General features: G+C 69.8%; 417 protein-coding genes, 1 other RNA gene, 1 pseudogene and 1 riboswitch (2 of these 420 running past the window's edge). Of the genes and pseudogenes, 209 read left to right on the top strand and 210 right to left on the bottom strand.

Annotated features, from left to right (window positions below):
• A protein-coding gene (locus AB0H88_RS09170; RefSeq protein WP_357642767.1) for an ROK family protein crosses the window boundary here: on the bottom strand, positions 1-253 show its beginning. The gene continues 992 nt to the left of window position 1, outside the view; only the first 253 of its 1,245 coding nucleotides appear in the window; its start codon is at positions 251-253; the stop codon falls past the left edge of the window.
• Between the two features lie 130 nt (positions 254-383).
• On the opposite strand from AB0H88_RS09170, the gene AB0H88_RS09165 reads away from it, so the two are divergent.
• The 5 genes from AB0H88_RS09165 to AB0H88_RS09145 are packed head-to-tail and all read left to right on the top strand — an operon-like array spanning position 384 to position 4,719.
• A complete protein-coding gene (locus AB0H88_RS09165; RefSeq protein ID WP_357642766.1) occupies positions 384-1,430 on the top strand; it encodes a substrate-binding domain-containing protein in 1,047 nt (348 codons plus the stop codon).
• A 7-nt stretch (positions 1,431-1,437) separates the two neighbouring features.
• Complete coding sequence (locus AB0H88_RS09160) at positions 1,438-2,412, top strand: ABC transporter permease (protein ID WP_357642765.1); 975 nt, start codon at positions 1,438-1,440, stop codon at positions 2,410-2,412.
• Positions 2,409-3,155, top strand: coding sequence for an ATP-binding cassette domain-containing protein (locus tag AB0H88_RS09155; RefSeq protein ID WP_357642764.1), 747 nt, complete (start codon positions 2,409-2,411; stop codon positions 3,153-3,155). Before AB0H88_RS09160 ends, AB0H88_RS09155 begins: the two co-directional genes overlap by 4 nt.
• A gap of 35 nt (positions 3,156-3,190) precedes the next feature.
• On the top strand, positions 3,191-4,066 hold the full coding sequence (locus AB0H88_RS09150) for a sugar phosphate isomerase/epimerase (protein WP_357642763.1): 876 nt from the start codon (positions 3,191-3,193) through the stop codon (positions 4,064-4,066).
• The gene (locus AB0H88_RS09145) at positions 4,063-4,719 is read left to right on the top strand and encodes a nucleoside/nucleotide kinase family protein (RefSeq protein ID WP_357642762.1); all 657 of its coding nucleotides are present in this window, start codon (positions 4,063-4,065) and stop codon (positions 4,717-4,719) included. The genes AB0H88_RS09150 and AB0H88_RS09145 overlap by 4 nt, the downstream gene beginning before the upstream one ends.
• Here the strand turns inward: AB0H88_RS09145 and AB0H88_RS09140 are convergent.
• The gene (locus AB0H88_RS09140; RefSeq protein ID WP_357642761.1) at positions 4,716-7,499 is read right to left on the bottom strand and encodes a hypothetical protein; all 2,784 of its coding nucleotides are present in this window, start codon (positions 7,497-7,499) and stop codon (positions 4,716-4,718) included. The genes AB0H88_RS09145 and AB0H88_RS09140 overlap by 4 nt on opposite strands.
• Before the next feature lie 104 nt (positions 7,500-7,603).
• Complete coding sequence (locus AB0H88_RS09135) at positions 7,604-8,578, bottom strand: aminoglycoside phosphotransferase family protein (protein ID WP_357642760.1); 975 nt, start codon at positions 8,576-8,578, stop codon at positions 7,604-7,606.
• A 60-nt stretch (positions 8,579-8,638) separates the two neighbouring features.
• Between AB0H88_RS09135 and AB0H88_RS09130 the strand changes: the two genes are divergently transcribed.
• Genes AB0H88_RS09130 through AB0H88_RS09120 form a run of 3 tightly spaced genes read left to right on the top strand, consistent with a single transcriptional unit; the run spans position 8,639 to position 11,205 of the window.
• Entirely contained in the window at positions 8,639-9,163 is a 525-nt protein-coding gene (locus tag AB0H88_RS09130; RefSeq protein WP_357642759.1) for a PadR family transcriptional regulator, read from the top strand.
• Positions 9,156-9,821, top strand: coding sequence for an ABC transporter ATP-binding protein (locus AB0H88_RS09125; protein ID WP_357642758.1), 666 nt, complete (start codon positions 9,156-9,158; stop codon positions 9,819-9,821). The genes AB0H88_RS09130 and AB0H88_RS09125 overlap by 8 nt, the downstream gene beginning before the upstream one ends.
• Positions 9,822-9,876: 55 nt before the next feature.
• Entirely contained in the window at positions 9,877-11,205 is a 1,329-nt protein-coding gene (locus AB0H88_RS09120; RefSeq protein WP_357642757.1) for an FtsX-like permease family protein, read from the top strand.
• A 9-nt stretch (positions 11,206-11,214) separates the two neighbouring features.
• On the opposite strand, the gene AB0H88_RS09115 is transcribed toward AB0H88_RS09120, so the two are convergent.
• The 6 genes from AB0H88_RS09115 to AB0H88_RS09090 all read right to left on the bottom strand — a co-directional run bounded on the left by AB0H88_RS09115 (position 11,215) and on the right by AB0H88_RS09090 (position 16,247).
• Entirely contained in the window at positions 11,215-11,700 is a 486-nt protein-coding gene (locus AB0H88_RS09115) for a DinB family protein (protein ID WP_357642756.1), read from the bottom strand.
• Positions 11,701-11,769: 69 nt separating this feature from the next.
• Positions 11,770-12,237 carry a hypothetical protein gene (locus AB0H88_RS09110; protein WP_357642755.1) on the bottom strand — a complete coding sequence of 156 codons (468 nt, stop codon included), beginning with the start codon at positions 12,235-12,237 and terminating at the stop codon, positions 11,770-11,772.
• A complete protein-coding gene (locus AB0H88_RS09105) occupies positions 12,221-13,018 on the bottom strand; it encodes a PAS domain S-box protein (protein WP_357642754.1) in 798 nt (265 codons plus the stop codon). Before AB0H88_RS09105 ends, AB0H88_RS09110 begins: the two co-directional genes overlap by 17 nt.
• A 94-nt stretch (positions 13,019-13,112) precedes the next feature.
• The gene (locus AB0H88_RS09100) at positions 13,113-14,465 is read right to left on the bottom strand and encodes an amino acid permease (RefSeq protein WP_357642753.1); all 1,353 of its coding nucleotides are present in this window, start codon (positions 14,463-14,465) and stop codon (positions 13,113-13,115) included.
• A gap of 53 nt (positions 14,466-14,518) precedes the next feature.
• Positions 14,519-15,490, bottom strand: a complete 972-nt coding sequence (locus tag AB0H88_RS09095) for a MerR family transcriptional regulator (RefSeq protein WP_357642752.1) — start codon at positions 15,488-15,490, stop codon at positions 14,519-14,521.
• Positions 15,491-15,536: 46 nt separating this feature from the next.
• On the bottom strand, positions 15,537-16,247 hold the full coding sequence (locus AB0H88_RS09090) for a GntR family transcriptional regulator (RefSeq protein ID WP_357642751.1): 711 nt from the start codon (positions 16,245-16,247) through the stop codon (positions 15,537-15,539).
• A gap of 117 nt (positions 16,248-16,364) precedes the next feature.
• On the opposite strand from AB0H88_RS09090, the gene manD reads away from it, so the two are divergent.
• From manD to AB0H88_RS09070, 4 genes are read left to right on the top strand one after another with little or no spacing between them, the layout of a single operon-like run.
• Entirely contained in the window at positions 16,365-17,573 is a 1,209-nt protein-coding gene (manD, locus tag AB0H88_RS09085) for a D-mannonate dehydratase ManD (RefSeq protein ID WP_357642750.1), read from the top strand.
• Complete coding sequence (locus AB0H88_RS09080) at positions 17,570-19,126, top strand: mannitol dehydrogenase family protein (protein ID WP_357642749.1); 1,557 nt, start codon at positions 17,570-17,572, stop codon at positions 19,124-19,126. Before manD ends, AB0H88_RS09080 begins: the two co-directional genes overlap by 4 nt.
• A gap of 27 nt (positions 19,127-19,153) precedes the next feature.
• On the top strand, positions 19,154-20,539 hold the full coding sequence (locus AB0H88_RS09075; protein ID WP_357642748.1) for an MFS transporter: 1,386 nt from the start codon (positions 19,154-19,156) through the stop codon (positions 20,537-20,539).
• Positions 20,536-21,573, top strand: coding sequence for an L-idonate 5-dehydrogenase (locus AB0H88_RS09070; protein ID WP_357642747.1), 1,038 nt, complete (start codon positions 20,536-20,538; stop codon positions 21,571-21,573). Before AB0H88_RS09075 ends, AB0H88_RS09070 begins: the two co-directional genes overlap by 4 nt.
• 42 nt (positions 21,574-21,615) lie before the next feature.
• Here the strand turns inward: AB0H88_RS09070 and AB0H88_RS09065 are convergent, their stop codons facing one another.
• On the bottom strand, positions 21,616-22,386 hold the full coding sequence (locus AB0H88_RS09065) for a hypothetical protein (RefSeq protein WP_357642746.1): 771 nt from the start codon (positions 22,384-22,386) through the stop codon (positions 21,616-21,618).
• 545 nt (positions 22,387-22,931) lie between these two features.
• Here AB0H88_RS09065 and AB0H88_RS09060 point away from each other — a divergent pair.
• Complete coding sequence (locus AB0H88_RS09060; RefSeq protein WP_357642745.1) at positions 22,932-23,732, top strand: hypothetical protein; 801 nt, start codon at positions 22,932-22,934, stop codon at positions 23,730-23,732.
• Here AB0H88_RS09060 and AB0H88_RS09055 read toward each other — a convergent pair.
• The 7 genes from AB0H88_RS09055 to AB0H88_RS09025 all read right to left on the bottom strand — a co-directional run bounded on the left by AB0H88_RS09055 (position 23,713) and on the right by AB0H88_RS09025 (position 34,570).
• Positions 23,713-23,991 (bottom strand): hypothetical protein, encoded by a 279-nt coding sequence (locus tag AB0H88_RS09055; protein ID WP_357642744.1) that lies wholly within the window; start codon positions 23,989-23,991, stop codon positions 23,713-23,715. The two genes, AB0H88_RS09060 and AB0H88_RS09055, sit on opposite strands and share 20 nt — an antisense overlap.
• Before the next feature lies 1 nt (position 23,992).
• A complete protein-coding gene (locus tag AB0H88_RS09050) occupies positions 23,993-29,938 on the bottom strand; it encodes a hypothetical protein (protein ID WP_357642743.1) in 5,946 nt (1,981 codons plus the stop codon).
• A gap of 33 nt (positions 29,939-29,971) precedes the next feature.
• The gene (locus AB0H88_RS09045; protein WP_357642742.1) at positions 29,972-30,301 is read right to left on the bottom strand and encodes a hypothetical protein; all 330 of its coding nucleotides are present in this window, start codon (positions 30,299-30,301) and stop codon (positions 29,972-29,974) included.
• A gap of 130 nt (positions 30,302-30,431) precedes the next feature.
• The gene (locus AB0H88_RS09040) at positions 30,432-31,079 is read right to left on the bottom strand and encodes a dienelactone hydrolase family protein (RefSeq protein WP_357642741.1); all 648 of its coding nucleotides are present in this window, start codon (positions 31,077-31,079) and stop codon (positions 30,432-30,434) included.
• Between the two features lie 16 nt (positions 31,080-31,095).
• Positions 31,096-33,108, bottom strand: coding sequence for an erythromycin esterase family protein (locus AB0H88_RS09035; RefSeq protein WP_357642740.1), 2,013 nt, complete (start codon positions 33,106-33,108; stop codon positions 31,096-31,098).
• 263 nt (positions 33,109-33,371) lie between these two features.
• Positions 33,372-33,989 (bottom strand): hypothetical protein, encoded by a 618-nt coding sequence (locus tag AB0H88_RS09030; protein WP_357642739.1) that lies wholly within the window; start codon positions 33,987-33,989, stop codon positions 33,372-33,374.
• Positions 33,977-34,570, bottom strand: a complete 594-nt coding sequence (locus AB0H88_RS09025; RefSeq protein ID WP_357642738.1) for an RNA polymerase sigma factor — start codon at positions 34,568-34,570, stop codon at positions 33,977-33,979. Before AB0H88_RS09025 ends, AB0H88_RS09030 begins: the two co-directional genes overlap by 13 nt.
• 524 nt (positions 34,571-35,094) lie before the next feature.
• Here AB0H88_RS09025 and AB0H88_RS09020 point away from each other — a divergent pair.
• The 6 genes from AB0H88_RS09020 (at position 35,095) to AB0H88_RS08995 (ending at position 42,489) form a co-directional block, all read left to right on the top strand.
• A complete protein-coding gene (locus AB0H88_RS09020; RefSeq protein ID WP_357642737.1) occupies positions 35,095-37,938 on the top strand; it encodes an FHA domain-containing serine/threonine-protein kinase in 2,844 nt (947 codons plus the stop codon).
• A gap of 319 nt (positions 37,939-38,257) precedes the next feature.
• Entirely contained in the window at positions 38,258-39,763 is a 1,506-nt protein-coding gene (locus AB0H88_RS09015; RefSeq protein WP_357642736.1) for a serine/threonine-protein kinase, read from the top strand.
• Positions 39,764-39,859: 96 nt separating this feature from the next.
• On the top strand, positions 39,860-40,084 hold the full coding sequence (locus tag AB0H88_RS09010; RefSeq protein WP_357642735.1) for a type II toxin-antitoxin system VapB family antitoxin: 225 nt from the start codon (positions 39,860-39,862) through the stop codon (positions 40,082-40,084).
• On the top strand, positions 40,081-40,482 hold the full coding sequence (locus AB0H88_RS09005) for a PIN domain nuclease (protein WP_357642734.1): 402 nt from the start codon (positions 40,081-40,083) through the stop codon (positions 40,480-40,482). Before AB0H88_RS09010 ends, AB0H88_RS09005 begins: the two co-directional genes overlap by 4 nt.
• Positions 40,483-40,623: 141 nt before the next feature.
• Entirely contained in the window at positions 40,624-41,103 is a 480-nt protein-coding gene (locus AB0H88_RS09000; RefSeq protein ID WP_357642733.1) for an Rrf2 family transcriptional regulator, read from the top strand.
• 108 nt (positions 41,104-41,211) lie between these two features.
• Positions 41,212-42,489 carry an MFS transporter gene (locus tag AB0H88_RS08995; RefSeq protein WP_357642732.1) on the top strand — a complete coding sequence of 426 codons (1,278 nt, stop codon included), beginning with the start codon at positions 41,212-41,214 and terminating at the stop codon, positions 42,487-42,489.
• 15 nt (positions 42,490-42,504) lie between these two features.
• On the opposite strand, the gene AB0H88_RS08990 is transcribed toward AB0H88_RS08995, so the two are convergent.
• Positions 42,505-42,771, bottom strand: coding sequence for a winged helix-turn-helix domain-containing protein (locus AB0H88_RS08990; protein ID WP_357642731.1), 267 nt, complete (start codon positions 42,769-42,771; stop codon positions 42,505-42,507).
• 128 nt (positions 42,772-42,899) lie between these two features.
• Positions 42,900-43,313, bottom strand: coding sequence for a winged helix-turn-helix domain-containing protein (locus tag AB0H88_RS08985; protein WP_357642730.1), 414 nt, complete (start codon positions 43,311-43,313; stop codon positions 42,900-42,902).
• A 102-nt stretch (positions 43,314-43,415) separates the two neighbouring features.
• Here AB0H88_RS08985 and AB0H88_RS08980 point away from each other — a divergent pair, with 102 nt between their 5' ends.
• The 4 genes from AB0H88_RS08980 (at position 43,416) to AB0H88_RS08965 (ending at position 47,265) form a co-directional block, all read left to right on the top strand.
• Positions 43,416-43,643, top strand: coding sequence for a hypothetical protein (locus AB0H88_RS08980; protein ID WP_357642729.1), 228 nt, complete (start codon positions 43,416-43,418; stop codon positions 43,641-43,643).
• Between the two features lie 4 nt (positions 43,644-43,647).
• Positions 43,648-43,944 carry a hypothetical protein gene (locus tag AB0H88_RS08975; RefSeq protein WP_357642728.1) on the top strand — a complete coding sequence of 99 codons (297 nt, stop codon included), beginning with the start codon at positions 43,648-43,650 and terminating at the stop codon, positions 43,942-43,944.
• A 265-nt stretch (positions 43,945-44,209) separates the two neighbouring features.
• A complete protein-coding gene (locus tag AB0H88_RS08970; RefSeq protein ID WP_357642727.1) occupies positions 44,210-45,745 on the top strand; it encodes an aldehyde dehydrogenase family protein in 1,536 nt (511 codons plus the stop codon).
• Positions 45,746-45,852: 107 nt separating this feature from the next.
• Positions 45,853-47,265: a CehA/McbA family metallohydrolase gene (locus AB0H88_RS08965; RefSeq protein ID WP_357642726.1), complete on the top strand. Its 1,413-nt coding sequence runs from the start codon at positions 45,853-45,855 to the stop codon at positions 47,263-47,265.
• 63 nt (positions 47,266-47,328) lie between these two features.
• Here AB0H88_RS08965 and glnII read toward each other — a convergent pair whose 3' ends face one another.
• Positions 47,329-48,348, bottom strand: a complete 1,020-nt coding sequence (gene glnII, locus AB0H88_RS08960) for a glutamine synthetase (protein ID WP_357642725.1) — start codon at positions 48,346-48,348, stop codon at positions 47,329-47,331.
• A 205-nt stretch (positions 48,349-48,553) separates the two neighbouring features.
• Here glnII and AB0H88_RS08955 point away from each other — a divergent pair, with 205 nt between their 5' ends.
• Positions 48,554-49,108, top strand: coding sequence for a hemerythrin domain-containing protein (locus tag AB0H88_RS08955; RefSeq protein WP_357642724.1), 555 nt, complete (start codon positions 48,554-48,556; stop codon positions 49,106-49,108).
• 49 nt (positions 49,109-49,157) lie between these two features.
• Here AB0H88_RS08955 and AB0H88_RS08950 read toward each other — a convergent pair whose 3' ends face one another.
• Together AB0H88_RS08950 and AB0H88_RS08945 are read right to left on the bottom strand one after the other, a co-directional pair.
• Positions 49,158-52,094, bottom strand: coding sequence for an AAA family ATPase (locus AB0H88_RS08950; RefSeq protein WP_357642723.1), 2,937 nt, complete (start codon positions 52,092-52,094; stop codon positions 49,158-49,160).
• Between the two features lie 10 nt (positions 52,095-52,104).
• On the bottom strand, positions 52,105-52,782 hold the full coding sequence (locus tag AB0H88_RS08945) for a hypothetical protein (RefSeq protein ID WP_357642722.1): 678 nt from the start codon (positions 52,780-52,782) through the stop codon (positions 52,105-52,107).
• 226 nt (positions 52,783-53,008) lie between these two features.
• Between AB0H88_RS08945 and AB0H88_RS08940 the strand changes: the two genes are divergently transcribed.
• Complete coding sequence (locus tag AB0H88_RS08940; RefSeq protein WP_357642721.1) at positions 53,009-53,344, top strand: carboxymuconolactone decarboxylase family protein; 336 nt, start codon at positions 53,009-53,011, stop codon at positions 53,342-53,344.
• Positions 53,345-53,486: 142 nt separating this feature from the next.
• Positions 53,487-53,672 (top strand): hypothetical protein, encoded by a 186-nt coding sequence (locus AB0H88_RS08935; protein ID WP_357642720.1) that lies wholly within the window; start codon positions 53,487-53,489, stop codon positions 53,670-53,672.
• A 44-nt stretch (positions 53,673-53,716) separates the two neighbouring features.
• On the opposite strand, the gene AB0H88_RS08930 is transcribed toward AB0H88_RS08935, so the two are convergent.
• Positions 53,717-54,652 (bottom strand): hypothetical protein, encoded by a 936-nt coding sequence (locus AB0H88_RS08930; RefSeq protein WP_357642719.1) that lies wholly within the window; start codon positions 54,650-54,652, stop codon positions 53,717-53,719.
• Here AB0H88_RS08930 and AB0H88_RS08925 point away from each other — a divergent pair.
• The 5 genes from AB0H88_RS08925 (at position 54,645) to AB0H88_RS08905 (ending at position 57,768) form a co-directional block, all read left to right on the top strand.
• The gene (locus tag AB0H88_RS08925) at positions 54,645-54,845 is read left to right on the top strand and encodes a hypothetical protein (protein ID WP_357642718.1); all 201 of its coding nucleotides are present in this window, start codon (positions 54,645-54,647) and stop codon (positions 54,843-54,845) included. The genes AB0H88_RS08930 and AB0H88_RS08925 overlap by 8 nt on opposite strands.
• A gap of 265 nt (positions 54,846-55,110) precedes the next feature.
• Positions 55,111-55,896 carry a neutral zinc metallopeptidase gene (locus tag AB0H88_RS08920; protein ID WP_357642717.1) on the top strand — a complete coding sequence of 262 codons (786 nt, stop codon included), beginning with the start codon at positions 55,111-55,113 and terminating at the stop codon, positions 55,894-55,896.
• A gap of 181 nt (positions 55,897-56,077) precedes the next feature.
• Positions 56,078-56,518 (top strand): Hsp20/alpha crystallin family protein, encoded by a 441-nt coding sequence (locus AB0H88_RS08915; protein ID WP_357642716.1) that lies wholly within the window; start codon positions 56,078-56,080, stop codon positions 56,516-56,518.
• A 109-nt stretch (positions 56,519-56,627) separates the two neighbouring features.
• A complete protein-coding gene (locus AB0H88_RS08910; protein WP_357642715.1) occupies positions 56,628-56,972 on the top strand; it encodes a MerR family transcriptional regulator in 345 nt (114 codons plus the stop codon).
• A gap of 46 nt (positions 56,973-57,018) precedes the next feature.
• Positions 57,019-57,768, top strand: coding sequence for an SDR family oxidoreductase (locus AB0H88_RS08905; RefSeq protein ID WP_357642714.1), 750 nt, complete (start codon positions 57,019-57,021; stop codon positions 57,766-57,768).
• Between the two features lie 152 nt (positions 57,769-57,920).
• Here AB0H88_RS08905 and ugpC read toward each other — a convergent pair whose 3' ends face one another.
• A complete protein-coding gene (gene ugpC, locus AB0H88_RS08900) occupies positions 57,921-59,135 on the bottom strand; it encodes a sn-glycerol-3-phosphate ABC transporter ATP-binding protein UgpC (RefSeq protein ID WP_357642713.1) in 1,215 nt (404 codons plus the stop codon).
• A gap of 170 nt (positions 59,136-59,305) precedes the next feature.
• On the opposite strand from ugpC, the gene AB0H88_RS08895 reads away from it, so the two are divergent.
• Positions 59,306-60,382 (top strand): LacI family DNA-binding transcriptional regulator, encoded by a 1,077-nt coding sequence (locus tag AB0H88_RS08895; RefSeq protein WP_357642712.1) that lies wholly within the window; start codon positions 59,306-59,308, stop codon positions 60,380-60,382.
• A gap of 80 nt (positions 60,383-60,462) precedes the next feature.
• Here AB0H88_RS08895 and AB0H88_RS08890 read toward each other — a convergent pair whose 3' ends face one another.
• A complete protein-coding gene (locus AB0H88_RS08890; protein ID WP_357642711.1) occupies positions 60,463-60,948 on the bottom strand; it encodes a glutathione peroxidase in 486 nt (161 codons plus the stop codon).
• A gap of 187 nt (positions 60,949-61,135) precedes the next feature.
• On the opposite strand from AB0H88_RS08890, the gene AB0H88_RS08885 reads away from it, so the two are divergent.
• Both AB0H88_RS08885 and AB0H88_RS08880 read left to right on the top strand, forming a co-directional pair.
• Positions 61,136-61,588, top strand: coding sequence for a transglycosylase SLT domain-containing protein (locus AB0H88_RS08885; RefSeq protein WP_357642710.1), 453 nt, complete (start codon positions 61,136-61,138; stop codon positions 61,586-61,588).
• 643 nt (positions 61,589-62,231) lie between these two features.
• Complete coding sequence (locus AB0H88_RS08880) at positions 62,232-62,594, top strand: lytic transglycosylase domain-containing protein (RefSeq protein WP_357642709.1); 363 nt, start codon at positions 62,232-62,234, stop codon at positions 62,592-62,594.
• A gap of 19 nt (positions 62,595-62,613) precedes the next feature.
• Here AB0H88_RS08880 and AB0H88_RS08875 read toward each other — a convergent pair whose 3' ends face one another.
• Positions 62,614-63,264, bottom strand: coding sequence for a TetR/AcrR family transcriptional regulator C-terminal domain-containing protein (locus AB0H88_RS08875; RefSeq protein WP_357642708.1), 651 nt, complete (start codon positions 63,262-63,264; stop codon positions 62,614-62,616).
• A gap of 86 nt (positions 63,265-63,350) precedes the next feature.
• On the opposite strand from AB0H88_RS08875, the gene AB0H88_RS08870 reads away from it, so the two are divergent.
• The 9 genes from AB0H88_RS08870 to AB0H88_RS08830 all read left to right on the top strand — a co-directional run bounded on the left by AB0H88_RS08870 (position 63,351) and on the right by AB0H88_RS08830 (position 73,156).
• Complete coding sequence (locus AB0H88_RS08870) at positions 63,351-64,463, top strand: ferritin-like domain-containing protein (RefSeq protein ID WP_357642707.1); 1,113 nt, start codon at positions 63,351-63,353, stop codon at positions 64,461-64,463.
• A gap of 67 nt (positions 64,464-64,530) precedes the next feature.
• Complete coding sequence (locus AB0H88_RS08865; RefSeq protein ID WP_357642706.1) at positions 64,531-65,799, top strand: NAD(P)/FAD-dependent oxidoreductase; 1,269 nt, start codon at positions 64,531-64,533, stop codon at positions 65,797-65,799.
• Between the two features lie 177 nt (positions 65,800-65,976).
• Positions 65,977-67,122 carry a DegT/DnrJ/EryC1/StrS family aminotransferase gene (locus AB0H88_RS08860; RefSeq protein ID WP_357642705.1) on the top strand — a complete coding sequence of 382 codons (1,146 nt, stop codon included), beginning with the start codon at positions 65,977-65,979 and terminating at the stop codon, positions 67,120-67,122.
• 165 nt (positions 67,123-67,287) lie between these two features.
• Complete coding sequence (locus AB0H88_RS08855) at positions 67,288-68,121, top strand: STAS domain-containing protein (RefSeq protein WP_357642704.1); 834 nt, start codon at positions 67,288-67,290, stop codon at positions 68,119-68,121.
• A complete protein-coding gene (locus tag AB0H88_RS08850; RefSeq protein WP_357642703.1) occupies positions 68,121-68,486 on the top strand; it encodes an STAS domain-containing protein in 366 nt (121 codons plus the stop codon). The genes AB0H88_RS08855 and AB0H88_RS08850 overlap by 1 nt, the downstream gene beginning before the upstream one ends.
• Positions 68,483-68,884 carry an anti-sigma regulatory factor gene (locus AB0H88_RS08845; RefSeq protein WP_357642702.1) on the top strand — a complete coding sequence of 134 codons (402 nt, stop codon included), beginning with the start codon at positions 68,483-68,485 and terminating at the stop codon, positions 68,882-68,884. The genes AB0H88_RS08850 and AB0H88_RS08845 overlap by 4 nt, the downstream gene beginning before the upstream one ends.
• Position 68,885: 1 nt before the next feature.
• Positions 68,886-69,911 (top strand): ATP-binding SpoIIE family protein phosphatase, encoded by a 1,026-nt coding sequence (locus AB0H88_RS08840; RefSeq protein ID WP_357642701.1) that lies wholly within the window; start codon positions 68,886-68,888, stop codon positions 69,909-69,911.
• Positions 69,898-71,562: an ATP-binding protein gene (locus AB0H88_RS08835; RefSeq protein ID WP_357642700.1), complete on the top strand. Its 1,665-nt coding sequence runs from the start codon at positions 69,898-69,900 to the stop codon at positions 71,560-71,562. The genes AB0H88_RS08840 and AB0H88_RS08835 overlap by 14 nt, the downstream gene beginning before the upstream one ends.
• Complete coding sequence (locus AB0H88_RS08830) at positions 71,555-73,156, top strand: fused response regulator/phosphatase (RefSeq protein ID WP_357642699.1); 1,602 nt, start codon at positions 71,555-71,557, stop codon at positions 73,154-73,156. The genes AB0H88_RS08835 and AB0H88_RS08830 overlap by 8 nt, the downstream gene beginning before the upstream one ends.
• Positions 73,157-73,226: 70 nt before the next feature.
• Here AB0H88_RS08830 and AB0H88_RS08825 read toward each other — a convergent pair whose 3' ends face one another.
• A complete protein-coding gene (locus AB0H88_RS08825) occupies positions 73,227-74,180 on the bottom strand; it encodes a TetR/AcrR family transcriptional regulator (protein ID WP_357642698.1) in 954 nt (317 codons plus the stop codon).
• Positions 74,181-74,246: 66 nt separating this feature from the next.
• Between AB0H88_RS08825 and AB0H88_RS08820 the strand changes: the two genes are divergently transcribed.
• Positions 74,247-76,100 carry a right-handed parallel beta-helix repeat-containing protein gene (locus AB0H88_RS08820; protein ID WP_357642697.1) on the top strand — a complete coding sequence of 618 codons (1,854 nt, stop codon included), beginning with the start codon at positions 74,247-74,249 and terminating at the stop codon, positions 76,098-76,100.
• A gap of 116 nt (positions 76,101-76,216) precedes the next feature.
• Here AB0H88_RS08820 and AB0H88_RS08815 read toward each other — a convergent pair whose 3' ends face one another.
• Entirely contained in the window at positions 76,217-77,041 is an 825-nt protein-coding gene (locus AB0H88_RS08815; RefSeq protein WP_357642696.1) for a DUF1206 domain-containing protein, read from the bottom strand.
• Between the two features lie 134 nt (positions 77,042-77,175).
• Between AB0H88_RS08815 and AB0H88_RS08810 the strand changes: the two genes are divergently transcribed.
• From AB0H88_RS08810 to AB0H88_RS08790, 5 genes are all read left to right on the top strand, one after another.
• Entirely contained in the window at positions 77,176-77,349 is a 174-nt protein-coding gene (locus AB0H88_RS08810) for a hypothetical protein (protein ID WP_225289471.1), read from the top strand.
• 28 nt (positions 77,350-77,377) lie between these two features.
• Positions 77,378-78,505: a histidine kinase gene (locus tag AB0H88_RS08805; protein ID WP_357642695.1), complete on the top strand. Its 1,128-nt coding sequence runs from the start codon at positions 77,378-77,380 to the stop codon at positions 78,503-78,505.
• Between the two features lie 92 nt (positions 78,506-78,597).
• Positions 78,598-79,275, top strand: coding sequence for a response regulator transcription factor (locus tag AB0H88_RS08800; RefSeq protein ID WP_357642694.1), 678 nt, complete (start codon positions 78,598-78,600; stop codon positions 79,273-79,275).
• A gap of 495 nt (positions 79,276-79,770) precedes the next feature.
• Entirely contained in the window at positions 79,771-81,492 is a 1,722-nt protein-coding gene (locus AB0H88_RS08795; protein ID WP_357642693.1) for an ABC transporter ATP-binding protein, read from the top strand.
• Complete coding sequence (locus tag AB0H88_RS08790) at positions 81,489-83,342, top strand: ABC transporter ATP-binding protein (RefSeq protein ID WP_357642692.1); 1,854 nt, start codon at positions 81,489-81,491, stop codon at positions 83,340-83,342. The genes AB0H88_RS08795 and AB0H88_RS08790 overlap by 4 nt, the downstream gene beginning before the upstream one ends.
• Positions 83,343-83,430: 88 nt before the next feature.
• Here the strand turns inward: AB0H88_RS08790 and AB0H88_RS08785 are convergent, their stop codons facing one another.
• Together AB0H88_RS08785 and AB0H88_RS08780 are read right to left on the bottom strand one after the other, a co-directional pair.
• Positions 83,431-83,862, bottom strand: coding sequence for a hypothetical protein (locus tag AB0H88_RS08785; protein ID WP_357642691.1), 432 nt, complete (start codon positions 83,860-83,862; stop codon positions 83,431-83,433).
• A 114-nt stretch (positions 83,863-83,976) separates the two neighbouring features.
• Complete coding sequence (locus tag AB0H88_RS08780; RefSeq protein ID WP_357642690.1) at positions 83,977-84,285, bottom strand: hypothetical protein; 309 nt, start codon at positions 84,283-84,285, stop codon at positions 83,977-83,979.
• A gap of 68 nt (positions 84,286-84,353) precedes the next feature.
• Here AB0H88_RS08780 and AB0H88_RS08775 point away from each other — a divergent pair, with 68 nt between their 5' ends.
• A complete protein-coding gene (locus AB0H88_RS08775) occupies positions 84,354-85,508 on the top strand; it encodes a CapA family protein (RefSeq protein WP_357642689.1) in 1,155 nt (384 codons plus the stop codon).
• 163 nt (positions 85,509-85,671) lie between these two features.
• On the opposite strand, the gene AB0H88_RS08770 is transcribed toward AB0H88_RS08775, so the two are convergent.
• Genes AB0H88_RS08770 through AB0H88_RS08760 form a run of 3 tightly spaced genes read right to left on the bottom strand, consistent with a single transcriptional unit; the run spans position 85,672 to position 86,770 of the window.
• A complete protein-coding gene (locus tag AB0H88_RS08770; RefSeq protein WP_357642688.1) occupies positions 85,672-86,001 on the bottom strand; it encodes a DUF202 domain-containing protein in 330 nt (109 codons plus the stop codon).
• A gap of 7 nt (positions 86,002-86,008) precedes the next feature.
• The gene (locus AB0H88_RS08765) at positions 86,009-86,335 is read right to left on the bottom strand and encodes a DUF202 domain-containing protein (protein WP_357642687.1); all 327 of its coding nucleotides are present in this window, start codon (positions 86,333-86,335) and stop codon (positions 86,009-86,011) included.
• 45 nt (positions 86,336-86,380) lie between these two features.
• Entirely contained in the window at positions 86,381-86,770 is a 390-nt protein-coding gene (locus tag AB0H88_RS08760; RefSeq protein ID WP_357642686.1) for a hypothetical protein, read from the bottom strand.
• Positions 86,771-86,866: 96 nt separating this feature from the next.
• On the opposite strand from AB0H88_RS08760, the gene AB0H88_RS08755 reads away from it, so the two are divergent.
• On the top strand, positions 86,867-87,124 hold the full coding sequence (locus tag AB0H88_RS08755; protein ID WP_225289458.1) for a UBP-type zinc finger domain-containing protein: 258 nt from the start codon (positions 86,867-86,869) through the stop codon (positions 87,122-87,124).
• Between the two features lie 7 nt (positions 87,125-87,131).
• Here AB0H88_RS08755 and AB0H88_RS08750 read toward each other — a convergent pair whose 3' ends face one another.
• Together AB0H88_RS08750 and AB0H88_RS08745 are read right to left on the bottom strand one after the other, a co-directional pair.
• The gene (locus AB0H88_RS08750; RefSeq protein ID WP_357642685.1) at positions 87,132-88,712 is read right to left on the bottom strand and encodes a Na+/H+ antiporter; all 1,581 of its coding nucleotides are present in this window, start codon (positions 88,710-88,712) and stop codon (positions 87,132-87,134) included.
• Between the two features lie 72 nt (positions 88,713-88,784).
• Complete coding sequence (locus tag AB0H88_RS08745) at positions 88,785-89,966, bottom strand: hypothetical protein (protein WP_357642684.1); 1,182 nt, start codon at positions 89,964-89,966, stop codon at positions 88,785-88,787.
• Positions 89,967-90,215: 249 nt separating this feature from the next.
• Here AB0H88_RS08745 and AB0H88_RS08740 point away from each other — a divergent pair, with 249 nt between their 5' ends.
• A complete protein-coding gene (locus AB0H88_RS08740) occupies positions 90,216-92,186 on the top strand; it encodes an ATP-dependent DNA helicase (RefSeq protein ID WP_357642683.1) in 1,971 nt (656 codons plus the stop codon).
• 24 nt (positions 92,187-92,210) lie between these two features.
• Here the strand turns inward: AB0H88_RS08740 and AB0H88_RS08735 are convergent, their stop codons facing one another.
• From AB0H88_RS08735 to AB0H88_RS08705, 7 genes are all read right to left on the bottom strand, one after another.
• A complete protein-coding gene (locus tag AB0H88_RS08735; RefSeq protein WP_357642682.1) occupies positions 92,211-92,969 on the bottom strand; it encodes an SGNH/GDSL hydrolase family protein in 759 nt (252 codons plus the stop codon).
• A 147-nt stretch (positions 92,970-93,116) separates the two neighbouring features.
• Positions 93,117-94,193, bottom strand: coding sequence for a 3-dehydroquinate synthase (gene aroB / locus AB0H88_RS08730; RefSeq protein ID WP_357642681.1), 1,077 nt, complete (start codon positions 94,191-94,193; stop codon positions 93,117-93,119).
• The gene (locus tag AB0H88_RS08725) at positions 94,190-94,690 is read right to left on the bottom strand and encodes a shikimate kinase (protein WP_357642680.1); all 501 of its coding nucleotides are present in this window, start codon (positions 94,688-94,690) and stop codon (positions 94,190-94,192) included. Before AB0H88_RS08725 ends, aroB begins: the two co-directional genes overlap by 4 nt.
• Positions 94,687-95,868: a chorismate synthase gene (gene aroC / locus AB0H88_RS08720; RefSeq protein ID WP_357642679.1), complete on the bottom strand. Its 1,182-nt coding sequence runs from the start codon at positions 95,866-95,868 to the stop codon at positions 94,687-94,689. Before aroC ends, AB0H88_RS08725 begins: the two co-directional genes overlap by 4 nt.
• Before the next feature lie 43 nt (positions 95,869-95,911).
• A complete protein-coding gene (locus AB0H88_RS08715; protein ID WP_357642678.1) occupies positions 95,912-96,547 on the bottom strand; it encodes an A24 family peptidase in 636 nt (211 codons plus the stop codon).
• Positions 96,548-96,557: 10 nt separating this feature from the next.
• Entirely contained in the window at positions 96,558-97,085 is a 528-nt protein-coding gene (locus AB0H88_RS08710) for an SseB family protein (protein ID WP_357642677.1), read from the bottom strand.
• 11 nt (positions 97,086-97,096) lie between these two features.
• The gene (locus tag AB0H88_RS08705) at positions 97,097-98,200 is read right to left on the bottom strand and encodes a ring-opening amidohydrolase (protein WP_357642676.1); all 1,104 of its coding nucleotides are present in this window, start codon (positions 98,198-98,200) and stop codon (positions 97,097-97,099) included.
• A gap of 152 nt (positions 98,201-98,352) precedes the next feature.
• On the opposite strand from AB0H88_RS08705, the gene AB0H88_RS08700 reads away from it, so the two are divergent.
• The 3 genes from AB0H88_RS08700 to AB0H88_RS08690 all read left to right on the top strand — a co-directional run bounded on the left by AB0H88_RS08700 (position 98,353) and on the right by AB0H88_RS08690 (position 101,302).
• Positions 98,353-99,018 (top strand): alpha/beta fold hydrolase, encoded by a 666-nt coding sequence (locus AB0H88_RS08700; protein ID WP_357642675.1) that lies wholly within the window; start codon positions 98,353-98,355, stop codon positions 99,016-99,018.
• A gap of 34 nt (positions 99,019-99,052) precedes the next feature.
• On the top strand, positions 99,053-100,123 hold the full coding sequence (locus AB0H88_RS08695) for an FUSC family protein (protein WP_357642674.1): 1,071 nt from the start codon (positions 99,053-99,055) through the stop codon (positions 100,121-100,123).
• An 81-nt stretch (positions 100,124-100,204) separates the two neighbouring features.
• Positions 100,205-101,302, top strand: coding sequence for an FUSC family protein (locus tag AB0H88_RS08690; RefSeq protein WP_357642673.1), 1,098 nt, complete (start codon positions 100,205-100,207; stop codon positions 101,300-101,302).
• A 50-nt stretch (positions 101,303-101,352) separates the two neighbouring features.
• On the opposite strand, the gene AB0H88_RS08685 is transcribed toward AB0H88_RS08690, so the two are convergent.
• Positions 101,353-101,904, bottom strand: coding sequence for a peroxiredoxin (locus AB0H88_RS08685; RefSeq protein WP_357642672.1), 552 nt, complete (start codon positions 101,902-101,904; stop codon positions 101,353-101,355).
• 114 nt (positions 101,905-102,018) lie between these two features.
• On the bottom strand, positions 102,019-103,185 hold the full coding sequence (locus AB0H88_RS08680; RefSeq protein WP_357642671.1) for a pyridoxal phosphate-dependent aminotransferase: 1,167 nt from the start codon (positions 103,183-103,185) through the stop codon (positions 102,019-102,021).
• Positions 103,186-103,210: 25 nt separating this feature from the next.
• Between AB0H88_RS08680 and AB0H88_RS08675 the strand changes: the two genes are divergently transcribed.
• Genes AB0H88_RS08675 through AB0H88_RS08645 form a run of 7 tightly spaced genes read left to right on the top strand, consistent with a single transcriptional unit; the run spans position 103,211 to position 109,985 of the window.
• Positions 103,211-104,929, top strand: a complete 1,719-nt coding sequence (locus AB0H88_RS08675) for an alpha/beta hydrolase (RefSeq protein WP_357642670.1) — start codon at positions 103,211-103,213, stop codon at positions 104,927-104,929.
• Positions 104,926-105,858, top strand: a complete 933-nt coding sequence (locus tag AB0H88_RS08670; RefSeq protein WP_357642669.1) for a DUF418 domain-containing protein — start codon at positions 104,926-104,928, stop codon at positions 105,856-105,858. Before AB0H88_RS08675 ends, AB0H88_RS08670 begins: the two co-directional genes overlap by 4 nt.
• Positions 105,818-106,609 (top strand): carbon-nitrogen hydrolase family protein, encoded by a 792-nt coding sequence (locus AB0H88_RS08665; protein WP_357642668.1) that lies wholly within the window; start codon positions 105,818-105,820, stop codon positions 106,607-106,609. Before AB0H88_RS08670 ends, AB0H88_RS08665 begins: the two co-directional genes overlap by 41 nt.
• Positions 106,610-106,618: 9 nt before the next feature.
• Positions 106,619-107,065, top strand: a complete 447-nt coding sequence (locus tag AB0H88_RS08660) for a hypothetical protein (protein ID WP_357642667.1) — start codon at positions 106,619-106,621, stop codon at positions 107,063-107,065.
• The gene (locus AB0H88_RS08655; protein WP_357642666.1) at positions 107,062-107,457 is read left to right on the top strand and encodes a hypothetical protein; all 396 of its coding nucleotides are present in this window, start codon (positions 107,062-107,064) and stop codon (positions 107,455-107,457) included. Before AB0H88_RS08660 ends, AB0H88_RS08655 begins: the two co-directional genes overlap by 4 nt.
• A 51-nt stretch (positions 107,458-107,508) precedes the next feature.
• Entirely contained in the window at positions 107,509-107,988 is a 480-nt protein-coding gene (locus AB0H88_RS08650) for a SigE family RNA polymerase sigma factor (protein WP_357642665.1), read from the top strand.
• Complete coding sequence (locus AB0H88_RS08645) at positions 107,985-109,985, top strand: hypothetical protein (protein ID WP_357642664.1); 2,001 nt, start codon at positions 107,985-107,987, stop codon at positions 109,983-109,985. The genes AB0H88_RS08650 and AB0H88_RS08645 overlap by 4 nt, the downstream gene beginning before the upstream one ends.
• A 30-nt stretch (positions 109,986-110,015) precedes the next feature.
• On the opposite strand, the gene AB0H88_RS08640 is transcribed toward AB0H88_RS08645, so the two are convergent.
• Positions 110,016-111,506 carry a carboxyl transferase domain-containing protein gene (locus tag AB0H88_RS08640; protein ID WP_357642663.1) on the bottom strand — a complete coding sequence of 497 codons (1,491 nt, stop codon included), beginning with the start codon at positions 111,504-111,506 and terminating at the stop codon, positions 110,016-110,018.
• A 70-nt stretch (positions 111,507-111,576) separates the two neighbouring features.
• On the bottom strand, positions 111,577-112,746 hold the full coding sequence (locus AB0H88_RS08635; RefSeq protein WP_357642662.1) for a CoA transferase: 1,170 nt from the start codon (positions 112,744-112,746) through the stop codon (positions 111,577-111,579).
• 78 nt (positions 112,747-112,824) lie between these two features.
• Here AB0H88_RS08635 and AB0H88_RS08630 point away from each other — a divergent pair, with 78 nt between their 5' ends.
• The gene (locus tag AB0H88_RS08630) at positions 112,825-113,373 is read left to right on the top strand and encodes an AAA family ATPase (protein WP_357642661.1); all 549 of its coding nucleotides are present in this window, start codon (positions 112,825-112,827) and stop codon (positions 113,371-113,373) included.
• A 13-nt stretch (positions 113,374-113,386) separates the two neighbouring features.
• Here the strand turns inward: AB0H88_RS08630 and AB0H88_RS08625 are convergent, their stop codons facing one another.
• The 5 genes from AB0H88_RS08625 to AB0H88_RS08605 all read right to left on the bottom strand — a co-directional run bounded on the left by AB0H88_RS08625 (position 113,387) and on the right by AB0H88_RS08605 (position 118,954).
• A complete protein-coding gene (locus tag AB0H88_RS08625; protein ID WP_357642660.1) occupies positions 113,387-114,061 on the bottom strand; it encodes a histidine phosphatase family protein in 675 nt (224 codons plus the stop codon).
• A 172-nt stretch (positions 114,062-114,233) separates the two neighbouring features.
• Positions 114,234-115,439, bottom strand: coding sequence for a DegT/DnrJ/EryC1/StrS family aminotransferase (locus tag AB0H88_RS08620; protein WP_357642659.1), 1,206 nt, complete (start codon positions 115,437-115,439; stop codon positions 114,234-114,236).
• The gene (locus tag AB0H88_RS08615; protein WP_357642658.1) at positions 115,436-116,245 is read right to left on the bottom strand and encodes an amidohydrolase family protein; all 810 of its coding nucleotides are present in this window, start codon (positions 116,243-116,245) and stop codon (positions 115,436-115,438) included. The genes AB0H88_RS08620 and AB0H88_RS08615 overlap by 4 nt, the downstream gene beginning before the upstream one ends.
• Before the next feature lie 23 nt (positions 116,246-116,268).
• Positions 116,269-116,967 carry an amidohydrolase family protein gene (locus AB0H88_RS08610; RefSeq protein ID WP_357642657.1) on the bottom strand — a complete coding sequence of 233 codons (699 nt, stop codon included), beginning with the start codon at positions 116,965-116,967 and terminating at the stop codon, positions 116,269-116,271.
• Positions 116,968-116,977: 10 nt separating this feature from the next.
• Positions 116,978-118,954 (bottom strand): hypothetical protein, encoded by a 1,977-nt coding sequence (locus AB0H88_RS08605; protein ID WP_357642656.1) that lies wholly within the window; start codon positions 118,952-118,954, stop codon positions 116,978-116,980.
• An 83-nt stretch (positions 118,955-119,037) separates the two neighbouring features.
• Here AB0H88_RS08605 and AB0H88_RS08600 point away from each other — a divergent pair, with 83 nt between their 5' ends.
• The 3 genes from AB0H88_RS08600 to AB0H88_RS08590 all read left to right on the top strand — a co-directional run bounded on the left by AB0H88_RS08600 (position 119,038) and on the right by AB0H88_RS08590 (position 122,704).
• The gene (locus tag AB0H88_RS08600) at positions 119,038-119,868 is read left to right on the top strand and encodes an amidohydrolase family protein (protein WP_357642655.1); all 831 of its coding nucleotides are present in this window, start codon (positions 119,038-119,040) and stop codon (positions 119,866-119,868) included.
• Positions 119,865-120,626, top strand: a complete 762-nt coding sequence (locus AB0H88_RS08595) for an amidohydrolase family protein (RefSeq protein WP_357642654.1) — start codon at positions 119,865-119,867, stop codon at positions 120,624-120,626. The genes AB0H88_RS08600 and AB0H88_RS08595 overlap by 4 nt, the downstream gene beginning before the upstream one ends.
• 107 nt (positions 120,627-120,733) lie before the next feature.
• Positions 120,734-122,704, top strand: coding sequence for a hypothetical protein (locus tag AB0H88_RS08590; RefSeq protein ID WP_357642653.1), 1,971 nt, complete (start codon positions 120,734-120,736; stop codon positions 122,702-122,704).
• A 90-nt stretch (positions 122,705-122,794) separates the two neighbouring features.
• Here AB0H88_RS08590 and AB0H88_RS08585 read toward each other — a convergent pair whose 3' ends face one another.
• The gene (locus tag AB0H88_RS08585; RefSeq protein WP_357642652.1) at positions 122,795-123,763 is read right to left on the bottom strand and encodes a helix-turn-helix domain-containing protein; all 969 of its coding nucleotides are present in this window, start codon (positions 123,761-123,763) and stop codon (positions 122,795-122,797) included.
• Positions 123,764-123,896: 133 nt separating this feature from the next.
• On the opposite strand from AB0H88_RS08585, the gene AB0H88_RS08580 reads away from it, so the two are divergent.
• Entirely contained in the window at positions 123,897-127,856 is a 3,960-nt protein-coding gene (locus tag AB0H88_RS08580; RefSeq protein ID WP_357642651.1) for a S8 family serine peptidase, read from the top strand.
• On the opposite strand, the gene AB0H88_RS08575 is transcribed toward AB0H88_RS08580, so the two are convergent.
• From AB0H88_RS08575 to AB0H88_RS08555, 5 genes are all read right to left on the bottom strand, one after another.
• Positions 127,841-128,806, bottom strand: a complete 966-nt coding sequence (locus AB0H88_RS08575; protein WP_357642650.1) for a dihydrodipicolinate synthase family protein — start codon at positions 128,804-128,806, stop codon at positions 127,841-127,843. The two genes, AB0H88_RS08580 and AB0H88_RS08575, sit on opposite strands and share 16 nt — an antisense overlap.
• Before the next feature lie 10 nt (positions 128,807-128,816).
• The gene (locus tag AB0H88_RS08570) at positions 128,817-129,626 is read right to left on the bottom strand and encodes a carbohydrate ABC transporter permease (protein ID WP_357642649.1); all 810 of its coding nucleotides are present in this window, start codon (positions 129,624-129,626) and stop codon (positions 128,817-128,819) included.
• Positions 129,623-130,489, bottom strand: a complete 867-nt coding sequence (locus AB0H88_RS08565; protein ID WP_357642648.1) for a sugar ABC transporter permease — start codon at positions 130,487-130,489, stop codon at positions 129,623-129,625. The genes AB0H88_RS08570 and AB0H88_RS08565 overlap by 4 nt, the downstream gene beginning before the upstream one ends.
• 2 nt (positions 130,490-130,491) lie before the next feature.
• The gene (locus AB0H88_RS08560; protein WP_357642647.1) at positions 130,492-131,733 is read right to left on the bottom strand and encodes an extracellular solute-binding protein; all 1,242 of its coding nucleotides are present in this window, start codon (positions 131,731-131,733) and stop codon (positions 130,492-130,494) included.
• Between the two features lie 101 nt (positions 131,734-131,834).
• Complete coding sequence (locus AB0H88_RS08555; RefSeq protein ID WP_357642646.1) at positions 131,835-132,983, bottom strand: DegT/DnrJ/EryC1/StrS family aminotransferase; 1,149 nt, start codon at positions 132,981-132,983, stop codon at positions 131,835-131,837.
• A gap of 30 nt (positions 132,984-133,013) precedes the next feature.
• On the opposite strand from AB0H88_RS08555, the gene AB0H88_RS08550 reads away from it, so the two are divergent.
• Entirely contained in the window at positions 133,014-134,249 is a 1,236-nt protein-coding gene (locus AB0H88_RS08550) for a hypothetical protein (RefSeq protein ID WP_357642645.1), read from the top strand.
• 44 nt (positions 134,250-134,293) lie between these two features.
• Here the strand turns inward: AB0H88_RS08550 and AB0H88_RS08545 are convergent, their stop codons facing one another.
• From AB0H88_RS08545 to AB0H88_RS08520, 6 genes are all read right to left on the bottom strand, one after another.
• Positions 134,294-135,349, bottom strand: a complete 1,056-nt coding sequence (locus tag AB0H88_RS08545) for a dihydrodipicolinate synthase family protein (protein ID WP_357642644.1) — start codon at positions 135,347-135,349, stop codon at positions 134,294-134,296.
• Positions 135,350-135,386: 37 nt separating this feature from the next.
• Complete coding sequence (locus tag AB0H88_RS08540) at positions 135,387-136,391, bottom strand: NAD(P)-dependent oxidoreductase (RefSeq protein WP_357642643.1); 1,005 nt, start codon at positions 136,389-136,391, stop codon at positions 135,387-135,389.
• Positions 136,392-136,487: 96 nt separating this feature from the next.
• On the bottom strand, positions 136,488-137,375 hold the full coding sequence (locus AB0H88_RS08535; RefSeq protein ID WP_357642642.1) for a Gfo/Idh/MocA family oxidoreductase: 888 nt from the start codon (positions 137,373-137,375) through the stop codon (positions 136,488-136,490).
• A gap of 82 nt (positions 137,376-137,457) precedes the next feature.
• A complete protein-coding gene (locus AB0H88_RS08530; RefSeq protein WP_357642641.1) occupies positions 137,458-139,266 on the bottom strand; it encodes a hydantoinase B/oxoprolinase family protein in 1,809 nt (602 codons plus the stop codon).
• Positions 139,259-141,265 (bottom strand): hydantoinase/oxoprolinase family protein, encoded by a 2,007-nt coding sequence (locus AB0H88_RS08525; protein WP_357642640.1) that lies wholly within the window; start codon positions 141,263-141,265, stop codon positions 139,259-139,261. Before AB0H88_RS08525 ends, AB0H88_RS08530 begins: the two co-directional genes overlap by 8 nt.
• Positions 141,266-141,271: 6 nt before the next feature.
• A complete protein-coding gene (locus AB0H88_RS08520; protein WP_357642639.1) occupies positions 141,272-141,643 on the bottom strand; it encodes a hypothetical protein in 372 nt (123 codons plus the stop codon).
• A gap of 76 nt (positions 141,644-141,719) precedes the next feature.
• Between AB0H88_RS08520 and AB0H88_RS08515 the strand changes: the two genes are divergently transcribed.
• Positions 141,720-142,355, top strand: a complete 636-nt coding sequence (locus AB0H88_RS08515; RefSeq protein ID WP_357642638.1) for a thymidine kinase — start codon at positions 141,720-141,722, stop codon at positions 142,353-142,355.
• 82 nt (positions 142,356-142,437) lie between these two features.
• Here AB0H88_RS08515 and AB0H88_RS08510 read toward each other — a convergent pair whose 3' ends face one another.
• A complete protein-coding gene (locus AB0H88_RS08510; RefSeq protein WP_357642637.1) occupies positions 142,438-142,842 on the bottom strand; it encodes a MarR family transcriptional regulator in 405 nt (134 codons plus the stop codon).
• A 59-nt stretch (positions 142,843-142,901) separates the two neighbouring features.
• Between AB0H88_RS08510 and AB0H88_RS08505 the strand changes: the two genes are divergently transcribed.
• Positions 142,902-143,771, top strand: coding sequence for an LLM class flavin-dependent oxidoreductase (locus tag AB0H88_RS08505; protein ID WP_357642636.1), 870 nt, complete (start codon positions 142,902-142,904; stop codon positions 143,769-143,771).
• 158 nt (positions 143,772-143,929) lie between these two features.
• On the opposite strand, the gene AB0H88_RS08500 is transcribed toward AB0H88_RS08505, so the two are convergent.
• The 3 genes from AB0H88_RS08500 to AB0H88_RS08490 all read right to left on the bottom strand — a co-directional run bounded on the left by AB0H88_RS08500 (position 143,930) and on the right by AB0H88_RS08490 (position 146,473).
• Positions 143,930-144,601, bottom strand: a complete 672-nt coding sequence (locus tag AB0H88_RS08500) for a DsbA family oxidoreductase (RefSeq protein WP_357642635.1) — start codon at positions 144,599-144,601, stop codon at positions 143,930-143,932.
• Between the two features lie 136 nt (positions 144,602-144,737).
• Positions 144,738-145,634 (bottom strand): hypothetical protein, encoded by an 897-nt coding sequence (locus AB0H88_RS08495; RefSeq protein ID WP_357642634.1) that lies wholly within the window; start codon positions 145,632-145,634, stop codon positions 144,738-144,740.
• Between the two features lie 119 nt (positions 145,635-145,753).
• A complete protein-coding gene (locus AB0H88_RS08490) occupies positions 145,754-146,473 on the bottom strand; it encodes a carbon monoxide dehydrogenase subunit G (protein ID WP_357642633.1) in 720 nt (239 codons plus the stop codon).
• A 187-nt stretch (positions 146,474-146,660) separates the two neighbouring features.
• Between AB0H88_RS08490 and AB0H88_RS08485 the strand changes: the two genes are divergently transcribed.
• From AB0H88_RS08485 to AB0H88_RS08460, 6 genes are all read left to right on the top strand, one after another.
• Positions 146,661-147,524 carry a polysaccharide deacetylase family protein gene (locus AB0H88_RS08485; protein WP_357642632.1) on the top strand — a complete coding sequence of 288 codons (864 nt, stop codon included), beginning with the start codon at positions 146,661-146,663 and terminating at the stop codon, positions 147,522-147,524.
• A gap of 279 nt (positions 147,525-147,803) precedes the next feature.
• Positions 147,804-149,147, top strand: coding sequence for a cytochrome ubiquinol oxidase subunit I (locus AB0H88_RS08480; protein ID WP_357642631.1), 1,344 nt, complete (start codon positions 147,804-147,806; stop codon positions 149,145-149,147).
• Between the two features lies 1 nt (position 149,148).
• On the top strand, positions 149,149-150,036 hold the full coding sequence (gene cydB, locus AB0H88_RS08475) for a cytochrome d ubiquinol oxidase subunit II (protein ID WP_357642630.1): 888 nt from the start codon (positions 149,149-149,151) through the stop codon (positions 150,034-150,036).
• Positions 150,037-150,126: 90 nt separating this feature from the next.
• Positions 150,127-150,600 carry a hypothetical protein gene (locus AB0H88_RS08470; protein WP_357642629.1) on the top strand — a complete coding sequence of 158 codons (474 nt, stop codon included), beginning with the start codon at positions 150,127-150,129 and terminating at the stop codon, positions 150,598-150,600.
• Complete coding sequence (locus AB0H88_RS08465) at positions 150,597-150,950, top strand: hypothetical protein (RefSeq protein WP_357642628.1); 354 nt, start codon at positions 150,597-150,599, stop codon at positions 150,948-150,950. The genes AB0H88_RS08470 and AB0H88_RS08465 overlap by 4 nt, the downstream gene beginning before the upstream one ends.
• A 73-nt stretch (positions 150,951-151,023) precedes the next feature.
• Entirely contained in the window at positions 151,024-151,623 is a 600-nt protein-coding gene (locus AB0H88_RS08460; protein ID WP_357642627.1) for a hypothetical protein, read from the top strand.
• Positions 151,624-151,730: 107 nt separating this feature from the next.
• On the opposite strand, the gene AB0H88_RS08455 is transcribed toward AB0H88_RS08460, so the two are convergent.
• The 3 genes from AB0H88_RS08455 to AB0H88_RS08445 are packed head-to-tail and all read right to left on the bottom strand — an operon-like array spanning position 151,731 to position 153,789.
• Entirely contained in the window at positions 151,731-153,089 is a 1,359-nt protein-coding gene (locus tag AB0H88_RS08455; protein ID WP_357642626.1) for a hypothetical protein, read from the bottom strand.
• A 46-nt stretch (positions 153,090-153,135) separates the two neighbouring features.
• The gene (locus AB0H88_RS08450) at positions 153,136-153,312 is read right to left on the bottom strand and encodes a UTRA domain-containing protein (RefSeq protein WP_357643152.1); all 177 of its coding nucleotides are present in this window, start codon (positions 153,310-153,312) and stop codon (positions 153,136-153,138) included.
• A 15-nt stretch (positions 153,313-153,327) separates the two neighbouring features.
• A complete protein-coding gene (locus tag AB0H88_RS08445; RefSeq protein ID WP_357642625.1) occupies positions 153,328-153,789 on the bottom strand; it encodes an HIT domain-containing protein in 462 nt (153 codons plus the stop codon).
• Between the two features lie 422 nt (positions 153,790-154,211).
• Here AB0H88_RS08445 and AB0H88_RS08440 point away from each other — a divergent pair, with 422 nt between their 5' ends.
• Positions 154,212-155,219, top strand: coding sequence for a GDSL-type esterase/lipase family protein (locus AB0H88_RS08440; protein WP_357642624.1), 1,008 nt, complete (start codon positions 154,212-154,214; stop codon positions 155,217-155,219).
• Between the two features lie 41 nt (positions 155,220-155,260).
• Here AB0H88_RS08440 and AB0H88_RS08435 read toward each other — a convergent pair whose 3' ends face one another.
• Positions 155,261-156,286: a LacI family DNA-binding transcriptional regulator gene (locus AB0H88_RS08435; RefSeq protein WP_357642623.1), complete on the bottom strand. Its 1,026-nt coding sequence runs from the start codon at positions 156,284-156,286 to the stop codon at positions 155,261-155,263.
• Positions 156,287-156,446: 160 nt separating this feature from the next.
• On the opposite strand from AB0H88_RS08435, the gene AB0H88_RS08430 reads away from it, so the two are divergent.
• From AB0H88_RS08430 to AB0H88_RS08405, 6 genes are all read left to right on the top strand, one after another.
• A complete protein-coding gene (locus AB0H88_RS08430) occupies positions 156,447-157,262 on the top strand; it encodes an ABC transporter permease (RefSeq protein WP_357642622.1) in 816 nt (271 codons plus the stop codon).
• A 56-nt stretch (positions 157,263-157,318) separates the two neighbouring features.
• Complete coding sequence (locus AB0H88_RS08425; protein ID WP_357642621.1) at positions 157,319-158,341, top strand: ABC transporter substrate-binding protein; 1,023 nt, start codon at positions 157,319-157,321, stop codon at positions 158,339-158,341.
• Between the two features lie 2 nt (positions 158,342-158,343).
• Positions 158,344-159,126: an ABC transporter ATP-binding protein gene (locus tag AB0H88_RS08420; RefSeq protein ID WP_357642620.1), complete on the top strand. Its 783-nt coding sequence runs from the start codon at positions 158,344-158,346 to the stop codon at positions 159,124-159,126.
• A gap of 39 nt (positions 159,127-159,165) precedes the next feature.
• Positions 159,166-159,900: a hypothetical protein gene (locus AB0H88_RS08415; RefSeq protein ID WP_357642619.1), complete on the top strand. Its 735-nt coding sequence runs from the start codon at positions 159,166-159,168 to the stop codon at positions 159,898-159,900.
• 115 nt (positions 159,901-160,015) lie between these two features.
• Positions 160,016-161,470, top strand: a complete 1,455-nt coding sequence (locus AB0H88_RS08410; protein ID WP_357642618.1) for a PQQ-dependent sugar dehydrogenase — start codon at positions 160,016-160,018, stop codon at positions 161,468-161,470.
• A complete protein-coding gene (locus AB0H88_RS08405; protein ID WP_357642617.1) occupies positions 161,467-162,405 on the top strand; it encodes a hypothetical protein in 939 nt (312 codons plus the stop codon). The genes AB0H88_RS08410 and AB0H88_RS08405 overlap by 4 nt, the downstream gene beginning before the upstream one ends.
• 44 nt (positions 162,406-162,449) lie before the next feature.
• Here the strand turns inward: AB0H88_RS08405 and AB0H88_RS08400 are convergent, their stop codons facing one another.
• The 8 genes from AB0H88_RS08400 to AB0H88_RS08365 form a co-directional block, all read right to left on the bottom strand.
• On the bottom strand, positions 162,450-162,905 hold the full coding sequence (locus AB0H88_RS08400; protein WP_357642616.1) for a hypothetical protein: 456 nt from the start codon (positions 162,903-162,905) through the stop codon (positions 162,450-162,452).
• Positions 162,906-163,001: 96 nt separating this feature from the next.
• The gene (locus AB0H88_RS08395; RefSeq protein WP_357642615.1) at positions 163,002-164,054 is read right to left on the bottom strand and encodes a leucine-rich repeat domain-containing protein; all 1,053 of its coding nucleotides are present in this window, start codon (positions 164,052-164,054) and stop codon (positions 163,002-163,004) included.
• 56 nt (positions 164,055-164,110) lie between these two features.
• Positions 164,111-166,501, bottom strand: coding sequence for an aerobic carbon-monoxide dehydrogenase large subunit (gene cutA, locus AB0H88_RS08390; protein ID WP_357642614.1), 2,391 nt, complete (start codon positions 166,499-166,501; stop codon positions 164,111-164,113).
• 2 nt (positions 166,502-166,503) lie between these two features.
• A complete protein-coding gene (locus AB0H88_RS08385) occupies positions 166,504-167,001 on the bottom strand; it encodes a (2Fe-2S)-binding protein (protein ID WP_357642613.1) in 498 nt (165 codons plus the stop codon).
• A complete protein-coding gene (locus tag AB0H88_RS08380) occupies positions 166,998-167,921 on the bottom strand; it encodes an FAD binding domain-containing protein (protein ID WP_357642612.1) in 924 nt (307 codons plus the stop codon). The genes AB0H88_RS08385 and AB0H88_RS08380 overlap by 4 nt, the downstream gene beginning before the upstream one ends.
• Positions 167,918-169,288 (bottom strand): solute carrier family 23 protein, encoded by a 1,371-nt coding sequence (locus tag AB0H88_RS08375; RefSeq protein WP_357642611.1) that lies wholly within the window; start codon positions 169,286-169,288, stop codon positions 167,918-167,920. Before AB0H88_RS08375 ends, AB0H88_RS08380 begins: the two co-directional genes overlap by 4 nt.
• A 191-nt stretch (positions 169,289-169,479) precedes the next feature.
• Positions 169,480-169,683 (bottom strand): RNA-binding S4 domain-containing protein, encoded by a 204-nt coding sequence (locus AB0H88_RS08370; RefSeq protein ID WP_357642610.1) that lies wholly within the window; start codon positions 169,681-169,683, stop codon positions 169,480-169,482.
• 11 nt (positions 169,684-169,694) lie between these two features.
• Positions 169,695-171,335: a PucR family transcriptional regulator ligand-binding domain-containing protein gene (locus AB0H88_RS08365; protein ID WP_357642609.1), complete on the bottom strand. Its 1,641-nt coding sequence runs from the start codon at positions 171,333-171,335 to the stop codon at positions 169,695-169,697.
• Positions 171,336-171,466: 131 nt separating this feature from the next.
• On the opposite strand from AB0H88_RS08365, the gene AB0H88_RS08360 reads away from it, so the two are divergent.
• The 6 genes from AB0H88_RS08360 (at position 171,467) to AB0H88_RS08335 (ending at position 180,235) form a co-directional block, all read left to right on the top strand.
• Positions 171,467-172,429 (top strand): DUF2877 domain-containing protein, encoded by a 963-nt coding sequence (locus AB0H88_RS08360; RefSeq protein ID WP_357642608.1) that lies wholly within the window; start codon positions 171,467-171,469, stop codon positions 172,427-172,429.
• Entirely contained in the window at positions 172,426-173,775 is a 1,350-nt protein-coding gene (locus AB0H88_RS08355) for an FdrA family protein (RefSeq protein ID WP_357642607.1), read from the top strand. Before AB0H88_RS08360 ends, AB0H88_RS08355 begins: the two co-directional genes overlap by 4 nt.
• On the top strand, positions 173,772-175,154 hold the full coding sequence (locus AB0H88_RS08350) for a DUF1116 domain-containing protein (RefSeq protein ID WP_357642606.1): 1,383 nt from the start codon (positions 173,772-173,774) through the stop codon (positions 175,152-175,154). Before AB0H88_RS08355 ends, AB0H88_RS08350 begins: the two co-directional genes overlap by 4 nt.
• Positions 175,155-175,314: 160 nt before the next feature.
• Positions 175,315-177,714: a protein kinase gene (locus tag AB0H88_RS08345; RefSeq protein ID WP_357642605.1), complete on the top strand. Its 2,400-nt coding sequence runs from the start codon at positions 175,315-175,317 to the stop codon at positions 177,712-177,714.
• Positions 177,715-177,833: 119 nt separating this feature from the next.
• Positions 177,834-178,649, top strand: a complete 816-nt coding sequence (locus tag AB0H88_RS08340; RefSeq protein WP_357642604.1) for an MOSC N-terminal beta barrel domain-containing protein — start codon at positions 177,834-177,836, stop codon at positions 178,647-178,649.
• Positions 178,650-178,933: 284 nt separating this feature from the next.
• The gene (locus AB0H88_RS08335; RefSeq protein ID WP_357642603.1) at positions 178,934-180,235 is read left to right on the top strand and encodes an MFS transporter; all 1,302 of its coding nucleotides are present in this window, start codon (positions 178,934-178,936) and stop codon (positions 180,233-180,235) included.
• Between the two features lie 85 nt (positions 180,236-180,320).
• Here the strand turns inward: AB0H88_RS08335 and AB0H88_RS08330 are convergent, their stop codons facing one another.
• Together AB0H88_RS08330 and AB0H88_RS08325 are read right to left on the bottom strand one after the other, a co-directional pair.
• Positions 180,321-181,886, bottom strand: coding sequence for a bifunctional 3'-5' exonuclease/DNA polymerase (locus AB0H88_RS08330; RefSeq protein WP_357642602.1), 1,566 nt, complete (start codon positions 181,884-181,886; stop codon positions 180,321-180,323).
• 21 nt (positions 181,887-181,907) lie between these two features.
• The gene (locus AB0H88_RS08325) at positions 181,908-183,395 is read right to left on the bottom strand and encodes a metallophosphoesterase (protein WP_357642601.1); all 1,488 of its coding nucleotides are present in this window, start codon (positions 183,393-183,395) and stop codon (positions 181,908-181,910) included.
• Positions 183,396-183,541: 146 nt separating this feature from the next.
• Here AB0H88_RS08325 and AB0H88_RS08320 point away from each other — a divergent pair, with 146 nt between their 5' ends.
• The gene (locus AB0H88_RS08320) at positions 183,542-183,952 is read left to right on the top strand and encodes a hypothetical protein (RefSeq protein WP_357642600.1); all 411 of its coding nucleotides are present in this window, start codon (positions 183,542-183,544) and stop codon (positions 183,950-183,952) included.
• Between the two features lie 126 nt (positions 183,953-184,078).
• On the opposite strand, the gene AB0H88_RS08315 is transcribed toward AB0H88_RS08320, so the two are convergent.
• Positions 184,079-185,716: an FAD-binding oxidoreductase gene (locus AB0H88_RS08315; RefSeq protein WP_357643151.1), complete on the bottom strand. Its 1,638-nt coding sequence runs from the start codon at positions 185,714-185,716 to the stop codon at positions 184,079-184,081.
• Between the two features lie 31 nt (positions 185,717-185,747).
• On the opposite strand from AB0H88_RS08315, the gene AB0H88_RS08310 reads away from it, so the two are divergent.
• The 4 genes from AB0H88_RS08310 to AB0H88_RS08295 all read left to right on the top strand — a co-directional run bounded on the left by AB0H88_RS08310 (position 185,748) and on the right by AB0H88_RS08295 (position 189,222).
• Positions 185,748-186,257, top strand: coding sequence for a helix-turn-helix domain-containing protein (locus AB0H88_RS08310; protein ID WP_357642599.1), 510 nt, complete (start codon positions 185,748-185,750; stop codon positions 186,255-186,257).
• A complete protein-coding gene (locus AB0H88_RS08305; RefSeq protein WP_357642598.1) occupies positions 186,250-187,833 on the top strand; it encodes a glycerol-3-phosphate dehydrogenase/oxidase in 1,584 nt (527 codons plus the stop codon). Before AB0H88_RS08310 ends, AB0H88_RS08305 begins: the two co-directional genes overlap by 8 nt.
• 106 nt (positions 187,834-187,939) lie before the next feature.
• The gene (locus AB0H88_RS08300) at positions 187,940-188,809 is read left to right on the top strand and encodes a sucrase ferredoxin (protein WP_357642597.1); all 870 of its coding nucleotides are present in this window, start codon (positions 187,940-187,942) and stop codon (positions 188,807-188,809) included.
• A gap of 101 nt (positions 188,810-188,910) precedes the next feature.
• Positions 188,911-189,222: a WhiB family transcriptional regulator gene (locus tag AB0H88_RS08295; protein WP_080036407.1), complete on the top strand. Its 312-nt coding sequence runs from the start codon at positions 188,911-188,913 to the stop codon at positions 189,220-189,222.
• Between the two features lie 296 nt (positions 189,223-189,518).
• Here the strand turns inward: AB0H88_RS08295 and AB0H88_RS08290 are convergent, their stop codons facing one another.
• Together AB0H88_RS08290 and AB0H88_RS08285 are read right to left on the bottom strand one after the other, a co-directional pair.
• Positions 189,519-189,752, bottom strand: coding sequence for a DUF397 domain-containing protein (locus tag AB0H88_RS08290; protein WP_225289364.1), 234 nt, complete (start codon positions 189,750-189,752; stop codon positions 189,519-189,521).
• 116 nt (positions 189,753-189,868) lie between these two features.
• Positions 189,869-190,756, bottom strand: coding sequence for a helix-turn-helix transcriptional regulator (locus tag AB0H88_RS08285; RefSeq protein ID WP_357642596.1), 888 nt, complete (start codon positions 190,754-190,756; stop codon positions 189,869-189,871).
• Positions 190,757-190,886: 130 nt separating this feature from the next.
• On the opposite strand from AB0H88_RS08285, the gene AB0H88_RS08280 reads away from it, so the two are divergent.
• The gene (locus AB0H88_RS08280) at positions 190,887-191,363 is read left to right on the top strand and encodes an ATP-binding protein (protein WP_357642595.1); all 477 of its coding nucleotides are present in this window, start codon (positions 190,887-190,889) and stop codon (positions 191,361-191,363) included.
• Between the two features lie 7 nt (positions 191,364-191,370).
• Here AB0H88_RS08280 and AB0H88_RS08275 read toward each other — a convergent pair whose 3' ends face one another.
• Both AB0H88_RS08275 and rsgA read right to left on the bottom strand, forming a co-directional pair.
• The gene (locus AB0H88_RS08275) at positions 191,371-192,000 is read right to left on the bottom strand and encodes a phosphoribosyltransferase family protein (protein WP_357642594.1); all 630 of its coding nucleotides are present in this window, start codon (positions 191,998-192,000) and stop codon (positions 191,371-191,373) included.
• Between the two features lie 17 nt (positions 192,001-192,017).
• Positions 192,018-193,106, bottom strand: a complete 1,089-nt coding sequence (rsgA, locus tag AB0H88_RS08270) for a ribosome small subunit-dependent GTPase A (protein WP_357643150.1) — start codon at positions 193,104-193,106, stop codon at positions 192,018-192,020.
• Positions 193,107-193,418: 312 nt separating this feature from the next.
• On the opposite strand from rsgA, the gene AB0H88_RS08265 reads away from it, so the two are divergent.
• The 3 genes from AB0H88_RS08265 (at position 193,419) to AB0H88_RS08255 (ending at position 196,158) form a co-directional block, all read left to right on the top strand.
• Positions 193,419-193,967: a sigma-70 family RNA polymerase sigma factor gene (locus AB0H88_RS08265; protein WP_225289359.1), complete on the top strand. Its 549-nt coding sequence runs from the start codon at positions 193,419-193,421 to the stop codon at positions 193,965-193,967.
• Entirely contained in the window at positions 193,964-194,686 is a 723-nt protein-coding gene (locus tag AB0H88_RS08260) for a zf-HC2 domain-containing protein (RefSeq protein ID WP_357642593.1), read from the top strand. The genes AB0H88_RS08265 and AB0H88_RS08260 overlap by 4 nt, the downstream gene beginning before the upstream one ends.
• A 170-nt stretch (positions 194,687-194,856) precedes the next feature.
• Complete coding sequence (locus AB0H88_RS08255; RefSeq protein WP_357642592.1) at positions 194,857-196,158, top strand: CHRD domain-containing protein; 1,302 nt, start codon at positions 194,857-194,859, stop codon at positions 196,156-196,158.
• A 62-nt stretch (positions 196,159-196,220) separates the two neighbouring features.
• Here the strand turns inward: AB0H88_RS08255 and AB0H88_RS08250 are convergent, their stop codons facing one another.
• The 6 genes from AB0H88_RS08250 to AB0H88_RS08225 are packed head-to-tail and all read right to left on the bottom strand — an operon-like array spanning position 196,221 to position 202,793.
• Positions 196,221-197,225: an oligopeptide/dipeptide ABC transporter ATP-binding protein gene (locus AB0H88_RS08250; RefSeq protein ID WP_357642591.1), complete on the bottom strand. Its 1,005-nt coding sequence runs from the start codon at positions 197,223-197,225 to the stop codon at positions 196,221-196,223.
• Between the two features lie 34 nt (positions 197,226-197,259).
• Complete coding sequence (locus AB0H88_RS08245) at positions 197,260-198,234, bottom strand: ABC transporter ATP-binding protein (RefSeq protein ID WP_357642590.1); 975 nt, start codon at positions 198,232-198,234, stop codon at positions 197,260-197,262.
• On the bottom strand, positions 198,231-199,478 hold the full coding sequence (locus tag AB0H88_RS08240) for a threonine synthase (protein ID WP_357642589.1): 1,248 nt from the start codon (positions 199,476-199,478) through the stop codon (positions 198,231-198,233). Before AB0H88_RS08240 ends, AB0H88_RS08245 begins: the two co-directional genes overlap by 4 nt.
• Positions 199,475-200,329, bottom strand: a complete 855-nt coding sequence (locus AB0H88_RS08235) for an ABC transporter permease (protein WP_357642588.1) — start codon at positions 200,327-200,329, stop codon at positions 199,475-199,477. The genes AB0H88_RS08240 and AB0H88_RS08235 overlap by 4 nt, the downstream gene beginning before the upstream one ends.
• On the bottom strand, positions 200,329-201,246 hold the full coding sequence (locus tag AB0H88_RS08230; protein ID WP_357642587.1) for an ABC transporter permease: 918 nt from the start codon (positions 201,244-201,246) through the stop codon (positions 200,329-200,331). Before AB0H88_RS08230 ends, AB0H88_RS08235 begins: the two co-directional genes overlap by 1 nt.
• Positions 201,243-202,793, bottom strand: coding sequence for an ABC transporter substrate-binding protein (locus AB0H88_RS08225; protein ID WP_357642586.1), 1,551 nt, complete (start codon positions 202,791-202,793; stop codon positions 201,243-201,245). The genes AB0H88_RS08230 and AB0H88_RS08225 overlap by 4 nt, the downstream gene beginning before the upstream one ends.
• A 104-nt stretch (positions 202,794-202,897) precedes the next feature.
• Here AB0H88_RS08225 and AB0H88_RS08220 point away from each other — a divergent pair, with 104 nt between their 5' ends.
• Genes AB0H88_RS08220 through AB0H88_RS08210 form a run of 3 tightly spaced genes read left to right on the top strand, consistent with a single transcriptional unit; the run spans position 202,898 to position 205,967 of the window.
• On the top strand, positions 202,898-203,638 hold the full coding sequence (locus AB0H88_RS08220) for an IclR family transcriptional regulator (RefSeq protein ID WP_357642585.1): 741 nt from the start codon (positions 202,898-202,900) through the stop codon (positions 203,636-203,638).
• Positions 203,635-204,639: a serine hydrolase domain-containing protein gene (locus AB0H88_RS08215; RefSeq protein WP_357642584.1), complete on the top strand. Its 1,005-nt coding sequence runs from the start codon at positions 203,635-203,637 to the stop codon at positions 204,637-204,639. The genes AB0H88_RS08220 and AB0H88_RS08215 overlap by 4 nt, the downstream gene beginning before the upstream one ends.
• A complete protein-coding gene (locus AB0H88_RS08210) occupies positions 204,636-205,967 on the top strand; it encodes a hypothetical protein (protein ID WP_357642583.1) in 1,332 nt (443 codons plus the stop codon). The genes AB0H88_RS08215 and AB0H88_RS08210 overlap by 4 nt, the downstream gene beginning before the upstream one ends.
• 167 nt (positions 205,968-206,134) lie before the next feature.
• Here AB0H88_RS08210 and glyA read toward each other — a convergent pair whose 3' ends face one another.
• The 4 genes from glyA to AB0H88_RS08190 all read right to left on the bottom strand — a co-directional run bounded on the left by glyA (position 206,135) and on the right by AB0H88_RS08190 (position 209,789).
• Complete coding sequence (gene glyA / locus AB0H88_RS08205) at positions 206,135-207,388, bottom strand: serine hydroxymethyltransferase (RefSeq protein ID WP_357642582.1); 1,254 nt, start codon at positions 207,386-207,388, stop codon at positions 206,135-206,137.
• Between the two features lie 25 nt (positions 207,389-207,413).
• Positions 207,414-207,495, bottom strand: a riboswitch (ZMP/ZTP riboswitch).
• A 113-nt stretch (positions 207,496-207,608) separates the two neighbouring features.
• On the bottom strand, positions 207,609-208,544 hold the full coding sequence (locus AB0H88_RS08200) for a YihY/virulence factor BrkB family protein (protein WP_357642581.1): 936 nt from the start codon (positions 208,542-208,544) through the stop codon (positions 207,609-207,611).
• Positions 208,545-208,604: 60 nt separating this feature from the next.
• On the bottom strand, positions 208,605-208,979 hold the full coding sequence (locus tag AB0H88_RS08195; protein ID WP_357642580.1) for a YccF domain-containing protein: 375 nt from the start codon (positions 208,977-208,979) through the stop codon (positions 208,605-208,607).
• 33 nt (positions 208,980-209,012) lie between these two features.
• The gene (locus AB0H88_RS08190; RefSeq protein ID WP_357643149.1) at positions 209,013-209,789 is read right to left on the bottom strand and encodes a TIGR03084 family metal-binding protein; all 777 of its coding nucleotides are present in this window, start codon (positions 209,787-209,789) and stop codon (positions 209,013-209,015) included.
• Positions 209,790-210,031: 242 nt separating this feature from the next.
• On the opposite strand from AB0H88_RS08190, the gene AB0H88_RS08185 reads away from it, so the two are divergent.
• The 5 genes from AB0H88_RS08185 (at position 210,032) to AB0H88_RS08165 (ending at position 213,661) form a co-directional block, all read left to right on the top strand.
• Complete coding sequence (locus tag AB0H88_RS08185) at positions 210,032-210,115, top strand: putative leader peptide (protein WP_311132608.1); 84 nt, start codon at positions 210,032-210,034, stop codon at positions 210,113-210,115.
• Positions 210,116-210,223: 108 nt separating this feature from the next.
• Positions 210,224-211,897 (top strand): nitrite/sulfite reductase, encoded by a 1,674-nt coding sequence (locus AB0H88_RS08180; RefSeq protein WP_357642579.1) that lies wholly within the window; start codon positions 210,224-210,226, stop codon positions 211,895-211,897.
• Positions 211,894-212,064, top strand: coding sequence for an Insertion element protein (locus tag AB0H88_RS08175; RefSeq protein WP_357642578.1), 171 nt, complete (start codon positions 211,894-211,896; stop codon positions 212,062-212,064). Before AB0H88_RS08180 ends, AB0H88_RS08175 begins: the two co-directional genes overlap by 4 nt.
• The gene (locus AB0H88_RS08170; protein ID WP_225289346.1) at positions 212,061-212,789 is read left to right on the top strand and encodes a phosphoadenylyl-sulfate reductase; all 729 of its coding nucleotides are present in this window, start codon (positions 212,061-212,063) and stop codon (positions 212,787-212,789) included. Before AB0H88_RS08175 ends, AB0H88_RS08170 begins: the two co-directional genes overlap by 4 nt.
• A gap of 23 nt (positions 212,790-212,812) precedes the next feature.
• Positions 212,813-213,661 carry a CbiX/SirB N-terminal domain-containing protein gene (locus tag AB0H88_RS08165; RefSeq protein WP_357642577.1) on the top strand — a complete coding sequence of 283 codons (849 nt, stop codon included), beginning with the start codon at positions 212,813-212,815 and terminating at the stop codon, positions 213,659-213,661.
• Between the two features lie 10 nt (positions 213,662-213,671).
• On the opposite strand, the gene AB0H88_RS08160 is transcribed toward AB0H88_RS08165, so the two are convergent.
• On the bottom strand, positions 213,672-214,232 hold the full coding sequence (locus AB0H88_RS08160; RefSeq protein ID WP_357642576.1) for a TetR family transcriptional regulator: 561 nt from the start codon (positions 214,230-214,232) through the stop codon (positions 213,672-213,674).
• An 86-nt stretch (positions 214,233-214,318) separates the two neighbouring features.
• Between AB0H88_RS08160 and AB0H88_RS08155 the strand changes: the two genes are divergently transcribed.
• On the top strand, positions 214,319-214,714 hold the full coding sequence (locus AB0H88_RS08155; RefSeq protein WP_357642575.1) for a nuclear transport factor 2 family protein: 396 nt from the start codon (positions 214,319-214,321) through the stop codon (positions 214,712-214,714).
• A gap of 70 nt (positions 214,715-214,784) precedes the next feature.
• On the opposite strand, the gene AB0H88_RS08150 is transcribed toward AB0H88_RS08155, so the two are convergent.
• The gene (locus AB0H88_RS08150; protein ID WP_357642574.1) at positions 214,785-215,489 is read right to left on the bottom strand and encodes a DUF1707 domain-containing protein; all 705 of its coding nucleotides are present in this window, start codon (positions 215,487-215,489) and stop codon (positions 214,785-214,787) included.
• Positions 215,490-215,637: 148 nt separating this feature from the next.
• Between AB0H88_RS08150 and AB0H88_RS08145 the strand changes: the two genes are divergently transcribed.
• Entirely contained in the window at positions 215,638-216,984 is a 1,347-nt protein-coding gene (locus tag AB0H88_RS08145; protein ID WP_357642573.1) for an ankyrin repeat domain-containing protein, read from the top strand.
• A 134-nt stretch (positions 216,985-217,118) separates the two neighbouring features.
• Here AB0H88_RS08145 and AB0H88_RS08140 read toward each other — a convergent pair whose 3' ends face one another.
• Together AB0H88_RS08140 and AB0H88_RS08135 are read right to left on the bottom strand one after the other, a co-directional pair.
• Positions 217,119-218,015 carry a maleylpyruvate isomerase family mycothiol-dependent enzyme gene (locus tag AB0H88_RS08140; RefSeq protein ID WP_357643148.1) on the bottom strand — a complete coding sequence of 299 codons (897 nt, stop codon included), beginning with the start codon at positions 218,013-218,015 and terminating at the stop codon, positions 217,119-217,121.
• Positions 218,015-218,572, bottom strand: a complete 558-nt coding sequence (locus AB0H88_RS08135) for a sigma-70 family RNA polymerase sigma factor (protein WP_357642572.1) — start codon at positions 218,570-218,572, stop codon at positions 218,015-218,017. Before AB0H88_RS08135 ends, AB0H88_RS08140 begins: the two co-directional genes overlap by 1 nt.
• Positions 218,573-218,724: 152 nt before the next feature.
• Between AB0H88_RS08135 and AB0H88_RS08130 the strand changes: the two genes are divergently transcribed.
• Both AB0H88_RS08130 and glgX read left to right on the top strand, forming a co-directional pair.
• On the top strand, positions 218,725-219,150 hold the full coding sequence (locus AB0H88_RS08130; protein WP_357642571.1) for an OsmC family protein: 426 nt from the start codon (positions 218,725-218,727) through the stop codon (positions 219,148-219,150).
• Between the two features lie 33 nt (positions 219,151-219,183).
• Positions 219,184-221,289 (top strand): glycogen debranching protein GlgX, encoded by a 2,106-nt coding sequence (gene glgX / locus AB0H88_RS08125; protein WP_357642570.1) that lies wholly within the window; start codon positions 219,184-219,186, stop codon positions 221,287-221,289.
• A gap of 219 nt (positions 221,290-221,508) precedes the next feature.
• On the opposite strand, the gene AB0H88_RS08120 is transcribed toward glgX, so the two are convergent.
• Positions 221,509-221,913, bottom strand: coding sequence for a hypothetical protein (locus AB0H88_RS08120; protein ID WP_357642569.1), 405 nt, complete (start codon positions 221,911-221,913; stop codon positions 221,509-221,511).
• A 283-nt stretch (positions 221,914-222,196) separates the two neighbouring features.
• Between AB0H88_RS08120 and AB0H88_RS08115 the strand changes: the two genes are divergently transcribed.
• Genes AB0H88_RS08115 through AB0H88_RS08105 form a run of 3 tightly spaced genes read left to right on the top strand, consistent with a single transcriptional unit; the run spans position 222,197 to position 224,600 of the window.
• On the top strand, positions 222,197-222,919 hold the full coding sequence (locus tag AB0H88_RS08115) for a pyrimidine reductase family protein (RefSeq protein ID WP_357642568.1): 723 nt from the start codon (positions 222,197-222,199) through the stop codon (positions 222,917-222,919).
• Complete coding sequence (locus AB0H88_RS08110; protein ID WP_357642567.1) at positions 222,916-224,226, top strand: ATP-dependent DNA ligase; 1,311 nt, start codon at positions 222,916-222,918, stop codon at positions 224,224-224,226. The genes AB0H88_RS08115 and AB0H88_RS08110 overlap by 4 nt, the downstream gene beginning before the upstream one ends.
• 26 nt (positions 224,227-224,252) lie before the next feature.
• Entirely contained in the window at positions 224,253-224,600 is a 348-nt protein-coding gene (locus AB0H88_RS08105) for a hypothetical protein (RefSeq protein ID WP_357642566.1), read from the top strand.
• Between the two features lie 18 nt (positions 224,601-224,618).
• Here the strand turns inward: AB0H88_RS08105 and pgeF are convergent, their stop codons facing one another.
• Positions 224,619-225,326 (bottom strand): peptidoglycan editing factor PgeF, encoded by a 708-nt coding sequence (gene pgeF / locus AB0H88_RS08100; protein WP_357642565.1) that lies wholly within the window; start codon positions 225,324-225,326, stop codon positions 224,619-224,621.
• Between the two features lie 187 nt (positions 225,327-225,513).
• Between pgeF and AB0H88_RS08095 the strand changes: the two genes are divergently transcribed.
• On the top strand, positions 225,514-226,449 hold the full coding sequence (locus AB0H88_RS08095; RefSeq protein WP_357642564.1) for a hypothetical protein: 936 nt from the start codon (positions 225,514-225,516) through the stop codon (positions 226,447-226,449).
• A gap of 107 nt (positions 226,450-226,556) precedes the next feature.
• On the top strand, positions 226,557-227,021 hold the full coding sequence (locus tag AB0H88_RS08090; RefSeq protein WP_357642563.1) for a hypothetical protein: 465 nt from the start codon (positions 226,557-226,559) through the stop codon (positions 227,019-227,021).
• Between the two features lie 250 nt (positions 227,022-227,271).
• On the opposite strand, the gene AB0H88_RS08085 is transcribed toward AB0H88_RS08090, so the two are convergent.
• Positions 227,272-228,285 (bottom strand): hypothetical protein, encoded by a 1,014-nt coding sequence (locus AB0H88_RS08085; RefSeq protein ID WP_357642562.1) that lies wholly within the window; start codon positions 228,283-228,285, stop codon positions 227,272-227,274.
• A 472-nt stretch (positions 228,286-228,757) separates the two neighbouring features.
• Here AB0H88_RS08085 and AB0H88_RS08080 point away from each other — a divergent pair, with 472 nt between their 5' ends.
• The 4 genes from AB0H88_RS08080 (at position 228,758) to AB0H88_RS08065 (ending at position 234,216) form a co-directional block, all read left to right on the top strand.
• Complete coding sequence (locus AB0H88_RS08080) at positions 228,758-229,546, top strand: hypothetical protein (protein WP_357642561.1); 789 nt, start codon at positions 228,758-228,760, stop codon at positions 229,544-229,546.
• Positions 229,547-229,711: 165 nt separating this feature from the next.
• A complete protein-coding gene (locus AB0H88_RS08075; RefSeq protein ID WP_357642560.1) occupies positions 229,712-231,151 on the top strand; it encodes an aldehyde dehydrogenase family protein in 1,440 nt (479 codons plus the stop codon).
• Between the two features lie 17 nt (positions 231,152-231,168).
• Positions 231,169-232,047 carry a tetratricopeptide repeat protein gene (locus AB0H88_RS08070; RefSeq protein WP_357642559.1) on the top strand — a complete coding sequence of 293 codons (879 nt, stop codon included), beginning with the start codon at positions 231,169-231,171 and terminating at the stop codon, positions 232,045-232,047.
• 912 nt (positions 232,048-232,959) lie between these two features.
• A complete protein-coding gene (locus tag AB0H88_RS08065; RefSeq protein WP_357642558.1) occupies positions 232,960-234,216 on the top strand; it encodes a helix-turn-helix transcriptional regulator in 1,257 nt (418 codons plus the stop codon).
• Between the two features lie 505 nt (positions 234,217-234,721).
• Here AB0H88_RS08065 and AB0H88_RS08060 read toward each other — a convergent pair.
• Genes AB0H88_RS08060 through AB0H88_RS08045 form a run of 4 tightly spaced genes read right to left on the bottom strand, consistent with a single transcriptional unit; the run spans position 234,722 to position 236,874 of the window.
• Complete coding sequence (locus tag AB0H88_RS08060; RefSeq protein ID WP_357642557.1) at positions 234,722-235,066, bottom strand: nitrile hydratase accessory protein; 345 nt, start codon at positions 235,064-235,066, stop codon at positions 234,722-234,724.
• Positions 235,063-235,686, bottom strand: coding sequence for a nitrile hydratase subunit alpha (gene nthA, locus AB0H88_RS08055; protein ID WP_357642556.1), 624 nt, complete (start codon positions 235,684-235,686; stop codon positions 235,063-235,065). Before nthA ends, AB0H88_RS08060 begins: the two co-directional genes overlap by 4 nt.
• Positions 235,683-236,348, bottom strand: coding sequence for a nitrile hydratase subunit beta (gene nthB, locus AB0H88_RS08050; protein ID WP_357642555.1), 666 nt, complete (start codon positions 236,346-236,348; stop codon positions 235,683-235,685). Before nthB ends, nthA begins: the two co-directional genes overlap by 4 nt.
• Before the next feature lie 46 nt (positions 236,349-236,394).
• Positions 236,395-236,874, bottom strand: coding sequence for a hypothetical protein (locus AB0H88_RS08045; protein ID WP_357642554.1), 480 nt, complete (start codon positions 236,872-236,874; stop codon positions 236,395-236,397).
• Between the two features lie 217 nt (positions 236,875-237,091).
• On the opposite strand from AB0H88_RS08045, the gene AB0H88_RS08040 reads away from it, so the two are divergent.
• Complete coding sequence (locus tag AB0H88_RS08040) at positions 237,092-239,197, top strand: acyl-CoA dehydrogenase (protein WP_357642553.1); 2,106 nt, start codon at positions 237,092-237,094, stop codon at positions 239,195-239,197.
• On the opposite strand, the gene AB0H88_RS08035 is transcribed toward AB0H88_RS08040, so the two are convergent.
• Together AB0H88_RS08035 and AB0H88_RS08030 are read right to left on the bottom strand one after the other, a co-directional pair.
• A complete protein-coding gene (locus tag AB0H88_RS08035; protein ID WP_357642552.1) occupies positions 239,194-239,868 on the bottom strand; it encodes a class F sortase in 675 nt (224 codons plus the stop codon). The genes AB0H88_RS08040 and AB0H88_RS08035 overlap by 4 nt on opposite strands.
• Positions 239,869-239,939: 71 nt before the next feature.
• Positions 239,940-240,437 (bottom strand): hypothetical protein, encoded by a 498-nt coding sequence (locus AB0H88_RS08030; protein WP_357642551.1) that lies wholly within the window; start codon positions 240,435-240,437, stop codon positions 239,940-239,942.
• A gap of 301 nt (positions 240,438-240,738) precedes the next feature.
• Here AB0H88_RS08030 and AB0H88_RS08025 point away from each other — a divergent pair, with 301 nt between their 5' ends.
• Together AB0H88_RS08025 and AB0H88_RS08020 are read left to right on the top strand one after the other, a co-directional pair.
• Positions 240,739-241,227, top strand: a complete 489-nt coding sequence (locus AB0H88_RS08025) for a hypothetical protein (protein ID WP_357642550.1) — start codon at positions 240,739-240,741, stop codon at positions 241,225-241,227.
• On the top strand, positions 241,214-242,053 hold the full coding sequence (locus tag AB0H88_RS08020; RefSeq protein ID WP_357642549.1) for an alpha/beta hydrolase: 840 nt from the start codon (positions 241,214-241,216) through the stop codon (positions 242,051-242,053). The genes AB0H88_RS08025 and AB0H88_RS08020 overlap by 14 nt, the downstream gene beginning before the upstream one ends.
• 46 nt (positions 242,054-242,099) lie before the next feature.
• On the opposite strand, the gene ligD is transcribed toward AB0H88_RS08020, so the two are convergent.
• The 4 genes from ligD to AB0H88_RS08000 form a co-directional block, all read right to left on the bottom strand.
• Positions 242,100-243,107: a non-homologous end-joining DNA ligase gene (ligD, locus tag AB0H88_RS08015; protein WP_357642548.1), complete on the bottom strand. Its 1,008-nt coding sequence runs from the start codon at positions 243,105-243,107 to the stop codon at positions 242,100-242,102.
• A 209-nt stretch (positions 243,108-243,316) separates the two neighbouring features.
• On the bottom strand, positions 243,317-243,829 hold the full coding sequence (locus AB0H88_RS08010; protein WP_357642547.1) for a hypothetical protein: 513 nt from the start codon (positions 243,827-243,829) through the stop codon (positions 243,317-243,319).
• A 110-nt stretch (positions 243,830-243,939) separates the two neighbouring features.
• Positions 243,940-250,986 (bottom strand): polymorphic toxin-type HINT domain-containing protein, encoded by a 7,047-nt coding sequence (locus tag AB0H88_RS08005; RefSeq protein WP_357642546.1) that lies wholly within the window; start codon positions 250,984-250,986, stop codon positions 243,940-243,942.
• A gap of 34 nt (positions 250,987-251,020) precedes the next feature.
• Positions 251,021-254,482 carry a LamG-like jellyroll fold domain-containing protein gene (locus AB0H88_RS08000; protein ID WP_357642545.1) on the bottom strand — a complete coding sequence of 1,154 codons (3,462 nt, stop codon included), beginning with the start codon at positions 254,480-254,482 and terminating at the stop codon, positions 251,021-251,023.
• A gap of 805 nt (positions 254,483-255,287) precedes the next feature.
• Here AB0H88_RS08000 and msrB point away from each other — a divergent pair.
• Positions 255,288-255,689: a peptide-methionine (R)-S-oxide reductase MsrB gene (gene msrB / locus AB0H88_RS07995; protein WP_357642544.1), complete on the top strand. Its 402-nt coding sequence runs from the start codon at positions 255,288-255,290 to the stop codon at positions 255,687-255,689.
• Positions 255,690-256,000: 311 nt separating this feature from the next.
• Here msrB and AB0H88_RS07990 read toward each other — a convergent pair whose 3' ends face one another.
• From AB0H88_RS07990 to hemG, 4 genes are all read right to left on the bottom strand, one after another.
• Positions 256,001-256,825: a patatin-like phospholipase family protein gene (locus AB0H88_RS07990; protein WP_357642543.1), complete on the bottom strand. Its 825-nt coding sequence runs from the start codon at positions 256,823-256,825 to the stop codon at positions 256,001-256,003.
• Positions 256,826-256,910: 85 nt separating this feature from the next.
• Positions 256,911-257,684 carry a hypothetical protein gene (locus AB0H88_RS07985; RefSeq protein WP_357642542.1) on the bottom strand — a complete coding sequence of 258 codons (774 nt, stop codon included), beginning with the start codon at positions 257,682-257,684 and terminating at the stop codon, positions 256,911-256,913.
• 498 nt (positions 257,685-258,182) lie between these two features.
• Positions 258,183-258,884 carry a hydrogen peroxide-dependent heme synthase gene (hemQ, locus tag AB0H88_RS07980; protein WP_357642541.1) on the bottom strand — a complete coding sequence of 234 codons (702 nt, stop codon included), beginning with the start codon at positions 258,882-258,884 and terminating at the stop codon, positions 258,183-258,185.
• Positions 258,877-260,292, bottom strand: a complete 1,416-nt coding sequence (gene hemG, locus AB0H88_RS07975; RefSeq protein ID WP_357642540.1) for a protoporphyrinogen oxidase — start codon at positions 260,290-260,292, stop codon at positions 258,877-258,879. The genes hemQ and hemG overlap by 8 nt, the downstream gene beginning before the upstream one ends.
• Positions 260,293-260,424: 132 nt before the next feature.
• On the opposite strand from hemG, the gene AB0H88_RS07970 reads away from it, so the two are divergent.
• On the top strand, positions 260,425-261,375 hold the full coding sequence (locus tag AB0H88_RS07970) for a DUF4349 domain-containing protein (RefSeq protein WP_357642539.1): 951 nt from the start codon (positions 260,425-260,427) through the stop codon (positions 261,373-261,375).
• Here AB0H88_RS07970 and hemE read toward each other — a convergent pair.
• Positions 261,363-262,313, bottom strand: a complete 951-nt coding sequence (hemE, locus tag AB0H88_RS07965) for a uroporphyrinogen decarboxylase (RefSeq protein WP_357643147.1) — start codon at positions 262,311-262,313, stop codon at positions 261,363-261,365. The genes AB0H88_RS07970 and hemE overlap by 13 nt on opposite strands.
• Positions 262,314-262,965: 652 nt before the next feature.
• Between hemE and AB0H88_RS07960 the strand changes: the two genes are divergently transcribed.
• The 5 genes from AB0H88_RS07960 (at position 262,966) to AB0H88_RS07940 (ending at position 268,123) form a co-directional block, all read left to right on the top strand.
• On the top strand, positions 262,966-263,562 hold the full coding sequence (locus tag AB0H88_RS07960) for a DUF3000 domain-containing protein (protein ID WP_214635961.1): 597 nt from the start codon (positions 262,966-262,968) through the stop codon (positions 263,560-263,562).
• Between the two features lie 45 nt (positions 263,563-263,607).
• Positions 263,608-264,834, top strand: coding sequence for a ribonuclease D (locus AB0H88_RS07955; protein WP_357642538.1), 1,227 nt, complete (start codon positions 263,608-263,610; stop codon positions 264,832-264,834).
• A 72-nt stretch (positions 264,835-264,906) separates the two neighbouring features.
• On the top strand, positions 264,907-266,052 hold the full coding sequence (locus AB0H88_RS07950; RefSeq protein WP_357642537.1) for a Gfo/Idh/MocA family oxidoreductase: 1,146 nt from the start codon (positions 264,907-264,909) through the stop codon (positions 266,050-266,052).
• Complete coding sequence (locus tag AB0H88_RS07945) at positions 266,049-267,209, top strand: dihydrodipicolinate synthase family protein (protein WP_357642536.1); 1,161 nt, start codon at positions 266,049-266,051, stop codon at positions 267,207-267,209. The genes AB0H88_RS07950 and AB0H88_RS07945 overlap by 4 nt, the downstream gene beginning before the upstream one ends.
• Positions 267,206-268,123: a sugar phosphate isomerase/epimerase gene (locus tag AB0H88_RS07940; RefSeq protein WP_357642535.1), complete on the top strand. Its 918-nt coding sequence runs from the start codon at positions 267,206-267,208 to the stop codon at positions 268,121-268,123. The genes AB0H88_RS07945 and AB0H88_RS07940 overlap by 4 nt, the downstream gene beginning before the upstream one ends.
• Before the next feature lie 145 nt (positions 268,124-268,268).
• On the opposite strand, the gene AB0H88_RS07935 is transcribed toward AB0H88_RS07940, so the two are convergent.
• The 5 genes from AB0H88_RS07935 to AB0H88_RS07915 all read right to left on the bottom strand — a co-directional run bounded on the left by AB0H88_RS07935 (position 268,269) and on the right by AB0H88_RS07915 (position 275,367).
• Entirely contained in the window at positions 268,269-270,941 is a 2,673-nt protein-coding gene (locus AB0H88_RS07935) for a PEP/pyruvate-binding domain-containing protein (RefSeq protein WP_357642534.1), read from the bottom strand.
• An 86-nt stretch (positions 270,942-271,027) separates the two neighbouring features.
• Positions 271,028-272,080, bottom strand: a complete 1,053-nt coding sequence (locus AB0H88_RS07930; RefSeq protein ID WP_357642533.1) for an alkaline phosphatase family protein — start codon at positions 272,078-272,080, stop codon at positions 271,028-271,030.
• 42 nt (positions 272,081-272,122) lie between these two features.
• The gene (locus AB0H88_RS07925) at positions 272,123-272,899 is read right to left on the bottom strand and encodes a sugar phosphate isomerase/epimerase family protein (protein ID WP_357642532.1); all 777 of its coding nucleotides are present in this window, start codon (positions 272,897-272,899) and stop codon (positions 272,123-272,125) included.
• Between the two features lie 192 nt (positions 272,900-273,091).
• Entirely contained in the window at positions 273,092-274,084 is a 993-nt protein-coding gene (locus tag AB0H88_RS07920; RefSeq protein ID WP_357642531.1) for a LacI family DNA-binding transcriptional regulator, read from the bottom strand.
• A 104-nt stretch (positions 274,085-274,188) separates the two neighbouring features.
• Positions 274,189-275,367, bottom strand: a complete 1,179-nt coding sequence (locus AB0H88_RS07915) for a hypothetical protein (protein ID WP_357642530.1) — start codon at positions 275,365-275,367, stop codon at positions 274,189-274,191.
• A 503-nt stretch (positions 275,368-275,870) separates the two neighbouring features.
• Between AB0H88_RS07915 and AB0H88_RS07910 the strand changes: the two genes are divergently transcribed.
• The 3 genes from AB0H88_RS07910 to AB0H88_RS07900 all read left to right on the top strand — a co-directional run bounded on the left by AB0H88_RS07910 (position 275,871) and on the right by AB0H88_RS07900 (position 279,688).
• Entirely contained in the window at positions 275,871-277,055 is a 1,185-nt protein-coding gene (locus AB0H88_RS07910; RefSeq protein ID WP_357642529.1) for a thiolase family protein, read from the top strand.
• Positions 277,052-279,190 (top strand): 3-hydroxyacyl-CoA dehydrogenase NAD-binding domain-containing protein, encoded by a 2,139-nt coding sequence (locus AB0H88_RS07905; RefSeq protein WP_357642528.1) that lies wholly within the window; start codon positions 277,052-277,054, stop codon positions 279,188-279,190. Before AB0H88_RS07910 ends, AB0H88_RS07905 begins: the two co-directional genes overlap by 4 nt.
• Positions 279,191-279,295: 105 nt before the next feature.
• Positions 279,296-279,688: an SSI family serine proteinase inhibitor gene (locus AB0H88_RS07900; RefSeq protein ID WP_357642527.1), complete on the top strand. Its 393-nt coding sequence runs from the start codon at positions 279,296-279,298 to the stop codon at positions 279,686-279,688.
• 26 nt (positions 279,689-279,714) lie between these two features.
• On the opposite strand, the gene AB0H88_RS07895 is transcribed toward AB0H88_RS07900, so the two are convergent.
• Positions 279,715-281,181: an amino acid permease gene (locus AB0H88_RS07895; protein WP_357642526.1), complete on the bottom strand. Its 1,467-nt coding sequence runs from the start codon at positions 281,179-281,181 to the stop codon at positions 279,715-279,717.
• 87 nt (positions 281,182-281,268) lie between these two features.
• A complete protein-coding gene (dxs, locus tag AB0H88_RS07890) occupies positions 281,269-283,149 on the bottom strand; it encodes a 1-deoxy-D-xylulose-5-phosphate synthase (RefSeq protein WP_357643146.1) in 1,881 nt (626 codons plus the stop codon).
• Between the two features lie 157 nt (positions 283,150-283,306).
• Between dxs and AB0H88_RS07885 the strand changes: the two genes are divergently transcribed.
• Together AB0H88_RS07885 and AB0H88_RS07880 are read left to right on the top strand one after the other, a co-directional pair.
• Positions 283,307-284,143, top strand: a complete 837-nt coding sequence (locus tag AB0H88_RS07885; protein ID WP_357642525.1) for a neutral zinc metallopeptidase — start codon at positions 283,307-283,309, stop codon at positions 284,141-284,143.
• 158 nt (positions 284,144-284,301) lie between these two features.
• A complete protein-coding gene (locus AB0H88_RS07880) occupies positions 284,302-285,081 on the top strand; it encodes a neutral zinc metallopeptidase (RefSeq protein WP_357642524.1) in 780 nt (259 codons plus the stop codon).
• Here the strand turns inward: AB0H88_RS07880 and AB0H88_RS07875 are convergent.
• The 7 genes from AB0H88_RS07875 to AB0H88_RS07845 form a co-directional block, all read right to left on the bottom strand.
• Positions 285,078-286,283, bottom strand: a complete 1,206-nt coding sequence (locus AB0H88_RS07875; protein WP_225289290.1) for an ROK family transcriptional regulator — start codon at positions 286,281-286,283, stop codon at positions 285,078-285,080. The genes AB0H88_RS07880 and AB0H88_RS07875 overlap by 4 nt on opposite strands.
• A gap of 35 nt (positions 286,284-286,318) precedes the next feature.
• Entirely contained in the window at positions 286,319-287,581 is a 1,263-nt protein-coding gene (locus tag AB0H88_RS07870) for an ABC transporter permease (RefSeq protein WP_357642523.1), read from the bottom strand.
• On the bottom strand, positions 287,578-288,330 hold the full coding sequence (locus AB0H88_RS07865; RefSeq protein ID WP_357642522.1) for an ATP-binding cassette domain-containing protein: 753 nt from the start codon (positions 288,328-288,330) through the stop codon (positions 287,578-287,580). Before AB0H88_RS07865 ends, AB0H88_RS07870 begins: the two co-directional genes overlap by 4 nt.
• 73 nt (positions 288,331-288,403) lie before the next feature.
• Positions 288,404-289,519, bottom strand: a complete 1,116-nt coding sequence (locus AB0H88_RS07860) for a substrate-binding domain-containing protein (RefSeq protein WP_357642521.1) — start codon at positions 289,517-289,519, stop codon at positions 288,404-288,406.
• 263 nt (positions 289,520-289,782) lie between these two features.
• Positions 289,783-290,889, bottom strand: coding sequence for a hypothetical protein (locus AB0H88_RS07855; protein ID WP_357642520.1), 1,107 nt, complete (start codon positions 290,887-290,889; stop codon positions 289,783-289,785).
• Positions 290,886-291,404 (bottom strand): SigE family RNA polymerase sigma factor, encoded by a 519-nt coding sequence (locus AB0H88_RS07850; protein WP_357642519.1) that lies wholly within the window; start codon positions 291,402-291,404, stop codon positions 290,886-290,888. Before AB0H88_RS07850 ends, AB0H88_RS07855 begins: the two co-directional genes overlap by 4 nt.
• Positions 291,405-291,738: 334 nt before the next feature.
• A complete protein-coding gene (locus AB0H88_RS07845; protein ID WP_357642518.1) occupies positions 291,739-292,428 on the bottom strand; it encodes a sulfite exporter TauE/SafE family protein in 690 nt (229 codons plus the stop codon).
• A gap of 136 nt (positions 292,429-292,564) precedes the next feature.
• Here AB0H88_RS07845 and AB0H88_RS07840 point away from each other — a divergent pair, with 136 nt between their 5' ends.
• Positions 292,565-292,900 (top strand): hypothetical protein, encoded by a 336-nt coding sequence (locus tag AB0H88_RS07840; RefSeq protein WP_357642517.1) that lies wholly within the window; start codon positions 292,565-292,567, stop codon positions 292,898-292,900.
• The gene (locus AB0H88_RS07835) at positions 292,872-293,195 is read left to right on the top strand and encodes a type II toxin-antitoxin system PemK/MazF family toxin (RefSeq protein ID WP_357642516.1); all 324 of its coding nucleotides are present in this window, start codon (positions 292,872-292,874) and stop codon (positions 293,193-293,195) included. Before AB0H88_RS07840 ends, AB0H88_RS07835 begins: the two co-directional genes overlap by 29 nt.
• Positions 293,196-293,282: 87 nt before the next feature.
• Here AB0H88_RS07835 and AB0H88_RS07830 read toward each other — a convergent pair whose 3' ends face one another.
• On the bottom strand, positions 293,283-293,927 hold the full coding sequence (locus AB0H88_RS07830) for a TetR/AcrR family transcriptional regulator C-terminal domain-containing protein (protein ID WP_357642515.1): 645 nt from the start codon (positions 293,925-293,927) through the stop codon (positions 293,283-293,285).
• A gap of 70 nt (positions 293,928-293,997) precedes the next feature.
• Between AB0H88_RS07830 and AB0H88_RS07825 the strand changes: the two genes are divergently transcribed.
• Both AB0H88_RS07825 and AB0H88_RS07820 read left to right on the top strand, forming a co-directional pair.
• Positions 293,998-294,921 carry an ATP-binding cassette domain-containing protein gene (locus AB0H88_RS07825; RefSeq protein ID WP_357642514.1) on the top strand — a complete coding sequence of 308 codons (924 nt, stop codon included), beginning with the start codon at positions 293,998-294,000 and terminating at the stop codon, positions 294,919-294,921.
• A gap of 122 nt (positions 294,922-295,043) precedes the next feature.
• A complete protein-coding gene (locus AB0H88_RS07820) occupies positions 295,044-295,880 on the top strand; it encodes an ABC transporter permease (protein WP_357642513.1) in 837 nt (278 codons plus the stop codon).
• Positions 295,881-296,415: 535 nt separating this feature from the next.
• On the opposite strand, the gene acnA is transcribed toward AB0H88_RS07820, so the two are convergent.
• Both acnA and AB0H88_RS07810 read right to left on the bottom strand, forming a co-directional pair.
• The gene (acnA, locus tag AB0H88_RS07815; RefSeq protein WP_357642512.1) at positions 296,416-299,160 is read right to left on the bottom strand and encodes an aconitate hydratase AcnA; all 2,745 of its coding nucleotides are present in this window, start codon (positions 299,158-299,160) and stop codon (positions 296,416-296,418) included.
• A 145-nt stretch (positions 299,161-299,305) separates the two neighbouring features.
• Positions 299,306-300,034 carry a metal-dependent hydrolase gene (locus tag AB0H88_RS07810; protein ID WP_357642511.1) on the bottom strand — a complete coding sequence of 243 codons (729 nt, stop codon included), beginning with the start codon at positions 300,032-300,034 and terminating at the stop codon, positions 299,306-299,308.
• Positions 300,035-300,387: 353 nt separating this feature from the next.
• On the opposite strand from AB0H88_RS07810, the gene AB0H88_RS07805 reads away from it, so the two are divergent.
• The 4 genes from AB0H88_RS07805 to AB0H88_RS07790 all read left to right on the top strand — a co-directional run bounded on the left by AB0H88_RS07805 (position 300,388) and on the right by AB0H88_RS07790 (position 303,987).
• Positions 300,388-301,113, top strand: a complete 726-nt coding sequence (locus tag AB0H88_RS07805; RefSeq protein ID WP_357642510.1) for a PadR family transcriptional regulator — start codon at positions 300,388-300,390, stop codon at positions 301,111-301,113.
• Between the two features lie 3 nt (positions 301,114-301,116).
• The gene (locus AB0H88_RS07800; RefSeq protein WP_357642509.1) at positions 301,117-301,650 is read left to right on the top strand and encodes a DUF1707 domain-containing protein; all 534 of its coding nucleotides are present in this window, start codon (positions 301,117-301,119) and stop codon (positions 301,648-301,650) included.
• An 82-nt stretch (positions 301,651-301,732) separates the two neighbouring features.
• Positions 301,733-302,617 carry an alpha/beta hydrolase gene (locus AB0H88_RS07795; RefSeq protein ID WP_357642508.1) on the top strand — a complete coding sequence of 295 codons (885 nt, stop codon included), beginning with the start codon at positions 301,733-301,735 and terminating at the stop codon, positions 302,615-302,617.
• Between the two features lie 44 nt (positions 302,618-302,661).
• A complete protein-coding gene (locus tag AB0H88_RS07790; RefSeq protein WP_357642507.1) occupies positions 302,662-303,987 on the top strand; it encodes an MFS transporter in 1,326 nt (441 codons plus the stop codon).
• Here AB0H88_RS07790 and AB0H88_RS07785 read toward each other — a convergent pair.
• Positions 303,982-304,620, bottom strand: coding sequence for a response regulator transcription factor (locus tag AB0H88_RS07785; protein WP_357642506.1), 639 nt, complete (start codon positions 304,618-304,620; stop codon positions 303,982-303,984). The genes AB0H88_RS07790 and AB0H88_RS07785 overlap by 6 nt on opposite strands.
• Positions 304,617-305,690 carry a histidine kinase gene (locus tag AB0H88_RS07780; RefSeq protein ID WP_357642505.1) on the bottom strand — a complete coding sequence of 358 codons (1,074 nt, stop codon included), beginning with the start codon at positions 305,688-305,690 and terminating at the stop codon, positions 304,617-304,619. The genes AB0H88_RS07785 and AB0H88_RS07780 overlap by 4 nt, the downstream gene beginning before the upstream one ends.
• Before the next feature lie 101 nt (positions 305,691-305,791).
• Between AB0H88_RS07780 and AB0H88_RS07775 the strand changes: the two genes are divergently transcribed.
• Both AB0H88_RS07775 and AB0H88_RS07770 read left to right on the top strand, forming a co-directional pair.
• Positions 305,792-307,210: an alpha/beta fold hydrolase gene (locus AB0H88_RS07775; protein ID WP_357642504.1), complete on the top strand. Its 1,419-nt coding sequence runs from the start codon at positions 305,792-305,794 to the stop codon at positions 307,208-307,210.
• Between the two features lie 94 nt (positions 307,211-307,304).
• The gene (locus AB0H88_RS07770; protein WP_357642503.1) at positions 307,305-308,405 is read left to right on the top strand and encodes a hypothetical protein; all 1,101 of its coding nucleotides are present in this window, start codon (positions 307,305-307,307) and stop codon (positions 308,403-308,405) included.
• A gap of 103 nt (positions 308,406-308,508) precedes the next feature.
• Here the strand turns inward: AB0H88_RS07770 and AB0H88_RS07765 are convergent, their stop codons facing one another.
• Both AB0H88_RS07765 and AB0H88_RS07760 read right to left on the bottom strand, forming a co-directional pair.
• Positions 308,509-309,042, bottom strand: a complete 534-nt coding sequence (locus AB0H88_RS07765) for a hypothetical protein (protein ID WP_357642502.1) — start codon at positions 309,040-309,042, stop codon at positions 308,509-308,511.
• Positions 309,043-309,142: 100 nt separating this feature from the next.
• Complete coding sequence (locus AB0H88_RS07760) at positions 309,143-309,988, bottom strand: helix-turn-helix transcriptional regulator (protein ID WP_357642501.1); 846 nt, start codon at positions 309,986-309,988, stop codon at positions 309,143-309,145.
• Between the two features lie 136 nt (positions 309,989-310,124).
• On the opposite strand from AB0H88_RS07760, the gene AB0H88_RS07755 reads away from it, so the two are divergent.
• Both AB0H88_RS07755 and AB0H88_RS07750 read left to right on the top strand, forming a co-directional pair.
• Entirely contained in the window at positions 310,125-310,376 is a 252-nt protein-coding gene (locus AB0H88_RS07755) for an Atu4866 domain-containing protein (RefSeq protein WP_357642500.1), read from the top strand.
• A 55-nt stretch (positions 310,377-310,431) separates the two neighbouring features.
• A complete protein-coding gene (locus AB0H88_RS07750) occupies positions 310,432-311,826 on the top strand; it encodes an amidohydrolase family protein (RefSeq protein ID WP_357642499.1) in 1,395 nt (464 codons plus the stop codon).
• Between the two features lie 323 nt (positions 311,827-312,149).
• Here AB0H88_RS07750 and AB0H88_RS07745 read toward each other — a convergent pair whose 3' ends face one another.
• The 7 genes from AB0H88_RS07745 to mug form a co-directional block, all read right to left on the bottom strand.
• Positions 312,150-312,578, bottom strand: a complete 429-nt coding sequence (locus tag AB0H88_RS07745) for a hypothetical protein (RefSeq protein WP_357642498.1) — start codon at positions 312,576-312,578, stop codon at positions 312,150-312,152.
• A gap of 198 nt (positions 312,579-312,776) precedes the next feature.
• On the bottom strand, positions 312,777-313,619 hold the full coding sequence (locus tag AB0H88_RS07740) for a serine protease (protein WP_357642497.1): 843 nt from the start codon (positions 313,617-313,619) through the stop codon (positions 312,777-312,779).
• 227 nt (positions 313,620-313,846) lie between these two features.
• Positions 313,847-314,656, bottom strand: a complete 810-nt coding sequence (locus AB0H88_RS07735; RefSeq protein ID WP_357642496.1) for an SAM-dependent methyltransferase — start codon at positions 314,654-314,656, stop codon at positions 313,847-313,849.
• Between the two features lie 30 nt (positions 314,657-314,686).
• Entirely contained in the window at positions 314,687-315,130 is a 444-nt protein-coding gene (locus AB0H88_RS07730; protein WP_225289254.1) for an acyl-CoA thioesterase, read from the bottom strand.
• On the bottom strand, positions 315,127-321,042 hold the full coding sequence (locus tag AB0H88_RS07725; RefSeq protein ID WP_357642495.1) for a type I polyketide synthase: 5,916 nt from the start codon (positions 321,040-321,042) through the stop codon (positions 315,127-315,129). The genes AB0H88_RS07730 and AB0H88_RS07725 overlap by 4 nt, the downstream gene beginning before the upstream one ends.
• A 9-nt stretch (positions 321,043-321,051) precedes the next feature.
• Complete coding sequence (locus AB0H88_RS07720) at positions 321,052-322,302, bottom strand: NAD(P)/FAD-dependent oxidoreductase (protein WP_357642494.1); 1,251 nt, start codon at positions 322,300-322,302, stop codon at positions 321,052-321,054.
• A gap of 126 nt (positions 322,303-322,428) precedes the next feature.
• Positions 322,429-322,944: a G/U mismatch-specific DNA glycosylase gene (gene mug / locus AB0H88_RS07715; protein WP_357642493.1), complete on the bottom strand. Its 516-nt coding sequence runs from the start codon at positions 322,942-322,944 to the stop codon at positions 322,429-322,431.
• Positions 322,945-323,329: 385 nt separating this feature from the next.
• Between mug and AB0H88_RS07710 the strand changes: the two genes are divergently transcribed.
• Complete coding sequence (locus AB0H88_RS07710) at positions 323,330-323,923, top strand: hypothetical protein (RefSeq protein WP_357642492.1); 594 nt, start codon at positions 323,330-323,332, stop codon at positions 323,921-323,923.
• Positions 323,924-323,982: 59 nt separating this feature from the next.
• Here the strand turns inward: AB0H88_RS07710 and AB0H88_RS07705 are convergent, their stop codons facing one another.
• The 4 genes from AB0H88_RS07705 to AB0H88_RS07690 all read right to left on the bottom strand — a co-directional run bounded on the left by AB0H88_RS07705 (position 323,983) and on the right by AB0H88_RS07690 (position 330,354).
• Positions 323,983-325,371 carry a sugar porter family MFS transporter gene (locus AB0H88_RS07705; RefSeq protein WP_357642491.1) on the bottom strand — a complete coding sequence of 463 codons (1,389 nt, stop codon included), beginning with the start codon at positions 325,369-325,371 and terminating at the stop codon, positions 323,983-323,985.
• A 67-nt stretch (positions 325,372-325,438) separates the two neighbouring features.
• Positions 325,439-327,946 (bottom strand): polynucleotide kinase-phosphatase, encoded by a 2,508-nt coding sequence (locus tag AB0H88_RS07700; RefSeq protein ID WP_357642490.1) that lies wholly within the window; start codon positions 327,944-327,946, stop codon positions 325,439-325,441.
• Complete coding sequence (locus AB0H88_RS07695; RefSeq protein WP_357642489.1) at positions 327,943-329,394, bottom strand: 3' terminal RNA ribose 2'-O-methyltransferase Hen1; 1,452 nt, start codon at positions 329,392-329,394, stop codon at positions 327,943-327,945. The genes AB0H88_RS07700 and AB0H88_RS07695 overlap by 4 nt, the downstream gene beginning before the upstream one ends.
• 45 nt (positions 329,395-329,439) lie before the next feature.
• Positions 329,440-330,354, bottom strand: a complete 915-nt coding sequence (locus tag AB0H88_RS07690) for an LLM class F420-dependent oxidoreductase (RefSeq protein WP_357642488.1) — start codon at positions 330,352-330,354, stop codon at positions 329,440-329,442.
• Positions 330,355-330,505: 151 nt separating this feature from the next.
• Here AB0H88_RS07690 and AB0H88_RS07685 point away from each other — a divergent pair, with 151 nt between their 5' ends.
• From AB0H88_RS07685 to AB0H88_RS07660, 6 genes are all read left to right on the top strand, one after another.
• The gene (locus AB0H88_RS07685) at positions 330,506-331,657 is read left to right on the top strand and encodes a histidine kinase (RefSeq protein ID WP_357642487.1); all 1,152 of its coding nucleotides are present in this window, start codon (positions 330,506-330,508) and stop codon (positions 331,655-331,657) included.
• The gene (locus AB0H88_RS07680; protein ID WP_357642486.1) at positions 331,654-332,799 is read left to right on the top strand and encodes a histidine kinase; all 1,146 of its coding nucleotides are present in this window, start codon (positions 331,654-331,656) and stop codon (positions 332,797-332,799) included. The genes AB0H88_RS07685 and AB0H88_RS07680 overlap by 4 nt, the downstream gene beginning before the upstream one ends.
• On the top strand, positions 332,796-333,395 hold the full coding sequence (locus AB0H88_RS07675) for a response regulator transcription factor (RefSeq protein WP_357642485.1): 600 nt from the start codon (positions 332,796-332,798) through the stop codon (positions 333,393-333,395). The genes AB0H88_RS07680 and AB0H88_RS07675 overlap by 4 nt, the downstream gene beginning before the upstream one ends.
• Positions 333,396-333,415: 20 nt before the next feature.
• On the top strand, positions 333,416-334,141 hold the full coding sequence (locus AB0H88_RS07670; RefSeq protein WP_357642484.1) for a hypothetical protein: 726 nt from the start codon (positions 333,416-333,418) through the stop codon (positions 334,139-334,141).
• 726 nt (positions 334,142-334,867) lie between these two features.
• A complete protein-coding gene (locus AB0H88_RS07665) occupies positions 334,868-336,385 on the top strand; it encodes an alpha/beta hydrolase (protein ID WP_357642483.1) in 1,518 nt (505 codons plus the stop codon).
• A gap of 125 nt (positions 336,386-336,510) precedes the next feature.
• The gene (locus tag AB0H88_RS07660) at positions 336,511-337,317 is read left to right on the top strand and encodes a hypothetical protein (RefSeq protein WP_357642482.1); all 807 of its coding nucleotides are present in this window, start codon (positions 336,511-336,513) and stop codon (positions 337,315-337,317) included.
• Positions 337,318-337,371: 54 nt separating this feature from the next.
• Here the strand turns inward: AB0H88_RS07660 and AB0H88_RS07655 are convergent, their stop codons facing one another.
• The 3 genes from AB0H88_RS07655 to AB0H88_RS07645 all read right to left on the bottom strand — a co-directional run bounded on the left by AB0H88_RS07655 (position 337,372) and on the right by AB0H88_RS07645 (position 341,671).
• Positions 337,372-338,241 carry an aminoglycoside phosphotransferase family protein gene (locus AB0H88_RS07655; RefSeq protein WP_357642481.1) on the bottom strand — a complete coding sequence of 290 codons (870 nt, stop codon included), beginning with the start codon at positions 338,239-338,241 and terminating at the stop codon, positions 337,372-337,374.
• 77 nt (positions 338,242-338,318) lie between these two features.
• Positions 338,319-339,569: a class I SAM-dependent RNA methyltransferase gene (locus AB0H88_RS07650; protein WP_357642480.1), complete on the bottom strand. Its 1,251-nt coding sequence runs from the start codon at positions 339,567-339,569 to the stop codon at positions 338,319-338,321.
• A gap of 50 nt (positions 339,570-339,619) precedes the next feature.
• Complete coding sequence (locus tag AB0H88_RS07645; RefSeq protein WP_357642479.1) at positions 339,620-341,671, bottom strand: APC family permease; 2,052 nt, start codon at positions 341,669-341,671, stop codon at positions 339,620-339,622.
• Between the two features lie 103 nt (positions 341,672-341,774).
• On the opposite strand from AB0H88_RS07645, the gene AB0H88_RS07640 reads away from it, so the two are divergent.
• On the top strand, positions 341,775-342,440 hold the full coding sequence (locus AB0H88_RS07640; protein WP_357642478.1) for a TrkA family potassium uptake protein: 666 nt from the start codon (positions 341,775-341,777) through the stop codon (positions 342,438-342,440).
• Positions 342,440-343,099 carry a TrkA family potassium uptake protein gene (locus tag AB0H88_RS07635; protein ID WP_357642476.1) on the top strand — a complete coding sequence of 220 codons (660 nt, stop codon included), beginning with the start codon at positions 342,440-342,442 and terminating at the stop codon, positions 343,097-343,099. Before AB0H88_RS07640 ends, AB0H88_RS07635 begins: the two co-directional genes overlap by 1 nt.
• 5 nt (positions 343,100-343,104) lie before the next feature.
• On the opposite strand, the gene AB0H88_RS07630 is transcribed toward AB0H88_RS07635, so the two are convergent.
• The 5 genes from AB0H88_RS07630 to AB0H88_RS07610 all read right to left on the bottom strand — a co-directional run bounded on the left by AB0H88_RS07630 (position 343,105) and on the right by AB0H88_RS07610 (position 346,697).
• Positions 343,105-343,776, bottom strand: coding sequence for a DUF3159 domain-containing protein (locus tag AB0H88_RS07630; RefSeq protein WP_357642474.1), 672 nt, complete (start codon positions 343,774-343,776; stop codon positions 343,105-343,107).
• Between the two features lie 4 nt (positions 343,777-343,780).
• Positions 343,781-344,167 (bottom strand): OB-fold nucleic acid binding domain-containing protein, encoded by a 387-nt coding sequence (locus AB0H88_RS07625; protein WP_214635894.1) that lies wholly within the window; start codon positions 344,165-344,167, stop codon positions 343,781-343,783.
• Positions 344,168-344,195: 28 nt separating this feature from the next.
• Entirely contained in the window at positions 344,196-344,846 is a 651-nt protein-coding gene (locus tag AB0H88_RS07620; protein WP_357642473.1) for a DUF3710 domain-containing protein, read from the bottom strand.
• A 9-nt stretch (positions 344,847-344,855) separates the two neighbouring features.
• The gene (dut, locus tag AB0H88_RS07615; RefSeq protein WP_357642472.1) at positions 344,856-345,296 is read right to left on the bottom strand and encodes a dUTP diphosphatase; all 441 of its coding nucleotides are present in this window, start codon (positions 345,294-345,296) and stop codon (positions 344,856-344,858) included.
• 189 nt (positions 345,297-345,485) lie between these two features.
• Positions 345,486-346,697: an AI-2E family transporter gene (locus AB0H88_RS07610; RefSeq protein WP_357642471.1), complete on the bottom strand. Its 1,212-nt coding sequence runs from the start codon at positions 346,695-346,697 to the stop codon at positions 345,486-345,488.
• A gap of 91 nt (positions 346,698-346,788) precedes the next feature.
• On the opposite strand from AB0H88_RS07610, the gene AB0H88_RS07605 reads away from it, so the two are divergent.
• Entirely contained in the window at positions 346,789-348,966 is a 2,178-nt protein-coding gene (locus AB0H88_RS07605; RefSeq protein ID WP_357642469.1) for a DUF6351 family protein, read from the top strand.
• Positions 348,967-349,011: 45 nt separating this feature from the next.
• Here the strand turns inward: AB0H88_RS07605 and valS are convergent, their stop codons facing one another.
• Positions 349,012-351,528, bottom strand: a complete 2,517-nt coding sequence (gene valS / locus AB0H88_RS07600) for a valine--tRNA ligase (RefSeq protein WP_357642467.1) — start codon at positions 351,526-351,528, stop codon at positions 349,012-349,014.
• Between the two features lie 79 nt (positions 351,529-351,607).
• On the opposite strand from valS, the gene AB0H88_RS07595 reads away from it, so the two are divergent.
• Positions 351,608-351,892 carry a DUF4235 domain-containing protein gene (locus tag AB0H88_RS07595; RefSeq protein WP_357642466.1) on the top strand — a complete coding sequence of 95 codons (285 nt, stop codon included), beginning with the start codon at positions 351,608-351,610 and terminating at the stop codon, positions 351,890-351,892.
• On the opposite strand, the gene AB0H88_RS07590 is transcribed toward AB0H88_RS07595, so the two are convergent.
• A complete protein-coding gene (locus AB0H88_RS07590; protein WP_357642463.1) occupies positions 351,825-353,258 on the bottom strand; it encodes a trehalose-6-phosphate synthase in 1,434 nt (477 codons plus the stop codon). The two genes, AB0H88_RS07595 and AB0H88_RS07590, sit on opposite strands and share 68 nt — an antisense overlap.
• Positions 353,259-353,308: 50 nt before the next feature.
• On the opposite strand from AB0H88_RS07590, the gene AB0H88_RS07585 reads away from it, so the two are divergent.
• Positions 353,309-353,524, top strand: a complete 216-nt coding sequence (locus tag AB0H88_RS07585) for a hypothetical protein (protein ID WP_357642460.1) — start codon at positions 353,309-353,311, stop codon at positions 353,522-353,524.
• 417 nt (positions 353,525-353,941) lie between these two features.
• Positions 353,942-355,249 (top strand): phenylacetate--CoA ligase PaaK, encoded by a 1,308-nt coding sequence (gene paaK, locus AB0H88_RS07580; RefSeq protein ID WP_357642457.1) that lies wholly within the window; start codon positions 353,942-353,944, stop codon positions 355,247-355,249.
• Positions 355,250-355,271: 22 nt separating this feature from the next.
• Here paaK and AB0H88_RS07575 read toward each other — a convergent pair whose 3' ends face one another.
• The 4 genes from AB0H88_RS07575 to AB0H88_RS07560 form a co-directional block, all read right to left on the bottom strand.
• A complete protein-coding gene (locus AB0H88_RS07575; protein WP_357642455.1) occupies positions 355,272-356,069 on the bottom strand; it encodes a hypothetical protein in 798 nt (265 codons plus the stop codon).
• Positions 356,070-356,087: 18 nt separating this feature from the next.
• Positions 356,088-356,387 (bottom strand): DUF4193 domain-containing protein, encoded by a 300-nt coding sequence (locus AB0H88_RS07570; RefSeq protein WP_020542847.1) that lies wholly within the window; start codon positions 356,385-356,387, stop codon positions 356,088-356,090.
• Positions 356,388-356,673: 286 nt separating this feature from the next.
• Positions 356,674-357,984, bottom strand: a complete 1,311-nt coding sequence (locus AB0H88_RS07565; RefSeq protein WP_357642452.1) for a HAMP domain-containing sensor histidine kinase — start codon at positions 357,982-357,984, stop codon at positions 356,674-356,676.
• Entirely contained in the window at positions 357,981-358,634 is a 654-nt protein-coding gene (locus AB0H88_RS07560) for a response regulator transcription factor (protein ID WP_357642450.1), read from the bottom strand. Before AB0H88_RS07560 ends, AB0H88_RS07565 begins: the two co-directional genes overlap by 4 nt.
• 226 nt (positions 358,635-358,860) lie before the next feature.
• On the opposite strand from AB0H88_RS07560, the gene AB0H88_RS07555 reads away from it, so the two are divergent.
• Positions 358,861-359,025: a hypothetical protein gene (locus AB0H88_RS07555; protein ID WP_357642447.1), complete on the top strand. Its 165-nt coding sequence runs from the start codon at positions 358,861-358,863 to the stop codon at positions 359,023-359,025.
• Between the two features lie 106 nt (positions 359,026-359,131).
• Here AB0H88_RS07555 and AB0H88_RS07550 read toward each other — a convergent pair whose 3' ends face one another.
• Complete coding sequence (locus AB0H88_RS07550; RefSeq protein WP_357642445.1) at positions 359,132-359,929, bottom strand: inositol monophosphatase family protein; 798 nt, start codon at positions 359,927-359,929, stop codon at positions 359,132-359,134.
• Entirely contained in the window at positions 359,929-361,905 is a 1,977-nt protein-coding gene (locus tag AB0H88_RS07545; RefSeq protein ID WP_357642443.1) for a S9 family peptidase, read from the bottom strand. The genes AB0H88_RS07550 and AB0H88_RS07545 overlap by 1 nt, the downstream gene beginning before the upstream one ends.
• Before the next feature lie 114 nt (positions 361,906-362,019).
• On the opposite strand from AB0H88_RS07545, the gene AB0H88_RS07540 reads away from it, so the two are divergent.
• Positions 362,020-362,967, top strand: a complete 948-nt coding sequence (locus AB0H88_RS07540) for a ferrochelatase (RefSeq protein ID WP_357642441.1) — start codon at positions 362,020-362,022, stop codon at positions 362,965-362,967.
• Positions 362,968-362,980: 13 nt separating this feature from the next.
• Here the strand turns inward: AB0H88_RS07540 and AB0H88_RS07535 are convergent, their stop codons facing one another.
• Positions 362,981-364,177 (bottom strand): lytic transglycosylase domain-containing protein, encoded by a 1,197-nt coding sequence (locus AB0H88_RS07535; protein ID WP_357642439.1) that lies wholly within the window; start codon positions 364,175-364,177, stop codon positions 362,981-362,983.
• A 93-nt stretch (positions 364,178-364,270) separates the two neighbouring features.
• On the opposite strand from AB0H88_RS07535, the gene AB0H88_RS07530 reads away from it, so the two are divergent.
• The 3 genes from AB0H88_RS07530 (at position 364,271) to AB0H88_RS07520 (ending at position 367,620) form a co-directional block, all read left to right on the top strand.
• Positions 364,271-365,473: an MFS transporter gene (locus tag AB0H88_RS07530; protein ID WP_357642436.1), complete on the top strand. Its 1,203-nt coding sequence runs from the start codon at positions 364,271-364,273 to the stop codon at positions 365,471-365,473.
• 189 nt (positions 365,474-365,662) lie between these two features.
• Positions 365,663-366,295: a polysaccharide deacetylase family protein gene (locus tag AB0H88_RS07525; RefSeq protein ID WP_357642434.1), complete on the top strand. Its 633-nt coding sequence runs from the start codon at positions 365,663-365,665 to the stop codon at positions 366,293-366,295.
• 47 nt (positions 366,296-366,342) lie between these two features.
• On the top strand, positions 366,343-367,620 hold the full coding sequence (locus AB0H88_RS07520; protein WP_357642432.1) for a D-arabinono-1,4-lactone oxidase: 1,278 nt from the start codon (positions 366,343-366,345) through the stop codon (positions 367,618-367,620).
• Between the two features lie 56 nt (positions 367,621-367,676).
• Here AB0H88_RS07520 and AB0H88_RS07515 read toward each other — a convergent pair whose 3' ends face one another.
• Positions 367,677-368,552, bottom strand: coding sequence for a hypothetical protein (locus AB0H88_RS07515; RefSeq protein WP_357642429.1), 876 nt, complete (start codon positions 368,550-368,552; stop codon positions 367,677-367,679).
• A 112-nt stretch (positions 368,553-368,664) separates the two neighbouring features.
• On the opposite strand from AB0H88_RS07515, the gene AB0H88_RS07510 reads away from it, so the two are divergent.
• The gene (locus AB0H88_RS07510) at positions 368,665-369,741 is read left to right on the top strand and encodes a S8 family serine peptidase (RefSeq protein ID WP_357642427.1); all 1,077 of its coding nucleotides are present in this window, start codon (positions 368,665-368,667) and stop codon (positions 369,739-369,741) included.
• A gap of 164 nt (positions 369,742-369,905) precedes the next feature.
• Positions 369,906-372,737 carry a septation protein SepH gene (gene sepH, locus AB0H88_RS07505; RefSeq protein WP_357642426.1) on the top strand — a complete coding sequence of 944 codons (2,832 nt, stop codon included), beginning with the start codon at positions 369,906-369,908 and terminating at the stop codon, positions 372,735-372,737.
• 223 nt (positions 372,738-372,960) lie between these two features.
• Here the strand turns inward: sepH and AB0H88_RS07500 are convergent, their stop codons facing one another.
• A complete protein-coding gene (locus tag AB0H88_RS07500) occupies positions 372,961-374,553 on the bottom strand; it encodes a PH domain-containing protein (RefSeq protein ID WP_357642423.1) in 1,593 nt (530 codons plus the stop codon).
• A 245-nt stretch (positions 374,554-374,798) separates the two neighbouring features.
• Positions 374,799-375,320 carry a PH domain-containing protein gene (locus tag AB0H88_RS07495; RefSeq protein ID WP_357642422.1) on the bottom strand — a complete coding sequence of 174 codons (522 nt, stop codon included), beginning with the start codon at positions 375,318-375,320 and terminating at the stop codon, positions 374,799-374,801.
• Between the two features lie 206 nt (positions 375,321-375,526).
• On the opposite strand from AB0H88_RS07495, the gene AB0H88_RS07490 reads away from it, so the two are divergent.
• The 6 genes from AB0H88_RS07490 (at position 375,527) to AB0H88_RS07465 (ending at position 383,688) form a co-directional block, all read left to right on the top strand.
• Positions 375,527-376,486 (top strand): ATP-binding cassette domain-containing protein, encoded by a 960-nt coding sequence (locus AB0H88_RS07490; RefSeq protein ID WP_357642420.1) that lies wholly within the window; start codon positions 375,527-375,529, stop codon positions 376,484-376,486.
• A 40-nt stretch (positions 376,487-376,526) separates the two neighbouring features.
• Positions 376,527-377,324, top strand: coding sequence for an ABC transporter permease (locus tag AB0H88_RS07485; protein ID WP_357642418.1), 798 nt, complete (start codon positions 376,527-376,529; stop codon positions 377,322-377,324).
• Between the two features lie 564 nt (positions 377,325-377,888).
• Positions 377,889-378,413 carry a YbhB/YbcL family Raf kinase inhibitor-like protein gene (locus AB0H88_RS07480; protein ID WP_357642415.1) on the top strand — a complete coding sequence of 175 codons (525 nt, stop codon included), beginning with the start codon at positions 377,889-377,891 and terminating at the stop codon, positions 378,411-378,413.
• 183 nt (positions 378,414-378,596) lie between these two features.
• Entirely contained in the window at positions 378,597-380,306 is a 1,710-nt protein-coding gene (locus tag AB0H88_RS07475) for a hypothetical protein (RefSeq protein ID WP_357642412.1), read from the top strand.
• A gap of 118 nt (positions 380,307-380,424) precedes the next feature.
• Positions 380,425-382,641, top strand: coding sequence for a bifunctional SulP family inorganic anion transporter/carbonic anhydrase (locus tag AB0H88_RS07470; protein ID WP_357642409.1), 2,217 nt, complete (start codon positions 380,425-380,427; stop codon positions 382,639-382,641).
• Positions 382,642-382,674: 33 nt separating this feature from the next.
• A complete protein-coding gene (locus AB0H88_RS07465) occupies positions 382,675-383,688 on the top strand; it encodes an NAD-dependent epimerase/dehydratase family protein (protein WP_357642407.1) in 1,014 nt (337 codons plus the stop codon).
• Positions 383,689-383,895: 207 nt separating this feature from the next.
• Here AB0H88_RS07465 and AB0H88_RS07460 read toward each other — a convergent pair whose 3' ends face one another.
• A complete protein-coding gene (locus AB0H88_RS07460) occupies positions 383,896-384,777 on the bottom strand; it encodes a MauE/DoxX family redox-associated membrane protein (RefSeq protein WP_357642406.1) in 882 nt (293 codons plus the stop codon).
• Between the two features lie 31 nt (positions 384,778-384,808).
• A complete protein-coding gene (locus AB0H88_RS07455) occupies positions 384,809-386,698 on the bottom strand; it encodes an ABC transporter ATP-binding protein (RefSeq protein ID WP_357642404.1) in 1,890 nt (629 codons plus the stop codon).
• 274 nt (positions 386,699-386,972) lie between these two features.
• Here AB0H88_RS07455 and AB0H88_RS07450 point away from each other — a divergent pair, with 274 nt between their 5' ends.
• Entirely contained in the window at positions 386,973-387,143 is a 171-nt protein-coding gene (locus tag AB0H88_RS07450) for an SflA family class IV lanthipeptide (protein ID WP_357642401.1), read from the top strand.
• Between the two features lie 173 nt (positions 387,144-387,316).
• Positions 387,317-389,863, top strand: a complete 2,547-nt coding sequence (gene lanL / locus AB0H88_RS07445) for a class IV lanthionine synthetase LanL (RefSeq protein ID WP_357642398.1) — start codon at positions 387,317-387,319, stop codon at positions 389,861-389,863.
• Between the two features lie 3 nt (positions 389,864-389,866).
• Here lanL and AB0H88_RS07440 read toward each other — a convergent pair whose 3' ends face one another.
• The 11 genes from AB0H88_RS07440 to AB0H88_RS07390 all read right to left on the bottom strand — a co-directional run bounded on the left by AB0H88_RS07440 (position 389,867) and on the right by AB0H88_RS07390 (position 401,620).
• Positions 389,867-391,165 carry a M14 family zinc carboxypeptidase gene (locus AB0H88_RS07440; protein ID WP_357642396.1) on the bottom strand — a complete coding sequence of 433 codons (1,299 nt, stop codon included), beginning with the start codon at positions 391,163-391,165 and terminating at the stop codon, positions 389,867-389,869.
• Positions 391,166-391,278: 113 nt separating this feature from the next.
• Positions 391,279-392,355: a TOMM precursor leader peptide-binding protein gene (locus AB0H88_RS07435; protein WP_357642394.1), complete on the bottom strand. Its 1,077-nt coding sequence runs from the start codon at positions 392,353-392,355 to the stop codon at positions 391,279-391,281.
• Positions 392,356-392,789: 434 nt separating this feature from the next.
• A complete protein-coding gene (locus AB0H88_RS07430) occupies positions 392,790-393,653 on the bottom strand; it encodes an NAD(P)H-binding protein (RefSeq protein ID WP_357642391.1) in 864 nt (287 codons plus the stop codon).
• Between the two features lie 276 nt (positions 393,654-393,929).
• On the bottom strand, positions 393,930-396,584 hold the full coding sequence (locus AB0H88_RS07425; RefSeq protein ID WP_357642389.1) for a fumarate reductase/succinate dehydrogenase flavoprotein subunit: 2,655 nt from the start codon (positions 396,582-396,584) through the stop codon (positions 393,930-393,932).
• Positions 396,584-397,297, bottom strand: a complete 714-nt coding sequence (locus tag AB0H88_RS07420; RefSeq protein ID WP_357642387.1) for an ABC transporter ATP-binding protein — start codon at positions 397,295-397,297, stop codon at positions 396,584-396,586. Before AB0H88_RS07420 ends, AB0H88_RS07425 begins: the two co-directional genes overlap by 1 nt.
• The gene (locus AB0H88_RS07415; RefSeq protein WP_357642384.1) at positions 397,294-398,166 is read right to left on the bottom strand and encodes an ABC transporter permease; all 873 of its coding nucleotides are present in this window, start codon (positions 398,164-398,166) and stop codon (positions 397,294-397,296) included. Before AB0H88_RS07415 ends, AB0H88_RS07420 begins: the two co-directional genes overlap by 4 nt.
• Positions 398,163-399,563, bottom strand: coding sequence for an ABC transporter substrate-binding protein (locus AB0H88_RS07410; protein WP_357642382.1), 1,401 nt, complete (start codon positions 399,561-399,563; stop codon positions 398,163-398,165). Before AB0H88_RS07410 ends, AB0H88_RS07415 begins: the two co-directional genes overlap by 4 nt.
• An 11-nt stretch (positions 399,564-399,574) precedes the next feature.
• Entirely contained in the window at positions 399,575-399,802 is a 228-nt protein-coding gene (locus AB0H88_RS07405) for a 4Fe-4S dicluster domain-containing protein (protein WP_357642380.1), read from the bottom strand.
• Entirely contained in the window at positions 399,793-400,569 is a 777-nt protein-coding gene (locus tag AB0H88_RS07400) for a GntR family transcriptional regulator (RefSeq protein WP_357642378.1), read from the bottom strand. The genes AB0H88_RS07405 and AB0H88_RS07400 overlap by 10 nt, the downstream gene beginning before the upstream one ends.
• A 308-nt stretch (positions 400,570-400,877) precedes the next feature.
• Entirely contained in the window at positions 400,878-401,336 is a 459-nt protein-coding gene (locus tag AB0H88_RS07395; RefSeq protein ID WP_357642376.1) for an ATP-binding protein, read from the bottom strand.
• The gene (locus AB0H88_RS07390; RefSeq protein ID WP_357642373.1) at positions 401,333-401,620 is read right to left on the bottom strand and encodes a hypothetical protein; all 288 of its coding nucleotides are present in this window, start codon (positions 401,618-401,620) and stop codon (positions 401,333-401,335) included. The genes AB0H88_RS07395 and AB0H88_RS07390 overlap by 4 nt, the downstream gene beginning before the upstream one ends.
• A gap of 214 nt (positions 401,621-401,834) precedes the next feature.
• Between AB0H88_RS07390 and AB0H88_RS07385 the strand changes: the two genes are divergently transcribed.
• From AB0H88_RS07385 to AB0H88_RS07375, 3 genes are all read left to right on the top strand, one after another.
• Positions 401,835-402,662, top strand: coding sequence for a helix-turn-helix transcriptional regulator (locus tag AB0H88_RS07385; protein ID WP_357642371.1), 828 nt, complete (start codon positions 401,835-401,837; stop codon positions 402,660-402,662).
• The gene (locus AB0H88_RS07380; protein ID WP_357642368.1) at positions 402,653-402,859 is read left to right on the top strand and encodes a DUF397 domain-containing protein; all 207 of its coding nucleotides are present in this window, start codon (positions 402,653-402,655) and stop codon (positions 402,857-402,859) included. The genes AB0H88_RS07385 and AB0H88_RS07380 overlap by 10 nt, the downstream gene beginning before the upstream one ends.
• Before the next feature lie 81 nt (positions 402,860-402,940).
• On the top strand, positions 402,941-404,074 hold the full coding sequence (locus AB0H88_RS07375) for a winged helix DNA-binding domain-containing protein (RefSeq protein WP_357642366.1): 1,134 nt from the start codon (positions 402,941-402,943) through the stop codon (positions 404,072-404,074).
• 26 nt (positions 404,075-404,100) lie between these two features.
• Here AB0H88_RS07375 and AB0H88_RS07370 read toward each other — a convergent pair whose 3' ends face one another.
• Positions 404,101-405,168, bottom strand: a complete 1,068-nt coding sequence (locus AB0H88_RS07370; protein WP_357643145.1) for a suppressor of fused domain protein — start codon at positions 405,166-405,168, stop codon at positions 404,101-404,103.
• A 96-nt stretch (positions 405,169-405,264) separates the two neighbouring features.
• On the bottom strand, positions 405,265-405,822 hold the full coding sequence (locus tag AB0H88_RS07365; RefSeq protein ID WP_357642364.1) for a dihydrofolate reductase family protein: 558 nt from the start codon (positions 405,820-405,822) through the stop codon (positions 405,265-405,267).
• Between the two features lie 496 nt (positions 405,823-406,318).
• Between AB0H88_RS07365 and AB0H88_RS07360 the strand changes: the two are divergent.
• Positions 406,319-406,465, top strand: a pseudogene (locus AB0H88_RS07360) (transposase); the annotation flags it as partial.
• Positions 406,466-406,478: 13 nt separating this feature from the next.
• Here AB0H88_RS07360 and AB0H88_RS07355 read toward each other — a convergent pair.
• A complete protein-coding gene (locus AB0H88_RS07355; protein ID WP_357642362.1) occupies positions 406,479-407,612 on the bottom strand; it encodes a hypothetical protein in 1,134 nt (377 codons plus the stop codon).
• A 341-nt stretch (positions 407,613-407,953) separates the two neighbouring features.
• A complete protein-coding gene (locus AB0H88_RS07350) occupies positions 407,954-408,523 on the bottom strand; it encodes a dienelactone hydrolase family protein (RefSeq protein WP_357642360.1) in 570 nt (189 codons plus the stop codon).
• 60 nt (positions 408,524-408,583) lie between these two features.
• Between AB0H88_RS07350 and AB0H88_RS07345 the strand changes: the two genes are divergently transcribed.
• A complete protein-coding gene (locus tag AB0H88_RS07345; RefSeq protein WP_357642357.1) occupies positions 408,584-409,153 on the top strand; it encodes a winged helix-turn-helix domain-containing protein in 570 nt (189 codons plus the stop codon).
• A 4-nt stretch (positions 409,154-409,157) separates the two neighbouring features.
• Positions 409,158-410,285: a winged helix DNA-binding domain-containing protein gene (locus tag AB0H88_RS07340; RefSeq protein WP_357642354.1), complete on the top strand. Its 1,128-nt coding sequence runs from the start codon at positions 409,158-409,160 to the stop codon at positions 410,283-410,285.
• Positions 410,286-410,396: 111 nt separating this feature from the next.
• Here the strand turns inward: AB0H88_RS07340 and AB0H88_RS07335 are convergent, their stop codons facing one another.
• On the bottom strand, positions 410,397-410,978 hold the full coding sequence (locus AB0H88_RS07335) for a hypothetical protein (protein ID WP_357642352.1): 582 nt from the start codon (positions 410,976-410,978) through the stop codon (positions 410,397-410,399).
• Positions 410,979-411,099: 121 nt separating this feature from the next.
• On the opposite strand from AB0H88_RS07335, the gene AB0H88_RS07330 reads away from it, so the two are divergent.
• Together AB0H88_RS07330 and AB0H88_RS07325 are read left to right on the top strand one after the other, a co-directional pair.
• The gene (locus tag AB0H88_RS07330; RefSeq protein WP_357642349.1) at positions 411,100-412,203 is read left to right on the top strand and encodes a histidine kinase; all 1,104 of its coding nucleotides are present in this window, start codon (positions 411,100-411,102) and stop codon (positions 412,201-412,203) included.
• On the top strand, positions 412,167-412,817 hold the full coding sequence (locus tag AB0H88_RS07325; RefSeq protein ID WP_357642347.1) for a response regulator transcription factor: 651 nt from the start codon (positions 412,167-412,169) through the stop codon (positions 412,815-412,817). The genes AB0H88_RS07330 and AB0H88_RS07325 overlap by 37 nt, the downstream gene beginning before the upstream one ends.
• Before the next feature lie 235 nt (positions 412,818-413,052).
• On the opposite strand, the gene AB0H88_RS07320 is transcribed toward AB0H88_RS07325, so the two are convergent.
• Positions 413,053-414,483, bottom strand: coding sequence for a DHA2 family efflux MFS transporter permease subunit (locus AB0H88_RS07320; protein ID WP_357642345.1), 1,431 nt, complete (start codon positions 414,481-414,483; stop codon positions 413,053-413,055).
• Positions 414,484-414,562: 79 nt separating this feature from the next.
• On the opposite strand from AB0H88_RS07320, the gene AB0H88_RS07315 reads away from it, so the two are divergent.
• The gene (locus AB0H88_RS07315) at positions 414,563-415,183 is read left to right on the top strand and encodes a TetR/AcrR family transcriptional regulator (RefSeq protein ID WP_357642342.1); all 621 of its coding nucleotides are present in this window, start codon (positions 414,563-414,565) and stop codon (positions 415,181-415,183) included.
• Positions 415,184-415,220: 37 nt separating this feature from the next.
• Here the strand turns inward: AB0H88_RS07315 and AB0H88_RS07310 are convergent, their stop codons facing one another.
• Positions 415,221-416,429: a cytochrome P450 gene (locus AB0H88_RS07310; protein WP_357642341.1), complete on the bottom strand. Its 1,209-nt coding sequence runs from the start codon at positions 416,427-416,429 to the stop codon at positions 415,221-415,223.
• Positions 416,430-416,872: 443 nt separating this feature from the next.
• Between AB0H88_RS07310 and AB0H88_RS07305 the strand changes: the two genes are divergently transcribed.
• Positions 416,873-417,760: a dioxygenase gene (locus tag AB0H88_RS07305; protein ID WP_357642340.1), complete on the top strand. Its 888-nt coding sequence runs from the start codon at positions 416,873-416,875 to the stop codon at positions 417,758-417,760.
• A 288-nt stretch (positions 417,761-418,048) separates the two neighbouring features.
• Here the strand turns inward: AB0H88_RS07305 and AB0H88_RS07300 are convergent, their stop codons facing one another.
• From AB0H88_RS07300 to AB0H88_RS07290, 3 genes are all read right to left on the bottom strand, one after another.
• Positions 418,049-418,747 carry a response regulator transcription factor gene (locus AB0H88_RS07300; RefSeq protein WP_357643144.1) on the bottom strand — a complete coding sequence of 233 codons (699 nt, stop codon included), beginning with the start codon at positions 418,745-418,747 and terminating at the stop codon, positions 418,049-418,051.
• An 89-nt stretch (positions 418,748-418,836) separates the two neighbouring features.
• On the bottom strand, positions 418,837-420,054 hold the full coding sequence (locus AB0H88_RS07295; RefSeq protein WP_357642338.1) for a sensor histidine kinase: 1,218 nt from the start codon (positions 420,052-420,054) through the stop codon (positions 418,837-418,839).
• Between the two features lie 143 nt (positions 420,055-420,197).
• Entirely contained in the window at positions 420,198-420,932 is a 735-nt protein-coding gene (locus AB0H88_RS07290) for a hypothetical protein (RefSeq protein ID WP_357642336.1), read from the bottom strand.
• A gap of 233 nt (positions 420,933-421,165) precedes the next feature.
• Here AB0H88_RS07290 and AB0H88_RS07285 point away from each other — a divergent pair, with 233 nt between their 5' ends.
• The 3 genes from AB0H88_RS07285 (at position 421,166) to AB0H88_RS07275 (ending at position 423,282) form a co-directional block, all read left to right on the top strand.
• Positions 421,166-421,696 carry a PadR family transcriptional regulator gene (locus AB0H88_RS07285; RefSeq protein ID WP_357642335.1) on the top strand — a complete coding sequence of 177 codons (531 nt, stop codon included), beginning with the start codon at positions 421,166-421,168 and terminating at the stop codon, positions 421,694-421,696.
• Between the two features lie 93 nt (positions 421,697-421,789).
• On the top strand, positions 421,790-422,818 hold the full coding sequence (locus AB0H88_RS07280) for an alpha/beta fold hydrolase (protein WP_357642333.1): 1,029 nt from the start codon (positions 421,790-421,792) through the stop codon (positions 422,816-422,818).
• Positions 422,815-423,282 (top strand): nitroreductase family deazaflavin-dependent oxidoreductase, encoded by a 468-nt coding sequence (locus tag AB0H88_RS07275; protein ID WP_357642331.1) that lies wholly within the window; start codon positions 422,815-422,817, stop codon positions 423,280-423,282. The genes AB0H88_RS07280 and AB0H88_RS07275 overlap by 4 nt, the downstream gene beginning before the upstream one ends.
• 126 nt (positions 423,283-423,408) lie before the next feature.
• Here the strand turns inward: AB0H88_RS07275 and AB0H88_RS07270 are convergent, their stop codons facing one another.
• Positions 423,409-423,810, bottom strand: coding sequence for an NUDIX domain-containing protein (locus tag AB0H88_RS07270; protein ID WP_357642329.1), 402 nt, complete (start codon positions 423,808-423,810; stop codon positions 423,409-423,411).
• Between the two features lie 130 nt (positions 423,811-423,940).
• On the opposite strand from AB0H88_RS07270, the gene AB0H88_RS07265 reads away from it, so the two are divergent.
• The gene (locus tag AB0H88_RS07265) at positions 423,941-424,750 is read left to right on the top strand and encodes an aminoglycoside phosphotransferase family protein (RefSeq protein WP_357642327.1); all 810 of its coding nucleotides are present in this window, start codon (positions 423,941-423,943) and stop codon (positions 424,748-424,750) included.
• Positions 424,751-424,838: 88 nt separating this feature from the next.
• Here the strand turns inward: AB0H88_RS07265 and AB0H88_RS07260 are convergent, their stop codons facing one another.
• Together AB0H88_RS07260 and AB0H88_RS07255 are read right to left on the bottom strand one after the other, a co-directional pair.
• A complete protein-coding gene (locus tag AB0H88_RS07260) occupies positions 424,839-425,078 on the bottom strand; it encodes a hypothetical protein (protein ID WP_357642325.1) in 240 nt (79 codons plus the stop codon).
• Complete coding sequence (locus tag AB0H88_RS07255; RefSeq protein ID WP_357642323.1) at positions 425,075-425,446, bottom strand: ATP-binding protein; 372 nt, start codon at positions 425,444-425,446, stop codon at positions 425,075-425,077. Before AB0H88_RS07255 ends, AB0H88_RS07260 begins: the two co-directional genes overlap by 4 nt.
• A gap of 148 nt (positions 425,447-425,594) precedes the next feature.
• On the opposite strand from AB0H88_RS07255, the gene AB0H88_RS07250 reads away from it, so the two are divergent.
• The 3 genes from AB0H88_RS07250 (at position 425,595) to AB0H88_RS07240 (ending at position 427,457) form a co-directional block, all read left to right on the top strand.
• Positions 425,595-426,437, top strand: coding sequence for a helix-turn-helix transcriptional regulator (locus AB0H88_RS07250; RefSeq protein ID WP_357642320.1), 843 nt, complete (start codon positions 425,595-425,597; stop codon positions 426,435-426,437).
• A 9-nt stretch (positions 426,438-426,446) separates the two neighbouring features.
• Positions 426,447-426,650, top strand: a complete 204-nt coding sequence (locus AB0H88_RS07245) for a DUF397 domain-containing protein (RefSeq protein WP_357642318.1) — start codon at positions 426,447-426,449, stop codon at positions 426,648-426,650.
• Positions 426,651-426,800: 150 nt separating this feature from the next.
• Entirely contained in the window at positions 426,801-427,457 is a 657-nt protein-coding gene (locus tag AB0H88_RS07240) for an alpha/beta hydrolase (RefSeq protein WP_357642315.1), read from the top strand.
• A gap of 450 nt (positions 427,458-427,907) precedes the next feature.
• Here the strand turns inward: AB0H88_RS07240 and AB0H88_RS07235 are convergent, their stop codons facing one another.
• From AB0H88_RS07235 to AB0H88_RS07205, 7 genes are all read right to left on the bottom strand, one after another.
• A complete protein-coding gene (locus AB0H88_RS07235) occupies positions 427,908-428,225 on the bottom strand; it encodes a hypothetical protein (protein ID WP_357642313.1) in 318 nt (105 codons plus the stop codon).
• Positions 428,226-428,240: 15 nt separating this feature from the next.
• Positions 428,241-428,810: a GNAT family N-acetyltransferase gene (locus tag AB0H88_RS07230; RefSeq protein ID WP_357642311.1), complete on the bottom strand. Its 570-nt coding sequence runs from the start codon at positions 428,808-428,810 to the stop codon at positions 428,241-428,243.
• A complete protein-coding gene (locus tag AB0H88_RS07225; protein WP_357642310.1) occupies positions 428,803-430,914 on the bottom strand; it encodes a tetratricopeptide repeat protein in 2,112 nt (703 codons plus the stop codon). Before AB0H88_RS07225 ends, AB0H88_RS07230 begins: the two co-directional genes overlap by 8 nt.
• Before the next feature lie 20 nt (positions 430,915-430,934).
• On the bottom strand, positions 430,935-431,483 hold the full coding sequence (locus AB0H88_RS07220) for a DUF6879 family protein (protein ID WP_357642308.1): 549 nt from the start codon (positions 431,481-431,483) through the stop codon (positions 430,935-430,937).
• Between the two features lie 9 nt (positions 431,484-431,492).
• Positions 431,493-431,717 carry a hypothetical protein gene (locus tag AB0H88_RS07215; protein ID WP_357642306.1) on the bottom strand — a complete coding sequence of 75 codons (225 nt, stop codon included), beginning with the start codon at positions 431,715-431,717 and terminating at the stop codon, positions 431,493-431,495.
• Between the two features lie 540 nt (positions 431,718-432,257).
• Entirely contained in the window at positions 432,258-432,782 is a 525-nt protein-coding gene (locus tag AB0H88_RS07210; RefSeq protein ID WP_357642304.1) for a YdeI/OmpD-associated family protein, read from the bottom strand.
• A gap of 254 nt (positions 432,783-433,036) precedes the next feature.
• Positions 433,037-433,450, bottom strand: a complete 414-nt coding sequence (locus AB0H88_RS07205) for a VOC family protein (RefSeq protein WP_357642302.1) — start codon at positions 433,448-433,450, stop codon at positions 433,037-433,039.
• Between the two features lie 126 nt (positions 433,451-433,576).
• On the opposite strand from AB0H88_RS07205, the gene AB0H88_RS07200 reads away from it, so the two are divergent.
• Together AB0H88_RS07200 and AB0H88_RS07195 are read left to right on the top strand one after the other, a co-directional pair.
• Entirely contained in the window at positions 433,577-434,440 is an 864-nt protein-coding gene (locus tag AB0H88_RS07200; RefSeq protein ID WP_357642300.1) for a sigma-70 family RNA polymerase sigma factor, read from the top strand.
• 135 nt (positions 434,441-434,575) lie between these two features.
• On the top strand, positions 434,576-435,184 hold the full coding sequence (locus tag AB0H88_RS07195) for a hypothetical protein (RefSeq protein ID WP_357642298.1): 609 nt from the start codon (positions 434,576-434,578) through the stop codon (positions 435,182-435,184).
• A 49-nt stretch (positions 435,185-435,233) separates the two neighbouring features.
• Here AB0H88_RS07195 and AB0H88_RS07190 read toward each other — a convergent pair whose 3' ends face one another.
• Positions 435,234-435,359 (bottom strand): hypothetical protein, encoded by a 126-nt coding sequence (locus AB0H88_RS07190; protein ID WP_357642296.1) that lies wholly within the window; start codon positions 435,357-435,359, stop codon positions 435,234-435,236.
• 795 nt (positions 435,360-436,154) lie between these two features.
• Between AB0H88_RS07190 and AB0H88_RS07185 the strand changes: the two genes are divergently transcribed.
• The 11 genes from AB0H88_RS07185 (at position 436,155) to AB0H88_RS07135 (ending at position 449,260) form a co-directional block, all read left to right on the top strand.
• Positions 436,155-436,409, top strand: coding sequence for an arginase family protein (locus AB0H88_RS07185; RefSeq protein WP_357642294.1), 255 nt, complete (start codon positions 436,155-436,157; stop codon positions 436,407-436,409).
• The gene (locus AB0H88_RS07180) at positions 436,400-437,398 is read left to right on the top strand and encodes a LacI family DNA-binding transcriptional regulator (protein ID WP_357642291.1); all 999 of its coding nucleotides are present in this window, start codon (positions 436,400-436,402) and stop codon (positions 437,396-437,398) included. The genes AB0H88_RS07185 and AB0H88_RS07180 overlap by 10 nt, the downstream gene beginning before the upstream one ends.
• Positions 437,395-438,393, top strand: coding sequence for a LacI family DNA-binding transcriptional regulator (locus tag AB0H88_RS07175; protein WP_357642289.1), 999 nt, complete (start codon positions 437,395-437,397; stop codon positions 438,391-438,393). Before AB0H88_RS07180 ends, AB0H88_RS07175 begins: the two co-directional genes overlap by 4 nt.
• A 272-nt stretch (positions 438,394-438,665) precedes the next feature.
• Entirely contained in the window at positions 438,666-438,959 is a 294-nt protein-coding gene (locus AB0H88_RS07170) for a hypothetical protein (protein ID WP_357642287.1), read from the top strand.
• Between the two features lie 12 nt (positions 438,960-438,971).
• The gene (locus AB0H88_RS07165) at positions 438,972-440,573 is read left to right on the top strand and encodes a hypothetical protein (RefSeq protein WP_357642284.1); all 1,602 of its coding nucleotides are present in this window, start codon (positions 438,972-438,974) and stop codon (positions 440,571-440,573) included.
• Positions 440,570-441,460 (top strand): ABC transporter permease subunit, encoded by an 891-nt coding sequence (locus AB0H88_RS07160; RefSeq protein WP_357642282.1) that lies wholly within the window; start codon positions 440,570-440,572, stop codon positions 441,458-441,460. The genes AB0H88_RS07165 and AB0H88_RS07160 overlap by 4 nt, the downstream gene beginning before the upstream one ends.
• Positions 441,461-441,516: 56 nt before the next feature.
• Positions 441,517-442,359, top strand: a complete 843-nt coding sequence (locus AB0H88_RS07155; protein ID WP_357642280.1) for a carbohydrate ABC transporter permease — start codon at positions 441,517-441,519, stop codon at positions 442,357-442,359.
• A complete protein-coding gene (locus AB0H88_RS07150; RefSeq protein ID WP_357642278.1) occupies positions 442,356-442,967 on the top strand; it encodes a DUF624 domain-containing protein in 612 nt (203 codons plus the stop codon). Before AB0H88_RS07155 ends, AB0H88_RS07150 begins: the two co-directional genes overlap by 4 nt.
• A gap of 11 nt (positions 442,968-442,978) precedes the next feature.
• Positions 442,979-444,949 (top strand): TIM-barrel domain-containing protein, encoded by a 1,971-nt coding sequence (locus AB0H88_RS07145; protein ID WP_357642276.1) that lies wholly within the window; start codon positions 442,979-442,981, stop codon positions 444,947-444,949.
• 469 nt (positions 444,950-445,418) lie between these two features.
• A complete protein-coding gene (locus tag AB0H88_RS07140; RefSeq protein ID WP_357642274.1) occupies positions 445,419-446,948 on the top strand; it encodes an alpha-L-arabinofuranosidase C-terminal domain-containing protein in 1,530 nt (509 codons plus the stop codon).
• Positions 446,945-449,260: an alpha-L-arabinofuranosidase C-terminal domain-containing protein gene (locus tag AB0H88_RS07135; protein ID WP_357642272.1), complete on the top strand. Its 2,316-nt coding sequence runs from the start codon at positions 446,945-446,947 to the stop codon at positions 449,258-449,260. The genes AB0H88_RS07140 and AB0H88_RS07135 overlap by 4 nt, the downstream gene beginning before the upstream one ends.
• A gap of 56 nt (positions 449,261-449,316) precedes the next feature.
• Here the strand turns inward: AB0H88_RS07135 and AB0H88_RS07130 are convergent, their stop codons facing one another.
• The 5 genes from AB0H88_RS07130 to AB0H88_RS07110 form a co-directional block, all read right to left on the bottom strand.
• On the bottom strand, positions 449,317-450,324 hold the full coding sequence (locus AB0H88_RS07130) for a LacI family DNA-binding transcriptional regulator (RefSeq protein WP_357642270.1): 1,008 nt from the start codon (positions 450,322-450,324) through the stop codon (positions 449,317-449,319).
• Between the two features lie 276 nt (positions 450,325-450,600).
• Positions 450,601-450,996: RNase P RNA component class A (gene rnpB, locus AB0H88_RS07125), an RNA gene on the bottom strand.
• Positions 450,997-451,051: 55 nt separating this feature from the next.
• Complete coding sequence (locus AB0H88_RS07120; protein ID WP_357642268.1) at positions 451,052-452,335, bottom strand: bifunctional RNase H/acid phosphatase; 1,284 nt, start codon at positions 452,333-452,335, stop codon at positions 451,052-451,054.
• Entirely contained in the window at positions 452,332-453,072 is a 741-nt protein-coding gene (locus AB0H88_RS07115) for a C4-type zinc ribbon domain-containing protein (protein ID WP_357642265.1), read from the bottom strand. Before AB0H88_RS07115 ends, AB0H88_RS07120 begins: the two co-directional genes overlap by 4 nt.
• A gap of 2 nt (positions 453,073-453,074) precedes the next feature.
• A complete protein-coding gene (locus tag AB0H88_RS07110; RefSeq protein ID WP_357643143.1) occupies positions 453,075-453,875 on the bottom strand; it encodes a Nif3-like dinuclear metal center hexameric protein in 801 nt (266 codons plus the stop codon).
• Positions 453,876-453,989: 114 nt separating this feature from the next.
• Between AB0H88_RS07110 and AB0H88_RS07105 the strand changes: the two genes are divergently transcribed.
• The 5 genes from AB0H88_RS07105 to AB0H88_RS07085 all read left to right on the top strand — a co-directional run bounded on the left by AB0H88_RS07105 (position 453,990) and on the right by AB0H88_RS07085 (position 460,114).
• On the top strand, positions 453,990-455,429 hold the full coding sequence (locus AB0H88_RS07105; RefSeq protein ID WP_357642262.1) for an NAD(P)/FAD-dependent oxidoreductase: 1,440 nt from the start codon (positions 453,990-453,992) through the stop codon (positions 455,427-455,429).
• Positions 455,430-455,556: 127 nt separating this feature from the next.
• Entirely contained in the window at positions 455,557-456,339 is a 783-nt protein-coding gene (locus AB0H88_RS07100) for a GNAT family N-acetyltransferase (protein WP_357642260.1), read from the top strand.
• 69 nt (positions 456,340-456,408) lie between these two features.
• The gene (locus tag AB0H88_RS07095; RefSeq protein ID WP_357642257.1) at positions 456,409-457,839 is read left to right on the top strand and encodes an Nramp family divalent metal transporter; all 1,431 of its coding nucleotides are present in this window, start codon (positions 456,409-456,411) and stop codon (positions 457,837-457,839) included.
• Between the two features lie 81 nt (positions 457,840-457,920).
• Positions 457,921-458,883 carry a WYL domain-containing protein gene (locus AB0H88_RS07090; RefSeq protein ID WP_357643142.1) on the top strand — a complete coding sequence of 321 codons (963 nt, stop codon included), beginning with the start codon at positions 457,921-457,923 and terminating at the stop codon, positions 458,881-458,883.
• 106 nt (positions 458,884-458,989) lie between these two features.
• On the top strand, positions 458,990-460,114 hold the full coding sequence (locus AB0H88_RS07085) for a C45 family peptidase (protein WP_357642255.1): 1,125 nt from the start codon (positions 458,990-458,992) through the stop codon (positions 460,112-460,114).
• Here AB0H88_RS07085 and AB0H88_RS07080 read toward each other — a convergent pair.
• Positions 460,086-461,373, bottom strand: the 3' portion of a protein-coding gene (locus tag AB0H88_RS07080; RefSeq protein WP_357642253.1) for an AMP-binding protein. The gene runs 197 nt beyond the window's last position; only the last 1,288 of its 1,485 coding nucleotides appear in the window; its start codon lies off the right edge, out of view; it ends in the stop codon at positions 460,086-460,088. The two genes, AB0H88_RS07085 and AB0H88_RS07080, sit on opposite strands and share 29 nt — an antisense overlap.

Raw genomic sequence — 461,373 nt, 5'->3', positions numbered from 1 at the left:
GCAGCACGCCCCGATCGCGGTTGACGACGAACTGACCGGCGGGCCGGCCGCCCGTGCGCGCCTCCGTGGGCGCGGGGATGAGCAGCCCGGCGGTGAGCAGCCCGTCGAGGCGCTGGTTGACCGTGGTGCGCGACAGGCCGGTATGCCGCATGACGTCGGCCTTGGTGAGCCCGTCGGGGATGTCGCGGAACAGGCTGAGGATCTCGCCCGAGCTGACTCCCATCCGCAGGGCGGACACGCCGGTTATGGCCATTAGCCCACTCTATCGGTGACCGAGACTGCTCGTAAGTCAAGAATGTTTCGACTTAAAAAGTCGAAACATGGGTTGTCAGAGTTCAGAAGTAGTCATACGGTCATCCCATTGACGCCGAAAGGGGCATCCGATGCACATGACCTCGCATGGAAGGCGAGCGACGGCGGTCACCGCCGCGCTGGCGGCCGGGACGCTGGCTCTGGGAGCCTGCGGCTCCAGCGTGTCCGCCGGTCCGTCCGGCAAGAACGCCGCCGCCGCCGAACCTCCGAGCGTCGCCGCGGTGATCAAAGGGCTGGACAACCCCTTCTTCCAGACGATGAAGCAGGGCATGGACGAGCAGGCCAAGGCGGGCGGCCTGTCTCTCACGGTCCAGGCGGCCGACTCCATCACCGACACCACCGGGCAGGCGGACAAGCTCAACGGCCTGGCCGGGCAGCCCTTCTCCTGCTTCGTGGTCAACCCGATCACCGGCACCAACCTCATCCAGGGCCTGGCCAAGATCGGCGCGCAGAACAAGCCCATCGTCAACATCGACAGTCCCGTCGACGCCGGCGCGGCCGGCAGCGCCAACGTCAAGCTGGCCACCTACATCGGCACGGACAACGTCGAGGCCGGCAAGATGGCCGGGAAGCGGATGAGCGAGCTCGTGCCCGCCGGTGATGTCGCGGTCATCGGCGGCATCGCGGGCGACGTCACCAGCGGCGCCCGGGTCGAGGGGTTCCAGCAGGGCATCGGCTCCCATCTCAAGGTCGTCCAGACCGTCGCCGCCAACTGGGAGCGCCAGACCGCGCTCACCGCCGCGACCGACGTCATGCGCGCGCAGCCGGATCTGCGGGGCTTCTTCGTCGCCAACGACGACATGGGGCTCGGCGTGGCGCGGGCCATCGCCAACGCCGGCAAGGCAGGACAGATCAAGGTCATCAGCGTCGACGGCATCAAGGACGCCCTCCAGGCGGTCAAGGCCGGCACGCTGGACGGCACCGTCGCCCAGTACCCGTACGCGATGGGCCTGATGGGCATCGAGGCGTGCCAGGCGGCCACGAAGGGCAAGGCGCTGCCGCCCAAGGTGAAGTCCCCGGTCGAGCTGGTCACCAAGGACAACGCGGACAAGGCGCTGGCGGTCACGCCCAAGCCGTTCGGCACCTACGCCGACCCGTTCAAGAGCCTCATCCAGTAGGACAGAGATGGCAAACACCGCAATCGCCACGCCCAACCACGAAGCCTGGACCGCGCGTCTGAAGGACGTCGGCTTCTGGGCCGAGTGGGCGGCCCTCGTCGGGCTGATCGTCCTGGTGATCGTCTTCCAGGCGCTGAACCCCACGTTCCTCAGCGCCGGCAACATCGCCTCGATGCTGGTCGCCGCGGCGATCCTGATCATCCTGAGCGTGGGCCAGACGTTCGTCATCGCCACGGCCGGCATCGACCTGTCGATCGCCTCCGCGATGACCTTGGGCGCGGTCGCCTTCGGCCAGGCCTACGCGATGGGCTGGGGGCTGTCGCTGTCGTGCCTGGCGGCCATCGTCGCCTCGGGCCTGGTCGGCGTGGTCAACGGAGTGATCATCGCCCGAGGCAAGATCACCGACTTCATCGTGACACTCGGCACCCTCTCTGCGGCCTCCGGGCTGGCGCTGATCCTGTCCGAGGGCAAGCCCGTGACGATCATCGACACCGCGCTGCTCCGCCTGTCGACCGGCGGGATCGGGATCTTCGGCTGGTCGTTCGTCATCGCGGCGGTCGTCGCGGTGCTGGGGCACGTCCTGCTGTTCCACACCCGGTTCGGCACGCACGTGCTGGCCACGGGCGGGGCGGCGGAGTCCGCGACGGCCATGGGGATCAGCACCCAGCGCGTCAAGATCGCCGTTTACACGATCTCGGGCGTGCTGGCCGGCCTCGGGGCCATCCTGCTGGTGGCCCGGATCGGCGCGGCCGAGCCGGCCGCCAACACCTCCTTCCTGCTCAACTCCGTGGCCGCGGTCGTGCTCGGCGGGGTGAGCCTGTTCGGCGGGCGGGGCAGCATCATCGGCCCGGTCATCGGCGCGCTCCTGCTCATCGCGCTGGTCAACGGGCTGACGCTGCTCGGCGTCTCGCAGTTCTACCAGCCTCTCGCCGTCGGCATCGTCGTGGTGCTGGCCGCGCTCCTGACAAGGTTCCAGCGATGACGAACACCCTGCTCGACTGCCAGAACGTGTCCCTGTCGTTCGGCAACGTCCGCGCCCTCGCCGACGTCTCGCTCTCCCTGCGCCAAGGGGAGATCACGGCGCTGGTCGGCGACAACGGCGCGGGCAAGTCCACGCTGGTGCGCTGCGTCTCCGGGATCCACCGGCCCGACAGCGGCCACATCATCTTCGAGGGGCAGCAGGCCGACTTCCACTCCCCCGACGACGCCCGTAGGACGGGCATCGAGACCGTCCACCAGAACCTGGCCCTCGTCGAGGACCTCACCGTGTGGCAGAACCTCTTCCTCAACCGCGAGCTCGTCCGCGGGTTCGGTCCCATCGCGTTCCTGGACCGGCGGGCGATGCAGGCCCGCGCGCGGGAGATGGTCTCCACGCTCGCGGTCAACGTCCCCGCGGTGAAGTCCCGCGTCCGGCGGCTGTCCGGCGGGCAGCGCCAGGCCGTCGCCATCTGCCGCGCGGCGGGCTTCAGCTCCCGGCTGGTCATCATGGACGAGCCGACGGCCGCGCTCGGCGTCCAGGAGACGGCCCGGGTCGAGGAGCTCATCCTGCGGCTGCGCGACGAGGGGCACACGGTGCTGCTCATCAGCCACAACTTCGCGCAGGTCATGCGGCTGAGCGACCAGGTCTGGGTGATGCGCGCCGGCCGCTGCGTCGGCGGCCGGCGTACGTCCGAGATCACCGGCGAGGAGATCGTCTCCCTCGTCACCGGCGCCACCGGCCAGTGAGCCGCGTACCAAACCACCAAGGAGAAAGCACCACGATGACCACCACGACCAACCCCATCGGCGTGCACGCCCTCGTCTGGGTCGGTGACACCACGCCCGCGTCGGTGGAGCACGCGATCCGCAAGACGAAGGAGACCGGGTTCGACCTGCTCGAACTGTCGCTGCACGACTCCGGCAACCTCGACGTCGCGGCCGCCCGCGACGCCCTGCGGTCGGCGGGCCTCGGCGTGGCCTGCTCGCGCGGCCTCGCCTTCGACGCCGACGTCTCCAGCGACGACGCGGACGTGGTCGCGCGCGGCGAGAAGCTGCTGCACGATTCGCTCACCGTGACCCACGAGCTCGGCGGCACGCACTTCACCGGCGCCCTCTACAGCGCCCTGGGCAAGTACGACCGCCCGCTCACCGACGCCGGACGGCGCAACGTGGTGACGGTGCTGCGCGGCCTGGCGCAGGAGGCGCGGGGGCGCGATATGACGCTCGGCCTGGAGATCTGCAACCGCTACGAGACCAACGTCATCAACACCGCGCGCGACGCGCTCCGGCTCGCCGACGACATCGGGGAGGACAACGTCCTCATTCACCTCGACACTTACCACATGAACATCGAAGAGGACGATCTCGTACGCCCGGTGCACGACGTCGGCGACCGGCTCGGCTATGTCCACATCGGCGAGAACCACCGGGGCTACCTCGGCTCCGGCCACCTGGACTTCACCTCCTTCTTCCACGCGCTGGCCGACATCGGCTACCAGGGACCGATCACCTTCGAGTCCTTCTCCTCGGCCGTGGTGATGCGCGGGCTGTCGAACGACCTGGCCATCTGGCGCAACCTGTGGTCCGACGGCGAGGATCTGGCCCGCCACGCCCACGGCTTCATCACCGGCCGGCTCCACGCGAGCCAGGCTCGATGATGACCCTCCACGACCTGGCGGCCCGAGCCCGCTCCCTCGTACGAGAGGGCCACCGCGCGGTTCTGGGCATCACCGGCAGCCCCGGCGCCGGCAAATCCACGCTTGCCGAGCACCTGGTCCAGTTGCTGCGGCAGGACCGGCCCGCGCTCGACTGGGTGGCGCACGTGCCGATGGACGGCTTCCATCTCGCCGATGTGGAGCTCGAGCGGCTCGGCCGGCGCGACCGCAAGGGCGCCCCCGACACCTTCGACGCCGCCGGGTACGCCGCGCTGCTGCGCCGCCTGCGCCAGGACGAGGACGACGTGATCTACGCCCCCGCCTTCGAACGCGACCTGGAACAGCCGATCGCGGGCAGCATCCCGGTCCCGCGGACCGCCCGCCTCATCGTCACCGAGGGCAACTACCTGCTGCTCCACGAGGGCGACTGGGCCCGGGTCCGGCCCGAGCTCGACGAGGTCTGGTACTGCGATCTCGACGAGGACGAGCGCGTGCGGCGGCTCGTCGCCCGCCACGAGCGGTTCGGCAAGGAGCACGACGCGGCCGTGGCCTGGGTGATGGGCACCGACCAGCGCAACGCGACCCTGGTCAACGGCACCCGCCCGCACGCCGACCTGGTGATCTCCGACCCGACCCTGCGCACGCTGAAGGCCTAGTCCCGGCCGAAGTGGTGCTCGAGCCGGTCGGCCGGGCCGTCGTCGACGGCGATGAGCGGGGTGCGCCCTGTCGCGTGGTCTGCCACCTGGTAGAGGCGGTCCATCATGACCTCGTACTCGGGGCGCAGACCGTGCCGTTCGAACTCGGGCCGCAGCGCCTGCAGGCGTTCGGTGATGAGGTCGACGTCCTGCCTGGTGAGCGGGTTGTCGACCCAGCCGAACAGGCCGTCGGGGCGCCGCCCGACGAAATTGGCGGCGAAGGGCTGGTCCCGGTGGACGATGATCTGGTCGCTGCCGAACGACCGCGCGTGGTCGATGGCGAAGAACCGGCCGTCGTCGGTCAGCATCAGGTTGCGGGCGGCCCGGTCCGGGTTCGCCGTCAGCACGTCGAGCAGGCCGATGAGGATCGCGTCCCGCCTGCCCTTGAAGCCGGACAGGATGTGGGCCACCTCGTTGGCGCCCGAAGCGTTGATGAAGTCGGCGAGCACGGTGCCGTTGGAGTAGGGGTCGAGCATGGCGCGGGCCACGTTGGCCGTGATCGCCTGCCCCACCTGGGAGACCACCACCTCTATGCTCGCCGGGCGCTTCGCCCTGCCGTACATCTCCTTCCTGATGCCCTGCGGCACGTCGTCCAGCGTGATGATGTCGACTTTTCCATCCGATCCCCTGCCGATAGGGACGTAGGTCGCCTCCTCCGCGTCGATCGCCGCGCGCAGCGACTCGGGAGCCGCCGGTACGCCCGCCCTCGGCGGCTTCACCTCGGCGGCCGCCGATGGCCGTTCGACCCTGGCCTCCGGCACGGCGATGTGCCAGGCGCCGTCTCCCCGGTGGGGGAACATCGGGCGGCCGTCCGCCGTATAGCCCTGGATGTTCGCGGTGTGCGCCTGACGGTCGGCGCCGATGTAGACGTACCTGTCGCCCGCGATCACCTCGCGGCCGGTGGTGTTGGCCAGCTCCTGCAGCAGGCGGAGGTTGGCGGCGGTCTCGCAGCCGAGCACCCGCAGGGCCGCCTCGGGCGCGGAGACCAGCCGGGGGTCGTGCACGAGCATGGTGCCGAGATCGCCGGCGGTCAGCCGGTGCTCGCCGATGAGGAAGTGGGTGCCGTCCGCGGCGACGCCGACGTCGATGATGCCGGAGGTGGGCCGCAGCAGCCGCGGGTCGGCGGTGGGCATCGACATGGCCCCCGGGTCGCGGTACCACACGCCCGCCGCGACCTCCTCCCTGAAACGGCCGATCATCTCCGCGTGCCGCGGTTCGAGGTGCGGCGCCGGCTGTACGGGTAACGGCTCTTGCCCGACCTCGACCAGATAGATCCTGGTCCCGGCCTCGCCGTACGGCGAGATGTAGGCGCCCTCGTGCGCGCCGAGGACCCGCATCGTGGTGCCCGGCGCCTGGGCCACCTGACCGTCGCCGAGGTCCCTGCCCGTTCTGGAGAAGGTGACGACCTCCGTGGGGGCGAGGTGATCCGCGGTGTAGGACCGCGTGTTGAGCACCGTGTCGGGCAGCGTGAACTCGGCGCCCGGCCGCATGTCACTGACCGGGAAGTCGATCCTCCGGTAGACGGTGCCCGCCACCTCGGTTTCCTGTCCGACGTGGTTCTGCCCGCTCTGCCCGTCACCGTGCCGGCTGTTCGGTTCGCCGCCGTTCCGGCCGAAGTGGTGCGCCAGAGCGTCGGCGATCGGCCGCTGGCCGGGGACATGCACGGCTTCCGGGTGTGGCCGGGCCGTCTCCTGGGACGCTCGCAGCACGTGCGCGTCTGCACCACGGTTGATCAGCTGGTCGATGCTGCGGCCGTGGCTGCCCTCCCGTACCTGAGCGAGGTCGGTGTGCCGCGCGTCCGTACCCGGCGCCACGTGCGGTGCGAGCTCACCAGGTACGGTCGCCGGCTTCGGCGGCCTGGGACCCTCGTCCCCGGTGTGTACCGGCCGCCCAGCATCGGGCCGGGCCGTCCCGCCACCGTCGGCGCGGGGTCCGTGCGGACTCCAGCTCGCCAGATGGCCGTCCGCGACACTGACCACACCCGAGGTGAACGCCTCGGCCACCACCTTCAAGCTGACCGGCTGACCGCTCAGCAGCGCACCCGCCACCGTCGCGCCCGCGGACGCCACCCCCGAGTGCCCCATCAACATCCACAACGACCGCGTCGGAAGCGCCCAGGCCAGCCCCGTGAGCAATCCGCCGTTCAGCGCCCCCATCCCCGCCGACGTGCCGACCTGCTTCCAGTCGATGGCGTCGCGCCGAGGCTGGGTCCCTTGCACGTACAGGTCCATAGCGCCCATCAGGAGCCCGAAGCAGGCCACGTTGACCGCCAGGCGCTGCCCGAACTGCCGGACTGTCCACCGCGCCGCCCGCGCCCGTACATTGAACAGCCCCCGCGCCGTCAGCCGCCCGGCGGGATGCAGCAGCGCCCACGACAGCCACAACATCTGCACCATGAACAGCAGCACGGTCAGCTTGATCATCCGCTTGGTGTACTGCACCTGCACACCCAGGTCGTTCAGCCCGATGGCCATGGTGACCAGCTGTTCCACCAGATCGGCCTGCCGCCCCCCGACGACCTCCCCCACCCGTTTCACGAACGCTCTGAGCGCGTCGCCGTCCCACTCCCCCCGCACCCCGCCGGTCAGCCACCGCCCCGACCCGTCGGCCGTGGCCACGATCCGCCGCGCGGCCCGCACCAACGCGTCGGCCATCCGGAACAGCGCCCGCTCGTCGGCCCGCGGCCAGTCCGAGCCCACCACCCAGCCGACCCACGGCCGCAGCCACCCGGGGATCTCCATCCCGTCAAGCCACATGGAACTCAGCCCTCGGGACCCTCTTCTTTCTCCGGCACACCACGATCTCTCCCACTATGCCGAGATTTTCCGTACCTTGCAGGAAGATGTCAGGTTTTTGACACCGGATCAGTCAACTCGCGCACGGTTTCGGTGAGGGCCTTCCACGCCTCCCGGGTGTCGGCGCTCAGCTCATGGGGCGAGCGCAGACCCTCGACGTAGAGGGCCACGTCCTCGAGGGCCCAGCGCAGGCGAAAGAGCTCCATGACCGCCGGGTCGGGCCGCCGCCCGGTGAGCTCCGCGTAACGCGCCAGGTCATCCGGCCCGTCGGCGACCAGCCACAGATCCCGCTCGGGCGGCGCCAGCCCCACCGTGTCCCAATCCACCAGCACCGGGCTGTCCTCGACCATCACCAGGTTGCCGGGATGCGGCTCCCCGTGGGTCACCACGAGGTCCGCGCCGCTCGCCTCATCGACCCGCCGATCGAAGTCCGCCAGCCGCTCCCGCAGCCGCCCGGCGCGGTCGGCCACCAGAGCGCGGGCGGGTTCCGCGTAGGGTCCACCCCGCCAGACCCCGCCCGACGCCTCGATGGCCTCCTCCAGCCGGCCCCGCATCGGAATGCGCAACGGCCGGACGGGAGTCGACGGCGGGGGCGTCGTACGGTGCAACTCGGCGAGCATCTCCACGGTCCTCCGGCGCTCGCCGGCCGCGATGCGGTCGCCGAACTCCCCGGGACGCCCGCTCACCAGCGGAAAGACACTAACCGCGTACCGGGCCCCGAGCAGCTGAAGCGTTTCGCCCCCAGCGGCCGCCAAAGGCGCGACGACGAAGTCGAGCCCCTGCTCACGCAGGGCGACGGCGGTGTCCATGGCCCGGCGTAGCGCGCTCTCCCCGTCTCCGGTCTGGCCTTTCTGCGTCAGGTCCGCGACCGTGACGAACCACCGCGGCCCATCCGCGTCAGCCGCGATCCAGTGATAGTCCCCGAACCCGACCGGCGCGTACTCCAGCGAGACAGCCCCGATCCCCCACTTCTCCAGGGCATCGCGCAACGCCCGCTCGTCAACTCCCGCCGGCCGATCCTTCATGCCGGCCAGGTTATCGACCATGATCACGCTTCACTATTCATTCAATGTATAGCGCTCGCCATGTCGACCGGACATGTGATGCTCGGGCTGCTCGTGGAGCGCCCGAAGCACGGATACGAACTCAAACGCGAGCACGACCGGCGCCTGCCCGGCGCCAAACCACTCGCCTACGGCCAGGTGTACGCGACGCTGCAGCGCCTGCAGCGCGACGGTTTCGCCGAAGTCGCGGAGACGGTGCAGGACGGCGGCCCGGAACGCACGGTGTACACCATCACCGAGGAAGGGACCGCCGAGCTCACCCGGTGGCTGGACGGGGTGGAGGCGCCCGCGCCGCACCTGTCCAGCGCGCTGCTGTCGCGCGTGGTGGTGGCGTCCGTGGCCAACGGCGCCGCCGACGGCTACCTGGCCCGGCAGCGGGCCGCGCATCTTGCGCGGATGCGCGAGCTCACCGCGGAGCGCTCGGCGGGCTCCCCCGCCCAGGCGCTGGCCGCCGACTACGCGCTCCAGCACCTCGACGCCGACCTGCGCTGGATCGAGACGGCCATGCGACGGCTGGCCGATCTGAAGGAGGACTCTGATGCTTGAAGCACGCGCGCTGCGCAAGACGTTCGCCTCGACCGTCGCCTTAGGCGGGGTGTCCCTGGAGATCGGCACGGGCGAGATCGTGGCGATCACCGGGCCGAGCGGCTCCGGCAAGTCCACCCTGCTGCACTGCCTGGCCGGGATCATCCGCCCGGAGTCGGGCGAGGTCCTCTTCGACGGCAAGCGCATCGACACGCTCGGCGAGAGCGAGCGCACGAACCTGCGCAGGCAGAGCTTCGGCGTCGTCTTCCAGTTCGGCCAACTGGTGCCCGAGCTGACCGCGACGGAGAACGTGGCGCTGCCGCTGCTGTTCGACCGGCACGGCCGCCAGGAGTCGCTGAACACCGCCCGCTCCTGGCTGGAGCGCCTGAACGCGGCCGAGTGCGGCGACCAGCGGCCCGGCACGCTGTCCGGCGGCCAGACGCAGCGTGTCGCCATGGCCCGCGCGCTGGTCACCGGCCCTCGGATGGTCTTCGCCGACGAGCCGACCGGCGCGCTCGACTCGCTGGCCGGCGAACAGCTGATGGACGAGCTCATCCGTACGGCCCGCGCGGACGGCACCACCCTGGTGATCGTCACACACGACAACCGGGTGGCCGCCTACGCCGACCGGGAGCTCGTGCTGCGCGACGGCGAACTCGCGGCGGAGGTAGCCGCGTGATCGCCATCCAACGAGTGCTCGCCGTCCGCCACGTACTCGCGGCGGGGGTGAGCACGTGATCGCCGTGATGCGCATGCTCGCCAGGGGCGGGTCGCGGCGCGAACGCGTTCGGGGGCGCCTCATGACCGCGGGGGCGGCGCTCGCGACCTTCCTGTTCTGTGTGGCGGTGAGCCTGCTCCAGGCGTGGGACGCCCGCGTCGACGCCTTCTTCAGCGACGAGGGGCGCGCCCTCACCTCGCTGGGGCTGGCCATGCTGATCCTCCCGGCGATGGCCTTCCTCTACCAGGTGAGCCGGCTGGCCGGCGCTACCAGGGAACGGCGGCTGGCCGCCCTCCGGCTGGCCGGGGCCACGCCGCGCCACGTGCGCCTGCTCGGGGCGTACGAGGGCGGATGGCGGGCGGCGCTGGGCGGGCTGATCGGCATCGCGGTGTACCTGCTGATCGACCTGGCGCTGTCGTGGCCGCTGCCGCTGAACCGCCCCCTCCTGATGCCGGCGATCCTCGCCGTGGTGACGTTCAGCGGCACGTACTCAGGACTGAAGGCGGGACGGCACGTGGTGTCCTCTCCGCTGGGCGTGGTCCGGCGGGCGCAGCCGACCGGCCCGAGGGTGCTCGACCTGGTGCTCGTCGCGGCGGGGGTAGGGGCGCTTGCTATCCCGGCGACCCTCCAGGGCCGAGACTTCATCAGCGAGCATGTCGGGCTGATCGGGCCGTACGGCGCGGCGCTGATCATGGCCATCGGCATGGTGCTCCTGTTGTTCGGCCTGGTCCTCGCCACCGCATGGCTGATCAGGGCAGCCGCACGGTGGGTGGGACGGCGAGCTCGGACGGCCGAGACCCTGCTCGCGGCCCGGCTCGTCGAAGCCGACCCACGGGGCTGGGCCCGCGCGCTGTCAGTGGTGGGACTGACCGTGTTCTTCGGCGCAGCCGAGGGCGCCCAACAGGGGGTCATCCTCACGCAGGATGACCTCTCCAACTGGCCGACGGTCTATCTGCTGATAGACCTCGCCCTGCTGGTCGCGCTGGCCACCTCAGCCGCCGCCCTCGTCGTGCATCAGGCGGAGGCGCTGCTGGATCATCGACGATCGTTCGCGGCCCTGGCCGCCGCCGGCACGCCCATGCCCGCCCTGGGCCGGGTCCTCATCCGCCAGGCGCTCACCACGTCGATCCCGGTGTGCCTGGTCGCCGCCCTCACCGGGGTGAGCTTCGTCATGATCACCACCGGCGCGTACGGCTACCAGGAACACCCGGAAGCGCTCATCTGGGTGGCGATCCGCATGATCCTCATGGTGCTGATCGGCGTAGCGACGGCAGTCCTGATGGCCAGAGCCGCCCGCCCTCTCCTCCGCCACACCCTGCACCCGGACGAACTCCGCACCGAGTGACGGGCCGGGCTACGTCAGGATGAGCCAGGTTCGGCCATCGGTCAGCTCACGTGCCGCGTCGAGGTGCCCGGCATGACACGCCGTCTCGGTGATCACATGCAGGATGACCGTGAACAGATCCCGGGGCGGCGGGTCACCGAAGAACTCGTCGGGCCACCAGGCCGGTTCGGCGTCGAGCGGGGTGGCGGCGATGACGGCGTTCGCCAGCTCGATCTCCCGCCGGTACAAGTCCAGCACGGTCTCGACCGGCTCGTCGGGGGCGACCTGCCAGGCGGCGTCGCCGCTTTCGAGCTCGACCGATTCGCCGGCCACGACGGCGCGGAACCAGAACCGTTCGACGTCGAGGGCGAGGTGGCGGACGAGTCCCAGACACGTCCAGCCCGACGGCAGCACCGGCCGCCGCAGCGCGTCCGCCGGAAGGCCGTCCAGAATCCCGAGCACGTGCTCACGCTGGCTGTTCAGGGACGCGAGGAGCGTCTCCGTCTCCTTGGTCATGATCGGTTCCTCCACTGTTCGAGGTGGCGCCGATCTTAGCGACCGCCCGCGAAGTGATGACAGACCGCCTCATTCCGCCGTTCGGGGGCGCGGCGGATGTCCGATCATGAACGGGCCGGTGTTCTCGGCCACGGCCACGGGAGAGAGTCCCGCCGCGATGAGCTGGGCGCGCAGCGCGATCACGGTACGTTCGAGGGCGCGGATCTGCGCCTGGAACTGGCTGATCTGCTCGCGCATCGCGGCCGCGCCGGTCTGCTCGCTGACCAGGTCGGAGCTGACCTGGGCGGCTTGGACCTGCAAGCGGGCCACCTGCTTCTCCATCTGGGTCAACGCGTCTTCGTAGATCGTTTTAGCTCGGACGAAGGCGTCGGCGTCCACCTTGGAGCGTTCGAGCTCGGCGTGCCGTTCGGCCTGCATCAGCGCCGTCTGCTGCGTCTTCTTGTTGGCGTCGGTGGCCGAGCGGAAGGCGAGGTAGGCCACGCCGAGCGGGACGATGCCGACGGAGAGCTGGATGAGGATGTTACTCAGATTGGACACTGCCGCCTCCGACTGGCCGCACCACGCCGGTATAGGTGACGCCGTCATCGCTGTGCCAGGCGTTGACGGTCAGGGCGATGGCGAACTCGCTGCCGTCGCGGTGCAGGCCGACCAGCGGGATGTCGCGACCGGCCAGGTCGGAGCGGCCGGCGGAGCGCACCCGGGCCAGGCCGGCGGCGTGCTCGCCCCGGAAGCGGGGCGGCATCAGGATGGTCAGCGACCGTCCGACCGCCTCGTCGATGCTCCAGCCGAACAGGGTCGCGGCCTGGGGGTTCCACGACTGGATGACTCCGGCGCCGTCGGCGACGATGACGGCCGCGTCGGCCCGGCCACCCGGGAACCGGCTCATCGCGACGGCCTCGGGCCAGGTGGCGATCAACGCGATCCAGCCGCCGAAGGCCAGCCAGACCGCGCCGCCGACCCATCCCCGCGGGTTGACGCCGGTGAACGTCGAGAGCAGGTAGACCAGGCCGTACATCATGAGCAGCGCGGTGGCCGCGGCGAAGGCCACCCGGTCCGAGCGCATGAACATCTGCACCAGGCACAGAGCGCCGGTGACGCACCAGACCAGCGCCCAGACGGTCAACGGGGCGATGGAGGCCAGCATGGCGTATCCGGGGGCGACCCGCTGGTCGGCCGGCACGAACGCGAGGGACGCGGCGATGGCCATGCTCAGCAGACCGACGAACGCCAGGGAGGCGCCGCGCCGCCCGATGCGGCGCAGAACGCGGGCGATCGTACGGCGAGGGAGGGGGGCGCCGACAGCGGCTCTGTTACTCACGGTGGTTAGGCTAATGCACATAGTTAGCGATCGAGAGATTGACCACACGCCACCCGCGCGGCCTCTCACCCCTCGGGCATGGGTCCAGGGAGCGTCAGGCCAGCTGAGAGTGCCGGCGGCTGTAGCTGAAGTAGATGATCAGCCCCAGCACGAACCAGACGGCGAACCGCAGCCACGTCAGCGGATCGAGGAACGTGATCAGCCAGATGGAGAAGAGCGCCCCCAGGGCCGGCACCACCGGCATTCCGGGCGTGCGGAACGTGCGGTGCAGCTCGGGCTGCCGGTAGCGGAGCACGATCACCGCCACGCACACGACCACGAACGCCAGCAGGATCCCGATGTTCGTTAGCTCGGCGGCCTCCCGGATGGGCAGGAACCCGGCGATCACCCCCGACGCGATCCCCACGATCCACGTGACCCGGGTGGGCACCCGGCGTACCGGGTGCAGCTTGGCGAACCACTGCGGCAGCAGCCCGTCGCGACTCATCGAGAACCAGACCCGGGTGACGCCGAGCATGAACGTGAACATGACCGTGAGGATGCCCACCACGGCGCCGGCCGCGATCAGCGAGGCCAGCCCGGACAGCCCGACGGAGGCGAACGCCGTGGCGAAGCCGCTTTCCGGGTCGATGTCGCGGTAGTTCTGCATGCCGGTGAGCACGAGCGTGGCCAGCACGTACAGGACCATGGAGATGCTCAGCGAGTAGATGATCGCCTTCGGCATGTGCCGCTGGGCGTCCCGCGACTCCTCGGCGGCGGTGCTCATCGCGTCGTAGCCGAACACCGCGAAGAACACGGTCGCGGCGCCGGTGATCGCGCCGCTGACCCCGAACGGGAAGAACGGCGTGTAGTTGGCGGGCTTGATGTAGAAGAAGCCGACCACGATCACCAGCAGCACGACGGCGACTTTGATGGCCACCACCCACGTCTCGAACCTGGCGGCGGCCCGGATGCCGAGGTTCAGCAGGTAGGCGATGAGCAGGCACAACAGGACCGCGAACAGGTCCACCACGTGCCCGGCGCCGGTGCCGGGCGCGCCGAGCATCCACGCGGGCAGCGTGAAGCCGAACTGCTGGACGAGGAAGCCGAAGTAGCCCGAGATGCCGATGGCCACGACCGCGACGATGGCGGTGTATTCCAGCAGCAGGTCCCAGCCGATGAACCAGCCGACGATCTCTCCCAGGACCGCGTACCCGTAGGTGTAGGCGGAGCCGGACTTCGGGATCATGCCCGCGAACTCGGCGTAGGAGAACGCGGCCGCGGCGCTGGCCAACCCCGCGATGAGGAAGGACACCAGCACGGCCGGCCCCGCCGTCTGGTTGGCGACCGCGCCGGCCAGGGCGAAGATGCCCGCGCCGATGATGCCGCCCACACCGATGGCGGTGAGCTGCCACAGGCCGAGTGTCCTGGACAGCTCCCCCTCGTGCTCGGTGGCGATCTGATCCACCGGTTTGCGCCTGAAGACACCTCGCGACGAGACCATGACGCCCCCATCAATGGCTACTTGCGTCCCTCTTTCCCCTCTGAACTGGCACTATGCGTGCCACCGGCATGCAGGGCGCGGACGAACCAGTCGAGGACCGGCGCCAGGCTTTCCGGGGCGGGCCAGCCGTTGATCACCGCGAGCAGCCGCAGGTAGCGCTCCCGGCGAGGGTCGTTCGCGCTCTCCAGCCGGACCAGCAGGCGGCGCCGGAGATCGGCGTCGTCGGGGCAGCCGTAGACGCGCGCGTATCGAGCCGTGACCGCCGCCACGACCGCCTCGGCCGGGGGCGAGGCCGGGTCGAGGCCGGCCGCCAGGGCCGGGCCCGCCTCGTCGCGGACCATCGCGGCGGAGTCGCGGCGCAGGACCGTGGTGTCGCCCTGGGCCCGCTCGGCCGCGAGCTGCTCGGCCATGCGCCGCATGACGGCCCGGAAGTCCGGGTCCTGGGACAGCTCGGCGAGCTCCACCCACGCCTCGACCTGCTCGGGCTCGGGATTGTCGGGCAGTTCGGGGGTCATCGAGTGCCTGACCCCCACGAACTCGGGGTGGGCGTCCAGGCCGCCGAAGGCGGTGTCGAGGAAGTCGCCGATCAATCGACGGCGTTCGTCCTCGGAGAGCTTGGCCAGCTTGTGCATGAGATCCGTCTCCTCAGGTGTGGACCCGCGCCTGGCCACCGCCGTCAGCACCGCGCGCCGCAGCCGCAGCGTGCGGATCTGCACCGCCAGCGCGTCGGCGTGCGCCGCGGCGACCTCGGCGAGCGAGACCTCACGGTCCACGACCTTCCGGATCGTGGGCAGGTCCAGCCCCAGGTCGCGCAGCGTCCGCACCAGTTCGAGGCGGGCGAGGGCGTCGACGCCGTAGCGGCGGTAGCCGGCCGGGCTTCGGTCGGTCGGCGGCACGATCCCGCGGTCGGAGTAGAACCGGATGGCCTTGACCGTCAGGCCGGTCCGCCGTGCCAGTTCGCCGATCGAGTAGAGCGTCTCGCCGTCCATGCCTTCCACCCTCGCGCCTCCCCTAAGTGGAGACTCAAGCGCGCCGTTACTCCCAGACGACGACGTTGCGGCGGACCGGAGCCGAGCCGGAGTCCGTGGCGAACAGCTCCGGCGAGTGCTCCCGGATGCGTTCGACGTCGTTGAAGACCGCCCGCAGGTGGGTGCGCATGGCCGTGCGGGCCAGCACCACGTCGCCGCGGACCACCGCGTCGAGGATCTCGACGTGCTGGGCGGCGAAGCTCGTCGGGGAGGTCACATGGAGACCGAGCCGGCGCGCGCGGTCCAGATGCCCCTTGGCCGAGGCCACGGTCGTCCAGGCGCTGCCGTGCCCACTCAGCCGCAGCAGGCCCTGGTGGAAGGCCTCGTCGAGGGCGAAGAACCCCTCGATGTCGAGGTCGGGCCGCTGCTGGTCCCTGAGGTTGTGGCGCAGCTCCTCGATCAGGTCGGTGTCGAGCTCGGCGGGCAGGTCGTCGAGTGAGGCCAGCTCCACGGCCTCACGCAGGAACTGCGCATCGGCCACCCTGGCCGGGTCGACGCGGGAGACGAACGAGCCGACCTGGGGGAAGATCTGGACCAGTCCCTCTTCGGACAGCAGGATCAGGCTCTCCCGGACCGGCGTGCGGCTCACCTTGAGGGAGGCCGCGAGCTCGTTCTCGGACAGGGCGGTCCCCGGTGGGAGCTCAAGGGTCAGGACCTTGCGGCGCAGGGCCTCGTAAACAGTGCGACGGCTGGTTCGCCGCTGGTTCGATCCGGCCACACGCTCACCCTACCCGGTCATCGCACAACTAGTATTGCGCATCTGTGCGACAGATGCTTGTATATCAGTACTGCTCGACTACCGGGAAGCCGGAGATCGTCCGAAGGAGTGGGACCTGTGAGCAAGATCGAGCGTGCCGAGGTGTTCGTCGCCTCCCCGGGGCGGACCTTCGTCACCTTGCGCATCACGACCTCGGACGGTGTGACCGGCCTCGGCGACGCCACGCTGAACGGCCGCGAGCTGGCCGTCGCGAGCTACCTGCAAGAGCACCTCGTCCCGCTGCTGATCGGCAAGGATCCGGCGCGGATCGAGGACATGTGGCAGTACCTCTACCGTGGCGCGTACTGGCGTCGCGGCCCGGTCACGATGACGGCCATCTCCGCCGTGGACACGGCCCTGTGGGACATCAAGGGCAAGGTCGCCGGTCTGCCGGTCTACCAGTTGCTCGGCGGGCGCTCCCGTGACGGCGTCATGGTCTATTCGCACGCCAGCGGCGTGGACGTCCCCTCTCTGCTCGACGACGTCGAACGGTTCCTCGATCTCGGTTACAAGGCCGTCCGCGCCCAGGCCGCCGTCCCGGACGTCGGCGGCACGTACGGGATCCGCAAGGGCAAGGTGTACGAGCCGGCCGCTACCTCGCTGCCCGACGAGCAGCCCTGGGACACCGAGGCCTATCTCGGGTTCGCGCCGACCTACCTCGAAGCCGTACGCGAGCGCTTCGGCTTCGGCTTCTACCTCCTGCACGACATCCACCACCGGCTCACGCCGATCGAGGCGGCCCGCTTCGGCAAGCGGGTGGAGGACAGCCGGCTGTTCTGGATGGAGGACCCGACACCGGCCGAGAACCAGGAGTCCTTCCGGCTCATCCGTCAGCACACGACGACGCCGATCGCGGTCGGGGAGGCGCTGACCTCGATCTGGGACGTCCAGCACCTGATCACCGAGCAGCTCATCGACTACGTGCGCACCACTGTCGTCCACGCCGGCGGGATCACGCACCTGCGCCGGATCTTCGACCTGGCCGCGCTCTACCAGGTCAAAACCGGTTCGCACGGGGCGACGGATCTCTCACCGATCACCCTGGCCGCCGCGGTGCACGTCGACGTCTCGGTGCCGAACTTCGGCATCCAGGAGTACATGGGGCACCCGGACGAGACCGCGGAGGTCTTCCGCAGCGGGGTCACGCTGGCCGACGGCATGCTCAACCCGTCGGAGGAGCCCGGTCTCGGTGTCGAGTACGACGAGAAGGAGGCCGCGCGCTTCCCCTATGAGGCTCGCTACCTGCCCGTCGCGCGGCGCCTCGACGGCTCGGTGCATGACTGGTGAAGACCTCGATCCTGCCCTCGCTGAGCCTCGCCACGCTCGACCGGATCGCTCCTGACCTGCGCCCGGCCATCGATCCACGGGAGTTGCGCCCGGGGGTCGTCCATTTCGGCCTCGGCGCGTTCCACCGGGCCCACCAGGCGGTCTACACCGAGAGCGCGGCGGCCCGTGGCGGCGAGCCGTGGGGGATCGTCGCCGTGGCCCCGCGCTCGACGCGGATGGTCAAGGCGATGCGCGCCCAGGACTGCCTGTACTCGGTGACCGAACGCCACCCCACGGCCACCACCACCCGCGCGATCGGGTCCGTCGTCGGCGCCCTGGCGATGCGCCAGGACGCCGAGCGGGTCGACCAGCTGCTCGCCGATCCCGGCGTCACGGTACTGACCTTGACGATCACCGAGGCCGGCCACTACCGCCGCCCTGGAGCCGACGAGCTCGACACCGGCGCCCCGGAGATCGCGGCGGACCTCGCGGCCGTGCGGACCGCGGACATCGCCACGGTCGTCGGCCGGCTCGCCGTGGGGCTCGCCGCCCGGATGCGGGCCGGCGGCGCTCCGATCAGCGTCGTGTCCTGCGACAACATGGCCGCCAACGGCGCCGCGCTCGGCACGGTGGTACGCGGCTTCGTCGAAGCCTCGTCGTGGCCGGAGCGGCGGGCCGTCCTCGACTGGATGGCGACGTCGGTGGCCTTCCCCGCGACGATCGTCGACCGCATCGTGCCGGCGACGACCGACGCGGACCGGGAGGCGGCCCGCGCCGCGCTCGGCGTGTGGGACGACGTGCCGGTGGTCGGCGAGCCGTACCGGCAGTGGGTCCTGGAGGACTCCTTCGCCGGCCCCCGGCCGTCATGGGAGCTCGACGGAGCCCTGTTCGTCCCGGACGTCGTGCCGTACCAGCTCACGAAGCTGCGGTTGCTCAACGGGTCCCACTCGGCTCTGGCCTATCTGGGCGCGGCGGCCGGGTGCGCGACGATCGCCGACGTCCTGGAGACCGGCTGGGGTGAGCGGCTGGTCCGGGCGCTGAGCGCGGAGGTCGCGCCGACGCTTCCCAGCGGTGGTCCAGACCCGGTCGCCTACACTGATGACCTGGTCAAACGGTTCCGTAACCCCAGGATTCGGCACCTGCTCCGGCAGATCGGCTCCGACGGCTCCCGGAAGATCCCGGAACGCTGGTTCGGCGCCCTGCGCTCGCTGCGCGCCTCCCGCGCCGGCACCCCGGCGCTCGAACTGGCGCTCGCCGCCTGGGCCAACGCCACCCGCCCCGCCGACGGCGGCCAGCCGTCCGGCGCCACAGATCCCACTGGCCGGCCGTTCAGCACGACGGACCCCACCGACCGGCCGTTCAGCACGACGGATCCCACCGGCCAGTTGTTCGGCACGACGGATCCCGCCGCCGCGACGCTGGCGGCCTGCTGGCGCGAGGCGGCCGACCACGAAGACACCATCCGCCGCCTGCTTCACGTGCTCGGCGCGGCGGACCTGGCCGGTGACGGCGCGCTTGTCGCCGGCACCGCCGCCCGGCTGCCCGCCCTGCGGGCCGGCCACGTCGAAATCTGACCCGGAGTACACGATGACAGGTTCACCATGAAAGACAGCACCCACATGGAGCCCGCGGGCGCCGTGACCAGAACGACCCGCGACCTCGTCAGGGCGGCCATGTCCGGCTGGCTCGGCACGGCGATGGAGTTCATGGACTTCCAGCTGTACTCGCTGGCGGCCGCCATCGTCTTCAACAAGATCTTCTTCCCGGACGTCAGCCCGGCCATCGGGCTGATCGCCGCCATGGCCACCTACGGCGTCGGATACGTCGCCCGGCTGGCCGGCGCCATCTACTTCGGCCGGATGGGCGACCGGATCGGCCGCAAGAAGGTCCTGATCATCACCATCCTGCTGATGGGCGCCTCGACCACGCTGATCGGCGTACTGCCGACCTACGCGGTGATCGGCATCTTCGCCCCGATCCTGCTGGTCGCCCTGCGGCTCATCCAGGGCTTCGGGGCCGGCGCCGAGATCGCCGGGGCCACCGTCATGCTCGCGGAGTACGCCCCTGTACAGCGTCGCGGCCTGGTCTCCTCACTGGTGTCGCTGGGCACCAACACCGGCACGCTGGCGGCGTCGGGCCTGTGGGCGATCCTGCTCGCGGTCCTCAGTGAGGATCAGCTGCTCACGTGGGGCTGGCGGGTGCCGTTCCTGCTGAGCTTCGTGCTCATGGTCTTCGCGGTCTGGGTACGCCGCAATCTCAAGGAGAGCCCGGTCTTCGAAGAGCGCCCCGACGTCGTGGACGGCGTCGCGATGTCCCGTACCGAGGCTGAGGCCGCCTTCCAAGAGGAAAAGGAGAAGGGGGTACTCGAGGCCGGACTCCGGCAGCGCAAGGGCAAGGCGTTCTTCCTGGCCCTTGGCCTGCGGTTCGGCCAGGCCGGCAACTCGGGCCTGGTCCAGACCTTCCTCGTCGGCTACATCGCCGCCACACTGCTCGTCGACCGGTCGATCCCGACCAGCGCCATCGTCTACGGCTCGTTGGTGGGCTTCGTCACCGTGCCGGTGGTCGGCCTGCTCGGCGACCGCTTCGGCCGCCGCCCCATGTACATCGCGGTCACCCTGCTGACCATCGCCTTCGCGTTCCCGATGATGCTGATGATCATCTCTGGCAGCACGGCGGCCCTGATGCTGGGCATGATCCTGGGGCTGAACATCGGCGTCCTGAGCCTGTTCTCGCTGGAGAGCGTCACGATGGCCGAGCTGTTCGGCTCCCGGACCCGCTTCACCCAGCTCGCCCTGGCCAAGGAGATCGGCGGCATCCTGGCCACCGCCATCGGCCCGGTCGTGGCGGCCACCCTCACCGCCGTCACCGGCAGCTGGTGGCCCATCGCGGCGATGCTCGTCGTCTACTCGCTCATCACCCTGCTGTCCGCGGTCCTGTCTCCCGAGACCCGCGGGCGTGACCTGGTCCGGTTGGAGGACGCGGTATGAAATCGGCCGTCGTACACGGTCCCGGCGACCTCCGGATCGACGAGCGCCCCGATCCGGAGCCGGGGGAAGGGCAGGTCCTGCTCGCCATGGAGTGGGGCGGGATCTGCGGCTCCGACATCTCGTACTGGAAGAAGGGGGCGTCCGGGACCGCCGTGCTCAGGCACCCTCTGGTGCTCGGGCACGAGGTCGCCGGCCGGATCGCCGGGATCGGCGCGGGCGTCAGCGGGCTGGCGGTCGGGCAGCCGGTCACCGTGCACCCGGCCGAGCTGGTCGGTGACGGCCGCCTGCCCGACCGGCTCGCCGGCCGCACGAACCTCTACCCCGAAGTCCGCTACTTCGGGTCGGCCGCCTTCGACCCGCACACCGACGGCGGATTCAGCGAGTACCGGGTGGTCCGCGCGGCGCAGATCCGGCCACTGCCCGAAGGCGTGGACACCGAGCGCGGCGCCCTCGCCGAGCCCCTCGCCGTGGCGATGCACGCCGTGCGTCGCGCCGGAGACCTGCGCGGGAGGACCGTGCTGGTCAACGGCTCCGGCTCGATCGGCTCGCTGGTCGTGGCCGCCGCGAAACACCACGGGGCGGCCACGGTCATCGCCTCGGACATCTCCACGACCTCGCTCGCCGTCGCCCGGGCCATGGGCGCGGACGAGACCGTCGACGTCGGCGGCGACGCGACGCTCCCCCAGGACGTCGAGCTGGTCTTCGAGGCCTCCGGCAGCCCGGCCGCGCTCGGCTCCGTCCTGCGGGCGACCGCCCGTGGCGGCACCCTCGTCCAGGTCGGCAGCCTGCCCGGCACGGCCGTCTCCGCGGCCCTCGGCGACCTGGTGACCAGGGAGATCACCTGGATCGGCTCCTACCGCTTCGCCGACGAGATCGACGAGGCCCTGCGCGCCATGCGGGACGGCCTCGACGTCTCCCCGATCATCAGCCACCGCTTCGACCTCGACCGGGCGGCGGAGGCACTCGCCATCGCCGCCGACCCCGCGAGCGGCAGCGGCAAGGTGATGCTGCGGCTCGGCGGGACGGATCGGTGAGCACCGGCCCGGCAGTCTCGACGGCCCGGTGAACAGGAGGGGTCAGGCGGCCTCGGCGGCGCGGAAGGTCTTCAGCGCCTCGGGGCCGAAGTAGGCGCCATAGCTCGTGGTGGTGTTGCGCAGCGCGTGCGCGGAGATCTGGTAGCCGGTCCCGGTGGCCTTGTTGAAGTCCTGGAACCATGGCCCACCGCTGGAGCCGCCGCCCATGTCGCACACCATCGCGTACTTCATGCTGTAGCTCGCCGCCACCGAGGCGCCACTGCAGTACTGCAGAGTACGGCCGCCGTTGCCGTTGCTGGGATAACCGAGCAGCAGGTTCGAGGCGCCGGCGGCGGTCGCGTTGAACCGGATGCCCTGCGCGCCCACGGTCTGCTGGATCTTCTTGCCCTTCACCGGGTTGACGACCAGCATGCCGAAGTCGAACGGCGGATAGTGAGCGTTGTCCTTGATGTACCCGGACCAGATGTACATGGTCCGCGCCGCGAACTTGCCGTACGGAGCCGCGCCGCTCTTGTAGGCCGGGACGAAGACGAGGTTCTTGCTCCACCGGCCCTGACCGTCGACGAGCGCGTGCCCCACGGTGACGACCACGTCGCCGTCCTTGCTGCGCACCACGTTCCCGGAGGCCACGAAGTCGTTGCCGGCGGCGCCGGTGCCGAAGACCTTGCCCGCTGTCTTGGCGATGAGGCCGCCGGACTTCCAGGTTTGCTGCTTGGCGGCCGACGTAGCGTACGGAAGGACCGAGCGGTTGGTCTGGGCGGCTCCCGTGGCCGGGAGGTCCACCTGCGGCCCCGGCGGCCTTCGGAACGACACGCTCCGCCGGGGCCGTGCCCTCCGCCGGCGCCACCAGCGGCTCGGCGTCACGCATGCGCTCCGGCGTCCAATAGTCGCCGGCCGCAGCGAAGGTCGAAGCGACCGCGTGGCTGATCGACCCCTCCTCGGGGTCGGCGGAGACGGCGAACCCCGCCGGAGCGCTCAACCCGAGCACCAGACTCGTGATACCGGCGATGGCCAAGATACGCATGCAACCCCGCGTGACAATCGTGACTATGGAGATTTACCCCAGAAGTTGCTATACCGGGCAATCCACAGCTGCTGTAACGGACGTGCTGCGCGCTTGAGCCCGAGCCAGAGATCGACGCGGTGATCGGGGGGCTTTCGGGCACTTCGTCGCGAGCCAATATGGCGGACCCGCTACGCTCACCGTACGAAACGGTTCCGTTGCAGGTCCACCCCCGTAGCGCGTCCTGGCGTTCGATTCCAGCCGGATGGTGCCAGTAGCCCGGTATGGTCATGAGCACCGGCCGCCGAGGCTGAGGCGGCTAGGTTCTTTGTCACGCGGGATCTTTGGTGGAGGAATGATGTGGGAAGTGGAGTTCGCCACGCTTTCGGCCGTCGCCGCGCGCCAAGGAGGGCTGATCACGGAGGCGCAGGTCGCCAGGGTGGAGATCGACAAGCAGGCGCTGCTCCGGTTCGCCGAGTGCGCGCTGCTGTACGAACTGGACTGGTCGGTCTATCAGTTCGCGTGGGCGTCCTTGGGACCGCGTTACGTCTATCCGCTGGCCGCCTGGCTGGCGATCATGCCCGAGAGTTTCCGCTGGGAGAGGTCGCAGTCCCCCCATGAGGACGCCGTCCTCTCGCACGAGTCGGCCTGCCGCCTGTACGGGCTGGGAGTCGAGCCGAGCCCTTTGGTGACCTTCACCGCCCCGCAGGAGTTCGAGGGCCCCCGGGCGACGAAAATCCATGGCGCGTCTCTGAGGCCGGATGATGTGGCCGTGGTCGAGGGGGTTCCGGTGACGACCCCTCGTCGCACGATCGTCGATGTCGCGGCCGGCTGGGCCGAGCACGGCGAGCTGCGCCGTGTCCTGATGGACGCCGTGCTGAAGGATCTCGTCGATCTGCGTCAGATCCACGCCGACCTGGCGCCGCTGGCGCGACGGCACGGGTTCCCGGAAGATGGCGCGGAGTTCGTGGCCTACTTCATCCCGGACATCTCCCCGGCCGGTTTGTCCCCCCGCAACCAGCGGAGCTACGCCGCCCTGGCGCACCCGGACCGGGTGGCTCAGCTCCAGTCCGGCGTGGCGCGGCTGATTCCGGAGGCCGGGGATGAGACGTTGAGCTGGGACATAGCCGCCGAGATCATCGGGCGGATCGGGTAGGCGCCGGTTCGTCCGGATACAGGTCCCGCCACAGGCGCCGCAGGAACAACTGCGTGCTGCCGTCGCTGTACCGCACGGTTCGGTACAGCGAGGGCGCCTGCTCGGGAAAGGCGAGAGCATGGCCCAGCTCCGCCTTGAACCGGGTCATCTCCGCGTCTGCCGGCCGTCCGGCCAGCCGTTTCAGGCTCTCGTAGGCTTCCTCGTCGGCGTCGGGATGGCAGTGGACGCCGCAGATGCGGACCAGCGTCGAATTCGTCATCTCACCCATCTCCCGCAGGTGGCGGGTCCACGAACATCGTGGAGATCTCGTACCCATCCCCCTGCCGGTTGACCTGGAAGAAGAACTCGACGGTGCCGGCCTCGAAGCTCCGCATGGGCGCGGCCTGCGGCTCCGGTACGCCCGGCACCTCGCCCGCGCGCCGCGCCCCGACCCAGATCGACCGGTTCGCGACGGCATTCTCCGCGCTGCCGTCGACCGGCACGATCCGGAATCCGGCGCAGTACAGATGGCCGTCGGGGCCGAGCAGGTCGTCGATCGGCAAGGACACCCGGCCGGGGCGCCGGTCGGGGTCGAACGGGGTAGCGAGAGCTTCGCGCATGACCGGGTGCTCCAGGCTGCGCGCGAAGGCGACGGCGAAGGCGACGAGATCGTGGATGGCCGTGGCCGTGTCAGGGCAGCGGTGCTCCCTGTCCCCCGGCCGGAACGCGTCGGTCGCGCGGGCCCGCAGGTTCTCGTCGAGCTGCGCCGGATCTTCGAGGCGGGCGACGCGGCCATGGAGCCTGCCATCGGCGGCGAATGCCCCATGCCGGGCCAGATGATGACCCTGCCCCTGGTCGATGGTGACGATCACGCGCTGGACGGCGGGGTCCAGGCGGGCCGCAGCGGCCAGCCACGGCCGAGCGGCTGCGTGTCGCGCAATGTAGGCGGCGGCTTCCCGCGTGCTCACCGCCGCAGGGGCGTCGAACCGGTCGAGAACCTGGCGCGGCGTCGGCTGCCCGTCCCCGATGGGGACGTCCAGCCGGTCGGCATACGGCCGCACCTGCGGCGCCGTCACGCGGCCGACCGCCTCCCCCAGGTCACGGACCTCCGACGGGTCGAGCTGGAAGAGCCGCAGGTCTTCAAGGGCCTGGCGGGTGAAGCCCGGCGAATCGAGCAGGGACTTGATCACGTTCGTGACCGCGGCGGCGCGTTCGCCCGGATCCAAGCCGTAGGCCCGGGAGATCCGGACGGCGTCCACGTCGAGGCGGGAGCGATCGAGGTGCAGCACGGTGTACGGATGCGCCAGGGACCCGCCTTCGTACTCCTGATCGACGGTGAACTGCGGCTCCAGCACGCCCAGCAGGGCGAGCCGGATACCGTGCCACTTGCGGCCGGCCTCCTCGGGCGTCCTGGCGTCCACGCTCGTCCATCGGCGCAGCTGCTCGGCGTAGTACGCGCTTCGCTTCCAGTCCTGCTCGCTCCAGTACGTCCAGCGGTCCCCGTCGAGCGTGGCAGTGCGGCCCAGCCGCTCCGGCCACAGATCCAGCTCACCGCTGCTCACCAGCCGGTTGATCCGGTCCACTGTGACCGCGACCCGGGCCGGGTAGTAGACGGCGACGGGCTGGCCTCGGCGGTTGGCCGGGTCGGGCAGGTCGGGCCCGAACAGCAGCCGCCGCATCGCCGGAAGCGGAGCCTGGATGGTCCGCGCCGTGACGAACCTCGTGACGGGCCGCCCGCCCGAGTCGAAGCGCGGATTGCGCTGCTCGTCGAGGACCTGCTCGAAGTGGCCGTAGGCCCAGTCCTGCCAGTAGAGCTGCCAGCGGTTGCCCTTGTTGCCGTCGTGCTCCCTGGCCTCGAAGTAGACGGTGGGCACGCCGAGCATGGCCGGGATCTCCAGCGCCCCGCTCTCCATCCCGATCTGCACCACATCGTGCTGGGTCGTCAGCTGATGGAAGAACAGGCCCTGCTCAGCGTAGCTCAGGGCCTGCCCGTCGTTGCGCCCGGCCGTCCAGAACTTCACCAGCGTCTCCGTGTCGACCCCGTCCAGCACCCCTTCCTGGCGCCAGGCCTCTTCTAACTCGGCACGGCCCGCGAAGACGTCGTCGCCGAGCAAGACGACACGCCGCCCGGGGTGCCGCGCGCGCAGCGCCTCGATCGTCTGGCGCAGGACCTCGGGCCGGGTGTCCAGGTGCGGGCCGTGCCTGCCGCCCACCGGCTGGCCCCGGGTGTCGCGGACCCAGAGCAGGGCGTACTGGTCGGCCTGCCCGTTGGCCCGCGAGAGCCGGTCGACCACCGCCTGGGCGCGCGCCGTGCGCCGAGCCGCCGTCATCTCCTCCGGCCCCAGCATCGCGTCCACCATGCGCTGCCGCGCCGAAACTGGGTCGGCCTGGATCGCCCGCAGCGCGAAGAGCTGAGCCCGCATCCACTGCGACTCGCTGTAGTGGCTCTTCTGACTCGTGTTGGCGAACGCCAGCCGGACCCGGTGCGGTTCGACGCCGTAGTCATCGATCAGCCGCTGCCGCAGGGCCAGGGCGTCCCGCAGCGGCTTGGCATGCAGCTCGATGAGATCGTCGATCAGAGCCGCAGGGCCGGTGCCGTTGACGCCGCGTCCCTTGACCATCCGGTACATCGCGGCGGCGTTGGCCTCATCCAGCGTGATGCCGCTCGGCACGGCGCCCAGGTAGGCCCGGTGGGACTGATGGGCGTCCCACTGGAAGGTCTTGAAGCCGCGGTCCGGTTCGTAGGCGATCTCGACAGTCGTGTCCGGATCGGCCATCAGCGCCGCCGCGTGACTGTACAGCTCGCCGCGCTGGTGGGCGTAGAAGCGCAGGTGCTTGAAGTGCTCAGTGTCCGGGCCGGGCACGCGGGTCAGCTCGACGTACGCGCTGTCGTACATTATCCGGCCGCGGATGAAGTCGATCTTCTCGGCGGGGGACAGGTCCGTGCGCTGCTTGAGCCGCGACAACTCCGCGTCGAGGTCGCCCGCGGACAGCCGATCCCACAACGCGATCATGTCCGCGGTCGCGTGGACCACCGACGCCGGAGCGGTGCTGGGCACTGCCAGCTGCCGTACGTCCGCGGCGCCGTCCGGGGCGACCGTGTCATCGGAAACGTCCGGAGCCGGCGCGTCGTCCGTCCCCACCCAACGCCGGAGGTCGGGGTCCCAGCGGCTCGGCGGCGGCGCCTCGTCTGCCAGCAGCGGATCGAGGAACGCCTGCGCCACCGGAATGGCCTCGGTGAGCCCGGTGTACGGCAGACCGGGCGTCGTCCTGGCGTACTGGTCGAACTTCCGGAACCAATCCGGGCTGGGAATCTCGAAGGCCGGCGGCACCTTCAGGTTCTCGCCCTGCTCCAGCCGCCAGGCGAACTCCGCGTGCAGCATCGCGTGCGTGGCCGGCCCGTCCCACGAGGAGTCCAGGATGATCATCAAGATGTCGACCAGGTCCTGGCACCGGTACGGCAGGTCGCCCGCCTTGCAGCTGAACAGCCCCTTACCCCGGGCGACGCAGTCGTGGCAGCGCGTCTCCAGCGTTCTGATGCCATGCGTGTAGATGCCCGACACCTTGTGCGCCAGCGTGTCGTGGTAGGAGATGACCCGCAGGTTCGGGCTCTCGTCGGAGTGCCCGGTCGAGAGGATCTGCCGGGGGAAAGGGATGATCTCCGGTTCCTTCCACACCGAACGGGTACGCGGCGGGGCGAGGTCGACGCTGAGCCGCATGATCTCCATGTCACCGCAGTAGACCGTGTGCCCCATCCTGACGGCCTTGCCGTGCAGAATGTACGTCTTGGAGTCCCGCACGAATCTGAGCTGGTCACCGTGATCGCGGGCGAGCGCGGCCTCATACTCATCGGCCATCGCGTCCGGATCCGGGTCCCCCGACATGCGCACGAGATCGATGTCGGTACTCGCCCGCCCGCCCGGATTCCTGGAGAGCATCGCCTGACCGCCCTTGAGCATCCAGTCATCGGGATTGGCAGCGAAGATACGGCCGATCGCACGCTGGAGCGCGAACTGCTGCAGCTCGTCGAGCGCTGACGTCCCGCGCCGGTGAGCTTCGGCCCGCACCTGGCTCATCAGATCGCGCCAGAACCCCAGGAACTGCCGGGGCTCACTGTCCGCGTTCCGGTCGCCGGTCGGGCTGCGGCTGGAGCCGAGCCCATCGCTTCGGTCCTCGGCAGGGTCGTCTACAGGCGCTTCCCGCGAGACAGCGGGTTCGGACGGAACATCGCCCTTGCCGGCTAGGAGGTCAAAGAAGCTCCGGCCGCCCATCGCCGGAGCGGCGGTGCTCCCCCGCGGACGCCGAGAGGGGGCGTCCTCTGCGGTACGCGGGCTGTCGCCCGGGGTGTCCGGCTGCACCACGGCTGCCGGCTCGGCCCTGCCGGCGGTGTCGGTCTGGGTGGAGCTGAGGTTGTCCCGCACCTTGTCGAACGAGGGATCACCGTTGACGGCGGCGCTGTCCGGCGGGACGTGGGGCGTCTCGTGGTGGCTCGCCTGCGTAACATCTGCGCGGTCGGCAACCTCGACGCGGTCGGCAACCTCGACGCGGTCGGCAACCTCGACGCGGTCGGCAACCTCGACGCGGTCGGCAACCTCGACGCGGTCGGCAACCTCGACGTGGTCGGCAACCTCGACGTGGTCGGCCACGTCTGCGCGACCCGTCGCCTCCGCGTGTCCCGCTGCCTCCCGGTGATCCGGTGCCTCTTGGTGATCCGCCGCCTCAGCGCGATCTATTGCCTGCGCGTGCTCGGTCGTCTCCGTGGGACCCGCCGGTCGTGGGCGGTCCGGCTGGTTCGCCTGCTCTTGTGACTGCTGGTGTGGCTGTTCCGGCCGCTGCGCCGCCCTCGCCGTACCAGCCTCCGTCCTGGACGCCGGCGCCTTGCTGTCCGGTACGCCCCGAGCATCCGTACGTTCCCGAGAAGCGACGTCCTGGACGGGGAAGCCCCTGGTCTCGACCGGCCCACCACCAGCAGGCACGTCCGGAGGCGCCGGGGCCGCAGGCGCGGCGGTGGCGGCCATGCGGGCCGTGTCACTGGCCAGCGCGGCGGTGGTTGCCGTGTCGAGGGCCTGGCGCGGATGGCTGATCGCGCTCACGACGTCGACGCTGAACGGGCTGATCGTGTTCGTCCGCCCCACGCCCGCCACAACGCCGCCGAGCAGCGATTCCGCGGTCGGCATGTCCCACTTGCCGTACACGATGCCGTTGGAGACCATGCCGGCCGGCGCCGAGATCACCGCGTTCGTGAGACCGGTCTGCAACGCCCGGCCGGGGAAGCGCATGACGGCGTTGAGCGCTCCGGGAGCGTCGCCGGCCGCGGCGTTGAGCGACCTGATCCCGGGCATCCGCCCGACCAACCCGGCCACCGGCCCGGCCACCTTCGACGCGAGCACCGCGCCCGAGGCGTCGCCCAGGATCGTGGAAGCGGTCTTCTGCCCGTCCCACTGTGTACGGGTGCCCCGATCCAACTGTTCCTTCTGGGCGAGGTAGTCCATCAGGAAGCCCTCACCGATCTCCTCGGGAATCTCCCTGAGCATGTGGCTGGCCGCCGCCCTGGCCAGCAGCCCCTTGCCGGCCTGCCGTCCGCCCAGCGCGGCGAGCTTCGGCGCCTGCTTGATGGCGGCCGCCCCGGCGTACCTGCCCTTCGCCACCCGTTCCAGCCAGGTGAACACCTTGTCGATGAACGTCCGCAACCGTCCGGCGAACTTGCCGATCAGCGGCGTCAACACGCCCGCGCTGGCCGCCGTCGCGAACGCGGAGATGGCGATGGACGAGACCGTGATCCAGAATCCGGCGTTGATCAGCAACTTGGCGTACTGCGTCTCACGCGCGTAACTGTCGTGCTGAAGGGCGTACGCGTGCGCCAGCGCGGCGAGGGCCGGGATGCCCTTCCCCTCCGCGAGCAGCTGGTCGGCCTGCCTCTTGAACTCCTCGGCCGACGGCCCGAGGTAGCCCTGCATGATCAGGTCACGCGCCGGGCCCCCGGCCGCCGCGAACTCCAGCGCCGCCCGGCTCCAGTCCTCGAAGGCGACGGCCAGCGCCGCCTCGCCGGACTCGCTGGCCTCCGGCCACATCTGCCCCGAGGACAGCAGCGCGATCAGCGCGTCGCACCACGCGGGCAGACTCGTCCCCCACGCGGGCGTGATGTCCGTGGCGTAACCGCCACTGCCGATCGTGTCGTCCTGCCCGGCCAGGGGGCTGGTGACCGGAGTACTGACGTTTCGGGTCACGCCTTCCCTTCCCCACGCATGATCAGGACGGCATCACGCGTCTGTCCGCGTCCTGGACGCCACCAGGTCCGCGTCGGCCCCCGCAGAGTTGGCCACGTTCTCCGTCACCGCCGGACCGGCCGCCACCGCGAAGTCCGCCGAGTCGGCGCCCGCCCGGAGCATGGCGTTGGGGCCGTCGTCGGCCAGGTACGCCTGCTCGAACTCCCGGCCGGCCGAGTCGTGCCCCCACGGCGCGGCGGCGTGCAGACTCTCGATCCTGCCCCTGGCCTCGGCCAGCTTGTCCCGCAGCTGGACAGCCGCATCCGTCCAGCGCGCCACCCCGCCATCGACCACATGCCGATGGATCTCCAGCCGCTCCCCCATGGGCCTGTCCTTTACGCGCGTACGCCTGTATCGCGAATAGACGCTAGTGCGCGACGGACCCACCGGAACCACGCTTCACCGATCGTCGAAACGATCGTCGGCCAGGGCGGCCTTCACAAGCGGGCGGCCTTCACAGGCGGGTGACGAACCAGTCCGTGGCCAGGCGGGCGACCTGCTCAAGCGTGCCGGGCTCCGCGAACAGGTGGGACGCGCCCGGCACGATCTCCAGGCGGACCTCGCCGGGCATCCGCCGCATCGCCCGGAGGTTGAGGTCGATGACCGCCGGGTCCTCGCCGCCGACGACGAGCAGGGTGGACTGGTGTACCCGGGTGAGGAAGTCGTCCGCCAGATCGGGACGACCGCCTCGGGAGACGACGGTCCGCACCGCGTCGGGCCGCTCCGCCGCGGCGACCAGGGCCGCCGCGGCGCCGGTGCTGGCGCCGAACAGGCCGATGCCGAGGTCCGCGGTCCTGGCGTCGGCCCTGGCCCAGTCGGTCAGCGCGGCCACGCGGTCGGCGAGCAGGCCGATGTCGAACCTGAGCTCGCCGGTCACGGCGTCGCGCCGCTCCTCCGCCGTGGTCAGCAGATCCGCCAGTACGGTGACCAGGCGGGCGGCTTGCAGCTGCGCCGCGACGTAGCGGTTGCGCGGGCTGTGGCGCCCGCTGCCGCTGCCGTGCGCGAACAGCACCGCGCCGCGCGGCTCGGCGGGCACGGCGACATCGGCCTCCAGGGCCACGTCACCGACCGGGATCCGCACACCGGCCTCCGCGATGTCCATGGTCCCCTCCCTGAAGCTAGACCGCGAACGGGTACGTCTCGGGCGCCTCGCCGCGCTCCCAGCCGATGGTCCGCTCGAGCGGTTCCAGCGCCCGGGTGTCGTCGATATGGATCAACGCGTCGAACTCGTCGGCCACCCGGGACTGGAAGTAGTGGCTCTGCCGCTCGGTCTGAGGCCGGTAGATCACCCCGATGGCCCGTTGCAGCCGCGCGGCCCGCAGCACGTCGGCGGCGGGCCTGGCCACGTCGAACCAGAGCATGTACTCCCCGCTGCTCGCCTGGTGCAGCAGCTCCTCCACGCTGCCGGGCAGCGCCGGCCGGACCACCTTGCGCTCGGCCGGGCCACTCCAGTCGTCGGCGGCGGTGACCGTACCGGAATAGGTGGTGAAGCCGATCAGGCGGCACTGGCCGGGGTGGCGCTCGCGGACCAGGCGGCCGACGTTGAGCTCGCCCCGGGCGCCCATCTCGGTCGCCCGCGCGTCGCCGAGGTGGGAGTTGTGCGCCCACACCACCAGCTTGGCGGGCTCACCGCGGACGCGGCCGAGGTGGTCGGCCAGTGCGTCCAGGGCGTCGGCCATGTGCTCGTCGCGCAGGTTCCAGGAGGAGATCCGGCCGGTGAACATCGAGCGGTAGTAGCGCTCGGCCGAGCGCACGCTCACGGCGTTGCGCTGGGCGTGGAACAGCTCGTCCTCGGCCGTCAGGCCGTCCCTCCTGGCGTACTCGTACGCGTGCCGCCGCAGGTCGGCGAGCTGGGCGACCGCCTCTTCCTCGCACGACTCCCCCGCGCCGAAGGCCGCCGCCAGCCCATACGACTGGGCGTCGCCGTCGGCGTGGTCGAAGCACGCGTACCGCTCGCGGGCCCGCGCCGCGGCCTCGGGGGAGACCCGATCGAGGTAGTCGACGACGTCATGCATGGACCGGTACAGGCTGTACAGGTCCAGCCCATAGAAGCCGGCCTTACGCGCCTCGTCGCCGACTCGGTCGTTGTGATCGCGCAGCCAGCCGACGAAGTCCACAACGGCCGTGTTCCGCCACATCCACGTCGGGAAGCGCTCGAAACCACGCAGCGCCTCCTCCACCGTCTCGTCCTCGCCGCGATCGCGTACGTAGCGGTTCACCCGGTAGGCATCCGGCCAGTCGGCCTCGACCGCCACACCGTGGAAGCCGCGTCGCTCGATGAGCTTCCTGGTCATCTCCGCCCGTGCCGCGTAGAACTCGGCGGTGCCATGCGTAGCCTCTCCGATCAGTACCAGCCGGGCATCCCCGACCAGCCCGAACAGGGTCTCGTCCGAGGGCACGCCGTTCTCGACGACCGCGGCGGCCATGCGGATGACCGCCGCCTCGGACCGCCCGCCGCCCGTGGGCGCGCTGTCCGCGTTCCTGGGCCGTGCCGCCGCCCGCAGCAGCTCGCATACCTCCTCGTCGGTGGTCTGGTCGAAGGCCCAGTACGCCTGCCCGACGGCGAAGAACGGGGACGGCGTCGTGGCGCACACGACCTCGTCCACCTCAAGCCGCAGCTCCTCGCAGGTCGAGCTCGGCGCGGCCGGCACCGCCACCACGATGCGCTCCGGCCGCAGCCGCCGCACCGCGAGCAGGGCCGCCCGCATGCTCGACCCGGTGGCCAGGCCGTCATCGACCAGCAGGACGGTACGTCCGCCCAGCTCCGGCATCGGCCGCCCCTCGCGATAGGCCAGCTCCCGCCGCACCAGCTCGCGGCCCTCCCGCTCGGCCGCCTTCCGTACGACCGACGGCTCGATGCCGAACCCGCGGACGACCTCCTCATTGAGCACGATCACCCCGCCGCTGGAGATCGCCCCCATCGCGAGCTCCTCGTGTCCTGGCACGCCGAGCTTGCGCACGAGGAACACATCCAGCGGGGCCTTCAGCGCGGCGGCCACCTCGTAGGCCACAGGTACGCCGCCGCGCGGCAGCCCGAGCACGATCACGTCGTCACGATCGCGGTATCGAGTCAGCAGACCGCTCAGCGCCCGTCCGGCGTCCCGGCGATCACGAAAGGTGTGATCTGCCATAACCGTCCCATCCCATCACGTGCCAGAGCAGGTGACCTGCTCCTCACTCACCCCCTTCCCTCCCTTGGACAATCAGTCATGTCCCGTCTCAATGGATCGGTGATTTGAGCCACGGGCCGTTCAGTAACAAGCGGTTACGACTCCCACTGCCGCGACGGGACCGGTTATCACCGCGAGTGGACCCGACACCACGGTGCCCGCCGTGCCTCCGCCTTATGCCCCAGGTCCGGCGCACCGGCCTTCGTCACCCCGGCAGGGGCCCCTCACTTATTGCCCTCGATGGGTGTGCACGGCTTCACCGGCGCGCCCGCCTGGGCCAGAAAGGCGCCGAGTTGCCAGGGCACCTCTGCGTTCTGGTTGTCGCGGAACTCCAGCACGAGTGTTTCGTCGGGCTTGATGTACGCCGGGAAGATCGCGATTTCCTTGACGGAGAGCGTCCGGGTGGCCTTGAACGTACGAGACTTCTCCACGGTTGAACGCAACTCGTCCGGCGAGTTGACGGCCGGACCATCGTAGGCACCGTCCACGCCGGCGAATCGAGGGCCGTCGCACCGCATGCGCGGGGCCAGGAACGTCACGTCGGCCTTGATGCCGGCCTCCCCCAGTTCGGCCTCCAGCCCCGCGGGGTCGCGTAGTTCGTTGACGGTCACCCTGATCGTGCCATCAGAGCTCTTGGTCACCGCGAACGCCGGGGTCCCGGTCCCGACGATCAGCGGGGTAATGGCGGCCACCGCCGCGACACCGGCCGCGACCAGCATTCGGGGAGCGGTGACGACCCGCCGCCGCGCGTGCATCCCGTCCATGAGGCGGCGCCTGGCTCCGGCGAGATCCTCTGGCGCGGCCGGCGGAACGGTGTCCCACATGGTCTTCAGCGCGTCCATCGTCGTTCTCCTTCTTCCAGAGCTGGTTCTTTCAGCGCTTGACGGATCTGGATACGGGCCCGGTTGAGCCGCGAACCGACGGTGCCCAGCGGGATGCCGAGCGCATCAGCGACTTCCTGGTAGTTCAGTTCGGCCCAGGCGACGAGCAGCAGCACGTCGCGATCGGCCCTTTTGAGCCGCAGCAGGGCCCGCGCCAGCGGCCGGTTGACGGCCAGGGTGTTGATCCCGTCCTCGACCTGCGGAGGGGCTATCTCACCCGGATGCACGCCGCTGCGGATGTACGCGCGGTAGAGGCTCGTCTCGGTGCGCCGCCGTTTGCCGATCACGTTGGAGGCGATGCCGTACAGCCACGGGCGGGCATCGGAGCGGCCGGGGTCATAATCGCCCCGGCGTTGGAAGGCGGCCAGAAAGGTGTCGGCCACGACGTCCTCCGCCTCGTTTGGTCCCAGGCGCCTGCTCACATAGCGATGCAGGAGCGGCGCGTGCCGGTCGAACAGGACAGCGAAGATCTCCGGTTCGTTCAGCGATCTCTCGATGAGAGTCGCGTCCTCGGCCTCGACGACTTCGCGGCTGATGGTCATGCATGTCAGCCCTTCTTGGCGTATGCGGTCACCTGTACTTACCGCGCCAAGCAGAAATGCTTCACGCCCCAAGAGACGCGATCTGCGACTCCGCACGACCGCACCTCTGCTGCCGTTGGCCGACCGGCCGCACTGTCAGAGCATCACGCCGGCGCTCCAGCGCGTTCAGCGTCCCTGTTCACGACGGGGGGCAGCTCCTCGTCCGTCCGCCTTCTACTCCTGGGGCCAAGGATGCGCCGCCCTCGTGGCTTCACCAATGCCAGAGACCCAATGAACGGCGCCCCCACTTACGAGTAGCTGAACAATCTGGCGCTTGCCGCAAAGGAGTATATTTCGAGCTTTTGGGCGATCGGACGAGAGGTCGCATAAGGATTGGGGACAGCGCAAATATCCATTTTCGTGCACCTAACGCATCGCTTCTGGTGACGTCGGGCGAAGGAGTTGGGAAATGGTGAGGTTGTTCATGAGAGCGGCCGTCCCTGCTCTGCGAGACACTGTCCCCTTCTAGGTGGTAATCCTGAGGCGTGCCCGACGTACGGCTGCGGATGACCTTTCGCTACATCCACGAACCACTGCACGCGGACGAAGACGCCTTTCCCATGCTCGGCAACGAGGAGTTCGTGGCTGAGCTCAAACAGCGGTTACGCAAGTCCAGAGGCGGAACGTTCCTCGTCACCGGCTTCCGAGGAGTCGGCAAGAGCACGATCGTCGCCAGAGCCCTCCACGAGCTGGAGCAGAAGGCCGAGCCCGGAGAGATCGTCATCCCGATCATCCTGAGCGTCGCGCGACCGACCACGCCGGAGCGGCTGTTGTTCGCGGTCGTCCGTCGCACCTACGAGGCCCTGGCCGATCGCGGCATCCTGGACCGTCTTGCTCCGGGCGTGCAGAGAGCGCTGATGCTTGCACACATCCGCACTTCTTACGGGCTGAAACAGACCTCCGCCAAGGCGACCGAGAACACCGCCAGCCTGTCGCTGAGCATCGGCGAGGCCGCCAAGAAGCTGACCGGGCCGCTCGGGTTCATGGCGCCCACCCTGGGCATGTCGCGCAAGCGCACCAGCTCGATGGCCACCGAGGCATCATTCCTGACTTATTCCGACACGGACGTCGAGCATGATCTGAACCGGATCGTGTCCCTCATCGGCATCCCGGCCGTACGCAAGTGGTGGCGCCGGCGACCGGGCAGCCGGGTCCACCTGGTGATCGTGCTGGACGAGGCCGACAAGCTCACCGGGACACCGGATGGGCTGGCCGCCTTCGAGCTCATGCTCAGCACGCTGAAGAACGCACTGACCATGCGGGGCGTGCACTTCCTCATCGTGGCCGGGCCCGATCTGCACGACCATGCCGTCCAGGACGTCAGCCGGGGCAACAGCGTGTACGAGAGCGTCTTCGCCTGGCGCATTTACGTGTCGTGCACCTGGGACGCACCCGAACGGCTGCTCACCGCCCTGCTGGACGACGCGCTGGACGAGGACGAGCTGCACCGGTTGACCGGTTATCTCCGGTTCAAGGCGCGTGGGGTGCCACGACGGCTGCTGCAGGAGTTCAGCGAGCTGGTGAGCTGGGACGGCGATCAGCCGTATCTCCACGTGGCCGGCGTCGACAGCGAACGCGTGGACTTCTACGCGCTCATGGAGGACGTCCTCCATGAATACCACCAGGCCAGCAGGCAGGAGCGGCTGCTGGCCGTGCCCATCGACAAGGACCGCTGGCGGATGGCGAGCTACTACGTCGCCGACTGGGTGCTCCGCACCGATGGCGAGGTCTTCACCGTTCAGGACATCCTCCGTGCCGGTGAGCTCGACCCGATGCTGCAGGTGGCGCACACGGAGCTGGAGCGGTTGCTGGAGCATCTGGTCCACCGGAAGATCATCCAAATCGTCCGGCGGTCGGGCGCGCAGTCCACCATGATCGGCAACGATCCGGCCTCGCAGTTCACCAGCTACACATTGACCGACGAGGTTCGGCGGCGACTGCTCGGCCTGGCTCTCCACAGCGAGTCCGAGCGGTCCTCGCTGGAGGTCTCCCTGCTGATGCCGTCCACCGAGGATGCGGATGAAGCACCCGTCCAGGGTGTGATCCGGGTGATCGGCGACCAGTACGACATCGTGGAGCTGATCGCGCACGGCGGTATGAGCTCGGTGTACAAGGCATGGTCACGTACGGATCACCGGTATGTCGCCGTGAAACTGATCAGAACCGACATCGTCGAGCCGGACTCGCGGTGGCGTTTCGAGCGGGAGATCGCGCTGGCTCGACGACTCATCCATCCCGGGATCGTCCGCACGCTGGACGTCGTCAACGACGATCAGGAGCTCGCCTTGGTGATGGAGCTCGTGGCCGGCCCCACGCTGCAACAACTGGTCGAAGCGGAGGGACCGCTGCCGCCCGACGAGGTGACCCGGCTGGGAGTGCGGCTGGCGGACACGCTGTCCTACGTGGCCGGTTCGGGTGTCTTCCGGCTCGACCTCAAACCGGCCAATATCATCATCAACCGCTCCCTCGGTCCGGTGATCGTCGATCTCGGCATCGCGAAGAGTGCTGGAGACCTCACCTCGACCCGGCCCGACATCAGAGTGGGCACTCCGTCGTACATGTCACCTGAAGGAATCCAGAGGGAGACGCAGGACCTCAGATCGGATATCTACGCACTCGGGCTGGTGCTGGCCTTTGCCGCCACCGGCCGTTCCCCAGCGGGCAGCGAGAACATCCAGGATGTACTCCTCCACATCCTGCAGGGCACACTCGACTTCGCCGGAATCGAGCCGCCACTACTCAACGTGATCACCCGCGCCACCCGTCGCGACCCGGCCGAACGCTTCCAGAGCCACGATGAGCTGCGGGCCGCCCTGCTCGGGCAGAGCAGCGCGGCCACTAACCCGGACCTGTCGTATCCCCCACCCGGGCCGGACCGCCCTGACACTTTGGTCTACGGCGTAATGTGCCCGAACGGCCACTTCACCGACGGCGAGCGACGTACCTGCATGGTCTGCCACGCGGAGTTGGGACAGTATTCGACGCACTTCAGCGCCACCCGCCCCAAGCTGGGCGACCTCGTGCTCGACGACGGCCGCGAATTCCCCCTTGACGACGGTTACGTCTTCGGCGCCAATCCAGGGGACGACGGCTATGTCCGCACGGTGGTGAAGGTGGAGGGCACCGACGAACAGCACCTGAGCATCCAACTGGACGGCTGGCACATCTACGCCTACGACATGGACTCGGCGAGCGGGACGGCGATCAGGTTCGCCGAGGACGGCGAGTTCCAGAACGTCCCACCGGGAGCCATCGTGAGCCTGCACCCGGGGATGTCGATCCGCCTGGCCGGCCAGACCACCATCACCTACCGAGGCCGCGCCAGTTGACCGCCCGCGCGTCCTCCGCAGCGAGTACGGCCTCGCACGCCATCTCGACGGGTTCGCCGCCCTGGTGGAGGACCAAGCCCGAACGCGGCCATGAGGGCACGGCGGACTCCGGCGAACCGCGACCCTCGGATCCGGCCATCGTGGCCCGATAGCCGCTTGCCGGCTCGGTTGTGGCCGTGGTTACGTCCAGTCCGGCTCTGATCACCATTCGCTGACGCTCACGACCTGATCCCTTTACTATCTAATGTGCCCGCGCTGAGCCGGATATCGACAGGAGGCGACGGATGGTCGGAAAATCCGGAACGTCGGCAATGGCACTGTGAGGCTGCTCGCGGGTCGCTATCGGCTGCTGTCGCAGCTCGGCCAGGGCGGCATGGGCACGGTCTGGCAAGCGACGGACGAGCTCCTCCGGCAGGAAGTAGCGGTCAAGGAGGTGCGGCTCCCGTCGGACCTCGACGAGGCATCGCGGGCCGAGCTGACCGAACGCACACTCCGTGAGGCGCGCGCCGCGGCGACGCTGCGTTCCCACCCGTCCATCGTCACCGTGCACGATGTGGTCCTGGACGACGACCGGCCGTGGATCGTCATGGAGTTGGTCCGCGGCCGCTCCCTCGACCGGGTCGTACGTGACGACGGCCCGCTGCCGCCGCACCGGGTCGCCGACATCGGCCTGCGGATGCTCGACGCCCTCGCGGCGGCGCACGCATCGGGCATTCTGCACCGGGACGTCAAACCCGCCAACGTCATGCTCACCGACGACGGACGGGTGCTGCTGACCGACTTCGGCATCGCGACCGTCGCCGGCGACACCGGGCTCACGCAGACGGGGATGCTGACCGGCTCGCCGGGCTACATCGCCCCGGAGCGTCTGCGGGGCGAGGCCGACGGCCCGCTCGCCGACCTGTGGTCGCTCGGCGCCACCCTGTTCACGGCGGTGGAGGGCGGCCCGCCGTTCGCCCGCCTGAACGAGGCCGCGGTGCTGGCCGCGGTGCTGATGCAGGAGCCCGCCCCCTTCCGCCTGGCCGGCCCGCTCGCCCCCGTACTGACCGCGATCTTGGACAAGGACCCGGAACACCGCTGCCCCCCGGACGAGGTGGCCAGCTGGCTGGAGGCCATCTCGCGGGGAGATCCCGCGACGGGGCCGGCTCCGAGACAAGAGCGGACCATGCCGGGCCGCTCGCCTCAGCGCCCGCCTCGACGCGTCCGAACCCAGGTCCTCGTGGGGGCCGCGCTGGCGGTGGTACTGACCGTGACAGCGGGGGTCGTGGTCGTGCCGATCCTGTTTCCGAACGTCGTCCGCCTACTCGGCTACGCGCTCACGCCCCGGAGCACCTATTCCGCAGCACCGACGTTCAGCCCGCCGTCGGCGACGGCCACACCGCTGATCACCCGCGATTTCGAGGCATGCGACCTGCTGACCAACACTCAGACGCACGCGCTGTTCGGCACTTCGATGAAGCGCCAGTACCTGCTCGACACCGCCTGCGGCTGGTCCGCGCCAGACGGCGCCAGCCTGCGCGTCACAGCGTTCCGTTTGCCCAGTGCCTCGGCAGCCGGTCTCTACCACAAGGGTCAGGTCGAGTACATGAAAGACGAGCCGAAGCGCAACCCGGGGACAAAGCTCCGCAAAGGGCCGAAGGTCGGCGAAGAGGCGTACAGCTATACCCAACGGCACACCTGGGGGCTCGCGCCCTACCAAACCCACACCACCTTCCGCCTGCTGAACGTCTCGGTGGTCATCGACGTCTACACCCGGCAGCCCGGTCACGCCACTGCCGATCAGGTGGCCAAGCTCATCGCGGCGTCCGTCAACAAGTATCGGTAGCCCGGTATCCGCACGTCCAAGTAGCCGAGGCGAACGGCCGCGAAGCCTGCTGCCGATATACTAATTCTGATTCGTATATACAGGCGAGGTGGTGTCATGACCAAGACCCTGATCGACCTCGACGACGAAGCCTTGGCCGAGGCCGCGAAGCTGCTCGGCACCTCATCCAAGAAAGACACGGTCAACGCCGCCCTGCGAGAGATCGTCGATAGACGCAGACGGGCGGCGGCCGTGGCGCGCATGCGTGAGATGGTGGCTCAGGGAGAGATCGACTTCTCCGCCATCGACAAGGGTGACAGCGCACAACCGGGCGTGGCGTGACGGAGCTCTATCTCATCGACACCAGCGCCTTGGTCCGCTTCTACCGAGGCCAGGCGGGGACGGAATGGGACCAGACCGTCTCGGCCGGGCTCGTCGGCATCGTTGAACCGGTCAGACAGGAGTATCTTCGCGCCGTCGGCGGCCGACCCGCCTTCTACGAGGCCGGCGATCTCCTCCGGGAGACCTTTCCGTGCTACGTCATCCCCGAATCCGCCTGGAACGAGACCGGCGAGTTGCAGCGCGAACTCGCCGACAAGGGCTGGCACCAATGCGCCGCGCCGGTCGACCTGCTCATGGCGGTAACAGCCCGGCACCACAAGCTCACCGTGCTGCACGCAGACGCCGACTTCGACACCATCTCCCGCCTGACCGGACAGCCGGTGCGCTGGATCAGCTGACCGATCGTCGCCGGTCGCCGTGAAACCGACCCCGCGAAACAACCCCATACCGCCCTCCATGAATCGCGCCCTGGACCCGATCCGGGCTACGAGCCCGCATCCCCTACGAAGCCGCGAATCGGGACATGTAATATCCCTGATATGTTCATGGGCGAGGGCGTCGAGTGGGGCCTGCACTGCTGTCTGGCACTGGCATGGCTGGAAGAACAGGCTCCAGTGGCCACGGGCCAACTGGCGGAGATCTTCGAACTCCCGCCTGCCTACCTCAAGAAGCGGCTACAGCCGCTGGTCCGAGCGGGCATCCTGGCGTCCACCCCAGGCGCGCGCGGCGGCTACCGCCTGGCCCGTACGCCCGAGCGCATCACGCTCATGGACGTCGTGAGCGCGATCGAAGGCTCGGCCGAGGCGTTCCGCTGCACCGAGATCCGGCAGCGCGGCGCCGGCGCGGAGACCCCGGCCCGGGAGTTCGAGCGCCCATGCGGCATCGCCACCGCGATGCGCCGCGCCGAGCTGGCCTGGCGGCGTGAGCTGGCCGCTCAGACGCTCGCGGACCTCATCGCCGCCAGCCCCGCCGGCGCTCCCCGCCGAACACAACGCTTCCACCAGCGACTCGGCAGCTGACGACACGGCCCGGCCAATCGGCCAGGCTCTCTTACGACCGACGACACGGCCTGGCCGATCGGCCAGGCTCTCTTACGAAGGAGAATCGGGATGCTTAATGTCTCGATAATGAGCGGCCAAGCCTCCGCACCTATGGGCCGCACCAGCCGGGGCAGGGCGGCCCACCAGCGCCCATTCCGGCAGGGCGGACTGGGCCCGGTCCTGGTCCTGGCCATGGGCACCTTCTCCGTAGGCACTGACGCCTTCGTCATGGCAGGCTTCCTGCCCAGCACCGCCGCGGACCTCGACATATCCACCGCCACGGCCGGGCAGGCCGTCACGGTCTTCGCCGCGAGCTACGCCTTACTGTCTCCACTCCTGGCCACCGCGACCGCCCGCGCCCCACGCCGCGCGCTCTTGGTCGCCGCCCTGCTCGTCCTGGGCTTGGCCAACCTCGGCTCCGCGCTGGCCCCCGACTTCGCACTGCTGATGGCCTCCCGTATCGCCGCCGCCGCGGGAGCCGCCGCGTTCACCCCGAACGCGGGCGCCGTGGCCGCCACCCTCGTACGCCCGGAACGACGAGCCCGAGCACTGGCCGTGGTCATCGGCGGGCTGACCATCGCCACCGCGCTCGGCGTACCGCTCGGCGACCTGGCCGGCCACTGGCTGGGCTGGCGCTCCGCCCTCGCGCTGGTCGCCGGCCTCTGCCTGATCACCGCGATCGGCGTGGCCCTCCTGCTACCCGCCCTGCCCGCCAACCCGCCGGTCCCGCTACGCACCCGCCTGGCCGTCCTGGGCAACCCCGCCGTCCGCGCTATCCTGCCGCTGACCGTGCTCGGCATGGCGGCCGCCTACACGGTGTACGCCTACAGCGTCCCCGCCCTGTCGGCTGTCGGCGTCAGCCCCTCGGCCACCGTCTGGGTCCTGGCCCTTTACGGCGTGGGCGCCGTCGCAGGCAACCTCGCCGCCGGATACGCCACCGACCGCTGGGGCAGCGTCCGCGTCCTGACCACCGGCTACCTGACGATGGCCACCGGCCTGGGGCTCCTCGGCGCGATGGCCGCCACCCACACCACTTCCCCGGTGTTGGTCGGCCTGCTCGCCATGGCCTGGGGCGCGGGCAGCTGGTGCCAGACGCCTCCGCAGCAGCACCGGCTGATCGCCGTCGCCCCCCAGGAGGCTCCGCTGGTCGTGGCCCTGAACTCCTCCGCGATCTATGTCGGCATCGGCGCCGGGACCCTCCTCGGCGGGCTGACCGTCTCCTCCGGCGTTACGACCATGTACGGCGCTGCCACTGCGCTAGCCATCCTCGCCCTGACCTATCTCCTGGTCACCGCCGGTAGGGCCCGGGGCAACAGAGCTTCGCGCAACAGAGCTCAGGGGAAGGAAGCCGAAGACAGCCCCTGACCAGCGGCCTGGTGCTCAGCCTGTGGACGCTTGTTGCTCAGCGCGTTCGGTGTCGTTGGGCACGCCGACGAAGGTTCCCTTGCCCAGGACCGAGTACAGCGTGCCGTCGGCAAGCAGGGCATTGAGCGCTCGGCGGGCAGTCCCTTTGGAGACGCCCAGTTCGACGGCCAGTCGCGGCTCGCCGGGAACGGGCATGCCCGGTTGGTATACGCCTGCTGCGATCCTGCGCCGGATCTCGTCCGCCACGGCCTGCCAGCGGAGCTCATCGGGCTTGAAGTCCACGGGGCAACGATAGGCCCAAGCACCCACTCATTCCCCGAGCTGCCTACGGGGAGGCCGGACTAGGAAGGTTGGCCCCTAACCGCTGGCTCGGTGACGAGAACGTCCAGCACCGGCCGACAGGCAGCCGTCTACCCCTGGTCACTGACCTCGATGATGGTCTGGTCTGCGGGCAGCAGGCGGGTTTCTCCGTCTGGGGATGTGATGACCAGTATCGGGATGCCTTCAGCCATGCCGAGTTCCTTGCGCTCGGGTTCGGTTGGCATGCGTGCCATCAAACTCGTGCCGTGAGCGATGGGGACGGTGACCGCCTCGCCTGCATCTCGGACGCGTGAACCTCGGAGTTGGGTGACTATGAGCCCTTCTCCTCTGAGTACGGCCATGGCACGACGGACAGAGTCACGGGAGATGCCGAACTCGGCCACATAGTCGCTCTCGGCGGGAAGCCTCTGCCCCGGCTGAAGCTCTCCCTGTTCAATGCGCGCCCGGATCAGGTCCGCGAGTTGCTTGTAGACCGGGCGGTCGGCGCTGGGATCAATGGCCATGGCTTCGAAGCTACGTAGGACTGTACGTGCTTCCTATTGCAGCTACGTTCGTATGTAGCTACATTCGTAGAAGCATTGACCCGTCTTGAGCAAGGCAGGCCCATGACACTTCATGATTTCGCAGCCCAATACCCCAACTGGGTGATCTGGCGCAGTACGGCTGATAACGGCCCCGGATCCTGGTACGCCACACGGCGCGGGATCTCCCTGAGCAACGCGCAGGTGAATGCCGGGATGGCACAGACGGTGTATGCCGATGATGACGCCGCCCTCGTCCAAGAGTTGCGACGGCAACAGGAGATCGCTCTTCCGCCTGACGACGAGGCGTGATCCCATGGCGAATCTGGCCCAGCTCGATGACGAGTACCACGGGCTTCATGCAGCGGCGGTGGAACCTGGGTACAGGCGCGTGGCCTGGCAGAGATGCCATGGACGCACCACACGGGTGCGTGTCTGCGACTACACCTGCGAGTGCCAGCAGATCGTCTACGAGTTGTGCCAGGCAGGCGGCTTGATGTTCGTCCGGCGTTTCTACCGCTGTGATGGCGTGCTCGAACATCAAAGCGATTGGCTGCGCGCCCCCGCAGCGACACGACTGTGGTCGCGCATCCTGCTGGGGCAAGCTCGATGAACATTCAGCCTGGCCCGCCGATCAGCTGCGGTAGCTCAGCGGCTGGGCCCGTCGGTCAAAGGACGTGCTGACGACCTGGCCCCAGACGGTCAACCCCCCGGGGAGCGCGAGGGGCCGGGGCCCCTCGCCGGGGCGGAGCCCCAATGAGCACAGTCTGAGCGCAAGCGAAGGCCATGCCTGTCAACTGGCAAAACAGCCTGAGCGCAGCGAAGCCCGTGCTTGAGGGATGATGGGCTGTGGTTGAGAACCAAATGAGGAGGCTCCGGTGACCCGTCAGATCGTCTCCGTTGTGGGTGGCAAGGATGCCGCCGGCACCGACACGTACGAATCGACCAACCCCGCACGCATCGCCGAGGTCGTCGCCCGCGTCGGCCTGGTCGATGCCCAGATCTTCGCCGACGCCTGCCGCACCGCCAAGGAGGCGCAGCGGGAGTGGGCCAAGGTGCCGGCTCCGGTGCGGGGGCGGGTGATCGCGTCGATCGGGCGGCTGGTCGAGGCCAATGCCGAGGCGCTGGCCCACCTGGTCACCCAGGAGATCGGCAAGCCGTACGCCGAAGCCCTGGGTGAGGTGCGGGAGATCGTTGACACGTGTGACTTCTTCCTCGGCGAGGGCCGCAGGCTGTACGGGCAGACCGTGCCGTCGGAGATGCCGGACAAGAAGCTTTTCACCTTCCGCAACCCGGTAGGCGTGGCGGCGGTGATCACCGCCGGCAACTTCCCGGTCGCGGTGCCGTCCTGGTATCTGGTTCCGGCGCTGCTCTGCGGCAATGCCGTGGTGTGGAAGCCGGCCGAGTACGCGGCGGCCTCCGCCCATGCGATGTACCAGCTGTTCGCCGCCGCCGGGCTGCCCGACGGGGTGCTGAACATCGTGTTCGCCGACGGCGTCCAGACCTTCCAGGGGCTGGAGCTGGCGCTGGAGGAGGGCACGGTGCACAAGGTCGGCTTCACCGGGTCCAGCGAGGTCGGCAGGAAGATCGGGGAGCTCACCGGGCGGCATCTGCAGGCGGCCTGCCTGGAGCTGGGCGGGAAGAACCCGATGGTGATCATGCCGGACGCCGATCTCGATCTGGCTGTCGAGGGGGCGCTGTTCTCCGGCTTCGGTACGGCCGGTCAGCGCTGCACCAGCCTGGGCACGGTCATCGTGCATGAGAGCGTGCACGATGAGTTCGTCGAGCGGTTCGCCCAGGCCGTACAGAACGCCAAGATCGGTGACCCGGAGCAGGACGTGCTGGCGGGCCCGCTGCTGGACCAGAAGTTCGCCGATCGGTACGAGGAGTACCTGACCTGGATCCAGCCCCACCACCGCGTCGTGTCCGGAAATATCGGGAAAATCACCGACCAAGCCCCGCGCCGCGACTTCACCGGCGACGGCGGCCTCTTCTACCACCCCGTGGTGGTCGATGGCGTCAAGGCGACCGATCAGCTCTTCCTGGAGGAGACGTTCGGGCCCATCGTGGGCGTGACGACCTTCGAGACGATCGACGAGGCCATCGAGCTGGCCAACCTGCCCGGCTACGGCCTGTCCAGCTCGATCTACACCACCGACGCCCGGCACGCGTGGAAGTTCCGCGAGGGCATCTCGGCCGGCATGGTCAGCGTCAACAACTCGACGTCGGGCGCCGAGGCGCACCTGCCCTTCGGCGGCAACGGCAAGTCCGGCAACGGCAGCCGCCAGTCCGGCATGTGGGTGCTCGACCAGTTCACCCGCTGGCAGGCGATGAACTGGGACCACTCCGGCCACCTGCAGAAGGCCCAGATGGACGTCGTGGACATCGCACCGGATATGAACTTCCGGCTCTAGGTCCTTCTACCTGGAGGGAAGAAAACCACCCCGCCGGGAAGCACGCGCTTCCCGGCGAGTGATGGTCGTGTCACGATAACGGCGCCTTCGATTACAGGGAGAAGCCGATGCGTGACGATCCGACACCATTAATCGAGGCGCCGACCACCCCGGCGCCGTCGACCAAGGCGCGGGCTACCCAACAGACTGCTCAACAGACCGCCCAACGACCGACTGAACGGGCTACCGAGCGGGCTGCCCAGCAGACCGCTCAGCGGACGATCCGGCTGCGGGCAGGCTTCCCCTGCCGCTGGAGCGTGTGGAGCGCCGACGGTAAGGGCTGGTTCCCGCGCGACACCCCGCCGGCCCGCGACCTCGACGGCCTGCCGTACTTCCACGGCGACGACCTGGTGCTCGACGTCCCACGCGAACCGCTGACGGTCAGGGCGGCCAGAGGCATGGAGTACGACTGGGCGGAGACGAAACTCCTACCAGGCGACGGCGAGACGCTGGTCGAGCTGGCACCCCGGCGCATCTACGACGCGGCGGCCCGCGGCTGGTACGGCGCCGACCTCCACGTCCCCCTCACCCGGCCGTCCCAGTGGGTGGCCGACTCGCAGCACGGCGAGGACCTGCACGTGGTCAACCTGCTGCCCGGCGACCAGGACGCCATGGAGCGCTGGTCGGGGCGCGATCTGCCGTGGTCGGACGAGACGCACGTGGCCAGGGTGGATCTCGCCCACCACGCGCTCGGCCCCGAAGAGGGCTACGACAACGTCCGCAAGCTGCGCGAACGAGGCGCGCTCATCAGCTACGCCAACGCCTTCCGCGGGCCGGTCGAGACACCCGAGCAACTCATTGGCGCCGGCGATCCGCACTACGACGCGCGGCTGTCGGTGGTCGACGCGGCGCTCGGGCTGGTCGACAGCTTCTGCTCGGCGATCGGCTCGGACCGCGCCTACCGCAGGCTGATCGGCGCGGGCAACCGCGTCGCCGCCGTCGCCGGTACGGCCCAACGCCTCGGGCCGATCGGACGCGAACGCACCTACGCGCACGTGGCCGGGCGGCTGACCGCCGAGTCCTACGCCGACGCGGTACGGTGCGGCCGCACGTTCGCCACGACCGGCCCGTTCCTCGAGCTGTCCATCGAGGGCCAAGGCCCCGGCGCCACCCTGGATCTGGCCCCCGGCACCAGGGTGCGCGTCATCGGACGGGTGATCGGGCCGCTGGTGGAGAACGTACGGTTGCTGACCGCCGACGGCGAGCTGGCCGCGGGCCCGCCCGGTGAGGTGGCGGCGGAGCTGACGGTGATCTGGCCGACCTACGTGGTGGCGGTCGCCGAGGGCGGCGGGCAGGTACGGGCGCACACGAGCCCGGTCTACCTCGACGTCAAGGGCCGGCGGGTGGCCAGGGAAGAGGACGTGACGTTCTGCCTGCGCTGGCTGGAACTGCTCGAAGAGCTCCTCAGGGACCGGGTGAGCGCCGACTACCTGGCGGTCGTGGAGGAGGCCCGTAGGGTCTACCAGTCCCGCCTGGCGTGAGAGACGGAGGAACGCGGGCCCCGTATCGGGGGTGCCCGCGTTCCTCTCTACTTCTCTACCGGATCAGACCTGGCCGGCCTTCTCCAGGGCCGCGCAGCAGGTGTTGACCAGCAGGCGGGTGACCACGTACGGGTCGACGTTGGCGTTGGGGCGGCGGTCCTCGATGTAGCCCTTCTTCTCCACCTCGACCTGCCACGGAATGCGTACGGAGGCGCCGCGGTTGGAGACGCCGTAGCTGTACTTGTTCCACGGGGCGGTCTCGTGGGCGCCGGTCAGGCGGCTCTCGATGCCCACGCCGTACTGGGTGATGTGCTCCATCGGCTTGTCGCCCTCGCCGAGCGCCTCGCAGGCGGTGATGATGGGGTCGTAGCCCTCGCGCATCGCCTTGGTGGAGAAGTTGGTGTGCGCGCCGGCGCCGTTCCAGTCGCCACGGGCGGGCTTGGCGTCGAGGGTGGCCTCCACGCCGAACTCCTCAGCCGTGCGGTAGAGCAGCCAGCGGGCGATCCACATGTGGTCGGAGACCTCCAGCGGACTGGCCGGGCCTACCTGGAACTCCCACTGACCCGGCATGACCTCGGCGTTGATGCCGGAGATCGCGAGGCCGGCGGCCAGGCAGCGGTCAAGGTGAAGCTCGACGATGTCGCGGCCGAAGATCGCGTCGGCGCCCACGCCGCAGTAGTAGGGGCCCTGCGGGGCGGGGAAGCCGCCGTCGGGGAAGCCCAGCGGGCGACTGCCCTTGAAGAAGGTGTATTCCTGCTCGATGCCGAACCATGACTCCTGGTCGGCGAACTGCTCGGCGATCGGGCGAAGCAGAGCGCGGGTGTTGCTCTTGTGCGGGACGCCGTCGATCTCCTCGACCTCGCAAAGGACCAGCACGCTGGAGCCACCACGGATCGGGTCAGGACAGGTGAAGACCGGACGGAGCACGCGGTCCGAGGAGTGGCCCTCGGCCTGGTTCGTGCTGGAACCGTCGAAACCCCAGACCGGCGGCTCGGCTCCGTCGGCCAGGATTCTGGTCTTCGAGCGCAGCAGGGCGGTGGGCTCGGTGCCGTCGATCCAGATGTACTCAGCCTTGTAGCTCACGTCGGTCCTTTCAGGATGTCTCACAGCCACGCCGAGTCTTGCGGTCAACCGTTTCCTGCTTTTTGCCCGAATGTGAACGTCGTGTTAATCAGCACGGAGAGTCAATGGGGCCGTGAGATCATTCATTACAAAATAGGGGGATCTTCATGTACGACCTGTGGTACGGCGCCTTCCTCGCGCCCGAGGCCGCCGGGCTGGAGTGCCAGTGGTGATCACCGACCTCGACGAGGCACGCAGGCCACGCGGCCACAAGCACGATCCCGCGGCGCTCACGCCGGGACAGCGGCAGCTCGGGCGGCACCTGATCGACGTGCACGACGGCTACCGTCAGGAGATGCGGCAGGTCCTGGACGCGCTCGACCAGGTCGCCGCGGGCGCTCTCGACGCGGCCGCCCTGCGCTCGGTGATCAATCAGCTGACCATGCGCCAGAACTACTGGACGCTGGGCGCGTTCTGCGCGACGTTCTGCCGGCTGGTGACCGTGCATCACACGATCGAGGACGAGGCCATGTATCCGGCGATACTCGAGCGCGACGGCTCGCTCGGGCCCGTGATCGACAAGCTCAAGGAGGAGCACGAGGTCATCGCCGGGCTGCTGACCCGGCTTGACCAGGCGTGCGTGGAGCTGGTGGCCGGCGACACCGGCCTCGACCGGGTACGGGCCGAGGCCGAGCAACTGGCCGCCGTCCTGTCCTCGCACTTCACCTACGAGGAGGAGGAGCTGGTCGAGCCGATCGGCCGGCTCGACATACGCGTTTAGAGCTCCCTGCCGCTTTAGGGCTCCCGGCCGCTTCAGGCTCCCGTCCGCACTAGGGCCTCCTGTCCGTTCCTCTGCCGTCGTAGCCGAGCAGCCGCATGGCCGTGTCGGGGTCCATCGCGGCGGCCAGCAGTTGCGCCCTGGCGTGGGCCTGGTCGCGTTCGTGTTCCGCCTTGGCCTGCGCCGCTCGTACGGCCTTGATGGCGATCAGCGCCAGGCCGGTGCCCACGATCACCGCCACCACGACGACGAACAGGACGAGCAGCAGTCCGGGCGAGGCCATCCCGGCGACCGGGGTCGCGCCCGTCAGGGCCAGGCCGGTGAGGAGCGCGAGCACGACGAGCGCCAGCAGGCTGGCGACGACGACCCACGCCCGGCGCCTGGGTGGCGGCGGCTCGACCGGCAGGGGCGACGGCGCCGCGTGGACGGGCGCGGGGTCGGGCGCCCACGGCACGAACTCGGGCCTGCCCGGCTCAGCGAGGAACTCGGGCCGCCCCGGCTCGACGGCGGAAACCGGCCGGCCCGGCTCGGCGACGATCTCGGCGGTCACCACGACGGGCTCGGCCTCCAGCACAGTCCCTATCGGCTCGGGCTGAAGAACCGGCCACCCGGCGGTCTGACCGTTGGGCTGGTAGGCAGGCTCCTCCACCTGCCCAGGCAGGTCGCGCTCGATCCGGCTGTGTTCCTTGTGCGCTCTGGCCGCGTCCCGGTGGTATTCCTCCAGCTCCTGGTACAGCTCGTCAGAGGCGTAGATCGTGCCGTCGATGAGCGGCCCGGTCGCCCGTTCGATGATCGCCACCACGTCGTCGCCGTTGAGCGTCTTGTGCGTCTCCAGCGCGTGCGCGAGGCAGAGCACGTCCCGGCGATGCTCCTCCAGCAGCCGCTCGGTTTTCTCCAGCAGCCGTACCAGGTTGAACTCGATCCGCTCGCCCAGCACATCAGGCGTCAGCTCGGCCTGGCCCCGGCTCGGCTCCCGCTCGGTGATGCCGATGGGGCCACCGCCGCCGCGCCGTGGCATCGCCTTGCCGCCGTGGATCTCCAGCTCCTGCAGCGCGGGAAGGGAGGTGACGCCCGAGCCCATCCCCCAGTACGACTCCATGAGCGCCGTCAGGAACGTGGCCGAGTGCAGGTCGCTGGAGACCCCGGAGGAGTTGTCCTCGCCGAAGAACATCCGCTCCCCCGCCAGAGAGGCGAGCGAGACCATGATGTCGGCCTCGTATTCGGACTTCCACCGGGTGAACTGGTCCTCGGGCTTGATCGAGGCGACCATGCCCAGGTAGTCGGCGCCCTTCTCGATCGTGGCGATGTCGATCTCCAGGTGGAAGCGGGTCACGTAGGCCACCACGGCGTGGCACGCCTCGTGCACGGCCACGGCGTGCCGCTCTCGCTCGATGTACTCGACGTCCTCGGGCGGGCCGAGTTGCTTGAGCCGCTTGGCCCGCAGGACGTCGGACCAGGAGATGATCTCCCGGCCGTCGCGGATCGCGGTGATCAGCGACTCGTTCACCAGGTCCTTGATCGTGGCGCCCGTCGCGTACGGGGTGATGGTGGCGAGCTTGTCGATCTGCTGCTCGGTCAGCTCGTGGTCGACCTTGTCGAAATAGCCCTGGTACGTGCGGACCCGTCCGGCCTTGGAGGGGTAGCCGACCTTGTAGATGCGGTCGATGCGGCCGGGGCGCAGCAGCGCCTCGTCGAGCGCGTCGGGCCGGTTGGTGGCCATCATGACGAGGATGCGGAACTTGGGCGGCGGCTTGGGCCGCATCCCGAGCAGCCGCCTGACCAGGCGGTTGAAGAAGCCGCGCGGCTTCTTGAGCCCGGACAGCTCGGTGAGCAGAGCCTGGAGCGTGCCCGGGTCACCGCTGTTCATGCCGCCGCCCATGAAGAAGCGGTTGCGGGTCTCCGGCTCCTCCACCTCCCGCCGGGCGCGGAAGGCGAGCACCGAGCGGGTCTCGTCGGACAGATAGTTGGCACCGTGACAGCCGGCGAAGCCGCCGCCGCCCTGTCCCTGCGGGCCCTGCTGGGCGAGCCGGCCGCGCTTGCCGAGCGAGTCGGCCTCGTCGAAGAAGACGATCACCCCGCCGTACCGGAGCGCGAGCTTGCGCAGCTTCCTGAAGAGCGTCTTGACCTTGAGGATGCCGATGCCCATGAACATGTTCGTGAACGCGCCGGGGTCGACGAACACGTACGGCTTGCCGGTCTCGCCGGCCACCGCCTCGGCCATCAGCGTCTTGCCGGTGCCCGGCGGCCCCCACAGCAGCAGGCCGCTGGGCACGTACCCGCCACGCTTCTCGATCTCGTCGGGTCGTTCCAGGAAGACGATGTTCTCCTGGACGCGTTCGACCACGTGGTCCTGTCCCCAGACGTCGGAGAAGCGGGTCTTGATGTCGTCGGGGAAGTACGTCTCGACGCCGCCTCTGGACAGGAACCAGAACAGGCCGACGAACTGGATGATGACCACGAAGAACAAGAAGGCGATCTGGATCAGGAACGGCATCGCCTTCCAGATCAGCGCGGGCGCGCTGAACAGGGCGAGGAACGGGCTGGTCTCGAGCACCGCGCCGAGTACCAGCGCGATCAGCACCACCCAGAAAATGATCTTCGCGGCGCGGGAGAAGCGATACCTGGTCCAGTCGTCGAACCGCCGGTGGGACCACCGCTCGAACCCGCCGAAGACACGGTGGCTCCAGAAACGGTGGTAGGCCGACCACCGCTCGCTGACGAAGAAGTGGAGCTGCCGCAGCGCCTCGACGCCCAGCAGCCAGAAGATCCACTGATAGGTGTACGCGATGGCCCGCATGGCCTCGCCGAAGGACACGATGCCCTCGTAGTCGGCCATCACCTTCCAGGTGAGGACGAGGAAGGCGAGGACCAGCCCGATGAGGAACTTGCTGCGATCCCAGAACCGCATCTTCTTCCTGGTCACGGCTTCGGGGTCGGAGGGGCCACTACCGGGCGCGCGCAGCCCTCCGTGATGCGTGGTCGTGGTCAATGACGCTCCCTCATCCGGGCAGCCGGAGCAGCTTGAAGGTTTGCTCGATCTTGTCGAACTCGGCCGCGCGCGCTCTGAAGCAGATCGCCTGGCAGCCGATGAGCATCACGGAGACCGTGGCTCCCTGCTCGTCGAGGATGGCGGTGTGGTCGAAGGTCTGGACGTCGCCGCCGATCTGGTAGTTGAAGCGAACCCGCACTCCCCTGGCGCCACGGTCCAGCTGGAGGATCTGATCGCTGATCGGCTCGAACCGGCTGAACAGCGGCTGCCGGCCCGCCTCGGTCGCATTGGACAGGTAGAGCGCGCGGATCTGCGCGGTCACCGGCAGGACGAAGTCACGCAGCCGATCCAGCGACATCCCGTCCCGCTGCTCGTCGGTGAGCTTGTGCACGGTGGCGTAGATGAACGGATCGGTCGAGCTGAGCAGGTGTGCGACGGACGGCCGCGCCGACTGGTCGAAGGCCGTGGACCAGACCCGCTCGCGCCGCAGCCGGGCCGCCTCCGAGTTCGGATGGTCGCCCGACAGGGAGAGCTCGATCGGATAGGCGTTGAGCTGACTGAAGGAGGACGGCACCTTGAAGTAGGTGGTGCCTTCCCTGTCACGTACGTAGGTGAAATCCGGCTGCCCGCACGCTGACAGCATGACGATCGCGGCCATGAGCGCGATCCAAGCCCGTGTTCTTTCCACCAGGGCTTACCTCCGCTTTACGGACCAACGGAGTTGTTGTGCCCGTTTTCATGCGGAATGAGGCCGAGTGTACGGTGATAAATCTTGACCAAATCTTGGCCGTACCTTGGCTTCAGTTGTTACAGACCCGCTCGAAGCGGACGCCCGAACTACGTTGGCGTGCCCCCATTGGTTCCACCGGCAAAGTAGCGAAAGATAGAGGGACCCCTGCTACCCGGAGCGGACAATGACAGAACCGGCCATGGAGACTGTGGACAGCTTCGGCATGACGGCGGAGCGGATGTTCGCCGACGTCTGGTCGCGCGGCGTCCTCTCGGCCAAGGAGCGCCGCCTGCTCCTGCTCGGCCTGCTCGTCGGGCAGGGCATCGACGACCAGTTGGAGGTGCAGCTCGACGCCGCGTTGCGCGCGGGCGAGCTGAGTGAGAGTGAGCTGCGGGAGGTCGTGGTCTTCCTCACCCACTACGCGGGCTGGACCCGCGGCTCGCGGCTGAACAATCAGGTCGAGGACCTGATCGAAGGCGCCAGGCGGGGTCGATCCGACAGACGAGGCCTTGGCGGCTGAGCGCGCAGAGCTCCCCCGCCGAGCCCCTCTCCGAACGACGAGAGCTGCCGCCCACCCTTCCACGCCCATCCCTAACCGGGACATATCACCGCGCATAACCCTCTGCGCCTTCGATCGGGGCGCTTGGTCGTACCATGGCGGTATGAGGCGTAAAGCCATCGCACTTGTGACAGTCGGCGCCGCCCTCGTGGTGGCGGCGACGGTGGTCGTGATTTTCCGTGGTCCCGCTTCCGACGAGGCGGCGACCGGGATCCACAATACGCGCGCTCCGCAGGACATCGCGTCCCACTGGACCAAGGAGCGCATGAATGAGGCCAGTCCGGGATGACGAAAGGCGAGGGGCCGATAAGCCCCTCGCCTTTTTTATCGTGATTAGTGGGCTGTTACATCGTTATAAACGTTGACAGCCCCGTCACCGTGGTAGGGCGACTTGTAGACGATGCTGGTCGGGTTCTGGTTGGCGTCGACGTCCCGGTGGCTGTTGGCCCCGATGATGTAGCCCCAGCCGCGGCTCACTTGCAGATCCTGCAGCCAGGGGCCGCCGCTGGAGCCGTGGAACATGTCGTTGTTCATGAGCATGCGGTCGTCGGAGGAGCTGGCGCGGGTGGTGTTGCCGAAGCAGTACCACAGGTCGTTGCCGGTGAAGTCGGTGCGCTGGTAACCGTCCTGCGGGAAACCGAACGCGTTGATGCCGGTCCACGCCTGGCCCTGGTTGAACTTGTAGCCTTGCGAGCCGAGCCAGTCCTGGAGGTTGCCGCGGGCCGGCTGCGGGTTGAAGGCGATGGCCGCGATGTCGAAACTCCAGTTGTGGCTGTTGAACCAGCCGTTGGTCGTGTTGGCGTATCGCCAGGTCCAGCGGCCCTGAGGCTCGAGACCGTTGTCGGCGTCGGGGACGAAGATGAAGTCGCGGAACCAGCCGGACGCGCCACCGCTGCCCGCGTGCACGCAGTGGCCGGACGTCCAGACCGTGTTCTTGTTGGCGGCGTTGATCACGCTGCCGGTGCAGTAGCCGGAGCTGTTGTCGTTACGCGTGTAGTAGATCTTGCCGATCGTGAGGGCGGGCATGCTGCCCTGGCGGCCCCAGCGCTCGGCCCGCTGGCCGGCGAGCAGACCGGCCGACGGGCTGGCGGACCGGCTGATCTTCCTGGTCGGCAGCGATCCCTCGGCCGCGCGGCTGGGCAGGACGTTCTTGACCTGTTCCGGCACCGCTTTCGCGTCCGGGGCCGCCACAAGCGGCTCCGGCGTGGCCGCGCGCATGCGTTCGGCGGTCCAGTGGGCCTGGATGCTCTTGCTGTCGGACTTGTTCACCGCCCCCGTGGCGGACGCGGCAGGGGAAGGTGCTGCGGTCGCGGTCGCGCTCAACCCCGAGACTGCCAGCAATGTCGCAAAAGCGACAATTGCGGCGCGCCTTGAGCGTGCACTCATGAATCTTCCCTTCCATGAAGCGATTCTGGCGAACTTTTTCATCTTGAGAGGTCGCCGCTTCCATGTGAAGGGGTAAGGGAATTAATTTTCGCCGACACGCGAATGACGGCGCTGATTTTGATATCTAACATTTCACATGACAATAAATAGCATTCGTGACGGTACTGGTGGTTGGCGAGTCAATAGCGATGTTTGTTCCTCCGGTGACCCCTGAGGCCGCCCATTCCCGGCCTCCACCCCGGCAGGCCCGCGCCCCCACATCGAGACGACGCACAGTGAAGGAACGGATACAAAGGAATTAATGCTGCGAAAACGCGCCCGCGGCCCTATTCTCACCCCTCGTGAGAAAATTCTCGATCATGGCGCTGACCGTCGCGTCGATGCTCTCCTTAGCCGGTACGGCCAACGCCGCCACGACGGCGGCCACCCCCGTCAAACACCCCAAGCTGATCGCCAACCCCCTCTACGAGGCCGGCGCGCTACCCGCCACGACCTGTGACGAGCCGCCGGTCAAGCGCAACAACCGCAAGCTGGTCCGCGCCTACATCGACGCGATCGTCGCCTGCCTCGACACCACCTGGGAACAGCACCTCACCGCCGCCGGCCTGCCCTTCAGCAAGCCCAAGGTGCGGCACGTGGACAAGATCCCGAAGACGTACTGCGGCACGAAGATGGACAGCGACGACTCCACGACCTACTACTGCGCCCGCACCAACACGCTGATCTTCCAGGTCGGCAAGACGTGGCTCAAGGATCCGTCCGACATGTGGCTGCTCAGCACGGTCTCCTACATGTACGGCTGGCACGTCAAGAAGCTCGTCGGGATCGCCGACGCCTATGATGCGCTGTCGGTCCATAGCAAAGCCGAGGACCGCGAGCTGAGCCGGCGCAGCAAGCTCCAGAACGAGTGCCTCTCCGGCGCGTTCATCAAGAGCGTCTGGCCGCTGAAGGGCAGGACCATCAAGGACTGGAACTACCTGCAGAGCATGCAGAACGGTGACTCACCCGGCGAGGCACGCTGGTACGGCAAGACGGCCACCATCGTCGCCTGGAGCAAGCGCGGCTTCGCCACCGGCGACCCGGGCTCGTGCAACACCTGGGCGGCACCCTCCTCCAAGGTGGCCTAGCCCCTTCTGCATCGGCATCCGGCGGCCGCCCAACCCCGGTCGCCGGATCGGCGCTGCGGCAATCAGTTGACAACTTCGCCTGGATGAAACCTATAATCTCAGCTGTAGGTTTCCTCTCGGACGGAGGATAGGTATTCCGGGGGACTGAGGGGCCCCCGGGTGTCTTCGGAGGTGAAGCGCGATGCTGCTCACGTCGATCGACCCGTTCATCCAGGAGTTCGAGCGTCAGTTCGACCGTCTCGCCCGCCAAGCCAACGCTCAGGGCAACGGGGCGACGATGCCCATGGACGGACTCCGCCGCGCCGACGATGTCGTGCTGCGGTTCGACCTGCCCGGCGTCGACCCCGACTCCATCGAGGTCACCGTCGACCGCGGCGTCCTGTCGGTGACCGCCCGGCGCGAGGAGGAGTACGAGCAGGAGGAGCGCCTGTTCGTCCGGGAGCGGGTGATGGGCTCCTTCACTCGCCGGGTCTACCTGTCCGAGCACCTGGACGCCAACGCGATCGAGGCCGCCTACAACAACGGCGTGCTGGCGGTGCGGATCCCGGTGCTGGAGCAGGCCAAGCCGCGCAAGGTGACCATCCAGCGCACCGCCGAGTCACACAAGGCGATCAAGAGCTGACCGCCCACGCGGCACCCTTGCACCTGGACAGGCTACGGCCCCGCCCCGGTACGGCCCCTTCGTGCGCCACCGGGACGGAGCCGCCCGCATTTCGACAGGAGGAACGGTCATGAAACTACCCATGGACGACGAACACGCGGCCCTCTTCACTGTCGGTCAGGTGGCGAGCATGCTGGACGTACAGCAGGCCTTCCTGCGGCGCATCGACGACAACCAGGTCGTCTCCCCCCAGCGCTCGGCGGGTGGACAGCGCCGCTACAGCCGTCACGAGATCGGCCGTGTCCAGGAAGTGGTGACGATGATGGACCAGGGCATGACGCTGCCGGCCATCCGCCGCATCATCGAGCTACAGCACGAACTCGCCCAGATCACCCGTGAACGCGACGAACTCGCCCGGCGCCTGGCGGAGCCCAATCCCGCCCGAAGCACATCGGAGGCCCCTGAGCACCAGTGAGCACACTGCCATCGGACGGTGACAGGAGAGGCGTTAAGGTGCTGCCATGCCTACCGCATTGATCACTGGCGCGACCGCCGGCATCGGCGCCGCCTTCGCCCGCCGGCTGGCCGCCGACGGGTTCAGCCTGGTCCTGGTGGCTCGCGACGAGGCCCGGCTGGGCGAGATCGCGGGCCAGCTCAAGCTCAGGTACGGCGTCAGCGTCGAGTCGCTGCCCGCCGATCTGGCCACCGACGACGGCCTCGCCCGGGTCGAGGCGCGGCTGCGCGACGGGGTCGATCTCCTGGTGAACAACGCCGGCTTCGGCCACCCCCAAAATTTCCTGGAGGTGCCGGTCGAGGATGAGCTACGCATGCTCAAGGTCCACTGTGAGGCCGTGCTGAGGCTGACGCTGGCCGTACTGCCCGGAATGAAGGAGCGCGACCGGGGCGCCGTGATCAACGTGGCCTCCGTCGCGGCGTTCTTCGTCCACGGCACCTACAGCGCGTCCAAGGCGTGGGTGGTGAACTTCAGCGAGGCGACCGCGGCCGAGGTGGGCAATCCGCGCGTCAAGGTGATGGCCCTGTGTCCCGGCTTCGTGCGAACGGAGTTCCACGACCGGGCGTACATGGACACCTCCCACATTCCCGGCTTCCTCTGGCTCAAGGCCGACAATGTGGTCAACGCGGCCATGCGCGACCTGGCCCTGGGCAAGCGGGTGTCGATCCCGGATGTGCGATACAAGGCGGTCGTGGCGATCGGCAAGTTCGTCCCTCGCACGATCGTCAGCGGCACGGCGGCGAGATTCGGCCGCTGAGGAGGACGTACAAAGCAGGCGGGCCCCCACCGCGGGAGGGGGTCGCGGTGGGGGCCCTGTCCGGGTGCGAGGTGATCGCACCCAGGCGGGTGTGAGGGGGGACTCACGCCCAGTCGGTCGTGAGCGGGCTCACGGCCGAGATTCGGTGGAGATCACTTGCCGACGTTCGCCTCGTGGCCGATGGCCAGGCCGGAGGTCGGGTCGAAGAAGTGCATGTTGTGCGTGTCCAGCACCAGGTCGAGGCTCGAACCCGGACGGGCGTGGCTGCGGGCGTTCACCCGGGCGGTCCACAGCGACTTGTCGCCCACCAGCGGCAGCGCCGCCTCCTCGTCGTCCGCGTCGGCGGCGGCGACGGTGTCCTTGTGCTCGACCGGCGGGGCGTCGATCAGGAACAGGACGTTGATCTCGGAGCCGAGCTCCTCGGTGACCTCCGCCTTGACGGAGAGCGTGGCCCAGCCGTTGGCGTTCTGGCCGGCGGAGGCGGCGTCCTCGAAGTCGGACGGGCGGATGCCGAGGATGACCTGCTTGCCGATGTACTGGTCGAGGCCCGGCTTGTCGGTGAAGGTCGACTCCGGGATGTCCAGCTTGAGGTCGGCGAACGTGACGGCGGCACCGCCGTCGCGGACCAGCTCGGCCGTGACGAAGTTCATGGACGGCGAGCCCATGAACCCGGCGACGAACAGGTTGACCGGCTTGTCGAACAGGTTCTGCGGCGTGTCGACCTGCTGCAGGAGACCGTCGCGCAGGACGCAGACGCGGTCGCCCAGCGTCATGGCCTCGACCTGGTCGTGCGTGACGTAGACGGTGGTGACGCCGAGGCGCTCGTGCATCTGGTTGAGCGAGGCGCGCATGGAGACACGGAGCTTGGCGTCGAGGTTCGACAGCGGCTCGTCCATGAGGAACGCCTGGGGCTCGCGGACGATGGCGCGGCCCATCGCGACACGCTGGCGCTGACCACCGGACAGGGCGGCCGGCTTGCGCTTGAGGTACGTCTCCAGGCCGAGCATCTTGGCGGCGTCGTTGACGCGCTTCTGGATCTCCGGCTTGGGCATCTTGCGAAGCTTGAGGCCGAAGGCGAGGTTCTCCTCGACTGTCATGTGCGGGTACAGGGCGTAGTTCTGGAAGACCATGGCGATGTCGCGGTCCTTCGGCGGCAGGTGGTTGACCACCTTCTCGCCGATCGCGATCTCGCCACCGCTGATGTCCTCCAAACCGGCGATCATCCGGAGCGCGGTCGACTTACCGCAACCTGATGGGCCGACCAGCACCATGAACTCGCCATCCTTGATCTCAAGGTTGAGCCCGTTCACAGCCTTCACGCCACCGGCGTAGATCTTGTCGACATTGGTCAGAACGATGGATGCCATGACATTCCTTCGCGCCCCGGGCGGGTGACCCGGATGTTGTGCGGGGGGTATCCACTTGCATGGATACGTTTTCAAGCATCTCACCCGAAACGGACAAGAGTGTCAAGAGACCAGCCCATGTCAGTGTCATGGTCTTCCAGGGCGACGGAAACCATGATGGAATCGTTTCCATGGAATCGAGGCGGGCCACTATCAAGGACGTGGCCGAGGCGGCGGGCGTCGGCGTCGCGACCGTGTCCCGGGTCCTGTCCGGCGGTTCGGCCAGCCCGGAGACGAGGGAACGGGTGCTGGCCGTCGCCGCCCACCTCGACTACCGGCCGAGCGCGCTCGGCCGCAACCTCCGCCAGCGACGCACCGGCGGCATGGGGCTGTTCGTGCCCGACCTCACCGACACCTTCTACGGGCAGCTGGCCGAGGGCGTGCTGGCCTGCGCGCGCTCGGCGGGCGAGCCGGTGGTGCTCGGCTCGACGGGCGACGATCCCGAGCAGGAGGCCGAGCTGGTCGGCATGCTGCTGGAGCAGAGCGTCGACCGGGTGATCGCGGTCCCGTCGGGCGGCGCCGAGACATGGGCCCCGGCGATCAAGGCGGGGATGACGGTGGTCTTCGCCGACCGGCTGCCGTCCGACGCGCCTTTCGACACGCCGTCCGACAGGGACTCGGTGTCGCGCGGCGTCTCCGATCTCATGCTGCTCGACGGCCTGCCGCCCGCCTCGCGCGGCCGGCCGCTGGAGGTCCCCGCCGTGCTGGCGGACGACCGGGCCGGCATCCGTACGGCGGTGCGCTACCTGAGAGGGCTCGGCCACCGGCGTATCGCCTTCCTCGGCGGCCCGGGGCACGGCAGGCGGGTGGCGGCCTTCCGCGAGGCGGTGGGCGCGCCCGTGGACGAGGACCTGGTCGTGTTCGCCACGGGCAGCCGCGACTCGGCCTACGCGGCCGCCTCCGGGCTGTTCCAGAGCCGTCCCGACCTGACGGCCGTGGTGACCGGCGGCAACGTGCTGGGCGAGGCGGCCGTCCTGGCGGCCAGGGAGCTGGATCTGCGGGTGCCGCGCGACGTGTCGCTGGTGATGTATGACGACGTGCCGTGGGCCGAGTTGTGCTCCCCACCGCTGACCGTGATCGCCCAACCGGGCCGCGACATCGGCTACCGGGCGGCGGAGCTGGTGCTGCGCGCGGGGAGCAGGCGACCCCGGAGCGTACTGCTCCCGACGGAACTCATCGTCCGAGGCAGCTGCGGCCCACGCCACTAGCCACCTCTCGACGTCCGGGGCGGGTGCGGCCCGCGCCACTGGCCGCCCCCGGCCGACTGCCGCCACCCGATCGCCAGCCGCTAGACCACCTTCTCGATCGCGGCGATGACCGCCGGGTCGTCCGGGGTGGTACCCGGGCGGAAGCGGGCGACCACGGCGCCGTCGCGGTCCACGAGGAACTTCTCGAAGTTCCACTGGATGTCGCCGCCCGCGCCCTCCGCGTCGGGCGTCTGCACGAGCTCCTCGTAGAGCGGGTGCCGGCCGGGCCCGTTCACCTCGGCCTTCTCCAGCAGCGGGAAGTCCACGCCGTACGTGGTGGCGCAGAACTCCTGGATCTCCTCGGCCGAGCCGGGCTCCTGGCCCATGAACTGGTTGCACGGCATGCCGATCACGCTGAACCCGCGCTCGCCGTACTGCCGCTGCAGCTCGACGAGGCCGGCGTACTGCGGGGTGAGGCCGCACTTGGAGGCCACGTTCACGATGAGCACGGCCTTGTCGCCGACGAGCTCGGCGAGCGTGGTCGGGGCGTCCGCGAGGGTGCGGACAGGAATGTCACGAAGACTCATGATCCGACCCTACAGAACGCCTCCCCCCGCGGTTTGTGATGCACTCCACATTTTCCCGACATTTCCCCTGAACAGCCCTAAAGAGTGATCTTTGCCAATGATCTACCTTTTCATGGTCAATTCGCAGTAAATCGGGCGGATAGGGCAGGGTGGCGCGGTCCCCCGAACCCATCGAAAGGGAACCCGCATGCCCATGCTCCGCCGTACGAGCGCGTTGATCCTGTCCACCACGTTCGTGGTGGCAGGCGGCGCGACGGCCGCACAGGCGCAGAGCTCCCAGGCAAGCTCCCCGGCAAGCACGCAACGAGCCATTAGCAAGAACGCCATGAGCAAGAACACCGTCAGCAAGAACAGGACGATCGCCAAGCACATGGTCGCCAAGCGCGGCTGGACCAAGGCCCAGTACCGCTGCCTGGTGCGCCTCTGGTCGCGAGAGAGCGGCTGGAACCACCGGGCCGGCAGCGGCTCGGGCGCCTACGGCATCCCGCAGGCGCTGCCCGGCCACAAGATGGCCACCAAGGGCCGCGACTGGCGCACCAACCCGCGCACGCAGATCGCGTGGGGCCTCGGCTACATCAAGCAGCGGTACGGCTCCCCGTGCCGCGCGTGGGCGCATTTCCAGTCCCGGCACTGGTACTGATCCGCCACCCCCTGCCTGTCCCTGTTTTCGCGAAAGGCCAGGTCAACCAGCGAACGGGCCGCGCCATGGCGGTCCTGCGAGCATGCTAAATATCTCTAGCGATCACGCCAGCGTCTTCCCAAAGCCAATCACCGAGAGTGATTGATGGTGACTGTGCGTAATAGAAACCGGCTAGAGACAACGTCGTGGAGCCCTCCGGGCCGCCCAGCACCTTGTGGGCGTCAACGGAAGCCCGGGGGGCCGCGCGGACCCTCCTCGTCCGAGCCACGGACGCGGACCGGCAAGGGCGCCGGGGAAGCGAGAGCGCCCGTCCGCACGCGACCTGGCAGCAAGGATCGACATGGACAGCAACCGCGCTCTGCGCTACACGTTCATCACTCTGACCACGCTCACAGCTGTCACCGGCAGTTCGACCCTCGTCTGGGCCGAAGCCGGGCCACGAACGGCGGCGCCACGAACCGCCGGACCGCGAACCGCACAACCGAGCACCGCACAACCGAGCACCGCACAACCGCCGACCGCGCAGTCACGAACAGCGCAACCGCGAACAGCACAACCGCGAATAACCGCACCGCAAGCACCGCGAATAGCCGCACCGCGGATACCCAAGCCCCGCACCATCGAGGGCTCATGGCAAGCCCCCGTGATCAAGACCCGTTCCTGGACCACCTCCGCGCGGCCGAAGATCAAGGCCAAGGCGCCGAAGAGCCGGAACAAGGGCATCGCGCTGAACCAGGTCGTCCAGCGAGCCTGGTCCTACCAGGAGTTCCAGTGCCTGGACAATCTCTGGACCAGAGAGAGCAACTGGAACCACCACGCGTACAACAGCTCCTCAGGCGCCTATGGCATCCCGCAGGCGCTCCCCGGAGGAAAGATGCGGGGAGCGGGCGAGGACTGGAAGTCCAACCCTGAGACGCAGATCCGCTGGGGCCTGGGCTACATCACCGGCAGATACGGCAAGCCGTGCGGCGCCTGGGGCCACTTCAGAGCGCACAACTGGTACTAGAGCAGGAGGGCATCCGGGATCACCGGGTGCCCTCCCTCTTCCGCTTCGGCAGCACCGCGATCGCCTGGATCAGCAGCTCGACGCCGAAGTCGAAGTCGGCGTCGTGGTCACAGCTGGACAGCAGCGGAGCCAGCCCGTTCACCTCGGGGAACAGGGTGGGATCGACGTCGTCCGGGTTGACCAGGTGCTGGCGCGGCGGAACGAACGTGGGCGTGACCCCGACCTCGCGCAGCAGCGAGCCCACGATGTAGGCGATGAACATCCGCAGCACCCGCACCGCGTCGACCCCGTCGAACCCGGCGCTGCGCAGCGTGGCCAGGGCCCGCTCGACCGGCAGCAGCCCGGCGTTGGAGTGGAGCTGGCGGCTGACGACGAGCATCGTGGAGCGCGGGTGGCCGTGCGCGATCTGGCGGAAGGCGCGGGCCTGCATCCGCACCCGGTCGGTCCAGTGGGCGTCGGGGTCGTCGGTGAACTCGATCTGGCTGAGCACCGCCTCGGCGACGCCGTTGAGCAGGGCGTCCTTGTTCGGCACGTGGTTGTAGAGCGACATCACGCCGACGCCGAGATCGGCGGCGATGCGCCGCATGGACACCGCGTCGGCCCCCTCGCGCTCGATGAGGTCGATCGCCGCGGCGACGATGCGGGTCCGCGAGAGAGGCTCGGTGGGCATAGCTCATTCTATTGACGCACGTACGCCGTACGTGCAAGCCTCGACAGTGGACGTACGGTGTACGTAGCCCCCCTGCGGAGGACCCCATGTCGACGCACGATCTCTACACCATCCCGGCCGAGCTCTCCACGTGGGACGTGGAGATGTCCGGTGCCAGCAGGTTTACGTGGGAGTACGACGACGGCAGGGATCGGATGCTGGCCCTGTACCAAAAGGGCAAGGACAAGCAGTGGGACTCCACCAAGCGCATCGACTGGGATCTCGAGGTCGACCCGTACAACGTGCTGGGCATCCCGGACCAGACCATCGCCATCTACGACACGCCGCTCTGGCACCGGATGGACGACAAGCAGCGCCAGGACGTCCGCCTGCACGGCGCGGCCTGGCAGTTCTCGCAGTTCCTGCACGGTGAGCAGGGCGCGATGATCTGCTCGGCCAAGATCGTGGAGTCGGTCCCCGACCTCGACGCCAAGTTCTACGCCGCCACCCAGACCATGGACGAGGCCCGGCACGCCGAGACGTACGCCCGCTTCCTGCAGGAGAAGGTGGGCCTGGCCTACCCCATCAACGAGCACCTCAAGTCGCTGCTCGACTCGACGCTCAGCGACTCGCGGTGGGACATGCCCTACCTGGGGATGCAGGTGCTGATCGAGGGTTTGGCGCTGGCGGCGTTCGGCGTCATGCGCGACATCACCACCAAGCCGCTGCCCAAGCAGATCCTCGCGTACGTCATGCAGGACGAGGCCAGGCACGTGGCGTTCGGCCGGATGGCGCTGCGCGACTTCTACGGGAACTTGACCGAGGCCGAGCGGCGTGAGCGCGAGGACTTCGTCATCGAGGGCTGCTACCTGATGCGCGACCGGCTCAGGGGCCGCGAGACCTGGGAGAACCTGGGCCTGTCGAAGGCGGAGGTCGAAGAGGCCGAGGTGGCCACGGAGCACTCGGAGTATCTGCGGCTGTTCCGGTCGCTGCTGTTCAGCCGGATCGTGCCGTGCGTGAAGGACATCGGGCTGTGGAGCCCGCGGTTGCGGCAGGCGTACGCGGACATGGGCGTGCTGGAGATGGCGGGCCAGTCGCTCGACGCGCTGATGCGGCAGGACGAGGACATCGCCGACAAGCTCGACGAGACCCGCTTCGCCGAGGAGGAGGCCGAGCGGCACGCCGAGGTCGCCGAGACCATCGAGCTGGGCTCCGACTGACGCCCGCCGACGCCTCAAGAGCTCCGGCGAGTGGTTTAAGAGTTGCCTTCTGTGCCATATGCACCCTATGAGCATCCGCCGGAGGGGGCACCTCGCCATGGTCCAGGAACCAGCACGGTCCACCAGGCCGCATGTCGTCGTCGTGGGCGCGGGCTTCGCCGGGCTGAACGCCACCCGGGAGCTGGCCCGCGGCGGCGCGCGCGTGACGCTCGTCGACCGCCATCCCTACTCCACCTTCCAGCCGTTGCTCTACCAGGTGGCGACGGCCGGGCTCGCCGCCGGGGACATCACCTACCCGACGCGGGCGTTCGCCGCCAAGTATCGGAGGGCGCGGGCCCGGCGGGGGGCGCTGACGAAGGTGCACCCGGACGAGCGGCGGGTCGAGTTCGACGACGGCACCTCGCTCGACTACGACTACCTCGTGCTCACCACCGGAGTGACCACGAACTGGTACGGCATCGAGGGCGCGCGGGACAACAGCTACCCGATCTATTCGGTCCAGGACTCCATCGTGCTGCGCAAACGGCTGCAGAGCCTCTTGGGGCAGGTCGCGGAGGGCAAGCGTGAGAACGCGCACGCCGTGGTGGTCGGCGCGGGCGCGACCGGGGTGGAGATCGCGGGCACGATGGCCGAGCTGCGCCAGCGGACGCTCCCGGTGACCTATCCGGAGATCAAACCCGATCAGACGAGTGTCACGCTGGTCGAGCGGTTCGACTACGTGCTCGCGCCGTACAAGCCGAGGCTGCGCGACGCGGCCGCGAACGCGCTGCGCAGGCGCGGCGTGCACCTGCGGCTCGGCAGCACGGTGGCCGCGGTCGAGCCCGACGCGGTCGTGCTGAGCGACGGCACCCGGCTGCCGAGCGCCGTGACCGTATGGGCGCTGGGCGTCGCCGCGCCCGCCGAGGTGTCGAACCTGGGCCTGCCGCAGGGCAAGGGCGGCCGGATCGAGGTCACCCAGGCGCTCAACGTAGCGGCGCACCCCGAGATCTTCGTCGCCGGCGACCTGGCCGGGCCGCCCCACCCGCTGCCGCAGCTCGCCCAGCCCGCCATCCAGATGGGCGAGCACGTGGGCAAGCAGATCCTGGCGCTGGCCCATGGCCGCCCCGCGGCGCCCTTCTCCTACAGCGATCCCGGCATCATGGCCACGGTCGGCCGGGGCTCGGCCGTGCTGCAGCTGTCCAACGGCATGACCATGCACGGTCCGCTCGCCTGGCTGGCCTGGGTCGGGCTGCACCTGACCTATCTGCTGGGCGGGCGCAACCGGGTGAGTGTCCTGGTCAGCTTCTTGACACGGTACGCGGGGCCGCGCCGCAGCGCGGCCACCGTCGTCGAGTAGAGCAGCGCGCGGATATCACTTCGTTACGCCCGCTAAGCCCGATTGAGGCTCTGCTGCTATAAATCTGCAAAGTGATCAAGAGCGGGGAGGGAAGCACTTGGACCGGTCCTTCCTGTACAGCCCGGCCGACCGGGTGCTGAGACGCTACAGCCGATTACCAGCTCGGACGGGTGGCCGATGAGCCCCCTGGAAGACCTCATGCGGCACCGGGTCGGCCAGGGCTGCCTGCACGTGCCGTCAGCCCGGTTCGGCCTGCTGCTGGCGCTGCGCCACTGGTTCGACCCCGGCGACCGGGTGCTGATCGCGCCGACCACCTCCGAGACCGTGCTGTTCACCGTGCTGGCCGCCGACCTGGAGCCGGTGATGGCGCCGGTGTCGTGGCGCGACGGCAACATTGACGCGCCGCGCGTCAACTGGAGCGGCCTGGCCGGCGTCATCACCACTCACCTGTACGGCCAGCCGGATCAGATCAAGGATCTGGTCACGCAGTGCGAGCGGCGCGGCCTCGTCCTCATCGACGACGCCGCCCACGCCTTCCAGACGATGGTCGGCGGGCGCTTGGCCGGCACGTTCGGCCAAGCCGGCGTGTACAGCCTGGCCAAGCACGGCCGGGCGATGTCCGGCGGCTTCCTGACCACGCCCAACTCCGGCGCGCTGGCGGCGCTGGCCGAGGCGAGAGACGCGCTGCTGCTGTCCGGCGAGCCGCGTGACCAGCTGGAGGCCGTGCTGCAGCCAATGCTCCGCGAGACCCTCCACCGCACCGGCACGGTCCGGCTGATGTGGCATCTGTCACGGCGGCTCGGGATCGTCACGTGGAGCGGGCACCGCCCCGCGCCCCATGAGGACGCCCTCATGGCCGTCAGGGGAAACCTGTCAGCCATGGACCCGTGGCTGGGGATCGACCACGAGGGCTGGCGGATGAGCCCGAGCCCTGCGCTCTGCCGCTACCAGCGCTCGCGCCTGCGGGCGATCGACCGCGAGCGGGAGCGCCGCCTGGCCGGGGTCGAGGTGCTGCGCCGGACCCCGTGGGTGGCGGCGGGGGTCCGCGAATCCCCCGTACGCCCGCTCCTGCGGGTGCCGCTGCTCGTCGACAGGCGCGACGAGATCGTCGCCGGGCTGGAGCGGCTCGGTGTGGTGCCCGGTTTCGTCTACGATCCGCCGCTGGACGACTACCTGCCGATGATCCGGCAGGGGCCCACACCCGAGATCGCCCGCTGGTGGACCGGCCATGTGCTGCCGGTGGATCCGCTCGACGCCCCGCGTATGGTGCGCCTGCTGACCAGGCTGGGTGCCCGCCCGGCGGAGGGCGCGGGATTCGCCTGATCAGCCGTGGATCACTATCTCGCAAAGCAGGACGTATCCCTTTATATCGTCGGATAAGGTCGTTCAACGCATGAAGCGGGCTATCTCGCTAACCGCCCGCCGCAGCGGAACAGTGTCGTTAGCATCCCCGGCAATGCCGGTGAATTTTCTCTCCCAGGAGTGACCTTGACCGTCGATGCCGATGTCGCCAGGCGACGTATCGAAGAGCTGCTCCGCGAGAACGAGACGCAGATCCTGCACCGGTGGACCCTGATCGCCAAGACGTCCGGCGAAGAGCTGAGCGACATCTACCGGGCCCTGCTCGCCTCCCTGGAACACGGCGGCGACCTCGCCGACATGCGCGGCCTGCTCGCCGAGTTGTCACGTTCCCGCGCCCGCCAGGGCTTCACTCCGGCCGACACCTCCAGGGCCGTCTTCGGCCTGAAGGAGGCGCTGTACGAGGCCGTCGAGAGCGATGGCGGCGCCGAGGCGCTACGCGGCTTCATCTGGTTCTCCAGGCTCATCGACGACCTCGGCCTGTTCACCTTCGAGACGTACACGACGGCCCGCGAGCGGATCATTCTCGACCAGGCCGAGCAGTTGCTGGAGCTGTCCACGCCGGTCGTCAAGCTGTGGGAGGGCATCGTGGCGGTGCCCCTGGTCGGCACGCTCGACTCCGCCAGGACCCAGGTCGTGATGGAGAAGCTGCTGCAGACGCTGGTCGACACGGGCGCCGAGCACGCGGTGATCGACATCACCGGCGTCCCGGCCGTCGACACCCAGGTCGCCCAGCACCTGCTGAAGGCCGTCGTCGCCGCCCGGCTGATGGGCGCCGAGTGCGTCATCTCCGGCATCCGCCCGCAGATCGCGCACACCATCGTCACGCTCGGCATCGAGTTCGGCGACATCGTGACCAAGGCCTCGCTGGCCGACGCGCTGGCCCACGCGCTCAGGCGCAGCGGCATCGAAGTGATCGCGCCGAAGGCGACCCGCCTCGCGGTGCGGACGGAGAACGTCTGATGGACCGGGTGCCCATTCTCAAGCTCGGCGACATCCTGATCATCTCCATCCAGATCGACCTGGACGATCAGAGCGTGCTCGCCCTGCAGGAGGACCTGGCCGACGCCGTGGTGACCCACGGAGCGCGCGGCGTCATCATCGACATCACCGCGGTAGAGATCGTCGACTCCTTCATCGGCAGGATGCTGGCCAATATCGCCGCCACGTCGCGGTTGCTCGACGCCCAGACCGTGGTCGTCGGCATGCGGCCCGCCGTCGCGATCACCCTGGTCGAGCTCGGCCTGTCGCTGGGCGGCGTACGAACCGCGCTCAATCTGGAGAAGGGAATCGCGCTGCTCGACCATGTGAGAGGCGCGACGCCGTGACCGGCGGCTGGGAACTGCCCATCGCCAGCAGCTCCGACGTCGTGATGGTCCGCCAGCGGGTTCGGAGCGTCGCGGTCGAGGTGGGACTGTCTCTCATCGACCAGACCAAGGTGGTGACCGCGGCCAGCGAGCTGGCCCGCAACGCCCTGGTGTACGGCGGCGGCGGCCTGGCCCGCATCGAGATCGTCAAGAACGGGCCGCGCCGCGGCCTTAAACTCACCTTCAGCGACGAGGGGCCGGGGATTCCCGACATCGAACAGGCACTCACCGACGGCTGGACCACCGGCACCGGGCTGGGGCTGGGCCTGAGCGGATCACGACGGCTGGTCGACGAGTTCGACCTGGTCTCGGCTCCCGGAAAAGGCACGACGGCGACGGTGACGAAATGGGCTCGATGACATGGTGCCGGTGAGCTACACGCGTGACGACATCTGGGTACGAGCGGAGAACCCCAGTGCGGTGGGCGCCGTACGCCGGATGGCCGTCGAACTCGCCGTGGCCGCCGGGTTCGACGGCGAGCGAACGGGGCAGACTGCGGTCGCGGTCACCGAGGCCGCCTCCAACCTGGTCAAGCACGCGGTGGAGGGCGTCGTCATGGTCCGTTCCCAGCCCGGGGACCCGGCCGTCGTGGAGCTGATCGCCATCGACAAGGGGCCGGGCATGCCCGACGTCGCCCGCGCCCTGCGCGACGGCTACTCCACCTCCGGCACTCTCGGCATCGGGATGGGGGCGATGGCCCGCATCTCGTCCTGGTACGACGTCCATTCCCTGCCCGGCAAGGGCACCGTGCTGGTCATGCGCTTCGCCGCCACCGACGCGCCCGCCTCGGCGCCGCACGCCAGCGGCCTGAGCCGTCCCATCGGCGAGGAGGTGGTCTGCGGCGACTCCTTCGCGATCGCCGCCACAGGTGACGGCACCACGCCCGAGACGACGATCCTGGTGTGCGACGGCCTAGGCCACGGCGAGCCGGCCGCCCAGGCGTCCAGGACGGCGGTGGAGCTGTTCCTGCGGGCGACCGGCGAGGAGCCGCTGGCGACACTCGAACGCCTGCATCGGGGCCTCGTCCATACCCGGGGAGGGGCGGTCGCGGTGGCCCGCGTCAGGGCCGCCACCGTCTCCTACGCCGGGCTGGGCAACATCTCCGGCTGGATCGTCGGCGCCGACGGCCGCCGGGGGATGGTCTCGGTGCCCGGCATCGCCGGACACCAGGCGCGGCAGCTGCGCCAGTACGAATTCGAGCTGCCCGAACACGCCACCGTGGTGCTTCACTCCGATGGTCTGACCGAGCGGTGGGACGCCTCCGCCATGCCGGGCCTGTTCGCCCGCTCCCCCGCGGTCATCGCCGCCGGGCTGCTGCGCGAGGCGGGCAGCCGCCGGGACGACGCCTGCGTGGTGGCCGTGAGGCCCGGCGATGACCGCGACTGAACTGGCCAGGGCCGCGCTCGAGCGCGACCATGACGTCTTCGTGGTGCGCCGCCTGGGCAAGGCCGTCGCCGAGCTGGCCGGGCTGGAGGAACAGGACCAGGTCAGGGTGGCGACCGCGCTGAGCGAGGTCTGCCGGGAGCTCCTCGGCACCGGGGCGGTCGTCGTCTTCTCGCTCGATGAAGGGAAACTGCTCATCACCATGGATCACGCAATGGGCGCGGATTTCGCCCGATCCGAGGGGCTGGCACTGGCCGGCCGCCTGGTCGACGTGGTCACCTTCGACGCCGAACACGGTCGCGTCACCATAGCCAAGAGGCTGCCTCCCCACTCCCCACGGCTCCCGATCGACCGGATCCGCGAGCGCCTGGCAGGGATGGCGCCGGTCAGCGCCCTCGAAGAGCTGCGCCAGCAGAACAAGGAGCTCGCCTCGACCCTGGAGGACGTGCTGCAACTCAACGCCGAGCTCCAGGAGACCAACACCGGGGTGCTGGCCCTGTACAACCAGCTGTCGGCCGAGCTGGAGGAGACCAACCGCGGCGTGGTCGCCCTGTACGGGGAGCTGGACGAGAAGTCCTCCCAGCTCCGCGAGGCGGCCGAGGCCAGGAACCGGTTCTGGGCGACCGTCAGCCACGAGCTGCGCACCCCGCTCAACTCCATCATCGGCCTGGTCAGGCTGATGATCGGATCCGGTAGTGAGCCGCTCAGCGAGGAGCAGACACGTCAGGTGCGCTTCATCGGCGACTCGGCCGAGACGCTGCTGGAGCAGGTCGGCGAGCTGCTCGACATGGCCAAGGCCGAGTCCGGACGGCTCGACCCCCAGTCGTCGGTGGTCCACCTGCCCACACTGGCCGAGCACCTGCGCCTGACGATGCAGCCCACCAGCGGGCCCGGCGACGTCACGCTGCGCGTCGACGTCGCGCCCGACGTCACCGACGTCTACACCGACGAGGGGATGCTGATCCGCGTCCTGCGCAACCTGCTGTCCAATGCCCTGAAGTTCACTCAGGAGGGCGAGGTACGGCTGAGCGCGCACGCCGACGCGGCCGCCGGCGAGGTGGTCATCACGGTCACCGACACGGGCATCGGCATCCCCCGGGAGTATCTGGTGGCCGTGTTCGAGGAGTTCTTCCAAGTGCCGAACGCGCTCCAGGTCAGGGTCAAGGGCACCGGGCTCGGCCTGCCGTACGCCCGCCGGCTCACCGAGGCGCTGGGCGGCACGCTGGAGCTGGCGAGCGACGTCGGCCGGGGCACCACGGTGACGATGCGGCTGCCGCACCACGACGGCACGCCCGAGATCGCCCGGGTGCTGGTCGCCGACGACGACGAGGCCTTCCGCGCCGCCGCCCGCAGAATGCTGTACGGCTTCGCCGTCGAGGTGGAGGCGGCGGCCGACGGAGTCGCCGCGCTGGAGATGATGACAGCGCGCCCGCCGGATGTGATCCTGCTGGACATGCTGATGCCGCGGCTGGACGGCACCGCGCTGCTGCAGCGCATGGCCGAGGACCAGGCCCTGGGGCGGGTCGGCGTGGTGGTGGTGACGATCCGGCCCGACGCCGCGCCGTCCGGCCACCCGGTGCTGTCCAAGCAGGGGCTGCGCCGCGACCAGCTGCTCCAGGCCATCCGGGGCGCGGCGGGGACGAATCATGACTGAGCACGTGGCTGGGGCGGTGATCGAGCCCGCCGGCGCCGCGACGGTGCTGGTGGTCGACGACACCCCGACCAAGCGCTATATCCTGTCGAGCTGGCTGCGCAGGGCCGGCCACACCGTGGTCGAGGCGGCCGGCGGCGAGGAGGCGCTGGCCATCCTCGCCCTGAACCGCCCCGACCTGGTCGTGCTCGACGTACGGCTGCCCGACATGGGTGGCTTCGAGGTGTGCGAGCGGATCAAAGCGAACCCCGCGACAACCTCGATCCCGGTCATCCAGGTGTCGGGCAACGCCATCACCTCGGCCGACCGTACGGAAGGGCTCGAACGCGGCGCCGACGCCTATCTGTCGGAGCCGATCGAGCCGGCCGAGTTCGCCGCGACGGTAGAGGCGACGCTGCGCTACTACCGCGCCAGACGGCGGGCGGAGCTGATGGCCGAGCGCCTGGCCAAGCTGGCCGACGTCACGCTGCGGATGAACGGGGCCGACTCCTTCGACCGGCTGCTGGCCGTGGCCGTCGAGGGCACGGCCGACGTGCTGGGCCGCCACGCGGGCGCGCTGGCGCTGCCGCCCGACGGCCGGATGCGCCGCTTCCGCGCCCGGCCCGGCGAGACGGCAGGCAGCAGGTCCGCCGCTCCGCAGCTGCTGGACCGGCTCAGCGCGATGTCGCTGGGCGCGCCGGCGGGCGCCAAGGTCTTCACCGTGGCGGCGGCCGAGTGGCTCACGTTGGTGAACGACGTACAGATCAAGGCGCCGGTGACGGGGGTGCTGTGCCGTACCAAGAGGGGCCAGCCGCCCGTCTATCTGGGGCTGGAGGCCGACCCTCCGCTGGGCGGCGACGAGCTGAACGTGCTGAGGCAGCTCGGCCAAGGGCTGGCGCTGGCCGTCGACGCGCTGCGCGTCTACACCGAGGAGCACACGATCTCGCTCACCCTGCAGCGCAGCCTCCTGCCGACGCGCATCCCCGAGGTTCCGGGGCTGCAGGTGACGTTCCGCTACCAGCCGGCCGTGGACAACATCGAGGTCGGCGGCGACTTCTACGAGGTGCTGCGGGTCGGCGACCGGGTGCTGGTGGCGATCGGCGACGTGGCCGGCCACTCACTGCACGCGGCGACCATCATGGCCGAACTGCGGCACGCGCTGCGCGCCTCGCTGATCGACTCGGTCGACCTGAGCGCCTCGATGGACCTGCTCAACAAGGTCCTGCGCCGCTACCACCCCGGCATGACGGCCACCGTCTGCCTGCTGCTCATCGATCCGGAGACCGGCGAGGTCGAGCTGGCCAACGCCGGGCACATCCCGCCGATGCTGGCCGGACCCGGCGCCCACTACCTGGGCCTGGGCAACCTGCTGCTGGGCGTGGCGCACGAGGACTACAAGGTGAACCGGCTGGAGCTGCCCGCGGGCGCCACGATGCTGCTGTTCACCGACGGACTGGTGGAGGACCGGGGCATCCTGCTCGACGACAGCCTGGAGCAGGCCAGGCAGGTGGCCGAGACGGTCGAGGGCGATCTGGAGGAGTTCTGCGACCGGCTGCTCGCCGCGTTCGGGTCGCGGGAGGACGACGTGGCCATCGTGGCGATACGCCGCGAGGCCTGACGCGGCGACGGCCTGCCCCCTTGCCCGGTTCCCCGCCAGAGCCTGGCCTTTCGCCTGGCACACGCGATGGTCAGCCGGATCTGCGCTTGCGGTAGGCGCGCTGCTGGCAGGCCCGTGAGCAGTACGCGCGCGGACGTCCCGATGCGGCCCGCTCCACCGGCGCGCCGCACATCTGACAGGTTTCATCACGCATTACATCACGCTCTTGGACCAAGATCTCGATCCCGTCCAGCACCCGGCGCAGGCCGAACTCGAACGGGTCCTCCGGCTCGTCATAGCCGCCCTCCTCCCACAGGCGCGTGAGCGTCGGGTAGCGCTCGAACCGCGCGTAGAGCGAGTCGCGGGAGCCCCACCACTCCTCCTCGCTCACCCCGCTGAGCCGCTCGGTCCGCGCCACCTCGGCCAGCCGCAGGGCCTCGGAGTCGACGAACCGGGCGACGAGCCCGACGACGGCGATCATCTCGGCGGGCGTGAGACCGGTGCCGGAGACGGCGCTCAGCATGTACTCGTAGTGGGCGACGGCATTGGGGCCCGGCACACGGCGAGAGCCCCGCACCTCGGCCAGCCAGGGATGCCGTTCGCGCAGCCGCCACCCTTCACGCGCGCACGCCTCCAACCGCGCCCGCCACCCGCCCGCCTCCTGGACGTCCTCGCCCCGCGACCGGCCGCCCGCCTTCTCGACGCCTTCGTCCCGCCCCTGGCCGCCCGCCTCTTCGGCGCCGGCGTCCCGCCCCTGGCCGCCCCTCTCGGAGGGGGCCGTGCCCGGCAAGCCCATGACGGCGTCGCGCATGAGGTCGAGCAGATGGTCGCGGCCGGGCACGTGGCGGTAGAGCGACATCGTGGTGAACCCGAGCCGGTCCGCGACCTTGCGCATCGACAGCCCTTCGAGCCCTTCGGCGTCCGCCAGCTCGATCGCTGTCCGGACGATCCGGCTCAGGCTCAGCCCCGGTCGCGGCTCGACGTCTCCCTCTCGCCACAGCAGTTCGACCCCGTCGTCGGGATCTCCCGCGCCGCCTCTCGCCATGGGCGCCTCCCTTGTTTATGGTGTAATACCTCGTGTACACCATAAACTGCAAAAGGGCGGTACATCATGACCGAGTTCCACGTCGACCCCTCGGGCAGCGACTCCTGGCCCGGCACCGCGGAGCGCCCGTTCGCCAGCCTGCACCGCGCCCGCGACGCCGTACGAGACCTCGTACGGGACCCCGCGCGAGACCCCGCCGGGACCGCGACCGGCGATGTCGTCGTCCAGTTGCGGGCCGGCACCCACGTGCTCACCGAGCCGTTCGAGCTCACCGAGACCGACTCCGGCCGTGACGGCCACCGGATCGTCTACCAGGCCCACGGCTACGGAACCGCCGACCAGGAGGAGGTCGTCGTCAGCGGCGGCCGCGAGATCACCGGCTGGCGGGTCGAGGACGGCGTGTGGCTGGCCGACGTGGGCGATCTGGACACGCGCCAGCTGTACGTGGACGGCCGCCGGTCCGAGCGCGCCGCCATAGACGGCCTGCCGGGCACCGTGACCATGACGGAGACCGGCTACGAGAGCGACAACGCGGCCCCGCGAGCCTGGCACAACCCCGCCGACGTCGAGTTCGTCTACCGCGGCGTCTACCCATGGACCGAGGCCCGCTGCGGCGTCGCCGCGGTCACCACCGGGACGGACGGTGCTGTCACCGCTGGGACGGTCGCCGCGGTCACCGCTGGTACGGACGGTGCTGTCACCGCTGGTACGGACGGTGACGCGGCGACCGTGATCACCATGGCTCAGCCCGGCTTCGGGTGGGCCCTCGACCTCTACAACTACGCGTGGGACGGCAACACCTTCCACGGCCCCGGCCTGCCCACCCGAGTCGAGAACGACGTCACCTTCCTCACCGAGCCCGGCACCTTCGTCCTGGACCGCTCGCAGCCCGGTCGCCACGTCCTGCGTTACCTTCCCCTTCCGGAAGAGACGCCGGACCGCACGCGCGTGGTCGCCCCTGTTCTCGAGACGCTGCTACGTGCCACCGGCACGAGCGGGGTGTCCTTTCGCGGCCTGGTCTTCGCCGACGCCACCTGGCTGCGGCCCGGCCGCGCGGAGGGCTTCCTGCACTACCACGGCAGCGGCTACTACGAGGGCGGCCCCGTCGACAAGGTGACGCTCGTCGAAGGGCAGGCGTGGGTGACGGTTCCGCGCGAGTCGGCCAGGATCCCCGCGTGCGTGGTGATCGAGGACGGTGTACGCGTGGAGGTCGAGCGCTGCCGTTTCACCCGCATGGGCGCCGCCGGCCTGGAGCTGACCGGCGGCGCGGACGTCAGCGTGCGCGGGTGCGACTTCGACACGCTCTCGGCCGGCGCGGTCTCCGTCACCCGCGCCGTGAACCCCCTGGTCGAGGACAACTGGATCCAGCACACCGGTCTGGAGTTCACCGGCTCCCCCGGCATCGCGGTGCTGGGCACCAAAGGCTGCACGGTCGCCCACAACCAGGTCGAGGAGGTGCCCCACTGCGGCATCGTGGCCGGGCCCGCCGAGGGCACCCGCATCCTGCGCAACCTCACCGTCGGCACCATGGGGGTGCTGGCCGACGGCGGCGGCGTCTACCTGTCGGGACCGCAGGGCGACTCGCACGAGAACGGCGCGGTGATCCGCGGCAACGTCATCAAGGACACCCGCACGCCGTACAACTTCGCTCTCTACACCGACTACGGCGCCGCGTGGGTGACCGTGGAGGGGAATGTGGTCACGCGCGCCGACAACACCGCCGTCCTGCAGGTGTCGCCGCCGCTGGACAATGTCGTCTACCGGGGCAACTTCTGGGACGCCGACCCGATCGGGGCGGCCGACGTGCCGGCGGGCGTCACGTACGTGGACAACACCACACTCCCCGACGAGGAGAAGCTGGCCACCGCCACAGCCGCCATCCAACGGGACGCCGGCCTGCTCCACCCCCGCTCCCGATGAACGCGGGCCTGTGAAAGCGGGCCTGTGAAAGCGGGCCTGTGAAAGCGGGCCTGTGAAAGCGGGCCTGTGAAAGCGCGGTCCGTGAAAGCGCGGTCCGTGGACGCTGGAGGCGGGCGTCAGCGAACTCGGCGCCAGCGTGACTCGCCGAAGCAATAACCCGCGAACAGCACCAGCCCCAAAGCGACCACCACGAGCAGCCAGGGCCCCACGGGCGTCTCGGCGAAGGCTCTGAGCGTCGCGTCCAGCCCACCCGCCTTGTCCGGGTCGTACGTGATCGCCGCCTCGACGACGAAGACGCCGGCCAGGCCGGCGATGACCCCGCGGGCGACGTACCCGCCGAGGCCGAGCTTGTCCATCATGGAGCGGGCCCGCGGGGACATCTGGCCGAGGTTCAGCTCCTCCCGGAACCTCTTGGTGACGCCCTGGTGCCCCCAGCGGACGCCGAGCGCGACGAGACCCAGCCCGATGGCTCCCACGATGAACGGCCCGCCCGGCAGGCCGAGCAGCGCCTCCGTCGCGTCCCGTGACTTCTCGTCGTCGGAGGTGGCCTTCCCGGCCCGCAGCACGCTCAGCAAGGTGCTGCAGACCAGCGCGTACACGCCGGCCCGGCCGATCGTCTCCAGCCGGTCCCCCACACCGAGCCCGCCGAACAGCGCCTCCGACAACTGCCAGAGCGTCAGCGCGACGAACCCCGCCACCATCACCCACAACACCACCTCCCCGAACGGCAACCGCGCAACGGTCGAGATCGCACCTGCCTTGTCCGCCTCCCGTCCCCCTCCTCCGCCGAGTGCGATCCGCACGGCCACCACCCCGATCAGCGCGTACAGCACTCCCCGGCAGGCCAGCCCGACCCTGGCGAGCCGGTTCAGCGCCGGATGCGCGGTCGCCTTCCTGGCGGCGGCCTGAGCCTGCCGCCCCGCCTTCTCCGTTGCGGTCACCGTCTCCTCCTTCGCCCAAGAGCCTGCCAAGTGCCCCGACCGCGGCCGTCTAGGCGCTCCACCCCGCTTCTCCACCCGTATCTCCACCATCTGGCGGTGCCGCTCCACCCGCCCCGATCCGTAGTTTCACGGTCATGGACAGAAACGAACTGCTCCGGCTCGCAGCCGACAAAGCGCAGGAATCACTCAAGGGAGGCAAGATGAACGGCAAGACGTGGGTCGGGATCGCCGTGGTCGCCGGTGTGGTGCTGGTGGGGTTCATCGCCTACCGGCTTCTGCTCATCGAGCTCATCACCCGCCTGCGCTGACCAGCCCGTACCTGGTGGAATCAAGCGCATGGAAGAGAAGCGGTCGCTGCCGGACACCATCGCGCCGGGCTGGCTGGTGGTGCAGGTGTTCGGCACGCTGTTCGTCATCATCACCCTGGTCACCGCCCAGGAGAGCGCGCTGTGGATCTGGGGGCTGTACGGGGTCAGCGCCGCGTGCTGGCTGCTGTTCGTGGCGCTCGACCGGTCCCGGCCCCGGCTCACGGCCGGACTGCTCGGCGCGGCGACGCTGCTGCCCGCCGTGGCGCTCGGGGCGGCCGAGGACAGTACGGCGCTGCTCCTCACGGCGATCATCCTCGGCCGGTACGCCGCGCTCTCCACCCCGCCCGTGGCCGCCATCGTGGGCGTCGGGGCAAGCACGATAGCGCTGGCCATACTGACCTGGCCGGTCTCCGGGGAGACGCCCGTCGGCGCGTTCGGGCAGGCGCTCGTACTGCTGGCGATCACGCTGATCGGCGTCAATCACCGACAGCACGTCGTACGGCGGGAACAGGCCGAACGGCTCCTGGAGCAGACAAGGCTCGCGCAGGCGGAGCAGGCGCGAGCCGCCGCGCTGGACGAGCGCACCAGGATCGCCCGCGAGATCCACGACGTGCTCGCGCACTCGCTGGGCGCGCTGGTCGTGCAGTTGGAGCTGGCCGAAGCCCTGCTCGCGGAGACGAACGACGTGGCCGGCGCGCTGGCGACGGTGCGGCGCTCGCGCGGGCTGGCCGCGGACGGTCTGGCGGAGGCCCGCGCCGCGGTGGCCGCGCTGCGCCAGGACATCCCCTCGCTGGCCGACGCGCTCGCCACACTGGCCGAGGTGCACCGGCGCGACCACCGCTCGCCGGTGGACTTCCGCGCGGACGGGACCCCCCGCGGGCTGTCGTCGGCGGCCACCGTCTCGCTGGTCGGGACCGCGCGGGAGGCGCTGACGAACGCGGCCAAACACGCCCCGGACGTGCCCGTGTCGATGACGCTCGACTTCACCGCCGATGTGGTGCGATTGCGGGTACGCAACCCGCTGCCCGCCGAACTCCCGGCGCGGGGCGGGTTCGGGCTGACGGGCATGCGCGAACGACTCGCCCTGGCCGGCGGCACCCTCGCCGCCGGCTACGAAGACGGGCTCTGGCAGGTGACCGCGGAGGTGCCGGAGTGAGCAACGCGGTGAGCGCGGGGGCGGCCGGTCATGGAGATGGGGAAGTGAGCAGCGCGGTGAAGGTGGGGACGGCCGGTTGTGGAGGTGCGGAAGTGATCAGAGTGGTCGTGGTGGACGACCAGCAGGTCATGCGCGAGGGCCTGGCCGCCCTGCTCGGCCTGGTCGAGGACATCGAGGTCCTGGGTACGGCCGGAGACGGCCGCCAGGCCCTCGACCTGCTGGCCGCCAACGCCGCGGCCATCGCGAACGGCACGGACGGCGCCCATCCCGCGGACGTCGTACTGATGGACCTGAGGATGCCCGTGATGGACGGCGTCGAGGCGACCGGCCGCATCGTCGGCGAGCATCCCGGCATAGCGGTCATCGTGCTCACCACCTACACCGACGACGAGTCGATCGCCGGCGCGCTCCAGGCGGGCGCGCGCGGCTACTTGACCAAGGACGCGGGCCGCGCCGAGATCGCGGCGGCGCTGCGCTCGGCCGTCGCGGGCCAGTCGACTTTCGCCGCCAAGGTCTCGGACCGGCTGGTGGAGGCGATGCACCGCGCGCCGCGCCCCAAATCCCGGCAACTGCCCGACGGCCTGACCGCCCGTGAGGCAGAGGTGCTGGGCCTGATCGCGAGCGGCCTGAGCAACACGGAGATCGCCGAGGCCCTGTTCATCGGCGAGGCCACGGTCAAGACGCACATCAACAACACGTTCACCAAGATCGGCGTCCGCAACCGCGTCGAGGCCACCCACTACGCGACCCGACACGGGTTAACGGGCTGAGCAGGACAAGTGGGTCGTCAGGAGTGCAGGAGGCGGCTTCTGGTGATGTCGTGGCAGCCGAGGCCGTGATACAGCCGCGCCGAGGCCGGGTAAGCGTCGTCTCCACGAGGCCCCACCACGGCCCGCGTCGCGCCCGCGCTCCGGGCCGCGTGCAGGGCCGCCAGGCAGCGACCACAGGCGGCTGCTCAGCTCCTGCATCGCCCGCAGATCCGCCTCGCCCGCATAGTCGCTCACCGATGCGTTCACGCGAGGCAGTCAACTTCATCGACGGCCCGCAGCGCATCCGGATATATCACCCCACGGGTCTCGGGCCGCGGCCCTCAATGGGCTGGGCGGATGCAAAACTGTTCCGCTTTGGCCGCAGGGAGCAGGCGGTGGGCGCCAGAAAATCGGTTGATCCCACGTATTAGCCTAGATGGGATGCCTCCCGATACGCGTTCTCCTCGCCGTCCCCTGCCCATCTTCAAAGCGCTCTCCTCCAATGCCCTGTGGCGGATGAAGCCCTATCTCCGCCCCTACGTCACCAGGTTGGTCTTCATCTGGCTGGCCGCGGTCATCGGCATCGGGGCGAGCATCGCCCTGCCTCTCGTCGGTAAGGAGGTCGTCGACGGGCCCGTGCTCCGTGGCGACTCCGGCGCCCTGCTTCCGCTCGGCCTCATCGCCCTGGGCGTGGGCGTGCTCGAAGCGTTCCTGATCTTCTTCAGGCGCTGGACGCAGACCGGCCCGGTCCTGGGGCTGGAGACCCAGATCCGCGACGACCTCTACGCGCACCTGCAGCGCCTGCCGATGGGCTTCCACGGCGACTGGCAGTCGGGTCAGCTGCTGTCGCGGGCCACCACCGACCTGTCGACGATCCGCCGCTTCCTCGGCTTCGGCATGCTCTTCCTGGTCATGAACATCCTGCAGCTGACCACCGTGACGGTGCTGCTGCTGAACATGTACTGGCCGCTGGGACTGCTGGTGGCCGCGTCGGCGGTGCCGATCATCCTGGTGTCACTGAGCTTCGAGAAGAAGTACATCAGGATCTCCCGCCAGGTGCAGGACCAGCAGGGTGACCTCGCCACGGTCGTCGAGGAGTCGGCGATCGGCATCCGGACGATCAAGGCGTTCGGCCGCCGCCATCACGTGTTCGACCAGTTCGACGACAGCGCGCGCAAGGTCTACGGCACCTCGATGGACAAGGTGCGGCTGTCCGCCCGCTTCTTCACCTTCCTCGAGGTGATCCCCAACTTCACCCTCGCCCTGGTGCTGCTGCTGGGCGCGCTGGCCGTGGGCGGCGGCTCGCTGACGCTGGGCACGCTGGTCGCCTTCACCACGCTGATGCTGCAGCTGGTCTGGCCGGTCGCCAGCCTCGGCTACATCCTGGCGATGGCCCAGGAGGCGATGACCTCCGCCGACCGGGTCATGGAGGTCATGGACACGGTCCCGGCCATCGAGGGTGGTTCAGGGTCGATCGAGCGGCCGCGCGGCCACCTGCGCTTCGAGGGGGTGGAGTTCCGCTTCCCCGACTCCGACCAGCCGGTGCTGCGTGACGTGTGGCTCGAGGTACGCCCGGGCGAGACGGTGGCCATCGTCGGCGCCACCGGCTCGGGCAAGACGACGATGACCTCGCTCGTACCCCGGCTCATCGACCCCACCGCCGGCCGGGTGACGATCGACGGCCATGACGTGCGCGACCTGTCGCTGCCCGCGCTGCGTGAGGTGGTGGCCACGGCGTTCGAGGAGCCGACGCTGTTCTCGATGAGCGTGCGCGAGAACCTCACGCTCGGCCGCCAGGACGCCACCGAGGAAGAGCTCGACGAGGCCATCCGCACCGCCCAGGCCATGTTCGTGTACGACCTGCCGTGGGGCCTCGACACCCGGATCGGCGAGCAGGGCATGTCCCTGTCCGGCGGCCAGCGGCAGCGCCTCGCCCTGGCGCGGGCCGTGCTGAGCAGGCCGCGGATCCTGGTCCTCGACGACACGCTGTCCGCGCTCGACGTCGAGACGGAGGCGCTGGTGGAGGAGGCGCTGCGCCACGTGCTGCGCGAGGCGACCGGCATCGTGGTCGCCCACCGCGCCTCCACGGTCCTGCTGGCCGACAAGGTGGCGCTGCTCAGGGACGGCACGATCACGCACGTCGGACGGCACCACGAGCTGCTCGACGAGGTGCCCGAATACCGCGAACTGCTCGCCCAGGACGCCGACTTCGACCCCTCGGAAGGAGCCCTGCGATGACGACCACCACTGCGTCGAGCACCAAGACACCGAGCGGGGCCGACTGGCGGGGCGTCGCCTCCGAGAACCAGGACGACCTGTCCGAGACGGTGACGGTGTTACTACGGGAGCGCTCCCGCAGGCTGCTCGGTGACCTGCTCACGCCGCACCGCAAGGCGATCGCGCTGCTCACCGCGATCATCATCGTGTCCAACCTGGCGGGCCTGGCGATCCCCTACCTGGTGAAAGTGGGCATCGACGCGGGCATCCCGCCGATGCTCAAGGGCACCGGCCCCGGCACGCTGCTGACCGTCGTCGGCGTCATCCTGGCGGCGGCGGTGACGCAGGCCCTGACCCGGCAGGTGTTCCTGCAGATGGCGGGCCGCATCGGCCAGAACATCCTGCTGGAGCTGCGCAGGCGCGTCTTCGACCACTTCCAGCGGCTGTCGCTGAGCTTCCACGAGAAGTACACCTCCGGCCGGGTCATCTCCCGGCTCACCTCCGACATCGACGCCATCGCCGAACTGCTGCAGTCCGGCTTCGACGGCCTGGTCACCGCCGTGCTCACCATGTTCGGCACGGCCGCGCTGCTGCTGGTGCTCGACGTCCACCTGGGCCTGGTGGCGTTGATCCCGCTGCCGCTGCTGCTGCTGTTCACCCGGTGGTTCCGCCGCCAGTCGGCGATCGTCTACCGGCGTACCAGGGAGACGGTGGCGCTGGTCATCGTGCACTTCGTGGAGTCGATGACCGGCATCCGCGCCGTGCAGGCCTTCCGCAGGGAGCCGCGCAACCAGGAGATCTTCAAGCAGCTCAACGACGACTACCGCGGCGCCAACGCCAGCAGCATGCACCTCATCGCGGTGTTCATGCCGGGCATCAAGCTGATCGGCAACGTGACCGTGGCCGCCGTGCTGGTCTACGGCGGGTATCTGGCGCTCCACGGCGAGGTCACGGTCGGTGTGCTGGCGGCGTTCCTGCTCTACCTGCGCCAGTTCTACGAGCCGATGCAGGAGATCAGCCAGTTCTACAACACGCTCCAGTCGGCGGGCGCCGCCCTGGAGAAGCTGTCGGGCGTGCTGGAGGAGGAGCCGGCCGTACCGGAGCCGCGCGAGCCGGCGGCGCTGCCCAAGGCCCGCGGCAAGGTCAGGTTCGAGGGCGTCAGGTTCGCCTACGTCGAGGACCGGCCGATCCTGCCGGGGCTGGACCTGACGATTCCGGCGGGGCAGAGCGTCGCGCTGGTCGGCTCGACGGGCGCGGGCAAGACGACGCTGGCCAAGCTGATCTCCCGCTTCTACGACCCGTCCGCGGGCCGCGTCCTGCTCGACGGCGTCGATCTGCGCACGCTCGACGAGCCGACGCTGCGCAGGGCCGTGGTCATGGTGACGCAGGAGAACTTCCTGTTCAGCGGTACGGTCGCCGACAACATCAGGTTCGGCCGCCCCGGCGCCTCCGACCGTGAGGTACGCGAGGCCGCCAAGGCGATCGGCGCGCACGAGTTCATCTCCGCGCTGCCCAACGGCTACGACACCGAGGTGGGCAAGCGGGGCGGCCGCATGTCGGCCGGTCAGCGTCAGCTGGTGGCCTTCGCCAGGGCGTTCCTGGCAGATCCGGCGGTGCTCATCCTCGACGAGGCGACCTCCAGCCTCGACGTGCCGAGCGAGCGGCTGGTGCAGCGGGCGCTGCGCACGATCCTGGCCGACCGCACGGCGCTGATCATCGCGCACCGGCTGTCGACCGTGGAGATCGCCGACCGGGTGCTGGTCATGGAGGGGGGCGAGATCGTCGAGGACGGCTCACCGGACCGGCTCATCGCCGCCTCCGGCCGCTTCGCCGGCCTGCACCAGGCCTGGCTGGACAGCCTCAGCAGCTGAGGTCGGCCTCAGCGTGGGTGCACCCTGCCGTTGTCAGCACGGGTGCACCCCGCTGTTGTCAGCACAGGTGCACCCCGCTGTCCTGTCGTCAGTGCGGGTGCACCACGCGCGTCATGTTCTCGTACAGCTCGTAGCCGACGAACAACGCCACGGGCACGCCGACCGCCAGCAGAAGCCGTCCGGGGAGGGGTGCCCGTGCCATGGGCACCCGCCTCGCCGCTACGGACGCGGCGGCCATGGCAGGCGCCTCCACCACGGGCTCAGGCACCGGCACCGGCACCAACTCGGGGTGTCGTGACAGGTATCCCGCCGGGAACGACGTGACGTGGTATGCCCCGCAGCCCGGGCAGGACATGCCTGACCAGGGCGGTTGCACGGTCACGCCGGCCCGCAGCCAGATCGTGACCTCGTTGCCGTAGTCGTCCATGAGGTGCCTGACGACGTACTCCTCTTCCCAGACATGTAAACAGCGCATGCACTCGAAAGGCCATATCTCCTGGGTGTTGAACCCATCCCGCACCAGGACCACCCCCGGTCACGTGCCGCCATCCGATTAGAGTGTCCACCCCGCCCCGCCACTCGGCAAGACGGCACTATGACACTCAGGGCTATGAAATGCTCACCTACTGTCAGGTTAGAGCGGGTAAACCCGTCTCTGGACCGGACTGAGCAGCGGTGTCGCGTCGGGCGTAACAGGCTCGACCGGCGGCCTCAGCTCCGGATGCCGGCTGAGATATCCCTCCGGGAACATGGTGGCCTGCTGGCAGCCGCAGTTGGGGCAGATGGCACCCGACGAAGGCGGTGGGACCGGCACACCGGAGCGCAACCAGATCTCGCGCTCGTTGCCGTGGCGATCGTCGAAGCGCCTGACGAGGTATTCCTCTTCCCACACATGCCAGCACCCGCGGCACTCGAATGGCAGGATCTTGAGCTCTTCTTCCATGAGTCACCCCCTACTTCGAGTGTCGTCCTATTTGTCGCGAACTGGCAACCGCCCCCTACTCTGGAGGTATGGGCGCAGACCTGGTGACCCTGTGCCTCTGTGGCGACGTCATGCTCGGGCGAGGTGTGGACCAGGTCCTGCCGCATCCGGGTGATCCCGCCCTGCGCGAGCCGCACATCGACGACGCGCGCATCTATGTCGAGCTCGCCGAGGCGGTCAACGGACCGATTCCGCGCCCCGTCGGCTTCGCCTGGCCCTGGGGCGACGCGCTGTCCATCCTCGACGCGTACGCGCAGGCCGTCCGGGTGGTGAACCTGGAGACGGCGGTGACCACGAGCGGCGCGTACGCTCCGGGCAAGGCCATCCACTACCGCATGAACCCCGGCAACCTGCCCTGTCTGGCCGTGGCGCGCCCGGACGTCTGCGTACTGGCGAACAATCACCTGCTGGACTTCGGCCGCGCCGGGCTCACCGAGACGCTCGACACGCTGGCCGCCGCCGGGCTCTCGACCGCCGGGGCGGGCAGGGACCAGGACGAGGCGCGCCGCCCGGTGGCCGTGCCCCTGCCGGAAGGGCGGCGCGTGCTGGTGTTCGCGTTCGGCATGCCGTCCAGTGGCGTGCCACCGGACTGGGCGGCGGCCCCGGACCGCGCCGGCGTCGACTTCGTACCGGAGCCGTCGCCGACGGCCGCGGCCGCGATCACCGAACGGGTACGGCGGGCCAAGCGGCCCGGGGATATCGCGGTGGCCTCCCTCCACTGGGGCTCCAACTGGGGATATTTCATCTCCCGGGAGCAGATCGTCTTCGCGCACGCGCTCATCGACGGCGGCGTCGACGTGGTGCACGGGCACTCCTCGCACCATCCGCGCCCGATCGAGATCTACCGCGGCCACCTGGTCCTGTACGGCTGCGGCGACATGATCGACGACTACGAGGGGATCACCGGGTACGAGGAGTACCGCGGCGACCTGCGGCTGCTCTACCTCGCCTCGCTCGATCCGGACTCCGGACGGCTCGCCGCCCTGCGCATGGCCCCCCTGCGGATCCAGCGTCTACGGCTCCGCCACGCCGCACCCGACGACACCGAGTGGCTGCGCGCGACCCTCGACAGGGCCGGCCGCGGTCTCGGAGGGCGGATCCGCAGCGCGCCCGACGGCATGCTCGCCTTGGTGGCGGACCGAGCCGGACGAACTGCGGCCGCAACACCACGGCCCGGCTCCTGACTGGACCGGGCTGCTCGTCGTGGGCTCGCTGGAGAAGGACGGGACCGAACTGCGCGGCGTCGGATGACCCACTCAGGACGGGACCCGGCTGCGCGGCGTCGGATGATGAGGTCAGGACGTGGCGCCCGCTGCCGTACTAGCGCTAGGCGAGAGCCGGCACAAACTAGGCGAGCGTCAGCACGAACGCGAGCGCTCCGGCCGCCACGCTGAGCGTGCCGAGCCAGGCGAACAGCGCGTCCGGTCCGGCGTCGACGGGCCGGCCGCCATGCAGCGCCTCCTGTACGCGGCGGAACCGTATCCGGGTCCTGAGCAGCAGCACCGCGCCGCAGAGCGCGGCCGGTACGAACGTGATGACGACGGCGAGGGGCAGCCCGTGCCGCGCGGACAGGCCCATCGCGCCGAGGCCGCCCGACGACAGGGCCACGGCCGTGCGTACCCAGGCCAGGCGGGTCCGCTCGCTCTGCAGCCCGGGGTCCCAGATCTCTTCGGACATGGCCGGATCAGGCGCCCATGACGATGACCACCAGGGCGATCACCGCCACCGCCGCCACGCCGTAGCCGAAGACGGCGGCGAGGGCGGGCGGTGGCAGCGGCGCGCGATCGCGCAGCGCGCGCTGGATGTTGCGCCAGCGCGGATAGGCCATGCCCGCCGCCAGCGCGGAGAGCGAGACCAGGACCACGGCCAGGGCGGTGCGCACCCAGGGGACGAACAGGTGGTCGGGGAGCGCCGCCATGGCGACGCCCCCCGCGCTGAGTGCCAGCGCGGTGCTCAGCCATGTGAGGAAAGTACGCTCGTTCGCGAGCGTGAAACGCGGGTCAGGCTCCATACGAACGACGCTAATTGGCACACATTCCCCCTAGAGAAGCCGGGGTTAGCCGCCGCAGGCCTTGGCGACCTTCTCCAGGTAGGCGGCGGTCTCGGAACCGACCTTCTGGACCGCGTCGACGGCGCCGTTGACGTCCTTGACGTTGATGCCGCTCAGTGTCGTGGCCAGGTCGTCGGAGGCCTGCTTGAGCGTGGTGTTGGCGGCCTTGTCGGCCACGTCGTTGAGCTTGGCGGCGCTGTCGTCGAGGGCCTTCTCCATGGCCTGCGGGTCGTTCTTGAGGTCGGCGAGCTTGGCGCCCAGCTCGGTGACTATTTTGGGGGCCTCCAGGCAGGACTGGGCCTTGTCGATGGTGTTGTTGACCTCACCGCAGCCCGCGGCGAAGACGAACATGGGGAAGGCGGCAAGGGGCACGAACCGGCTTTTGAGGCGACGCATGCTTCGACCCTACCCAACGGGTTCACGCCCCCGGCGGGACCAAGTGGGAGGGGTCCGGGCAAATCGCCGTGCCGCAAGAGCTCTAGGATTTCACCCATGGCAACGTGTGAGCATATTTCCCAAGCGGATGACCCGGCCCCGCGCACGCCCGAGGGCTGCGAGGAGTGCCTGGCGGCAGGTGGCCGGTGGGTGCACCTGCGCCGCTGCCTGGACTGCGGTCATATCGGGTGCTGCGACTCCTCGCCCAACAAGCACGCCACCAAGCATTTCCACGCCACCTCGCATCCGGTGATGCAGTCGTACGAGCCGGGCGAGAGCTGGAAGTGGTGCTTCGTCGACAACGCGATGGCCTGAGGCGGGCCTAACGCTCCAGGATGGCCTCCTCGAAGTCGAGCTCGGCCATCACCTCGCGCAGCACCTCGTCGTCGAGGCGACGTTCGTCGCGTAGCCGGACGAACGTCTCGCGCTCGGCCTGCAGCATCTCCCGGCGCAGCCGGCGATAGAGCGTGCTGGGCGTCTCGGCGCCGCCCTGAGCGGTGCCGCCGCCCAGACGCTCCCACGCGGTCAGCGAGCGCCGCCACGACTTCTCCCTGAGCTGGTCGATGACCTGCTTCTGGATCTCGTCGGGCTCGCCTTCGGCCTCGATCAGCCCGTCGAGCACCTCGGTGCCCGCGGCGAGCGCGGCCTGCTGCGCCGCCGCCTCGGCCAGCCGGTCCTCATACTGCTCCTGCTCGCTCGACACGCGCAGCCGCCTGATCAGCGCGGGGAACGTCGTGCCCTGCACGAGCAGCGTGCCGATCACGGTGGTGAAGGTGAGCAAGAGCAGGATGTCGCGGTCGGGCATGCCGACCGGAATGGCGAAGGCGGCGGCGAGCGAGACGACCCCGCGCATGCCCGCCCAGCTGATGATCACGGTCGGCGCGGGCTCGGGCGCCGGCTCGCCCCTGCGCCTGCCGGTGAACAGCCACGTCAGGTACGTGACGGGGAACATCCACACGAACCTCGACAGCACGGTCACCAGGAACACCACGACCGCGTACAGCGCGACCTCCCAGGCGCCGTAGCCGCCGATCCCCTTGATCACCGTGACCAGCTGCAGGCCGATCAGTGCGAAGACGATCGCCTCCAGGAAGAAGTCGGTCACCTTCCACACCGCGTCGGACACCAGCCGGGTGCCGAACCCCCGCTGGTGCATCTGGTTGCCCAGATAGAGCCCGACGATCACCACCGCGATGACGCCCGAGGCGTGCACCGACTCGGCCGCCAGGTAGGCGGCGAACGGGATCAGCAGCATCAGCGTGTTCTCGACCAGGGAGTCGCGGGTGTGCCGGAACACCCAGGAGAACAGGAACGCCAGCGCCAGCCCGATCGCCACCCCGGCCGCCGCCGAATAGAGGAACTCGCCGACCCCTTCGAGCAGGTCCACCGTGCCGCCCACGGCGGCGCCGATCGCCACCCGGTAGAGGGTCAGCGCGGTCGCGTCGTTGAACAGGCTCTCGCCGATCAGGATCGTCAGCGCCCGGCGCGGCAGCCCGAGCCGCCTGCCGACCGCGACGGCGGCCACGGCGTCGGGAGGCGCGATGATGGCGCCCAGCGCGAACGCCGCCGCCAGCGGCAGATCGGGCAGCAGCAGGTGGACGACCAGCCCGACGACGGCCGTCGTGAACAGCACCAGCCCGACCGACAGCAGCGCCACTGCCCGCTTGACGTCACGCAGGCGCAGGTAGGAGCTGTCGAGCGCGGCTGAGTAGAGCAGCGGCGGCAGGAACACGAACAGCACCAGCTGCGGGTCGAGCGGCACGGCGGGCACCAGCGGCGAGACCAGCAGCCCGGCGGCCACCAGCAGCAGCGGCGCCGGCCAGCCCTTGCGCCGGGCGACGGCGGCGACCGCGACCGCCCCTGCCGCCACCAGCAGCAGTTGCAGGCCCATCGTGGGGTTCACGGCGCTCCTCCACCTCGGCACGGGCACGCGAAGGCAGCGTACCGCTCATGAGATGGGTCGCCCGCCTCGGGCTCACCACTCCCTGCGGCGGTCCCTGTCGTCGTCGTACTCCTGGTCGGGACGGAGCCGCTCACCGGTGGAGAACATCGGATCGCCCACGTAGGGCCGCGACAGGTCCGTCTGGTACGGCGTGCCCTGCTGCTGGTTGCTCCCCATCGCGAACAGCGGGTCGACCGGGTTGGGCGGGGTCTGGTAGGCGGGGAAGCCGTCCGTGGAGGGGTAGGGCACCTGCGTCGGGTACGCATCGCGGTTGGCGTAGGTGATGGGCTCCCGGGGCCGGCCCGCGCCGGGGATGCCGTGCATCGGAGTGCCGAGACCGGCGGCTCCCGGGTCCGGCGGCGGCTGTTGCTGCTGGTATCCGCGCTGGCCATAGGGGTCGTGCGGCTGCTGCTGCTGGGCGAACGGCTCGGGCTGCGGCCGGCTCGGCGCGGCCGACTGGGAGGGGAAGCCGAGCGGGTCGGTGTTGGGCGCCTGCCGGCGGCGGTCGCCGGGCATCTGGTAGACGGGCTCGCCTGGGTCCTGGGCCGGCGCCGGCTGCGCGTACTGCTGGGGGCCGGTGAAGGGGTCGCCGGTGTACTGGGGGCTGCCGCTGTAGGGATCCGGGGCGGCGGGGACCGCGTACTGCGGGCCGGTGAAGGGCTCGGGCGGCTCGGGCTCGGTGTACTGGGGGCCGGTGAACGGCTCACGGAGATTCGGCTGGCCGTACTGCTGCGCGCCGAAGGACCCCTGCTGGCCGTACTGCTGACCGGGGGACTGCTGGCCGAGGGGGTCGCGCGGCGGCGCGGTCGTCTCGCCGTAGGAGGCCACCAGTTTGTCCTGAGGCGGCGGGGTGCCCCTGGCCACCAGGACGTCGTTGGGGGACAGAGCCGCGGTGGGCCGATCCTCGTGCGGCGGCGGCGGGGAGCTCTGGTGCGGCCGCTGGTATTGGCCGGTGCCGGGGATCACCTCGGTGCCCGGGTCGTGCGCGGGCACGGCGGGCTGCTCGCCCGTGGCCTCGGCGAACCCGTCATCGAGGGTGTCGAGCAACCGGCCGACATCGTCCATCGGCATGCGGAAGCTGGCGGTGCACATCTCACCTCGCCACAGGCTGAGCACCAGGGTGCCCTCATGCCACGTGACCCGGAGACACCGCTCCTGACCTCGAGCATCGAAGAACACTTCGCCGAACGACGGCAACGGGACAACTTCCGACATGGCAGACATACTGCTTTAACCAGCCTTTATCCGTCCACTCAACCCCGGTAAACCCTACTGAACCGGCTCTCCCCATCTGACCTCATACCCCACTGGCCACTTCCAGGTAGATCATTTGAGCCAGTTGGAGTTCCGATCGTTCAGTGTGCCACGCGAGCCGCCGTGGACGTCCCAGAACGCCGGGATGCGTCCGCACGATCACACGGCGTTCGGCGCGTCGGCCCTTGATTGCAGGTACCGTTTACTGCCGTGCCGGACTCCCATCTTCCCTCAGCCGAAGAACTGCTCAGCATCGCGGTCAACGCTCTCGGAGGGAGCGAACGGCGGGGCCAGATCACGATGGTGCAGGCCGTACAACGGGCCATCGAGGAAGAGGAGCATCTGGCGGTCCAGGCCGGCACGGGCACCGGAAAGTCGCTCGCCTACCTGGTGCCCTCGATCAGGCACGCCATGGCGGCCGACAAGCCGGTGGTCATCTCGACGGCCACGATCGCGCTCCAGCGGCAGCTCGTGGACCGCGACCTGCCACGGCTGGCCGAGGCGCTCGGCAAGGAGCTGCCGCACGAGCCGACGTTCGCGATCCTCAAGGGCCGGCGCAACTACCTGTGCCGCTACAAGGCGACGGCGGGCTGGCCCGAGGACGACGAGCAGGACCAGCTTTTCGACCCCCGCGAGGTCGGCGCGACGGGCCGGATGGTCCAGCGCATCCAGGAGTGGGCCGAGGAGACCGAGACGGGCGACCGCGACGAGCTGGTGCCCGGGGTCAACGAGCAGGCGTGGCGGCAGTTCTCGGTCAGCGCCCAGGAGTGCCTGGGCGCCACGCGCTGCCCCAGCGGCGCCGAGTGCTTCGCCGAGCTGGCCAGGAGCCGGGCCGGCGAGGTCGACGTGGTCGTCACCAACCACGCGCTGCTGGCGATCGACGCGATGGGCGACATCCCGGTGCTGCCCGAGCACGCCATGGTGGTCGTCGACGAGGCCCACGAACTCGTCGACCGGGTGACCTCGGTGGTGACCGCCGAGCTGTCGGAGAGCTCGGCCGCGCTCGCCGTGCGCCGGGTCGGCCGGCTCATCGAGCAGCCCATCGCCGACCAGCTCATGGAGGCGGCCGAAGACCTCAAGGCGCTGCTGGCCGCCGCTCCCCCCGGACGCGTCGACGAGCTGCCCGAGGTGCTCGGGCTCACGCTGGCGCTGGTGCGCGACGCCTCGGCCCGGTGCGTCTCCGCGCTCGGCCCGCGCGGCGGCGACAAGGACGATCCGGACAGAGCCGGCCAGCGCAAGGCCGCCTTCACCGCGCTCGACGAGGTGCACGACACGGCGGTACGCATGCTGGAGGCCTACGGCCACGCCTCGGAGGAGGACCGGGCCGAGGTGGTGTGGCTGGAGGGCGCCACCGACCGGCGCCCGCCCGCGCTGCGGGTGGCCCCGCTCAACGTGGGCGGCATGCTGCGCGAGCGGCTCTTCGGCGACCGCACGGTGGTCCTCACCTCGGCCACGCTGGCGCTCGGCGGCACCTTCGACGGCCTGGCCCGCCAATGGGGGCTGGGCGACAAGGGCTGGCAGGGCATCGACGTCGGCTCGCCGTTCGACCATCCACGGGCGGGCATCCTGTACGTGGCCAAGCACCTGCCGCAACCGGGCCGTGACGGCCTGCCGCAGGCCTACCTCGACGAGATCGCCGAGCTGATCGAGGCGGCGGGCGGGCGCACGCTCGGCCTGTTCTCCTCGATGCGGGCCGCCAAGGCCGCCACCGAGGCGCTGCGCGACCGGCTCGACGTGCCGCTGCTGTGCCAGGGCGACGACTCCACGATGCTGCTGGTCAAGCAGTTCGCCGAGGACGAGGCGACCTGCTTGTTCGGCACGCTGTCGCTGTGGCAGGGCGTCGACGTCCCCGGCCCGTCGCTGCGGCTGGTCATCATCGACCGGGTCCCGTTCCCGCGCCCCGACGACCCGCTCACCTCGGCCCGGCAACGGCATGTCGCGGCCAAGGGCGGCAACGGCTTCATGACGGTCGCCGCCACCCACGCCGCCCTGCTGCTCGCCCAGGGCACCGGACGGCTGCTGCGCGCCCAGCACGACAAGGGCGTCATCGCCGTCCTCGACCCGCGCCTGGCCACCGCCCGCTACAGCGGCTTCCTGCTCGGCTCGCTGCCCCCGTTCTGGCGCACCACGGACCCGGCGATCCCCCGAGCCGCCCTCAAGCGCCTGTCAACGGAAGACTGACCCGCCGGCCCCCTGCCGGCAGAGTCAGTGGACCCAGGGGGCGAGGTCGGGGCGTTTCGGGTCTAGGCCGTCGCCCGAAGAGGCGCCGCGCAGGCGGCGGGTCACCCACGGCACCAGGTGCTCGCGGATCCACTGCGCGTCCTCGCGGCGCCGGGCGCGGGGGTCGAGGGTGCGCTCGGGCCACACCTTGTGCCAGTCGTCGAACGGCACGCCCAGCACGTCGAGGACCCGGGCGGCCACCAGCCGGTGCCCGTCCTGGTTCATGTGCAGCCGGTCCTCGCTCCACGCCCGCCAGTCGCGCAGCCCCTGCATGGACCACTGGTCGACGAGCCGGCACCCGTACAGGTCGGCGATGGAGCGGATGTGCAGGTAGAAGATCGCGAAGCGGCCGCGCAGCCGCCGCATCACCGGCGTGTCGCGCGGGTCGACGCCGGTGAACAGCAGCACGTCGGCGCCGGTGGCCCGCAGGTCGCGCACGGCGCGGGCGAGCCGCTTGGCCATCACGTCGGGGTCGCTGCCCGGCCGGAGCAGGTCGTTGCCGCCCGCGCACAGGCTGACCAGGTCGGGCGCCATCTCGACGGCGATCGGCACCTGCTCGCTGACGATCTGGTCGAGCAGCCGGCCGCGCACGGCCAGGTTCGCGTAGCGGAAGGACGCGTCGTCGGCCGCCAGTCGCTCGGCCACCCGGTCGGCCCAGCCACGGTAGTGGCCGTTGGTGCCGGGGTCGTTGAGACCTTCGGTAAAGCTGTCACCAAGAGCGACGAAAGAGTGATATTGCCTCATGACCTGCTGTTCATCTCCGCCGTGCCGTGGTGCGTCAGGACATCTGACTGTAGTGCGAACCCCGCCGCCACGCCCGACGCCACCCCGACTCGCGGGAAAAGCAATCGAGCGGAAGGCGGTTAAGGAAAGGCGATCAGGGGAAAGGCGTCACCGGCCGACCGCCTGATAGGCGGCCTCCAGGAGCTCCTCGGACGGCCCTTCCAGCCGTCCCGGCTTCGCCAGCCCGTCGAGCACGACGAAGCGCTGCTCGGCGCCCCGGTTCTTCTTGTCGAGCCGCATGTGGTCGCGCAGTCGCGGCCACGCGTCGGCCCGGTAGGTCGTGGGCAGGCCGACCGAGGTGAGGATGGTCCGGGTGCGCTCGACCAGGTCGATCCCGATGCGCCCGTCGAGCCTGGACAGCTCGGCGGCGAACACCATGCCGATGGCGATGGCCTCGCCGTGGCGCATGGTGTAGTCCTCGGCCCGCTCGATCGCGTGGCCGAGCGTGTGACCGTAGTTGAGGATCTCGCGCAGCCCGGCCTCGCGCAGGTCGGCGCCGACGACGTCGGCCTTGATCTGGATCTTCCGCTCGATCAGCTCGCGGGTGTGCGGCCCCTCGGGCGTGGCGGCGGCGTCGGGGTCGTCCTCGATCAGCATGAGGATGGTGGGGTCGGCGATGAAGCCGCCCTTGATGATCTCGGCGAGCCCGGCCGCGTAGTCGGCGCGCGGCATGCTCGACAGCGTGCTCAGCTCGCACAGCACGCCGGCCGGAGGCAGGAAGGTGCCGACGAGGTTCTTGCCCTCGGGCGTGTCGATGCCGTTCTTGCCGCCGACCGCGGCGTCGACCATGGCCAGCAGCGTCGTCGGCACCAGCACCACCTGGACGCCGCGCAGCCAGGTGGCGGCGATGAACCCGGCCAGGTCGGTGGTGGCTCCCCCGCCGACGCCCACGACGGCGTCGGAGCGGGTCACGCCGTAGCGCCCCAGGGCGGACCAGAGCTCGGCGGCCACCTCGATCGACTTGGCCGCCTCGCCGTCGGGCACGGGCAGCTCCACCACGTCGTATCCGGCGCCGGACAGCGCCTCGCAGACCGGGCGGGAGATCTCGGGCAGGCCCGCCGGGTGGATGACCGCGACCGTGCGTACGCCCGGCTTGAACAGCCCGGCCAGCTCCGGCAGCACGCCGGTGCCGATCACCACCTCGTAGGGGCTGTCGCCGCGCACGGCGATCCTGGTCGCGCTCATGACGGGAGCCCCTTCACAATCTCTTCGGCCAGCTCGGCAGGCTCGCGCTTGTCGGTCACGACCGTCAGGACGGCGAGCCGCTCGTAGATCGGGCGGCGCTCCTCCATGAGCTTCTTCAGCTGGCTGCGCGGGCTGAGCACGAGCAGCGGCCGCGCCGAGGCCAGGCCCACCCGCTGGACCGCGTCGGACAGGCCGACCTGGAGGTAGACGACCGGGTGGCCGGCCAGGAGCTCCTGCGCCTCCTCGTTGAGCACCGCGCCGCCGCCCAGGGCCAGCACGCCGTCGTGCTCGGCCAGCGCCCGGCGCACAGCCAGCAGCTCCAGCTCGCGGAAGCGGGCCTCGCCCTCCTCGATGAAGATGTCGGCGACGGGCTTGCCCGCGGCGGCCTCGACGTCGGCGTCGGTGTCGCGGAAGGAGACGCCGAGCAAGTCGGCGAGCAGGCGGCCGAGGGTGGTCTTGCCGGACCCCGGCGGGCCGATCAGCACGGCCTTGATCATTTGATCACCATCGATGAGAGGTAGCCGGACAGGTTGCGGGCGACCTCCTCGACGGAGTCGCCTCCGAACTTCTCGAGCGCCGCGTCGGCCAGCACCAGCGCGACCATGGCCTCGGCGACGATGCCCGCGGCCGGGACCGCGCAGACGTCGGAGCGCTCGTGGTGCGCCTTGGCCGCCTCGCCGGTCTTGACGTCGATCGTGGCCAGCGCCCGCGGGACGGTGGAGATGGGCTTCATCGCGGCGCTGACCCGCAGGATCTCGCCGTTGCTCATGCCGCCCTCGACGCCGCCCGCGCGGTTGGTGATGCGCTTGACGCCGTCGGCCGCGGTGTATTCGATCTCGTCGTGGGCGCGCGAGCCCGGCCGGCGCGCGGTCTCGAAGCCGTCGCCGACCGCCACGCCCTTGATGGCCTGGATGCCCATGAGCGCTCCGGCCAGCCGGGAGTCGAGGCGGCGGTCCCAGTGGGTGTAGCTGCCGAGGCCGGGCGGCAGGCCGTAGGCGAGCACCTCGACGACGCCGCCGAGCGTGTCACCCTCCTTGTGCGCCTGGTCGATGACGGCGACCATCGCGGCGCTGCCCTCGGGGTCGGCGCATCTGACGGGGTCGGCGTCGATGCGCGCCAGGTCGTTGGGGCCCGGCAGGTCCTCGGTGGGCGTCTGGGCGCCGCCGATGGAGGTGACGTGGCTGACGATGTCGACGCCGAGCGCCTGCTTGAGGAAGCGCCTGGCGACCTCACCGAGCGCGACGCGGGCCGCGGTCTCGCGGGCGCTGGCCCGGTCGAGGACCTGCCGGGCGTCGTCGAAGCCGTATTTCTGCATCCCGGCCAGGTCGGCGTGGCCCGGCCGGGGGCGCGACCTGGGCGCGTTCCTGGCCAGCCCGTCGAGCTCGGCCGGGTCGACCGGGTCGGCCGACATGACCTTCTCCCACTTGGGCCACTCGGTGTTGCCGATGCGGACGGCGATCGGGCTGCCCATCGTGCGGCCGTGCCGGACGCCGCCGGCGATCGTCACCTGGTCCTGCTCGAACTTCATCCGGGCGCCGCGGCCATAGCCGAGCCGGCGGCGGCGCAGGGCCTCATCGATGGCGGCCGTGGTCACCTCGACCCCGGCCGGCAGGCCTTCCAGGACGGCTACGAGTTCGGGGCCGTGAGACTCTCCGGCGGTCAACCAGCGCAACATGCGTACAAGTCTTCCACGTGCCGCCTAGTGGGATGTCCGGTGTTCACTGGCCGAGACAGAGTGCCGTGAAGGCGCCGAGCAGCATGAACGGGCCGAAAGGGAACTGTGTGTCGCGAGTGGCGCGTCTGGTGAGGAGCAGGACGATGGCGTAGAGGGCGCCTAACAGCTGTCCGCCGACGGCCGCGACGACCCACGCCTGCCAGCTCATCGCCGCGGCCGCCATGCCGATCAGCCCCGCGAGCTTGACGTCGCCCAGCCCCATCGCCTCCGGCCGGGCGAACCAGAGCACGGCGTACGCGGCGGCCAGTGCCAGCGCGCCCAGCAGCGCCCTGGGCAGCTCTCCCGTGGGCAGCAGGGTGAGCGCCAGGATCGGGTACGACGGCAGGGTGATCACATCGGGCAGCCTCGTGGTCCGCCAGTCGATGAGTGCCAGAGCCGTACCGGCCAGGGCGAAGTAGACGTAGGGCAGGCCCGCGCGCCAGGCGACGAGCGCGGCTACGGCGGCGGTGGCCACCTCGACGGCGGGCGGCCGGCGCGGCACGGGCACCGTGCGTAACACGGCGTCCAGGGCGGCGCGGGCCTCCTCACGGGTGTCCGGGGGGTTCGGCACGAAGCAGTCGGCGAGCGTCCTGACGTAGCGGCCGACGATCAGTCCGAGGAGCGCGACGAGTGCCACCACTCCGCCGACACTACTTCCTGGAGAACCAGCGGCGCTTGCGTACCGGCTCGACGTGGGCCACGGTCACGCCGGAGACCTCATCGAGCGTGCCGGACTCGACGGCGGCGAGCGCTTCCAGCACGCCGCCCTCGATCACGAACGGCACCGGCCCCGCCACGTCCACCACGACCGCCGCGACCCGCTCACCGGCGGCGGCCCGGCAGACCTGGAGCAGGGTGGCCTGGATCGGCCGCGCGTCGGGGCGCCATCTGGCCAGGGACTCGGCGCCGGTGAACGCGGGCACCGCCTCCCTGCCGTCCTTGCCGACGAGCTTGGGGAGCGCCATCTCGCTCTCCTTCTCCTGGCGCAACCCGTGCTCGCCCACCTCAGTCTCAGTCAGCAGAGCGACCACGGGGACGAGGAGCCGGGCGCCGGTCAGGGCGTTGAGCACCTCGGTGGCGTCAGCCGCGCCTCGCTCGTAGGAGGCCAGGGCGGCGGCCACGGCGGGCGCGGCCGTCCCGTCGTCGCCGGGGTCGAGTGGCTGCGGAATGCTGGGCACAACGCCCGAGACTACCCTTGTCCCAGGTCGGCGATGGCGGCGACCGGGCCGCCTCCCGATGGGCCCTGGTGGACGGCGGCGACCGAGACGAACACCGCCGGATCGCCCGTGACCGCCGCCGCCACTCCCCCCACCGTGGCCTTGATCTGGCGGTGCCAGTGCACGTCGGAGTCGTCGAGCATGATGTTGCGCCGCCCCCGGACCCGGCCGGACGGGTCGGCCTCGCACTTCATGAAGACGTTCACCAGGCGCTCGCCGAGGTCGGTGTGGTGCGGCCGCTCGGGGAGCGGCAGGCCGGAGTCGCGGATCGCGTCCCAGATGCCGTCGGCGTCCAGGGCGTCCCGCATCACGCCGTGGCCGATCCGGTAGCGCCCGCCGATCCCCCGTACGTTGCCCACCAGCACGATCTGCGCCCGGTCCAGCTCGACCCCGGACGAGCACGAGGCCACCGACGAGTACAGGGACAGGTCCTTGTGAATCTGATCGGCCCGCGGCGGGGCGATCTCGCCGAGGGCGACGGCGATGCCGAGGGCCGTGGTGGAGTTCGACAGGTCCATGGAGGGGCCGGTCTCCTCGATGGCGGTGTCCTGGCCGCGGCTCTTGGCGTCGGTGATGGTGGCCAGCGTGAGCAGGGGCGTCTTGGTCTGCACGTAGTGGACGTCGCGCGGGTCGTCGATGCCCGCGATCTTCATCGCCTCGCGTACCCCGGCCGCGACCTTCTCCACCATCGCCGGGCGGCCGATGTCCTCCGGGAGGATCACGTCGCTCATCGCGACGCCGACCGACACCCGCGGTTCATCCGATCGCGGCGCGCCGGCCGGGTCGGTGGTGGCGAACACGGTGGCGTGCGGGCTGAGCACGCCGTCCGTCCCTCCGGACCACACCAGGGGTACGGTCTCCGGCGCCGGATGCCCCTTGGCCGCCAGCACCTCACGGAAGGCCCGGTCGGCCAGGATCCGGGTGTAGTCGTTCACACCTCCGTTGCCCTCGGTCTTGCCGATCACCGCGAGCACCCGGTGCGCCTCGATCACCCCCTCGTCGATCAGCCGCGCCAGCCCGGAGGCGTCCGTCACGCTCTCGATCGGCACCTTGCGCACTTCTATCGGATCCGGCATCACAACCCCTGTTCGACGATTGGGCGGCGTACACGCGCGACTCCCAGACCTACCCCGGCGGCACGCAGGACACGCTATCCACCAGCCGTTCGGGCTCTCACCGGCAATGTCTGCCCAACGTGGCGGCCGGCCTCGGGGATAGGGTCACCGGTGTGATTCGCGAAGCGCACGTTAACGGGATCAAGCTCGCCTATCGCGAGGAGGGCGACCCGGCCGCTCCTCCGCTGGTGCTCATCCACGGGCGGACCGCCGACCACAACGACTGGAACGGCATCACCCAGCACTTCGCCGCCCGCTATCACGTCCTGGCCATCGACCTGCGGGGGCACGGCGCCAGCGACTACCCGGGCACGTACGCGCTGGCCGACATGGCGCGGGACGTCGTCGCGCTGCTGGATGAGCTGGGCTTCGAGCGGGCGACGCTGGTGGGGCACTCGCTGGGCGGGGCGGTGGGCTATCTCGTGGCCATGACCTGGCCCGATCGCGTCGAGCGGCTGGTCCTGGAGGATCCCGCGCCGCCGTACGCGATGAAGAACCGCCCGCCGATCGTGGAGGAGGGCGAGTCCCCCGGCTTCGACTGGCGGATGGTGCACGAGACCGAGCGGCAGTTCCTCACGCCCGATCCGGCGTGGGCCGAGGGGCTCGGCTCGATCACCGCGCCGACGCTGGTGCTGTCCGGCGCCAGTCACCTCGACGTCGAGGCGGTGGCCGCGCGGATTCCGGGGGCCAAGCTGGTCACGATCGAGGTCGGGCATCTCATCCACGTCTCCGCGCGGGCGGCGTTCCTGCGGGCTGTGGACGAGTTCCTTGCCGGTTGAGCGCCGCAAGCTGGGTAGGCCAGGGTTCGTGCAGGTGAAACGGCGGCTGAGCAGGCTGGTACTGATGGCGCCGACGGTCGGGCAGTGTGCCGTTGCGGCGGCACTGGCCTGGGTGGTGGCCAAGGACGTCCTCGGGCACAGCCGCCCGTTCTTCGCGCCGATCGCGGTGATCATCTGCATCGGCGTGGGTCTCGGGCAGCGGCGGCGCCGGATGGTCGAGATGGTCGTCGGGGTCAGCCTCGGCGTGGGCGTCGGCGACGTGCTGGTGTCCTGGATCGGCTCGGGCCCCTGGCAGATCGCGCTGGTGGTGGCGCTGGCGATGGCCATGGGCGTGCTCCTGGACAGCGGTTCCCTGATCGTCCTGCAGGCCGGGTCCTCGGCCGTGCTCGTCGCCACCCTGCTGCCCCCGACAGGCACCGGCGGGGTGAACAGGATGCTCGACGCGCTGGTCGGCGGCGTCATGGGGATCATCGCGATGGCCCTGCTGCCGGCCAGCCCGTTCGCCCTCGTGGCCAAGCAGGCGTCGGGGATGTTCGAGGCGCTGGGCGACGCGCTTCGGCGGATCGCGGAGGCGATCGAGAGGTCCGACCCCGGCCTGGCGACCGAGGCGCTGGAGGCCGCGCGGGGGACGCAGGCGAGCGTCGACACCTTCCGGCAGGCGCTGGGGACCAGCTGGGAGATCGCCACCATCTCACCGCTGCACTGGCAGAGCCGCCACCGGCTGGAGGGGTACGAGACGGCCGCCGTACCGCTCGATCACGCGGTCAGGAACGTCAGAGTGCTGGCCAGGCGGGCCGTCGTCGCCCTCGGGGGGCAGAACCCGCCGCCTGCCTGGATGCCGGCCGCGCTGCGGGACCTGGCCGAGGCGACCCAGTTGCTCCGCGAGGAGCTGGCCCTGGGACACGAGCCGGATCGGGCCCGCGAGGCGATCCTGGCGGTGGCGTCGCGGCGGGTGACGGATGAGCGATGGGGGTTCTCGGCCGGGGTGATGGTCGCGCAGTACCGGTCGATCGTGGTGGATCTGCTCCAGGCGAGCGGCGGCGACCGCGAGCAGGCGATGGCCGCCCTCCCGCCCCTGGACACGGGCGAAGAGGACGTCCCCTGACGCGGTGACCACCGCGGTCCCGACACGCCCGAATACGGGCAATGTGACCTTAATGTCACAAAGATCCGCCAAGGTAGAGGGGTGCGAACGAGGCTCAGCGATCATGTACGGGAACGGCTGAGCGGGTTCGGCCTGATGGCGCCCTCCATCGCGCAGTGCGCGGTCGGCGCGGCACTCGCCTGGACCGTCGCCATCCAGTTGCTCGACCACCCTCGCCCGTTCTTCGCGCCGATCTCCGTGCTGATCTGCGTCGGCGTGGGCCTCGGGCAGCGGTTGCGCCGGGTGGCCGAGCTCGTGGTCGGGGTCAGCCTCGGCGTCGGCGTCGGCGACCTGCTGGTGTCCTGGATCGGCTCGGGCGCCTGGCAGATCATGCTGGTGGTCGCGCTGGCGATGACCGCCGCGGTGCTGCTGAACAGCGGGGCGCTCTTCGTGGCCCAGGCCGGGTCGTCCGCGGTACTCGTCGCCGCTCTGGTGCCCGCCGACGGCGCCGGGGGCTGGGACCGGATGGCCGACGCGCTCACCGGCGGCGTCATCGGCATCGCCACGGCGGCACTGCTTCCCGCCAGCCCCTTCACCATCGCCGCCAAGCACCTGTCGGGCGTGCTCGACGCGCTGTCCACGGTGCTCGAACGGGCTGCGGAGGCGATCGAGAAGCGCGACGTGGACCTGGCCGCCGAGGCGCTGGAGGAGGCGCGCAACACCCAGGCGGCGGTCGCGGAGTTCGAGCGGGCGGTGGAGACCAGCAAGGAGATCACGCTGATCTCGCCGCTGCACTGGCACCGCCGTGGCCGGCTGGCCAGGTACGAGACCGTGGCCGTGCCGGTGGACCTGGCCCTGCGCAACGCCAGGGTGCTGGCCCGCCGGACACTGGCGGCACTGGGCGAGACGAGCCCGCCGCCGACCTCGCTGGCCGAGGCGATGCGCGAGGTGTCGGAGGCGGCGCTGCTGCTGCAGCTCGAACTGGCGGCCGGACGCGAGCCCATGCTGGCCCGGCAGGCGCTGCTCGCCGTCGCGGCGCGGGAGCGTCCCGAACGGCTGGGCTTCTCGGCGCACGTCATCATCGCGCAGCTGCGCTCCATCGCCGTGGACCTGCTCCAGGCGACCGGGATGGACCACGAGGAGGCGACGGCGACGCTGACCCCGCTGGACGCGCCCCACGACCAGGACGCCACCGCTTGACCGTGGCGGAGGTGGACACCCGGAGAGCCCACCTCAGCCCCGGAGGTGCGTCACCGGGCCAGCAGCCCGCGCGCGTCGAGACCGGCTTCACCCTTGGTCCAGTTGCAGGCACAGAGCTCGCTGGACTGCAGGGCGTCGAGCACCCGCAGGACCTCCTTGACGTTGCGGCCCACGGAACCGGCGGTCACCATCGTGAACTGGATCTCGTCGTTGGGGTCCACGATGAACGTGGCGCGCTGGGCGACGCCGTCGTCGCCGAGCACCCCGCACGCGGCGGACAGTTCGCGCTTGATGTCGCTCAGCATCGGGTACGGCAGGTCGCGCAGGTCGTCGTGGTGCTTGCGCCAGGCGTGGTGGACGAACTCCGAGTCGACGGAGACGCCGAGCACCTGAGTGTCACGGTCGGCGAACTCGCTGGTGAGACGCCCGAACTCGGCGATCTCGGTCGGGCAGACGAAAGTGAAGTCCTTCGGCCAGAAGAACACGACCCGCCACTTGCCCTCGTAGCTCTTGTGGTCGATCTCCTCGAACGCCTTCTCGGGGTCGAGGCCGACGCAGGCGGTGAGCTCGTACTCGGGGAAGCGGTCACCGACGGTGAGCAACGTATGGTCTCCTTCAGGAGGTGATTCCTCTCAGTGAGGTGCCGCCCACCCTAGCTCAGCTGCGCTCATTTCTCTCAGTAACCAAGTGGTTGCACTTTCGTAAGATGGGATCGCCTAGGCCGACAGGCGCTTGAGCCGGGTGACCGCCTCGTCGATGACCTCGTCCTTCTTACAGAACGCGAACCGGACGAAGTGTCTGCCTCGGTCGGGGTGGTCGTAGAAGACCTGTGTCGGGATGGCCACCACCCCCACCAGCTCCGGCAGCCGCCGGGTCAGCTCCAGCCCGTCCTGGAAGCCCAGCGGCCGGATGTCGGTCTGCACGAAGTACGTCCCGGACGGCCTGAGCACCTCGAACCCGGCCGCCGTCAGCCCCTCCATCAGCCGGTCCCGCTTGTGCCCCAGCCCGTCGCAGAGCGCCGACACCCACTCCAGCTCGTTGCGCAGGCCGTAGGCGACCGCGAGCTGCCACGGCGCGCTCGCGGTGAAGGTGAGGAACTGCTTGACCGTCTGCACCGCCGTGATCAGCGAGGCGGGCGCGCAGATCCAGCCCGTCTTCCACCCGGTGACGGAGAACGTCTTGCCCGCCGAGGAGATCATCACCGTGCGTTCGCGCATGCCGGGCAGCGTCGCCAGGGGAATGTGCTCGACACCGTCGAACGTCAGGTGCTCGTACACCTCGTCGGTGATCGCGATCAGCCCGGCCTCCTGGCAGAGCTCGGCGATGACGGTCAGCTCGGCGCGGGTGAACACGGTCCCGGTCGGGTTGTGCGGGGAGTTGACGAGGATCGCCCGGGTACGCGGCGTGACGGCGGCGCGTAGTTCGTCCGGGTCGAAGGTGAATCGTCCCTCCACGGGCCGCATCGTCACCGCGGCCAGCCGTGCCCCGGCCAGCGCGATGGAGGCGGCGTAGGAGTCGTAGTAGGGCTCGAAGGCGATCACCTCGTCGCCCGCCTCGCACAGCGCCAGCACGCTGGCCGCGATCGCCTCGGTGGCCCCCACCGTCACCAGGATCTCGCCGTCGGCCGCGTAGTCGAGGCCGTAGTGGTCGGCCCGGTGCTCGGAGACGGCCTGCCGCAGCTCCGGGACGCCGGGGCCGGGCGGGTACTGGTTGGCGCCGGACACGATGGCCTGCACCGCCCGGTCGAGCATCGCCGCGGGCCCGTCTGTGTCGGGGAATCCCTGGCCCAGGTTGATCGAGCTGGTCTGTACGGCCAGCGCGCTCATCTCCGCGAAAATCGTCGTTCCGAAGGCGCGCATCCGGGATACAAGTGGTTCCGTCACGGCCCCAGACTATTAGTCTCGTCCCGTGATCATTCGGGTCCTCCTCGCGCTCGCCCTGTCCGCGCCGCCCGTCATGGGTCCGGGCGGTGTCGAGAAGAGCGCGTGTCCCGTCGTCATGCCCGACCACACGACCTGCGGTTTTCTGGTCGTCCCCGAGCGCAGGGGCACGCCGGGAAAGACCATCAAGGTCGGTTACGCCGTGCACGCCTCGACGGCCAAGGACCGCAAGCCCGACCCGGTCGTCTACATGAGCGGCGGCCCTGCCTCGGCGTCGATGCAGCTGACGGGGTTCCTGAGCCAGATGTTCCCCGACCGTGACGTGGTGGCCGTGGAGCAGCGCGGCAGCAAATACTCCCAGCCGACGCTGGGCTGTCCGGAGACGGCCGAGGCGATGCTGGACCGGCTGCGCGAGCCGTCGGCCGACGTCGGCGCCGCCGCGCTGAAGTGCCGGGAGCGGCTCGGGCAGCAGGGCGTGGACCTGCGCGGCTACAACACCAAGGAGATCGCCGCCGACGTCGTCGAGCTGCGCAAGGCGCTCGGCTACCCCACCTGGAACCTGTTCGGGGTCAGCTACTCGACCCGGGTCATGATGGACGTGGCCGCCGCCGACCCGGCGGGCGTGCGCTCGGTGGTGCTCGACTCGTACCTGCCGGAGAAGGTCGGCTGGTACGACGACGCCGACCGCAATCTGACCGACACCGTGGCCAAGCTGGGCCTGCGCGAGCCGTTCGAGGCGATGGTGACGCGGCTGAACGCCCGCCCGGCCCGGGTGCCGACCACCGACCCGCTGCTGGACACCGGTTTCACCGCCCGGCTGACCGGCGACGACGTCTCGACGATCATGGCGGAGGCGCTGCACGAGGCCGACGTGCTCGCCGTGGCGCCGGCGATGATCGACGCGCTGAGCAAGGGCCACGACGAGCTGCTGCGCCCGCTCGCCGATCAGGTGGGCGACGCCCTGGTCTCCCACGAGTTCGGGCTGTATCACGCGGTGCAGTGCCAGGACGAGGTCCCGTTCAACACGTTCACCACAAAATCCCGACTTTTCACCGTAAACAGTGACAAAGCGGTGTGTGATGCTTGGAAGCTTCCCAAGTCGGCACCCGTCAACGCCACCACGAAGGCGCCGGTGCTCGTGGTGGGCGGCCAGTACGACCCCACGACGCCCACCAGGACCAGCGAGCCCGCCGCCAAGAGCCTGCCCAACGCCCGCTTCGTGGAGTTCGCGGGCACGGGCCACGCGGTGTTCCTGGTCAACGCCTGCGCCCGCCGCCACATCCTGGCCTTCGTCGACACCCCGTCAGGCGGGGCGGCCGCACCGTGCTCGCCTGAGAAGGCGGCCGTCTACCCCCGGCTGAACCCGGGCGACATACGGGCGAGCGGCGCCCCCTACCAGATCTCGCTGTCGCCCTGGCTGGCCGCCCCGTTCGCGCTGTTCGCGCTGGTGTCGCTGGTCCAGCTGGTCGCGGGCGCGCTGAAGGGCCGGGCGCTGGCCGCCTTCGCCGGGCTGGCGGGGACGGCGTTCACGGGGCTGGCCGGCTCGGCGGTGTGGAGCATGGTCAAGGAGAACGAGACCGCGCTGGCCGTCGGGCTGCCCGCCTCGCTCTGGCCGTACACCTGGGTGGCCGTCGGCTCGGCCGTACTGACGCTCGGCGCGCTCGCGCTGCGGCGGGGCTGGCCGCAGGCGGTGGCCGCCGTCACGGCGGCCGGATTCCTCGTATGGTGGTTCGCCTGGATCCTGTGAGGCGTATCCGAGAGCTCGACGCGCTCCGCGGCTTCGCGGTGGGCGGCATCATGCTGGTCAACACCTGGCAGCACGCCGTGCACGAGCCCAAGAACGGCATCGACTGGACGATCGACGCGCTGTTCCAGAGCCGGTTCTATCCGATCTTCTCGCTGCTGTTCGGCATCAGCTTCGTCCTGGTCCTGGAGCGGGCCGGGCGGTGGGTGCTGGTGCGCCGGCTGTTCTGGCTGCTGTGCTTCGGGCTGCTCCAGCGCGTGTTCTACAGCGGCGAGGTGCTGACGGCCTACGCGGCGTTCGGGGCGCTGGTGCTGCTGCCCGCCTCGTTCCTGACCGGCGGCCTGCCCATGGTGATCCTCGGGGTGGCCGCGGTCGTGTGGGCGGTGCGGATCGGGGCCGGGCCGTTTCTCATCCCGGCGCTGTTCCTGCTCGGCATGGCGCTGATGGAGTCGCGCCCGTCCGGGCGGCTGCTGCTGCCGGTCTTCGCGGTCAGCGCGCTGGCCTCCGCCCTGCTCACCGCCGCCTGGACCACCAACCACAACTGGACCGTCTACAGCGTGGCCGCGCTCGCCGGGGCCACCGCCTACGCCACCGGCCTGCTGCTGGCCCTGCGGACCCGGTGGTCGGCACCACTGTCGGCGGTGCTGGAGCCGCTCGGGCGGATGGCCCTGACCAACTACATCTCCGGCACGCTGGTGATCTCCTTGGCGAGTCACCTGCTCAAGACCGACCCGACACGCTGGTGGGTGCTCGTGGTCACGGTGGCGACGCTGGCCGTACAGGTGCCGTTCAGCGCCTGGTGGCTGTCGAGATTCAGGTACGGCCCCCTCGAGTGGATCTGGCGATGCCTGACCTGGTTTCGACGGGTGCCCAACCGGTTAGAGTCGGGCCGTGACCAGAATCGCCCTCTGCCAGATCCCGGTGTCTCCTGACCCGTCGGCCAACCTCAAGAGGGTCCGCGAAGCGCTCGCCAAGGCCGAAGGCGCCGACCTGGCGATCTTCCCCGAGGCGACGCTGACCCGCTACGGCAGCCGCATCACCGACCTGGCCGAGCCGCTCGACGGGCCGTTCGTGACCGGCGTGGCGCAGGCGGCCCGCGAACACGGCGTCGCGGTCATCGCCGGCGTGTTCGAGACGGGCCCCGGCCGGGTGCACAACACCGCCCTGGCCATCGACGCGCAGGGCTCCGTCAAGGCCGCCTACCGGAAGATCCACCTGTTCGACTCCTTCGGCGCGAAGGAGTCCGAGCTGGTCGCCCCCGGCGCCGAACCCACCGTGGTGGAGCTGGCCGGGCTCCGCGTCGGGCTGATCACCTGCTACGACGTCCGCTTCCCCGAATTGGCCAGAGCGCTGGTCGACCAGGGCGCCGAGCTGTTCGCGGTCATCGCCGCGTGGGGGTCGGGCCCGCTCAAGGAGGACCACTGGATCACCCTGGTCCGGGCGCGGGCCCTGGAGAACACGACATGGACCGCCGCCGTCGGGCAGGCACCCAATCCAGCCGAATCGAGCGACGGTTTCGGGGTGGGCCGCAGCATGCTGGTCGATCCGCTCGGTGTAGTCCGCGCCGATCTGGGCACCAATCCGGGCATTCAGCTCGTGGAGGTGGACTCAGAAGTGACCGCCGTGGCCAGGACCGCCCTGCCGTGCCTCGAACATCGCGTACTAGGTACGCAGCGATCGTAAAGTAGAACAGTGAGCAGAACGCAGATGCAGAAGGTCGTCCCGCCGCGTCTGCTCGTGCCATACCTTTCGGGTAAACGCACGGTCATCTCCGGCTACGTCTACCGGCTCCAGGACTGCGTCCGGCTGACGACCCCCAGACAGCTCTACTACGGACTCGACCTTTCGTTCGAGGGATCGGAGCTGACGGCCGACGTGCCCGAGCTCTATGTCATGCGCTGGTACGCCCGCGACGCCGACACCTACGCCGTTCCGTACGGACCCCATATGGGCGGCGACTGGAGCGACGCGCCACCGTTCGCGGGAAACGGGTTCACCACGTCGCGCGAGCACGTGGTCCCGCAGTTCCACACCACGCCGATCCCCATCCCCGCGGGCGCGGAGATCGTGCACATCACCCCCGAACAGCAGCGGCCGTTCGCCGCCTACGACGGGCTCACCTGGCGGCCCGCCGCATGAGTGACGACATCACCCCCGTGGCCGCCGGCTTCGTCGCGCGGTTCGCCGAGCGCACGCTGCCCGCAGCGCTCGGCCCCGACAGCGACCAGGTGGTGCTGTTCAGCGAGGAGGAGCTCGACGGGTTCGAGCCGGGCTCCGGCTACTGGCGGCGCACGGTCGGCCGCGCCGAGCTCGACTGGCTGGTGCTGATCCGCACGGTCGGGGCGTTCGGCGGCGAGCCGTGCATCGTGCTCGACGAGGACGACGACGGCCTGCACATCGCCTACACCGGCCACAGCGGCATGAAGGCGGAGGCGCTCGGCTACTGGATGGTCGACCACGGCGCCTACGAGGTCGTCGTGCCCCGGGAGGAGGTCTTCTCGATCCGCGTCGAACGGATTCCCGTCCCCTAGTCAACCGACACCCGTCTTGGGTGTCTCTGTACTGTGATCGACTCCTCCACCATGGCGCAGCCGTCATTCGCCGAGCTGTTCGCCGCCCACTACCACCCCCTGGTACGGCTGGCGGGCCTGCTCGGCGCCGACGACCCGGAGGACATCGCCCAGGAGGCGTTCTCCCGGCTGCACGTCAGACGGCTGCGCGACGACGGGGCGGCCGTCTCGTACCTGCGCACGATCGTCTGCAACCTCACCCGCAACCGCCTGCGTCACCTCAGGCTGGTCCGGCTGCGCCGCCCCGATCCTCCCGAGCATGAACGCAGCAGCGAGCACGCGGTGATCATCGCCGAGGAGCACCGCGAGTTGCTCGCGGCGCTCGACCGCCTTCCGCGCAGGCAGCGCGAGGCCCTCGTCCTGCGCTACTGGCTCGACCTGTCCGAACGCGAGATCGCCGAGGTCATGGGCGTCTCGGCGGGTTCGGTCAAGACCCACGCCAGCAGGGCCCTGGCCGCGCTGGGCAAGGCGCTGAAGGAGGAGGACCAGTGAGCGACCTGGAAGCACGCCTGCGGGCGGCGCTCGAAGCCCGCGCCCAGACCTACGAGGCCGATCCGAACGCCTGGCTCAAGGTCCAGCGCCGCACTCCCCCGCCGGTGCCGCGCGGGCGGTGGCTGCTCGCCGCCCTGCCCGTCGCGCTGCTCGCCGTCTTCGTCCCCATCCTGCTCAACGGGGGCCTGGGCCGGAACAGCGCGAGCGACCCCGACGAGGTCTACAAGCAGCTCATGCAGGGCAAGACGGCCGCCGGGGAACAGGTCGTGGTGGACGACCCGGCGCGGGGCAAGCCGCTGCGCCTGTGGTTCGCCCGGGGCCCGCTCGGCGTCCCCGAAGTGTGCTTCGTCGCGGTCCCGGCGGACGGCGATCCGTACGGCTCGTGCCACAACCTGCGCATGGCCGGGATCATGGAACGCAGCGGCACATACGAGGGCTCCACCCGCGCCGACGCCCCGTCCGCCTACGTGGACTACGGCGTGGCCGGCAACGACGTGGCCAAGGTCACCGCCGTGCTGGCGGACGGCCGCCGCGTCGACGCGACCGTGCACCGGTCCGAGGGCGCCCCGATGATCATCTGGACGCTGGCCCTGTCGGCGGGGGACAAGGTGTCCACGGTCGAGTTCACCGACGCGCGCGGCAGGCGAGGCTCGGACACGTCGCCCAAGCGCCTCGCCGGCGAGAGCAGCAGGCATACACCGATCGGCCAGCCCATGCGACTGCCCGGCGAGGTCACGGTGCGCCCCTACGACGACAAGGTCCAGGGCCGCAGTGTGTTCTGGTTCCGGGGGAGCAAGGAGCTCGGCTGGGTCAACCTCGACCTGAAGGATCCGATGACGGCCAAGGCACCCATGATCTTTTCCGAGGACGGCATCATCTACACCGCCACGAAGAGGAACACCGTCAAGATCCAGATAGCGGTCGGCTCCGACGCCCCGATCACCATGCAGGGCATCCCCGATCCGTGGAACCTCGACCTCAACCTGTTCACCACCGCGCGCCTGCTCCCGTTCGACTGGACCCTCGGCGGCTGGTGGGCGGGCTACGACGCCGCGGGCAAGCAGCTCTGGCGTGAAGACAGGCCACGCCGCACCGCGCCTGAGAAGCCGAACTTCAAGCGGACCGGCGAGCCCATCACCGTCCCCGGAACCGACGACTTCAGCAAGGGGCCGGTACGGCTCTCCTTCGGAAAGTACCCCTACGAGGACGCGCTGCAGCTGTGCGCCACCGGTGGCACCGGCTCCAACGGCGGGGATCAGGGTAGTTGCGCCAGGGTGCGGCCCGAACCGCCGTTCGGTGGCTTCTCCAGCAACCGGGTGGAGACCTACCTGCCGCTGCCGGGCAGCGTCGTCGCCTTCGGCGCGGCCGAGGACGACTGGTTGTCCGTCGACGCGGTGCTGGAGGACGGACGCCGCCTGCCCGCCACCATGACGCGCGGCAAGGATCTGCCCGCGCCTGTGTGGTGGGTCAGATACCCGAGTGACGCGAAAGTGAGCGCCTTCGCGTACAAGGTGCGCGGAAAACAGCTCGAACAGGTCGACCTGACGTGGCCCGGCTGGTGCTGGGAGGACAAGAAGCCCATCGACGCCGGCCACGTCTTCCCCAGCGGGCTCACCGCCCATCTGTACGCCGACACGTGCGTCAAATGGACGAAGGACGGCAAGGAACAGCCGGGCGCCTTCCAGGCCGTCCCGGGCGGGAAGCTGAGCGACATGATCGCCGCCCCGGAGCTTCCGCTGCAATGGTCAGGAAACCGGGAGGATTGGTACGGCTTCACCGTGCCCGGCACGGCCAGGGTCGAGCTTACGCTCAAGAACGGCGGGCGCTTCACCGCGAGCACGGTGCCCGACCCATGGGACCAGGGCGTGCTGCTGTTCGCCGGGCCGCTGCCGAAGGCGGTCGCCAAGCAGGGGCTGTCCTCGCCGGGCATGCGGTTCACCGGCTACGGCGCCGACGGGGGCGTGCTCTGGACGTACGAGCCGAAGGAGCCGCGCTAAGCGTCCAGGTAGCGGTAACGGTCCGCCAGGCTAGCCGCCCAGGTTGCGGTAGCGGGCCTGGCGGGCCACTCGACGGTCCGCCGGGCTCCGCGCCAGGAGTCCGGCGATCTCGTACTCCAGCGCCCGTCCCACCCGCTCGCAGAACGCGCGCGGCTCGTACGCGGCGTCCGGCACCTCCGGGATCACCCGGTCGACGATCCCGTCACGCCGCAGGTCGGTGGCCCGCACCCGCTGCTGCTGGGCGATCTCCGGCGCGAAGTCCACGCTGCGATAGAGGATCGCCGAGGCGCCCTCCGGCGGCAGCGGCGACAGCCACGCGTGCTGCGCGCACAGCACCCGGTCGGCGGGCAGCAGGGCGAGCGCCGCGCCGCCCGCGCCCTCACCGAGCAGCAGGCACACCGTCGGCGCGTCGAGCATGACCAGGTCGGCCAGGCAGCGGGCGATCTCCGCGGCCAGCCCGCCCTCCTCGGCCGCCTTCGACAGCGCCGCGCCCGCCGTGTCGATCACGGTGACCAGGGGCAGCCCCAGCTCGGCGGCCAGCCGCATGCCGCGCCTGGCCATCCGCAGCCCGCCGGGGCCGAGCGGCGAGCTGGGCCGCGCCCGGCGCCGGTCCTGGCCGAGCACGACGGCCGGCGCGCTGCCGAACCGCGCGAGCGCCAGCAGCAGGCCCGGCTCGTTCTCGCCCGCGCCGTTGCCGGTGAGCGGGGTCACGTCAGTGGCGGCCAGCTTGAGCAGCGTGCGCGCGCCGGGACGGTCGTCGCGGCGCGAGCGGGTGATCGCCTCCCACGCCTCCACCGGCCGCAGGTCCTCCTCGGGCGGCTCGCCGGCGACCAGCCCGCTACGTTCGGCGCACAGCACGGACAGCGCCCTGATCGCCACCTCCCGCGCGTCGTCGGCCGACACCACGGCGTCGACCAGCCCGTGCTCGTGCAGGTTCTCGGCCACCTGTACGCCTTCGGGGAACGGATAGCCGTGCAACGACTCGAACACCCGCGGCCCCAGGAACCCGATCAGCGCCCCCGGCTCCGCGGCGGTGACATGCCCGAGCGAGCCCCAGGACGCGAACACCCCGCCGGTCGTCGGATGCCGCAAATACACCACGAACGGTAGCCCCGCCCCGCGATGCGCCTGCACCGCGGCGGTGATCTTCACCATCTGCACGAAAGCGAGCGCGCCCTCCTGCATCCTGGTGCCGCCCGAGGCGGGCGCGGCCAGCAGCGGCAGCCGCTCACGGGTGGCCCGCTCGGCCGCGGCGACGACCCGCTCGGCCGCCGCCACCCCGATCGATCCGGCCATGAACGAGAACTCGGAGACCACGACGGCGACCCGGCGCCCGTCGAGCAGGCCCTCACCGGTGACGACGGACTCGTCGTAGCCGGACTTGGCGCGGGCCGCGGCCAGCTCGTCGGCATAGGAGGAGCCCGGCGCCACCGGATCGGCGGGCGGCGCGTCCCACGACTTCCACGATCCCGCGTCAAGGACCGTTTCGATCAGTGTGCGCGCGTCCGGACGGCTCACCATGGCTCCCTACTAACCGGCGATGTTGGAATGTTGACGCACCAGAGCGCCCGCCGGTGCCATCGGATTCGCATCACCCCTCGCGCTCTTGCAGCCAGCTGAGTACGGCGTCGCCGTCCTGGCCCAGGGCGGGCGGCGCAGTGTGCACCACCTCAGTGCGGCCGTCGGGCCCGTCTTCGAAGCGCAGTGGGGGGCCGGGCAGTTCGATGCGGCCGAGGACGGGATGGTCCACCTCGATCACCAGGCCCTGCGAGCGGGTCTGGTCCCAGGAGTAGACCTCGTCGATCGAGCGGATCGCGCCCGCGGGCACTCCTGCCTCGCCGAGCCTGGCCAGCCAGTGGCCGCGGTCGTGCGCGGCCAGAGCCTTTTCCATGTCGGCGATCAACTCATCCCGATGGGCGAATCGCTCCCTGTTAGTCGCATATTTAGCCACATCTGGGTCTATGCCCAGTAGGGCGGCCACCTTCTTCCACTGGCCGTCGTTGGCCGCCGCGATCTGCAGCATCCCGTCGGCGCAATGGAAGGCGCCGTAGGGGGCGATCGAGGCGTGGTGGTTGCCGTTCGCGCCGGGCACCTGGCCGCCCACCGTCCACGCCGTGCCGTGGTAGGAGTGCACGCCCGTGACTGCGGCCAGCAGCGACGTACGCACCACCCGGCCCCTGCCGGTCCGCTCCCGCTCGTACAGGGCCCCGGTCACGCCGTACGCGCCGTGGATGCCCGCGAGCAGGTCGGCGATGGAGGCGCCCACGCGGTACGGCTCGTCGCGCGAGGGGCCCGTCAGCGACATCAGGCCGGCCTCGCCCTGGGCGATCTGGTCATAGCCCGGCCGGCCGCCCTCGGGCCCGTCGTGGCCGAAGCCGGTGATCGACAGGATGACCAGGCGCGGGTTGAGCTCGTGCAGCAGCTCGACGGAGAAGCCGAGGCGGTCGAGCACGCCGGTACGGAAGTTCTCGATGAGCACGTCGCTCTGGCGTACCAGGCGCTCGACGAGTTGCTTGCCCTCTGCGGACTTCAGGTCGATGGCGATGGACTGCTTGTTGCGGTTCGCCGCCAGGAAATAGGTGGAAATATCGTGATCCGGCCCGACGAAGGGCGGCCCCCAGCCCCGGGACTCGTCCCCTCCGTCCGGATGCTCCACCTTGATCACCCGGGCGCCGAGGTCGCCGAGCATCTGGGCCGCGTGCGGGCCCGCCAAGGCTCTGGACAGATCCAGCACCACGATGTCACCAAGGGGTCCGGGCAAGATCAGCCTCCAGAATTGCGTTCGTGGCGAAAGAGTAGTCTTTCAGGCTCCCTGTCTCCTTCACCTACCCTGGTAGCCGTGACATCGCCCGTCCGCCGCATCCAGGCGCTCGATCCGTCGTGCGGGCCGGTCCGGCTGGTCGCCGTCGACGGCCCCGCCGGGTCGGGCAAGACCACGTTCGCCGGCGAACTGGCCGCCGAACTCGGCTGCCAGGTGGTGCACAGCGACGACTTCCCGGTCCCGTGGGACGAGGGCCCCGGCGGCTGGTTCGACGCCCTCGACACGCAGGTACTCCGCCCTCTCCAGCGCGGACTCCCGGGCGCGTTCCGCCGTTATGACTGGGTACGCGGCGAGTACACCGACCTGATCACGGTCCCCGCCGCACCGGTCCTGATCATCGAAGGCGTGGGCACGGCCCGCAGATCGGCGGCCCACCTGCTCGCCTTCACCATCTGGGTGGAGGCCCCCGAAGAGGTGCGGCTGCGCCGGGTGATCGAGCGTGATGGCCCTGAGCTGGAGCCGAGGTGGCGCGTGTGGTTCGCCACCGAGCAGGAATGGTTCGACGCCGACGACACGCGAGGCCGGGCCGACCTCGTCAGAACGACCGCAGGTGCTCGATGGCGTTAAGTGGCTGATGTCGCTATAAGGACCGCAGGTGGTCGATGTCGTTGAAGGACAGCAGCTCGAGACGGCCCTCCAGCGCCCGCCACGTCGAGACGGACGCGTTGAGCACGGGCGCGAACTCCTCCATGGCGGCCAGGTCGGCGTCCGGCGTCTCGGCGATCACATGCCGCAGAGCCAGCACCACGGTGTCGTGCGCGACGATCAGCACCCGCCGCCCGTCGGCCCGCGCGCCCAGGTCACCGACCGCCGCACGCACCCGTACCGCCACGTCACCCACCGACTCACCGCCCGGCGGCCGATAGTCGTAGTCCCCCGCCACCCGCCACCGCGCCAGCTCCTCGGGATGGCGCCGCCCGATCTCCGCCTCGTTGTACGGAGCGAGCATCCCCCGCTCCTGGTCTCTGAGCCGCTCGTCCGTGGTCACCGGCAACGTCCGCCACACCTCGGAGGCACTCGCCCAGGTGTCGAGCGCGCGCGTGTAGGGCGAGCACCACACGACCTCGGGCGCCTCCTCCTCCGGCAGCGCCCCCAGCAACTGCCCGAGCGCCCCGGCCTGCCGCCGCCCCAGGGCCGTCAGGGTCACCTCGTCATCGCCGCGCTCGTAGACGAGCGGCGTGTCGCCCGCCCGCCGGTAGGCGGCGTTCGCCTCGCTTTCGCCGTGTCGTACGGCGAGGATCCGTGACGGTCCCATGCAGTGCATGGTGCCATAGACGCGGCGGCGCGCCTTTACAAAGTAGATCCGTATCTGCCAAAGTGAGCGCCGCCCTGTGGGGCAGGCCGGCCGTCCACGACGGTCCAACCCGGCCAGGCCACCCGGGCGCCGCGCGTCGGCACCGCGGCCGGCACCTTGGCCGGCGCCTCGGTCAGGTGGGCGGCGTGGCGGCCAGCACCTTGGCCAGGGCCTCGGCCAGGTGGGAGGCGTGGCGGGGATCGTCCATGAGCATCGACTGCCGGACCCAGACCACCTCCCGAGCCGCCGCCTCGGCGGCCGGGCACGGCTCCGCCCGAGCGCCCTCCCGGGTGAGCGCCGCCATCGTCCCGAGCGGCGGGTACCCGCCTTCGAGCGGCACCCCCTCGGCGGCCATCGCGGCCAGCAGGAACTCCCGGTCCACCGGCTCGTGGAAGCGGAGCATGAGCAGGTGCCGGGAGTCCCGGGTGGTACCAGGCGGCCGTGGCACCACACTCACCGAACCCGCACCCGCCGATTCACCGCCGTTCGCCGCACATCGCTGGGCGGTCAGTTCGCGTTCGACGGCGGCGCAGAAGTCCTCGCGGCGGTCGATCTCGGCGTCGAGGCGGTCGAGCCAGGGCAGCAGGAGGGCGGCCTGGATCTCGGTGAGCCGGAGGTTCCAGCCGACCGACGGGTGGCCGTACCACTGGCCGCCGAGTCTGCGGCCGAGGTTGCAGACCGACCAGATCGCCTCGTACGCGGCCTCGTCGCGGCAGACGATCAGGCCGCCCTCGCCCGCCGTCATGGCCTTGCTCGCCTGGAAGCTGTACACCCCGGCGTCGCCCAGGCCGCCGACCGGGCGGTCCTTGTAGGTCGCGCCGTGCGCCTGGGCGGTGTCCTCGACCACGACCAGGCCGTGGCGGGCCGCCAGCGCGTTGAGCGGGTCCATGTCGGCTGGGCTGCCGGCCAGATGGACGGGCATGATGGCGGCCGTTCTGTCCGTCAGCGCCGCTTCGACGGCCTCCGGTGACAGATGCAGGTCCACCGGGTCCACGTCGACGATCACGGGCGTGGCGCCGGCGAGGAGCACCGCCGTGGCCGAGGCGACGAAGGTGTAGGCGGGCACGATCACCTCCTCGCCCCGCCCCACGCCCAGACCTCTCAGCGCGGCGAACAGGCCCAGTGTCGCGTTCCCTACCGCCACGCCGTACGGCACGCCGGACCTGTGGGCGAACGCGGCGGTCAGGTCCGCGACCGTGGAACCGCCCTGGGTGGCGCCCCACCGGCCGCTCTCCAGGACCTCGGTGACGAGAGCGCGCTGGGCCGGGTCGAGCGGCGGCGGCCATGCGGGCCAGGGCGCCGAGCGGACCGGCGTACCACCGTGGAGGGCGAGTGTCACAGGGAGCGTCCCTTTCGATGCGACGTCGGGGAAGGCTGGGGAAGGTCGAGGAGGCGGGCGAGGTTGGCGCCCTGGATGAGGGTGCGGTCCGTGTCAGTGAGCGGGGCGAGGGCGATGCGGCCGAAACCGGTGCGCAGGTCCAGGAAGCAGGCGTCAGAGCCGAACACCACCCGGTCCGCCCCGATCATGTCGACGAGGCGGGCGATCCAGCGGCCGGTCATCTTGGAGCCGCAGATCTCCAGGTAGAGGTTCGGGTGGTCGGCCGCCAGCCGGGCGGCGCGGGCGAAGCCGTACACCCAGAGCCCGGTGTGCCCCATGAGCAGCGGCACCGCCGGATGGCGGGCGGCGACGGCGGCGAACTGGACGGGGTCGCTCCACGGCGAATCGGTCTGGCCGTGGGCGAGAACGGGCAGGCCGAGCTCCCACACCGGGTCGTAGAGCGGGTCGTCCAGACGGCACTGGTGCACGTCGGGATGCAGTTTCACGCCCCACACGCCCTCCAGGGTCAGGGGTGTGCGGTGGTGCGGGTTGTAGACCTGCCAGACGCCGAACCGGCCGGGGAAGCGCTCGGCGATCTCGGCGGCCAGCCGGTTGCCGCGTACGGCGTCCGGGCCGACGGCGAGCAGGTGGCTGATGCCCATCGCGGTGACGCCGATCCGGTCCATCGTGGCCACCAGGCCCGCCGCGGACGGATCGGGGATGAGGAAGTCGGGCCACTCGCCGACATGGCCGTGCGCGTCCAGGATCACATCGGCCCGCTCAGGAAAAAGGCGGGTCACATCGCCCCGCTCAGGAAAGAGGGTCACATCAGCCCGCTCAGGAAAGGGGATCACATCAGCCCGCTCAGGGAGCCGGCGGCGATCAGGTCGACGGCGGACGGCTCCAGGTCGAGGTGGTCGAGGAGGAAGCGGGGGCCGCAGTCGTCGGCGATCGGCGCGCCCGTACCGAAGACCAGCCGGTCCGCCCCGAACCGGTGGGCGAGCCATTCGACGCCGCCCTGGGTGTTGACGGTGCCGATCTCCAGCCAGAGGCGGCGGGTCTCCGCCATCAGTTCGGCCACCGCGCGCAGGCGGCGGTAGCCCGGGTTGAGCAGGAGGACGCGCTGCTCGGGCAGTCGCTCCATCAGCGTACGGAGCTGGGCGGGCGACGTCTCCTCAAGGTCGATCGCGACGGACAGGCCGAGCGCGGCCAGCCAGCGCAGGGCGGTCGGGCCGGTGAGGTCGAAGCGGTGGCGTTCGGGACAGAGCCTGATCATGCGGACGTTCCACCCCAGCACCTCGTGCAGCTCGGCCGGCGCGGACGCCCCCGTCACACCGGGTACCACGACGGGCACCGGGATGAGCCGGGGGTCGTCCAGCCGCAGGAGGGCCTCGTTACCCGCCTGGGCGTCCGAGTAGAGGCTGAGCGTGTGGGTCACACAGGCCCGGTCGATGCCCAGCCGGTCCATCTCGGGCCCGGGGTCCGACGGCAGGTCGTCGAACGGTACGGGACCGATCAGCCGGTGGGCATCGATCACTGATTTCGGCACAGACCGAAATCTAGCCAGCGGTCGCCGGGATGGTCAAGGGCGGGCAGCCGGGGTCGAGCCTGATCCGGGCCAGGTTCCGGCCCACCAGGGCCCAGGCGCGCCAGCTGCCGGGCTCGAAGTGGAGCTGGGGATTGGTGTACCACTCGTCGCCCAGGCCGGTGGCCAGCAGCTTGGCCTCGGTGCCCAGTTCGTAGGCGTTGCCGCCGCCGAAGAAGGTGGACACGAACACCTTGTCCCGATGCACGGTCAGTTCGCCGTAACCGGCGAGCTTGCCCTGGCTGACCACCTTCTTGGTGGCCAGGTCCATCGCGATCCAGGCTCCCGAGTCGCGCTTGTACACCCCGTACAGCAGCCCGCGGTGCACCTTGATGTCCTGGAACGTACGGAAATTGGCGACGGGATCGACCTGCCAGAGCACCTTGCGCTTCCTCAGGTCGAAGGCCGCCACGGACGCCGAGGTCTTGACCGGCGGGGTGCCCCCGCCACCGAGCACGTCGCCGCCCAGGTAGACGACGCCGTTGCCCAGCGAGAGGCTCATCAGGCTCTGGCCGGGGATGACGTCCAGGTAGACGTCCATCTTGCCGGTGTCGGGGTCGACCACGGACAGGGCGCCCGACAGCTTGGGGCCGAGCGGCGCGGAGGCCACCAGGAGCTTGTCGGTCACCGGGTCGTACTCGATGTCCCACGGCCGCTGCTGGTCGTGGCCCAGGTAGCCGAGCCCGCGCACCTGGTCGGTGCGGATGTCGATGGAGAGGATCTGCCCGCTGGGGTACATCGCCGCGTAGATCTTGTCGCCGCGCCGTACCAGGTCCTTGGGCTCGCCGGGCAGGCGAAACCTGCGCTTGGCGCCCGTACGCAGGTCGCGGACCTCCATCGAGAAGTGCCCGCCGATGTAGAGGGCGCGGTTGGGCACGAGCAGCATGCTCTGCGGCCGTTCGGCGCCGGCGGGTATTCCGGCCTCGATCAGGTCCACGAACTCAGACTTGCCCGTGCGCAGGTCGAGCCACCACATACCGCCGGAGCCCGAGACACCGAAGAGGGTGTTGTCGTCGAGCAGTTCCAGCCGCCTGGTCTCGTCGCCGAGAGACGGCGGGTCGGCGATCTTCGTGAGCCCGGCGTCGCCGGTCCGGTAGCGGTAGACGGCTCCGTCCGGGCGGGTGGTGGCGTAGACCGTGCCGTCGGCGGCCACCGTGAGCATGTCGAGGCTGCCCTCCGCCAGGGCCGGCTGCCGGAGGTCGGTGCCGTCCTTGCGCACATCGATGAGGGTCCCGCCGCTGGACGCGAGCACGCGGTCGCCGTGCTGCGCGACGGCGCCGAATCCCGTGGGGCCGGTGGCCAGCCGCGTGACCGTGCCGGTGGCCCGGTCGATCGACATGAGCTGGGCCTTGTCGAGCAGACCGGCGTAGACGTGGTCGGCGTCCGCGGCGATGGCTCTGACGTAACGCTCGCCGGGCGCCAGAACGCCGAAGTTCCGGACCGCGCCGGTGCTGGGGACGTACTCCCAGACCTTGCCGTCCGGGTACGTCCCCGCGTAGAGGGTGCCATCGGGCGCCGCGGTCAGGCTCCAGACGAAACCGCCGTTCTTCCCGAAGGAGTACAGGCGCTTCACCTCACCCGTCGCCGGGTCGAAGCTGTAGAGGTCGGGGACCGGGTACGTGCCGACATAGATCTTGCCGCCGGACACGGCGGTGGCCCAGCCGCCCTCCGCCTCACCCGCGGCCGGGCCGTCGGGGAGCGTGACGCTTCTGACGACCTTGCGGGTGGCCAGGTCGATCTCCGCCAGTACGGGCGGCTTGGGTCCGCGTTCGACGACGTAGGCGTGTCCTTCGTGGACGACGGCGCCGACGATCGCGCCGGTGACCGACGCCGGCCCGAACGTCTCCACCGCCGGGCTCGCACAATCGGTGGCGGCGACGGCCGCGGCGGTGGGGGCTGTGAGGAGGGCGGGTAACAGGCCGGCCACGACGACCATGAGTGAGCGGAGCATGTGGGCCTCGCGTTCATTTCTGAGCAATTTTGGCCCTGACCGTAATCTTATGCGCGCTGTTCGTCAATGGCATGATTGGCGACATGGCGATTAAGGACAAGACCGTTTGGGAGAGGGCCGGTAGGGCGTTCGACGCTTGGGGGCTGATCGGTGGGCTGGAGGTGGCCCTGGACGTCGACGTGCTCGTGGGCGCCTACCCGGACCGCGACGGGCCGCCCGGGACACCGGCCACCGTACGGGCGATGCTGGCGGCGCACCGGATCCGGGCGGGGGCGGTGGCGAGCCTGCGCGCGGCGCTCTTCGACGTACGCTCGGGTAACGACGCGACCCTCGCCCTGACGGCGCCCGGCGCACTGGGCGCGCCCGGCGCACTGGGAGCATCCGGCGGAGGTGCGTCGGTGGGGTTCGTACCGGTCGGGGTGGTGGATCTGCGGGATCCCGTGGGGGCGGGGCGGGAGATGGACCGTCTCGCGGCCGCGGGCGTCCGGGTGGTCCGGCTGTTCCCGGATGAGCAGGGCGTGGAGGCCGGTTTCCCCTCGGTCCGGCATGTCGCCCGGCGGGCGGCGCGGCTGGACATGACGGTCCTGACCGGTGGCGACGTACGCAGGTTCTGGCAGCCGTTCGCCGGGCTGGAGGCCAGGGTGGTCTTCCTCGACACGCACTTCTACCACCTGGGCGACTTCCTGGTGGCCGCCGCCGACGAGCCCGGCTTCCACACCTCCACCCGCCTGCTCAACTCCCCCGACGCGCTGGAGACGGTCGCCGCGGAGATCGGCGCCGAGCGGCTGCTGTACGGCTCACGAACCCCTCACTACGAACCCCTCGTCCCGCTGCTCAGGCTGGCGACCAGCGGCCTGAAGCCCGGCGAGGTGGCCGCCGTGGCAGGCGGCAACGCCAGGAGGCTACTCGGATGATCATCGATGTCCACGCCCACTGGGGCCCCTGGTTCTTCACCATGGACGTGGCCGGGGCGACCCTCGCCACCATGGACCGCTACGGCATCGACCGGGCCATCGTGTCCGCCACCGAGGCGGTCATCTACGACGCCCCGGCAGGCAACCGCGCCCTGGCCACAGCCCTGAACGACCTGGGAAACGGCCACGACGGCGGGCACGGAGGCGGCCTGGGCCGGTTGTCCGGCTACGTCACCATCAACCCGCGCAGGCTTCAGGAGGCGGTCCGGGACCTGGCCGAATACCTGCCGACCGGCCGGTTCGTCGGCGTCAAGATCCACACCGACTACACGGGCTCGCCCGCCACCTCGCCCCAGCTGCGCGACGCCCTCGAACTGGTCGCCTCGGCGGGCTGCCCGGCGCTGGTCCACACCTGGGGCCCCTCGGTGCTCGACCTGGCCCAGGTCTGCCTCGACACGCCGGGGCTGCGGGTGATCGCCGGGCACATGGGCGCCGACGGGTTCCGGTACGCGATCGAGGCGGCCCGCGCCTGCGACCGCCTCTACCTGGAGCCCTGCTGGTCCCATGCCCCGGCCGGCCGCATCGCCGAGGTGGCGGCGAACGTGGACGCGCGGCAACTGCTGTTCGGCACCGACGCGACGCTCATCGACCCGTCGTCGGCCTTCGGCTCGGTCGCCGCGGCCAACCTCACCGGCGAGACGGCCGAACGGATCGCGTGGCGCAACGCGGCGGAACTGTTCGGCCTGGAGACGGCCTAGCGGCAGTCCGGCGGATCCGGCGGCGGCCTCAGCGTTCTCGGAGCGATCTGGACATTACGGCCCGGTCCGTTATAGCGTGCGGCGAAACTTCACCAAGGGAGCCGCACATGATCCCCCGTCGTCGTTTCCTGCGAGCGGCCGCCGCGGCCGCCTCCCTCACCGCCGTGCCGGTCATCCAGGCCCGGACCGCCGAAGCCCGGTCCAGCGAGGAGACCACGAGCAGCCGCGAGCCCGAGGGCACCGTCACCGGCCTCGGGCCCGCGAGCGTCGCCAGCCCGCTGGGCAACGGCGAGTTCGTCGGCGGCGTCCTGTACGTGGGCTCCCGCGGCCTGTCTCCCAACGTGGTGGGCGCCTACGACCTGGCCAAGGATTCGGTCACCACCCATTTCGACATCCCCACCGGCGTGGGCGTCTGGGCGATGTGCCGGGTGGGCACCGACGTCTACGTGGGCACGCACGCCCGTTCCGACCTCTACCGCATCGACACCGTCGCGGGACAGGTGACGAAGGTCGCCGAATACCCCGACCACTACATCTGGACCATGGCCTCCTCCCCCGACGGCAAGGTCTACATGGGCACATCGGAGCCGGGCCGCGTCTGGGAGTACGACCCGGCCACGGGCACCAGCCGCGACCTGGGCCAGCCCGCCCCCGGCGAGGCGTACGTGCGCAGCATCCAGGCCGACGACAAGTACGTCTACGCGGGCGTCGGCTCCCACGCCCACCTCATCGCGATCGACCGCACGACCGGCGAGAAGCGGGAGCTGCTCCCGGCTGCCCTGGCCGACCGCGACTGGGTGTCGAGCATGAACATCTCCGACACGCACCTCGCGGGGGGCATGAACTCCCTCGCCGAGCTGGTCGTCCTCGACAAGGCCGCGCCGGGCGACTACAAGCTGGTCAAGGCCACGGCGCCGGGCGAGAAGTACGTCGTCGCGGTGCTGATCCACGACGGCTTCGTCTACTTCTCCGGCCGCCCCTCGGGCACCTTCTACCGCTATGAACTGGCCACAGGCAAGCTGGAAGTGCTGGGCGTGCCGTACTTCGAGGCGCTCACGCACCGGCTGCTGGCCCACGAGGGGCGCGTCTACGGCATCCAGGACAGCGCGGTCTTCGTGTACGACCCGGCGACGGGCACCCTCGACTACCTCAACCTGGTGCAGCGCGGGCTCAAGGCGGCGCCGGAGGAGCCCATGTCGGTCCACTCCGACGGCCACCGCGTCTACGTGGGCGGCAAGGGCGGCGCCGACGTCCACGACCTGGCCACGGGCAAGGTGAACAGGCTGGGCATCTCGGGCGAGCCGAAGACGCTGCTGACCGTCGGCGGCACCACCTACCTCGGCGTCTACACCCAGGCCGCGCTCTACTCCTACCGGCCGGGCGAGGCGGAGCCGAAGCTGCTGGCGCGTACCGGCAACCAGCAGGACCGGCCGCGCGACCTGGCCTACGACACGCGGACGGGCCTGATCGTGATGCCCTCGCAGCCGGAGCCCGGCCACATGAACGGCGCATTGTCGCTCTACTCACCGCGCACCGGCACGTACGAGACCTATCGACCCGCCGTGGAGCGGCAGACCGTCTACTCCATCACCACCCGCCACGGCATCGCCTACCTCGGCACCACCACCCAGGAGGGCCTCGGGCTGCCGCCCGTCACCACGAGCGCCCGGCTGGCCGCGTTCGACCTGGTCAAGCGGAAGCTGCTGTGGCAGATCGAGCCGATCGCGGGCGCGCGGTACGTCTCCTCCCTCGCGCTGGGCCCGATCACCCTGTACGGCATGGCGAGCACGGGTGAGGTGTTCGAGTTCGACCTGATCCGCAAGAAGGTCACCAGGACGCTGAAGGTGGGCGCCAAGGGCGGCGAGCTGTTCGTCACCGGCCGCGTCGCCTACTGCACCGACGGCGACAAGGTGTACAAGCTGGACCTGGTCACGTTCACGGCGAAGGCGATCGTCGAGGGCTTGGCCGGTCAGTGGTTCGGCGGCGAGCCCAAGCTGGCCCTGGACCCCTCCGGCACGGCCCTGTACGGCGTGCGCGGCCGCGACCTGGTCCGCATCGCCATCTCGGGCCGCCGCTGACCCGTCAGAGCGAGAGCCATCGCTGAGCCGTCAAACTGAGCCGCCAGACTGAGCCGTCAAAAAGAGCCGTCAAAACGAGCGCCGAGCCCGTCAGATCCAGCCGCGTTCCCTCGCCGCCATCCCCGCCTGAAAGCGGGTGATGGCGTTGAGGTCCCGCATGAGGTCGTGGATGCGGCGCTGCACGGTACGCAGCCCGAGCCCCAGCGCCCGCGCGATGCCCTCGTCGGTCAGTCCCCCGGCCAGCAGCGCCAGCAGGTCCCTGGCCAGCTCGTCCGGACCGTCGGCGGGCGGCCGGGGCACCGCGCGTAACGGGAAGCCGCGCAGCCACTCCCGCTCGAACAGCGCGATCAGCGCATCCAGCAGCGCCGAGTGGTGCAGGATGAACGCCGCGTCGATCGAGTACGCCCCGTTGCGGATGGGGATCAGCGCCAGCGCGTCGTCGGCGATCCACATCTTCACCGACGCGTCCGCCACCACGCGCACCTTCTCCCCGCGCGCCGCCGCGGCCTGGATCAGCTCCAGCCGGCCCGGCATCACCAGCGCCTCCAGGTCGTAGACGCTGCGGTAGTCGATCCCCGCCTGGAGCATCCGCTGCTCGCGCTCCACGTTGCCGGAGAGGTCCGGCATGACGTACGGGGGCTTGTCGATGTTGCGGAACATGCTCTGCGCGCTGTCCTGGAGCGCGTACGCCCGGCTGATGATGTTCTCGGTGCCCATGACCACCTCCACCTGCTCGGCCGGATGCGCCGCGTAGCGCGAGGCCCGCTGGAACGACGTGGTGAGCTCGTGGATGGCCGTCCGTACCTGGTGCAGCTCCTCCTCCTGGCGGCTGAGCATCGGCCGGATGGCGATGTCCGGCGCGACCGCCACGTACCGGGCGCGGCGGCCGGGCAGCCGGCTGGCCAGCCCGCGCCTGGCGAATCCCGCGAGCGTGCGCGCGGCCAGCGGCGTCGACACCCCGCAGTGCGTGGCGAGCTCGGCGGCCGATGACCGCGGATTCTCGACGAGCATCGTGTACAGGCGGCTCTCGGCCGGTGACAGGCCGATCGCTTCGAGCATGCGCCACCATCCTCCTCCGGTGGCGGGATGCCGCCACCTGGCGGGTTTTGGCCCGTTCGGCGTACTTGTGCCCTGACTGATTCCCAGATTAGGTCAGCGAAGAAACGATCTCCATACACCTCTGGAGTGTGTTGTGCCCATACTGCCCATCCCCCGGCGCCGCGGACTCGGGCCCTTACTCGTGCTGGCCCTGGCGGTGCCGCTGACCGCGGTGCCAGGACCGGCCACCGCCGCCGCCACCGCCACCACCGCCGCGCCGGTGGCAGTCGGTACGGGCCCGGTCAAGGTCACCCTGATCACCGGGGACACCGTCACGTACTCCAAGGACGGCTCGGGCCGCGCGTCGGTGGCCGTCGACCCCGATGACGGCCGCGAGGCGCGCAACTACCAGGCCGAGCAGAACGAGCACGGCTACTACGTGATCCCCGCCGACGCCGGGCCGTACGTGAGCAGCGGCCTGCTGGACAAGGAACTGTTCAACGTCGACTACCTGGCCGTCAACGGGTACGGCGACGCCAAGGCCGATCGGCTCCCCCTCATCGTCCAGTACCAGCCGCAGGTGAAGTCCGGCGACGTCGCGGGCAAGGCCCGGTCGTTGAAGGGCGGCGCGGAGCCGCTGGTCCTGAAGAGCATCGACGGCGCCGCGCTGAAGGTCGACAAGAAGCAGGCCCGAGCCTTCTGGCAGTCCGTCACCGGGGAGACGACCCCGGAGGTCAAGGCCAAGGCGAGCCCCGCCCTCGAGAGCGGCCTGCGCAAGGTGTGGCTCGACGGGAAGGCCAAGGCGCTCGACGACGTCAGCAACCCGCAGATCGGCGCGCCGAAGGCGTGGGCCGCCGGGTTCGACGGCACCGGCGCGACGGTCGGCATCATCGACACCGGCATCGACGCCCAGCACCCCGACCTGCAGGGCAGGATCGCCGAGGCCCGCAGCTTCGTCCCGGCGGGCAGGCCCGGCGGCGGCGACCCGGCCAACGTCTCCGACAAGTTCGGCCACGGCACCCACGTGGCGGGCATCATCGCGGGCAGCGGCGCCGCGTCCGACGGCCGCTACAAGGGCGTCGCGCCCGGTGCCCGGCTGACCATCGCCAAGGCGCTGGACGACACCGGCAGCGGCAACGACTCCGAGATCATCGCGGCGATGGAGTGGCAGGCGGCCACCGAGCACGCCCGGGTGGTCAACATGAGCCTGGGCAGCAACGGCGCGACCGACGGCAACGACCCGCTGAGCCAGGCGGCCAACGACCTGACCGCCGAGTACGGCACGCTGTTCGTGGTCGCGGCGGGCAACTCCGGCCCCGACCGGTTCACCGTGGCCGCGCCCGGCGCGGCGACCTCGGCCCTGACGGTCGGGGCGGTCGACTCCGCCGACAAGATCGCGTCGTTCTCCAGCCGCGGCCCGCGCCTGAGCGACGACTTCGCGATCAAGCCGGAGATCGCCGCGCCCGGCGTGAACATCATCGCGGCCCGCGCGGCCGGGACCTCGCTCGGCGAGGGCAGCAGTGTCCCGGGCGGCGGCCCGATCGACGACAACTACACGGCGGCGTCCGGCACCTCGATGGCCACCCCGCACGTGGCCGCCGCGGCGGGCATCCTGGCCGCCCAGCACCCCGACTGGACGGCCGACCAGCTCAAGACCGCCCTGGTGGGCACCGCGCAGCCCCTCGACGCCACCTCGCCGTACGACCAGGGCGCCGGGCGGCTGGACATCGGCCGGGCCGTCACCCAGCAGGTCTTCGACGACCTGTCGGCGGTGTCGGCCGGGTTCACCGACCCGTACACCGGCCAGACGCTCACCAAGAAGGTGACCTACCGCAACACCGGCAAGGACCCCGTCACGCTGGACCTGTCGCTGGCGCTGGCGCGCGGCGAGGCGCCGGCGCCCGCCGGGATGGCCTCGATCACGCCGACGTCACTGACCGTCCCCGCGGGCGGCACCGCCGCCGCGGACCTCACCATCGAACCCAAGCTCGGCGAGCCCGGATGGTACGAGGGCCGGCTGACGGCGACGGCCGGGACCGACCGGCTGACGGCGCCCGTCGCCTTCCGCAAGCAGGCCAAGATGGACACGGTACGCGTCAAGCTCGTCGGCAAGCCCGAGTGGGCGACGCTGCACCCCGGACCGCTGTCCGTGATCAGGGTCAACGACACCGATCCGCTCCTCGCCGGCGAGCCGCTCACCATGATCACCGAGAACTGGCGGACCACCGACGTGCCCGGCACGGTGGAGACCGTGATCAAGCTCGCCCACGGCGGCGTCTACTCCACGAGCGCCCAGCCGTGGTGGTTCACCAGCCGGGCCCATCAGCAGCTCCAGTACGGGCTGCTGCTCGCCCCGGAGACCAAGCTCGACGGCGACACCACGATCGTCCTGGACGCGACCAAGACCGAGCGGCTCCAGGTCAGCACGCCGCGAGAGTCCGAGCCGGTGTTCCTGAACACGATGAACACGCGGACGACCGCCGCGGGGCGGATGTACGCCGGCGCCGCGCTGCTGAGCTACGAGCCGGTCTCCTCGGGCGATTACTGGGTCACGCCCACGAAGTCCAAGCCGACCGTGGGCACCGCCACGTTCCTGTTCGACGAGATCCGCCGGGCCCCGGAGGTCTCGCTGAGTGTGCCGGGCCTGCGGCTGCACCCGCGCTACGTCAGTGAGCACGACGCCCTGGTGCCCAAGTTCGCCGCCGACCAGCGCGTGAGCCTGACCGTCAGCGGCGCGGACGTCCGCGGCAAACTGGTCTACCTCCCCGCCAGGAACTCGCTCCAGCTCCTCCTGGCCGACCTTGACCTGGCGATCAAGGGCGGCGCCGCGGGTGTGATCACCAGCGACCGCTTCGCCTGGCTCATGAGCGCCGACGCGTACAAGGCCCAGAACAAGCTGCCCATCCTGTGGATCGACAGCGCCGAAGCCGACACCCTCGGCAACGCCATGGCCCGCGAGCCTTACCCGACCGGGAGGCTGACCGTCCAGCCGACCAGCCCGTTCGAGTACAAGCTGGCCTACTACGTGACGGGCGCCACCGCCGGCCGCCTGACCTTCGCCCCGAAGGCCCGCAACCTGACCGAGATCGACACCACCTACCACGCCGAGTTCTCCCCACAGCAGGGGACGTGGGGGCCGTACCCGAACTTCAACGAGGTCGACCACACCTTCATCCCCCTCCAGCCGCTCAGTGTCCGGGGCTCGCACCTGTTCGGCGCGCCCCTGACCCGGATCGAGTACTACAACACGACCGGCAGCGAGGTGCTGTGGCAGCGCGACTACCAGTTCCGCGACCCCGCCACGGACGCCATCCGGATGGCCACGTCCGAGCGGGCGTTCATCCGCGCCACCCGGGAGCGGGAGGACTGGAACGAGGCTCTCCTGCCCACCCAGATCACCACCGGGCCTGACCGGCCGGACTGGGTCGATCCGGCGATCTTGTGCGACACCTGCCGCCAGGGCGACCGGATGCGGCTGCGCGCGCTCGCCCCGTTCGGCCTCGGCCACTACACCGACGCCTCCGACCCCAGCCACACCTACGTGGGCGCGCCGGGCGACGAGCAGACCCACCTGTTCAACGGCGACACGGAGGTGCGGCCCCAGGTCGACGAGGTCGGCGTGCCCTACTACAGCGTGCCCGCCGGGTCGGGCACGTACCGGCTGACCGACGTGTGGAAGGACGCCTTCCCCGGCAAGCACGCCGGCACCAGCGTCGAGTCCTCCTGGACGTTCCGTTCGGCCCGGCCGGTCAAGAACAACGCCCCCTACAAGTGCATCGACAGTGTGCTCTTCGATGACGAGCAGCCCTGCGCCAAGCTGCCGCTGATCCAGCTCCGCTACCAGCTCGACCTGCCGGGCAACGACACCGTGGCGGCCGGCCGGCCGTTCGCGTTCACCGTCAAGGCCGAGGGCGGCGCGTCCGCGCTGCGGGTCTGGACCTCCGCCGACAAGGGCGCCCACTGGACGCCGGCCGTCGTCCTCCCGGCGCCGGGCGGCTCCTACAAGGTCCTGGTGGTCAACCCCGCCGGCAGCATCACGATCAAGGCCGAGGCGAAGGGCAAGGACGGCAGCGCCGTCACGCAGACCGTCGCCGACGCCTACGTGGCGAGGTAACCCGCCGCCCTCGCCACCGCGGCCCGTTCCTGCTCCGGCAGGGACGGGCCGTACGGGTCGTGGGCGTGGGACTCCGGGATCCGGCCCTCGGCCGCCGCGAGCCACAGCATGCGCTGGACGTAGCCCTCCATGGGCTCGGTGAAGGTGGCCGTGGCCAGGCGGTCCAGGCGGCCCGACGCCGCGTCGAAGGCCCGCAGGTCCGAACCTCGGTAGGCGGCCATGACCGCGGCGGTGACGGAGACCGACGCGGCCGCGAGGCCCACCAGGGCGGCCTCGGCGCCCCACAGGAGCGACGGGCCGAACATGCGGTCCTCACCGGTGATGGCCAGCCTGCCGGCCTGCCTGGCGAGGGTGATGGCGCGCTGGCAGCCCATGGCGTCGGACAGCAGCGCGGTCTTGATCCCGGCCACGCCGGGATGCCGGAGGAGGTCCCGCATGGTCTCAGGTGGGCAGGGCCGGGTGTAGAGGTCGAAGGCGATCATGGGGATCCCGGCCGCCTGCCAGATCGCCTCGTGGCCGCCCAGCCGGTCGCCCTCGGCGGGGAAGACCAGGACGCCATCGGCGCCGAGCCGCGCGGCCACCCGGGCCTGCTCCTCGGCCTGAGCGAAACCCCCTGTCTGCTCCGGCGAGCCGGCGACGCCCCCGGTCTGCTCCGGCGAGCCGGCGACGCCTCTGGACTGTTCCGGCGAGCCGCCGATGCCGACGATGACCGGCACGCCGAGCGCGACCGCGCGCTCGATCACGGCGGCGCGTACGTCCGGCGTCAGGTACGGCCCGCGGCCGGTGTGCGCGAGCACCGCCAGCCCGTCGGCACCGTCCTCGACCAGCCCGGCGAGGTAGCGCGACACCACGCCGAGATCCACCTCGCCCGACTCCGTCATGGGGGTGGCCGCGGCGGCGAGCAGCGTGCCGCGAAGACGATCACGGAGGACTTGAGCCGAAATATCCACCCGAGAGAGCTTATTTCAGCCCAGTCATCGCGATGCTGTTGACCAGGTACCGCTGCAACAGGAAGAAGACCACCAGGCACGGCACCACGGAGATCGCCGCCGACGCCATCAGCACCGACAGCTGGATCTCCTCCGTCCGCAGCGTGGTCAGACCCACGGTGAGCGTACGCGTGGCGTCGCTCTGCCCCACGACCAGCGGCCACAGGAAGTCGTTCCAGTGCCACAGGAACACGAACACGCCCAGCGTGGCCAGGACGGGCCGGGTCAGCGGCACCACGATCGTCCAGTAGACCCGCAGCTCGGAGGCGCCGTCGACCTTGGCCGCGTCGAACAGCTCGTCGGGCAGCCCCATGATGAACTGGCGCATCAGGAACACGGCCTGCGAGTTGGCCAGCGTCGGCACGATCAGCCCCCAGAACGTGTCCACCCCGTCCAGGCTGTTGACCAGCACGAACGTCGGGATGAGGGTGGCCTGGAAGGGCACCATCATGGTCGCCAGGAAGGTCCAGAACATCGCCTGGCGGCCGGGGAAACGCTTCTTGGCGAACGCGTACCCGGCCATCGAGGCGGTGAGCAGGATGATCACCACCGAGACCACGGAGTACACCAGCGAGTTGACCGTCCACCCCACGAAGCCGGAGGCGGACAGCACCCGCGTGAGGTTGTCGAGCGTGAGCGAGTCGGGCCACTGCGCGGGCAGGGTCGGGGCGCCCGCGGGCGACAGCGCGACGATCAGCATGGCGGCGAACGGGCTGACGGTCAGCACCGACAGCACGCCGAGCAGCGCGACGAGCGGCCATCTCTGCCGCGTGCGCGTCATGTGTTCCCCCGGTCCAGGAAGCGGCGCTGGATCAGCGACACGATGAGCACCAGGGCGAACAGGACCATCCCCCACGTGGCGGCGTAGCCGAAGTCGAAGGATCTGAAGCCGTGGTCGTAGATGCCGTAGATGAGGGTGTAGGTGGCCCTGGCGGGACCGCCACCGGTCATCACGTAGACGGTGTCGAAGGTCTGGAAGGCGCTGATCGTCTCGATCACCAGGACGAAGAAGAGCGCGGGCTTCAGCAGCGGCAGCGTGATCCGGCGGAAGCGCTGCCACGCCGAGGCCCCGTCGACCCGGGCCGCCTCCAGATAGGAGCCCGGGATCGCCTTCAGCCCGGCCAGCAGGATCAGCATCGAGTAGCCGAAGCCCTTCCACGCCGACACCACGGCCAGGGCCGGCAGCACCAGCGACGACTGTTCCAGGAAGGCCACCGGGCCGAGCCCGGCCTTGCCCAGCACGCCGTTGATCAGCCCGTCGAACTCGTAGATCCACCGCCAGATGACGCCCGCCAGCACGAAGCTGGTCACGTACGGCAGGAACAGCATGCCGCGGAACAGGCCGCGCAGGAACACGACCTGGTTCAGCAGCAACGCCGTGCCCAGCGACACGAGCAGGGTGAGCGGCACGTAGACGGCCACGTACACGAGCGTCACGCGCAGGCTCGTCCAGAAGATCGCGTCGTCGAGCAGCCGGGCGTAGTTGTCCGCGCCGACGAAGCTCCACTCCCCGCCGATGTTCCAGTTGGTCAGGCTCATCCCCGCCGCCGCGAGGGAGGGGAAGATCCGGAAGATCAGGAAGAGCACCAGCACGGGCAGCACGAACAGCAGGCCCGTGACCGGGTCACGCAGGCGTTGGCGCATCCCTATCCGCCGTTGCCCAGCAGCGCGTCGGCCTCCTTGGCCGCCGCGTCGAGCGCCGTCTTCGCGTCCTCCTTGCCGAGCAGGGCCGCCTGGATGTGCGGGGCGATGAGGCCCATCACCTGGCGGGCCTTCGGGTGGGTGTCACCGGGGAAGGCGTACTGCAGCGACTTGGCGAACTCCGTGGCCGCGGCCGACTGTCCCGGCACGGTCACGTCGGTGCGGGCGGGGAAGAAGCCCGACTCCGCGGCCAGACTGGCGGCGACCTCGGGCGAGGACAGGTAGGTGGCGAACTTCTTCGCCGCGTCCTGGTTCGCGGCGTGCTTGGCCAGCACCAGGGCGCCGGGGATGCCGAACGCGACCCGCTTGGTGCCCTCCAGCGGCAGGCCGATGCCAACGTTCTCGGCGCCGATCGCGGCGCCGAGCTGGGTGGCCTGCAAGGCGGTGGCCGCGTGGTACATCGCGCTCTTGCCGGTGGCCAGGGCGCCGCCCTCGATCTCGTTGCCCTTGCTGGCGGCGTCCGCGGGCAGGCCGCCCGCGGCCTTCAGGTCGAGCAGCAGTTGGAGGCTGTCGACGCCCTGCTGGCTGTTGAAGGCCACCTTCTTGCCGTCGGGGGCGAAGACGCTGCCGCCGTTGGCCCACAGGATGGGATAGAAGCTCTGGTTGAGGCTGACCTCGGGCTTGCCGGGGTAGTCGAGCACGGCGACCTTCTTTGCGGCCAGCTTGGGCGCCGCCGCCTTGAGCTCGGCCAGCGTCTCGGGCACCTTGTCCACGCCCGCCTCGGCGAACAGCTTCTTGTTGTAGATGGGCGCGGTGATCGTCTGGTAGATCGGCACGCCGTACAGTTTGCCGTTCACGGTCAGCGCGGTGATCGCGCTGGGCAGGTAGGCCGCCTTGTCCTTGCCCACCACGTCGTCGACGGCCTCGACGGTGCCCTGCTGGGCGTACTGCGGGATCTGGTCGGGCCCCAGGACGACGAGGTCGAAGCCCTTCTTCGAGACCAGCGCCGTCGTGACCTTCTCCTGACGGCCCTCCCACGGCTGCTGGTCGATCTTGATGTCGATCGTCGCGTTCTTGGTCTCGAAGTCCTTCTCGACCTTGGCCCAGAACGCCTGGCTCTTGGCCTGGTCCCCGATGACGGGGTACATCCAGAGGGTCACGGTGCTCTTGTCCGAGCCGCTGGATCCGCACCCGGCGGCGGCGAGGGCCAGGGTGGCCGCCAGGCCGAGTGCCGCTGTCTTCCTCATCGGCGGATTCCTTTCGAGTAATACCGGTCCTGACCGAAACCTAATGACGAGGACCTCGTGCGGTCAATGGGCGATACCTGAACGTAACTACGGTCACCGCGTCAACTCGCGGCGAAGCGGGTGATCTCCCGGGCGACGGCGTCGGCGTGCTCGGCCGTGTAGTTCTCGTTCCAGTCGATGATCAGCAGCGTCTCGGCGACCAGGCGCTCGGCCTCGGGACACGGGTTCGGGACGTAGCCGTCGAGCGGGTAGCGCGCGGAGCCGTAGACGGGCCGATCCCACAGCGGGGCGCGGTTCAGCGGCTCCTCCAGGTAGCCGGCCCGCGCGGGTATCCCGGCCGCGGCCAGGTGCGCGGCCAGCTCACGGGCGTCACCTCCGGGCCGCACGAGGGGGAACAGCCACCAGGCGTGCCCCTCCGGCCGCGGCAGGCCCACCCCTGGCAGGCCCTGAAGGGCGTCGAGCAGCCGTACGGCCGTGCCGCGGCGGGCCGCGACGACGCCGGGCAGCTTGGCGAGCTGGGCCCGCGCCACGGCGGCCTGCAGCTCGGTCATGCGGTAGTTCAGGCCGAAACCGGCGTGCGAGCGCCCGGCCGCCCGGTCCCAGCCCTTGTCGGCGAACAGCCGCATCCGGCGCGCCAGCTCGTCGTCCTCGGTGAGCGCCAGGCCGCCGTCGCCGCAGGTGATGTGCTTCCACTGCTGCAGGCTGAGGGTGGCGACGTCGCCCACCGTACCCGCCGGCCGGCCGTCCGGCAGCTCGGCGAGCCACGCCTGGGCGCAGTCCTCGATCAGCGCGAGGCCGTGCTCGTCGGCCAGCGCCCGCAACTCGGCCACGCGGGCGGGCGCGCCGAACAGGTGCACGGCCATGATCGCCCGAGTCCGCGGGCCGATCAGCTTGGCCACCGCGCCGGGATCGAGATTGCCGTCCGAGGGATCTACATCCGCGAAGACAGGGACCGCGTTCTGCGCCAGGATGGGGGCCACGGTCCCGAAGTCGGTGATCGGCGTCGTGATGATCTCGTCTCCGGGGTCCGGCGCAGCCGCCACGACCGACAGATGGAGGGCCGCGGTGCCGGAGCTGCACGCGACCGCGTGGCGCACGCCGTACAAGGCGGCGACCTCGCGTTCGAGGGCTCTGGTCTCGGTCCCCCAGACGGAGCTGAGCATGCCCGAGCGGATCACCCGCGCCGCGGCGGCCACTTCCTCGTCGCCGAGCGTACGGCCGGCGGCCTCGGCCATGGACGGGAACTTCACAGGGGCTCCTCACAAGATATAATTGCGGTCTTGACCGAAATGAGCGAGAGGGAGGCGTGGGTGGGAATCGTCATCGGGGTCGTCGGCCCGCATGATCTGGTCGACGACGTCGCGGCCACCTGCGAGGAGCAGCCCGGGGTCACCGCGCTGCGCCTCGACTACGACCACGAGTCGCAGGCGCCCGCGATCGTCGAGGCGCACGCCGCCGCCGTGGAGGGGTGGCTGTTCACCGGCATCGTCCCGTACATGCTCTCCCGCGACGCCGAGACGCTGAGCCGGGCCGCCGCGTTCGTCGACTACTCGGGCGCGACGCTGCTCAGCGCCCTGGTACGCCTGCAGCACGAGGGCCAGGACGTCACCGGGCTGTCGATCGACACCCTGCCCGCGGCCGACGTGGTGGCCACCTTCGCCGAGGCCGGGCTGCCCGCCGACACGCTCAGGACGCTGCCCTACCGGCCGGAGATGACCTCCAAGAAGGCGATCGCCTTCCACCGGCGCGGCCCCGCCCATCCGGTGATCACCTGCCTGAGCTCGGTGCACGAGGCGCTGCGCGGCGAGATGCAGGTGCTGCGCCTGGCGCCCTCCGTCCACTCGGTCCGGGTGGCGCTGCGCCAGCTGCTGCTGACCGCCGAGGGGCAGGCGCAGGAAGACGCGCAGATCGCGCTCGGGCTGGTCGAGGTCGAGAACGAGGAGGGACTGCTGCGCGAGGCCACCGCGCTGGGCGGCACGCTGGCCGCCTTCCGGGGCGGCACCCATCTCCTGGTCACCACCCGGGGTCCGCTGCACGACGCCACGGGCGGCTTCACCGGCCTGCCCATGCTGGGTCGCCTCGCGGCGCAGAATCAGGTGGTACGCGTGGGTTTCGGGCTGGGCCGCAGCGCGGCGGAGGCGGAGAGCCTGGCCCGCCGGGCCCTGGCCCGCGCCCGGCGCATCGGCGACGTCGCGGCGGTGCTGTCGCTGCGCGCCGACACCGACATCGTCCTGGAGTCGGTCGCCGGCGTCCCGGAGTCGGAGCGCAACCTCTCGGTGATCGCCCGCCGCGTGGGGCTGTCGGTGGCGACGATCGAGCGGCTGCTGCAGGCGCGGGCGGCGGCGGGCGACGAGCCGCTCACCACCCGAGAGATCGCCGACCGCCTCGACGTCCAGCAGCGCACCGCCCGGCGGATGCTGCACCGGCTGGAGCTGGCCGGGCTGGCCGAGCGCACGGGCAACCTCACCAGCGGCTCCAGTGGCCGCCCCCTGACCCTGTACCGCCTCACACTCTGAGGCGGCGGGCTCGGGGGCTGTCTTCTTGCCGGCTCGCATGAGGATCAGGCGAGCCAGCGGGACAGGCCGGCGCTGACGAAGTCGTCGTCCCGTAGCCATGGGTAGGCGGCCCAGATCCGGTCGAGCTCCGCGAGCTGCCCCGGTGAGAGCTCCTCCGCCGGGTCCAGGCACCAGCGGCCCGCCAGCAGCCCCTGGCGGCGCAGTACCTCGTGGATGCCGGGGATGCAGCCGTGGAAGCCGTTGGCCGAGTCGAAGATGGCGGCGTTGGCGTCGGTGAGGTGGCCGTCGAGGGTGAGCAGCCGCCGCATGGCCGGGTCGTCGCCCGAGCGGGCCAGCTTGGCCTCCTCCAGCAGTTCGACCGCTCGCCGTACCCAGACCGCCCACTGACCGAGCAGCCCGCCGACGAACTCGATCTCCACCTCGTGCCCGTCCACGACGACCCGGTGGGTGGTGACGAGATCGGCCAGGATGTGGTCGTCGTTGCCGGTGTAGAGGGCGACCTCGGCCGCGCGACCGGCCCGGACCACGCCGTGCAGCACGTCGAGCGTGCGGTAACGGTCGAAGGGGGCGACCTTGATGCCCACCACGGACTCGATCGCCGCCAACCTGGTCCAGAAATTCCGTGACAAGGGGCGTCCGCCGACCGCGGTCTGCAGGTAGAAGCCGATCACCGGCAGCACCTCGCCCACCGCCCGCGCCCGCTCGATCAGCCCGTCCTCGTCCAGCTCCCGGCACGGGCTCAGCAGCACCATGTGGTAGCCGAGCGACCTGGCCAGCTCGGCCTCCGCCACGGCCTGCCGCGTGGACCCGGTCGCGCCCGCCACCAGGAGCACCTCGCGCTCGTACTCCCCCGCCGTCCGCGCGGCCAGCTCCAGCACCGGCCGCAGGAGGTCGGTCCCGTGGATGGCGAACTGCGTGGTGTGCACGCCCACCGCCAGGCCGCCCGCGCCCGCCTCGACGTAGTAGCGGGTCAGCGCCCGCTGCCGGCGCTCGTCCAGCTTCCGGTCCTCGGTCAGCGCCAGCGGATGCGCCGGAATCACCAGGCCGCGCCTGAACAGCTCGCGCACGGACGTCTGCGCCTCTGAAATCGTGCTGAGCACGTCGGATCCCCCTAGGGTCAATGGGCCGGGCACGCGGTTAGAAGCGGCCGTCACGGCGTTCGAACTTGGTGGGCTTGCCGAGCGACGGGCCGCCGTCGGCCACCCAGCGCGCCGTGTGCTCGATCAGCTCGGCGGGCGTGAGCTCGGGGTAGCCGAACAGGCGGTGGCACTTGCCGGCGTTCGACAGCAGCGCCGTGGGCGCCTCCTCGCCGCTGAACACCGGCTCCTTGCCCAGCGCCGCGCCGAGGTCCAGCGCCGCCTGCCGGACCGAGACCAGCTCGGGCCCGGTCACGTTGAGCACGTACGGCGGCGCCTCGGCGAGCAGCAGCGAGCGGAGCACGACCTCGTTGGCGTAGCCCTGCCAGACCACGTTGACCTGGCCGGTGGCCAGATCGATCGGCTCCCCTGCCAGGATCTTCCCGGCCAGATCGACGAGCACGCCGTAGCGCAGCTCGACGGCGTAGTTGAGCCGCAGCAGCGACATGCGCGTGCCGTACGCCTCCGCGAAGTGCGACAGCACCCGCTCCCTGCCCAGGCAGCTCATCGCGTAGTCGCCGACGGGCCCGGTCGGCGAGCCCTCGGTGCTGCCACCGCCGACGGGGACCAGTGGATAGACGTTGCCGGTGGACAGGGCGGCGATCCTGGCCTCCCTGAACCTGTCGGCGACCCTGCCCGGCAGGTACGTGTTGGTGAACCAGGTGGCGTGCTCCCTGCCCTCGGTGCCGAACTTGGCGCCGACCAGGAACACCACGTTCGGCGCGTCGGGCAGCTCGCGCAGCGCCCCCTCGTCGGCCACGTCGGCGGCCACCACGGTGGCGCCGTCGTCCTGGAGTGCCCGGGCCAGCCCGGGTTCGGAGAAACGGGACACCGCGATGATCCGCCGGTCGCCACGCGTGGCGTTGAGTGCCAGCCGGACCAGGCTCGGGCCGAGCTTGCCGCCCGCGCCGAGGATCAGGATGTCGCCGTCGAGCCTGCTCAGGTCGTCGAGGAGGGCGGCGCCCGGCCGCGCCAGCCGTTCCTCGAGTTCCGCTGTCGTCCGCACGCGGTCTACCTCCGTTACGTCATTTACGGTCCAGACCGTAACTGCGGCGGAGTTCAGCTGTCAATGGGCGCTCTCACGCGCTGGTCGGCCTGCTGGTCATTGGGTGGTTTCGCGGGCCGCGACCAGTACCTCCAGGATGGCCCGGGTCTGCGCCCACGGGACGGGGCTCGGCGCGCCCCCGATCATGGCCAGGAACGCCTCGATCGTCCCCTCGTAGCCCAGGCCCTTGACGTGGTCGTCACCGCCCTCGATCACCACGGTGTCGGTGCCGCCTCGCCGGTGGACGGTGACGGCGTAGGACTCCTCGTCGGAGACGCCGAGGATCTCGACCGTGCCCGTGACGCCGCTGTCCCAGCGCAGGGCCATGACGCCGGTGTCCTCCGAGCGCAGGCCCGCGTAGTGCCTGGTGGCCGACGCCGCGCCGGCCAGCCTCACATCCGGGCCGAACAGCGCGACCAGCAGCTCCACGCCGTGGATCCCCATGGTCACCAGCGTCCCGCCGCCCTCGCCGGGGGTGTCCTGCCAGGCGTTGTAGCCGCCGGCCCAGAGGCCGACGTCATGCCGTACGGTGGCCCGGACCGCGAGCACGTCGGCGGGGTCCACCCGCAGCCCCGCGAAGGCAGGGGCGAAGCGGAGCACCGAGCTGGACAGCACGCGGTCGTGGATCCGCAGCCGGTCCAGCTCGTTCAGCTGGGCGCGGGTGGCGACGGCGGGCTTGTTCACGAAGCAGGCCGCGCCGGTGTCGAGCACGGCTGCCAGCGCCCCGGGCACGCGCGGGCTCGGCACGGTCAGCACCACGCCGTCGGGCTCGGCGGCCAGCAGCGCGGCCAGGCTCGGCAGCACCTTGGCGCCGGGGTGCTCCTCGGTGAAACGGCTCAGCCGCTCCGGGTCCTCCTCCCACACCAGCAGGTCCGCGTGGCGGGCCAGGGTACGGGCGTCGGTGAAGGGATGGCTGGTGGCGAGACCGGCGAGGGCGACACGCATGACGGACTCCATTTCGCGACATCTGAGGGAATTTGAGGAAATCTCAGGGAATCTCAGGAAATGGAGCCCATCATGGCATCCGCTAGAGCTCGTCCACCTCCGCGTGGGAGCGGCCGCCCGACAGCTTCGGGTAGCCGGGGCCGCGGTCGAAGAAGCGGCCCGCCGGCGGGCGCAGGTTGGCGCGGAGCTCGGCGGTGCCCTGCTCGTCGATGCGGTCGCCGTCCAGCACCACGCCGTAGTCGCCCAGGGCGCCGGCGATCGACACCTTGCCGTCGCGGACGTCCGCCGCCACGGCGCGCGGGTCCCGGTCGTACGGTGAGCCCCAGCCGCCGCCCCCGGTGGTGCGGATGCGGATGGTCTCGCCCGCCTGCACCTGGTGGTCGTCCACCAGGCCCTCCATCTCCTTGCCGGCGATCTCGACCCGGAACGGCCGCCCGGCCAGCCCGCCGTTGACGCCCCAGCACGACAGGATCGACCGGTCGGCGATCGACATGTACGAGGCGTCCCTGAGCATCCTGATGTGCTTGTCGTAGCCGAGCCCGCCCCTGAACATGCCCGGCCCGCCCGAGTCGCAGGCCAGCGCCAGCCGCTCGACCCGGAACGGCCAGCGCGCCTCGGCGAACTCCACCGGGATGTTGCGCGAGTCGGGCACCACGTGGATGGTGTCCTCGCCGTCGGCGTACCAGCGCCCGCCGGAGCCGCCGCCGAGGACCTCCCTCATCAGGTACGGCACGCCCTCGGCGTCGGCGCCGTGGACGCCGGTGTAGCGGATCGTCTCCTGGTCGGCCGGCATGCGGCCGCCGGTGGCCTTGGCCAGCACGCCCGCGAGCACGCCGAGCAGCCGCAGGATCACGAACGTCCGGGCGTTGGTGGGCGCGGGGAAGATCGGGGTGAGCAGCGTCCCCTTCTCCGGGAAGACCATCTCGATCAGAGGGACGACGCCCTCGTTGACGTCCAGCTCGGCCATGCGCTCCGGGGTGTCGGCGAGGTTGCGCAGGATGGGGGCCAGCCACTTCTTCAGGAACACGCCGTCGGCGTAGTCGCCCGCGTGGTTGATCGGCCCCTTGGCCTGCGGGGACGTGCCGGTGAAGTCGATCTTCAGCGGGGCGTCCGCCGCGTGGTCGACGGTGAGCGTGATCCGCTGGGCGTGCAGCCGCGGCTCGTCCACGCCGTCGTGCTCGGCGTAGTCCTCCCAGGTGTAGGTGCCCTCGGGGATCTTGGCCAGCAGCTCGCGCCGGAACGTCTCCGTCGTCTTGCCGATGATCGCGTCGAAGCACTCCTCGACCTCGGCCCGGCCGTACCTGTCGAACAGCTCACCCAGGCGGCGCGCCCCCATGAGGCAGGCCGAGCACTCGGCGTCGAGGTCGCCCGCCAGCGAGTCGGGCATGCGCGAGTTGCGGGTCATGATGCGCAGCGCGGCCTCGTTGGGCACGCCCGCGTCCCACAGCTTGATCGGCGGGACCATCAGGCCCTCCTCGTACACGCTGCGCGCGTGCGAGGGCATCGAGCCGGGCACCGAGCCGCCGATGTCGTCGTGGTGCCCGAACGCCTGCACGAAGGCCACCACAGCGCCCTCGTGGAAGACCGGGACGGTGACGCACAGGTCGGGCAGGTGGCCGATTCCGCCTTCTGACAGGTAGACGTCGTTGTGGAAGAAGACGTCGCCGGGCTTCATCTCCTCGATCGGGAAGTCGCGGACGATCGGCTGGACGAGCGCGCTGTAGGAGCGGCCGGTCAGCTTGCGCAGCCGCGCGTCGTGGATGCCCGCGCGGAAGTCGTGCGCGTCGCGGATCATCGGAGAGCGGGCCGTACGCGCGATCGCGGTCTCGACCTCCTTCTCCACGGAGGCCAGGGTGCCCTCGACGATCTCGACGAGAATCGGGTCAGCCACGCCGCACCTCCACGTTGCCGTAGTCGTCCACCTGGGCGGTGAAGCCGGGATGGATGGGGATCGTCGAGCCGTACTCCTCGATGACCGCCGGACCCTCGACCACGGTGCCCGGGTCCAGGTCGGACCGCTGGTGGATCGGCGTGTCGGCGGCCGAGTCGAAGTGCACGCTCCTGGTCGTCGCCGCGGGCCGCTCGCCGGCGTGGGGCTCCCTGCGGCGGATGGCCGGGCGGGTGATGGGACCGATGCCGGAGACGCGCAGGTTGACCCATTCGACGCCGTGCCGCTCGTCGTCGCGGTAGCCGTAGCCGTAGAGCTTCTCGTGTGCCTGGTGGAAGCGGTCCAGCACCTCCCGGCGCCACTCCTCGTTCACCTCACCCGCCGGGGCGGCCACGCGCACCTCGTACGCCTGACCGTAGTAACGCAGGTCGGCGGTGCGCGCGTAGACCGGCTCGTCGAAGCCCTCCCGGTCGAGCGCCTGCGCCGCCTCGCCCTCCAGCTCGCGGAAGATCTCCCCGGCCGTCGCCGGCGACAGGTCGCGGGTGACGTGCGTACGGACGTAGTCGTTCTTGACGTCCACCGTGAGCAGGCCGAACGCCGAGACGTTGCCCGGATCGGGCGGGACGACCACCGCCGGCAGCCCCAGGATGTCGATCAGCCGGCAGGCCAGCAGCGGCCCCGAACCGCCGAACGTCACCAGCGGGAAGTCCCGCACGTCGAGCCCGCGCTTGACGGTGAGCTGGCGGATGGCGTTGCTCTGGTTGAACGCGCTGATCTCCAGGATTCCCGTCGCGGTCCGCTCGGCGCTGAGCCCGAGCTTGTCGGCCAGCGCCTCGATGCCGGTGCGCGCGGCCGCCACGTCGAGCGGGATCTCCCCGCCGAGCAGGTGCGGCGGGATGCGGCCGAGGAAGACGTGCGCGTCGGTGACCGTCACCTCGGTGCCGCCCCTGCCGTAGCACAGCGGTCCGGGATCGGCCCCGGCCGACTTGGGGCCGACCTTCAGCGTGCCCTCGGGCGAGATCCAGGCGATCGAGCCGCCGCCCGCGCCGACGGTGACGATGTCGATCATCGGGATCTTGCACGGGTAGCGGCCGATGACGCCCTCGGTGGTGATGGACGGCTCGCCGTCGATCACCACGGCGACGTCGGTGGACGTGCCGCCGCCGTCCAGGGTGATCACCGACGGGTGCCCCGCCGTGGCGGCGATGAGCGCCGCCCCCAGGGCCCCGGCCGCGGGCCCCGACAGCACCGTGGTGATCGGCTGGTTGACGACCTCGCGGGCCGACAGCACGCCGCCGTTGGACTTCATCACCGAGAACGGCATGCCGAGCCGGGCCGACAGGTTGGCCAGGTAGCGCCGCATCGTCGGCTTGACCGCCGCGTCCACGAGCGTGGTGACCGACCGCTCGTACTCGCGGTATTCGCGCAGCACGTCGCTCGACAGCGAGACGACCGCCTCGGGGTGCTCACGGGCCAGCACGTCCCGCATGCGCCGCTCGTGGTCCGGATTGGCGTAGGAGTGCAGGAAGCACACGCCGATCGCGGTGACGCCCTTGGCCTTGAGCCAGCGGGCCACCTCGGCGGCCTGCTCCTCGGCGAACGGGCGCACCTCGGCGCCGGTGTGGTCCAGCCGCCCCCCGACGGTCTTGACCAGGTGGATCGGGACGATCCTCGGCGGTTTGACCCAGAAATAGGAGTTGCCATAGCCGTCGGGCACGCTCTGCCTGGCAATCTCCAGGATGAACTCGAAGCCCTCGGTCGTGATGAACCCCAGGTTCGCGATCCGGTCCTCGAGCAGTTGGTTGGTGGCCACAGTGGTGCCGTGCACGACGGAACTCGCGTCGAGCGGCCCCAGCTTCTCGATGCCCCTGACGAACCCGTCGGCCGGGTTCGCGGGGGTCGAGGGGGTCTTGGTCGTGACGATCTCACCGGTCTGGTCGTCCACGGCCACCACATCGGTGAACGTGCCTCCGGTGTCGACTCCAATACGGACGCTACGCATGGCTCCTCAGCTTCGGCGCCGGCCGAGCACTTCATCGATGACCCGGGGCGCGTTCTCAGTGCCAACATAGGCGGCCAGGCGCACTACCAGCTCCTGTGACCTGGCAAGTTCGGCCTCGACCCTGGCCTTACCCGACTGTCCCGCCTGCACGCCGAAGTAGGCGCCGATGATCGTGCCCACCACTCCGGCCACGCCCGCGAACAACGCCGCGAACTCCTTGGTGGCGAACACGGCGGCCCCGAAGGCCACCAGTACCGCGACGATTCCCGCCACGACCACAAGGAAGCCGTACCGCCACCTCGTGGCGTCGGCCTGCGCCGCCGTGAGGTCGTCGGTCGTCATCATCGCGTCGAGCGAGGGGGGCTTCTCTGTGACCACGGTTCCTCCTGATAACTCCAGGGGAGAAATCTCCCACGAGGTCAGGTAACAAGCCAAGCCGCTAAGGTGGCCCCCTGTGACCGACACGTTCGCCCTGTCCGCCGTCCCGTCCGGCGCCCGTGATGCCGTACTGAAGTTCTACTTCGGTCCCATGGACTGCGGGAAGTCCACGCTCGCGCTCCAGATGAACTACAACCACGGCCGCCAGGGCCGGCGCGGGCTGGTCCTGACCAAGCACGACCGCTCGGGCGGTCCCCAGGTCACCAGCAGGATAGGGCTCGGCCTGGACGCCATCGAGGTCGTGGACTCCCTCGATCTGCTGACGCTCGTGACCGGCCACGACAGGATCGACTACCTGATCTGCGACGAGGTCTGCTTCTACACCGTCGACCAGATCGAGCAGCTCGCCGACCTGGTCGACGAGCACGGCATCGACGTCTACGCCTTCGGGCTGGCCTCGGACTTCAGGTCCGTGATGTTCCCGGCGGCCCAGCGACTGTTCGAGCTGGCGGACGAGGTGTGCCGGTTGCAGGTCGAGGTGCTGTGCTGGTGCGGGCGCCCCGGGCAGCTCAACGGGCGGATCGTGGGCGGGGAACTGGTTCGTACGGGCGAGCAGGTCGTGATCGGCGACACGGACGCGTCACCGGTCCGCTACCAGGTCCTCTGCCGCCGCCACCACCGCTCCGGCCTCCTGGGCGAGGGCACCACCTGAGCCTGGCCTGGCGGTTCAGCTTGTCGGGCAGTTCCCCGCACCGACCCTAGATCAGCTTGTCGGGCAGTTCCCCGCACCGACCCTAGATCAGCTTGTCGAGCAGCTCTCTGAGGCGGGCCGCGTCGTCGGGCGCCAGCTTCGCCAGGAACGCGCGCTCCGCCTCGTCCACGGCCTGACCCCCCTCGCGCAGCGTGTCGCGGCCACGCGGGGTCAGCTCGACCATGTTCTTGCGCCGGTCGTCCGGATGCGGCCGGCGGCTGACCAGCTCCTTGCCCTCGAGCGTGTCGATCATCGCGACCATCGTCGTCCTGTCGATCCGCAGCCGCGTCGCGGCCTCCTGCTGGGACAGCGGGTCGGCCGCGTCGAGCACGTTGAGCACCGCGAGCTCGCGGCCGTCGACGCCGTACGGCTCCAGGGCCGGGCCGGTGTGCTGGGCCAGGCGCAGGTTGGCGTGCTTGAGCAGGTATCCAAGGCGGCGTCTCGACACCTCCCGATTCTCGCACTAGCCTAATCGTCAGTAGAGCTGACAATCAGTGGAGCTGTTATATGCTGAGCTTCGGAATGAAGACCGTCCCCGTCGGCGTCACGTACGACACGCTGCTGCGGACCTGGCAGCAGGCCGACGCGGTCCCCGCCATCGAGCACGCCTGGCTCTGGGACCACATGCTGCCGCTGTTCGGGCCGGTGGACGCGCCGATCCACGAGGGCTGGACGATGCTCGCCGCCCTGGCCGCGCGGACCTCCCGGCTCCAGCTGGGGCTCATGGTGACGAGCAACCTCACCCGGCCGCCGGCGGTACTCGCCAAGATCGCGGCGACCGTGGACGCCATCGCGCCCGGCCGCCTGGTCCTCGGCCTGGGGGTCGGCGGCACGCACCAGCCGGGTGACACGCTCGTGCCCAGGGAGTACAACGCGTACGGACTGCACATCGCCTCCCCCGGCGAGGGCGTGGCCCGGCTGGCCGAGTCGTGCGCGATCATCAAGCGAATGTGGACCGAGGACCGGTTCGACTTCGACGGCCGCTACTACCAGCTGCGTGAGGTGGTGTGCTCGCCGAAGCCGGCCGTCCCGCCGCCGCTGCTGATCGGCGGGTGGGGCGACAAGACGCTCGAGGTGGTGGCCGAGCACGCCGACATCTGGAACGTACCGGGACCGCCGCACAACACGATCGAGTTCATCCGGGAACGGAACAAGGTGCTCGACGAGAAGTGCGCCGCCATCGGCCGCGATCCGGCGGAGATCACCCGCTCGACCCAACTCGTCGTCTCCACCGAAGACCCCGCCGCCGCCCGGTCAACGGTCCGGGAGCTCGCGGACGCCGGTCTGACCCACTTCGTCCTCGGCGTCCGCCTGCCCGGCCCCGCCAACGTGGCCGAATGGCTGGCCGAGGAGATCATCGCCTACGCGACACGGTAGCCGTCACCACCGCGCACATGACGCGGTAGACGTCACCACCGCGCACATGACGCGGTAGACGTCACCACCGCGCACATGACGCGGTAGACGTCACCACCGCGCACATGACGCGGTAGTCGCCATCACCACCAAGGCGGAGCTGTAGCCGCCGTCTTCTCTCAAACGGCGCAATAGCCGTCGTCGCAGCCGTCGGCCGGGGGCGCGAGGATGGTCACCGGGGTCTGGCCGGTGCGGGCCGCCACCTCGTCGAGGGCGGCGTCGAACGTCTCCGCCGGCTGCGCTCCCGACACCGCGAACTGCCCCTCGAACAGGAACAGCGGCACACCCGTTATCCCCAGCGCCCGCGCCTGGTCAAGCTGCTCGCGTACCTCCTGCGTGCCCTCACCCGACGGGTGATCCACGTCCAGCTCGGCGGCCAGCTTGGTGAGCACGTCCTGGTCACCGACGTTGAGCCCGTCGGTGAAGTGCGCGTGGAACAGCCGATCGACCGCCTCCAGCCCGCGCCCCTGCCGGGTGGCGAGTTCGACCAGCCGGTGCGCCTCGAACGTGTTCGCGCTGATCGCCTGCGCGAAGCGCACGTCCAGCCCCTCTTCCGCGGCGACGGCGGTGACGTGGGAGGTCATCTGCGCGACGTTCCCGCCGAACTTCCGCTCCAGGGCCGGGAGCAGCGGCTCGCCTTCGGCGGGGGCGTCCGGGTTCAGCTGGAACGGGCGCATGGTGATGTCCACGACGCCGCCCTTGGCGCGGAAGCGGTCGGCGGCCCGGCCGAAGCGGGTGTGCCCGATGTAGCACCAGGGGCAGACGATGTCCGAAAATATCTCGACTTTCACGCTCGACCACAACCTCTACGGCCTCGACCCCATTCCACCGGCCTGGGCCGTATGCGCGCGCGGCCTTGTCCGTACTCCCGCACGACCTTGACCGGATGCACGCGGCTTTGTCCGGGTCGCTCCCCCGCCGGGCCGGTCACCCGGCCGCCAGTTCCTCCAGCCGGTACGGGAGGTAGGCCGAGTCGTCCACCAGGGCGGAGGCGCCACGCCACCAGCCGAACCACTCCCCGCTGCGCCACATCCAGTCGACCCGCTCGATGGTCGCCACCACGTCGCCGACCGTCTGCCACCGCTCGCCCAGTTGCTCGCGGGTGGCGCCGTGCCGTAGCGCCCAGGCGCGCAGGATGCCGGCGGCGGCGGCGGGCACCTCGCGGGCGTACGGGTCGGGGTCCTCGTCCGGCAGCCGGTGCGGCCCGAGCCCGGCCGCCACTCCCCAGCTCCACTGGGCTTCGGCGGGACGCGAGTAGCGCAGTGAGTGGAAGTCGAGGTTCGACCCCAGATTCTCGTCAGGCCGCCGGGTGACCACCGCGTCGAGCCGCCCGCCGGCGTCGAAGTGTACGACGAGCCGCTGCCCCGGCTTCGCCCCGTCCGGCAGGTCGAAGCGGTCCTCGGCCTGCCACGAGTTGAGGTCCACCTGGGCGACGGGCTGGCCCCACAACTGGTCGGCCGCGTCGTCGGAGATCCAGGCGGCGAGCATCTCCAGGGCGGTCAGGTCGGTCCACGGCTCGATCGCGACGGCCGTACGCAGCACCTCGTCGGGCGCGGGCAGCTTGCCGCCCCTTGGCCGCGTCCACCACTCCTCGCCCAGCTCTCGCACACCGACCAGCAATGCGGCGATGGCGGCCAGCTCGGCGGACCGCCGGGTGAGAGACGCGCCGAGCGCCAGGCTCAGGCAGCGGCCGACCCGCTCGTCACCGAGCACGGAGCGCGCGTCGCCGATCAGCGCCTCGGCGGTCGGGCGTTCCTCTCCAAGTAGGTTGCGTATGACTCGCCGGGCCTCGGTTCGTGCGTCTTCAGCGTGTGCCTGCCGCATATAGCCACGCTACGCCTGGAGATCCTTTTCCGCGAGAGCCCAGTTCCGCGCTCATGAGCAGCCCGTTTGACGACACGACCGCCCTCGGGCACCGGCCGGCCGGTTCAGTTGGGCAACGGTCAATGGCGTGAACGGCGGCCGGCCCGGCCGAACAGCCAGCCCACGGCGACGCCGGTCAGCGCGATGCCCGCCCCCATGCCGAACGACGCCAGCATCACCCAAGGCCTCGTCTCGGTGTGGCTCTTGGGCGGGCGCTCGTACACGCCGGACGGCCGTTCGTACACGGCGGGCGCCCGACGCCCCTCCGCGCCCGCGACCTCGTCGGCCGCACGCGCCAGCACGGCTCGCCGGGCGGCCAACTCGTCCACCCCCGCACCGTCCGGTGCGAGCAGAGGACCGTCCGGGGCGTGCAGGTGGTGCTCGACGGCCGCGAAGAACTCCCCCGCCGTCCTCTTGGCCACCGAGCCGAGCATGCGCTGCCCCACCCCGCCGATCATCCCGCCGACGACCGCGTCGGCGTCGTAGTCGACGCGGGTCCCCTCGTCGACCTCGCTGAGCCGTACGAGCACGGTGGCCTCCACCGTCCCCGGCGCGCCCTGGCCGCGCGCCCGCAGCACGAAGCTCTCCGGCGCCGACGGTTCGGTCAGCGACACCTCGCCCTGGTAGACGCCCTTGATGGACGCGACCCCCGCCGTCACCGTCATCCGGTACGTGTCCGGCCCTGTCTCCTCCAGGCGCTCACAACCGGGGATGGTGCGTACCAGCACCGCCGGATCCTGAAGCGCGTCCCACACGCGATGCCTCTCGACGCCGATCATGGCGCTACCTGCGACCTTCACACCGCCACTCTAGGGACGAAGCACGTTTCGCGATAAGGGCAACACTCGCCAGAGGGAGGACCACTCCTTATCGCTAATCACTCCCTGTCGCTAATCACTCCTTATCGGATGTACTCGCCCGGCGATCACGCCTGGCAGGATGGGACCGGTGTGCGACAAGCGAGCCCCGGGGCGAAAGGCGACGACCGTGGCTCACGTGGCGGCGGTCGTGCTGCTACTGGCCGGTTGCGCGGCCAACGGCGGGCCAGGCCGGACGACAGACGCCCTAGGAAGTGACACGAGCGGCACCACCGTCACCCGCACCCCGGGGCTCGGCCCTGACGCCGCGACCACCCGGCCGCTCGACGGCCCGCCCGGCGCGATGCCCAGGCGCGGCGAGGTGAAGGAGATTCAGGCGACGGGCTCGTTACCTCCGGTGATCAGCTCCATCCCCACCAACCGCAAGGTCGTCTTCCTGACCATCGACGACGGGTGGGAGCAGGACCCCGGCTTCCTTGCGGAGGTACGTGCCCGGCGCATCCCGATCACCGCGTTCGCCATGCGGGACGCGGTGGAGGCCAAGGGCACGCCCGACCCCGCCGGTGGGCCCGGCCAATTCGTCGGAGCCGGGAAATGGGGATATTTCCGGCAGCTGCGTGACGCCCGCGTACCCGTCGAGAACCACACCCTCACCCATCCGAACCTCCGTCTCCTCGGCTACGACGCCCAGCGACGGGAGATCTGCGGCTCCTCCATCATCATCAGGAGGCAGCTGGGGACCAGGCCGACGCTGTTCAGGCCGCCGTTCGGCAACTACAACACCGACACGCTCAGGGCCGTCAAGAACTGCGGCCTGAAGTCGGTCCTGCTCTGGACGGCCACCGTGCAACCGGGCGGCAAGATCGCCTACCAGGTCCCCGACAAGCGCCTGCGCCCCGGCGACATCCTTCTGCTCCACTTCCGCCCGAACCTGGCCAGAGACTTCCGCATCCTGGTCGACAAGATCAAGCGCCGGGGTTTCGAGCTGGGCAACCTCCAGGCGTACCTGGACGCCGCCACCACCGCCCGCTGAGCCCCGCCGACAGCGGGCCAACGCGCGGGCCATCCCTGGGCGTATGCGCGGGTCAGCCCTGCACGTAGGCGGTCACCCCGGACATGCGCCCGGATCAGCCCCTGGACGTACGCGGGGATCAGCCCCTCGGTTGACGCGCCCGCGGATCCCCGTACGCCATCGTTGGACCACCGATCCGCAGGCTGTGACGAAGATCGCATAGCCGTGCTCTACAGCCTGTAGTACTACTGTAAGTAGATGTACTACAGCTTGTAGAGCTAAGCACCCGGTGGGGGGAAGATGGACGCGCTCGATCTCGCGCGGTGGCAGTTCGGGGTGACCACCGTTTACCACTTTCTGTTCGTACCGTTGACGATCGGTCTGGGCGTCTTCGTGGCCGGTCTCCAGACCGCCTGGCACCGGACGGGGAAGGAGCATTACCTCCGGCTGACGAAGTTCTTCGGCAAGCTGTTCCTGATCAACTTCGCCATGGGAGTGGTCACCGGCATCGTGCAGGAGTTCCAGTTCGGTATGAACTGGAGCGAATACTCGACCTTCGTCGGCGACGTGTTCGGGGCGCCCTTGGCCATGGAGGCGTTGCTGGCGTTCTTCATGGAGTCCACGTTCCTGGGCCTGTGGATCTTCGGCTGGGAACGGCTGCCGAAGAAGATCCATCTGGCGTGCATCTGGGCCGCCGCCATCGGCTCTAACTTGTCCGCATATTTCATCCTCGCGGCCAACGCCTGGATGAAGCACCCGGTCGGCTACGAGGTGGTCGACGGCCGAGCCAGGATGACCGATCTGTGGGCGGTGCTCACCAACCCCACCGCGATCGCCCAGGTGCCGCACGTCGTCGGCGCCGCCTTCATCGTGGCGGGCGGGTTCGTGCTGGCGGTCTGCGGCTACTGGCTGCTGCGGACGAAGGCGCCCATGTGGCGCAGCGCCGCCCGGGCCGCGCTGCTCATGACCGCACTGGCCGGCGCCGTCGTCGCGGGCACCGGCGACACCTCGGCCCGGCTGCTGTACGAGCAGCAGCCGATGAAGCTCGCCTCCGCCGAGGGCCTCCAGCACGACACCGCCGGAGCCCCGTTCTCCATCGCCCCCGGCATCGAGATCCCCAGCCTCCTCAGCCTCCTCGCCACCCACGACCCCACCGCCACCGTCCAGGGCACCGAGGACCTGCAGGCCAGGCTCGAGCAGCAGTTCGGCCCCGGCGACTACCGGCCCAACCAGACCGTGGTGTTCTGGTCGTTCCGGGTGATGATCGTCTTCGGCCTGACCACGGTGGCGTTGTCGGTGCTCGGCCTCTGGCTCACCCGCCGCAGGCGCGACCTGCCCCCCTGGCTGGCCCGGATCATGCTGCTGGCGCTGCCGCTGCCGTTCCTCGCGATGATCGCCGGCTGGCTGCTGAGCGAGATAGGCCGCCAGCCGTGGACGGTGACGGGCGAGTTGCTCACGGCCGCGAGCGTGTCACCCGGTGTGAGCCTCGCCGAGGTGGCCATCTCCCTCACGATCTTCACACTCCTGTACGGCGGGCTCGCGGTGGCCGAGGCCGTACTCCTGACCAGGCACGTACGCAAGGGCCCTGAGCAGACGGAGCCCGCCCCCGCGACCGAGCGACTCCAGCCGTCGCTGATGTACTGAGGTGGAGACAGTGGTCAACCTGTGGTTCGTCATCATCGCCTTCCTCTGGACCGGCTACTTCGTGCTGGAGGGCTTCGACTTCGGCGTGGGCCTGCTGGCACCGTTCGTGAGCAGGGGCCCGGAGCAGCACCGGCAGAGTCTGGAGACGATCGGCCCGGTCTGGGACGGCAACGAGGTGTGGCTGATCACCGCGGTCGGCGCCATGTTCGCGGCCTTCCCCGCCTGGTACGCCGGAATGTTCAGCGCCTTCTACCTCCCCGTCGTGCTCATCCTGGTCGGCCTGATCGTGCGCGGCGTCGGCCTGGAGTGGCGCGGCAAGGTGACCAATCCGCTCTGGTGCGACCTGGGCATCGTGGTGGGCAGCGCCCTCCCGGCGTTCCTGTGGGGCGCGATCTTCGCCGACGTGCTCTTCGACAGCGCTCTCGCGGCCCTCGTGGGCGGCCTGTTCACCCTGGCGACCTGCGTACTCCATGGCGCCGTCTTCCTGTCCCTCAAGACCGACGGCCCCGTACGACGTCGCGCCCGCGCCACCGCCCTGGCCGCGAGCGCCGTGGTCCTGCCGCTGGCCGTGGCGGCCCTGTCCAGACTGGGCTCGATTCCCGCCCTGATCTCCATGGCGGCGCTGGCCGCCGGGGCGGCGCTGACGTATCGCCACAGGGAAGGCTGGGCCTTCACCGCCACCGCCGGCGCCATCGCCCTGGCCTCGGTGGCGGTCTTCGCCGAGCTCCGATGGGCCCCGCTCCCGGGCATCACGCTGACGGACGCGGCCTCGGGACCCTACACGCTGACGATGCTCAGCTGGATCGGCCTGATCACGCTGCCGTTCGTGCTGGTGTACCAGGGCTGGACCTACTGGGTGTTCCGCAAGCGGGTGGCCCTGACGCACTGACGCCCATCCGCTCGTAGCGCCTCACCACAAGTGGGGCACGGTCCTCACTCTGCTTGTGGCGCGGCCGACATCCGAGCTACTGTGGATGTTATGACTGAGGCTTACGAGGACGTGCCCTTCAGCGAACTACTCCACCATCCGGCCGCGACCACGCGAAGACTGGACGCCGTCCGCGCGTTGCGGCTGCGGCGGCGCGACGCTGGGGACCTCGCTCTGATGCGGGTCGACCAGATGGAGCGGGACGCCACCGTCGTGGACTTCACCTCACGCCTGCTCACCGGACTGGTCCGCACCGAGAACATCGAGGCGCTGCGCCAGGCCCTGCCCGAGGCCCTGCCGTGGAGCACCTTTCTGCCCGCCGAGGATGTGGACACGCTCCTCACCGAGCTGGTGAACACGGCACGCGGAGCGGTGGCCCTGGACAACCTCGCTCCGATCGCGCTCCTGCTGACCCAGTGGCGGCACAGCGCGGAGATCTACGCGGACCCCGCCCTGCTGGCCATCCTCACCCGCGAGCCGGAAGGCGACCTCGGCCCCGTCCCCATGCCCCAGGTGAGCGAGTGAGCCCCAAGCGCGGAGACCGGGCCGCGCCACCTCCGATGGGCGACGAGTACGACATCCGCTTCGCCAACACCGAAGCCGCCGACGGCTGGGAGCACCTCTCCCGCCACGCGGCGGGCAACCTGCGCCGCGCCTTCGAGACAATCCGCGCCACCCCACGCGCCCTGGACAACCCCGACCGGCAGCACCACCTCAAAGGCAAACTCGGGACCAGCACCTTCAAAGGCCACACTCTGGAACGCTGGCAGTACGAAGTCACTGGCAGCGGACGCATCTGGTACCTGCTGGACGACGCCAACCGCACCGCCTGGATCACCTACGCGGGCACCGGACACCCAAAAGCCACCGACTGAGCGCCGTGTTCCTCACGGCCAGCTCATCGGGGCCCAACCGCACCATGAGCGTCTTCCGGGATAGATTGCCGAAATGCCATCGAAGTCTTTTTATGACCTGGCTTTCGGGGTGTCCCCGGGAGCAGCCCGCAAGGATGCCCACTACATCAGAGGCAGCCTCAACGAGGTCAAAGAGGATCTGGCCGGTGAGCTGTCCGAGAGCATCAATGTGTATCTGCTGTGCTGGCACGGCGCGGATCTGGCGCTGCATGTATACGAGCAGGGCGAACGGGTGCACTCGATCGACCTGCACCCGTTCATCACCGTCTCAGTGGACGGTTATCCAGATATCACCTTTCTCGATTCAGGCAAGCCGACTGGTTATGACGCCGGTGCGGATGACCCGCGCAAGGTACAGCAGGCGCTCGAGGATGGAATGTTCTCGGGGGAGCTCAACGACGCGATCAAGGTGACCGTCAGCTGGGCCGAAATCGAGGTCCCGGTACTGGTCGGAGAGATCGCGGCGGAGGGCGACCAGGTGAAACTCATCGACGACGACGGCTGGGACGATGGCGATGAGGACGAGTTGGACGAGAACGACCTGGACGAGGACGACCTGGACGAGGACGAGCTGGAAGACGAACTGATCGATCGAGGCTATATCCCTTACGGGTTTTCCGACCTGGATGCCTGAGCCGCATCAGCCGGCTCGTCCAGAATCCGGGCCAGGGTTATCAGGGCCCGCGCGGTCGGTTGGGTCCCGGCGAGCCCGTCGACGCTCGTCCAGTAGGCCGCTCGGGCTCAGGCCTCGTCCTCGTCCTCGTCCTCGTCCTCGTCCTCAAGTTCGCCAAAGGTCGCGTAGTAATCGCCAAGCTCGGCGTAGGCAGTTGCTGCCAGCTCCGGGAAACGGGCACCGGCCGTTTCCGCGATGTACCGCACCTCCTCGGGCAAGTGCATGGCCACCGTCGTCCGCATCAGGCGCTCACCGATGGCGGCGGCGACCTCCTCCGGGTGAGCATTCTCGCTTTCGAGCACGTACCGCCACATCGTCGACCCCAGCTCGGCCGCCACACGCAACTCCAGCAGGGCGGCCACCGTTTCGTCATCGCCCTCGCGGGCATGGACGAACGCCAGGTCGGCGACGATCAGAGCCATACGGGTGCGGTCGAGGTCGCCGCCGGGCCCCCTCCCGTCCGCGGTCTCGAAGTCGCCGTCAAGAAGGGCCACAGCGAAGTCGATCACCTCGTCACCGCCGTCGTACGCCCGTCTCAACTCGGTCAGCGCCCCGAAGCGGTCGCCCGCGCGCATGAGCCGATGCGCGCGCTCGGCGGGGGACACCATCCCCGCGCGTTCTCGGGCCTCGCCCATGAACTCCGGCACTCCGAACGAGTGCACGATCAGGTACGCGGCCCGCGCATCCGCGTCCCGGCCCTCTCCGGAGAGCCGGACGCAGAGCTCCAACGCCGCCCTCACCTCGTGGGCGGCCCGGTCGTCGAAGTGCAGGGCGTCGAGGTCGATGTCGAGATCATCAAGGGCCAGCAGCGCCCGTACCGTGGCTTCGGGGTCGTCGACGGCGGCCGCGCGCCGGAACGCGTGAGCCGCCCCTACCCTGTCGCCCCGGTCCTTGAGAATCAGGCCGCGACGCACCAACTGACCGCCCGCCACCGTCCAGCCCCATGAGGGGAAGCCGGTGCCCATTCCCTGACCCTCGCGGAGCGGCTCCAGCCAGCGCGCGTCGGTGACGACGACGTCGTAGTCAGCTTGGAGGAGTAGGTCCTCGTGTTCCCATCGCTCGTGCCACCGGTGGAGGCGCCGATCGAGTTCCGTGTAGTGGGTTTCGTACAAGTCTGCGAGCTCATCGCCGGCGGGGAGATTCCGGGCACCGACCCTCTCCACGCTCTCAACAAAGCGGCCTGCGTTCGCCTCGACCCAGTCCGGGTCGAGGGTGTCCTCAAGTGGGACGAGGCCGTTGAGCGGGCCGCGCCGCCGTCCCGCCTCCCCGTCGGCGGCCTGCCACAGCACGCCGAAGAAGAAGCTCCGCCCCTCAGGAAGGAGAACCCTGTGAGGCTGGGACGGATCGTAGTCGGCCAGGAACACGCGCAGGCGCACGCGCCGTTCGTCCAGCTCCAGTACACGGACGCCGTGGGTGTAGATGATCATGCAGCTCATCCTTGACCTTGTGAACTCACCATCGAGCTGATCGTGGCTACGAAACGGCACATCCGAGCGACGCCGTCGCCTCGCTCGCGATGCCGGCTTCTGTCGACCGCTGCCCGGTCGCGAACTGGACGCCGTACTTGCGGTCCAGCAGGCCGTACAGCGAGATGTTCGACAGGTCCTCGTCGAGGATGAGCTTGCCGACGGACAGCGGTAACTGCGTGATGGTCAGCGTTCGAGATCAAGGTCGTCTGGAAGCAATGGTCTGAGGTCCATTCATCGCCTCTCGCAGGATCGACGCGTCCTGATTCAGCAAATGACGCTCTCTCACGGTCGTGACCACATGCAACCTGAACCCGTCCCCGTCGTAACGCGGAAACACATGCAAATGCACATGGAAGACCTGTTGGAACGCCGCCGCACCATCAGCGAGGAACATGTTGACGCCCTCGCAGCGGAGGCCTGAGCGGCGCAGTGCGCACGCCAGCCGATGGCCGATCCGCCACATGTGGATCCCGGTCTCCTCGTCGAGGTCATGCAATCCGACAGCATGGACGCGCGGAATGACCAGCGCATCCCCCGGAGCGACGGGATTGATATCCATGATCACGACCACCAGATCATCCTGGTAGGGCATGCTCGCTTCCGCTCGGCCCGCCATGATCTCGCAGAACACGCAGGGAGAACTGGTCGCAGCACCCATGCCCCCATCGTTTCACCTCGCTCAGGGCAACAACCAGTGACCTGCCCTCTGCCGGCGTTCACAGGGTGGCGCCTGACCTAGGCTCGAGATCTGAGGTGAACACCTGCCCAAGGCCCCTCCGCGCAGTCTGAAACTTTCACCGGGGGCGCGCCCCCGACCTGCCCGGAGACGAGCCATCGGGCGCCGCGCAGGCGGTCTCATTGACGATCGTTCCTGACTTCGAGTCCACTGACGGAAGGCGCCCAGGCCGCTGGGAAGTGCTCTACTACGCGCCGCGCCCGTGACGAACGGGGCGAGCCGGAACCCCATATCCTCTCTCGCTCTGGGAGTCCGCGTGCTTCCCCTATGCGTCGGCACGGTCATCGGCAAGGGCGCCCCGCCAACCGGCTCGCCCCCATCGTCGCATCCAAGATCGGACTCTCATGAGGACCCGGCTGCTGCTGAGCACGCTCATCGTCGCCCTGGTCATGGCGATCACGCCGCGGGCCGAAGCGGCGAGAGGCGACGGCTCCCCCACCGACGCCAACATCTCCTTCACCGGTCGGTGGGACACCTCCGTCCCCACCGCGTACGTGCCGTACTGGGCGGGCGCCTATCTCACCACCGGTTTCACCGGCAGGACGGTCAAGCTGAGCCAGCGCAACACCATCGATCTGTACTACAGCATCGACGGCGGCGGGTGGGGCTACATCCAGAACGTACGTGGCACGGTCAGCCTCACCCCGACGCCGCTGGCCGCGGGGAACCACACCTTACGCCTTTCCTACCGAGTCGTCGCCGGGTCCTATCACGGTGACGCCGTCTTCCAGGGCCTCGAACTCGACCCGGGTGCCACGACGTACGCGGCCGCGGCCCCGCCCAAGCTGATCGAGTTCGTCGGGGACTCCATCACCGTCGGCACGACCACCTCCAAGAACGCCTTGACCGCCTATGGCTGGCTCATCGGCGAGCGGCTCGGGGTCAGGCACACCCAGATCGCCCAGGGCGGCGCCTGCCTGGTGGCGACCGCGGACGGCTGCGTCGGCCTGGAGGCGAGCTTTCCCAAGCTCAACCCCAACGCCGGCACCCCGAACTGGGACTTCTCCCGCTACCAGGCCAATGCGGTGGTGATCAACCTGGGCACCAACGACGTGGGGCACGGCGTGAGCACCACCACTTTCCAGACGTCGTACACCCACCTGCTGCAGGAGGTAAGGGCGGCGTACCCCGCGGCGGCGATCTTCGCGATGGAGACCTTCACCAAGCGGTACGCCGCGCAGACGCGAACCGCGGTCGCCGCTCGCAATTCCGCGGGCGACGCGAACGTCTACTACGTCCCCACCGAAGGCTGGTTGACCAGCGCGAACATGTCAGACAACGTCCACCCGAACGACAGCGGCCATGGGGTCATCGCCGATCGCCTGGCGCCGATCATCACCGCCAAGCTCTGAGCCTGGCCGGGGGCGAATGTCCGGAGCGAAGCGGAGGCCCTTTAGGGCGGCCCAATGGTGCTGGCGCGCAAGATGACCGTTCCCGGCACTCGTTCGATTCGCCTTCGTCCCCGGCTCCCCTCCCGTAGGGCCAGAGCGATCACCCGCTCCCCCATCTCCTCCAGCGGCAGCGACACCGTGGTCAGCGGCGGGGTCAGGTCCCGTACCACGGGGATGTCGTCGAAGCCCGCCAGCGAGACGTCCTCCGGCACTCGCAGCCCGCGCTCCCGCAAGGCGGCCAGCGCCCCCACCGCCATCACGTCGGTGGCGGCGAACAGGCAGGTGGCGTCGAGACCGCGGTCCAAGAGGGCGGACGCTCCGGCGTAGCCGCCCTCGCGGTTGAACGGGCCCTCCTCGATCTGGTCGACCGATACCCCGGCCGCCGCCAGGGCGTCGCGGAAGCCGCCGACTCGGTCCACGACGGTGCTGAGGCCGACCGGGCCCGACAGGATGGCGAAGCGGCGGTGGCCGAGGGCGAGCAGCGCGCGGGCCAGGGCGGCGGCGCCCTCGCGGTTCTCCGGCAGTACGGTGTCGACGCGCAGGCTGCGGTGCCGGCTGACCACGGCGACCCGGCCGCCGGCGTTCAGGTAGGGGCGCAGTTCGACGTCCATGGCCTGTTCCCAGCGGCGGTCCTCGAAGCCGGAGCCGATCAGCAGGATCGCGCGGGCCCGCTGGGCGCGCAGCATGGAGACGTAGGCCACCTCGCGCGTGCTGTCGCGGAACGTGCTGGCCAGCATCACCAGCAGGTCGCGCTGCGCGGCGGCGCGCATGACGCCCCTGGCGATGCCGGAGAAGTAGGGGTCACTGACGTCGTGGCAGATGACGCCGACGGTCTCGTTGGAGGCCCGGACGAGGGCCTGGGCGTGGGCGTTCGGCGTGTACGCGAGCTCGGAGGCGGCGGCCTCGACCCGCTCGCGCAGGTCTTCGCGGACCTTGGCGGTGCCGTTGAGGACACGTGAGGCGGTGGCTGAGGAGACTCCGGCGGCCAAGGCCACATCCCGGAGAGTGACGTGAACTCGATCGGCCACTCGCCCTCCTGTAACAGGAAGTTAACGACCATTGACCCCTGGACCATGCCGGGTTAGCGTACCGCAGGAAAGCGCTTTCAGATAGCGCTTTCTCGCATATGGCCTGATGGAACGCGATGAGGGGATACCTTCGATCGTGGTACAGACCGTTGATGGAATCGTGCGGCGCGAGAGTCCGAGCTCGCGCGACCGCATCGTTGAACTGGCGGACCGCTCCTGGCGGCCCTTAGCTCTGCTCGCCGCCTGCTACGCGATCTGGTGGGCGATCACCGAGTTCGAGATCGTGCCCAGGTTCCTCGTGCCCTCCCCCGGAGTCACGCTCCAGGTGATGGCCGACAAGGCCGGCTACCTCGCCCACCACACCTTGGTGACCGGCTACGAGACGGTGCTCGGCTTCGCGATCGCCGTCGTCGTCGGCATCGCCGCGGCCGTGCTGATGGTGGCCTCGGCGGAGGTCGAGAAGACCCTCTACCCGCTGCTGCTGTTCGCGCAGGTCGTCCCGAAGATCGCGATCGCCCCGCTGTTCGTGGTCTGGCTCGGGTTCGGGCTGACGCCCAGGATCGTGGTCGCCGTGCTGATCGCGTTCTTCCCCGTCGTCATCTCCATGGTCACCGGCCTGAAGTCGGTGGATCCGGAGATGCTCCAGCTGGCTTCGACCATGGGCGCGAGCCCGGCGAAGACCTTCGTCAAGATCAGGTTTCCCGCCTCCCTGCCGTTCCTGTTCTCCGGGTTGAAGGTCGCCGTGACGCTCGCCGTCACCGGAGCGGTCGTGGGCGAGTTCGTGGGCGGCAACGACGGGCTCGGCTCGGTCATCCTGCAGGCCAACGGCAACATCGACACGCCCATGCTCTTCGCGGGACTCCTCGTCATGTCCCTGCTCGGCGTCGTGCTCTTCGCCGCCGTCGAGTTCGCCGAGCGGCTGCTGCTGCCCTGGCACGCCAGCCGCCGCGGCGACGCCGTCACCGTCACGTACTGAGGAGCCACCCCGCCGATGACGTCACCCCCTGAGGACGCCACTCCACTGAGGACGCCATGAAGACACGCACGCTGATCGCCGCCATAGCCCCGGCTCTGCTCCTGTTCGCCACCGCGTGCGGCTCCGGCGGCGGCGAGAAGACCACCAGCTCGTCGGGCAAGCAGCTCGACAAGGCCACGCTCACCCTCAACTGGTATCCGTACGGCGAGCACGCGCCCTTCTACTACGGCAAGACGAAGGGCATCTTCGAAAAGCACGGCATCGACCTGACGATCCAGGCCGGGCAGGGCTCGCAGAAGACCGTCCAGGCCACCGGCGCCGGCCAGACGGACTTCGGCTGGGCCGACACCCCCGCGCTGCTCGGCGGAGTGAGCTCGGGCGTGCCGGTGAAGAGCCTGGGCGTCTTCCTGCAGACGACCCCGGCCTCGGTGCAGTTCTTCCAGGACAAGAACATCACCAAGCCGGCCGACCTGAAGGGCAAGACGATCGCCTCGACGGCCGGTGACGCGCTCACCAGGACGTTCCCGGTGTTCCTCAAGGCCAACGGGATGAGCGACGCCGACGTCAAGCTGCAGAACACCGACCCGGCCGGCAAGATCGCGGCGGTCATGTCGGGGCAGACGGACGCGCTGCTCGGCTACGCCTCCGACCAGGGCCCGACCATGCAGAACAAGGCCGGCAAGCCGGTCGCGTACCTGCGCTTCTCCGAGTTCGGCCTGAACTACTACAGCAACGGCCTGCTCACCTCGTCGTCCTTCCTGCAGAGCAAGGCCGACCTGGTCAAGCGGATGGTCGCGGCCACCAGCGAGGCGTGGGCGGCGGCCGAGAAGGACCAGCAGGCCGCGGTGGACGCCATGAAGGGCGCCTCGGAGCAGCTGCCGCCGGCCCAGGTGCTGCTCGACCAGTTCAAGACCACGACCACGCTGCTGCACACCGACGCCACCCAGGGACAGGCGCCGGGCGTCAACACCGAGGGCGACTGGCAGAAGACGATCGACACCTTCGCCAAGGCCGGACTGGTCTCCAACCCACAGGCGCCCAGCGCCTACTGGGACGCCAGCGTGGCGCCGAAGGGATGACCGTGACGCAACAGACCCCCGCCGTCGAGATCGACAAGGTGGCGGTGCGGTTCCGATCGAAGAAGCGCGACGTGGTCGCGCTGGAGAACGTGTCGATGGACGTCCGCCCCGGCGAGTTCGTGTCCATCGTGGGCCCGTCGGGCTGCGGCAAGTCGACGCTGCTCAAGCTGGTCTCCGGGCTGCTCAAGCCGTCGGCGGGCGCGGTGCGGCTGCTCGGCGGCACGGTCGGCGGCCCGCGTCACGACGTCGGGTACGTCTTCCAGCGCGCCGCCCTGCTGGAGTGGCGTTCGGCGCGCAAGAACATCCTGCTGCAGGCCGAGATGCGCGACATGCCGCAGAAGGAGGCCGCCGCCAGGGCCGACGAGCTGATCGAGATGACCGGGCTGACGGGCTTCGAGGACGCGTTGCCGCATGAGCTGTCCGGCGGGATGCAGCAGCGGGTGGCGCTGTGCCGCGCGCTGCTGCACCGGCCGCCGGTGCTGCTCATGGACGAGCCGTTCGGCGCGCTGGACGCCCTGACCAGAGAGCAGATGAACGTCGAGCTGCACCGCATCTGGCACGAGACCGAGACCACGGTCCTGCTCGTCACGCACTCCATCGCCGAGGCGGTCTACCTGGGCAACCGGGTGATCGTCATGACGCCGCGGCCCGGCACGATCTCCGAGATCATCGACGTGGCGCTGCCGCGGGTACGTGACTACGCGGCGACCATGTCCCAGCCCGCCTTCGCCGCCGCGACAGGCCACATCCGCGATCTGCTGGGGGCCGCCACGCACAACGATTGACCGCTCGGATCCACCCCCTCCCCCACTGAGAGGATTCCGATGCCCACATTCGTCCGCTTGTGCGCGCTCGCACTGGTGCTGGCCCTGACCCAGTTCATCGCGCCCACCGCCCACGCCGCCGACCACGTGGAGGCCGCCGCGAAGGCTCGCGACTGCACGTTGGGCCGTACGGCCGTCCGCAACACCAACGCCGCCACCAGCTGGGCCCCGGTGACCCCCGCCAAGTGGCAGTTCCCCGGCGACCAGGTGATCCTCGCCGAAGCCGGGGAAGCGCGCCCCGGCCCGCGCCGCCCCTTCGAGTACGCCGTGCTGACCAAGGGCCCCGTCTTCGGCTCGGTGCAGATCGATGCCGAGGTACGGCTCGACACCCCGACCAGCGTCAGCAACCGCGACGTGATCATCGTCTTCGGTTACCGCTCCGACCTGCAGTTCGACTACGCCCACCTGTCGCAGGACAACACCATCTATCCCCACAACGGGATCTTCGTGGTGAACAACGCCGACCGCCTGCGCATCGACGACCAGTGGAACGGCCAGGTCGGCGCGCCGCCCGCGGTCACCGATGAGGCGTGGCACAAGGTCCGCGTCCGCTACTGCACGGACACCGGCCGCATCGAGGTCTTCATGGACGGCTCCACGACACCGCTGATCACGGCCACCGACCGGACGTTCACCTCGGGCCGGGTCGGCTTCGGCTCGTTCGACAACATCGGGCGGGTGCGCAACCTGACCGTCACCGGCACACCGGCCCGCGCCGACCGCTCCCAGCCCTGACCCCCTGCGTCGAGCACCGAGAACCCCTGACGTCACTCTTCTTGACTCCCCCCACTTCTCCCCTTTACCGTCCCTGGTAAGCGCTTTCCAACAACCCCTCAGGTGGTGCACAGGAATGCCGAAATCCCCTCTCCGGTACCTCTTAGCAGCACTGCTGGCGACCGCGCTCTGGGCGCCGCCGGCAGCCGCGATGGACTCGACCCCGATCGACGATCCCATTCCGGAAAATCCCACCGCGTCCGGTCTCACGCTGACGCTGACCGAATACGCCACCTTCCCCAAGACCGAGCCGGTCCCCACCCCCACCGACCAGCGGCTGATGCGCTGGGCCAGGATCAACAACCTCGGCGAGATCCCCGACGGGTCGCACCGCCAGTTCGTCAACGACCTCAACGGCAAGCTGTACTTGCTGAAGAACGGCCAGCCGCAGGAGTACCTCGACGTCGGTGCCACGTTCGCGCCGGACTTCCTCTCCGGCCGCGGTCTGGGATCCGGGTTCGGGTACGTCGCCTTCCATCCGGACTTCGCCCGTAACGGCAAGTTCTACACCGTACACACCGAGTGGGGCGCGGCCCTCACCACCAAGACGCCGGACCTGACGCCTCAGCCCGACACCAAGTTCCACGGTGTGATCACCGAGTGGACGGCCACGAACCCGAAGGCCGACACCTTCAGCGGCACCCGCCGAGAGGTGCTCAGGCTCGGCGTCAACGGCCAGATCCACGGCATCCAGCAGATCGACTTCAACCCGTACGCGAAGCGCTGGGACGCCGACTACGGCCTGCTCTACGTCGCCGCGGGCGACGGCGGCCGGGGCTCGTCGAGCGACGACCCGCAGAACCTCGCCATCCCGCAGGGCAAGGTACTGCGCATCGACCCCCTGGGCACGAACGCCGCCAACGGCAAGTACGGCATCCCGGCCAAGAACCCGTTCGTCACCAAGGCCGGCGCGATCGGCGAGATCTACGCGTACGGCATGCGCGACCCGCACCGCTTCAGCTGGGACCCGCAGGGCAACAGGCTGTTCGTCGGCCACATCGGCGAGCACGCCATCGAGGCGATCTACGAGATCAAGGCCGGTGACAACCTGGGCTGGAGCGAGCGCGAGGGCTCCTTCGTGTTCAACAAGGCCGACCGCTGCCATCTGTACACGCTGCCCGACAACGACGCGTCGTTCGGCTACACCTACCCGGTCGCGGCCTACGACCACGACCCGCCGCCCGGCCACTCCTGCACGGCCGACAGCGGTCACGCGGTGGCCGGCGGATTCGTCTACCGCGGCTCGCGGCTGCCCCTGCTCTACGGCAAGTACCTGTTCGGCGACATCGTCGACGGCCGCGTCTTCTTCACGATCGCCGGCCAGATGAGGCAGGGCGCCCCGCGCGCCACGATCTACCAGCCCAAGCTCGTGAACGCGAGCGGTGCCACGATCACCATGAAGGATCTGGCCGGGGACGCCCGGGTGGACCTGCGCCTGAGCCGCGACGGCGCGGGCGAGCTCTACCTGCTGTCCAAGGCCAACGGCAAGATCTGGAAGGTCACCGGCGCCCGCATGACGGCGACGCCATGAGGCACCGCTATCTGGCCCCGGTGCTGGCTCTCGTCCTGACGGCGACGGTCGCCACTCCGGCCGCCGCCCACGACCGGCCCGGCGTCCTGCCCACGCTGCGCCCCAACCTCATCGCCGCCTACGACTTCGAACACCCGGTCCCCGGAAACCCCGCGCAGGAACGCGACCAGGGCAGATCGGGCACGGACCTCACGCTGATCAACGGCGGTGCCGCCATGCGCAACGGCGACGGCGCGCATCGGGGCAGCCGTCAATCGATCCAGCTCCAGCAGGTGAACCCCGCCACGACGGGCAACGACGACTGGAAGGCCGGGATCTACTCCGAGACCGGAGTGCCCACCCTCCACGCCTTCAACGCCGTCAAGGGCGCCACCGTCATGGGCTGGTTCAAGATGACCGGCGAGAACCCCAGCCCCAACTCCAACACCGCGGACCCGGCCGACCGCTACGGAGCGATCGGGCTGGCCGGGGTGCTCACCGGCACCTCCCAGGGCCACGACGTCAGAGCGCTGCTCGAACTCATCACGGTCAACGGGGAACTGCGGGTGGTCGCGCTGGGCAGGCGCGTCGACGGCAGCAGTTCCCAGACCTTCGCCGCGAGCGAGCCGTGGCAGAGCGTGCTTCCGCAGGACGAATGGGTCTTCCTGGCAGCCACGTTCGACTACGACAACGCCGCGATGAAGCTCTACAAGAACGGCCGCCCGCTCGACGGTTTCTACACGCTCACGGGTGATCCGTGGGGCGTGGAGGGAGCGCCGGAGCCCGATCTCACCTCGGCCAGCGACCCCAGAGGCATCAAGATCGGAGGTAGCTATCCGCAGAACACCAGAGAGAACAACCCCTGTAACTGCCGGATGGACGATCTGATGTTCCTCGACAGGGTCGCGGCCCCCATGGAGATCTGGGCCCAGTACAAGCTGGCGACCGGAGGCTGAACGGCTGAGGCTGGGAGGACTCCCACCGCCTTCCCAGCCCTCCGTCAGCCGTTAGGCTGCATCTGTTTGGTCCTGTGGTCCTTGAGATGGAGCTCACCGTGGAGACGCTCCTTCAACGCGTCTAGCACCTTGCGGCTGGACAGCACGGTCCATCGGTTGCCGACCAGGTGCGGGTTGTATTCGGGCGCGGTGTCCATCCAGGCGTCCTTGCCGGCCTGGGTGGCGAACGTGTTCACGAAGAACTCGCCGTCCTGGGTCTTGCAGAAGCCCGTACGAAGATCCGTGGCGTTCACCTGGATCTTCGGCTTGCACCCGACCTTCTCGGCCAGTTGCTCGACGGTGTAGACGTTGTTGTCGACCGTGGCGGGCTTCTGCACGATGGGCTCGCCCCCGGCCATCGCGGCACTCTGGCCGGCTCCTACGGAACCACTGGCGTTCGTACAACCGGCCACGAGCCCGACCAGCAGCGCAGTAGCGGCCAGACGTGGAAATGTCGTCATGTGCCGAGATACGCAACCCCCGTAGGTGGGGTTCACTCCGGCCGAGATTAAACCGAGATTCATCCGAGACCTCGGGCCAAGAAGCGACCGGCGACCTCAGCGCAGGACGACGCAGCCCCGCTCCGCCAGGCGGCGCAGCGCGTCAGGCTCGCCGTCGAGCTTGTTCCAGCGCAGGTCGAGCTTCTCCAGCGCGGGCAGCTCACCGAGGCTCTCCGGCAGCGTCCTGAGCCGGTTGTTACGCAGATCCAGGTGCGTGAGCCGGGCCAGCCCCGCGACGGCACCGGGCAGCGAGCGCAGCTGGTTGTTCCGCAGGTCGAGCACGCGCAGCTCGCCGAGCCCGCCGATCGAGTCAGGCAGCGCGGCCAGCCGGTTGCCCTGCAGGTGCAGCTCCCGCAGCCGGCCCAGCCCGCCGATGGAGCCGGGCAGCCTCTCCAGACGGTTGTTGTAGAGCCGCAGCTCGACCAGCGACGCCATGCGGCCGAGCGCCTCAGGCAGGCCGGTCAGCCGGTTGTCGGTCACGTTGAGGTAGGCGAGCCGGTCGAGCCGGCCGATCGCGGCGGGCACCTCGGTGAACCGGTTGTCACTCAGATAGAGATAGTCGGTCAGGCCCAGGTCGCCGATCGCCGGCGGGATGGCGGCGAGGTCGTTGTGCCCGAGGTCGAGCATGCGCAGCCGGGTCAGCCCGCCGATCGCCGCGGGCACCTCGGTGAGTGCGTTCTCGGCCAGGTTGAGCGATTCGAGCCGGGTCAGCTTCCACAGCGCGTCGGGCACGCCGGTCAGCCGGTTGCCGCCCGCCGCCAGGTGCCGCAGCCCGCCGCCGAGCCGCTCGGGCAGCCTCTCGATGGCGTTGCCGTACAGGGACAGCGTCTCCAGGTACGGCGGGCAGCCGGGCACCTCGGTCAGCAGGTTGCCGTCGAGGTGCAGCGCCCGCAGCGCGGTGAGTCCCGCCAGGTCCGGCAGCGAGCGCAGGCGGTTGCCGTCGAGCCGGAGCTCCGCCAGCGACGTCAGACCGCCCAACCAGGCGGGGAGGTCGGCGAGCTCGTTCCAGGCCAGGTCGATCAGCCGGACTCCGCCGAGCTCGGCGGGGTCCGAACCGGGGAACGTGGTCAGGCCCGCGCCGGGTGCGCGCAGTTCGTCATGGATCGTCACGGCGCCGATCATCGCACGCCGCCACGGGAAGCGCGCCTTCCCGCCTAGGTGCCGGGCTAAGCGTCCTGTTGGGTGCCCGGCTCGGCATCCTGTCCGGCGAGGTTCCTGAGGTCGAACAGCTCCGACGGCGAGATCGGCATGCGGTCGATCTCGATGCCCTCCGCGTCCTCGATCGCCCCCGCGATCACCGCCGAGACCGGGATCACCCCGGCCTCCCCCGCCCCCTTGATGCCGAGCGGATTGAGCGGCGACGGCGTCTCCAGGTGGGCGGTCTCGATGTGCGGGATCTCCGTGACGTACGGCATCAGGAAGTCCATGAACGAGGCGTTGAGCAACTGCCCGTGCCCGTCGTACACCATCCGCTCGTACAGGGCGCCGCCGATGCCCTGGGCCACGCCCCCGTGGATCTGCCCCTCCACGATCATCGGGTTGATCAGCCGGCCGCAGTCGTGCACGACCGCGTACCGCAGGACCTTGATCTCGGCGGTCAGCGGGTCGGTCTCGACGATGGCGGCGTGCATCCCGGCCGCGAACGTGGACCTGATCGGCGAGTAGTAGTCACGGCCCTCCAGCCCCGGTTCGTCGCCCTCGGCCACCGGCGGTTTGTCGGGCGAGGAGATGCCGGAGAACTGGGTGGCCTTGGCCGCCTCCTCGTCGAAGGCGTACCGCAGCGGGTTGGCCAGGACCGCGACCGTGGACAGCGGGATCGAGGCGGACGGGGTGCCCACGACGTGCACCAGGCCGTCGGCGATCTCCAGGTCGGCCGGGTCGGCCTCCAGCGCCTCGGCGGCGATGCGCAGCGCCTTCTCCCGCACCTTGCGGCAGGCCAGGGCGATGGCGTTGCCGCTGACCACGGCCGCGCGGGAGGCGAACGTGCCGACCGCGTACCCGAACCTGCGGGTGTCGCCGGTGACGACCGAGATCCGCTCGATGGGCACGCCCAGCTCGGTGGCGGCGATCTGGGCGAACGCGGTCTCGTGTCCCTGCCCCTGCGAGGTGAGCCCCGTGGAGACGTGCACGCGGCCGTCGGAGGTGATCTGGACGTGGCCGCCCTCGTAGGGGCCGACGCCGGTGCCCTCGACGTAGCAGCCGATGCCGATGCCCCGGTGCCGGCCGGGCTCGAAGTCGTCCCAGCCGATGAGCTCCTTGAGCATGCGGAGCATCTCGGGGTAGTCGCCGCTGTCGTAGATCAGCGGGCGTCCGTCCTGGAAGATCAGGCCCTGGTCGTAGGGGAACTCGTCGGGCCGGATGAAGTTCGCCGCGCGCACCTCGGTGCGATCCTTGCCCAGGTAACGGGCGATCTTGTCCATCGTCCGCTCCATGCAGAACACGGCCTGCGGCCGCCCCGCCCCCCGGTACGGGGTGACCTGCACGGTGTTGGTGTAGACGGCGGAGAACTCGACCCGGTAGGCGCCGATCCGGTACGGCCCGAGCAACTGCGTCGAGGTGATGATCGGGACGATGATCCCGTACGGCGTGTAGGCGCCGTGATCATGCAGGATCGTCACGTCCAGCCCGTTGACCACCCCGTCGTCGTCGAAGCCGACCCTGACGTGCTGCACCTGACCCCGTTCGTGGGCGGAGGAGATGAAGTGCTCGCGCCGGTCCTCGGTCCACTTGACCTCCTGGCCGAGCCGCATCGCCGCCCACGGCACCAGGATCTCCTCCGGCCACGGGTGCACGATCTTCACCCCGAACCCGCCCCCCACGTCGGGCGCGATCACCTCGACGTGCGGCAGGGGCAGGTCCAGGGTCGCGGCGACGGCCATGCGGACGCTGGTCGAGGTCTGGGTGCTGGTGTAGACGCGCAGGTCGGAGCCGTCCCACCGGGCGTACACGCCGCGGCCCTCCAGCGGCATGCTCGCGCTGCGCTCGATGTCGAGCCGGAAGCTCAGCGTGTGCGGCGACGCCTCGATGGCCTCGCGGGCGCTCCGGCCCGCCGCGTTCGGCACCTCCTGCACCAGGTGGGCGCCCACATTGTCCGGTACGTCCTCGTGGACGAGCTGCGCCCCCTGGACCGCCTCCTCCAGGCCCACGACCGGCTTGAGCGGCTCGTAGTCGACCTCGATCAGCGCGCAGGCGTCCTCGGCGAGGTAGCGGTCCCTGGCCACGACCATCACCACGGGCTCGCCCACGTGCCGGACGACGTCCCTGGCCAGGGGGTAGGCGGTGCGGCCGTGGGTGAGCGCGGGATGCGGAATCAACAGGGGCAGGGGCCGGCCCACCCGCTCGGGCAGGTCCTCCCAGGTGTAGATGGCGACCAGGCCGTCCACGTCGAGCGCGGCGCTCACGTCGACGTCGCGGACGCGGGCGTGGGCGTGCGGCGAGCGCACGAACGCCGCGGCCAGCGCGCCGGAGCCCAGGTCGTCGAGGTAGCGGCCGCCGCCGGTGAGCAGCCTGGGGTCCTCCCGGCGCTGGACCGGCTCCCCGAACAGCCTGGTGGTCATCCCTAGGTCTCCTCGGCGATCAGCTCCGCCGCCCGGTGGACGGCCTTCACGATGTTCTGGTAGCCGGTGCAGCGGCACAGGTTGCCGGAGATGCCGTCGACCACCTCCTCGTCGGTGGGCGCCGGGTTGTCGCGCAGCAGCGCGGTCACCGTACAGAGGAAGCCCGGCGTGCAGAAGCCGCACTGCAGCCCGTGGCACTCCGCGAACGCCCGCTGCACCGCCGACATCCCGTCCGCCCCGGCCAGCCCCTCCACCGTGGTGATCTCGCTCCCGTCGACGGTCACCGCGAACGTCAGGCACGAGCGCACCGGCTCGCCGTCCAGCAGCACCGTGCAGCAGCCGCACACGCCGTGCTCGCACCCCACGTGCGTGCCGGTCAGCCCGAGGTCGTGGCGCAGGCAGTCGGACAGCAGCCGCCGGCCGGGCACCCGCACCCGTCGTGCGGTTCCGTTCACCACCAGCGTGATCTCGCGCTCGCGCTCCAATCCGGCCTCCCTCACGTACCTCCTGGGCTGCTACCCCACGGTCCCGCCGCCTCACGGGCCGGGTCCCTGAGAGCCGCCTCACGGGCCGCGTCCTTCAGCGCCTGCTCGGCGAGGACGCCGACCAGATGCAGCCGGTACGCGGCGCTCGCGTGGATGTCATCGTCCGGCTCGGCCTCTTCCCGTACGGCCCGCGCCACACCCGCCCAGTCGACGCTGGAGGCGGGACGGCGCTCGCACGGCCCGCCCACGTCCACGACCACCGGCACGGGACCGACGCTGACGCAGGCCACCCGGGCGGCGATGATGCGCAGGTCGTCGTCCAGTGTGACCACCGCGCACACTCCGGCCAGGGCGTAGTCGCCGTGCCTCCTGGCCACCTCACGGAAGGCCGTACCCGACCGTTCCGGCGGCGTCGGGAAATATGCGGAAACGGCGAGTTCGCCCGGCTGGACGGCCGACTCCATCGGCCCGACGAAGAAGTCGGCGGCCGTCACCTCCCGGCTCACCACGCCCTCGGCGGCCTCCAGCCGGGCCAGCCGTACCGACCCGCCGAGCAGCGCCAGCACGGCGGGCAGCTCTGCGGCCGGGTCGGCGTGCACCAGGCTGCCCACCACCGTGCCCCTGTTGCGGATCACCGGGTGGGCGACCAGCCGGAGCGCCTGCCGCAGCAGCGGATGCCCGGCCAGCCGCTCCACCTGGGCGTGCCTGGCCAGCGCGCCCACTGTGACGCCTTCGGGGGCGAGGTCGAGGGTGGCCAGCGACTCGACGCGGTTGATGTCGACCAGATGCTCGGGCGCCGCCAGCCGCATGTTGAGCATGGGGATCAGGCTCTGGCCGCCCGCGAGCACCTTGCCGCGCGGGCCCACCTCGGCGAGGACGTCCAGGGCCTCGCCGAGGTCGCGCGGCGCGTGGTGTTCGAAGGGCGGCGGCTTCACCCGGCCTCGCTCCCCCTGTCTGTGGCGGCCGCTTCGGCGGGCCGCCCGGCGATGACGCGCAGCAGGTGGTAGCCGCCCACCACGACGATCGTGCCGAACGCGATGCCCTCCAGCCGGAAGTCGCCGCTGATCAACTGCTTCACCGGTCCGATCGCCAGGATGATGCCCGCACCGATGGGGACCATGTTGACCGGGTCGGCGAAATCCACCCGGTTCTCGATCCAGATCTTGGCGCCGAGCAGGCCGATCATGCCGTACAGGATGACGGTCACGCCGCCCAGAACGCCTTCCGGAGTGGCGGAGACCAGCGCGCCGAACTTCGGGCTGAGCCCGAACAGGATGGCGATGAGGGCGGCGATGTAGTAGGCGGCGGTGGAGTAGACCTTGGTGGCGGCCATGACGCCGATGTTCTCGGCGTAGGTGGTGGTGGGCGAGCCGCCGACGGCGCTGGTGACCACGGTGGCCAGGCCGTCGGCGGCGATGGCGCGGCCGATGTACGGGTCGACGTCGGTACGCGTCATCTCTCCCACGGCCTTGACGTGACCGATGTTCTCCGCGATCAGCGCGATCACCGCGGGCAGCACGAGCAGCACGGCCGAGACCTTGAAGTCTGGCAGATGAAAAGGCGGCAGTCCGAACCATGGCGCCGCCTCCAGCTTGGAGAAGTCGACGCGCAGGTGCGGGGCGATCGTGAGCGCGCCGTCGGTGTAGGCGGGAACCTGGCCGAAGAGCCGGTCGGCCACCCAGGACAGCGCGTAGCCGACGATCAGGCCGAGCAGGATGCCGATGCGCCCGATGAAGCCCTTGAACGCCACCACGATCACGAACGTCACCAGCATCGTGATCAGCGCCATCCACTGGTCCTTGGGCCAGTAGACGTCCGCCACCACGTAGGCCAGCCCAAATCCGATCAGCATGACCACCGCGCCGGTGACGATCGGCGGGAAGATCCGGTGGATGATCTGCACACCGAGGAAGTGCACGGCCAGCCCGGCCAGCGCGAGCACGAACCCGACGACCAGGATCGCGCCGGTCACGATGGCATCGGCGCCAGGGGTGTCACCGCCGAACACCGCCCTGATGGCCAGCACACCGCCCACGAACGACGCGCTGGTGCCCAGGTAGCTGGGGATCTTGCCCTTCACGATCAGCAGGAACATGATCGTGGCCACGCCGGACATCATGATCGCGACATTGGGGCTGAGCCCCATCACCAGCGGGAACACGAACGTCGCGCCGAACATCGCGATCACATGCTGCGCGCCGAACCCGATCATGCGCGGCCAGGTCAGCCGCTCGTCGGGCTTGACGACCTCTCCGGGAGCCAGATGCTTGCCGTCGCCGTGTTTGGTCCAACCGAAAACCATGTGAGCCCCTCTTCACCCGGGCTGCCGCTTCCAGTGCCGCCCCGCAGGCTCCTTCCGCATCCCGCTCGAGATTCGTGCTGCCGTTGCGGGCACATTAGGCCCGTGGGCGTGCTCGTACACGGGCATGATCTGCCAAATTCGCTTTCCTGACCAGAGGAGTGGTCGCGCACTACCTTCGGAGGGTTCGGATTTCAGTGCACCTGGATCGAGAACCCTTCCCCCGTCACCACCTGCCCCGTCCGGATCTTGCAGGTCTTCCGGAGTTCCACCTCCCCGTCCACCGACACCAGCCCCTCGGCGATCAGGTGTTTGGCCATGCCGCCCGTCTCCGTGACCCCGCAGTACTTCAGCAGGTCACACAGCGGGATGAAGTCGGAGCGCAGTTCGAAGTCCACGACCACTCAGCCTAGATGCCCCGCATGCGCAGCACGTGCAGGGCCAGGGTCAGGTTGAGGCGCAGGTGGGGGTCGTCGGTGAAATTGCCGAGCAGGCGCTCCAGCTTGCCGATGCGGTAGCGCAGCGTGTTGTAGTGGAAGTGCAGCCGCCTGGCCGTCTCCGCCACGTTGAGGTTCGTCTCCAGGAGCACCTGCAGGGTCCTGCGCAGGTCGGAGTTCTCGGCGTCGTCGTCGAGGGCCAGCGGGCCCAGCGTCTCGCGGACGAACGCGTGCAGTTCCTCCGTGTCGTTCACCAGCGACAGCAGCCGATACACGCCCAGCTGGTCGAAGTGGGCCACCGCGCCGGGGCCATGGAGCTGGCGGCCGACGCGGGCCGCCTTCAGGGCCTGCGAGTACGCCTCGGGCAGCAGGTCAACGCCGGGCGACGGGCGGGAGGTGCCGGTCGAGAACGTGGCGGGCGGCACGTCGGCGAAGGCGGAGGCGGCGTCCTTGGCCACCCTGGCGGCGTCCACCGTGGCGTCCAGCACGGCCACCACCTCGTGCGAGAAGCCGGCGACCGCGCCCTGGGGGTCGTGGCGGCGCATCGCCGCGACCCAGCACGCGACCAGGCGGTCCTGGGTGGCGCGCTCGTCGCCGTCCGGGTCGAGTTCGGCGACCAGCACGGTGACGGGCCGCTCCAGATCCCAGCCGAACGCCCTGGCCCGCGCCGTGACGCGCTCGGCCGTGCCCGCCCGGCCGGTGAGCACGTCACGCAGGAAGTCGGCCCGGTACTTGCTCTCGACGGCGTTGACCGCCTCCTGCCTGGTGACGACGAGCGCGGCGACGGTCGCGGCCCGCTCGAGGATGCCGACATCGCTGTCACGGAGCGTCCCGGCCGGGCTGTAGGCGACGATGCGGCCGTGGTGGTGGCCGCCCGCGAGGACGGGCACGGAGGCGAACGCGCGCGTACGGCCCGCCGTACCGGAAGCGGGTCTGCCGGAAGGAGTGCGGCCCGAGGCGGGGACGAGTGGCGGTCCCTCGTGCGCGATCGACTCCCACAGGAGGGTCACGTGGTCGGCCGGCCCCGCCGTGGCGAGCACCCGCCCGCCGCCGTCCACCGCCGCCACCGCCACGTCGAGCAGCGCGGCCACCTCGGCGGTCACCTCGTCCAGCCCGCCGCCGGCCAGCACCACCTGGACCAGCGCCCGGTGCGCCTCCTCGGCGCGGGCGAGCACGGCGGCCTGGCGGTTGAGGATGTCGGTCAGCACCTGGTTCAGGATGTCGTCGAAGCCGACGTCGTTGGGCAGCAGGATGAGCGGGAACCCGAGCCGGTCGGCCTGCTCGACCATCTCGTCGGGCAGCTTGTCCACGTACCTGCCGAGCTTGATCGCCAGGGCCGCCAGCTTGCGCTCGTCGAGGTCGGCGACCAGGCGGCCGAGCGACTGGGGAGTGTTGCGCAGCGGGTAGCCGGTGGTCAGCAGCAACTCGTGCGGCTTGACCCAGGCCAGGATGTCCGGCACCTCCATGACGTTGAGGCGCTGCACGATGCGGCCCAGCCCGCTCTCCCCCGCGATGAGGCGGGCCTCCGCGAGGGTCGATACGCCGAGCACCTCCCCCACCGAGACGCCGTGGGTGATCGTTCCCGTGCTGGCGAGACGGACTGGGGGCTCCATGTGGAGATTGTGACCCTAGAAGCGGTCTGTCAGGAAGAGCCAACCTTCACGCTGACTCTTGGCAAATTTCTCCGTACGGACGGTTGTGCGGCACGTTCTACGGTCAGGTCCAGAGCCGGTAGGGAGGTTCGGTGACCGTCGGTATTCATGCGAGGCGCCCGCGTACCCATGTGACAGGAGCGGCCAGCGCGGCGGTACGCCCTGTGCTGGAGGCGCCGCGCAGCCCCGCGCGGGTGCTGGCTGTCTTCCCCGCCGGGGTGTATCTGGAGGTCAGGACCGAGCTGGAGCCGTCCGTGCTGGCCGTCATCACGGGCGCGGCGACGCGGCTGCCCAACTCCGTGCTGCTGGCCGCCGAGCTGCCGCGCGTCACCGTGGGTGACGAGGCCGCCGTGGGCGACGGTTCGATCGAGCTGGGGCGGCTGAGTGTGCGGGCGCGCCGCTGGTGGGATCCCGCCCCGCCGCTCGGCCGGGTCGATCCCGTACGGCTCAGGCAGGCCGCCCCTCGCCTGACCCCCGGCGAGCCGGGACTGGCGGGCAACGACGCCATCGAGCTCCTGGCGGCCGGCTGCGCGAGCGGCCGCTTGCTGGACGCGGTGACGGCGGCCGAGCGGCTGGTCGGCCTCGGTCCCGGGCTGACGCCGAGCGGGGACGACGTGCTGGCCGGGCTGCTGGTGACGCTCAGGCACCTCGGCGCGGCGGCCGGGGCGGAGCGGGCGGTGTGGCTGGCGGACTGGCTGGCCGCGACCGTGACGTACGACGCCCGCACCCGTACGACGCCGATCTCGGCGACCCTCCTGCACTGCGCGGCCAGAGGCGAGGCCGGCCCCGAGGTGATCGCCGTGCTGCGCGGCATCGCCGGGCGGCAGGAGCTCGAACCGGCGCGGCGGCAGCTGCGGCGGCTCGGCCACACCTCCGGCTCCGACCTGCTCCAGGGCATCTCCATCGGCCTCGCCGCCGTCCTGGCCATGACAGAGGCCCCGAGCCCGGACCAGGCCCCAGAGGCCCCGAGCCCGGACCAGGCCCCAGAGGTCCCGAGCCCGGACCAGGCCCCAGAGGTCCCGAGCCCGGACCAGGCCCTGAGCGTGACCGGGTGACCCGCGACGCGGTGCTGCTGCGCAAGGGCGTCTACCACGACTCCGTCACCCTCATGCGGGTGAGCCGCTCGCTGTCGGACCTGCCCGGCATGCACGTGGCCATCGTCGCCATGGCCACGGAACTGAACCTCGCCCTGGCCCGCGACCTGGGCTTCGACCTGCCCTCCGCCGACCCGGGCGACCTGCTCGTGGCCCTGCGCGGCGACAGCGTGGACACCGCCACCGGCGAGCTCGACCACGCCCTGGCCCGGCTGTCCGCCTCCCGGAGCCAGTCGGCCGCCGACCAACCCCCGCTCACCACCCTCTCAGCCGCCAGGAGCCCGGCCGACCTGGTGCTCGTGTCGGTTCCGGGAGAGCACGCGTTCTGCGAGGCGCTCGACGCGGTCCACGCGGGACTGCCTGTGATGATCTTCAGCGACGGCGTGCCGGTCGCCCAGGAGCGGCGGCTCAAGCTGCTGGCCGAGGAGCGCGACGTACTGGTCATGGGCCCAGACTGCGGCACCGCCGTGATCGCCGGGGTGGGGCTGGGCTTCGCCAACGTGCTCAGTCCGGGCCCGATCGGCGTCGTCGCGGCCTCCGGCACCGGCGCACAGCAGGTGACGTCCCTGCTCGACCAGGCGGGCGCGGGGGTCAGCCATGTTCTCGGCGTGGGGGGCAGGGACCTGTCGGCGGAGGTGGGCGGGCTGTCGGCGATGCGGGCGCTGCGCATGCTGGACGACGACCCCGCCACCGAGCTGATCGTGCTGGTCTCCAAGCCGCCCGACCCGGCGGTGGCGCGGGCCGTACAGGAGGTGGTGGAGAGGCTGGGCACGCCGGTCGTCTCAGCGCTGCTCGGGGAGCGCGATCTGACGGCGGCCGCGGAGGAGGCGCTGCGTGCTCTCGGCAGGTCCGTTCCCGCCTGGGAGTCCTGGCCCGGCTGGTCGCCCACATCGTCGTACACGAAGCTCAAGGGCGTCTACTCCGGCGGCACGCTGTGCGCCGAGGCGCGCCTGATCGCCGGGGCGGGCGAGTTCACCGACTACGGCGACGACGCCTACACCAGAGGCCGCGCCCATCCGATGATCGACCCGACGCTCCGCCTGGAGGCCCTGGCCCAGGTGGAGCCGGGCGACGTGATCCTCATGGACGTCGTGCTCGGCCACGGCGCCGACCCAGACCCGGCCGCCTCCCTCGCCTCGGCCGTCGCCCACGCCACCCACCACGGCGCCACCGTCGTCGTCGCGCTCATCGGCACCGAGGGCGACCCTCAGGGCCTGCACCGGCAGGCCGCGGCGTTCCGCGAGGCGGGCGCCACCGTCTTCACCTCCAACGCCCAAGCCGCCCGGCACGCCAGGAACCTCCTTTGACTCTGCTCTCCGGTCCACCCCACGTGATCACCGTCGGCGCCGGCCTCCTTCAGGAGTCGCTCGACGCGCAGGCCGTGCCGACGACCGCCGTCGCATGGCGGCCGCCCCTGCCCGGCACCGCGGACGCGCTCGCGCGGGTGCTCGCCGACCCGCGCCTGCCCGCGGCCAACGAACGGGCCGTCGGCCGCCTGACCTCGGCCCGCCCCCAGCTCGTCGGGGTACGGCGGGCCTCGGAGGTGCTCGACCTGCCGGAGCGGATGTTCCTGCACGCGGGTCCGCCCATCGACTGGGAGCGCGCGTCGGGCCCGATGCGCGGCGCGCTGATCGGCGCGATGCTGCTCGAGGAGTACGCCCGCGACGTGCCGGCGGCCGAGGAGCAGCTGGCCTCCGGCCGGGTACGCCTGGAGCCCTGCCATCGGCACGCCACGGTCGGCCCGATGGCGGGTGTGGTGAGCCCGTCGATGTGGATGCTGGAGGTACGCGACGCCGAGCACGGCGGCACGGCGTACTGCTCGCTCAACGAGGGCCTGGGCAAGGTGCTGCGCTATGGCGCCTACGGGCCCGAGGTGCTGGAGCGGCTGCGGTGGATGGACCGGGTGCTGGGGCCCGTCCTGTCGGCCGCGATCGAACTGGGCGGCGCGATCGACCTGCGCGCGATGATCGCGCAGGCGCTGCAGATGGGCGACGAGCTGCACAACCGCAACCGCGCGGCCACCTCGCTGTTCCTGCGCGAGCTGGCCCCCTGGGTGGTCGAGGCCGCGGCCGGCAGGGCCGCCGAGGTGCTGCGCTTCGTCAACGGCAACGACCACTTCTTCCTGAACGCCGCCATGGCCGCGGGCAAGGTGAGCACTGACGCGGCCAGGAACGTGCCCGGCTCCTCGATGGTCGTCGCCATGGCCCGCAACGGCACCGATTTCGGGGTACAGGTCTCCGGGCTGGGCGATCGGTGGTTCACCGGGCCGGCGGGCGTGCCGGACGGGCTCTACCTCGGCGCGTACGGCCCGGCGGACGCCAACCCGGACATCGGCGACTCCACGATCACCGAGACGTCGGGCCTGGGCGGGTTCGCGATGGCGGCCTCCCCGGCCATCGTGCGGTTCGTCGGCGGCGAGGTGGCGGACGCGGTGGCGGCGACCCGGTCCATGTACGAGATCACGCTGGCCGAGCATCCCGCCTACCAGATCCCGGGGCTCGGCTTCCGCGGCACGCCGGTCGGCATCGACATCACCCTGGTGGCCAGGACCGGCGTGTTGCCCGTCGTCAACACCGGTATCGCGGGCCGCGTGGCGGGCACCGGCCAGGTCGGTGCGGGCCTGGTGAAGCCCCCGGTAGAGGCATTTACCGCCGCATTGCTCGCCTTGGCCGACAACCGTAAGTGATCCATTTGATACTCGATATTGCGGCACGTCAAGGCGTTTGTAAGAACCGAGTTGTGGTTCCCTTGGGAATGACCTGCCTATATCGTGGCCAACGCTCATAATCTTGACGTATGGCGGCGCGACGCTTGTGACCGATGAGGCTGGAGATTGGGGCGGGAACATGGCAGCCGACCGCTTGCTCAGCGGGCCCGGTGCGGAGGGAAACGCTTCACAGAGCCAGGGTCGTTTGATCGGCAGGCGCTACCGGTTGATGTCACCGGTCGGCCGCGGCGGCATGGGGATGGTGTGGCACGCGCATGACGTGCTGCTCGCTCGCGACGTGGCGGTCAAGGAGCTGATCCTGCCGTACGGACTCGACCACGCGGGCAAGCAGGTGGCCCACCGGCGCATGCTGCGCGAGGCCAGATCCGCCGCGCGACTGACGCACCCCGGCATCGTGACCGTGCACGACGTGGTCGAGGAAGACGGCCGGCCGTGGATCGTCATGGAACTGGTCCGGGCGTGGTCCCTGGAGCAGGCTGTCCGGCAGAGCGGACCCCTTCCGGTGATCCAGGCCGCCGAGATCGGCATCCGCGTGCTCGACGCGGTCCGGCACGCGCACGCGGCCGGGATCCTGCACCGTGACATCAAACCGGGCAACGTCCTGCTCACCTCCGACCGCGTGGTGCTGACCGACTTCGGCATCGCCGCGATCGAGGGCGACGTCACGATCACGCAGACCGGGCTGCTCATGGGCTCGCCCGCCTACATCCCGCCGGAGCGGCTGTCCGGGCAATCGATCACCCAGGCGGCCGACCTGTGGTCGTTCGGGGCGACGATGTACGCGGCGGTGGAGGGGCGCCCGCCGTACGAGGGGCCGGACCCGATCGCGGTGCTGGGCGCGGTCCTCACGCAGGACCCGGTCACGCCGCAGCGGGCGGGCGCGCTGGCGCCGGTGATCGAGGGCCTGCTGCGCAAGAACCCGACCGAGCGTCTCACCGCCGAGCAGGTCGGCGAGATGCTGGAGCGGATCCTGCACGCCCACGGCTCGACCCGCCCGCGACCCGCCGAGACCTCGCGGTCCCTGCCCACGCAGGCGGACTCGACGCCCGCCGGGTTGCTGCCGCCGTTCGACTCGCTGTCCGGGCCGCTGCCGTCGCGGATCGTGGAGACACCCTCGGGGCCGGTACGCGTCCCGTACGACCCGCTGAACAGCCCGTCGGGCGGGTACTCCATGCCCTACGAGGGGATGTCGAGCCCGTCGGGCAGCCACAGCACGGACGCGCTGCCCTCACTGCCCTCACTGCCTCGGGCGGACGGGTTCGAGGCGTTCACCAGCCCGTCGGGGTCACACCGGACACCGGAGGCCGGGGAGCGCCCGCCGACGGGCCCGCACCCGTCGTTGAGCGACTCGGCCGGACCGCCCTTGGTACGCCCCCTTCCGGGCAGCTACCCGTCAGGCAGCTTCCCGGCGAGTGGGCCGCCGTCGTCCCCGGGCTTCCCAGCAGGTGGGCCACCGTCGTCGCCAGGCTTCCCGGCCGGCGGGCCCCCGTCGTCGCCAGGCTTCCCAGCGGGTGGGCCCCCGTCGTCGCCGGGCTTCCCAGCGGGTGGGCCACCATCGTCTCCGGGCTTCCCGTCCAGCGGGCCGCTCGGTGCGCCGCCGTCGTTCGGCGGGCCGTCGGGATCGCACCGGGCATCTGACAGCGGGGCGTTCGGGAGCCCTTCGGGGCCGCGCCGGATCCCGGAATCGCGTGCGGGCTCCCCGAGCCCGTCGGGCCCGCAGCCGATCCTGCCCCTGACCAGCGACAGCCGCGCCACCCCCTGGCCGCTGGCCTCGCCGGACCACCTGCGCGACCAGGCCATCGACCTGTCGCGCGACCTGACCCACGACCGCCTCACCAAGCTGCCCAGTGCCACCTCGGAGCGCCTGACCAAGAGCAGGCGCAGGCTCGAGGACGACGATGAGGGCGGCTGGCTCCGCGACGGCCGCCCCACCCCGCGCCTGATCGTCACGGCCATCGCGGCCATCGGCGCGATGGTGGCCGTCGTCCTGTACGTCCGCACGGGCACCGCACCCGCGCCGGTGCCAAGCATGGCGCCCACCGTCGAGGAGTCGTCGGCACCCGCCGCCGATCCCCTGACGGCGACCGTGCCCAAGGGCTTCAGCGAGCAGACCCCGCCCGGCTTCTCCGCCGCCGTCCCCGACGGCTGGAAGCTGACCGCGTCAGGCGGCGACGCCACCTTCACCGGGCCCAAGGACTCCGGCATGACGGCCCGCGTCGAGCAGACGACCCCGCAACAGGACGGGGGCCTGTCGGAACTGACCCGCGAGGAGGCGGCCGGCCGCGTCGACGGCTACATCCAGGTCCAGCTCCAGGCGACGCGGTATCGCGACTGGAAGGCCGCCGACTGGGAGTACACCTACACCCTGGCCAACGGCGTCCCCATGCACGCGCTGACCCGTTTCGTCACGATCGACGACACCAACGCGTACAAGATCACCTTCAACATGCCCGAACTCAAGTGGGACGACCAGGCCGAAACCCGCAAGGTCTTCTTCGACACCTTCCGCCAGACGTGACCACCTGGCCGCCTCGCGCTCAGCGGACCGTGGCGGCCGGTACGATGCGGGGCCGGACAGGGCTGACACGCGTTCGACGCCCCGATCGCCGCCAGATGGGTGTGGGGTACGGTCGCCGCATGAAGTTGGCGAGCATCCACATCTATCCCGTCAAATCGACAACCGGGCACGAGGTACCGGCGGCCGAGGTGCAGCCCTGGGGCCTGGCCGGTGACCGGCGCTACCTCATCGTCGACGAGCACGGCGAGATGCTGACCGCCCGCGAGCTTCCCCGGCTGCTGATGTGCCTACCGGAGCCGGACGGCGAGACGCTCAAGCTCACCGGCCCGCACGCACCGCCGCTGCGGGTCACTCCCACTTCCGGCCGTTCGGCGATCACCATGCGGAAGACGTCGATAGAGCTGACCGACTGCGGCGACGACGCGGCCGCGTGGCTGAGCGCGCTGATCGACCGCCCCGTCCGGCTGGCCTGGCAGGACGACCCCACCTGCCGTCCCGTCGATCCCGAGTACGGCCGGCCGGACGACCGGGTCAGCCTGGCCGACGCCTATCCGCTGCTGCTCACCTCCACGGCTTCGCTGGCCCGGCTCAACGACTGGATCGCGGAGACGGCGGTCGAGTACGGCGAGGAGCCGCCCGCGCCGCTGCCCATGGGCAGGTTCCGGCCGAACGTGGTCGTGGACGGCGTACCGGCCGCCTTCGCCGAGGACGGATGGCGGCGCGTCCGCATCGGCGACACGGAGTTCCGGGTGGTCAAGGGCTGTGACCGATGCGTGCTGACCACAGTGGACGCCGCCACCTACACCAAGGGCAAGGAGCCCATCCGCACCCTGGCCAGGCACCGCAGGTGGGACGGCAAGGTCTGGTTCGGCATGAACCTCATCCCGGAGGCCCCTGGCCGGATCACACAGGGGGATCCGGTGACGATCCTCTGAACCGGACGGCGAACCTCTCAACCGGTGACGGTCCTCTCAACCGGTGACGGTCCTCTCAACCGGTGACGGTCCTCTCAACCGGTGACGGTCCTCTCAACCGGTGACGGTCCTCTGAACCGGGCGGCCGACCTTTGAGCCGGGCGGCGAATCTCCGAGTCGGGCGCGGCGAAGAACTCCGCCTCACCCGGACAAGCACCCGAAAGCAGCCATAAGTAGTTGAATAACGCTGCGTGGGGCGATTTGGGCCTTTGGGGGGATCTCATGGGCTATGCGAGACTTCACAAGTGACCAGCGCCCCTATAAAGCCCGACATTTCATCCCCTGACCGGATCCGGGCCGTCCAGCGGCGCACTCTCGTGATCCTGTCCGCCGCGCAAATAGTGGGCGGCGTAGGCGTCGCCGTCGGCCTGGCCCTGAGTTCCGTCGTCGTCGACGAGCTCTCCGGATCCACCGTGATCAGCGGCTTCGCGGGCACCGCGACCGTACTCGGCGCGGCCCTCCTGGCCCTGCCGACCGCCAAGGCGTCCGGCAGGGGCGGCCGGCGGACGGGCCTGACGCTGGCGTACGTGGCCGCGCTGGCGGGCTGCGCGCTGTCCGTCGGCGCCATCAGCCTCGGCAACTGGCCGCTGCTGCTGGTCGGGCTGGTCCTGGTGGGCGGCGGCAGCGCGGGCAACCTGGCGGCCCGCTACTCGGCGACCGATCTGTCACCGCCGGGACACGCCGCCAGGCACCTGTCGCTGGTCGTCTGGGCGGCCACCATCGGCTCCGTCGCCGGCCCGAACCTGGCCAAGCCCGCCGACCAGATCGGCATGAGCGTGGGCCTCGGGGAGAAGGCCGGGCCGTTCGCGTTCGCGGCGCTGGCGTTCGCGCTGGCGCTGCTCGTCATCCTGGTGGGCCTGCGCCCGGACCCGCTCAAACTGGCTCGCCGGCTGAACGGCACGCAACCCCCCGCCGCCGGCCAGAACCGGACGATCAGGAACGCCTGGACGACTCTGCGCACCACCCCCATGGCCCGCAAGGCTCTGGTCATGATCGCGGTCAGCCACACCGCGATGGTGTCGGTCATGTCGATGACCCCGGTCAAACTCCACCACGACGGCTCGAACCTCGACGTCATCGGCCTGGTGATCAGCCTGCACATCGCCGGAATGTACGTCATGTCGCCGGTGGTGGGCTGGCTGGCCGACAAGGCGGGCAAGGTGCCGGTGCTGCTGCTCGGCATGGCGCTGCTGCTCAGCGCCGCCGTTCTGGCGGGTACGGCCGGGCACCGCGTCTGGCAGGTGACCACCGCTCTGGTGCTGCTCGGCCTCGGCTGGTCGTGCGGCCTGGTGGCGGGGTCGGCGCTGGTCAGCGAGTCGGTCCCGGTCGGCAGCCGGCCCGCCGTGCAGGGCCTGTCCGACCTGCTGATGAACGTGTGCGGCGCCACCGGCACGATCATCGCGGGCGCGATCGTGGGCGGGCTGTCGTACGGGGTGCTCGGGCTGGTGGTGGGGCTGATGGTGACACTCGCCGGAATCTGGCTGGCGATCACCTGGCGCCACGTGAACAGCGGCCCGCTGACACCCGCCGAATCAGCCGCCACCTGACGCCCCGCGAAATCAGCCGCCACCGACGTCCGAGTCAGCCCCCGCCGACGTCCGGACGGTCAGCCGCCACCGGACGCCGGCGGAGTCACTTCGCGTCGGCATAGCAGGAGACCGCGACCGCCTCCATCGGGAACCGCACCGGCGTCCCCCCGAACAGCAGGCGGCTGGCCTCCGCGGCCGACTCCGTCACCGCGGCCATCACCTCTTCGGCCTGGTCGAGCGGGCAGTGCACCATGATCTCGTCGTGCTGGAAGAACACCAGTCTGGCCGGGCCGGACAACCGCCCCCGCAGCACCGCCATCAGCACCAGCGCCCACTCGGCGGCGGTGGCCTGGACGACGAAGTTGCGGGTGAACCGCCCCCGGTCCCGGATCGCCCTGCTCCCCTCGGGCCCCGACACGAGGGACTTCCACCCCTCGGACGGCGGCGGGCTGGTGCGGCCGAGCCAGGAGCGCACCAGCCGCCCCTCCTCTCCCGCCTTGGCCGCGTCCTCGACGAACTGGTAGGCCTTGGGGAAGCGCTGCCGCATCACCGCCAGCAGCTTGGACGCGTCACCGCTGGTGCCGCCGTACATGGCGGACAGCATCGCGATCTTCGCGTTGGCGCGCTCGCCGCCGAACGACTTGGCCAGCGCCGAGTACAGGTCGATCTCGCCCGCCGCCCGCGCCAGCCCCCCGTCGGCGGCCATCGCGGCCAGCACCCGCGGCTCCAGCTGGGCGGCGTCGGCCACGATCAGCGTCCAGCCGTCGTCGGCGACCACCACACGGCGCATCACCTTGGGGATCTGCAGCGCGCCGCCACCGTCGGTGGCCCACCGCCCCGACACCACGCCGGCCACCACGTATTCGGCACGGAAGCGCCCGTCGCGCACCCACTGGTCGGCCCAGACCCATCCGTGGAAGCTGTACAGCCTGGCCAGCTCCTTGTAGGCGAGCAGAGGCGCGATCGCCGGGTGGTCGAGCTGCTTGAGCTCCCACGACCGGGTGGTCTTGAGCGCGACGCCCGCCCCTTTGAACGCCTTGATCAGCTGCTGCACCGAATCGGGATTGACCGGATGCCCGAACGCCGCCGACACCTCGTCGGCCAGCGCCTGGAGCTTGGCCGGTCGCATGCCGTGCACCGGGCGCGGGCCGAGCAGCTCGGTGAGCAGGGCGTCGTGTACGTCCCGGCGCCACGGCATGCCGTCGTGGCCCATCTCGGCGGCGATCAGCGCGCCCGCCGACTCGGCCGCCACCAGCAGCCGGAACCGGCCCGGCTCCGGCAGCGCCTCGATCCGGCGCAACTGGTCGGCCAGCACCTCCGCCACCGCCTCAGCGCCGAGCGGCTCGGGGGCGAACAGGGTGTCGGGCACGCTGGGCCGATCGTCGGGCACCGGCAGGCCGTGCAACCTGGCGTGGGCGGCCTTGGCCGAGCGCGGCTGACCGTATCGTCCCTCGTACGCGAGCAGCAGCCCCTCGGTGAGCGTCAGGTCGTGGCAGCGCGACACCCGCACGCCCTTGGACAGCAGGGACGGATAGATCTCGCGGGCGTCCGCCCAGACCCAGCGCGGCCGCTCGGCTTCGAGCTCACCCACGGCCCGCGCCAGGTCGTCGACCCGGCGAGCCGGACCACCGACCGGCAGGATCGTCCCGTCTGTCACCACTACGTGCACGCCGTCCAGAGTGCCAGGTGACTACGACAAACTGATGTGCACCTCGTCCTCCATCGGCGGATCCACCTCCTGCGGCAGGCAGCCGGTGGCGGCGAAGCAGCGCACCGTGAGCAGGTCGGGCGTGACCGAAAGATGCAGGAACTGCTTGAAGAACGGTGGTGTGTCCCAGTCGGACAGCTCGGAGAGGTAGCGGTGGAAGACCGTGCCCACGGGCAGCCGGAGCGGCATCGGCCAGGCCCCGAGCAGCCGGGCCGCCCACCTCATCCGCCGAGTGATCTTGACGGGGTTCTCGATGGGGCGTACCGGGGTGTTCTTGATCTGGTCCGCCATGATGCAGGCGGCCTCGGCCGGGGTGAGGTAGATCCACTTCATCCGGAGCCGCTTGGCGTAGAGCTGGCTGTAGAAGGACAGCGAGTCGCCGCGCAGGGGGTAGCACTTGAAGTCGTCCTCGTGCACGCCCGCCACGTCCACCCGGCGGGTGGTGTGGGTGGCGTGCATGAACGCGCCCCCGCCCCCGGAGACGATGTACTGGATCACCCGGTCGCCCACCCTGACGGGATAACGCTGGTAGTTGTGCACGTCGCCGCCGATGGCGGCCACGTAGCGGTGTTCTGGGGCGCGGATGATGTCGTCGATCGTGCCGCCGCCCTCCAGCGGGGACGGCTTGTAGTCGTTGCGCGTGTAGATCGGCTTGCCGGTGACCAGGATCTTCGGGCGTGGGTCCAGGGAGGTGCGCCGCAGCCATGCGGTCTGCTGGGCGTCGATCTCCCCCTGGATGCCGGTGTCGACGCCCACGATGAGCAGACTGGGGGTCTCGATCGCCCAGTACGGTCCCGGCTGCGCGGCCCGCTGTGCCGGACGCTCCCTGAAGGTGCGGGCCTCGGCCAGCAGCCGCTCGTCGATCGTCTCCGACCTGCGCCAGAGCAGGCCGCGTAACCCGGCATCCCGCTTGGGCGCGAGTGCCGGGGCGTCGCAGAACACGCGCATGAAACCGCCTAGCCCGTCGTACCAGTCGTGGTTGCCGGGGATCGCGTAGATCGGCGCGTCATAGTCCTTGTACGGGCGGAAGAACTTGTTCTCGTACTCGTTGCCGGACCCGGCCGGATAGAGCACGTCGCTGGCGATGACCGCGAAGGAGGTGTCTTCGCCCACCTTGAGCAGGCCGGGCACGACCGCGTACTGGGAGGCGTCGCCCTCGCCGGTGTCGCCGAGCAGCAGGAAGCTGAAGCTCTCCCCCACCTCCGGCTTGACGCGGAAGTCCGGGTCGGCGCCACGGGCCTCCTGCTCGGCGACCCACCTGCGGCGCACCCGCCCGGACGGGTCGCCGAAGAGCCCGGCGACGATCTGGTTGCGCGAGTGCCACAGCGTGCGCGGGCTGAACCAGGTGAACCCCTTGTGGTCGGGTCTCAGGTCGTTGAACGTGCCGATCCGCTGACAGGCCCACCCCGCGCCTTCCTCCGACACCCGGGAGGAGAGCTGCTTTCCACGCTCGGCCGCGACTTCCACCATGACTCCATCTTTACGCGATCTTCCCGAAGCCGCACCCCCTTCCAGAAGCGCGTCCGAACGCAGCGTGCCGTTGAGAACACATTCGGTTCGCGATGGTGTAGCCTCACGCCCCAAGCAAGCGGTTCGTCGCCGCGAGGGGGGCTGCCATGGCCCGGAACGGTTCGGACGACGCCACCCGGAGGGGCACCGCGGGGGTGGCCGCCGTAGAGGGACTGCTGGCGTACGCCGGCAGACGGTCGCGCTGGGGTGGTGGGGCGCTCAACAGGGTCCACCAGGCGATCGGGCTCAGCCGGGAGCTGGCCGCCGTGGACCCCGGCGAGCACGGGGTGCTGCTCGCCCGCTGCCTGCTGGCCGCCGCCAGGCTACTGCTCAAGCGCGGCCGGGCCGCGGAGGCGCTGCCGCACGCCGAGGAGGCCGTCGAGCTCTGCCGTCCGGCGGGTGGCGCGCCGCTGGTCGTCGCCCTGGTCTGCCTGTCGAAGGTGTACGAGGCCCAGCAGCGCTATGGGGAAGCGGCGGCGGCCATGACAGAAGCCGCATCGGTCGACCCACCCGACTGACCAGCAGGCCTACCCGGGTCCAGACCACGGCCTAGGCCCGAGGCCCGAGGCCCAGGTCCAGGCCCGCGCCCCCGCCCCGCCCCCGCCCCCGCCCCCAGGCTCGAGGGCCGCGGCCCGAGGTCGGTCTCAGGGGATCAGGATGCCCGGGTTCAGGATGCCCGAGGGGTCGAGCCGGGCCTTGACGGCGCGCAGGATGTCCACGCCCACGGGTCCCAGCTCGGCCGCGTACGCCTCGCGGTGGTCGCGGCCCACGCCGTGGTGGTGCGAGATCGTGCCGCCCGCCGCCACGATGGCCGCGCTGACCGCCTCCTTGGCCCGCTCCCACTGCGCCACCGGATCCCCCTTCTGCGCGGTGACGACGGTGAAGTACAGCGAGGCCCCGGTCTCGTACACGTGCGAGATGTGGCACATGACCAGCGGCGACTCCAGCGCCCCGAGCAGGGCCAGCCGTACCGCGTCGTACAGGCGCGGCAGCGCGGACCAGAACCCGGCCGTCTCGATGGTCTCCACCGTCGCGCCGGCGGCCAGCAGCGAGTCGCGCAGGTACGGCGCCGAGAACCGGCCGTGCTCCCACGCCCGTCCGGGCTCGGTCCCGAGCGGCACCCCGCCCATCCGCGCCAGCACCGCCCCGGCCCCGGCCCTGCGCCCCTCGACCGACGTCGCAGGGGAACCTGTCCCCAGCCCCTCGGTCGGCCGCTCGACCGGCCCCTCGATCGGCCCTTCGGCCGGCTCCTCGGCCGGGCCCTCGTAACCCGCGATCACCAGGCAGCTGCTGGAGCCGCCCCCGATGTCGTCCGGCCGGGCCAGCCCGATCATGGTCTCCGTCTCGTCAGAAAGCCGCAGCACCGTCGGCAGCGGCCCTTCCTGCGCCAGCACCCGCAGCGCGGCCGTCCCCTCCCGGAACGACGCGAACCGCCACCCTTCGTACACCCGCCGCCCAGGCACCCGCCGTACCCGCAGCCGCAGCGCCGTGATCACCCCGAACACTCCCTCGGACCCCAGCAGGAGCTGCCGCAGATCGGGCCCCGCGGCCGATTTGGGCGCGCGCCCCAGGTCCAGGTCGCCGGAGGGAGTGGCGACGGTCAGACCCACCACCATGTCGTCGAAGCGCCCGTAACCGGCCGAAGCCTGCCCGCTGGACCGGGCCGCCGCGAAGCCGCCCAGCGTGGCGTACTCGTACGACTGCGGGAAATGCCCCAGGGTCAGCCCGTGCCGTTCGAGCAGCCGTTCGGCCTCGGGCGCCCGCAGCCCCGGCTCGGCGGTGACGACCATCGACTCGGCGTCGACCGAGACGAGCCGGTCGAGCCGGGCCAGGTCCAGCGCCACCACCCCGGCGAAGCCGGACCGGGACGCCGCCAGCCCGCCCACCACGCAGGTGCCGCCGCCGAAGGGCACCACCGCGATCCGCTCGGCGGCGCACAGGCGCAGCAGCGCGGCGACCTCCTGGTGCGATCCGGGCAGCAGTACGGCGTCGGGCGCGGCCGAGCCGTCTCCCGCGCGCATCCGCAGCAGGTCGGGGGTCGACTTGCCGCGCGTGTGCCGGATCCGGGCCGCGCGCGAGGTCAGCACCTGCTCGTGGCCCACGACATCGGCCAGAGCGGCCAGCCGCGCGGGTGAGAGCGTGACGGGGGCCAGCCGTACGGACTCGAACGAGGCGGCGGGAGCGGCCGGCTCGCGCACGCCCAGCAGGTCGTGGAGCAGCTCACGGATCTGCGGGGGCAGCTCGCGGGCCTTGGCGGGATCGCCCCAGCCCGACCACAGCATCGGTTCGTTCAGCACGTCTACACTGTGACATATGACGTCGATTCGTCACAATGACGGCGTGCTGGACGCGGCCCGCGACTGCGTGCTCGCCTACGGGGTGCGGCGCACCACGCTCACCGACGTGGCGCGGCGGGCGGGGGTGTCCCGGATGACGCTCTATCGCCGCTGGCCCGACGTAGGGAGCCTGGTCGCCGACCTGATGACGCGCGAGTGGGTGCTGGCCGTCACCGATCTCGACCTGTCGGACCCGGTCGCCGCCGTCGTCGATGGGGTACGGCGACTGCGTGGCCATCCGCTCTGGCGCAAGATCGTGGAAGCAGACCCGGAACTGCTGCTGCCGTACCTGCTGGATCGGCGCGGCGCCACCCACGAGGCGGTGCTCGGCGTGCTCGAAGCCGCCGTCGGCGACCGCCGCAAGGCAAGGGCGGTGCTGCTGGTGGCGCAGTCGTTCCTGCTGTCGGCGCCCACCATGCTCGACCCCGTGACGCTCGACGAACTCGACGCCGAACTCGCCACTTTGCTGGAGGCCTACCTTGCATAGCCCGCCGAACGCCGCGCGCCCCGTGGACAGCTCGCTGAACGCCGCGCGGCGGGCCCGCGAGCTGGCCGTGGTCGCGGAGGAGACGGTCGACGTGCTGGTCGTGGGCCTGGGCGCGACAGGCGCCGGCGCGGCGCTCGACGCCGCTTCGCGCGGACTCAGTGTTGCGGCGATCGACGCGCACGACCTGGCCTTCGGCACGTCGAGGTTCAGTTCCAAGCTCATTCACGGCGGCCTCCGCTACCTCGCCAGGGGTCAGGTGGGCGTGGCCCGCGAGAGCGCGGTCGAGCGCGGCGTCCTGCTGCGGCGGACGGCTCCGCACCTGGTCAAGGCGCACCCGTACGTGCTGCCGCTGACGCCGGAGGTCACCAGGTCCCGGGCGGAGCTGCTGATGACCGGCTACCGGCTCGGCGACGCGCTGCGCGCCGCCGCCGGCACGCCGCGCCGCCTGCTGCCCGGCCCGTCCCGACTGACGGCCGCCCGGGCGCACACGCTCGCGCCCATGCTGAGCGAGGACGGCCTGCGGGGCGGCCTGCTGTCGTGGGACGGCCGCGTGTACGACGACGCCCGGCTGGTGGTGGCCATAGCCAGGACGGCGGCGGCGTACGGCGCCCGGATCCTGACCCGGTGCCGAGCCCTGGAGCTGACCGGCGCGGGCGCCAAGGTCCGTGACGAACTGACCGGCGCGGAGTTCGGCATCCGGGCCAGGACGGTGATCAACGCCGCGGGCGTGTGGGCGGGCCTGCTGGACCCGCGGGTGAGCCTGCGCCCCTCACGCGGCACGCACCTCGTGCTCCGCCCCGGCACCCTGCCGGGCCTCCTGTCCGGACTGCACATTCCGATTCCCGGAGAGAGCAACCGTTTCGCGCTCGTACTCCCCCAAGCCGACGGTCGCGTGCACGTGGGCCTGACCGACGAGCCCCTCGACGGCCCCGTCCCCGACGTGCCCGAGGTCCCCGAGGAGGACATCAGGACGCTCCTGAGCGTGCTCAACACGGTTCTGGCTGTCCCGGTGGCCCGCGAGGCCGTCGCGGGCGCCTACGCGGGACTCAGGCCGCTCCTGGCGGCGGACGGGCGGACGGCCGACGTCTCGCGCAGGCACGCCGTGTTCGCGGACGAAGGGGCCACGAAGGGAGGGACCGCAGGCGGAGGGGTCGTCACGGTCGTCGGCGGCAAGCTCACGACATACCGGCGGATGGCGGAGGACGCGGTGGATCGAGCGATCTCGGCGGGGAACCTCCCGGCGGGCCGGAGCCGTACCGGCTCGATCCCGCTTGTCGGAGCCGTCCGGGATCACGGCACCGTGACCCCCCGAACCGGAGCGGGCGCGGGCCGGGGCCGCGTGCCCGAGCGGCTGGTCGCCCGCTACGGCGTCGAGGCGGCGGCCGTGCACGAGCTCGTCCGGGCGCATCCCGAGGAGGTCGGCCTCGGCATCACCATGGGCGAGCTGTTGTGGTCCGTCACCCACGAGGGCGCTCTCGACGCGGACGACCTCCTCGACCGCAGGACCAGGATCGGCCTCGTCCCCGAGGACCGGGCGGCGGCACTGCCGGCCACCAGGGCGGCTTTCACCCGATAACCCGTACATCCCTCTGACCGTTAGGTTAGTCTTACCTAATTCGGAAGTAAGGGGGAGGGCGTTGACCAGGGGCTGCGAGCATCCGGTTGGCTGCCACACGGGCGGGGTGCCGAATCTGGCCAGCGCCACCGTGGGGGCCCGGCTGTGGCTACTCGTCGAGTACGACGGGCCGTGGCCGTCACATCTGGAAACCTTCGAGCTTCCTGAAAGAATCTCGAACCTCGTGCGCCGCGCCCAAGAACGTGGGATCAGACCCCAGCTCATCCGCCGACCCGGCAGGCGGGTCCGCCCGCAGGAGCAGGACATGCGTGTGCTAGTGGGGTACGCCACGGGGCCCAACCCCTGGCTGGCCAGCGGAGTCGTCGCAGGTACCGAGGATCTTGACCTGGACGCGCTGGTGGCCGGAGTGGTCCCGGAGTCCTGCATACTTGAAGACGAGCCGGTATTTCTGGTCTGCACGCACGCCAAGCGCAATGCGTGTTGCGCCCGCATTGGACTGCCCATCGCTCGAAGCCTGGCCGAAAACTGGCCGGACAGAGTATGGGAAACATCACACGTTGGCGGCGATCGCTACGCCGCCAACCTCGTGTGCTTGCCACACGGAATTTTCTACGGCAGCATGTCTCAGGCTGCTGCGATCGCAGCGGCTAACGCGTACCGGTCGGGCGAGATCATTCTCGACCGTTACCGGGGACGCGCAGGCATCCCTGAGCCATTGCAAGCCGTCGAGCACTTCGCCCGAACCCATTCGGGAGAGTGTTCTGTCGGCGCAGTGGCCGTGGAATCCTCCAGGTCGGACGGCGACGTCACCGAAGCCATCGTGCGCTGCGGCGACGTCCGGTTCGAGGTTGTGGTTGAGCCATCGGTGTTCCAAGCGCCGTGTGGTACGGCTTGCGCCGAGAAGATCACCACCTACCGGCTGGTTTCGCTGGACAGGCTCACGCCTGTGCGGTACGCCACGCCCGCCCTTACCTGATCACGGGAACACTACGGCCCACCTTTGCGTTGGAACAGTGACGCCGAAAACGTCCAATGCGGCTCAATTACCGAAATACCTCTCACGAAGGTGGTTTTCTCATGTCTCAGGTACGTCGGCAGCTCGCCCGCCCGCGCCCCAGCTGGGGTTGGCAGGATGATGCCGCGTGCCGGGGTGAGGACCTCGTGCTCTTCTTCGGCCCCGATGGGGAGCGGCAGCCCGAGCGTGACGTGCGCGAGCGGAAGGCCAAGGCGATCTGCGCCCAGTGCCCTGTCCGCAACGAGTGCCTGGACTACGCGCTGTCCCGTCCGGAGAAGTACGGCACGTGGGGTGGCCTGAACGAGGACGAGCGCGCTTCCGAGCGTCGCCGTCGCATGCGCCGCGCCGCCAGCGCCGGCATCTCCGCCGCCTGACTCCACCCGGCAGCGATCACCGCGTGATCATGCAGTTGCCCCGATGAACCGGAGCCTGGCCCGCCAAGTCCAGGCTCCGGTGAACCCGGTCGGGGCAACTGCTTGATCAGGCAAAGACCTCAGCCCCCAGCACGCAGTTCAGCCCGGCGTCATCCGTGACGCCGGGCTGAAGTGGTTTCCGGGACCGCCGCCCGCCCCAGGCCAGCACCTTCGAGGCCGGCTTTTACCTCTGGGCCGGCGCTACGCCTGGCTCGGGGCTCCTGGCCTGGCTCGGGGCTCCTGGCCTGGCTCGGGGCTCAGACGATCAGATCGTCGAACTCGCCGTCCTTGGCGCCGAGCACGAACGCGGTGATCTCATCCCGCGTGTAGACCAGCGCGGGCCCCTCGGGGAAGCGCGAGTTACGCATCGCCACCTCCCCCGTGGGCAGATCGGCCACCTCGACGCAGTTGCCGTTGGGGTTGCTCCGCCTGCTCTTGCGCCAGACGGCGGGAAGGCGACCGGCGGGCGTTCCGTTGCGGAACTCATGCATTGGGGAAGCTCCCTCGCGCGCTTACGGATGCACGTGCAGCCGTGGTTGCGAGATCACGTTACGGCATCGCCAAGATCACCATATAGGGGTCGACCAAAACCCCGATATGGGGTGGATCACACTGAAAGCAGGCGCTCCAGGAAGCGTTTGGTCCGCTCAGGGGAGTCGGCCTGAACGCTCAATCGGTCCATGACCTGCATGTAATGCTCGGACTCAGCCGGCTTGTCCAGATAGAGAGCACTCGTGAGCTGCTCCAGGTACACGACGTCGGGCAGGTCGCGCTCGGGGAAGCGCAGGATGCTGAAGGGGCCGCCGGCGGCCGCGTGCCCGCCGCGCTCGAACGGTATGACCTGAACGGTGACGTTGGACCGTTTCATCATCTCCAGCAGGTGCTCGATCTGCCGGCGCATCACCTCACGGCCACCGAGCGCGCGCCGCACCACGGCCTCGTCGATGACCGCCCACAGCTTGAGCGCCCGGCTCCCGGCCAGGCGCTCCTGCCGCCTGGTGCGCAGCGCCACGCGCCGGTCGAGCTCGGCGTCGGGGGTCGTCTCGTGCGCCAGCTTGATCACCGCCCTGGCGTACTCGGGCGTCTGGAGCAGGCCGGGGATGAACTGGTTCTCATACGTACGGATGACCGAGGCCGCACCCTCCAGCCCGATGTAGACCTCGAACCAGCCGGGCAGCAGGTCACTGTACTTGTGCCACCAGCCGGGGGCGTTGGCCCGCCGGGCCAGCTCCAGCAGCGGCGCCCGCTCGGCCTCGTCGGTGACGCCATAGAGGGTGAGCAGATCGGCCACGTCGCGTTCCTTGAAGCTGACCTGCCCGAGCTCCAAGCGGCTGATCTTGGCGTGAGAAGCGCGAATCGCGTACCCCGCGTCCTCCCGCGAGATACGCTGCTCCGTGCGGAGCCTGCGTAGTTGCGTACCCAGCAGGATCCGCAGCACCGTCGGGCTTCCCGGCGAGTAGCCGACCACATTCCCTTCCGCACTCAGTGCGCTCACACTATCGCTCCCAGATCATCTGCACGTGCAGATGCTATTTGCATCTGTAAAACACGAAAAGTCTTGCATCGGTAAGCACACGCCGTAAAAATGGGCATTGGATCACCTAGACCGCGCTTCGGGGGCCAGGATGACGACTTTCGACGCTCGGCCGCAAGCCGCCACGTGTGCCCAGGCACCGGGATGGCTGCTGCCCATTCTGCTCGAAGGGCGGCGCGGTCCGTGTGACGAGGTCTTCCGCTTTCATGAGCTGAGCACGTTCGAGCCCGGCTGTGTGGCCTCCGCCAGGCTGTTCGTCGACCGGACGCTCACCTCGTGGGGCTCCGACGGCATCGTGTTCGACGCCCAGCTGGTGGTCTCCGAACTCGTCACCAACGCGATGCGGCACGGCGGCGGCGCCATCCAGCTCCGGCTGCTGAGCCGGCGGCCCGAGGTGGCGTGCGTGGTGAGCGACTACAGCCGGCACGCCCCGGCCGCCCCGCCCAGCACCGACGTCTTCGCCGAGTACGGCCGCGGCCTGCGCCTGGTCGAGGCCCTCACCACGGGCTGGGGCTGGCTCACTCCCGGCGCCCAGGGCAAGCTCGTGTGGGCCGTACTCTCCAACTGACCCCCAACTAGGCATCCGCCAGCAGTTCCAGCACGTCGGCGTCGCTGAGCTGGTCGAAGTGCTCGTACCACTGCCCCACCGCCCGGAAATCCGCCGGGACCCGCAGCACCACCACCTCGTCGGCCTCCTCGCGCATGGCCGCGACCGTGTCGCGGGCGCCCATTGGCACGGCCAGCGTCACCCGGCCCGGCTTGGCCGCGCCGACCGCCCGGAGCGCGGCCCGCGCGGTGGCGCCGGTGGCCAGGCCGTCGTCGACCACGATCACCTCGCGGCCGGCGAGATCGGGCAGCGGGCGATCACCCCGATAGACCTTGACCCGGCGGGCCAGCTCGCGCCGCTCCTGCGCGACCACGTCCGCCACCGACTCGGGCGTCATCCCGAGCCTGCGCAGCAGCAGCAGGTCGAACACCGGCTCGCCGCCCTCGGCGATCGCGCCGACGCCCAGTTCGGGCGTCGGCGGATAGCCGATCTTCCGGGTCACCAGCACGTCCAGCCGGCCGCCGACGCTGCGGTGGATCGGCACGGCCACCGCCACGCCACCGCGCGGGAGCGCCAGCACCACCGGGTCCTGTGCATCGAGCAGGCGCCCCGCCAGCATCGCCCCCGCTTGCGCGCGGTCCGCGAACAGCAGGTCCATGCAGTGGTGTTACCCGGTCAGGGCCGGTTTCTGCCCGCGCGCCGCATTTCCTTGTGGATGACCTTCCACTTGTTCTGCTGCTCCTTGCGGAGCCGCGCGTCGGTGCGCGAGGCCATCCAGGCGGCCTCGCGCTGGAGCTTGCGCCAGCTGATCAGCCGCCGCTCGGGCAGCTCGCCGCACTCCAGCGCGGCGAGCACCGCGCAGCCGGGCTCGCTCTCGTGACCGCAGTCGTCGAACCGGCAGGCGGCCGCCAGCTCCTCGATGTCGGAGAAGACGAGGTCGACGCCCTCGCTCATCTCGTAGAGGCCGACGCGGCGGATGCCCGGCGTGTCGATGACGAGGCCGCCGCCCGGCAGCGGGATCAGCTCCCGGTGCACGGTGGTGTGGCGGCCCCGGCCGTCGGCGGCGCGCACCTGCTGGGTGTCCATCGCCTCGCCGTCGGCCATGGCGTTGACGAGCGTGGACTTGCCGGCGCCCGACGGGCCGAGCACGACGGCCGTGCGCGAGCCTTCGAGGTAGCCGCGTACGAGCTCGACGCCGTCGCCGCGCGTTGAGGAGACGGCGTGCACGTCGACGCCCGGCGCGGCGGTGCGCACGTCGGCGAGCAGGTCGTCGAGGCCGCGTTCGAACAGGTCGGACTTGGTGACGAGCACGACCGGCGTGCCGCCCGACTCCCAGGCCAGGGCGACGAGCCGTTCGATGCGGCCCAGGTCGGCGAAGTCCGTGGCGTGCATGGACGGCTCGGCGACGAAGACGACGTCGATGTTGGCCGCGAGCACCTGGCCCTGGCCGTCGCCCGACAGGCCGCCGCGCGAGTCGCGGCTGACGCCGCCCCTGACGAAGGCGCTGCTTCTCGGCAGGACCGCGTCGAGCTCGTAGCGGCCCTCTGGGAGCTCCTTGAGGGCGACCCAGTCGCCGACACAGGGCAGCGCCACCGGGTCGTCAGCGGACGCCCTGCGGACGCGCGCGCCGTACTTGACGTGATGCTGCCCATCGGCGGCGATCACTTCGGCCGCGCCACGATCGACCCGGGACACCCGGGCGGGCACGGTCTGCGGTGGTAGCTCGGCGGCGCGGGATTCGGTCCAGCCGAGCGGGAAAAGCATGGAGAACAACGCAGTGACACCTTTGTGGTCGAGAAGGACCCGGGTGACCACGCGTGTCTAAGCGGGCCCCCGGAGGATGACGGACGGCAAGCCGAGCAGAACAGCCCGCATGGTCCTCACCTCCTCGCTCGAGTTCTCGGTGCAGCTGGGGAGTGACTCTACGCATCCCTCCTGCCACTTCGCAACGACTTTCTTCCCGATCTATTGAACCGTGTCGGGGAATCTGTCCGTACTTCCTGCCGACTGCACTTTGAAAGGGGAATGATGCGAGTCAGCACGTGTCCCCCGCCCTCGGCCGAGGGAGCCGCCCCCATGGGCAAGCCACGCTCACGCCACCGGATGAGGCGAGTACGTCCGGATGACGAAGTGGTCGTCTCCACGCTCTACCGGGAGTACCACCGGCCGCTGCTGGCCTTCGTGATCCGGCTGACGGCGGGCGATCGGCAATGGGCCGAGGACGTCGTGCAGGAGACCATGATCCGCGCCTGGCGCAGTTCGGAGCAGCTCGATCCGGACTCGGCTTCGCTCATGCCCTGGCTAGCCACCGTCGCGCGCCGTATCGTGATCGATGACCGGCGGCGCAAGGAAGCCCGCCCGCCGGAATCAGGCGACGGCCCGCTGGAGAGCATGCCCGTGCCGGACGAGATGGAGGGACTGCTGCACCAGGTGGTCGTATCCGAGGCGCTGATGGCGTTATCCCCGGCCCACCGCGAGATCCTCAACGAGACGATCTTGCGGGACCGGTCGGTCAACGACGCTGCCGTGGCGCTCGGCATCCCCGTTGGCACGGTGAAGTCCCGGGTTTACTACGCGGTCCGCGCGTTGCGCGTCGCACTGCAGGAGAGAGGGGTGACGGCGTGAACAGGGTCGAGCATACGGACGTGGGCGCCTACTCCCTCGGTCTGCTGGACGACGACGACAGACTGGCCTTCGAAGCGCACCTCTCCCTCTGCCCGTCGTGTCGGGCGGAGCTGTCAGAGCTGGCCGGCGTGGCCAGCGTGCTGACGGGGATCGGGCCGGTGCGCGAAGAGCCCCCTCCTCCCGATTACGGACAGGCCGATGTCATCGACCTGCTCCGGCGTAAGAAGGCGGAGGACCGGCGGTCGAGGCGGGGCACATTCGTGATCGGGCTGGCCGCCTCGGTCACGCTGGTGGCCGGCGGGCTCGCGGTGGGCACCCAGCTCGGGGGCGGTGACGCGCCGCCGAGCGTGGCGGCGGGCCATCCCACGCAGCATCTGGGTCCGGCCGAGCAGTTCTACGCCGACGGCAAGCCCATCATGGGCGTCGGCGCCGACGGGGTGACCGGCGGGCTGGTGCTGGAGTCCAAGGGCTGGGGCACGCATGCCGCGCTCAAGCTCTCGGGGGTGAAGGGCCCGCTCGAATGCGAGCTGATCTCGGTGTCCAAGACGGGCAAGCAGCGGATCATGACGGGCTGGTCGGTGCCGCCCGCCGGATACGGCGTGCCCGGATCGCCCGATCCGCTCTACATGCACGGCGGCAGCCCGTGGAAGCTCCAGGACATCGATCATTTCGAGGTGGTCACCACCTCAGGTAAGACTTTACTTACCGTCAGAGCCTGAATTCCCCGGGACTCATCTCCCAGAAGCCCTTCCACCACAGGTGGGAGGGCTTTTTTGCGCTCGCTTTCTTTCTGTGTGATTTTACGGGTTCCGCGGTTGAACCTCTTCGAGCCGGGTCGCGTACTGCTTGCCGTACCAACCCCAATGACAATCCTTGAAGAGGTTTCATCATGTCGATTCCTACGCTCGCCCTCTCCGGGGCGCTGCTCGCCACCGGCCTTCTCGCTCCGGTCACCGCCGCTCAGGCGACTGTCTCGGCCTCCGGTGACGACGTGTACCTCGCCGCCGGCCTGCGCGGCGCCAACGAGGTGGGCGTCAAGGGTGACGCCGATGGCCGGTCGACCGTCGTCATCAAGATCAGCGGTAACGAGGTCACCTTCGCGGCTCGCTGGAACAAGATCGACTCACCTACCGCCGGGCACATCCACCAGGCCGCCAAGGGCGCCGACGGTGATGTCAAGCTCGAGTTCTTCACCAAGCCGCTGCCCAAGTCCGTGCTCGGCGTGACCGGCACGGTCACCGCCGACCCGGCGCTGGTCAAGGCACTGATCGACGACCCGGGCGGCTTCTACGCCAACCTGCACGACGCCGCCCACCCCAAGGGCGCGGTCCGCGGCCAGTTCCACCGGCTGAACAAGCCGATCGACCTCAACGGCGTCCTTCAGGGCAGCGACCAGGCCACGCTCTCCGCCCGCGCCGACGGCACCAAGGAAGTGCCCGCGAACGACGGCAAGAAGCGCGGCGACCAGGACGGCCAGGCCACCTGGTGGCTGCGCCCGGACGGCTCGGCCATCGGCTACACCGCCTTCTGGACCGGTCTGGCCCCGGTGACCAACGGCCACATCCACAAGGGCGCGAGCGGCAAGAACGGCGACGTGGTCGCCGACCTGTTCGCCGACGCCGCGGGCCTGCCGTCGAACCTGACGGGCGTCGCGGGCGAAGCCAAGGTCGCCGCGCCCGTCGTCAAGCGCATCGCCGCCAACCCCGGCCGGTACTACACGAACCTGCACACCACGGAGTTCAACGGCGGCGCGGTGCGCGGCCAGCTGTCCGGCGACCCGTTCGACCACCCGCGCGCGGTCACCGCCGAGGTGCTGAAGGGCGCCCAGATCTACGCCTGCACCCAGCAGCCCGGCGCGGCCCCGGCCTTCACCCAGTTCGGCGTGGCGGCCAAGCTGCGGCGCGGCATCGACCACTCCTTCGTGACCCCCGCCGCGGGACCGCCGCAGTGGATCGCTCCAGACGGCAGCGCGGTGCGCGGCACGGTCGTCACCAAGACCCCCAACGGCGACGGAAACATCCCCGAGCTGGTCCTGGACGCCACCCAGTCCGGCAAGAACACCGGCCTGCTGGCCCACGCCGCCACGATCCTGCGCCTGAACACCGAGGGCGGCGTGGCTCCCGCGGGCACCTGCACGGTCGGCGCCAAGACCCAGGTCGACTACAAGGCCGACTACCTCTTCCTCGGCTGATCGCCCTTGGGAAGGCCGCAAGACCGACGCCCCGCCGTAACCCCCCGTACGGCGGGGCGTCCTCATGCCCGCAAAAGGTCCGAAGCGTCACGGACGGGGAAGAAGCACGCGGCGACGTGCCCGGTGGAGCCCTGGACGGCCAGCGGCGGCCGGGTGTCCGCGCACTCCTCGCGGGCGACCGGGCAGCGGGTGCGGAAGCTGCACCCCGACGGCGGATCCGCGGGAGAAGGCGGATCCCCGCGCAGCACGATCCGCTGCCGCGTCCGCTCCACCTTCGGGTCGGCGATGGGAGCGGCCGACAGCAGGCTGTGCGTGTACGGATGACGCGGCGCCGTGAACAGCTCCTCCGTCTCGGCCAGCTCCACGATCCGCCCCAGGTTCATCACCGCGACCCGGTCGGCGATCTGCCGCATGATCGACAGGTCGTGCGACACGAACAGGTACGTCAGCCCGCGCTCGGCCTGCAGCCGCTTCATCAGGTTGATGATCTGCGCCTGGATCGACACGTCGAGCGCGCTGACCGGCTCGTCGCAGATCACCAGCTTCGGCTCCAGCGCGAGCGCCCTGGCGATGCCGATGCGCTGCCGCTGCCCGCCGGAGAACTCGTACGGGTACCGATCCTGGCCGCCCGCCTCCAGCCCGACCGCTTCCAGCAGCCCGGCGACCCGCTCGCGCGCCTCGGCCCGTCCCGCTCGCCCGCGCCCGACGCGGCCGTGCGTGACCAGCGGCTCGGCGACGATCTCGCCGACGCGCATGCGCGGGTTCAGGCTCGCGTACGGGTCCTGCAGGACGACCTGCATGTTCTCCCGTACGGCCAGGAGCTCGCGCCGGCCCAGCCCGAGGAGTTCGCGGCCGTCGAACCAGATCTCCCCGCCGCTCGCCTCGACGAGCCGCAGGATGACCCTGGTCAGGGTGGTCTTGCCGCAGCCGGACTCCCCCACCAGCCCGAGCGTCTCGCCCGGCCGGATGTCGAGCGACACGTCGTCCACGGCGACGACCTTGGAGCGGCCGAAGTGCCCGGTGTATTCCTTGCGCACCCCGCGCAGCGACAGCAGCGGCTCGCTCATCCCAGACTCCCCGCGTATCGGCAGAAGTGGTCACTCATCCCAGACTCCCTTCGAGCAGGCACGCGGCGCGGTGCCCCGGCGCCTTCTCGGTCAGCGCCGGCACCAGCTCCGCGCACTCCGGCAGGGCCATCGAGCAGCGCGGGTGGAAGGCGCAGCCATCGGGCGGCGCGAACAGGCTCGGCGGCGCGCCGGGGATCGGGTCGAGCGGCGCCCCGCCGGGCACGTCCGAGCGGGGCATGGAGTGCAGCAGCGCCCGGGTGTACGGCATGCGGGGATCGGCGAAGACGTCGTCCACCGGCGCCAGCTCCACCGGCCGCCCCCCGTACATGACCAGGACCTGGTCGGCCGCACGGGCGACCACGCCGAGGTCGTGCGTGATGAGCACGATCGCCATGCCGAAGCGCTCCTGCAGACCGGCCAGCAGCTCCATGATCTGCGCCTGCACCGTCACGTCCAGCGCCGTGGTCGGCTCGTCGGCGATGAGGATCTTGGGCCGGCAGGCCAGCGCCATCGCGATCATCGCCCGCTGGCGCATGCCCCCGGAGAACTGGTGCGGGTAGTCGCCCGCCCGCCGCTCGGGAGCCGGGATGCCGACCTCGCGCAGCGCGTCGACGGCCTTGGCGCGCGCCTCGGACCTCGACAGGCCCTGGTGCAGGCGGAGCGATTCGGCGATCTGGGCGCCGATGGTCTTGAGCGGGTTCAGGCTGGTCATCGGGTCCTGGAAGACCATGGCGATCTCGTTGCCGCGGATCTTGCGCATCTCCCGCTCGGAGAGTTTCAGCAGGTCACGGCCGCCGACGATGATCTCGCCGCCGGTGTAGACGCAGGGCGGGGTCGGGTGCAGGCGCAGGATCGACAGCGCGGTGGCGGTCTTGCCGCTGCCCGACTCGCCGACGACCGCCAGCGTCTGCCCCTCCTCCACCGACAGCGACACCCCGTTGACCGGCTTGATCGTGCCCGCGTCGAGGCGGAACTCGGCGTGCAGATCGTTGATCTCCAGCACGCTCATACGGGTCCTCCCCGGAAGATCCTCAGTAGTTCGGCCGGGTCGGCCTGGACCGTGCCCTCCGGCGGCGGCGCGGCCTGGGCCAGCGCGGACGGCTGCTTGAGCGCCCCGCCCGTCACCACGCTGACGACGGTGTCGCGCTCCGAGACCCAGCCCTGCGCGCGGGCCCGCAGCAGGGCGGCGGTGGACGCGGCGGCGGACGGCTCGGCCGACACGCCCTCCTCGCCCAGCAGCCGCATCGCCTCGAACAGGTCGTTGTCGTCGACCGCCACCACGCGCCCGCCGGACTCGTAGACGGCCCGCAGCACCCGGGACCCGCCCTGGATGGGGGCGTCGCCGGCGATGCTCTGGGCGACGGTCAAGGTCGCGTCGCCGTGCCGCCCGGCGACCTTCTTGCCTTCGGCGAACGCCCGGACCAGCGGCGCCGAGGCCGCGGGCTGGACGCCGACCATCCTGGGCAGCCGGTCGATGAGCCCCATCCGACGCAGCTCGCGAAAGCCCTTCCAGGCCCCGTAGAGCCCGCCGCCGGTGCCGACGGGGTGCACCATCACGTCCGGGACCCGCCAGTCGAGTGCCTCGCAGATCTCGTAGGCGTAGGTCTTCATGCCCTCGTGGCGGACCGGGTTGATGAAGTTGACGAAGCAGTAGAACCCGGCCTCCGACAGGGCGCTCACCCCGGCGAAGATCTCCAGGCTGGAGCGGTAGCGCAGCCGCAGCACGCGGGCGCCGCTCAGGCTGATGGCGGAGATCTTCGACTCGTTGGCCACGTCCTCCACCAGGACCGTCGCCTCGATGCCCGCCCTGGCCGCGTAGGCGGCGAAGGAGGCGCCGGCGTTGCCGGAGCTGTAGGTGAACGCCTGGCGTACGCCGATCGAGCGGGCGAACCCGACCGCGACCGAGAAGCCGCGGTCCTTGAAGCTGCCGGTGGGCATCAGGGTGTCGTTCTTGATCAGCAGGTTCGGCAGGCCCACGTGGCGGCCGAGCCGCCGGGTGCGCATCAGCGGGGTGTCGCCCTCGCCCAGGTAGAGCGGCTCGGCGTCGTCGGGCAGCGGCAGCAGGTCGGACCAGCGCCACAGGCCGAGGTGACGGCGGCTCGCCGCCCGCTCCAGGATGTCGCGGGGGTTGGCCGCGCTCAGGTCGTACTCGATCTCGAGCAGCCCGCCGCACGCCTCGCAGAGCAGCGCGGGGGTCTTGAGCGGCACCTGCGCGTGGCAGTCGTCGCAGACGTAGTGGGAGGCCAGGTTCATCGGATGTACGCCTTCGGGTCGGCGACGTCGCGGAGCAGGTCGCCGGTTACGTTGATCGCCAGTGTTGTCATCATGATGGCAGCGCCACTGAAGACCGCGATCCACCAGGCGCCGCGCAGATAGAGCTGCCCGTCGGCGAGCATGCTGCCCCAGGTCGGGATGCTGGGCGGGACACCGAGGCCGAGGTAGCTCAGCGACGCCTCGGCGACGATCATCGACGCCACCTGGAGGGTGCCGATCGTGGCGAGCGGGGCGACGATGTTCGGCAGCAGGTGGCGGCGCATGATCTGCGGCCCGGTGTCGCCGATCGCCCTGGCCGCGGTGACGAACTCCCGCGAGCGCAGCGACAGCACCTCGGCGCGGACCACGCGGGCGTACGACACCCAGCCGGTCAGGCCGAGCACCAGGATCAGGAACAGCAGGCTGGGCCCGAGCACGGCGATGATCGCCAGCGCGAGCAGGATCGACGGGAAGGCCAGCTGGACGTCGGCCAGCCGCATGAACACCTGCTCCCGCCAGCCGCGGTAGTAGCCGCTGATCACCCCGATCGCCGTGCCCACGACGCCGGACAGGAGCGTGGCGGCCAGGCCGACGAGCAGCGAGACGCGCGTGCCGTACATGATGCGGCTGAGCACGTCGCGGCCGAGCTTGTCGGTGCCGAGCGGGTATCCGGGTTCGGCGCCGGTCTGCCAGAACGGCGGGCGCAGCTTGAGCCCGAGGTTCTGCAGGTTGGGGTCGTGCGGCGCGATCAGCGGCGCGAACAGGCCGACGACCACGACCAGGACGATGACGCCGAGCGCGACCTTCGCGGCGTGGTTGCGGCGCAGCGCGCGGACGATTGCGGTCACCATCAGGTCAGCCTCACGCGGGGGTCGAGCACGGCGTAGGACAGGTCGACGATGAGGTTCACCACCACGAACACCGCCGCCAGGAACAGCACGGTGGCCTGCATCAGCGGGTAGTCGCGATAGGTGATCGCCTCTACGGTCAACCGGCCGATGCCGGGCCAGGAGAACACCTGCTCGGTCAGGATCGCCCCGCCGAGCAGGCTGCCGACCTCCAGCCCGACGACGGTGACGACGGGCAGGGAGGCGTTGCGCAGCCCGTGCGAGGTCACCGCGCGGAACCCGGACAGGCCCTTGGCCCTGGCCGTGCGGATGTAGTCCTCGCCCAGCACATCGATCAGCGACGACCTGAGCAGCCGGGCGATCATCGCGGCCGAGTACAGGCCGAGCGTGATCGCGGGCAGCACCAGGTGCGCGGGCGAGCCGGTGCCCGAGGCGGGCAGCCACCGCAGGTTCACCGCGAAGACCAGGATGAGCAGGATGCCCACCCAGAAGGCCGGGGTGGACTGCCCGACCAGGACCGACGCCATCACCGAGGTGTCGGTCGCGGTCCCCCGCCGCACGGCCGAGACGATGCCCGCCGGAATGGCCACGATCAGGGTGAACGCCAGGGCCGCCACGGCGAGGTCCACCGTCAGCGGCAGCCGCTCGACGATCACCTCGAAGGCCGGGCGGTGGAAGAACACCGACTGGCCGAAGTCGAGCCGCAGCAGGCCCGTCATGTACGACAGGTACTGCTCGAGCAGCGGCCGGTCGAAGCCGAGGCTGGCCCGCAGCGTGGCCTCCTGCTCGGCCGTCGCCTCCGGCGGGAGCATCTGCTGGACCGGGTCGCCGGCCATCCTGACGATGAAGAACGACACGGTGGCCACGCTGAACAGCACCAGCAGGGTGTGGCCGACGCGTCTGGCGATGAACCCCGTCATGCGATCTTGGCGCTCGCCATGGCGAGGGTGCCGTTGGAGTTCGTCTTCCACTGGACCTTGTCGCTGATGGCGTACAGGATGCTCGCCTGGTACAGGTAGAGGAACGGGGCCTCGTCGATCAGCATCTTCTGCAGCTCGCCGAACGCCTTCTGGCGCACCTCCGGCTCGACCGACTGCTCCTCCTTGTCGATGAGCTCGTCGGCCGCCGGGTCGCTCCAGCGGCTCTGCCGCCGGTCGTGCCGGACGAAGGACTGCAGGTTGCTGGCTGCGTCCATGGTCCAGCCGGAGTTGCCGACGAAGTACATCGCGCCGAGCGCCTTCTTGTTGTCCGAGACCAGGCGGCCCTTGAACGTCGCCGGGTCGAGCAGCGACACCTCGGCCTTCACGCCGACCTGGGCGAGCTGGCCGGAGATGGCCTGGGCGATGTCCTTGTCGAGGGTGGAGGCGCTCAGCTTGAGCGAGAACCCGCCGGCCTGTCCGGCCTCGGCGAGCAGGGCCTTGGCCTTGGCCACGTCGTAGGTGTACGGCTGGATCTCGGCGTCGAAGCCGAACGCCTGGCGCGGGATGAGCGTGGGCGTCCGCTCGGCGGCGCCGTTGAGCACCGACTTGATCAGCGTCGGCACGTCGAGCGCGTGGTTCAGGGCCTGGCGGACGCGCTTGTCCTTCAGCGGGCCCTCGGTGGTGTCGAGCGAGACGAAGAACGTCCGCACGCCCGGCGAGGTCACGGCCTTGAACCCCGGGGCGTCGCCGAGCTGCTCGGCCGCGTCGGGCGTGAGGCCGGTGACGATGTCGACCTCGCCCGACTGGAGCGCGGCCAGCGACGACGACGGGTCGGGCATGACGCGGAAGGTCAGCCTCTCCACGCCCGGCTTGCCGTTCCAGTACGACGGGTTGGCCTTGAGCGTGATCTGGCTGTCGCGCTGCCACGACTCGAAGGTGAACGGGCCGGTGCCGACCGGATGCTCGGCGAACGCCTGGTCGCCCTTCTCCTTGATGTACTTCGGCGGCACGATGACGCCGCCGAACAGCGACAGCTTGGCCGGCAGGATCGGGTCGGGCTCCTTGGTCACGATGTCGACGGTCTGCGCGTCGACGACCTTCACCTCGGTCACCAGGCGCAGCTCCACGATGGGCGAGCGGGTGGCGGGGTCGATGAGGCGCTGGATGCTGTAGGCCACCGCGGTGGCGTCGCACGGCTCGCCGTTGTGGAAGCTCACGCCCTTGCGCAGGTGGAAGCGCCAGGTCTTCGGGTCCGTGGACTCCCAGCGCTCGGCCAGGCCGCCGACCAGCTTGTCGCTCACGTCGCGCACGGTGAGGGTGTCGAAGACGTTGATCAGCACGTTCATGGACGGCAGGTCGCCCTGCTTCTGCGGGTCGAGGGTGGTCGCGTCGGCGGCCAGCGAGACGCGCAGCGCGGCCGTGGCCGAGGGCTCCCCGGCCGGGCCAGCCGGCTTGGTGCTGGCGCAGGCCACGAGCAGGCTGGGCGCCGCCACTCCGGCCGCGGCGAGGCCGCCCATCCTGAAAAGGTCCCGGCGGGCGATCGTCATCCCGACCCTCCATTTCATATGGTGAAATCTCGTATCATCTGGTTGAATATGTCGCGTTTCGGGTCGGCCGGTCAACCCTTTCTGGATGGGTGAATATGAATTCAGTGGAGAAGACGCTAGCCGTGATCAGCGCTCTGGCCGGCCATGACCGGCCCCGCAGCCTCGCCGACATCGCCCAGCGGACCGGCATCAACAAGACGACCGTCCACCGGATCCTGCAGATCTTCATCACGCAGGGGTACGCCGTCACGCGCGGCGACGGCACGTACGGCTCGGGCCCGGCGATGCTGGCGCTGGCCGGGGCGGCGATCACCGACGGGGACATGACGGCGCTGGTCCGGCCGATCCTGGAGAACCTCCAGCGGCACACCTCACACACCGTGCACTTCGCGGTGCGCAGCGGATCCGCGGCCGTCTACCTGGCCAAGGTCGACTCGCAGCAGCCGTACCGGATGGCCTCGCGTGTCGGCACGCAGATCGCGCTGCACAGCACCGCGATCGGCAAGGCGATCCTCGCCCACCTGCCCGAGGAGGAGGCCCGCGCGGTCATCGCGGCGACCTCGCCGCTGATCCGCAACACGGCCGCCACGATCGTGGACCCCGAACTGCTGCTCCAGGAACTGCAGGCGGTACGCTCGCGCGGCTACGCGATCGACGAGGAAGAGAACGAGGCGAACGTGCGCTGCGTCGGGGCGGTGGTCCGCGACGCGAGTGGGACGGCGGTGGGCGCGGTGAGCGTCGCGGGTCTCACGCTCAGCTTGAGTCAGGACGACATACCGCTGCTGGGACCGCTGGTGGTGGCCGCCGCCGCCCGCGTGTCGGCGGCTATCGGGAGGAACGGATGACGGACGTGCTCGCGCGGGCCCGCGCCCTCGGGGAGTTCTCCGGCGCGGCCTGGGCCTACGGCAGGTCGAACGGCCTCATTTCGCGTGGCCACCTCGGCACGCTGGCGTGGAACGGCGACCCCGTCGGTGACGACACCCTGTGGGACCTGGCCTCGCTCACCAAGCCGATCGTCGGGCTGGCCGTCATGGCGCTGGTCGAGTCGGGCGAGCTGACCCTGGACGATCCCATCGCGCTGCACCTGCCGGAGTACGCCTCGACCGACAAGTCCGGCATCACGGTGTTCGAGCTGCTGACGCACACTTCGCGCATCCCCGGGCGCCAACCGCTCTACCGCGACCACCCGACCCGCGACGAGCTGCTCGCCGCGGTGTCCCGGCTGCCGCTGTGCCCCTCCCCCGGGGTCGAGTACAGCTCCCAGGGGTTCATGATCCTCGGCCTGATCGCCGAGCGAGCCACCCGGACCCCGCTCGACCGGCTCGTACGGGAGCGGGTGACCGGGCCCGTCGGCATGGACGAGACCCGCTTCCTGCTGCCCGAGGCCGACCGGCGGCGCGCGGCCGCCACCGAGGACTGCCCGTGGCGCGGCCGGATCATCCAGGGGACCGTGCACGACGAGAACGCCGAGGTGCTGGGTGGGGTGGCCGGGCACGCGGGGCTGTTCGGCACGCTGGACGACCTGGCGCGGCTGGGCCGGGCGCTGTGCCGGGGTGGCGGCTTCCTGGGTGCCCGGACGCTCGAGGTGATGACGCGGACGCGGACCGGCGGCCGGGCCCTGGCCTGGGAGGGGTGGGAGCGGCCCGGATGCAGCGGAGGTGATCTGCTGAGCCCGGCGGCCTATGGGCACACCGGGTTCACGGGGACGAGCCTGTGGGTGGATCCGGAACTGGACGTGTTCGTGGTGCTGCTGACCAACCGGGTGCACCCCGGCCGGGGGTCGGACGCGATCAACCGGATCCGCCGCGCCTTCCACAACACGGCTGTCGCGGAGATTCTGGCATGACCGGGGGCGCGGGCGGTTTCGGAGTCGGCGGTTTCAGGATCGGCGACGCGGACGCGGGCAGCGCCGGGATCGGCGACGCGGACGCGGGCGGCGCCAAGATCGGCGGCTCCGGGGGCGGCGGTGTGCTTCGGGTGGTCGGTTCGTCGGCGGCGGTGCGGCTGGTTCCGGGAGACGGGGGGCTGGTGCTGGAGCCGACCCGGGAGCGGCCCGGGGATCTCTGGATCGGGCCCGGCTGGGTGGACCTGCACGCCCACGTCTACGACGCGATGACGGTGATCAGCGTGCCCGCGGACCGGGTCGGCCTGGAGCAGGGCGTGCACGTGGTCGCCGACGCGGGCAGCGCGGGCGAGGCCACGATCGACGGCCTGGCCCGCTATGTCGTCCCGGCCGCCGAGACCGACATACGCGCCTGGGTGAACATCGGCTCACACGGCCTGGTTCACCTGCGCGAAACGGCCGACCCCAGTTTCATCGACGTGGACGCCACGCTGGCCGCCATCGGACGGCACCGGGGCCTGGTGTGCGGCGTGAAGGTCCGCTCCAGCGGCGCGATCGTGGGCGCGATGGGGCTGCAGCCGCTCCAGCTCGGCCGGCTCGTCGCCCGGCAGGCGGGCCTGCCCCTGCTGGTGCACGTCGGCGAGGCGCCACCGCTGATCGAGGACGTGCTCGACCTGCTGGACGAGGGCGACGTGATCACCCACTGCTACCACGGCAAGACCGGCCATCCGTGGCGGCCCGACGGCACCCCTGTCCCGGCGCTGGCCCGCGCGCTCGACCGGGGCGTGCTGCTGGACGTGGGTCACGGCGCGGCCAGCTTCAGCTTCGACGTCGCCGAACACGCGATCGCCGCCGGTTTCCCACCGCACTCGATCAGCACCGACATCCACGTACGGAACATCGGCGGCCCCGTGCACGACCTGGCCACCACGATCACCAAGCTGCTGGCCTGCGGCCTGCCGTTGGAGAACGCGATCACGGCGGTCACGGACACACCCCGCCGCGTCCTCCGCATGGACTCACCAGAGTCGGAATGGCTGGCGGAGGACGGCACGATACGGCACGCCACGGTGTTCCGGCTGGCCGAGGAAACCACGGAGTTCCGGCCCGCCGAGGAAACCACGGGGTTTCGGCCCGCCGAGGAAACCACGGAGTTCCGGGCGACCGCGGAGACCACGGAGTTCCGGCTGGCCGGGGAGACGAAGCGGGTCTATGTGGATTCTCGCGGAACCCACCGCGAGCCCACCCACCACGTCCTCCCGGTGGCCACCATCCGGGAGGGACGCCTCCGGCCCACCGAACCGCGCCACCGGCCAAGAACGCGCACGTAACGGCGCCGAGCCCGGTGCGGGCTCAGCGGCCGTTTTCCTGGAGGCCCTCAGCCACGTATGGCGGGTGGCGGTGGGGGCGGCGGTGCCGTAACGGAAAAGGGTCTGTTAAGAGCGGCGCTGTAACGGAGAAGCGTCTGTTAAGCGGCGCCGTACCAGAAAAGCGTCTGTCAGGAGAGGCCGGGCGCCGGGAACTGCGCGGTCAGCTCGCTGACCTCGTGATGCACCCGGCTGATGACGTGCTCGGCGTCGCCCTTGGCCAGGGCGGTGACGACCTCGTCCATCCATGCGCCGATCTGCCGCATCTCGGCCGGCCCCATCCCCCGGGAGGTGACAGAGGGGGTGCCGATGCGAATGCCGCTCGGGTCGAACGGCTTGCGGGTGTCGAACGGGACCGTGTTGTAGTTGGTCTCCAGGCCCGCGCGGTCGAGCGCCTGGGCGGCCGGCTTGCCGCCGATGCCCTTGGGCGTGAGGTCGAGCAGGATGAGGTGGTTGTCGGTGCCGCCCGAGACCAGGTCGAAGCCGCGGCTCGACAGCTCCTCGGCCAGCGCCTTCGCGTTGGTCACCACCTGGTGCGCATATGCCTTGAAGTCGTCGGTGGACGCCTCGTGCAGGGCCACGGCGATGGCGGCGGTCGTGTGGTTGTGCGGGCCGCCCTGCAGGCCGGGGAAGACGGCCTTGTTGAGCGCGGTCGCGTGCTCGTCGGTGGTGGCCATGAGCATGGCACCACGCGGGCCGCGCAGCGTCTTGTGCGTGGTCGTGGAGATCACGTCGGCGTGGCCCACCGGCGACGGGTGCGCGCCGCCCGCGACGAGGCCGGCGATGTGCGCGATGTCGGCGGCGAGTACGGCGCCCACCTCGCGGGCGATGGACGCGAAGCCCTCGAAGTCGATCGTGCGGGGGATGGCCGTGCCACCGCAGAAGATCAGCTTCGGCCGGTGCTCCAGCGCCAGCGCCCTGACCTCGTCGAGGTCGATGCGGCCGGTGTCCTGGCGCACGCCGTAGCGGACCGGGTTGAACCACTTGCCGGTGGCCGAGACCGACCAGCCGTGGGTGAGGTGTCCGCCGAACGGCAGGCCCATGCCCATCACGGTGTCGCCCGGCTGCAGGAAGGCCATGTAGATGGCCAGGTTGGCGGGCGAGCCCGAGTAGGGCTGGACGTTGGCGTGGTTGACGCCGAACAGCGCCTTGGCCCGCTCGTTGGCGAGGGTCTCGACCTGGTCGATGACCTGCTGGCCCTCGTAGTAGCGCTTACCGGGGTAGCCCTCGGAGTATTTGTTGGTCAGGACGGTGCCCGTGGCCTCCAGAACGGCCTTGGACACGTAGTTCTCCGACGCGATGAGCTTGACGGTGTCGGCCTGACGGCGCTCCTCCGCCTTGATGAGCTCGGCGATCTGCGGGTCTACGCTCGTGAGAGAACTCATGACTCTCCTGTCATCGTTGACAATGTGCGAAGACCCAGGCGCACGGCCTTCTGCCCTTCCGCTCCCTGGTGGTTGGCCCCACCTAACGCGCCAGTCGCGACGTTCTAGACGATAGCGGATCGGGCAGAGGGGACCGGGCACGGATCAGGTGATCAGGCAGATGAGAGGGCCACGTTCTTGATCGTCCCGAACTGGGCGTCCGCCCGGCGGGGATCATTCCCTACTTGGTACGACTGGCACCGGGCCAGAGCCGGTCGACCTCGGCGTTCAGGATGGCGCCGATCAGCACGGCGAGCGCGGTGATGTAGAGCCAGAGCAGCAGCGCGATGGGCGCGGCCAGCGAGCCGTAGACGGACACGGGCGAGAACCACGCCGCGAGCACGGCCCGCAGCACCGCGGCACACACGATCCACAGGAACAACGCCAGGATCGCCCCCGGCAGTTCCCGGTACCACTTCGTCCGGACCGGCACGCTCACGTGGTAAAGCACGGTCAGGAAGAGCACCGAGCCGATGACCACCACCGGCCAGTACAGCAGGTCGACGAGGACGCCGTACTCCCCCGGTAGCGCGTCCTTGAGCAGCGTCGGCCCGATGACCAGCACCGGCATCACGATGATCCCGATGACCAGCCCGATCACGTAGAGCCCGAACGACATCAGCCTGGTCCTGATGATGCCGCGTTCCTCGCCGAGCCCGTAGGAGACGGAGATGAGGTCCACGTAGACGTACAGCGCCCGCGATCCCGACCACAGGGACAGCAGGAAGCCCACCGAGATGATCGACACCTTGCTCGCGTCGTCGCTGAGGACGTCGGTGATGAGCGGGTTGACCACCTTGTGCACCGCGTCGTCGGTGAACAGCAGCCCGGCCTGGTCGATCACCCAGGTCTTGACCTGCACGACAACCTGGGGCCCCAGCCAAGTGCCGAGCTTGGCCAGTACCCCGATCAGTCCCAGCACGAACGGCGGAAGGGACAGCAGCGCGAAGAAGGCCGCCTCCCCCGCCAGGCCCGTGACGCGGTAAGTGACTCCCGCGTTCGTGGTCGCGCGGACGGTCGCCCACGAATTCGTGTCGAGCACCCAGTTCAGCCTGGCACGGGCGTTGGAGGCGAGCCGCCTCCTCATCGACCGGCTAGGCGCATCGGTGGACGTCATGGCACCCAACGGTTATTAGCAGTGACTCTTCGGGACAGCTTACGTCCCCCGGGCACTGCCCTAGTCGACGTCGACGATGCGCGCACCCAGCGGGAGCAGCGAAACCGGGATGAGCTTCAGGTTCGCGATGCCCAGAGGGATGCCGATGACCGAGATGAACAAGGGGATCGAGGTGAGCACGTGCCCGATCGCCAGCCAGATGCCCGCGAAGACGAGCCAGATGACGTTGCCGATCGTGGAGAGCGCCCCCGCGTCGGGGTCGCGCACGACAGTCCGGCCGAACGGCCAGAGCGCGTACGCCGCGATCCGGAACGAGGCGATGCCGAACGGGATCGTGACGATCAGGATGCAGCAGATGATGCCGGCGATCGCGTAGCCGATGGCGAGCCAGACGCCCGCGAAGATCAGCCAGATGACGTTCAGGATGGTCCGCATGCTTACAGCATGTCACCGGGACTGCCTCTCAAATCATCGGGAATGCCCCTGGCCTTTCCCTGATCGACCCTTACCGGGTGGTCCGGCGAACGCCTGCGCGATCTCCATCCAGGCGCGGGCGGTCTCGCCGGTGATCTCCAGGTCGGTGTCGTCCCGGTGGACGCGCTGGGTGACGAGCAGGCAGAAGTCCAGCATCGGCCCGCGGACCGTGTCGGCGGCCTCCTCGGGCCCCGCCGTCCACGGCGTCCCGTCGGGCATGGTCAGCTCCACGCGCACCGGCCGCGACGGAAGGGGCAGATTCCGTACGGCGAAACCGAAGGGCATGGCCCTGAACCCGATCATCGCCACGTGCCGCAGCCTCGGGGTGGGCTCCCTGGTGACGCCGAGCGCGTCCGCCACGTCCTGGCCGTGCGCCCAGGTCTCCATCAGCCGGGCGGTGACGAAGGACGCGGCCGACATGTCGGGCCCGTACCACGGCAGCCGGTCCCGGGCCGACAGCCCGGTGAACGCCTTGATGCTGCGGGCACGCGCCGTACGGAACCATTCGAGCAGTTCGTCGGGGGCGAGCCCGCGGAACTCCGCGGCCAGGTCGTCGGTGGAGGTGAAGTGCGCCGCCGCCGCCCGGAAGACGTCGGGATCGGTCACGGCGGTGCGCGCGGCCTCGTCGAACCAGGCCAGGTGGCTCACCTGGTCGCGCACCGCCCATCCCTCGGCGGGTGTGCCGAGCTCCCAGTCTCCGGCCTCCAGGGGCCGTAACAGCTCCTCGAGTGACGCGGTCTCCGCACGCAGGTCGGCCAGCAACTCGCCCATGAGGTCCACGCGCGCCAGCCTAACCGAACAAGGTTCTACGAGGAATAATGCAAGGGTGATCTGCGAGAAGTGCAAGGAAAAGCGCCACGAGGAGTGTCGCGGCGGATCCTGGTGCGATTGCCAGCACCAGGAGGCGGAGGAGCCGGCCGAGTCGGACCTGGACTGGCCTCGTCAGGGGTGATGAACGTCCACAGTCTGGACCCACTCTTGGACATACCGGATACCTAGCGTATCTTCGAACTATGCCAGCGGACCCCATGCTTGTCGGTCGACGACACGTCGATCTTCAGCGTGTCCGCAGTGCCATCTGTTGCGACGCCCGTTAACCCACCCGTTTTCTCCGTTGCGCGCGTCGCAAATCTCCTCCTTCACCCCTGCCCTCAATGATGAGGCGGGAGGAAGCCTGCGCGCGCCCATGAACCGAAGGACGCGCAATGAGCACCCCTGCCAGCCGGCATCACAAACGCCCGCGCGGCGAAGGCCAGTGGGCTCTCGGTTACCGGGAGCCGCTGAACAAGAATGAAGAGAACAAGAAGAACGACGACGGCCTCAACGTCCGCCAGCGCATCATCGACATCTACTCCAAGCGTGGTTTCGACTCGATCGACCCCGCTGACCTGCGGGGCCGGATGCGTTGGTACGGCCTCTACACCCAGCGCAAGCCCGGGATCGACGGCGGCAAGACCGCGATCCTGGAGCCCGAGGAGCTGGACGACCGCTACTTCATGCTGCGGGTGCGCATCGATGGCGGTCAGCTGAGCATCCCGCAGTTGCGGGTCATCGCCGAGATCTCCAACGAGTACGGCCGGGGCACCGCCGACCTGACGGACCGGCAGAACGTCCAGCTCCACTGGATCGAGATCGAGTCGGTGCCCGACATCTGGGCGCGGCTCGAAGCGGTCGGGCTGTCGACCACCGAGGCGTGTGGCGACACACCGCGCGTCATCCTGGGCTGCCCGCTGGCCGGGATCGACACCGACGAGGTGCTGGACGCGACCGAGGAGATCCGCCTGCTGAACGAGCGGTTCATCGGCGACCCGGCCTACTCCAACCTGCCGCGCAAGTTCAAGTCGGCGCTGAGCGGGTGCCCGTCGCACTGCACGGTGCACGAGATCAACGACGTGGCGTTCGTGGGTGTCGAGCTGCCCGGCGGGGAGAAGGGCTACGACCTGTGGGTCGGCGGGGGGTTGTCCACCAATCCGATGTTCGCCAAGCGGCTCGGGGTGTTCGTCCGGCCTGAGCAGGTGGCGGACGTCTGGGCCGGTGTGATCGGGATATTTCGTGATTACGGCTATCGGCGGCTGCGGCACCGCGCGCGGATCAAGTTCCTGGTCAATGACTGGGGCGTGGAGAAGTTCCGGCAAGTCCTGGAGACCGAGTACCTCAAGGAGGCGCTGCCCGACGGGCCCGCGCCCCAGGCGCCCCGTGGCTCCCGCCGCGACCACGTCGGGGTCTACCCGCAGCAGGACGGCAACTTCTACGTGGGCTTCGCGCCCAAGGTGGGCCGCCTCGACGGCGACAAGCTCCACGTGATCGCCGACCTCGCCGAGCGGCACGGCTCCGGCCGCGTCCGCACCACGGTCGAGCAGAAGATGGTCATCCTCGACGTCGCGCCGGACCAGGTCGACTCCCTGGTCGCCGAGCTGGAGGCGAACGACCTCCAGGTCAACCCGTCGACGTTCCGCCGCCAGACGATGGCCTGCACCGGCATCGAGTACTGCAAGCTGGCCATCGTCGAGACCAAGGCCAGCGCCGCCAACCTCATCGACGAGCTGGAGCGGCGCCTGCCCGACTTCGCCGAGCCGCTCACCATCAACGTCAACGGCTGCCCCAACTCCTGCGCGCGCATCCAGGTCGCCGACATCGGCCTCAAGGGCCAGCTCGTCGTGGACGAGCACGGAGAGCAGGTCGAGGGCTACCAGATCCACCTGGGCGGCTCGATGGGCGTCAACCCCGGCTTCGGCAGGAAGGTACGCGGCCTCAAGACCACCGCCGCGGCCCTGCCCGACTATGTCGAGCGGGTCGTGACGCACTACGACGCCCAGAAGAAGGAAGGCGAGGCCTTCGCCGACTGGGTGCAGCGAGCGGACGAGGCGGACCTGCGATGACCACGCGAGCCGTGCCCTTCCACTGCCCCTACTGCGGCGACGAGGACCTCGAGCCCTACGAGGGCGACCCCGAGGCCGCCGACCCCGCGGCGCACGGCGGCTGGTACTGCCGGTCCTGCGCCCGCGCCTTCAAGCTGAAGTTTCTTGGAATCGGAGTGAAGATATGACACTCGTCGACATCGAGGTCGGTTTAAGAGAGCAACGCGGCGCGCTCGACCTGCAGGACATCGTCGAGTCCGCCGCGGTCTTCCTGGAGGACGCGTCCGCCCGCGAGATCATCCGGTGGGCGGCGGCGACGTTCGGCGACCGGCTGTGCCTGACCTCCTCGATGAGCGATGCCCTGCTCATCGACCTGGTCAGCCGGGTCAAGCCCGGGGTGGACGTGCTGTTCATCGACACCGGGTTCCATTTCGCCGAGACGATCGGCACCCGTGACGCGGTCCAGCAGGTCTATGACGTCAATGTGATCAACGTGCAGCCGTCGCGCACGGTGGAGGAGCAGGAACGCGAGCTCGGGCCGCGCCTGTTCGGCCGTAATCCCGACCTGTGCTGCTACCTGCGCAAGGTGGAGCCGCTCAACCGGGCGCTCGAACCGTACCTGGCGTGGATCTCGGGCATCCGCCGCGACGAGGCGAGCACCCGCGCCGACACCAAGGTCGTGGAGTGGGACGCCAAGCGGCAGATGGTCAAGGTCAACCCGATCGCCAGGTGGACCCAGGACGAGGTCGACAACTACATGGCCGACAACGGGGTGCTGATCAACCCGTTGCACTATGACAACTACCCCTCGATCGGCTGCGCCCCCTGCACCCGCCAGGTCGCGGAGGGCGAGGACCCGCGCAGCGGCCGCTGGGCGGGGCTGGGGAAGGTCGAATGCGGCATTCACCTCTAACCCCCAGCAGGTGGCCCGTCCCGTTGGCAGACGGGACGGGCCAGGACATCCCACTGGTCGCGGTGGCGCACGGGTCTCGCGATCCGCGCGCCGCCGCGACCGTGGAAGCCCTGCTCGACGAGGTACGGCTGGCCCGGCCCGGACTGCCGGTGCGCACGGCGTACCTCGACCACGCGGCCCCGTCCCTGGGGCAGGCGCTGAGCGGGCTGGACGCGGCCGTGGTGCTGCCGCTGCTGCTCACCGAGGCCTACCACAGCCGGGTGGACCTTCCCGCGGCGCTCAACGAGGCCAGGGCGCGTGACCCGCGGCTGCGCGTGCGCTACGGCGCGACGCTGGGACCGCACCCGCTGCTCCTGGCGACGCTGGAACGCCGGCTGGCGGAGGCGGGAGTGGTGATCGGAGATCCGGATACGGCGGTCGTGCTGGTGTCGGCCGGGTCCAGCGATCCGCGGGCCAACGGCGTGGTCGCGCGGATGGCCCGCGACTGGGGGCGGCCGACGTTCTCAGGGGCGGCCTCGAGCTTCAGCACCGGCTCGAGCTTCAGCGGTGGCTCGGGCGTGGAAGGGCAAGGCGGTGGCTCGGGCGTGGAAGGGCGAGGGTGGTGGGCGGTGACGGCGGCTTACGCGTCGGCGGCCGAGCCGACGCCCGCGCGGGCGGTGGCGCTGCTCCGCGAGGCGGGCGCGCCCCGGGTGGCCGTCGCGCCGTATCTGCTGGCGCCCGGCTATTTCGCCGACAAGGTACGGCGGACCACCCTCGAGGCGGGCGCCGACGTGGTCGCCGACGTGCTCGGCCCGGCTCCCGAACTGGCCGAGGTCCTCCTGGAACGCTACGCCACCGCCGCCCACGCCCCAGCGGGTGCGGCGGCCTCGTAGACGTACGAAGCTAGGGCGACTCGCCCGCCAAGCTCTCGAAGCATGGCCGCAGCAGGGCGATGATGTCGTCGGCGGGCGCGTCCGCCAGGGAGCTCAGCTTGAGCAGGTAGCGATCGAGCACCACCCCGTTGATGATCGCGCTGATCAGCCCGGCCCGCAGCTCGGCATCGGCGGCCGGGATGGCCGCCCCCATCCGGTCGAGCCAGGCCGACGCCGCCACCCGGAACTCCCCCGACGCCTCCGCGTGCGTGAGCATGGAACGCAGCACGACGAGCGACGCGACCGGTTCGTCGTCGAGTCGCCGGCGCAGCGAGGTGAGCAGGGCCTCCGCCGGATGTCCCACCGGCAGCTCCTCCTCCGGCAGCATGGCCGAGCGCGAGAACAACTCCTCCTTGCTGCCGAAGTAGTGCATCACCAGCCCCGCGTTGACCCCGGCGGTGGACGCCACCCCTCGGATCGTCGTGCGCTCGTAGCCGAGCTCGGCGAAGGTGGCGCGGGCGGCGGCGAGGATCCGGGCCTCGGTTTCACGGCGCTGTTCGGCTCGGGTACGGCGCGGCTTCTCGTCGGACACCGATTCATTGTACGGGCGTTGACTGAAACCCAGACTTCGCTATACGGTCGTTCAATGAACACGCGTTCAACGAAAGAGGGATAACTGTGAACGTGCGCGAGGTGGCTGAGCGGGTGCTGGAGACGAGCCTGTCGGCGGACGTGGAGCGGTTCGTGGAGTTGATGGCCCCCGATGGCGTCATCGAGTGGCCGTACCGTCCCGATGGCGTCCCGGAGACCCTCAACGGGCGGGACGAGATCCGGGCGTTCATGGCCACGGGTGGGCGGCTGATCAAGTTCGAGAGGCACGTCGATGTGGTGATCCACGAGACGGCCGATCCCGAGGTGGTCATCGTCGAGTACACCGTCCATGGTCACGTCAGGGCCACCGGGGCGCCGTTCACGCAGCGGGTCATCGCCGTGATCCGGGTGCGTGACGGACTCATCGTGCACTATCGCGACTACATCAACCCGCTGCCGTTGATGGCGGCGATGGGTTCATGAGCGCGTCAGTAGCCCCGGCGCACGACGTACTGCTGCCGGGCACCTGACGCGCTGCCGAGCACCTGACGCCTCAGTAGCCCCGGCGCAGGTCGCGGCGCAGGTCGCGGTGGTCGTCGCGGAGTTGCCTGCGCATGCTGCGCCACTCGTCTCCGTGCAGCTTGCGCCACTGCTCGCGCCACGCCGCCAGGCCGCGCTGCAGCGGCTGCGCCTGGGAGTCGCCGATCACCTTCACATCGCCCATGACCGCGTACGCGTGCACCCGGATGACCGGTGCGTTGGTGCCCGGCGCCGCCTCCAGGACGTCGACCCGCTTGTCGCCCATGATGGCCATGCCGTCGAGGTCCACGTTGACGCCGTCGGGGACGATGATCTTCACGTCGCCCATCACCGAGACGGCCATGATGTCGACCAGGTTCGTACGGACCTCGGCCTCACGCAGGTCGAGCAGCACGTCGCCCATCACGGCGACCGCGCCCAGCTCCTGGTCGATCCGCCAGGTGCCGCGCCGCTTGGAGTCGCCCATGACGCCGACGAACCAGCGCCGCTTGCGCGTGGGCCCCTCCTGATGGACCGGCGGCACGGGCGCGGCGCCCGAGGCGGGCAGGTCCTGGACGAGCAGGGCCAGCTCGGCGTGCGTGGAAGCGGTGTAGGCGGCCTCCGTGCGGTCGGTCAGCTCGACGAGCGTCAGCCGCCCGTCGACCGAGGCGACGCGGAGTTGCTCCACGACGGCTTCACGTTCGGCGTCCGAGGCCCTAACCTCGCCAGGGTCAGTCATACTCGCAACATATCGCGTTTCGGGACGATCGGGATCCTCCCGGAGAAGGAACAGTCATACTCCGAACTGCTCATCCATACTTCGAACTGCTCATCGCGCTCCCGAGGGGCTGACACGGCCGGAGCCCGATCCAAGCTAGGGTCCAGTCATGCATGAGGAACAGCTCTACCGGGCCGCGTTGAACGGCGAGTCGGAGAAGGTGAGCGAGCTGCTCGCCGGTGGCACCGACCCCAACCAGGTCAGCGCGGGCGAGGAAGAAGGGTTGCCGCTCTGCGCGGCGGCCGCCTGGGACCGAGCCGAGGTCGCGGGCCTGCTGCTGGCCGCCGGGGCCGACGTGAACGGCCGGGAGAGCGGCGGCTGGACCGCGCTGCTCTGGGCCGCGGCCAAGGGGCACGCCGAGACGGCCGAGTTGCTCGTCGAGGCGGGGGCCGAGATCGACGCCGCCAACGACGTCGGCGACACCCCGCTCTCGCTGGCGGCCAGGCGCGGCGCCCTGGGCGTCGTACGGCTGCTGCTGGACAGCGGAGCCGACGCCGCCAAGTACGACGGAGACGGCGACAGCCCGCTCGAGATCGCCGTCGACTGGGTGGGGGTGCATTTGGAGAGCGCGCTGCTCGACCAGATCGGCCAGGACGACTGGGAGTACGTCGTGGCGCGCCAGTTCGCCAAGGACGGCACCGAGCTCGTCACCGTGGCCGGGCGCTCCCCCGACGGCGAGCAGACCGAGCAGGTGCAGGCGCAGCGCGGGCACGCCGCCATCGCGACGCTGCTGGAGGACGTCACCGGCGTCCACACGCCGGCCGACCAGCTCGTGGCGCGGGCCCTGGCGCACCGCGACACCGACGAGGACGCCGAGACGTGGTGGATCGTCGCCGACTCGCTGGGCAAGCGGGCCGACGATGAGACGTACGAGGTGCTGGCCGGGCTGTGCGTGAGCGAGGACGCCAGGGAGCGGGAGTTCGGAGTCGACGCGATCGCCCAGTTCGGGTTCGCCGACGACGAAAAGCCGTACCTTGAGCAGACGCTGCCGCTGCTGCAGAAGATGGCCACCACCGAGGGCAACCCACAGGTCCTCCGCTCGGTGCTGGCCGCGCTCGGCCATCAGGGCGACCCCCGGGCGCTGCCGCAGGTGCTCGACATCATCGGCCGGCCGGATCACCGGCGCACCATGACCGACGCGATCGCGCTGGCCGACGTGCTGCCGCCGGACCACGAGGAGGGGCTGGAGCTGCTGATCGGCATGACGCGGGACGACGAGGCGGAGGTCCGCGACTGGGCCACGGCCGGGCTTGCCTCGCTCAAGGCCGACACGCCGCAGATCCGCGAGGCACTCGCCGACCGCCTCGACGACGCCGACTTCCGTACGGTGGCGGAGGCCACGCGCGGGCTCGCCGAGCGGGGTGACTCGCGGGCCGAGCAGGGCGCCAAGCGCGTGCTGGCGGAGAGCGACGACGAATACGCCAGGGACCTGGTGACACAGACCCAGCCGCAGTAGGGACGTGACACGGACCCGGCCCTGACGCCGCGGATCCTAGGGACCGTGGTGACACGGACCCGGCCCTGACGCCGCGGATCCTAGAGACGGTGGTGACACGGACCCGGCCCTGACCGCCTGCGGAGAAGCGGGCGTCAGGGGCCCGAAAGGGCCGGGGCCGTGTTGAGGACGTCGTGGGCGAGGGCGAGGTCGCCTTCGAGGTCGGCGGGGAACGACCGCGGGTCGCCCCGCCCGCCCAGCAGGAAGCAGAACCCCACCACGTCCGCCGTGATGTGCGCGTCCGGGGCGCCGCCACCGTCGGCGCCGTCCGCCACGCCCAGCGGAACGTGCCACTCCCCTCCCCCTGGCCCCGTCAGCGTGAGCAGGAGCGTGCGCCCGCTGCCGTCCAGGCCGGACAGGAGCATCGTCCACGGCAGCAGCCGCGCGCACAGGTCGGCCGTCGGGTGGATGTGCTCGGGGATCGGGTCGGGGAGCCGGCGGCCGCCGGTGCGGGCGGCGTCGTCGGTGTGCACCCACGTCTCCAGGCACCGGGCCAGCACGTGGTCGGACACCGGCGCGTCAAGGCCGTCGAGGTTCGCGGCGGTGCCGGGGTCGAGGTCGGCCAGGTGCCGGCAGAGGGCGTCGGCCTGGGCGCGCCAGTCGCGCCTGGTCTGTTCGGGGCTGCGGGCCCGCTCGTAGTTCTGGACGTCGGCGGTACGGCCGAGCGAGTCGCTCGCGCCGATGGCCGGGCCCAGTACGGGGGCGCCGACCGAGGCCGCCAGCAGGCCGTCCTTGGCGGCGAGGTGGGCGACGAGTTCCTGGAGCGTCCAGCCCTCGACGATGACCCGTGACCAGTCGTCCTCCACGGCGGAGGCGAGCAGCGCGTCCATGGCGGCGACGCGCCCCGCGTACGGCCGCGCCCAGGGGGCGGTGGGCGCGGCGGGCCGGCGCCGGGCCCTGGCTCCGGCCAGGAGCTGGGGCCGCAGGGAGCGTTCCGGTACGGCCGGGTCCTCCATCAGCGCGTCCAGGTAGAGACGCTCGACGGGCTCCATCACACCTCTTCCTCTGCCAGCGCGTCTGCCAGGCGGCGTAGCGCCAGCCGGATCCGCGACTTGGCCGTGCCCTCGGGCACGCCCAGCTCCTCGCCCACCTGGCGGTATGTCCGCCCACCGTAGTAGGCCAGTTCGACCGCTTCCCGCAGGCCGTCGGGTAACGCCGTCACCGCCTGCCGTACCCGCTTGGCCTCGTCGGCCGCGAGCACGTTGTCCTCCAGCCTGGCGGGCTCGGGCTCATACAGGCGGGGGCCCAGCGCGGAGACGCGCCTGCGCTCCTCGGCCCGTACGTGGTCGACCGCGCGGCGGTGGGCGATCGTGGCGAGCCACGCGCGCAGGGTGCCACGATCTGGGTCGTAGGCCAGCGGCCGTTCCCAGAAGACCAGGAACACCTCCTGCGTGATGTCCTCGGCGATCACCCGGTCCCTGGTGGCACGCAGGGCGAGACCGAAGATCAGCGAGGAGAGCCGATCGTAGACCTCCCCGAGCGCGGCCTCGTCGCCGCCGACCACCCGCTGGTGCAGCAGGCGGTCGTCGTACGGTGCCTCCACTGGCACCACACTCCCGTGATCCGGACCAAGGCGGCGGGTGCGCCGCGACCCGAGCATGTCATTATTCGCCGCAAATGCGCACACGGATGACCGAGCCGCAGAACTTTGTCGGGCTCGCGATAGGGTCGGAATTCCTACGACCAGAGGGAGCAACCACTATGGCCACCACTCGCACCGCCACCACTCAGTGGAAGGGCGCGCTGCTCGACGGGTCGGGCACGGTGTCGCTGGACACCTCGGGTGTCGGTACGTTCGAGGTTTCCTGGGCGTCCAGGGCCGAGGCCGCCAACGGCAAGACCTCGCCCGAGGAGCTCATCGCGGCCGCTCACTCCTCCTGCTTCTCCATGGCGCTCTCGCACGGCCTGGCCGGCGCCGGCACGCCGCCGGAGTCGCTGCAGACCAGCGCGGACGTGACGTTCCAGCCCGGTGAGGGCATCACGGGGATCGTCCTCACCGTGAAGGGGCAGGTGCCCGGGATCACGGCCGAGCAGTTCCAGGAGGCGGCGGAAACCGCGAAGGCGAATTGCCCGGTGAGTAAGGCGTTGACGGGCACGACGATCAGCCTCAACGCCGAACTCCTCTAACGGGACTGCGATCGCGTGCGACAATTGGGTCACATGCGCGAGGTCTGGCCGGGCGAGCCCTATCCACTTGGCGGCACCTGGGACGGCGTGGGCACCAGCTTCTCACTGTTCTCCGAGGTGGCCGAGCGAGTTGAGCTATGCCTCTTTCACGATGACGGCTCCGAAGAACGCGTGGATCTGCCGGAAGTCGATGGATTCGTCTGGCACGGTTACCTGCCGGGCATCGCGCCGGGACAGCGCTATGGCTACCGCGTGCACGGCCCGTACGAGCCGTCGCACGGGGACCGGTGCAACCCGGCCAAGCTCCTCCTCGATCCCTACGCCAAGGCGATCGACGGTGATCTGACGTGGAACGAATCGCTGTTCCCGTATCACTTCACCGACCCGACGCGGCTCAACTCCGCCGACAGCGCGCCCTTCATGCCGAAGAACGTGGTCGTCAACCCGTTCTTCGAGTGGGGAAACGACCGGCCACCGCGCACTCCGTACCACGAGAGCGTGATCTACGAGGCGCACGTGCGCGGGCTCACCATGCGCCACCCGGCGGTGCCCGAGGAGCAGCGCGGCACGTACGCGGGCGTGGGGCACCCGGCGATCATCGACCACCTGCTCTCGCTCGGGGTGACGGCGGTCGAGCTGATGCCGGTGCACCACTACGTGCCCGAGCACTTCCTGGTGGCGCGGGGGCTGACCAACTACTGGGGCTACAACACGATGGCCTACCTGGCCCCCCACGGCCGCTACAGCAGTTCGGGCACGCGCGGCGAGCAGGTGCTGGAGTTCAAGGCCATGGTGCGAGCGCTGCACGAGGCGGGCATCGAGGTCATCCTGGACGTGGTCTACAACCACACGGCCGAGGGCGACCACATGGGGCCCACGCTGGGGTTCAGGGGCATCGACAACTCGGCCTACTACCGGCTGCACGACGGTGACCGGCGCTACTACCTCGACTACACCGGCTGCGGCAACTCACTGAACGTCCGCTCGCCGCACGCGCTCCAGCTCATCATGGACTCCCTGCGTTACTGGGTGCTGGAGATGCACGTCGACGGGTTCCGGTTCGACCTGGCGGCGGCGCTGGCGCGGGAACTGCACGACGTCGACCGGCTGAGCGCCTTCTTCGATCTGATCCAGCAGGATCCGGTCATCTCGCAGGTGAAGCTGATCGCGGAGCCGTGGGACGTCGGCCCCGGCGGCTACCAAGTCGGAAATTTCCCGCCATTGTGGACAGAGTGGAACGGGAAATACCGCGACATAGTGCGGGATTTCTGGCGTGGCACCCACTCGGCGCTGCCCGAGTTCGCCTCCCGCCTGACCGGGTCCGCCGACCTCTACGCCACCTCAGGCCGCCGGCCCGTCGCCTCCATCAACTTCGTGACCTGCCACGACGGCTTCACCCTCACGGACCTGGTGTCGTACGACCGCAAGCACAACGAGGCCAACAGCGAGGACAACCGCGACGGCACCGACGACAACCGCTCCTGGAACTGCGGCGCCGAGGGGCCCGTCGAGGACCCGGAGATCGTCCGGCTCCGCCACCGCCAGCGCCGCAACTTCCTGACGACGCTGTTCCTGTCGCAGGGGGTGCCGATGCTCTCCCACGGCGACGAACTCGGCCGCACGCAGCGGGGCAACAACAACGGCTACTGCCAGGACAACGAGCTCGCCTGGATCGACTGGTCGCAGGTCCACACCGAGTCCGACCTGCTGGATTTCGTCTGCAAGCTGTCGCGGCTGCGGCGCGAGCACCCGGTCTTCCAGCGCCGCCGTTTCTTCCACGGCCGCCACCCGGACGACGGCAAGCGCGACCTGGTGTGGATCACGCCGGGCGGCACGGAGATGACGGCCGGAGACTGGCACATCGGCTACGCCAAGTCGCTGATGGTCTACCTCAACGGCGAGGCGATCACGGAGCCGGGGACGCGCGGTGAGCGGATCGTGGACGACTCGTTCCTGTTGCTGATCAACGCCCACCATGAGGACATGACGTTCACGCTGCCGGGCGCGGAATTCGGCGACCACTGGCTGCCGATCCTGGACACCGACGACAAGGGGGTCTGCGACGGCGAATACGCCCCCTCCTCCCAGGTGACAGTGACCTCCCGCAGCATGCAAGTCCTCCAGCGTCCGCTTTCATAGGAGCAGTTTTAACGGCAGGCACGGTCTTTTTAGAAGCCTTCTTTACGGCAGGCACGGCGAGCCCCACCCGCCATACGGGGTCGGCGTCTGTCCAGGGGGACGCTCCTGCAGTGGAGGCGGCCGGGCGCCGTGACGAGACGGTGAGACCGGGCCTTCCCAACGCGCCTCATGCCGCCCGTAGAGGTCCTGTCGCGGCCGTAGAGGGCTCATCACGGGCCCTCAGAGCAGGCCCGCGACGCTTGAGGTGAGGATGACCAGGACGAATGTGGCCACGCCCGCCACACCGTGCAGGAGTACCGCGAGGAGTGGGAAGCGTCGCTCCGCGCCCCGTGCGTGGCGGCCGGCGCCCAGCCAGCGGGTGAACATCACGAAGCCCAGCAGGGCCGCCGCCGCCAGGACCAAGAACGCCGTCCACGCCAGCGTGCGGTTGCCCGTGAGCAGGAAGGCCACCCAGCAGGCCAGCGCGACCACCCCCAGCACCGGATGGGAGAAGATCAGCGTCACCGGAAAGCGCGTGACCTTCGTCGCCTGTTGCCGCAGCCCACCCCCCGACAACCACAGATAGAGCAGGTAGATCCCCACAAGCGCGGTGAACAGCCATGTCACAGCGGTGATCAACCCCACTGGGCCCTCCCTCAAGTGCCCCGATTCCCCTGCTGCCACGTTATGCGCGTCACGCTGCGTACGTCCCTAGATACGCCAAAGTGCTATCTCTGAGCCCAGTCCGGGCGGTCAATCGCCCGGCCTGGACCTATCAGCGCCGCCGTCGATCACCTGGCTTGGACCCACCAGCGCCGCCATCGATCGCCCGGCCTGGACCCACCAGCGCCGCCCGGCCTGGGCCGCAGCGCCGTTGTCGAGGGTCCTCCGTCGGCTCGTTGTCGGAGGCGTGTGCCAAGGTAGAGGAGTGCGTCGCATCCATCCCGACATTCAGGACGATCCAGATATTCAGCAGGCCTATGCCTATCCGGCGGACCGGCCGTGGCTGCGCCTCAACATGGTCGCCAGCGCCGACGGGGCCGCCTGGCTGAAGGGCCTGTCAGGTGGGCTGTCCAGCCAGGGCGACCGGCGGATCTTCCGGATCCTGCGCGGCCTGGCCGACGTGGTCATGGCGGGCGCCGCGACCGTGCGTACCGAGGGATACGGCGCGGTCAAGCCACGTGACTCCTGGAAGGAGTTGCGGAGAGACCGACCGCCGGCTCCGCCCCTCGCGGTGGTCACCCGCCGGCTCGACCTCGATCTGGGCAGTCCGCTGTTCACCGAGGCCGTGAGCCGGACGATCGTCATCACCTGCGAGGCCGCGCCCGCCGAGCTCCGCGCCGAGGCCGCCCGGGTGGCCGACGTCGTCGTGGCGGGCGGCGACCGGGTCGACATGTCGGTGGCCGTGCGTGAGCTGCACGAGCGCGGCCTGACGCGGATCCTGTGCGAGGGCGGCCCCCGGCTCAACGGCCAGCTCGCGGCGGCCGACCTGATCGACGAGCTCTGCCTGTCGATCAGCCCGCTGCTGGTCGGGGGCGGGGCGGCGCGCGTTCTCAACGGCGAGGCGGCACAGGTCGAGCTGCGGCTCAGCCAGGTGCTGGAGGAGGAGGGGGTCCTCTTCTGCAAGTACACGAGGGAGTCGACGACATGACCGAACCCACCCAGCCGCCCGCCAAGGCGCCGGTCGACCCGCCGGGCGAAGCACCGGGCGAGGCGCCGACCCAACCGCCCGTCGGAGCACCGGGCAAGGCGCCGGCCCAACCGCCCGTCGGAGCACCGGGCGAGGCGCCGGCCCAACCGCCGGGCGAGGCACCGGCCAAGGCACCGGTCGCCGAAGTGCCGGAACCGGAGCCGGTGCCCAATCTGCCGGTCCGGCCGCCGGTGGCGCCGATGCTGGCCAAGCCGGTCAAGAAGATGCCCCAGCAGGACGGCACGTTGTTCTACGAGCCGAAGTGGGACGGGTTCCGGTGCATCGTGTTCCGCGACGGTGACGAGGTCTACCTGGGCAGCCGCAACGAACGGCCGTTCACCCGCTACTTTCCCGAGCTGGTCGAGGCGGTCAGAGCGGAGCTGCCGGACAGGTGCGTGGTCGACGGCGAGATCGTGCTGCCACAGGGGTCGCAGCTCGACTTCGACGCGCTGCAGCAGCGCATCCATCCGGCGAAGTCGCGGGTCACGATGCTGTCGGAGCGCACTCCCGCGTCGTTCGTCGCCTTCGACCTGCTGGCGCTGGGCGACGAGTCGCTGATGGAGGCGCCGTTCAGTGAGCGGCGGGCGCGGCTGGAGCAGATCTTCCCGGAGAAGGGCAGGTCCATCCGGCTGACCCCGGTCACGACCAACACCGAGCAGGCGGGCGAGTGGTTCGAGATGTTCGAGGGGGCGGGGCTCGACGGCATCATCGTCAAGCCCGGCGACCAGCCGTACATCCCCGACAAGCGCACGATGTTCAAGGTCAAGCATGAGCGCACCGCCGACGTGGTGGTGGCCGGTTATCGCGAGCACAAGACCGGGCCGATCGTGGGCTCGATCCTGCTCGGCCTCTACGGCGACGATGGCAGGCTGCATCACGTGGGCGTGGCGGCGTCGTTCCCGATGGCGCGCCGGGCCGAGCTGGTCGAGGAGCTCAAGCCGTACATCGCCGAGCTGGGCGAGCATCCCTGGGGCCACTGGGCCGAGCAGGCGGCGGCCACCGTCGGGCAGCCGACGGCCGGGCCGGCCACCGGCGGACAGCGGGTGCCCGGCGCGGTGTCGCGCTGGAACGCCAAGAAGGACCTGTCGTTCATCCCGCTCCGGCCGGAGCTGGTGATCGAGGTGGCCTACGACCAGATGGAGGGCGACCGGTTCCGGCACACCGCGCAGTGGCGGCGGTGGCGGCCGGACCGCACGCCGGAATCGTGTACGTACGAGCAGTTGGAGAGGCCGGTCTCGTACAACCTTGACGATATCCTTGCCCGATAGCCCATTATCCCGTTATATCTCGACATATGAGTACCGGTGATGAGCTGCGGGCGGCGGTGGGCGCCCGACGGGACCTCGGTCCCGATTTCGAGGATGCGATAGTCGAGTCGTTCCTCGACAAGATGGGGCAGGAGGTCGACCGACGGGTCGACGAGCGGCTCGCCGCCGCGGACCCCAAGGGCAAGAAGGCCAAGCAGCAACACCAGCGGCCGGGCGACGGTCAACGGCTGGCTCTGGCGATCGTCTCGATGGCTCTCGGCACACTCCTGACGTTGGCCGTGATCATGGGGCAGAAGGAGATGTGGGTGATCGCGCCGATCTGGTTCGCGATCATCGTGGTCAACGGGATCTTCTCCGGCAACGGCAAGGGCTGATCCAGGGGGCGTCGGGGGTCAGGTGAGCCAGATGAGGCCGGCGAAGCGGCCGCCCGGCTGCTCACGCCGGTGGGAGTAGAGCTCCTGCGATTCGATCGTGCACCGGGCGTCGTGTCGTACGTCAGCGACGCCCGCCGTACGCAGCTGAGCCTCGATGCCCGCCCGCAGGTCCAGCGCGGGAGTGTCCCACGAGGTGGTCGACCAGGTTTCCGGCACTTGAGATGCGACCCGTTCGCGCAGGTCGGCAGGCACTTCGTAGCAGCGGCCGCACGCGCCGGGCCCGATGAGCGCCACCATCCGCGCGGGTGCCGCGCCCTTGGCCGTCATCGCCTCGACCAGGGCGGTCGCGATGGCCGCCTCGGTGCCCGGACGTCCGGAGTGAGCGGCGGCCACCATGCCCGCGACCGGGTCGGCGACGAGCACGGCCGGGCAGTCGGCGCCCAGAGAGGCCAGCGCCAGTCGCGGCTCGGTGGTGAAGACGCCGTCGAGCGGCGGCGCGTCGTCGCCGAACGGCTCGCTGACGTAGGCGACGTCGGCGCTGTGGACCTGCCGCATGAACACGACGGCCCGCACACCCAGCTCGGCCGCGACGCCCGCCCGGTTGGCGCGCACCGCCTCGGGGTCGTCACCGACCAGCCCGCCGAGATTGCGCGACGCGTACGGCGCGGCGCTCACGCCCCCGTGGCGATCGGTGATGGCGACATGCACTCCGGGGGCCAACTCCATACCCCGATCTTAGGCCCGCCCGCCGGCGACTCGGCCGCTGAAGGCGCCCGCCTCGACGACACGGATACCTGACAGCGGAGCAGTCATAGTGTTACAAAAACCCCACTTCGGCCGGGGGCCGCCGCACCACTCTCGGTCGCGCCGGGCTCGTCTACGAGCCGAGATCATCTACGAGGAGAACTGACCGATGACCACCCTTGCCGACCTGCACGCCCTGATGGCTCGCCTAGGACATCCGGTGGTGACCACCCCCGTGCCCTCCGTGGCCCGGTTCGCGGACGGCTCTCCGTACCGGTTCGAGATTCCCAGCGTGGAGGGGCCGGAGGTCCTGGAGGCCGTCGTCGCGGAGGGGGACCTCCTGAACGTACCCGTGCACCGGACCTCGCAGGGCAGCGGCGTGATGATGCTGTCCGACGCGGAGATCACCCGCATGGCGCGCATCGGCGCCGAGCGTGGCATCGAGATCAACCTGTTCCTCGGCCCGCGCGCCGCCTGGGACACCGGCGGCCAGGCCAAGGTGACCCAGGCGGTCGGCGCCGCGGCCAGGGGCAACGCGATGGTCGCCGCCTGCGTGGCCGATGCGCTGCGGGCCTGCGAGCTGGGCATCCGCAGCCTGCTCGTCGGCGATCTCGGCACACTGGAGGTGCTCACGACGATGAAGGCCGACGGCGCGCTCCCCTCCTCCCTGGTGCTGAAGACCTCCGTGCTCCTGCCGCTCACCAACGGCCCCACCGCCACGATCTTGGAACGGCTCGGCGCGAGCACGCTCAACGTCGGCACCGACCTGACCGTCCCGCACCTGGCCGAGATCCGCGCCGCCACCGACCTGCCGATCGACCTGTATCTGGAAGTGCCCGATGACCAGGGCGGGTTCGTCCGCTTCTACGAAGCGGTGGAGATCGTCCGGGCGACCGCCCCGGTCTACCTGAAGATGGGCCTGCGGAACGCGCCGAACATCTACCCGTCCGGCGCTCACCTCGGCTCGGTGCCCCGCGAACTGGGCCGGGAGCGAGTACGCCGGGCGGCCCTGGTCCAGCGGTTGCTGGAACAACTCGACCCCGACCTCACCAAACGCCCCACCTCAACTCAACACCCCTCGGACCTTGGCATCCCACAGCCGTAACGAGCTTCCGTTCTCCTTTGTCCCACTGGTCTGGGTGCGGCCGTTCCAATCCTGGGTAGCTACACGCTGTACATGTATGAATACATAAAGTAGCTAGCGAGGGATCTATGGGACTTCCAATAGGACGGTTCTCCATCTACCGGGGCACGGAGCTCCACCCCCAGAGCCGACTGGACTTCGCATACGGCACACAGTCCACCGTCGACCACCCTTCGCGCCTGGTGGACACCAAGTGGCTGTGCTGGGGCGCCGTCGATTCCGCTCAGGCGCGCTTCCGCGTCGTAGACGGCCAGGAAGAGGACGGCGGCTGGAGCTGCCGAATGAAGATCGACGACGGTCCCTACGCCGGCTACTGGCTGGACTCCAGCGACGGCTACGTCTGCGCCGTAGGCTCCTCCAGCCAGCGGTGGAGGTTCCTGGGCGGCGGCGACCAGTGCGAATGGTGGCAGGACGAACGGCCGGTAGTGATCAGCGACCACAAGCCCGCCTCCAACGTGGGCAGTGGCCGGCAACTGCGCGCCCAGCTCGACGCCACCCCGCAGATGTACACCATCAGCCGGATCGACCGCTGAGCGCTGGTCACCGAACCCTGCCCGTCGTGACGTGGGCCGCTACCTCGGCAGCCACGGCAACTCGATCAGCGCGATGTAGCACCCCTACACGCTAGGTCTGAGCTGGGCGCATTCCCTCATCCGGTGGTACCGACCCGCGCCGCTGCGACCGCAGTACGCGGGCCGGGACACGCCGACCGGGGTTGTGGCGCGGCGGGCGCGGGCCGGCGCCCGCCGTCATGTTCTTCCAGCACAGACGTCCTCAGCTGGGTCAGAAGTCGGCCATGACCCCTCCCATGGATTCCCAGTCGGATCTCCAGCTGCCGTCGTCGACCTGCCACTTGTGCCAGACAGCGGAGTCGTAGCCGAGGTAGAAGGCCTCCAGCCGGCCGTCGTCGTTGCGGGCCAGAACCGGATCGCCGGCGGCCTCGCCACCGAGAGAAGTCCACGAACCCCAGCCATCCTCGGTCTGGGCGATCTCGTAGATCACGGAGTCTTCGGACCCTCGGGCCAGGACGACGAGGCGGTCGTGTTTGTCCAGGAACATCGCCGGAATGCCGACGACCTCCCCGCCGAGGTCCTCCCATTCGCCCCAGGCGCCGTTGGCGCTGGTCTGCCTGATGTGCCACAGGGTGTTGTCGGGGTGGTGCGCGAACACCTCCAGGCAACCATCAGCGTTCTGGAACACCGCCGGATCGGTGTCCACGCTGCCGCCGAGGCTCGCCCATTCGCCCCAGGCACCGCTGGCGGTGGTCTGCCCGAGGTGCCATACGGCGTTGTCGGCCCACCGTACGAACACCTCCAGCCGTCCGTCGGCATTCTGGAACACCGCCGGGTCGCTGCGCAGTTGGCCGCCGAGGTCCTTCCACCCTGTCCATTCGCCGTCGGGGGTGGTCTGCCAGGCGCATTGAAGGGTGTTGTCGATGTCGCGCATGAAGGCGGTCAGTCCTCCGTTGGCGTCCTGGAATACCGCGACTTCGCTGCCGAAGGACTCGCCGCCGAGGTCGGTCCACTCGCCCCATACGCCAGGGCTCTTCTGCCGCATGCAGTGAATGCCGTTGTCGATGCCTGGGGCCAACACCTTGAGGCATTTTTCGGCGTCGCGGAAAACGGTCGGGGCGGCGACGATCACGCCGCCGAGGCTGTCCCATTCGGCCCAGTCGCTGTTGGGGCCGACCTGCCAGGCGTGCTGCAAGGTGCTGTCGATGCCTCGGGCGAACGCCTCCATGCGCCCATCGGCGTTGAGCGCGACGTGGAGGCTGGCGAGTTTGGGATCCAGAAGCATGGCCTCTCCTCACATAACGGAGTTGACTGATGACAGAGAGTCAATCACAGCGCCTGGATGGGCGACGGGTGGGCCGCGGCGTGCGGCCCGGGCAGGGGGTCCGGAGACAGAAGACGTCCGTCTGGACGTCCGGCCGCCTCGCCTCGCCCGTAAACCCCTGCCTGGCGGGCCATTGTTCAAGAATTCCATGAAAGTGATCAACGGCGACGAGTGTCGGAATTGGTCAAAACATCACCATGGCGACCATCGATCCAGTGAAAGGAAGATCTTGCTGACATGTGCACAATGAAGCCGGGGCGGTTTCCCCGCAACCTGGACGCCGTTGATAGCTTCAGCGCATGGGCCGGCCAAAGGTCGCGGAGATTTAGCGGGACCTACCCTGACGCAGACCGGACTTCATGGCCGAGAGCCCATGGCCACATCTTCACGCCGCCCCACCGGTGCGGTCGGAAGTATTATCCAAAAGGAGTTCATGATGGGCTGGCTGGATGCTGCTCTCTCTGTCGGGACGACCATCGGCAAGATCGCGGGAGCCCTTCAGGGGAGTCCGGGGGCAATGACCCATATCGGCCCGATCGGCAACGGCATCAATCCGAAGATCGGTCAGGTGATTTTCTGGTTGGATGAATTCAACCATATCTGGGCGGTGAACCAATCGGACGACCAGGTGGGGGTCTACTTCCCAGGCGCCAAGGGCGGCATGCCCGAGGGAGATAATTATACGATTGCCGCACACAGTAAGTTCCCTATTTCAGGCGCGTTCAACACCTATTCACTGGCGGACGTGGACGAGTTCGTCGTCACCCCGTTCAAGAGCAATGGCTCGGCGGGGCTCGGCAACGGCGAGGGAAATAACACGATCCAAGCGTCGGCTTCAAACCAGCCCGCGAACGTGGAATTCAAGGTCGGCGCCTTCATCCGCATGAGGGTGAGCGGGTCGGAGCGGTTGGCCATGGTCACCGTCGTCGGCGGTCTGGCCCTGGCGGGTATCGTCCTGTTCACCATCAGGGGAGCGGGTCGCACGCAGGGCCAGTTGTCCAACCTCGAGCCCCCCGAGTCGGCGAATGGCGGAGTTACGAGCATGACAATTCCGCTTCCGGCCGGTGTCGACGTAAGCGCAGGTGTGTCATTCGTCGACATCACCGTGTCCGTCCAGAACATGCAGCCGCTCTTGGCGAAACTCGCACACGAGAAGGCGGGTCTGATGGTGCCGCTCACCAAGGAAGATCACCAGAGGATCGCCGCCTACGCGGGACCGTAACCGCTCCTGCCGCTGCCCCGGCCTGCCGCCTTCGCAGGCCGGGGCAGCGATTGCCGGTGAGCTCAGCGCGGCTTCCGAATGCGGATCTGGTTACCCGCCGGATCACAGGCGGCGCGGTCACGGGTCCCTAGCCCACACAAGACAAGCAAGCATATGCTTGGCTTCGTGGCTGACTATCGCAACTTGATCGGCGGCAAGCTAGTCCCGGCCGCCGACGGCAAGACCATGGACTCCGTCAACCCGGCCACCGGCGAGGTGTGGACCCGGATCCCGGCGAGCGGCCCCAAGGACGCCGAGGCGGCCGTGGCGGCGGCCCAGGAGGCGTTCCCCCGCTGGTCGGCCATGCCGGCGCTGGGCAGGGCACACTTCCTGCGCAAGGTGTCCGAGCTCTTCGCCCAGCACGCCGAGGAGCTGGCCAGGCTGGAGACGCGCGACAACGGCAGAATCCTGCGCGACACACTCAAGAAGGACCTTCCGGGTATGGCGCACCTGTGGCAGCTCGCCGCGGGCCAGTGCCTGGACGCGGTCAAGGGCGACACCGTCATCCTGGGGCCCGACGCCCTGGGTCTGACGCGGCGCGAGCCGTACGGCGTGGCCGTCTGCATCATCCCGTGGAACTCCCCCATCTCGACGTTCTCCGCGAAGGCCGCCTTCGCCCTCGCTGCCGGCAACACGGTCATCGTCAAGCCCGCCGAGCAGGCGAGCGTGTCGGTGTTGCGGCTGGGCGAGCTGCTCGCGGAGGTGTTCCCGCCCGGAGTGCTGAACATCGTCAGCGGCCTGGGCGAGGACGTGGGCGACGCCCTGGTACGGCACCGGGGCGTCGGCAAGATCAGCCTCACCGGTTCGACGGCCACCGGCCAGGCCATCACCCGGGCCTCCGCCGACTCGCTCAAGCCGATGACCTTCGAGCTAGGCGGCAAATCACCAAATATCGTCTTTCCTGATGCTGATCTGGACGCGGCCGCCCAGGGCATCACCGTGAACTCCATCTTCACCGGCAACGCCGGGCAGGTCTGCGTGGCCGGTTCGCGGATCCTGGTCCACCGGTCCGTCTGGGACGAGGTGCTGGAGCGTACCCGGCAGATCGCCGAGAGCCTCATCCTGGACGACCCGCTCGACCTGGCGACCACGATGGGCCCGATCGTGTCCGCAGGCCAGTACGAGCGCGTCGTCTCCTACCTGGAGGTGGCCGAGAAGGAGGGCGCGGAGCTGGTGTTCGGCGGCCGGGCGGGCGCCGAGGTGGTGCCGCATCTGCCCGGCGGCTACTGGGTGGCGCCCACCCTCTACACGACCGGCGACAACGCGCTGCGCATCTGCCAGGAGGAGATCTTCGGACCCGTGGCGGTGGCGATCCCGTTCGAGACGGACGAGGAGGCGCTGACGATCGCCAACGACTCGCCGTATGGGCTGGCGGCCGGCCTGTGGACGCGTGACCTGCGCCGCGCCCACCGGTTCATCCGCGATCTGCGGAGCGGGACGGTGTGGGTGAACACCTTCCGGCAGATGCCGCCGGGGCTGCCGTTCGGCGGCGTGAAGGACAGCGGCTACGGGCATGACTCGGTCCTCGAATACACCCGGGAAAAGGCGGCCATCATCCAGATTTAGTTAGATAGATTCCCATCATGAGCGAGGGGATCAACGAAAAGCCGGAGCTTTCCGAGGCTGCCGCACAGTCGCGGGCCTCGGTGCTGCGCAGCCGGGCCGAGTCGTACATCGCGCTGTCGAGACACGACGCCGCCATCGCCGATCTTACGGAGTCGATCGCGCTCGTGCCGGACAATGCCCGATCCTGGCGGCTGCGCGGTGAGAGTCACCGGATCATCGAGCGCTACGAGGCCGCGCTGTCCGACTTCGACGAGGCACTGCGGCTGGAGCCGGACAGCGGGTACGCCCTGGGCTCGCGCGGCCAGGCGTACGCCTCGCTCGGCCGCTTCGAGGAGGCCATGGCCGACTTCGAGCACGCGCTCACCCTCTCGCCCGAATCGCTGTGGATCCTGGAGGCGAAGGCGGACACCCTCGCCGATCTCGGCCGCCTGGACGAGGCGCTGGAGGAGCACGCGAAGATCATCGCCCTGAACGCGGAACTGGCGTACTCGTGGCTGGCCAGAGGCGATCTCTATCAGCGCATGCACCTGTACACCGAGGCCATCGACGACTACACGCGGGCGCTGGAGGTGGAGCCCGAGTACGTACGGGCGTACAGCAGGCGCGGCGAGGCCCTGCGCATGATCGACCGCTACGACGAGGCTCTGTCCGACCTGAACCGGGCCATCGACCTCGACCCGGACAACGACCGGGCGCTGGGCAGCCGTGGGGCGGTGCTCAGCGAGATGGGCGACAACGAGGGCGCGGTGAAGGACCTGGACCGGGCGATCGAGCTGGACGAGGACTACATCTGGGCCTACCGGGTGCGGGGAGAAGTGCTGCAGGAGATGGAGCGGCACGAGGAGGCGGTGGCCGACTTCACCCGGGCACTGGACCTGGAGTTCGGCGACTCCTGAAAGCCCCCTTACGACCTGGACAGGTGCAGGGCGAGTTGGGTGCGGTCGCGTAGTCCCAATTGCTCTCGTCCTGACCGCCGTCCTGGTGCTCAGATTCCCGAGCGGCCGCGACCGGGCGTCCGATCCCGCGCGCGCGGTTCCGGACGCCCTTTCCTAGAGGCACCCGATTTCACGGGAGGAGTGTGAAAGGGGATCGTGGACATCGCGCCCGGTATCGCCCAAGCTGATCAAGTAACGGACGCCGCTTAGCCGCACCTGTACCCGCGGTCGTCCCAGCAGGAGTCAGCCGCGGCCACGCTGACCGACAAGCCCTCTTGTTGGCCTTTTGGAGAAGTGTCAGTGATCTCTTCGAAGGCGATCCCGATGAGCCGCGGGCCCACCTGGTCGACAAGCTGAAATTCCGTACAGCTTGGAGTGCATTCCTGCGAGGCGGGCGACCACCCCGCCTCGACGAACGCCTTCCACAGCTCATCACGTGGGAGTTCTGGGCTCACCAGAACGGACAGTCCGGCACCGTTGTTGGCGGAGTCGCATCTGTTCCATTCGTCGACACTCAAACGCTTGCCCGATGGCAGAACGGCCCCGATCGCCTTCAGATACAGAGCGTTCTCCCGGTTCGCCCGGTCTACGCATAGCTGGCCGCCACCGTACGTGCCCTCATAACCGAGGCTGCAGCCGATCAGGCTGCATGCCAAGACCATCAAGGCGCTCGCCGTGCAGAGCCTCCTGGATGGCCGAATCGAGCGACGTAAGCCCATGGGGAACAGTAGATCATCTTTGCGTGGTACACGGCCAACTGATGCGCCACCTGACAAGGAGGACGAACATCCCCGCGCCGATTCGCCGAAAGAGACCGGTTCCAGGCGGCTACTCTCGGAGAAGGCCCCCACGACCCCTAGAGGTGTTCTGGATATGGCGACCGAATCAGCGCTGGGCGACAACTTGGCGCGCATCCGGGTGAGCAAGGGATTCACCCAGGAAGAACTCGAAGAACGTTCGGGCGTCAGCGTGTCCACGATCCGCAAGCTCGAACAGAACGACCGCAAGAGCACCCGAGTTTCCACCCTCCGCAAGCTGGCGCAGGCGTTGGACGTGCGGACCTCAGAGCTGTTCCGGCCTTCGCCGGAACCGGTGTCGCCCCAGGACGAAAGTGTGCACGCCGATCTTTTCGCCCTGCGGCGCACGCTTCAGCCGATACGCGGTCTGACAGGCGTTCACATACCTGATCTCGACGGGCCGGTCACGTACGAGACCGTTCGGGGGTCCTTCCTCGCCGCCAACGGGCTGTACCGCGAGGACGATTACCGCGCGGTGGTGCAGACCATCCCTTCACTGCTTCTGGAAGCGATGACCTTGGTGGCCGAAGCGAATGACGCACCGTCGGAGCGTGCGGCCAGAACGCTGCTGTCCCAGACCTTCCAGTTCTCCGCGCAGGCACTGATTCAACTTCAGCAGTACGACCTCGCTTATCAGGCGATCACCGAGGGCATCGCGCACGCGGAACTGGCCGATGACGCGTTGCTGGCCGCGTGGCATGTCTTCAACGAGTGCTGGCTTTTTCTCCGTGAGGGGCGCTTGGAAGACTCCCGGCGTGCGGCGCTTACGACGGCGCAGGCGATCGAGCCTCGCTTCTCGACCGGGAATCCGGCCGAGTTCGCCACATGGGGATGGCTACTGCTGTGGGCCTCCGCGGCAGCCGTACGGAACAACCAGGGCGACGAAGCCGATGACATGCTCACACTCGCGCAAGCGGGTGCGCACCGAATCAGCGAACAAGAGCTCCAAGCCCCGCCGCTGTGGGCAGCACGAGGAGCATCGACCTTCGCCGGCTTCTCCCCCGAGCTGATCCAGATCAAGGCCGTGGAGTACGCCGTGGTGCGTGGCGACCATTCACGGGCGTTGGAGATCCACAACACCGTACGGCTGTCGAACCGGCTGTCCAGCAGCACGAAGCACCGGTACATGCTCGACGTCGCCAGCGCCAACGCCTCTGCGCGAAATGCGGCGGAGTCCTGGGCGATACTTCACGACCTACGGACTCGGGTACCGCACTGGCTCAAGTACCAGTCGTTCGCCCGACGTGTCGTGGATCAGCTCATTGAGGACAGGTCGCGGGCACTTCGTGCAGACCAGGCCGAGATCGCGACATTCCTGGGTGTCGAGTCCTGATCGAAGTGCCACCAAGTGTGGCAGGTGTCGCTCGGAGGGTCTCCATGTGCCACATCACGTCCCTGGAGTGGCACGTAACTCTCCGTGATGCTTGGTGACATGTCAGCCACTCCCCCGGAAACCTTGAACTCCAGCTCCGGCCGCCATGCCCCCGCTGCCGCAGAACAGCTCAGAGATGAGCTTGAAACGCTGGGTATCCACGCTGACGTTCACGAGGGTTACGGGATGGCTCTCGTGTCGGTGTGGGTCGGCCTGGTCGTCTGGTGCGACGGTGAACGCTACTGGTGGCGTACGGGATGGGACGCCCAGCGCAGGCGCGTGCTTTACGCCTGGCATCCCGCTGTCGAACCCGTCCGGGCTGCTCGCCGGGTAGCCCTCCGGTATGCCGATCTACGTGCGAATCATCCACTGTCCGAGGTGATCGCCGACGTCACACTTGGCACCGGGGCCCCAGCAGTCGACGGCGCGCGATGAGTGAGCCTTGGCATACGGTCGGCTAGACGAGTCAGCGGAGGTGCGGGTGGTCGTGGCCTGGTTGGCGTCGAGCCAGGGTACGTGCGCGGGCGGTGACCTCCTCGGCGGACACGGTGCCCTGGCCGGCAAGCACATCCTGCAGGGCGTCCAGCCAGTGCTGGTAGTAGTTCCAGCGCTCATCCTGGACCGGTGCGGTCTCCCAGGCCGAGATGCGGGCGATCAGGGCGGCCCGGAACCGCGGCCAGGTGAAGACGCCCGCCTCGGACAGGGTGACGGCCATGCCGAAGGCGCGGCTCTGCCACGGCTCGGCGAACACCAGCTCGCCGTTGGAGCGGGGCGGTGCGGCCGGGCCCTCGGCGTCCAGCGGGGTGGTCATGGCGCCTTGACCTCGGCTGCGTCCAGCGGGGTGCCTGGCGCCTTGACCTTGGCCACGCCGACCATCGCGTCCCGGGTCACCAGCGACACGAGCTCTTCCTCCGACAGGTCCTCGGTGCCTGCCGGGCGTTCGGGCAGCACCAGCCAGCGCACTTCGCTGGTGGAGTCGCGGACGGTGATCCGTACGTCGTCGGCGAGTTCGAGCCCCATCTCCGACAGCACCGTACGTGGCTCTTTGACCATGCGCGCCCGGTAGGCCGGGTCCTTGTACCAGCTCGGCGGCAGGCCGAGCACCGGCCACGGGTAACACGAGCACAACGTGCAGACCACCACGTTGTGGGTGGTCGCGGTGTTCTCCACGACGACGATGTGCTCGCCCTGCGGCCCGCTGAAGCCCAGCTCCTTGATGGCCGCGGTGCCATCGGCGAGCAGCCGTCGCCGGTACTGCGGGTCGGTCCACGCCTTGGCGACCACCTTGGCGCCGTTGAGCGGGCCCACGCTGGTCTCGTAGTTGGCGATGATCCCGTCCATCGCCTTCGGGTCGATCAGGCCCCGCTCGGTGAGCAGTTGTTCGAGCGCCTCGGTACGCAGCGCCGCGGGGAGATGTCGGCCGGTGGTCATGAGAGTGCCTCCAGGTAGCTCTCGTACAGCTCCGCGGTGAGCGTGAAGGGTTCGGCGTCGGCGCCCCACAACTCCCGTGAGTCGAACCGCACCGAATAGACGTGCTGCGGGTTCTCGCCCAGGAAGTGCGCGTTGGTGTCCGGCAGCAGCGCGGCGGGCTGGATGAGGTCGACTACGCCGGTATGTCCCCGGACGTAACCCGGCAGCCTGGTGTGCCCGGGCGGCGACATGTCCTTGGCCCGTACCCGCTCGCCGACGGCGAAGGCCGGAGGGACGTCCACCGAGCGCAGCGCGCCCGCAGCGGTCGGCGTGTAGTCGGGCTTCGCGGGTTCGGGGATCGGTGGTTCCTCAACGTCTTCGCCGCGCAGGTTGCGAGCGCGGGCGTCGATCGCGGTCGGTGCGAGGATGGCGCTGTCGGTGAGCATCAGCTCCGAGGCGTTGAGCCAGCGGCCGAAGTAGCCGTCGTCGAGGTAGGCGCCTCGGTTTAGGCGCTCTTGCGCATGCCGGAAGGCGTCCAGGTTTCGCCCGGACACCCGGATGGACAGCAGCGTCAGCGCGAACGCCCTCCCCTGCCAGGGCTCCTTGAAGACCGGTTCATCGCCTCTTGGCGGATGGGTGGGACCCCAGCCCTCGGTGCCCCCCATATCGGCGATCCCATCCACGCAATCACCCCCATATCCCTACATAACGGGACACATACCCAAGCGGTCAGTGGGTGATGTGGAAAGTGAGCCGCCTTTCGGTCTCCCCGGCGGGGACGGTGTGGACGTAGCCATGAGCTGTGCTGTACGCGCCCGCGCCGCCCGTGATGGGGATGTCGATCGCGGGAGCGGGGGGCAGGTGGAGCAGGGCTTGTCCGGCGATCTGTCCCCGGGGCAGCGCGAAGGTGCCCACGCACTGGAGCTGGCTGGGGTCGATGTGGACGTAGACGCAGACGACGCTGTGGTCGCCGATCTTCTTGCCGTCCTGGTACAGGTCTTCGGCGATGATGCGCTCGTCACCCAGGCTGAGTCCCTTCTTGCCCAGGTCGAGGGATTCGGATTGGGTCTGCTTGGCGACCAGCTGGATGATTTCCTGAGCGTCTCGCACGTTGTCGCCAAGGGGCGATGCCGATGCCGGCGGGGCGGCGGTGAGGGCGGCGGTCAGGCCGGCGGCCGCGCTCAGGCAGCGTATGTTGATCTTGCGCATGGTGCGTCTCCTGACGCTGTTTCTGAGTGGATTTCCTGCTGCGCGGCGGCCAGTGATCGTTTGGTCAGCGCCCGGTTGAGCCCCTCGGACCACAGCCGTACCCCCGCACAGCCGTTGTTCACCGCCGCGGCGGCCGGCGTAGCACGACGCCGACTGTGCGTGATCTGTTGCCTCTGACCTCTGGAGATCCACCCACCGGGCTTCTAGATTCGGTCGCATGGGGATCGGGCTGACCGAGGAACACCGGGCGCTGGCCGCCTCCGTACGCGGGCAGGCCGAGCGGGACACGAGCCACCGGGCGCTGGCCGAGCAGGGCGTGCTCGGGCTGCACCTGCCCGAGCGGTACGGCGGTCAGGGCTACGGGCTGCTGGAGCTGGCCGTGGCGCTGGAGGTGCTCGGTGAGCGGCGCGTGCCGGGCGCCTACCTGCCGACCGTGCTCGCCTCGGCGGTGCTCGCGCGGTCCACGGGGCCCAAGGACCTGCTCGGCGGCCTCGCCGACGGGTCGCTCACGGCGGCGGTCGCCCTGCACGGCACGGCCGACGGCGATGCCCTGCTCGCGCTGGGCTCCTCCGAGGCCGACGTCTTCCTGCTGCCGGTCGGGGACGGGGAGTGGTCGCTGTTCGAGTGGCAGGACGTCACCGCCGAGCCGTTCGAGAGCGTGGACCTCGACCGGGCGGTGTGCTCGATCATGGGATTCACTGGGACGCGGAAGCGGCCGCTCGGTGTCGTACCGGTGCGCGAGGTGGCCGCCGTGCTGCTGGGCGCGGACTCGTGCGGGGTGGCGGCGTGGGCCGTGGCGACGGCCGCCGGGTATGCCAAGACGCGGGAGCAGTTCGGGCGGCCGATCGGGCAGTTCCAGGGGGTCAAGCACCGGGTGGCGGCGGCGCTGGTGGCACTGGAGCAGGCACGCGCCGCGGTCTGGGACGCGGCCAGGGCCATGGACGAGGCGATCCCCGCCGCGCCGACCCTCGGTCGTACGCGGGTCACGAGCGGACCGGCCGCCAGTCGTACGGGACCGTGGATGGTTGACGACGCGGCGCGGCTGACGGTCGGGGTGGCGGCGGTGCTGGGGCCCGATGCGGCCGTACGGTGCGCCGCCGACGCGATCCAGGTCCTCGGCGGCGTCGGCTACACCTACGAGCACGACGCGCATCGCTACTACCGCCGGGCCCTGTCCGACAGGATGCTGGCCAACGATCCGGGCGTGTGGGCCGAGAAGGTGGCCGAGTTGGCCGCCGCGGGGGTGCGGCGGCGCATGGAGCCCGATCTGCCCGAGGAGGCGGCGAAGGTACGCGACACGATTTGGGCCGAGGCGGCGTCCCTGCGGGCGTTGGAGCGGGAAGCCCGGCTGGGGAGGTTCGCCCGGGAAGGGTGGATCATGCCCTACCTCCCGAAGCCGTGGGGCCGGGCGGCGTCGCCGCTGGAGCAGGTGATCATCCACCAGGAGTTCCGCGACCTCGGCCGGCCGAATCTCGGCATAGCGGCGTGGGCCGTGCCGTCCATCGTCAAGTACGGCACCCCCGAGCAGGCCGAACGCTTCCTGCCCAGGACGTTCGCCGGCGAGATCGTGTGGTGCCAGCTCTTCAGCGAGCCGGGCGCGGGCTCCGACCTGGCCGGCCTGTCGACGAAGGCGACCCGGGTGGAGGGCGGCTGGTCCCTGACCGGCCAGAAGATCTGGACATCCCTCGCCCAGTACGCACATTTCGGGATTTGCCTGGCGAGGACATCGCCCTCAAAACCCAAGCATCAGGGCATTACTTACTTCCTGGTGGACATGGCCACGCCGGGCATCACCATCAGGCCGCTCAAGGAGATCAACGGCGAGGAGGTCTTCAACGAGGTGTTCCTGGACGAGGTGTTCGTACCCGATGACCTGGTGGTCGGCGAGGTCGACGGCGGCTGGCGGGTGGCCCGCGACACGCTCTCGCACGAACGGGTGGCGCTCGGCGACTCCTGGGGCCCCGGCTCCCAGCACACCGACATGATCGAACTCGTCGGCAAGCTGCCCGACCTCCGCCAGTCCCAGCGCGAACAGGCCGGCCGCCTCTGGGCTGAGGGTCAGGCCATCTCGGCGCTCGGCCTGCGCGTGACGCTCTCCCAGCTCTCGGGCACAGACTCAGGTACGGCCTCCAGCGTGCGCAAATTCCTCGGCATGCGCCACGCCCAGGCCGTCTCTGAATACTGCTGGTCGCTCGACCCGTCGAACGCCCGCTGGTCACGGACGATCCTGACCACCAGGGCGTTCACCATCGGCGGCGGCACCGCCGAGGTCCAGCTGAACATCATCGCCGAACGCGCCCTCGGCCTGCCCCGCGATCCTTAGCCCTTGAGATGGTACGGCGCCGCGAGGTGGGCGAACACGATGGTGTTGTCCCGATAGCTGTGGGCCTGCCGGTCAAAGGTGCCCCCGCAGGTCACCAGCCGCAGCCCCGGATAGTTGATCTTCCCGTACACCTTCTTGGTGGGGAAGCTCTTCTTCGGTGTGTGCTCGACCCGGTCCACCACGAACACGGCCACGGACCGGTCGGCCCGCAGCACCTGCACCTGCTCGCCGCGCTTGACGTTCTTGAGTCTCGCGAACACGGCCGGGCCGCTCTTCGTGTCGAGATGACCGGTGATCACGGCGGCGCCGCGCCCACCGGGGACGGCACCGTAGCGGTACCAGCCGGCGAGGTTCGGCGGGTCGAAGGGCGGGTTCTGGATGGCCCCGCCGGCGTCGAGGCCGAGCTCCATCAGCGGCGCCGACACGCCGATCGAGGGGATGTAGACGGCCGTCGGCCGCGCGGCCTTCATCGGTTTGGCGACCTTGTCGAGCGGCACGTCCAGGGATGGCAGGCTCGTGGCCTTGAGTGAATGGGGCACCTGGGGTCCGGCGGCCGCCACGGATTCGGGCGCGCCGTCGCCGAGCATGCCGTTGATCCCGAACCCGATCAGCAGCACCCCGGTCAGCGACACCACACCCGCCCCGGCCCAGATCAGCTTCGAGCCAGCCACTGTCTCACCGCCCCGTCTCCGATGCCATCGGCCACTTCAGCCTTGGGCCGCCTGCGCCATCCACGGCCGTGTCACCGTTGGGCGGCCTGCGCCATCCCCTCCACGCCTGTGTCGCCCTTGCCGCGCCGCACGGCGAACCCGGTCAGCCCGGCCCCGGCCAGCAGCGCGGCGCCACCCGCCGCGAACGGCCACACCGGCGCCTCAGGCACCAGCCCACCACCACCCGTCTCGGGATGGCCCTGCGGCATCCGGTGCTCTTCTTCGTCGGCCGGCTTCCACGGCCGGTCGGGCTCTTTCGAGGGCGCCGGCTCACCGGGCGGCGGCGACCACGAGTCGTCCGTCGTGGGCGCACTGGACCAGCTGTCGAGCGGATTGGGGATGGGCAGGTCGGGCACCGCCAGCGACGGCTGGATTTCGCACGGCAGGATGGGCAGCAGGCAGGTGGCACCCGCGTTCGGCTCGTCCCGCGTAGAGGCCGAAGCGGTTCCGATGCCCGCCGCCATGCACACGCCACCGGCCACGAAGGCCGCCAAGGCTCCGGCGGCTGCGAGACGTCGCGCTCTTGTCATTACAAGGCTCCCGAATCGGTTGTCACGCCCCGAGATAGAAAGAGAGCCTCGCGAATTATTAGACCAAGAGTCAAGTAATGTGACCGAAGTGAAATCAGTCACTTACTCTGCGCTTTCTCCCACCCCGTAAACCGCAGGAGAGACCTACAGGCAGTGACCGCAGTCCGAACGGACCACGACCACGCCCACCGCGCACATACCCGGCCTCCGGTGGACAGGCGGCCACTCATATCTGTCGGATCAGCGAGCTTCGCGATTAGTACTTGACGGACGATAGCAAGTACTTGCTATCGTCCGTCAAGTGAGTACGAGCGAGCACGTCGCGTTGGCTGGTGAGCTGGTCAGACTGATCGAGCGGCGGATCGTTGATCCGCTGGAGATCCTGTTCGGCTCGGACGAACAGGTGGGTCCGGTCAGGGGTCGATTGCGGATCGAGGCCGAGGTGTGGGCCGCGCAGTTGCTGGGACCCGACGACCGGCTCGCGGTTCATACGGCAGCGCGGCTGATAGCGGCGGTCTTTCCCGGAGACAGTCCGTTCGACCCACCCGACGAGTGGTGGCGCACGGCCTTTGGCCGGACGGTGGCCAGACGTGTGGGCCACCCGGGCAAGACCGCGGTGCCGTTCGCCACGGCGGGGGCGATGCTCGGCATCACCCGGCAGGGCGTTCACGACCTCGTCAAACGCGCGAAGCTCGACCGCCATCCTGACGGCGGGGTGACCACAGAATCCATACGCGAACGACTGAACCAACCTCAGGAGCGTTATGCCACACGACGTGACCATTACTGACCACGAAATCCCCCTCGCCGCGCGGGACTTAGGCGGGTACGGCGAACCCGTGCTTCTTCTCCATGGGCTCGGTGGCACCCTGGAGGCCTGGGACGCACTGGAACTTGGCGACCACCGCGCCGTGGCCATGGACTTGCGGGGCCACGGCCTGTCCAGCGATGGGCCGTGGGAGTGGGAAAGAGTTCTGGACGACATCGAGGTCGTGGTGCGGCGTTTCGACCTCGGCAAACCGGCGATCGTCGGGCACTCGCTGGGCGGAATGCTCGCCGTATTGTGGGCCCGGCGCCATCCCGAATGCCCGGGCATCGTCAATCTGGATGGACTGCGATCCGCCGAGAACGACCCGGACAACTATCCGGGGATGGATCCGGCCGCAAGGGACGAGGAACTGGCGAAACTCAAGGCCATGTTCGACGCGCAGGCCGCGAACATGGGCCGGCCGCTACCCGCCGAGTTCCAGGCGATGTTCCCCAAGAGAGCTCTCACTGAGAAGGACGGGAACACGTACGCCCGGCCCGGCGCGGAACTCCTCGAAGCGGTGCGATACGCGCCGGAGTTTCGCGACACGATTCCGCTGCTGCGTCAGGTCACCTGTGCCGCGCTGGTGGTGATCCCGACGCAGGACCCGCCCGGGATGTCGGGCGGGGAATTGATGGAGGCGTTCAGAAGGGGGGTGCGCCGGGACCTCACCGACGTGCCGTCCAATATTCAGGTCAAAGAGCTGGACGCCAGCCACAATATGCTCGCCGAGCAGCCGAAGGTGGTCGCCGCGCTCATAACAGACTTCCTCACGGCGAATGGTCGAGGCAGCGCATCATCAGCGTGAATCCGTAAGGCGAAGTGACAGCCATACCGTGCTCGGCGCCGGCAGATCAGTCCTGGTCACTGTCCCTGGCCTTGCTGGGCTGCACGCGCTTGGGCTCGCCGGGCATCTTCGGGTAATTGGGGGGATAGGGCATGTCGCCGCGTTCGTCGCTTTCGTAGCGGTCGAGCAGGGCCTCGATCGAGTACGCCTGGTCATCGATGGCGGCGTGGACGTCGCCGAGCTTGGCGAAGCGGGCCGGGACGGTGCGGATGTCGAAGTCACGCGGGTCGGCGTCCGCCAGTTCGTCCCAGGTGAGCGGGGTGGAGACGGTGGCGTCCGGCCTGGCCCTGACGGAGTAGGCACTGGCTATGGTGCGGTCGCGGGCGTTCTGGTTGAAGTCGATGAAGACCCGTTCGCCGCGTTCCTCCTTCCACCAGGCGGTCGTGACCAGGCCGGGATCCCGCGCCTCGACGGCTCTGGCCAGGGCGATGCCCGCGTACCGTACCTGGACGAAGTCCCAGCGCGGCTCGATCCGCACGGCGATGTGCACACCGCGGTTGCCCGAGGTCTTCACGAACCCGGTCATCCCCAGCTCCTCCAGCACCTCGCGGGTCAGGAACGCGGCCTTCCGCGCGGCGTCGAACTCCAGGCCGGGCTGCGGGTCGAGGTCGATGCGCAGCTCGTCGGGGTGCTCGGTGTCGGCGGCGCGCACCTGCCAGGGGTGGAAGTCGATGGTGCCGAGATTGGCGCAGTAGGCGATGGCGGCCACCTCGGTGACGCGCAGGGAATCGGCCTTGCGCCCGCTGGGGAACGTGACGGTCACGGTCTCGAGCCAGTCGGGATGCTTGGGCGGCATCCGCTTCTGGTAGATCGCCGGGCTGTGCACCCCGTCAGGGTGGCGCTTCAGGTTGGTCGGCCGATCCTTGAGCGCCCGCAAGGCGCCGTCGCCGACGCTCACGTAGTACTCGACCAGCTCGCGCTTGGTCGCCCCGATCTCCGGGAAGTACACCTTGTCGGGATTGGTGACCTTAACGGTCCGCTCCCCCACCTCAATCTCAACAAACGGTGACGCCATGCCCCCAACCTAACGTGCTTCCGCTGGAGATCGCCTGCGCGCCGTACCTCCTTCTCTTGACGATCTTGTAGGGCAGCGCGCCGGTCTGATCCGCATCCACCACCTCGGCCAGGCCGCGCTCCTCACCTCACTGGCCTCCGCGCCACCCTCGTCAACGGTCGCCCGGATTTGATCGCTCAGCGGTCGAACGCTCGCGCGATGTCGCCGGACTACTCCGCCTCATCCATTAAACGTGGCAACAGGTCGAGCCAGCTTCGCACCTCGCTTGCGAGCCACTCGTCGCTGATGCCACCAGCCACCCAAGTAAGGGCCGGAAGTACCGACTCAATGTCGGCAAGCGACCTGAACCTCTGATCCAGCGGTGATGGCCCGACTGAAAGGTCTTCGCCTGGAATGTGGACCCGGTCTACTCCCCCCTCTGGTTCGGTGCGTCTTCGACCGGCCTCCGCCAGCGCTTCGTCTCGTGAGAGAGGAAGGCGTTCCAGTACCAGTTGCGCAACCCCGTTCGGCGTCAGCACCTGCGGAAGGGCCTGCACGTGGCCGCCGTACCGAAGCGCGACGGCCGCCAGCCTGACCATCCAATATGCCGAGTAGCAGGCGCTCATTCCCCCATGCTCCAGAGCCAAATCCAGCAGACTGACCGCGAACTGGAAATTATCTCTACGCTCGTTCCATGAGAGCTCCTTCGTCGGGGCCACATCGACCTCGGCGTATTCCACCATCGCCACCCACCATTGGACTGGGGGCCCTCCTGGGAACCGCTCACGCACCCAGGCGCTCATCGCTTCCCGAGTCGTTCCGTGGAGTTCGCAGTAGTCTCGTTCGATGCGCGTCAATCCAGTCCGCCCATGTTGCGAATTCCTCTCATCAGCACCGGAATCCCCCTCTTCTCGAATGCCGCGACTCCTGTGTCGAGGAATTCTTGAGCGCATTCACATGTCGGAGTGTAGTGGCCAGTCCGATTATTGATCCCTCGGACGACACCGCCGCTGATCTCGACCTCTCCTGCGCCTAAGAGGGGCTTTCCAGCCGTCAGGACAGTGTGATTGATCAGTGGCTGGTTCGCGGCCATGTGCAAGGCACCGTCCTCACCGACCCCCCAGAGGAAACTTCCGCCCTGCTGGACTGCCTCTGCGAACTCGGGGCTTCCCGCGGTCACCGGAGTCACTCCGGCGAGTTGCGCCTCCATCATCTCGATCGCTTGAACATCCGCGGATCGATTGTTGGGCACCGGTCCGCAATTATGCGCTAGGACGGCCCCGTCAGCCACCTTGACGTAGAAGGTGTGAAAATCGACGACGGTGAGGTCGTAGACGGTGGGATGAGCCGACTGGGGAATGATCGCAACAACGTTCAGAGTCCTGCCATCGGGGCTTCGGAGGTGGTCCGCCTTTGTGAGCTGGTCCGCGCGCACCCAGGTGCGGTCTGCGGTGTCCCAGAACAGGTGGTGTTCGGTGGCGAGGATGACCCCGGTGGCATCGCCCTTCTTGCCGTCGGTGTCGACCGTGATCTGGATCAGGCTGAGGTAGCCGACACCTGAGAAGGCGGCGAGGACCACCTTCGGTGCGGTCTTGCCCGTGATCGGGTCGGTGGCGAGGACCTTGTCACCGGGCTTGATCTTCTCTATCGCCTTGGACGTGCCGTCAGCGAGCTTGACCATGGTGCCGGCGACGAAGCTGTTGCAGCTCGGACGGCCTCCGGAGGACGCCTTGGGTCGGCCTGCCGCCTTGCCCGCGGTGCGTCCTGCGGCGCCGCCGGCCGCCCCGGCGTCCTCCGCCGCCGCGCCGCCGCCGCGCCCCAGGGCGGCCTTGGCCTTCCCTGCCGCCTTGCCCACCGCCCCGGCGACGGTCCTGCCCGTCGCCGTGGTGCCGAGCTTGCCGAGTGCTGCGCCCACTCCCTTGCCGACAGCGCCGCCGACAGCGCCCGAGATGGCTCCGACCGCGGCGGCCTTGACCGCGCCTCCGGCGCTCCACTCATCGCGTGGTGTCGAGACCATGTAGCCCGCGAGGTTGCCGGCCGCTCCTCCGGCGGCGGCACAGCCGATGCTGCCGACGCCTCCCGTGGCCACCTCGCATCCGGCCGTGACGACGATCGCGACCGTCACGTTGACGATGGTGGCCTTGTGCTGGTTCCAGAAGTTCTTCGCCTTGCAGCCGAAGCTCCAGCGGCCGCAGTGGGGCGGGTTGCTCGGCGGAGGTGGCGGCGGGTAGGCGCCACCGCCGCCACCCCCACCACCACCGCCGCCACCGCCGCCGCACTTTCCGGAGTAGTAGCAGTTGGTGTCTCCGGTCAGCGGACCGTCGAGGCCGGTGGGGTCGCTGATGTTGACGGGGTTGTTGTCCGAGTAGGTGTAGCCGTTCCAGCTCTGCGGATCACCCGCGTTGAACAGCGGGTCGACGGAGATGAAGCGGCCCGTCTCGGCGTCGTATTCGCGGGCGCCGAGGTGGGTGAGGGCCGTGGCCTCGTCGATGATGCCGCCGACGTAGCCCTGCTGGCCCGGCCAGGACGACGGAGGGGTGCCGCGTTCCTGCCCGAACGGGGTGAAGCGGCGGCGGGTCGCCGTCTGGGTGTCGGTGTCGGCGACCGAGGCGTCCGCGCTGCCGTGGTGGTCCGCGCCGAGCCAGGTCACGCCCTTGTTGGTCCGGGTGGCGATGGTCTCACCGGCGTGGGTGTAGTAGCGGGTCGCCGTCTTGGCGCCGGTCTTGGCGTCGAGCCGGATCTCCATGCCGGCGACGTACAAGGTGGTGGAGGCCGGGTCACGGCGGATCAGCCGGTCGCCGTCGGCGTCGTAGAGGTACGTGCTGACGCCGGAAGGGTCGGTCGACTTCGCCAGGTGGCCCTCGACATCCCACTCCAGCAGGCGGCCGGAGCCGCGTTCGGTGGTGTTGCCGGCCTTGTCATAGGCATAGGTGTCGATCTCGCCGTCACGCGTGCCGCCCTTGTACGCGACGGAACTGAGCGTGTGCGGCTGCGGCTTGCCGGCACCCGCGTAGGTGTAGGTCTTGGTGAGGTCACCCGTCGCCTGGTGGTCGACCTCCTGAGTGCGGTTGCTGACGATGTCGTACTTGAAGGACTGCCAGTACGGCGCCGGTCCGCCGACGATGCCCTGGGAGGGGGCGGTGGCGCAGTCGTTGGTCGACGTCCAGGCCTCGGTCAGACGCCGCAGGTAGTCCTGCTGGAAGCACTGCACGTCAGGCGTCTGTCCGGACGGCGTGTCGGCGATCTTGGTGATGTTGCCCGACGGATCGTAGGTGTAGTTGGTGTCCGCGACGGAGATGGGTGCGCTTTCGCGCTCGTACAGGGAGCGGGTGAGCCGGTTGGTGCCCTCCTCGTAGAAGTTGGTCTGCTTGACCCGCTTCAGCCCCGTACTCATCGTCATGTCGAGGACCTGACCGAGCTTGCCGTACGTCGTGGAAGTGACGTAGTTGGTCAGGCCGCGCATGGTGGTGGGGTTGCCGAGGTCGTCGTAGTCGTACAGCAGCGTCTCGCCGAGCAGGCCCCCGACGGCGGGCAGCACGGCGCGGTGGACGGTGCCGTCGGAGTTGTAGTCGGTCGTGGTCTTGTACGTGCCGGCCAGCCCGCCCTCGGCGGCCGGGATGACGGTCTGGGTGCCGGTGGGCCGGTAGGCGTTGTCGTAGCCGGTCACCGCGCTGGTGTAGGCGTCCAGCGCGCCGGTGGTGGCGTTCTTGACGTAGCGGGTGGAGGAGATCGGCTGGCCTTTGACCGAGGTGCCGTCGGGCAGCGTGTCGAACGTCCACTCGGCGAGCTTGGTGCCGGCGGCGGAGGTGCCCGCGTACTCGGCGGTTTTGCGGCCGAGGGCGTCGTAGGTGAAGAACAGGCTGGAGCCGCGCGCGTCGGTGACCGTCTTGAGCAGGTCGCTCTTGTCGTCGTAGGAGAGCTTCGCGGGGCCCTTGTCGGGATCGTCGACCTGGATCATGCGACCGCGCAGGTCGTAGTGGTAGGTCCAGGCGTTGCCCGCCGTGTCGGTGATGGTGGCGGGCTGCCCGGCGCGCGTGTAGGTGTACTTGGTGGCGTCGTAGTCGCCGGTTGGGCCGTCGCCCTTGTACTGCCGGACCTCGGTGGTCTCGCCCTGCGCGTTGATGATCTTGGTGGTGGGGGTGGAGCCGGCGGGCGGATCGACGCTGATCCGGTCGCCGCCGTAGATCGTGGTGGTGCGCCACTGCTCGCTGCCGCGCTTGCGGAAGATCTGCGCGGTGGCCCACTCCATGCCGTTGTAGACGGTGACGTTCTGGCCGGGGACGTCGTCGTCGCTGGCCGGGACCCACAGCGTGCTGCCCGCTGTACCTTCGGTGTAGTAGTCCTCGTTGGACTTGTAGACCAGGCCGCGAGTGTCGTACAGGGTGTCGTCCACGATCCGGCCACCACCGGGGGCCGGCTGCTGGGTCTGACGGGCGCGCAGCAGACCGTCGTAGAGCGCGTAGCCGGTGGTGTAGGTGGTGCCGTCGTCACGCAGCGTCGAGGTCGAGACGGTGGTCGGCCCGTCGGTGCGGATCTGGTAGCCGAACTTCATGTTCGGGGCCGAGGGGTACGTCGCCTTGGCGTGGCCGGGCAGCCAGACGCCGGTCAGCCGGCCGAGCGAGTCGTACGCCAGCTCGGCGCGCCTGCCGTTGGCGTCGGTGGTCGCGGTGGCGAGTCCCAGGGCCGGCTCGATCTCGGTCGTGGTGACGTGGCCGAGCGCGTTGGTCTCCTGCTTGGCGGTGACCGGCCCGGTCGCCGGGGTGTAGGACGTCTTGGTCGTGGTGCCGTTGGGATCGGTGACCACCAGCGGCCGGCCGTAGACGTCGAAGGTGGTGGATCCCGCGGCGACGTACCGCGGGCCGCCGTTCCACGAGCCGAGCTTCTCGGTCTTGGTCACGTCGCCCTTGGACGGGGCCGCGCCGTACGCCTTGCCGTCGTAGTACTTGCGTACGTCGGAGACGACGTCGTCGGGACGGTCGGGCGTGGCGGTGCACGCCTTGGTGACCGTCTCCACGCGGGTGGCGTAGGAGAGCATCCATCGGGCGGCGTCGCGGGCGTAGGTCGTGCGGACACACTGGTCGTCGTCGGCGGTGGCGTCGTCGCCCGTGTCGTTGACCTGGGTGGGCAGACCGTCGGCATTGAAGTCGGTGTCGGTCGTGGTGTGCCGCCACCCGCCGGAGGCCAGCGCGGTGCGGGTGCGCACCTTGTCTCCCCGCACCATGGTCGCCGTGGTGGTACCCCAGGAACGGATCCGCTTGGCCGTCTGTTTGGTCCAGTAGCCGCTGATCGCGCCCGTCATGGCGGCCCCGGTGGGACCGTCGTAGCGGATCTCCTCGCGGACCTGGCCCTGCAGCGGCTCGGCGTCGTCGACGGCGCTGCCCTCGGAGTCGGTGACCTTGACGTCGCGGGTGCCGCCGCCGGACAGTTCGTCGCCGTCCATGCCGCGGAAGTAGCTGAACTCGGCCTTGGACCGCTGCTCGCCGGGGGCGCCGCGCAGCACCCGCACCTTGCCGTAGCCGCGCCACTGCGACCAGGTCTTGTACTTCTCCTTGGTCAGCCCGTCGTCGTCATCGTGGTGCCAGGCGCCGCCGCCGAGGTATTCGTAGGTCTCCAGCACATCGGGGGCCCCGCCGGTCCGGTCGATCTGCTGGACCTGGGTGACCACGTACTTGTGGAACCAGTCGAGCTTGGGGGAAGTGGCGCCTTCCGGGGACCAGTACTGCGGGTAGCAGCGGCGGGTGTTGGCGTCCGGCTCGGGGGTGTCACCGGCCTCGCAGTCCTCGTCCGAATAGGTGATGGACAGGGAACCGCCGGTCTCGTTGTCGATCGCGGAGATCCGCCACTTGGTCAGCGGCGGACGCCCCTCCAGGGCGTCGACCCGGTTGGGCCGCTGCACACCGGCGAACTTCACCGCCGGCAGGGACGCCGTCCCGCCGACCTTCCCGGTGTGCTGGATCCCGGCCAGCCACAGCGCCGCCGCCGTGCCGTCGCCGGGCGCGCGCATCTGCTGGTCGAGGGTCCAGGTGTCGACGTCCTTGTACGCGCTGCCCGACAGCATCCGCGTGGTGACGGCGGCGAGCCGCTTGCGCGTCCAGAAGGTCGGCGAGTACTTGTCGATGCACTTCTCGCCGGAGTCACAGTTCTGGTCATAGGGGACATCCGGCCAGTACTTGGCGTTGTCCTTGGTGAACTTGTCGGCCGCGCAGTCGAAGGCCGACGTCGGAATGCACCGCTCCTTGACGTCGAAGACGACCTGGGCCGGGGCCGAGGAGGAGAAGATCGCGTTCGAGCGCTGCCCGTAGTCGATGCGCTTGAGGTAGCCGCCCCGGTCGTAGGCGGTGGGGGTGCCGTTCGGAACGCCGTCGGTCAGGGTGGTGACGTCGCGGCGGTAGTGGTTGGCTTCCTGGCCGTACCAGAAGGTGGCCACGGTGCCGTGCGGGTCCATGACGTAGTCGAGGTTCCACCGCCACGCCTGCCGGCACCAGGAGTCGGCGAAGGAGTCCTTGTGACAGGGCTCCCCATCATCGTCGCCGAACACCGGGACCGTCCACGTCGACTGGGTCTCCGTCTTGCCGCTCGCCCAGCCCGGCAGGTGGTTCTGGCCGAAGTAGTACTGCGTGCCATCGGGAGTGGTGACCCGCCAGTACTCACCGTCGTTGTCACCGTTGTCGGCGCCGGAGAGCTTCTCGACCTTGGAGCCGTCGTCCTCCTTCGGCTGCCAGGTGTTGGTCGCGTCGTCCAGGACCAGTTCGGTCGCCTGGCCGTTCAGGGACAAGGTGGCGTTGAAGTTGCCCCAGCACTGGTCGGCCCGCTTCGGCGTCACGCCGTCGTCGGCGCACTGCTTGTACCTGCGCTCGATGAAACCGGGCCAGTAGTCGAAACCCTCGCCGATCCAGGACGCCTGGTTGTTGGTGGCGACCGTCCGCCCGTCGATGCTCCCCGAGGAGTACGCGAACCCGACATTGGGCGTCGGCCCGCCCGGGGTCGGCGGCAGGCGCAGGGGGTAGGACCAGGAGAACGCGCCGCTCTGGTTGCTGACGCTCCAGGTCGCCGAGGGCGACAACGACGTCGCCTCGTAGGTGCCCGCGGAGCCGGACGGCGCCGCCTCGGCCGCCAGGGTGGTCACACCCGCCGCGAGGCCGACGTCGGCGGCCAGCCGGCCCGTCCTGACGTCATTGCGTGTGGGCAGCGGCGTACGCGTCTGGCACTCGGGGCGCTCCGGCGTGGTGGCCGCGCACGCCGGCAGCTTGACCAGGCGTAACCGCGAGCTCCAGTCGCCGCCGAAGGCGTACCGGAAGCCCGAATAGTCCACCTCGACGGCCAGGCGGGCCGCGGCGGATGGCGTTGTCTGGGGCGTGAGCCGGATGCCGAGCCCGTTGATCTGCGACCTGCCTGCCGTCGGCGCGTCCAGTGTCCGTACCTGGACCTCGGGGAGGGCGACGCCGGCCGATTCCTTGCCGTTCTCCTGGGAGACCGGCGTGGCCGGGCCCAGCCAGATCGGCAGCCCCCCGGCCCGCACCCTCCCGGCACCACCCGGCGCGACGTCACCCCGCAAGGTCGGCGTCGCGGCCGGCGTCGCCTGCCGCGTGGCGTCCGGTGTCGGCTTGCTCGTGACGCCAGCGGGTGTGCCGTCCGTCGGCGACGGTAGCTTCACCACCGCCGTGCCCGGCGCCGGCCAGACGACCGAAGGCGCCCCCTTCAGGTCGTACCTGGCCCCCGGGTCAGTCAAGGGCCCGCGTGCCTTGACGGCATGGCCGGGCACGGCGTGCTGCGCCTGGGCTTGATGCCAGCCCGGGTCGCCGGTCGCCTGGGCGGGGGTGACCGGGCTGATCAGCGTGGCCGGCACCACGACGGCCAGGATTGCGGCGAGCTGGGGTAAGCCTCGTCTCGAACCGAGCACGGCTCTCCTCCGAAGGTTCGCGAGCATGGGACGGTCAGCCGCCGATGGGCAGGTTCATCGCGATGTTGATCACCTGACGGTCGGTCAGGGTGCCGGTGTAGGCGCGGACGTCGTCCACGTCGCCGCCGAAGTAGTCGACGGCGGCGCCCCTGTACTTGGCCCGGCCGATCTGCAGCGCGCCGGCGGCCCAGCCGGTGGATGGACGCTGGTCGACGAGCTGGCCGTTGACGTAGAGCCTGATCTGCTTGGCGGGCTCGTCGTACACCCCGGCCAGATGCGTCCAGGTGTTGAGCACCGAGCAGTCGATCGGCTCGGCCGACGTGGCATGCGTGAAGGTGCCGGCGTCGGCGTCGGCGCTGATCGTCGAGAACGCCCAGCGAGGCACTTTGACGCCGTTCTCGGTCAAGATCCGGTAACCGAGGTAGAAGCCGCTGTACCTGGCGCCGTCCTGGCTGAGTGCGGTCATCACGTGATCGGGCAGCACGCAGGTGTCGTCGCCGGCCAGGCGCACCCACGCCGTCACGGCGTAGCTGTGGTCGGTCCGGATCGGGGCCGATGGCGTGGCCGCGTAGCCCGTGGTGCCGTTCAAGCTCAGCGCGCCGCCGCCGTCGAAGCCGTCGTCGGACCACGCGGCGGCTCCGCCGAGCGTCGCGGGCCAGCGGCTGTCGGAGGAGTTGGCCGCGGTGGCGCCGGTGCCCTCCTCCAGCTTCCACCAGCCGCGCTGGATGGGCGGCTGCTTGGCCATGGCGGCGATCTCGTTGCCGAGTGCGGGGTCGTTGACCGTGCGCGGGTCGTCGGACAGCTCCCGGTTCCAGACCTTGAGCTCGTCGATGTCGCCGGCGAAGTTCTCGATGAAGGTGTTGTGCCACTGGGTACGTCCGACCTGCAGCGAGCCGGTGGCGTCCCAAGGGGTGTAGGGGAAGGCGGCAGGTGCCGACTGAAGTGTCCCGTTGACGTACAGGCGAAGCTGCCGGTGCGGCGCGTCCCACACGCCTACCAGGTGCGTCCAGATACCCGTCACCGGTTCGGTGTCGCTCACCGCCCGGACGATGGTCTCGTCGCCGGTGTCGGCGTTGTACTTGTTGAAGATCCACCGCTTGTAACCGGAGGAGTAGTACAGCTGGAAGCCCGAGGAGTAGGTGGCGGACTGGCTGACCACGGTGGAGTTCTTGCTCTTGTCCGACAGCAGCACCCAGGCGGCGACGGTCATGCTTCTGTTGGTGTGCACCACCGGGCCACTCGTGCTGCCGTAGCCGGTGGCGCCGTCGAAGTGCACGCCGCCGGCCACGCGGCCGCCGGCCCAGCTCGCACCGCCGGCGAACGTCACAGGGTGCGGCGTCGCCGAGGAGTCACCGGCCGTGAATCCGCCGCCCTCGTCCATCCGCCAGTGCCCCACCGGGTCGAATCCGGCCTTGACGTAGAAGCTGTAGACGGCCGGGGTCTTGCCGACGTTGCCCGCCCGGTCGACCGGGTAGACATACAGCGCGTTCAGCCAGTCGTGGCGGGGCGCGATCCGCACGTTGACGGAGCTCTGACCCGCCGGGATCGACACCTGGGTCGCCGGGGTGGCCTCGGCCGGGTCCTCGATCGCGAACCTGAAAGCCGTCACGTCGCTCTCGCCGTCGCCAGGAGCCAGCGTGAAGCCGCCCGCCCATCCCACACCGCCCTGCCAGTCATCGGGGGTGCCAGCCGGATAGTCGGCCGAGGTCACCTTCGGCAGCTGGGCCGGATCCACCGTGTCGACCGTGAACTCACACCACTTGCTCCACGCGCTGGAGTCGGTGCCGTCGTAGGCCTTCACCCGGTAGGAGTAGATCTGCCCGGTGGCGAGTTTGGCCAGCTTGATGGAGTGGTCGGTCGCCGAGGTGGTGTACTTGTAGGCGGTCTTCCCGCCGCCGGGCAGGGTCGAGGTGATGTCGTCCCACGCTCCGGTGCCCGCGTTGTAGCGGTGCATGACGAACTCCGCCCGCACGCCGTCGTTCGCCTTGTCCGGGTCGTAGATCCGCGCCTTCAGCTGGAGCGGGTTCTCCACGTCACCGGCGTTGACCGCCGGCCGGGCGGCTCCGGTGACGCAGGGCGTCGCCGGATAGGTGCCCACGCCCGAGGGCGCCGACGGCGGGGTGTTGTAGTCGATGACGAGCTTCGGTGAGGCGCTGAAGCCCTTCCACCCCCACACGCTGCTACCGGTGTCGTTGTAGTCCTTCAGGCCGAACGTCGTGTTCGACCAGCCCGACTTGGCGGCCTTGACGATCGCGCCGGTCACGTCGAACTCGATGCCCTTGTCCGGGCAGGAGGAGCTGTAACCGGCGTCGGAGGAGACGCTGTCCTGCCAGTCGATCCAGGACGGCTGGTGGCTCCAGTTCGTCGACTTGGAGATGCCGCCGGTGAGCCAGAGCTGCACGGCCTGCGGGTCGGAGGTACAGCCCCAGGACTTGATCTGCGAGATGCGGAACGTCGCCCTGAGGATGTGCTTGCCATTGACGTTGTTGGAGTCCATCCGGAAGAACGACCGTTTGACCCCGCCGCCGTAATCGCCGGCTTCCGCCATGTGGCCGGAGTTCCAGTACTCCTGGGCGGGATAGGCCTTGTCGACATAAGTCCAGGCCAGTTTGGATCCTGACCACTGCGGATCGATGTACACCGGATACGTCGTGCCGGGCCCGCTGAGCAGGCTCTTGTCCGGTGTGATCGCGATACGGTCCTGAGTCACCTCCACCCCCATGACCGCCTGCCTGCCCTCCCGCCGCGGCCCGGCCGCCAGTGACGATGGCCCGAGCGCCGTCCCCGAGGAGTCCCACATGCGGGGCGGGGGCGCGTGGAAGACCTCCGCCCCCGTCTCGGTCACGGCGCTCAGGCCACCGCTCGCCGTCTTTCGCACCGCCAGCCCGTTCGACCGCATACCGAAGGCAAGCCTCGCCAGCGCCGGGCCGGCGGCGGCGTCCCGGTTCTTGACCACCAGCACCTCGGAAAAACCGAGCACCGACGCGGTCACCTTCAGATCGACACCTGGCAGCACCTCGCCGTACGTCGCGGTGCCCCCCTCGAGCACCGGCTTCGGCAGGCTCCCCGGCCAGGACATCGCGACCGAACGCCCACCCGTCCCGATGGCCGCCAGCGGAGCCGTCCCACCACCGGAGAAGGTCAGATCCAGCGGGGTCGCCACGGTCCGCACGGTGCCGTCCGCCGCGAAGACCAGAGTCGGGTCGACATCGGCCCAGCCGCTGCCCCGCCGTACCCGCTCGGGCAGAGCCGAAGTCTCCGAGGTGAACGAACCGTCGGGATTGGCGAACACCTGACGGTTCTCGGTGCGCAGGGACAGCACCTCGACGTGCTCTTTCCGGCTCCGGGCCTGATCCAGGGCCTCCCGTTCGCTCTGCGCCGGCGGCTCGCCCGTGGCCGCCACCGCGGCGCTCGCGCTTACCGGGGCACCGAACGTAGCGGCCAGCAGCGACATGATGACCACGACGAGAACTGCCCCGCAGGGGGAACGGCGCATGAGGCCCTCCAGAGAATCCGGGTAATTACGCGGAGTACTCGTCGGTGCCGCCGCGCCAGAGGACGGATCCCGTCCCGATGCCTGTACGCCACATCCCGAGAGTGCCGGGACCATTTTTAGGAGAAGTCGGAAATCAGAGCGTCAACCCGGCGGATGAAGATCGCCTAAACCTTCGCCGTACGGCTGCGCGGCCCTGATTCCACTTTTGCCGTACACGGGACAGGCCGGTTGGCCCGGTAATCCGGTGGCGCGCCGCGTACGGCCACGCCAGAGAGGTAAACCCCTGCGGTATGGCGGCGCGCGTATACCGCAGGGGTTGTAGCGGCGGTGGCCGGGGCCGTCCGCGTGTGTGGGCACCTGCCGCAGCCCTTCCACGCGGGTGGTCGTGCCGTCACGTCACGGTGGCCGGCCACCTCCACCGGAGGAGCGTTTCCCTGGACAGGGCCCAGCCCCGTGTGGCGAGTGGGACTCACCGGGCTTGCCGTAAAGAAAAAATGGTCATTGGGGTGTGGGTATGAGGTGGTCCGGCCCGGAGCGGGCGCGGTGGCGGGACCGGCGCTCGACGGGACGGACCAAAAGATCACTCGCCACCGTTCCGGGCGCTGGCGCGCCACCCGGCCGGTCTTCGGATCGCCGGCGGCGCCAGCACGGGCGTGGGCTGTGCCGCGCAGGCGATCCGGCGAGTGATCTCACCTCTGGGCAGGAGGTGATGACACCCCCTTGTCGTCAAAGACGCAAATTGGCCCCAGAAGGGATGCTTCACCCGACGGAGATCTCTTTTTGCCGGATCTCGTACGCTGGAAGCATGGAAAAGGTGGTCAAGAGCGATGCCGAGTGGCGGATCCAGCTCTCTCCCGATGAGTTCCGCGTGCTCAGGCAGGCGGGCACAGAGCGTCCGTTTACCGGCGAGTACGTCGACACCAAGACCGAGGGCGTCTACTCCTGCCGGGCGTGCGGGGCCGAGTTGTTCCGGTCGGACACGAAGTTCGAGTCGCACTGTGGGTGGCCGAGCTTCTTCCAGCCCTCGGATTCGGACGCGGTGCGGCTGATCGAGGACGCCAGCCACGGCATGGTGCGGACCGAGGTGCGCTGCGCGCGGTGCGACTCTCATCTGGGGCACGTCTTCCACGGCGAGGGGTACGCCACGCCCACGGACGACCGTTATTGCATCAACTCCGTGTCCTTGCGGCTCGAACCCAGCGCGTGAACGACCGGCGACAGCGCGTATCGAGCGCGTGGAGCGGGTAAGTACTCCGCTGTGAATCTTGTTCATCTTCGTCACCGCTGGCACACGATCGAGGCCATCGGCCGCATCGTGACCCAGCGGTGCGAAGTGTGCTTCAAGACCCGCACGCGCGTGCGCTAGCTCTCCCCGCGACCAGGGACGAGCACGAGTTCGGTCATGTCCATGACTCGGCGAGGCGAGCGGTCAAGTCCACGACGCGACTCCACGAGCGATCATGTCCATGACGCGGCGAGGCGAGAGCGGTCATGTTCACGACGTGGCGACACGGATGGTCAGGTCCACAACCCGGCGACGCGGGCGACGAGGGCGGTGCCCTGGGCGTAGCCGGCCTCGGCGCTGGCGCCCCGCACGTCGGGGTCGAGAGGGTCGGCGCCGACCGCCGCCACTGACGCCTCGTCGGGCTCGATCACCTCGACCTTTCCGCCCGTCACCGGAGGCTCGGAGCCGAGCTCGGGCATCGGGGCGAGGATGAGGATCCGGTCGTAGCCGGAGGCGAGGTCGGCGTTGGTCATCGAGCGTATGCCGCCGTCGACGTAACGCACGCCGTCGATCGTCACCGGCGGCCAGACGCCCGGGACCGCGCAACTCGCCGCGACCGCGTCGACCAGCGCGACGCCCGAGCCCGGCTCGAACAGGGCGGGCTCGCCCGTGACCGCCTCCACGGCCACGATGACGAGGTCGCGCTCCGGCCAGGTGTGGACGGGCAGGCGCGCCTCGATCACCCGGCGGCGTTCGGGCTCGCCGACGGTGTCCGCGGCCAGGGCCAGTGCGCCGAACCTGCGCCGCTGCTCGGCCGGGTCCTCCGTGCTCTCATAGACCTCCTGCATGGTCGCCCACAGCTGGTCCATGGGGACGCCGCTCGGGAGCTCGGGAGCCTGGAGGGCGGGGTTGGTCTGGCGTTCGAGGAGGTCGGGCAGTGACAGGCCGCTGGTGACCTGCGCGGCGACGGCGGATCCCGCCGAGGTGCCGATGATCTTGTCGGCGGAGGCGGCCACGTCCACTCCCCCGGCGGCCAGGCCGGCCAGTACGCCGGTGGTCCACGCGATCCCGGCGACCCCACCGCCGCCCATCACCAGTGCCCGCTTGATCTCGCTCATATGAAGGCCCCTCGCTCGCTACCGAAGATGACGTAAAGCCCCAACGAGCCGTGAGCCGATCGTCTTCCTGGCGCGGGCGGCCGGGCTAGCCGGGTTCGGGGTAGGTGACGCGGCAGGTCTTGTCGGTCGGGCCGAGGATGTTGGCCAGGACCGGGTTGCCGTTCTCGCCGAACTTGGCCTGGACGAAGATGATCGGGTTCGTCTCGCCGCTCTCCCTCAGATATTGCAGGGCGCGTTCGCACAGGGTGATGGCTTGGCTGGAGTTGCCGGCCGACTCCGGGAGGTCGGTGTACAGGCGGAGATATCCGCCTACGCTGCGGATGTCCTTGAGGCGTTTGGACGCCTTGTCGTCCGGGGGCCAGTGCGTGCGGAAGTATTCGGCCGCCTGCTGGTCGGTGTGCATCGAGGGGCCGTCCGCCTTGTAGTCGGACCCGTCATCCCCGGTCGACAGATCTCCGGTCAACGCATCGACGGTCGACGGGTCCACGGTGCCGCTGTCCGGGGGCGCTTCGGCCTGGGGGTCGCTCCCCGTCACGGAGCCCGGCGTGGCGCCGGCCGGAGGGCTCTTCGAGGCCGGGGTGCCGTGCGTCGAACCGCCCGAGCGCTGGGCGCCGCCGCCCAGTGGGGTGGGGGTGACGCTCATCGGGATGCGGGTCGCGCCTCCCTCCGCGAGGGCCTGGCCGTGCTTTCCCGAACCGCCGTGGACGCCCGCGCTCGTGCCCCCGCGCGGGCTCGGGTCCGCGGCCGCGCGGGTGTCCGCGCCTCCGCTCGCATCCGATCGGGCCGTCAGCGCACCGGCCAGCGGACCGGCGAGCGGGCCGTCCGTGCCCAGCAGTCCCAAGGTCGCGCCCGCCAGCACCAACGCCCCCGCCGTCAACCCCAAGGCCCACGGCCGCCGAGCCTTCGTACGACGCCGCCGCCCGGCATGCCGTGACCTCCGCGGTGAGTTCCGCGGCGAGCCGTGACCGGACGCCTGCCGGGTCTCCCCGCGACGCTCCAGGCGGCCCGGCGGAGGCACCTCGGACCGCCCCCGTCCTAGCGCAGGCGCCTCGAACCGCCCCCGTCCTAGCGCAGGCGCCTCGAACCACTCCCGGCCAGGCGGAGGCGCGTCAGACGGCCCCCTACCCAGCGGAGGCGCGTCGGACCGTTGCCGTCCCGGCCTGGTCCGCGGATCATCCCGCTCTGCCGCGTGTCGCCCAGAGGTGTGCCCTTCCGACCGCCGCACCCGGCCCGCCCCCTTGGAACGTGACACCCTCGCACCGCACAGGCAAGGGATTCCCACGATTGTGACAAGAAGCGGTAGATCAATTCAGTTGGATGCCCCAACTTGGGGCGCCAGTGAACAGGGAGGTCGAGGTTACGGAAGCGCCCCGATGAGCTCCTGAACGGGCTTGCGCACGCCCGTGTAGAAGGGGACCTCGATGCGCGTGTGCTCGCGGGCCTTGGCGCCCCGCAGGTGACGCATCAGGTCGACGATCCGGTGCAGCTCATCGGCCTCGAAGGCCAGCATCCACTCGTAGTCGTTCAACGCGAAGCAGGACACCGTGTTGGCCCGGACGTCCGGGTAGTCACGCGCCATGTGACCATGCTCGGCCAGCATCGAGCGCCGCTCGGCGTCGTCGAGGAGGTACCACTCCAGCGAGCGGACGAACGGGTAGACGCTGACGTAGGCGCGCGGCTCCTCCTCGGCCAGGAAGGCTGGGATGTGGGACTTGTTGAACTCGGCCGGCCGGTGCAGCGCCATCGCCGACCAGACCGGCGCGCTGTGGCGGCCGAGCGCGGTGCGGCGGAAACGGGAGTAGACGTCCTGGAGGTCCTCGGCCGTCGGGGCGTGCCACCAGAACATGTAGTCGGCGTCGGCCCGGAACCCCGCCACGTCATAGAGCCCGCGGGTCACGACGTCTTTCAGCGCGGCCTGTTCGAGCAGCTCGGCGACCTCGCCGGTCATGCTCTCGCGGTTGGCGGGACAGGGGTCGGTGGCCTTGAAGACCGACCACATCGTGTAACGGATCACCTGGTTCAGATCGCGGGCCTTCGGCCGCGGTGCGCCCTCAGTCATGGGTCCATTGTCCTTCCGGCGAGAGGTGGTCCAGAATCCGGGCCGCCGCCGTGCGGGCGGTGGAGACGCACGCGGGGATGCCGAGCCCGTCGTAGGCCGCCCCGCACACCGCCAGGCCGGGTTGCACGGCGACCGCCGCCCGGATGCGGGCCACCCGGTCGAGGTGGCCGACGTCGTACTGCGGCAGCGCCCCGCCCCAGCGTGAGACCCGGGTGTCGACCGGCAGCCCGCGTACGCTCATGACGTCGCCCATCTCGGCCGTGGCCAGGGAGACGAGTTCGGAGTCGTCGCGCTGGAGCAGTTGTTCCTCGCCGATCCGCCCGATGGAGCAGCGCACCACCACCAGGTCGCCGGCCAGGTGCGGCCACTTGACCGAGCTGAACGTCACCGCCTTGACCGGCCGTCCCTCGACCGGCGGGACGAGGTAGCCGCTGCCCGTGGGCGGTGTGGGGAAGGCGTCGACGGCGTAGGCGAGGGTGACGATGGCCATGCTGGCGTAGTCGATCCGGTCCAGCTCGGTCGCCGCCTTGGGCGCCTCGGCCCGCAGCAGCCGGGCGGCGGCGGGTCCCGGCGTGGCGATGATCACCGCGTCGGCCTCGATGACCTCGGGGCGCGGCACGGGGCCGGTCACGAGCCGCCAGCCGTGCTCGGTCCGGTGCAGCTCGCGTACGGTGACGCCGGTCCTGATGTCGGCGCCCGACGCCTTGGCGACCGCCTCCGGCAGGCGGCCGAGCCCGGTCCTGAGCGAGGTGAAGACGGGTCCCGCGTCGCGGGGCGCCTCCTCCACGATCTTCTTGGCCGCCGCGAGCAGCGAACGCTCGGAGCGCGCGACGGCGGCGATCGCCGGCATCGTGGCCTCCAGCGACAGCCGGTCGGCCCGGCCCGCGTAGACGCCGCCGAGCAGCGGTTCGACCAGCCGCTCGAGCACCTCGCCGCCCATCCTGGCCCTGACGTAGGAGGCGACAGAGACGTCGGTGCGTACCAGCGTGGGGGGCAGGATCTGGTCGAGCGGCACGCGCGCCAGCCCGCCGGGCGACACGATGCCGGACCTGACCAGCTCCATCAGGTCGGCGGGCACCCCCATGACCTGACCCTTGGGCATCGGCCGCAGCGCGCCCCTGCTGTAGACGGCGGCGCGGGTGACGCCGGGGTCCACCAGGTCGTCGCCGAGCCCGACGGCCTTGGCCAGCTCCTTGCCCTCGGGCCGCCTGGCCAGCATGGCCTCCGCGCCGGCGTCGACGTCGATGCCCGCGACCTCGGAGACCAGCAGCTTGCCGCCGATGCGCGGACTGCCCTCCAGCACGGTCACCTTCACGCGCTCGCCCGCGCCCTGTCTGAGGTGCCACGCCGCGGCCAGACCTGAGATCCCGCCCCCGATGACGACCACGTGCGCTTTTTTCCTTACCACGCCTCCTGACGCTACCGTCTCGCGGGCCCGACAGCCGCTTGGGGGCACTCACTTGGGATCATGCTGGAGGCATGTGACCTGACCGTGACGCCCGTGGTCAAACCCGCCGGAGCCACCGCCCGTCTTAGGTGCATGGAGAGATTCCGGTACGGCGTCGCGTTATCAGCCGCCTGCGCGATCCTGGCCCTGTCCAGCTGCGGCGGTAGCCAGTCGAACATCATGTCCGACCAGGCCGGGGCCCCGGCGGTGGCGCCCGAAGCGGCGGCGGCGTCCGGCCAGACAGAGTCGAGGGCCGCCCAGGACAGCGCCTCCACCCCGCAACGAAGAGCCCCTCGGTCAGCCGAGAACATCGCCTCGAAGGTCAAGGTCACCCAGCAGGACCGCCAGGTCATCTACACGGCGAGCATGACCGTACGGGCCAAGGAGGTCACGGGGGCGGCGCTCCAGGCCAAGCAGATCGTCACCGCGGCCGGCGGCTACCTGTCGAAGGAGGAGTCGAACTCGGCCGAGGGCAGCGAGGCAAGCGCCATGCTGGAGTTCAAGATCCCGCCCGCCCGCTACGGCGAGGTGCTCGCCGCGCTCGGCAAGAACCTGGGCAAGCAGTTGTCGCTCCAGCAGGGCACCCAGGACGTCACGCTGCAGGTGGCCGACGTCAACAGCCGGTTGAAGTCGGCGCAGCAGGCGCTCGACTCGCTGCGTACGCTGCTGAAGAAGGCCACCACGATCGGCCAGGTCCTGCAGGTCGAGCGGGAGATCTCCGACCGCGAGGCCGACCTGGAGTCGCTGCAGTCCCAGCAGAAGGAGCTGGCCACCCAGGTCGGCATGGCCACGCTCACGCTCCGGCTGGTCGGCCCCGTCGCGGTCGTGAACGAGCCGTCGGAGGAGCCCGCCGGCTTCCTCGGCGGCCTGAAGTCGGGCTGGAGGGGGCTGGTCGGGTTCGTGAAGGTCGCGCTGACGGTCGTCGGGGTGCTGCTGCCCTGGCTGATCGTGGTCGTGCCCGTGATCGTTCTGACGGTCGTCCTGGTACGGCGCCGCCGCCCGGCTCGCCCGGCGACGACCCCGGTGGAGACTCAGGCCTCGTGAACCAGGTCGGTCAGGCGCATGAGCTGGTCGGGGTCGGTCGAGGGCAGTACGCCGTGGCCGAGGTTGAACACGTGACCCTCGGCCGCCTCGCCCCGGCGCAGCACCTCGCGCGCCTTGCGCTCGACGACCTCCCACGGAGCCAGCAGGAGGGCCGGATCGAGGTTGCCCTGCAGCGCCTTGCCCGGCCCCACGCGGCGGGCGGCCTCGTCGAGCGGCACCCGCCAGTCGACGCCCACCACGTCGGCCCCGGCCTCGCCGAGCAGGCCCAGCAGCTCGCCGGTGCCCACGCCGAAGTGGATGCGCGGCACGTCGAGGTCGGCCAGGCCGTCGAAGATGCGGCGGGTGTGGGGCAGGACGAACTCGCGGTAGTCCTCGGGGGCCACCGCGCCCACCCACGAGTCGAACAGCTGGACGGCCGACGCCCCGGCCCGGACCTGGATGCGCAGGTGCTCCAGGACGATGGCGCTGAGCCGGTCCATCAACGCGTGCCACAGCGCGGGCTCGCCGTACATCATGGCCTTGGTGCGGTCGTGGTTCTTGGACGGTCCGCCCTCGATGAGGTAGGAGCCGAGCGTGAACGGCGCGCCCGCGAAGCCGATCAGCGGCGTGCCGCCCAGCTCGCCGGTCAGCGCCTCGATCGCCTCGCTCACGTAGGAGACGTCGCCGGGCTCCAGCGGGCGCAGCGCCTCGATCCCGGCGGCGTCGCGGATGGGGTCGGCCACGACCGGGCCGACCCCCGGCTTGATGTCGAGGTCGATGCCGATGGCCTTGAGCGGCACGACGATGTCGCTGAAGAAGATGGCCGCGTCGACGCCGTAGCGACGGACGGGTTGCAGGGTGATCTCGACGATGAGGTCGGGCGTCGCGCACGCGGTCAGCATGGGCACGCCCTCGCGAACCTTCAGGTATTCGGGCAGCGACCGCCCGGCCTGCCGCATGTACCAGACCGGGGTGTGGGGTACGGGCTGACGGCGGCAGGCGCGAAGGAAGGCTGAGTCGGCGAGATTCACTTCTCAAGGGTCCCATGACCTCGTGCCGGTCCGTTCACCGGCGCGACGTGTCGGAAAAGTATGCATTGAATGACCAAAATCATGATCAGATAGCCAGATGGATGTTTACCGGTCGGCTCGGCATCGGCGCCCCACACGGGTCGAACACACCCCATGGGCGACCAGAAAGCCGGTCTCGTCTGGACCAAAAGTTGGCCAAGCCACCGCGCGGCATCGATTCAGCATCCACTTTCGGGACACGCCGAGCGCGTTGCGGCGAATTGTCAGCGTGCCGTGCCAACGTCGGAGCGACGACCCGAAGAAAGGCTCCGGTGCGATGACCGCGTTGTGGGGTTCCCCAGAACACCGCAGTGAGCAATGCGCTCCCTGCGCCGGCGAGCGGCTGTTCCAGCAGCCTCCGTGTCTCGACGGACACGAGCCGGGAGAGTGTCCGGAGTGGGCCTGTGTCGACTGCGGTCACGCGATCCTTCTCGGCGGGATCACCCTGCCGGTCCGCCAGCTGGCTATGGCATCGGTTTGATCGCGAACTATGAGCACCCCCGTGGTCCCCTTCCGCCCCTCTTCGACCTACGCTTCGGCTATGACCCTCGGTGAGCAGCCGCCGGCCCCCGCCTCCTTCAGGCGTGCGGTCGAGAGCCTGCGCCAGGCCGAGGTCAGACCGGAGATCGAGCTCGAAGACCTGCCCGCCCCCCAGCGGCTGGCCCCCTTCTCGGCCGCGATCGGCGCCTCGGTCTACCGCGAGGACGACGAACTCGCGGTCGGCAGGCTGATCCTGCTCTTCGACCCCGACGGCCAGCGCGGCTGGGAGGGTCCGTTCCGGCTGGTCGCCTATGTCAGGGCCGACATGGAGCCGGAGATCACCTCCGACCCCCTGCTCGGCCCCGTCGCGTGGAGCTGGCTCACCGAAGCGCTCGAGGCTCATCAGGCCGACTACTCCGCCGCTGGCGGTACCGTGACTAGAGCCGTGTCCGAGGGGTTCGGCAACAAGGCCGAAGACCCGGTCACCACCGAGCTAGAGCTGAGGGCGTCCTGGTCGCCCGCGCATGAGGATCTCTCCGGCCATGTCGCAGCCTGGTGCGATCTCATGTGTCTGGCGGCCGGGATCCCGCCGCTCCCTCCCGACGTGGCCGCCATGCCACGCCGACGTGAAGATCCGGAGAGTGACCGTACGAAGTGAGGGCACCAGTCAATACCGCACAAGCGTCATGAGAACGGTGATCTCATGACAGAAGAACGAACCGTCGTCCCACTGCTGGAGCCACGTGAGGGCATCCCGGCGGTCGTCGAGGATGGCGCCTCTTTGGCGCGTGTCGTCGCGGCCTTCCGGGCGGGCACCGGTCCCGTGGCCGTCGACGCCGAGCGGGCCTCCGGCTACCGCTACGGCAACCGCGCGTACCTGGTGCAGCTGCGCCGGGTGGGCGCGGGCAGCGCGCTGATCGACCCGATCGCCTGCCCCGACCTGTCGGAGCTGGACGAGGCCGTCTCGGGCGCGGAGATCGTGCTGCACGCCGCGTCGCAGGATTTGGCGTGCCTGCTGGAGGTCGGGTTCAGGCCGCGTGACATGTTCGACACCGAGCTGGCGGGCCGGCTGCTCGGCTACGAGCGGGTGGGGCTCGGCACGATGGTCGAGACCGTGCTGGGGCTGCGGCTGGAGAAGGGCCACTCGGCGGCCGACTGGTCGACCAGGCCGCTGCCCGAAGACTGGCTGCGTTACGCCGCGCTCGACGTCGAGGTGCTGGTCGAGCTCCGTGACGTGCTCCACGGCGAGCTGGTGGAGAGCGGCAAGCTGGAGTGGGCGCGCGAGGAGTTCGCCGCCGTGCTCAACACGCCGCCGCCGGTCCCCCGCTCCGATCCGTGGCGGCGTACGTCGGGGATCCACAAGGTGCGCAACATGCGGGCGCTGGCGATCGTGCGGGAGCTGTGGACCATGCGCGACCGCATCGCCCAGGAGAGCGACCTGGCGCCCGGCCGGGTGCTGCCCGACTCGGCGATCGTCACGGCCGCGCTGGAGGTGCCGCGTACCAAGAAGGCGCTCACGGAGATCTCGGCGTTCACCGGACGCAGCGCGCGCCGGCACATGAGCGACTGGCTGGCCGCGGTGAGCAGGGCGCGCGGGCTGCCCGAGTCCCAGCTGCCGCAGCCGAGCACGCCCGGCGACGGGCCGCCCCCGGCCAACCGCTGGGCCGATCGCGATCCGGCGGCGGCCAAGCGGCTCGCCGCGGCGCGCGCCGTCGTGGCCGCGCTCGCCGACGAGCATCGGATGCCGACGGAGAACCTCCTGCAGCCCGACGCGGTCCGCAGACTCACCTGGGAGCCGCCGGTGGAGATCACCGATGAGAGCGTGACCGACCGGCTGCGCGGGCTCGGCGCCCGCGAATGGCAGCTCTCCCTCACCGCCCATCCGCTCGCCAAGGCGCTGGCCCGGCTGGAAAGCAAGGGCGAGCTCTAGGGACGGCCCACTTGACGCCCCCACGGGGGCGGCCTTACCGTTCGGGAAAGCGCTTTCCGCGAAAGGATCCTCATGAGCGTGCGCACCATCGGCGTCGTGATGAACGGCGTCACCGGCCGGATGGGTTACCGCCAGCATCTGGTCCGATCGGTCCTGGCCATCAACGAGCAGGGCGGGGTCGTCCTGTCCGACGGCAGCCGGGTCAAGCTCAGGCCGGTCCTGGTGGGCAGGAGCGCGGACAAGCTTTCCCGGATCGCCGCCGAGCACCACATCTCCCGCTACACCACGGACCTCGACGCGGCTCTGTCCGACGACGACAACCTCATCTACTTCGACGCCCAGGTCACCAGCGCCAGGGTGAAGGCGGTCCTCAAGGCCATCGAGGCGGGCAAGCACATCTACGCCGAGAAGCCCACGGCCGAGTCGGTCCAGGAGGCGGTCGCGCTGGCGGAGGCGGCCAAGGCCAAGGGCATCAAGAACGGCGTGGTGCAGGACAAGCTGTTCCTGCCGGGCCTGCTCAAGCTGAAGCGGCTCATCGACGCCGGCTTCTTCGGCCAGATCCTCTCGGTACGGGGCGAGTTCGGCTACTGGGTGTTCGAGGGCGACTGGCAGGAGGCGCAGCGTCCGTCCTGGAACTACCGGGCCGAGGACGGCGGCGGCATCGTGCTCGACATGTTCCCGCACTGGCACTACGTGATGGAGAACCTGTTCGGCCGCGTCGAGTCCGTCTACGCCAAGGCCGTGACGCACGTTCCCCAGCGGGTCGACGAGCAGGGCAAGGCCTACGCGGCCACCGCCGACGACGCCGCGTACGGCATCTTCGAGCTGGCCGGCGGCGTGATCGCCCAGATCAACTCCTCCTGGACCGTCCGCGTCAACCGCGACGAGCTGGTGGAGTTCCAGGTGGACGGCACGCACGGCAGCGCGGTCGCCGGCCTGCGCAACTGCCGCTTCCAGCACCGCGCCGCCACGCCCAAGCCGGTCTGGAACCCCGACCTGCCCGCCACGGCCCGCTTCCGTGAGGGCTGGCAGGACGTGCCGGACAACGCCGACTTCGACAACGGCTTCAAGATCCAGTGGGAGGGGTTCGTCCGCCACGTGTGCGAGGACGCGCCGTTCCCGAACGACTTCGCCTCGGGCGCGCGCGGCGTGCAGCTGGCCGAGCTGGGCCTGCGCTCCTCGGCCGAGGGCCGCCGGATCGAGGTGCCGCACCTGTGATCATCGACCTGCCCGGCGGCGCGTACACCCTGCGCGAGCCCGTGACCTGGCCCGTGGTCGACGCCCCGGCGTCGAGCCGGGTCGTGTACGCGGCCGCGCACGTGGTGGCCGACCCGCTCGGCGACAACACGCCCGGCTCCCCCGCCGCCGTCGACTGGGAGGCCACGCTCCGGTTCCGCAGGCATCTGTGGTCGTACGGCCTGCGCGTCGCCGACGCCATGGACACCGCCCAGCGCAACATGGGTCTGGACTGGGCCGCCACCAAGGAGCTCATCCGGCGCAGCGCCGCCGAGGCCCGCTCGTTCGGCGACCCCGCCGCGCTGGTGGCCTGCGGCGCGGGCACCGACCACGCCCCCGGCGCCGCCGACCTGCGCGCGATCACCGCCGCCTATACCGAGCAGCTGGAGACCGTGCAGGATGCGGGCGCCGGGGTGATCATCATGGCCTCACGGCAGCTCGCGCGGGTGGCGAGCGGGCCCAAGGACTACCACCAGGTGTACGGGGAGCTGCTCGGGCTGGCCGAGCGGCCGGTGATCCTGCACTGGCTGGGCGAGATGTTCGATCCGCAGCTGGCCGGATACTGGGGCTCCGCGGATGTGGCGGCGGCCACGGAGTCGTTCCTGGAGCTGATCCACGCGCACGCCTCGAAGGTGGACGGGGTGAAGGTGTCGCTGCTCGACGAGGAGCACGAGGTGGGCCTGCGGGCCGCGCTGCCCCCGGGGGTCAGGCTGTACACCGGCGACGACTTCAACTACCCGTCGTTGATCAAATCGGGGTCGCACGCGCTGCTGGGCATCTTCGACGCCATCGCTCCGGCGGCGGCCGCGGCCCTGCGGGCGCTGGACGCCGCCGAACAGAGCACGGGCGCGGAGGCCGACCGAAATCTCGCACTTTACGATGAGATCTTGGCGCCGACCGTGCCGCTGTCCCGGAAGATCTTCGAGACCCCGACCTACAACTACAAGACCGGCATCGTCTTCCTGGCCTGGCTGAACGGCCACCAGGACGCGTTCGCCATGGTGAACGGCGCCCAGTCGGCCCGCTCGCTGGTCCACCTGTCGGAGGTCTTCCGCCTGGCCGACCAGGCCGGGCTGCTGGCCGACCAGGAGCTGGCCGTACGGAAGATGACGGCGCTGCTGGAGGTGAACGGGCTGTGAGCCTGTCCCTGAACCAGCGGACGACCAAACGGTGGTCGGTGGCGGAGGCCGTCGAAGGCTGCGTACGACACGGTCTGGAGGCCGTGGGGCTGTGGCGTGAGGAGGTCGCGGAGCAGGGGCTGGCCGAGAGCGTCAAGCTGGTCCGCGACGCCGGGCTGCGCGTGTCGTCGCTCTGCCGGGGCGGCTTCCTGACGACCCCCGCCGACCCGGCTCCCGGCACGACCGGCCCGGCGCAAGGTGGGACGGCCCGTCGGGCGGCGCTCGACGACAACCGGCGGGCCATCGACGAGGCCGCCGAGCTGGGGGCGGCCTGCCTGGTCATGGTCGTCGGCGGCCTGCCGGGCGTGCGGCCCGGCGAACCGCTGCCGAGTGAGCCGTTGTCGGCCGACCCGGACGGCGTACGGCGGCCGTTCTCGCGCGATCTGGCCGGGGCCCGTGAGCAGGTGGCCGAGGCGCTGGAGGTGCTGGCCCCGTACGCCGGTGAGCGGGGCGTCAAGCTGGCGCTGGAGCCGCTGCATCCGGTCTACTGCGCCGACCGGGCCGTCCTGTCGACGCTGGCCCAGGCGGTCGATCTGTGCCTGCCGTATCCGGAGGAGCAGGTGGGGGTGGTGGTCGACACCTTCCACGTGTGGTGGGACCCGCGGCTGTTCGAGGAGATCGCCAGGGCCGGCCGCCGGATCGCGTCGTACCAGGTGTGCGACTTTCTGCAGCCACTTCCGGCGGACGTACTGCTGGGGCGGGGGATGATGGGCGACGGGGTGATCGACTTCCCGCCGATCACCCGCGCCGTGGCCGCGGCCGGCTACACCGGGGACGTCGAGGTGGAGATCTTCAACGCCGACGTCTGGGCCGCCGACCCGGACGAGATCGTGGCCACCATGAAGCACCGCTACGCCCAGGTGGTATCTCCATAACCCGACGGGGTCAGGCCGGTTCGTCCCGTGCCGCGCCGCCCAACCCCGGCCGGGTCGTCCCGCGCTGACCCCGACCGGTTCAGGCCGGGGTCGCGGCCGGTTCAGGCCGGGGTCGCGGCCGGTTCAGGCCGGGGTCGCGGCCGATTCAGGCCGGGGTCGCGGCCGGTTCGTCCAGTGCCGTGTCTTCGTCCTCCGGGTCCGGCTCGGTCTCGGTGATCGTCACCGTGCCCGCGGCTCCGTTCACGGTGATCTCCTGGCCGGTGACGATGCGGTGGGTGGCGTCCGGGACGCCGGCCACCGCCGGGATGCCGTACTCACGGGCCACCACCGCGCCGTGCGACATGGCGCCGCCCATCTCCATCACCAGCCCGCCCGCCGTGAGGAACAGCGGCGTCCAGCCGGGGTCGGTCGACGGGCAGACCAGGATCTCGCCCGGCTCCAGGTGCGCCCCTACCGGGTCGAGCACCACCCTGGCGCGGCCGGTGACCGTGCCGGCGGAGGCGGCGCTGCCGATCAGCGCGCCCTCCGTGGCGGGGGCCGCCAGGGCCTCGGGCTCGGTGCCGTCCGACAGCATGATCCTCGGTACGTGCCTGCGGCGTGACTCCCGTGCGTAGGCCGCCCGCCGCTCGATCACCAGCTCACGCGGATCGCCCCCGTCCAGGGCGGACCGCGCCTCCTCGATCCGCAGGAAGAACACGTCGTCCGCCGCGTCCAGCACGCCGGTGGTCACCAGGTGCTCGCCGACGACCAGCAGGCTCCGCCGGATCGCGGCCAGGGTCTTCACCAGGTAGTACTTCGGCATCTCGCGTACCCCGGCGAACATCCGGGTCCGCCGCAGCCCGAACCGGGCCACGGCCCCCCGGAGCGCGCCCTTGCGGCGGGCCGTCGCCACGATCCGCGCGACGGCCGCCTCGGCCTCGGCCGCTCCCCTGGCGAACAGCGCGTCGGGCGCGAGGTCGGCGCCGCCCTCCATGCGCAGGTAGTTGGCCAGGACGCCGAGGATGTGCGTCGGGTCCTCCGACCAGCGCGCGACGCCCAGGTCGATCTCGGCGATGCCGCGATGCCCGTACTTATCCAGAAAAGCAGTGATCCCCTGCTGGGCCTTCGGGGGCAGTTCGCCGGCCCTGAAGCGGCGTACGAGCTCGCTCACCGGCTCGTTCCTGAACGGCTCCGGTTCGATGCGCGTCGCCAGCGCCCAGAGTTCGAGGTCCATCTCGGTGGTCGGGTTGTTGGGGACGCTGCGCAGCACGTCCTGCATGTCGCTCATGGACAGGCCGGAGAGCTTCGAGGCCAGCGCGAACAGGCCATAGCCGACGATCGCGATCGGCATGAGCGAGACGATCACCGGGAACGCGCCGCCGAGCATCCGCTCCGCGTGGTCGAGCCGCTGGACGGGCGTGGCGGAGCCGGGCAGCCGCAGCCGCCGGTCCAGCTCGTCGCCCAGCCTCCTGGTGTAGGCGATCGCCCGATCGGGCCGGGTCAGCGCCTGGAGCAGCCGCTTCGGGGCGTGTACGCGGCGGGCGAAGTGCGCCACCCCACGGAAGAACGGGCGGCGCGAGGTGTGGATCACCGAGAACCGGGGCTCCTCGAACAGGTCCGTCAGCACCGCCCCGGCCCTGGCCTCGCCCATCAGCAGGGCGCGCGGCATGATGGCCCGGCCCATACGGCTGCGCAGGGCCGTGGTGACGTCCAGCCAGACGCGCTGACCCCCCTCGAACATGAACGGCGCCCCATCCCGCGCCCTGGCCGGGCCGTAGCCGAACATCCCGGCGGCACCCGCGCCGAGCAGCTGGAACGCGGACAGCCCCATCGGGGTCAGCGGGCCCATGACGCCCTGGGCGACATTGACGGAGAAGTAGACCCGCAGGCCCTGCCTGGTGGTCTCGGGCAGCGGGTAGAGCGTGGTGATCGGCCTGGCCTGGGTGAGCCAGAGCTTTCCGTCGGCGTCGATGGCCCACTCGGTGTCCTGCGGCGCGCCGTAGTGGTCCTCGACGCGGGTGCCGAGCGCGGCCAGGTCGCGTACCTGCTCGTCGGTCAGGCAGAAGCCGTCGTGGGCGGACTCGACGCGTTCCGTGCCGCCGCCGGGCAGGGCGCGGATCGTCAGCCGCTTGTCGCCCGCGTGCCGGTCGAGGATCTCGCCGCTCGCCGTGTCGACGACGAACCGGTCGGGGTTGACGGCGCCGGAGACCACGGCCTCGCCCAGCCCGGGGTTCGCGTCGATGACGGCCTCGTGCCTGCGCCCGGTGAGCGGGTTCGCGGTGAACAGTACGCCGGCCGTCCGCGCGTCGACCATGACCTGGACGACCACCGCCAGTCGTACGGAGGCGTGGTCGATGCCGTTGGAGTCGCGGTAGGCGACGGCGCGGTCGGTCCAGAGCGAGGCCCAGCAGCGGCGTACGGCGTCGAGCACGTCGTCGGCGCCGACGACGTTGAGGTAGGTGTCCTGCTGACCGGCGAAACTGGCGAACGGCAGATCCTCCGCCGTGGCCGAGGATCGCACCGCGACCGGCACCGCGTCCTGCTGCGCGATCCGGCTCAGGGTGGTGTACGCCTCGCGGATCGACCGCGCGACGGCCTCGGGGATCGGGGCCGCCAGCAGCCGGGTCCTGGCGGCCTCCGCGAGCCCCGGCCCGCCGGTCGCGATGACGTCGTCCAGGCCCGCCGCCTGCGCCACCTCGTGGTACGCCTCCGTGGTGAGCGCCCAGCCGGGCGGGACGGGGAGCCCGGCCCGGGTCAGCTCGCCAAGGTTGGCCGCCTTGCCACCGACTTCGGCCAGCATGCCACCGTCAATGTCGGAAAAGTCCAGTGCCGTCGTCATCGGGCGTACTCCCACCGTTCAGCGTCTCGTTACGAGTTTCACGCTTTACGGCAAAGAATTCAACACTTGATGAACAGTGGCGTCGCTCACACCTCCAGCGGCACGCCGTCGAGGCCCCAGGCGGGGTCGCATTCGATGCCGAGCAGGGCCAGCGCGGTCGGACCGACGTCCACCAGCCTCGGACCGCCGAGACCGGCGCCATCCCGCTCCGCGCCATCCCGCTCCGCGCGACCCAGGTCGGCACCGCTGAGGTTCGCGCCGCCCAGGTCCGCGCCGCCCAGGTTCACGCCGCCCAGGTCCGCGCCCAGGCGGGCGGCGATGACGAAGACCGTTCGCTCCTCGATGGAGGTGCCGCCGTGGCCGCCCTCGTCGACATGGCCGTGGTCGGTGGTGACCAGGACGGTCCAGCGCTCGCCGGCGAACGTCGGTCTGCCCCGGATGGCGTCGAGGAAGCGGCCGAGGTAGGCGTCCTGGGTGTGGAGCGCCGCGGTGTAGTCGGGGCAGTGCGGGCCGAGGTCATGGGCCACCTCGTCGGTCTCGCCCAGGTAGACGAAGGTGAGGTCGGCGCCGGTGCTCGCGAGGTGATTCTCGGCGGCCGCGGCGACCTGCTTGTCAGCGGTCGGCCAGGTGATCGCGTAGCCGTCCAGGGCCAGGCGGGTGCCGATGGCCGGGCCGAACGCGCCGTGGTCCGCCAGCGCCGCCCAGGAGAAGAACGCCGCGGTGGTCAGGTCGGGACGGGCCGCATTGGCACGAGTCAAGAAGTCCGGATATTTCGCGAATTGGGGGTCGGTGAACGCGTTGTCCACGACGCCGTGCTTGTCGGGCCACACCCCGGTGGCGATGGACGACCATCCCGGCCCGGAATCGGTCCGGGACCTGATGGCCCGCCCGGAGGGGATTTCGCCCGAAGCGCCGGTGCCCTCGCCAGAAGTAGCGGTGCTCCCGCCTGAAGCGACGGCGCCCTCGGGGACGATCTCGCCGGGGGACTCGGTGCGGGGGGCGGCGGACTCGCCGTACGGGAGCAGGCTCCTCCCGTACGCACCCGCCGACATCAGCCCGCTCAGCACCGGCGGCTCCAGCGCGACCAACCGGTCGAAGCGCAGGCCGTCCATGCCGACCACCAGCACCTTGTCTCTCACTGGGCCCCTAACCGGGTCCCTCACCGGGTCGCTCGTCACTGGCTACTCCCTCCCGAAACGCCGCACCCACTCGGCGGCCCCAGGCAGTATCTCCTCCACCGGCGCGACCTGGGGATACCAGGTCCGCTCCCACTCGAGCGACACCCACCCGGAGTAGCCCCACGAGCGCAGCAGCTCACCGGACTCCTCCAGCGGCACCGTGCCGCTCCACATCGGTACCGGCGTGGTGTCCTGGGCGGAGACCGCGTCCTTGACCTGGACGTAGGCGAGGTGCGGGCCGAGAAGGGCCAGGGTGTCGGCCGGGGACTCACCGTGCCGCCACGGGTGGAGCAGGTCCCAGAGCGCGCCGGTGGTCTCGGGGCAGGCCGCCTCATCGAGCAGCCGCGCGACGGCCGCGCCGGTGGCCATCTGGTCGTGCGTCTCGACGAGCACCCGCAGACCGAGTCCGGCGGCCGTACCGGAGACCGCCTTGAGCCTGCGCGCTCCGATCGACGGGTCGTCGCCGCGCGGGAACACCCGGACGCCCGGAGCGCCGAGGTCGGCCGCGAGCGTCAGGTCCGCGACGAGCGCCTCGACGACGGGCTCGTCGGGGCCCGGCTCGCATACGCCGACATATCCGGCGAGCGCCGATATTTCCAGACCTGCGGCTTCGACCCGCTGCCGCACCGACGACCGCTCGTCCGCCGACAGACCCCGGTGTACGCCGGTGTCGGGGTGCAGCCGCAGCTCCAGGCCCTGGCACCCGTGCCCGGCCGCCACCTCGATCGCCCTGTCGAGCCCATAGCCCGGCATCCCGAGCGTGCTGACCGCCAGTTTCATTGCGCCCTCCCGAGCGACCGTCTCGCCTGTGCGACGCGTCCCTTTGGAAGCGCCCCCTGTCCACGCCCTCTACGGCGCGCCCCTTCGGATGCGCCCTCTGTCTCCGCCCTGCGCAAGGCGTCCCCTTCGGAAGCGCCCCCGTCCATGTCCTGTACGGCGTCTCCCCTTCGGAAGCGCCCCTGTACGGCGAGCTCAGCGCAGCGCGCGTACGCTCTCGCGCAGGACCACCTCACCCGGCACCTGCTCCACCGTCGGCTCCTCCTCGGCCGCCAGCGCCAGCTCAAGGGCGCGGGCGCCCATGTCCTGCAGCGGCAGCCGTACCGTGGTCAGCGCGGGCACCTGGTCGCGCAGCGTCGCGATGTCGTCGAAGCCGGCCACCGACACGTCGTCCGGCACCCGGATCCCCCGCTCACGGTAGGCGGCGAGCGCTCCCACGGCCATCACATCGTTGACGGCGAACACGCACGTCGCGTCCCCGGTCTCCTGAGCCGCCTGATAGCCGCCGTCGCGGTCGAAGCGTCCCTCGATGACCCGCGGCTCCGGCAGGCCGAGCTCGGCCAGCGCCGACACGAACCCGGCGCACCGGTCGCGGGCGGTCATCAGGCGCGGCGGCCCGGCCAGTACGGCGAAGCGGGTGTGGCCGAGCCCGGCCAGCGAGCGGGCCAGGGCGGCGGCGCCCTCGTGGTTGGCGGGCGCGACCGTGTCGACGCCGAGCAGGTCCTGGCCCACGCACGCGGCCCGCCCGCCGCTGGCCCGGTAGCGGTCCAGCTCGGCGCGGAGCCGTTCGGTGACCTCAGAGTCGGCGACGCGGGAGCCGACCAGCAGCACGGCGCGTACGCGCTGGGCGTTGAGCGTCGCCACGTAGGCGATCTCCTGCTCGGGGTCGCGGTGCGTGGTGCCCACCATGACCAGCAGGCCCTCGCCGGCCGCGGCCCGCATCGCGCCGTCGGCCAGTGCCGCGAAGTAGGGGTCGGTCAGGTCGTGGACCACGATGCCGATGACGTTGCTCGCCCCGCGGGCCAGTGTCTGCGCCGCGATGTTGGCGCGGTAGCCCAGCTCGTCCGCGGCTCGCTCGACGCGGGCCCGCAGATCGGCGCCCACCTGGCGGGTGCTGCCGTTGAGCACCCGCGAGGCGGTGGCGAGCGAGACGCCCGCCTGCTTGGCGACGTCTTCCAGCGTGACCACGAGACCTCCCGGAAAGCGGTTTCCCAGTGTGCCAGACCGGCACCTGGGTCCGCATCCTTACACGTCTCGGGGCCGACCCGACAGTAAGTCGCCGCCGAAGGGCATCATCCCCAGGGGAACAGGATGTCGAACAGGCCCTTCTTGGTCTCCGTCGGGACCGGCGCCGGAGCCTGTGTCTGCTGGACCGCCTGCGTCGGCTGGCTGGTCTCCTGCTTGGCCGGCTCCTGCGTCGCCTGCTTCTGGGTGGTGCCGGTGTCCGTGTCCTTGATCGTGTCCTGCGTCGCCCTGGTGGCCCGGGTGCTCGGCTTGGCGGTCGGCTCACCGATGCGTGTACGGGTGGCCCGCGGCGAGGGGGTACGGCTGGCGCGCACCCGGGCGGCGGTCGGCGACGGAGCGGCGGTGGCCGAGGCGGTCGGCTCCGGGGAGTCCGATTCCGTGGGGTCGGTGGCCTCCTCCTCCGTGTCACTCGGCTCCGCCTCCGTGGGAGAGGCGGCCGGCCCGCTGACCTGCTCGGCGCTGGCGCACTTCCCGCTCTGGCACGGGTCGTCGGAGGACGTGCCGGTCAGCATCCAGCCGGCCCCGGCGCCGAGCACGACGACCGCGACGGCCGCCATGAGCAGCACCTTGGTACGGCGGCGCACCTCCTTGTCGCCCTCGGCCTGGTGACCGCCCCCCTGGGAGCCGTCGGTCCAGCCGGAGCCGAGGAAGCCGCGCTTGGGCTCCGCGGGCTCGTCATCGTCGTAGGAGGACCCGTAGCTCTTGTCGAGCGGGAGGTAGGCGTCACTCGGCTGGTCACCGGTGTAAAGCGGCCCGCTCGGCGCATCGCCCGTGTAAAGCGGTCCACTCTGCGCATCGCCCGTGTAGAGCGGCACGCCGGTGTCACCGGTGTAGAGCGGCTCACCCTGCGCGTCACCCGTGTAAAGCGGGCCGCTGGCCTGGTCGCCGGTGTAGAGCGGCCCGCTGGGCGCGTCGCCGGCGTAGAGCTGGTCGCCGCCACTGTAGAGCGAGTCCCCGTAGAGGGGGCCGCTGGCCGGGTCACCGGTGTACAGCTCACCCTCGGCGCCCGTCGCGCGGTGCTGACCCTCGGTCGGCGGGATGTACAGCTCGGGCGCGCCCTTGTCCGGCGGGAGAATGTAGGTCTCGTTGCCCGAGACCACGATGGCCGGCTGCTCGTCGGTGTCGTCCGTGCTCCAGCGCGGGGACAGAACGTCGCCGGTCAGCTCCGGGTTCGCCGGCCTTCCCTGCCCATCCTCATATGGCCTGTCGTTCTCGTCGCGCGCCACGATGGAACCTCTCTAATACGAATCTGGACCGCGACCCTTCCTAACAGACTTCTCCACCACTTGTCCGGAAATTTCACAGGATGCTCATAAATAAGCTGGTGTCACAACTCCGATCTCCCGTTTCAGCCAACCCCCCCGAGGGGTATGGCTGAAGGTTGCCTGGACATGACCACGCACCTGCTCCAGCCCTATACGCACGGTAACGGGACACGGCCCACCTAAAGCCAGCAAAGGCTGCACCTGACGGCGCTGATCTCGGTCAGGACTGGAGTTTCGGTCCAATCGGGAGCTTCATCCACAAGGCCGGAATCCGGGGCGCAGTCACGCGCCGTGACGACATCATGACCCCCATGACCGAGGCCGCACCCCATCCCGGCGCCCTGGCGCTGACCGGATTGCGCGCGGGCGCGCGTCGGCGCCGCTGGCGGCCCGTCCTCGTCTGCGGTGTGGTTACTGACGAGTAGCATAGGCGCGGTAACTGCCGAGCAACGAGGAGCGAATCCGTGCCTTCCTCTCGTGACGTCGTGTTCGTCGACGGCGTACGCACACCTTTCGGCCGGTCGGGGCCCAAGGGCATGTACGCGGAGACCCGCGCGGACGACCTGGTCGTCCGCGTCATCCGCGAGCTGATCCGGCGCAACCCGGGGCTGCCGCCGGAGCGCGTGGACGAGGTCGCGATCGCCGCGACCACCCAGATCGGCGACCAGGGCCTGACCATCGGCCGCTCGGCGGCGGTGCTGGCCGGGCTGCCCAAGACCGTGCCCGGCTACGCGATCGACCGCATGTGCGCGGGCGCGATGACCGCGGTGACCACGGTCGCGGGCGGCATCGCGTTCGGCGCGTACGACGTGGCCATCGCGGGCGGCGTCGAGCACATGGGCCGCCACCCGATGGGCGAGGGCGTCGACCCGAACCCGAGGTTCCTGTCGGAGCGCCTGGTCGACCCGAGCGCCCTGGTCATGGGCATGACGGCCGAGAACCTGCACGACCGCTTCCCCACGATCACCAAGGACCGCGCCGACGCCTACGCGGTGCTGTCGCAGGAGAAGGTGGCCAAGGCGTACGCCGACGGCCGGATCCAGCCCGATCTGGTGCCCACGGCGATCAGGACGGCCGAGAAGGGCTGGGGGCTGGCGGTCGAGGACGAGGCGCCGCGCCCCGGCACCACGCTGGACGGGCTGGGGGCGCTCAAGACGCCGTTCCGCGCCCACGGCAACGTCACGGCGGGCAACTCCTCGGGCATCAACGACGGCGCCACCGGCTGCGTCGTGGCCGCCGCCGAGACGGCCGCCGAGCTGGGCCTGAGGCCGAAGATGCGGCTGGTCTCCTACGCCTTCGCCGGGGTGGACCCCGAGGTGATGGGCGTGGGCCCGATCCCGTCCACCGAGCGGGCGCTTCGCCTGGCAAACCTCGATATTTCTGACATCGGGCTGTTCGAGATCAACGAGGCTTTCGCCGTACAGGTGCTGGCCTTCCTGGAGCACTTCGGCATCGCCGACGACGACCCGCGGGTGAACCCCTACGGTGGCGCGATCGCCTTCGGCCACCCACTGGCCTCCTCGGGCGTACGGCTGATGACGCAGCTCGCCCGGCAGTTCGGCGAGCGCCCCGACGTGCGCTACGGCATCACCACCATGTGCGTCGGCATGGGCATGGGCGGCACCGTGATCTGGGAGAACCTGGCATGAGCAACCTCGAGACCTGGCGCTCGCTGCTGACCGAGCGCGACACCGGCGAAATCGTCACCAAGGCCCTGGTCCGCGACGTCGAACTGCCCGGCGGGGCCGGCACGATGGCGCTCATCACCCTCGACAACGGCTTCGACCACACCAAGCCCAACACCTTCGGCCCGCGCGGGCTGTTCGCGCTGAACGGCGCGCTGTCCGAGATCGCCGCCCGAACCGACCTGGCCGCCGTCGGAGTGACGGGCAAGCCGTTCGTCTTCGCGGTCGGCGCCGACCTCAAGGGCGCGGCGACCATGGCCGCACGCGAGGAGGCGCGGGCCATCGGCGCGCTGGGCCACCACGTGTTCCGCCGCCTGGGAGAGCTGCCCATCCCGTCGTTCGCGTTCGTCAACGGCGCGGCGATGGGCGGCGGCCTGGAGGTGGCCCTGCACTGCACCTACCGGACGATCTCCTCGGGCGTCCCGGCCATCGCGCTGCCCGAGTGCTTCCTCGGGCTGGTGCCGGGCTGGGGCGGTACGCAGCTGCTGCCGCACCTGATCGGCCCGGCCCGCGCGATCAAGCTGATCATCGAGAACCCGCTGTCGCAGAACCGCATACTCAAGGGCGCCCAGGCGTTCGAGCTGGGCGTGGCCGACGCGATGTTCGAGCCGGCCGACTTCCTGGAGGAGTCGCTGCGCTGGGCCGCCCGGGTGCTCACCGGCGACGCCGTCGTGGCGCGCGACTCGCACGCGGACAACGTCCAGGACAAGAACGTCCAGGATAAGGACATCTGGGACAAGGACGTCTGGGACAAGGCGGTCGCCGATGCGCGCTTCCTGGTCGACATGAAGCTGCGCGGCGCCTCCCCCGCGCCCTACCGGGCGCTCGACCTGATCTCCCTGGCCCGTACGGCCTCGCGCGACGAGGGCTTCGCCGCCGAGGACGAGGCGCTGACCGACCTGCTGATGGGTGACGAGCTGCGGGCCGGGCTCTACGCCTTCGACCTGGTGCAGCGGCGGGCCAAGCGCCCGGCGGGCGCCCCCGACCCCGCGCTGGCCCGCAAGGTGACCAAGGTCGGCGTGGTGGGCGCGGGGCTGATGGCCTCGCAGATGGCGCTGCTGTTCGCCCGCCGCCTGGAGGTGCCGGTCGTGCTGACCGACCTCGACGAGAGCCGGCTCGGCAAGGGCGTGGGCCACGTGCACGCCGAGGTCGACAAGCTGCTCGCCAAGGGCCGCGTCTCGGCCGACCAGGCCAACCGGCTCAAGGGGCTGGTGACCGGCTCGCTGACCAAGGACGCCTTCGCCGACGCCGACTTCGTCATCGAGGCGGTCTTCGAGGAGCTGTCGGTCAAGCGGCAGGTGTTCGCGGAGGTGGAGGCGGTGGTCTCGGCCGACTGCGTGCTCGCGACCAACACCTCCTCGCTCTCGCTGGCCGAGATGGGCGCCGCGCTGGAGCGTCCGGAGCGGCTGGTCGGGTTCCACTTCTTCAACCCGGTCGCGGTGATGCCGCTGCTGGAGATCGTCAAGGCGCCCGCGACCGACGACGCGACGCTGGCCACCGCCTTCGCCGTGGGCCGGACGCTGAAGAAGTCGTCAGTGCTGGTGAAGGACGCTCCGGCGTTCGTGGTGAACCGGCTGCTCACCCGCTTCATGGGCGAGGTGATCGCCGCGGTCGACGAGGGCACGCCGCTGGAGGTCGCGGAGCACTCGCTCGACGACCTCGGGCTGCCGATGACACCGTTCGCGCTGCTCCAGCTCGTGGGGCCGGCCGTCGGCCTGCACGTGGCCGAGACGCTGCACGCGGCCTTCCCCGAGCGCTTCGGCGTCTCGGCGAACATGGCCAAGCTGGTCGCCTCCGGCAAGCCGGGCGTCTATCTGCCCGACTTCTCGCTCGACCCCGAGGCGGTGGCGCTGTTCGCGGGCGGCTCGGCAGCCTCCAGCGCCGCCGAGGTACGGCTGCGCGTGCTGCGGGCCTTGGCCGAGGAGATCCGGATCATGCTGGACGAAGGCGTGGTCGCGGCGGCGCAGGACATCGACCTGTGCATGATCCTCGGCGCGGGCTGGCCGTTCCATCTTGGCGGGATCACCCCGTACCTGGACAGGTCGGGTCTGGCCCAGCCGCGCTTCCTCCCAGCCGGCACCGCCTCCGTGCCCGCCTGAGACCGGCCCGCTTGACCGAATCTTGGCAGGCCCGTCCGGCGGGCCTCCCAAGGTCCGGCGATCCGTAACGTAGCGTGTTCGCCGCGCTACGAACGGAGAAGAGCCATGATGAGAGCAGTCGGCACGATCGCGCTGTGCGGTGTCGCGCTGGCGACGGCGGCCCCCGCACTCGCCGAAGCGACCCCCAAGTCGACCCTGAGGATCGTGGTCGTGGTGGACGACCTGCCGAAGGGGGTCACCCTCACCTGTGACCCTGACGGCGGCAGTCACCCAACCCCCGCCGCGGCCTGCGACCTGCTGCGGAAGGTCAAGGGCGACCCGAGCAAGCTGAACGTGGTGCCCAATCCGGTGTGCACCGACGAGTACCAGCCGCACACCGTGGTGGTGGTCGGCAAGTGGCGCGGGACATCGCTGCGATGGACTTACATCTTCTCCAACTCCTGCCGGATGAAGGCGGCGGGCGGAGCGGTCTTCACCGTCAGAGCGCCGGCCGCCTGACCGCCGGGGGTGGGCGCCCCGCGCGCCTACCCCTTCGGGCCGGGCACCTGGACCCGGCTGTGGCGGTAGCCGTAGGCGAAGTACAGCACGGCACCGATGATCAGCCACACCACGAACCGCAGCCACGTCTCGACCGGCAGGTTGAGCATCAGGTAGAGGCAGGCCAGCACCGACAGGATCGGCAGCAGCGGCACCATCGGCGTACGGAAGGCCCGGGGCAGGTCCGGCTGCGTACGACGCAGCACGATCACCCCGGCCGAGACCACCACGAACGCGAAGAGCGTGCCGATGTTCACCAGCTCGGCCAGCGCGCCGAGCGAGATGAACCCGGACAGCACCGTGGTGACCAGCCCGATGATGATCGTCAGCCGGGCCGGCGTACCGAACCTGGGGTGGACCTTCGCCAGCGCGCGCGGCAGCAGCCCGTCGCGGCACATGGCGAACAGCACCCGGCTCTGCCCCAGCATGAGGATCATCACCACGGTGGTCAGGCCGGCGATCGCGCCGATGCTGATCAGCGTGGCCGCCCAGGACTGACCGACCGCGGTGAAGGCGTCGGCGAGCGGCGCCTTCTCGCTCAGCTTGTCGTAGCGCTGCATGCCGACCACGACCAGCGAGACCGCCACGTACAGGACGGTGCAGATGGCCAGGGAGCCGATGATGCCGCGCGGCAGGTCGCGCTGCGGCTTGATGGTCTCCTCGGCGGCGGTGGCGACGATGTCGAAGCCGATGAAGGCGAAGAAGACGACCGCGGCGGCCGAGAAGATGCCGATCACGCCGAAGGCGACAGGCGTGATGCCGAACAGCACCTGGATCAGCGGCGCCTTCAGCCCCTCGACCCCCGGCGTGGACAACGGCGGCGGGATGAACGGTGAGTAGTTGGCCTTGTTGACGAAGAACAGCCCGGCCACGATGACGAGCAGGATCACCGCCACCTTGATGGTGACGATGACCAGGTTGACCCGCGACGACAGCTTGATCCCGGCGGTCAGGACGCCGGTGAGGATCAGCACGATGACCATCGCGGGCAGGTTGACCACGGGGCTCTCCCCCGCCATCCACGCGGGCAGTTCGAGGCCCACAGAGGACATCAGCGAGGCGAAGTAGCCCGACCAGCCGACCGCCACCACCGCCCCGGCCAGCGCCATCTCCAGCATCAGGTCCCAGCCGATGACCCAGGCCGGGAACTCGCCCAGCGTGGCCAGCGAGAAGGTGTAGGCGGACCCGGCCACCGGGATCGACGAGGCGAACTCCGCGTAGCACAGCGCCGCCAGACCGCAGACGACGGCGGCCACGACGAAGGAGAGCGCCACCGCCGGACCGGCCGTCTCCTTGGCCACACGGCCGGTGAGGACGAAGATGCCGGTGCCGACGATGACGCCGATGCCGAAGACGGTGAGGTCGACGGCGGTCAGTCGCTTTCGCAGCCGATGCTCGGGGGCTTCGGTGTCGAGGATCGACTGCTCGACGCTCTTGGTGCGAAAGATGTCCACACCCAGCGTCTTCCCACACCCCCGGGTGATCATTCCTATCCGGGGGGTGAGCAGGGCGATCAGCGCGGCGCGGGCTTCAGCCGCCGGTCAGCGCGGCGCGGACTGGCTCTCGATCGGGCTGCTCCGCTTGGCGATGGCCTCGGTGATCTCGCGCGCCAGGTCCTGGCCGGTCAGCCCGATCTGGCCGAGGATCGCGGCCCGCTTGGCATGGTCGAGGAAGCGCTGCGGGATGCCGTAGCCGCGTACGGGCACATCCACGTCGGCGTCGCGCAGCAGGCGGGACACCGCGTCGCCGACGCCGCCCACACGGCCGTTGTCCTCGACGACCGCGACCAGCTTGTGGGCGCTCGCGGCGGCCACGAGCGCCTCGTCGAGCGGCTTGACCCAGCGCGGGTCGACCACGGTCGCCGAGATGCCCTGCGCGTCGAGCAGCAGGGCGGCGTCCATGCAGATCCGCGCCATCGGGCCCACGCCCACCAGCAGCACGTCGGGCTCGCCCGCGCGCAGCACGTCCATCGTGCCCAGCTTGCCGACGGCCTCGATCGGCTCGGCGACCGGGCCCTTGGGGAAACGCAGCACGGTCGGGCCGTCGGAGACCTCCACGGCCTCGCCGAGCAGCTCGGTCAGCCGCTCCCCGTCGCGTGGCACGGCGATCTTCAGGCCGGGGACGACCTGGAGGATCGACAGGTCCCACATGCCGTTGTGGCTGGCGCCGTCGTCGCCGGTGACGCCCGCCCGGTCGAGCACCACGGTGACGGGCAGCCGGTGCAGGGCCACGTCCATGAGCAGCTGGTCGAAGGCCCGGTTGAGGAAGGTCGCGTAGACGGCCACGACCGGGTGCATGCCGCCGAGCGCCAGCCCGGCCGCGCTGGTCAGGGCGTGCTGCTCGGCGATGCCGACGTCGTAGATGCGCTCGGGGTAGGCCTCGGCGAAGGCGGCCAGGCCGGTCGGGTGGAGCATCGCGGCGGTGATGGCGACCAGGTCCTCGCGGTCCTTTCCGAGCCTGACCAGCTCCTCGCTGAACACGTTGGTCCAGATGCGGCCCTTGGGCTTCTCCGCGCCGGTGGCCCGGTCGAAGGCGCCGGGCGAGTGGAACTGGTCCTCGTCGTGGTTCTCGGCCGGTGAGTAGCCGCGGCCCTTCTGGGTGAGGGCGTGCACGATGACCGGGCCGCGGAAGTCGCGGGCCTTGCGCAGCGCCGCCTCCATGGCCTGCTCGTCGTGGCCGTCGATCGGCCCGACATATTTCAGGCCGAGGTCCTCGAACATCACCTGCGGGGCCAGGACGTCCTTGACGCCCTTCTTGATGCCGTGAAGCGCGTCGTAGAGCACCGGAACGTTCCCGATCTTGTCTTTGACGTATTCGAGCATGTCCTCATAGCGGCGGTTGACCCGCAGCGAGGACAGGTGGGAGGCCAGGCCGCCGATCGTCGGCGAGTAGGAGCGGCCGTTGTCGTTGACGACGATGACGAGCCGCAGGTCCTTGCCCGCCGCGATGTTGTTGAGCGCCTCCCAGGCCATGCCGCCGGTCAGCGCGCCGTCGCCGATCACCGCGATGGCCGTGCGGTCGTGCTCGCCGCGCAGCTTGAAGGCCTTGGCCAGGCCGTCGGCGTAGGACAGCGCGGTGGAGGCGTGGGAGTTCTCGACGAAGTCGTGCTCGGACTCGGCCTGGCTCGGGTAGCCGGACAGGCCGCCCTCCTGCTTCAGCGCGCCGAAGCCCGCGGCGCGCCCGGTCAGCAATTTATGAACGTACGACTGATGTCCGGTGTCCCAGACGATCGGGTCGTCCGGCGAGTCGAAGACGCGGTGCAGCGCGATGGTGAGCTCCACCACGCCGAGGTTGGGGCCGAGATGACCGCCGAACCGGGCGCAGCAGTCGACGAGCAGGTCACGGATCTCCGCCGCCAGCCGCGGCAGCTCCTCGGCATCCAGGCGTTTGACGTCATGCGGTCCCTTTACCGAGCCCAGCAACCCGCTCACGGATGCGATCCCCTCTGCTCCTGTGCGCTAACCCGATCGAGTCTAGTTCGTGCCTGCCCTGCTGACTCCATCGCGCTCCATAGAGTCAAATCCACCCACATATGTCCGATCTTGACCTAGTCTTTCCTTCACTATGAACACTCTCCCCATGAAGAAGCTGTCGTCCCTTGTGGCCACAGGCGCGGTTATCGCCCTGGCCGGCGCGGGAACGGCGACAGCCGATGTCAAGCCCGTCTCCGCAGGTCAGCAGGTCGTCCAGCAAGCCGCTCAGCAGGCGGCGCCGCCCCGCGGCAAGGCCGCCGCGACGGCCAGCCCGCTGTACCGGACGGGACGGCTCGCCAGCTCCAACTGTTCGCCCGGCAACCTGCCCAAGGGCAGCACGACCGCCTACAAGCGCTTCCTCACCAGCGTGACGAACTGCCTGAACCGCTCCTGGGCCTCCCAGTTCCGCAAGGCCGGCCTCTCCTTCAGCAAGCCGCGCCTGCGCATCATCACCAAGAAGGTCCGCACCCCTTGTGGCCCGTGGAGCGCGGGTGCCGACGGCATCTACTGCTCGACCGACCGCACGATGTACATGCTGATCACCAAGACTCAGCTGCGCCAGCCGTTCGCGCTGGGCATCACCCGGCTGATGGCCCACGAGTACGGCCACCATGTCCAGAACATGTCGGGCATCTGGAACTACTACTGGGCCGCCAGGAACGCCAGTGGCAGGTCCGGCCAGCTCGCGCTCTCGCGCCGGTCGGAGCTGCAGGCGGAGTGCTTCTCCTCGGTCTTCATGCGCACGGTCGAGGGCACGCTGCCCGTCGACTCGGGTGAGTGGGACTACACCGTCAACTGGTTCCGCAAGAACGGCGCCAAGGGCTGGCCGCAGAACGACCACGGCCGGGGCCCCTCGCAGGCCTACTGGATGAACCGCGGCTACGGCTCGGCGTCCCCCGGCTCCTGCAACACCTGGGCCGCGTCGTCACGTACCGTCGCCTAGTTCTCCACTCTGAACGTTCTCCACTCTGAACGTTCTCCACTCTGAACGTTCTCCCGCTGTGATGCGGCCGCGCCCTACGGCGCGGCCGCATTGCGCTTTCCGGACAAAGCACAGGTCTCGCGAACAGGGCCCCATCTAGTGGTCTAGTATCCGCGATCGTGCGTATACCCCTTATCGCCGCATCTGTCGGCATGGTCGTGGGTTTGGCCCTATCTGGCACAGCCAACGCGGAGACCACGGCCCCGCAGGTCGCGCAGATCGCGCCGCCCGCCGTACTGGCCAAGAACAAGATCTATCGGTCCGGCACCCCGTCGCCGCAGTCGTGCGCGATCCCCGCGATCCGCAAGGGCAGCGCCGCCTCGCTCAAGACCTTCCACCGGGCCATGGCCAGGTGCGCCAACAGCTTCTGGGCCACCAGGTTCAAGGCCGCCGGGCTGCGTTACAGCCCCCCGAAGATCGCCATCACGACCGGCAGCGGGTCGGTCTGCGGTAAGATCACCAGCAACGGCGCCCAGTACTGCCCGGCGCAGCGGACGATCGCCATCCGGATCATGAAGCGGGACCTCCAGGACCCGTTCCGGATGAACATCGCGCACTCTGTCGCCCACGAGTGGGGCCACCACGTACAGCAGCTCAGCGGCATGCTGGACGAGCAGAACAGGCTCTACTGGAGGGCCGGAGGAAGCGCGCGCACGATACTCAGCCACCGCCTGGAGATGCAGGCCGAGTGCTTCGCCGGCGTCTTCTACAGCTCCACGCTCGACTCCATCGACCCCGGCATCACCTGGGACGAATGGACCGACGCCGTGAGCAGGGCCGGGGAGAGCAAGGTCCACGGCAAGCCGGCCAACCTCGCCTACTGGCAGGACCGCGGCTACAGCGGCGGATCGGCCCGATACTGCAACACCTGGACCGCGCCGAAGAGCCGGGTCTCCTAAGCGTTGGCCCTGGCCAGCACTTCCAGCGGGTCCGCGAGCACGTGGGCGAAGGCCAGCTCGGCCGCGCCCACGAGCGTCGCGTCGTCGGCCAGGGCCGAGGTGCGCAGCCGCAGCTTCTCCCGCTGCGGCGCCATCGCGTGCAGCGTCAGCCTGGTGCGCACCTGAGCGGCCGAGCCGAGATAGATCTCCCGCAGCATCCCGCCGAAGATGACCATCTCCGGGTTGAAGATGTTGACCAGGTTGGCGACGCCCAGGCCGAGCCAGTCGCCGACCTTCTTGAGCGCCTCCTGGGCCACGATGTCGCCCCGGTCCGCGGCGTCGACCACGGCGCGCACCGCGTCCCTGCCGTGCTGCTCGCCGGCCAGCCGGCCGGCGGTCTCCAGCAGGGCCCGCTCCCCCACCTCGGCCTCCAGACAGCCGTGCGAGCCACAGCCACAGGCCCGCCCGCCGGGGTTGACGACCATGTGGCCGACCTCGCCGCCGTAGCCGTCGTGACCGCCCAGCAGGTGACCGCCCGCGATGATCCCACCGCCGATGCCGACGTCTCCGTGCAGGTAGATCAGGTCCCTGACGGCGGCCCCCACGCCGCGGCTGTGCTCGGCCAGCGCGGCCAGGTTGGCGTCGTTGCCCACGCTGACGGGCAGGCCCAAGGCCAGCCTGCGGCCCAGCTCCTCGCCGAACGGCACCTCCTCGGTGCCGAGGTTGGGGCCGAACCTGATCATGCCGTCGCCCTTGCGCACTCCGCCGGCGACCGCCGCGGCCGCGCCGACGCAGACCGTGTCGGCCCTGGTCTTGCGCCGCATCTGCCGGGCGAAGCCGGCCAGGATCCCGGTCAGCTCCTCCAGCTCGAACGGACCGCGCAGGCGTACGGCCTCCCTGCGGTCGAGGATCACCCCGCCCAGCCCGACGCGCGCGACGGCCAGCCGGTCCGGGCCCACGTCGAAGGCGAACACGTAGACCCGCGCCGACTCGGGGCGCACCACGAGCGAGGGGCGGCCCGCGCGGCCGGTCTCGCGCGGCAACTCCTCGCGCACCAGCCCGGCCGCGGTGAGGTCGGAGGTGAGCGCCATGATCGTGCTGCGGTTGAGGCCCATCTTCGACGTCAGCTCGGCGCGTGAGGTCGGCCCGCCCAGATGGACGTGTCGCAACAGGGCGCCGAGGTTGTGACGCCTGATGTCCTCCTGGGAGGGACCGGCACGCATCGTCTGGGCTTCCTTAAAGGGGTGGGAGTCGCTGATCACCTTAGACCAGCGGCTGCCGCCCGCTTGCGCGCCAGAGCGTCCACACCTGCGGCCAGGAGCAGGACGAACCCCGTGACCAGGTATTTCACACTCGCACCGTACCCCATCAGGCCCATGCCGTTCTCGATCACCGCGACCACGGCGCCGCCGAGTACCGCGTCGAGGACCCGCCCCTTCCCGCCGAACAGGCTGGTGCCGCCGATGACCGCGGCGCCGACCGCGTACAGCAACACGGAGCTGCCGCCGGTGTTCGGGTCGACCGAGCTGGCCCGGGAGGCGGCGACGATGCCGCCGACGGCGGCCATCGCCGAGCAGATCACGAACGCGCTGATCCTGATCCGGTCGACGCCGATGCCGGCTCTGCGGGAGGCCTCCGCGTTCCCGCCGACCGCGTAGATGTGCCTGCCGAACGCGGTACGGCGGAGCACGAACGTCCACACGATCAGCAGCACGAGGATCACCGGCACCACGATCGGCACGCCCATCAGCGAGCTGATGGCCGGGTTGCGGGAGCGCTCGAGGTTGAGCACGTAGACGACGAGGCCCCCGATGATCGCCAGTGCGCCCACGCGGGCGGCGATCAGCGAGATCGGGTCGGCCACCAGCCCGCGCTTCGAGCGCCGGCCGGCCCTGATGAGCTGGAGGGCGGCGTAGCTCGCCACGCAGGCCGCGAAGAGCGCCCAGCCGAGCCACACCGGCAGGTTCTTGTTGGCGACGGCGACGATGACGGGATCCCGGATCGAGATGTTCGTCCCCTCGTCGACCAGCACCAGGACCAGGCCCTGGAAGGCGAGGAAGGCCGCCAGCGTCACCACGAACGACGGTATGCCCACCTTGGCCACCAGCGTCCCGAGTACGGTGCCGATGACCATGCCGGTGAGGATCGCCGCCCCCACGCAGACGTACCAGGGCAGGCCCATGGTGGTGAGCGTCACCGCGAGCACCGCCGCGCACACGCCGCTGGCGAAACCGGCCGACAGGTCGATCTCACCGAGCAGCAGCACGAACACCAGGCCCATCGCGATCACCGTGACCGCGGCGCCCTGGGTGAACAGGTTCGCGATGTTGATCGCCGTGAGGAAGGCGGGACGGGCGATGGCGAAGACGGTGCAGAGCACGAGCAGGCCGAGTACGGCCGGCAGCGCGCCCATGTCGCCGCCGCGTACCCGCTCGATGTAGGCGGAGACGCTGTGCCCGATCGACGGCGACCGCGTCGCGGTGACGATCGCCTCGCCGGGGAGTTCCTTGACCTTGTTCATTGTGCGATCCCCAGGTCTCCGCTCCGGCCGGATGTGATCAGTTCGACGACCTGCGCGTGCGTCACGTCGGCGGTCCTGACCTGCGCGGCCATCTTGCCGAGGTAGAGCGCCGCGATCTGGTCGGAGACGGCGAAGACGTCGTTCAGGTTGTGCGAGATGAGGACGACGGCCAGGCCGGTGTCGGCGAGCCGGCGTACCAGCTCCAGTACCTGCGCGGTCTGGGCGACGCCGAGGGCGGCCGTCGGCTCGTCGAGGATGACGACCTTGCTGTTCCACAGGACGGCCTTGGCGATGGCCACCGTCTGGCGCTGGCCGCCGGACAGGCTGGAGACCTGCTGCCTGATGGACTTCACCGTACGGACGGACAGCCCGTCGAGCGTCTGCGTGGCCAGTTCCTCCATCGACGCCTCGTCGAGCACGAGCCCGCTGCGGCGTTCCCTGCCGAGGAACATGTTCTGGACGATGTCGAGGTTGTCGCAGAGCGCGAGATCCTGGTACACGATCTCGATGCCCAGCTCACCGGCGTCACGCGGGCCGTGCACCTGGACGGGACGGCCGTCGAAGAGGATGTCGCCCCCGTCGATCGGGTAGATGCCGCCGATGCACTTGACCAGCGTCGACTTGCCCGCGCCGTTGTCGCCGACCAGGGCCGTCACCTCGCCGGGGTTGGCGGAGAAGGTGACGTCATGCAGGACCTGTACCGGGCCGAAGCTCTTGTCTATCCCGCGCACTTCGAGCAGGGGGGTCATGAGGCTCCCTTGGGGAGGGGTACGGCCGCCCTTGGTAGGTCGCGGCCGTACCCGGTTCTGCTTTCTTACTTTCCTACTGAATGCCGGCCGAGGTGCACTTGGCGGCGAAGTCGCCGGTGCACAGCTCCTCCTTGGTCACGTAGCCGTCCGCCACGACGTCCTTGACGTTGTCGAGGTAGATCGGCTGCGGGTCGAGCAGCTCGGACGGCACGTCCTGGTTGCTCTGCGGGTCCTTGACGCTGCCGCTCGCCGTGGGCTTCTCGCCCTTGGCCAGCGCGACCGCGAGCTTGGCCGCCGCGTCGGCCTCCTTCTTGACGGCCTTGTAGACGGTCATGCACTGGTCGCCGACCAGGATGTTCTGCAGACCCTGGACCGTGGCGTCCTGGCCGGTCACCGGGACCTTGCCGTTGAGGTTGTTCTTCTTCAGCACCGTGATGGCGGCGTTGCCGAGACCGTCGTTGGCGGCCAGCACACCGGCGATCTTCGGAGCGCTGGTCAGCATCTGCTCGAAGATGGTGCCGGCCTGGGCGTTGTCCCAGTCGGGCACGGACTGGTCGGGGCCCTTGACGTAGTCGCCCGAGTCGTACTTGGGCTTGAGCACGCCGTCGTAGCCGGCCTTGAAGAGGGTGGCGTTGTTGTCGGTCGGGGAGCCGTTGAGCTCGGCGATGATCGGCTTGCTGGCCTTCTTGTCGGTCAGGCACTTGACCAGGCCTTCGCCCTGCAGGGTGCCGACCTTGGTGTTGTCGAAGCTCACGTAGTAGGCGGCGCCGCCACCCAGCGTCAGCCGGTCGTAGTCGATGGTCGCCACGCCCTGGGACTTGGCCTTGTCGATGACCGTCTTGCCGGTGCCGCTGTCGAGGTTGACGATCATCAGCACGGTGGCGCCGTTGGTGATCATCTGGTCGGCGATGGTCTGGAAGGCCGTCTTGTCGTTCTGGGCGTTCTGGATGTCGTAGGCCACTCCGGCGGCCTTGAACGCCTCTTCCAGGTACTTGCGATCCGCCGTCTCCCAGCGGGCCGAGGACTTGCTGTCGGGCAGGATGACGCCGATCTTGCCGGCCTTCTGCGAGCTCTGCGTGCTCTGCGCGGAAGACGTGGACGAGGTCGGACCGCTGTTGCCCCCGCAGGCGGTGAGACCGAGGGCTAGAACGGCGGCCGCGGCGGTCAGGCTGAGGATCCCCTTGCGCATAGTGCAGGGTCCTTTCTTCCGGAGGGCCCGGATGAATGTTGTTTGCGGCAACGTATTCCGGGACGGCCTGCTTTGGAAGACCTACGAAGGGGGGAGTTTGTTGTTCCGGATAACAATCTAGAAACGCGCCTGACATCGGAGGTTCACCGTACGCGTGCCGCCGGACACCCGAAACGCCGCACCGGCCGGGGGGATCCGGCCGGTGCGGCGTCTGTCGGGCGTCTCTTGGGCGGCGTCTCTTGGGCGGCGTCTCTTGGGCGGCGTCAGCCGCCCGCGCCCCCGGGGTAGGCCAAAATCGGGGTCCTGCCTGGCTGCCGGTCCAGGAGCCGAGCCCGCCCGCTGTTGACGTCGACCGCGTACGAGCGGTCGCCTTCCTTGCCCCTGTACAGGAGCGTGACCTCGGATTCGCTCTGCCAGATCGTGGTGCCGGCGACGCCGCCGCGGTCGTCCGGCAGGCCGCGGACGGGCACCTTGCGCAGGGTCTTGCCGGTCTTGGCGTCGAGCAGCGTCAGCATGCGCTCTTCGTGCCTCGGGACCTCGCCCTTGCCGACCTTCGGGAACTCGACGGCGGCCACCGTACGACCGTCGGGCGCTACTTCGCTGAACATGATGAACACGCCGTTGAAGCGCACCGGCTTGCCTCCCCCTGTGACAGGCATGAGCCACAGGTCGGTCTTGATGTACCGGACCAGCTCGGCGACGCCGCCCTTGATGCTGACCGGCTCGTACTTGCCGTTGATGGGTGTCGTCCTGCCGGTGCGCACGTCGATCAGCATGCCGGGATACTTGCTGCCCTCGCGCGGGTCGAAGGCGATGTACCGGCCGTCGTCGGAGAGCACGAGCATGGAACCCACGCCGATCCGCTCCTCCTTGATGGTGACCGGCGACGTCGTCTCGGAGCCGCCCACCAGGTCGCGCACCACGTGCGCCTGAGCTTCGCGGCTGTAGTAGGCGAGCATGCGGCCGTCCCGGCTGATCGCGACGGGCGGCCGCTCGCCCTTGGTGGTCTCGACGAGCGCCTGCGGCACGCGGTAGGTCCTGCCGGCGCGGGTGACCACCCGCCACTCGACCGCGGCGCAGTCAACCTCACGCTCAACGAGCTTGCAGGATGTCTTGTACGCGCGGCTGATCGCCCCCACCTTGCCCTGGGGCAGGTCGGGCACGGCCTCTTGGCTCTGCTGCGTGGCCGTCTGGGCACCACGCGGCCACGGCACCGCTGCCACCGCCGCCGTCACGCACAGCACCGCCACGACGGATGCCGCCAGCACGCTCCGCCTCCTGCGCCGGTGGCCCGCGATGGCCACGTCGGCGAGGCTCACCAGCGGAGCCTCCTCGGCGATGTCCCCCAACGCCTCACGCAGTCTCGTCATCGTGCCACCTCCACGATCTCGGGATCATCCAGCAGATGCACCAGTTCCGGCGCGACCTCGCGCAGGCGGGCCAGCGCGTGATGGGTCTGGCTCTTGACGGTGCCGACCGCACAGCCCAGCACCTCGGCCGTCTGCGCCTCGGTCAGGTCCTCCCAGAACCGCAGCACGATCACGGCCCGCTGCCTGCGCCCCAGCTTGGCCAGCGCCTGACGTAACACGATCCGGTCGAGCACGGCTCCGTCGGAGAACGCGCCCCGCTCGGGCGGGTCACCGCTCGGCACCTCGGGACGCGATCTACGCCTCCAGGAGATGTACTGGTTGACCAGGGCCTTGCGGGTGTACGCCTCCGGGTTGCCGTCCTTGACCAGCTTGGACCAGTGGCCCACGACATTGATCAGGACACTCTGCAGCAGGTCCTCTGCCAGGTGCGGGTCCCCTGTGAGCAGGTACGCGGTCCGCATCAGGGCTTGCTGGCGGGCGAGCACGAACTCACGGAAGCCGTCGTGACGGTCCAATGTGATCTCCTCTCCCCCGTTGCCAACGCGACGTGTGCGACGAAAGGTTGTATCGCTCGCACCTCCAATCACAGGAGCACTTTCAGAGGCTCGGGACTCGGGCTCAGAGGCAGACGGCCTGAGGCGGGCGGTGTGGGGCGGGCGGTGTGGGGCGGGCGGCGTGGGGCGGGCGGCGTGGGGCAGACGGGGGTGGGGCGGGCGGCGTGGGGCAGACGGTGTGGGGCGTGGGGCAGACGGTGTGGGGCGTGGGGCAGACGGTGTGGGGCAGACGGTGTAGGGCGGGCGGCGTGGGGTAGGCGGCGTGGGGTAGGCGGCGTGGATCAAGCGGCCTGGATCAAGCGGCCAGGCTCTGGGCGATGAGGGCGGCGGCCGAGAAGGCGGCGACCACCAGCACCGCGGTCCGCACCTTGCCGCCGTCCAGGTAACGCCGCAGCGGCCCCGACACCAGGAACCCGAGCACCATCGGCACGATCAGCACGGCCCCCGTCGCCGCCGCCCGGCCGGAGAACTCTCCCACCAAGCCCAGGATGGCCAGCGACTGCGCGGCGCCCAGGAAGAAGACCATCGCCAGCGTCGCCCGGATCTGCGGCCCCTTGGCGTGCTGGTAGACCAGCGCGATGGGCGGCCCGCCGACGCCGGTCGCGGTGCCGGTGATGCCCGAGACGAACCCGGCCCCCGCGATGGTCGCGGCGTTACGCGGCACGCTGACCGCCCACGCCGTGAGCCCCACCGCGATGAGCACCATGACCCCCACGAAGACGCCTCGTGTGTAGACGGATATGTAGACCAGGACGACACCGCCGATGGCCGCACCGGGCAGCCGCCCCAGCACCGCGAAAACCACCCCGCGCCAGTCCACCTTCCGCCACTCCGCAGCCAGCGTGAACAGCGGCAACGTGATGTTGACCACCTGAATCGCGGTGGGCATCAGGGAGTGGTCGAGCATGGTGAGCACCGGCGCGGCCACCAACCCCAGCCCGAACCCCACGCTTCCCTGGACGACCGCCCCAACGAAGACCGCCAAACCGCCAACAATCATCACTAATGCCATCTGAGTCACGCAGGAGAGTCAATCATCATTACTCTGTGTTGCTATTCAAGCGGCATGCGTTACAGCGAGGGTGTAGGTTTCTTCCCGACGCAGACGTAGCCTCCGGAGTATGGCCGTGAAACAAAAAGCAACGACGATACGCGTCAGCGTCAAGACCCGAGACAGGATCGCCGCACTGGCACGAAAGGCAGGTGAACCCATGACCGCGATCATCGACCAGGCCATTCGGGAGTTGGAGAAGAAGCACCGCTGGCAACATGTCGCGGACCAGATGGAACGCACGAGGAAGGAGGACCCGCGAGCCTGGGCCGACTATCTCGCCGAGTCTGAGCTGGTCCAAGGCCCACCATCAAGCTCCCTCCGCATCGCACCCGAGTGGGAGGGGCTCATCACGTTTCCCGAGGAGAGAGATGAGGGTGATCCAAGGCGAGATCTGGCTCGCTGAGCTGGGCGAGCCGACCGGCCGAGAGCAGGGCTACCGTCGCCCCGTGCTCGTCGTGAGCAACGACAACTTCAATGCCGCGGCCGCAGTAAAGATCATTGTCCCCCTGACAACGACCGAGCGCGGATGGGACAACCACATCCCGGTCAGCCGCGAAGGCACGGGGCTCGACAAACCCAGCTGGGCCATGGTTGAGCACGTGCGGAGCGTGTCTCCCCAGCGGTTCACCAGGAGAGTCGGGATCGCTCCCGACGAGGTTGTCCGCGAAGTGACCGACTGGATCGCGGACATCGTCTGACGATTAGTGCCATCCGGCGAAGCTGAATTTCGCCGGGTGGCACCCTCATAGTGCCAGACTCGCCGATCGACAGTCCGCCAACCCGCCTCAATCGACTGCGGTCTTGCTCCCCTCCGCCGACAGTCGCAGCCGCATGCCGTCCAGGATGAGGGCCAGCCCCGCCTCGAACGAGTGGTCGCCCTGCGGGTCGCCCTCCTCCATCAGGGCCGCCATGATCCGTGGGTAGCGTGCCTGAAACTCCGTCATATCGGGCCCCGACTCGTCCGCGTCCGGCCGCGTCCGGTCGGCCTGCTCCTCCAGTACGAAGCCGGCCACATAGTTGCTCACCGTGAACAGCCCCCGCGCCGCATCCACCACCGTGAAGCCCGCCAGTTCCAGCGCCTCCACCGCCCGCTCCACCATCGCGAACATCTCAGGCGACGACCGCGTCCCGGCCGCCAGCCTGGCCCCGTCCCGGTGGGAGTTGAGTATCGACCGGCTGCCGCGGGCGTAGTCGGCCACCCACTCCCGCCACTGCGACGCGTCCGTGAACACGGGCCGCGTCACGTGCGGCGCCTCCATGGCCACCGCCATCGCGTCGAGCAACTGCTGCTTGTTCTTGAAGTGCCAGTAGAGCGCCGGTGCCTGCACGCCGAGCTCCGCCGCCAGCCGCCGCAAGGTGAGGCCGTCGAGGCCCACCTCGTCGAGCAGGCGGAGCGCCGTCGCCACGATGGTGCCTGTTTCGAGTGCCACGGTTGACAGTTTAACAACGTTCAATGCATCCTTAACATCGTTAGATTTAACGGCGTTAAGGAGGTATGTCGTGATCCATGCGGAAGGACTCCGGAAGAGTTACCGGTCCAAGGACGCGCTGGCGGGCATCGACCTGTCCGTGCCGAAAGGCACGGTCTGCGGGATGCTCGGGCCCAACGGGGCGGGCAAGACCACCGCCGTACGCATCCTCACCACCCTCCTGCGCCCCGACGCCGGTCACGCGGAGGTGGCCGGGCTGGACGTAGTGCGGGACGCGGCGCGGCTGCGCTTCATGTTCGGGCTCGCGGGGCAGCACGCGGCGGTCGACGAGTTACTCACCGGACGGCGCAACCTGGAGATGTTCGGCAGCCTGTATCACCTGCCCAAGGCGGCGGCCCGGCGGCGGGCCGCCGAACTGCTCGAGCGGTTCGACCTGACCGACGCCGCGAACCGGCGGGTCAAGACGTACTCGGGGGGCATGCGCCGCCGCCTCGACGTGGCCGCCAGCCTGATCGTCTCGCCGCCCGTGCTGTTCATGGACGAGCCCACGACCGGTCTCGACCCGCGCAGCCGCCTCGGGCTGTGGGAGCTGCTGCGCGACCTGGTCGCCGAAGGGACCACGCTGCTGCTCACCACCCAATACCTGGACGAGGCCGACCGTCTGGCCGACCAGATCGTGCTGCTCGATCAGGGGCGGGTCGCCGCCTCCGGCTCACCCGAGGAGCTGAAGCGGCGGATCGGCGGCGACCGGGTGCAGATCGTCCTCCGCACGGCCGCCGACCTCCCCCAAGCTCTCGACCTGGTACGGCGCGCGGCCGATGAACGACAGGTGGAGGTCGTGGACGAGCGGCGGGTGACGGTGGCGGTCGAACAGGGGGCGCAGTCGCTCATCCGCATCGCCGGCGCGCTGGACACGGCCATGATCCCGGTCGAGGACCTGTCCCTCCGCCGCCCGACCCTGGACGAGGTCTTCCTCCATCTGACCACCACCTGACACCAGCCAACCGCCGCTGACCATCCGATCACCACCCGACCAGGCCACCCGGCCACCCACCCTGACCACCACCCGACCCGCCTTCCGGCATGTTCCGGCCGATTCCCGCGAGGTGACTCCACATGGCCCTTGTCCACGTACCCGCTCCGCCGACGACGCTCGGCGAGCGCCTCCGCTGGACGATCTCCGACTCCCTGACCATCGCCCGCCGCACCTACTCCAGGCTGAGGGCGCAGCCAGGGGAACTAGCGGGGTACCTGGTGTTTCCCGTAGTCATGACCATCCTGTTTGGCTATGTCTTCGGCAGCGCGATCACCCTCCCCGGTGGGGGCGACTACCGCAGTTACCTGATGCCGGGCATCTTCATGCAGGTCATGGCGATGACCGCGGCCGCCGCGGCCACGGCGGTCGGCGAGGACATGGAACGCGGCATCATCGACCGGTTCCGCGCCCAGCCGATCGCCCGCGGCGCCGTGCTCATCGGCCGCAGCGTCGCCGACCTGTCCATGCACCTGCTGTCGCTGTCCTCGATGGTGGTGGCGGCGGTCCTGCTGGCGGGGTGGCGGGCACACGGCACCTTCGGGCAGACGGCGGCGGCGTTCGGCCTGCTGGCCCTGTTCGGCTTCGCGATGATCTGGGTGGGCACCTACATCGGGCTGTTCGTCAGGAGCGGCGCCCAGGCGGACGCGGCGACGTTCGGGTGGCTGTTCCCGATGACGTTCCTGGCCAACACGTTCGTCCCGACGGAGGGGCTTCCCGGGTGGCTCAAGCCGGTCGCCGACTGGAACCCGATGAGTGCCGTGGTCGCCGCCGCCCGCCTGCTCTTCGGCAACCCGACGTCGCACTCCACCGCCTGGCCGCTCCAGCACCCGATCGTGGCGAGCCTGCTGTGGTCCGGGGCGATCATCGTCGTCTTCATCCCGTTGGCCGTCCGCGCCTACCGCCGCATATCCCGCTGATCCACCGGGTGCCGCGAGCCGAAGCAGGCGGCCAAGGACACGCGCGTCACGGCGCCCAGCCCCGTGAACCGCAGGAGCGTGCCCCTGGACGGGGCCCGGCCACGGACGGCGGGTGGGGCTCACCGTGCCTGCCGTACAAGGGAAGTGCCCGTAAAACAGGTACGGACGGGCGCGCCCCTGGACGGGGCCCGGCCACGGACGGCGGGCGGCCACGGACCGCGGGCGGTGCGAAAGCAGATGTCTGCAAGGAGGCAGCGAAGCGCCGCGCGGCGGTGTGGTGCCGGGCGGCGCTTCGTGGTCGGGTGGTTCACCCCCGATGTGGGCGCGTGAGGTCGCGCCCGCCCGGCCGCGGGAAGTGCGGCGCGGGATCCCGGCGGCCTCCGCCCAGCTGGTGGCCGAGGCGGAGGCGCGGGAGGTCTCAGCACCCTCGCGAAGAACCCTCGCGAAGAACCCTCGCGAAGAACCTTCACTGAAGCCAAGGACTCGAACCCTCGCGAGAGGTCACGACTGGCGTCAGATCAGATCTGACGTCGGGTCAGGACTTGGCGAGGAGGGAGCGCAGGACGTACTGCATGATGCCCCCGTGCCGGTAGTAGTCGGCCTCGCCGGGCGTGTCGATGCGGACCACCGCGTCGAACTCCACCTCGCCCGCCTTGACGTGCACGGTCGCGGGGATGCCGCCCTTGTTGAGCTCCTCCACCCCGGTGATGTCGAACGTCTCCTCGCCGGTCAGCCCCAGCGAGGCCGCCGAGACGCCCTCCGGGTACTGCAGCGGCAGCACGCCCATCCCGATCAGGTTGGAGCGGTGGATGCGCTCGTACGACTCCGCGATGACGGCGCGGACGCCCAGGAGCGCGGTGCCCTTGGCTGCCCAGTCGCGCGAGGAGCCCGAGCCGTACTCCTTGCCCGCGAGCACCACCAGCGGCGTCCCGGCCGAGGCGTAGTTGACCGAGGCGTCGTAGATGAACGACACCGGCCCCTCGTCCTGGGTGAAGTCGCGGGTGTAGCCGCCCTCGGTGCCGGGCGCGATCTGGTTGCGCAGGCGGATGTTGGCGAACGTACCCCTGATCATGACCTCGTGGTTGCCGCGCCGCGAGCCGTAGGAGTTGAAGTCCTTGACCTCGACCTCGTGCGACTGCAGGTATTGGGCGGCGGGCGTGCCGGCCTTGATGGAGCCGGCCGGCGAGATGTGGTCGGTGGTGACCGAGTCGCCCACCTTCACCAGCACGCGGGCACCGGAAATGTCGGTAACGGGGTCAGGAGTCGAGGGCATGCCCTCGAAGTAGGGAGCCTTGCGCACGTACGTGGAGGAAGGGTCCCACTCGAAGGTGTTGCCCGTGGGGATCGGCAGCGACGTCCAGTGCTCGTCGCCCTTGAACACGTCGGCGTAGTCCCGCTCGAACATGTCGCGCCCGATCGAGGAGTTGACCACGGCCGTGATCTCCTCGGGCGACGGCCAGATGTCGCGCAGGAAGACCGCCGTGCCGTCGGCGCCGACGCCCAGCGGCTCGGTGTCGAGGTCGAGGTCCATGGTCCCGGCCAGCGCGTACGCCACCACGAGCGGCGGCGAGGCCAGGTAGTTCATCTTGACGTCGGGGTTGATCCGGCCCTCGAAGTTGCGGTTGCCCGACAGCACGGCCGTGACGGCGAGGTCGTTGGCCTGGATCGCGTCGGAGATCTCCGGGAGCAGCGGCCCGGAGTTGCCGATGCAGGTGGTGCAGCCGTAGCCGACGAGGTTGAAGCCGATCTTGTCGAGATACGGCTGGAGCCCCGAACGCTCGAAGTAGCCGGTGACGACCTGCGAGCCGGGAGCCAGGGAGGTCTTGACCCACGGCTTGCGGGTCAGGCCCTTCTCGACGGCGTTGCGGGCCAGCAGGGCCGCGCCGAGCATGACGTACGGGTTGGAGGTGTTGGTGCACGAGGTGATCGCGGCGATGGAGACGATGCCGTGGTCGATCTCGAACGAGGTGCCGTCCTCGAGCGTCACCGCGACCGTCTTGTGCGGGCGGCTGCCGTTCGCGCGGGCGTTGGAGGCGGGCGCGTCGGAGGCGGGGAAGCTCTCTTCCACGGCCTCGTCGATGCCGTCGTTGTCGAAGTCGGCGACGTAGTTGCGCACGTCGCGGCGCCAGGTGTCCTTGGCGGCCGACAGGGCGATGCGGTCCTGCGGGCGCTTCGGGCCGGCGATGGACGGGACGACGGTGCCGAGGTCGAGCTCGATGTACTCGGAGAAGACCGGCTCGGGCGCCGACGGGTCGAGCCAGAGGCCCTGAGCCTTGGCGTACGCCTCGACGAGCGCGATCTGCTCCTCGGAGCGGCCGGTCAGGCGCAGGTAGTCGACCGTCTGGCCGTCGATCGGGAAGATCGCGCAGGTGGAGCCGAATTCGGGGCTCATGTTGCCGATCGTGGCCCGGTCGGCCAGCGGCACGGAGGAGACGCCGTCGCCGTAGAACTCGACGAACTTGCCGACCACGCCGTGCTTGCGCAGGATCTCGGTCACCGTCAGCACCAGGTCGGTGGCCGTGGCGCCGGCGGGCAGCTTGCCGTTGAGCTTGAAGCCGACCACACGCGGGATCAGCATGGAGATCGGCTGGCCGAGCATCGCGGCCTCGGCCTCGATGCCGCCGACGCCCCAGCCGAGGACGCCGATGCCGTTCTCCATCGTGGTGTGCGAGTCGGTGCCCACGCAGGTGTCGGGGTAGGCCTTGCCGTCGCGGATCATGACCACGCGGGCGAGGTGCTCGATGTTGACCTGGTGGACGATGCCGGTGCCGGGCGGGACGACCTTGAACTCGTCGAACGCGGTCTGGCCCCAGCGCAGGAACTGGTAGCGCTCGTGGTTGCGCTCGTATTCGCGCTCGACGTTACGCTGGAAGGCGTCGGGGTGGCCGAAGTAGTCGACGATGACCGAGTGGTCGATGACCATCTCGGCGGGGGCCAGCGGGTTGATCCGGGCCGGGTCGCCGCCCAGGTCACGTACGGCCTCACGCATGGTGGCCAGGTCGACCACGCACGGCACGCCGGTGAAGTCCTGCATGATGACGCGGGCAGGGGTGAACTGGATCTCCACGCTCGGCGCCGCCTTGGGATCCCAGCCGCCCAGCGCGCGGATGTGGTCGGCGGTGATGTTCGCGCCGTCCTCGGTGCGGAGGAGGTTCTCCAGCAGGATCTTCAGGCTGAACGGGAGGCGGGCTGCGCCTTCGACGGCGTCCAGCCGGAAAATCTCGTAAGACGCGTCGCCTACGCGTAGCGTGTCACGGCTGCCGAAGCTGTTCGCGGACACGATGATTCGCCTCCTCCATAGACATTTGCTCAGTTGAATCCTGCCGCACCCCGGGAGCAGTAAGAACGTTAGGTGAACCTAACCCGCGGGCCGCGCGGCGGATGTCTTGATGTCAAGATATCTCGAAAAGTATCTCGACATCAAGTTAAACTGGCGCCAGCCGCCAGAACAGCAGGCCGATGATGGCGATGGACAGCACGGGAGCCAGGATCTTCTGCTCGAACGTCTTCCCGGTCTTGATCCCGATCTTCCACGGCAGCACGAACCGGACCGACACCGGCCACAGCACCGGACAGCCCCGCTCGGTCATGCAGTCGCCGACGACGTGCACGAGGCAGCCGATCGCCACGGCCATGCCCAGCCACGCGTAGCCGACCCCCTGCGACAGGAAGACGGCGTAGAGGCCGGCGGTCAGGCCGACGTTGACCATCGCCGAGCCGAGCTTGTTGCCCGGGATGCCGACGCCGATCGCACGCAGCGCCAGCCCGATGAGCAGCACGACCATGATGTCGCGGCCGATCGGATAGGTGTTGGCCAGCCAGTGCGTCGCCAACCCGAGCACCACCGCGAACGCCAGCGAATGCGTCGCCCCCCGATGCCCGCCGCTCAGCCAGTTGACGGCCTTGCTCAGCATCCAGGTGACCGGCCCGAACGTCTGCGCGATCGTCGCGCTCGGATGGTCGAGGTCGGGCAGCATGGCCGCGCCGGCGCAGATGATGGCGCCGGCGATGAACTCGGCCGGGGTGAGGGCGTTGGCCATGATCCCGGTCTCGATGAACCTGGACGACTCGGTCAGCATCGGAAGCGCGGCGAGCCCGGGCGCGAGTCCTAGCCAGGCGATGGCCCCGGTCATCGCATGCGAATGCCCCATCATGATCGAAACTGTACGGCAAAGCCGTTCTTTACGCGCGGAGACCCGCCTGGCGCGCCATCACCCTCACCTCAGCGCTACGGACTTTGCTCAACGCAGGCCATCGGAGCTCACCAAAGCTCACCGCGGAGATGTCCGGAAACGCAGACGAGGTCGTCTCCGCGGCGACAGCACCCCCCAGCCCTGCCGACGCGGAACGACCTCGTCTGCTCTGAACAACGACCCCCTCCCGTCTCCTGTTCCCGTAATCCGCAACTTTTTCGTGATCTGTCTCACTCTGCCCTCCCGCTTGCGAACGACATATTGGCGATATATCTTTGAAGCATCGAGAACATTCACAAGAAGGAGAGTTTGACATGACTTCCGCACAAGCAGCAGGCAGACCGTGGCCCGAGCCCCGCGAGTTCAAGCGTGCCGCCCGTGAAGCGCTCAAGGCCGTGGCCGAGGCGTGGGAACAGGGCGGGCACCACCATCACCACCACCGCGGCGGCGGCCCGCACGAGGAGCGGCAACGCGGCCGGCGCGGCTTCCCGCCCGAGTTCGGGCGAGGGCCCTGGGGATGGGGCCCCGGCGGGCCGGGCCCGTTCGGGCACCGGGGCGGCTGGGGAGGCCGGGGTGGCCGGAAGGCCAAGCGGGGCGACGTACGCGCCGCGATCCTGGCGCTCCTGTCCGAGGAGCCGCGCAACGGCTACCAGATCATCCAGGAGATCGCCGAGCGCAGCGAAGGCGGCTGGAAGCCCAGCCCCGGCGCCGTCTACCCGGCCCTCCAGCAGCTCACCGACGAGGGACTGGTCGTCGCCGAGGAGAACGAGGGCCGCAAGACCTTCCGCCTCACCGAGACCGGACTCGCCTACATCGAGGCGCACGCCGACGAGATCCGCGCCCCGTGGGACGAGATGCGCCCCGACATCGACGACAACACCGCGGACCTGTGGGACATCGCGCGCCAGTCGGCATTCGCGATGATGCAGGTTTTGCAGACCGGGAGCGACGCACAAATCCGCGAAGCGCGTAAGACTCTTGTAGAGACCCGGCGCAAGCTCTACCAGATTCTGGCCGACGGCGACCCGGGCGAGGAGTAACGCATGACCGGCGCCACCCTGGAAGGCCGGTACGGGGAGAGCGAGGAACCAGCCATGGACCCCAACGATCTCCGCATCGGCGACGCCGAGCGCGAGCAGACGATGGCCGACCTGCGCGAGCACTTCGCGCAGGGCCGCCTCGACCGCGAGGAGCTGGACCAGCGCCTCGACCGGACGCTCGGCGCGCGCACCGCGCGCGACCTGGCGCAGATCACCGCTGACCTGCCCGGTCAGCGGCGGCAGTACGACTACCGCGAGCCGCATGGCCTGCCCCCCCAGGCGTTCGACAAGGACGCCTTTCGGGCGGCGATGAAGGCGCACCGGCACCAGATGCAGTCGATGCGTCACGAGCGGCGCGGCATGCGCCATGGTTGGGGACGCGGGCACCATGGGCCGGGGCCGTTCCTGCCGATCTTGTTCGTGTTGCTGATGGTGGGGTTCGTGTTCGGGGGGTTCGGCATCGCGAAGGTGCTGTTCTTCGTGTTCATCGGGGCCATGGTCGTCAAGATGATCCACCGGCACTCGCACCGCCGCTGATCCCCCGTATCCCCATTTAGAGGCATATATAGGTCCGATCGCCGCCGTCGCCCGACCGGCGGCGGTCGGCACAATTCGCGGCATGTTCCAACACCCGAACGGCCGCCACCACCAGATCCGCGGCCACCGCCTCTGGGCGGAGCAGGACGGCGCGGGCCCCCCGGTCGTCCTGCTGGCCGGGCTCGGCCCGGCCGGCTCGCACGTGGTCTTCCACCCGCACTTCGACGCGCTGGCCGCGGACCATCGGGTGATCTACGTCGACCTCCACGGCCGCGGCCGATCCGACCGCCCGGCCGACCTGGGCGAGATCACCTTCGCGAGCGACGTGGCCGACGTCACGGCCCTGCTCGGCGAAATCGGCCCCGCGCACCTGTACGGCTTCTCCTACGGCGGCCTGATCGCCCAGGCCATCGCCCTGGACCACCCTAGCCTCGTCACGACCCTCACCCTGGCCAACTCCCTGCACAGCCCGGAGATGTGGCAGCTCAACCACGCCAACATCAACCGCGAACTGGCCGCCCAGCTCCCGGAGACCTGGGAGCGCATCCAGATGCTGCGGCGCTCCGGCCTGCGTTCCACGTCCGCGCCCATGCGCGCGGAGTTCGCCGCGGCGGCACCGCTGATCAGGTTCTACGATCCCGCCAACGCCGCCCTCCTGGCCACCGAGCCGGGCGCCCGCAACGAGGAGCTTTATCCGCTCTTCTGCGGTGACGACGTCGATTTCGTGATCGGTGGGCAGGTGGCGACGATTCCGGACTTCCGGCCTCGGCTCAAGGAACTCGCCGTCCCGCTGATGGTGCTGGCCGGGCGGTACGACCGGGCGTTGTATCCGGCTTTGCAGCTCGACTTCCTGCGGTTCGCCCCGCGGGCGCGCTTCGAGATGCTGGCGCGCAGCGGCTCCTTCGGCCATGTCGAAGAGCCTGAGACCGTGCTGGGCCTGCTGTGCGAGTTCTGGCGGTCCGCATGACGAAGCGGTCCAGCTATGAATCGCCTCGCTCTCCGGCCGAACCAATGACGCGCCGGACGGCGGAGCGTGACTTCGGGCTGCTCTGGGCCGGGCAGTCGTTGTCGCTGTTCGGCGACCAGTTCATGACGCTGGCGCTGCCGCTGCTGGCCGTGACCGTCCTGGGCGCTTCCCCGGCGCAGGCCGCGTTGCTGCCGTTCGCGCTGTTCGTCCCCTTCCTCCCGCTCGGCCTGCCGGCCGGGGCCATCGTGGACCGGCTGCCCCGCCGTACCGTCATGCTGGTCTGCGACGGCGTGCAGGTGCTGGCGTTCGGCGCGATCTGGGTGCTGGCCGCCCTGGGCGGGCTCACGTTTCCGCTGCTGTTCGCGCTGATCCTGGTGAGCGGGTGCGCGGTGGTGTTCTTCCAGGTCGCGTACACCTCCTACCTGCCCAGCCTGTACGACGAGGCGGAGGCGCTGCATCGCGGCAACACGCGGCTGGCCCTGTCGGAGTCGGCCGCCAAGGCGCTGGGCCCGATGGCGGCCGGGCCGGTCATCGCGGTGCTCGGCCTGGTCGGCGCGATCGCGGCCAACATGGTCAGCTTCGCGGCGTCACTCGCCTCGCTGGCGCTGATCCGCCATCGCGAGAGGGGCACCGCCGCGCTGGACATCGCTACGCCGGGGACCGCACCTGAATCGGGCACCACCGCCCAAGGCGCCGGACGTGAGCCCGGCTGGATGCGGCGCGACATCGCCGAGGGGCTGCGGTTCGCGCTCCGGCACCCGATGCTCCGGCCCGTCCTGGCATGCGGCACGGCTTATGTCCTGTTTTTGTCCATGGTCGAGACGAGCCTGGTGCTGTACTGCCGCAACGTCCTCGGCCTGTCCCCCGGCTGGATCGGCGTGGTGATCGGCGCCGCCGCGGCGGGCTACCCGATCGGGAACCTGCTGTCGACCCGGCTGATCCGCCGTCTCGGCTCGCCGCGCACCCTCGTCCTGGCCGCGTCGGTGTCCGTCCTGGGCATCGTCGCCATGCCCGCGCTCGGCTCCCTGGGCGGGACACCCGGCGCGATAGGGCTGGTCGCGGGCAGCATCGTGCACTGCGTCGGCGAGGGCGCCTTCGGCCCCACGTCGATCACGATGCGCCAGGTCCTCACCCCGGCGCCCCTACTGGGCCGGGTCGGTTCGGTGCAGCGATTCCTCATCTGGGGCGCCATCGCGCTGGGCAGTCTGCTCGCCGCCGGGGCGACCGCTTTGGGCGGGCTCGCCGCCGCGGTGTGGATCGGCGCGCTGGGCACCGTACTGTGCCTGCCCGCGCTGCTCCAGCGCGGCATCCGCGCGGCGATGACGGCGCCGGCCGAGGCTATGACGGCGGCGGCCGAGGCTCGGCTATGAAGGCGGCGTCGCGTCGCGGACCAGCAGGGCCGCCTGTACGCGGTTCGCGCACTTCAGCTTGGCGAACACGCGGCTCACGTAGGTCTTGACCGTCGCCTCGCTCATGTGAACCCGCCTGCCGACCTCGGCGTTGGACAACCCCTCGGCCACCAGGGCGAGGATGTCCGACTCGCGAGCGGAAAGGACGGCCAGCCGCCGGACGGCTTCGCGCCTGCGTTCGTCCGCGCCGGGCGAGACCATGTCGATCACCTGCCTGGTCACCGCCGGGGACAGGTACGCCTCCCCCGCGTGGACGGCGCGCACCGCACGGATCAGCTCGTCCGGCGCGCAGTTCTTCAGGAGGAATCCGGAAACGCCCCGCTGAAGCGCCAGCCGTATGTTCTCGACGTCGCCGAACGCGGTGAGCATCACCACGCGCGGTCCGTCCAGTTGCGCGGCGGCGGCCAGTCCGTCCAGCACCGGCATGGTGATGTCGAGCAGGGCCACGTCGACGCGGTGGCGGCGAGCGAGTTCCACGGCCTCGCGCCCGTTCCGCGCGCCGGCCACCACCTCGATGTCACCGGCCGATTCCAGGACGGTCCGGATACCCGTGGTGATGAGCGGTTCGTCGTCGGCGATCAGTACTTTGATCACGCGACGGCCTCCAGCGCGACGGGGAGCATCGCGACCAGCCGGAACGTGTGCGGCTCGTCGTGGACGCGCAGCAGTCCGCCCGCCGAGCTGACGCGTTCCGCCAGCCCGGTGAGCCCGGTGCCACCTGTGGAGATCGTCGGCGCGCTGCCCCGAGCCGGGCTGTCGACGCCGAGCAGCAGGGCGTCGGGCTGCCAGTCGAGCGAGACGGTGACCGGCGAGCCGGGGGCGTGCTTGGCGGCGTTGGTCAGGCCCTCCTGGACCACCCGGTAGGCGGCGTGGCCCGCGCCCGCGCCGCCGAGCGGGGCGGCCCGGCCGGAGCGTTCGAGCCGCACGGCGACACCGGCCCGCCTGAACTCCGCGACCAACATCTCAATCCCCTCCAGTCCCGGCGAATCATCTCCCTCCGGCCCGGGCGAGTCGTCGCCACGCAGGCGGCCCACCGCCACGTGCAACTCGTCCATGGCCGCCCGCGCGGCGCGCGCGAGGTCGCGTACCCCCTGCCGCTGGCGCGCCGGCAGCGCGGCCACCTCCAGCGCCGCCGCCTGCACCGACACCAGGCTGAGCGCCTGTCCCAGTGAGTCGTGCATGTCCCGCGCGATGCGCAGCCGCTCGCGCAGGCGTTCCCGCTCGGCGATGAGCTCCCGCTCGCGGCGCTGGTGCTCGTCCTGCCGGGTCAGGTAGCGGCCGGCCAGCACGGGCAGGACCACCAGCACCACGGCCCGCGCCAGGACGAGCCACGGCTCGGGCGGCATCGTGGCACGGTGCGCGATCATGAGCAGCAGTCCCACGTAGGCGACGGTCGCACCGATCGTCAGGACCGCGTCCCGGCGGGTCAGCATGCGGCGTCCGGCCTGGTAGCTCGTACAAACCAGCAAGGCCAGCGACGCGCCGGACACCACCGCCATCGGGACCGCCACCACGAACGCCACGAACGGCATCCGTACGCTCAGCACCATGACCAGCGCCGTCACCACGGCGTACGCGGCGAGCCCCCAGCCGGCCGTCCCGTCCAGCCACAGCAGCGTCGCGTCGGCGATCACCACAGCAGCCACGACAGCAAACCTCGACATACGCGTCACTCTACTGAGGCCTCAACTCGCCAACCTTCGCTTACACGATCGACAACTTTCGCCGACAGACCGTACGAGGGGTGCGATCCTAGCGTGGGGGCATGATCCAAACTCTCCTGGCGCTGGCCGTCGTGGCTCCGTCCCTTCCGGCCCAGGCTCCGCAGACCCTCCAGTGGCAGCCGTGTCCGGTAGCGGGGACGTCCGAGATGGTGTGCGCGGACCTTTCCGTCTCCTTGTCGAAGCAGAGCGACAGGAAGATCACCCTGAAGGTGGCCCGCCTGCCCGCCACCGGCACCAAGCGGGGGTCGGTACTGATCAACTTCGGCGGTCCGCAGGGCGACCAGATCGCGATGATGCGCTCCCGGCCGGAGATCTTCGCCAAGCTCCGCAAGTCGATGGACATCGTCACCTGGGATCCGCGCGGCTATCCCGGGCTCAGCACCCCGGTGCTCCAGTGTGACTGGAGCGTGCTGCGCACCCCGCCGTTCCCCGATGACCAGGCCGAATTCGAGCGCCTCGTCGTGGAGAACCGCGCCAGGGCCACCAAGTGCCGGGACACCGACCCCGAGCTCTTCGACCACATGGACAGCGCCAGCGACGCCCGCGACGCCGAAGCCATCCGGGTGGCGCTCGGCGAGAAGCGGATGAACTTCATCGGCACCTCCTATGGAGGCACGATCGCGCAGGCGTACGCCAGGCTGTTCCCGAGCAGGGTACGCACGATGTACGTCGACGGCACCGGCAACCACAGCGCCCGCGACTGGGAGCGGGAGCTCGACGCCATCGCCCGCGATAACGAGCGTTTCATGAAGCGCTTCCTCGACTGGGCGGAACCCGGCATGGAGCGCCGCTGGCGGGCGCTGGTCGCCAAGGCGGACAAGGAGCCGATCCCGGCTCCCCAGGTGAACGCCCGCTATGACGGGACGCAGTTGCAGGCGCTCATGTTCCAGAAGGTCAAGAGGGGTCTCGACCAGTGGGACGAGGTCGCGGCGGCCATCAAGGCCGCCGAGGGCGGTGACGCCTCCGGGTTCGCCACTTCGAGCCGCTATCCGTACCCCGGATTGCAGGGCGGCGGCGTCAAGGAATGTCTCGACTTCCCGAGACCCGCCACCCAGGCGCAGGTGGCGAGCACGGTCAAGCGGCTGCGCACGATCGCTCCCAACACCGGCGCCGCGTTCCCGCTGGCGTGGCACGCGCCGATCACCTGCGCCGGCTGGCCGGCCCCGGTCGCCAACCCGCCGAAGCCGCTGCCCAAGAAGCTGCCGCCGGTCCTGGGAGCGGGCACCTGGCTGGACTTCGCGGCCACGAAACGGGTGGTGGACCAGGTCCCCGGCAGCCGGACCATCAACTTCGACGGTCCCGGCCACAACCTCTTCGCGGCAATGGCCAATCCGTGCGTCATCGACCATGTCAGCCGCTACATCATCACCCGCCGGCTCCCATCGCGCGGGGTGAAGTGCGCGGCTCCGGCCTCCGGCGTTCAACAAGAGGCCACAAGAGAGTCAAACAATAGTCAGTAAAGTTCCTGCGTGTCCCTTTATGGTGTCGGTCAGCACTGATCCACCGAAAGGTACGCGGAAGAACATGCGGGTCGCTCACATACTGTTCGCGACGTTGACAGCGTCGGTCCTGTTCGCCCTCCCAGCCCAGGCGGCCGACCGGCCGTCGCGACTGCCGGCGGAGGTGAACGGCGGAGCCTGGCCGTCGGGCCACGTCCAGGGGATCGCGATCGACCAGAAGAAGGGGTTCATGTACTTCTCCTTCACCAACCTCCTGGTCAAGACCGACCTCGCCGGCAAGCCGGTCGGCTCCGTCACCGGCTTCACCGGCCACCTGGGCGACCTGGACTTCAACAGCCGTGACGGCCGTGTCTACGGCTCTCTGGAGTACAAGGCCGCCAAGTCGTTCTACATCGCCATCTTCGACGTGGACCGCATCACCAGCCTCGACATGAACGCCGAGACGTCCAATGTGGTCACGGCCGTCTACCTCAAGGACGTGGTGGACGACTACAGCGCCGACATGAACGGCGACGGCGTCTTCGACGGCGACACGGCCAAGACCCCGGACCACCGCTACGGCTGCAGCGGCATCGACGGCGTCGCCTTCGGCCCCGCGTTCGGCAAGCGCGGCGGCGGCGACAAGCTGACCGTCGCGTACGGCATCTACGCCAACGCCGACCGCCAGGACAACGACTACCAGGTCATCCTGCAGTACGACATCAAGCAGTGGCGCCAGTACGAACGCCCCCTCACCCAGACCGACCCGCACACCTCGGGACCCGCCCGCTCGGACGGCAAGTACTTCGTCCGCACCGGCAACACCACCTACGGCGTGCAGAACCTGGAGTACGACGGCCACACCGGCAACTGGTTCATGGCCGCCTACAAGGGCATCAAGCCGCAGTTCCCGAACTACTCCTTCTTCATGATCGACGGCTCCGAGCCCGCCGTGATCAAGCCCATCGAAGGCCAGCCACAGCCCGAGCGCGGCAAGACGCTCTCCTTGGTCGAGCGGGGTCTCCATGACCAGGCGACGGGCATCTGGGGCTGGGAGTTCGGCGGCCAGTACGGCCTGGCCTCACTGGACGACGGCCGCTACTACGTCGCCCAGCAGGGCACGGTCGTGGAGGACGGCGTGACCAAGCAGACCGGCCTCGCCCAGCTCCACCGCTGGACCGGCAAGGCCCCGGCACCCTTCGAGCGGGTCCAGTAGCGGGTCGTACGCGATCGCACAGCTGGACCGTCTCCTGACAGCGGTCCAGCCCGACCTGGCTCACGACAACGACGTGATGTTCGGGGACGCACGATAGGCGCGGTCAGCTCTCGTAGCTCGGCTGGGCGTCAAGCTTAGGCAATGATCGCAGGGCATGCGGCTTCACCAGGCCGACTACGTCCCGCGACGCATGGGCCACGAATTGGGCAAGCAGGTGGTCGCTCTGCTTGACCTTTGCGTCGAACTCCGGTCGTGGCAGCCTGGGCCGCATTTCATCGATCGTCTCCAGTGCGCTCTGAGCGCAGGCTGTCACGTCGTTGTCGCCGGCGATGATCTGGGCACGGAACAGGGCATGCAGGGCTGTTCCTTGAGCGCGGTCGCTTTCGGCGCGAGCTTCGCGATAGGTCGGCCCTTCATGGTCATCCTTATGCCGGTACCAACGCGTGATCCGTGCCTGTCGGTAAGTAGTCGCAGCGGCGGCAAAGGCGCCATATGCCTCGATCCGCTCTTGTCGGAGGTTGGAGTCTCGGGACCGTATCTCCATTTGATCTGTCGTGCGGCGTTGTAACCAGTGCGTGACGATGGACCCCAGGAGGGTTCCTACTACGGCGACGACTCCTGCCAGCACGGCTTCCATGACCTCATGGCATCACATTCAGTGATCTCTTTCCAACCCGGCAGCGTTGGTCAGACCTTCGAGAGTGTGCAGTGGTCAACTGAAGTGCCAAGTAGCAGCGCTACTGGCTGGGATGAGGTTCGGCCTGCTTCCAGGTGGCGTGGATGGAGCCGAGCAGGTTGAGGGCCTGGGCGCTGGGACTGCCGGGTTCGGCCTGGTAGATCACGAGCTGCTGGCCGGGGCTGTCGCGTACGTCGAAGGCCTGGTACGTGAGGGTCAGGGGGCCGACATCCGGGTGGAGGAAGTGCTTGGCGTCCTGGGTCTTGCCGCGGACGGTGTGGGTGTTCCACAGGCGGGCGAAGTCTGCGCTGTGCTCGCTGAGAGTACGGACGAGTTCGCGCAACTGCGGGTTGTCAGGGTCGAAGCCGGCCGCCTGGCGCAGGTTGGCCACGATGGCTTGGGCCGTCCAGCTCCACTGGGCGTAGAACTGCCGGCCTGCCGGGTCGCAGAAGGTCATGCGGGCCAGGTTGTCCGCCTGCTCGAAGGGTGAGTACAGGGCGGCGGCGAGGGCGTTGACCGCCAGGATGTCCAAGGTCAGGTTGACGACGAAGGCAGGGGCGCCCGGATAGCCGTCCATCAGCTGGCGCAGAGCAGGGCTGACACGGTCGGTGGTGTGGGTGAACTGGTCACTCGGCGATGTCCCGGCCAGCCGGTACAGGTGTGCGCGAGCGTCGGTGTCGAGTCGCAGGGCGCGGCTGAGCGCGTCGAGGACCTGGGATGAGGGATGGCGTTCGCGGCCCTGTTCGAGGCGGGTGTAGTAGTCGCCGTTGACACCGGCCAGGACGGCGACCTCCTCACGGCGTAGCCCGGTGACTCTGCGTAGGCCGTAGCCGGCCATACCGACGTCCTGCGGGAGCAGGCCCGCCCGGCGCGCGCGAAGGAACTCTCCCAGCTGGTTGTCAGGCATGCCTTCAGGCTATGCCGCGGGGCGGCGTGCTGCCTGGGTGTGTCTCACCCAGGCAGCACGCGTCCTGGTTGATGGTCACCGACCTGCGCAGACTCGGTGCGGGACAGATCCGCACCGACGATGGAAGGAGGCCACCATGGCAAAGGCCACCGAGGACGCTGCCGATGTGGTGGGCATGTGGGTGACCGCGGACGGTTACATCCGCCAGGAGTTGCGCTCGGACGGCCGGTACGACGAGGCCCGCGGTAACCGGCGCAGCGCGTACACGGGCCGTTACACGGTAACCGGCAGCCACATCGACTATGTCGACGACACCGGGTTCACCGCGACCGGCGACATCCGCGACGGCGTGCTCTACCACGAGCACCTCGTGCTCTACCGGGAGTAGAGAAGCCGTGCGGCTCAGCACAGCCCCTACCTCCCGACGAAGAAGAGGATCCCTCATGAATGCCGACGACACCACCAGTGCTGCTGTACTCGAGCAGCTCCAGCGCCGCTCTGCGGACCCTCAGCGGCGCATCCTGTTCACCGGTGCGACGATCGTGACCATGGACCCGGCTCTAGGTGTCCTGGACCGCGGCGACCTGCTCGTCGAGGGCGACACGATCGCCGCGGTCGGACCCGCGCTGAGCGCGGACGACGCCGTCGTGGTCGAATCCACCGGCACGATTCTCGCGCCAGGCTTCATAGACACCCACCGGCACGCCTGGGAGGCCCAGCTGCGACGGATCATGCCCGACGTCGACGACCTCGCCGGTTACGTCATGGCCACCTTGGCCGGCTACGCCCCTGCGTACCGGCCTGAGGACATGTACATCGGCACCAAGCTCGCGGCGCTGACCGCAATCGACGGCGGCATCACCTGCATGCTCGACTTCTCCCACAACTCCCGCTCAGCCGAGCACTCCGACGCCGCCATCCAGGCCCTCCTCGACACCGGCATCCGCGGCGTGCACGCCTCGATGGGCCCGCACTTCGGCGACTGGGACCGCCAGTGGCCGGGCGACTTGAGGCGGCTCAAGAACCAGTACTTCAGCAGTGGTGACCAGTTGCTCACCCTGCGCGTGGCGGCTCTGGCCACGGACGAGATCGCCGGGCCTGCTCTCGCCTACGGTCCCGACCTCGCCCGCGTGGCCCAGGACCTCGGCATCGGCGTAAGCGTCGACGCGGTCTTCGGCACGCCCTCATCGGAGGCCGTACTGCGCTGGGCCAAGCAGGGCATCCTCAACCCCGGCGTCACCCTCATCCACGCCACCGGCCTGACCAGCGAGGCGTGGAAGACCATGGCGGCAACGGGCGCCACTGTGGCCCTGGCCCCCACCTCCGACGCGCAGATCGGCCTGGAGACCGCGATTCCCGCAGTAGACGAGGCGCTGTCGGTCGGCATCCGCCCCGGCCTGAGCATCGACGTCGAAGTCGCCCTGGCCAGCGACATGTTCACCCAGATGCGAGCCCTGCACGCCATCCAGCGGATGCGTGCCGTCAACGCCTCCTACGGCACCGGCCGGCCGCTCTCCCGGATCACCACTCACGACGTACTGGACTTCGCGACCCGTCAGGGCGCCCGCACCAACGGACTGCAGGGCATAACCGGTTCGCTCATCCCTGGCAAGAAGGCCGACCTCCAGATCATCCAGGCGGAAGCCCTCAACAACATGCCGCTCAACGACCCTGTCGGCACTGTGGTCCTGGGCTCCGACGCCCGCAACATCAGCGCCGTCCTCATCAACGGTGAACCCCGCAAGTGGAACGGCCACGTCCTCGGCGTCAACCTGCCCGCCTTGCGCAACGAGGTGCGGGCCTCGCGCGCGCACGTCCTGAACGCCACCACCAGGTAACCCTCCCCGCGTAACCCCACGCCTCTCAGGAGAGGGGCGACGCCGACGCCGGTCTGGCCTGCGAGGAACAGCGGAACGAAAGCCGGATCGTGACGTGCCACCCGCGCGCACCTGAAACGGCTGGCGGATCTCGAACACCGCTCCGATCAGGCACGTACGCTTCTGGCGAAGCAGCCGCGCCGAGGCTGATTTCGGGCACGCACATCGAGGGACATCTACCGGGCCCGATCTTTATATCCGTCTTACAGCGCCGCCCGATCGAACGATCGACCGACACATGCGGCCAGAGGCCCTGACAGCCCTGAACTGGCCGTGCTCACGCTTCATGCCGCGACCCGGAGAGGGCGGCGCTGGAGGTCGCGCGTGGCCAGGAAGAGGAGCGCGGCCCAGATCGTGCAATAGCCGCCGAAGGCCGCACCGCCACGGTCGGTGAGCAGCGCGCCGCCCAGCATGCCGACCGCCCCCACCGCTGCCATCGCAGTGCACAGCCACAGCAGGACGAGTAGCACCACGCGCGGCCAGCGACTGTCGAAACGTGCCTGGGCGGCCAGCAGGAGCACGATGATCAGCACCCCGCTCCCGGCGTTGGCCCACTGAGCCGACGCCACCTCGCCCGGCCCGTAGCCCTGGTAGCTCTCGGGGGCGACGTGCGGGCCGCCCGTGACCCCCAGCCGCCCCTCCAAGGCGAAGAACACCTTTGACACCACATAAAGCCCGGTCCAGCCCATGGCCGCGTAACCCATCATCCTCATGGGCGACGACTCTGCCAGCCACGCGATCCACCCAGACTCCCCCGCTCGGGGGAGACCGCCCCCAAAGAGGGGGATCCATGTGGCGTGCGAGTGACCTGGCTCAACATCCGAAAGCTGGGCGTGGTCAGGCGGCGCTGCCCAGCTTCTTCGCGGGGGCGTGTTGCCCGATAGTGCGCGTGGTTCAGGAGCGGAAGTCGGTCACGCCGCGATGGTGCGAGTGATCCACGAGCGGTAGTGGGTCACGTCCGTCCAGATGCCGACCCCCGGCCCGCCGTCGGGGTTGGTGGAGCAGCCGGCGCCGCCGCCCATCCGCTCGTCCACGTCGTCACCGTCGCGCGAGGTGGCTCCGATCAGCTCCCATCGGCCGGCGATCTTGCGAATCTGCGGGCCGCCGGAGTCACCGTGGCAGGCGCTGGCCGCGCGCCCGGCGCTGTCGCTGGTGCACAGCTCGGTGCCGCTGTTGAGCCCGACGCAGCGGTTGTCGGGTACGCGTACGGTGTCGAGTTCCTGCAGCTTCTGGGAACCGTTCTCGCATCTCGCCATGCTCTCGCAGGTCATGCCCCAGCCGATGACTCGGCTCGGGTCGCCCACTCGGCCGGAGCTGTCGGCGATGCGGATGGGCGCGAGGTCTACCCGCCGGTCCAGCTGGATCAGCTCGAGGTCGCCCTTGCGCTCCCCGCTGGAGTCGCGGCCGCTCCAGTCGGGATGGGTGACGACCCGCTTCACGATGGCGACGACTCCGCCCTTGTCCCGGTCGAGGGAGCCGATGCGTACCCGCGTCTTGCCGGGTTTCATCAGTCCCTTGCAGTGGGCGGCGGTGACGACCCAGTCGGCGGCGATGAGGGCACCGCCGCAGTGGTGGTTGGGCACTTCGCTCAGCCGGAAGGAAGCCATGAACGCGTAGGGCTCCGTCGCGTCCCTACCTCCGATGATGGCGGCGTGGTTCACGCCCGCAGCGGCCGTGGCGGTGGTGATCAGTGCGAGCCCTAGAGCCATGAGGGCGGCCAGCGCCACTGATCGCCTGCTGATTGCCTTGAACACAAGTCTCCTATCAGTTGGGGCGGCTGAGGAGACACTTTGAACGCTGCGAACTCAACGTGATGGCAGCCGCACCGGCCCGTGATCTGAGGGGGAATGGTGCTGCGTGGCTGGTCAGAGGCACCGCCACACGGCCAAGGCTACCTGCGGGTTCCAATGGTCGGCACCGAACGTGATCACCCGATCACCCCACGATCATGCTGGTCGGCGGGCCGCGAAAAGCACGTACGTCAGTGGTCCGCGATGAACAGGAAGTTCCGAGGGAAGCCCATGACGTCCCGGGGCAGCGGCGGATCCCACGGCCACCGGCCGTAGGAGGCGCCCTCCTCCCCCGGGGTCTTCAGCTCTGTGACCCGCCAGCCGCACCCGGCCAGGAACTCCTCCGGCTCGTCGGTGCCGAACAGCCACGGGCAGCCGTCCTCCGTCAGCCTGCGCAGCCCTTCCGCCGAGAACTCGCTGATCATCGACTGATGGCTGAGCAGATCCCCGGCGAGCACGCTTCCCGGAGCCGTGATCTCCGCGACAAGCTCCACCAGCTGGCGAGCGTCGGGCTCCGGCATGTAGAACAGCAGCCCCTCCACCACCCACAGGGTCGGCGCCGCCGGATCCCAGCCGGCCTCCCGAAGCGCCTGCGGCCAGGCGCCGGTCAGGTCGGCGCCGACGGCCCGCCGGGCGCAGCGGTGCTGGGCACCGAGTTCGGCGAGCCGTTTGTCCTTCTCCTCCAGCAGGTCAGCCTGGTCGATCTCGTACAGCACGGTCCCCGGAGCCCACGGCAGCCGTACGGAGCGCGTGTCCAGGCCGGCCGCCAGCAGCACGACCTGTCCGAGGCCGGAGCGTACGGAGATCACGTCGTCCAGATAGCGGGTCCGGATGGCGATGAACTCGCCGACGCCCGGGTTGTCGTAGCGGGCGAAGAGGGTCGCGCCCTCCCCTCCGGCGAGGTCCTCGGCCAGGTGGTCGGTGAAGATCGCGTCGTCGCGTCGCGACTCCTTCGCCCTGGCGGCGGCCGTCCAGCGGGCGGTGGCGGAAACAGCGTGCATCGACACTCCTTCGGCATAAAGGATCAAAGATCAACGGCGCGGGCCGCGTACCTGTTCGAGCAGGCGCCGCATCTGCTCCGGGATTCGGGCCGGAACCAGGTGGCCGTTCTCGTCGGGACGCACGCAGGCGATCCGCTGCTCTCCGGTGGCGACCAGTTCCTCTCCTCCGTCCGGGAGCTGACGCCAGTACTCGTAGGTCATCACCGACTGGGTCTGTCCCAGCTCTCCCTGACGCATTCTGATGACCACCTCGTCGAAGACCGCCAGTTCCCGCAGGTAGTCGCAGTGGCAGCTCACGGTCAGCAGGCGTACCCCGTCGGCGAAACCGGCCACCACGTCGGGGACGAAGTCCCGCAGGAACATCTCCCGGGCTCGACCCTGCCAGCGGATGTAGTTGACGTAGTTGACGTTGCCCAGCAGGTCAGTGTCCTCGATGCCCACGACGTGGCGGTACTCGTACGCGTCCCCGCTCATCGGAGCTCACCCGCCTTGCCGGCGTTCGGGTCGGTCGCGGCCAGGATCGCGAGGACGACGGGGGCCGCCACACCGCGCAGCCTGGTGGACATCGTCAGGATCCGGTCATCACCGGCGACGAGCCCCACCCAGCCGCCTTCCCGCGCCGAGTCGAACGTCACCGCGGCGTCGACCGGACGCCCCGCCTTCACCAGGCACTCGGCGGCCGTCCAGACCCGTGTGGCGGCGGTGTCGAAGTCCTCCCCGGTCTCGTCCGCGACGGCCTCGGCCAGCGTGAGCCGGTCGACGCCGAGCAGTGACGACCAGGTCTGCCTGCTCCGGGGCGTGACCGTCTCCAGATCGCACCCCGGAGTGGTGGTCGCCATGGTGACGCCCGCCGAGTGCGCGATCGACACGGTGTCTCCGCCCAGCACCTCAGGCTTGCCGTCCGGGCGCCAGACGACCTCGGCCTCGGCCCCGAACAGCCGCTGGATCGCCAGCCGGCTGGCCTGCCGCCGCTCCAGCCCGTCGCCGTCCGCGTCGAACAGGACGCGGCCGGCCAGGTTCTGCTCGATGAGCACGTGTTCCAGGTACGAGCCGAGCAGCATGGGGACCCACTCGCGGGGCACCTCGTACTTGCTGACCAGCTGCGTCCGGAAGCCCTGCCAGGTCTCGATGACGTCGCCGTCGCGGTTGGTGACCTCGATGTCCCAGCACTTGTCGTCGAAGCGGTGCCGGATGTAGACGTCGGTCGGCTGCGCGCCGGTCGACGGGCCCGGCACGATGCGCTCCACTCCCGCGGGGATGGCCAGTACGGTCGGCCCGCAGGTCTGCATCGGCTGCATGTAGGCGTCTCGGGCGGCCGGGTCGCCGAGCAGCAGCCGATCGGGCAGATACCGCCCGAACCAGGAGGAGCCGGTGCCCGCCAGGAGCCGGCCCGTGACGTGCTGGGCGCCGGTGCGGTGGACGCTCTCGACCAGCTTGAAGCGCGGGCCGTGGAAGAGCATCGGCCCGTAGAGGTCCGTCGCGGGGTCGAAGGCCAGCGGCGGCAGCGCCACGTCGTCGGGCCGGGCGAGCCCGAGGGTCTCGGGCTTAACCCCGCAGTAGTCGCCGGCGTGCCTGAGAGGCTGGGCGCCGGAGTAGTCGCAAACCGCCCGGAAGTGGTCGATCTGGAATTTGGTGGTACTCGTACGGACCGCGGTGACGACCCGCCCCGGCCCGCTACGCAGCGCCGCCACCCGTACCGTCACCGGGGCGTCCTCGGCCACGACGATGGCCCGGAGGAATTCGACGTCCTCCAGGACCGGCACGGTGTCCGTGCCGAGCAGGCCGGCCGCGGCCTGAGCCATGATCTCCATGCCCACCGTGCCCGGCAGGACCGCCCCTTCCCCGCCGCCGAAGACGTGCTCGGCGAGGTAGGGATCGCTGGCCCAGCTCACCTCGGAGTCGGCGACGAGCTCGATGCCGGGGTAGTGGACGCGCGGCTGCTCCAGGAAGCGGAGCAACGGCAGATCATCGCTCCCACCCCCGCCGACGCGGGAAGTCCCCTCCGAATCGGCGCCGAAGGTCCCGGCGCTGAAGGCCCCCTCGCTGAAGGTCCCTGCACTGAAGGTCCCGGCGCTGAAGGTCACCGTCGGCATCTCGCCGAACCGGCCGGTGACCACGGTGACGACGGGCGCGCCAGGGTCGGCGATCAGCTCGCGGAGCATGGCCACCCCCTGGTCGGGCGTGATGGTGGTGACGCCCACCCGGGCGAGGCTCTCCACCGAGCCGAGCCGCTCCCCCATGCCGACACCCGACCACAAAGACCACTCCACGGCCCGGCACCGGCAGTGCGGCAGCTCGCGCGCGAGCCGTTCGACGAGGTCGCTCTGCCACTCGTTGGCTATGGCGTAATGGGCCTCCCCCCGCAGCCCGGCCCGCCCGGTGATGCTGCCGAACGTGACGAGCAGCTTCAGCGCGCCGGTGCCGACGGCGGCGAGCACCGCTTCGAGCCCCTCGACCTTGGGGTCGATCGTGGCGGCGTAGTCGGCGTCGGTGAGCTCCCCGAGCAGCTTGGGCACGTTGCCGCCGGCTCCGTGGAGGACGCCGGTGACCTTGCCGAGGTGCCGTTCGATCGCGGCGACCGCTTCGGCCACCTGTTCCCCGTCGGTGACGTCGGCGCGCACGTAGCGGGCGGTCACTCCGGTGGCCGCCATCCGCTCCAGGTTGGCGGCGAGTTCGCTGTCCTCTTCCGGATCGGATCGGCCGAGCAGGGCCAGCCGGGTGCCCGTCTCCTTGGCCAGGCTCAGCGCGCACTCGGCCGTGATGCCCTTGCCGCCGCCGGTGACGAGCAGCACGTCGTCGGGGCCGAGCGGCAGCTCGGTGCCGTTGAGCTCCACCGGCGTCAGGACGGGCTCCGTACCGATGCCGTCGGCGTCGTAGAAGACCTCCTTGAAGCGGTCGGTCGCGGCGACCTCCGCGGTGATCCGCGCGGGCGCCTCGGCCGCGTCGAGCGGGAGGGTCACGACGGTGGTGGCGACCCAGGGCGCCTCCAGGTGCAGGCTCTTGGCGAAGCCGGCCCCGCCGGGTTCCTCCTGGACGATCGCGCAGCGGGTCACTTCCTTGCCCGCGAGCTTTCCCGCGAGCACCGCCTCGGCGGCGGCGCGCAGCACCGCCAGCCGCTCGGCACGCGGGCCCGAGGGGAGGACGACCAGGACGCCGGTACCGGTGGCCGCCGCTTCGAGCGCGGTCCGGACGGCGTCGGCGGCGGGATGCTCGCCGATGACCTGCCAGGTGCCCTGGTTGCGCGGCATCGTACGGCCCGACGAGATGCTCTCGCGTCGCCCGACGGCGAAGCTGTGCACCCAGGGCGCGATGCCGGGCGGCACGATGCGGGCCGCCGCCGTCTCGGCGTCCTCGGCCGGGGCTTCGCCCGTCGCGACCAGCTGCTCCAGCGTCTCGGCGACCTGGCCCAGCGTCGCGGTGGCGTACCCGGTGGGCGCGGCGGGCTCGGACAGCCCGAGCCGGCGCATGGCCTCGCCGACGAGCTCGCCCACCACGATCGAGCTGAGGTGCAGGTCGTCCAGGAACTTGCTGTCCGCCTGCACCGCCTCCAGCGGGAACTCGGCGTGCTCGGCGACCAGCCGGCGCAGCAGGAGAAGCGGGTCCCCGGTGGGCTCGGCCGTGGAAGAGGGGGCGGTCGCCGGAGCGGTGGCGCTGACCAGCAGAGCTGAGTCGATCTCCGGGACGACCTCGCACAGGTTGGTGATGAAGGTCGGGATGGCGGCCGGATCGAAGGCGCGGGTGAAGCGATCCTCGAACAGCTCGCCGACCTTCACCCCGGCGCCGACGGCGAACGCCGCGCCCAGCGTCTGCAGGATGCCGGACAGGGAGTCGTCGTCCGTACGCGTGGCGACGGCCGGTACGTCGACGATGTCGCGCGCCAGCTGGGTCAGGACCAGGCCGGGTCCCACCTCGATGAGCAGGTCCGCGTCCTTGGCCGCCACCGTGAGCGCCTCGATGAAGCGGACCGGCGCGGTGATCTGCTCGCGCAGCAGTTCGAGCGGCTCGCCCACGACCGGGGCGCCGGTCACGGTCGAGATGACGTGCCGGCCGACGGGCTCGGGCCGCTCTTCGGCCAGCCGGCCCGCGAAGACGTCGGCGGCCGGGGCGACCAGCCGCGAGTGGAAGGCGTGCGAGACGGGCAGCCTGACAGCCGACAGGCCCTGGCGGGTGGCCCGCTCGACGACCCGGGTCACCGCCTCGGCGGGGCCCGACACCACGGTCTGGCGCGGGGAGTTCAGGCCGGCCACGACCACGGGATCGTCGCCGAGCAGCGCGGCCACGGTGTCGTGGTCCGCCGTGACGCTGGCCATCGCGCCGCCGCTCTCCGACAACTCGCTCATCGCCCGGCCCCGGGCGGCGGCGATCCGCAGCGCCGCGGCCTCGTCGAACGAGCCGGCCCAGTGCAGCGCGACGAGCTCACCGAGGCTGTGCCCGACCGCGGTCCCGGCCTCGACGCCCAGCTCGGACAGCACCCGCAGCCCGGCCACCGAGGCGGTCACGATGCGCGGCTGGGCGACGGCCGTCTCGACCTGGTCGCCGCCGGTGGGCAGGGCCGCCATCTCGTACAGCTCGTCGACCGAGTCGAAGCGGCGGCGCAGCGCGCCCCCGTCGGCGCGGGTGCCGGAGCCCTGGCCGGGGAACATCAGCACGATGCGCGGCAGCTCGCCGAGCGTGCCGAGGAAGACCCCGGCCGCGCTGTCGAGGTGCCGTTCCGTGCCCTGCCCGGCCAGCTCGGCGACCTGCCGCAGCCGCTCGGCGAGCACGGCGGGCGTGCCGGCGACCACCGCGGCGCGGCGCGGCCTGCGGCCGATCTTCCGGGCCAGGTACGCGGCGAGGTCGGGCAGCTCGGACCGGGACAGGCCGACCGCGATCTCGGCGAGGCGCTCCGCCTCCTGCCGCAGGTCGGCCGGCGAGTCGGCGTCCAGGCAGAACAGCTCCACGTCCTGAGGGGAGTTCATGAGCGTCCGGGTACGCCCGTCCAGGCGGGGCCGGCGCCGGCGCGGGGACTCGATCACCACGTGCGTGTTGATGCCGCCGAAGCCCATGGCGCTGACGCCCGCGCGCAGCGGCGCGTCCTGCGGCCACGGTTCGGCCTTGCGGAGGGTACGCAGGGCCGGGGAGTCGCCGGAGAGGATCTTGTGGGGCCGTTCGCAGCCGGTGGTCGGCGGCAGCACCGCGCTGTTGACCGCCATGACCGCCTTGATCAGGCCGGCCATGCCGGCGGCCGCCTTCGTGTGACCGATGTTCGCCTTGATCGAGCCGATGACGGCGGGCCGCGCGGCCGGAGCGGCCGCCTTTCGCGCCTCGGAGATAGTCTCCAGCTCCGCGGCGTCGCCGACGGCGGTGCCGGTGCCGTGCCCTTCGAAGTACGGCACCTCCTCGATGCCGAACCCGGCGCGCTCGTAGGCGCGGTCGAGGCAGAGCCGCTGGCCGTCGGACTCCGGCCGGGTGATCCCGCCCGCGCCGTCGGAGGAGACGCCCCAGCCGGCGATGAGGGCGTGGACGCGGTGGCCTCTGGCGACGGCGTCCTCCTCGCGCATCAGCACGACCATGCCGGAGCCCTCACCGGGCCAGAAACCGGCGGAGCGCTGATCGTAGACGCGCATCTCGTCGACGGCGAGCGCGCCGGCCCTGGAGAAGCCGATCAGCTCGTTCGGGTCGATACTGATGTCCACCCCGCCGGCCACCGCGACGTCGAGGTCGCCGGAGACCAGTGCGTTGCAGGAGGTGGTGAGCGCCAGCAGCGACGAGGCGCAGGCTCCGTCGACGGCGTAGCCGCCGCCGTTGAGGTCGAAGTGGTTGCAGATGCGTCCGGCGATCGTGTTGGACAGGCCGCCGGCCAGGTAGTCGCCGTCGGGCACCGGGAACGGCGCCTTGTAGTCGTGCTCCATCCGGCCGAGCAGCTCGGTGAGCTGCTCGGCGTCCAGCTTGCCCTCCAGGGCGTTGGCGACGATGCGGCGTACGTACGGCCAGCGCAGCCTGATCCCGGCCGCGCGCTGGCCCTCGCCGGTGAGCGAGTTGCCGATGACCACGCCGGTGGTCTCGTGCGGCGCGCCCTTGCCGTCGGGGAACCCGGCGTCGGCGAGCGCCTCGGCGGCCACCTCCAGGGCGAGCCAGTGCACCATGTCGGTGTTGCGGAAGGTCGTACCGGCCACCTTGAAGCGCAGCCGGTCGAACTCCCAGTCGCGTAACAGCGCCGCCTCGGTCGTGTAGAAGTGGTCGGGCGCCGAACGGTCCGCGGACCAGTAGTCGGACAGCCGGATGCGTTCCGGGGGCAGCCGCCGGAACGACCTGCGGCCCGCCAGCGCGTTGTCCCACAGCTCACCGGCGGTGGCGGCGTCCGGAAAACGGCATGCCATTCCTACTACAGCGATACGAGAAGTCACGGGCCGTCCTCAAATCGAATTCGTTTTGCCGCTGCGGAGGCGGTGGAATGCGTTGACCCGCGCCGCGCGCAGCAGCGAGCCCGGTGACGCGAACTGTTTGACATCGATGAGCCGGGAGGCGAAGTCGTAATAGTGCCTGGCCGCCCCGGCGTCGCGGGCCGCCGCGGAAAGCAGCAGCCGCTCGAAGACGTTGAACGGCCGCACGGCCGAATAGTCCTCCATCAGCTTGTGATGGCCGTCCAGCGCCGCGCGGTGCGTTCTGCCGTATTCCGCCAGGCCCGGCAGCACGTCGCCCTGGCCCGCCACGGCGCCCCCGACCGCGTCCACCAGCCACTGCGCGGACTGGAACGCCCAGCCGCACCCGACTCCCCACAGCGGGTCGGTGGCCAGGGCCGCGTCGCCGACCAGGGCGAGTCCCGGTCCGTACGGCTTGCGGTAGACGTTGGGCAGGTCGAGCGTCCCGACGATCTTGGAGACGCGTTCGGCCTCGTCGATGCGGGGCGCGTCGGGCAGGGCGCGGACGAACCGTTCGAAGCTGCCTTCCCGGTCGGCGCGGAAGGCGGAGCTGTGCCGTTCCTTGCTGGGCGAGCAGGCGATCACGGTGACGCCCTCGTCGTTGGGGAAGGCGAAGGCGGTGTCCGGGTCGAGGAACCACACCCGGCTCGGCGCGTCTTCCGGCAGGCCACGGTACTGGGCGAAGAAGCCCAGCCGGTTGTTGGCGCTCAGCCTGACGGGCAGCCCGCTGAGGGCGCCCACGGTCGAGTTGCGCCCGTCCGCGCCCACGACCAGCCGCGCCGTCAGCCGGGTCTCCACGCCGTTCGCGGTGACACGGACTCCGGTGACGCGGCCGTCCTCCTCCAGGAGCCCGTTGACGTTCTGGCCGAGCCGGAGGTCGACTCCCGGTGTCTCGGCGGCGAGCCGCCGGAGCAAGGGGTCCAGGGTCTGGCGCCGGATGTTGAGTCCGTGCGCAAGCGGCTCCGCGCCGGGCTCGGCTCGCGGCTCGATCCAGCCCCAGGGCGTCCACAGGTGGGTGACGTGCCGGTGCGCCCCGGCCTCTTCGAGCAGGGGCAGCAGGCCCAGCGTCTTGATGACCGGCAGGCAACTCGGTTGCAGCGTATGGGTGCACAACACCTTGTACGCGTCCATGCCGGAATGCTTTTCCAAGAGCGCGACGCGAGCTCCCAGATTCGCGAACAGTATCGCGCCGGCGCACCCGGAAATGCTTGCGCCGACTATGACGACGTCATAGTCATCTGTCATGCGATATTTCCCTACGAGGCTACGGCGAAGCCCACTTCCGCATACCTGGAAGTGGTTGAACCGTAAACGGGGATTGCGTTGATCATTAAAGAGCTACCCGATAGTAGGGATCGAGCTCTGAGATCGTCAAGAGTTACGCGAAGGCCGCCCGATCTGCTCGCGCAGCAGCCGCAATTCGGCGGCGATGCCGGCCAGGTTCCAGTGGGCGTTGAGGCCGCTCGGGTTCGGCAGCACCCACACCGGCGTGCCGCCCACCGGCTCGGGCTGGGGGCCGATCCGCGCCTTCGGCCGGGCGAAAGCCGTCCGGTACGCCGAGATCCCCAGGACGGCCAGCGCCCGGGGCCGCACCGAAGCCACCAGCCCGGCCAGCCGGGCCCCGCCCTCGATCAGCTCCTCACGGGTCAGCTCCGAGGCCTTGGCGCTGGGCCGGGCGACCACGTTCGTGATGCCCAGCCCGTACGACGGCAGAAGGTGCTGCTCGGCGGGGGCGAGCAGCCGGGGCGTGAACCCGGACAGATGCAGCGCGGGCCAGAACCGGTTGCCGGGGCGGGCGAAGTGATGACCGGTGGCCTCCGACATCAGCCCGGGATTGATCCCGCAGAACAACACCTCGACCGAGGGACCGAGCACGTCGTCAATCACGCACCGGAGGCTAGCCCATCTCCTCAAGCTCGCGCCTTCGGCTCCGGTACCGTCCTAGAAAGTCGATCATGCTGAATGGATGAGTTCGGAGGTATCACGTGACCGCTTCCACCGGGCGTATCAACATGAACGTCGTCGGTGAGGCCGCAGACGGGCAAGTAAGCGCGGATGTCTGCGCTGATGGCCTGCTGACAGCGCTTCGCCTTGACCCCCGGGCGCTGCGATTGGGCTCGCAGGAGCTGGCCGGGCAGATCGTCATCGCCGTACGGGCGGCGCAGCGGGCCCATCTCGATCGGATGGGCGAGAGCAGCGAGGAGCCGGCGGCGCCGGCAACCTGCGCATCTCCAAAGGCATCATCGAGTGGGTCGGGGGTCTGCTCGCAAGCGTGGCGGTCGCCGCCGGGGTCGCCATCGCCTTCGCCCCCCACCTTCTCCCTCGCCTCGCGGCCATGGGCGGGCGGTTCATCGCCATGCTCCGTAACGCCCTGAGCCGCGCCGGACGCATCTTCATGAGCCTGTTCAAGACCTCGCAGGCTCGCAGGATCGACGCTGTGGCCGACCGCCTCCATGACGCCTGGCGCGCTCCCCGCCGGTTGCCCGGAGGAGGCTACGAGCCGCGGGTCAAGACGACAGCAGACCAGGCATGGATCAAAAGGCGCGGCACCGATCAGGTCGACATCGCCAATACCCGATACAAGGACCTGCCGGCCGACTGGCAGAAGGAGAACAAGGAGTCGGCGACCGTGGCGGTCCGATTGGTGGATGACGCGAGCAAGCGCGGAGCCGATCTCAAGAGCGAGGAATTCATGGAATCCGCCAGCGAGAGCGTGCACGACGCCTGGCTTCGGCGCAACGGTGAGTGGGCCCCGCCCGAGCAGAAACTGCCGTACCAGCAGTTGTCGCAGGTCGAGAAGGAAAAAGACCGTGTGGTGGTGCGCGAAGCGCTCGCGGGGAGGGCTCCGGCATCAGGCCAGGGTTGATCCCGCGGAGCAGCACGTCGAGCGAGGGACCGAGCAGGTCGCCGATCACGCGCCGGACGTTAACCCATCTCCTCGAGCTTGCGCCCCTTGGTCTCCCTGACGAACTTGGCGACGAACAGGAACGACAGCACGGCGAAGAAGGAGTACATGGCGTACGTCAGAGGCAGGTTCCACTTCGACAGAGCCGGGAACGACACCGTGATCGCCCAGTTCGCGATCCACTGTGCCGAGGCGGCCACCCCCAGGGCGGCGGCCCGGATGCGGTTGGGGAACATCTCCCCCAGGAGCACCCACACCACGACACCCCACGACAGCGCGAAGAACAGCACGAACACGTTGGCCGCGACCAGCGCGATGGGGCCCTGCGGGGAGGGCAGGCTGAGTCCGCGGGCGTAGGAGAAAGCCCATGCGGCCGTGCCCAGCGAGATGGCCATGCCCGCCGAGCCGATGAGCAGCAGCGGCTTGCGCCCGATCTTGTCCACCAGCGAGATCGCGATGAACGTGCCGATGATGTTGATCACCGAGCTGGAGAAGCTGATCAGCAGCGAGTTGGCCTGGGTGACGCCCACCGACTGCCAGAGCACCGACGAGTAGTAGAAGATCACGTTGATGCCGACGAACTGCTGGAAGACCGACAGGGCGATGCCGATCCAGACGATCGGCAGCAGCCCGAGCGCGGGTCCGCGCAGCTCCCTGATCGTGGGCCGCTGCTCGCTCCTGAGGACATGCTGGATCTCCGCCACCCGGGCGTCCAGGTCGACGTCCTCGCCCTCGACCTCGGTCAGCACCGTACGGGCCTGCCTGATCCGTCCGGCCGCGATCAGATACCGGGGCGACTCGGGGATGGTCGAGGCGAACAGCAGGTACAGCAGGGCCGGCACGACGCAGGCGCCCAGCATCCACTGCCACGCCTCCAGCCCCCACAGCTGGTTGTTGACGTCACCCCCGGCCAGCCGGGCGAAGACGTAGTTGACCAGCTGCGAGACCGCGATGCCCAGCACGATCGCCAACTGCTGGAAGGAGCCGAGCCGCCCCCGGTAGGCGGGCGGCGACACCTCGGCGATGTAGGTCGGGCCGAGCACCGAGGCCATCCCGATCGCGATACCCGCCAGGATCCGCCAGAAGGCCAGGTCCCACAGGGCGAACGGCAGCATCTGCCCGATCGAGCTGGCGGAGAACAGGATGGCCGCCACCTGCATGGTCCTGGTACGTCCCCACAGGTCGGCCAACCGGCCCGCGATCCAGGCGCCGATGGCGGAGCCGAGCAGCGCGATGGCCACCACGATCCCGATCTCCACCGGGCCGACGCGGAAGTACTTCTGGATCCCGACGACAGCGCCGTTGATCACGGCGCTGTCGTAGCCGAACAGGAACCCGCCGATGGCCGCCGCCGCCGTGATGAAGACGACGTGGCCAAGGTTCTCCTGGTGGCCGGACTGAGTAGCCATGCGGGCCTCCTCCCCGAAATGGGGATTTACCCGTAGTCACTCCACGTACGGCCATGATTACCCAAAACTAGAGCCGAGGGTCCACCGGCTCGGATTCCAGGGCGAGTACCGCGAAAACCGGCTCGTGGACCCGCCAACCCGCGTCGCCGTCGGCCAGGCGCGAGAGGGCCTCCAGGCCGAGCGCGTACTCGCGCAGCGCCATGGACCGCTTCTTGCCGAGGAAACGCCTGCGCAGCACGTCGAGCGACTCGGTGTAGTCGGGGCCGTAGATGATCCGCAGGTATTCGCGGCCGCGCACCTTGACTCCGGGCTGGACCCGCCCCGCCACGTACTGGGCGGGTTTGACCACCATGCCCTCGCCGCCCGCCGCCGTGAGCGACGACCACCACTCGACCGCCCCGGCCCGCGACTGCGGCGAGTCGAGCGAGACGAACAGGTGCCGGGTGGGGGTGATCAGCGGCGAGTCCAGCAGGGCGAGCTTGGCCAGGTGCCAGGCGTGCGGCTCCAGCGCCGTGGCCCGGCCTTCGCAGGCCAGGATCTGGAACGGCGCCACCCGTACCCCCTCCAGGCCGTCGACCGGCCAGCAGTAACGCGCATAGGCGTCGCGGAACAGGGCAGCGTTGTCCGTGCGGCGTCGAGTGCGGGCGAGCAGCCCGCCCACATCCAGCCCGCGCCCGGCGGCCGCCTCCAGCGCTGACACCGCCTCGGGCAGCGCCGCCCGCGCCGCCGCGCCGACGGAGGCGTACTGGCTCCTGATCAGCTCGCCCGCCTTGGCCGACCAGGGCAGCAGCTCGCAGTCGAGCACCACCCAGTCGGAGCCGAGCTCGGCCCAGAGCGGCTCGCACGCCTCGCGCAGCCGCTCCACCAGCGGCGCCATGTCGTCGAAGAACGGGCGCCCGGTACGCGTGTAGACGGCGCCCGCGGAGCCGTCGGTCACGCCGAAGCGGGCGGCGGCCACCTCGGGAGTCCTGGCGAGCACGGCGACGGCCCGCGAACCCATGTGCTTCTCCTCGCACACGACCTCGCTCACCCCGGCGGCGGCGAACTCCTCGAACGCCTCGTGCGGGTGCTCCAGGTAGCCCTCGAGCGCGGAGGTCTCGGGCGGGGCCATGGTCGGCGGGAGGTAGACCAGCCAGCGCGGGTCCACGGCGAACCTGCTCATGATCTCCAGGGCGGCGGCCGCGTTCTCCTCCATCACCTTGACGCGGGTGCCGAACCGGGTCTCGATGTGCCTGGTGCCCTGGACGTCGCCGATGTCGAGCATGCCCGGGTCGCGGGCCGGCCCGCCGCCGAGCGGCTTGACCGACTCGTACCAGACCTTCTCGGCGGGGACGGAGACCAGCTCGCGTTCCGGGTAGCGCAGCGCGGTCATCGTGCCGCCGAAGACGCAGCCGGTGTCGAGGCAGATCGTGTTGTTGACCCATTCGGCCTTGATCGTGGGCGTGTGACCGTAGACGACCATGGCCCGGCCGCGGTACTCCTCGGCCCAGGGGTAGCGGACCGGCAGGCCGTACTCGTCGGTCTCGCCCGTCGTGTCGCCATATAGAGCGAAAGAGCGGACGCGGCCCGACGCGCGGCCGTGGTAGGCCTCCTTGAGCCCGGCGTGCGCGACGACGAGCCGGCCGCCGTCGAGCCGGTAGTGGCTGATCAGGCCCTCCATGAAGGTACGGGCCCGCTCGACGAACTCCGGCGGCTCGGCGGCGAGCTGGTCGAGCGACTCCTGGAGGCCGTGCGCGACCGTGACCTTGCGGCCGTTCAGCGCGCGCACCAGCTTCGCCTCGTGGTTGCCCGAGACGCAGATCGCGGTGCCGGCCGCGACCATGCCCATGACCAGGCGGAGCACGCCCGGCGTGTCGGGACCGCGGTCGACCAGGTCGCCGACGAACACCGCCGTACGACCGGCCGGGTGCTGGGCGGCCACCGCCTTGCCCTCGACCCGCTCGATCTGCCAGCCCAGGCTCTCCAGCAGCGTCTCCAGCTCCGAACGGCAGCCGTGGATGTCGCCGATGACGTCGAACGGGCCGGTCAGCTCGCGCTTGTCGGTCCACGCCTTCTCGTACGACAGCTCCGCGTTCTCGATGTCCTCGAGCCCGCGCAGCACGTGCACCTTCCTGAAGCCGTCGCGGGAGATCTTGCCCAGCGAGCGGCGCAGGTCCTTGCGCTGGCGGATCACCACGCCGGGCCCGAAGTCACGGTTCGGGCGGCCGGCGTTGCGCTCGATCGCCACCTCCTCGGGCGTGTCCAGCACGATCGCGTCGGCCAGCACGTCGTGCTTCTTGGCCAGCTCGATGAGGCTGCGGCGGGCGGCGTACTGGACGTTCGTGGCGTCGACCACGGTGAACAGCCCCCTGGCCAGGCGTACGCCGACGATGTGGTGCAGCAGGTCGAACGCGGCGGGGGTGGCCGACTGGTCGTTCTCGTCGTCGGCGACCAGGCCGCGGCAGAAGTCGGACGAGATGACCTGCGTCGGCTTGAAGTGCTTGGCGGCGAACGTCGACTTCCCGCTGCCCGACACGCCGACGAGCACCACGAGGGACAGCTCCGGGACGCTGATCACCGAGTTGACCGAGCTCATCGGGTGAACACTCCCATCTGGGTGGGCGGCCCGACCTCGGGGTCGTCGTCGCCGACAGGCTTGTAGGTGACCTGGTATCCGTACTGCTCGGCCACCCGATCGGCCCACGCGGCGAACTCGGCGCGGGTCCACTCGAAACGGTGGTCGCGGTGGCGCAACCCGGTCAGGAACTCGTAGCGGGGGTTGTACTCGATGTTCGGGGTGGTGACGAGCACGTGCTGGGGCCGGGCATGGCCGAACACGACGCGTTCGAGCGCCGCCAGGCGCGGCGGGTCGACGTGCTCGATCACCTCCATGAGCACGGCGGCGTCATAGCCGGCCAGCCGCTTGTCGGTGTAGGTGAGCGCGCCCTGGAACAGGGTCAGCCTGGCCCGCTTGCCGTCGGGCATCCGGTCCAGCTTGAGCTTGCGCGCGGCGATGGTGAGCGCCATGGCCGAGACGTCCATCCCGGCGACCCTGGCGAACCTGGGCCTGGCCAGCAGCGCGCCGACCAGCTCGCCCTGCCCGCAGCCGAGGTCGAGCACGCTGGTCGCGCCGAGCTCCTCCAGGGTCTGCAGTACGGCTTCACGCCGCCTGACGTTCAGCGCCTTCGGCTTGACCTCCGGCGCCTCGCCCTGGGCCTCGGCCTCGGCGACCGCCGCCTCGTCGGCCGCGGTCTCCCCCGCCGCCGCGTCCTCGTCGACCGCTGGCTCCAGCTGCTCCTCGGTCTCGTCGCCCAGCTCGGCCAGCCTGGCCAGCGCCGTCCGGGCCAGCGCCCACCGGCGGCCCAGGTAGCGGCGCATGATCAGGCCGCGCTCGGGGTGCCCGTACAGCCAGCTCTCACCGGCCCTGACCAGCTTGTCGACCTCGTCGGGCGCGATCCAGTAGTGCTTGCCGTCGTCGAGCACGGGCAGCAGCACGTACAGGTGATTGAGCGCGTCGGCCAGCCGGACGGTCCCGCTGAGCGTCAGCCGGACGTAACGCGAGTCGCCCCACTCGGGGAAGCCCTCGTCCAGGGGTACGGCCCGCGCCTCGACGGTCCAGCCGAGCGGCTCGAACAGCCGGACCGCCAGCTCGGGGCCGCCGCGGCAGGGCAGCGCCGGCAGCCGGATCTCCAGCGGCATCGGCCGGCCCGGCAGGTCCGGCCTGGCCTTGCAACGCCCGGCCCGCGCGGTGCGGAAGACGTCGCCCAGGGCCACGGCCAGCAGCGAGGAGGCGGCGTAGGGCCGGTCGTTGACGTACTGGGACAGGCTGAAGTCGGGCGAGTTCTTGCCGCGTGACCGGACCAGCGCGATGGGATCGACCTCGAGCAGCAGCGCGGCCGTGCAGCGCCCCTCGCCCGACTCCGGGTAGAAGACCGTGGCCGTGCCGAACGACCGGTCGAACTCCTGCACCCGATCAGGATGCTTGTGCAGGAGAAAACCCAGGTCGGTGGCGGGAGTGGCGGTGGTCGTGATGGTCAGCAGCACGGGCCAAGTGTGCCGCAGTCCGGTGGAAGGGCGCTAACGGATATGTCAGACGTGCGGCAGTACCTCGGCCGCGATGAGTTCCAGGTGTTCGAGGTCGGACAGATCCATGACCTGGAGGTAGACGCGCTCGGCACCGAGCTCGCCCAACTGGCCGATCTTGTCGACCACCTCGGCCGGCGTCCCCGCGAGGCCGCCCGCGCGCAGCCCGGCCACATCCTCGCCGATGGCGGCCGCGCGCCTTTCGATCTCGGCCTGGTCGCGGCCGACGCAGACGGTCTGCGCCGCCGACAGGAGCACGGTACGGCCGGTCTCCGCCGTCGCTTCCCGCACCCGGTCATAGGCCGCGCTCGTGTCGGACAGGGTCCTGAACGGCACATTGTACTCGTCGGCGAAGGCGGCCACCAGCCGGGGCGTGCGCTTGGCGCCGACGCCGCCGATGATGACCGGCGGGCGCGGGCGCTGGACCGGCTTGGGCAGCGCCGGGGAGTCGACGAGCCGGTAGTACCTGCCCTCGAAGGAGTAGGTCTTCTCCGCCGTCCAGAGCCCTAGGATGATCTCCAGCTGCTCCTCGAACCGGCCGAACCGCTCCGCCACCGGCGGGAACGGGATGCCGTACGCCCGGTGCTCCTCCTCCAGCCAGCCGGTCCCGAGGCCCAGCTCGACCCGGCCGCCGCTCATCTGGTCCACCTGCGCGACGCTGATGGCCAGCGGCCCCGGCAGCCGGAAGGTGGCCGGGCTCACCAGCGTGCCGAGCCTGATCGTGGAGGTCTCCCTGGCCAGCGCGGCCAGCGTGAGCCAGGCGTCGGTCGAACCGGGGCCCGGTTCCCCTTCCCCGATGCGCATGTAATGGTCGGACCGGAAGAACGCGTCGAAGCCCAGCCGTTCCGTGGCCTGGGCGACGGTGAGCAGGTCGTCGTAGGTGGCACCCTGCTGGGGCTCGGTGAAGATCCGCAACTTCATAAGCCCCATTATCCGCTTACGTACCACCACACAATGGACGACACCCGGAGGATGTCCCCGCCCAACCCCGCTGCTCCCACGACGGCCATAGGATTTTGTGAGCAACGAAGTTTGTGAGCAACGTGGCTTTTGTCGACGAGAGAGGGGTGAGATGGCGACCCGTCCGCAGACGGCGAAGAAGATCCTCCTCTACTGGATGGACGCCACGGTCGCCCTGATGGGCTTCATGCTCTCGATGATGGTCCTCACCTCGGCCCGCGCGGGGCGGATCTCCGTACCGCACGCGGTGGCCGCCGCGGTGTGCGTGCTGGCCGTGCTGGCCTTCCTTCCCCTGATCCTGCGTGACGCCTACGACGACCGGCCGCGGCCCACGGCGAAGCTGGTCGCGGGCGGGCTGTTCGCCGCCGGCGCGGTGGCGCTCGTGCCTCCCTCCGCCACCACCACCGGCTCGTGGGAGATGATCGGGTGCCTCTGGCTCTCGGGCCTCTCCCTCTACCTCCCGCTGCGGGCGACGGCCTGCGTGGGCGCCGCGCTGGTCGCGCTGACCGCCTTCTACGTGTCGGCGGTCAGCGACCAGTCGTGGCCGTACCTCCTGATCTCCCTCACGCTGTCCGCCGTGCTGCTGTCCGGCACCATGAGGCTCTGGCGCTGGCTGTGGTGGACGATCAGGGAGGCCTACGACAGCCGGGAGGCCAAGGCCACCCTGGCCGTGTCGAACGAACGGCTGCGCTTCGCCCGCGACCTGCACGATCTGCTCGGCCACAGCCTGTCCGTCCTGACGCTGAAGAGCGAGCTGGCCGCCAAGCTGGCCACCATCGACGCGGGCAAGGCGGCGGCCGAGATGGCCGACGTAGGCCGACTGGCCGCGGAGTCGCTCGCCGAGGTGCAGGTGGCCGTGGACGGCTACCGGGTGCTCGATCTGGACGAGGAGCTCGCCGGGGTCCGCGCCGCGCTGGAGGCGGCGGGCGCGCGGTGCGTCATCGAGGCCAGGACCGACGACCTGTCCCCCGCCGCCCGTACGCTGCTCGCCTGGGCGGTGCGCGAGGGGGCTACCAACGTGCTCAAGCACAGTACGGCCACGCGCTGCGAGATCGTCATCGACGGTGGCGTGCTGGAGATGCGCAACGACGGCGTGCCCGCGCCCGCGACCAGCGGCGCGACCAGCGGCGCGACCAGCGGCGCGACCGGGGCCGGGAGCGGGCTGCGCGGGCTGGCCGAGCGCATGGCGGCCGCAGGTGGCTCGTTCACGGCGGCCAGCACGCCCGCGGGCGAGTTCCTGCTGCGGGCGGCGGTGCCCGCATGAGGGCGATGGGCGGCGGCCGGCCATGGCGGGCGAGCTGGGAGGGCGGTGGCCGGCTTCGGCGGGCGAGCCGGCTCGACAAGGTGCGCTGGCTGATCCTCTACACCACCGACATCGCCAACCTGCTCGCCCTGCTCGGGCTCTTCGAGCTGTACGCCCGGTGGCGGGCGGGATTTCCCGCGGCCCTCACGACAGCGGCGATCGTCCTGCTCCTCGTCCTGCTCGGGCTGGCCACCCGCGCGTTCAGGATCGCCGTGAGGGGCGGCCGGCGGCCGACCGGGATCCTGGCGGTCGCCAGCGTCATCACGCTGCCCCTGGCCGTCTTGGCGCTGGTCTGGGCGATCCCGGTGTGGCTGGGAATGCTCGCCCCGTTCGTCCGCAGGCGCACCATCCTCATCCTCGCCGCCGGGTCGATCGTGATCCTCAACGCGTACGTCACGCTCACCATCGGGTTCCTGATCGAGATCCTCCTCCTCCAGACCATCCTCACCGCCCTCATCGCCGGCGGCGTCCTGGCGAACCTGTGGCTGTGGCGCGTGGCCAGGGACGCCCACGAGGGCCAGGAGGCCAGGGCCAGGCTCGCGGTGTCGGAGGAACGCCTGCGCTTCGCCCGCGACCTGAACGACCTGCTCGGCCAGAGCCTCGCCGACATCTCGGCCAGGGCCGGGGCCGCCTCCCTGACACTGCGCGAGGATCCCTCGGCGGCGGCGGGCGAGATGTTCGAGGTGCGCGACCTGGCCAGGCAGACGCTGCGCGAGGTGCGCTCCACCGTACAGAGTTACCGGGCCGTGGACCTCGACGAGGTCCTCGCCAGCGTGCGGGCGGTGCTGGAGGCGGCGGACGTCCGCTGCGTCGTCCAGGCGGACACGGCCTCGCTGACCGCCGAGACCCGCACGCTGCTGGCCACCGTGATCCGGGAAGGCGCGACCAACGTCCTCAAGCACAGCAAGGCCGGACATTGCACGATAACGATCGAGGATGGGGTGCTGGAGATGTCCAACGACGGGGTCGACGGGCCGGTGAGCGACCACGCGCCGGATGGACTCGGCGGCCTGTCGCAGCGGGTCAGCGCCGTGGGCGGCACGCTGTCGGCGGCGCCCACGGATGACGGCGCCTTCCTGCTCAGGGCGGCGGTTCCGGCATGACGACGCGCGTACTGCTGGCCGACGACGAGCACCTGGTCCGCGGCGCCCTCGCGGCCCTGCTCGACCTGGAGGCGGGCATCGAGGTGATCGCCCAGGTCGGCCGGGGCGACGAGGTGCTGGCCGCCGTCGTCGAACACCGCCCCGACGTGGCCGTACTCGACATCGAGATGCCCGGCATGGACGGGCTGAGCGCGGCGGAGCAGATCAGCTCCATGTGCAAGATCGTCATCCTGACCAGCCTGGGGCGGCCCGGCTACCTGCGCAGGGCGATGGCGGCGGGGGTGAGCGGGTTCCTCGGCAAGGACGCCTCGGCCGAGGAGCTGGCCATGGCGATCCGCAAGGTGCAGTCGGGCGGCCGCTACCTGGACGCCGAACTCGCGGCGGCGGCCATGGCCGCCGGCGACAGTCCCCTCACCGAGCGGGAACGGGACGCCCTGCGCCTGGCCGACGACGGGGCCACGATCGCGCGGATCGCGGCCGAGCTGCACCTGACTGAGGGAACCGTGCGCAACTACCTGTCCAGCGCGATGACCAAGCTGAACGCCCAGAACCGGCTCGAAGCCATCCGTACGGCGCAGCGCATGGGGTGGCTGTGAAAGCGGCGGGTGGTGAGGTCGTGGACGAAGCCTCGCTGGACTACTACCTGATCTTCGCCACGCCGGACGACAGAGACCGTGGGGAGCAGCCCCTGGGGATCCTGGTCGAGGAGTTCGTGCTCTGCGACGACTACACGGCGGCCGGCATCGACAGTGTCGAATGGTCGTCGGCGACCGGCGCCTGGGGCGGTCCGTCCACGACCGGCGCCTGGGGCGGTTCATCCGCGACGAGCCGTGACCTCCGTACCGACGCCCTGCTGCGTTCGCGGGTCATCCCGGTGACCCGTCACGCCGCGGGCGGCGCCTACCAGGCGTGCGGCGGCGGCGAACTGCCGCAGGAGGCGGAGATCCGCGCCCTGTTCCGCGACCGCCAGCCGCTGCCGGCCGCCGCCCCGCTGGACCTGGGCGTGACGGGATCGCGCCGCTACCGCGTCCTGTTCGCCGGAGAACTCGACGGAGAAGTCGGCGGCGGCCTGGCGAACGTGCGGTCGGCCCTGAGGCTGGAGCCGGTCGACGACCCCGCGGATCCCCTGGCCCGCGTGGTCGGCACGGCGACGGCGACCGCCGCGGGTCACGACTTCACCTGGGAGTTGCGGCGGATCGGGCCGGGGATCGCCTGGTGCCTCGATGCGACCGTACGCCTGGGGCCCGGCCCGGACTCCGCCGTCGGGGCGCTGCTCCACCACCACCGGCAGGCGATCCGCGGCCAGGGCCTGATCCCTGTCACGATCGAACGCTTCGCCTGAACGCGCTGCCGGCGACGGGAAGATCACTCCCTGCGGCACGCTCGGCTCGGCTCGGCGCTGCGGGCCGGGCAGGCAAAGACCGGCGCCGGCGAACTCGCCGAGCGCGTCCGCGGCGCGATGTCCCGCCCCCTGGCCCTCAACGCCCTTCGACACAACGGCTGACGCGTTGGCTGGGGTCCGCTCCGTTACCTGGGAGTGGTGAACGAGTAGGTGGTGGTGCCCTTGGAGTGGGTGCCGTCGGATTGACATATACCGGACCGAAGTCGCCACCCGGGAAGCCGCAGAGGCTGCGGAGGGCACACTCGCGGCATGCCAGTGCGCCTGCGTTCGCACCGTCTGAGGTCGCCGACGAACGCCGCGTGGACAGCGCCGTCGGACCCGAGCCGGGGAGACGCTAGCCGAGGAGCGCCTCGGTGATCTGGCGGGTGGTCTGGGCGGCGACCCGGGGGTTGACGGCGGCATACCCGGCCACCTGTGCACGGTGCTCGCCGTCGGGCCGGTGCCCGGCCCACCGGACCGACTCACCGACGGCCAGAGCGTCGACCCAAGTGCCGCCCAGGCGATGGCGTGTTCGTTGAGGTCACCGAACAGACGTCGGTCCGTCATCCTTGCGGAGGATGCGACGTCCCTACTTCCGCCCGATTCCCTTCTAGTCCGGAGGCGGTCAAAGATCGGGACATGCGAAGATTCGTTGCCCTGTTATCGGGGCTCACAATCCCACTCCTCTTGATCACGCCGGCCACGCGCGCCGCAGAGCGGACCGATCCGGCCCGTACCGCGATCTCCTGGACGCCCTGTCCGGAAGATGCCGCAGTCGACTGCGGGACGATCACCGTCCCCATCGACGGGAAACATCCGGAAGGCGGCACCTTCCAGGTCGGGGTCGCTCGCCGTAAGGCCACCGATCCGGCGGCCAGGATCGGTGTGCTCGCCCTCGGAGCCGGTGGCCCAGGTGGCTCGGGAGTGAACCTGGTCCTCACGAGCCAGCGGCGCTTCAGCGCCGATGTGCTGCGCCGCTTCGACATCGTCGGTCTCGACCCGCGTGGCACGAACCGGAGCCACCCTGTCGTCTGCTCCACAGACCTGATGACGCAGGCGCCGGATCCGCTCATGAAGAGCCAGGCCGACTTCGACCGGATGGTGGCCTACAACGAGACCCTGCGTGCCGACTGCCGGGCCCGTACCGGCCCGCTGTTCGACCACGTCGACTCGCTCAGCACGGCGGCCGACCTGGACGCCTTCCGCGCCGCGCTCGGCGAGCGGCAGCTGTCGTTCTGGGGCGGTTCGTACGGTACCCTCCTCGGCCAGCTGTACGCCGAGCGCTACCCGAATCGGGTCCGCGCCTTCGTCCTGGACAGCACCATGGACCACAGCCTGGGCACGCAAGCGTTCATGGACACCGAGACGTGGGGCGCGCAGGACGCCTTCAACGAGTTCGCGGCCTGGTGCGACCGGGACAGCCGCTGTCTCCAGCACGGTCAGGACGTCAAGGCGTTCTGGCGGGGGCTGCTGGAGCGGGCCGACCGGGGTGAACTGCACGTTCCGGGGGAGCCCGGCAGCCCGGTGACCGCGTTCGCGATCGTCAACGCGGCGCTGGGCGCCTTCTATGACCCCGCCAACTGGCTACCGCTCTCCCAGCTGCTCGCCGATCTCGACAGCGGCCAGGCGACGGGCGAAAGCGCGTTGCGGATGTCGCTCGCCGGCGCCCAGAAGAGCAGCACGCAGGCGAACAGCGCGGAAGAGGTCAGCCCCAATCCGATGCAGACCTTCTGCCTGGACTACCGGCTGCCGATCCGCGACTACCGCGAGTTCTCCGGGCACCTGCGCCGCATGGCCAAGATCGCGCCCGAAATGCGCTACAGCCCGATCGGGATCGCGACGACCGTCGCCTGCCTCGGGACGCCCGGCCCGATCCCCAACCCGCAGCATCGCCTGAACGTCCGCACGGACACGCCGTTGCTGGTCGCCAACTCCCTGCACGACCCCGCGACCGTCTACCCGTGGGCGCTCGGCACGACCCGCCAGCTGGGCCGTTCGGGGCGGCTGCTCACGTACGAGGGCTGGGGGCACATCGTCCTGGGGCGTGGAGCGTGCGGCAACGAGGTCATCGACTCCTACCTGCTCACGCAGAGGCTCCCGGCGAAGGGAGTCCGTTGCCCGGCGGTCCCGCCCGCTGAGGTGAGTACGCTCAGCGAGCCCGTCGCTCCGCTGCCCGGCACACCCGGCTGGAACTTCCGGTTCTGATCGCCACCCGCTCGTGCACGTGTCGCGGACACGTGCACGAGCGACCCCCATTCGCTTGATCGACTTCGCGTCGGTGCCTCGTTATGGTGGGGCGTTCGAGTCCCTTCGCCCCCAGGAAGCATCACGTGCCCCGTCGTCATCTCTTAGCCACTCCCGCCCTGCTCATCATGGGTGTGTACGTCGTCGCGCTGGTCGTCGCCGCCGTGATCGCGCTGACCACAGGCAACCTTGGCGTGCTGTGGTGGTTGACGGTGTTCACGGAGAGGGACAAAAACGTCGTGGTCACCTGGCCGAATGTGCTCGTCCTGGTCCTGGCCGGACTGCCGTGGGCCTGGGCGCTGTGGCAGAGCCTGCGCGGGCCGCTGGCGGGGCCATCGCCCGAGCTGGACCAGGGCACGCGGCGGCTGCGGGTCGCGCTGTATGCCGCGGCGACGTCCTGGCTGCTCGGCTCCGTCCTGCCGTACTGGCCCTGGTGGGCGGTGGTGCTCGACGCTGCGGTGATGTGGCTGGTCGTGACGCTGTTCGCGTCGGTGCTGGGGCCCAACCTGGAGTTCGCCGAACATGCGCGAGGCGCCGGTGTGCTGGCGTACGGAGGCTTCGGCGCCATCGAGGTCCTCAACGTCCTCGAGTGGCCGGTGCCCGACTGGCTCGAGCTGATCTGCGGCGTGGCGTTTTTGATCTGGACGGTGCTGTTGCTGCGCGCGCAACGACGAGACCGCCGCTGGCAGCGGGACACCGTCTGGTACGGCATCGCCGCCCTGGTGTCGCCGTTCGTTGTGGGGCTGGGGGGCACGCTGCTCACGAGCGAGACAAACATTTACGACGACGCCATGGCGGCCGTTGGCGTCCTGATGCTGGTCTGGCTCACCCGCTCAGCCCACGACCTCGCCAACCCGCGCCCCCAGCCGGGCCCGCTCTCGCCCGCGGTTTGACCATCGCGCCATCGCGAACGCTGGGCGACACGTAGGGGCCGGGGAGGCCGCTGATCAGCCGATGAGGGCCTCGGTGATCTGGCGGGTGGTCTGGGTGGCGACCCGGGAGTTGGTGGCAGCGTACGAGGTGTAGGCGTTCAGGCCGGTGGCGAGCGCCCAGCCGCGGCCGCGGGTCCAGGTGTCGTCGTCCACACCGAGCGCCGCGCGGAAGGCGGCCCGGCTCTCGGCCGACATCAGGGTGAAGGCGACGGTCAGGTCGCAGGCCGGGTCGCCGAAGTCGATGACCGCGCTGAGGCGGCCGTCGGCGGTCAGCAGGTTGCCGGTGTGGAAGTCGCCGTGGTACCAGACCGGGGGCCGATCCCATCCGGGAACGCTCAGCGCCGCGTCCCACAACTCGGTCATGGCCTCGGCGTCAAAAGTGGTGCTCACCTGCGCGATGGCGGCCCGCGTGGCGCGGTCCCGGTCTGCCAGCGGCCGGCCCGTGAGGTCATCTCTGGCACCCGCGTCCTCGGGCGCGAACCGCTGAAGGGCAGCAAGGAACTCCGCCAGTTCGACGGCGGCCTCGGACGAGGAGGCCAGGGTCTCCACGGTCGCCACCTCGCCGTCCAGCCAGCGCGACACCGCCCACGGCCAGGGATAGCCGTAGCCGGGCTCGCCCACCCCCACCGGCACCGGGATGGCCAGCGGCAGGTGCGGGGCCAGCCGGGGCAGCCACTCGTACTCCTTCTCGGCCTGCCCTATGGCCCCGGTGTGGCGGGGCAGCCGGACGGACAGCTCCTCGCCCAGCCGGTAGATCACATGGTCCGAGCCGGCCGGTTCGAGCAGCTTCAGAGGCAGCTCGGCCCACTGCGGGAACTGGGCATCGACCAGGCGCCTGACCAGCGCGGCGTCGATGGATGGGCGGCTATCCGTAGTGCTTGCCAAGACCAGCTCCCAGGCGTCGGCCCATGAGGACATGCGGTGGAGGTCAGCTTCCCATCACCAAGCTGTGGGGAAGGACGTCATCCCCTGGCCAGCAGCGCCACGCACTCCACATGGTGGGTCATCGGGAAGGCGTCGAAGGCCCGCAGGTCGACCAGCCCGTAACCGTCGTCGCCGAACCAGGCCAGGTCGCGGGCCAGCGTCGCCGGGTCGCACGAGACGTAGACGATCCGCGAGGAATCCAGCGAGGTGATCCGGTGGACCACGTCGCGCCCCAGCCCCGACCGGGGCGGGTCGACGACGACGATGTCGGCCCGCTCGATCTGGAACCGGTCCAGCGCCTCCTCCACCCGTCCGCGCTCCACCCGGGCCTGCGGCAGGTCGCGCAGGTTGGCGCGGGCGTCGCGGACGGCCGACGCCTCCGACTCCAGGCCGAACACCGCGCCCTGCTCCCCCACGCCCTCCGCCAGACCGGCGGCGAACAGGCCGACCCCGCAGTAGAGGTCCAGCGCCCACTCCCCCGGCTCCGGCGCGGCGTAGGACAGGACGGCGTCCAGCAGGGTCTCGGCGGCGCCCGGGTGCACCTGCCAGAAGCCGCTGCCCGCCACTCTGAACTCGCGGTCGCCCACCTGCTCGCGCAGCACGCCCGAGCCCTTGCGCGGGACGGTGTGGCCCTTGCCCTGATCCAGCAGGATCGAGGCGGGCGCGTCGAGGTCGGGCACGGCCACGCTGCGCCTGGGGCGCGGCCGGACCACCACGGCCCGGTCGCCGGTCGAGGAGGCGATCACCTCGACGGCGGACGCGCCCTGCCACTCGCGCTGCTCGGCCCCTACGGCCTCCACCTCCGGGTGCGCGATCAGGCAGGCGTCGACCACCTCGATGTCGTGCGAGCGGTGCCTGCGGAAGCCGAGCTCGCCGCCGGGCCGCGCGGCGAACTGGACGCGGGTGCGCCAGCCGAGCCCGTCCTTGGCGCCCGGCACCTCCTCGACCACGATCTCGCGCTCGATGCCGGCCAGCCTGCTCAGCTGTTCGGCCACCACGGCGGCCTTGAGGCCGCGCTGGGCCTCCTGGGTGGCGTGCTGCCAGTCACAGCCGCCGCAGCGGCCGGGGCCCGCGTAGGGGCAGGGTGGGACCACGCGGTCGGGGGAGGGCTCCAGCACCTGTACGGCGTCGGCCCGGAGGAAGCGGGTCGTCTCCTCGGTGACGTGGGCGATGACCCGCTCGCCGGGCAGCGCGTGGCGGACGAACACCACCCGCCCGTCATGGCGCGCCACGCACCAACCGCCATGGGCGACCGGACCTACCGTCAGCTCGAGAGATGCCTGTTCCACACGGACACCCTATGCCCTGACCGGCACTGCCACTTTCCGGACTTAGCCCGTTACGCGGAGTGGTCCCCGGCCTTGACCTGCTTCTTGGCCACCTGATGTCCCGCCCGGCGCGAAGCACCCGGGGCGGCCGGCTCGGGCCGGCCCTTGAGCCGGTCGGAGGAGTGGAGCTGCCACGGCACGCTCGTCACCATGACGCCCGGCTTGAACAGCAGCCGCGCCTTCAGCCGCAGCGCGCTCTGGTTGTGCAGCAGGTGCTCCCACCAGTGCCCGACCACGTACTCGGGGATGAACACGGTCACGACGTCGCGCGGCGAGCGGCGGCGCAGGGTCTTGACGTAGTCGAGGATCGGCTGGGTGATCTCCCGGTACGGCGAGTCGAGCATCTTGAGCGGCACCGGGATGCCCAGGCGCTCCCACTCGTCCTGGAGCTGCCGCGCCTCGGCGCCCTCGACGCCGACGGTGATCGCCTCCAGCGTGGACGGCCGGGTGGCGCGGGCGTAGGCGACCGCGCGCAGCGTCGGCTTGTGGATCTTGGAGACCAGGACGATCGCGTGGTTGCGCGCCGGCAGCGTCGACTCGTCGTACTCCTCGGTGATCTCCAGCTCGGCCGCCACGTTGTCGTAGTGGCGCCTGATGGCCTTCATCATGAGGAACAGGACCGGCATCGCGAAGCACACGATCCAGGCGCCGACCAGGAACTTGGTCAGCAGCACGACGACCAGCACCAGCCCGGTCATGATGCCGCCGAAGAAGTTGATCACCCGCGAGCGGTGCATCTGGTGCCGGATCTTGGGGTCGGTCTCCGTCTTGAGATGGCGGGTCCAGTGGATGACCATGCCGATCTGGCTGAGCGTGAAGGAGACGAAGACGCCGACGATGTAAAGGTTCAGCAGGCGGCTGACGTCGGCGTCGAACCCCCACAGCAGCAGGCACGCGCCCAGCGCCAGGATGACGATGCCATTGGAGAATGCCAGCCGGTCGCCGCGGGTGTGCAGCTGGCGCGGCAGGTAGCGGTCCTGGGCCAGGATCGAGCCGAGCACCGGGAAGCCGTTGAAGGCGGTGTTGGCGGCCAGGAACAGGATGAGCGCGGTGACCGCCGAGATGATCACGAACGGCAGCGAGCCGCCGCCGAAGACCGCGTCGGCCACCTGCGAGATGATCGGCTGCTGGTAGTAGCCGGGACCGACCGGTTGCCCGCCGGGCCCGTGCAGGTCCGTGGCCACCACGGACGGCTCGGCCACCTTCACGCCCGAGGCCAGGCCCAGCGCGATGATGCCGCCGAACATGGTGATCGCGACCAGGCCCATCATGAGCAGCGTCGTGGCGGCGTTCTTGCTCTTGGGCTTGCGGAAGGCGGGCACGCCGTTGCTGATGGCCTCGACGCCCGTCAGCGCCGCGCAGCCGGAGGAGAAGGCGCGCAGGATGAGGAAGGCGGCGGCGAAGGTGGTCAGGTTGGTCTGCTCGGCGTCGATGGTGAACCCCGCGCTGGGCGCCCGCAGCTCGTCGCCGAGCACCAGCAGCCGGAAGCCGCCCCAGAGGATCAGCCCCAGCACCGCGATCATGAACGCGTACGTCGGGACGGCGAAGGCGGCCCCCGACTCGCGCAGACCGCGCAGGTTGACCACGGTGAGCAGGGCGACGATGACGATGGCGACGGCCGGCTTGTGCTGGCCGACGAAGGGGATCGTGGCGCCCACGTAGTCGACGCCGTTGGCGACCGACACCGCCACGGTCAGCACGTAGTCGACCATGAGCGCGCTGGCCACGGTCAGGCCGGCGTTCTTGCCCAGGTTGGTGGTGGCCACCTCGTAGTCGCCGCCGCCGCTCGGGTAGGCGTGCACGTTCTGCCGGTAGGAGGCCACGACCGTGAGCATCACGACCACGACAGCGATCGCGACCCATGGGCTGTAGGCGTAGAACGACACTCCGGCCAGCGACAGGATGACCAGGATCTCCTGCGGCGCGTACGCCACAGAGGACAGGGCATCGCTGGCGAAGACCGGCAGGGCGATGCGTTTGGGCAGCAGTTGCTCATGGAGCTGGCCGCTCCTCAGCGCCCGGCCCACCAGCACGCGTTTGACAAGATCCGTTACCTTCGCCACGTTACGAGATGCTAGCCCCCTGCCGTAGGGGCACCGACGAGGTGCTCCCCCATCGGGCCATACTGGTGTCGAGCAACCGGCCGACCGCGAAGTGCGGGGGAGTATGCATATAGTGATCATGGGATGTGGCCGGGTCGGTTCGACTCTGGCCCACATCCTCGAGGACAACGGCCATACGGTCGCGATCATCGACCGGGATCCGCAGGCGTTTCGCCGGCTGCGGGCCGGTTTCCGGGGGCGCCGGGTGACCGGTGTCGGATTCGACCGCGACGTGCTCACCGAGGCGGGCATCGAGTCCGCCTCCGCGTACGTGGCGGTCTCCAGCGGTGACAACTCCAACATAATCTCGGCGCGGGCGGCGCGCGAGACGTTCGGCGTCGACAATGTGGTGGCCCGCATCTACGACCCGCGGCGGGCCGAGGTCTACCAGCGCCTCGGCATTCCGACGGTGGCGACCGTACGGTGGACCGCCGACCAGATCCTGCGCCGCATCCTGCCCGAGGGCGCCGAGCCGCTCTGGCGCGACCCCACCGGCACCGTGGTCCTGGCCGAGGTCGCCGCGCACACCGGCTGGATCGGCACCCGGGCCGTCGAGCTGGAGGAGCGGGGCAGGGTCCGCGTCGCCTACCTCAACCGCATGGGCGAGGCCCTGGTCATCGCCGACGACACCGTGATCCAGGACGGCGACGTGCTGCACGTCATCGCCACAGAGAGCGACATGGACCGGATCAACAAGGTGCTCGCGGCGGCACCGGAAGAGGACCACTGATGCGCGTCGCCATCGCCGGAGCGGGGGCCGTGGGCCGGTCCATCGCGGCCGAGCTGCTGGAGAACGGCCACGAGGTCCTGCTGATCGACATCGACCCCAGGGCCATCAAGATCGACAGCGTGCCGCGGGCGGAGTGGCTGCTGGCCGACGCCTGCGAGATCGCCTCGCTCGACGAGGCGGGGCTCAACAACTGCCACGTCGTCGTCGCCTCCTCCGGAGACGACAAGGTCAACCTCGTGGTGTCGCTGCTGGCCAAGACCGAGTACGGCGTGCCGCGCGTGGTGGCCCGGATCAACCACCCCAACAACGAGTGGCTGTTCAACGAGTCGTGGGGCGTGGACGTGGCGGTCTCGACGCCGCGTCTGCTGAGCGCGCTGGTCGAGGAGGCGGTGAGCGTCGGCGACCTGGTGCGCCTGATGACCTTCCGCCAGGGGCAGGCCAACCTGGTCGAGCTCACCCTGGCCGAAGACGCGCCAGTGGTGGGCCAGCGCGCCGGGTCGGTGCCGTGGCCCAACGACTCGGCGCTGGTCGCGATCCTGCGCGAGGGCCGGGTGCTGGTGCCGACCAACGACGACCCGCTCGAGGCGGGCGACGAACTCCTCTTCGTCGCCAACCAGGAGGTGGAGCAGGAGCTCGCGCACCTGCTCTCACAGCACTGACGGGCTCAGGCGGGGGCGACCGGCGGCTTGATCGGCGTTCGCCCCTTGCCCAGCAACCACAGCATCGCGCCGAGCGCGGCCACCTGGAGCGGCCAGCCCATCGCGATCTTCGCCAGACCGAGGGCGGCCACGGCCTCGTCGCCGCCGCCCACCAGCCACACGGGCAGCTGCACGGCCACCCTGATCACGCACGGCAGCATCAGCAGCCAGGTGAGCTTGACGCAGAGCTTCACGATGCCCGGATCCTTGTGCCAGGCCGTGGGGTCGCCGGTGACCGAGCCGATCAGGAACCCGACCACGGGCCACCGGGTGACGATCGACAGCAGCATCGCCACCGAGTAGCCGGCGTTCCACAGGATGCCGGGCAGGAAATAGTCCTTCGCGTCGCCGCTGCGGCTGGCGAAGAACGCGCCGATGGCGATGCCGATCAGGCTGTTGATCACGAACTGCGGTGTGGACCGCTGCGCGAGCCTGGCCAGCAGGAGCACGACCGCCAGCGAGATGCTGACGATGAGCGAGGTCTTCAGCTCCTCGGTGACGATCCATGACAGCGTGAACGCGATGGTCGGCACCGCCGCCTCGATGATCCCGCGCACTCCCCCGAACGCCTTGGCGAGCTGGGCTCGCACCGCCGATTCGACGGTGTCGTGGGCGACCTCTTCCGCCTCAGCACTCACCTGATCAACTCCCTGGGCGCAGCTCGTATCGAGGATTGAACATCACCTTGCGCCCGTCCTGCATACTGACCAGGCCTTCGGCCTTGACGGTGCGCCCGGGCTCGATGCCCGCGATCTTGCGGCGGCCGAGCCACACCAGGTCGATGACGTCGGACCCGTCGTAGAGCTCGGCCTCAAGGGCGGGCGCGCCGCCCCTTGGTCGCAGTGTCACGGTACGTAGCGTACCGGCCACGCAGAAGCGGCGTCGGCCGCCACACGAGACGATCGGGGTCGCGCCGACCTCGTCGACGTCTTCCCGTAGTTCCTGGGCTTCGATTTCGGACTGGGTGGAGGCCAGCCGACTGAAGAACCCGCGCAATCCCCCGCGTTTGGGGGGTTCTGCCGTACTCATGATGACTCAGCCTACGTGATGTGGGCGCTCAGCGAATCTCGCTGATCTCGGGACCTCGTTTGAACGGGTTGAGCCCCTGGCTGTCGGCCGCTTCGGTGCCCTGCTCGTTGGGGCGGCGCAGCGTGATCGGCTCTTCCCGGGCCATCGGCTCGGTGCCTCGCACGACCACGACGTCCTTGATGAAGTCGAGGAAGACGTTCGCCACGTTCTCGTCGAGCGCGGCGCGGCCGCTGATCATCGCCAGCACGAACCAGCGCGGCCCGTCAATGCCGATGTAGCGGGCCTTGCGGGTGGTGTTGCCCTCGCCGGCGATCTCGCCGATCAGCTCGGGTCCGAAGGGGCCCTCCTGCTCGCCGAGGTCCTTGGCGCCGGTCCGGATCTTGGCCCTGACCTCGTCCCAGAGCCCCATGCTCTTGGGCGCGGCCAGCGCCTGGAGCTGGAGCGAACTCTCCTCGTAGAGCGCGACGACCCCGACGTTCTGGTCTCCCACCGAGGCCAGCCGCAGGTCGAAGTCCGGGTTGTGCGGCAGGAGCAGCCCGCCGAGGTCGATCCTGTCGCTCTCGGGGTGCGGCTCGTCGGCGTCCCACGGGCCGGACTCGCGCGTTGGGGCGGCGGAGGCCTGCTGCTCGGCCGCCTGATCCGGCTGCTCACGACGGCGTCGTCGGAACACTGTGCTCACTCTCCCTGGTTAACGTCCTGTTGATCCGAAACCGCCGGTGCCGCGGGCCGAGCCTGGCAGCTGCTCCACCTCGGTGAAGGCCGCCCGCTCGACGCGCTTGATGACCAGCTGGGCCACCCGGTCGCCGCGGCTCAGGCGGAAGGGCTCCTTGGCGTCGGTGTTGATCACCGTCACCCGGATCTCGCCGCGGTAGCCGGCGTCGACCGTGCCTGGCGCGTTGACCAGCGTGACGCCGTGCCTGGCGGCCAGGCCCGAGCGAGGGTGCACGAACGCGGCGTAGCCGTCGGGCAGCGCGATCGCGACACCCGTCCCGACCATGGCCCGCTCTCCGGGCAGCAGCTCGACGTCCGCGGCCGCGTAGAGATCGGCGCCCGCGTCGCCCGGATGGGCGTAGGACGGCACCGGCAGCCCGTCGTCGAGTCGCTGGATGAGGATCTGCACGTCGGTCAAGGGTTCACCTCATGGTCATGGTGCTCGGCGGCGATGCGCCCCCTCAGCCTCAAGGTACGCCCTTCCGCCCGCGATCCCGGCGCACCGGGCAGGCGGGTGGAGTGTCGTGCCGCCGGAAGCCCTCGTGAGAACGGGGAGACGGCCGCCGATCTCCGAGGTCCCGCGGCGAGGTGGTCACGGGTGACGAGGTTACTCGCTGTCAGGCGGACTATCGTCCTCGGCGGGCGAACCCGAAGCTCGGGAGCCCGAGCGCGGGACGGATGCCGAGGCGGACCCCGCTGGCTGAGCGGGTGCCGGGGTGGATCCCGGTGGCTGAGCGGGTGCCGGGGTGGGTCCAGGTGGCAGGGCGGGCGGTTTGTGCACCAGTTCGGGCAGCGCCCGGTAGATCACCGCCGCCACGGGCACGGCCACCGCCGCCCCCGCGATACCGGCCAGGATGCCCCCGACGGACAACACCAGGATGATGGCCAGCGGGTGGAAGTTGAGCGCCCGGCCGACGATGAGCGGCTGGAGCACGTGGTTCTCCAGCTGCTGCTCGACGATCAGGATGCCGACGAAGATCAACGCGTAGAGGGGCCCCTTGGCGCCCAGCGTGACCAGGGTGGCGATCGTACCGGCGAAGAAGATGCCGACGATCGGGATGAAGCTGGCGAAGAAGATCAGCACCGCCAGCGGCGCCCAGAGGGGCACCCCCATGCCGGCCAGCACGATGCCCATGATCACGCCGTGCACGGCGGCGACCGCGACGGTGCCCTGCACGTAGTGGGAAAGCGTGGTCCAGGCGGCCCGCCCCGCCCGGTCGACGCGCGGCGACATCGAGCCGAACCCCCGCAGGAACCACGACCAGATCCGGTCGCCGTCCTTGAGCAGGAAGAACGAGACGAACAGCAGCAGCACGAGGGAGGCGAGCACCTCGAAGGCGACGGCGCCGGCGGTCAGGACCGTACTGGTGATGGCCGTGCGCTGGGCGTTGACCATCGTCGCGATCTCGTCGACGTAGCTGGTGATCTGCGCCTCTTTGAGGTGCAGCGGGCCGGTGATCAGCCAGTTCTGGACGTCGCGGGCGGTGGACTGAACCTGTTCGACCAGGTTGGGGAACTCCTCGGTGGCCCGCGCGCCGACCAGCCAGCCGGTGCCGGCGAGCACCGCGAGGGCCACCAGCATGGTGATCCAGGTGGCGTAGATGGGGCGCATGCCCGCCTCGCGCAGGCTCCTGGTGAGCGGGAACAGCAGCGCGGTCAGCAACAGGGCGATGGCGACCGGCAGGGCCACGAAGCTGAGCCGCGCGATGCCCTGGACGAAGAAGTAGACGACCACGCCGACGAGGATCAGGCACAGGCACCATGCCGCCATCTTGGCCAGCACGGGTGGCACGAGCTTGGTGGGGCGGTCGGTCAGCACGTGCTCAAGACTGGCACGTCAGGGACATATGTGCGCATGGATAAAAGATCGGGTCTGGGCAACGGCATGATCACATGTCACCGTCATGCACATGAGGACCGTCGCGCTGGTTAAGGTGAGCGCGATCACCGCGGTGATCGCGTGTCTCGTGGCGGCCCCGGTGCCCGCCCTGGCCTCGCGCGGCGAACCCGCGCTCGACGTGCTGTCGAGCCGCGCCGACCGGGTGAGTGGCGGGGACGCGTTGGTCAGGGTACGAGTGAGCCAGGGCATGCGGCTCAAGGTGCTGCGCAACGGCGAGGACGTCACCACGTCCTTCAAGCCGGATCCCGGCGGCGAGTCCTTCAGCGGTCTGGTGACCGGCCTGATCGACGGCGACAACACGATCAAGGCGCTGGCGGGGCCGTTCAAGGAGACACTGAAGTTACGCAACCACCCGATCTCGGGGCCGATCTTCTCGGGGCCGCAGCAGTACCCCTTCCTGTGCAAGACGGAGCGCGGCGGGCTCGGCCCGCCCGTCGCGGACAACCAGGACGGCCAGGGCATGCGCACCACGGGCGGATGGAGCAGGGACTGCTTCGCGCCGGTGCTGACGGAGCGGCTCTACCGCGCGACGGACGGCACGTTCAAGACGATGCCCGCCGAACGGCCCGCGGACATGTCGACCACCACCACCATCGACGGCCGGACCGTGGACTTCGTGGTGCGCCGCGAGCGCGGCGTGATCAACCGCTTCCTCTACTCCATCGCGATGCTGGAGGACGGCTACAACGGCCGGGCGATCTACCGCTTCGACGGCGGCGTGGGGATCGGCCACGACCAGGGCACGCTCGGCGGCAGCGCGCTCGACGCGTACGGGCTGGGCAAGGGCTACGCGATCCTCTACTCCTCGGGCACCCGCACCTCCACGCACGACAACCTGATCCTCGGCGGCGAGACCGCGCTGATGGTGAAGGAGCGGTTCATCGAGAAGTACGGTGTGCCGCTCTACACCGTCGGCGTGGGCGCCTCGGGCGGCGCCCTCCAGCAGTACGTCTACGGCCAGAACTACGGCACCGAGGTGATCGACGCGGCGATCCCGCAGTATTCCTATCCCGACATGGTCACCCAGACCATCCACGTCGGCGACTGTGAGCTGCTCGAACGCTACATGGACCACAACCCGCGCTGGGCCTCCTGGGACGCGCGGACCGCGCTGATCGGGATGAACGCGAGCGACACCGTGGACAACCCCTACACCGGCAAGCCGGGCTCCGACGAGTGCGTCAAGGGCTGGCGCGGGCTGACCCCGCTGACCATGAACCCCCTCTGGACCTCCAACAACGATCCGGAGTGGGCCAAGATGGACCCGCCCGGCGTCAAGGACACCGTCCAGTGGACGCACTGGGACGACCTGCGCGAGATCTACGGCGTGGCCCCCGACGGCCATGCCCGCTCCACCTGGGACAACGTCGGCGTCCAGTACGGCCTGAGCGCGCTGGTGAAGGGCGTGATCACGCCCGCGGAGTTCCTCGACGTCAACGCGCGCGCCGGCTCCTGGAAGGAGTCGAAGGACATGGTGCGGGAGGGCTGCCCGTTCACCCCCTCCCTCTGCCAGGACCCGGCCCAGTTCGACCCGTGGAGCGCGCGCAACATGCGGACCGGCGACCCGGCCCCGCGACGCACCGGAGACCCGATCGCGATCAAGAACGTGGAGCGCAGCGGGCTGGTGTTCAGGGGCGACATCGCCATCCCGATCATCGACTGGCGCCACTATCTCGAGGACCAGCTCGACATGCACGATTCGCACCAGTCGTTCGTCTCGCGGCAGCGGATGCTGAACTACGACGGCAACGCCGGCAACCAGGTCATCTGGTTCACCGACGCCCGCCCCGACGGACCGGCCTTCGACCAGACGCCCGAGGCGCTGCAGGTGATGGACCAGTGGATGGCCAACATCCGCTCGCGCCCGTGGCGCGGGGTGGTGGGCAACAAGCCCGCGGCGGCCGTGGACCGCTGCTTCACCAGCGCCGGGGCGCAGATCGCCGCGGGTCCGCACGTGTGGGACGGCATCCTGGACCGCCGCGCCGCCGGCGCCTGCACCGCGCGCTTCCCGCTCTACTCCACCTCCCGCGTGGTGGCGGGCGGTCCGCTGGAGGGCGGCGTCTACAAGTGCCGCCTGCAGCCGGTGGCCAGGGCCGTCGAGCGCGGTCTGTACGGCTCGTGGCGCCCGTCCCCCGAGGAGCGGACCCGCCTTGAGGCGATCTTCCCCTCGGGGGTGTGCGACTACTAGCGGTTGACAACTAGCGGTTGACAACTAGCGGTTGACAACTAGCGGTTACTGCTGCTCCAGCGTCACCTCGACGGCGAATTCGGGGCCGCCGTCGAGCACGAACTCCTCGACGTTGCCCGCGCCGCACAGGTCGTCCTGCGCCAGCCGTACCAGGGCGATCTCGGGGCCCGACACGGTGAGACGGGAGACCTCGGCGCGCATCGACAGCTTGGCGGCCGACTTGGCCTTGCGGATGCGCCCGAGCACGTCGGAGGCCACGGTGAGCACCGCCGGGTCACCCGCGCCCGCCGGGACCGACGGCCAGGCCGCGCGGTGGACGGAGCCCGGACGCCACCAGGCCCAGACCTCCTCCGTGACGAACGGCAGGAACGGCGCGAAGAGCCGCAGCAGCACGTCGAGCGCCTGGCGCAGCGCCGCGTGCGCCGAGGCGGCCGCCGGGCCGCTCTCGTAGGCCCTGGCCTTGACCAGCTCCAGATAGTCGTCGCAGAAGGCCCAGAAGAAGCGCTCGGCGGCCTCCATCGCCCGGGTGTAGTCGTAGCCCTCGAACGCCTGGGTGGCCTCCTCGACCACCCCTGAGAGCTGGGCGAGCATCGACAGGTCGAGCGGCTCGGTGACCGCCGCCTCGGACTCCGGGAAGCCGAGCACGAACTTCGACGCGTTGAGGATCTTGATGGCCAGTCGCCGGCCGACCTTGATCTGCCCGGTGTCGAACGCCGTGTCGGTGCCGGGCCGCCCGCTGGCCGCCCAGTAGCGGACCGCGTCGGAGCCGTACTCCTCCAGCAGCCCGAGCGGCGTCGTGACGTTGCCCTTGGACTTGGACATCTTCTTGCGGTCGGGGTCGAGGATCCAGCCCGCGATGACCACGTCACGCCAGGGCAGCGTGCCGAACTCCTGGTGCGCCCTGACCACGGTGGAGAACAGCCAGGTGCGGATGATCTCGTGCGCCTGCGGCCGCAGGTCCATCGGGAAGACCCGGGCGAACAGGTCGGGGTCCCGCTCCCAGCCGCCGGCGATCTCCGGCGTGAGGGACGAGGTCGCCCAGGTGTCCATGATGTCCGGATCGCCCATGAAGCCGCCCGGCACACCCCGCTGGTCCTCGGTGTAGCCGTCGGGCACCTGCGAGGAGGGGTCGATCGGCAGCAGGTCCTCCGAGGGCACCAGCGGGCGGGAGTAGTCGGGCTCGCCCGACGCGTCCAGCGGGTACCACACGGGGATCGGCACGCCGAAGAAGCGCTGCCGGGAGATCAGCCAGTCGCCGGCCAGTCCCCGCACCCAGTTGTCGTAGCGGACCTTCATGTGCGGCGGATGCCAGCGCAGCTCGGCGCCCCTGGCCAGGAGCTGCTCGCGCAGCTGGGGGTCGCGCCCGCCGTTGCGGATGTACCACTGCCGGGTGGTGACGATCTCCAGCGGGCGCTCGCCCTTCTCGTAGAACTTCACCATCCGCTTGGTGGAGCGCGGGTCGCCGTCCAGGTCGCCGGACTCGCTCAGCAGCTCCACGACGCGCTCGCGCGCGCTGTGGACGGTCTTGCCGGCCAGCTCTTTGTACGGCTCCTGCTCCACGCCCTCGGGCGGCTCGGGCAGCAGGCGGCCGTCCTTGCCGATGATGGGCCTGGTCTCCAGCGCCAGCTCGCGCCACCAGGTGACGTCGGTGAGGTCGCCGAACGTACAGACCATCGCGATGCCGGAGCCCTTGTCGGGCTCGGCCAGGTGGTGGGCCAGCACCGGCACCTCGGCGCCGAACAGCGGCGTCAGCACCGAGGTGCCGAACAGCGGCTGGTATCGCTCGTCGTCGGGGTGCGCCACCAGGGCGACGCAGGCGGGCAGCAGCTCGGGCCGGGTCGTCTCGATCCAGACCGGCCCCTTCTCGCCGTAGAAGGAGACCCGGTGGAAGGCCCCCGGCCACTCGCGGTCCTCGAGCTCGGCCTGGGCGACGGCGGTGCGGAAGGAGACGTCCCACAGCGTCGGCGCCTCGGCCAGATAGGCCTCGCCGCGCGCCAGGGTACGCAGGAAGGCCCGCTGCGAGGCGGCGCGAGCGGCGCCGTCGATGGTCGCGTACGTCAGCGACCAGTCGACGGACAGCCCCAGCCGCCGCCACAGCTCCTCGAACGCCTTCTCGTCCTCGATGGTCAGCCGCTCGCACAGCTCGATGAAGTTTCCGCGTGAGACGGAGACCTGCCGCTTGGGATCGGGCTTGGCCGGAGGTGTGAAGTCCGGGTCATAGGGCACCGAAGGGTCACAGCGGACGCCGAAGTGGTTCTGCACCCGCCGCTCGGTGGGCAGGCCGTTGTCGTCCCATCCCATGGGGTAGAAGACCTCGCGGCCGCGCATCCGCTGGAAACGGGCGATGGTGTCGGTGTGCGTGTAGGAGAAGACGTGACCCACGTGAAGGGAACCGGAGACTGTCGGAGGCGGGGTGTCGATCGAGTAGATCTGCTCCCACGGCTTGGACCTGTCGAACCGGTAGATACCGTCATCTTCCCAGCGCTCTACCCATACCTTCTCCAAGCCGTCGAGAGTCGGTTTCTCCGGCATGGCTGCATGGCGTAGTCGCTGCTGATTCATGCCTCCTTATGGTACGGCTTCACCGGCCCAGGGAGCGTTGCAGACTAAGGTTCGTTACATAGCGGAAGGAGACGTTCGGATGGCAGACGACAAGCCTGACCTCGCCTGGCGGGTCATCGGGGGACTGGTCGGATTGGCCACCGCGTGGGCGGCACGCAAGATCCTCGGGCTCGTCTGGGTGAAGACCACCGGCAAGGAGCCGCCGATCGACCCAGACTCACCCGAGGTCAGCATGGGCGAGGCCATCGGCTACGCCGTGGTGATGGGCGTCGGGATGTCCGTGGCGCAGATCGTGGTCAACCGGACCGCCAAGAAGCGGTATGAGGCGTGGAAGACGGTAAAGCAGGTGTCTCAAGGGCATTGAGGAACTCTCCTGCCCAGCGGTCCACGTCGTAGGTGGCTACCCGGCGGCGCATCGTACGCATCCGCCGGGCCAGCTCGTGCGGCGTGGCCCGCATCGCCGTCATCATCTGGCGCTTGACGTCCTCAACGTCGTACGGATTGACCAGGTACGACTGCCGCAGCTCGTCGGCCGCCCCCGCGAACTCACTGAGCACGAGCGCACCCCGCAGGTCGTGGTGGCACGAGACGTACTCCTTGGCGACCAGGTTCATCCCGTCACGCAGCGGCGTGACCACCATGACGTCGCTGGCCAGATAGAGCGCGGCCAGCTCCTCGCGGCCGTACGACTGGTGGAAGTACTGGATCGGCTGGAGGCCGAGCATCGCGTGCTCGCCGTTGATCCGGCCGACCTGCAGCTCGATGTCGTCGCGCAGCCGGCGATATTCGTCGACCCGTTCCCGGCTGGGCGTGGCGATCTGCACGAACACCGCCTCGTTGGGCTTCAGCCGCCCTTCCTTGAGCAGCTCGCCGAACGCCTCCAGCCGCAGCCCGATGCCCTTGGTGTAGTCCAGCCGGTCCACCCCGAGCAGCACGTGCTCCGGATCGCCGAGCTCCGCCCTGATCTCCTTGGCGCGGGTCATGATGTGCTCTTGGCGCACCATCGTGTCGAGCTCGGCGAAGTCCACCGAGATGGGGAACGCCTGCGTGGTCACGATCCGGTCGTCGAGGAAGATCTCGTTCCCCTTGTACGGCAGGCCGAGCAGCCTGCGGCACAGCCGCCGGAAGTTGGCGGCGCCGCCGGGCAGCTGGAAGCCCACCAGGTCGGCCCCGAGCAGTCCTTCGACCAGCTCCCTGCGCCACGGCAGCCGCCAGAACAGCTCGACCGGCGGGAACGGGATGTGCAGGAAGAAGCCGATGCGCAGGTCCGGCCGGAGCTTGCGCAGCATGGCGGGGACGAGCTGGAGCTGGTAGTCCTGCACCCAGACGACCGCCCCCTCCTCCGCCACCTCGGCCGCGGCCTCGGCGAAGCGCTGGTTGACGGTGGTGTAGGCGTCCCACATGTCGCGCTCGAACACCGGCGGTGCCACCACGTCGTGATAGAGCGGCCAGAGCGTGGCATTGGAGAAACCCTCGTAGTAGAGCTCCACCTCGCGAGCCGAGAGCGGCACCGGGACCAGGTTCATTCCGTCCTGGTCGAAGGGCTCCAGGCGCTCGTCGGCGGCGCCGTGCCAGCCCAGCCACGCGCCGTGCCGGCGCTGCATGACGGGAGCGATGGCGGTGACGAGCCCGCCCGGGCTCCTGCGCCATGAGGCCGTCCCGTCCGGCTCGACCGTTCGATCCACCGGCAACCGGTTCGCGACGATCATAAACGAGTTACGGCCACTCACCCAGGTCCTCCTAGAGTCCATCATCCTTCATGTGCCGCGGGACACGGCACATGCTGGCGGTCACCCGCTCGGGCTCCGCCTGGGAGATGATCGCGACGACATGGGCGGCCGGCCTGATGATCCAGACCTCGCCCCGCTTCCGCGCCCAGCGTCTTCACCAGGACTTGGGAGCGGTCCAATGCCGCGAACTCACGCACGGCGAGCGGCGCCGTACTGACCTTGCCCAGGACCTGCACAAACAAACGCGAATCACACATATCGCCTAGTGGCAGTGGCCACCGGATGGGTTCGTCACACGACCGTTTCGATCCGTGTGACGGTCTGTGGTGGCCAAGGTCCTTCGGAGGGACACCCCTTCGGGGGAAGGGGAAGGGACGGTCCGTGATGGCTGGGGCCCTTGAGAGGGATCCCCCTTCGGGAGAGGAAGAACGGATGCCCGGCGCGAGTCGGGCGGCGCCGACCGTTGGGGGCGTTGGGGGCGTTGGGGGCGTTGGGGGCGTCGGGCGCGCCGGGTGTGAGGTCGCGGGCGTCGGAGGGCGGCCGGCGGGGATCGGCCGTCTCTTGACAGAGATCAGGCCGGGCGGTGGAGTATTTACCGAACAGTCGGTCAGTTGAGCGAGGGAGACCTGCCTTGGAGAGCGCGCGGCGCATGATGGACGCCGGCACCGCGGCAAGGAGATGAGATGAGACTCGGCGCCGCCCCTCAGCCCGGCGACCTCGACCCGATCGAGCGGATTTCGCGCGACGAGCTCATGGCGCTCCAGCTGGAGCGCCTCCAACGGACACTCCACCATGCCTACCAAAATGTCCCGAAATATCAGCAAAAGTTTGATGAGCATGGCGTCCACCCCGCCGACTGCAAGGAGCTCGGCGACCTGGTGAAGTTCCCCTTCACCACGAAGCAGGACCTGCGCGACTGCTACCCCTTCGGCATGTTCGCCGTGCCACGGGAGCGAGTGGCGCGGGTGCACGCCTCCAGCGGCACCACCGGGCAGCCGACGGTGGTCGGCTACACCAAGAACGACCTCGACGTCTGGGCCGAGGTCATGGCACGCTCGATCCGCGCCTCGGGCGGCCGGCCGGGCGACATCGTGCACATCTCGTACGGCTACGGCCTGTTCACCGGCGGCCTGGGCGCCCACTACGGCGCCGAGCGGCTGGGCTGCACGGTGATACCGGTCTCCGGCGGCATGACGCCCCGCCAGGTACAGCTGATCACCGACTTCCGGCCGGACGTCATCATGGTCACGCCCTCGTACATGCTGGCGCTGCTCGACGAGTTCGACCGGCAGGGCCTGGACGCCCGCGCGTGCTCGCTGCGCGTCGGCGTCTTCGGCGCCGAGCCGTGGACCGAGGAGATGCGCGCGGAGATCGAGGACCGCTTCGACCTGGACGCCGTGGACATCTACGGCTTGTCCGAGGTGATGGGCCCGGGCGTGGCCAACGAGTGCGTGGAGTCGAAGGACGGCCTGCACGTCTGGGAGGACCACTTCTATCCCGAGACCGTCGACCCGTTCACCGGGGCTCCCGCCGAGTCCGGCGAGCTGGTCTTCACCAGCCTCACCAAGGAGGCGCTGCCGATCATCCGCTACCGGACCCGCGACCTGACCAGGCTGCTGCCCGGCACCGCGCGGCCGGCGTTCCGGCGGATGGAGAAGGTGACGGGCCGTACCGACGACATGATCATCCTGCGCGGGGTGAACGTCTTCCCCACCCAGATCGAGGAGATCGTGCTGCGCGTGCCGGGGCTGTCGCCGCACTTCCAGGTACGGCTCACCAGACCGGAGCGGCTCGACGTGATGACGGTCAGGGTCGAGGCGCGACCGGGCCCGCAGGACGGCACAGCGGCCCGCGCAGAGGCAGCGCAGACGCTGCGCAGGGTCGTCAAGGACACGATCGGCGTGCAGGTCGAGGTCGAGGTGGTGGACCCGGAGACGCTGGAGCGCTCGGTGGGCAAGCTCCGGCGGGTCATCGACGAGCGGGACAATTAGCCCAGCACGACCCCGTACGTCTTTAAGGCCGGATCTCCGGCGAGCGGCTGCCGGGCGGCAGCTTGCCGCGCAGATCGTTACGGATGGCCGCACCCAGCTTCTTGGTCGCCATCCGGTTGAGCGCGCCGCCGGCGACGGCGCCGGTGAGGAACGGGCCCAGCGTGGTCAGGTGGCGCCCAAGGGTACGCATGAGACGGTTGCGCAGGGCGGTCTTCGTGGCCGTGCCGAGGGCGAGGGTGACGGAGGCGGGCGCGAGGGGGTCGACGCCGCGCTGCCTGGCCCAGGCCGCGGCGAAGACGGCCGCGCGCTGGGTGCCGGTGCCCGAGACGCGTACGCCATAGATCTCGTGGAGCTCGCCCAGCAGCTTGACCTCGATGGCGGCCACCACCATGGTCTCGGCCACGAGCTGGGCCGGAGCGGAGAGGAGGAGGGGTGGCGCCGCGAACTCGGCCGCGGCGAGCGCTCCGCCGATGGCGCCGACCGTCATGGTCGCCTTCTGGGCGGTGCGCACCAGATCGTCGGCGAGCTGCTCGCCGGTCAGGCCGTGGTGGTGCTCGGAGAGCGTGTGCAGGTCTCTGATGGGGATGCGGGGCGCGATGTTCATGAACACATCCGCCAGCCAGCGTCCACGCCCGACCCCGGTCTCACGCGTCTTGCGCGCGCCGGAGGCCAGAGCGCGGGCTAGACGGCCGAGCAGCCGTCGCCGCTCGGCCGGCTCCAGCTCACCGGAGTCGGCGAGCCTACCTACGAGCTCGCCGACCTCCTGCTCGGGGTCGGCGATCTCGTCGTCTGGTTGCCTGTCCTTCTCAGGTGCGGCCACGCGGAGCCTCCTCCTTCGTCAGGCGGCGCACTCCCGGCACACCTGCTGGCCGTTCTTCTCGGAGGCCAGCTGGCTGCGGTGGTGCACGAGGAAGCAACGCGAGCAGGTGAACTCGTCCGCCTGGCGCGGAATCACGCGCAGGCTGAGCTCTTCGTTCGACAGGTCGGCACCGGGTAGTTCGAGCGACTCGGCCAGATCGGTCTCATCGATGTCGATACTGCCCGACGACTTGTCGGTGCGCCGCGCCTGGAGCTCCTGGAGGCTGTCTTCCCCCAGGTCGTCGTCCGTCTTGCGCGGGCTGTCGTAATCGGTAGCCATCGTGCTTGCTCCATCCCCCTCATCTATACGTCTTCGCGCTCGTCGCGCGTCTTCTAACGTCCAGGAGCCTCATCTTGTGCCCGTTCTGCCGGGGGAATTTTTGCATCGGTACCCAGCAGGAAGGAACCATGAACCTCCCAACACGTCAGGGCCCGCTGCCGTCGGCAATGGTTAGCCAAATATGGCGAAACCCACAGCCTTGGCGGCATGCCCCACCGCGTTCGACGGCACATCCAACCACATGTGCGGCGAGAACGAGACGCCCACCGTGGTGCAACACGCCGGATCAGCGGCTCGGCAGCCGAATGGTCACCACAAGTCCTCCGCCCTCCCGCGGCACAGCGGTCACATTTCCGCCGTGAGCCTGCACAACAGCACGAACGATGGACAGCCCCAGCCCAGATCCCTTCGCCGAATCCACCCGATCCGCGTGGAGCCTCCGGAAGGGCTCGAACAGGCTGTTCACCTCGTACGCAGGGACATGCTGCCCTGTGTTGGCCACCTGAACAACCAGTGCACCGTCTACCATTCCCGTTCGGATCCATACTTTTCCGTTTTCCGGAATGTTGTACTTGACGGCGTTCTCGAGCAGGTTGCTGACGGACCGCTCCAAGAGGACCGGATCGCCTATGGTAGGCGCGCTGACCAGATCGGTGGTGATGGTTACGCCGTTATCTTCGGCGAATGGAGTCACCTGCTCGACGGCCGTCTGGGCGACCTCCTGGACGTCCAGCGGCTTGCGTACCGCCAGCTCGCGTTCGCTCCTGGCGAGCAGCAGCAGTCCCTCGATGAGCTTCTCGTTGCGCGCGTTGACTTCGAGCAGAGTACGGCCGAGCGCCTTGAGGTCCTCTGACGCCTCGGGATCGGACAGGGCGATCTCCAGGACCGTCCGGTTGATGGTGAGGGGTGTTCGCAACTCGTGCGAGGCGTTGGCGACGAATCTGCGCTGGGTGTCGAAGGCGATGTTGAGCCGGGTGAGCATGGCGTCAAAGGTGTCGGCCAGCTCCTTCAGCTCGTCGTCCGGGCCCTCCAGGTCGATGCGCTGGTGGGCCAGGGTGCTCTCGGAGAGTTTCTTGGCCGTGGCCGTCATCTGGCTCACGGGGCGCATCGCCCGGTCGGCGACGAAGTAGCCGAGGATGAGCGAGAGGATGCCGACGCCCGCCAGCGCCATGAAGGAGCTCTGCAGCAGCGCGTCGCGGGCGCTGGCGACGGTCTGGTCCCTGGCGGCGTACCACCGCGCCTGCATGATGGACGCGTTGAGGGCGTCGATGCTGCTGGTGTCGAGGTCCAGCCACGCGGTGGTGATCGCCGTGCCGACGATGGCGTAGATCGAGACGAGCAGCACCGCCGCGGCCACGAAGAACAGCGCGCTGTAGGCGATGGTGAGCCGCCACCGGATGCTCACCCGGCCCGGCAGCGCCTTGACCACCTCCATCGTGGTCCGCTGCGGCCGGGCGTAGGACGGCGGGGGCGGGCCGTCCCAGACGGGCGGGCCGCTCGGCGGCGGCGCCTGCTCCGCCCGCGCCACGACCCGTTCCGAGTGCGGGCTGATCATCGGATGCGTCGGCATGGCCTCGCGCTCCGGCCGTTGAGTCACAACTTGTATCCCACTCCGGGCACCGTCTCGATCACCTGCGGATCCCCCAGCTTCTTGCGCAGGGTCATCATCGTCACCCGGACCACGTTGGTGAACGGGTCGATGTTCTCGTCCCACGCCTTGTCCAGCAGGTCCTCCTGACTGACGACGGCGCCCTCCGCCCGCATCAGCTCTTCCAGGACCGCGAACTCCTTCTTGGTGAGGATGACCTCCTTGCCCTCGCGCTCGACCAGCCGCTTGCCCGGGTCCAGCCGGATCCCGCCCCGCTCCAGGACGGGCGGCAGGGCCGGCGCCGACCGGCGGCCGAGCGCGCGGACCCGGGCGACCAGCTCGATGAAGACGAACGGCTTGGCCAGGTAGTCGTCGGCCCCCAGGCCGAGCCCCTCCACCTTGTCGTCGACGTCGCCGGACGCCGTCAGCATCAGGATGCGCGAGGACGTACGCTGCTCCACCAGGCGGCGGCAGACCTCGTCCCCGTGCACGACCGGCAGGTCGCGGTCCAGGACGATCACGTCGTAGTCGATGTAGGAGGTGCGCTCCAGCGCGCCGCCCCCGTCATAGGCCACGTCCACCGCCATGGCCTCGCGCCGCAGACCGGTCGCGATCGCATCGGCGAGCACCCGCTCGTCCTCTACAACCAGCACTCGCACGACTGGCACCTCTCTCCGGATCCGCTGCTTCATTCTGCCCACACCTGCGATAAGCGCACGGTAAGGCATGTCAGAGCATGTGTGCCGCAAGGCACAGCCAAATTCATGTTTCGGTAAGCGATGGGGCGGGGTATGCCTGCGGGACACCCATCGCCGTATGCCTCTTTCGGCTTTCCCGCGCGTGGTGGGCGCTCTTCGCTCCCAACCCCTGAAGAGAGTAGGTGAGATGGGCGAGTTCACGACCACGATCGAAAGCCGCCTCGACCAGGCTTACAAGGGCCTTCGGGAGGCCCGGTGCACCGGCGACGACTACCTCGCCGACACCCTCACCGCCGAGATCGAGGACCTGCGCCGCCTGGCGGATGACAACGGCGTCCCGTTGCCTCATTGATCGGCGCCTCGTGTGACGAAACGGCCGGAGCCCTGGACAAGGGCTCCGGCTGTTTTCGTGCTGTCACGTCACAGTGTCAGGCATCGCGCTGGGGATCCACGCGCCGTCAGGCGTCGCGTTGGGGATCCAGCGGCACGAGCAGGTCGTGCAGCTCGTCGAACAGCCCCGGCGCCGCGCAGAGCACGAAGTCGTTGCTGTGCGGCCTGCCGTTCAGCCCGCCCAGCCTGGCCCCCGCCTCGGTAGCGACCAGCCCGGCCGCGGCGAAGTCCCAGTAGTTGGTGCCCCGCTCGTAGTAGGCGTCCACCCGGCCCGAGGCCACCGAGCAGAGGTCGACGGCGCACGAGCCGCCGCGCCTGATGTCGCGTACCCGCGGCAGCACCGACGCCAGTACCTGGGCCTGCACGGCCCGGCGTTCGCGCAGGTAGCCGAAGCCGGTCGCGACCAGCGCCTGCGACAGCGGCACGCCGGTGTTGCAGCGCAGCCGCTCGCCGCCGAGCCAGGCGCCCCGGCCGCGCGCCGCGGTGAACACCTCACCGCGCGGCACCACGTTCACCACGCCGGCGACGATCTCGCCGCCCACCTCGACGGCGATCGACACCGCCCACTCGGGCAGGCCGTACAGGAAGTTGACCGTGCCGTCGATGGGGTCGACGATCCAGCGCACGCCGGAGTCGCCGGCGGCCTCGCCGCCCTCCTCCCCCAGGACGCTGTCGCCGGGCCTGGCCGCAAGGACGCGGGCGCGGATGAGCCGCTCCGAGGCCGTGTCCAGGGCGGTGACCACGTCGGTGGGGCTGGACTTGGTCTCGACGACCTCCGACATCGTGGGCCGCTTGGCGAGCAGCATGTCGCCCGCCTCGCGCGCGATGTCCTCGGCCAGTTCGAGCAGGGCCCGTGAATCGCTCATCACGCCACCGAGTCCGGGCGCTTCCATTCCTGGCCGAGGACGTGCTGGCCGAGGAAGGCCAGAACGGTCTCGTACCAGGCAATGGCGTTGCCGGGCTTGAGTATCCAGTGGTTCTCGTCGGGGAAGTACAGGAACTTCGACTCGACGTTGCGGCGCTGCAGATCCCACCACAGGCGCAGCGCCTCCCCGATCGGCACCCGGTAGTCCTTGTCGCCGTGGATGACGAGCATCGGCGTGGTGATGCTGTCGAGCCCGTGGTGCGGGGACAGCTTGGCGTAGCGCTCGGAGCCGGGCTCGCCCATCTCGCGCTGCCAGTACTGGGCCGCGTCGGTGGTGCCGGCGAACTGGTCGAGGTTCCACAGGGCGGCGTGGGTGACGATGGCCTTGTAGCGGTCGCTGTGGCCGGCGATCCAGTTGGCCATGTAGCCGCCGTAGGAGCCGCCCATCGCGCCGATCCGCTCGCCGTCGATGTCGTCCCTGGCCACGACCACGTCCACGATCGCGTCGAGATCGGCGAGTGTACGCGGGCCCCAGTCGCCCCACCCGCGGTCGATCATCTCCTGACCGTAGCCGGTGGACAGGCACGGGTCCGGCAGCAGGACGGCATAGCCGTGCTGGACCATGATCCAGGGGTTCCAGCGCCACTGCCAGTCGTTCCACGAGGCGACGGGACCGCCGTGGATCCAGAGCAGGATCGGCGCCGGGTCGTCGGCCGAGGCGCCCTCGGGGAGCGTGAGCCAGCCGCGGATCGTGGTGCCGTCGTCGGCCGTCGCGGAGACCTCGGTCAGCGTGCCGGGCAGCTCGGGGCGCGGGGCGGGCGAGGGCAGATCGGTGATCTCGCCGGTGGCGGTGTCGATCCTGGCCGGGCCGTGGGTGCGGTCGACGGCGCTGTGCAGCGCGTAGACGAACCGGCCGTCGGCCGATGCGTTGAGCCCGAGGTAGGCGGCGTCGTCCTGGGTCAGCCGGGCGACCTCCCCGTCCAGCGGCACGCGAAAGATCGGGCGGCGGCCCCGATGGTCGGCCACGAGGTAGACGGCCGACGAGTCGGGCGCCCACTCGACGTCCGCCGGGAACAGCTCGGGCGCGTAGGTACGGCCCGCGCCCGTGGCCAGGTCGCCGATCCACAGGTCGATGCGGACGGAGACGTCGAGCCCGGCCAGGCGCTCGCGCGCGCAGGCGACGCGGGCGCCGTCGGGCGAGACCGCGATCGGGCCGTAGAAGTCGTGGCCCTCCTCGGTGAACAGCGTGCGCCGCTCACCGGTGGCCACGTCGATGGCGACCAGGTCCACCCGCTGCTCGGCATCCGGGAGGAGGGTACGCCAGGTCGTGACCACGGTGGCGCCATCGGGCGTGAGCGCGAAGGTGACGTCGCGCAGCGCCTCGCCCGGGTCGGGGGTCAGGTCGCGTACGTCCTCCAGCCGGTCCGCGCCGAGCTTCGCGGCGAACAGCCGGGTGTGGCCGGGGCCGAGGTCGTGGTCCCAGTAGCGGACCGGGTAGCTCTCGTGCAGGATCGCGCTGATACCGGCGTCCTTGCGCGCCTTGCGGCGCTCCTCCTCGGCCGCCTCCTCGCCGCTGAGCACGTCGGCGGCGAACACCACCACGTCACCGGCCGTACGGAAGGCGCCGACGCCGCCGGGACGGGCGGCCACCTGCCGGGCCTCGCCGCCCGAGCGGGGCAGCAGCCACAGCGAGGGCACCTCGTCGGTGGCGTCCTTGACGGTCGGGTCGGGACGGGCCGAGGTGAACAGCAGGTCGCCCGCGTCGGTGAACTCCGCCGCGCTCTCACCCTTGGCCGAGCGGGTCAGCCGGTAGGGCTCACCGTCGATCGGAGTGGCCCAGAGCGCGGTGCCGTACGACTTGCCGTCGGGGTTGAGAGACTGGACCGCGGAGATCAGCCGGGAGCCGTCGGGCGAGAGCTTCAGCGAGAGAACCCGGGGGATGGCAACATAGTCACGAATATCGTCGAATGCGCTCACTCCATAGAACGTACCCTGTTGATTTGCCTAGCTCCGTAGAGACCCGCTCGGGGCGTCGCCACTCACTTGCGGGCCCCAGGCGGCGGCGCTCCCTCGCCGGAATAGGGTGGGCACGTGGGGAACTACGACGCTCTGCTGGTGCTGTCGTTCGGTGGGCCCGAGGGGCCTGAGGACGTGTTGCCGTTTCTGGAGAACGTGGTGCGTGGCCGGGGTGTGCCGCAGGAGCGGCTGCTGGAGGTGGCCGAGCACTACCAGGGTTTCGGCGGGGTCAGCCCGATCAACGGCCAGAATCGCGCGCTCATCGAGGCGCTGCGCCCGGTGGTCGATGTGCCCGTCTACTGGGGCAACCGCAACTGGGAGCCGTTCGGCGAGGAGACCGTCCAGCGGATGATGGCCGACGGGATCCGCAAGGCGGCGGTGTTCGCCACCTCGGCGTTCGCCGGCTACTCCAGCTGCCGCCAGTACTACGAGGACATAGCCAGGATCTCCGTCAAGGGCGGTCCCGAGCTGGTCAAGATGCGGCACTTCGGGGACCATCCGGGGTTCGTCGCCGCGATGGCCGACCACGTCGGGCAGGCGCTCGACCGGCTCGGCCGCGACGACGCCCGGCTGGTGTTCACCGCGCACAGCGTGCCGGTCTCGATGGCGCGCACCGCCGGGCCCTACGGCGGCCTCTACGAGGCGCAGCTGCGCAGGAGCGCCGAGCTGGTCAACGCGGCGCTGGGCCGCACCCAGCCGTGGGAGCTGGTGTGGCAGTCGCGCAGCGGTCCGCCCGAGGTGCCGTGGCTGGAGCCCGACGTCTGCGACCATCTGCGCAAGAGCGACGCCCGCTCGGTCGTGCTCGTGCCGATCGGGTTCGTCTCCGACCACATGGAGGTCGTCTACGACCTCGACACCGAGGCCAGGCAGGTGGCCACCGAGCTGGGCCTGCCCATGGAGCGCGCGGCGACGGCGGGCACCCACCCGGCCTTCGTCCGCATGATCCGCGAGCTGATGGAGGAGCCCGAGCCGCAGCCCTGCGGGCTCACCTGCTGCCCGCCGCCGCGGCGGCGTCAGGCGTAGACACGCGCGGGCCTCAGGTGTAGGCGCGGGCGTACGCCTCGGCGATGCCCATCACCTTGTTCACGTAGTCCCACGAGTGGTTGTAGAACCAGATCGACTTGCGCAGCTTCTGGCCGCCCTGGCCGGCGCCGTTCGCGCAGAGGTACTTGGCCGCCGCGGGCACCGCGTCGTACGGGCTCCAGATGTCGGACTTGCCGTCGCCGTCGCCGTCCACGCCGTAGTGCTTCCAGGTGGCGGGCATGAACTGCATCGGCCCGAGCGCGCCCGCGCTCGATGGGCCGTTGTTGCGGCCGTGCCCGCTCTCCACCTGCCCGATCGCCGCCAGCACGGTCCATGACAGGCCGGGGCAGTGGGTGGCCGAGGCTTTGTACAGGTCGAGGTAGCTGCTGGGCCGTCCGACGTTGACCTGCTGCTGCGGCTTGGCCGTCTGCTGGGCCGGCTGCGTCGGCTGGGCCTTGGGACGGGCGCCGAGCGTCACGACCTGGGCGCCCTTGCCGAGCAGCTTGCGTACGCCCGGCTCGCTGATGCCGGGCTTGCCGTGCAGCAGGACCGCGACGCCCGGCGCCAGGCCGAGTGCCTTGCCCATGTCGGCGCCCACCAGGCCGTCGATCCCCGACAGGCCGAGCGTGGCCGAGGCCGCGACGCGCAGGCGGGGGCCGCCGTCCACCTGGTACTCGGCGCCAAGGATCATGCCGAGCCTGCGTACGGCCGAGGTGTCGGCGACCAGTTCGCCCCTGGACAGCGCGCTCCACACGGCCGGCTGGTCGGCGACGGCCTTGGGCGTCCAGGAGCGGAAGTCGGCCGGGTCGACGGCGAGCAGGTTCAGCCCGGTGCCCGACACCCGGACCGAGCCCGCGTCGACGACGGCGACCTTCTGCACGTGCTTGAGCTTCGCCAGGGCGAACCGGGTGGTCTTGGGCACCTCGGCGCGGGCGATCGCGAGCACACGGGGCGGGGTCGGGGTGATGCTGGGGCCGCCCTCGCCGAAGTCCTTCACCGGCTCGGCCGTGGGCACGATCTTGTCGAGACCGGCGGTCTGCGGCTGCGTCTTCTGGGCCGGTTTCTGTGCCTTCCGTACCGGCTGCTGGTCGGCCGTACTCGCGAACAGGTCGTCCCGCGTGGACAGCGCCACTCCCACGGCCACGACCGAGACGGCGATGACCGAAGCGATCACGATCAGGACGGCGCGGAACGAGGGAAGACCGGACACCCGGCACACGTTAGCCGAGTTGCCGGAAAAATCACTTGCTGTCCGGTCAGCGCACGCGTAAATGTTGGGGCGCGTCAAGGGAGAGGAACGAACGTGGTCGGGCCTTATCGGGGGTTGTTCAAGGGGCCCGGCATCAAGGGATTCGTGCTGGCCGGCTTCGTCGGCCGGATGCCGATGTCCATGCTCGGCATCGGCGTCGTGCTGCTGATCTCCGGCCTCACCGAGTCGTACGCGACCGCGGGCGCCGTCGCCGCCACCACCAACGTCTCCTTCGCGGTGGCCGCCCCCTTGACCGCGCGGCTGGTCGACAGGTTCGGGCAGGCCCGGGTCATCGTGCCCTTCTCGATCGTGAACGCGCTCTCGCTGGCCGCGCTCATGCTGTCGGCGGGCTTCGGGCTGCCCGAGTGGACGTTGTACGCCGCCGGGCTGGCGGTCGGCGCCACCTCCCTGTCCCTGGGCGGGATGGTCCGCGCGCGCTGGTCGCACCTGCACGGCGGCTCGGCCAAGCTGCACACGGCCTTCGCGTTCGAGTCCGTGGCCGACGAAATGATCTTCGTCGCCGGACCGGCGCTGGTCACCGTGCTGGCCACCGCGGTCAACCCGTACATGGGACTGCTGGTGGCGCTGGTCTGCATGCTCGGCGGATCCCTCGCACTCGCGGCGCAGCGGCGTACCCAGCCACCGATACGGCCGGGCGAGTCCGGCACCGGGATGGCCATCCTGATTCCGGGGATCGCCCTGCTGTCCTGCGTCTACCTGGCGCTGGGGGCGGTGTTCGGGTCGGTCGACCTGATCACGGTGGCCTTCGCCGAGGAGCACGGGGTCAAGGGCGCCGCCGGGTTCCTGCTGGCCGCCATCGCGGGCGGGTCGATGGTGTCGGGGCTCTGGTTCGGGTCGCGGCACTGGCGGGCCTCGCTGCGCCACCGGTTCGTACGGGCGCTCGGGGTGCTCGTGGTGGGACTGCTGCCGATCATGTTCATCGGCGACGTGCGCATCATGGCCTTCGGTCTCTTCCTGGCCGGGCTCGCGATCTCGCCGACGCTCATCACCGGCTTCTCCCTCACCGAGCGGCTCGTACCGCCCTCAGTGCTCACCGAAGGGCTGGCGTGGATCTCCACGTCGATCGGGTTCGGGGTGGCGATCGGAGCGTGGGCCGGGGGACGGCTCACGGAGACGTTCGGAGCGTCCAACGCCTACGGCTTCACGCTCGCCGCGGCGGCGGTCGCGGTCGTCGTGGGCGTCGGAGGTTCGGGTTTGCTGAGACTTCCCGAGGCACCTTCACCCGCCGGGAACTGATCCGCTACGGTCGAACAACCCTCGCAACACCCTTCACAAACGAAAGCTTTCGTCATGTCCCGACAAATCACTTCACTTCTGGCTATCGCGGCTGTTGCTGTCACTCTGACACCGGCGACCGCCTCAGCCACCCCCCGTCAGCCCGCCCCGGCCAAGTCCGCCACCGTCGCCCAGGCCAAGGCGAAGACAGTGGACTGCACTGACGAGCAGGTCAAGTGCCTCGCCCTGACCTTCGACGACGGGCCGGGCAAGTACGCGGGAACGCTCCTCGACACGCTGAAGAAGTACGACGCCAAGGCGACGTTCTTCCTCGAAGGCCAGTACGTGAAGAGCCGCCCCGCCTTCGTCAAGCGCATGGCCAAGGAGGGCCACGAGCTCGGCAACCACAGCTACACGCACAAGAACTTCACCACCATCGAGCCGGACGCCGTCAAGAGCGAGATCCAGAAGACCCAGGACGCCGTCAAGAAGGCCGCGGGCGTCGAGCCCAAGCTGCTGCGGCCCCCGTACGGCATGCTGGACATCCAGACCTCGGAGGTCGCGGCCGAGTTCGGCATGCCGATGATCCTGTGGACCGCCGGTTCACGCGACTGGGCGACCAAGAACGCCGCGGAGATCAAGAAGCAGACGCTGGCCGTGGCCAAGCGCGACGGCATCATCCTCATGCACGACTGGGTGAAGCAGACCGTCGACGTGATGCCGTCGCTCGTGCAGCTGCTGCAGAGCCGCGGCTACACGCTGGTGAAGGTCTCCGACATCATCAAGTCGCAGAACCTGCAGCCCGGCGACGCCTTCCCGCTTCCGGAAGGCTGGACGAACTGAGTATCGTTCACGTTTAATCCAAACGATGCTCTAGCGCGAGGGCGGCCATGGTCTTCACGAACTGGGCCCGCAACCAGACGGCCGCGCCCGCCGAGGTGCGTACCCCGGCCTCGACCGAGGACGTCGTAGGCGCCGTCAAGGACGCCGCCGCCGCCGGCCGCCGCCTGCGCATGATCGGTACGGGCCACTCCTTCACCGGAGTGGCCCTCACCGACGGCGTCATGCTCCGCCCTACCGCGCTGACCGGCGTCATCTCCCTCGCCGACGACCGCGTCACCGTGCGCGCCGGCACGACGGTGCGGGAGCTGAACTCCCTGCTCGCCGCGCGTGGACTGGCGCTGGCCAACATGGGCGACATCACCGACCAGACGGTCGCGGGAGCCATCCAGACCGGCACACACGGCACCGGGCGCGACAGCGGCGGCCTGGCCGACCAGGTCGAGGCGCTGGAGCTGGTGCTCGCGGACGGCTCGGTGGTGACGGCCGTCGCCGGGGAGGACCTGTTCGACGCCGCGCGGGTGGGGCTGGGCGCGCTCGGGGTGCTGACCTCGGTGACGTTCCGGGTGGAACCCGCCTTCCTGCTGCGCAACCGGCGGCGCCGGATGACGCTCAGCGGCATCCTCGACTCGCTCGACTCCCTGACCGCGGACAACGAGCATCTCGACTTCTTCTGGCTGCCGCACACCGACGCGTGCCTGGTCAAGACCAACAACCGCGACCCGGGCCCGGCCCGGCCGCCCGGCTCGGTCAGGTATTGGCTGGACAACGTCTTCCTGGAGAACACGCTGTTCGGCGCCGCCTGCGCCCTGGGGGCCCGATGCCCCGGGCTGATCCCGCGGATCAACGGTCTCAGCGCCGCCGCGCTCGGCGACTCCGAGGCCGTGGACGCGTCGCACAAGATCTTCACCTCACGCCGGGACGTGCGCTTCCTGGAGATGGAGTACGCGGTGCCGCGCGAGCACCTCGGCCAGGCGCTGCGGGAGACGCGGGCGCTGGTGGAGCGGATGGGGTGGCGGATCACGTTTCCGGTGGAGGTGCGGGTGACGCCGGCCAGCACGGCGTGGCTGTCAACGGCGTACGGCCGTCAGTCGGCGTACGTCGCCTGCCACATCTATCGGCCCACGCCCAATCCCGCGTACTTCGCCGAGGTGGAAGAGATCATGACGCGGCTGGGCGGGCGGCCGCACTGGGGCAAGCTGCACACCCGGGACGCGACGTATCTGGGGACGGTATACCCGCGGTTCGCGGACTTCGTGGCGCTACGGGATCGGCTGGATCCGGGACGGCTGTTCGGCAACGCCTACCTGGAGACGGTTCTGGGGTAGGCGGCCTGCTTTGTACCGCGCCTCTTACTGTGCTTCGGCGTCACTGTGCTTCGGCGTCACTGTGCTTCGGCGGGCTGGTCCTGCTGCGCCGGTTGCGACTGCTGCGGCTCGGTCGGGGCGGACGGCGCTTCGGTCATGCCGTCGGGGTTCTGGGCCGAACTGGTCGCGGACGGGCTCGACGGCTCCACCGTGTTCTTGCCGGGGTCCTTGCTCGCGTCCTTGTCCGTGCCGGTGGGCGTCGGCGTCGGGCTCTGGGACGAGCGGGTCGGCGAGGCGGTCGCGCTCGGGCTCGCGCTCGGCGAGGTGGCCGGCGTGCCGCTGGGCGTCGCCGGGTCGCTGAAGAGCGTCGTCCGGGGCCGGCCCGCGGGCTCGTCCTTCTCCTTGCCGGGCGCCCTGTCGCGGTCGGTCACCGGCTTGCCGCCGGTGAGCTGGTCGTGCACGGTGGTCTGCGCGATGGTCTGGTAGGTCAGGATGCCGCCCATGCTCACCCCGAACACCAGCGCCGCGGCCATCCCCGTCTTCGCCCACGGCACGCGCCGTCGCGCCGGCACCTCGATCGGCGCCATGACCAGCGTGGTCTCGCCCGGCCGCGGGATTTCACCCGATTCCATGGCCGCACCGGGGTTACGCACCGTAGCGTGCGCGGCCGTCGCCAGCTCGCCCTGGCCCTCGTCACGTTCGGGCGGAGAATCCTGCGCGCCGGAGTCACGCCAGGCGATCACCGTGTGCTGCTTGACCTTCTCGCCCGTACGTTTGAGGTAGTGCGTGTAGACGGCGGTGGCGACCGTGCTCGCCACGCTCATCAGCGCCGCGCCGATCACCGTTCCCCCCACACCGAGGTAGGAGGCTCCGACCGCCGCCGTGACCGCCGCCAGGGCACTTCCCGCGATCTGCGGCATGCTCAGCTCGAACTTCCGCTGCTCGCCGCTCATCCCCCAGATCAGTCCTTTCTTACCCGCGTTCGGTAAAGAGCTTTCTCGTGAATAGACGCGAGGGCGTGTCCTGTTGTTCCTGTGACGGGTGTGACGGACACCCTCGTCGCTCGTGCCCCGACGAATCGGCCTGCCCTCTCTCTACCTCGCCGCGGCCGCGGCGACGGCCGTGACCACCGCGATTCCCCTCGCCATGGCGCCCGCCTCCGGCATCGCCTCCCGGCCGCCGGTAACCGAGCCTACGCGTCCCTACATCGTTACCGTGCGTGACCGGGCCGAGGCCCGCGACCTGGTCGGCGAGATGCGATGGCGGGTGCGCCGCTTCTACACCGCGGCACTGCCCGGTTTCGCCACGGTGCTGACCGCGACCGAGTTGGCGGAGCTCAGCGCGGACCCCCGGGTCCTGGGGATCGAGGCCGACCGCGAGATCCACCCCATGCCGGTGACCACGTCCGCCTCACACCACACCCTCCGCGCTACTCACGCCACTCACGCCACTCACGCCACTCACGCCACTCACGCCGCTCACGCCGCTCACGCCACCGGGAAGGGCGTCATGGTCTACATCGTGGACAGCGGCGTCACCCACGGCCGAACCGGCGGCGCATTCCACTCGGAGAATCTCCACATGTCGGGCCGCACGGGCAATTTCCGCGTGTCGCACGGGTTCGGGGATCGGCTCTGGTGGGCCTTCGACGCCACCGGGCGTACCGGCGAAGACTGCGGCGGGCATGGCACCCGGGTGGCACGCGCTGTAGGCGGCCGGTCGCACGGCGTGGCACCCCAGGCCGGCATCGCGTCGGTACGGGTGCTGGGCTGCGGCGGCTCCGGCAGCCTGTCGGACACCCTCGCCGGCCTCGATTGGGTACGAAGGCACGCCCGGGGTCCCGCCGTGGCCAATCTCTCCCTCGACGGCGCCGACTCCCCCGCCCTGCGGACCGCCATGGCCCGCCTGGCGCGGTCCGGCATCTTCGTGGTAGCCGCCACCGGCACCGGCCGGTGCCGCCTCTCCCCCACCGGCGAGACGTACTCCGCCAGAGCTCCCCGCCTGGCCGGCGCCGCCGCCCGCTATCTGGAGCTCCACCCAGGGGCCAACCCATCCGTTCTGGCCTCTTGGCTGAAGTGCGCGGCGACGCGTGACACTATTCGCCAGAATCCGTCGAGGGCTTTGCCCACGGACAGGCCTTGAAGATGATGGAATCATCAAATGTGACCGGCGTCACATCGCCCCTGGGCTATCCCAGGAAGGCGATGTTCGGACATGCCGGGTACGGTGCTGGCAGGCAACCGGCACACGCGAGAGACTCAAGGGTCCGGGGGAAGAATGAGCAGCACGCTGACGAAGGGACTCGCATGCAGGAGCTCCGACTCGTCGCGGTAAGTGAGGACGGTACCTATCTCGTGCTGGCAACAGCAGGGCGGGGTACACGGTTCACGCTTCCCGTGGACGACCGGCTCCGTGCTGCCGTCCGCGGCAACTTCTCCCGTCTCGGCCAGTACGAGATCGAAGTGGAGAGTCCGTTGCGCCCCAAGGAGATCCAGGCCCGCATTCGTGCCGGAGAGACAGCCGAGGAGATCGCCGCCACAGCGGGCATCCCGGTCGAACGCGTTCGCTGGTTCGAGGGCCCCGTGCTCCAGGAGCGCGAGTACGTCGCCCAGCAGGCGCAGCGCGTGTCGATACGCATGCCCGGAGAGTCCTCAGCCGGCCCGACGCTCGGCGATCTCGTCGCCGAGCGGCTCACCAGGCGCGGCGTGCCCACGGACGAGATCGACTGGGACTCCGCCAAGCGCGACGACGGCCTCTGGCGCGTCAAGCTCGGCTACGTTTGGAACGGTCACACCAGGCACGCCGAGTGGCTCTTCGACCCGCGCAGGCGGCACGTCACGCCGCACGACGACGAGTCGATGCGGCTCTCGGCCGCCGACTTCGACCCCAGCCCCGTGGTGGAGGACACCACGGTCACGCCGTTCACGCCGCGAGTGGCCAAGCTGCAGCCGGTGCCACCGCTGGCGTCGGACCCGCTGCCGTTCCCGTCGGTGATCCGCCACGAACCGGATCCGCAGGAGCCGGCGGTCGGCTACCAGCCGAGAGGCACGGAGTCGCCCTACGGCCGCGCCCCGTCCCGCGAGGTCCCGCCCCGTGAGACTCCCTTCACTCCGGCCCGAGAGGCCCCCTTCGACCGCGCGCCCGCAGCCGACCCCTCCGGCCGCACGTCGGCAGCCGACCCCTCTGGCCGCACGTCGGATCCCGGCTACCGCTCGGACCCGCCAGCGAGGGACTACCGCTCGGAGCCACCCGCCCCGGCGCCCGGCTACAGTGCTCCCGCGCAGGAGACCGGCCACCTGACCGAGCCGTCGGCACCGGAGACGGACTACCGCGCCCAGGAGCCCGGCCACCGCACCCATCCTTCGGCGTCGTCGACACCTTCGGCACCTTCGTCGTCGTCGGCGCAGGACACCGACTACACCCGCCCCAGCGAGCCTCCGGCGCGTCACGGCGACCCTTCGTCCTGGCTGCCCGACTACGGCACTCCTCGCCCGCCTGACCGCCAGAGCGACCGTCCGATCGGCCGGGACGGCGAGGCCATCTACGCCGCGGCGAGCCGCGACAGCATGCCTCCGGACACCCGTACCACTGCGTCGGTGCCCGAAGACGCTGTCACGCGGCCCCCGGCAACGGACGCGACCCCCAGCCCACGCACCACAGAGGGATCGACCTACGGCGCGCCCACAACGGAGGGCCCGGCCGCCAACGCGCCCGTCGCACAGGGTCCGGCCGCCAACGCGCCCACCGGACAGGACCCAGCTACCGATGCGCCCGCCACAGACGGCCCGGCTTCAAGCGGCCCGGGGGTTGGCGACCGCGCCACAGAGCCGGTGGAGAACCACGCGCCGCCTGCTCCTGTGACCCCGGCCGCCGCGCCCGACGTCGATGCCGCCGTGGCGCCTGCCGCCGCGGCCGACGCAGATACCGCAGCGGCCTCCGCTGCAGACGCCGAGGTGGCAGACGTCGTTGCCGCAGGCTCGGTCCCCGCGCAGACCTCTGCGGCGTCGGCGCCCACCACAGAAGTGGCGGCCGACCCGCAGACATCCAGCGCCGCCTCCCCGACAGAGCCCAAGAGCGCTCTCAGCGAGCCGCAGCCCGGTGAGACGGTCGCTGAGCCGCAGCCCGGTGACACCGTCGTCGAGCAGCCCGCTGACGCCGCAGCGGCGAGCGCCGCCGCAGAGAGCACCGCTGTGGACAGCACCGCTGCGGGGAGCACCTCCGCGCCGAAGGCGTCTCCCGCCACGGAAGACAAGACCGAAGGCCCGGTACAGGAAGCCGCCGATCAGGAAGCTACTGGCCAGGAAGCCGCTGATCAAAGAGCCGCCGGCCAGGAAGCTGCCGGCCAGGAAGCTGCTGGCCAGGAAGCTGCTGGCCAGGAGGCCGCCGTAGTTGCCGGCACGCCCGCCACTACGGACACCATCACCACCCCGCCCGTCACCGAGGCCGTGCCTGCCGCGAAGGACGCCACTGTCCCCGCAACGACAGCCGACCAGGACGCCTCCAAGACCGCGCCCGAGACGGCCGCGCAGTCGGCGGCCGAGCCGACCGCCGAACCGACTGCCAAGCCCGCGCCCACGACAGCGGCCCCCAAGCCCAGCCCCACAGCTCCCGAGCCCCAGGCCGCCACAGGCGTACCCGAGGCCGGCACCACGCCGACGGCCGGCACCACCTCGACGGCCGACGCAGCCCCGAAGAGCGAGGCAACCCCGAAGACCGAGGCAGAAGCGACCGCGACCGAGCCGGTACGAACCGCGCCCGTGCCCAAGCCCAAGCCTCAACCCTCGAAGCCCGAGCCCAAGGCCGAATCCTCGGCACCCGCGCCGACCACGGCACCCGCGCCCAAGGCCGAGCCCGCAGCTGCCGAGCCCAAAACCGAGCCCGCCGCTGAGCCCAAGGCTGAGCCGGCGGCGGCCAAGGAGGAGCCGGCGGCGCCTGAGCCTGCCGTACCAGCCGCGAGGACGAGCAAGGACGACACCGCGAAGCCCGAGCAGCCGGCGGCCAAGGAGGAGCCCCCGGTCCCGGTGCCCTCTCCCCCGCCCGCCCCTGCGGCCCGCCAGCCGCGCAAGGGCTCCAGGGGGCGTCGCGCCTCGGTGCCGACCTGGGACGAGATCATGTTCGGCGCCCGCCGCCAGGACTGACTCGGCCTCCGTCGCGTCCGGCCGAACCCCGCCCGCCCGTACCGCTCAGGCGCCGTCCGCACACCGCCGTCTGAGCGCCCCCGCGCACGCCGACAGCGCACCGCCCGGCGCACGGGGCCAGTGGGACGCACGGGGCCGGTCGAGACGTGCGGGGCTAAGGCGAGAGCGAGACGTCCGGAGCTAGGGGGAGAGGACGCTCGGGCCCTAGGCGGAAGGTGCCTGTCTACTGCTCCTTGGACATGAACGGAGTCAGCCACTCCGGCGTCACTTCGGCCGGGAAGCCGATCGCCTGGGGTTGTGAGACGTCGATCGCCGAGTAGCCGCCCTTGCCCGCTCCCACCCCGGCGGTGAGCGTGTACACCCCGGCTCGCCGCTGGAACCATGTCTGCCTGATGTGCCAGCCCACCACCGCGCGGCGTTCGACCACCGCTTGCGAGCGGCGGAGGGAGCCTGAGCGGACCGCGAGGCGTACGCCGTCGTATCCGTGTCCCAGAGACCTGTACCGATCGAGGCCGAGGGGGATCCCCGAGCCCGCCAGGAGAAGGGCGACCACGGTCCCGATCCACCAGACCGGCTGGCCGGTCAGCAGGGCCGTCAGCGCGGTGGCGGCGGCCGGCGCGAGCCAGGGAGCGACGGCGCGGAAGAGACGGCGGTTGCGGGCGATGGGCGGGTGGGGACGGAGTTCGCCCTGGTAGGAGCCGATGGCCTCCCCGGTGACCTGGAAGGCGACCGCGCGCGGGACGTCCGGCAGGAGTTGCCCGCGGGTCTGGGAGTCGCCGAGGCCCGTCACGATGGCCCAGACCCGGGCGACGCCCGCCCAGCGCTCGGCCAGTCCCTCGATGATCTCGTAGCCGCGTACGCGGCCCGCCTCCAGGGACACGCTGCGCCGGTTGATCAGCCCGCGTTCGGCCACCAGATAGCCGTCGCGGCTGATGAGGCGGAAGTTCCAGTTGAACACCGCATACATCACACCGCCCACGAACGGCATCGCCACCACGAGCAGCAGCACCACGGCGAGCAGCAGGTAGGGGTGCTCCCAGAGCCACTCCCCGACGGTGAGCGCGGCGTCCCGACCGTAGCCGAGATCGTCGCCCCACTGGAACGCCAGCCCCACGGCGCCGCCCGCCAGGGCGAACGGGGTCAGCAGGTATGCGCCGGACAGCGGGCCGTACAGCAGCCACGTCCACGGCACGCGGATGATCTCCCGCTCGGCCTCCGCCGTCTCCCCACGGACTGCCGCCGACATCGAGCCTGAGGCGGACGCCGAGGCCGCGGCGGCATCCGTTACTGCGGCGGCATCCGTTACTGCGGCGGCATCAGTGACTGCGGCGGGATCCGTGGCTGCGGCGGCAGCGGAGGTCTCAGCGGGCGTCGCGGCGCGGACGGGGCGGGTGGCGCGGGTGCGTCGGAGCAGGACCGACTTCAGGCGTTCGGCCTCCTTGAGGGTGACGCCGTCGAGCTTGCCCTCCTCCTCGCCGCCGCTCGCCCCAGTGTCGATCTTGAGTACGGCCAGGCCGAGCAGCCGGTGCATGGGCGGGGTGGAGACGTCCACGCCGCGGATCCGCTCCAAGGGGATGGTACGGACCGACCGGCTGATCAGTGAACGCTTGATCTCGAGACGGTCGCCCATGATCTCGTAGCTGAATATCGCCCACCGGACGACGGCGAAGGCCAGCGTGACGCCGACCCCGACCGCCGCCCAGGTGTACGACATGCCGGAGAACCCACCCACGAACAGCAGCCCGACAAGAGGGACGATCAGCGACGGGATCATCCGCACTGGATGGATGAGCAGCACCTTGGGACTCAGCCGCATCGGCACCCGAGCGAGCCCCGCAGGCCCCTCAGGTTCCGCAGGCCCCGCAGGAACGGTCACCGGCAGGGACGAGCCCTCACGAGCGGGATCAGACGGTTCGGGCCCCGACTGGTGCATGGGAGGCCCGGGATGAGGTTCGGGCGCGGACGACCCTGAGCGAGCTTCGGGCGCCGACGAGTGCGCGGGAGGTCCAGGATCAGCTTCGGGCGCGGACGAGTGCGCGGGAGGGCCGGGGCGGGGATCGGTCACGTGGCATCGTCCCTGAGCTGCTCCGCGCGGTGTGCCAGCTCCTCCGCCAGCCCCGCCGCCACCGTGTAGTCCAGGCCCTTGATCGTCGACGACCCCGCGTGGGAGGCCGTACGGATCTCCAGAGTCGCCAGCCCGAGCAGCCGTTCCACCCACCCCTGCGCCTTGTCGACCGTCTGGATCCGGCTGACCGGCACGAAGACCCACTCCCGGGTCAGGAACCCCGACCGGGTGTAGACCACATCGCCCGACAGCTCCCAACGATGTACGGCGTAGCGTACGAACGGCTCGGCCGCCAGGAACGGCGTGGCCAGCACGCCCACCCCCACGGGCAACAGCCACGGGTCGTCCGCGAACCAGCCGGGCACCCACGACCACCCGCTCCCCCCGACCCACCGCGCGACCAGGATCGAGCACCCCACGAGCAGCACGAACCCGAACAACGCCTCAGCGAGCCAGAGCCGGACGGCCTTGGGCGAGACACGGTGTTGGGGATCACGCAACGGGCCAGAAGACGTCACGAGGCCAGCTTATGGCTCCCGCCCCGGGTCGGTGATCGGCCAGAGGCACCGGATCCCACCGGACGCCATCAGATCCCACCGGATCCCATCAGATCCCACCAGATCCCACCGGAGGCCATTGGAGGCCATTGGAGGCCATTGGAGGCCATCGGAAAACTGTCGGTGCCTTAGGTCACAGTGGAGACACCGAGGAGGAGGGGCGGGTCATGCAGTACGCGATTCAGGCAGACGGCCTGGTGAAGCACTATGGCGAGACCAAGGCACTCGACGGGGTGGACCTCGCGGTGCCGACCGGCCGGCTGCTCGGCGTGCTGGGACCCAACGGCGCGGGCAAGACGACCGCCGTGCGCATTCTGGCGACGCTGCTCACGCCTGACGCGGGCACGGCCGCGGTGCTGGGGTACGACGTTCGCCGGCAGGCGCATCAGGTGCGGTCGCTGATCGGGCTGACCGGACAGTACGCCGCGGTCGACGAGATGCTGACCGGTGTCGAAAACCTGATGATGATCGGCCGTCTGCTGGGCTTACCGCGAGGTGAGGCGAGGGAGCGGGCGAGGGCGTTGCTCGGCCGGTTCGACCTGGCCGACGCCGGGGGCCGGGCCACGAAGACCTATTCGGGTGGGATGCGCAGGCGGCTCGATCTGGCGGCGAGCCTGGTGGGCAGGCCGCAGGTGCTGTTCCTGGACGAGCCGACGACCGGTCTCGACCCGCGCAGCCGCACCGAGCTGTGGGGCGTCGTGCGCGGTCTGATGGCCGACGGCGTGACCGTGCTGCTGACCACCCAATACCTGGAGGAAGCCGACCAGCTGGCCGACGACATCGTGGTGTTCGACCACGGCAAGGTCATCGCGTCGGGCACGTCCGACGAGCTCAAGGCCACCACCGGCGCGCAGGTGCTGGAGGTGCGGCCGCTCAGGGAGGACCAGCTCGAACTGGTCGCCAAGGTGGTCACCGACGTCCTCGACGTGGCGCCCGACCTGTCCGGCGCCATGGTCACGGCCGCGGTGCGCGACCCCGCCGTGGTGCCCGCGATCGTCCGCCGCCTCGACGACCTCGGCATCGTCGCCTCCGAGCTGGCGCTGCGCAAGTCCAGCCTCGACGAGGTGTTCCTGGCCCTCACCGGGCACCGCGCGGAGGACGAGCAGACGGAGGAGGCCCTCGCATGACCGCCATCCCGGAGGACGAGCAGACGGAGGAGGCCCTCGCATGACCGCCATCCCGGCGACCCTGCCCGGCCGGGTCGGTCCCGGCGCCACGTTCAGGCAGACCATGACGCTGGCCTGGCGGAGCCTGGTGCAGATCAAGCACAACCCGTGGGAGCTGCTCGACCTCAGCATCCAGCCGATCATGTTCCTGCTGCTGTTCACGTACGTGTTCGGCGGTGCCATCTCCGGCTCGACCGGCGACTACCTGCAGTTCGCGCTGCCTGGCCTGCTGGTCCAGAACGCCCTGTTCTACACGCTGTCCACGGCGATCGGGCTCAACACCGACATCACCAAGGGGGTGTTCGACCGGCTGCGCAGCCTGCCGATCGCGCGCACCGCGCCCCTGTCGGGCCGGATCATCGCCGACACGTTCAAGCAGGTGTGGGCGTTCGCGCTGCTGGTCGGGTTCGGGATGGTGCTCGGGTTCCGGGTGACGACCAGCGTGGCGGGGCTGATCGGGGCGCTGGCGCTGTTGGTGGTCGTGGCGCTGGCGATGTCGTGGATGTCGGTCTTGATCGGGCTCAAGGCGTCGAGTCCGGAGAAGGTGCAGATGATCTCCTTCTCGACGATGATGCCGTTGACGTTCACGAGCAGTGCGCTGGTGCCGGCCGACACGTTCCCCGGCTGGCTGAAGGCCTGGTCCGACGTCAACCCCGTGACCTACTTGGCCGACGCGATCCGCGGCCTGCTGATCGGCGGCGAGATCGCCTGGCCGACGGTGGTCTCGCTGCTGTGGTCGGCGGGGTTCGTGGTGGTGTTCGCGCCACTGGCGATCAGGGTGTTCCGCAGCCACGTGTGAGAGGGGTTTTTCGCAGCCACGTGTCAAAAGGGTCTTCCCGCAGCCACGTGTCAAAAGGGTCTCCCCGCAGCCACGTGTCAGAAGGGTCTCCCCGCAGCCACGTGTCAGAAGGGTCTTCCCGCAGCCACGTGTGAGACCGGCGCCCGGCCGCGTCCGTGTCCGCGTACCTGGTGACCTGGTTTTAGCGAGTGCGGTCCCCCGCCAAGCGGACTGGACCCGCGCCTCGTCCCCCACACCGCCGGGGATGCCGTCCCCCCGGCGCCCGCTCGATCGGCCGGTCGGGTGTGATCGTCGTCACGGCGATGAGAACCAGCAGGCCGGGACCCGATCCCCGGCGATCCCCACGGTTTCCCGGCCCCGCCGGACCGCCCGCGGGCCGAGGTCGACGAAGGTCACGGATGTGGCGAAGTTCACTCCTATCTTGTCCCCATTGCAACCCTTTTCCGGTCCTTTACCGACCACCGACCCTCGCGAAACGGTCGGCGCACGGCGGATAGCCGCGTAGCATCATGCGGCATGGGGCTGTGTAACACGGCAGGACGCGTGAGACACATCGCTGTCTCTGTGACAGCGGTGGCTGTCGTGCTCGCGTCGTCCGGTTGCGACTTCCTCATCGGAAGGTCCCAGGCCAGGGAGATCGCCGAGATCAACGTTTCGAGCCCGGAGTTGCGCGCGGGCGAACCGCTGCCGCGCGAATACTCCTGCAAGGGCGCCCAGGGCAGTCCGCCTCTGCGCTGGTCCAGCGAGCCCCTGTCCGACGCCAAATCGATCGCGATCGTGGTCGACTCTCTCTCACCATCACAATCCGCCGTCCAGTGGGTGCTCTACAACATCCCCGCGACGACGACCGAGCTGGGGCCGAACGCCGCCGCGAACCCCCTGCCGGAAGGCGCGAGCCAGGCCAAGGTGACCAGCGGCAAGGCGGGCTATCAGCCCCCCTGCGTAGACAAGGCCAGCTACCGATTCAGCGTCTACTCGCTGAACGGCAAGGTCGAGGTCAAGGAGGGCGCCCCCCTCTCCGAGATCTTGAGAGAGATCGCGGACCAGACCATTGCCCGCGGCCGGCTCACGGTGGTGAACATCGAGTGAGACAGCAATCACTAAACGTAGTAATAGTTACCAATTCTTCACGTAGGGTGTGACAACGCTCATAGTGGTCCGACACAATCAGATCCAATCGCTAGGTGCTGGTGATCCAAGGGGGAAGGTCGCGTCGATGGCCGCGCGATCTCACCGGTGCCGCAGGGAGGCCATGGCTTTGAGGGTGGTGCAATGATCGCGGTCGTCGTCAGCTTGGTCGCTGTCGTGCTCCTCGTGCTCGTCGTCGTGGCACTGGGCATGCGTTCTATGAACCGTCGGGAGAGCTCTCTGCCTCCCGAGCGGCTGAAGCAGATGGCCGAGAAGGATGAGAGGACTCAGACGCGGTCCACGGACGAGTTCTCCAAGAGCGAACCGCGCATGAACAACTTCAGCCCTGACTTCAGTCCCATCGGTGAGGCCAAGCAGAAGCCGGTACGCACCGGCCAGCGTGGCAAGCGCGGAATGGACGAGTGGGGCAACCCCAGCTCCGAGGTCGAGGACGAGGAGTTCTGGGCCAACATCCGCAGTGACGCGGCAGAGGGCGGCTTCGGCGCCGGCGGCACGGTCGCGGCGCGCAAGGGCGCCTCGCGCCCCGTCGAGCGTCCTTCGGACCGGCCCTCTGAGCGGCCCGCGGAACGGCCCGCCGAAAAGCGGCCCGGGCGAACCCCCGCCCCACGCACCGCCGCCGAGCGGGAGCGGGAACGGGAACGGGAACGCGAGAAGCAGCCCAGCGCCCAGCGCGAGCAGCAGCGGCCCGCCACCAAGCGGGAGCGGCCCGCCAAGCGCGAGCCCGTCACCGCCATCGACCCCAACGCGGCCACCGTCCAGGCGCCGCTTCCCGCGCGATCCCAGCGTTCGCGCTCCCAGCGGCCCGCCGCCGCGGCCGCCTCGTCCGGCTCGTCCGGTCTGGCCGACCTCGTGGAGTCGGCACAGCGTCCGGCCCCGACGGCCGCCGAGGTGGCCGACCAGCGCACGGTGACGTTCTCGGCGCCGACGCCGCCCGACGTGATGAGCATCCTCGGCGTGGGCGCGCAGCAGGTGCAGCCGCCCCAGCCCGGGGCCGGCAGCGGTTCCTTCCCCGCCGTCGGCAGCGGCACCTCACTGAGCACGAACAGCCCGGCCACCACCAGCGGGTCGTTCCCGGCGGCCACCAGCGGCTCCTTCCCGGCCGTCGGCAGCGGCTCGTTCCCCGCAACGCCGGCCCCCGCCACCAGCGGTTCGTTCCCCGCCGCGCCGGTCTCCCCCCTCGGCGGCGGCGCACAGGCCGGCGTCCCGTTCACGGTCTACGGCGCCAACACCGACCCGCTGGAAACCACCTGGACCAACCCGCCGATCGTGCCGACGGCGTCGGGTTCGTGGCCCGCGCTGCAGCACCACGACATCCTCGACGACCCCGCTCCCGCCGCCCCGTCGAGCGACTCCTGGCCGGCCTTCGAGCCGCAGCAGCCCGCCGCCGCCCCCCGCTCCTCCTATCCGGCGTCCTATGAGGTACGCGCCGGCTGGGCCGTGGCCGACGACTCCGACCCGCTGACCGGCCCCTCCCCCGCCACCGGCACCCCCACGGCGCCCGCGCGGGCGGTCTCGGCCTACGACGACGTGCTGTCGGCCCCGCCCATGCAGCCGGCGCCGCAGCACTTCGCGTACGAGACGGGTGACATCACCAGCCTCCCGCCCGGCCAGATCGCGCAGACCTTCGCGTACGAGACCGGCGACGTCACCAGCATTCCGCCCGGCCAGATGCCGGCGGGCTGGGGCGAGCCGCCGGGGAACAACGCCGCGTGGCCCAACTACGGCGGCACGCCCGAGGCGGGCGCCCGGCAGGGCGGCCACAACGGCGGTACCCAGGGCGGCGGGCACCGTCGCTCCACCCCCGAGCAGGAATTCCCCGACTACTACCGCTGATCGGCGACCACCACGCCGACCGCCGACCGGCGGCCGAGTGACGGCGGCCACTCATTAATCTGTAAAGCCGCCGATGACCCCTTAAGCCCCCGGCACGCGGGGCAATAGGGTTCGACGTATGATCGGCACTCTGAGTCGCGTGCTGAGCACGCTCAGGTACGACGTACCTGCCTCGCTCGTGGTCTTCCTCATCGCGGTGCCCCTTTCGCTGGGCATCTCGATGGCCTCAGGTGCCCCGCTGGCCGCCGGGTTGATCGCCGCCATGGTGGGCGGCATCGTGGCGGGCGCGCTCGGTGGCTCCGCCGTCCAGGTGAGCGGGCCCGCGGCGGGCCTGTCCCTGGTCGTCGCGGATCTCGTGCAGACGTACGGGTGGCGGGCCACCTGCATGATCACCCTGCTCGCGGGGGCGGTGCAGCTGCTGCTCGGGGTCTTCCGCGCGGCCAGAGCGGCGCTGGCGGTCTCGCCGGCCGTCATCCACGGCATGCTGGCCGGCGTCGGCGTGGTCATCGCGCTCTCCCAGCTGCACGTCGTGCTGGGCGGCAGACCGCAGCGTTCGGCGCTGGCCAACATCGTGGAGCTGCCCGCGCAGTTCGCCCAGATGCACGGCCACACGGTGGCGGTGGGCCTGCTCACGATCGCCGTGCTGGCGCTGTGGACGCGCCTGCCCAAGCGGGTCAAGGTCGTGCCGGCGCCGCTGGCCGCGCTGCTGGTGGCCGGCGTGACCGCGTGGGCGTTCGACTGGGACGTCACCCGCATCGACCTGTCCAACGCCGTCACCTCCTGGGCCTTCCCGGTGCTGCCGTCCGGCGACTGGCACCGGATCGTGGCGGCCGTGCTGCTCGTCGCGCTGCTGGCCGGGGTCGAGTCGCTGCTCTGCTCGGTCGCGGTCGACGGCATGCACGACGGCCCGCGTACCGACCTCGACCAGGAGCTGAGTGGGCAGGGCGTGGCCAACATGGTCTCCGGCGCGCTGGGCGGGCTGCCGGTGGCGGGTGTGATCGTCCGCAGCACCGCGAACGTGCAGGCGGGCGGGCGCTCCCGGTTCTCGTCGGTCCTGCACGGGGTGTGGGTGGTGGTGTTCGCCCTCGGGTTCGGCTGGACGATCAAGCTGATCCCGATGGAGGCGCTGGCGGCCCTGCTCGTCTTCATCGGCGTGCAGATGGTCAATCTGGGCCATGTCAGAAAGGTGCACGGCCACGGCGAGGTGCCGGTCTACCTGGTGACCATGGGAGCCGTGGTGGTCCTCGGGCTCGCCGAGGGCGTGCTGGCCGGTCTCGCGCTGGCCGCGCTGCTCGCGCTGCGGCGGCTGACCTGGGTCACCGTCAAGACGCGGCCGGAGCAGGACGGGCGCGTCCACGCGACGATCTCCGGCTCGCTCACCTTCCTGGGCGTGCCCAGGCTCACCCGTGACCTGCGCGCCATCCCGCCCGGCACGGCCGTGGACCTCGACCTGAACATCGACTTCATGGACAACGCCGCCTTCGAGGCGATCCACTCCTGGCGGCTGAACCACGAGCGGCTGGGCGGCAGCGTCGACATCGACGAGCTGCACGACGAGTGGTACGCGATGGCGGCCAGCGGGACCCGCATGTCCCGGACCAAGACGCCGCCGCGGACGCCGGACCGGTGGTGGCTGCCGTGGTCGCACCGCCGCCACCGCCCCGCCCGGCACGGCGGGTCGGCTCCGGGCGGCCCCCGTCCGGCCAGCGTGGAGTGCCAGCTGACGGCGGGCGCGCGGGAGTATCACCGGCGTACGGCTCCGCTGGTGCGGCCCATCTTCACCGAGCTGGCCCGCAAGCAGCAGCCCACGCACCTGTTCATCACCTGCGCCGACTCACGGGTCATCCCCAGTCTGATCACCGCGAGCGGCCCCGGCGACCTGTTCACCGTGCGCAACATCGGCAACCTGGTGCCGCGCAGGGGCGCCGAGCCGCACGACGACTCGGTGGTGGCGGCCATCGAGTACGCGACGCAGGTCCTGGGCGTGCACACGATCACGGTCTGCGGGCACTCGGGCTGCGGGGCGATGTGCGGGCTGCTCAGCGGCGGGGTGAAGGCGGGCAGCCTGCCGGGGATGCGGCGCTGGCTGCGGCACGGCTATCACAGCCTGGCCACCTTCATCGAGACCGCGGACGAGCCGCTCGACGGCGGGGCGCTGGACCGGCTGTGCAGGGTCAACGTTCAGCAGCAGTTGGAGAACCTGCGGACCTACCGCAAGGTCGACGAGCAGGTGCGGGCCGGGCAGCTGGAGCTGGTGGGCCTGTACTTCGACATCAGCTCCGCAAGGGTGCACATGCTGCCGCCCCTTCCGTCTACGCTCTCCGTGAAGATATGACCGGTTTGCTGGTTGTACGCGAAGAATGTCGGCATGAGAGTACTGGTCATCGGCGGGACGAGATTTCTGGGACGAACCATCGTCGAGGAGGCACTGGCACGGGGGCATCAGGTCACGACGTTCAACAGGGGGCAGAGCGGGGCGGATCTGCCGGACGTGGCGGCCATCCGGGGTGACCGCGAGGTGACCGCGGACCTCGAACGGCTGGCCGACGGTCGCACGTGGGACTTCGTGGTCGACACGTCCGGCTATGTGCCGCGGGTCGTCGGCGAGTCGGCGCGGGCGTTGTCTGGACGGGTAGGGACATACGCGTTCATCTCCTCGGTCTCCGCCATCGACGGCTTTCCCGGCAAGCCCGCCGCCGAGAGTTCGGGGGTGTGGGACTGCGCGCCGGACGCCGGTCCTGACGATGGTGACTACGGAGTGCTGAAGGGCGGCTGCGAGCGGGCCGTGGAGCAGGGGTTCGACGGCAACGTGCTGATCGTGCAGCCGGGTCTGATCCTCGGCCCGTATGAGAACCTCGGCAGGCTGCCGTGGTGGCTGACCCGGATCTCCCACGGCGGCCAGGTGCTCGCGCCGGGTGATCCGGGCATACCGATGCAGCTCGTGGACGCGCGGGACATCGCCGTCTTCACCCTGGACCAGGCGGAGCTCGGTACGTCCGACCGGTTCGCGGTGACCGGCCCGGCGGGCAACACCACGTACGGCGAGTGGCTGGAGCTGTGCAAGGAGGCGACCGGGTCGGACGCGGAGTTCGTCTGGGTGGACGACCGGTTCCTCGTCGACCAGGGGGTGGGAACGTTCGTCGAGCTGCCGCTGTGGGGCGGGCCGTCGGACGAGGTCGCCAACTTCTGGAGCGTGCCCACGGCCAAGGCCGAGGCGGCCGGGCTGCGCGTACGGCCGGTGGCCGAGACGGTACGGGACACGTGGGCGTGGTTGCGTGACGTCCCGGAGGCGGAGCGGTCGTACGGGACCAAGGCGCCGCACGGCATCGCGCCCGAGAAGGAGGCGGCGGTGCTGGCCGCTTGGGCCGCCCGTTCCGCGTAATCGTCCACAGACCTCGGGGCGGCGCCGGGTTAGCGTCTACGGTGTCGCGCTTGGCAGTCCTTGGTCCCCCACCCTGGCCCGGCGCGGCGGCCGGTCCTCAATCCCAGGGGCCGGAGGGGCGGAGGTATCGGCTGTCAGTGGTAGCGGGACAGCCGGGTGGTCACCTCCGCCCCTCACCACGCCGGCTCATACCGAGGAGCGACCTGATCACGTCCTGGTCCGCCCAGGAGCCGAGGGGACGCGGGCGAGCAGGGCGTCGAGAGCCTCGGGCTCGGCCGCGCCGCCTGCCGCCAGGACGACGCCCCGCCGGTCGGTCAGCACGGCGTACGGCGGCCAGGGGATGCCGTGCCTGTCGAACACCCCGGGATCGATGACCAACGGCAACTCGACCCCCTGCGCGGCCAGGTAGTCGCGAACCTCCCCCTCCTCCGCGGCGCTCACCAGGACGACGTCCACCTGCTCAGCCGCGACGAAGGCGGGCAGCATGGCGCTGCAGACGCCACATGCCGGCGCTATCAACGCGTACAGGACGCCAGGCTTTTCGGAGGTGAGGGCCACCGCAGGCGGGGTCACGTCCCATTGGGTGCCGGGGCGGGGACCGACGCGGCCGCGCTCCACGGCTCCGACCAGCCGGGCCGCCAAGAAGGTCAGCGCGAGGCACACCGCTCCCACCAGCAGGTGGACGGGGGTGAACGGGGAGGATCCCGCGACGGCGGCCATGACCGCCAGCGCCGCGAGCAGGCCGGTACGCGTCATGGTGGCGGCGCCGATGAGGCCGCGGTCGCCGAAGCAGCCGCAGCCGACGCTCATTCCGCGCCACAGCACCGACGCCATCGCGGCGAGGAAGACGGCGAACAGGGCCGCCGCGAGGAACGCCCCCCAGCGCCGGGTGGGTGGCGCGGTGAGCAGCCCCACCGCCGCCAGCTCCGCCACCACCACCGCGACGGCGGCGACGACCGTGAGCCGCAGCGGGACCAGCCGATAACCCGCGATATCGGCGGCGAATCCGGCCAGGTCACGAGCCTTGCTCACGGCCGCGTACAGCAGGACCGCGATCAGCGCCGCATAGGCCGACGACAGAATGATCAACGGATCGCCTCGGGAGCATGGCGCCTGGAGGTCATGTGACCGACTCCTGGTATGCCTGGGCCTGGAGGGTGTACATGTCGGCGTACAGGCCGCCCTCCTCCATCAGCTCGGCATGCGTGCCCTGCTGGGCCACCCGTCCGTGGTCGAGGACGTAGATGCGGTCGGCGTACCGGACGCTGGCGAGCCGGTGTGTGATGAGGACGATGGAGCGGCCGTCGGCGTACTTGCGGATGCGCTCGAACAGGGCGTGCTCGGCGCGGGCGTCCAGCGCGGAGGTCGGCTCGTCGAAGATCACCAGGGCGGCGTCGCGGTAGAAGCCGCGGGCCACGGCGATCCGCTGCCACTGCCCGCCCGACAGATCGTGGCCGCCCCGGAAGCGCTGGTCGAGCAGCGAGTCGTACCCCTGCGACAGCCCGGCCACCACCTCGTCGGCCCCGGCGGCGGCCGCGGCGGCGGCCAGGCGGCCTTCGTCCAGCGGGCGGCCCATGAGGATGTTCTCGCGCAGGGTCAGCGGCCAGCGGGTGTGGTCCTGGGCGATCACCGAGATGAGCCCGCGCGTGTCGAGTCCGGCCAGGTCGGCGCCGTCCCAGCGGATCGTCCCCGAGTCCGGCCGGTACAGTCCGGCCAGCAGCTTGGCCAGCGTGGTCTTGCCGGAGCCGTTCTCCCCGACCAGCGCGATGACCTCGCCGAACCCCACCGAGACGCTGATCCCGTTGAGCGTGGGGCCACTCGCCCCCGGGTAGCTGAACGTCACCTGGTCGGCGGCCAGCCGCCCGGACGGCTCCGGCGCCGCCGTACCGGATGGCTGTCGCACGCGCGAGGCGGCCAGTTCGCGAAAGGACAGGTAGTCGCCGAAGTAGAGGCCCGACTCGTACAACCGGTTCATCATCTGCACCAGCGCGGCGAGGGACATCTGGCCGGCGCGGATGGCCAGCACGGCCGCGCCCGCCACCGCGAGCGGGATGACGCCGATGGCCAGCAGCCCGGCGAGCGCGGCGTAGACGACGACGGTCGCGGCGCCGGTCAGCAGGTCGCCGGCGGCCTTGGTGACGGCACGGCGGCGCGCGACGTCGAGTTGCACGTCCTGTTCGAGGTCGGCGACGTTCGCGTACTCGCCGAGCAGGAAGTCGCGCAGTGCGAACGCGCGCACCTCGGCGGCGGGCAGCCGTTCGGCCATCAGGTCCGACAGCATGAACTTGCGCCGCCGCGCGGCCGACAGCCGATAGTACCCCTGGTACTGCAGGCGCGCCGCCCGTACCGCGGCCCAGCCCGCGGGCACGACCGTGACCAGCAGCAGCGGCGTCAGGAGCGGGTGCATGAGGCCGAGCGCCACGGCCGAGGCCAGCACGCCGACGGCTCCGCCGAGCACGGCGATCGTCGCCTCGACCACGCCCGCGGCATCGGGCACGCCGCTGTCGCGGGCTCTGCGCATCGCGTTGTGGAACTCGTCGTCGTCGAACGCGGTCAGCTCCACCTGGGTGGTCAGCTCGAAGAGCCGCGTCTCGGCCAGCCGTTCGACCTCCACCTTGAGCCGCGCCTGGGCCCAGGAGGCGGCGGTCAGCAGCGCCCCGCGCAGCCCGGCGGCGGCCGCGACCAGCGCCAGCGAGGGCAGCGCCGCCCGCACGCGCTCGGGCGTCGGCCCACCGGCGAACAGCGAGGCGAGCACCTCGGACGTCGCGACCAGGCCGTAGACGGTGAAGACGCCGGCCACCAGGTTTCCGGCCAGCGCGACGATCGTGTCGCGGCGGTGCGCCTCCCAAGCCATGCGTAACGCGGACATCACCAGGTACGGCAGGCGACGCGCGATCTTCGCCATGCTCGCCGTCAGGAGTTCGTCGCCATGGCTCTCCCAGTAGGCCAGCGCCAGCCCCGACCTGTCCGCCGCGACGTCCGGGGTTCGCTTCTTCCAGAACGCTTTCATGCGGGAAGCCAGGGGATCACCTAGCCAATCTAAGTGACCGTTGTGTCGCCGTAAAGCCCTCTTGTAAACGATTTCGCCTCGGCGCGGCCGGGGCGAGGAATCCCGTTCCGTGATGCCTGGACATCGTTGGTGAGTTGTGAACATAATGCGTCCGTTTGACCGCGACAGGCGATTCCTATCGCGGTCAGGGCACGGGTAACGGCACTTATCCGGCGCCGTCCCGTGGCTCAAGCCCCACATCGGCCGCCTACAGGTGGCCAAGGAAGGAGCCCTCATGTCCGTTCTTACGATGGAGCCCCGCGACGCAGGCGTTCTGGAGTACGAGGACCTCGCCATCGACTTCGAAGGCGAGCTCACCGCGCTGCTCCACGGCCCTCAGGCCTGCGTGAACACCTGCAAGCGCACCGTTTGCTCGACGTTCCCCTGCTGCCCGTCGATCGTGTGATCGGGCGGTAACGCGTTCGGCGTTCCGTGGCGGCGCGCTCCTTGCGCCGTACCGCTGTGGAAAGGCCATCGGTGCACTTCCGGTGGCCTTTCTTCGGACATCCGGCCGGTCGGTGCAGAAGGGTTTTCCCATTGACAGTAAATGTGGTTGTTTCTCTTACCCATTTTGCCGAGTTGAACACTAGGGAAATCTACGAGGGCGACACCTGGGTCAGTGTCCACGACCCGCGTGCCACCACCCCCAACCAGGGCTGGAAGCTGCATGTCTCGGCCCGTCCCGGCACCCTGGGCGACACGCTCGACCGGGTCCTGCCCGTGCTGGCCGGCGTGTCCTGCGACTTCAAGGTCGCCCGCTCGCCCGAGAAGCTCGCGGAGCTCAACTCCGGAGACCTCGACGCGGGCGCGGTCGGCAAGGCCATCACCGTCTACCCGCAGCCGGACGAGGTCGTCCCGCTCGGCCACCGGCTGGCCGAGGCGCTGGCGGGGCTGGCCGCGCCGCGCATCGTCAGCGATCGCCAGGTGCGCCGCGACGCGCCGGTCTATTACCGGTACGCCCCCTTCGCCCCCCAGTACCGCGTGGACGAGAACGGCGACTTCGAGCTGATCATCGTCGGCCCGGACGGCGAGCACCTGCCGGGCGCGGCGGGACCCGAGTTCTCCTGCCCGCCGTGGGCGAGCGACCCGTTCCGCCCGCAGAGCGGCGTCCCCGACTCGCCTCAGGCTGCCGGGTCGGACACCGTGGAGGCGCCCGCCAGGCTCATCGGCAACCGGTACCGCGTCACGTCCGGCGTCGCGCGTGGCCCACGCGGCAACGTCTACCGGGCCGAGGACGCCGACGGCAGGCCGGTCGTGGTCAAGGAGGCCCGCGCCTACGTGGGCGAGAACGCCGAGGGCTGGGACCTGCGCATGTACCTGCGCAACGACCTTCGCATCCTCAAGGCCCTGGACGGCGTCGCGGGCATCCCCACGCCGATCGACCACTTCCGGCACGGCGAGGACGAGTTCCTCGTCATGACCGACGCCGGCAGCCTGGACCTCAACCGGTTCGTCGGCGAGCGGGGCCGCTTCACCGAGAACGGCGGCGACCGGGACCTCACCGCGCTGGCGGGCCGGCTGCTGGAGGTGCTGGACGCCGTGCACGCGCGCGGGGTCGTCGTCAGGGACTTCTCCCCCAAGAACGTGGTGCTCGGCGAGGACGGCCGCTGCACGCTGATCGACTTCGGCAACAGCAGGTACGAGGGGCTGCAACTGCCAGGGTGGAGCCGTGGCTACAGCGTGCCCGGCCAGCAGGCGGACCGCCCCTCCGAACCCGCCGACGACTATTTCTCGCTCGGGGCGACGCTGTTCTTCTCGGCTACCGGGATGAACCCCATCATGATCGATTCCGACCCGGCCAGGAACGTCGAACGGACGCTGATGTGCCTGGCGCGGATGTTCCCCGGCGTCACGACCGGCGTCATCGGGCTGCTGCCGCGCCTGCTCAGCCTCGACGCCGAGGAACGGGTGGCGGCTGCGGCCGACATGAGGGCTGACGTGAGGTCCGACGTCAGGGCCGAGCGGGCGGGTCGTACGGCGTCGCGGTCTGACGGGGTGCGGTTCAGCGGTGCGCTGCTGTCGCAGGTCCTCGATCACACCACCCGTGTGTGCGTACGGTTCGCGGAGGGCCTGATGGACGGCCCGGCCGACGCCCGGACGTCGAGCCCGCCGGTGACGAACGTCTACGGAGGGTCGGCCGGGGTCGGCATGGAGCTGTTGCACCATCCCGAGGCCAAGACCGTCGCCGCAGACCTGGCCCGCTGGACGGCGCGCCTCATGCCGCCGACCGCGCTCCCCCCGGCGCTCTACTTCGGCCGCACGGGAACGGCGCTGTTCCTGGCCGCCGCGCGGCTGACCGCCGTCCCCGAACTGCCGGACCCCGGGCCGATCGTCCTGAGCGGCGAGCAACGCGCGGATCAGGCCCACGGCGTCGCCGGTATCGGCGCGGGGCACCTCTCGCTGGCCGCGCTGGAACAGGATCCGCGCCACCTGGAAGTGGCCGCCGAGTGCGCCAGGCTACTCGTCTCCGGCGAGGTGACGGACTCCAAGGACGCGGTGGCACCGGCCCAGGCCGGTTCGGGCGTCAACGTGGAGATGGCCTTCGCCCACGGCGCCGCCGGCTGCGCGGAGTTCCTGCTCTCCTACCACGAGGCCACCGGCGACCACGACGCCGGTCAGGCGGCCAGGGAGCGCTTCGAGTCGCTGGCCACCGCCACCGAGGTCATGCTCGGCGAGCTCACCGGGCCGGACGCCAAGGCCATGGGCGCGTCCTGGTGCCAGGGTGTCTCCGGCATCCTCGGCCCACTGGCGCACGCGGCCACCGCGTACGGCGAGGACCGCTACCTCGACCTGGCGGAGCGGGGCGCCCGCGCGAGCCTGGCCATCGCGCCGCAGGCGTGGGTCGTGTCCCAGTGCTGCGGCCTGGCGGGCATCGGCGAGGCGCTGATCGACCTGGCGATGGCCACCGGCGACGACGGCTACTGGCGTGGCGCCGAAGAGATCGTCGAGCTGATGCTGATGCGCGCCGGCGGCGAGCTCTCGGCACCCGTCTTCACCGGCAACGATCTCGACAAGCCCGGCTACACCTGGGCGACCGGCGCGTCCGGCGTCCTGTCCTTCCTCCGCCGCCTCGACCGCCGCACCGGCTCCCGCCTGTGGACGGCGAACTGGCGCCTGCCCGTATGAAGCTCAGCGCAGGCGGCGGGTGGCGGCCAGGGCGGCCTCCGTCTGGATCGTGACGATCCGGTCGAGCGGATCGTCCAGCTGGACCAGCTGGCCCTCGGCCTCCGCGCACAGGCGCCCCATGCGCTCCTCCAGCGCGGCGCGGACGGCCGTCAGGTCGGCCGGGCGGTTGCCCGCCGCCGCCTCGGCCGCCAGCAGCCGCAGGAACATGGCGCAGGCCCGCAGCGGCAGGCGGCGCACGGTGTCGTGCATGCCGCTCGCCTCGGCCCGCGTGACGGTCCTGGCGGTGTCCTGCCCGTCCACGGCGCCTTCGAGCGAGGAGACCAGCAGGCGGGAGACGGCGAGCGTGTCGTCCACCGCCGCATGGAACGGGGTGTGCGCGACGCACCGCGGCCGGACGTCCGTACGCGCGCGGGCCAGCGGCTCGATCTCCTCGCGCAGCCGTACCGCGGCCGCCTTGACCAGGTGGCCGAAGGAGAGCCCGGCGTCCGAGGGGTCGTCGCACCCCGGAGTGGTCCACAGGGGCACCTCGGCGATCAGCGTGAACGTGCCGTAGCGGTCGGCGTAGTGCCAGCTCGACGCCCCGTACGTACGAGGTGTGCGCGCGTCGCCGCCCGTCTCCACGAAGTCGATGTGCTCGGCCGGCGGCAGCAGCGTGACGCCGGGCCCCGCGACCTGGTAGCCGACGGTGTCGATGGGCCCCAGGTCCAGCGGGACGCCCTGCCCCGCGGCGATCGAGGCCAGCTCGGCGGCCAGGCCGGGTATGTCGCGGGTGATCTGGAAGTACGCGCCGCCGAAGTCGGCGTTGTGCAGCGACAGCATGAACGCGGGCCGCAGCTCGTCGATGACCCGCATCAACGCCAGGGTCTCCGGCAGCGGCCGGTCGAACCGCTTGCGCCCGGCGTGGATGGGGAAGGTCCATTCGGGCTGGTCGCTCATGGACGGCCGGTAGAAGTGACGGTGGTAGTGGCTGATCGTGTACGGGCCGGCGTACCAGCCCTCGTTCAGCCGGGCGCCGTCGGGATCGACGCACGCGATGAAGTGCCAGGTGAACCCCCGCCGCTCGGCCGGGTTCTCGCACAGCACGGAGGCCAGGCGGAGCACGGTCAGGAAGCCGGCGGGCTCGTTGGCGTGGGGGCCGCCGAACACCAGGGCGTTCTGGCGCCCGTCCCCGATCGAGACCAGTTCCAGCGGCTCGCCCCGCCGGGAGGCGCCGATGAGGCGTCTGCGGCAGGTCGCGGGGAACCGGTCGCACAGCTCCCGCAGTAACGCGGCCATGTCGTCGATGGTCGGGATCACGCGCATGGGGGAAGCCTCTCAAGCGCGCGCCGCCACGTCACGTAGCCGGTGCAGGAGGTTTCGCAGCCCCGCTCGCCCCGCGAACCTGGCAGGTGCAGGAGGTTTCGCAGCCCCGCCCGTCAGGCGGGATCCCCGCAGACCTGGCAGGTGTCGAGCCGGGTGACGGGCTGCTCCGCCGTCGCCATCGTCAGGAGGTCGAAGTGGACCACCCGGCCGAGCAGGGCCGGCGGGACCACGCCGGTGAGGTAGCGGACCGCCTCGGCGGCGACGAACCCGGCCACGATCGCGCAGAGCGGGCCGAACGCCGGAATGCTCCGCCCCTGGTTCAGTATGGCGGGCAGCTCCCACCCGCCATTACGGCCCCGGAGCTCCTCGTCCAGGCAGGCCAGGCAGGCCGAGCCGCCCGGCACGACCAGCGGTCCCGCGATGCCCAGGTGCTGGCTGAACCCGCCCGGCAGGAGCGGCACACCGGCGGCCACGCAACCGGCGTTCATCCATTGGCGGATCTGCGGCTGCGGGCTGTCGGCCGTGGCGATGACCAGGTCCGCGCCCGCGACCAGGTCCGCGACGTCCCCGGCGCCGGTCAGCGTGCGGTGGTGCCTCTCCACCTTGACCGCCGGGTTGTGCTCGGCGAGCCGGCGGGCGGCCGAGTCCACCTTCGGGCTCCCGACGTCCTCCGCCGAGTAGAGGTATTGGCGGTGGAGGTTGGACTCCTCGACGTCGTCCTGGTCGACGAGCCGCAGCCGCCCCACCCCGGCGGTCGCCAGTTGCAGGGCGACGAACCCGCCGATCCCGCCGACGCCGAGGACCGCCACCGTACGCCCGGCGAGGTCCCCGGCCATCTCGGCGGCCCGCGACGCGGGCTGGAACATCGAGAAGAACAGGGCCTGCCGCGACGTGGGCCCGTGGCGCGTCAGCAGCTCGACGTCCTGCTCCTCGACCAGGATCCGGGCCCCGAGCAGAGCGGTGATGGCCTGGTCCACCTCGGCCGCCGTGACGCCGCCGATCCCTGCCGTGAGGCTGACCAGCTCCTCGCGGGGCAGCGCGGTGGAGGCGCACCGCCGTACCAGCTCGCGTAGAGCCGGAGAGGCGGACTTGAGCACCTTTCCCGTGCCCGGCAGGTCGCCCAGCCGGACTAGTTCGCGGCGGTCCTCAATGAACAGGGGAAACGCCGGGTTGACCAGAACGCGCGACAATTATCCGCTCCACGTCAGAAAAGGCGCGGGATCGGCGATCCGGGTGGCCACCAATCCCGCGATGAGTATCAGCTGTTGCTGTTACCGCACGTGAGCTCTACTGCCTCTACCTCGGCAATCGTGATCTCCATGCAGTCCCCCCTTCAGATGATGCTGGGACATTTGGGGCTATAGCGGAGAAATGTCCTCGAGCGAGGAAGGTAGTTTCCCCGAACTCCAGTGTCCACCGCTTTGGTGATAAATGACCCACTTGAGCCAGTTTATTCAGTAGCCCGTCTCCGAAACGGGCTTTACGGAGAAGCCCTATCAGGCCGGTCGAGGCGCCGCAGGGAGGCAGGAGAAGGCCAAGCTCTTCGACGGGAGGTCCGGTGGGGAGAGATGATCAACCCGGGCAAACCATAAGGATCATTACAAACCCCGTCAATGATCTCGGCTCAAGGTGTAGGAAGCCCCAGCCCAGCAGGCTGATCCGGCGGGAAACCGGCGGCCTCGAAGGCGTGCGCGTGTTCGGCCACCCACGAGCGGAACGTGCGCGCCGCGGCGCCGGTCACCTCCTCCACGGTGGCGGTGACCGGCGCCGGGCCGAGCGTCATCTCGGCCTGGGCCCGCAGGATGCCGTCCACCGCCGCGGCCGGCCAGCCGCGGGCCAGCATCTGCCGCCGGGCGTCCTGCGGCGAGGTCTCCTCCCAGCGCACCGGGTGGCCGATCACCTCGCCGATGACGCGTACCTGCTCGGCCTGGGTCAGGGACCGCGGTCCGGTCAGCTCGTACACGGCGCCGGCATGCCGGTCCTGGGTCAGTGCCCGCACCGCGACCGCGGCGATGTCCCGCTCGTGCACGAGGGACATCGCGGCCTGACCATACGGCTCACGCACCACTCCCCCGCCGCGGATCTGCTCGGCCCAGCGCAGGGCGTTGGCCGCGAAGGCGTGCGGGCGCAGGATCGTCCATCGCGGCCCAGAACGTTCGATCAGCTGCTCGGCCTGCCGCTCATGGTCACGCACGGCCGCCGACGACAGGTACACCACCCTGTGGGTCTCGGCCATCAGCTTGAGCACCATCTCCAGCCCCTCGGCCGAGGCGAACGGCCAGACCAGGAACACCGCCTCGACCCCCTTGAAAGCGGCATGCAGAGAATCAGGGACCGACAGGTCACCGCGCACGCCCTCGACGGTCGGTGGCAGATCGGCCGGTTCCCGGGTCAGCGCTCGAACCTCGACCCCGGTTTCCAGCAGTTGCGCCATCACCTGACGACCGACCGTGCCGGTCGCCCCGGTGACCAAAATTCGATGCGGCATCCTGGGCCTCCCATCAGTGGTTCTACTGATGGTCAACCGTAGGAGGAGGATCTGAGATGACCAATGCTTAAAAGTCTGTGATTCATACGCGATCGTCTTCTCATCGAAGAGCTCAAACGGCGAGTCGGCCCAAGCTGCGGTCGACGACCGTGATCAGCAGGTACAGGACCGCAGCGCCGATCATGACCCAGGCCAGCTGATGCATGCCGCCGTCATGTGAGGCGTTCCGTGCCGTTCCACGCCGGGAGAGGAGCGGTCATCGACATCACGAGGCGTTCAGCCGGCCAGGGCCTTCCTGGCGTAGGAGCGGACGTCGGCGTCGGAGTCCGCCAGCGCGGCCCGCAAGGCGTCCGCCACCTCCGTGGCGGCGGCCCACGGCGTGAGCGCGAGCACGGCGGCCTTGCGCACGTCCAGGTTGGGGTCCGCCAGCGCTGCGACGAGCGGCTGCATCGCCGTGGCCGGGTCCGCCGCGGCCAGGCAGCGCGCCGCCCCCACCCGCACCTGCCAGTCCTGATCGTCCAGCCCCCGGACGGCCTCGGCCTCCAGCGGCGTCCCCACCTCGCCCGATGACTCCAGGGCGGCGGCCCTGACCAGCGGGTCGGCGTCGCCCGCGAGAGCCGCCAGCGCGGCTGACGGCTTGCCGATGAGGCCCAGCCCCTTGGCCGCCCAGACGCGTACCTCCCTGGAGGGGTCCGTCGCGGCGGTGGCCACCGGGCCGGCCTCGTCGAGGGAGACCAGGCCGCGGATCGCCGCGATCCGTACCCGGTGGTCCGGGTCGGCCAGCGCCGTCTGGAACGTCCCGGTGTCGCCGAGCCGCATCGAGCGCAGCACGTCCAGCCCGGTGGCCCGGACCATGGCGTCCCCACCGGACAGGCATCCGGTCACTGCCGCGCCGAGTTCGGGCGTGGCCGGCAGCACCTCGACCAGCTCCTTGAGGCCGGTGGCCGCCGCCCGGCGTACGGTGCCGTGCTCGTCGGCGAGGGCGCCGGCCAGGGCCAGGCCCGTCCCCTCAGGCACCGTCTCGGTGAGTGTGGCGATGGCGGCCCGGCGTACCTTCGGGTCGGCATCGGCGAGGTAGGGGGCGAGCTGCGCCACCGACGGCTGTTCCTCGGCGAGGCGGTGCAGCTCAAGGATGCGCGGCGAGCGGCCGACCGCGGCGCGGGCCTCCCGGCGCACCTCGTGGCGGCGCACCGCGGTCGCGGTCCGGGCGCGCAGCACCACCGGCTCGGCGGCGACCGGCGAGAACTCCTCGACCGGCACCAGGTACGGCTCCACGGGGCGCTTGACGAACTCCATGGCCCCGTCGCGCCGGCGGAGATTCAGGTGGAACAGCCACCCCTCGTCGTCGCGTCCGGGCTGGTCGGCGCGCTCGTGGTAGAGGCCCCACCGGCTCTCGGTACGGGTGAGCGAGGCACGGGCCGCCATCTCGGCGCAGTCGCGGATGAAGTCGACCTCGGCGCAGCGCATGAGCTCGTGCGGGGTGCGCGCGCCCATCGAGGCGATCTCGTCGCGCATCCGCTCGAAGGACTCCAGCGCGATCTCGAGCTTGGCGCCGGTCTTGGGCGGGGCGACGTAGTCGTTGACGAAGCGGCGCAGTTTGTACTCCACCTGCTGCTGCGGCGGCCCGTCCGGGTTGCGCAGGGGCCGGTAGACCAGCTCGTGCGCGGCGGCGATCTGGTCCTCCGGCAGCGCCGCGCCGCGTCGGTGGTGCTCGGCCGCGTGGGCGCCGGCCAGGTCGCCGAAGACGAAGGCGCCGATCATGTAGTTGTGCGGCACGCAGGCCAGGTCGCCGGCCGCGTACAGGCCGGGCACCGTGGTCGCGCCGTGCTCGTCCACCCACACGCCCGACGCCGAGTGCCCGCCGCACAGGCCGATCTCCGAGATGTGCATCTCCACGTCGTGGTCGCGGTAGTCGTGCCCGCGCCCGGCGTGGAACGTGCCACGGGTGGGGCGTTCGGTGGTGTGCAGGATGGCCTCGATCTCCGTGACCGTCTCGTCGGGCAGATGGGAGAGCTTGAGGTAGATCGGCCCCCGGGCGGAGGCGATCTCGGCGGACACCTCGGACATCATCTGGCCCGACCAGTAGTCGGAGTCGACGAACCGCTCACCCTTGTTGTTGACCTGGTAGCCGCCGAACGGGTTGGCCACGTAGGCGCAGGCCGGCCCGTTGTAATCCTTGATCAACGGGTTGATCTGGAAGCACTCGATGCCGCTGAGCTCGGCCCCGGCGTGGTAGGCCATGGCGTAGCCGTCGCCCGCGTTGGTGGGGTTCTCGTACGTGCCGTACAGGTAGCCGCTGGCGGGCAGGCCGAGCCGGCCGCAGGCGCCGGTGGCGAGGATCACGGCTCCGGCGCTCACCGTGACGAAACGCCCGGAACGCGTGTCGAACCCGGCCACGCCGACCGCCCGGCCCTCCGAGGTGAGCACCCTGACCGGCATGACGCGGTTCTCGACGCGGAGCCTCTCCCGGATGTCGCGTCGCCGCAGCACCCGGTAGAGGACCTTCTTGACGTCCTTGCCCTCCGGCATGGGGAGCACGTAGCTGCCCGAGCGGTGGACCCTGCGGACCGCGTACTCGCCGTGCTCGTCCTTCTCGAACTTCACCCCGTAGCTTTCCAGGCGGCGGACCATGTCGTGGCCCCTGGTCGCGGTCTGGTAGATCGTCTTCTGGTTGACGACGCCGTCGTTGGCCCGGGTGATCTCGGCGACGTAGTCCTCGGGGGTGGCCTTGCCGGGGATGACGGCATTGTTGACGCCGTCCATGCCCATGGCGAGCGCGCCGCTGTGCCGTACATGGGCCTTCTCCAGCAACAGCACCCGCGCGCCCTGTTCGGCGGCGGTGATCGCGGCCATCGTGCCCGCGGTGCCTCCGCCGACGACGAGCACGTCGCACTCCAGGCGCAGGCCGTCCTCGATCGAGGGGATGTCCATCACAACTCCTTGAGGATCTGGGCGCGCAGCCCGGCTCTGTCGGCGCCGGGGTCACGGGGCCCTGGCACCTCGGTCACCGCGCGGACTCCGCCACGGCCGAGCACCACCACGCGATCGGCGAGCAGGAGCGCCTCGTCCACGTCGTGGGTGACGAAGATGACCGTCGCCCTGGTGTCTTCGAGCACGTCGAGCAGGAGCGCCTGCATCTCGGCGCGGGTCTGGGCGTCTAGCGCGCCGAACGGCTCGTCCATCAGCACCGCGCGGGGCGCTCCCGCGAGGGCGCGAGCGAGCTGCACGCGCTGCCGCATGCCGCCCGACAGCTCGCGCGGCAGCCGGTCCTCGTGCCCGGCCAGGCCGACGCGGGCGATCCACTCCCGCGCGGCGGCCCGGCGCTCGCGCCTGGGCAGCTTGCGGATGCGCAGCGGCAGCTCCACATTGCCCAGGACGGTCCGCCACGGCAGCAGCGCGTCGTCCTGGAAGATCATCGCGCGGTCCGGCGAGGTGGCCGCGATCTCCTCTCCGTCCGCGACGATCCTTCCTCCGTACGGCCGCAGCAGCCCGGCCAGCGCGCGCAGCAGCGTGGACTTGCCCGAGCCCGACGTGCCGACGACGACCAGCACCTCGCCGGGGCGGACCGCCAGGTCGAGCTCGCTCAGGACCGGGTCCCGGGCGTACCCCAGCGACAGGGACTCCAAAGTGAGGCCGAGAGTCACGACTTGCTCCCTTCCGCCCGCGGCAGCCAGCGTGTCATCCGTCGCCCGGCCAGCTCGACGGCGGCCGAGGTGAGCCAGCCGAGCAGGCCGATGGTGATCATGCCGACGAAGACGGCCGGGTAGTCGACGATCGTGTACGACATCCAGGTCCGGTAACCGACCCCGAACTCGCCGGAGATCATCTCCGCTGAGATGACGCAGATCCAGGCCACGCCCATGCCGACGGAGAGCCCGCCGAACACTCCGGGCAGGATGCCGGGCAGCACCACGTTCCAGAGCACGTGGCGCCGGCCGCCGCCGAGCGTCCTGACCGCGTCCTCCCAGAGCGTGGGCAGCGCCCGCACGGCGTGCCGGGTGCTCACCATGACCGGGAAGAAGGCGGCGGTGCACGTGATGAACACGATGCCCTGCTCATCGGTGGGGAACAGCAGGATCGCCACCGGCACCAGCGCGATCGCGGGAATGGGGCGGACGGCTTCGAGCAGCGGCAGCAGTGCGTCCCCCGTCCCGCGGGATCTGGCGACCAGCAGGCCCACGGTGATCCCGGCGACCGCGGCCAGGCCGAATCCGGACAGGATCCTGATCAGGCTCTGCAGCAGGTCGAGGTAGTACACGGAGGTGGAGAGCCGCGTGGCGAACCGCGCGGCGATCTCATCGAGCGTGGGCAGCCGGTCGAACCTGAGCCAAAGACGCGCGTCGGTGACCGTGAGGAGCTGCCACAGGGCGGCCACGGCCAGGAGCGAGGCCGCCCTGATCGCCCATCGACGCCCCTTCCCCGCACTTCTCTGAGCCCGGCCCCGCACGGACGGCGCGGCCACGGACGCGGGTACGGCCGCCCAAGACGGGCCGGCTTTCGTCTCCGTGGTCATCGGGCGTCACCTCCCGCTGTGGCCGCCTTCAACGCGGCTTCATAGGCGACGGGCTCGGTCTTCGGATGCTCCTCGCGGTAGGTGGCGGCCCCCTCCTCGGTGGTGAAGGGCAGGAACCTGGCGCTCGCGGCGGCGGCCGGATCCCGGAGCCAGACGGACTTGTCGGCGAACCACCTGGTCCCGGTGACGGTGTCAGGCACGTAGGCCGCCCGTACCGGCTGCTTCGCGGCGGCCACCTGCCGGAGCAGGCAGGTCGGCGTGGCGGCGGCCAGGGTCTCGCTCTGCCCGCTCAGCCACAGCTCCGAGGCGGTCTTGGGATCGTCGACGGCCACGCCGCAGACGGTGTCGTTCCCCGTGATCGGGGCGGGGTTCACGGTCGAGGCCCGGTCGGCGTCGTACGCCGGCCCGTACGCCTTGCGGAGGTAGGCGTCGTTGACGAAGGAGGCCACGTTCACCCCGGCGAAGTCGGCGCTGATCCGCTTGAGGTAGGTCACGTCATGCTCATGTGCCGCCTGAAGGGACTGCTTCAGCGTGACGTCGAAGGTGGCGATGCCGCCGCGGCCGTTGTACAGGTAGACGACCTCGGGCGGCAGGCCCGTGGCGCGGGCCACCGACTCCGCGGCCTGCAGAGGGTGCTCGTGCAGGTAGCGGGTGGCGTCGATCTGCGCCTTGAGGAAGGCGTCCACGATCTCCGGGTGGTCCTTGGCGTACGCCTGGCGTACCACCACGCCGTGAAAGGTCGGCACGTCCAGAGCCGAGCCGTCGTAGACCAGCCGGCCCTTGTTCTGAAAGGCCAGCAGTCCCGGCCAGGCCACGAACTGGGCGTACGCCTGCACCCCGCCCGACTCGAGCTGGGCCGCGCCGACGGCGGGCTGGTGATTGACCGTCTCGACGTCGGTGATCCCCGCCTTCTCCAGCGCCTGGATCAGCGTGCCGTGCCCGGCCGAGCCGAAGCTGGCCGAGATCTTGGCGCCCTTGAGGTCGGCCAGGGTCCGCGCCTTCGACGCGGGCGGGACGATGACCATGTTCAGCCCGCCGCGCGCGTTGTAGCCGGTGATGGAGATCAACTCGGTACGGGCCGCCGGGATCGACTGGGTGCGAGAGGCGTTGATCAGCAGCGGATAGTCACCCATCGAGCCGATGTCGATCTTCCCGGCGACCATCTTGGCGGTGATGGGGGCGCCGGTGTCGTAGCCCTGCCACTCGACGGTGTACTTGCCGCCGAGCCGCTTCTCGAGGTAGCCGAGCGAGCGCAGCAGGGTGCCGGCCGTCACGGTGTTGATGGTCTTGGACTGGTAGCCGACGACGAGCTTCGTCTTCCCCTCGCCGCCCGTGGCGCCGGAGACCGAGCAGGCGGTGGCGGCCAGCAGGAGCACCGCCATCAGGGCCTTGCGCACAGCGCTCTCCTTCATCTCAGCAGGTAAGGCATGTTGATGGTGACCGCGTCCACGGGGCACCTGGCCGCGCAGGGGCCGCAGTACCAGCACTCGTCGACGTGCATGTACGCCTTGCCGGTCGCGTCGCTGATCGCCAGGGAGTCGAGCGGGCACGCCTCGACGCACAGCGTGCAGCCGTCGATGCACAGGGATTCGTCGATCGTCACCGGGACCTCGACGCGCTGGGTGATCAGGGCCATGCCTGCTCCTTGTCTTCTTTTCGGCGGTCCTCGGTGCGCCGCAGATGGCCGCGCATCGTCAGCCGGTCGCCTCTGAAACGGATGAACTCCAGGTCCACCGGCCTGCTGTCGGCCAGGTGGGTGAGCCGCTCGACCATCAGCAGCGCGGCTCCGCGTGGCGTGCCGAGCGCGGCGGCGGTGTGCGGGTCGGCGTTGACGGCTTCGAGCGTGAGCTCCGCCATGCCGAGCGGCTGCCCGGCGATCTGTTCGAGCAGCACGAAGATGTCGTTGTTCGCCAGGTCCGCGTCGAATAGCGGCTCGCCGACGTCACGTACGAGATAGGTGAGGTCGAGCGAGAGGGGCAGGCCGTTCAGGTTGCGCAGCCGTTCCAGGTAGACGACCTGCTCACCGGGTGCGAGCCCGAGCCGGTGGCTGACCGGGGCGGGCGGCTCTATGAGAGTCATCGTGCGGACCTGGTTGGTCACCCGCCCGTGCTCGTGCAGGGTCTCGGCCAGACCGAGCAGGCGATGCAGCCCATGCGGGTACTTCTCGGCCACCACGGTGGTGCCCACGCCCGGGCTCCGCTCGACCAGACCCTCCTCGCGCAGCAGGTCGAGCGCCTCCCGGACGGTGTTGCGCGAGATGTCGAACTCACGGGCGAGCACCGCCTCCAGCGGCAGCTGCCCATGAGGGAAGCTGCCGTGGATGATCTGTCTTCTCAAGAGGTCGGCCACCTGCCGGGCACGATCCGCCCGGCACCGCCGATCATCGAGCACCACCCGCTTCATGCCGCTAAACCTACTCAACGAGTAGGAAAAATGGGATAACGGGGAGGTTGCGCCACCCCATCCGGCCCGAATCACCGGCTTGAGCTGCGGAAACACTCGGAAGACGGCAAGATCTGCCACCTACGTCGCAGGTCGACCACCACGACCTCCACGCCTTACAGGTGATCCACCACCGAGCCGTACCGCCGGGACAGCGGCCCATACCCGCCGCCCGAAGTGCCCGCCGGCAGCCAGACTGCTCGCGGATCGCACGCTTGACGGACCCTGGACCAGGTCCTTGGTGCAGCGCACCGGGACATATGACATGGTCAATCGCGCTCGGTCAGCCGGAACCAGACCGATCCGCCGGTCTCGTCGCGGTGGAACCCCCATTCCTCGGCCAGCAGATCCACCAGCCACAGGCCCCGGCCTCCGTCGTCGTCCAGGGTCGGCGCGCGTACGGCGGGCGTGGTGGTGAAGGAGCCGGCGTCGGCCACCTCCACCCGCACGGTCGCGCCTATACGGGTGATCTGGACCGCCACCTGGCCGCCGAGGGTGTGGGCGGAGTCGGAGTGGGTGATGGCGTTGGTGACAACCTCGCTCAGCAACAGGAGCACATCGTCGAGGAACGGGGACGGGACGCCGACGGACAGCAGGGAGCCCGCCCAGTCACGGGCCTCGGGAACGGATATCGCCGTCGCCGGGAATTTCCTGCGCCAGGTGGCGTGCGGCGCCTTCGTGAATGGCGCCTTGGGCGAGGCGTCGTAATGGCGGAGCGGCCCTCTCATACGTCCACCTCCGCCACGATGATGGCGGCGGCATTGTCCGCCTGCGCCACCACCCATTTGTCGCGCCGCCACAGCCGCGCCCACCATGGACGCCAGGTGAAAACCCATTCGCAGTAACGGCGAATGGCGGTGATGTGGACCGTGGTGCCGTTCCCCAAGAGCATCTCCAGAACCGGCCGGCCGGTCACAGGAACGACCAGGGAGACGCGGATGCCCAGACAGTGCAGCTCCCAGCCCAGCCGGGCCAGATGATCGAATCTCTCGTACTGTTCGCGCGCCGTCATTTCTCTCCCGGCCGTAGAAAGTCATGGGTAACCTTCTTTATCTGCTGCCAGAAAAGAGAGGCTGTGCTTTAGCGTGCCTTCTTGGCGTCGAGTCGGCGGCCGAGTCACCAAGCCAAGGCAGCACGCATAATGACAGCCACTGGTCAGGCGTGGTTTAAATGGTGTAGCCACCCGAAGAGAGTTTCCGTTTTTCTCTGATTAGAGGGGAAATGTGATGCACGTTGTGCCGTCTCTCGACCCGGGGTCCCCTCGCGTGCGATTCGCCGCCGAGATGCGGCGGCTACGGGAGGCCGCCGAGCTGTCACAGGCCGCCGTGGCGTCCCGGCTGGGGTGCACGCAGACCCAGGTGAGCAGGCTGGAGAAGGCCACCCGTACACCGTCGCGGTCCGACGCCGAACGGCTGGACCAGCTCTTCGGCATGGCCGAGGGCGTCTCCTTCACCCGCCTCTACCAGAGCATCACCGCCCAGCCGGGCAGCCCGATCTGGTTCCGGGACTGGGTTGAGGAGATCGAGCCCACCCTCCTCATCCTGCGTTCTTGGGATCCCCTTCTCGTCCCGGGGCTCCTACAGACCGAGGCATACGCCCGGCACATCTTCAGCCAGGCGCCGCAGATCACACCTGAAGGGGTGGACGAGCGCGTCGAAGCCCGCATGCGGCGGCAACACATCCTTGATCGGAAGAAACCGCCCATGCTCCTGGTGCTCGTCGATGCGGGCGTATTGCGCCGCAGGATCGGCGGCCCTGAGCTCATGCGCGAGCAACTCGGCCATCTGCTGGAGCTGGTTCAGGGACCTGATGTCTTCATCCAGGTCGTCGATCCGGAATGCGTAGCCGGCCTGGCAGGGGCCTTTATGATCGCCGAGCTTCCGAACGGCCAACCTGATGTCGTCAGTTCAGACTCACCGACGCAGGCGCATATCACGCCAGACCATGACGTCGTGCGCTCGATCTGGCAGCGCTATGAGGCGATACGGATGTGGGCTTATCCTGAGCGCGTATCCCTCAAGATGATCGAGGAAGCGAGGCGGGCATGGACCTGAGTGCCGCCGTATGGCGGAAGTCGTCGCGCTCTTCAGACAACGGCGGCCAGTGTGTCGAGGTCGCCGTCAACCTTCCCGGGGTGGTCGCTGTTCGGGACAGCAAGGACCCGGAAGGCCCCAAGCTGATCTTCGCCCCCGCCGAGTGGCGGGCATTCATCGCCGGCCTCAAGTCCGGTGACTTCGCCCTTCTGCCCTAAAATCATCCACATCACGCTCCCCGTCGCTGGATGACGACAGGCGCTGACGACCGCCCGCCGTCGAAGACAAGGAACGGGGAGATGAGACTCACCGCCCGACAGCTCAACCGGGCCGCGCTCGCCCGGCAGCTGCTGCTACGGCGCGAATCGCTGACCGTGGCCGACGCCGTCCGACGGCTCGTCGCCCTGCAGGCGCAGGAGGCCCCGTCTCCGTATGTCGCCCTGTGGAACCGGCTCATCGACTTCGAGGCGAAAGAGCTGGACGTCGCGTTCGCCGACCGCGAGGTGGTCAAGGCCACGCTGCTGCGCATCACGCTGCACGCGGTGCACGCCGAGGACTACCCGTACTTCCACACCGCGATGCGGCGCACGTTACGGGCAGCGCGGCTGGGCGACTCCCGCTTCACATCGAGCGGACTGTCCATCGCCGACGCCGACGCCCTGCTCCCCCATCTCGCGGAGTTCGTGGCCAGTCCGCGTACCAGCGCCGAGATCGAGGACTTCCTCAAGGGCAGGTACGGGGAGCCCAAGCGGGGTGCGTGGTGGGCGCTGCGGACGTTCGCGGCTCTGCACCACGCGCCGACCGGTGGGCCGTGGTCGTTCGGCGCAAGGTCGTCGTTCCTCGACGCAGGCACCACATCAGGTCCGGAATCTGAGGACGAGTCCGTACAGCGCCTGGTTCTGCGTTACCTACAGGCGTTCGGCCCCGCCTCGGTGCCGGACATGGCGCAGTTCACCCTGCTCAAGCGGTCGGTGCTGCGGTTGGCTGTGCAGGCTCTGGCCGGCCAGATCGAGGAGTTGGAAGGGCCGGATGGAGCGGCACTGTTCGATGTGCCCGGCGCGCCGCTCCCGGCGGAGGACACCGTCGCCCCACCCCGCCTGCTGCCCATGTGGGACAGCGTCCTGCTCGCCTACTCCGACCGCAGCCGCGTCATTCCGCCCGAATACCGCACGATCGTCATCCGGCGCAACGGCGACGTCCTGCCGACCCTGCTCGTCGACGGCTTCGTCGCCGGTGTGTGGCGCCCGGTCGAGGGTGGCATCGAAGCGACGGCGTTCCACCACCTGGACGACGAGGCGTGGAAGGGGCTCGCGACGGAGGCCGAGGCGCTGGCGGCGTTCCTGGCTGATCGCGGGACCACCGTCTATCGCCGCTACGGCCACTGGTGGACCAAGCAGTTGCCCAGCGCCGAAGTCCGTTTACTCCCGGGCTAGGCCGTGACGGCACCGCGCAAAGATCGTTAGTGCCTGTCCCGGTCCACGATGTGCAACGGTACGTCGCGCTCGACCCGTTCCAGCACAGCGCCCGCGTTGCCGCCCTTGGCCGCCACATACTCCGCCTCGGTCAGCGCAACGACCTGCAGGAACGTCACACGGCCGTGCGGGGTGTCCAGCACGGCCAACTGCGGGTCGACGGCGAACGCGAGCGCCGCGAGTTCGGTGGGATTGTCCGCCTCCTGGTCCGGCCGGTCGTTGAACGTCCCCCGGGCCACGTGGATCGTGTGGCCGGGCGCGAACGGCCGCTCCGCGAAGACGTACCTGGCCAGCTGCTGCAACAGCACGGCCGGCCACTTCGGCGGCGCTTCGTCCTGTGGGCCACGGGCCACCCGGATACTGAACTCGATCCCCCAGCCCGACTCCTCCGGGTCGTCGGTCACCTTCTCGTAGAGCTCGGACATCCCGAAGCTCACGAGGTGCCAGTGCGGTCGCGGCTCGTCCCGAGCGTAGATCCGGATCGCGTCCAAGGGGTCGGGACCGCCGTCCGAGTACGGCACGTCAGGCGCGAAGGTGCCCACCGGTTCGGTGTCGCCGTACAGATCGTGCAACGCCGTCTCGATCGCCGCCCAGCCGATCGCCTCCACGTCCGTGGAGATGACGATCTCGGCCCCTTCCGGTAGGTCCTTCACCTGCCCGTGGATCTGGCCGGCGATGTTGACGCTGACCACGAAGTCGATGGCGTGGATGTTGTCGACCGCGACCCGACCACCGGCGACCGGCGGGTGCTTGAAGTCGTAGACCTGTTCGGCGTCGGGGACGATCCCGGCCCGTTCGGCTTCCTGGACCAGCCCGGCCATCAGATACCGCTCCTGGCCCTCCGGCGTGTCCAGCTCCGCTCGCAGCGCCTCGACGCCGTCCCAGCACCGGGTCAGCGTGCCGTGCACGATGCTGAGGAACCAGCAGCCGTCGCCGGAGCGGAGGAAGACGTCCCCGAACGGAGACGCGAAAAGCGGCACCTTGTCTCCGATATCGGCCCACTGCCAGGCGTCCAGGGCACCCTCATACTGCTCCGGCGAAAACGCTCGAATCATATTCACGCGGGGATCCAACCACAGAACTGAACGGCACCGGGGACGGACAGGCACCGGCCCCCGGTGTCACTGTGACGGTGTGTCGCTTGCCGGGTCCTACTTGTCGGCTGGCGCGTACACCAGTTCGAGGACGCCGGATGGGAAGGCCGTGCTTTTCACCAAGCGCAGGTTCACCGCCTGATCCAGCTCGGGGAACAGCGGCGCGCCCTTGCCGGTGACGGCGGGCAGCACCCACAGCCGGTATTCGTCGACCACGCCGAGCTTGATCAGGGAGTGCATGAACGCGGTGCCGCCGGCGGCGACGAGGTCCTTGCCGGGCTCGGCCTTGAGCTTGGCGATCTCCTCCGCGGTGTCCCCGCCGGCGATCCGGGTCTCGGGCCAGCCCTCGGCCGAAGTCAGGGTGCGGGAGAACACGACCTTGGGGATCGCGTTCATGGCCTCGGCAGAGGGGTGGTCGGAGGTGGGCCAGTAGCCGGCCATGATCTCGTAGGTGTTGCGGCCCATGAGGAAGGCCCCGGACTCCCACAGCCGGCTGACGAAGTACTCCTCCTGTTTCGGGTCGTCGATGCTCATCATGACGTCCCGAATTCCGTTGTCCCCGTCAGCGCTCTTGCCGTCGAGCGAGACGTAAAAACCCAGAATCAACTTCCGCATTTCAGTTCCTCCATGCGTTTCTTCCCGCGCCGGGACGGTCCCAGCACGGGCCAACGTCCCTGGCGGGCGCTTGCCTGAGCTCCGATCAGCGGCCACCACTCGATCAGCTCGTGCTCAGTGGTTGGCCGCGCACACACTCAGACCGCCGGTTCCCGCAAAACTCATCGCGCGCTGCGCCATCGATACCGCTCACTCGCAGCAGGCCGAAGCTGTTCCCGGCGGCGGCACGGTCGCGGCGCGACCGGAGCAGGCTGGGCCGCAGGTCCTGCGCGGTGGCCACGAACCTAGCCGCAGAGCGTAGCCGGACACCGGGACGGTCCGGCAGCGACCTAAGTCGCGCTTCCAAGGTGACCAAAGTGGCCGGTGACCAAAGTGGCCACGATCCGGCCGCCCGGCACTAGCGGCCCGCGCCCGGCCGACCATGCTCGGCGCGGTCAACCACAGCGAGGACCAGGTCGGCCGACTGTGCGCGCTCCGCCGGCTCCAACGGAGCGCCACCATCGGGGAGTTGGCCGCGCTGCTCACCGAGGCCGCCGTCGCGGCGATCGAGTCCGGCGAGGAGGCCATCACCTAGCGCACCCTGCTGCTGGCCTCCTACACGGGCCCGACCGAGCGGCGCCGCAAGTTCGAACGCGAACTGGTCCTGGTATCTCGTGCTACCGGGTACTGCGGGAGTCATCGAACAAGGGACGAAGCTTGCGCTCGAACGCCTTGCCGTCAATGCCGCGCGCCAGATTCCGAGTGGGTTTCACCATCTCTAAGGGACAGCTGTCCTTGTTCGCCTGCGTTCCCGGCACGGTGAACCGCCTGACCACCCTGCCGCTGAGCGCTTCCCGCACCACCACGCGGTAGACGCTCTCGAAGACGTCGAAGGTGTGCGGGAAGCCGAACTCAATTCCGCTGATGGACGAGTAGGAACAGGTGACGTTCCGGCCGGAGTCTCGCGTCGTCTCCACGCGTACACAGATGAGCAACTGGACTTCCTCCTCGGCACGCTCAAAGTCCTCGCCGCGCGGTTTCCAGCGGTCATCCAGGCCGAACTCGGCGTACACGAGGGGGTTCTCATCGGTGTAGGAGGCCAGCGCCATCAAATGAGGTCCCCGACCGGCGTACGGCCGGGCTTCGGCGTTGTAGACAGCGATGCGCGGTGACCTGCAGGCCGATGTCTTGTCCGTGGCCGTCGTGGGCCCCGCCGGCGCGGCCAGCGAAGGAAGCCGGCCGGTGGGCGGCGGGCCGCCAGGCCGGTCGGACGGCCAGGCGCACGAGCCTGATGCCGTGATGGTGAACGTCTGGCCGACGGCGGCATCCTTCTTGCCGGACTCGACCTTGTCGGCGTTGGGCTTTTCGGTTTCGGCCGACAGTTGCGCACGCATATGGGTGCCGTCCGCATGCACGCCGCTGACCACGTGGCCGCGGCCTTCCTCGAAGTCCTCATCGACGTCGACGAAGCCGTTGTTCGACATCCACTGCTGCGCGTCGTCGAGGGTCTTGCGAACCTGCCCGCCGACGGACACGGCGATCTTCGCCTGCGGGAGGACACCCCAGGCAGGACTGTCGTCACCGCAGCCCGCGACCCGCGACACGGCCGGCTTGGAGGCGCGCGCGCCCGGTGACAGGCCCCCCGTCACGAAACGGGACAGGTGCGTGGTCAAGCGCTGCTGCCACTCCTGCGCCGCCACGGTCGGCACCACCGCCGGCTCCGGCGGTCGATCTTCCTCGGAGGCATCGGAGCAGGCACTCAGAAGCATCGTGCACATCAGTGCCGCCGTCATGATCCTCGTGGTGGTCATGGGGTCCCGCTCACAGCGTGGAGTTCGGTCGGACATCGACACCGGGCTGCTCATAGGTGATCGCCTATGAAACAGCAAGACCGGCACGCCGACGCCCGTCTTGTGACCTCCTCTGATAATCGGCCGTTTCGGGGCTGGTTTTGAGCATGAAAACGGGACCAGGGCGGTGCTGTTCCAACTTCGGAGGTGGCGCGGTCGAGCGTCGCCGCCCCCAGCGTCTCGATGGCATCCAAAACAGCCCGATAGTCATCGGGGGGACGCGGCGTCACGCGCAAGCGCCCGCGTGGGGAACTGGTCACTCTGGGCGTACTCAGCAGCCATTGAGGCACTATCCCTGTCCGTCATGGTGCGGTTCGGCCGAGGAAGTCGAGCGCGCGGCGCATGAGCAGCGCGGCCGCGTGGGCGTCATAGGAGGGCAGGCCGGCGTCGGCGAACAGGTGCCGGTCGCCCGGGTAGACAAAGAGCTCGCCGTGCTTGGCCGAGGCGAGCAGGGTGCGGGCCGCGTCAAGGTCGCCTTCGCCGGCGAAGAAGGGGTCTGCGTCCATGCCGTGGATCTGCACGGGCAAGTCCTCCGGCCACTCTGAGGCGGGCAGGCAGGCCTCGATGAGCAGCGCCCCGCAGGCCCCTGGCCGGGTCTGCGCCAGCGTCTGGGCCGCCATGACACCGAGCGACCAGCCAGCGTACACCATCTCGTTCGGCAGGGTGTCGGCAGCGCGGACGCCCTGCTCCAGAAGCTGGTCGAAGCCGATCTTCCCGGCGTGGGCCTGGCCGTCGTCCAGGCCGGCGAAGGTGCGCCCGGCGAAGAGGTCCGGTGCGTGCACGGTGTGCCCGGCCTGGCGGAGCTCGTCGGCGAAGGCGAGGAACCCGGTTGTCTGCCCCTGAATGTGATGAAACAGCAAGATCTCCGCCATGCGGTCGCCTCCTATGAACCAAATATCCCGAACAATCGAAGATGGTAGATTGATCGGTATATGTCAAACAATGTTCCCGACTACGAGCTCGCCGACACGATCGTGCTCACCACTGCGGAGCAGGTCCGGGCCATCGGCGATCCGCTGCGGACCACGATCCTCGGCCTCCTGCACGAGCGGGCCGCGACCGTGACCGAGCTGGCCACCGCGGTCAAACGGCCCAAGAGCACGGTCGCGCACCACGTCAACGTGCTGGCCGAGGCCGGGCTGCTGTACGTGGTACGGACCCGGCGCGTACGGGCGATCGACGAGCGCTACTACGGCCGTACGGCCCGGATGTTCTACGTCGGCGTCGGCCAGGCTCCGGGCGGCGGCCCGCTGCCGTTGGACTTCAACGACTTCGAGGTAGCGGCCAAGGAATCCGCCGCGGCCTATCAGGCTCACCAGCTGCACGCGTTCATCCGGCATGCCCGCATCTCGCCCGATCAGGCCACCAAGTTCTGGCACCGGATCAAGGACCTCGTGCAGGAGTTCGACCTGATGCCTCGCTCCGGTGAGACGACCTACGGATTCGCCATCGGCCTGTATCCCATGACGGACTATCCAACCCTGCCGGCCGAGGAGGAATGACGGCATGCTCACCATGCGGGAACTCAACCGGTCCACCCTCGCCCGCCAGCTACTTCTGGGGCGGCAGGCCCTCGATGTCGCCGAGGCGGTGCGCCGGGTGGTCGCCCTGCAGGCGCAACACGTGGCTTCGCCGTACCTGGCACTATGGAACCGGATCACCGCGTTCAACCCGGCCGACCTGGACGCGGCCTTCGCCGACCGCAAGATCGTCAAGGCCACGCTCCTGCGGATCACGCTGCACGCCGTTCACGCCGACGACCACCCCCACCTCCATGAGGCGATGCAGCCCTCGCTGCGCGCCGCCCGGCTCGGCGACCCGCGCTTCACACGCAGTGGCATCACCCCGGCCGACGCCGACGCGCTGGTCGGCGACCTGCTGGCCTTCGCGGATCAGCCCCGGTCCGCCGACGAGATCCAGGCATGGATCGAAGAGCGGCTCGGCGTTCCACCTAAGGGCGTGTGGTGGGCGCTCCGGACCTACGCCCCGCTCCTGCACGCGGCCACGGGAGCGCCGTGGTCGTTCGGCATCCGCCCGGCCTACATCGCCGCCGGACTCCCGCCGACGCTCGGAGCGGAAGCCGACCAAGCCCTGCGGACGCTGGTCCTGCGCTATCTGGAGGGGTTCGGCCCGGCATCGGCTGTCGACGTGGCGCAATTCGCGTTGGTGACCCGCAAGCGCGCCCGCGGCGCGATAGACGCCCTCGCGGGCACACTCCAGCGGCTGACCGGGCCGGACGGCTCGGAGTTGTTCGACCTGCCAGGCGCGCCTCGCCCGGCCGAGGACACGCCCGCCCCGGCACGGCTGCTGCCCATGTGGGACAACGTCCTGCTCGCCCACGCCGACCGCAGCCGGGTCATCCCGCCGCAGTATCGCAAGCTCGTCACCCGGACCAACGGCGATGTCCTGCCGACGCTCCTGGTAGACGGCTATGTCGCCGGCGTGTGGCGGCCAGCCGGGGATGGGATCGAGGCCACCGCGTTCCATCCGTTGCCCGGCCAGGTGTGGGGCGAGCTGGTCGCTGAGGCGCGGGCGCTGGCGGCGCTGCTGGCCGACCGCGAGCCGGGGATTTACCGCCGCTATGACCGCTGGTGGTCCGATCTACCCGGCGCGGAGGTACGGATCCTTCGGTAAATGGCCGCACGCTGCGGGCGTGCAGGCCACTTCGCGCATCCGTGCAGACGACTTCGGAAACTGACACGGGTTGCCTGATTCCTTCAGACGACCACAGAGAATTCAAGACGCCTACTGGGACGGCACCATGGCGCGCCCGCGAGGTGCGACAGTGCGGCGGCGATAGTAGTGCACCGTCAGCAGGGCGAGCAGCGGACTCCAGACGGCCAACGGCCAGTACATGACATGGAAGACCACGGTCTGCCAGCCGTGCGTGACCAATCCGGTCGGGTCGCCGTTGAACTTCACCCCGAGACTGATGCTGATCATCGCATAGGGGAAGACCAGCAGCACGAGCGCGCCAAGACCAGCGGGAATGACCGCGGCCATGACCGGCACCCGGCGGCCACGCAGGACCGGCACCCAACGCGGCCACACCTCACCCCACTCGCTGACCAGCCCAACAGCGAGAAGGGCCGCCCCTTCACTCACCACGCTGAGCAGAAGGATGTACCACCACCCGGTCAGCTGTTCCTGCCCAGAAGGCGTCGGGCCGGGCTCCAGCAGCGGCACATTCAAGATGAAAGCGGCGATGCGCCACAGGCTGGAGGGCAGCACGGCCAGCGGGATGGCGTAGGCGGCCAGCACGGCCCAGCGGGGGACCCCCGCCGAGGTCCGGCCGTGCGATCTGCTCCACAGGGTGCCAACGGTCATGAAGATTCTCCTCAAAGGCGGCGAACAGGCTGGCGTCATTGAGGATCACACCTGTCCCGAGCCTGCTCATCCCCCACACGAGGGAGGCCGGGCGGCGGGCCGTCGGCTAACGTCGGTCCCCGTGAAAGGTCGCTTCGCCCGAGCTGTGCGGGCCGGGATTTACCAGCTGCTGGGGGCCGCGCTGCTGACCCCGGTGGCCGTGGCGCTCGGCCTGGTCATCCTGGCGGAGCAGACTCCGGTGCGGGTGTTCGCGTTGTGGGCCGCGTGCCTGCCTGCCTCGATGCTGCTGGCCGCGGCGCCGTTGATGCGGCGCCTTGAGATGGGCGCGCTGTCGGAACTGCTCGGCGTCGATGTACCCGAGCGGACCGATCGGCTTTATCTGGCGGCCCTGACAAGCCTGCACCTGTACGGCGGCGCCACCCTTGCTGCGGGGGTGTTGTTGCTGTCTCCTGGGCTGGTCCGGTTGAGCGACGTATCGCGGTGGCGCACGGATCCAGGTGAGCTGGCCGAGGTGTGCTTCCTCGCGGCGGCCACACTGGCCGCGATGGTCGCGGCCGGGCTCGGCCAGCGGTGGGCGGCGCGCCGGCTGCTGGGTACAGAGCCGTCCCGCGTCATCGAGGAACTCGGCCGCCGTCAGAGCCTGGCCATGGAACTGCACGACTCGGTCGGTCATGCCCTCAGCGTCGTCCTGGTGCAGGCGATGGCCGCTCAAGCGGCGCTGCGAAACGCGCGCGTGCCGGAGGTCGGCGACTCGCTCAGCCATCTGACGAGCGCCGCCCGAAACGCCCAGCAGGACCTCGACGTGCTGCTCCGCGTGCTCGACGACGGCGACCCGGCCGAGACACCCACACTCGACTCGCTCCGCGAGCTGATCCGCGGCCTCGACGTGCGCGCGAACGTCGGCCGCCTCGACCGGGTTCCGGCCGCCACCTCGCGGGTAGCCTTCGCGATCGCCAGGGAGGCGCTCACCAACGCCCTGCGTCACGGGCAGGGCTCGATCATGATCGACGTCGCCACCGGCGACGATCTGATTCTCACCGTGGACAACAAAACGGCCGACACCTCCCCGCGGCCCGGCCGGGAAGGGCGCGGCCTCGCCGGCATGCGCATGCGGACCCGCTTGGCCGGCGGCACGTTCGTACACAAGAAGATGGAGGACACGTGGCGCATCCAGGCGACGCTGCCGCTGTGGTCCGCGTCGTCCTGGCCGACGACGAGGCACTGATCCGTTCGGGTTGGTCAACGATGCTCTCCTTCTACGACGACATCGAGGTCGCCGGCGAGGCAGCCGACGGTCGTGAGGCCGTCGAGGCCGGCAGTGGCGCGGACGTTGTGCTGATGGACATCCGCATGCCCCGCCTCGACGGCCTGACCGCCACCCGGGAGCTCGCCCGCCGCTCCCCGGCGACGCGGGTCATCGTGGTCACGACGTTCGAGAACGACCAGCTCGTCTGGGGCGCGCTGCGCGCCGGCGCGGCCGGTTATGTACTCAAGCGCGCGCCCGCGGAGGAGTTGGTGGATGCCATCCGGCTCGTGCATTCCCGCGACGCCGTGCTCTTCCCCGACGCGCTGCGCCGCATCGCCTCTCCACATGCCGGTAAGTCGAAGTCGCGCGTGCCGGTCGAGCTGACTCCGCGCGAGCTGGACGTACTGCGGCACATCGCGTTCGGGCAGAACAACGCGGAGATCGCGGCGACCCTGTACGTGTCCGTAGAGACGGTCAAGACGCACGTCCGCCACGTCCTGGAGAAGCTCGGGGCTCGCGACCGCACCCAGGCGGCGGTTCTGGCCTACGAATTCGGCCTCGTCTTCGCCGGCGCCGAGGAGCGCCTCATTTGAGCGGGCCCTTGTCCTTGAGGACGTAGCCGCCCTGTATCACCGTCGCGTCAGGTCTTCCCATGGGCCGCCTGGGGTGGCTCGGACGAGTGTTCCTGTGACGGTCGCGGTGGGCCGCCGGTCGTCAGGTGGCGGCGGCCAGCACGAGGACCGCCACGGCGTGGCACAGGATCTTGATCATGACGTTTCTCCAACGCTGGCAACGTGAACTGACCCCTCCCGTCCATGCCCTCAGTGATTACGAGGTCCTCGTGAGCCCATCCTGTACGACCGGCGTCCGCGGCCGGCCGGGCAGGAGCGGGATCATCACCAGGACGATCACGATCATGCCGACGGCGAACCAGTAGACCCCGTGGACACCGCCGATCGGGTCGCCCGAGGTCTGGAAGATGAGCGTGACCAGCGCGACGCCGAGTGCCGCGCCGAGCTGGTTGAGCATGTAGAGCACGGAACTGCCCTGCGCCACCATCTCCGGCGGCAGCGCACGGTAGAGCGAGCCCATCGCCGGCGCGCTGAAGCAGCCCATGCCCAGCCCGATCCCGAGTGACGCCAGCACCGGCAGTATCTCCGGGGTGTCCGCGCCGATCCGGGTGAGCGCCAGCCCGCTCAGAGCCGCCACGAGGGCGCCGCCGGTGGCCAGCCCGCGTGGGCTGAGCCGGTCCGACAGCCGCCCGGCCACCGGCATGGCGATCGAGCCGCCGAGCCCGACCGGGGCCATCAGCAGCCCGGCGGCCAGCACGCCGTGCCCGTGCGCCTGCTGGTAGTACAGAGGCAGCGCGAACAGGGAGGCGAAGACCGCCATCCCGCCGAGGCCCATGATCGTGACACTCGCCGTGAAGCCGCGGTTGGCGAACAGCCGCAGGTCGATCAGCGGCGGCCGTCCACCCGGCGTGGTGCGTAGCGCGTGCACGGCGTACCCGATCAGGACGGCCGCGCCCGCGCCCAGCGGGAGCAGCACCTGCCAGGCGGTGAACGCGCCCTGCTCGGCCACCTGTGACAGAGCCAGCACCACCACCGCGAAGCCGGGTCCGAGCAGCGCCAGCCCCAGGACGTCCAGCCGCGCCCCACCACCCTCGCCGGGTCCGTCGGCGGGGATGACCCGCAGCGCGAGCACGAGGGCGACCACGCCGACGAGCACGCCGATCAGGAACATCCACCGCCACTCGAAGGCGTCGAGTATCGCGCCCCCCGCGATCGGCCCGAGGACGGGCCCGAGGGACAGCACCACCCCCATCAGCCCCATCACCCGCCCGGCGCGGCGCGGCCCGGCGGCGCGGGCCAGCAGGATCAGGACGAGCGGATCGAGCAGCCCCGCCCCGAACCCCTGCAGCACCCTGAAGGCGATCAGGCTGCCGACGTTCCAGGAGAGCCCGGCGGCGAGCGAGCCGACCAGGAAGATCAGCAGGCCGGCCACCCACAGCCGCTTGCCGCCGAACCGGTCCACGGCCCAGGTGGTGAACGGAATGGTGGCCGTCACAGCCAGCAGAAAGCCGGTGGAGGCCCAGCCGATCGTGCTGAGCGAGGTGTCGAAGGCCGCGGCCAGGGTGTCCGTGGCGACGGCCGCCATGGTGCTGTTGAGGATCCCCAACAGCCCGCCGAGCAGGATCACGGCGGTCGTGCCCAGCAGTCGTGGGTCCAGCCGGTCATCGACCGAGGAATTTGAACTCATGGGTTCAAAGTAGTGATCCCATGCGTTCGCATGCAACTCGTACGTCCATGAAGTTGAACTGGCAAGTACAATCGACGGCATGAGCACCACGCGCGGGCGGATCGACAAGCGGCAGGCGATCCTTGAGGGCGCGTTCACGGTGTTCGCCCGGCTGGGCTACGCGCAGGCGGGCGTACAGGACATCGCGGCCGAGGCGGGCGTGGCCAAGCCGACGGTGTACAACCACATGACCGACAAGGCCACCCTGTTCAGGCACGCCCTGGAGGCCGCCGCGCGGACCGTGCTGAGCGAGCGGCTGGCCGCCCTCGACCCGCTCACCACGCCCGGCGACGACCTGCCCGCCACGCTGGAGGGCGTCGCGTACGAGCTGCTCCGGCTGCACACCGACCAGCGATCATGCTCGCTGAAACGGCTGCTCTACTCGGAGATCACCACGTTCCCCGACGCTCTCGACCTCGTCCTGGACAGCGGCCCCCATCGGCTCAACCAGGCCCTGGCCGACCGGCTGGCCCGGCTCGCGCTCTCCGGGCGCCTGCGCACCACAGACCCCGACCTGGCGGCCGAGCAGTTCATGGCCCTGCTGACCGGCCCTCTGGAGGCGCGTACCCGGATGGGGACGGAGCAGATCGCCGACGCGCAACTGCGGACCATGGCCCGCGCCGCCGTGGAGACGTTCGTCCGGGCCTGGGGCACTCCCTGAGCCGCGACAGGAGAATCAGCCCCATGGTCGGTTGGTTTTACCAGGTCACAGGGAGTTCGTAGACCCCGTACACCGCCCCATCGTGCTTGAACGGGATCTGCTCCAGGTCGGCCGCCAGGCGCAGCGTGGGGATGCGCTTGTAGAGGGTGCTGTAGGCGACCTGCAGCTCCATCCGGGCCAGCGGCTGGCCCAGGCACTGGTGCACGCCGAAGCCGAAGGCCACGTGGCGGCGGGCGTCGCGGCGGATGTCCAGTTCGTCGGGGTTGGGGAAGATCTCGGGGTCGCGGTTGCCGATGTCGTTCGGCATGATCAGCCCTTCGCCCGCCCGGATGGTCTGGCCGGAGATCTCGATGTCCTCCAGGGCGACCCGGCGGCGTCCGCTGTGGGTGATGTTGAGGTAGCGCAGCAGCTCTTCCACGGCCCCGGCGACCAGGTCCGGGTCGTCGCCGGCGCGCAGCAGCGCGAGTTGGTCGGGGTTCTGCAGCAGGGCGCACGTGCCGAGGGCGATCATGTTCGCGGTGGTCTCGTGCCCGGCGATGAGCAGGAGAACACCCATCTGCGCGGCTTCCATCTGCGACAGCTCACCGCTCTTGACCCGCTCGGCCAGCCGGGACAGCAGGTCGCCGGCGGGGTTGGCGAGCTTCTCACCCACCAGGGCGTGCAGGTACTCGGCCAGCCGGGCGCTGGCGGCGGCACGGGCCTCGGGGGCGGTGCCCCGATTGATCATGACCTTGCTGTTGTCCTGGAAGAAGTCATGATCGGCGTACGGGACGCCGAGCAGCTCGCAGATCACCAGCGACGGCACCGGCAGCGCGAACGCCTCCACCAGATCCACCGGCTTCGGACCGGCCAGCAGGTCATCGATCAGATCGTCCACGATCTTCTGTACGGCCGGCCGCATCCCCTCCACCCGCCTGACGGTGAACGGCGCCTGCACCATGCGGCGCAGCCGGTGGTGCTCGGGGTCGTCCATCATGATGAAACTGGCAAACGAGCCGGTGAAGGGACCCTGCCGCGGATAACCGGGCCGGGAGAACTCGGCGCTGACCCTGGGATCGGCCAGCAGCGCCCGCTGCTCGGCGTAGGTGGTCACCATCCATGGCGTGCTGCCGTCCCACAGCCGGACCTTGGCCAGCGGGCCCTCCTTCTGCAGGGCGTGCAGGTTCGGCGGCGGGTCGAACGGGCAGCGCGCCGCCCTCGCGCCGGGGAACTCCGGGACTTCGGGATGACTCAAGATCTCGGTCATGACTTACGTCCTTCCACACAGGGCTGGAGCGAGGCCACGCTGGGCCTCAGTTTCGGTACCGGCTCCATATCCGTCTCACGCGTCACGGGCGCCGTCCATATCGCGGCGATCGCATCGATCAGGCCGGTCGCCGCGCCGTGCCAGCTGGCGCGGAGCATGGTGCGGCCCTCGACCAGTGCCCGTTCGCGGTCGGCGCACTGGCACCTCGGAACGTCATCGCGCCTCACCATGACTCCTTCGAACCGGCCCTCCTGCACTGTCAGTAAACTCTCGCTGTCGGATTAAGTCAATTGCTTGATTTAACCTGCTGGCGTCAATGATGTCTCACTGGCCTACCGGCGAACAACCGCTGTACGACCACGCCGCCGAACGCCGCGCATACACCGGAGACTGGTTTCCGGACCACCTCATCGGCCAGTGACTACCGAGCAGTGAGGAAACCCATGGACTTCACCGTCGAGACCGCCACCGACGCGGTAGTGGACAGTTTCCGGGAAACCGAGGATCAGCGGCTGCGGGAGATCCTGGAGAGCCTCACCCGCCACCTCCACGCTTTCGTAACGGACATCAAGCCCACTCTCGAGGAATGGGAAGCCGCGATCGGTTTCCTGACGGCCGTCGGGCGGAAGTGCGATGACAGCCGGCAGGAATTCGTCCTGCTCTCCGACATCCTGGGCGTATCCATGATCGTCGAGACCATGAATGGCGCCGAAGAGGGCACCGAGAGCACCGTTCTCGGCCCCTTCCACATGACCGCCTCTCCGCGACGCGAACTCGGCGACTCCATCGACCTGGTCGGCACCGGCCGTCCCTGCGTGGTCTCCGGCCAGGTGCTCAGCGCGGACGGCACTCCCCTGCCGGGCGCCGAGCTCGACGTGTGGCAGTGCGACGAGCAGGGCTTCTACGACGTGCAGCAGCCTGACGCGCAGCCGCCGGGCAACGGACGCGGACTGTTCCGCACCGACGACGAGGGCCGCTTCTGGTTCCGCTCTGTCGTCCCCTCCCACTATCCGATCCCCACCGACGGCCCCGTGGGACGCCTCCTGGAGGCCACCGGCAGGCACCCATACCGTCCCGCCCACGTGCACTTCATCGTGAGCGCCGCGGGCCACCGCCCGGTCACCACCCACGCGTTCGTCGCCGGCAGCCCGTACATAGGCTCCGACGCGGTCTTCGCCGTCAAGCGGAGCCTGATCACCGACTTCACCGAGTCGTACGACGAGCAGGCGGCAGCCCACTTCGGCGTGGCCACGCCCTTCACCCACGCCAGGTTCGACGTCGTGCTGACACCAGAGGTCGTGCTGGCACCAGAGGCGGAGGCATCGCAATGACCTTCACCAATGAGGCGTTGCCCATGCGGGTGGTCTTCGGCGCATCGGCAGCCTGCGCCAGCTTCCGGAGGAGGCCGAGAGTCCGGTTCTGCGGCAGCCGCTCAGCCTGCCCATCGCGATCGGCAAACATCGCGCGGGCGAACGCACGAAGGGGCAAACGGGCAAACGGGCAATCGGCAAACGTCGATCACCGAACATCGCGCATGCCGACGGCGAACGTCGCATGTCGGACGCCGAACGTCACCCGTGCCAACGGGCGAACGTCGAACTTCACCCGTGCGATCGAGTTCAGGAATTGGTCGATTGATGAGCGGCGCTCACCAGCCCTGACTCGTAGGCACTGATCACCAGCTGCGCGCGGTCCCGCGCTCCCAGCTTGGTCAGCAGTCGGCCGATGTACGTCTTGACAGTGCCGGTGCTGCGTCGCAGGTATTCGGAGATGTCGGCGTTGGAGAGGCCACGGGCAACGAGCACCAGAATCTCACGCTCGCGCTCCGTGAGGTCGTCCAGCGAGGAGCCCGGCGCCTGGTGCCCATGGGGAAGGCGGGCGAACTCGGCGATCAGGCGTCGGGTCACCGACGGTGCGAGAAGCGCTTCTCCGGCGGCCACCGTACGGATGCCTGCCAGCAGGGCATCGGGAGAGGTGTCTTTGAGGAGGAACCCCGCTGCCCCGGCCCGCAACGCGCCGTAGACGTACTCGTCGAGGTCGAAGGTGGTGAGGATGAGAACGCGTGTCCCGGCCGTCTCGGGAGATCTGGTGATGCTCCGGGTCGCCTCGATGCCGTTCATTCCGGGCATCCTGATATCCATCAGCACCACGTCCGGGCAGAGCCGCCGTGCACTCTCGACGGCTTCGGCACCGTTGCTCGCCTCGCCCACTGCGGTCAGCCCAGGGGCGGTGTCGATGAGCACCCGGAAGCTGCCCCGAAGCAGAGACTGGTCATCGGCGACAAGTACTCGGATCGGCTCGGGCACGGCTCCCTCCATCCGGATCGGCTCGAACGCAGCTCCCTCCACCCGAATCGGTTCAAACACAGACCCCTCCACCCGAATCGGTTCTACTCCGATCGGTTCGGTCACTCGGCTCCCTCTTTTCGGCTCGTGGCCGTGCTGTGCTCGGGTTCGGGCGGGAAACGAGCCGACACGGCGAACCCGCCGCCGGGCTGCGGGCCGGCGGCCAGCGTCCCCCCGTACATCATCACGCGTTCGCGCATCCCCACGAGTCCGTGACCGCCCTTGAGCTCCGCCCCATCGGACACCACCGCGTTGCCGGCTCCGTCATCGACCACTTCGACATGCACATCTCCGCGCAGGTCAACGGTGATCGTCACCAGGCATCGGGTTCCGTCGCCGGCGTGCTTCACCACGTTCGTCAGCGCCTCCTGCACGATCCGATAGATGGCCAGCGCCGGCCCCGCGGGGAGTTGGACGGCCAACTGGGTGCGGAGTTTGGTGCGGACTCCCGCCTGCTCGGCACGTTGGATGAGGGCCGGCAGGTCATCAAGTCCGGGAAGGGGAGCCATCTTCGCCGAGCCGGTCTCGCCCGCGCGTTGACCAACGGTTTCGCCGCGCAGCACCCCCAAGGCACGCCGCATCTCAGCGAGCGCATCCCGACCCGTCTGCTCGATCGTCTGAACGGCGTCGCGCATCTCTTGGGGGCGTTCCTCGGCCACATGGTTGGCGACCGCTGCCTTGACCACGATCACGCTGAGGCTGTGCGAGACGATGTCGTGCAGCTCTCTCGCGATGCGTAAGCGCTCCTCGGTCAGCGCCTCCTCCGCCAGGCGCCGCCCCTGTCGGGCCGCTCGGTCTCTCCGTTGGCGCACGGCACGGCCAGCGGCCCACGCCGCGCCGATGACCAGCGAGACGAGCGCCCCGATGCCGGCGGCTTCCGACCACGGACCGGATGGTGTCATGACCGCCTCACCGGTGATGACCGCGGCTACCGAGACCGCCAGGGTCAGGGCCAGCGCCGCCGAAGCCCGGCGGGTCGGCTCGACGAGCGCCACCATGTAAGCGGCCAGGGCTGTGGATACGTAGGGATCGCGGGTGATGTCGAGGAATGTCGCCGCTGCCGAAGCGGCCACAATCACGACCAGGGCAGGTAGGGGCCACAGGCGCCGCACAGCCAGTGGCACTCCCACACCGATGGCCACCAGCCAGCCCAGCCACCACGGACCCAAGAACCGAGGCAAGCCGTCCGAGGCGTCTTGGCCGGCCAGTGCCACGTGCACGGCCACCACGACGGCCGCCACGCAGGCGTCGAGTGCCAGCAGGTGCGGGCGTGTCCGCACGTGCCCGTGTGTCCGCACGTGCCCGCGTGTTCGCACGTGCGGGCGTGTTCCCGCATGCGGGCCTGTCCGCAGGCGCCACTGGGCTATGTGCATCGCACGACGATATCGATGCCCGCTCGTACGGCCTGCCCCGAGACGCCCCCTCATCCGGCCTGCCCGAAGAGGAACATGGCGATGCCCACGGCGCCTACCAGGAGGAGCCTTCCGGCGATCGTGGCCGTTCGCGGGACCGGCCCGGTGCGCAATGCGGCCACGCCCAGAGGGACGAGCGCGACACACAGTCCCGCTGCGGCGGCGACCGACCAAGGAGTTGTTCCCTTCAGCACTCCCAGCGGCATCGCCGATGCCAAGCCGAGGGCCAAAGCACGTAGCGGTCCGAACACCCCCGAGCGGTACGCGCCGATGGCCAGCAGAATCCAGCCGCCCATGATGGCGGCGTTCAGTGCGCTGAAGATGTGGAACGCGCCGTAAGTCTCGCTCACTATTCGCGTCGCCGATGCTGCGCCCTGAACGGTCACCAGCTGGAAGTCCAGGTGGTCGACACCGGCATGAAACGCCCGGGCGAACAGGCCAAGGACCGTTAAGGTGCCGCCCCAAACAGCCAGCTCCCGGAAACCTTCGCCGATCCTGGCAGCGAGAAGCACGACTCCCGGCCAGAGCAGCACCCACCCGGCGGCAACCAGGCTGTAGGAGGCCGTCATGAGGTCAGGATCGTGCTCGTACGCGCTCAGTTGCGCAGGGAAGAAGAAGTCATAGCGCAGGCGAAGCAGGACACCGGCGAGCAGCAGCAGGGGTCCAACGACGAGGGAGGCGCCGCCCACCCAGCGTCCCGGCAGGACAGGATTCGAAACGGCGATTGACGGAGTCGTGAAAGTCATGGGCCAACGATGCTGCAGCCGCATGCGCCGCGTCGTCGGAGCACGGGCCACACTTTCAGATCAGACCGTGGTCGTACTGGCCTGCCTTGTGTCCGCTTCCAGTCCGGTCTTAAAGGTGCTGGATCGGCTATTGCGGCTGACCTGCGACGAAGCGGGCCGTGCGGAAAACAGGGCTAGCCTGGGGCAGGCGCGCGATCGGTGGGTACGACGCGCCCCGGCGAGTGAGGGAGACGATGTCGGCGACGCGACTGCTGGTCCTCGGCGTGGTGCGGCTGCACGGTCAGGCACACGGCTACCTGGTCGGATCCGAGCTGGATTCGTGGGAGGTCGCACAATGGGCAGGGCTCAGGTCGGGGTCGATCTACCACGCTCTCCGTCAGCTGGCCAAGGACGGCCTGCTGGACGCCACCGAGGTGCACGAGTGGCCGGGCCGCATCGACTACGCCATCAATGACAAGGGCGAGGCGGAGTTCCTCGGGCTGCTGCGAAGTGCCCTGAGCGTGCCGGATCGGCGTCCGGAGCTGCTGGGCGCAGCCCTCGCGCTGCTGCCCGCACTACCCGAGAAGGAGGCGCTCGCGCTGCTCAAGGAGCGGTTGCGAGCGCTGGAGGCCGAGCAGGCGCGCATCGTGGCCGCGATGTACGAGCAAGAGCGGCCAAGGCACCTGAGGGAGCTGTTCGACCTGCGCGCGGCGCAGGCGGCGAATGACGCGGCGTGGACCCGCGGCCTGATCAGCAGGCTGGAACGGGGCGACGAACCGGCCTGAGCGGCCGGGGTTCGAGTTGACGGTAGGGAGGCCGATGAGTCATAGTTCGATACCCAAATTTGGTTAACCAAATTTGGCTAACGAAGGAGTCCCATGCGCATAGCGGCAGCAGTACTACTGGCGTTGATCTCGATTCCCGTGACCACGACCACGACCACAATCCCGGCGGCGGCGAACGCCGCCGCCACCTGCAGGACGGTCAGCGCCAAGGTGGCGATGATCACCGGTGGGGCCGTCGACCAGCGCGTGGCCGGCACCCTGTGCCTGCCACGCGGCCGTGCCACCAGCATTCAGTTGCTCATCCCCGGCGGCTTCTACGGCCAGACCTACTGGCAGATGCACGGGGACCGGCGGCGGCCCTCGTTCGTCGAGACGATGACCGCCGCCGGGTACGCCACGCTGGCCATCGACCGCCTCGGCACCGGCGCCGGCTCGTACCCGCCCAGCGCCCGCTTCCAGCAGGACACCCACCAGATCGTCATCCGCCAGCTCATCCGGCAACTTCGCGAGGGTCGCCTGGGCGGCCCTCGCTTCACCAAGGTCGTCCTGGTCGGCCACTCGCTCGGCTCGACCCTTGCCCGCACCCTGGCCGCCACGCATCCAGCGGAGGTGGACGGCGTCATCCTCACCGGGGAGTCGAGCGTGCCCAACGAGGCCGCGTTCGAGCAGATGGGCGCGGGGATCTATCGGGCCGCCGACGATCCCCGCTTCGCCGGCCGCGGGCTCGACGACGGCTACCTCACCACCCGGCCCGGCCTTCGGGCCACCTGGTTCTACCACCGGCCCAACGCCGACCCTGAGGTCATCGCCGCCGACGAGGCCGCCAAGACCACCGACGTCTTCCCGCCCGGCGACTCCTACACCCCGCCCTCGATCAACAAGAGCATCCAGGCGCCCGTACTGATCGTCAACGGCGAGCACGACAAGCTGCTGGCCGGAGCGCGCTCCTCCTCCGCCGCGCTCCGCAGCCAGGAGGCCCCCTTCTACGGCCCGCGCGCAAAGCTGGAGGCCATCGTGGTTCCCGGCACCGGACACGTACTGAACGCACACCGCACGGCACCTCACTGGTTCGCGCAGGCACGCGAGTGGGTCGACCGCCGCGTGGGCGGGGCGGCCCGATGAGCAACGAACGAGGTGGTAACGAGCCGACCGACAGCCCGACCAGGTGGGTGGCCAGGCACGTCAACAGCTACGTCGAGTCCGGCGGCACCCGGGGCCACCTGTTCCACGGCGCGCCCACTCTGCTGATCACCACCACCGGCCGCCGTTCAGGACTACCGCGCCGCACCGCGCTCATCTACGGCCGCGACGGTGATCGCTACCTCGTGGTCGCCTCCAACGGAGGCGCGGCCGACCATCCGCTCTGGTTCCACAACCTGCTTGCCCAACCGCGGGTACGGGTGCAGGTGGGCGCCGATGTGTTCGACGCGGTGGCCCGCCCGGCGACCGCGGACGAGCGGCCTCGCCTGTGGGAGACGATGACCGCGATATGGCCGCACTACACGGGTTATCAGCGAAAGGCGCCGAGGGAGATCCCGGTCGTCGTCATCGAGCAGGCGGCCACGCCAGGCGGCCGGGATCTTTAGATAGCAGTGGACCGCCACCGCCACCGACCTTCCCGGCGGGCACATCGTCCAGGCTCAAGGCGCAAGCGCTTGTCCCACCAGCGCATCTCCCAGATCGTCTCAGCCGCTACCGCGCCGGTCGTTGAGTCAGTGAAGCTGGCCCGTCTTGTGCAGGTGGTCGAAGATGATCTGGTCCACGGGGGATACACGATCACGGGCGGCGTAGGTCAGCCAGGTGACTTCCTCGATCTCGCTGCTGGGAGTGGGCGTTCCGTGGTGATCGGCGGTATAGCAGGTCATCTGTACGGTATCGCCGACGGCGTGGCCGTGTGCTTGAGCCTGGTACGTGCCCACGTGGGTGGCTGTGGCGGCGACGATGGCGACAGACAGTTCCTCATCGATCTCGCGAATGAGGGTGTCGAGATCGGTTTCGCCGGGTTCGCGCTTGCCGCCGGGGAGGTAGTAGACGTCCTTGCCGCGTGAGCGAGTGCTGAGGACTTTGCCCTCCCGCAGGTGGATCCAGGCGATCTTGTCGATGATGGTGGCCATCGTGCGTCCCCCTCGCTGGTTGAGAACGGCCGATCGAGCGGCTGGTTCGTCCGGTCGTTCGATGAGTCTGCCACGGCTGGAGGCGGGGCCCGCCGTACCCGTCGCCCGGCCCGTGACCGAAGGTAGGGTGATGATCTTCAACAAGATCGGAGCGTGCATGGACGCCCAGGCGAGCAAGCACACGATCGAAGTGCGGTCCGATGTCGTGATCAAGCAATACCGACGGTTGGACTATGGCCAGCCTGAGCGGGAATGGCGAGCATTGGAGCTGCTCAACGAGTACTCCCCTGGGCTTGCGCCGGCGCCCGTGAAGGCTGATCTGGAGGCCGACCCGCCAACCGTGGTGATGTCTCGACTTGACGGCGCGGCTGTGGAGGGACCGATCACGGGGCAACTGGCGGACGCGCTCGCCGAGGCCGTCACGGGGATCCAGCTGGCGATCCCCCAGCGCGTGTTGGAGCGGGTCCCCGCTCGGGCCGGGCATCCAGTCGAACTGCTCCACCAAGTTCGATCATGGTGGGCGGCGGCGGTGCCTTCTGATGTGGAACCTGCGGTCAGGGACGCGTTTCACGAGGCTGGGAGCTGGGTGGAGCAGCCCACGTTGGAGGGGTTGTTGGCGCAGCCGGGTACTCCGGCGTTCGGCACCGGTGACGGGAACCTGGCCAACTATCTGTGGGATGGCACCAAAGTCGGCGTTGTGGACTTCGAGTTTTCCGGCCGCAGCGATCGTGCCTTCGAACTCGCCGAGGTCGTCGAGCACATATCGGTGTGGCGCAACGACGCCGCCGGCATGACTGCGGTGCTGGAGAGGTTCGGGTTGACGGCTGACGAAGCCGCCAGGCTCACGGAGTGCCGCCGCCTTCTCGCACTGTATTGGCTGTTGCGGACCCGCGAAGAGACCCAGTCGGCCCAGGCGGAACGGGTGCTGGCGTTGCTGTAGAGGGGCCAATTCCGCGTCCAGGTCGGCCCGCAGCATCTGGTCGATGAGGTCTTTGTACGGGTCCAGCCGGATCGACCGCCCGATGACATTACGGTCGGTTATGGTCCGGCTGATGGCTGCCCGGCGGGCAGAGCGGACTGCACAACACGTCGACCCAGACGCCGGCGACCGGCGCGGTGATCTGCTCTACGGCGTCGGCCGGGATCGTGTCGTCCGTGACGTCGGCCCAGATCATGCGCATGGCGGAGGCCAGAGTGACGATGCGCGTGCCACATTGCGCGCAGACACGCACGTCACCGGACATCTCCAGGGACAGCGGACCACTCACGAAGACCCCCGCTCCCCGCAGACGAACCAGACGGCCTTGCCCTCCGGAGCGGGATCGACGCCCCATCGGTCCGCATAGGCCGTGACGATCGCCAGACCGCGGCCGTGCTCCTCATCGGGACCCGCCGGGAGCGGAGTCGGCCACCCAGCGCTGCGATCGGCCACCTCGCCCCGAACGCTCCTCCCGTACCGGCGCAGCGAGAGCGTCATCGGCGATTTCGCGTGCACGACCACGTTGGTCGCCACCTCCGAAACGACCATGACCACGTCTTCGGCCAGCGCGGACAGGCCCCATCCGGCGAGCGCTTCACGTACGAGTTGCCGCGCCTTGCCTACCGCCTCGGGGTCGGCGGGCAGGTGCCAGCGCACTCCCTCGCCCTGATACGTGGATCACTCATGCCAGCCGCGGCCACGCACAGTTACGAGTAATATCCTCATAGTCATCGATCGCATCAATACTTTCAAGGCGAAAGTTTCAATGCGCAAAAATGTCTTATTTGCGATTTAGGGAGAGATCATGGCGAGCCCCACGGTCCGCCGTCGCCGCCTCTCGGCCGAACTCATCCGCCTGCGCGAGCAAGCCGGACTCAGCGTCGAAGAGGCTGGGCGCCGATTGGAGTGGTCACGTGGCCGCCTCAACAAGATGGAGGCCAACAAGTGGACCAGACCTGATCTGGGAAATATCCGAGCGCTCCTGGACCTGTATTCGGTGACAGACTCGGCACAACGCGAGGCCGTCCTGACACTGGCTCGTCAGTCACGGGAGAAAGGGTGGTGGGCTAATTATCAGGACATCTGGCGCGGTTCCCTAGCAGGCTTCGAAGCGGAGGCATCCTTGATCAACACGTATGAGGATCTCCGCGTGCCCGGACTACTCCAGACAGAGGACTACGCGACGGCGATGTTCAAAGGCGGCCGGGTCGTGGCGGACACCCAGATCCGCCGCCGTGTAGAGGCACGGCTGGCCAGGCAGACCATCCTGCATGACGAGACACCGCCCACGCTCTGGGCGGTGATCGATGAAGCGGCGCTTGCCAAACCGGTGGGAGGGCCGTCTGTGATGCGACAGCAACTACGGCACATCATCGAAATGAGCGCAAGACCGAACATCTACCTGCAAGTCCTGCCGAACTCGGCCGGAGCCCACGCCGCGATGGACGGCGCATTCACCATCTTGAATTTCCCGGACCAGAATGATCCAAGCATCGTCTATATCGAGACCGCCACAAGCGACCTTTATCTGGAGGCCGCCGCCGACCTCGAGCACTATAGACTCATATTTGACCTCATTCGGTCGTCTGCGCTCGGCCCAGACTCATCTGTAGCACGTCTGACCACCTTGATTGATCAATTAAGCTGAGAGGCGATCATGGACTCCTCCCGACCTTTCTCCCTTCACTGGCGGAAGAGCTCCTATTCCGGTTCGGGCGATAATTGCGTCGAGGTCGCGATGCTCTCCAACGGAGGCCGGGCCGTACGCGACTCCAAGAATCCCGGCGGCCCCATCCTGACGTTCACCCCGGGCGAGTGGGACGCTTTCATCGGAGGCGCCAAGGACGGCGAGTTCGGCTGACGGCCGAGATGATCACTACTGGTCGCAGAGTGAGTGAGACGTCTCTGCCCCGTGGAGCATGAGGCAAGCAGTCGTTCGGGGCAGCCGCGCCTCCTACGCAGTACCCGTGCCCACCGATGACTTTTCCTGCCGCCGCTTGTCACAACAGTTATGACTACCTTCGTTCTCATCCACGGTGGCGGCGGGAGCGCCTTCGACTGGCACCTGCTCGAAGCTGAGCTGCACGGTCGCGGGCACGAAACGGTCGCCGTGGACCTTCCCATGTCCGATCCGCAGGCAGGGCTCTGGGACTACGCGGACGCCGTGGTCCGGGCGGTCGGCGAGCACCGGCGCCCGGTCGTGGTGGCCCACTCCTGGGGTGGCTTCGTGGGCCCGCTCGTCTGCATGCGCATCAAGGCAGCAGCGCTTGTGCTGGTGACCGCCATGATCCCGAGTCCGGGCGAGACGCCGGACGACTGGTGGGCGCGCAGCGGTCGGCCCTCGTCCGGCATCGACGACAACTACGAGCTCTGCCTGCATGACGTCCCGCACGAGCTGGCCGAGCGGGTGCTGGCCCACGATGGCGCGCTCGCCGAGAAGATGAGCATGGAGCGGGCCGTTCGCGAGCCCTGGCCGCTGGCCGCCTGGCCCGACGTTCCGACGAAATACCTGCTCTGCCGCGACGACCGCCTCTTCCCTCCCGACTTCGTACGCCGCCACGTGAAGGAGCGGCTCGGCATCATCCCGGACGAGATGCCCGGCAGCCACATGGTGATGCTGTCTCGGCCGGGCCAGCTGGCCGATTACCTGGGCCAGGTTCTGCCGTGATGGAGCCAGGACCGTCCCGTACCCGAGCGCTTCGCCGCCGCGACGGCATTCACCAGGCCTATCGCGAAGGCCAAGAAGATCAATTCGGATCTCTTCGACCTGGTCTTGAACGCCATAGTGCTACGGACGACCCGCTGCCTTGACGCCTCCGTTGCATACGGTACTTCAGGGTCGCGCCGATCCCAGCTGACGAGATGCTGATATCTTCATGCAAGATCTCCATACAGCACTGCGGATCAGGCATCCGGGTATCCATTCACGCCTGTGATCGATCAGGTGTTTTGGGGCATCCGGGGGTTTCCGGCCAGGGCGTCGAGCGGGTGGACGCCGTGGCTCCGGGCGGAGCCGAGGTAGGAGCGGATGAGGCAGTAGCGGGCGGCGGTGCGTACGCTGCGCCGGCATCCGCCGATCAATGATCGCGCACAACTTAGATCACCTTGAAAGCAGCGCCTAGAGGGTAATGTCACCGTGGATGTCACGGGCCTGAATCACCTTGTTGGCGCGCCCCGTGAACAAGTTGGCGACGGCTCCGGTCTGTGCTTGATTCCACAAGCCCAGACACTCCTGACGAAACACGGGATCCCGGATGAACTCCGCTTCAAGGGCGGCGGCGACGTTCTCCTCGGATTCGAGCACACTCTGCCTGTCGCGAAATCGATCGCGGACACGGCGAGTCAGATTGCTCAGTGCCGCGCTGGCGGACTCTCCTGTACGGGTCGCGATACCGGTGGCGACGGCACCGGCGATAGCTAGGGTGACTGGGTCCATACAGAGCTCTCCTCCTCAGGAATTCGGACTCAGGTGAGATAGGCATTCCAAGACGTAGACGTCCCAATGCGGTGGAGTGACATCGGGTAAGGGTCCGTTTCTGCCGACATACTGCCATCCAAGGTGCCGATAGAGGCTTTGCGCCTGCAGGGCTGTCGGTTGTACCGACAGGATGGCCCGTTCCTCCGTTCGTGTGCTGAGCAGACGACTGATCATCCGCCGGCCGATGCCGTGGCCTCGCTGGCGCGGGAGGACGGCCAGGCTGGTGAGCGTGAATGTCCTTCCGTCCCATTCGCTGGTCAATTCGGACGGAAGTGGTCTCGGAATGAAACGCCACCAACCGTGGTCGACGGGCAGGCGGTGCCCGTACGCATAGCCGACAAATCCGCTGCCCTGACAGGCTACAACCACGCCGAAGGTCGGGGCTTCGGCCAGTTGGCACAAGTCCTTAGCGTTCTCTCGCGAAGTGTCCGGCGTCCACGCGAAGGGCGACCGCAGGAAGACGTCGTCGTGAATGGCACAAATGGCGCTGAACCAGTCCGAGGGAAGCTCGCCATCCTTCGACTTCAGAATGATGTCATTCATCGCCATCGCCAGCTTTCGCCCTCAGTTCTTCAGCCATCACGTTCTCTCCGAAAGTCCCGTACAACTCGGCGGCAGTCAGCCAGTTGTTGTGCGCGGTCGAGACGTCGCCCTGACGGTGATGTACGTCACCGAGCGCGGCCAGTGTCATCGCGAGACTCCGCCGGTCTTTGAAGCGGTCGAACGTTCTGGCCGCTCGCACCAGCGCTTCGATGGCCTCAGCGCCTCGGCTGAGTTCCATGAGCGCTCGGGAAAGCGGAAGCGCGCCCCAGGCTTCGCTCCATCTGTCATTGATCTCGACAAAGACCCGAACAGCTTCGGCCCCTAGCGATACCGCCTCGTCGAAGTGACCTAGATGGGCTGCGTGTTTCCCCAGGCTGAGCAGCGCCATACCTTCCCCTCGCCGTAGTCCTCCTGTACGGAAGACCTCAAGGGCGGCTTGGAAGTAGTTACGAGCCTCCTCACGATTTGCCATCTCCTCGTGAATCAGCCCGAGTCCTCTGAGGGAGAAACCGGTAAGCCACGTGTCGCCAGCTTCCCTAGCATATGAGAGAGCGCTCTCGTAGTTGGCTATGGCGCTTTCTTGCCTACCTCCGCGCCAGTCCGCATCTCCTAGTGCGAAGACGTTCGAGGCCTCCCCCAAGCGGTCACCGAGAACACGAGCGGCTTCAGCACCGGTACGGTGGATATCCTCCCACTCCTTCCAGTAGGAGTGAAGCTCAAAGAAGCCGTCGGCAACGACAGGCAGCTTCCATGCGATGTCGTACTGGCCGGTTTCCATGGCCTGGTTCACAGCGACAAGAATGTTCAGGCGTTCCACTTCGAACCATCCCATGGCCGCCTCAGCGTCGGTAAATAGCGGGTTTACGAGTTGTTCCCGCGGTACCAGGGGCACTTCGTGCGAGTAGAAGAGGATCGCTCTGCGACCAGCGTCGGCAGCCAGCAGATACCAGCTCAGGACCCGGCGAACCGCCAGAGCCTGGTCCTTCGCACTGGTCTCTTCCCGGAGACGTTCCTTCGCATATGCCCTCAGCAGGTCGTGCAGGCGATAGCGACTCGCTGCCACCCCTTCCAGAAGGTGCGCCGCAGATAGTGTGTCCAGAAGCCGCTTCGTGGCACGCTGATCGGTGGAATTGAGTAGCGCCATGGCCGCCTCCGTACACAACTCTCGGCCGGGGTGGAGACCGAGCAACCGGAAGGCCTGCTGCATTTCGACCGAGAGCGCGCGGTATGACCACGAGAAGGCAGCACGTACGTCGCTCAGTTCATCTTCACTCGAGGCGAGCGAGTCGAGCCTGTGCTGCTCCTCCTCGAGCTCGGCTACCAATTCCGTAAGCGCCAGTTCTGGTCTGTCCAACGCGCGTTCAGCCACGACTCGCAGCGCTAGCGGAAGACAGCCACACAGTTCGGCCACGCGGACCGCGGCCTGAGGTTCTGCGGCGACACGGGCCACGCCGATCACTTGTCCGAGCAGCTCGACGGCGTCGGAAGAACTGAGCACCTCCAGGGTCACACGAGCAGCCCCTTCTCTTGTTACCAACCCTGACAGGCTACTTCTGCTTGTGATCAAGGCAAAGCACCCGCTTGAGGCAGGAAGGAGCGGCCGTACCGTGGCGGTGTCAGCGGCGTTGTCCAAGACCACGAGCATTCGCCTGCCGCTGACGAGCGAGCGGAACAGCGAGGAGCGTTCCGCCAGGGTTTCGGGAATGCTCTCCTTCGCGACGTTGAGAGCCCGCAGAAAGCTGTCGAGAGCCTGGTCCGCACTAAGCGGTGCGCTCGGCCCGTAACCGCCGAGATCGATAAAAAGTTCTCCGTCTGGGAAATGGTCACGCACCCTATGGGCCCAGTGCACGACGAGCGCGGTCTTGCCGACTCCCGGAGCTCCAGCCACGGCGGAGACTGCGCCCGTGCCGCTTCCCGTCGCCAGAATACGGTCAAGCGCGGCCAGACTCTCGGCCCTGTTAACGAAGCCGCCCGCCGGAGAGGGAAGCTGTCGCGGCAATGGCAACGCCCGCGCGAGCGACGTCAGGTTGATCGCGCCGTGCATGGTACCTATCTGCACGACGGAGTTGGCGTCACCTGTAAATTCGCTGCCGGTGCTTTGCATCTCCGCCGGCTCGCCATAGTTTAGAATTCGCCATTGCGCTTCGCCGCAAAGGAGGCAAACGGAATGGATTGGCCTACTGCCATATCTCTCCAAAAATTGGCTTGGACGATCTTCTCCGGGTCGTCCACAATCTCCGCAGCCTCAAAGGAACCGTCCTCTTCGTAGTGCATGGTGACGAGGCTGGACGAGTCGAAGAGCCAGTAGTCATAGCGAGGAAGCCCTGCGGGCCATTCGCCGGACGGGACGGGAATGAGTCGAACATCTTCACCGGCCGGAACCGTGTGAGCATACGCCCAAGCGCACTCAAACCGCACATAATCGGACAGAGGCTCCTGCACCACGTGAACCCGGTGCAGGAGCTTGCCGGAGTTCCGTGCCGGCTTGACCGTTCCATCGATCCACTGCGCGATTCCAGGGAACTCACCGCGCTGCTGGCCGTTCAGGAAGAGATCGAACTCCGTCTTCTCGTAGGAGACGTCGTAACGCTGCAGCGACTCCAGACGGTAAGCCGTGAAGCGGAATTCGGTGAAGAAGCGGTTGAACTCGGCGTCGTCGAGAGAGCGAAACATCCGCCCCACTTAGCGGACCTCGTTCTTGGCGCGAAGCTTGTCGACGGCGCCCTGCAGCACCTCGGGCGCGATCTGTAGAGCGATCTCGCCCGGCAGAACGTTGGCAAGGTTGGAGAAGGTATCCTGATCGACCGCCGGCCCCTGGACCACGACCTGGCCGTTCTCGGCCAAATAGATAGCCGGACAGCCGTTGCCGCCTGAGCCTTGATCCTTATAGAGCATTTCGAGCCGCATGAAACCCTCCCGTGGATCATGAAGTTTGCTTCAATTTATCGCGATAGAACTTCAAGGTCAAGCTCATCGACCGGAAGGCCGTAATACCCCAATACGTATGCACCAACACCCTTTCCTGCAAGACTCAGCCAGGAGGCCGAGGCTAAGTCTGCATGCAAGAGGCGCTGTACCCACAGGGCATGATCCTGTTGCAAAGCAGTCAGCGCATGCCAGAATCATTGAACAATTTTCGCACCATTCTCCCAACCAGGCACCCACAGGGTGATAGCGGATGGCGCGATCACTCGGCAAGAGCAGGGACATTTTGATGGCAGTACGCAACCGACCCTACGAATTAAACCCTTGCACCCACGTGCCACCCGCCGCTGGCCGCCAGGTGCTCCATGAGGACGTGGCGCGGCTCTGCACTTTGGGTACACGCAGATCGGATGGCCTGGGCCGCTACAGTTTCACGGCCTCCCAGCCACAGGAGAGCTTGCGACTGCTGCGGGAACCCGTCATATGCAAGGCCGAGGACGAAGAGAGCGCCTCCGTTCTCCGTTAGCGATCTTGAGAGCTGCTTGGACTCAGCGGTCGGGTGGGCGTCGTTGTCCAGGTCTTGGCGCGGGCTGCAGGGACCTTTGTCGGCTCTCGGTCCCGCAGCATTGCCAAGGCCTTCTCGATCCGCCGTACGCGCGTCTCGGGCTTCTTCGCGCTTTCGATGGCGAGCACGTGCTCGCGCTTGTGGCTGTAGGCCAGGCGATCGTAGGCAGCGCGGGCGATCGGGTCGGCGTCCAGAGCGCGGACGAAGTCCACGGGCTCGACCACGACAGGAGGCTCGGCATCGAATTCGACCTCGACCTCCACCTCGTCGCCGGTCACGACACCGGCGGCTCGCCGGTTGGCGTTGCTCAGGCCGAGCAGGTGGCGGCCGCGCATGATGGCGACCCTGCTCTTCCATGAATGCCCGTTGATCGTGATGGACACCCTCGGCCGCCTGCCCCCACCGAGCGCCTCCACGACCTCTTCGGGAACTTCCAGCCCCCTCATGGGCTCCGCGGGCTCGACGTATGCTCGAAACTTCATGGTCTGCTCCCGCTGTTCTTGCGGCTCGCAGTGGATCCAGGCCGCCCTGCCCCGAATACCGGTCCCACTTTCCTCATCCCCTGCCTCGTCTCCCACAACGTGCGGTGGTTCGGCGTCGGCACGATCCCGCGTCGACGCCGAACCTACTTGTCAGTACCGGTCACCCTGCGGGACGTCCGTTCAGAGGAGTCCGGCCGGCGCGCTCGGCGATGGCCGCGTCAACCGCACTCGCCAGAGGCATTGCTGCTCGACGGCTACTCCGCGTAGGGCTGGTCCTTTCCCTGGGCGCTGTAGCCGAGACTCCAGATGTAGCCGTCCGGGTCCGCGAAGGAGCCGCCGTACCCGCCCCACGCCAGGGCGGCGGCGGGCTTGAGGATCGTGGCGCCGGCTTTCTCAGCCTCCGCGATGATCTCGTCCACCCGCGCCTCACTACGGACGACGTAGGTGAGGACCAGCCCGCTGAAGCCGCTGCCTTCCGAGCTCGTGCCCACCTGGTCGGCCAGGCCGTCGCGGCCGTAGAAGCCGACGGGCGATGCTCCGTCCGATTCGAAGAACACCGAGATGCCGTAGTCGTTCTTGATCTTCCAGCCGAGTCCCTCGGTGTAGAACCGCTTGGCCCGGTCCAGGTCCCGGACGCCGAGGAGGATCGAGCTGACGTGCGCTTTCATATCTTTGTCTCCTTATGTGCTTCAGGTGTACGTGCTGCCCGAACATCCGAGCCGGGCCCGGATGTCACATCGGCGTGGGTTCGCCGGTCAATTGGTATGACAGGCCCGGACGAAGGAACGTGACAGATGACTGAGCAGGACTGGGTGAGCGAGCGGTTCGCCGAGCACCAGGACCGATTGAAGGCCGTGGCCTACCGGATGCTCGGCTCGCCCAGCGAGGCCGAGGACGCGGTACAGGAGGCGTGGCTGCGGGTCAGCCGGGCCGACACCAGCCAGGTGGAGAATCCGGCCGGGTGGCTGACCACGGTCGTCGCCCGGGTCTGCCTGAACATGCTCGACGCGCGCCGCAGCCGGCGTGAAGACTCGGCCGGCGCGCTGCCGCCCGAGCCGGACGCGGGTATCCATCCTCCAGGCCATGCCGACCCCGAGGACGAGGCGCTGCTGGCCGATTCGGTCGGGGTCGCGCTGATGGTGGTGCTGGACACGCTGACTCCCGCCGAGCGGCTCGCGTTCGTCTTGCACGACGTCTTCGCCGTGTCGTTCGGCGAGATCGGCGCCATCATCGACCGCTCCCCGGTGGCGGCCCGGCAGCTCGCCAGCCGGGCCCGGCGCCGGGTGCAAGGAGCGGCCGGGGCCTCCGATGCCGCGCGATCGGCGAAGCGGGAGATCGTCGAGGCCTTCCTTGCCGCCTCCCGGAGCGGGGATTTCGCCGCCCTGCTCGAACTGCTCGATCCGGACGCCGTGGTCGGCGAGGTCCGCGGCGACCACGCGGTGGCGGCCTTCTTCGCCGGACGAGCTCAGGCCGCCAGGCTCGCTCTGGTCGACGGCGTACCGGCGGCCGTCTGGTCGCATCTCGGCCGGCCGAAGGCCGTCTTCATGTTCACCATCGAGGACGAGAAGATCACCCGCATCGATATCGACACCGACCTGGACCGGCTCCGCGACCTCGACATCGTCGTTCTTCCCGCCGGCGACAAGGAGCGGCGTTGACCGGTACGCCGCTCTAGTTCACCCGTGTCTGGAAGGTTCAGGGCACCTCAGAGCATCACGATGGGATCGGCATCGGTCTCAAGACAGGAACACGTAGCTCACAACATCTCCGAGGTTTTCCGCGTCCGACTGACTATGACTTCACTTACCGAGTGCACGAGCCACCCAAGAGCCCGCCGATACGGAGCCAGGACCAGCGCCGCCTCCCTGGCCGCCTGCCTGACGGTCGTGCTCGGCGGAGGTGTCGCCAACGCGGCCACCGTGGACAGTACGGCGGCACAGGCCACCGCCACCATCGCGGTGAATGCCGCCGGCCCGCTGGACCGGGTCGACTGGGCGTCCGTAGTGGAGCCGGCTCTGAACTGCCCCAAACCGCGGCCGCGCGCCGCTTGGTACGTCGTGCACGCCCGCGTAGCGGCCGTCGGCGACCTCACCCGTGACGGCAGGCGTGAGACCGTCGTCGTGTCGTCGTGCCCGAGTTCGACGTCGAGCAATCCCTTGATCGCCTTTGTCTACGACGGAGCCTCCAAGCCCTCGGCTCCGCGCTTGATCGGGAAACTCGGCAAGAACCGCTACTTCAAGTCCCTGAAGGTCGCGATCAGGGGCGGGCGGGTGCAGCTGCACGGCAAGGCGCTCAGCGACCAGGCCGCCAGATGCTGTCCAGACCTGATCGTCAGCCAGACCTACAGGTGGGACGGCACACAGTTCCGCAAGACGACGGATAAGGCGAACCGCATCACGTGACCACTCGGCCGGACCTGCGACGCAGGCGGCCGGGGTTCGCGGTACATCCTCACGGCCAGGGCACTACTTCGCTGCTGAGGGCGTCGAACAGGCGCTCCAGGCGGGCGCGGTGGTCGTCCGCGGTGGTGTCGGCCGGTTCTCCGGCGATCAGGCGCCGGGCGGTCTCCACCAGCACGGCGGTGTAGCCGGCGATGAAGAAGGCGGCGAGCAGCGGTGCGTCGCCGTCGAAGGCCGGGTCGTGTTCGAGCTCACCGGCGAGGGTGTGTTGGAGGTCGGAGGCGATCTCCCTGGCGCGGGCGACCAGCGCGGGTGAGGCCGCGACGTCCGGAAGAAGGGGACGGATCCGTCCTTGAGGCCGGACAGGGCGTGCCGCTCCTCGAGGAGACGGAACGCCACATCGCGCAGGGACTGGAGCACTCCGGCATCCGGGGCGCGGTCGCGTACCGCTGAGCGCAGGAGCCCGGCGGCGTCGACCTGCGCGTGCCGGTGCTGGCGTGGGCCGCGCTCGCCCTAGGCGGGGCGGTGACCCTGACGTCGAACGTGGCGCATGGCTGGTCCGGCGGGGTCGAGTCGCGCCTGGTCAGCGCCCTGGCACCGCTGGCGTTCGCGAGTGCGTACGAGCTGCTGATGTGGATCGTCCGCGACAACCGCTGGCCGTCCGCCAAGGCCCCGGCGGACGAGCACGTGTGCCAGCCCAGCGAGACCGTCGTCGAGGTGGAGCGCGAGGCGCCGGTCCTGCCCACCGACAGGTACGAGGCGGAGCGGCTTGCGTACCTCGACAGCCTCGGCGAGGGCAGGCAGCGGATCGTTCGGCGTCCGCCGATGAGGCGGCGGGGACTGGAGCAGCGCGAGGGCGAGGACATCATCACCGAGGTGGATAAGGAGCGGGCGCAGAACGCCGAAGCCAAAGAAGCCGACGCGCCCGGCTGCTCTCGCGCCGACACCGGCGCCCGCGACCGTTCCGGTCACCATGACCGACGACGGACCGGAAGAGCGCGACGGTGTCGAGGCCAAAGCGGTCGTCCTGGAGCAGCTCGCGAGCGCCCTGCACGTCATCCGCGTCCACGACCCGGCACGGATCACCACGCTCGGCGGCGAGTGCGCGGTCAGCGTGGCCCCGTTCGCCGAACTTGCCCGCCGCTACGGCGATGACCTGGCCATCGTCTGGATCGACTCCCACCCTTGCCTGCCCCCTCCTCAACGTAGACTTGCCGCATGCACGTGACCATGCGAGATGTGGCCAGGCACGCAGGCGTCTCGGTCAAGACCGTCTCGCGGGTGGTCAACGGCGAACCGCACACCCGGCCCGAGGTGATCCAGCGGGTGCATGCCTCCATCGACGAGCTCGGGTGGGTACGAAACGGGAGCGCGCGCGCCCTGCGGACCGGGCGGACCGGCATCGTGGGCATCGGGGTGGCCGAGCTGCGCAGGCCTTACCTGGCGAGTCTGGTGGAGACCCTGGTGACGGAGGCCGATCGGCGAGGGATGCAGGCGGCTGTCGAGCCGACCCATTATTCCTCCGAGAGCGTTCGCCAGCTCCTCGACGCGCGTGGCAGGACGTTCGACGGGGTGATCCTCATAGGCCATGAGCTGCCGGACAGTGTGCCCCGCCGCCCGAACTCGCACCCGATCGTGGTCGTTCAGGGGCCACAGTCGCAGCACGAGATGGACCGGGTGGATGAGGATGTGGCGGAGGCGGCCATGCTCATCGCCCGGCATCTGACCGTCATGAGCCGCACCCGCCCAGCACTCCTCGGCTCTGACCAACGAGCAGCCTTGTCGGCTGCGTTGCTCACCGCCCTTGCCACAACCGGGATCCGCCCCGAGGCTGTGCCGGTGATACCTCTTGAACCGCCCGTGGACCGCCGGGCGGGAGCACGGGCGGCGGCCGGGATCCTCATGCGCAATCCCGAGGTCGACGTGCTGCTCTGTGCCAACGACGAGGTGGCGCTGGGCGCGCTGGCAGCGCTCGCCGCACGTGAGGTGGACGTTCCCCGCCGGGTGGCGGTCATCGGATATGACAATCTCGAGGACGGCTGGTTCTCGAGCCCGTCGCTCACCACGATCGATCCGGGCCGGGAACGGATCGCCCGCGCCGCGTTCGATCTGCTCGGCGAGCGCCTGGACGGGACCGCGCCCGCGCATGCCCGCTCCGTGGTCCTGCCCGTCAAGCTCATCCGCCGGGAGTCGACGCTCGGGGTTGGCGCCGGGTGAGGCGACCGACGCTGGCCGACGTCGCAGCACGTGCCGGTGTCTCGGCCAAGACCGTCTCCAACGTGCTGCTCGGTCGCCCCAACGTCTCCACCGCTACCCGCGACCGGGTCCGCGAAGTCATGGCGGAGGTCGGTTACGTCGTGAACCAGGCGGGTCGAGGGCTGGCGTCGGGCAGGACCGGCCGGATCGCCGTTGTCGTGCCCAACCTTTATCAGCCGTACTTCGCCGAGATCGCGGAGCGACTGATCCTTGCCCTGGCCGAACGCGATCTGTCCACCACGTTGCGCATCGCGCATGACGGCGGCGCGGAACGCGATGCCGCGCTCGGCGTGACGACTCGGGACGTTGATGGTGTGATCATCTGCCCCCATCACTTCACCGGGCACGCGATCGAAGATCAGACGCCGATGCAGCCCCTGGTTCAGCTGGGTGGGGCTCCCAGTCCCCTTATTGACTGTGTCGTCATGGGTGAGCGCGAGGGTTTCGAGGCGATTGTCCGGCACCTGCTGTCCTCAGGCCGGCGCCGGATCGCCATGGTCATGACAGGCCCGGAGACGGGCTCGCCGGAAGGAGACAGGTTCGCCGGCTACCGGGCGGCATTAGAGGCGTACGGCGTGCCGTTCGACAAGACACTCCTGGCATACGGCTCGGACTGGGATCGCCGGATGTCTGGATATGAGGCCATAATGGGGCTGCTCCGCTCCGGTGTGCGGTTCGACGCCGCCGCCTGCGTCAACGACGCCACGGCCAGCGGAGTGCTGCGTGCGCTGCACGCCCGTGGGATACGCGTCCCACAGGAGGTCGCGGTCAGCGGGTTCGACAACACCGACGAAGGCGAATTCACCACGCCGTCACTCTCCTCTGTGAGTCCGGAGCAGGGAGAGATGGTCGCCGCGGCGGTCCGCATGCTGCTTGAGCGGATCGAGGGACATGACGGGCCTGGTCGGCAGGTCCGCACGAGGGCCCGGCTGGTGCTGCGAGACTCCTCCGCCTGAACCGTTCCGGCCTCGCGAGACTTCCGCCGGAAATCTTTCTGACTCGCGTTCGCAATCTTGTCCTGTTATTGACAACGCTGAATCAGCACACTTAACGTCGGGTTCACACGAACGACCCCCCAAGGGAGCCTTCTTTGCGAGCCCCTGCCTTGTCCTCATCCGGCATAGCCGAACAACATCCCTTAACTGCGCGGCAACGCCCGCCCGGAAATGTTAACGTTAACATTTTCCCCAATGCCGTCTCCGACCTCCCACCCCACCTCGGAGAGGGCTTGCTGGAGATCCGTACCGGCTATCTGTCCAGCGGCACGATCGACGTTGCGGTGCGCGGCTGGATCGAGCCAGGCGTCCGGGTGGCGTTGCGTATTCCAGAGTGGTCGCATGGCACGGACCCGGCGGACGACGACGGCTGTCTGCGCGTGGGTCCCGGAGCGGGATTCCGGCTCGACCTCGACCTCAGCCCGCAGTTGACGCGGGCGGCGCGCCCCATCGCACCGCACCGGTCACCGAGCAGAAGTCCACGCTGTATCGCCATGCGGGTCTGGATGCCCGCCACCACCCCCTAAAAGGAGAACACCATGGCCAGCAGAACACGCCTGTGGTGCGGAGCGACACTCGCCTCCATCCTGGTCCTTTCAGGATGCTCGGGCGGAGCTGAGAGTAAGGACGAGGGCGGCAACAACCTGCGCATCCTGGTCACCAAGCACGCACTCACCGGGCCGATGAAAGAGATGGGCTGGGTGGCGGAGCTCGAGAAGAAGGCCAACGTCAAGATCACTTGGGAGGAGGTGTCGGCGGACTGGGACCAGAAGAAGTCCACCATGCTCGCGGCGGGCGACGTTCCCGACCTCATCGTCGGCACCAACGCGATCAACAACACCGACATCGCCACCTTCGGCACGCTCTTCGAGGACCTCAAGGACGACCTCGACAAGCTGCCCAACGTCAAGGCTCTCTTCCAGGCCAAGCCGCAATTGCAGGCCATGGCCACACAGCCGGGCGGGGAGATCTACACGATCCCCGGCTACAAGAGGTTCTGGCCGCAGGCCATCACTCACCAGTACATCAACAAGACCTGGCTGGACAAACTCGGCCTGAAGGCGCCCACTACCTGGGACGAGCTCTACGACGTGCTCGTCGCGTTCAAGGAGAAGGACGCCAACGGCAACGGTGACCCGAATGACGAGATCCCGATGGACTGGTCCCCCGTGGGCACCACCGGGTTCGGATACTTCCAGCCGTCGGTGCTCCTGGGCAGCCTGGGGCTGCCGATCTCAGCAGGCGGCATGCAAGGCTACTTCGTCCAGGACGGCAAGGTGAGCAACTTCCTGGTGGACGAGCGCTACAGGCAGGTGCTGGAGTTCCTGCACAAGTGCTACGCCGCCGGCCTGGTCAGCAAGGACGTCATGACGCAGGACTACGCCGCCTATCAGTCGGTTGGCCGGGGCCAGAAGGATATGGCAAAGGTCGGGTTCAGCTGGGGCTGGACGGCGAGCGACCGGTTCGGCGCCCAACTGGCGGAGCAGTACGAGGCCACCCCCGCGCTGCTCGCGGAGGCAGGCCAGAGCACCCCGGTGACCTGGAGCTACGACGGCAACGCGGAGAACTTCCCCGCCAACCAGATCATGATGTCGGCTGGCACCGCCAACAAGGACGCGGCTCTCCGCGTCATCAACGCCTTCTACGACCAGGACATCTCCATCCAGGTCCTCTTCGGCGAGTTCGGGCAGAACATCACGAAGGTCAGCGACAAGGAGTACGAGGTGCTGCCGCCCGCTGACGGCAAGAGCGATCCTTCCACCTGGAAGTGGACCACCACGATCGCCGACAACGGGCCTACCTGGATCCGCGACGACATCAAGGTGGACCTGCCGACCGACCTGCAGGAGGCAGTGGAGCAATCGGAGCCGCTGCTGCCCGCTCTGAAGAACATGGACCTGAAGCAGGACGTCTACCCCAGTCAATTCATCCAGATGAGCTCCGAGGACCTCAACGCCCTCTCGCTGAGCAACCAGACGATACTCAACATCACCCAGCCGAAGTTCGCTCAGTGGATCACCAAGGGCGGGATCGCGGAGCAGTGGGACGCCTACGTCAAGCAGGTCAACGGCTCGGGCCTGCCGGCGAACATCGCGATCTACCAGCGCTACTACGACCAGTACGCGGCCCAGCACTCATGAGAGTTCCCCGCTATTGGCAACTCTGGGCCATGCTGGCCCCGGCGATCGCCTTCGTCGGCGTCTTTTCCTACATCCCCATGTACGGCATCCAGCTCGCCTTCCGGAAGTTCTCCTTCCAGAACGGGCTGACCGGCGGCGATTGGGTCGGGCTCAAGTATTTCCAGCAGTTCTTCGAGAGCCCGCTCTTCTCGACGCTCATGCGGAACACCGTCATGATCAGCCTGACCACGCTGGTCGTGGGGTTCATCGCGCCCATCCTGCTCGCGCTGATCGTTAACCAGGTCGTACACGCCGGGCGGAAGCGGTTCATGCAGACCGCGGCGTACCTGCCGCACTTCATCTCGACCGTCGTGATCGTGGGCATGCTGCAGGTCTTCCTCTCTCCGTCCTCCGGCCTGCTGACCAGACTGGCAGGTTTCGCGGGCGTCGCGGACGTCAACTTCCTGGGCGACACCTCGGCCTTCGTCCCGGTCTATGCGATCTCGGATGTCTGGCAGCACTGCGGCTGGAACAGCATCATCTACCTGGCCGCGCTGTCCCGGGTCGACACCCAGCTGTACGAGGCCGCGAAGATCGACGGCGCGGGCCGCGCCAAGCTCATCCGGCACGTGGACATCCCGGCGCTTGTCCCCACGATGGTCGTGCTGCTGATCCTCAGTATGGGCGGGGTGTTGAGCACCGGCTTCGAGAAGGTGCTCCTCATGCAGAACACGCTCAACCTGCCGGTCTCCGAGGTCATCTCCACCTACGTCTACAAGATCGGCATCTTGAGCAGCCAGTTCAGCTACTCGACCGCGATCGGGCTCTTCAACACCCTGATCAACTTCGTCTTCCTGGTGGTCACCAACCAGATCGCCAAGCGAGTGTCGGGAACGAGCCTGTGGTAGCCGCCTATCTCCGGAACAGAGCACCAGGCGACATCGCCTTCTCTGCCATCCTCGCCGTGCTCTGCGTTGGCATCCTGGTCGCCGTGATCTACCCGGTCTACTTCGTCGTCATCGCCTCGATCAGCGACCCCACCCTGGTCGCGACCGGCAAGGTGTGGCTCTTCCCGCAAGGTGTCAACCTGTTCGGATACGAGCAGATCCTCGCCGACGAGCGGATCTGGAACGGGTATCTCAACACCCTGCTCTACAGCGGAGTGGGGACGGCGCTGAATCTCTGCGTCACCATGCCCGCGGCCTTCGCCCTGTCCAGACGGGAGTTCCGGCCCCGGAAGGCGATCATGGTGTTCTTCGCCCTCACCATGTTCTTCCAGGGCGGCCTGATCCCGACCTACATGCTCTACCGCGATGTCGGCCTGCTGGACAACTGGCTGGTGTTCGTCCTGCCCACGGCGGTGAACGTCTACAACCTCATCATCGCCCGGGCCTTCTTCGAAAACTCCGTGCCCGAAGAGCTGTACGAGGCGGCGGCCATCGACGGCATCTCGTACTTCGGCTACTTCTTGAAGATCGCCATTCCCCTGTCGAAGGCCATCATCTCGGTGATCGGCCTGTACTACCTGGTACAGCACTGGAATGACTTCTTCACCGGCCTGGTCTTCATCCGCGACTACGGCAAGCAGCCGTTGCAGGTCGTGCTCCGCGACATCCTCCTGTCCAACCAGGCGTTCGCCGGCGGCGCGGGCGCGGCGGGAGGATCGGGCGGCAGCTACGCGCAGCAGTACGCCGACCAGATCAAATACGGCGTGATCATCGTGTCGACGCTCCCCGTGCTCGTGCTCTACCCCTTCCTTCAGCGCTACTTCGAGAAGGGCGTCATGCTCGGAGCAGTGAAGGGATGAACGCGCTGCTCGGCTGGCACACCCGCCTCGGCGAAGTGGGGCTGCGCCTGTTCCGGCTCCATCTTCTGTGGCTCGGCTGGACCCTCGTCGGCGGGGGACTGCTGGGAATCTTCCCCGCCACTGCCGCTGTCTACGCCGTCGTACGGCGTGACCTCATGGGCCGTGGCGAACCGTCCAGGCTGCGCGCGGAGTTCGGTGCGGCATGGCGGGAGCAATTCCGTGGCGCGAACATCCTCGGATACTCCTTTCTCGGGCTCTGGGCGTTGCTGCTGCTCGATCGCCACCTGGTGGCCACGGTCGATCTCGGCTCGGCCGGGCAGGGACTGGCCGGGCTGTTCTGGGTGCTCGCGGTCTTCCTCAGCTGCATGTCCGCCGCCGTGTGGCCACTCGCCGCGCACTTCGCTGAGGGCGTCCCGAAGCTGATCGTGCGGAGTGCGGTGTTCGTGCTGGCGCGGCCGCTCATCGCCGGGTTCAACGCAGGCGCGGTCGCCGTCGTGCTCTGTGTCTACAACGTCGTTCCCGGCCTGGTTCCGGTCTTCGGAATCACGGTTCCTGTCTATCTCTCCTTCGTCTACCTCTGGTCCACCCGTCTGCTCCCTCGCCCCTGAGGAGAACCACATTGCTCATCGAAACGCGGCCCAGCGAAATCCTGCGGGTCGAACCCTGGGGACCGCATGCCTTCCGGGTCCGTTCAGCCCCGAACGGCATCCAGGACGATCTGCCGGGCGCGCTCCTGGAAACCCCGCCCGCCGAAACGCGGCAGCAGGGGAACAGCTTGATCAACGGCCGGATCACGGCTGAACTGACCGCCGGGCGCCTGCGCTTCACGCACAGCGAGACAGGGCGGGAACTGCTGGCCGAGAAGGCACCGCATGCCGGGCACGAAGGCCCTCGCGTGCACGCGCCGCTCGGCGACGGCACCTACCGTCTTGAGCAGATCTTCGACGGCTACGACGACGAGCGCGTCTACGGCCTGGGCCAGCACCAGCACGGCCGCCTGGACCAGAAGGGCCTGGTGCTCGACCTCATCCAGCGCAACACCACCACGACCATCCCCTTCTTGTTCTCCTCTCGTGGCTACGGCCTGCTGTGGAACAACCCCGCGATGGGCCGCGTGGAACTCGCGGCCGACGCCACCCGGTGGGTCGCCGACACCGCGCACCAGATCGACTACTGGATCACCGCCGGTGACACCCCGGCCGAGATCATGGCGTCGTACGCCGACGCGACGGGCCACGCACCCATGCTCCCCGAATGGGCGAGCGGCTTCTTCCAGAGCAAGCTGCGCTACAAGACGCAGAACGAGCTGCTGGCCGTCGCCCGCCGATACAAGGAGCTGGGACTGCCTCTGGCGGTGATCGTCGCTGACTACTTCCACTGGGAACGGATGGGTGACTGGCGCTTCGACCCGGAGTTCTGGCCCGACCCCGAGGCGATGGTGAAGCAGTTGGACCAGCTCGGCGTCAAGCTGATGGTCTCCGTCTGGCCGACCTCGGAGCCTGGGAGCGACACCTACGAGCAGTTGCGCGCCGACGGGCAGTTGGTCGGCAGCGTCGAGGGCGGTCCGCTGACCCAGTCCTGGCCGGCCAAGGGCCAGGGCGAGCGGTTCCAGCCCTCCGCCTACGTCGACTCCTTCTCCGCGGGTGCCAGGCGCAAGCTCTGGAGCGAGCTTCGTGAGCACTACCTGGACAAGGGCATCGAGGTGTTCTGGCTGGACGCCAGCGAACCCGACGTCGTTCACCGCAAGGCAGAGCAGGCGATCTACGCCGCGGGACCGGGCAAGCAGGTCGGCAACATGTACGGTCATGTGCACGCCCAGGGGGTCTACGAGGGAATGGTCGACGCGGGCTTCGACAGGCCCCTGAACCACACCCGCTCCGCCTGGGCAGGCACCCAGCGCTACGGCATCGCCCTGTGGTCCGGCGACATCCACACCACGTGGGACGCGCTCGCCACGCAGGTCAGGACTGGGCTCAACGTGGCACTGTCCGGCATTCCCTGGTGGAACAGCGACATCGGCGGCTTTCACGGCGGTGATCCGACCGACCCTGCCTACCAGGAGCTCATGATCCGGTGGTTCCAGTTCGGCACCTTCTGCCCCATCATGCGCCTCCATGGCGTCCGCTCCCCTGCCGGCCCCTTCGTGGCTGAGCAGACCGGAGCGCCCAATGAGGTCTGGTCCTTCGGTGAGCAGGCCCTGGCCATCATGCGCGAGCACCTGCTGATCCGCGAGAGGCTGAGACCGTACTTGATGAACCTGGCCGAAGCCGCGCACGAACGCGGCGAACCCGTCCTGCGTCCGCTGCTGTTCGACTTCCCGAACGACGACAGGGCATGGACGGTGGACGACCAGTTCATGCTCGGCCCCGACCTCTTGGCCGCCCCGGTTCTCGCACCCGGGCTCACCCGCCGAACCGTCTATCTGCCGCCGGGTGCGGAATGGGTGGAACTCGCGACGGGCGATGGCCAGGGCCCCGGCACCATCGAGGTGGACACGCCACTGGCCCGCATTCCGATCTTCGTCCGCGCGGGCTCCTTCGCCGCAGCGCGGCTGTTGAAAGTTTCAATCGGGGAAAATCCCCTCGACTGACGGGCTTTCTGGGAGAGGTCATGCTGCGCCGACCATCTCCGCGCTTTCCGGGCTCCGGCCCGGGAAGGCCTTCGGCGATTCACGTGCGGAGGGCATTGACAGGACCTTTTGTATCGATACAGTAGCCTCAATTTGCCGATCCAGGATCCACCAAGCGAGGAGCCTCACTCCCTGCCGGTCGTATCGAAGCGAGAACAGCCATGGGACGACTCTCACGGATCTTGGCTGCGGCCCGCGTCACCGCGACGCTCACCGCCCGCCCTTCGAGCGAGAGCCACACACTGACCTTCTGGACCCACCCACAGGCGACGACGGCGCCTATAGGTCGTGCTGTGGTGGACGGACACGTGCGCCGGAACGCTGCTCACCCGCGACATCGTCGGCTGCCTGCCGTTCTCGGTCGCCTGCGCCGTGTTCGGAGCCAGAACCAAAGCACTACGCACCCTTTCACTGAACAAGGAACATATAGATGACTGACCTCGTTATCCCCGCCATCGTCAACCTCGACGTGACCGGCCCGGTGATCAACCGGCATCTGTACGGCCACTTCGCCGAGCACCTTGGCCGCTGCGTCTACGGCGGCTTCTACGTGGGCGCGGACAGCGACCTGCCCAACGTGGACGGTATCCGGCTGGACGTGGTGGAGGCGCTGCGGGCGCTGAACATCCCGAACCTGCGCTGGCCGGGTGGTTGTTTCGCCGACGAGTATCACTGGATGGACGGCATCGGCCCCAAGGGCGAGCGGCCGTCGATGGTCAACACCCACTGGGGCAACGTCGAGGAGAACAACCACTTCGGCACCCACGAGTTCATGGCGTTGTGCGAGCTGCTCGGCACCGAGCCGTACATTTCCGGAAATATCGGCTCCGGCACGGTCAAGGAGATGAGCGACTGGGTCGAGTACCTCACCCGCGACGGCGACTCGCCGATGGTGCGGCTGCGCAAGGCCAACGGGCGCGAGGAGCCGTGGAAGATCCGCTACTGGGGGCTGGGCAACGAGGCGTGGGGCTGCGGCGGCAACATGTCCGCCCAGCAGTACGCCGCCGAGGCGCGCAGGTACGGCACCTATAGCCGTGACCATGGCGACAACAAGCTCTACCGGATCGCGGCGGGCGCGAGTGACGCCGACTACGCGTGGACCGAGACGCTGATGAAGCAGCTCGGCGACCTGGGCTGCGCCTACCGGCCGCAGCCGTTCATGCAGGCCGTGTCGTTCCACTACTACACGGTCCCCGGCCCCTGGCAGGACAAGGGCGACGCCACGGTGTTCGACATCGACGACTACTACCGCACGATGGTCAAGGCCGCGTACGTGGACGAGCTGATCACCGGCCACTCCAACGTGATGGACTGCTACGACTCGCACAAGAACGTCGGCCTGGTGCTGGACGAGTGGGGCACCTGGTGGAACGTCGAGCCCGGCACCAACCCCGGCTTCCTCTACCAGCAGAACACCCTCCGGGACGCCCTGGTCGCGAGTGTGCACTTCGACATCTTCCACCGCCACGCCGACCGCCTGGTCATGGCCAACATCGCCCAGACCGTGAACGTGCTCCAGGCCATGATCCTCACCGACCCCGACTCCAAAGCACTGGTGCTCACCCCCACCTACCACGTCTTCGAGATGAACAAGGGCCACCACGACGCCGCGTCGCTCCGCGTGGACCTCCCCGCTGGCCTGCCCGCCCGCGAAACCGGCTCCGGCACGCTGAGCACCGTCTCGCTGTCGGCGAGCCGCAAGGACGCCCAGGTGCTCTTCTCCTTGTCCAACCTGGACGCCGACCAGCCTGTCGACGTCGAGCTGGACCTGCGCGGCGGCGCTCTGGCCGACGTGCGGTCCCGCATCCTGACCGCCGGAAAGCTGCAGGACCACAACACTCCTGACGCCCCGGCCTCGGTCGCCCCGCGCGCCCACGAGCAGGTCACGGCCACGGTCTCCGGGCTGCGCGTGCACCTGCCCGCTCACTCCTTCGTCACCGTGGAGGGACGCCTCGCATGACCACCCGCGAGCACATCACCATCGACGTCGGCGTATCCCGAGCCGCCGTTGCTCCCGATCTGTGGGGGCTGTTCATCGAGGACCTCAACGACGCCCTCGACGGCGGCCTGAACGCCGAATGCGTGCGCAACGGCGACTTCGAGTTCAGCGCCGCCGACCATGACGGCTGGCATCCGCTGACCGCCTGGTACACCGACCCCCCCGACACCGCCGAGGTTCGCACCGACGCCCCTCTCCATCCCGACAACGCCCACTACGTCCGCCTCACCGGACCTGCGACCCTGATCAACGACGGATGGGACAGCATCGGCACCACGGCAGGACAGGCGTTGTGGCTGTCGTTCCACAGCCGCACCGATGGAGAGCGCGGCGGCAGGGTGGCAGTCTCCATTGCCGGTGACGAGGACGACGGCCTCGCCCAGGCGGAGATCGTCGTGCCGTCCGGCGGCTGGCACCATTGCCAGACGATCCTCACCCCGACCGCCGACGGTCGGGGCAAGCTGCGCATCGACATCCCTTCCGGCCTGACAGTCGATCTCGACCACGTGTGTCTGCGGCCGACCGGTGCGGACGGACGGCCCCTGACCTTCCGGCCCGACCTCCTTCACACGCTGAAGGAACTGCGGCCCAGCTTCATCCGCTTCCCCGGCGGCTGCCTGGCGCACGGGCTCGGCCTGGACAACCTCTACCACTGGAAGACCACGATCGGCCCGCGCCACGAACGCGTCCACCTGCCCAACCTGTGGGGCTACCACCAGTCCCGACAGATCGGCTACCTGGAGTACTTCGAACTGTGCCAGGCCACCGGCGCCACCCCGGTGCCGGTGGTCGCGGCCGGCGTTTGCTGCCAGAACTACCCCGGCGGCGCCCAGGCCATGGACGACGACGCCATGGAAACGTACATCGCGGACGTGCTGGACCTCATTGAGTTCGCCAACGGCTCCCTCCACACTCCCTGGGGCGAGCAACGGGCCGCACTCGGCCATCCCGAGCCGTTCGGCCTGCGCTACCTCGGTGTCGGCAACGAGGATGAGATCACCGACGACTTCCGCGACCGATACGCCCGTATCGAGGACGCCGTACGCGAACGTCACCCGGAGATCTGCGTGATCGGCACATCCGGCCCGCAGCTTTTCGGCCGCGACTATGACTCCGGCTGGGCCTTCGCCCGCGCCCGCGCCACCGCCATGGTGGACGAGCACGGCTACCGTAACCCGCGCTGGTTTCACCAGAACGTCAACCGCTACGCGACCTACCCGCCCGGCTCCCAGGTCTACGTCGGCGAGTACGCCGCACGCAGCAACACCGTCCGCTCGGCGCTGGCGGAGGCCGCCTTCATGATCGGCCTGGAGCGCCATCCCGACGTCGTCCGGCTGGCGTCCTACGCGCCGCTGCTGGCCCGGGTCGGACACACCCAGTGGACCCCCGACCTGATCTACTTCACCGCCACAGAGGTGCTGCCGTCGGCCTCGTACCACGTCCAGCGCATGTTCTCGGGCGAACGCGGCACCGTCGTCCACCAGGTCACCGTCGGCGGCGCCGACCCCGAACCGGTGACACTGCCCACGACCGGCTCGGCACGGCTGCGCTCACCGGGCTCGGGCATCGACTACACGGACATCGTCCTCGACGGCGCCCCGCATGCCGCCGTGAGCACCGGCCCGAGGGGAGAGAGCGTCGAACTCGGCGTCATCGACCCGAGCTCGGCGAGCCTGGAGTTCACCGCCACCCGGCAGGCCGGCAGCGAGGGCTTCCTCATCGAGCTGGGCGCCGCGGCGCCCGGAAGCCACCTCGAGATCCACATCGGCGGCTGGCAGAACAAGTCGACGGTCGTCCTTCGCAGCGATGACGGCATCACCAACGACGACGACGGGCCGATCCGCTGGCGCGGCGTGGAGACCAGCGTGCCCGTGGACGTCGCGGTGCGGCTCGACGGCGCCCGCGTACGGGTGTGGGCTGACGGCGAACTGCGTCACGACTACGAGCAAGACCTGCGGCCCGAACACCGGGTCGTGGCCGGGGCATCCTCGCGCACGACCGCCGACGGCACGATCGAGTACGTGATCCGCGCTGTCAACGCCCACCCGACCCCCCGAGTGGCCTCCGTACGGCTTCCGCGGCCGTCCGGCTCGACGATCAGTGAGGTCACCACGCTCGCCGGCGCCGCCCCGGACGACGGACAGCCGTTCACCGCCTCACCCGTCACCCCCTGCGTCAACACCATCATCGGGCATGGCGAGGTCGAGCTCGATCTGCCCCCCTGGTCGTTCATCACCGCAGTGATAAGACCCGCGCGGGATGAAGCGCGATGAAGTCGGCACCACTGCCGGCGGCTATCTCGCCGCGCTCGCCGGAAACGGGGCGAATGTCAGCCGGTCGACTCGCGTGCCACCACCGAGAAGCGGCTGATGAACTCCCGCGCGACCTGCTTGTTCTTGCCCATCTCCGCCAACCGCTTGACCAGGAACCCGACGGCCGTGCCGGCCATGAGCGCGTGGTCGGGGTCGATCGACGACAGCGAAGGAACGGTGTAGGCGCCCTCGGCGATGTTGTCGAACCCGATGACCCTGACGTCCTGAGGCACGCGCATCCCCGCGTCGGCGAACCCGCGCATTGCCCCGATGGCGACCGTGTCGGTCACGCAGAACGCGCCGTCGACCCCGGCCCCGGACTCGCTCACCCGCTGCGCGGCCGCAGCGCCCTGCTCCATCGTCAGCTCCCCGATGGGGACGAGGAGCCGCGGATCGACGGGGATGCCGGCTTCCCGCAGCGCCTCCCGGTAGCCGTCATGGCGCAGGCTGGAGACATCGACCTCCTCCCCTGGCGCGCCGTCGATGAGCGCGATGCGGCGGCAGCCGCGCTCGATCAGGTGCGCGGTCGCGGCCCTGGCGCCCTCGACGTTGGGCATCGCGACGTGGTCCACGGGCCCGTCGAAGATCCGCTCTCCCAGGATGACCATGGGATAGTCGATCTTGAGCAGGTCGGTGTCGGCGGGCCCCAGCCCGACCGTGCTGAGGATGAGCCCGTCGTAGAGCCGGTTGCGCGACAGGGCCAGGGCGTCGAGCTCGCCCTCGCGGGAGGCGCCGGTCTGCTCGATCGCCACCTTGAGGTTGTGCCGGGCGGCCGCCTTGATGATCTCGGCGGCGAGCTGCCCGTAGTAAGGCCGGTCGATCTCGGGCACGCCCAGCCCGATCGTGCCGGTGCGCCCGGTACGCAGGTTGCGGGCCGCGACGTTGACCCGGTAGTCGAGGTCGGTGATGGCCTGCAGCACACGTGCCCGGGTCTCGCTCCTGACGTGCGGATGGTGGTTGATCACGTGGGACACCGTCATCGCGGACACGCCCGCGGCCTTGGCCACGTCCTGGATCGTCACCATTCGTCGTTCACCCGCACGCGCTCGATCCTCCCACGGCCTCAACCCTTGACGCTGCCCTGCAGGAGCCCGTTGAGGATGGCCACCGCCGTCACCGATGCGCCCATGCGGCGGGTCCGGCTGGAGACGGCTTTCGGGCACATCATGCTTTCGGACCGGGCCACCGTAGATCATGGGCTGGTGAAGACCAAGATAGGGGGCCATCGAAAGCATGATCCGAAGCTCTAGCGGAACTGGCGATCATTTTTTAGCTGTTGTGCCTGGTAGAGGGACTTCTAGGAGACGAGTCGGCCTGTAGGCCGGGTTCTGTCCTTCGTCGGAACGAAGGGGCGACCATCCATCTAGGGCCGTCGTTGCCGGCGGCCTCAAGCGGTCTACCCGCGCGGCTCGGGCGGGCAGCCCTCGAACGTCGCGCGCGGGACGCTCCGGAGAGCGTCCCTTCTTGACCTTGCTCCGGGTGGGGTTTACCTAGCCGCCCACGTCGCCGTGGGCGCTGGTGGTCTCTTACACCACCGTTTCACCCTTACCTCCAGAAAGATCTGGAGGCGGTTTGCTTTCTGTGGCACTGTCCCGCGGATCGCCCCGGGTCGGCGTTACCGACCACCCTGCCCTGTGGAGCCCGGACCTTCCTCGGCGGGCCCGTGAAGGGCCCGACGCGGCCGCCCGGCCGACTCGTCTAGCTGGAAGTTTATCAAACCTCCGTAGATCTTCAGTCGGTCGAGTGGGGATGTCAGCGTAGGTGGAAGGTGTCGTTGAAGGACTTCACCACGGACTGGCCGTCGGCGTAGTGCTCGATCAGCGACAGGCATGCCAGATCCAGGTGCATGCGGTACAGCGCGGCCGGAGGTGCCATCAGCGCGAACCGCAGCAGCGTCTTGATGGGCGTCACGTGCGACACGATGAGCACCGTCCGGCCCTCGTACCGCTCGACCAGGCGCTCCTCCGCCCGCTTGACACGCTCCGCCACGGCCTCGAAGCTCTCGCCGTCCGGGGGCGCGGTGGTCGGGTCGGCGAGCCAGGCGGCCAGTTCGGCGGGCCAGCCGCGCTGGACCTCCGTGAACGTGTGGCCCTCCCAGACGCCGAAATCGGCCTCCCTGAGGTCGTCGTCCACTTCTACGGCGACGCCGGTGCGCTGGGCGACCGCCTCCGCGGTCTGCCGCGCGCGCTTGAGGGGGGAGCTGACGATCACGTCCAGGTGGTACGGCTCGCGGGACAGCCGCTCGGCGGCGGCCGATGCCTGGGCCAGGCCCTTGGTGGTGAGTTCGGCGTCGCCCAGGCCGGAGAAGCGGCGGTCGACGGACAGTGGGGTCTCGCCGTGGCGCAGCAGGAGCAGGGAGGTCGCCACTCGGGTTGGTGGGGCCCAGCCGGTGCCACGGTTGCGCTGCTGGGTGGTGGCCAGAGAGGCGGAAGGGGCTGACAAGTCAGAAATGTCCGCCGCCGCCACGTCCAAGAGGTCCGTCTGTTGGGTGGATGTGGATGAGGACCGGGATCGGGCCGAGGTTCCGGAGTCACCTCGAGTTCCGGAGGCGGCCGAGGTGGGCGTGGGCGGCGAGTCCGTGAGGGCCGGGCCGGCCGCGCCGCCCGCCTTCCAGGTCAGGCCCTTGGCCGCGGCGTCCATCGCCTCGTTGGCCAGGCGGTCGGCGTGCCGGTTCTGCTCACGCGGGATCCAGGTCCACTCCGTCACCCGCAGCCGTCTGGCCAGCTTGCCGGCCTCCAGGGCGAGTGGGCGCAGGCCCTCGTTCTTGATCTTCCACCGGCCGGCCATCTGTTCTATGACCAGTTTGGAGTCCATGCGCACCGCGACCTGGGCGTCCTCGCCCCCCACCGCGAGCACCGACGTCAGCCCGGCGATCAGCCCCCGGTATTCGGCCACGTTGTTGGTCGTGACGCCGATCGCCTCCGCCGCCTCCGCCAGCACCTGGCGGTCGGTGGCGTCCATGACCACGGCGCCGTAGCCGGCGGGCCCGGGGTTGCCGCGCGAGCCGCCGTCCGCCTCGATGATGTAGGAGCTCATATGCCTGACTCTGGAGTACGTACGAGGATGCGGCGGCACTCCTCGCAACGCAGCACCTCGTCGTGCGGCGCGGCCTTGATGCGGTTCATCTCCGCGATCGACAGGGCCACCTTGCAGCCCTGGCACCGGCCGCCCCTGAGCATGGCGGCGCCCACGCCGTACTGGTCCTTGAGCTTGGTGTAGAGCGTGAGCAGGTCGGCCGGGATCTCGCCGGCGATGGTGGTGCGGCGGGTCTGGGCCTCGCTCGCCTCCTTGTCGAGGTCGACGAGCAGGGCGTCGCGGCGGTCCTCGGCGGCGGCGCGCGTGGCGGCGATCTCGTCGCGCTGCGCGATCAGGTCGAGAACCTTGCTGTCGGCGGCCTCGCGGCGTTCCATGATCTCCAGCACGACCTCTTCGAGGTCGCCCTGGCGCTTGTGCAGGGAGGCGATCTCGGATTGGAGGCTCGCCAGGTCCTTCGGCGAGCTGACGGCGCCGGAGTCGAGCCGCTTCTGGTCGCGGTCGGCGCGGCTGCGAACGGCCTCGACGTCGTTCTCGGCCTTGGACTGCTCGCGGGCCAGGTCGCCGGCCTCGGTCTCGACCCCGATCACGTCGGTGGCGAGCTTGGCGTAGCGCTTCGACTGCTCGTCGATCTCCGCCAGCTCCGGCATCGTACGGCGGCGGTGCGCCAGCCGGTCGACCACGGAGTCAACGTCAGCCAGGTCGAGCAGTCGTTTCTGGGCCTCGGGGGCTGCTTTCATGATCAATATCCTCTTGTCCAAGCATCGGTGACCGTGGCGGAGACGCGCGTCTCAACGGTAACGCCACTCGAACCCAGGATGGACGCCGCGCTGTCGAGCCATGGCCACTCGGTGGCCCAGTGCCCGGCGTCGATCAGCGCGGGGCCGCCCTCCTCGACGAATTCGCTGGTCGGGTGGTGTCTCAGGTCCGCGGTGAGGAACACGTCGACTCCCGCGGCGCGGACCGTACTGAGGAGCGAATCGCCCGCTCCCCCGCTGACGGCCACGCGCGTGACGCGGCGGGACAGCTCGCCCGCGACGCGGATGCCCTGCGCGGTCTCCGGCAGCCCCGCGACCGCCCGCTCGGCGAACTCCCCCAGCGTCATCGCCGACGGCAGTTCGCCGACGCGGCCGAGCCCGCGCCAGGGATCGTCGGGGAACGGCCGCAACGGGACCAGATCGCCGGTCAGGCCGACGGCGCGGGCCAGGGCGTCGGAGACGCCGGGGTTCGCCACGTCGGCGTTGGTGTGGGCGGTGTAGAGGGCGATGTCGTTCTTTATCAGGTTGTGGAGGAGGCGGCCCTTGGGCGTGGTCGCGGCGACGCTCGTGGTGCCGCGCAAGTAGAGGGGGTGGTGAGTGACGATCAGGTCGGCGCCCCACTCGACGGCCTCGGCGGCGACGGCCGCGACCGGGTCGACCGCGAACAGCACCCGCCGCACCTCCTGCGCCGGATCTCCGCAGACCAGGCCCACCGCGTCCCAGGACTCGGCTCGGGCGGGCGGGTAGGCCGCCTCGAGCTCCTTGATCACATCTGCCAGCGTCACTCCAGCCACCAGCGCAGACTACCGGCCGGCCGGCCCCGGTACGTGATCGGCGAGGGGTGTCGCCGGAGGGACGCGCGGCGTACCGTAAGTGGATCCTGACTTGTGGAGGATGCCATGGCGCCCAGGGTCGCGATCATCGGAGCGGGGTTCGGCGGATTGTGCATGGCGATCCAGCTCGAACGGGCCGGGATCGGCTCCTACACGGTCTTCGAGAAGGCGGACGGCCTGGGCGGTACTTGGCGCGACAACAGCTATCCGGGCGCGGGCTGCGACATCCCGTCGCACCTTTACTCCTACTCCTTCGAGAAATATGCGAGCTGGACCCGCCGCTACCTAGAACAACCCGAAATTCTTGCCTATCTAGAGCATTGCGCCGATAAATACGATGTCAGGGGAAAAATTCGGTTCGGCAGCGAGGTCGAGCGCGCCGTCTTCGACGGCTCCCACTGGCAGGTCAGTACGGCCGGCACCACCGAGACCTTCGACGTCGTCGTCATGAGCGTCGGCCAGCTCAATCGCCCCCAGCTCCCCGACATAACCGGAATGTCAGACTTCGAGGGCACGTCCTTCCACTCCGCCCGCTGGAACCACGACCACGACCTGACCGGCAGGCGGATCGCGGTGATCGGCAACGGCTCCTCGGCCGCCCAGCTCATCCCGCGCGTCGCCGCCGAGGCTGAGCACCTGACGGTGTTCCAGCGCACCCCGAACTGGGTGATCCCCAAGCCCGACGCCACCTTCGACACCTTGACCAGGCTCGCGTTCCACTTCGTCCCGGGCCTCCAGCGCGCCTACCGCGAGTGGATCTACCGGTACGCCGAAGGCACCCTCTACCCCGCCCTGGCCCAGGGCTGGAGCGCCGGCCTGCTCAAGAAGCGGGCTCTGGACCACCTCCGGAACCAGGTCCCCGACCCGGCGCTGCGCGCCAAGCTCACCCCTGGCTACCCGCCGGGCTGCAAGCGGGTCGTCATCGACAGTTCCTTCTATCCCGCCCTGACCCGGCCGAACGTGGACGTGGTGACGGAACGGATCGTACGGATCACGCCGACGGGCATCGAGACCGCCGATCGGCCGTACGAGGTGGACACGATCGTCTACGCCACCGGGTTCAGGAGCACCGAGTTCCTCGCGCCGATGGAGGTCTCGGGGCGGGGCGGCCAGTCGCTGCGGGAGCGGTGGAAGGACGGGGCGGAGGCGTACCTGGGCATCTCGGTGCCGGACTTCCCGAACCTGTTCCTGCTGTACGGGCCGAACACGAACCTGGGCCACAACTCGATCATCTTCATGATCGAATGCCAGGTGAACCACATCCTGTCCTGCCTGCCGTACCTCTCCGAGCAGGGGCCGATCGAAGTGCGGCCCGAGGCGATGGCGGCGTGGAGCAGGCAGCTCGACGCGGCGATGGCGCGGATGGTGTGGGGCAACGGCTGTCAGAGCTGGTACAAGACGGCCGAAGGCCGCGTCACCAACAACTGGCCCGGCCCCACGACGCTCTACCGCCGGTTGACGGCCCGATCACCGCGCACCGCGTATCGCCCGGCCACCGCCGCTTGACGGCCCGATCACCGCGCACCGCCTATCGCCCGGCCACCGCCGCTTGACGGCCCGATCTCCGCGCACCGCCTACCGTCCGGCCACCCCCGCAATGGCTGGTCTGACCAGCGACGGGTAGGTAAGCGCAATGACGAGTGCGGAAGCGGCCGCCGCCCGTGAGGCGGCCGAGAAGACCGGTGTGACGATCCGCGAGCTGCGCGAGATCCACGACTTCCAGGAGGTCTACCGGCTCTACGACGACATCTGGCACCCCGACCCGCGCAACGCGCCCGTGCCGGTGGAGCTGATGATCGGCTTCGCCCACGCGGGCGGCTACGTGGCCGGGGCGTACGAGGGCGAGCGGCTGGTCGGGGCCTCGGTGGGCTTCCTCGCGGCGGACCGGACACTGCACTCGCACGTGACCGGGGCGGTGATCGGGCGCGGCATCGGCTACGCGCTCAAGCTGCACCAGCGGGCCTGGTGCCTGGAGCGCGGGCTGGAGAAGGTCACCTGGACCTTCGACCCGCTCGTACGCAGGAACGCCCGGTTCAACCTGACCAAGCTGGGCGCCCGGCCGGAGCGGTACTTGGAGGACTTCTACGGCGTCATGGCCGACGCGATCAACGAGGGCGACGCATCCGACCGGCTGCTCGCCGTCTGGCGGCTGACGGAGCCGCCGCCGGAACCGTCCGCCGGGCCGTACACGCGGGGGGTGGAAGTGGACGGGACGCGGCCGATGATCGGCCTGGCCGACGGGCCGGTGGTGCTGGTCGCGACGCCGTACGACATCGAGACGCTGCGCCGCGAGGACCCGGAGGCGGCCCGTGCGTGGCGGCTGGCGGTGCGGGAGGTGCTCGGCGGGCTGATGGGGTCCGGCGAGCGCGTCACCGGGTTCACCGACGACGGGGAATATGTGGTGGAAATGGGCTGACTGGCTATTCCACTCAGCTTTCGGATCTCTGTAAGGTGGCGCTTACGCACGTCGAACAAGGAGATCCGCATGGCGGAATTCACCCCGACCGTTCCTGCGCGAGTCCTGCCCCCCGTCGCCGTCCGAGACCTGCCGGAGCCTCCGCGATCAAGCTGGCGCATCATCGGTCCCGGCCTGGTCGGCGCGGGGGTCGGGCTGGCGTCCGGCGAGTTCATCCTCTGGCCCTACATCGCCTCCCAGGTCGGCCTGGTCTTCATCTGGGGCGCCGCGATCGGCATCATCACCCAGTGGTTCCTCAACATGGAGATCGAGCGCTACACCCTGGCCACCGGCGAGACCGCGCTGACCGGTTTCAGCAGGATGTGGAAGCACTGGAGCCTCGTCTTCGTCGTGATGACGCTCTGCTCGAACCTGTGGCCCGGCTGGGTGACCACGTCGGCCACGATGATGACCTACCTGACCGGCACGGGCGCCGGCAGCGTGCGCTGGATCGCTATCGGCATGCTGGTGGTGATCGCGCTCGGCCTGACACTGGCGCCCGTCATCTACATCCTGCTGGAACGGGTGATCTTCGTGAAGATCGCTCTGGTGCTGTTACTCGCGGTGGTCGCGATCCTGTTCGCCATCAACGCCGACAGCTGGATCGCGCTGGGCAAGGGCCTGAGCGTCGGGGCGCGGTTCCCGGTGCCGCCGCTGGAGTTCGCGGTGCTGATGGGCGCGATCGCCTACGCGGGCGCGGGCGGCGGCCAGAATCTGTGCCAGAGCAACTGGATCCGCGACAAGGGCTTCGGCATGGGCCTGTACGTGCCGCGCCTGGTCAGCCCGGTCACCGGCCAGGAGGAGGCGGCCGCCTCGACGGGCTTCCAGTTCGCGCCGACCAAGGAGAACCTGGCCCGGTGGCAGCAGTGGTGGCGTTTCGCGAACATCGAGCAGGCGGCCACCTTCGCGCTGGTGTCGTTCCTGACGATCGCGCTGATGTCGATGCTCGCCTACTCCACGGTGTTCGGTGCGCCGGGGCTGGCCAACGGCATCGGGTTCCTGCAGGTCGAGGGCGAGGCGCTGAAGGCGTCGGTCGGGCCGTGGTTCGGCGTGCTGTTCTGGGTGATCGGGGCGCTGTCGCTGTTCGCCTCGGCCATGGGCATCGTCGACTACACCTCCCGGCTGGCCTCCGACGCGCTGAAGACCATTTACCTGCGGGACAAGGCCATTTCCGAGAACCGCGTGTACTTCTTCGTGGTCTGGGCGATGGCGCTGCTCGGCATCGTGATCCTGCTGCTCGGGTTCGACCAGCCGCTGATCCTGCTGGTGTTCTCGGCCAGTTTCGCGGCGGTGATGATGTTCGTCTACTCGATCCTGCTGATCGTGCTGAACCGCCGGTCACTGCCGGACGCCCTCAAGGTCAGGTCGTACCGGCTGGGCGCGCTCGTCTGGTCGATCGCCTTCTTCGGCACGCTCACCGTGCTGACGGTGATCCAGCAGGCGCACAAGCTGTTCGGCTGACCTGAGATCCCCGCCATCGCGGAAACATCGCGGGAACATCGCGGAACCAGGCTTTCCGCGATGGCGGGCAGACTGGCAGGCATGCTCGACACCTCGGCCCGCCTGCTCAAGCTGCTGTCCCTGCTCCAGGCGCACAAGGACTGGTCGGGCCCCGAGCTGTCCGTGCGGCTCGGGGTCTCCACCAGGACGATCCGCAACGACGTCGAGCGGCTGCGCAGCCTCGGCTACCCCGTGCACGCCACGCCGGGTGTCGCGGGCGGCTACCGGCTCGGCGCCGGGGCCGCGCTGCCGCCGCTGCTGCTCGACGACGAGGAGGCCGTCGCGGTGGCCGTCGGCCTCGGCCGCGCGGCGGGCGGCGGCGTCCAGGGCATCGAGGAGACCTCGGTACGCGCCCTGGCCAAGCTGGAGCAGGTGCTGCCGTCACGGTTGCGGCGCCGGGTCAACGCCCTGAACGCCTACACGGTGCAGATCCCCGGCGACGTCCCGTCGGTGGCCCCCGACGTGCTGACCACGATCGCCAACGCCGCCCGCGACCACGAACGGCTCCGCTTCGACTACACCGGCCACGACGGCTCCTCGACCATGCGCGACGCCGAGCCGCACCGGCTCGTGCACCGGCGCGGGCGGTGGTACCTGGTCGGCTACGACGTCGAGCGGCGGGACTGGCGGACGTTCCGGGTGGACCGCGTCCTGCTGCGGACACCGGCCACGGGACCCCGGTTCACGCCCCGCGAGCTGCCCGGCGACGGTGACGTGGCCGCGTACGTGGAGAAGGGCGTGACCACCGCCATGTGGCGCTATCACGCGACGGTGCTGCTGCACAGCCCGGCCGAGGCGATGCGCCGGCTGCCGCTGAAGCTGGACATCGAGCCGGTCGACGAGGCCACCTGCCTGGTCAGGTTGAGCGGCGACGACCTGCCGGGGATGGCCGTGTGGATCGGGTTCATCGGTGTGGACTTCGAGGTGCTCGACCCGCCGGAGCTGGCCCAGCACGTACTGCTCCTGGCGGATCGCTACAGCCGCGCGGTCCGCCGCCCTCGCTGACAAGCGGTACGCGACCCTCCCCGACGCGCCGTACGCGCCCTCGCTGACGGTGGACGGTCAGTCGACGGTAGGGGAACGGTCAGCGCCCGGCGGCAGCCTGGCGGTCATGAAGAACATGACGCAGATCGCGGGCGGCAGGAACGACTTCCAGCTCGTCCGCCACCTGACCCTCCACGGCAGCCAGGTCGAGATCGGCCGGGCGCTCACCGAGGAGGCCCTCAGGCTCGGCTGGGCGCCGACGCCCGCCGACCCCGCCGTCAACCGGGCTCGACGGACCTGGTTCGAACGGCACTGGCCCCAGCACCACGCCCGCATGGACGGCGCCGCCGCGGCGCTCGGGCTCGACCCCGACCAGGACGAACTGGCCCTCGACGGGCTGGGTTACATCCCCGCGGGCTCCGGCTGCTCGGCGCTGTGGTGTCCGCCCTCCGCCGGCACCGACGGCCACGGCAGGGTGGGCCGCAACTACGACTTCTTCACCACGACCACCAGCGAGATCATGGGCCAGGCCGCCCGGCCCGGCGAGCTGCCGATGTCGTCCAGGCCGTATGTGATCACCACGGTGCCCGACACCGGCCTGGCCTCCACCGTCATCACGATGTCCGAACTCGACGGCTGCATGGACGGCGTCAACGAGGCCGGTCTGGTCGTCATGCTGCTCATCGCCGACTTCGCCAACGCCGAGCCGCCGCAGAACGTCTCGCCGCAGGTCGGGGTGGGCAGCGCGCAATTGCCCCGCTTCCTCGTCGACACCTGCGAGAACGTGGAGCAGGCCAAGCAGGCGCTGCTCGGCGCCAAGCAGTACGACCACGGCGTGCCGCTGCACTACCTCGTCGCCGACGCCCAGGGCCGGGCGTTCGTGTGGGAGCGCGGCCGGGACGGCGCGGAGCACATCATCGAGTTCGGCGACGCGCCGCTCTGCGTCACCAACCACCTCCTGCACCGCAACCCCGACCCGATGAACCTGCCCGAGGACACCGAGTCCAGCTTCCAGACGTACGAGCGGCTGCGTTCGCTGTACGAGCGGAGCAAGGGCGCGCTGATGTCGCCCGAGGACCTGCGCGCGAGCCTGCTGGCGGTGCGGCCGGATCCGGCGCTGCCGTTCCGCACGATCTGGAGCACGGTCTTCGACCCGGCCGACCGCACCCTCGCGACCCGGTTCTACCTGGGCGACGAGAAGGGGTACACCGACGAGCTGGTCTTCACCGCGAGTCGAGGTACTCCTGCCTGACCTTGGACCGTGACAGCTTCCCCGTCGGCGTACGGGGCAGCGCGTCCCGGTAGTGGATCACCTTTGGGTGCTTGAACCGGGCGATGCGCGGCTCGCAGTGCCGCAGCAGCTCGGCGGTGAGCTCGGGGTCGCCCGTGACGCCCGCCGCCGGCTGGACGAGGGCGACCACGCTGTGCCCCCACTCCTCGTCGGGCACCCCGATGACGGCCACGTCCGCCACGAGGGGGTGCTCCAGCAGCGCGGCCTCGATCTCGGCCGGGTAGATGTTGACCCCGCCGGACACGATCAGGTCGGTGCGCCGGTCGCACAGGAACAGGAAGCCGTCCTTGTCGAGGTAGCCGATGTCGCCAGGGGTGTACCACTCGCCGCGCATGCTGGCGGCCGTCTTGGCCGGGTCCTTGCGGTATTCGAAGGTCCCCAGGCCGGACTTGACGTAGATCATGCCGGGCTCGCCGGGCGGCAGCTCCACGCCGGCCTCGTCGAGGATCCTGACCTCGAACGTGGGCGCCGGCTTGCCCACGGTGCCGGGCCGGGCCAGCCAGTCGTGCGGCTTGACCGAGAAGGCGATCGTCGACTCGGTCGAGCCGTAGTACTCGTAGAGCACCGGCCCCCACCAGTCCATGATCCCCTGCTTGACCGCCACCGGGCAGGCCGCGCCGGTGTGGATGACCTGCCGCAGGCTCGACACGTCGTAGCGCGCTTTGACCTCTTCCGGCAGCCGCAGCATCCGGTGGAACATGGTCGGGACCATCATCGCGTTCGTCACCCGATGGCGCTCGACCAGCTCCAGGATGTTCTCCGGCTCGAAGCGCGGCGTGATCACCAGGGTGTGGCCGAGGTGCAGCGCGAACTGCGTGTGGGCGCACGGCGCCGAGTGGTACATCGGCGAGGTGACCAGGTGCACGGCCGCGCCGGGCACCAGGTCGACGATCTCGCCGAGGAACCAGACAAAGAGCGGGACGCTCGCCTCGGGCTCGGCTCCGGACAGCGGCCGCTGCACGCCCTTGGGGAAGCCGGTGGTGCCGGAGGTGTACCACATGACGGCCCCGCCGGCCCGCCCGCCGGGCGCGTCCGCGGGCTGCCCCTCGGCCAGCCCGGCCGTGCCGATCTCGCTCCCGGGTACGTGGCCGTCCGCGGTGATCACGATCTTCGCGTCGCAGTCCGCCAGGATGTAGGCCACCTCCGCCTCGGTGAGATGCCAGTTGATCGGCACGTAGTAGAGGCCGATCTGCCCGGTCGCCATCATCATGATCACCGCG

The organism is Nonomuraea sp. NPDC050680, from assembly GCF_040654555.1.
GTDB lineage: Bacteria > Actinomycetota > Actinomycetes > Streptosporangiales > Streptosporangiaceae > Nonomuraea.
This window is presented reverse-complemented; position numbering and strand designations above follow the sequence as displayed.

Coding starts and splice junctions, on each gene's coding strand:
- AB0H88_RS07115 (WP_357642265.1), bottom strand. CDS start 453,072: ATGAAAGCAGCCCCCGAGGCCCAGAAACGACTGCTCGACCTGGCTGAC.
- msrB (WP_357642544.1), top strand. CDS start 255,288: ATGGAAAAGGTGGTCAAGAGCGATGCCGAGTGGCGGATCCAGCTCTCT.
- AB0H88_RS08765 (WP_357642687.1), bottom strand. CDS start 86,335: ATGGAGCCTGACCCGCGTTTCACGCTCGCGAACGAGCGTACTTTCCTC.
- AB0H88_RS07320 (WP_357642345.1), bottom strand. CDS start 414,483: ATGAGTTCAAATTCCTCGGTCGATGACCGGCTGGACCCACGACTGCTG.
- AB0H88_RS08865 (WP_357642706.1), top strand. CDS start 64,531: ATGAGCATCCGCCGGAGGGGGCACCTCGCCATGGTCCAGGAACCAGCA.
- AB0H88_RS07205 (WP_357642302.1), bottom strand. CDS start 433,450: ATGAAAGCGCACGTCAGCTCGATCCTCCTCGGCGTCCGGGACCTGGAC.
- AB0H88_RS08770 (WP_357642688.1), bottom strand. CDS start 86,001: ATGTCCGAAGAGATCTGGGACCCCGGGCTGCAGAGCGAGCGGACCCGC.
- AB0H88_RS07230 (WP_357642311.1), bottom strand. CDS start 428,810: ATGAATGACATCATTCTGAAGTCGAAGGATGGCGAGCTTCCCTCGGAC.
- AB0H88_RS08440 (WP_357642624.1), top strand. CDS start 154,212: ATGAGGACCCGGCTGCTGCTGAGCACGCTCATCGTCGCCCTGGTCATG.
- AB0H88_RS08995 (WP_357642732.1), top strand. CDS start 41,212: ATGAGCGGCCAAGCCTCCGCACCTATGGGCCGCACCAGCCGGGGCAGG.
- AB0H88_RS08080 (WP_357642561.1), top strand. CDS start 228,758: ATGATGGGCTGGCTGGATGCTGCTCTCTCTGTCGGGACGACCATCGGC.
- AB0H88_RS08180 (WP_357642579.1), top strand. CDS start 210,224: ATGAGCACCCCTGCCAGCCGGCATCACAAACGCCCGCGCGGCGAAGGC.
- AB0H88_RS07095 (WP_357642257.1), top strand. CDS start 456,409: ATGGCGGAATTCACCCCGACCGTTCCTGCGCGAGTCCTGCCCCCCGTC.
- AB0H88_RS07085 (WP_357642255.1), top strand. CDS start 458,990: ATGAAGAACATGACGCAGATCGCGGGCGGCAGGAACGACTTCCAGCTC.
- AB0H88_RS08905 (WP_357642714.1), top strand. CDS start 57,019: ATGCCTACCGCATTGATCACTGGCGCGACCGCCGGCATCGGCGCCGCC.
- AB0H88_RS07675 (WP_357642485.1), top strand. CDS start 332,796: ATGACGACGCGCGTACTGCTGGCCGACGACGAGCACCTGGTCCGCGGC.
- AB0H88_RS07395 (WP_357642376.1), bottom strand. CDS start 401,336: ATGAGAGGGCCGCTCCGCCATTACGACGCCTCGCCCAAGGCGCCATTC.
- AB0H88_RS08400 (WP_357642616.1), bottom strand. CDS start 162,905: ATGACGACATTTCCACGTCTGGCCGCTACTGCGCTGCTGGTCGGGCTC.
- AB0H88_RS07885 (WP_357642525.1), top strand. CDS start 283,307: ATGAAGAAGCTGTCGTCCCTTGTGGCCACAGGCGCGGTTATCGCCCTG.
- aroB (WP_357642681.1), bottom strand. CDS start 94,193: ATGAGCGCGACCAGGATCGCCGTGCGCGGCGACAGCCCCTACGAGGTG.
- AB0H88_RS07100 (WP_357642260.1), top strand. CDS start 455,557: ATGACGAGTGCGGAAGCGGCCGCCGCCCGTGAGGCGGCCGAGAAGACC.
- AB0H88_RS08860 (WP_357642705.1), top strand. CDS start 65,977: ATGAGCCCCCTGGAAGACCTCATGCGGCACCGGGTCGGCCAGGGCTGC.
- AB0H88_RS08195 (WP_357642580.1), bottom strand. CDS start 208,979: ATGCGGACCATCCTGAACGTCATCTGGCTGATCTTCGCGGGCGTCTGG.
- AB0H88_RS08640 (WP_357642663.1), bottom strand. CDS start 111,506: ATGGTGAGCCGTCCGGACGCGCGCACACTGATCGAAACGGTCCTTGAC.
- AB0H88_RS08655 (WP_357642666.1), top strand. CDS start 107,062: ATGAGTGACGACATCACCCCCGTGGCCGCCGGCTTCGTCGCGCGGTTC.
- AB0H88_RS07245 (WP_357642318.1), top strand. CDS start 426,447: ATGGACTCCTCCCGACCTTTCTCCCTTCACTGGCGGAAGAGCTCCTAT.
- AB0H88_RS08070 (WP_357642559.1), top strand. CDS start 231,169: ATGAGCGAGGGGATCAACGAAAAGCCGGAGCTTTCCGAGGCTGCCGCA.
- AB0H88_RS09055 (WP_357642744.1), bottom strand. CDS start 23,991: ATGACGAATTCGACGCTGGTCCGCATCTGCGGCGTCCACTGCCATCCC.
- AB0H88_RS08325 (WP_357642601.1), bottom strand. CDS start 183,395: ATGGTGGAAGTCGCGGCCGAGCGTGGAAAGCAGCTCTCCTCCCGGGTG.
- AB0H88_RS07240 (WP_357642315.1), top strand. CDS start 426,801: ATGACTACCTTCGTTCTCATCCACGGTGGCGGCGGGAGCGCCTTCGAC.
- AB0H88_RS07515 (WP_357642429.1), bottom strand. CDS start 368,552: ATGAGCGGCGAGCAGCGGAAGTTCGAGCTGAGCATGCCGCAGATCGCG.
- AB0H88_RS08885 (WP_357642710.1), top strand. CDS start 61,136: ATGCCCATGCTCCGCCGTACGAGCGCGTTGATCCTGTCCACCACGTTC.
- AB0H88_RS08200 (WP_357642581.1), bottom strand. CDS start 208,544: ATGACGTCCACCGATGCGCCTAGCCGGTCGATGAGGAGGCGGCTCGCC.
- AB0H88_RS09160 (WP_357642765.1), top strand. CDS start 1,438: ATGGCAAACACCGCAATCGCCACGCCCAACCACGAAGCCTGGACCGCG.
- AB0H88_RS08170 (WP_225289346.1), top strand. CDS start 212,061: ATGACACTCGTCGACATCGAGGTCGGTTTAAGAGAGCAACGCGGCGCG.
- AB0H88_RS07315 (WP_357642342.1), top strand. CDS start 414,563: ATGAGCACCACGCGCGGGCGGATCGACAAGCGGCAGGCGATCCTTGAG.
- AB0H88_RS09155 (WP_357642764.1), top strand. CDS start 2,409: ATGACGAACACCCTGCTCGACTGCCAGAACGTGTCCCTGTCGTTCGGC.
- AB0H88_RS07840 (WP_357642517.1), top strand. CDS start 292,565: ATGGCCGTGAAACAAAAAGCAACGACGATACGCGTCAGCGTCAAGACC.
- AB0H88_RS08235 (WP_357642588.1), bottom strand. CDS start 200,329: ATGGTGACCGCAATCGTCCGCGCGCTGCGCCGCAACCACGCCGCGAAG.
- AB0H88_RS07450 (WP_357642401.1), top strand. CDS start 386,973: ATGTCCGTTCTTACGATGGAGCCCCGCGACGCAGGCGTTCTGGAGTAC.
- AB0H88_RS09150 (WP_357642763.1), top strand. CDS start 3,191: ATGACCACCACGACCAACCCCATCGGCGTGCACGCCCTCGTCTGGGTC.
- AB0H88_RS08505 (WP_357642636.1), top strand. CDS start 142,902: ATGCTGAGCTTCGGAATGAAGACCGTCCCCGTCGGCGTCACGTACGAC.
- AB0H88_RS08275 (WP_357642594.1), bottom strand. CDS start 192,000: ATGGACCTGCTGTTCGCGGACCGCGCGCAAGCGGGGGCGATGCTGGCG.
- AB0H88_RS08985 (WP_357642730.1), bottom strand. CDS start 43,313: ATGGCCATTGATCCCAGCGCCGACCGCCCGGTCTACAAGCAACTCGCG.
- AB0H88_RS07485 (WP_357642418.1), top strand. CDS start 376,527: ATGACCGCCATCCCGGCGACCCTGCCCGGCCGGGTCGGTCCCGGCGCC.
- AB0H88_RS08755 (WP_225289458.1), top strand. CDS start 86,867: ATGGCAACGTGTGAGCATATTTCCCAAGCGGATGACCCGGCCCCGCGC.
- AB0H88_RS07105 (WP_357642262.1), top strand. CDS start 453,990: ATGGCGCCCAGGGTCGCGATCATCGGAGCGGGGTTCGGCGGATTGTGC.
- AB0H88_RS07870 (WP_357642523.1), bottom strand. CDS start 287,581: ATGAACAAGGTCAAGGAACTCCCCGGCGAGGCGATCGTCACCGCGACG.
- AB0H88_RS09010 (WP_357642735.1), top strand. CDS start 39,860: ATGACCAAGACCCTGATCGACCTCGACGACGAAGCCTTGGCCGAGGCC.
- AB0H88_RS08085 (WP_357642562.1), bottom strand. CDS start 228,285: ATGCTTCTGGATCCCAAACTCGCCAGCCTCCACGTCGCGCTCAACGCC.
- AB0H88_RS08595 (WP_357642654.1), top strand. CDS start 119,865: ATGATCATCGATGTCCACGCCCACTGGGGCCCCTGGTTCTTCACCATG.
- AB0H88_RS07405 (WP_357642380.1), bottom strand. CDS start 399,802: ATGGCCCTGATCACCCAGCGCGTCGAGGTCCCGGTGACGATCGACGAA.
- AB0H88_RS09025 (WP_357642738.1), bottom strand. CDS start 34,570: ATGACCATCAGCCGCGAAGTCGTCGAGGCCGAGGACGCGACTCTCATC.
- AB0H88_RS07220 (WP_357642308.1), bottom strand. CDS start 431,483: ATGTTTCGCTCTCTCGACGACGCCGAGTTCAACCGCTTCTTCACCGAA.
- AB0H88_RS07550 (WP_357642445.1), bottom strand. CDS start 359,929: ATGAGCGATTCACGGGCCCTGCTCGAACTGGCCGAGGACATCGCGCGC.
- AB0H88_RS07305 (WP_357642340.1), top strand. CDS start 416,873: ATGGACTTCACCGTCGAGACCGCCACCGACGCGGTAGTGGACAGTTTC.
- AB0H88_RS08940 (WP_357642721.1), top strand. CDS start 53,009: ATGACAGAACCGGCCATGGAGACTGTGGACAGCTTCGGCATGACGGCG.
- cutA (WP_357642614.1), bottom strand. CDS start 166,501: ATGACCACCAGGCTGTTCGGGGAGCCGGTCCAGCGCCGGGAGGACCCC.
- AB0H88_RS07805 (WP_357642510.1), top strand. CDS start 300,388: ATGACTTCCGCACAAGCAGCAGGCAGACCGTGGCCCGAGCCCCGCGAG.
- AB0H88_RS08790 (WP_357642692.1), top strand. CDS start 81,489: ATGACGACCACCACTGCGTCGAGCACCAAGACACCGAGCGGGGCCGAC.
- AB0H88_RS08470 (WP_357642629.1), top strand. CDS start 150,127: ATGACTGAGGCTTACGAGGACGTGCCCTTCAGCGAACTACTCCACCAT.
- AB0H88_RS07365 (WP_357642364.1), bottom strand. CDS start 405,822: ATGCGGAAGTTGATTCTGGGTTTTTACGTCTCGCTCGACGGCAAGAGC.
- AB0H88_RS07355 (WP_357642362.1), bottom strand. CDS start 407,612: ATGACCACCACGAGGATCATGACGGCGGCACTGATGTGCACGATGCTT.
- AB0H88_RS09125 (WP_357642758.1), top strand. CDS start 9,156: ATGCTTGAAGCACGCGCGCTGCGCAAGACGTTCGCCTCGACCGTCGCC.
- AB0H88_RS08745 (WP_357642684.1), bottom strand. CDS start 89,966: ATGTCGGAAGTTGTCCCGTTGCCGTCGTTCGGCGAAGTGTTCTTCGAT.
- AB0H88_RS09145 (WP_357642762.1), top strand. CDS start 4,063: ATGATGACCCTCCACGACCTGGCGGCCCGAGCCCGCTCCCTCGTACGA.
- AB0H88_RS07810 (WP_357642511.1), bottom strand. CDS start 300,034: ATGATGGGGCATTCGCATGCGATGACCGGGGCCATCGCCTGGCTAGGA.
- pgeF (WP_357642565.1), bottom strand. CDS start 225,326: ATGGAGTTGGCCCCCGGAGTGCATGTCGCCATCACCGATCGCCACGGG.
- AB0H88_RS07215 (WP_357642306.1), bottom strand. CDS start 431,717: ATGCGGCTCGAAATGCTCTATAAGGATCAAGGCTCAGGCGGCAACGGC.
- AB0H88_RS08345 (WP_357642605.1), top strand. CDS start 175,315: ATGGCAGCCGACCGCTTGCTCAGCGGGCCCGGTGCGGAGGGAAACGCT.
- valS (WP_357642467.1), bottom strand. CDS start 351,528: ATGAATCAGCAGCGACTACGCCATGCAGCCATGCCGGAGAAACCGACT.
- AB0H88_RS08105 (WP_357642566.1), top strand. CDS start 224,253: ATGAGTACCGGTGATGAGCTGCGGGCGGCGGTGGGCGCCCGACGGGAC.
- AB0H88_RS09095 (WP_357642752.1), bottom strand. CDS start 15,490: ATGGACGGCGAGACGCTCTACTCGATCGGCGAACTGGCACGGCGGACC.
- AB0H88_RS08495 (WP_357642634.1), bottom strand. CDS start 145,634: ATGCGGCAGGCACACGCTGAAGACGCACGAACCGAGGCCCGGCGAGTC.
- hemE (WP_357643147.1), bottom strand. CDS start 262,313: ATGCGGCAGGCCGGGCGGTCGCTGCCCGAATACCTGAAGGTTCGCGAG.
- AB0H88_RS07390 (WP_357642373.1), bottom strand. CDS start 401,620: ATGACGGCGCGCGAACAGTACGAGAGATTCGATCATCTGGCCCGGCTG.
- AB0H88_RS07960 (WP_214635961.1), top strand. CDS start 262,966: ATGACCCTCGGTGAGCAGCCGCCGGCCCCCGCCTCCTTCAGGCGTGCG.
- AB0H88_RS07765 (WP_357642502.1), bottom strand. CDS start 309,042: ATGGAAGCCGTGCTGGCAGGAGTCGTCGCCGTAGTAGGAACCCTCCTG.
- AB0H88_RS08000 (WP_357642545.1), bottom strand. CDS start 254,482: ATGCGCCGTTCCCCCTGCGGGGCAGTTCTCGTCGTGGTCATCATGTCG.
- AB0H88_RS08130 (WP_357642571.1), top strand. CDS start 218,725: ATGGCCACCACTCGCACCGCCACCACTCAGTGGAAGGGCGCGCTGCTC.
- AB0H88_RS07210 (WP_357642304.1), bottom strand. CDS start 432,782: ATGAAGTTTCGAGCATACGTCGAGCCCGCGGAGCCCATGAGGGGGCTG.
- AB0H88_RS07180 (WP_357642291.1), top strand. CDS start 436,400: ATGCACGTGACCATGCGAGATGTGGCCAGGCACGCAGGCGTCTCGGTC.
- AB0H88_RS08040 (WP_357642553.1), top strand. CDS start 237,092: ATGGGGATCGGGCTGACCGAGGAACACCGGGCGCTGGCCGCCTCCGTA.
- AB0H88_RS08065 (WP_357642558.1), top strand. CDS start 232,960: ATGGCGACCGAATCAGCGCTGGGCGACAACTTGGCGCGCATCCGGGTG.
- AB0H88_RS08365 (WP_357642609.1), bottom strand. CDS start 171,335: ATGGAGCCCCCAGTCCGTCTCGCCAGCACGGGAACGATCACCCACGGC.
- AB0H88_RS09045 (WP_357642742.1), bottom strand. CDS start 30,301: ATGGGGGAGCGGCTGGAGATCCATCGGCATGTGGTCGATGGCGGGGTG.
- AB0H88_RS08895 (WP_357642712.1), top strand. CDS start 59,306: ATGGAATCGAGGCGGGCCACTATCAAGGACGTGGCCGAGGCGGCGGGC.
- AB0H88_RS07370 (WP_357643145.1), bottom strand. CDS start 405,168: ATGATTCGAGCGTTTTCGCCGGAGCAGTATGAGGGTGCCCTGGACGCC.
- AB0H88_RS08600 (WP_357642655.1), top strand. CDS start 119,038: ATGGCGATTAAGGACAAGACCGTTTGGGAGAGGGCCGGTAGGGCGTTC.
- AB0H88_RS08870 (WP_357642707.1), top strand. CDS start 63,351: ATGTCGACGCACGATCTCTACACCATCCCGGCCGAGCTCTCCACGTGG.
- AB0H88_RS08245 (WP_357642590.1), bottom strand. CDS start 198,234: ATGAGCGTGCTGGAGATCAACGATCTGCACGCCGAGTTCCGCCTCGAC.
- AB0H88_RS08045 (WP_357642554.1), bottom strand. CDS start 236,874: ATGCGCAAGATCAACATACGCTGCCTGAGCGCGGCCGCCGGCCTGACC.
- AB0H88_RS08090 (WP_357642563.1), top strand. CDS start 226,557: ATGGGACTTCCAATAGGACGGTTCTCCATCTACCGGGGCACGGAGCTC.
- AB0H88_RS07865 (WP_357642522.1), bottom strand. CDS start 288,330: ATGACCCCCCTGCTCGAAGTGCGCGGGATAGACAAGAGCTTCGGCCCG.
- glyA (WP_357642582.1), bottom strand. CDS start 207,388: ATGAGTTCTCTCACGAGCGTAGACCCGCAGATCGCCGAGCTCATCAAG.
- AB0H88_RS08280 (WP_357642595.1), top strand. CDS start 190,887: ATGACGACTTTCGACGCTCGGCCGCAAGCCGCCACGTGTGCCCAGGCA.
- AB0H88_RS08240 (WP_357642589.1), bottom strand. CDS start 199,478: ATGAACCTGGCCTCCCACTACGTCTGCGACGACTGCCACGCGCAGGTG.
- AB0H88_RS08455 (WP_357642626.1), bottom strand. CDS start 153,089: ATGATCATCTACACCCACGGCGTCCGTGTACTGGAGCTGGACGAACGG.
- AB0H88_RS07335 (WP_357642352.1), bottom strand. CDS start 410,978: ATGACCGTTGGCACCCTGTGGAGCAGATCGCACGGCCGGACCTCGGCG.
- AB0H88_RS07120 (WP_357642268.1), bottom strand. CDS start 452,335: ATGAGCTCCTACATCATCGAGGCGGACGGCGGCTCGCGCGGCAACCCC.
- AB0H88_RS07345 (WP_357642357.1), top strand. CDS start 408,584: ATGTCAAACAATGTTCCCGACTACGAGCTCGCCGACACGATCGTGCTC.
- AB0H88_RS07790 (WP_357642507.1), top strand. CDS start 302,662: ATGACGCGCCGGACGGCGGAGCGTGACTTCGGGCTGCTCTGGGCCGGG.
- AB0H88_RS07385 (WP_357642371.1), top strand. CDS start 401,835: ATGCACGTTGTGCCGTCTCTCGACCCGGGGTCCCCTCGCGTGCGATTC.
- AB0H88_RS07415 (WP_357642384.1), bottom strand. CDS start 398,166: ATGACCACGGAGACGAAAGCCGGCCCGTCTTGGGCGGCCGTACCCGCG.
- AB0H88_RS07760 (WP_357642501.1), bottom strand. CDS start 309,988: ATGCCTGACAACCAGCTGGGAGAGTTCCTTCGCGCGCGCCGGGCGGGC.
- AB0H88_RS09060 (WP_357642745.1), top strand. CDS start 22,932: ATGATGTGGGAAGTGGAGTTCGCCACGCTTTCGGCCGTCGCCGCGCGC.
- AB0H88_RS07900 (WP_357642527.1), top strand. CDS start 279,296: ATGATGAGAGCAGTCGGCACGATCGCGCTGTGCGGTGTCGCGCTGGCG.
- AB0H88_RS07310 (WP_357642341.1), bottom strand. CDS start 416,429: ATGACCGAGATCTTGAGTCATCCCGAAGTCCCGGAGTTCCCCGGCGCG.
- rsgA (WP_357643150.1), bottom strand. CDS start 193,106: ATGCTTTTCCCGCTCGGCTGGACCGAATCCCGCGCCGCCGAGCTACCA.
- AB0H88_RS07235 (WP_357642313.1), bottom strand. CDS start 428,225: ATGGACCCAGTCACCCTAGCTATCGCCGGTGCCGTCGCCACCGGTATC.
- AB0H88_RS08415 (WP_357642619.1), top strand. CDS start 159,166: ATGCCCACATTCGTCCGCTTGTGCGCGCTCGCACTGGTGCTGGCCCTG.
- AB0H88_RS08185 (WP_311132608.1), top strand. CDS start 210,032: ATGCCAGCGGACCCCATGCTTGTCGGTCGACGACACGTCGATCTTCAG.
- AB0H88_RS08585 (WP_357642652.1), bottom strand. CDS start 123,763: ATGCTCGAAGCGATCGGCCTGTCACCGGCCGAGAGCCGCCTGTACACG.
- AB0H88_RS07150 (WP_357642278.1), top strand. CDS start 442,356: ATGAACGCGCTGCTCGGCTGGCACACCCGCCTCGGCGAAGTGGGGCTG.
- AB0H88_RS08605 (WP_357642656.1), bottom strand. CDS start 118,954: ATGCTCCGCTCACTCATGGTCGTCGTGGCCGGCCTGTTACCCGCCCTC.
- AB0H88_RS07905 (WP_357642528.1), top strand. CDS start 277,052: ATGAGCAACCTCGAGACCTGGCGCTCGCTGCTGACCGAGCGCGACACC.
- AB0H88_RS07400 (WP_357642378.1), bottom strand. CDS start 400,569: ATGAAGCGGGTGGTGCTCGATGATCGGCGGTGCCGGGCGGATCGTGCC.
- AB0H88_RS07290 (WP_357642336.1), bottom strand. CDS start 420,932: ATGACTTTCACGACTCCGTCAATCGCCGTTTCGAATCCTGTCCTGCCG.
- AB0H88_RS07280 (WP_357642333.1), top strand. CDS start 421,790: ATGCGCATAGCGGCAGCAGTACTACTGGCGTTGATCTCGATTCCCGTG.
- AB0H88_RS07730 (WP_225289254.1), bottom strand. CDS start 315,130: ATGAGCGGGGACGCGTACGAGTACCGCCACGTCGTGGGCATCGAGGAC.
- AB0H88_RS07635 (WP_357642476.1), top strand. CDS start 342,440: ATGCGCGTCGCCATCGCCGGAGCGGGGGCCGTGGGCCGGTCCATCGCG.
- AB0H88_RS09130 (WP_357642759.1), top strand. CDS start 8,639: ATGTCGACCGGACATGTGATGCTCGGGCTGCTCGTGGAGCGCCCGAAG.
- AB0H88_RS08795 (WP_357642693.1), top strand. CDS start 79,771: ATGAAGCCCTATCTCCGCCCCTACGTCACCAGGTTGGTCTTCATCTGG.
- AB0H88_RS08225 (WP_357642586.1), bottom strand. CDS start 202,793: ATGACGATCGCCCGCCGGGACCTTTTCAGGATGGGCGGCCTCGCCGCG.
- AB0H88_RS08650 (WP_357642665.1), top strand. CDS start 107,509: ATGGCGCAGCCGTCATTCGCCGAGCTGTTCGCCGCCCACTACCACCCC.
- AB0H88_RS08265 (WP_225289359.1), top strand. CDS start 193,419: ATGGGCAAGCCACGCTCACGCCACCGGATGAGGCGAGTACGTCCGGAT.
- AB0H88_RS08425 (WP_357642621.1), top strand. CDS start 157,319: ATGAAGACACGCACGCTGATCGCCGCCATAGCCCCGGCTCTGCTCCTG.
- AB0H88_RS08255 (WP_357642592.1), top strand. CDS start 194,857: ATGTCGATTCCTACGCTCGCCCTCTCCGGGGCGCTGCTCGCCACCGGC.
- AB0H88_RS07475 (WP_357642412.1), top strand. CDS start 378,597: ATGATCGCGGTCGTCGTCAGCTTGGTCGCTGTCGTGCTCCTCGTGCTC.
- AB0H88_RS08215 (WP_357642584.1), top strand. CDS start 203,635: ATGACGGACGTGCTCGCGCGGGCCCGCGCCCTCGGGGAGTTCTCCGGC.
- AB0H88_RS07140 (WP_357642274.1), top strand. CDS start 445,419: ATGACTGACCTCGTTATCCCCGCCATCGTCAACCTCGACGTGACCGGC.
- ugpC (WP_357642713.1), bottom strand. CDS start 59,135: ATGGCATCCATCGTTCTGACCAATGTCGACAAGATCTACGCCGGTGGC.
- AB0H88_RS08835 (WP_357642700.1), top strand. CDS start 69,898: ATGACCGCGACTGAACTGGCCAGGGCCGCGCTCGAGCGCGACCATGAC.
- AB0H88_RS07990 (WP_357642543.1), bottom strand. CDS start 256,825: ATGAGCGAGATCAAGCGGGCACTGGTGATGGGCGGCGGTGGGGTCGCC.
- AB0H88_RS07860 (WP_357642521.1), bottom strand. CDS start 289,519: ATGCGCAAGGGGATCCTCAGCCTGACCGCCGCGGCCGCCGTTCTAGCC.
- AB0H88_RS09075 (WP_357642748.1), top strand. CDS start 19,154: ATGAAAGACAGCACCCACATGGAGCCCGCGGGCGCCGTGACCAGAACG.
- AB0H88_RS08890 (WP_357642711.1), bottom strand. CDS start 60,948: ATGAGTCTTCGTGACATTCCTGTCCGCACCCTCGCGGACGCCCCGACC.
- AB0H88_RS09165 (WP_357642766.1), top strand. CDS start 384: ATGCACATGACCTCGCATGGAAGGCGAGCGACGGCGGTCACCGCCGCG.
- AB0H88_RS07925 (WP_357642532.1), bottom strand. CDS start 272,899: ATGAAACTGGCGGTCAGCACGCTCGGGATGCCGGGCTATGGGCTCGAC.
- AB0H88_RS07340 (WP_357642354.1), top strand. CDS start 409,158: ATGCTCACCATGCGGGAACTCAACCGGTCCACCCTCGCCCGCCAGCTA.
- AB0H88_RS08250 (WP_357642591.1), bottom strand. CDS start 197,225: ATGAGCGAGCCGCTGCTGTCGCTGCGCGGGGTGCGCAAGGAATACACC.
- AB0H88_RS08410 (WP_357642618.1), top strand. CDS start 160,016: ATGCCGAAATCCCCTCTCCGGTACCTCTTAGCAGCACTGCTGGCGACC.
- AB0H88_RS08760 (WP_357642686.1), bottom strand. CDS start 86,770: ATGCGTCGCCTCAAAAGCCGGTTCGTGCCCCTTGCCGCCTTCCCCATG.
- AB0H88_RS07640 (WP_357642478.1), top strand. CDS start 341,775: ATGCATATAGTGATCATGGGATGTGGCCGGGTCGGTTCGACTCTGGCC.
- AB0H88_RS09140 (WP_357642761.1), bottom strand. CDS start 7,499: ATGGAGATCCCCGGGTGGCTGCGGCCGTGGGTCGGCTGGGTGGTGGGC.
- AB0H88_RS07875 (WP_225289290.1), bottom strand. CDS start 286,283: ATGCGTGCCGGTCCCTCCCAGGAGGACATCAGGCGTCACAACCTCGGC.
- AB0H88_RS07470 (WP_357642409.1), top strand. CDS start 380,425: ATGATCGGCACTCTGAGTCGCGTGCTGAGCACGCTCAGGTACGACGTA.
- AB0H88_RS07195 (WP_357642298.1), top strand. CDS start 434,576: ATGACTTCACTTACCGAGTGCACGAGCCACCCAAGAGCCCGCCGATAC.
- AB0H88_RS07955 (WP_357642538.1), top strand. CDS start 263,608: ATGACAGAAGAACGAACCGTCGTCCCACTGCTGGAGCCACGTGAGGGC.
- AB0H88_RS08340 (WP_357642604.1), top strand. CDS start 177,834: ATGAAGTTGGCGAGCATCCACATCTATCCCGTCAAATCGACAACCGGG.
- AB0H88_RS08030 (WP_357642551.1), bottom strand. CDS start 240,437: ATGACAAGAGCGCGACGTCTCGCAGCCGCCGGAGCCTTGGCGGCCTTC.
- AB0H88_RS08980 (WP_357642729.1), top strand. CDS start 43,416: ATGACACTTCATGATTTCGCAGCCCAATACCCCAACTGGGTGATCTGG.
- AB0H88_RS08915 (WP_357642716.1), top strand. CDS start 56,078: ATGCTGCTCACGTCGATCGACCCGTTCATCCAGGAGTTCGAGCGTCAG.
- AB0H88_RS08320 (WP_357642600.1), top strand. CDS start 183,542: ATGGCCCGGAACGGTTCGGACGACGCCACCCGGAGGGGCACCGCGGGG.
- AB0H88_RS08850 (WP_357642703.1), top strand. CDS start 68,121: ATGGACCGGGTGCCCATTCTCAAGCTCGGCGACATCCTGATCATCTCC.
- AB0H88_RS07285 (WP_357642335.1), top strand. CDS start 421,166: ATGTCGGCGACGCGACTGCTGGTCCTCGGCGTGGTGCGGCTGCACGGT.
- AB0H88_RS07585 (WP_357642460.1), top strand. CDS start 353,309: ATGCTGGCGGTCACCCGCTCGGGCTCCGCCTGGGAGATGATCGCGACG.
- AB0H88_RS08565 (WP_357642648.1), bottom strand. CDS start 130,489: ATGCGCCAACGCCTGCGTGACCCGGTCACGGGCCTGCTGTTCGTGCTG.
- glgX (WP_357642570.1), top strand. CDS start 219,184: ATGCGCGAGGTCTGGCCGGGCGAGCCCTATCCACTTGGCGGCACCTGG.
- AB0H88_RS08290 (WP_225289364.1), bottom strand. CDS start 189,752: ATGCATGAGTTCCGCAACGGAACGCCCGCCGGTCGCCTTCCCGCCGTC.
- AB0H88_RS07455 (WP_357642404.1), bottom strand. CDS start 386,698: ATGAAAGCGTTCTGGAAGAAGCGAACCCCGGACGTCGCGGCGGACAGG.
- AB0H88_RS08705 (WP_357642676.1), bottom strand. CDS start 98,200: ATGCCGGATCCGATAGAAGTGCGCAAGGTGCCGATCGAGAGCGTGACG.
- AB0H88_RS07605 (WP_357642469.1), top strand. CDS start 346,789: ATGAGGACCGTCGCGCTGGTTAAGGTGAGCGCGATCACCGCGGTGATC.
- AB0H88_RS08840 (WP_357642701.1), top strand. CDS start 68,886: ATGGTGCCGGTGAGCTACACGCGTGACGACATCTGGGTACGAGCGGAG.
- AB0H88_RS08875 (WP_357642708.1), bottom strand. CDS start 63,264: ATGCCCACCGAGCCTCTCTCGCGGACCCGCATCGTCGCCGCGGCGATC.
- AB0H88_RS08110 (WP_357642567.1), top strand. CDS start 222,916: ATGACCGAACCCACCCAGCCGCCCGCCAAGGCGCCGGTCGACCCGCCG.
- AB0H88_RS07160 (WP_357642282.1), top strand. CDS start 440,570: ATGAGAGTTCCCCGCTATTGGCAACTCTGGGCCATGCTGGCCCCGGCG.
- AB0H88_RS07720 (WP_357642494.1), bottom strand. CDS start 322,302: ATGACAGATGACTATGACGTCGTCATAGTCGGCGCAAGCATTTCCGGG.
- AB0H88_RS07425 (WP_357642389.1), bottom strand. CDS start 396,584: ATGGACATCCCCTCGATCGAGGACGGCCTGCGCCTGGAGTGCGACGTG.
- AB0H88_RS07750 (WP_357642499.1), top strand. CDS start 310,432: ATGAATGCCGACGACACCACCAGTGCTGCTGTACTCGAGCAGCTCCAG.
- AB0H88_RS08625 (WP_357642660.1), bottom strand. CDS start 114,061: ATGGGACCGTCACGGATCCTCGCCGTACGACACGGCGAAAGCGAGGCG.
- AB0H88_RS08060 (WP_357642557.1), bottom strand. CDS start 235,066: ATGACCACCCCGCTGGACGCCGAGGGCCCGGCCGCACCGCCCCGCTCC.
- AB0H88_RS08230 (WP_357642587.1), bottom strand. CDS start 201,246: ATGACGGGGTTCATCGCCAGACGCGTCGGCCACACCCTGCTGGTGCTG.
- AB0H88_RS08725 (WP_357642680.1), bottom strand. CDS start 94,690: ATGATCAAGGCCGTGCTGATCGGCCCGCCGGGGTCCGGCAAGACCACC.
- AB0H88_RS07225 (WP_357642310.1), bottom strand. CDS start 430,914: ATGCAAAGCACCGGCAGCGAATTTACAGGTGACGCCAACTCCGTCGTG.
- AB0H88_RS07855 (WP_357642520.1), bottom strand. CDS start 290,889: ATGACGAGACTGCGTGAGGCGTTGGGGGACATCGCCGAGGAGGCTCCG.
- AB0H88_RS08590 (WP_357642653.1), top strand. CDS start 120,734: ATGATCCCCCGTCGTCGTTTCCTGCGAGCGGCCGCCGCGGCCGCCTCC.
- AB0H88_RS08570 (WP_357642649.1), bottom strand. CDS start 129,626: ATGACGCGCACGCGGCAGAGATGGCCGCTCGTCGCGCTGCTCGGCGTG.
- ligD (WP_357642548.1), bottom strand. CDS start 243,107: ATGGCGTCACCGTTTGTTGAGATTGAGGTGGGGGAGCGGACCGTTAAG.
- AB0H88_RS07935 (WP_357642534.1), bottom strand. CDS start 270,941: ATGACGACGGCACTGGACTTTTCCGACATTGACGGTGGCATGCTGGCC.
- AB0H88_RS08310 (WP_357642599.1), top strand. CDS start 185,748: ATGACGTCGATTCGTCACAATGACGGCGTGCTGGACGCGGCCCGCGAC.
- AB0H88_RS08315 (WP_357643151.1), bottom strand. CDS start 185,716: ATGCTGTGGTCGGGCTGGGGCGATCCCGCCAAGGCCCGCGAGCTGCCC.
- AB0H88_RS08975 (WP_357642728.1), top strand. CDS start 43,648: ATGGCGAATCTGGCCCAGCTCGATGACGAGTACCACGGGCTTCATGCA.
- AB0H88_RS09070 (WP_357642747.1), top strand. CDS start 20,536: ATGAAATCGGCCGTCGTACACGGTCCCGGCGACCTCCGGATCGACGAG.
- AB0H88_RS07520 (WP_357642432.1), top strand. CDS start 366,343: ATGGTCTTCACGAACTGGGCCCGCAACCAGACGGCCGCGCCCGCCGAG.
- AB0H88_RS08935 (WP_357642720.1), top strand. CDS start 53,487: ATGAGGCGTAAAGCCATCGCACTTGTGACAGTCGGCGCCGCCCTCGTG.
- AB0H88_RS08175 (WP_357642578.1), top strand. CDS start 211,894: ATGACCACGCGAGCCGTGCCCTTCCACTGCCCCTACTGCGGCGACGAG.
- AB0H88_RS08480 (WP_357642631.1), top strand. CDS start 147,804: ATGGACGCGCTCGATCTCGCGCGGTGGCAGTTCGGGGTGACCACCGTT.
- sepH (WP_357642426.1), top strand. CDS start 369,906: ATGCAGGAGCTCCGACTCGTCGCGGTAAGTGAGGACGGTACCTATCTC.
- AB0H88_RS07465 (WP_357642407.1), top strand. CDS start 382,675: ATGAGAGTACTGGTCATCGGCGGGACGAGATTTCTGGGACGAACCATC.
- AB0H88_RS09000 (WP_357642733.1), top strand. CDS start 40,624: ATGTTCATGGGCGAGGGCGTCGAGTGGGGCCTGCACTGCTGTCTGGCA.
- AB0H88_RS07970 (WP_357642539.1), top strand. CDS start 260,425: ATGGAGAGATTCCGGTACGGCGTCGCGTTATCAGCCGCCTGCGCGATC.
- AB0H88_RS07735 (WP_357642496.1), bottom strand. CDS start 314,656: ATGCACGCTGTTTCCGCCACCGCCCGCTGGACGGCCGCCGCCAGGGCG.
- AB0H88_RS07200 (WP_357642300.1), top strand. CDS start 433,577: ATGACTGAGCAGGACTGGGTGAGCGAGCGGTTCGCCGAGCACCAGGAC.
- AB0H88_RS07430 (WP_357642391.1), bottom strand. CDS start 393,653: ATGCCGCATCGAATTTTGGTCACCGGGGCGACCGGCACGGTCGGTCGT.
- AB0H88_RS07135 (WP_357642272.1), top strand. CDS start 446,945: ATGACCACCCGCGAGCACATCACCATCGACGTCGGCGTATCCCGAGCC.
- AB0H88_RS07625 (WP_214635894.1), bottom strand. CDS start 344,167: ATGAGTACGGCAGAACCCCCCAAACGCGGGGGATTGCGCGGGTTCTTC.
- AB0H88_RS09035 (WP_357642740.1), bottom strand. CDS start 33,108: ATGGCAGATCACACCTTTCGTGATCGCCGGGACGCCGGACGGGCGCTG.
- AB0H88_RS07595 (WP_357642466.1), top strand. CDS start 351,608: ATGGCAGACGACAAGCCTGACCTCGCCTGGCGGGTCATCGGGGGACTG.
- AB0H88_RS07685 (WP_357642487.1), top strand. CDS start 330,506: ATGGCGACCCGTCCGCAGACGGCGAAGAAGATCCTCCTCTACTGGATG.
- AB0H88_RS07185 (WP_357642294.1), top strand. CDS start 436,155: ATGACCGACGACGGACCGGAAGAGCGCGACGGTGTCGAGGCCAAAGCG.
- AB0H88_RS07090 (WP_357643142.1), top strand. CDS start 457,921: ATGCTCGACACCTCGGCCCGCCTGCTCAAGCTGCTGTCCCTGCTCCAG.
- AB0H88_RS07555 (WP_357642447.1), top strand. CDS start 358,861: ATGGGCGAGTTCACGACCACGATCGAAAGCCGCCTCGACCAGGCTTAC.
- AB0H88_RS08460 (WP_357642627.1), top strand. CDS start 151,024: ATGCCATCGAAGTCTTTTTATGACCTGGCTTTCGGGGTGTCCCCGGGA.
- AB0H88_RS08445 (WP_357642625.1), bottom strand. CDS start 153,789: ATGGGTGCTGCGACCAGTTCTCCCTGCGTGTTCTGCGAGATCATGGCG.
- AB0H88_RS07490 (WP_357642420.1), top strand. CDS start 375,527: ATGCAGTACGCGATTCAGGCAGACGGCCTGGTGAAGCACTATGGCGAG.
- AB0H88_RS08405 (WP_357642617.1), top strand. CDS start 161,467: ATGAGGCACCGCTATCTGGCCCCGGTGCTGGCTCTCGTCCTGACGGCG.
- AB0H88_RS08535 (WP_357642642.1), bottom strand. CDS start 137,375: ATGCGTGTCGCCCTCGCCGGTCTCGCCACCAGCCATCCCTTCACCGAC.
- AB0H88_RS07820 (WP_357642513.1), top strand. CDS start 295,044: ATGGCCCTTGTCCACGTACCCGCTCCGCCGACGACGCTCGGCGAGCGC.
- AB0H88_RS07950 (WP_357642537.1), top strand. CDS start 264,907: ATGAGCGTGCGCACCATCGGCGTCGTGATGAACGGCGTCACCGGCCGG.
- AB0H88_RS08150 (WP_357642574.1), bottom strand. CDS start 215,489: ATGACTGACCCTGGCGAGGTTAGGGCCTCGGACGCCGAACGTGAAGCC.
- AB0H88_RS08560 (WP_357642647.1), bottom strand. CDS start 131,733: ATGAGGAAGACAGCGGCACTCGGCCTGGCGGCCACCCTGGCCCTCGCC.
- AB0H88_RS07275 (WP_357642331.1), top strand. CDS start 422,815: ATGAGCAACGAACGAGGTGGTAACGAGCCGACCGACAGCCCGACCAGG.
- AB0H88_RS08780 (WP_357642690.1), bottom strand. CDS start 84,285: ATGGAAGAAGAGCTCAAGATCCTGCCATTCGAGTGCCGCGGGTGCTGG.
- AB0H88_RS08820 (WP_357642697.1), top strand. CDS start 74,247: ATGACCGAGTTCCACGTCGACCCCTCGGGCAGCGACTCCTGGCCCGGC.
- AB0H88_RS08190 (WP_357643149.1), bottom strand. CDS start 209,789: ATGGGCGAGTTGCTGGCCGACCTGCGTGCGGAGACCGCGTCACTCGAG.
- AB0H88_RS08735 (WP_357642682.1), bottom strand. CDS start 92,969: ATGAGGCAATATCACTCTTTCGTCGCTCTTGGTGACAGCTTTACCGAA.
- AB0H88_RS08295 (WP_080036407.1), top strand. CDS start 188,911: ATGTCTCAGGTACGTCGGCAGCTCGCCCGCCCGCGCCCCAGCTGGGGT.
- AB0H88_RS07570 (WP_020542847.1), bottom strand. CDS start 356,387: ATGGCTACCGATTACGACAGCCCGCGCAAGACGGACGACGACCTGGGG.
- AB0H88_RS07745 (WP_357642498.1), bottom strand. CDS start 312,578: ATGAGGATGATGGGTTACGCGGCCATGGGCTGGACCGGGCTTTATGTG.
- AB0H88_RS07775 (WP_357642504.1), top strand. CDS start 305,792: ATGATCCAAACTCTCCTGGCGCTGGCCGTCGTGGCTCCGTCCCTTCCG.
- AB0H88_RS07440 (WP_357642396.1), bottom strand. CDS start 391,165: ATGCGCGTGATCCCGACCATCGACGACATGGCCGCGTTACTGCGGGAG.
- AB0H88_RS08375 (WP_357642611.1), bottom strand. CDS start 169,288: ATGGTTTTCGGTTGGACCAAACACGGCGACGGCAAGCATCTGGCTCCC.
- AB0H88_RS07380 (WP_357642368.1), top strand. CDS start 402,653: ATGGACCTGAGTGCCGCCGTATGGCGGAAGTCGTCGCGCTCTTCAGAC.
- AB0H88_RS08805 (WP_357642695.1), top strand. CDS start 77,378: ATGGAAGAGAAGCGGTCGCTGCCGGACACCATCGCGCCGGGCTGGCTG.
- AB0H88_RS08210 (WP_357642583.1), top strand. CDS start 204,636: ATGACCGGGGGCGCGGGCGGTTTCGGAGTCGGCGGTTTCAGGATCGGC.
- AB0H88_RS07375 (WP_357642366.1), top strand. CDS start 402,941: ATGAGACTCACCGCCCGACAGCTCAACCGGGCCGCGCTCGCCCGGCAG.
- AB0H88_RS08810 (WP_225289471.1), top strand. CDS start 77,176: ATGGACAGAAACGAACTGCTCCGGCTCGCAGCCGACAAAGCGCAGGAA.
- paaK (WP_357642457.1), top strand. CDS start 353,942: ATGAGACTCGGCGCCGCCCCTCAGCCCGGCGACCTCGACCCGATCGAG.
- AB0H88_RS08525 (WP_357642640.1), bottom strand. CDS start 141,265: ATGCGTAGCGTCCGTATTGGAGTCGACACCGGAGGCACGTTCACCGAT.
- hemQ (WP_357642541.1), bottom strand. CDS start 258,884: ATGACTGAGGGCGCACCGCGGCCGAAGGCCCGCGATCTGAACCAGGTG.
- AB0H88_RS08825 (WP_357642698.1), bottom strand. CDS start 74,180: ATGGCGAGAGGCGGCGCGGGAGATCCCGACGACGGGGTCGAACTGCTG.
- AB0H88_RS07700 (WP_357642490.1), bottom strand. CDS start 327,946: ATGAGCTCGGTCAACTCGGTGATCAGCGTCCCGGAGCTGTCCCTCGTG.
- AB0H88_RS08140 (WP_357643148.1), bottom strand. CDS start 218,015: ATGGAGCCCGTCGAGCGTCTCTACCTGGACGCGCTGATGGAGGACCCG.
- AB0H88_RS07250 (WP_357642320.1), top strand. CDS start 425,595: ATGGCGAGCCCCACGGTCCGCCGTCGCCGCCTCTCGGCCGAACTCATC.
- AB0H88_RS08095 (WP_357642564.1), top strand. CDS start 225,514: ATGACCACCCTTGCCGACCTGCACGCCCTGATGGCTCGCCTAGGACAT.
- AB0H88_RS07130 (WP_357642270.1), bottom strand. CDS start 450,324: ATGGTGACGATCCAGGACGTGGCCAAGGCCGCGGGCGTGTCCGCGATG.
- AB0H88_RS08010 (WP_357642547.1), bottom strand. CDS start 243,829: ATGGTGGAATACGCCGAGGTCGATGTGGCCCCGACGAAGGAGCTCTCA.
- aroC (WP_357642679.1), bottom strand. CDS start 95,868: ATGTTGCGCTGGTTGACCGCCGGAGAGTCTCACGGCCCCGAACTCGTA.
- AB0H88_RS07265 (WP_357642327.1), top strand. CDS start 423,941: ATGATCTTCAACAAGATCGGAGCGTGCATGGACGCCCAGGCGAGCAAG.
- AB0H88_RS07780 (WP_357642505.1), bottom strand. CDS start 305,690: ATGTCGAGGTTTGCTGTCGTGGCTGCTGTGGTGATCGCCGACGCGACG.
- AB0H88_RS07800 (WP_357642509.1), top strand. CDS start 301,117: ATGACCGGCGCCACCCTGGAAGGCCGGTACGGGGAGAGCGAGGAACCA.
- nthA (WP_357642556.1), bottom strand. CDS start 235,686: ATGACCACCGGCCGACATCTCCCCGCGGCGCTGCGTACCGAGGCGCTC.
- AB0H88_RS07300 (WP_357643144.1), bottom strand. CDS start 418,747: ATGGAGGGAGCCGTGCCCGAGCCGATCCGAGTACTTGTCGCCGATGAC.
- AB0H88_RS07165 (WP_357642284.1), top strand. CDS start 438,972: ATGGCCAGCAGAACACGCCTGTGGTGCGGAGCGACACTCGCCTCCATC.
- AB0H88_RS09040 (WP_357642741.1), bottom strand. CDS start 31,079: ATGGACATCGCGGAGGCCGGTGTGCGGATCCCGGTCGGTGACGTGGCC.
- AB0H88_RS09115 (WP_357642756.1), bottom strand. CDS start 11,700: ATGACCAAGGAGACGGAGACGCTCCTCGCGTCCCTGAACAGCCAGCGT.
- AB0H88_RS07680 (WP_357642486.1), top strand. CDS start 331,654: ATGAGGGCGATGGGCGGCGGCCGGCCATGGCGGGCGAGCTGGGAGGGC.
- AB0H88_RS08965 (WP_357642726.1), top strand. CDS start 45,853: ATGCGTGACGATCCGACACCATTAATCGAGGCGCCGACCACCCCGGCG.
- AB0H88_RS09135 (WP_357642760.1), bottom strand. CDS start 8,578: ATGAAGGATCGGCCGGCGGGAGTTGACGAGCGGGCGTTGCGCGATGCC.
- AB0H88_RS08910 (WP_357642715.1), top strand. CDS start 56,628: ATGAAACTACCCATGGACGACGAACACGCGGCCCTCTTCACTGTCGGT.
- AB0H88_RS07690 (WP_357642488.1), bottom strand. CDS start 330,354: ATGAAGTTGCGGATCTTCACCGAGCCCCAGCAGGGTGCCACCTACGAC.
- AB0H88_RS07270 (WP_357642329.1), bottom strand. CDS start 423,810: ATGGCCACCATCATCGACAAGATCGCCTGGATCCACCTGCGGGAGGGC.
- AB0H88_RS08775 (WP_357642689.1), top strand. CDS start 84,354: ATGGGCGCAGACCTGGTGACCCTGTGCCTCTGTGGCGACGTCATGCTC.
- AB0H88_RS08145 (WP_357642573.1), top strand. CDS start 215,638: ATGCATGAGGAACAGCTCTACCGGGCCGCGTTGAACGGCGAGTCGGAG.
- AB0H88_RS08830 (WP_357642699.1), top strand. CDS start 71,555: ATGACTGAGCACGTGGCTGGGGCGGTGATCGAGCCCGCCGGCGCCGCG.
- AB0H88_RS07795 (WP_357642508.1), top strand. CDS start 301,733: ATGTTCCAACACCCGAACGGCCGCCACCACCAGATCCGCGGCCACCGC.
- AB0H88_RS07755 (WP_357642500.1), top strand. CDS start 310,125: ATGGCAAAGGCCACCGAGGACGCTGCCGATGTGGTGGGCATGTGGGTG.
- AB0H88_RS07705 (WP_357642491.1), bottom strand. CDS start 325,371: ATGGCTACTCAGTCCGGCCACCAGGAGAACCTTGGCCACGTCGTCTTC.
- AB0H88_RS09030 (WP_357642739.1), bottom strand. CDS start 33,989: ATGGACGCGCTGAAGACCATGTGGGACACCGTTCCGCCGGCCGCGCCA.
- AB0H88_RS07500 (WP_357642423.1), bottom strand. CDS start 374,553: ATGCGGCTGAGTCCCAAGGTGCTGCTCATCCATCCAGTGCGGATGATC.
- AB0H88_RS07350 (WP_357642360.1), bottom strand. CDS start 408,523: ATGGCGGAGATCTTGCTGTTTCATCACATTCAGGGGCAGACAACCGGG.